The organism is Pseudomonas sp. 10(2024) (assembly GCF_045164175.1).
Classification (GTDB): domain Bacteria; phylum Pseudomonadota; class Gammaproteobacteria; order Pseudomonadales; family Pseudomonadaceae; genus Aquipseudomonas; species Aquipseudomonas alloputida.
Genome location: NZ_CP174006.1, coordinates 2,377,353 through 2,838,725 on the forward strand (window position 1 = coordinate 2,377,353; position 461,373 = coordinate 2,838,725).

Genomic DNA, 461,373 nt, shown 5'->3' on the forward strand with positions numbered 1-461,373 from the left:
CCATGGCGCGACCGGCCAGCTCACCGTAGGGTACGGAACGTCCGGTCGTGGTATGTACTACGTTACCCGGCGTGGTAGAAAGCTCATCGACCGGTACACCCAGGTGTTCGGCGCCCGCCTGCAGCAGCATGCCCCGGGCGAGCGCGCCCAGGCGGCGCATGGTCGGGTAGCTCATGCGTACCGACATGCTGCCACCGGTGATGCGCATGCCGTTCTCCATCACCACGTAGGCTTCGCCCGGTGGCGCGCTATCGACCACGAAATGGGCCGGGTCGACATCCAGCTCTTCACCCACAATCTGCGCCATGGCGGTGAAAGGGCCTTGTCCGCCTTCCATGAAGGGGCTCAGCAGGCGCACCGTGCCGTCCGGGCGAATCTCCAGAAATGCAGGCACCTGGGTGCCGCGTTCAGCCGTTGCCGCAGCGGCGGCTGCTGCCTGCACGCGGGCCGAGCCCATGGGCAGGCCGAAACCTAGCACCAGGGCACCGACTGCGGTGCCGGCAAGAAAGCGCCGACGTGACAGGTTGACCGTTTCGCCCCGCTGCAGCCTGAGCAGTTCGGCGGGTGTATCGACTGGCGTGTTCATCAGGCCTGCTCCCCCTGGGCCAGGTCATGCACGGCGGCATGGATGGCGTTGTAGGTGCCGCATCGGCACAGGTTGACCATGGCTGCATCGATCTGCGCATCGCTGGGTTTGGGCGTGTGCTTGAGCAGCGCCGTGGCTGCCATTACCTGGCCGGACTGACAATAGCCGCATTGAGCCACCTGGTGCTCAACCCAGGCGGCGACCACCCGTTTGCCGACGGGGTCGGCTTCGATCGCCTCGATGGTGGTGACCTCACGCCCCACCACACCGGCCACCGGGGTAACGCAGGCGCGCACCACATTACCGTCCACCAGCACCGAACAGGCGCCGCACTGGGCCAAGCCGCAGCCATACTTGGTGCCGGTCAGCCCCAAGTCATCGCGGATTACCCACAGCAGGGGCGTGTCGGCGTCCGCCTCGACCTGATAGGTCTTCTGGTTGATGCGTAGTTCCATGGTTTCACCTGCCCGTCACGGTTGTTGTCGCTATGTTTTTTCTGCATGGGGAATACGTTGTTCCCCGGTGCAGAAACGCTAGCACAGGAGGATGACCGCTGGTCTGGTGGCGGGGGTGGCTTCAGAGGATCAGGCAAGTAATCCGGTGGAATACGCAAGCCAGCTTCGAAAAATCAAGCCTGCGGTCGGTGTTGAACAGGACTTGCGCAACGAAAACCCGGATAATGCCGGCCAATTTCGTTTTGCACGCTTAAATCACGGTAATCCCGCATGGAAATCAAGGTCAATTTTCTCGACAATCTCCGTCTCGAAGCCAAATTCGATGACTTCACGGTGATCGCCGACCAACCTATCCGCTACAAAGGCGATGGTTCGGCCCCAGGCCCGTTCGACTATTTCCTGGCGTCTTCGGCCTTGTGCGCGGCTTACTTCGTCAAGCTGTACTGCCAGACCCGCGATATTCCCACCGAAAACATCCGCCTGTCGCAGAACAACATCGTCGATCCGGAAAACCGCTACAACCAGATCTTCAAGATCCAGGTCGAACTGCCCGAGGACATCTCCGACAAGGACCGTCAAGGCATCCTGCGCTCCATCGACCGCTGCACGGTAAAAAAGGTGGTGCAGACCGGCCCTGAGTTCGTGATCGAAGTGGTCGACAACCTCGATGCCGATGCCCAGGGGTTGTTGATGCCGGTGTCGGACACCAGCACCTATATCCCCGGCAAGGACCTGCCGCTGGAGCAGACCATTGCCAACATGTCGGGCATCCTCGCCGGGCTGGGGATGAAGATCGAGATCGCCTCGTGGCGCAACATTGTGCCCAACGTCTGGTCGCTGCACGTACGCGATGCGCAGTCACCGATGTGCTTTACCAACGGTAAAGGCGCCACCAAGGAGGCTGCGCTGGCCTCGGCGCTGGGTGAGTTCATCGAGCGCCTCAACTGCAACTTCTTCTACAACGACCAGTTCTGGGGCGAAGACCTGGCCAACGCCCCGTTCGTGCACTACCCGAACGAACAGTGGTTCAAGCCGGGCCCGCGCGACGCGCTGCCGGCCGAGATCCTCGATGAGCACTGCCTGGCGATCTACAACCCTGACGGGGAGCTGCGCGGTTCGCACCTGTATGACACCAACTCGGGTAACACGGCGCGGGGCATCTGTTCGCTGCCGTTCGTGCGCCAGTCCGACCAGCAGGTGGTGTACTTCCCGTCCAACCTCATCGAAAACCTGTTCCTCAGCAATGGCATGAGCGCGGGCAACACCTTGGCTGAGGCGCAGGTGCAGTGCCTGTCGGAAATCTTCGAGCGCGCGGTGAAGCGCGAAATCCTCGAGGGTGAGTTGTGCCTGCCGGACGTGCCGCAAGAGGTGCTGGCCAAATACCCGGCGATCCTCGCTGGCATCCAGGGCCTGGAAGAGCAAGGCTTCCCGGTGCTGGTCAAGGATGCGTCGCTGGGGGGCGAGTTCCCGGTCATGTGCGTGACCTTGATGAACCCGCGCACGGGTGGCGTGTTTGCCTCGTTCGGTGCCCACCCGAGCCTGGAAGTGGCGCTGGAGCGCAGCCTCACCGAACTGCTGCAGGGCCGCAGCTTCGAAGGCCTGAACGACCTGCCGCAACCCACCTTCGAAAGCCACGCGCTGACCGAGCCGAACAACTTCGTCGAGCATTTCATCGACTCTAGCGGCGTGGTGTCTTGGCGCTTCTTCAGCGCCAAGGCCGACTTCGAATTCGTCGAGTGGGACTTCTCCGGGCACGGCGAGGACTCCAACCAGCAGGAGGCCGCGACCCTGTTCGGCATCCTCGAAGACCTGGGCAAGGAAGTGTACATGGCGGTGTACGACAACCTTGGCGCCACCGCGTGCCGTATCCTGGTGCCGGGCTATTCGGAAATCTACCCGGTCGAGGACCTGATCTGGGACAACACCAACCGCGCCTTGTCGTTCCGTGCCGACATCCTCAACCTGCACAGCCTCGACAGCCGCTCGCTGAAGCTGCTGCTCAAGCGCCTGGACAACTGCGATGTGGATGACTACACCACCATCACCACGCTGATTGGTGTGGAGTTCGACGAGAACACGGTGTGGGGCCAACTGACCATTCTCGAACTGAAGTTGCTGATCTGCCTCGCGGTGCAGCGTTTCGAGGATGCCAAGGAACTGGTCGAGGCATTCTTGCAGTTCAACGACAACACCGTAGACCGCGGCCTGTTCTACCAGGCGCTGAACGTGGTGCTGGAAGTGCAACTGGATGACGAACTGGAGATGGATGACTACGAAGCCAACTTCCGCCGTATGTTCGGCAATGCGCGCATGGACGCGGTATTGGGCTCGTTGGACGGCAGTGTGCGCTTCCATGGCCTGACCCCGACCAGCATGAAGCTCGAAGGCCTTGATCGCCACCTGCGCCTGATCGACAGCTACAAGAAACTGCACGCGGCCCGGGCCAAGTTCGCCTGACAGGCGCTGCGCCCAATCATCGCCGGCAAGCCAGCGCCACAGGTATTGCACCGCTCTTGAGATTTGTGCCGAACCTGTGGGCGCTGGCTTGCCTGCGATAAGTCAGGAGCCGTCCTACAGCCCTTTGATCTGGGCGCCATCCCCATTCTGTCTTGCCGCGTTGCCATCCAGGCGCGTAGCGTTCTCTTCCTATCCACTTCAGGTGGTGACTATTCGGGCTTAGCAGGCCCACCTTCGAAAGCCTCCGCCGGTGGTGGCGCTGCACGGACATTGAAAAGCTTGCAGACACAGTACCAACAGAGAGCGACGGTCAGGTTGTAGGGGAACAGCACCGCCCAGAACGGCAATTGCCAGTTCTTTTTGCCCTGCATTTCACCGGGCTCACCGGTTCGCCAAGGGGCGTAGTGGCGCCAGGCTTCTGCCGGGGTCAGGCAGATGGCGTGCAGTGGCTTGTGCCACCAGTTGGGTTCACCGGGCGGGGGGAGTTTGTCCGGGCCGTGGTCCATGAAGTGGCGCAGGTATTCCCACACTTCGGCGACATGCTTGACGCCGGGTTCGGTGGGTTCGTTGCTGTCGATCCAGAGGCAGTCTTTTTGATGCAGGCTGCCGTCTTCCCGGCGGGGGGCGAAGGCGAGGGCATAGCTGGTGCTGAACGATGAGCCGCCGTATTCGGTGCGCTTGAAGATGCCACCTCCGGTGTTGGCCCATTCGAATATTAGTACCTTACTCAGACGTTGGTAATAGATTTTTTGGGTTGACCGATTGAAGCAGAAACTTGATAGGCGTTTTATGAAATATATTCGATAGGCTAAGAATGGGAGGAAGATGAAAGGTGTAATTAGTGTAAGGAGGATAAAGGTATGACTCAAGGTGTATGGGTTCCAGGCTTCACTGGTTAGTAAGTAAGGATAGGTGAAGACAATGAGCGCAATGGTCATTGCACAGTACAGCTTTCCCATAAAGACTGAGTCTGTTACCCAGGGGTTTTTCAGGCATAAGGTGGTTTTTGACAAGCTTGATAGTTGCCCGCCAATAGCGGGCTTATGCCCTGAACTTGAGCCTGAATTGAATATCCAGATGGTTGCCATGATCAGCGCTCCAGACGAAAAATTGACAGGGTCTCATTATCTTCGTCCAGGCCTTGATTGGCGTTGTAGGTTAGATGAAGTGAGACATGATTTTGGTTGGCTAGGGTGTTTTCGAAATGTAGAACTAAGCCAGCATCTACGATGTGGCCGGTCGGGCTGATTGGAAAAACGTCAATTCCTTGGTCGTCACGGAGGGAACTCAAACTTCCTGACCATTCACTTACGCCTAGCCTGAACGCAGGCAGCAGCACTGTGAATTCTACGGTTGGTTGGGATGTGGCTACTTCGTTATGTGTGATAGCTGTCCAATTTGGCGGCGACCAGTGGTTGTTCTGATGCCATCGGGTGTCGACTTTAGTTATGCCGAGGGATAGGGCCTGCTCGGCGGATAGTAGCTTGGGTCCGTAATGTTCATTGTGCCAAGCCTTAATTTCTGTTTGCAGTGAGGTGAAAGCAGGAAGTTTTTTGTCAAAGTCCAAGTTGATGTCAGCGTGCGACTCTCCATCATTGATGCGATTACCGAATATGCTACGTGCTGCCCACAGTTCTATTGGGCTGTGAAGGTGCTCATGTGCCTTGGCGTGCAGGTAGAGGCCTCCTGCAATGATGGCTACTCCTACGAGGACAAGGGCCGCTGCGGCCCATCCGGCAAAGGGCACAACCGACGTCACGCCCGCGATTGCAAGTCCTGCTTCAAGGACGACAGCGGAACCGACAGCCATGGTGAAACCACCAGTCAACGTGTAATCGGCAGCCGCTTGATTGCCGTTCGCTTTCTGGCGCCTTGCTTTGGAGATATCAGAAAGCAAGCTAAATGCAATTGCCGGGTAACCGGCTAAACGCGCAAACAGATTGCTACCCAAGAACTTGATAATCCCATTGCCAAAGGCCATGCCCGGCGCTGTGGCACTTAATCTCAGCATGACGGCCTTATGCGTTGCCCGCACGCTGACCATTGTTGCCGCCGCTGCACCGATCACCCCGAAAACAGATGAAGCGAACCCCAGGGTGTATTCCGGTGCGTCGCTCTTCTGCAGGCTGTTGTAGGCCGTCTTGAGCGATAAGATGTTGAACCACAGCATCCCCGCGTTTAAACCACCACCACCGCCGGAGGTGAGCAGCCCGAGAAAGTTAGGTTTCACCCGCGCAGTGGTGGTCAGCTCGATCGACACCGTGCGGCTACCCGAAATGCGCAACGCTTTCATCTCTTCCACCTGCGCCATGCCGCTCTTCAAATACCGCTGCACCTCCTGGCTAAATGGATTTTCCTTTATGGCCTGCTCGGTGATTCGATAGCGCGCCGCCAACAACCCCAGTGCTTTCTCGGCATTGGCCTCACGCGCTGCCAGCAACACTTGCTGGCGCAGGCCATGGCTGGCATCCCAACGGGTCTGGCCACGCAGGCGCTTGAGCACCACGGTATTGACCGACTGGGCGGTGAGGTCGGTGATGTCCGCCATGGCCGGGAAGCGACCGGCCAGCCCTTCGATCACGTTGTCGCTGGCGCCGAACAAGGTGCCGATCGAATCGGCTTTGTCCTTGAACGGGTTGAACGGCGCCAAGGCGGTGTAAAGCGGGCTGTCGTGCTGGTCCAGCCATTGCTCCAGGCGTTTGAAACGCCGGTCATGATCTTCGGTGCCGGGTGTCGGTTGGCCCATTGGGTGAATCAGCAACGCCAGTGAGATTTCCAGACCGCGGGCGGAGGTGCGTTCGTCACGGTCGTAACAAACCAAGGCGGCTGCCAGGCTGTAGGGGTTATCGATGTGTTGGGATTCGGCCGTCGCCAGCCAGGCGTCATGATCGTTGCTGGCTTGCAAGGCCAGGTTGCGCAGGGCGGCAATCCGCCGTTCCAGCGCGTCGCGTTCGGTGAGGAAGCGCCGGTATTTGTCGACATCGAGGCGCTGCGCCAGGCGCGCGCCATTGGGGGAGTAATCTTCATGGGTGAGGGCCTGGAAATGGGACTCGGCCGGCGACAGGGCAGGCCCCCGGCGTGACGTGCCCAGCCTGAACGCGGCCAGTTCCGGTGAAGGGGCATCCGCCGGGTACAGGCTTTCCAGCGTCTTGTTCAGCAGCATGGCGACCAGGTTGCGATGGTGAAAGTCGCGGCTCTGCGGGCTGAGCTGTTCGGCATCCAGCCGGTAGCATGCCGGCACGCGCTCCTGCTCGGGAGGTTGGGCGGGTTTTGTGTACTCCAGTTGCTCGGCGGGCATCAGGTCACGCAGTTGATGCTGGTAGGCCGAGACCGACAGGCTCAGGTCCAGGGCCATGCCTTCAGCATCGGCGAGCGCCACCACCACCGGCACTTTCGGTTGGGTCCAGGGGTAGTGCCGGGCGATGGCAGTGAGGTTGCCGATGGGCAAGGTTTCGGTGATCGGGTCGCTGCTCCAGGTTAGCGGCATGCGCCGCTCGGTTGGCTTGAAGTCTTCGACCCAGGTTTGCAGGGCACTCACTGGCAACACATGGGGCTGGGTGGACGGCACCTGGTTGCCGCTCACCAGCTCGGCCATGTCCAGCTGGCGCATGTGCCGTTTGCGCAGGGCTGCCGAACCGGTGATACGGGCGGTGATGGCGTTGGTCCACAGGTGCGGGCTGTAGCCGATCCACACTTCCTCGGCGGTGTCCTGGCAGGTGTCGGCCCACACCCAGCCGGTGCTCTGGCCGGACAGGTAGCGCTCACGGCGGTGGTAGTCCTCCAGCCCTTGGTAGCTCAGCTCCTTGTAGAGGCCCGCGCCGACGTGCTCATGAATGACCAGTTTTTCGCCCTGAGGGCCTTTCATGAACACGTAGACATAGCCCGGGCGCAAAGCGCGGAGGGTGTAGGCCGAGTGCTGCAGCGTGGGGAAGCCTTGTTCCAGGTTGAACCCTGCATCGGCATAGCGGCAGGCGGGGGCGTCGCCGGTGCGGGGCACGATGGCGTAGCGTACTGGCAGGATGGGCACGCGTGCGCTGCAGGCAGGGCCGGAGGTGGCGCTACTGACGGAGGCATTGGTCATGCGAGCTCCTTGCTCAGAGAGACAGTCTTTTCCAACCAGAGACGCACTGCGGCAACTTTCAGTACTGACAAGACTGAAATGCCGTTATTCATACTGTGCTGGATTTCAGGCCCGACTCTATGCTGTAAGAAGTTTCCTACTTACTTGCTGAGATGATCGGGCGATCAAGTATCTGGAATTCAAGTGAAAGACAATGCCTCGATCGCTGCTTTTCGGTCGAGGATGAAAGTGTAAGATTTTATTTGAATGTATATGTATTGTGTTTGCGCAATATCGTGTGAAAAGTTGCAGCATTTTTGTAGGAAGTTTCGTACTTTAAGATTGTTGTATGTTCAGTTTTTGCACTTGGCCATCACTACCTGGCAAGTCCTGGGCGTGCCTCCCGAGCGGCTGGCATAACGCACGCAGTTATTCAGGGATTTCTGTCGCGCAATGCTCAAGGTATTGCCCCAGGCCAGGCCGCCTTCACCGGTAGTGGGGACGGCCTTGGCAAAGCAGTTGGAGCCCACTGCAGGCGTGGCGTAGCGTGCCTTGCTGGCGTTGCTGGAGCAGCCAGCGAGAGCCAGGCTGAGGCCGAGCAGGGTGGCCAGTGCCCAGGACGCATATGGTCTGCTCATGTTTTCCCCTTCTGCGCTTGGCAGCAAATGCCTTGCAGGATATTTCATTACAGCGAAGCGGTGAACTATCTCGGCGTCAAGAGGCTCCTTTGCTAAGCGCACCCTGCGCTTATCTGATGGCGCAAGACCATCAGCCCTGGGTCACTGAATGAAAAGGAGGCACCGTGACCGCACCTGATCAAACCCTTTACCGCTGTACGCCCAGCCCGCTGCATGCCCTGCTGCTGGCGGGCAGTGTGCCGTTGTTCCTTGGCGCGCTGCTGAGCGATATCGCCTACTACAACAGCTATCAGATTCAGTGGAGCAACTTCGCCGCCTGGCTGATCGCCGGGGCCCTGGTGTTCTGTGGGCTGGCACTGTTGTTCGCGTTGGCCAACCTGATCCGCGCAGAGCGCAAGGGTGGGCGCGCTACGCTGTACTTCGTGCTGCTGCTGGTGACTTGGGTGCTTGGGCTGATCAACGCCTTTGAGCATGCCAAGGACGCCTGGGCGGTGATGCCTTCTGGGCTGGTGTTGTCGGTAATCGTGACAGTGCTCGCAGTGGTGGCCGCCTGGACCGGTTTGAGCAACCTGCGTTCAGGAGGTGTGGCATGAAGCCTTTGCATGCATTTAGCCTGTTGGGCGTGGCGCTATTGCTGAGTGCCTGTGGTGGCGACGGCGAGCCGACCCAGGCCCATGGCCCGGACCCGAAGCTGCCGGAGCCTCAGCGCGGCTTGCTGCCGAGCATGAAGATTGCGCAACCGGCTGCCTGGGGCGAGCTGAAACCGACCGTGCCGGAGGGCTTCAGTGTCACCGCCATTGCCACCGGCCTGAAAATCCCGCGCCAGAGCCTGGTGCTGCCCAATGGCGACATTCTGGTGGCTGAGGGCCGGGGAGGCAGCGCGGCCAAGCTCAAGCCCAAGGATGTGATCGCCAGCCAGATCAAGGCCAAGGGCAATACCCAGGTCAAGGGTGGCAACCGCCTGACCTTGCTGCGCGATGCTGATGGCGATGGCAACTACGAGGTACAGGCCGTGTTTGCGGATAACCTCAACGCACCGTACGGCCTAGCCTATGCCAACGGCAAGCTGTATGTAGCCAATCAGGATGCGCTGGTGCGCTTTGACTACAAGGAAGGCCAGACCCAGGCCGACGGCCCGCCAACCAAGGTCACCGACCTGCCGGCCGAGATCAACCACCATTGGACCAAAGCGCTGACCATCAGCCCGGATGGCCGCTTCTTGTATGTGGGTATCGGCTCGAACAGCAACATCACCGAGCGCGGCCTGGAGGTGGAGATCGATCGGGCCATGGTCTGGCAGGTCGATGCCGAGACCGGCGCGCACCGGCCCTATGCCACCGGCTTGCGTAACCCGACGGCATTGACCATTCAGCCGCAGACCGGGCAGTTGTGGACGGTGGTCAATGAGCGGGATGAGTTGGGCCCCGACCTGGTGCCCGACTACCTGACCTCGGTGCGTGAGGGTGGCTTCTATGGTTGGCCTTACAGCTACTGGGGGCAGCATGTGGATGAGCGGGTGCGGCCACAGAACCCGGATAAGGTGGCGGCGGCGATCAAGCCGGATTACAGCCTGGGTTCGCATGTGGCTGCACTGGGTGTGGACTTCTCGACCCCGGCAATGGGCGAGCGCTTTGCCGACGGTGTATTCGTGGGCGAGCACGGCAGCTGGAACCGGCCTAACCCGGTGGGGTACAAGGTGATCTTCGTGCCGTTCAGCAATGGCAAGCCTGCAGGGGAGCCGATCGACTTCGCCACGGGCTTCCGCGGTGAGGATGGCAAGACCCGGGGGCGACCGGTTGGGGTGACGGTGGACCCGCGGGGAGCGTTGATCATTGCCGATGACCTGGCGAATACGGTGTGGCGGGTGACGCGTAATCGCTGAATGCTATCTGATCAAATCGTCAAAGCTTGCTGGCGATGGGCCGCAGAGCGGCCCAATTGCTGAATGACAGGCATTGCGCGTGGGTCAGAAGCGGTAGTTGAAGCTGGCTTCCAGCGTGCGCGGTGCCCCTGGGGTGATCAGGTCGACCGAGCCATGTGCCGAGGCATAGTAGTCACGGTCGAACACGTTCTTCAGGCGCAGCGCGGCATCCCACTGCGGCACGCTGTACAGCAGCGCGGCGTCGAAGGTGGTATAGCCTGGCATCACCACCACATTGTCGAGTGCTGTGTAGCGTTCGTCGACGTAGTTGGCTCCGGCGGCCACACGCCACTCTGGTGTCAGGGTACGTACCAGCCAGACGTTGGCGCTGTTGCGCGGCGTCAGGGTAGGTGTCTGGCCTTCGTTCGCCACGCCATTGGTCTTGCTGTTGGACTTGGTGATTTCGGCGTCCAGGTAAGCGTAACCGGCATAGATCTGCCACTTGTCGGTGAGATGCCCGCTGACGGTGGCTTCAAAGCCATCGGTACGCTGTTCGCCAGCCAATACGGTCAGGTTGGGGTTGGCCGGGTCGGCAGTCTTCATGTTGGTGCGCTCAAGGCGGAACACTGCGGCGGTCAGTGACAGGCGGCTGTCGAGCAGGTCCCATTTGGCGCCGATTTCATAGTTGGTGGTTTCTTCCGGCTCCAGGTGCTGGTTGCTCGGACTCACCGCGAATACTTCGCCAGAAGGCTGATAGCTGCGGCTGACCGACACATAGTAGGACTGGATGGCGTCTGGCTGGTAGACCAGACCCGCACGCGGGCTCCAGGTCTTGTCGGTACGATCGAGGTCGATGTTCTGCACGCGGTCGTCGTCGTACTCCTGGCCAAAGATGTCATAACGCACACCGACCAACGCCTTCCAGTGCGCGTTCAGCTCGATCATGTCCTGCACGTACAGACCGGTGGTCTGCTGGAAGTTGGTGCCCTTGGAAGACAGGTTGGCGGCATGTTCCGGTACCGCCACCAAGGCATCGCGGTAAACCGGTACCTGGGCCACGTTGGTCTGGCTCAGCACGCGCTGGTATTTGTCCTGAAAGCCTGCTTCCACGCCATACAACAGGTTGTGCTGCATGCCCGCCAGTTGCGCCTGTTGCTTGAGCTCCGTCTGGTTGAACACACCGTACTCATCGCGGGCGACGTTGCCGCGGTTGAGCTTGATCAGCAGTTCACCATCGGGCGCGGTGACGAAGCGCGTCGGGCTGCTGTCGGCCAAGGTGTTGTTGCGGTCCAGGTCGTAGCGGTAGTAACGGCTGGTGTTGGTCAGGGTGAAGTTGTCGTTGATGCGGTAGTCCAGGCTGGCTGTAAGCGAGAACACCTCGCTGCGGGCGTAATCCTGGTCAGCATCGCCAGAGCCGAAGCGCTTGTCGCGGTCCACGTCCACCGGGCGGCTGCCCAGGGCCGGTATGCCGAAGTCGATCAGGCGCTTGTCGTACAGGTAGGTGGCGCCCAGGTTCAGTTCCAGGTCGTCCGAGAGACGGAAGTAGGCCGACGGTGCGATGGCCTTGCGGTCGATGTAGCCATCATCGCGGAAGGTGTCGCTGTCTTCGAAGGCACCCGTTACGCGGTAGGCCTGGTTGCTTTGTGGGTCGGCCCAGCCGGTGTCGAATTGGGTTCGGCGTTTGCCTTCGCTGTCGACGTTCATGCCGACTTCGCGCTTGGGCGTGAAGCTTGGTTTCTTGCTGATGCTGTTGATCAGCCCGCCCGAGGAGCCACGGCCATACAGCACCGCGGCCGGCCCCTTGATCACCTCGACACGCTCGATGTTGGACAGATCGCGAAAGTACAGGGCGTCGTCACGCACGCCGTCTATATACATGTCGCCAATGGCGCTGAAGCCACGGATGGTCACCTGATCGCGTTGGCCGTCGCCGTTGGACAGGCCGATGCCGGGCACGTTCTTCAGCACGTCTTCCATGGACTGTGCGCCTTGGTCCTTGATCACGCTTTCGGGAACGACGTTGACAGTTTGCGGGATATCGCGCAGCGGCGCGTCGATCTTCATGGCGCTGCGGCTTTCACTGGCCTTGTAGCTTTGCTGCTCATAGACGCTGGTGACGGCGGTGGCAGGCAGGGCGAGGCTACTTTGCGTATCGGTTTGCGCGGCAGCGTGTACAGCAGGCACAACGAGCAGGCCCAGCATGGAAATGGATGCTGGGGCAACAGACTTTTTTGCCATTACAGGCGACTCTTTGTTGTTATCGGGAGTCACGAATAGTAATGATTTGCAAATGTAAAGCAAGTGTAAAGAATTCGTATTAGCTATAACAGTGGTTTCTGCGCCGAAATGCGTCGCGCGCCGGAAGGGCCGGCAAGGCGGCAGGTAATGGCTATGCTTGATACCGCGTGAACCTTTCACGCGCCCATCCGGACTTGATCACATGGAAGCACGCCTATGAACCCCATTCGTACTCTCGCTCGTGCTGTAGCCCTTGCCACGCTGGCCTCTGCTGCCAGCTTCACGGTACAGGCTGCCGGTATCCCCATCGGGAGCGAGGCGCTGGAAAGCCATGTCACCACACAGGTAACGGCTATCGACCTGGCCACCCGCCAGGTCACGGTGAAAGGCCCTGACGAGAAGAAGGATGTGACGTTCCAGCTGACCGAAAAGGCCAAGGCGCTGCCCAACCTGAAAGTCGGTGACCAAGTCGACATCTACGTGACACGCGCCGTGGCCTATGTGCTCAATCCGGAAGTGGGTGGGGCGCCGAAAGCGACTGAAGAGTCCGGTACCATCCGCGCAACCGAGCAAAACCCCAACCCGGGCGGCGAGGCGTTCCGCCAGGTCAAGGTTACCTCTCAGATCAAGAAGATCGACCTCAAGACGCATGAGGTGAGCTTGTTGCCACCGGAGGGCAAGCTGCAGGTGGTCAAGGTCGAGAATCCAGACCTGCAGAAACGCATGAAGAACCTCAAGGTTGGCCAGACGGTTGACGCGATCTACACCGAAGTGCTGCGCGTCGAAACCTCGCGTTGACCTTGGCCGTTGCCGACCTCGGTTACTCGCTTACAACCGGCCGTTTGCGGTCCGGGCAGCCCGGTGCCGGGAAGTGGGTCTTAGCCGCTGGCGGCTTCGATCAAGGCCTGGGGTTCGGCACGTTCGGAGTAGTCGACATTGACGAAGGCATGGCGAATGCGGCCATCCTGGCCGATGACGAAAGCGCTGGCCATCGGCAGGCTGAGGTCGTCGCATTCGTTCAGTGCCTTGAGGTCGGCGCCGAGTGCTTGGTACACCGCCTCCAGCGCTGGCTCCAGCTCGAAGACGATGCCGTACTGGCGCGCCAGCTGGTTGCCCGGGTCGCTTAGCAGTTGGTAGCGCACTCCCAGGGATTCGCGGGTTTTCAGGGTGGCAGCGCGGCCTTGGGCAGAGACGGCGACCAGCGTTGCACCGCTGGCGGCCAGATCGCTTGCCATCTGCTGGTATTCGCTGAGCGCTACATTGCAGAACGGGCACCACAGGCCGCGGTAAAACACCAGTACCAGCGGACCGCGTGCCAACAGGGCACGCAGGTCCACGGCCTTGCCATCGGCATCCTCCAGCACGGCCAGCGGGGCGGTGTCGTCGGCTTTGAGCGCGTGGTCCTCAGGATGCCTTGCGATAAGGGCTTGCAGCGAGGCGCCAAATTTTTCCAGCACCTCGGTGGGCAGTTGGGCCATCTGCTGTTTGACGGCGTCGAGTTTTGCCTTGAGTGACATGCGTGTTTCCTTGTGGTGGTTCACTGGGGCAGGCTTCGGGTGGCCCGGGTCTGGATGCGCTGTGAGGCCTTGCAGGCCGGGGGATGGCGCTCAAACAGCTGAAGTACCCAGTCGGGGCGGGTCTTGCTGGCATCGTTGAGCCAATTGGCGACCGAGTCCTGGGCGTATTTTTCGGCTTCGGCCAGCAGCGGTACCAGCAACGGCTCGGCCACTTCTGGTCGTTGTTTGAGCGTGGCAATGTGCTCGCACCAAACGCCACGCGGGCGCAGGATCTCGATGCAGAACCGACGTACCAGCGGGTCGGCATCACCGGTATGGCGGCCGAGTAGCGCCAGGGCGGCTTCAAGGTGCTGGGCCAGGCGCGGGCGCAGGGCGATCCAGGCCCATTCACGCACGCCGAAGTGCTCATCGCGGGCGAAGCGAAACTGCGCCAGCAGGGCATCTTCCGCAGGCTGCGAGCGTGACAGGTACGCCTGGGCGAACGCCGCCCAGCTGCGCACGGTATCGGACGGGTGCGTGCAGCATTGCTCGAACACCTGCTGGCGCAAGGACTCGGCGGCCTGCTCCAGCCACTTGCCCAGCGCCAGGCCAATGGCCGCCACTTTTTTTGACAGGCCCAGTGCCTGGTCCGCACTGGCAGCGAGTTGCTCTACCAATGCTGCTGGCAGTTGCCCTGTCAAGGCGTTGACCAGGGCGGCTTGATCCACCGCCAGGCATTCGGCCAGGTTGCGGGTTGGCAGTTGGCCAAGGTCGATCAGGGACTTTCGGTCGTCGCTCATGGCTTAGGCTCCATGGCAGTGGCACGGTACAGTCGATTGCCGGCCAGGCACGTGCACAGCCCCGTTGATGTGCACATCCTCCAGAGGACGGCCCAGTGCCGAGTCTTCGATGGGCGAAAGCTGAAACCCTCGATGGCCACTGGCTGTCTGGCAAGGCGGCGGATGAACGGGCGCCGGTAAAGCGCCGCTGGCAGGCAGGCCTCGAGCCAAGGTTGGCGACGACTTAACTGGTCGTGTTCGCTTTGTACCCGGGGCTTCCTGCCAAGCCGGGCCAATACGCTCTGATTCTGCAACATCATCCACCTCCATGTGGTCTTGCGGGTGTGCCTTGGGTTCAGTGATTGTCCGGTGGCAGTGCCAGGGCAGGACTGGCCGAGAGTGCCTGTAGCGTGGCGGACAGGGCGTCACGTTGCGCGTTGTCCAGTGACTGCATGATCGTGCCGATCCAGTCGGTGTGTTCGGCGAATACGGCGTCGAGTACCGCTATGCCTGCCGAGGTAAGGCTGATGCTCAGCTTGCGCCGGTCATGGGCGTCCTTGCGGCGCTTGATAAAGCCATCACCCTGCAGGCCGTCGAGCAGGCCGGTCACGGTGCCTGAGGTGATTGCCAGGCGCGTCGCCAGCTCCAGCGGTGCCAGGCGGCCGCCTGCGCCTTGCAAGGTCAGGAGGATTGCGAATCGCCCTTCTGACAGGTTATGGCGGGCCAGCCGTGCGGCGCATACCCGGTTGATGGCCGCTGCAGCGGACAAGAGTTCGAAACACAGGCGCACGTTTTGCCTGGCGTCAGCGGGGGCCTCGGCCAGTGCATCGAGCATGATGTGATGCTTGTTCTCAAGAGTATTCATAAGGCGCAGTTTATCTTGGTGCCTTAGTAAGTCAACAGCACCGATGTTTCAGGGTGAAGACAGCATGCGCACGCCAGACGGAAGGGATGTTTCACCATGCAGGGTACGAATAGTTCAAGTGCAGGATTTTGATTTCTATCAGTACTGGGGCATGCAGCATCATGGTGGCCATCGATACCTTGGATGAGGACTGCCATGTTCAGTAAATCAATGCTTCTGCTGGCGCTTCCTGTGGCCATGGCGTTGCTTGCCGGTGCGGTGTTGCCGTTTCAGGCCGCAGGTAATGCTGCGGCAGGTCGGGCACTTGGGCACTGGCTGTGGGGGGCTTTCACATCGTTGACGGTCAGCATGCTGGTGGTGATCGCTGCCCTGCTGATTATCCGGGTACCGGCGCCAGACATGGGCAAGGCCCTGCAGGGGCCCTGGTGGTTGTGGATTGGTGGCGTGCTCGGGGCAATGTATGTAGCCGGCGCCGCCGCACTCACCCCTAAACTTGGCGCAGCAGGGTTCCTGGTACTGGTGGTGGCGGGGCAGATCATCACGGCAGTGCTTGCCGACCACTACGGGGTGATGGGGCTGGGTGGCAAGCCGCTCAGTCTGGCCAGGGTGGCCGGCGTGGTGCTGATCCTGTGCGGAGTGCTGCTGGTACAGGGCACTTGGGCAACGGCGTCACCGGCCCACCCCCCGGCAGCTGTGAAGGCGCAAGAAAACTGATCAGCGCCCTGGTTGGCTGCAGGCCCATACGGTTTCGCGCAGCCAGCGGTGCCCGGGGTCACTGTCCTTGCGGTTGTGCCAGGCTTGCTGATAGTCGAACGAGGGGATGGCCAGTGGCGGTGTGAACTGGCGCAGTGTCTTGTGCTTGCGCAACGACCCCACAGCGCGGCTGGCCACTGTCAGGATCAGGTCGGTGCCGGCCAGCACTTCGACTGCCGCACTCCAGTGTGGCAAGGCCAGGGCAATACGGCGTTGCAGGCCCCGGGCGGCCAGTGCACGCTCGATTTCATCGAAAGCATCCGGGCGCATGGCCATCAATACATGTGGGCGTGCCAGCCAGTCTTCCAGGGCCATGCCGCCGCTGGCAGGCAGGACCTGGCGATCGGCAACGCTGATGAAGCGATCGGCAAACAGGGGCTGGGCGGTGATGTCCTGAGGCAGTTCGGGGAACAGGCCCAGGGCCAGATCCAGTTCGCCATCGAGCAACTGCGCCAACATGGTTTCACGGCTGGCCTGGCTGATGGCCAGGTCCACCCCGGGCGCGACTTGGCGCAGGTGGCGCAGCAGGTGCGGCAGGATGATGCGCGAAGCGTAGTCGGACAACGACAGCCGGAACCGGCGCTGGGCCCTGGCTGGTTCGAACAGTGGGGTGGCCAGCAGGCTGTCGAGATTGCTCAGTGCATCCTGTAGCGGTTGTGCCAGCGATTGGGCGCGGGCGGTGAGGGCCATGCTGCCGCCTTGGCGTACCAGCAAGGGGTCGTCGAAGTGTTTGCGCAATTGCGCCAAGGCGTGACTGACCGCCGGTTGACTGCGGTGCAGGCGCAGGGCTGCACGGGTCACGTGCCTTTCGCTGAGCAGGGCGTGCAGGGCGAGCAACAGGTTGAGGTCGATCTTGCGCAGTTCATCCATCGGGTGAATGGCCTTGGTCAATTCTGGCGACTCGGATCAGCTTAACAAATGCTTGAGTCTTGCACGCGCTTACAGGTGCTGGCGATAGAGGCCTTTTCGCAGCACATGGATTCTACTAGATGGCTTTATGTTTGATCTGTAATTTACTGATAAAAAAGAGTTATCTTCTTGCAGTCGCATGCTGAACACACTGTTCAAAGTAAGTCCGCTTGATCGCTTCAGGCTTGAGCCGCGAGCGGCTGTTGTACGTCTGCTCGGTAATGCCGAAGGCAGTCATGCGCATCCATGGCTTGGGGAATTTGCGTACCTGCAGCTTCTTGCGCGTGGCGTACAAGGTTACCCCGGAAAGCTTGGCCTGTTGGGCCTCGGCGGCTATCTGCGCGCCCCAGCCGCAGGTGTGGCGATCGTTCTGGCTCAATGCCCTGGCCTGGGCGCCGAAAGCGAGGGTGGCCAGCAGGCAGCCGGCCATCGTTGCTAGAAGTACTCGCATGTTGCTGTCCTAAGCATCTGAAAGAAAACGGAGTTTGCCTTCGCTTTCCGCAGCCGTGGGCCAGCAATTTGCCGTCAGGGCACAGCCATGCGCAGGGGACTGGCCTTCGGCTTCTGCAGGCTTGTCCAGGCCAGGCTGGCAACCCAGAGCACCGAAACACCATAGTTAAGGCGTTGATACAGGCCGAACAGCTGGCCACTCTGCGCCGCTTGGCCCATCAACGCGACGGTGATGATCGCCAACACCACGCAAGCCAGGGAAAACAGCGCCAGGGCGGGGGAGCCGGCAAGGCGGTTGCCTAGCCACGCCCATAGGGCGCTGGCCAAGGTCAGCGAGAGGAACATCAGCAGACCAAACAGGTTATGCAGTTGCTGCGAGGTAGATGGCTGTGCCGGTGCACAGCCCTGGTCGCAAGGGAACCAGCCGGTGCCCAAACTGCCCATGCCATGCAGCAACACCAGGCCCGCACTCAGCAGCGCCAGCTTCGAGCTACGCCAGCGCCGCACCAGGCCCCAGGCAAACAGGGCAAACAGCAGGGCTAGAGGGTAGTTGTTGACCCGTGGTGACCAGCTGTGGGTTGGCGAGCCTGCCGCGCCCAGCTGGCTCATGGCCTGTTGCAGGTGATCATAGCCAGGGTAGGCCTGGGCCGTGAGCCATACCCCCGCCAGCAGCCAGAGGGGGATCAGCAGGCCACTGCCGAGCAAAAGGCGGTCGAGGGTTTTCATACTGCAGATTCCTTCCATGGAACAGTGAGCGTGGAAGCGTACAGTACAGGCTCACGCAGGCCATGGGCCAGTGATTCTGCGCGTTTCTTCATGGGCCAGGGACTGCAAAGATGGGCAATAAATACCGCACGGGGTGTATGTGATCGTACAACCGCTTGCGCTATGATGAGCGCTGTCTTCCAAGGTGAAATACAGGGCAATGACAGAGCAGCAGGTACAGGCAAGGACCCGGCGCAAGCCGCGCAGTCTGGCCCAGGAACTGGTCACGGTGCTGACCGAACGCATTCGCAGCGGCCAGCTCAAGCGCGGCGACAAGCTGCCGACCGAATCGCAGATCATGGCCGAAGAGGGCGTCAGTCGCACGGTGGTGCGTGAGGCGATCTCGCGGTTGCAGGCCGCCGGGCAGGTAGAGACTCGCCACGGCATCGGTACATTCGTGCTGGATGCGCCGGCTACGGGCGGTTTCCGTATCGACCCGGCCACCGTGGTCACCCTGCGCGAAGTGCTGGCGGTGCTGGAGCTGCGCATTGCCCTGGAGATCGAGTCGGCTGGGCTGGCGGCTCAGCGGCGAAGCGACGAAGCCCTGGCCGGTATGCGGGCGGCGCTGGACGAACTCAACGAGGGGGCGGCCCACGCCACTGATGCGGTGTCGGCGGACTTCCAGTTCCACCTGCGCATTGCCCAGGCCAGCGGCAACCACTACTTCGCCGACATCATCAACCACCTGGGTACCAGCATCATCCCGCGCACCCGGCTGAATTCGGCGCGCCTGGCCCATGATGACCAGGCGCATTACATGAGCCGCCTGATGCATGAGCACGAGGCGATCTATGAGGCGATTGCCCGGCGTGACAGCGAAGGGGCGAAGATGGCCATGCGCATGCACCTGAGCAACAGCCGCGAGCGCTTGCGCCAGGCGCATGAGGCGGCTGAAGCGCAAGGGACCTGATGCCTTTGCTGCCTGTACTGGCCTCTTCGAGGGCAACATAGCCCTGTAGGAGCGGGCTTGCCCGCGAAGAGGCCAGTACAGTCAAAAAGGAAAGCCCCGCCGTGCGCAGGGCTTTCCTGTTTCTGGCAACCAGTCAGATCGCCCCGTCACTCCACTGACCGTTCACCAACCGCCGCAGCCCCAGCGGGTTGCCGTCGCGCAGTGCCTCAGGCAGCAGCGTCTGCGGGTAGTTCTGGTAGCACACCGGGCGCAGGAAGCGGTCGATGGCCAAAGTGCCGACCGAGGTGCCACGCGCATCGGAGGTCGCCGGGTACGGGCCGCCGTGCACCATGGCATCACAGACTTCGACACCGGTCGGGTAGCCATTGACCAGGATTCGCCCGACTTTCTCCTCCAGCAGCGGCACCAGCCAGGCGAAGGCATCGAAGTCGTCCGCCTCGCCGATCAGCGTCGCGGTCAGTTGGCCGCGCAGGCCGAGCAGCGCGTCGCGCAGTTGGTCGTTGTCCTGCACCTCTACGGCCACGGTGGTGGGCCCAAACACTTCTTCCTGCAACAGCGGGTCAGACTCGACCAGCAGGCGTGCATCGGCCTTGAACAGCTGAGCGCGCGCCTGGTTGCCTTCCTGCACCTGGCCGGCCACATGCTCGATACCGGCATGGGCATGCAAGTGTTCAAGGCCGCCGACGTAGCTGCGCAGGCCGCCAGCGTTGAGCATGGTTTGCCCGGCTTGCTGGTCCAGGTACTGGCCAAGGTCGGCGAGCAACTGGCTGTACTGTGGCGACTGCAAGCCAATCACCAGCCCAGGGTTGGTGCAGAACTGCCCGGCACCCATGCACACGGACCCCGCCAACTCGCGGGCAATGGCCTCGCCACGTTTGGCCAGGGCGCCTGGCAGGATGATGACCGGGTTGATGCTGGACATCTCGGCGAACACCGGGATTGGCTGCGGGCGCTCAGCGGCCATGCGGCAAAGGGCATCACCGCCTTTCAACGAGCCGGTGAAGCCAACCGCCTGGATGGCCGGGTGCTTGACCAGCCACTCGCCCACGCCGCCACCAAATACCATGTTGAACACGCCCTTGGGCATGCCGGTACGCTCAGCGGCGCGCACGATGGCGCAGCCGACCAGGTCGGCCGTGGCCATGTGGCCGCTGTGCGCCTTGAATACCACCGGGCAGCCTGCGGCCAGGGCGGCGGCGGTATCACCCCCGGCGGTGGAGAAGGCCAGCGGGAAGTTGCTGGCCCCGAACACGGCGACCGGGCCTACGCCGATGCGCATCTGGCGCAGGTCTACGCGTGGCAGCGGCTGGCGCTCGGGCAGTGCCAGGTCGATGCGTGCGCCGAGAAAGTCGCCGCGGCGCAGCACTTGGGCGAACAGGCGCATCTGCCCGCTGGTGCGGCCGCGCTCGCCCTGGATACGGGCGGCGGGCAGTGCAGTTTCGCGGCAGACGATGGCGACGAAGGCGTCATCCAGTTCGTCGAGTTCAGCGGCGATGGCGTCGAGGAACTCGGCCCGACGTGCCGGGGCCAGTTGGCGGAACTCGGCGAAGGCTGCGGCAGCGGCCTTGGCGGCCTGGTCCACTTCGGCTTCGGTGGCCTGGGCAAAGCTGTAGGGCAGGGCTTCGCCAGTGCTGGCGTCCAGGCTCTGCAGACGCTGAGGGCCAGCGGCACTGCGCTGACCGGCGATGAAGTTATGGCCGAGGATTTCAGGCATGGGGTGCTCCTGTGGGATTGAGAGTGGCGTGTGTGAATGCGTGGTCAGGGCTGCGGCATCAGGTAATGGGCGCCGGGTTGAACAGGGTGATGTCGTTGTGCAGCCGGTGTTGTTCGGCCCAGGTCTGCTTGCGGCCGCTGGCCACGTCCAGGTAGTAATGGAACAGCTCCCAGCCCAGCTCCTCGATGGTCGAGCGACCACTGGCGATGCGACCGGCGTCGATGTCGATCAGGTCGGGCCAACGTTGGGCCAGTTCGCTGCGGGTGCACACCTTGACCACCGGCGCCATGGCCAGGCCATACGGGGTGCCGCGGCCGGTAGTGAAGACGTGCAGGTTCATGCCGGCCGCCAGTTGCAAGGTGCCACAGACAAAGTCGCTGGCCGGGGTGGCGCAGAAAATCAGGCCTTTGCGGTTGACCCGCTCGCCTGGGCCGAGCACACCCTGGATAGCACCGCTGCCCGACTTGACGATCGAACCCAGCGATTTCTCGACGATGTTCGACAGCCCGCCTTTCTTGTTGCCCGGCGTGGTGTTGGCGCTGCGGTCGGCGGCGCCTTGCTGCAGGTAGCGGTCGTACCAGTCCATTTCGCGCACCAGCGCGTCGGCAACGTCCTGGTTTTCCGCGCGCGAGGTCAGCATGTAGATCGCGTCGCGCACCTCGGTCACTTCAGAGAACAGCACGGTGGCGCCAGCGCGGACCAGCAGGTCGGCGGCATAACCCAGTGCCGGGTTGGCGGTGATGCCCGAGAAGGCGTCGCTGCCACCGCATTGCATGCCGAGGATCAGCTCGCTGGCCGGGACCGTTTCGCGGCGACGCTGGTCGAGCTTCTTCAGGCGGGTTTCGGCCAGGTCCATGATCTGCTCGATCATTTCGACAAAGCCAAGGCTGGCATCTTGCAGGCGGTACAGCCATGGGTCGCTGAGGTCCACCGAGGGGTCGTTGTCGTGCATCACCTGGCTGGCTTGCAGTTTTTCACAGCCCAGGCTGATCACCAGTGCCTCGCCGCCGAGGTTTGGGTTGCGCGCCAGGTTGCGCACGGTGCGGATCGGGATGTAAGCGTCGCGGGCGTTGATTGCCACACCGCAGCCGTAGCTGTGGGTAATGGCCACCACGTCATCGACGTTGGGGTATTTGGGCAGCAGTTCGTTGCGAATGCGCTTGACTGCATGTTCCAGCACGCCGGTCACGCACTGCACGGTGGTGGTGATGCCGAGGATATTACGGGTGCCGACAGTGCCGTCGGCGTTGCGATAGCCCTCGAAAGTGAAGCCCTCCAGCGGCGGCAGCGGTTGTGGCACTGCATCGCAGCGCGGCAGGCTGTCCAGTTCCGGGGCGGCCGGCATGGCCAGCTGGCTTTCCTGAACCCAGCTGCCTTGGCGCAGGTCTTCCAGCGCGTAGCCGATGATTTGCCCGTAGCGGCGCACGGGCTCGCCCTTGGCGATGGCCACGGTGGCCACCTTGTGGCTTTGCGGCACGCCTTCGATCAGGGTCAGGCCGTCGGCGAAGCGGGCGCCTTCGCCCAAGCCGCCGTCGTTGACGACGACCACGACGTTGTCGTCGTCGTGCAGGCGGACGTAGCGGGGCGAGTCGGAATGTTCGATCAACTGCATGTTTGGGCCCTACTTGTCAGGTTCTCAGGCTTTTGTACATCCGCCCATGCCGGGTGACCCGGCGAGGGCGTGTTTTTCAGTGACGGGAGCTGGCCAGTTCGCCGTCGGTGGTAGGCTCAGCGTGTGGCTTTGGCGCAGCATCACGCAATTCGATACGCTTGATGGGGCCGACAATAACCAGGTAGCTGAATACCGCTACCAGCGCATTGGCACCCACGTACACGAGCGCCCACTTGAACGAGCCGGTGGCGCTGATGATGTAGCCGATCACGATAGGGGTGGTGATCGACGCGATGTTGCCGAAGGTGTTGAACAGGCCGCCGGACAGCCCGGCGATCTGCTTGGGTGAAGTGTCCGCCACCACCGCCCAGCCCAGCGCGCCGATGCCCTTGCCGAAGAACGCCAGCGTCATGAAGCCAACCACCATCCACTCGGCATCGACGTAGTTGCAGAACACCATGGTGGTGGACAGCAGCAGGCCACAGACGATCGGCAGTTTGCGCGAGAAGGTCAGCGAGTTGCCGCGGCGCAGCAGCCAGTCGGAGATCACGCCACCCAGGACGCCGCCGATAAAACCACACACCGCCGGCAGCGAGGCAATGAAGCCGGCCTTGAGGATGGTCATGCCGCGCTCCTGCACCAGGTATACCGGGAACCAGGTGAGGAAGAAGTAGGTGATGGCGTTGATGCAGTACTGGCCCAGGTATACGCCCAGGAGCATGCGGCTGGTCAGCAACTGCTTGATGTAACCCCATTTCGGGCCGTCGCTGCCGCGCTTCTGGTCCATGTCGACCAGGCCGCCGTTCTGCTCGATGTGCTCAAGTTCGCTCGGGCTGATGCGCGGGTGTTGGCGCGGGTTGTAGATGGTCTTCAGCCACACCATCGAGAAAATGATGCCCAGCACACCCATGACCACGAACACGTGCTCCCAGCCGAAGCTGAACACGATCCAGCCCATGATCGGGGCGAACAGTGCAGTGGCGAAATACTGCGCCGAGTTGAAGATGGCCGACGCCGTGCCGCGCTCCTGGGTCGGGAACCATGCGGCGACGATGCGCGCGTTACCCGGGAATGACGGGGCTTCGGCGAAACCGACCAGGAAGCGCAGGGTGAAGAGGGTGACCACGGCCCAGGCAACCGGCAGGCCACCGACAAACCCTTGCAGCAGGGTGAACAGCGACCAGGTGAAGATGCTGAAGGCGTAGACGTTCTTGGAACCGAAGCGATCGAGCAGCCAGCCACCAGGTATCTGGCCAGCCACGTAAGCCCATCCGAAGGCGGAAAAGATATAACCGAGGGTTACGGCGTCAATGCCGAGGTCTTTCTGCAGGCTGGAGCCTGCGATAGCAATGGTCGCGCGGTCGGCATAGTTGATCGTGGTCACCAGAAACAGCATGAACAGGATCAGGTAGCGCACATGCGTTTTCTTAGTCGCTTGCATGCTGGCAATACTCCCACTAGTTATTTTTGTGCGGGCTCACGAATTGTAACCGGAGTGGGGCAGGCCCACTCCGGGCGCGGCATCTGGCAGGCCGCGGGCGGCGCTTACTGCGGGCCCATCTTGTCCATCAGCGCGGCGAGCATTTCGTACTCGTCGGCGGTGAGGTCAGTCAGCGGGGTACGCACCGGGCCGGCGTCGTAACCGGCAATTCTGGCGCCGGCCTTGACGATGCTCACGGCGTAGCCGGCCTTGCGGTTGCGGATGTCCAGGTATGGCAGGAAGAAATCGTCGATCAGCTTGGCCACGGTGGCGTGGTCGTCACGGGCGATGGCGTTGTAGAAGTCCATGGCGGTTTTCGGCACGAAGTTGAACACCGCGGAGGAGTACACCGGTACGCCCAGGGCCTTGTAGGCGGCGGCATACACTTCGGCGGTCGGCAGGCCACCCAGGTAGCTGAAGCGCTCGCCCAGGCGACGACGGATCGACACCATCAGCTCGATATCACCCAGGCCGTCCTTGTAGCCAATCAGGTTCGGGCAGCGCTCGGCCAGTTTTTCCAGCAGGTCGGCGTTCAGGCGGCAGACGTTGCGGTTGTACACCACCACACCGATGTTTACCGATTTGCACACCGCTTCGACGTGGGCGGCGACGCCGTCCTGGCTGGCTTCGGTCAGGTAGTGCGGCAGCAACAGCAGGCCTTTGGCACCCAGGCGCTCGGCTTCTTGCGCGTATTCGATGGCCTGACGGGTGGAACCACCGACACCGGCGAGGATCGGTACCGAAGTGGCGCAGGTGTCGACCGCGGTCTTGATCACCTGGCTGTATTCGCTGGCGGCCAGGGAGAAGAATTCACCGGTACCGCCAGCGGCGAACAGCGCACTGGCGCCGTAGGGGGCCAGCCACTCGAGGCGCTTGATGTAGCCAGCCGGGTTGAAGTCGCCCTGGGCATTGAAGTCGGTGACCGGGAAAGACAGCAGGCCGTGGGAGAGGATGGATTTGAGTTCTTGTGGATTCATTGTTGTTGGCATCCTGTGGCGCTTGGGTGAGGGGTGTGGCTTTGCGTTAGAGGTAAGTTATCGTACAACCTAGTGTGATGACTAGTCCTTTTTCAGAATTTTGTGTTCTCGCCAAGGTGGCCGTCTGGATATGTGTGTTGTGGCGCAGATCGAGCGCCGCCCGCGCGGCGCTTCGCGGGTGAACCCGCTCCTACGTTTGTTTCGGGCCAGTTATGCCTGTGGCATTTGCGCGCGAACGCCTTGGCGCATGCCTCGATATCGCGTCGTACAAACAAGGCGGTCGCGCGCGCCTGGCACAGGACGGACTGGCCCGAAACAAACGTAGGAGCGGGTTCACCCGCGAAGCGCCGCGCGGGCGGCGCTCGATTTCACAGGCGCAGCAGGTACGACGACAAACACATGTTGGCGCATGTCTCGATATCGCGTCGTACAAACAAGGCGGTCGCGCGCGTCTGACACAGGCGATACTGGCCCGAAACAAACGTAGGAGCGGGTTTACCCGCGAAGCGCCGCGCGGGCGGCGCTCGATTTCACAGGCGCAGCAGGTACGACGACAAACACATAGCAGTCATCGTATCTCTTGAGGGAAAGGAAAAAACGATCGCGGAGACAGGCACAAGCCCGCCGCCCGATTCCACGGGAAGAGTTCTGGGACCAGCAGAGGGTGGCCGGGGAAACGGGGGCGGCCTTGCGCCGCCCCGCGATCAAAGCAGAGGAAACTGAAGGTCAGGCCGCGTGCTGGCGCTTGATTTGCGCCTTGCGTACCTGGGCCCGGCAAGCATCGCCGAAAGCCTGGAAGATCTTTATCGAATCAGGGTTCTTCGCCGCTTGCCATTCAGGGTGCCACTGCACCGCGAACAGGAACGGCGAAATGCTTGGCGCGTGAATCGCTTCGACCAGGCCATCTTCGGCACGGGCGATCGCTTCAATACCGGCGCCGAGCTTGTGCAGGCCTTGGCCATGCAGCGAGTTGACGCGAATCTCATCGGTACCCAGGGTGTCGTGCAGCCAGCTGCCCGGCTGGATCTTCACCCCATGCACCTGGGCGTACTGCACTTCGACCGGGTCTTCCGGGTTTTCCCGGTGGTCATTGAACCCAGGTTCGGCATACACCTTCTGGTAAATGTCGCCACCCAGGGCCACGTTGATTTCCTGCATGCCACGGCAGATGCCGAAGATGGGCAGGCCACGCTTGATTGCCGCCTTGACCAGCGGAATGTCGAACAGGTCGCGGTTCTGGTCCTGGCCTTTGCCTGGGGTCTGGTTTTCCTGGCCATACAGGGCCGGGTCGATGTTGCTGCCAGCGCCAGTCAGGTAAACGCCGTCGGCCATGTCCAGGTAGGTCTCGAGGTCGTCAGTGCCGCAGCAGGTAGGCACCAACACCGGGACGCAATCGGAGAACTCGACCAGCGGGGTAATGTATTTGTGGGTCATGACCTGGTAGTCATGGCCTTTGCGCTCTTGGCTGCCCATGGTCATCAGGACGACGGGTTTGCGCAGGGAAGGTTGCTTGTTGCCAATGTTGCTGTTGGACATATGTCACCTTGGGACAGGTTCGACCTGTCGTTGTTGTGCAGGCGCACGGCGCGGGGCCTTGGGTGCTGCCTGTAGCCCCGAGCACTGCCGGCTCGTCAGAGGCGACGATTCCGGTCGGGGCTTGTAGATAGCTTGCCAGAGCCGTTCGATATGTCAAACGACGGAAGCGGGCTTTAACGCGGGGGATACGCCGTTTTCTGGGGGCTGAAACCGATGCGGGCCTGTGGTGGCGTGGGTTTGGCAGGGTCTGCGGTCAATAATATTTAACGATGCAGTTGGGTCATTGCAGCGGCGCAATGATTAGGTAACTTGAAGTAACTTCGGTCCCTGTGGGAGCGGGCTTGCCCGCGAACACGGGCGAAGCCCGTGCCATCCACGGCGGTGTCTTCTTCGCGGGTAAACCCGCTCCCACAGTGACAGGCTTTCAATCAGTGCAGGATCTGCGCCAGGAACGCCTTGGCCCGCTCGGTGCGCGGCTGGTTGAAGAACACCTGCGGCGGGCTGTCCTCGATGATCTGCCCACCCTCAAGGAACAGCACCCGCTCGGCTACCTGCCGGGCAAAGCCCATTTCATGGGTGACGCACAGCATGGTCATGCCCGTGCCAGCCAACTGCACCAGCACATCCAGCACCTCGGCGACCATTTCCGGGTCCAGCGCCGAAGTGGGCTCGTCGAACAGCATGATCCGCGGTTTCATGCACAGCGCCCGGGCGATTGCCACGCGCTGCTGCTGGCCGCCGGACAGCTGGCTGGGGTACTTGTGCGCCTGGCTTTCGATGCCGACTTTGCTCAGGTACATGCGTGCCCGCTCCTCGGCGTCCTTGCGTGACAGCCCGCGCACGCTGGTGGGGGCCAGCAGGCAGTTGTCGAGCACGCTCATGTGCGGGAACAGGTTGAAGTGCTGGAACACCATGCCGATGTCGCTGCGCACCTGTGCCGCCTCGCGTGTGGTGGCCGCCAGGTCGATGCCGTCTACCTGGATGCTGCCCTGCTGGGCGACTTCCAGGCGGTTGATGCAGCGGATCAGGGTCGACTTGCCCGAGCCGGACGGCCCGCACAGTACGATGCGTTCGCCTTCGCGCACCTGCAGGTCGATGTCGCGCAGCACGTGGAACGCGCCATAGTGCTTGTTCAGGCCTTCGATGCGAATCAGCACCGGACGCGGGTCGGGTTCGGGGGCAAGGGTGGCAAGGCTCAGTGGTGCGGTCATCTTGTTGTTCTCCCGCGTGGGTTCAGTCGAAACGGGTCGCGCTGTAAGGCGCGGGGTCGGTGAAGGGGGGCTCGCCAGTGAGCAGCTCGGCCAGCAGCCGGCCGCAGACCGGGCCCAGCGTGAGGCCGTGATGGGCATGGCCGAAGTTGAACCACAGCCCTGGGTGGCGCGGCGCCGGCCCGATCACTGGGCGCATGTCGGGCAGGCAGGGGCGGCGGCCCAGCCATGGCGTGTCGTCCAGACGATCGCCGAGGGCCGGGAACAGCTTGCGCGCCAAGGCCTCGCAGCGGCCCAGCTGAATCTGATTGCCAGGTGCACTGGCTGCGTCGAACTCGATGCCGGTGGTCAGGCGCACGCCGCGCGCCATCGGCGCCAGTACATAGCCGCCTTGGGTGTCGCAGATCGAGTGCTCCAGCTGAGCGCCGTCACGGGTGCTGTAGTGCATGTGGTAGCCCCGCTTGATGGCCAGCGGGATCTGGTAGCCCAGGCCGCTGAACAGGTCGGCTGACTGAGGCCCAAGGCAGGCCACCACCTCGTCGGCAGTGATCGGGCCGCGACGGCTCTCTACCCGCCATTGGCCATTGGCCTGGCGCAGGCTGCGCGCATCGCCATGCACGAACTGCCCGCCGCGTTGCAGGAACAACGCCGCATAGCCACGGGTGAGCGCGCCGGGGTTGTTCACGGTTTTCGGATCGAGCCAGTGGATGCCGCCGACCACGGTGGCGTCCAGCTGATGTTCACGTGCCTGCAGCTGCCCGCATTCAAGGATTTCGAAGCGCAAGCCGTAGCGGCTCAGGCCCTTGGCATCGGTTTTTGCCTGCTCGAACAGCGCGGGGTCGCGGAACACTTCGATCCAGCCTTTGGCTTGCACCAGGCCTTCCAGGCCGGCGGCAGCGATCAGCGCGTCATGCTCGTCGACACAGCGCTGCACCAGCGGCAACATATCGGCGGCGGCGCCGGCCAGGCGCCCGGGTGCCGACTGGCGCCAGTAACGCCACAGCCACGGTGCGGCCTTGGGCAAGTGCGCCAGGCTGTAGCGCACATCGGGCTGGCGGTTCAGGCCGTAGCGCAGCAGTGCGCTCAGTTGCCGCGGGAAGGCATAGGGGATGACACTGGAACGCTCGATCAGCCCGGCGTTACCGTGGCTGGTGCCACTGCCCGGTTCGTCGCGGTCGATCAGAATTACCTGGCGCCCGCGTGCCTGCAGGTGCAGCGCGGTGCTGACGCCGACGATGCCGGCGCCGAGGACAAGGGTCTGGCAATGCATGAAACGTATCCTTCGGTCAGTTCAGGTGGCGGCCCAGGCGGGCCTCCAGGTGTTTCAGCAGGCGCCGCACCAGTTCGACGATCACCAGGTAGAGCACAGCGGCCCACAGGTAGATCTGGAAGTCGAAACTGCGCGAGAAGGCCAGTTTGGTCACGCCCATCAGGTCGTAGATCGTCACCAGCGAGGCGATCGCGCTGGCCTTGATCATCAGGATCAGTTCGTTGCCCAGCGGGCCAATGGCCACCAGCAGCGACTGCGGCAATATCACCTTGAAGAAGGTGGTCGAGCGCTTCAGGTTCAGCGCCCGCGCCGCTTCATGCTGGCCAGGCGCAACCGCCATCAGGCTGCCGCGGAAGATCTCGGCCTGATAGGCGGCGGTGTTCAGGGTGAACGCCAGCAAGGTGCAAAACCACGCATCCCGGAAGAACCACCACAGGCCGACGTCCTGCCAGAAACCCTTGAGCGAACCCAGGCCGTAATACAGCAGGAACAATTGCGCCAGCAGCGGCGATCCGCGGAAGAAGTACACGTAGCCGGCGGCCATGCGCTGCAGCACCAGGCTGCGAGACAGGCGTGCAAGGGCCAGCAGAAGACCGAGCACAGCACCCAGGCTGAAGGAAATCGCCACCAGCTTGGCGGTTACCAGCAGGCCGTCGATGAAGCGCGGGCCATAGCGCTCCAGCAGGTCGGGGTCGAGCACCATTGCCAGCAGTTGATCGAAGCTCATGCGCGTGCTCCTTGCAGGTGGCGGTTGCTGCGCCGTTCGATGTAGGCGAACACGCGCCCGGACAGTGCCGCGAACAGCAGGTAGCCCAGGCAGGCGACGCCGTAGAAGAACATCGGCTCCTTGGTTACGCTGACCGCCAGGTTGGTCTGGCGCATCAGGTCGACCAGCGAGATGGTCGACACCAGCGAGGTGTCCTTGAGCAGCGACAGCCAGTTGTTGGACAAGCCGGGCAGGGCGATGCGGGTCAGTTGCGGCAGCAGCACCTTGAAGAAACCGGTGCGCTTGCTAAGCCCAAGCGCCGAGCAGGCTTCCAGCTGGCCCTTGGGCAGGGTCTTGAAGGCGGCCAGCCAGATCTCGCTGGAAAACGCTGCGAACACCAGGCTGAAGGCGATCATCGCGGCGAGGAAGGTGTTGATGAGGAACTCGCCTTGGTAGCCCATGGCGGCGAGGATCTTCTGCGCGGCGATCTGGCAGCCGTAATAGATGATCAGCAACGTCAGCAGCTCGGGCAGGCCGCGGAAGACGGTGGAAAAAGTGGTGGCCCAGGCCCGTGGCAGGCGTTTGCGCGAGCGCGCCGCCAGCGCGACCACCAGGCCCAGTGGCAGGCCGATGGGCAGGCAGGCCAGGGCCAGGGAAACAGTAACCAGCGCGCCGGCCAGCAACGCCTGGCCCCAGCCTCCGCTGGCGAAAGACAGCAAGGACAATTGATCGAGCATGACGAACCTCTTGGGCAGGTTATGCGGCCTTGGGGGAGCGGCCTTGCGGCCCTGTCGCGACGCAAGGCCGCCCCCACTGGGCATTCGCACAACTTCCTGAAGATCAGTTGTAGATATCGAAAGCGAAATATTTGCTGGCGATCTTCTGGTAGGTGCCGTTGGCCACAATCTGTTGCAGCGCGGTATTCAGGCGCTGGCGCAGGGCTTCGTCGTCCTTGCGCACAGCGATGGCGGCATCGGCCTTGGTGTCCGCCACGTCGCCAAGGATCTTGCAGCAATCCCCGCCGTTCTTGTTCATCCACTCGTGCAGCGGGAATTTGTCAGCAATCACGCCGTCCAGGCGGCCGGCCGCCAGGTCTGCGTTGGCTTCGTCCATGGTCGGGTACAGTTTCACGTCGGCACCGGCCTTGCCGTACACGTCTTCGGCGTAGATGGCCTGGGTAGAGGAAGACTGCGCACCGACGGTGTAGCCGACAAAGTCGGTCTGGGCGCTGTCGATCTTGCTGTCCTTGGCAACCGCCACGGTCAGGGGCGTGCGGTAGTAGCGGTCGGTGAAGGCGATCTTCTTGCGCCGCTCTTCGGTGTCGATCATCGACGCCACTACCGCGTCATACTTGCGCGCCATCAGGGCGGGGATGATGCCTTCCCAGTCCTGGGCCACCAGCGTGCATTCGACTTTCATCTGTTCGCACAGGGCATGGGTGATGTCGACATCAAAGCCGTGCAGCTTGTTATCGGCGTCTACATAGTTGAAGGGCGGGTAGGCACCCTCGGTGGCGAACCGCAGGGTTTCAGCGCTGGCGGCACCCGCCAGCAGCAGGGCGCACGCACCCAGCAAGGCCATGGACTTGTTCATCTCGCACCTCATTGCACTCTTGCTATTGTTGTTTGCCCGTCGACCACGAGGTGTAGCCGACGAATTCGTTATGTAGAGCGGCAGTTGCTTCCAAGCGTTTTTCAACATCCGGTCCGAGCTTCTTGCAGACCTCGTTGACCATCAGATGCACCCACGACAGCATCGTCGAGGTGGATTCCCAGAACAGGTTGAACTCGGTGGGGATGCGGAACACCTCGTCGGCATTGGCATCCGCCCAGTCACAGAAGGTGTCGGTCACCAGGGTGACCGCAATGCCAGCCTCGCGCGCCTTCTGGCACAGCATCAGGGCATGGCGGGAATAACGGCGCGCCTCGAACACCACCAGGGCGCTGTCTTCGGCACGGCCCAGCAGCACTTCGCCGAAGTGCCCGGCGCTGATGTCGACCAGTTGCACGCCATCGCGCAGGTATTGCAGCAGGTGGCTCATGCACATGGCGATGCCGCGCTCGGTCTGGAAGCCGGCGATGAACACCCGCGGTTTGCTCGCCAGGCGTTGCGCCACGTGGTGCCAGGCGGGGCTCTGGCGGTATTCGTGTACGCGCACCAGGGCGGCGATTTCCAGCTCCAGGCTGCCGGCGTTGTCGCTGGCGTCCTGGTTCTGGCGGTAATCTTGCAGGCGATCACCCACCAGCCACGGGCCATCGCCCAGATCGTTCTGCAGGTCTTGCTTAAGCGCCTTGAGGTGGGCATAACCCAGTGAGCGACAGTAGCGCCCGACGCTGGATTCGCTGACGCCCAGCTTGGCGGCAATGCTGGCCGAGGTCTGGAACGGCAGTTCGTGCAGGTTGGCAAGCATGTAGGTGGCGATCTTGCGACCCGAGGCAGCGGCCCCTGCGAGGCTGTTTTCCAGGCGTTGCTTGATCAGTTGGCTCATGCTGCGGCTCCAGGGGTGAGGCTTGGGAAGAAAATGAATGTTTTCTGTCATCAAGTCAACATTTGACAGATTGCTGTCACATGAAGGAAAGTTTTTGTCGTTGCAACGCTGTAGCCATTCCAAAATCAACAAGGAGCTTCAGATGTCCGCACCTTCCACCAGCACCGTTGTGCGCGTGCCTTTTACCGAGCTGCAAAGCCTGTTGCAGGCCATTTTCCAGCGCCATGGGTGCAGCGAGGCCGTGGCCCGGGTGCTGGCCCACAACTGCGCCAGCGCCCAGCGTGATGGCGCCCATAGCCATGGGGTGTTCCGCATGCCCGGTTATGTCTCGACCTTGGCCAGCGGCTGGGTCGATGGCCAGGCCACGCCACAGGTCAGCGACGTGGCCGCCGGCTATGTGCGCGTCGATGCTGCGGGCGGTTTTGCCCAGCCGGCACTGGAGGCGGCCCGTGAGCTGTTGGTGGCGAAGGCGCGCAGCGCGGGCATTGCCGTGCTGGCGATCCACAACTCGCACCATTTCGCTGCGTTGTGGCCGGATGTCGAGCCGTTCGCCGAAGAGGGCCTGGTAGCCCTCAGCGTGGTCAACAGCATGACCTGCGTGGTGCCGCATGGTGCACGCAAGCCGCTGTTCGGTACCAATCCCATCGCTTTCGCTGCGCCTTGCGCCGAGCATGACCCGATCGTTTTCGACATGGCCACCAGTGCCATGGCCCATGGCGATGTGCAGATTGCCGCACGTGCTGGCCAGCAATTGCCGGAGGGCATGGGGGTGGATGCCGATGGCCAGCCGACTACCGACCCGAAGGCGATCCTGGAAGGCGGTGCCTTGCTGCCATTTGGCGGGCACAAGGGCTCGGCGTTGTCGATGATGGTCGAGCTGCTGGCGGCGGCGCTGACCGGCGGTCATTTCTCCTGGGAGTTCGATTGGTCCGGGCATCCGGGGGCGAAAACGCCATGGACCGGGCAGTTGATCATCGTCATCGACCCGGGCAAGGCCGAAGGCCAGCGGTTTGCCCAGCGCAGCCGCGAGCTGGTGGAGCACATGCAGGCGGTGGGGCTGACGCGCATGCCGGGCGAGCGGCGCTATCGTGAGCGCGAGGTGGCCGAGGAGGAGGGGGTGGCGGTGACCGAGCAGGAGTTGCAAGGCCTGAAAGCGCTGCTTGGATGACCCGGTCTCTTCGCGGGTAAACCCACAGGTGCCTGAGCTGTTCCCAGGCTGTGCGCTGAACCCGTAGGAGCGGGTTTACCCGCGAAGAATCCAGCACGAATTTTCAGCCATGCAATGTTGCATAGACAACCTTGCACAATAGTGGATGTTCCTGAACCCGCACTCCGGGTATGCTCAACACTGACTTTCCGTACCGTCCTGATCCAAGGAGCTGCACGCTGTGTTCAAACATGTCGATGCCTATGCCGGCGACCCGATCCTCTCGTTGATGGAAACCTTCAAGGCCGACCCGCGCGCCGACAAGGTCAACCTGAGTATTGGCCTGTACTACGATGAGGCCGGCGTGGTGCCGCAACTGGCGGCGGTGGATGCGGTGGAAAAACGCATTGCCGGTCAGGACCACGAAGCCTCTCTGTACCTGCCGATGGAAGGCCTGGCCAGCTACCGCCAAGCCATCCAGGCGCTGCTGTTCGGTGCTGATCACCCGGCCGTGACCGGCGGCCGGGTGGCCACCGTACAGACCGTGGGTGGCTCCGGCGCCCTGAAGGTCGGTGCCGACTTCCTCAAGCGCTACTTCCCGCAGTCTGAAGTCTGGGTCAGCAACCCGACCTGGGACAACCACCGCGCCATCTTTGAAGGTGCAGGCTTCAAGGTGCACACCTACCCGTACTTCGACCAGGCCACCCGTGGCGTGGACTTCGACGGCATGCTGGCCACCTTGCAGAGCCTGCCGGCCAACAGCGTGGTGCTGCTGCACCCGTGCTGCCACAACCCTACTGGTGCCGATCTAGAGCAGCACCAGTGGCAACAAGTAGTCGAAGTGGTCAAGGCGCGCCAGCTGATCCCGTTCCTCGACATCGCTTATCAAGGCTTCGCCGAAGGCTTGGTAGAAGACGCCTACGCCATCCGCGAAATGGCCCGTGCCGGCGTTCCGTGCCTGGTGAGCAACTCCTTCTCGAAAATCTTCTCGCTATATGGCGAGCGGGTGGGCGGCCTGTCGGTGGTGTGCGATGACGAGGCCACTGCCCAGAGCGTGCTTGGCCAGCTGAAGGCCACCGTGCGCCGCAACTACTCCAGCCCGCCCAACTTCGGCGCCCAGCTGGTTGCCGGCGTACTGAGCGATGCTGGCCTGAATGCCCAGTGGGCCGAAGAAGTCGAAGTGATGCGCAAGCGTATTCTCGACATGCGCCAGGCGCTGGTCGATGCCCTGGCCGTGCTGCTGCCGGGCCAGGACTTCCAGTTCTTCCTGCGCCAGCGCGGCATGTTCAGCTACACCGGCTTCAGCGTCGAGCAGGTACGTCGCCTGCGTGACGAGTTTGGCGTGTACCTGATCGACAGCGGCCGTGTGTGCATGTCCGGCCTGCGCCCGGCCAACCTGCAACGGGTTGCCGAAGCGTTCGCTGCCGTTCAGAAGTAACTCGCCAACGTGCCAACTGCGGCCCCTCCTGTGGGGCGCGGTTGGACTTTGTGGGAGCAACTGTCTTGCTCAATTTCTGAAAGCTGGCGTGATCCCTGTGGGAGCGGGCTTGCCCGCGAACACGGGCGAAGCCCGTGCCATTCACCACGGTGTTGGCTTCGCGGGCAAGCCCGCTTGTATGGTTAGACTTGAAGGGGTGGTGGGACTAAATGCCCGATTCTGACTGTTACGAGCAGTACAGACCGTGGGAGACATCGCCCCACCCCTTCCACCAAAGCGCCGATAAAGAATGCATCGTTTGCAAGCGACGATAGAAGCAAGCCAGCGCCTCTTGGTGAAAGCCCCTCAAGCCGAAAAACCATAACGTGGAGAGCCGCCGATGGCAATGCAGGTAGTGAAGTCGATCATCGGAGCGGACGTTGCAAAAGCTGAATTGGTGATCCATCACGAGGAGCGTGATGAGATCATCAAGCTGAAAAACTCTAAATCTGAAATCAATAAGTGGCTCAGGCAGCAGCCACTGAACACGGCTATCGCCGTTGAAGCGACCAACATCTATCACTTGGATCTGGTCGAGCTAGCCCATGGCATGGGCTTCGATGTTTATGTCATTGATGGATTTCAACTGAGTAACTATCGCAAGAGTGTTGGCGGCCGAGTCAAAACTGACCCGTCCGATGCGCGGTTACTGTCCCGTTTTCTGAAAAACGAGGGTGAGGATCTTCGCCCTTGGACCCCGCCTCCCGCCGTCTACGGCAAGCTGCAGAGCCTTCTGCGGCGCAGGGCTGCGCTGGTATCGGCACGTACTGCAATGACGCAGAGCTGGGCTAACGAGGGCCTGTTGAAAGCGGCCTTCGAAACCTTCGTCAAGTCGATAGAACGGCTGGACTTGCTGATACAAAAGAAGATCAAAGAAGTATTGCGAGAGGCAGGGCTGCTTGAACAGGTTATTCGCTGCCAAGCCGTGGAAGGTATTGGTTTTCTCACAGCGTCAGCACTGGTAATGGCATTTATCAGAGGCGAATTCAAAAGCAGTGACGCTTACATCGCCTTCTTGGGGATGGATCTGCGAGTGAATGACTCCGGGCAAAAGAATGGACGCCGCCGCCTTACAAAGCGAGGCTGTTCGGAGATCCGTCGTTTGTTGCATAACGCAGCGATGTCGGCCAGTAGGTCAGCTACCTGGAAAGACGTGTATGAGCAGTATCGGAGCAACGGTAAAGCAACGACTCAGGCATTAGTGATCTTGGCTCGCAAGCTCGCTCGCGTCGCATTCGCCCTGATGCGAGATCAGGGCGAATACGTCACCAAAAGCCGAAAATTGGCTTGCTGAAAACCATAGAATCTCCCACAGGCCGCTCCCACAGGCGGCCCCCAGAGGCGGCCCCACAGGCCTCCAGGCCGCTACATTCCATCGATCGACACCAGCAATGCCTTCCGCTTGTAAAGACAAGTGCAACCGCTCCTCGGAAAAGGGCTTCGCAAGTGCAACCTTTCCGTGCACAATCGCGCCCCTCTTTTCCGGTTGAGTTGGGCGAAACGTCTATTTCGCCATTCTCAGCCTGTTGCAGTCTTGCGAGTGGAGCTTCACCCGGAATGAATGAGCAGGCCCCAAGCGTTGAACAACGCTTTGCAGAATCGACCCCCGCCGCCCTCGGCACCTGGGCGCGTCACGACACCACCTGGATGCTGGGCCTGTTCGGCACAGCCATCGGCGCCGGGACACTGTTCCTGCCGATCAACGCCGGCCTTGGCGGCTTCTGGCCGCTGCTGATCCTGGCCGTGCTGGCCTTCCCGATGACCTATTTCGCCCATCGCGGGCTGACCCGTTTCGTCCTTTCCGGGCGCGATGGCAGCGACATCACCGAAGTGGTCAAGGAGCATTTCGGCATCACCGCCGGTGCCTCGATCACCGTGCTGTACTTCTTCGCCATCTTCCCGATCCTGCTTATCTACAGCGTGGCGCTGACCAACACCGTGTCCAGCTTCATGGAACACCAGCTGCACATGCAGCCGCCGTCTCGGGCAATCCTGTCATTCGTGCTGATCCTCGGTCTGCTGGCCATCGTGCGCTGCGGGGAGCAGGCCACGGTCAAGGTCATGAGCCTGCTGGTCTACCCGTTCATCGTTGCGCTGGCGTTGCTGGGCCTGTACCTGGTGCCGCACTGGACCGGTGGCATTCTCGACAGCGCCACAGAGGTGCCGCCGGCCTCGGCCTTCCTGCATACCCTGTGGCTGGCCATTCCGGTGATGGTGTTCTCGTTCAACCATTCGCCGATCATTTCGGCCTTTGCCGTCGATCAGAAGCGCCGTTACGGCGAGCACGCCGACGAGCGCAGCGGCCAGATCCTGCGTCGTGCCCACCTGCTGATGGTGGTGATGGTGCTGTTCTTCGTGTTCAGCTGCGTGCTCACCCTGAGCAGCGCCCAGCTGGCCGAAGCCAAGGCGCAGAACCTGTCGATCCTGTCGTACCTGGCCAACCACTTCAGCAACCCGACCATCGCGTTCGCTGCGCCGTTGATCGCCTTCGTGGCCATCGCCAAGTCGTTCCTCGGCCACTATATCGGTGCCAGCGAAGGCCTGAAGGGCATCATCGCCAAGACCGGTGCGCGCCCAGGCGCCAAGGCCCTGGACCGCGTGGTTGCCGCACTGATGCTGGTGGTGTGCTGGATCGTCGCCACGCTCAACCCGAGCATTCTCGGCATGATCGAGTCGCTCGGCGGCCCGATTCTCGCGGTGCTGTTGTTCCTGATGCCGATGTACGCCATTCGCCGTGTGCCATCGATGCGCAAGTACAGCGGTGCGGCCTCCAACGTGTTCGTCGTTGTGGTCGGCCTGGTTGCGCTGACTTCGGTGGTGTACGGCCTTGTAAGCTGATTCACCCGTTTCATTCAAGAATGCCCGGGTCGCTTGTCGCCACCCGGGCATTTTTTTTGCCTGATCAAGGTTTCAGCAGCGCTGCATTCCATCGTCCTTGGTGCATGCAAGCAGCCGCCCTCCGCACAGGCTGGCCACCACGAACAGCACGCCCAAGCCTGCCGGTAGCTCGCTTTCCAAACCTGCGACCACACTGCTCGTCAAACCGGCACCGGCGAACAGCAACGTCGTATTGAGCGACGCTGCCGCACCTGCCTGACGCGGATAGCGCGCCAAAGCCTGGGTCGTTGCGGCGGGGCGTACCAGGGTTGTTCCGGTGGTACAGACAATCATCGGCAGTAGAACCCCCAGCACAGATAAACCTGCCACCCATTCCCACATCAAAAGGGTGATGCCCGCGGTACTTATAAGCAGCAAGCCTGCTTTTATTTGAGCTTGCGGGCTTACGCGACTGTTCAGGTAGGTCGCAGCCATGCCGCCGACGATGTATGCCAACCCATAGCCGATAAAGACCAGAGAGAATTGATAGGCCGTCAGCTGCAGCCTGCCCATCAGCAGCAAGGGCGCTATGACGATAAAGGAAAAATGGCAGGCAAAGGCGAGGCTGGAGAGCATGGCATGCGCGAGATAGTCCGTGTCTCGCAGCATCACCCGATAACTGGACATGCTTGGCGCCCGGTCGCGCGACGCAGGTGTGTCATGAAGCAGCACACACGATAAAAGTGAAACGATTGCAGCGATGATCACGAATGCCGTAAAGCTGGCCTCCCAGCCAAAGGACCGTTGAAGAAAGGCACCTGCCAGCGGTGACAGGGAGATGAACAACCCGCTCGCGCTTGTTAACAGGATGCGCATGGCATTGCGTTGTGTACCGCTGTAGAGGTCCTGCACAAGCGCCTGGCCTAGCACGAGGCTGCCGCAACCCAGGGCCTGCACCAAGCGAAAGGCCATGAACGTTTCATAATGAGTTGAAAATACGCAACCGAGCGCCCCCACAATGGATACGCTCAACCCAGCGAGCAACAAACGCTTGCGCCCGATGCCATCCGACAGTGGGCCGATCACGATTTGCGCCATGGCCACACCAACAGCAAAAAAGCTCACTGAGTACGCAATCTGTTTTGTGTCGACCCGAAACTCCTCTGAGAGCGCAGGGAATGATGGGAGGATCACGTCCAGAGGAAACACACCCAGCAGACATAACAAAATCAGCAACGTTGAGCACAGGTGGCGCCGGAGCGAACCAGCGGGGCGGTTCATGCCATTAACTCCTCGATTGGAACTGCAAGAAATAGCTTTCGTCCTCCAGTAGATCAGTACGCTAAAGATGTACAAGGTGAGCTTGGTAGCGAAACTTCCGATAGAGGTGTAGGAATTGTATGGAGAGGCCGGGATGGGCGTTCGGCAGCGGTGAGGCAACTGGCCGTAACCGCGGCTATTGGCATTTTTTGTCCACAAAAATCGTCCGGCAATGGAACAATTTCACCTGCCCCCATAGGCACCCGGCTGCCTTCATGCTTAACTCAGTGTCCTTTTCAAACCCCGCATAAGGATTTCGTCATGGCTCAAGTGACTCTCAAAGGCAACCCGGTCCAGGTCAACGGCAACCTGCCACAGGCCGGCGCCCAGGCTCCGGCTTTCTCCCTGGTAGGTGAAGGCCTGGCTGAAAAGTCGCTGAAAGACTACGCCGGCAAGCGCAAGGTGCTGAATATCTTCCCAAGCGTCGATACCCCGACCTGCGCCACCTCGGTGCGCAAGTTCAACGCCCAGGCCAACGACGTCGCCAACACCGTGGTGCTGTGCATCTCGGCTGACCTGCCGTTCGCCCAGGCACGCTTCTGCGGCACTGAAGGGCTGGACAACGTGAAGAACCTGTCGACCCTGCGTGGCCGCGAGTTCCTCGAAAACTACGGCGTAGCCATCGCCGACGGCCCGCTGGCCGGCCTGGCCGCCCGCGCCGTGGTGGTGCTGGACGAGAACGACAAGGTGCTGCACAGCGAACTGGTTGGCGAAATTGCTGACGAGCCGAACTACGACGCGGCGCTGGCTGTACTGAAGTAAGGATTGCGTGGGGCAGGGCGGGCGTCTGTAGCCTGTGATGGCCTCTTCGCGGGTAAACCCGCTCCTACAACGTGCGGCACAGTTTTCAAAGGCTGTGACATCCCCGTAGGAGCGGGTTCACCCGCGAAAGGGCCAGACCAGGCAACCGAACCTTCAGGCCCGCCACCGCTCCAAGCAACACCCTGTAACGGCCCGGAACACGTTCCGGGCCGTTTTCATTTAAAATTCCGCCTCTTGGCAACGTCAGGCAAAGGTAAACCTCTGGTAAAGGCCCTTTGCTAAAACGATGGCAGTGCTTATCGTTCATCCTCCTCAAGTCGTCATTCCGAACAAGGTTCGTTCAACCCATGCAAGCGTCCAATTCCCGTTCCCTTCGTCGCTGGCTCGTCGGCCTGCTGATCCTGCTGCTGGTGGCTGCACTGGCCTGGTGGCTGTGGCCCGCAACGACGCCTGCGCATAAAGAAGCCGGTGGCGTGCGCGGTGGCAAGGGCATGGGCATGATCGGCGGCCGCCCAGGTTTTGGCGGCTCCAGCGACCCGGTACCCGTACGCGTCGTGCCGGTGCGGACAGGCGACTTCCCCCTCTACTACAAAGCCTTGGGCACGGTTACCGCGACCAACACGGTCAATGTGCGCAGCCGCGTGGCTGGCGAACTGGTGAAAATCCACTTCAAGGAAGGCCAGCGCGTCAAGGCTGGCGACCTGCTGGCCGAAATCGACCCGCGCCCTTATCGCATCGCCCTGCAGCAGGCCGAAGGCACCTTGGCGCAGAACCAGGCGCAGTTGAAGAATGCTCAGGTCGACCTGGCCCGCTATAAAGGCCTGTACGCCGAAGACAGCATCGCCAAGCAAACCCTGGACACCGCCGAAGCCCAGGTTGCGCAGTTCCAGGGGCTGGTCAAGACCAATCAGGCACAGGTCAACGACGCCCGCCTGAACCTCGATTTCACCCAGATCCGTGCGCCCATCAGTGGCCGGGTGGGCCTGCGCCAGCTCGATCTGGGCAACCTGGTGGCCGCCAACGACACCACCGCGCTGGTAGTGATTACCCAGACCGAGCCGATCAACGTCGCCTTCACCCTGCCGGAAACCGAACTGAGCACGGTGCTGGAGCGCTACCGCAGTGGCGCCAGCCTGCCGGTCGAGGCCTGGGACCGCGGTGACAGCAAGCTGCAGTCCACCGGTGTGCTGGGCAGCATCGACAACCAGATCGACACCACCACTGGCACACTCAAGTTCAAAGGCCGTTTCGAGAACAAGGACCTGGCCCTGTTCCCCAACCAGTTCGTCAACGTGCGCTTGCTGGCCGACACCCTCAAGCAGGTGGTCATGGCCCCGGCCGCGGCCATCCAGTTTGGCAACGATGGCACCTTCGCCTATGTGGTCAATGAGCAGAGCACCGTCAATGTCCGCAAGCTGAAGGTGGGTGCCAGCGATGGCGAGAACAGCGTCATTCTCGACGGCTTGAAGGCCGGCGACCGTCTGGTGCTGGAAGGCACCGACCGCCTGCGCGAAGGCACCAAGGTGGAAGTGGTCGAAGACAGCTCGCAAGTGCCGACTAGCCCGGGCCAGCACCTGCAAGGGCAGGAAGCCAAGGGCGCGGCGCAAACAGGTGAAGCACAACCCGGCAACGCAGCAGGCAAGGCGGGCGCATGAACCTCTCGCGCCTGTTCATCCTGCGCCCGGTCGCCACCACGCTGAGCATGCTGGCCATCGTGCTGGCCGGGCTGATCGCCTACAAGTTGCTGCCGGTTTCCGCCTTGCCGCAGGTGGACTACCCGACCATTCGTGTCATGACCCTCTACCCCGGCGCCAGCCCGCAGGTGATGACCAGCGCCGTCACCGCGCCGCTGGAACGCCAGTTCGGCCAGATGCCGGGCCTGGAACAGATGGCCTCGACCAGTTCTGGCGGCGCGTCGGTGCTGACCCTGCGTTTCAACCTCGACATGAACATGGACGTTGCCGAGCAACAGGTGCAGGCCGCGATCAACGCCGCCAGCAACCTGCTGCCCAGTGACCTGCCGGCACCGCCGGTGTACAACAAGGTCAACCCGGCCGACACCCCGGTGCTGACCCTGGCCATCTCCAGCAAGACCATGCCGCTGCCCAAGCTCAACGACCTGGTCGATACCCGCGTGGCGCAAAAGCTTGCGCAAATCAGCGGCGTGGGCATGGTCAGCATTGCCGGTGGCCAGCGCCAGGCGGTACGCATCAAGGTCAACGTCGACGCCCTGGCGGCCAATGGCTTGAATCTGGATGACGTGCGCACGCTGATCGGTGCCTCCAACGTCAACCAGCCCAAAGGCAACTTCGACGGCCCGACCCGGGTGTCGATGCTCGATGCCAACGACCAGCTGCGTTCTCCCGAGGAATACGCCAACCTGATCCTGGCCTACAACAACGGTGCGCCGCTGCGCCTGAAAGATGTGGCCGAAATCGTCGACGGCGCCGAGAACGAGCGGCTGGCCGCCTGGGCGAACCAGAACCACGCAGTGCTGCTGAACATCCAGCGTCAGCCGGGCGCCAACGTGATCGAAGTGGTCGACCGCATCAAGGGCCTGCTGCCGTCGATCACCGACAACCTGCCGGCGGGCCTCGATGTATCGGTGCTGACCGACCGCACCCAGACCATCCGCGCCGCGGTCAAGGACGTGCAGCACGAACTGCTGATCGCCATCGTTCTGGTGGTGATGGTCACCTTCGTTTTCTTGCGCCGTTTCAGCGCCACCCTCATTCCGTCGATTGCCGTGCCACTGTCGCTGATCGGGACGTTCGGGGTCATGTACCTGGCCGGGTTCTCGGTCAACAACCTGACACTCATGGCCCTGACCATCGCCACCGGCTTTGTGGTCGATGATGCCATCGTCATGCTGGAGAACATCTCCCGGCATATCGAAGAGGGCGAGACGCCCATGCAGGCGGCACTCAAGGGCGCCCGACAGATTGGCTTCACCCTGATTTCGCTGACCTTCTCGCTGATTGCGGTCCTGATCCCGTTGCTGTTCATGGCGGACGTGGTCGGTCGCCTGTTCCGCGAGTTCGCCATCACGCTGGCAGTGGCCATTCTGATTTCCCTGGTGGTGTCCCTGACCTTGACGCCGATGATGTGCGCGCGTCTGCTCAAACGCGAGCCCAAGGAAGAAGAACAAGGCCGCTTCTACCGCGCCAGTGGCGCCTGGATCGACTGGCTGATCCAGCACTACGGCAGTGCCCTGCAGTGGGTGCTCAAGCATCAGCCGCTGACCTTGCTGGTGGCGGTGGCCAGCCTGGTGCTCACGGTGTTCCTGTACATGGTCGTGCCCAAGGGCTTCTTCCCGGTGCAGGACACCGGGGTGATCCAGGGTATTTCCGAAGCGCCGCAGTCCACCTCGTTCGCCGCCATGAGCGAACGTCAGCAGGCCCTGAGCAAGGTCATCCTGCAAGACCCGGCCGTGCAGAGCCTGTCGTCCTACATTGGCGTAGACGGCGACAACGCCACGCTCAACAGTGGTCGCCTGCTGATCAACCTCAAGCCCCACGGCGAGCGCGATGTCAGCGCCAGCGAAGTGATCAGCCGCCTGCAGCCGCAGGTCGACCGGCTGGTGGGCATCCGCCTGTTCATGCAGCCGGTGCAAGACCTCAGCATCGAGGACCGGGTCAGCCGCACCCAGTACCAGTTCAGCCTGTCGTCGCCGGACGCCGACCTGCTGGCGCAGTGGAGCGGCAAGCTGGTGCAGGCGCTGCAGCATCGCCCGGAACTGGCCGATGTGGCCAGCGACCTGCAGGACAAGGGCTTGCAGGTGTACCTGGTAATCGACCGTGACATGGCCAGCCGCCTGGGGATCAGCGTCTCGCAGATCACCAATGCCCTGTACGACGCCTTCGGCCAGCGGCAGATCTCGACCATCTACACCCAGGCCAGCCAGTACCGCGTGGTGTTGCAGTCCAGGGACGCCGCCACGATCGGCCCGCAGGCGCTGGAGTCGATCCACGTCAAGGCCACCGATGGCGGCCAGGTGCGCCTTTCGGCGCTGGCGCGGATCGAGCAGCGTCAAGCGCAGCTGGCTATTTCCCACATTGGCCAGTTCCCGGCGGTGACCTTGTCGTTCAACCTGGCCCACGGCGCATCGCTGGGCGAAGCCGTGCAGGTGATCGAGCAGGTGCAGAAGGACATCGGCATGCCGCTGGGCGTGCAAACCCGCTTCCAGGGTGCGGCGGAGGCCTTCCAGGCGTCGCTGTCGAGTACCTTGCTGCTGATTCTGGCGGCGGTGGTGACCATGTACATCGTGCTGGGGGTGCTGTACGAAAGCTACATCCACCCGATCACCATCCTCTCGACCCTGCCGTCGGCGGCGGTCGGTGCCTTGCTGGCCTTGCTCATCAGCGGTAACGACCTGGGCATGATCGCCATCATCGGCATCATCCTGCTGATCGGTATCGTCAAGAAGAACGCGATCATGATGATCGACTTCGCCCTGGAGGCCGAGCGCAATCAGGGCATGAGCCCGCGCGATGCCATCTACCAGGCGGCGCTGCTGCGCTTCCGGCCGATCCTGATGACCACCCTGGCCGCGCTGTTTGGTGCGGTGCCGCTGATGCTTGCCACCGGTTCGGGCGCCGAGCTGCGCCAGCCACTGGGCCTGGTGATGGTCGGCGGGTTGCTGGTCAGCCAGGTGCTGACGCTGTTCACCACTCCGGTCATCTACCTGTACTTCGATCGCCTGGCCCGCCGCCTGCGCCCGGCCACTGACGTGAAGCAGGCCCAGGCATGAACCTGTCCGGGCCTTTCATTCGTCGCCCGGTGGCGACCATGCTGTTGAGCCTGGCGATCATGCTGCTGGGCGGGGTCAGCTTTGGCTTGCTGCCGGTGGCACCTCTGCCGCAAATGGACTTCCCGGTGATCGTGGTGTCGGCGAACCTGTCCGGTGCCAGCCCCGAGGTCATGGCGTCCACCGTGGCCACACCGCTGGAGCGCAAGCTGGGCAGCATCGCCGGCGTCACCACGCTCACCAGCAGCTCCAACCAGGGTTCGACACGGGTAGTCATCGGCTTCGAGTTGGGCCGTGACATCGATGGCGCAGCCCGTGAGGTGCAAGCGGCGATCAACGCTACCCGCAACCTGCTGCCCAGTGGCATGCGCAGCATGCCCACCTACAAGAAGATCAACCCGTCGCAGGCGCCGATCATGGTGCTGTCGCTGACTTCGGATGTGTTGCAGAAAGGCCAGCTGTATGACCTGGCCGACACCATCCTTTCACAGAGCCTGGCTCAGGTGTCGGGGGTAGGGGAGGTGCAGATCGGTGGCAGTTCGCTGCCGGCCGTGCGTATTGCCGTCGAGCCGCAATTGCTCAACCAGTACAACCTGTCGCTGGACGAAGTGCGCACCGCAGTATCCAACGCCAACCAGCGCCGGCCCATGGGCTTTGTCGAAGACGCCGAGCGCAACTGGCAGGTGCGGGCCAACGACCAGCTGGAAAGCGCCAAGGATTACGAGCCGGTGGTGATCCGCCAACAGAACGGCACCATTCTGCGCCTGTCTGACGTGGCGACCGTCACCGACGGCGTTGAAAACCGTTACAACAGCGGCTTCTTCAACGACCAGGCAGCGGTGCTGCTGGTGGTCAACCGCCAGACCGGCGCCAACATCATCGAAACGGTCGACCAGATCAAGGCGCAGCTTCCGGCACTGCAGTCGTTGCTGCCAGCCAGCGTGCAACTGAACGTGGCCATGGACCGCTCGCCCGTGATCAAGGCCACCCTCAAAGAGGCCGAGCACACCCTGCTGATCGCCGTGGTGCTGGTGATCCTGGTGGTCTACCTGTTCCTCGGCAGCCTGCGCGCCTCGCTGATCCCCAGCCTGGCGGTGCCGGTATCGCTGGTGGGTACGTTCGCAGTCATGTACGTGTGCGGTTTCTCGCTCAACAACCTGTCGCTGATGGCGCTGATCCTTGCCACCGGGCTGGTGGTGGACGATGCCATCGTGGTGCTGGAAAACATCTCCAGGCACATCGAGAACGGCCAGCCGCCGATGAAGGCGGCCTACCTGGGCGCCAAGGAAGTGGGCTTCACCTTGCTGTCGATGAACGTGTCGCTGGTGGCGGTGTTCGTCTCCATCCTGTTCATGGGCGGCATCGTGCGCAACCTGTTCCAGGAGTTTTCCATCACCCTGGCGGCGGCGATCATCGTCTCGCTGGTGGTGTCGCTCACCCTTACACCGATGCTCTGCGCCCGCTGGCTCAAGCCGCAACAGGCCGAGCAGACACGCCTGCAGCGCTGGAGCGACACGCTGCATCAGCGCATGGTTGCTGCCTATGACCACAGCCTGGGCTGGGCCCTGCGCCACAAGCGGCTGACCCTGCTCAGCCTGCTGGCCACCATCGGCATCAACATCGCCCTGTACGTGGTGGTGCCCAAGACGCTGATGCCCCAGCAGGATACCGGCCAGTTGATGGGCTTCATCCGGGGGGACGACGGCCTGTCGTTCACGGTGATGCAGCCGAAGATGGAAATCTACCGCCGCGCCTTGCTGGCCGACCCGGCAGTACAGAGCGTCGCCGGTTTCATCGGTGGCAACAGCGGTACCAACAACGCCTTTGTGCTGGTGCGCCTGAAACCGATCAGCGAGCGCAAGATCGACGCGCAGAAGGTGATCGAGCGCCTGCGCAAGGAACTGCCCAAGGTGCCCGGCGGGCGCCTGTTCCTGATGGCTGACCAGGACCTGCAACTGGGGGGCGGTGGGCGTGACCAGACCTCTTCTCAGTACCTGTATACCCTGCAAAGCGGCGACCTGGCGGCGTTGCGCGAATGGTTTCCCAAGGTGGTCGCGGCGCTGCGTGCACTGCCTGAGCTGACCGCCATCGACGCCCGCGATGGTGCCGGTACCCAACAGGTGACGCTGGTGGTCGACCGTGACCAGGCCAAGCGCCTGGGCATCGACATGGACATGGTCACCGCAGTACTGAACAACGCCTACAGCCAGCGGCAGATCTCCACCATCTACGACAGCCTCAACCAGTACCAGGTGGTGCTGGAGATCAACCCGAAATACGCCTGGGACCCGAGCACGCTGGAGCAAGTGCAGGTGATCACCGCCGACGGCGCCCGGGTGCCGCTGTCGACCATCGCCCACTACGAGAACAGCCTGGCCAACGACCGGGTCAGCCACGAAGGCCAGTTCGCTTCGGAAGACATCGCCTTCGACATCGCCGAGGGCTACAGCCCCGACCAGGCCATGGCGGCACTGGAACGCGCGGTGGCCAAACTGGGCCTGCCCGAGGAGGTGATTGCCAAGCTCGGCGGCACTGCCGATGCCTTTGCCCAGACCCAGCAGGGCCAGCCCTTCATGATCCTTGGCGCACTGCTGCTGGTGTACCTGGTGCTGGGCATTCTGTATGAAAGCTACATTCACCCGCTGACCATTCTTTCGACACTGCCTTCTGCGGGCGTCGGTGCCTTGCTGGCGCTGTACGTCACCGGTGGCGAGTTCAGCCTGATCTCGTTGCTGGGGCTGTTCCTGTTGATCGGGGTGGTGAAAAAGAATGCCATCCTGATGATCGACCTGGCCTTGCAGCTGGAGCGTCATCAGGGCTTTTCGCCGGAAGAGTCGATCCGCCGGGCCTGCCTGCTGCGCCTGCGGCCGATCCTGATGACCACCCTGGCGGCGATCCTTGGCGCATTGCCGTTGCTGCTGAGCCAGGCTGAAGGCGCAGAAATGCGTCAGCCGCTGGGCCTGACCATCATCGGTGGCCTGGTGTTCAGCCAGATCCTCACCCTTTATACGACGCCGGTGGTTTACCTGTACCTGGACCGCCTGCGCCACCGTTTCAACCGTTGGCGCGGCGTGCGCACCGACGCCGCTCTGGAAACCCCGCTATGACTTTTGCCCAGACCCCACTTCACCGTGCCCTGCAGGTACTGACCCGTGGCCGTGGCTCGCGCCTGCTCGGCGCCGGGTTGTGCGTGGCCTTGCTCAGTGCCTGTACCCTGAGCCCCGACTACCACCGCCCCGAGCTGAACAGCACGGCGGCGCAGTTCAAGCACGCCGAAGGCTGGACCCAGGCCTCGCCGTCCGACGCCATCGCCCGCGGCGCCTGGTGGGAAATCTACGGCGATGCCGGGCTCAATGCGCTGGTCGAAGAGCTCAACCGCAGCAACCAGACCGTGGCGCAATCAGAAGCCCAGTATCGCCAGGCCCAGGCGCTGGTGCGCAGCAGCCGTGCGGCGCTGTTCCCCAGCCTGGACCTGAGCACCAGCAAGAACCGCTCGGCGCAGGGCACCGGCAGCTCCAGTTCCAGCCTGTCCAATAACAGCAGCGGCATTCGCAACACCTACAACGCGCAGTTGGGCGTGAGCTGGGAGATCGACCTGTGGGGCAAGCTGCGCGAAACCCTGAATGCCAACGAAGCCAGTGCCGAAGCCAGTTTCGCCGACCTTGCGTCGATCCGCTTGAGCCAACAGTCGGAGCTGGTGCAGAACTACCTGCAATTGCGGGTTATCGATGAGCAGAAGCGCTTGCTGGAAGCCACCGTGGCGGCTTATGAGCGCTCGCTGCGAATGAACGAAAACCAGTACCGCGCCGGTGTCGCCGGCCCGGATGCTGTGGCCCAGGCCCGCACCCAGCTCAAAAGCACCCAGGCTGACCTGATTGACCTGATCTGGCAGCGTGCGCAGTTCGAAAATGCCATCGCCGTGCTGCTGGGCAAGGCTCCGGCCGACTTCGCCCTGGCCGACAGCAAGGCGATTCCCGCGTTGCCGCAAATACCGGTTTCGCTGCCTTCGCAGCTGCTGGAGCGGCGCCCGGACATCGCTGCAGCCGAACGCAACGTGATGGCGGCCAACGCCAACATCGGGGTGTCGCGGGCAGCCTACTTCCCGGACCTCAGCCTGAGCATGAGTGGCGGTTATTCCAGCAGCAGCTTCAGCAACTGGATCGAGCTGCCCAACCGCTACTGGTCGGTAGGCCCGCAGCTGGCGCTGACCCTGTTCGACGCCGGCAAACGCAGCGCCGAGGTCGACCGCACGGTGGCCGTGTATGACCAGACGGTGGCGCAGTACCGCCAGACCGTGCTGGACGGCTTCAGGGAAGTGGAAAACCTGCTGGTTCAGCTGAAGGTGTATGGCGATGAAGCCGTGGTGCGCCAAGAGGCGCTTGATGCTGCCCGCGAGTCGTTGCGCCTGACCGAGAACCAGTACCGCGCCGGGCTGATCGGCTATCTGGATGTGGTCAACGTGCAAACCACGGCGCTGAGCAACGAGCGCAGTGTGCTGAACCTGCTGCAAGGGCGCCTGGTGGCCAGTGTGCAACTGGTGGCTGCGTTGGGCGGCGGCTGGGATGCAGAGCAGGCGTTTGCCGAGCAGAATTGACCACGCGCAAGGGCGGGGCGCTGGGGTTATTGGATCCATTCCCATTCGCAAAAACCCCGTGCGTTTCGCTTAAGCTTGAGTACAATCGTCAGCTTTTGCCGGGCCCCCTTTCCCGGCGCTGGAACTCTCAATGCTGACCGGTAGCTACTCCTCTTCGCTGGTGTTGATTTCGCTGTGCGTGGCGATCCTGGCATCCTATACCGCCCTTGACCTGACCGGCCGCATCGCCACGGCCAAGGGCCGCGCTGCCTGCCTGTGGATGGGCGGTGGTGCGTTGGCCATGGGCATCGGCGTGTGGTCGATGCACTTCATTGGCATGCTTGCCTTCAGCTTGCCCATCGACTTGGGGTACGACCTGGCCCTGACCGCGTTCTCGCTGCTGATCGCTGTGCTGTCCTCGGGCTTTGCCTTGTGGCTGGTCAGCCAGCCGAGCCTGCCAGCGCTGCAGTTGGGGTTCGGCGCGCTGATCATGGGCGCCGGTATCGCTTGCATGCACTACACCGGCATGGCCGCGCTGCGCATGCTGCCTGGCATCGATTACGACCCGACGTTGTTCGGCGCTTCGCTGCTGATTGCCGTAGGCGCCTCGGCGGCGGCATTGTGGATTGCCTTCCGCCTGCGCAAACACACCCCCTATGTACGGCAGATCCGCGGCCTGGCGGCGGTGGTCATGGGCGTTGCCATCGTTGGCATGCATTACACCGGCATGGCCGCGGCGAACTTCCCCGAGGGCAGCTTCTGCGGCGCGCTGGGGGGCGGATTGCAGGGTGACAGCCTGGTTTACCTGGTGCTGATCACCACGCTGGCAGTACTGGCAGTGGCTTTGCTGACTTCGGTGCTGGACGCGCGTCTCGAGGCACGTACTGCTGAGTTGGCCCGTTCGCTGACCTTGGCCAACCAGGAACTGACCCAACTGGCCCTGCACGACACCCTCACCGATCTGCCCAACCGTACCCTGCTGGCGGACCGCATCGAACAGGCCATCGCCAAAGTGGCGGAGCAGGGCGGCTGTTTTGCCCTGATGTTCATTGATCTGGACGGCTTCAAACCCGTCAACGATGCCTTTGGCCATCATATCGGTGACCTTCTGCTCAAAGCGGTAGCGGCCCGCCTGCGCGGCCACCTGCACAGCCAGGACACGCTGGCTCGGATTGGCGGCGACGAATTCGTGCTGCTGGTGGAACTGCAGGAGCCGAACGATGCCATGGACGTGGCGGTCAAGCAGGTCAACCTGGTGTCCCGGCCTTTCCGCGTCGCCGAGCACGACCTGCAACTGTCGGCCAGCCTGGGCATCGTCCTGTATCCGGGCAACGGCCAGGACCAGCATGAGCTGCTGCGTAACGCCGACGCTGCCATGTACCATGCCAAGAGCGCCGGCAAGAACGGTTACAGCTTCTTCGATGTGTCGATGAACAGCAATGCGCGCCAGCAGTTGCAGCTGTTGCAGGACTTGCGCCTGGCGCTGGAGCAGCGCCAGTTCCGCTTGCATTACCAGCCCAAGTTCGACGCCCAGGCCTGCCAGCCGATCGGTGCCGAAGCGTTGCTGCGCTGGGAGCACCCGCAGCAGGGCCTGCTGCTGCCTGACCGCTTCATCGGCCTGGCGGAAAAGACCGGGCTGATCATCCCCATTGGTGAGTGGGTACTCACTGAGGCCTGCCGTCAGATGCGTCAGTGGCTGGACCAGGGGCATCATGGCTGGCGCATGGCGGTGAACCTGTCGGCCATCCAGTTCTGCCATGCCGGTCTGGTCGACAGCGTGGCCCGCGCCCTGCAGCAGAACGGCTTGCCAGCCAACTGCCTGACACTGGAAATTACCGAAACCACCGCCATGCACGATGCCGACGCCAGCCTGACCGTGCTGCAGCGCCTGTCCGACATGGGCGTGGACTTGTCCATCGATGACTTTGGTACGGGCTATTCCAGCCTGATGTACCTCAAACGCCTGCCAGCCAACGAGCTGAAAATCGACCGCGGCTTCGTACGTGATCTGGAGCAGGACAGTGACGATGCAGCGATTGTTTCGGCAATCGTCGCACTGGGCCAGGCGTTGGGCCTGCGTATCGTTGCCGAGGGGGTTGAAACCGACAAGCAGCAGGACTTCCTGACCCGTCTGGGATGTGATTCGTTGCAGGGCTACCTGCTGGGCCAGCCCGTGCCGGCCGAGCAGTTCATGAGCAAGTTGCAGGCCATGGGCCCGGAACTCACTGCTGCGGGCTAGGCGCTGTATGAAAAGCCTTGATACTCGGTAAGGCTGTTTTCAACGCAGCATGAACAAGTATCAAGGCTTTTCGTACAGAGCCTAGACTGCATCGCGCAAGGTAAAGGCGGGTATGAAGGCATCCATTTCCGCCTCGACGGCCTCGATGATGCGCTCTACATCGGCGGCGGCCATGATCGCTGCACAGGGGATACCCGCAATCGCCAGCAGGGTTTCACCGCTGGCGCGGTCGAACAGCCGAGCGACCATGCTGCGCGGCGCATCCATGCTGGCCTCGAAACCTAACGGATGGAAATGCCAGCGCATCACCTGGCAGGCGTTGGGGAACGTCATCTTGTTCATGCCAGCCTCCTTGTCCGTACCTGGACGTGATGAGCGGGTGGCCACATCGATGCGGCCGCCGGGAAACTAAAGATAGCACCTGCTAGGCGCAATTTTCGGTTGCAAGTACGACAAATGTGCGAATGCTTGACACTGGTCACACCCTTGTCATGGGCGCAGTGTGACGGCTGGCGGCATGGCAAACGTTTTCCCGGCCGAAAGGTGCCAGGTAATCATCGGGTTTGGTGACTTTCGCGGACGTTCGACACGCAGGTTTTTCAGACGAGCGGCCGGGTTAACCCAGCAACCCGGCGGCGATGTTGATAGTGAACCCCAGAATCGCCGTATTGAACACGAAGCCCACCAGCGAATGCGCCAGCACCACCCGCCGCAACCCACGCCCGGCGACGCCCACGTCTGAGGTTTGCACCGCCACGTTGATGGTGAACGAGAAGTAGTGGAAGTCCCAGTAATCCGGGTTGCGCTCGCCATCAGCGAAGCGCAGTGGGGGTTCGTGGTTTTGCCCGGTATAGAACAGGCGGGCGTAGTGCAGGGTGAATATGCAGCCGATCAGCAGCCAGGAACCGGCGACGGTCAGGCCGGTGTAGAGATAGTGCACGGCCAGGGCCGTGCCTTGCAGGCCGCGGCTGGAGACCAGTTGCAGGGTGACCGCGGCAAGGCTGGCGATGGCGGCGATGCACACGGTCAGCAGGACCAGGCCTGCGTTCTCGTCTTCGACGCCGGCGACCTTGCGGACCTTTTCCGGGCTGGCTGTCCAGCTCAGGTAGAGCACCAGCAGCAGGTACAGCCACACCCCCAGGTTCCAGCCAGCGAGGATGTGCTGCACGGTATCACCGGCGGGGATCAGCCAGGCGCCAGCGAGGCCGACTGCAGCGGCGATGCTCAGGCGAGGGTGGGTGCGGGTCAGGCGATGGAAAGCCATGGAGCCTCGTTCACAAGGGGTATGGCTTGTACTCTAGACCGTCATAGGGTTGGGCGGGATGCGCAATACCCTGCAGGGCCTGGGGTTTCTTTGATGCCCCCATCGCACGGCATTGCAACTCTCAGTACACTGCACGTTCCAACACCAACATCCGTTGAACTCGAGGTTTTTGCATGACGCTCAGTCCTTTGGCAGGCAAGCCGGCTCCGGCCAGCGTGCTGGTCGATATTCCCCGGCTGCTTACCGCCTATTACACGGGCCGCCCAGACGCTGCCGTGGCGGCCCAGCGCGTGGCCTTCGGCACCTCGGGGCACCGGGGCAGTTCGCTTGAATTGAGTTTCAACGAGTATCACGTCCTGGCCATTAGCCAGGCGATCTGCCTGTACCGCCAGGAAAAAGGCATCGATGGCCCGCTGTTCATCGGCGCCGATACCCACGCCCTGTCAGCGCCGGCGACCGCCAGCGCCCTGGAAGTGCTGGCCGCCAACGGCGTGCAGGTGATGCTGTCCAAGGATGACGAATTCACGCCTACGCCGGCGGTTTCCCACGCCATCCTCTGCCACAACCGTGGCCGCACGCAGGGCCTGGCTGACGGTATCGTCATCACCCCGTCGCACAACCCGCCGCAAAGCGGTGGCTTCAAGTACAACCCGCCCAACGGCGGCCCGGCCGACAGCGACGTGACCAAGTGGATCGAGGGCAAGGCCAACGAGCTGCTGGCGGCGAACCTGGCGGGCGTCAAGCGCATGGACCATGCCCAGGCGCTGCAGGCGCCGACCACCCACCGCCACGATTACGTCAGCAACTATGTGGCCGACCTGGAAAACGTCATCGATTTCGATGTCATCCGTGGCGCCGGGTTGCGCCTGGGCGTCGACCCGCTGGGCGGGGCAGGGGTACGCTACTGGTCGGCAATTGCCAAGCACTACCAGCTGGACCTGGAAGTGGTGAACACCGAGGTCGACCCGACCTTCCGCTTCATGACCGTCGACTGGGATGGTCAGATCCGCATGGACCCTTCCTCGCCGTATGCCATGCAGGGCCTGATAGGCCTGCGCGAGCGCTTTGACGTGGCCTTCGCCTGCGACCCGGACCACGACCGCCACGGCATCGTCACCCCTGACGGCCTGCTGCAACCCAACAACTACCTCGCCGTGGCCATCGACTACCTGTTCCGCCACCGCCCGCAGTGGCGCAGTGACGCCGCCGTGGGCAAGACCGTGGTCTCCAGCGGCCTGATCGACCGCGTTACCCAACGGCTGGGCCGCGATCTGTATGAGGTGCCGGTGGGCTTCAAGTTCTTCGCCCAGGGCTTGTTCGACGGTTCGCTCGGTTTTGGTGGCGAAGAAAGTGCAGGGGCTTCGTTCCTGCGCCGCGATGGCTCGGTGTGGGCCACCGACAAGGACGGCTTGATCCCGGCCTTGCTGGCCGCCGAAATGACCGCCCGTACCGGGCGTAACCCGAGCCAGGCTTATGCCGACCTGACCGAGGCGCTGGGCAAGCCGTTCGCCACCCGTGTCGAGGCCAAGGCCGATGCGCGGCAGAAGGCGTTGCTGAGCAAGCTGGCGCCGGAGCAGGTGAAGTCGACAGAACTGGCCGGTGAGCCGATCGTGCAGATCCTCAGCCACGCCCCAGGCAATGGCCAGGCGATTGGCGGGCTTAAGGTGATGACTGCCAATGGCTGGTTCGCCGCGCGCCCGTCGGGTACTGAAGACATCTACAAGATCTACGCCGAAAGCTTCATCGACGAGGCGCATTTGCAGCGTCTGGTGCAGGAAGCACAAGTGCTGGTCGATGAAGCCATTGCCTGACCGGTAACAAACCGCTTGGTTCTGTGGTGTGATGTAAATTAGAATTAATCTTATTTACTCCGCCGCAGGACCCTTCTCATGATCGACGCCGCGCCGCCACCGGAGCCTGGCCTGCCTGCCCTGTACCGGGAGCATCGCGGCTGGCTTGAAGCCTGGCTGCGCCGGCGTATGGGCAATGCCTGGGATGCCGCCGACCTCAGCCAGGATACTTTTCTGCGCATTCTGGCCAGCGCCCAGCCGCTGGCAGACATACGCGAACCGCGTGCCTACCTGCTGACCGTGGGCAAGCGTTTGCTCAGCAACTTCCACCAGCGACGTAGCCTGGAGCAGGCCTACCTTGATGCCTTGGCGCAGTTGCCCGAGCAACTCGTGCCGTCGCCAGAACAGCGCTGGGTACTGCTCGAAACCCTGCAAGCGCTGGATGAATTGCTCGACGGCCTCAAGCCGGCGATACGCAAGGCCTTTCTCTGGAGCCAGCTGGAAGGCTTGGGCTACGCCGAGATTGGCCAGCGCCTGGGCGTCTGCCAGCGCTCGGTGAAACGCTACATGGCGCAGGCTTACGAACATTGCCTGTTGGCCGAGTTGCAATGAGCCCGCACACCCCAGAAACCCGCGAGGCGCTGCGTGCTGCAGCCCGTTGGCTGGCATTGCTGGATTCTGGCGACGCAAGCGAATCTGACCTGCAGCGTCTGGCGCAATGGCGCGCCAGCAGTCACCTACACGAAGACGCCTGGCAAAAGGCATCACTGCTGCGAGCGCGATTTGCCGGGTTGCCCGGCGCATTGGCGATGGCCGCCCTGGATCGTCCGGATGCCGGTCGTCGGGCTCTGCTCAAACAAGCCCTGGGTGTGTCGGCGTTGTTGCCGGTGGCCTGGCTGGTGAGCCGTGAGCTGCCGCTGGATGCCTGGACCGCCGACATGCGCACCGCAGTCGGAGAGCGCAGGCAGGCACTGCTGAGCGACGGCACCTTGTTGCAGTTGAACACCGACAGTGCGGTCGATATTGAGCTGGGTGCGGGCCGCGTGGCACTGCTGCGCGGTGAAGTGGCCGTCAGCGTGCCCGCTAACCTGAGCCTTACCTTGCAGGTGCCTTACGGTCGGGTGGTGCTCAGTGAGGGCGAGGCGTGCCTGCGCCTGCTTGATGAGGCCTGCCGGGTGTCGGCGATCAAGGGGGGGGGCAGCCTGCAGCCGTTGCGTGGTCCAGCCGTGATGCTACAGGCCGGCCAACAGGCCAGTTTGCAGGCGGCTGGCGTTGGCCCTGTCAAAGCCCTCGACGCATGGCAACTGGGCTGGCGCGAAGGCGCGCTAAGGCTGGACGACCGCCCGCTGGGCGAGTTGCTGCACGAACTGCGCAGGTATCGCCCCGGCGTACTGCGCTGGGCACCAGAACTGGAGCGCTTGCGTGTTACCGGCACGTTCCGCCTTGACGACACCGACCGGGTGTTGGCCCTGCTCGCCGCCAGCCTACCGTTGCAAGTGCAGACCCGCACGCGTTATTGGGTGAGCCTGACTGCACGAGAAAATCGAGCATGAGGCTGTCCCCTTTTTTTCACTCGCCGGTCATTACCGGTAGGAGAAAATAAAAGGGGAGCCTTGTTCAATGCCTGCAGTAAAATCCTGCCGCCTGCGCCCACTGGCGCGCGCAGCACATCCATTGTTCGCGATGAGCCTGCTGTTGTGTGCACCTGCCTGGGCCGATGAGCCGGCCCGGCGTACGTTCCAGGTGGCGCCAGCCAGCCTGGGTGCCGCCTTGACCCATTTCGCCGACCAGGCCGGTGTCAGCCTTTCGCTGGACCCGGCATTGGTAGAGGGCCGGCAAAGTAACGGCTTGTCCGGTCGTTACAGTGTCGATGAAGGCTTCAGTCAGTTGCTGCGCAGTAGCGGCCTGCAGGCGCTGCCGGTGGGTGAGGGGGCCTTTACCCTGATGCCAGCCCCCCAGGCCAGTGGCGCGCTGGAAATCGCCCCCACCAGCATCGTCGGCGGCCTGGCCGCAGGCAACGAAGCGCAGCCGTATGCCGGTGGCCAAGTGGCACGCCAGGGCGCGCAAGGCTTGCTCGGTTCGCGCGACTTCATGGAAACCCCGTTCAGCATCACCAGCTACACCAGCGAACTGGTCAAGAACCAGCAGGCGCGCACCTTGGGCGAGCTGATTGCCAGTGACCCTTCGGTGCGTGCTACCAACCCGGCGGGCGGGCGTTTCGAGCAGTTCACCATTCGCGGCTTCAGCCTGTTCAACAGTGATGTGGCCTACAACGGTCTCTATGGCATCTTGCCGACGTATTCGATCGACATGGAAATGGCCGACCGGGTCGACATCATCAAAGGCCCCAGCCAGTTGATCAACGGCATATCGCCGCGTGGCAGCGTGGGCGGCGGTATCAACGTGCAGCCCAAGCGAGCCGCTGACAAGCCGATCACCGAATTCACCGGCAGCTACGCCTCGGCCGGCCAGGCTGGCGGCGCAGTGGACATCGGCCGTCGCTTTGGTGAAGGCCAGCAGTTCGGCGTGCGCTTCAATGGCGTGAAGCAGGCCGGTGATACTGAATGGGACCACCAGCGCGTCGACCGCGAAATGGCGGTGCTGGGCCTGGATTTTCGAGGCGAGCGCCTGCGTCTCTCGGCAGACCTTGGCCACACCGAACGCGACACTGACGCCCCGCAGGAGCGTGTGCTGGTCGGTGCCAATGCCAAGGTGCCCAATGCCAATGACGTACGCCACAACTACGCCCAGGCCTGGAGCAAGGCGCGTACCAACGATACCTTCGGTGCGCTGAACGCCGAGTACGATATCAGCGAATCGCTGCTGGCCTATGGTGCGGTCGGTGCGCGCAAGAGCAACCATGACTTCCTGCGCCATAACGTGTCGATCACCAACGATGCCGGCGACTTTACCGTGCAGCCGCGTGACTTTACCCGGGACGAGTCGGTGCGCACCGCCATGGCCGGTTTACGTCACTGGTTCCATACCGGGCCGGTGAGCCACGAGCTGAACCTGGCCGCCAGCTATTACTACATGGACTTCACCAACGGCGGGGCGCGCTATGCCTCGGCGCCGAGCAACCTCTACAACCCGGTGGCCGCACCGACACCCGGTACGCCAACCCGCCTCGACCCCGAGGTCTACACGGAAAACCGCTTCTCCGGCGTGGCCCTGGCCGACACCCTTGGCTTTTTTGACGACCGCCTGCTGTTGACCCTGGGGGCGCGCTGGCAACGGGTGCAGGTGGATGACTGGAGCGACGGCGTCAAAGGCGAAACGGGCTATGACGAAGAAAAGGTCTCGCCTTCTGGGGGCGTATTGCTCAAGGTCACCGACCAGCTCTCGTTGTACGCCAACTACATGGAGGGCCTGAGCCAAGGCAAGATCGCCCCATCGACCTCGATCAACGAAGACCAGATCTTCCCGCCGTTCACCAGCCGCCAGGTCGAGGTGGGGGCCAAGTACGACCTCGGCCAGGTGGCCTTTACTGCCAGCGCCTTCCGCATTCGCCAGCCGGCCTACGAGACCAACCCCACCTCGCGGGTGTTCGGCCCCAATGGCAAGCGTGACAACCGCGGCATCGAGCTGAGTGTGTTCGGTGAACCGGTGCAGGGCGTGCGGGTGTTGGGTGGGGTGATGTATATCGACAGCGAGCTGACCGACACCGTCGGCGGTGCCTACGATGGCAACCGCGCGCCGGCCACGCCCGAATACAACGTCAATCTGGGGGCTGAATGGGACGTGCCAGGGGTGAACGGCCTGACCTTCACAGCGCGCGGCATTCACTCAAGTTCCCAGTACCTGGACCAGAACAACAGCAAGCGCATCGACGGCTGGGAGCGTTATGACCTGGGGGCACGTTATGCCTTCAAGGTGGACGCCACCGAGGTTACCTTGCGGGCCAGTGTCGAGAATGTGCTCGATGATCGCTACTGGAGCTCGGCGGGGGCGTCGGATGACAGTGAGCCGGGGTTGACCCTGTCTACGCCGCGGACCTATCTGCTCTCGGCCACGGTCGGCTTTTAAACCGAACCCTTGTATACCTACCCAGCGGGAGCGGGTGCGATCGGGAATCAGGCGACTCGGTGGGGCGGTTGCGTAGATGATCAGCCCGGCGCAAGCGCCCGCCCCAGCTTCTGCGCCTGCCCCTGCAACACCCGCATCAACTGCAGCGCCGCATGCGAGGGCGGCTCGAAGCGCGAATAGACGAAGCTGATATCGAAGTGAATGTCATCGGCCAACGGCACCACCGCCAGCCCGCTGTCCTGTGCAACGAACTCGTCGATCACGCTGATGCCCATGCCTTGCTTGACCAACGCCACAGCCTCGTTGGCATTGGTGAACGACAACAGTGATTTCAGCTGTAGCCCGCGGCGCCCGATGTGTTCGGCCAACAGCTTGCCAAACGGCATGTCGGGCCGGAACAGCAGCAACGCATGGCCCTCCAGCTGCTGCAAGGTCAGCGCGGGCTGACCGGCCAAAGGGTGACCCGGCGGCATCACCACCACCATGCGTCCACGCATGAACGCTTGCGAATGCAGGTGGTCGTGCACCACCGGCAGGGCGGCGATCGACAGGTCGACCTTCTTCGACAGGATCTGATTGGGCATTTCGCCCATCAACGAGGTTTGCCACTCGATATTCAGTGACGGTGATTCACGCTTGAGCTGGGCCAGGGCCATCGGGATCACCACCGTGGACAACGATGCACTGCACGAGATACGCAACTTGCGCTGGCCGCCAGCGCCCAGCGCGAGGGCGCATTCGTTGACCTGCAACGCTGCCTGGTACACCCGCTCAACCTCGCGAAACAGCACCTGCGCTTCGGCCGTCGGCACCAGGCGGTTGTTGACGCGCTCGAACAGCGGGTAGGCCAGGCGCGCTTCGATGTACTGGATCAGCTTGCTCACCGCCGGCTGCGACACATACAGCAATTTGGCCGCTGCGCTGATCGAGCCCGTCAGCATCACCGCCCTGAACACTTCCATGTGCCGCAGCTTGAACACCATGGGGCTTGCGTCTGCGCCTTCGTTGCCAAGCAGCATGTGTATTACCTTCGGTTATGGTTTTCGCCATCTGGGTAAGAGCGTCAAAGCCGGCCATACAGTATCGTGAACCCCAGCCTAACCGCCCTTGCGGCGCACAATAACAAGATCTGCAGACAAGCGCAGTGGCGTTTGACGGGAGTGCTGCGTGAACATATTTGACGAAGCGAAGATCGATTGCCATAACCATTTGTTTGACCCTGCCCGTTTCCCCTATCACCCCGACGCACCCTATGCGCCCTCCGGTCAGGAGGTCGCCACCCAGGCGCAGTTCACCCGGGTGATGGACGCTTACGGCGTGCAACATGCCTTGCTGGTGGGCCCCAACAGCGGCTACCACACCGACAACCGCTGCCTGCTGCATGCCTTGGCCAGCGGGCAGGGGCGGTTCAAGGGGGTGGCGGTGGTCAAGGCGGACATCAACCTCGATGCGCTGGCGGCCTTGCAGGCGCAAGGCGTGGTGGGTATCGCATTCAACCCCGCGCTGTACGGGGTAGCCAGCCTAAAGGGCGTTGACGGGCTGTTCGGCAAGCTCGCCGAGCTTGGCCTGTTCGCCCAGCTGCAGGTGTGTGACGACCAGTTGCTGGACCTGCACGGCCTGCTGCAAGGCTCGCAGGCTCGTCTGTTGATTGACCATTGCGGCCGCCCGGATGTCGCTGCCGGTGTGCAGCAAGCCGGCTTCCAGGCGTTGCTGCGGCTGGCCGACAGTGGCCGCGCCTGCGTGAAGCTGTCAGGCATGCAGAAGTTTGCCGCAGCGGATGCCTTGTTCGAACAAAGCAGTGCATACGTGCAGGCCCTGCTCGAAGCCTTTGGCGCCCAAGCCTGTGTGTGGGGTTCGGACTGGCCGTTCATTCGCCAGCCCGCGCGGGTGGACTACGGCCCGCTGCTGAAGCTGGCCGAGCGCCTGATGCCGGATGCCCGGCTGCGCCGCACAGTGATGTGGGACACCCCTCGGCGATTGTTCGGGTTTGCCTAGCCGGTGGCCTGCGTGGCATCGGCCTGGCGACAGCCTTTACCACGGGTTTTGTGTTCGGCCTCGGCGGAGGGAGGGCGGCCTATTGAATGGACAGGACTTGGCACACCTGACGGCGTTGGAGCTGGCGCCGGGTAGCCAGCCGCGCGCGAAATGCGGGCGACGTGTCAGCGTGGAAGTGTCGTCCGTTGGCGTGCCCGCACCTCAGCGCTTGCACGCTGCGGCACGGGCAACCCAGGCGTGGCTGGACGGCAGGTGGCAGTGACCACCCGCCGTTCAGGCCTGCGATCATTGCTGATCGGGCACCACGGCGATCACGTCGATCTCCATCAGCCACTCGGCCTGGGCCAACCCGGCCACCACCAACCCGGTGGAAATCGGGAACACGCCCTTGAGCCACTTGCCCACCTCCTTGTACACCGGCTCGCGGAAGCGCGGGTCGGTGATGTAGGTGGTGGTCTTGACGATGTGCGACAGGTCCGAGCCGGCTTCTTCAAGCAGTTGCTTGACGTTCTTCATCGCCTGTTCGGTTTGTGCGCGCGGGTCACCCAGGCCCACCAGCTTGCCTTCGAAGTCGGTACCGACCTGGCCGCGCACGTAGATGGTATTGCCCGCCCGCACGGCCTGGCACAAGTCGTTGTCCAGGGTCTGGTTGGGGTAGGTTTCCTTGGTGTTGAACATGCGGATGCGAGTATGGGTAGGCATCAGTGGGCTCCGAGGGTGCTGACATTGCTGATCTTGGCGGTTTGCTGCTCATCCGCTGCGCGTTGCTCGCGGTCGCGGTAGGCGGTGTAGGTACGTTGCGTGGCGATGTGGCCGGCGACGTGCTTGGCGTCGTGCCACACCCCCCAGATGAACGATGAACCACGGCGCGACAACCACGGCAGGCCGAGGAAGTACACGCCCGGTTCACGGGCCACACCACGCTGGTGCTGGGGCTTGCCGTTGGCATCGAAGGTGTCTACCTGCAGCCAGCTGAAATCCACGCCGTAACCGGTGGCCCAGATGATGCTGCTGACGCCGGCCTTGGCCAGGTCCAGCTGCTGCAGCGGGTTGCGCATGCACTCCGGGTCGGCCAGGCGCTGGCGGGCTTCGGGCTCTTGCGGCAGGTCCAGGCCGTTGCGTTCGATGTAGGCATCGGCCGCATCCAGCAGGGCCAGGTAGTTTTCGTCTCCGCGGTTGATGTTCTCGACCAGGTTGTCCTGGAAGTGCGCGACGCCGTTTTCGAACGACTGGGTCAGGCCGACCAGGGTCATGCCTTGGTGGGCGAGGGCACGGAAGTCCACGGTGTGGCCACCACGGGCGCCGCTGACCGCGATGGTCACATGCTCGCGACCGGGCTTGGCAATTTCCGCGTCCCACTCGCCCAGCACGCCCAGCCACCAGCAGAAGTCGCGGTTGCGGTAGGCACGCGGCGGGCGGTCGTGGGCGCCGACCGACAGGTACACCTGGCGTCCGGCGCGCATCAGCTCTTCGGCAATCTGCACGCCGGAAGAGCCGGCACCGACCACCAGTACCGCGCCTTCAGGCAACTGCTCTGGGTTGAAGTAAGCGGCGGAATGAATCTGGTGCAGGTTGCTGTCTTTCGGCGCGATGGCCGGGATCACCGGTTTCTGGAACGGGCCGGTGGCAGCGACTACGCGGTTGGCGCGAATCACGCCTTCACTGGTGTCGATGGTGAAGCCAGGGCGGTCGCTGTTACGCACCACGCGCTTCACTTCAATGCCGGTGCGCACGGGCAGGTTGTACTTGCGTACGTACTGCTCGAAGTAGTCGGCCACCTGGTCCTTGCCGGCGAATGCATCGGCGTCGAGGTTGAATTCCAGCCCCGGGAAGCGGTCGTGCCAGGCCGGGCCGTTGGCGACCAGCGAGTCCCAGCGGCCGGTACGCCAGGCCTGTGCGATGCGGTTGCGCTCCAGTACCAGGTGCGGCACACCAAGCTTGCTCAGGTGTTCGCTCATGGCCACGCCGGCCTGGCCGGCGCCGACGACGAGGGTGTCGATTTCGAGGTTGTTCAGTGTCATGTCCGAGCCCTTGTTCAGGCGGTTATTGTCAGGTCGGTTTGGAGGACCGCCGTTGCCTGGAGCCAGACTAGGGATGCCGTGGAAATGGCGAAAATAGTATTTAGCTGGTGCTTGCCGATAAAACGGCGAAGGCCTTGATTTCTCTGGCCTGTGGGGCAGGTTGGCCGGGTGGGTGACGTGGTTTTTCGAGCGGGTGCGAAGGGCGGGCCCCTGAGCATAGTTTTTTCCTGCCTACCCCCTCGGAAAAAGGTCGTTTCGCCCGCCCGAAGGTTCCACTCAGAATGCCGTGTATCGCACAGCACAACAGGAACCATGACATGACGTTCTCCATCATTGGTCGTTGCCAGGAAACCGGCCAGGTCGGTATTGCCATCAGCTCGTCGAGCATCGCCGTGGGTGCCCGTTGCCCCTGGGTGCGTGCCGGTGTGGGCGCAGTCTCGACCCAGAACATCACCCTGCCGGCGCTGGGCCCGCAGATTCTCGATGCCCTGGAGCATGGCCAGTTGCCGCCCGCCGCTGCGCTGGACAGGGTGCTCAGTGCCAATGGCTGGAGTGAGTACCGCCAGGTCACGGTGATCGACAGCCACGGCCAGGTGGCCCTGTTCACCGGGCGGGAAGCACTGGGCACACACCATGCAATGGCCGGTGAACAATGCGCGGCGGCTGGCAACCTGCTGTCCTCGACCCAGGTGATCGAAGCCATGGTGCTGGCCTTCGAGCAGGCCGGCGGCCACCTGGCCGACCGCCTGCTGGCAGCCATGCACGCGGCGATGGCCGCGGGTGGCGAAGCCGGGCCCGTGCACTCGGCGGCGCTGAAGATTGCTGGCGAGCTGACCTGGCCGCTGGTGGACCTGCGCGTCGATTGGGCCGACAGCGACCCGATCGGTGTGCTCGATGGCCTGTGGCAAGCCTATCGCCCGCAGATGCAGGATTACGTCACCCGCGCCCTCAACCCGACCGCCGCGCCAAGCTATGGGGTGCCGGGCGATGAGTGAATTTGCCAGTCGCGCGCTGCTGGCCCGGCTGATTGGCTTTGCCACGGTGAGCCGCGACTCCAACCTGGCGCTGATCGGTTTTATCCGTGATTACCTGGCCGAGCTGGGGGTGGAATGCGAGCTGTTCCATAACCCGGAGGGCACCAAGGCCAACCTGTTCGCCACTGTCGGCCCCAGGGATGTTGGCGGTGTGGTGCTGTCTGGGCATACCGATGTGGTGCCGGTGGATGGCCAGGCCTGGACGGTCGAGCCGTTTGCCCTGAGTGAGCGTGACGGCCGCCTGTATGGCCGCGGCACGGCCGACATGAAAGGCTTTATCGCCTCGGTGCTGGCTGCTGTGCCCGCGTTTCTCGCGCAGCCGTTGCGCATGCCGGTACACCTGGCGTTTTCCTACGACGAAGAAGTCGGTTGCCTGGGCGTGCGCTCGATGCTGGCTGCCCTCGAAAAGCGCCCGTGTAAACCACGGCTGTGCCTGATCGGTGAACCCACCGAACTCAAACCGGTACTGGGGCACAAGGGCAAGCTGGCAATGCGTTGCCAGGTACAGGGCGCAGCGTGCCATTCGGCGTACGCGCCGTATGGGGTGAACGCCATCGAGTATGCGGCGAAACTGATTGGCAAGTTGGGTGACATCGGCGATGCCCTGGCACAGCCGGCTCATCATGACGAGCGCTTCGATCCGCCGTTCTCCACGGTGCAGACCGGCGTGATCAAAGGGGGCAGGGCGCTGAACATCGTGCCGGACGAGTGCGAGTTCGATTTCGAAGTGCGCGCGCTCCCAGGGTTCGAGGCTCAGGCGGTCGCCGACCAGTTGCAAACCTATGCTGAAGCCGAGTTGCTGCCGCGTATGCGCAAGGTCAATACCGCCAGCGCCATTCGCCTGGCGCCGCTGAGTGCCTATCCGGGGCTGGCGACACCGGAAGACAGCGAGGCTGCGCGGTTGGTGGCGCTCCTCAGCGGTTCGGATACGTTCGGCACGGTAGCGTTTGGTACCGAAGGTGGCTTGTTCGACCAGGCGGGCATCCCCACCGTGGTGTGCGGCCCTGGCAGCATGGACCAGGGCCACAAGCCGGATGAGTTTGTCAGTGTCGAGCAGTTGCGCGGCTGTGATGCCATGCTGCTGAGGCTGGTGGACTACCTCAAACAGGCTTGAGGGTTGCGCCGGCGGATGGGGCCGCAGTGCGGCCCCGGCGGTTCAGAAGGTCGCCTTGACCTGCAGGCCGACCACGAGTGCGTTGTCGATGTCTTTGCCCGAGAACGCCCCAGGCTCGATGATGTATTGCACATCAGGGCGCAGGTTCAGCCATGGCGTGGCCTGGTAGCCGTAGCTCAGTTCGATCAACTGTTCGGCGCTGTCGATGTCCGGGAACTGCTGGCCCGCGTTGAACGCGGCATCTTCCAGCACATCGCGGCTACGCGGGTTGGGTACGGCGCGGCCGTAACCCAGTGCCACGGTATCCTTCGGGCGGCCTTCGAACGGCTTGTACAGCACCACGCCGGCGCCATACCACTTGGTGAACGGCGAAGCGGCCTTGCTCGACGCCGAGTACTGGCCGAAGGCGTGCAGACTTCGGCCTGGGGAGGCCTGGTCGTTCCACACCGCCTGGTCGACCAGCAGGTAATGGCCACCCCGGCCGGACACTTCATCATCGCTGCCGATGCGTTTCACATCAGAGCTGTCGTAGTAGTAGCCAAGCTTGTACTCGCCTGGCAGTTCACCCTGCAGCTTGTATACCAGTTCTACCGGAACCACGGTGCCGGTGGTGTGCTTGGGCCCCAGGTGCCAGGCGCGGCTGGAGTTGCCGTTGCTTTCAGGATCGACGTTGAACGCTGCCACGCGCAACTGCCAGGCAGGTGACAGGTCGTACTTCACGCGCACGCCGAGGTGGGCGTTGGGGTAATTGGTCCAGCCACTGCCGCCGGACATGTTCAGCGGGTGGCCGCAGAAGCCGGCGTTCATGAAGTTGCACAGGATGCCGCTGTCCAGGCCGCCGAGGTCGTTGCCCATGGCCATGTAGCCCAGCTTGACGTTGAGCGCCGGGGTGAACAGCGTGCGCTCGTAGCTCAGCTCGGTCAGGCGGGTGTACAGGCCACCGTAGTTTTCCTGGATTGGCAGGCGGTTGCCTACCAGGTCTTCCGAGGCGCTGTTGCCGCGGCGGTCGTTGATGGTCAGCTGGACCTTGCCGCCGTTGTCCAGGCCGTACAGTTTCGACAGGTCGAACTGCACGCCCAGCTTGACGTTCTGCGAATAGCGCGCCGAACGGTGCAGGCCACCGTGGGCGTTGTAGGCGGTTTCACCGCTGTAGTCGCCGGTGATCTTGACGCCGTCTTCTTCGAGTTGATGGCGCAGGCCGCCCCAGTCACCGGTCAGGGTGCTGCGGGTCATGAGGTCGTCGTTGGCAAGGGCGGTGGTGCTGGCCAGGGCCAGCAGCAGGGTGGGGGTGATGCGAATTGCGGATGGCATTACAGAATCTCGGATTGTCTTTGAGGGGCATTCGCGGGCAAGCCCGCTCCTACAGGGGCCTTGTAGGAGCGGGCTTGCCCGCGAAGCAGGCGACGCGGTCTTACGGCAGAGCGTAAGAAATCACATAGTCGCCGCGGTCAGTCGACTGGCGGGCGCCGCCAGCGGTGATCACCACGTACTGCTTGCCGGTCTTCGGCGAGACGTAGGTCATCGGGCCGCCCTGGCTGCCCACGGGCAGGCGAGCCTTCCAGATTTCGTTACCGTTGCTGCTGTCGTAGGCACGCAGGTAGAAGTCCTGGGTACCGGCGATGAACACCAGGCCGCCCTGGGTCGACAGGGTGCCGCCAAGGGTTGGCAGGCCGATCTTGATCGGCAGGTGCATGCGGATGCCGAGCGGGCCGGTGTCTTCAACGGTGCCTACCGGCACCTGCCAGGCCACCTGGCGGGTCTTCATGTCGATGGCGGTCAGGGTGCCGAACGGCGGTGCCTGGCATGGAATGCCGGCGACCGACAGGAAGCGGTTCTTGTTCACGGCATACGGGGTGCCCTTGAGCGGTACCGCGCCCATGCCAGTGTTCAGTGCTTCGCCACCGGAAGCCGCGCCACCTTTGTTCTGCGACGGGATCATCTGGATCCACAGGCCCAGACGCATGTCGTTGACGAAGATGAAGCCATGTACCGGGTCGGTAGAAATGCTGCCCCAGTTCATGCCACCCAGCGAACCCGGGAAGCTCAGCGACAGGTCGGTACCCGGCGCGGTGTACAGGCCGTCGTAGCGCATCTTCTTGAAGTCGATGCGGCACAGCAACTGGTCATACGGGGTGGCGCCCCACATGTCCGATTCGGTCAGGGTCTGCGCGCCGATCTGCGGCATGCCCACCGACTTGGGCTGGGTTGGGGAGTACGGCTCGTTCGGGATGTTGCTTGGCTTGACCGGTACTTCGTCGACCTGGGTCAGCGGCTTGCCAGTGGCGCGGTCGAGCACGTAGATCTGCCCGGCCTTGGTGCCGATCACCACCGCAGGTACCGACTTGCCGTCGTCCTTGGTGAAGTCGATCAGGCTTGGCTGCATGGGCAGGTCGAAGTCCCAGAGGTCGTTGTGCACGGTCTGGAACACCCATTTCTGGTTGCCGGTGGTGGCGTCCAGGGCCAGCACCGAAGCGCCGTAAGTGTGGTCCAGTTTGCTGCGCTCAACGCCGTAGATGTCGGTGGAGGACGAGCCCATCGGCAGGAACACGGTGTTCATTGCCGGGTCGTAGGACATCGGTGCCCAGCTGTTCGGGGTGCTGCGCACGTAGGTCTTGTCGCCCTGCGGAGCCTGGCGATCTTCCGGGTTGCCCGGGTCGAAGGCCCAGCGCATTTCACCGGTGATCACGTCAAAACCACGGATCACGCCGCCTGGCATGTCGGTCTGGACGTTGTCGGCAACACGGCCGCCGACCACCACGGTGGTGCCGGCCATCAGCGGTGCCGAGGACAGCTGGTAGTAGGAGTCCGGGACATCACCCAGGCCTGCCTTGAGGTCGACCTGGCCGTTGTTGCCGAAGCCCTGGCAGAACTCGCCGGTGTCGGCGTCGACGGCAATCAGGCGGCCGTCGATGGTGTTGGTCAGCAGGCGACGCTGGCAGTTGGCACCGGCCGCTACGCTAACGCCGGTGATCGGCGAGCTGTTCGGCTGGGTTGGCTGGGCGATGGCGGCAGTGGCGTCGAAGTAGGCCATGCCACGGCAACGCTGCCAGACCTTGGACTGGGCGTTGATTTCGTTTTTCCACAGCTCTTTGCCGGTGTCGGCGTCGAGTGCGATCAGGTTGTTGTGCGGGGTGCAGATGAACACCTTGCTGCCGATCTGCAGCGGGGTGAGCTGGTCTTCGGCACCGTTGCCGTCGCTGATTGCAACGTCGCCGGTTTGGTAGGTCCAGGCCACTTTCAGCTTGTCGACGTTGTCCCGGTTGATCTGGTCAAGCGCGGCGAAGCGGCTGCCACCTTCGGTGTTGCCGTAGTGGGCCCAGTCTTTCTGTTCCTTGCCGGTTTCGACCGGGGTCATGCCCGGGCCTTTGCCGGTGGGGGCGACGCTTGGGTGGGCAACGAACATGTTGCCGACAGCGATCACCAGTACCACGGCCATTACCCCGGCTACGCCGTACGCACCGCGCCCGGCGCTGGCGCCGTTGGCACGCGCCAGCAGCGGGTAGACCAGCGCCACGACCATGCCGATTGCGCCAAACATGAACAGGCGCGAGAACAGCGGCCAGAACACCAGGCCCGCATCGATCAGTGCCCAGATGGCAGTACCGACCAGGAACACGGCATACAGCCAGGCGCCCGCCTTCTTGCGGCGAGCAATGAGGACACCGGCGATGGCCATGGCCAAGCCGCCGATCAGGAAGTACCAGGAACCGCCCAGACCGGCGAGCTTGACGCCGCCAGCAGCGAGGAGGAGGCCGAGCAGGGCGATGATCACGCCCAGGCCGACCAGGATGAAGTTTGTGGCGCCAGAGGCGCGCGGTGTTTCTTTCATGCCAGGGATCTCAGCAGGTGGAATGCGCGCAGTTTAAGCCCTTAGCTTGCTAATTAACAAGTTGGTACATAATTGAGCGAGGCTGATTGTCGCAGGGCTGAACTTACGAAGATGTGGCCAAAAGTATAGATAAGGTGCTGAAAAACGCATTGAACGAGGCGTTTATGACGCCTCTTCGATTTGTGTTCATGCTTTGGTCGTAAGCCCAACCTTGCACGGCGACGGGACAACTGCGCCTTGTGCACGGGCCGGCATGGCCCCTTCAGGCCGGCCATGGGGTGCTGCTGCTATAGAACACCGCGAGCCAGATGGTGGCCGTGCCGGGCGCGGTCCATTCCACGCGGTGGCGGTCGTGCGGGGGGATGTCCAGACAATCGCCCGGCGCCAGCAGGCGGGTGTGGTGCTCGTGCTCGAAACGCAGGGCGGCAGCACCACTGATCAACATGATCCACTCGCCTTCGGCCTGGTCGTACCAGAAGCCGGGTGGGCTGGCCTGCCCACTGGAGACGATACGCTCCACGCGGATGCCCGGGCGGCTGAGCAGTTCGTCGACACGTTCGGCGCTGGTGGGGTCGCAGGGCGGCAGGGCGGTCAGCAGGTTGTTCAGGGTCATGGTAAGCCTCCTTGGAAATGGGTGGATTCCACTATGGACGCAATCGCCTTGGCGCGCGCGGCTTGACCCGCCCGGCTGTTTGTAAGAACTTTCCGAGTTTTGGAAGACGGGCTGAACATGGACAAGCTGCTGGCGATGAAAATGTTCGTGGCCACTGTCGATGCCCAAGGCTTTTCTGCTGCCGCGCGCAGGCTAGGGCTGGCGACATCGTCGGTGACACGTCTGGTCGATGCGCTGGAAGCGTCGCTGGGCGCCACCTTGCTCAACCGCTCGACGCGCCAGGTCAGCCTGACCGAGGCCGGCGCCCGTTACTACCAGCGCGCACGGGGCATTTTTGAAGCACTGGACGAGGCGGATGCCAGCATCGCCGATCGCGGCGAGGAGCCTGTGGGTGTACTGCGCCTGAGCCTGCCAGTGGAGTTCGGCCGGCGGGTCATCGCCCCGCACCTGGGGCCATTCCTGGCGCAGCACCCGGCGCTGGAACTGGACATCGACCTAAGTGACCGCCTGGACGACTTGCTTGACGGGCGCTATGACCTGTCGATTCGCCTGGGTGACCCCTCGCCCAATGACGAATTGGTGTGCCGCCGGCTCGGCCGTTTTCAGCGTTGGCTGGTGGCCAGCCCGGCTTACCTGGCCGGGCGTGAGCCACTGCAGCATCCCCGGGAGTTGCTTGACCATGCCTGCCTGCGCTTTCGCTATGGGCAGAAAGCGCGCCCCTGGCGCCTGACCTGTGGCCAGGACAGCCTGGAACTGGACGTAAGTGGGCCATTGCGCAGCGCCAATGCCGACATGTTGCGTGAAACGGCGCTGGCAGGCAGTGGTATCGCACTGCTGGCCGACTGGCTGGTACGCGAGGATGTGTTGGCAGGGCGCCTGCAGCGGGTATTCCCCGACTGGCAGGCCAGTCCTGGCGCAGCCAATAGCAGCATCAACGCCCTGTATATGCCCAACCACCGGGGCTCACGGCGGGTAAACGCATTCATCGACTTTTGCGAAGATTTGCTCATACACGGTCACTAGTGTTGCGCAGTGCGCAAAGCCGCATTGCGCCACCGCCGGATTCTCGGCGCTGACGTCCATGGGTAAGGTGGCCGGCATATACCCAACCCTTGTCGAGGAACTTCGCATGAACCCCTCCCTTGCGACAGCGCAACCGGCAGCCGCCAGCCTGAGCCGGGCTCTGGTAGTGCTGCTGGCGTTCTGCTGCGGCGCGATCGTCGCCAACATCTACTACGCCCAGCCCATCGTCGGGCTGATCGCCCCGGACCTGGGGCTGTCCACCGAGCATGCCAGCCTGATCGTTTCCCTCACTCAGTTGGGCTATGCCCTGGGCCTGTTATTGCTGGTACCGCTGGCCGACCTGCTGGAAAACCGCCGCCTGATGGTGGCCACCGCGGTCCTGGCCTGCGTCAGCCTGCTGCTGGCGGGCACCAGCAGCAGTGGCCAGGGTCAGCTGTTCCTGGGTTACGCACTGCTGATCGGCTTCAGTTCGGTGTCGGTGCAGATGCTCATCCCGCTGGCGGCGCACCTGGCGCTGGAGCAGCAGCGTGGACGTGTGGTCGGTAACATCATGGGCGGCTTGCTGCTGGGCATCCTGCTGGCGCGACCGCTGTCGAGCCTGGTGGCCGACCACTTCGGCTGGCGTGCGGTGTTCATTGGCGCCGCCGGGGTAATGCTGGCGATCATCCTGTTGCTGTCATTGACCTTGCCGCAGCGGCGGCCCGAGCACAAAGCCAGCTATGCCGGGCTGATGCTGTCGCTGCTCACACTGCTGCGTCGTTATCCGCTGTTGCGCCAGCGTTCGTTGTACCAGGCATTGATGTTTGCAGCGTTCAGCCTTTACTGGACGGCGGTGCCGATGGCGCTTGCCGGGGAGCATGGCCTGTCACAAAGCCAGATCGCCGTGTTCGCCCTTGTCGGCGCGGTGGGTGCCGTTGCTGCGCCCATGGCCGGCCGCCTGGCCGATGCCGGGCATGCCCGGGCCGGCTCGCTGCTGGCGCTGTTGCTGGCGCCGGCGGCCTTGTTGCTGGGGCTGACAGTGCCGGGTTACAGCGTGATCGGCCTGGGCCTTACCGGCGTGTTGCTGGACTTTGCGGTGCAGATGAACATGGTCATCGGCCAGCGTGAAGTGTACGCACTGGACCCGGCCAGCCGCGGGCGGCTGAATGCGGTGTACATGACCAGCATCTTCCTCGGCGGGGCGCTGGGGTCGGCGGTGGCCAGTGCGCTGTTCAGCCAGTTTGGCTGGCATGGCGTGGCACTGGTGGGGGCGGGGTTGCCGGGTGTGGCGCTGGTTGTGTTTCTACTCAAAGCACGCCGGGGTTGAACCGTTACGCGTTGCAGGGCACGGGCTTCGCCCGTGTTCGCGGGCCCGCTATCGGCCAAGCGGCAGCGCCAGGCCAATCAAGGCAAACAGGCTCCCGCAGCAACGATTGAAACCTTTGCCACCCTTGGCCAGCCATGGCCGAATGCGAAACGCCAGGCGCGCCAGCAGGTATTCGACCAGAGACTCGACGCTGGCAAAGGTCGCGGCCATCACCGCAAATTGCAGCACCAGCCCTCGCTGTGGGTCGATGAACTGCGGCAGGAAGGCACCATAGAACAGCAGCACCTTGGGGTTCGCCATGGCCGAAAGCAGGCCCTGGCGAAACAGCCCGGCATTGCCCAGCCGCGCGCTGTGCGCGGTCAGTTCCAGCTGCAGGCCTGGACTGCGCCACAGTTGAATGCCCAGCCAGATCAAATAAGCCCCACCCACCCACTTCAGGACGCTCAGCACTGCCGCCGAGGTCTGCAGCAGTGCGCTGAGGCCGAACATGGTCAAGGCTATGAGGGCGCTGAAACCCAAGACCCCGCCCACGATGGTGAACAGCGTTCGCCGCGCGCCATAGAGCGCGCCATGGGTCAACGCCAACAAGCTGTTGGGCCCCGGGGTCAGTGACAGGCCGATGCTGGCCAGCAGGTAGATGAGCCAGGTGTCCAGTGCCATGTTGAAAACTGCCTTGTTCGAGAGAGGGCGACAGTCTATGGCGCAACCCTCACGCTGAAAGAGTATTATCTGGTCATAAAAGGGTCTTTTCTGGACGTGGTTTCATGCCGCCCGACATCCGCTTGCTGATCCTGCCGTTACCGGATTTTGCCTTGCTGCCGTTTGGCGCCTTTCTCGACAAATTGCGCTTCAGCGCCGACGACGAGGACTACAGCCAACAACGCTATTGCAGCTGGACGGTGGCGGGGCTCAGCCTCGAGCCGGTACCGTCGAGCAGTGGCGCGGTGCTGCAGGTCGAGGCCATTGCCGATCAGCTCGACCTTGACCTATTCGACTACCTGGTGGTGTTCGGCGGTCGCAGTGCCATGGCCACCGCGGCGCTGGCGCCACGTTACCAGGCTTTGCTCAGGCAGGCCGCCAAGGCGGGTGTCAAGCTGGTGGGGGTCGACAATGGCGCCTTCCTGCTGGCTGCCTGCGGCCTGCTGCAGGGGCACAAGGTGGTGGTGCACTGGCGTCACGAAGCCGAGTTTCGTGCTGCGTTTCCGCAGTTGCAGCTGTTGCGCGAGCAGTTGTACTGCATCGATGGCAACCGCATCACGTGCGCCGGTGGTACTGCCGCCATAGACCTGGCCGTTGCACTACTGTCACGCGCTTGCGGGCGAACCCGGGCGCTCAAAGGGCTGGCTGACATGCTGGTGGACGAGACCCGCGACAGCCGTCACGCCTTGCGCTCGCTGGAGCTGGGTGCTGGTCAGGGGCGCCAGGTGCAGCGGGCGCAAGCACTGATGCGCCATCACCTGGGCACGCCGTTGGCCGTGGAGCAACTGGCCGCAGAACTGGGCATCAGCCGGCGTCAACTGGACCGGCAGTTCCAGGCCAGCCACGGGATGAGCACCAAGGCCTGGTGGCTGGAGATGCGCTTGCAGCAGGCGCGCTGGCGTTTGCTCAACTCCAGCCACAGCCTGGCGCAGATTGCCGATGAGGTGGGCCTGGGTGATGCCAGCTACCTTGGCAAGTGCGTGCGGCGTCGGTTTGGGTGTACGGCCCTGCAGTTGCGTGCAGGTCATTACCCGCTCACGTGATCTACTGGGGCGTCCCGAACAACCCTGTCCAGTAGATCCCTGCATCGCTCTTGGGGTCTATCGCATAGGCAGCGCCCAGTTCATGGAAGTCCGGATTCATCAGCGTGGCGCAGTGCCCTGGGCTGTCCAGCCAGCCGTTGACGACCTTTTGCGCGGTGTCACGCCCGGCGGTGATATTTTCGCCGATCTGCTGGTACAGGTACCCGGCCAGTTCCGCCCGGTCACCGGGTGTGCGGCCATCTTTGTCGATGTGATCGAAGAAGTTCTGGTTGGCCATGGCCCGAGTGTGGTTGGCGGCGACCCCGGCCAGCACTGTGCTCCAGCTCAGTGGCGGGGCGGCGGCAAACGGCTGGCCGCCGCATTGTCGTGGCACCTTGCGCGCGGCGTTGACCTCCTGCAGCACCTTCTGTCCCTCGGCCTGCCAGTCGCCCAGGCGGCCGCTGAGCAGCGGCCGTGCCAGCACGATGCGCCAGTCGCGGCCCTCCTGGCTGACGCCAATATCGACGAATTGCGGGTCGAGCACCACCTGGCAGAAGCTTTCCTCGATGGCATGCATGGCGGCGCGTGCGTCGCGTGGCCCCGACAGGCTGATGGCCTGGACGCTGACCATGGGGTAGGCGGCGCGGGTCATGGCCTGTTGCAGGTCGCGGGTGCCCTCTGGCGACAGCGCAAGGCGTGTGTCGCTGTTGAGCGGCGGCAGTTCCAACGACGCCTCGCCACCGCAGGGCTGGGCCTTGCTGCGGTAGACATTGATCGAATCGATCAACTGCGCCTCTTCGCCGGTGGCTGCCAGCGCCCCGGTCGAAACGACCAGGCCCAGTGACAAGGCGACAACGGATGTCAGGACGCGCATGTGGATCTCCCTATGACTGGCAGCGTCGTGGTATGCGCTGCTCATCCTACACAAGCCCGGGGCTTTTGGCCCGAGGTCGTGCAAGGCAATGAAAACGCCGGCAATCGTTACTGGCGGCAAAAGAGGGAGTAGACCCCTGGCCGGTGGAAAAGTGCGGTCAGTTGCCAATCATTCGCATCGGGCCAGCGTTGTCAGCCGTTTGCGCGTCAATGGGCCAACGCCTGGTTCGGCTTGTAGAACAGGAAGTGGGTGGTCTGCGCGGTCTTGCGATAAGCCTTCGCCCAGTCGGGGCGCACCGTGCGGTCGTGAAAGTACAATGCGCCGCCGGTGGGGTCTATCAACTGCTGGTTCAGCGCCTTGCGTGCGATCTCTTTGGCAATGTCGTAGCGTTGCGGTTCCTCGACCTGGTCCGGGCGCCCGTCACACCACCATGAGAACTGACAGGACTTGGTCTCCACCCCCTGTTTGACTACCGCGCAGATAGTGTCGGGAAAGCCATCGTGGCCCAGGCGGTTGAGCACCACACTGGCCACCGCGGTCATGTCTTTGGCGTCGGCGCCCTTGGCTTCCCAGTAGATGGTACGTGCCAGGCAGGTGATGCTGTCATCCAGCGGCGCCTGGCCAGCCGGGTCCACTGCCTGCGTTTCGCCTGGGGTCAGTTTCTCTGCCTTCCTGGGGGGCGGCGCATCTTCAGCGACCTTTTCTTCAAGCACTTCGGCCTTGTCCTCGGCAACGGCGGCTTTGGCCGGGTCAGCGGCATACAGGGGGCCTGCGAGCAGGGCCGAGGTCAAGCCGATCAGCATCAAGTGACGGCGCATGGGCACATTACCAGGCGGTGGGCAGAATTTCAGTCTAGCCAAGCGTAAGCATTAATACCAAAGGCAGGGTGGCGGCCGCAGCCACGGTCTGCAGGGCGATGAGGGTAGCCATCAGTGGCGCATTGCCGCCCATTTGCCGGGCCATGACATAAGACGACGAAGCGGTTGGCAGCGCCTGGAACAACACCGCCACCACCGCTGCCTGGCCACTCAGGCCGAACAGCCGGCAAACGCCCCAGGTGGTCAGTGGCATGACCAGGAACTTGAACGCCGATGCTGCCATCAGCGGCCGTACTTGCTGGCCGAGGCTGGCGCCGCCCAGGGCAGCGCCGACACACAGCAGGCCCAGCGGCAGCGCGGCCTGGCCCAAGGCCTTGACCGTGGCGTCGATACCGGCCGGCAAGCCCAGTCCCGTGGCCCGTAGTATCAGCCCCCCTGCGCAGCCGATGATCAACGGGTTGGCGAAGATCGCCCGAAGCACTGTGGCTGGCGAACTGTGACGGGCGCTGAAGCGGGCAAACACCAGCACGCAGAGCAGGTTGACCAAGGGCACGATGGCTGCGTTGGCCACCGCCGCCAGGGCAATCCCGGCGCTGCCGTAAATCCCCGCAGCCAGGGTGGCACCGATGTAGTTGTTGAAGCGGATACCGCCCTGAAACACCGAAGTGAAATCGGCTCCATCATGGTTCGCCGCGCCCTGATACAGCACCAGCAACACGGCACCGGCCAGGGTCGAGAGCATCAGTGCGCCGGCCATGCCCAGCACCGGTATGCCATCGAGGTTGGCGGTGGCCAGGCCATGGAGGAACAGCGACGGCAGCAGGACGTAGTAGCTCAGGCGCTCGGCACCAGGCCAGAAGCTTTCGGCAAGAAAACCGCGAAGGCGCAGGAAGGTACCCAGGGCAATCAGCAGGATGATGGGGAGCAGGGTGGTCAGCAGCAAGTGCAGCATGGTCAGCATTCCGTGGGCGGGTACGTGCACAGACTACGGGGGCGGATCGATCTGTAAAAACGTTGTTTTCTTCAGTGACCGTTGAGGAAAAATGCATGTTGGTGGGGGCATATCGCGCCTTGGACCAGCCTGGCTTCAGGCTTCCAGGGCGGTCTTCAACACCGCACTCAAATGCCGCCGCTGGCTTTTTTCATGCTCCAGCAACACCACCCGCCGGGTCAGTTGCGGCTCGCCAAACGGCAGGCAGGTGGCGGGTGGCAAGCGTTGCAGGTCGTCATCCGCCATGGGGATGACCGCCACGCCCAGGCCCATCACCGCCATGCGCGCCAGGGCTTCCTGGCTGTCCAGTTCCATCAGTTCGCTCACCTGCACCTGCTGGCGGCGTAGTTCCTGCTCGATCTGCCGGCCGGCCCAGGCACGCTTGTCGAAGCGCAGGAATGGCTGGCTGGCCAGCAACTGCGGCACGCTATACCCGGCCAGCTCAGGGCTGGCGATGGCCCAGAAACGGTCCTCGAACAGCGGTGTAAAGTCCAGGTTCTGCGGGTAAGGGCTGACCGGTTCGGTGGTGATCGCTGCATCGAGCTCGCCGTCTTCCACGCGCCGCGCCAGCTCCGCCGACATGCCCGAGGCCACGCTGATGTGTAGCTGCGGGTGATGGGCCTTTATCCACACCAGCGCCTTGGGCAAACGCCGCGCCAGCACCGTGTGGATCGCCCCCAGGCGCAAGCGGCCGCGCAGGCTTGGGCCGCTGGCCAGGGCATCGGCCAGTTCGTCATAGGCAGCCAGAAGGCTTTCGGCGCGGGCCACCGCCAACTGCCCGGCTTCGGTCAGCACCACCTGCCTGCGGCTACGGTCGAACAAGGTCACCTTCAGTTCGTCTTCGAGGGTTTTGATGTGCAGGCTGACCGCCGAGGGGGTGAGGCTGAGCAGGTCGGCGGCGCGGGCAAAGGTGCCGTGGCGGGCGATGGTCACCAAGGTGCGCAGGGCTTTCAGGGACATGCGGTTGAGGTCCGGTTCTCAGCTGACAGAGGCGTATTGTCAGGCCCGGCCCTCTCGCAGCACAAGGCTGCTTCCAGGCCTTGCCGATACGGCTCAGCGACTGCTACGCCCATAGGCCTGGCTGATCCGGTCGATCACCATGGCCAGGGCGACAATTGCCAGCCCGGCCTCCATCCCTTGGCCAACATTCAAGGTCTGGATCCCCGCCAGCACATCCTCACCCAACCCACGGGCGCCGATCATCGACGCCACGACCACCATCGACAAGGCCATCATGACCGACTGGTTAAGCCCGGCCATGATACTCGGCAGCGCCAGGGGCAGGGCGATGCGCCGCAACCGCTGCCAGCGGCTTGCGCCAAGGCCGTGTGCGGCCTGCAGCAACGAGGGGTCGATCTGGCTCAGGCCCAGTTCGGTCAACCGCACCAGCGGCGGCAGGGCGTAGATCAGCGTGGCGAACACGGCAGGCACCTTGCCCAGGCCAAACAGCATCAGCACCGGGATCAGGTAAACGAACGCAGGTAGCGTCTGCATCACATCGAGGACCGGCAACAGCAGCCGTCTGGCCAGTGGCCGGGCGGCCAGCAGAATGCCCAGTGGTACACCCACCAGTACGCACAGGCCGGTACTGACCAGCACCAGGGCCAGGGTCTGCAGCAGCTTGTCCCAGAGCCCGAGCATACCGATCAGGGCCAGCAGCGCGACCAGCACGGCGCTGCGCAGCAGGCTGCGGCTGGCGTGCCAGGCCAGCAGACCCACCAGCAACAACAACAGCCACCAAGGCAAGAGGCGCAACAGGTTCTCCAGGCCGACCAGCAGTTGCAGCAACTGGTCAGACAAACTGCGCAGGTGGTCGCCGTAGTTCAATACCAACCAGTCGACCAGGCGGTTGATGCTGTCGGCAAAGGAAAACTGCAGGGTCTGCGGGAAACCGCTGCTCACAGGCTGGCCTCGACCTTGGTGGCGATGTCCGCCGGCAGCCAGGCTTTCCACACCTCGCGGTTATCGCGCAGGAAGGTGAGGGCGGCTTCGCGCGGGGGCGTGCGTTTTTCGCTCATGACGGCCAGGGCCTTGTTCAGGCGATCGATGGGCAGGTCTACCTGTTCGAACACGCTGACCAGGTCTGGGTAGTTTTCGCGAAAGGCTTTGGACACGCCAATCGACAACTTTGCCGGCAGCGAGCGGCTGCCTTTCGGGTTGGGGTTGGCGGGGTCGGTGAGGGTGGCCCAGGCCTGGGCATCGAACGGGGGTTCTTCCAGCCGGATGAGCTTGTAGCGCCCCATCAGCGGGGTCGGGTTCCAGTAGTAGAACAGCACGGGTTTGCCGCGCCGGATTGCCGAACCGATCTCGGCGTCCATCGCGGCGCCGGAGCCACTGCGGAAGTTGTTGTAGAGGCCATCCAGGCCATAGGCCTTGAGCTTTTGGCTGTTGACGGTTTCAGACGTCCAGCCGCTTGGGCTGTTGAGAAAACGCCCTTTACCGGGCGATTCGGGGTCGGAAAATACCTGCGGGTAACGCTTGAGGTCCTCGACACTGTGCAGCTCAGGCGCCACGGGCTTCAGGTTGCGTGCGGCATCGCCTTCGATCACATAGGCCGGTACCCACCAACCTTCTTCTGCATTTTTGACCGTATCGCCCAGTGCGAACACCTGGCCGGCCTGTTCGGCCTTGACCCAGGCAGGGCTGCGCCCGGCCCATTCCTCGGCGATCACTTGCAGGTCATTGCGCGCCAGGGCCACCTCCATGCTGACCGTGCTGCCAGGCAGGGTGTCGGTGCGATAGCCGTAGCCGCGCTCCACGATCAGGCGCAGAATCTCGGTGGTGAGGGCGCCGCTTTCCCAGCCGATGGCACCAAAATGGATAGGCGCAGGTTGCTCTGCCGATGCGGCGCTGTCGGTGCTGGCCAAACCCACCGTCAACAGCAGCCCGGCCAGCAGCGTTGAAATGCTCTTCATGTAAACCTCGTCGTTCGCCACGCCTTGGCAGTGGGGCAAGTGTAGACGACGAGGTTTTGTCAGTTTCAGGGCCACTGGAGTGGCCCCGTTCGCTTCAGACGCGGAACTGGTCCATCAGCGCTTGCTGCTGGTTGGCCAGGCTGTTCAGCGACTGGCTGACCCGCGCCGACTCGTTGGCCTGGCCAGACAGGGATTCAGTGACATCACGAATGGTCGCCACGTTGCTGTTGATTTCCTCGGCTACCGCGCTTTGCTCCTCGGCGGCAGAGGCGATCTGCAGGTTCATGTCGGTGATCACCGTCACCGCCTGGCCAATGCGCTGCAATGCCGTGACGGCTTGGCCGACCTGCTCCACGCCACCTTGGGCCTGGCGGTGGCTGTGGTCCATGGCGCCGACCACTTCGCGGGTGCCGTTCTGCAGGGCTTCGATGACCTGACGGGTTTCTTCCACCGACTCCTGAGTGCGCTGGGCCAGGTTGCGCACCTCATCGGCGACCACGGCAAAGCCACGGCCGGCCTCACCGGCGCGGGCAGCTTCGATGGCAGCGTTGAGCGCCAGCAGGTTGGTCTGTTCGGCGATCGAGCGGATCACTTCCAGTACCGAGCCGATCTTCTCGCTGTTCTGCGCCAGGCCTTCTATTTCGGCCATGGTGTCGCTCATGTTGGCGGCCAGGGCACCGATGCTGCTGGTGGTGCGGTCGATTACCGCCAAGCCTTCGCGGGTGGCCTGGTCGGCATCGCGCGCCGCCTGCGCAGCCTGGGCGGCGCTGCGGGCAACGTCCTGGGCGGTGGCGCTCATTTCATGCGAGGCGGTGGCCACCTGGTCGACCTGGCGGTACTGCTGCTCCATGCCGGCGCTGGTTTCAGTGGCAATCGCCGAGGACTGGTCGGCCGTGCCTCGGGCGGCCTGCACCGAGCGTTTGACCTCGGCGATGGTTGGCTGCAACTTGTCGAGGAAGCGGTTGAACCAGCCGGCCAGTTCGCCCAGTTCGTCCTGCTTCTGGTAGGTCAGGCGACGGGTCAGGTCGCCTTCGCCGCTGGCAATGTCCTTGAGCATGGCGGCCACGCTGAGGATCGGCCGGGTAACGCCGCGGGCCATCAGCCATACCAGCAGCAGCCCGGCAATGGCGGCGGCCAGGCCCAGGCTCAGTTCCAGCAAGGTGCCGCTGGTATTGAGCGCGTCAAGTTCCTGCTTCAGGGTTTCGGCCGGCCCGGTCAGGGCGTTTTCCGGCACATCCAGCAGCACGCCCCAGGGCTGGGCGTCCGGGATTGGCCGGAATGCCGCCAGCACCTTCAAGCGCTGCCGGTCGTGGAGGGTGGTCAGCTTGCCATCGGCCAGCTTGCGCACCAGCTCGGCGCCTTTGGTCGGGTCTACCTGGTCGAAGCGCTGGGCCAGCTTGCTGGCATCGGCGCTGTAGCCGGCCAACAGGCCGACCGGGGTGAGAATGCCGACCGTGGTGCGGCCTTCGTAGAGGCTGCGGCTGGCCTCCTGGCTCAGTGCCTGCAGGCTATTGAGGTTGATGTCGATGGACAGGGTGGCAATGATCTTGCCGTTGACCGCCAGCGGGAACACGATGCTGGTCATCAGTACCTGCTGGCCGTCGATGTCGTAGAAGTAGGGCTCCACCACACACACCTTGCCGGAGGTGCGTGGGCATACCCACCAGGTGTTGGCCGGCTGGCCGCTGGGGCCGATCTCGGTGTTGGCCATGTCATGTTCGGGCAGGGCCATCGAGGTCAGCTGGCCAGCGCGTGGCTGCGACCAGTACAGGGCAAAGCGCCCGGTTTCGTTGCTGCCCAATTCTGCCTTGCCGGCAAACAGGCTGTCCTTGTTGTCCAGGGCATTGGGCTCGAACACCAGTGACAGGCCGAGCAGGTCGGGGTTGGCTTGCAGTGCGGCGCGCACCTGGCGGGTCATGTCCTCGCGCAGGTCGAAGGCATCGAGAAAGCGCTTTTCGGCCTGCTCGCGCAGGAACAGCACTTGGCGGGCGAAGCCGGCGCCGTACTGGTAGGCATCCATGAACTGGCGGCGAATGTTCAACGCTTGCACTTCACCTTGTGACTCGATGCGCGACTGCGCCGCCTCGGTCAGCATCTGCATGCTGCTAGCCTTGACCAGGTCCGAACTGTGATCCATGCGGTACAGCGACAGGCCGACGAGCAAGGTGACGATAGCGGCCAGACAGAGACCGGCGAGCAGGGTGATCTTCCACTGGATGGAAAGTTGTCGCAAAGGCATGGGGGCGGATCCCTTTTTTGGCATTAAGGGTTATGGCTTTATCTGCGGTGGGGCCGGGAGGTGCCAAAGCGCTGCGGCCAGGCACCTCGCTGCCTCCCTCAATATCGGCCCCTGCCGTTTTTTCTTTATTCAAACATTCAATTTAAATTTGACCGCCACTAACGCCCCGCATCAAGGCGCTTTTGACATCTGCCGCCTACTGCTTCAGAGTTCGCGCTTTTTTCTGTCGTAATGAGGTAAGCCAACCATGAATGCAGTGATCGCCGCGGTCGGCATCATGCTGATACTCAGCCTGTCCCGCGTGCACGTGGTCATCGCCCTGATCATCGGCGCCCTGGCCGGTGGGCTGGTGGGCGGCCTGGGCATCGAAGGCACGCTCAAGGCCTTCAACGGTGGCCTCGGTGGTGGTGCCACGGTGGCTTTGTCCTATGCACTGCTGGGTGCTTTTGCCGTGGCGATTGCCAAGTCTGGCCTGGCCCATGCGCTGGCCGACCGCGCCCTGGGCATGATCGACCGGCGGGGCGACGCCAAGGGCGGCAAGGTCAAATGGCTGATGATCGGCCTGATGCTGGCGGTGGCCGTGTCGTCCCAGAACATCCTGCCCATCCACATTGCCTTCATCCCGCTGCTGGTACCCCCTCTTTTGTACGTGCTGACGCGCCTGCGTATCGACCGCCGGCTGATCGCCTGTGTGATCACCTTTGGCCTGATCACCCCGTACATGTTCCTGCCGGTGGGCTTCGGCAACATCTTCCTCAACGAGATCCTGCTGGCCAATGTTGCCCGCGCGGGTGTCGATGTGAGCGGCGTCAACGTCACCCATGCCATGGCCATCCCGGCTGCCGGCATGCTCGTCGGCCTTCTGGTGGCGGTGTTCATCAGCTACCGCAAGAAACGTGACTATGACCTGGCGCGCATCCAGCAGGTGGAGCAGGTGAGCGTGCAGTACAACCCGTTGACCTTGCTGGTGGCCGTGCTGGCCATCGCTGCAGCCTTCATCGTCCAGCTGTTGCTGGACTCGATGATCATCGGTGCCATGGTCGGTTTCCTGATCTTCTCGCTGTCGGGCATCGTCAAGTGGAAAGAGACCGACGACCTGTTCACCGAAGGCATGAAGATGATGGCCATGATCGGCTTCATCATGATTACCGCGTCCGGCTTTGCCGAGGTGATGAAGGCCACCGGTGAGGTGAAGAGCCTGGTGGAAACCTCGGCGCAGTGGATCGACCACAGCAAGGGCGTCGGTGCCTTGCTGATGCTGCTGGTAGGCCTTTTGGTGACCATGGGGATCGGCTCGTCGTTCTCCACCGTGCCGATCCTGGCCGCGATCTTCGTGCCACTGTGCGTGCAACTGGGCTTCGACCCGTTGGCTACGGTGTGCATCATCGGTACTGCCGGTGCGTTGGGCGATGCAGGTTCGCCGGCCTCGGACTCGACCCTGGGCCCAACCTCGGGCCTGAACGTGGATGGCCAGCACCACCACATCTGGGACACCGTGGTGCCCACTTTCATCCATTACAACCTGCCGTTGATGGCGTTCGGCTGGTTGGCAGCGATGACCTTGTAAGGCGGGGAGGGCGTCAGCCCTTGTCGGGCGGCGGCGAGATGCGATTGAGCACGGTGCTGCCGTCCTTGCTGCGGGTCAGGTAGACCGGCAGGACTTTGGGCAGGTTGTTGACCAGGCGCCCCACTTCAGCGGTGTTGTAGATGCCGCTGATGCGAATGCGGCCGGTGCTGGCATCGGCCAGTAGCAGCGGGGCGTCTAGGTAGCGGTTGATCACCGGCAGCGCCTGTTCCAGGCTCAGGTTGTCGAGCACCAGCTTGCCGCTGCGCCATGCCAGGCTGTTGCCATAGTCGTCGCTTTGCTCCAGCTGCGGCTCGAAGTCGCCCTTGTGGTAGCTGGCCTGCATGCCAGGGCCAAGGCGGTAGCCACCGGCACTGCCCTCACTGGACACCAGCACTGAACCTTCCACCAGGGTGACCTTCACCTGGTCCTGGTACTTCCACACGTTGAACTGGGTGCCGGTGACCCGGGTCTGGCCACTGCCGGCACGCACGATGAACGGGTGGCTGCTGTCGTGTCGCACCTTGAAGAACGCCTCGCCGCGCTTGAGCGTGACCTGGCGTTGGTCCTTGTAGTTGAGGAAGGTGAGTTCGGTGTGGAGGTTGAGCTGTACCGTGCTGCCGTCGCTGAGCTCCACGGTCTGCATGCGGTCACCGGCTTCGAAATGCTGATAGTGGTTGGGCAACCAGCCCTGTTCCCACCCCATCCAGCCGGCCAGCGGCAGCACTGCCAGGGCGATGGCCGCAGCAGACGCCAGCGGCCGCCAGTTGCGAGGGCGGGCGGCGTGTCTGGTGGGTGGGTTGAAGTCGATGACGGTGGCGCTGCGCGGCAGCAGGTCGGCTGTTTGCCAGATTTCCAGCATCGCCTGATATTCTTCGGCATGCCGCGGGTCGGCCGCCAACCAGTCAGCGAATGCTTCACGCTCGGCCTGCGTGCAATCTTCGGCGTGAAGGCGCATGCACCAATGCGCTGCGGCGTCGGTGATGGCATCGTCTGGGTTGGGATTGAGGCGGTCGTGGTTCATTGCGGCTCCGGGTTTTGCGCATTCTACCCTTGCGGGAGGGCTCCCGAGAACCAATGTAATGGCGAATGACTATCAGTTGTGCCGGTTTTTCGTCGGATTAGCCACGGTTTTTCAGTGTTTGAGAACCCTTCGCGGGCAAAAGACGATGCCTGCAATGGCTTCCGGGGCAGCCTGGTGCTGCGAAGAGGTCAGTGTTTGCAGGTACCGGCCTCTTCGCAGCACACGGCTGCCCTTGCAACAAGCGCGTCGGCGACCCACCGGTCAGAACTGTGCGGCCTCTAGCCCATAAAGGCTGCCACTACCGGCCCGAATGCTCGCCTCCAGCCCCAACCCCCGCGGCAAGACCCGCTGGAAATAGAACGCCGCACAGGCAAGCTTCGCGCCATGAAACGCCTCGTCCTCATCACGTTTGGCCAGCGCCACCGCCGCCATCCGCGCCCACATGTATGCATAGGCCGTGAGCCCGAACAGCTGCAGGTACTCAACGGCTACCGCGCTGACCAGGTTGGCATCCTCGCCGGCCTGCGCCCGCAGCCAGCTGCTGGTGGCCTCCAGCCGCGCCAGGCTCGCCTGCAGGGCCTCGCGGTGCAAGGGCGCATCCACACTGAAGGCGCGCACTTCGCTGGCAAAGCTGGCCAACGCCTGGCCACCGTCGGCCAGCACCTTGCGCCCCAGCAGATCAAGGGCCTGGATGCCGTTGGTGCCCTCATAGATCTGTGCAATGCGCACGTCTCGCACCCGTTGCTCCTGGCCCCATTCGCGGATGTAGCCATGACCGCCATACACCTGCTGGCCAAGCACGCAGCTTTCCAGGCCGTTATCGGTGAAGAATGCCTTGGCCACCGGTGTCAGCAGTGCCACCAGGCGCTGGGCATGCTCGCGCTCGCCAGCGTCCTCGGCATAGCGTGCCATGTCCAGTTGCTGGCCAACGTAGACGGCGAACGCCCGACCTGCTTCGGTGAGGGTGCGCATGGTCAGCAGCATGCGCCGGACATCACCATGGTGGATGATCGGGTCGGCCACCTTGTCGTGTGCCTGCGGGCCAGTCGCTGCGCGGCTCTGCAGGCGCTCGTTGGCATAGCGGGCGGCGCTCTGGTAGGAGGCTTCGGCACAACCGATGCCCTGTATGCCGATGGACAGGCGCTCGTAGTTCATCATGGTGAACATCGCTGCCAGGCCCTTGTTCGGCTCGCCCACCAGGTAACCGATGGCACCGTCAAAGTTCATGACGCAGGTCGCCGAGGCCTTGATGCCCATCTTGTGCTCGATCGAGCCACAATGCACAGCATTGCGCGCGCCCAGGCGGCCATCGGCCTCGACCAGGAATTTGGGGACCAGAAACAGCGATATGCCTTTGGCACCGGCGGGCGCATCCGGCAGCTTGGCCAGCACCAGGTGGACGATGTTCTCGGTCAGGTCCTGCTCGCCGCCGGTAATGAAGATCTTGCTGCCACTGATGCGCACGCTGCCATCGGCCTGAGGCTCGGCGCGGGTGCGGATCAGCCCCAGGTCAGTGCCGGCATGGGGTTCGGTCAGGCACATGGTGCCGGCCCAGCGGCCTTCGTACAGCGGTGGCAGGTAAGTGGCCTTGAGCGCTTCGCTGGCGTGGGCATCGATCGCCAGGCAGCTGCCTGCGCTCAATGCCGAATACAGGCTGAAGCTGCAGTCAGCCGCGTAGAGCATCTCTTCGAACAGCACGCCGAGCATCTTTGGCATGCCCATGCCGCCGTATTCCGGGTTGCCGCCCAAGCCGACCCAGCCGCCTTCGCGGTAGGTGTTCCAGGCCTCGCGAAAGCCCTCGGGGGTGGTGACTTGGCCTGCGTCGAAGCACACACCTTGCTCGTCACCGTTGCGGCTGAGCGGGGCGATCAGCTGGCCGGTGACTTTGGATGCTTCCTCGAGAATGGCGTCGGCAGTGTCGGCATCGATGCGTTCGGCCAGGGCGGGCAGTCGGGCCCACAGGCCTGAAGCGTTGAACACGTCATGCAGGACGAAGCGCATGTCGCGCAGGGGGGCGGAATAGGTGGTCATCGGCAGCTCTTGCAATAGTGAGGGAGGGTTGGGCGTGCGCTGAACCTTCAGGCGCAGCCGTGTGCTGCGCCTGAAGGGGAGCGGCTATGGCATCAGAGGGCTTTGGCCCGGTCGCGCAGCACGTACTTCTGGATCTTGCCGGTCGAGGTCTTGGGCAGCTCGCCGAACACCACGGTCTTCGGCACCTTGAACCCGGCCAGGTGCTCGCGGCACCAACTGGTGATGTCGGCTTCACGGGTGTCCTCCCGGCCTGGCTTTAAGGCAACGAAGGCGCACGGGGTTTCGCCCCATTTTTCATCCGGGCGTGCCACCACGGCGGCTTCCAGCACTGCCGGGTGCTTGTACAGGGCGTCTTCGACCTCGATGGTGGAGATGTTCTCGCCACCGGAAATGATGATGTCCTTGAGCCGGTCCTTGATCTCGATATAGCCGTCGGCATGCCACACGGCCAGGTCGCCGGTGTGGAACCAGCCGCCACGGAAGGCTTCGGCGGTGGCTTCAGGGTTTTTCAGGTAACCCTTCATCACCGTGTTGCCGCGCATGAAGATTTCACCCAGGGTATTGCCGTCGCGGGGTACTGGCTGAAGGGTTTGCGGGTCGGCGACCATCAGGCCATCGAGGGTCGGGTAGCGCACGCCTTGGCGAGACTTGATGCGTGCACGCTCTTCCAGCGAAAGCGCGTCCCATTCGTCATGCCAGGCACACACGGTCACCGGGCCGTAGACCTCGGTCAGGCCGTAGGTGTGGGTGACCTTGATGCCCATTTCTTCCACGGCACCGATGACCTTGGCCGGTGGTGCGGCGCCGGCGACCATGGCCTGCACCGGGTGCTCGATGGCTGCCTTGGCCGCCTCGGGCATGTTGACCAGCGCGTTGAGCACGATCGGCGCACCGCACAGGTGGCTGACTTTGTGCTCGCGGATCAGGGTCAGGATCTTCTGCGGGTCGACCCGGCGCAGGAACACATGGGTGCCGGCCAGGGCGGTGATGGTCCAGGGGTAGCACCAGCCGTTGCAGTGGAACATCGGCAACGTCCACAGGTACACCGGGCGGTGGCCCATGGCCCAGGTCATCTGGTTGCCCAGTGCGTTCAGGTATGCACCGCGGTGGTGGTAGACAACGCCCTTGGGGTTGCCGGTGGTGCCGGAGGTGTAGTTCAGCGAAATGGCTTGCCACTCGTCATCGGGCCATTCCCAGGCAAATTCCGGGTCGCCTTCGTTGAGCAGGGCCTCATAGTCCAGCTCGCTGACCGCGCGGCCTTCGCCGTACTCCGGGTCATCCACATCAACCACCAGCGGCGGGTGTTCAAGCAGTGCCAGAGCGCCTTCGATGACTGCATGGAACTCGCGGTCGGTGATCAGTACCTTGGCCTCGCCATGCTGCAGCATGAAGGCGATGGCCTCGGCATCCAGGCGCACGTTCAGGGTATTGAGCACGGCACCGGTCATGGGTACGCCGAAATGCGCCTCGAGCATGGTCGGGGTGTTGGGCAGCATCACTGCCACGGTGTCGCCACGGCCAATGCCACGACCGGCCAGGGCGCTGGCCAGGCGCCGACAGCGTTGGTAGGTTTCTTGCCAGTTGCGGCGGATGGCGCCGTGGATGACGGCCGGGTAGTTGCCGTACACGGCGGCGGTGCGTTCAATGAAGCTCAGCGGGGTGAGGGCGACATGGTTGACGGCAGCGGGCATCAGGCCCTGGACATAGATCGACATGCGGTAATCCTGTAAGGGAGGCAGACGCAGCCTGTGCACCTGGCCCCCGATGGCTGATTGTTAGCTCTGTTCAGGGTGCAGGGGGCGGACGGTGGGCCGCCCCCTCTGTCGCAGTTTTACGCGAGTCGCTATGGTATTAGGAATATCGACTATAGCAATATAGTAAAACTACTATAAAAACAGGCCGCCTACCGTGGATGACACTGCTTACCCCTTGCTTGGCAAAGACCCGCAACCCAGTCTGTTGCTGGCCAGTGATGCAAGCCCGCTGGCACTCAACCCGGCATTGCAGGCCTGGGTCGCCGAAGGGCCCGAGCTGGCTCGCTGGCTGCCGGCCAATTGCGCCGCCCTGGTGCGTGCCTGTCTGCGTCAGCATCGGGCGATCAGCGATGTCGAAGTGCAGGTCGGCGAACGCATCGTGTTGTGGACGTTCATGCCGGACAACCAGGGCCAGCAGGTGCTGGGGCGCTGCCGCGATGCCAGTGAAGAGCGCCATGGCGCACGCGAAGCCAACCGCGCCCGACGCCTGTATCGGCTGATCATCGAAAACACCACCGACCTGATTTCCCGGCACAGCCCCGATGGCCGCTTTCTCGATGCCTCACCGGCAGCCTACCGCCTGCTCGGCCTGTGGCCCGAGCAGCTGCGTGGCATGCCTGTACATACCCTGCTGCATCCGCGCGAGCGGCGTCAGGTACTGCGTCAGGCCTCAGCCGCACTGGACCAGGACGGCTACCACACGATGACTTGCCGGGTACGCCAGGCAACAGGTGACTACCGTTGGTTCGAAATCGCCAGCCGGGCGATCCGCGAGACCTATACCGGCGCGGTGGTGGAGGTGGTCAGCGTGTCCCGCGACATCACCTTGCGCATCGAAGCGCAGGAAAGCCTGGCGCACAGTGCCCGCCTCGCTACCCTGGGCGAGCTGGCCTCGGGCATCGCCCATGAGATCAATCAGCCACTGGCCGCGGTGGTCAACTATGCCAACGCCAGTCAGCGTTACCTGCAGGGCCTGGAACGTGATCCCCAGGCGCGCGAGCGGGTAGGCCAGGGCCTGCAGCGTATCAGCGAGCAGGCCACCCATGCCGCCGAAGTGATCCGCCGTCTGCGTGCCTTCCTGCGCAAGGGGCCGCGCCGCCTGCAGGCACTGGACGTGGCCGAGCTGGCCGGCGAAGCCATGCGCCTGTGTGCCTGGGAAGCCGCGCGGGACCAGGTGCAGGTGGAACTTCGCATGAGCGCTCAGCTGCCCTTGGTGTATGCCGACCGGGTGCTGCTGGAGCAGGTGCTGCTCAACCTGCTGCGCAATGCCATCGATGCCAATCGCGAGCAGCAGGGGGAGCGGCCGTCACGTATCCTGCTCTGCGCGGCGCGCGATGGCGATGGGGTGCTGGTCGAGGTAGCTGACCAGGGCCCGGGCGTGGCACCCGAGCGGCTGGATGAAATCTTCACGCCCTTTACCACCAGCAAGGCCGACGGCCTGGGCTTGGGCTTGAGCATGAGCCGCAGCCTGATCGAAGGCTTCGGTGGCAGCCTGTGGGCGCGGGCGGGTGACAACGGCGGTCTGGTACTGTGCTGCCGGCTGGCGGTCAGCAGGGAATAAGGGGAGGCAGTGTTGCAAGCAAAAGTGTATGTGGTCGATGACGACCAGGGTATGCGCGACTCTACGGTCTGGCTGCTGCAGTCGGTGGGCCTGCAAGCCTTGCCGTTCGCCAGCGGGCAGGCGTTTCTCGACGCCTGCGTCGATGATGGGCCCGCGTGTGTGCTGTTGGATGTGCGCATGCCGGGGCTGGGCGGGCTGGCTGTGCAGCAGGCGATGCGCGAGCGTGGCCTGATGGTGCCGGTGATCTTCGTCAGCGGTCATGCCGATGTCCCGATCGTGGTGCGGGCGTTCAAGGCTGGCGCCTGCGACTTCATCGAAAAACCCTACAACGACCAGCTGCTGCTCGATAGCGTTCAGGCTGCGCTGGAGCACGCCGGGCTGGCGCGACGGGGCGATCAGGCACTGGCCTTGGTGCAGGCGCGCATCGACGGCCTGACGCCGCGTGAGCGAGACGTCTTCGTACCGCTGGCCCAAGGGTTGAGCAACCGCGAGATTGCCGAGCAGTTGGGCATCAGCGTCAAGACCGTGGACCTGTACCGAGGCCGGGTGATGAAGCGGTTGCAGGCGGGCAGCCTCGCAGAGCTGGTGGGAATGGCGATTGCTTGCGGGGCGGTGGAGGCGCTGGGCCTGCGAGCACGTTAACCGCCCTTACGCAGGCCCTGGCAGGGGCGGCCTTGTGTGTCGCGATGGGCCGCAGGGCGCGCCTGCGGGGGCGGTGTGACCGGCAGAAAACACGAATATTTCATAGCTACCTAATGAAGGCTTTGACATTAACTGCCTAAGCAGTAATATTTCTACACACTTAACTGAGCAGTCAACGATGGCCCATTTCTCCCCCGAAAACTTTCAGACCTGCGCCATCGGCATGTTGCTTGGCCGCGCAGCGATCCTCAAAGACCGCATTCTTGACTGGCACCTGGAGTCAGAGGGCGTCACCGCCGCGCAGTTCAAAGTGCTGATAATCGTCACCCAGTACCAGGTGGATACCCCGGCCGAACTGTGCCGTTACCTGGGCCTGGACAGCGGTTCGATGACCCGCATGCTCGACCGCCTCGAGCAGAAGGAGCTGATCGTGCGCAACCGCTGCGCCGACGACCGTCGCCAGGTGCGCCTGGCACTCACCGCCGACGGCCAGCGCCTGGCCAATCGCCTGCCGGAAATCGGCGCCGCCGCCATGAACGAGTTGTGCGGCGTGCTGGCACCAGAGGAGCTCAAGACCCTGGAAGGCCTGCTGGCCAAGGTGCTGCTCAGTGCTGGCGACCCGTTGACGATCCGCCGCTTCGGCGACCGTTGAACCCCGTAACGAATTATCCAAGGTATTGTCATGGCCACTCCCACAGACACCCCGACTCCCTCCGTCGCGCCTGAGCCGTCGCGCAAGCGCAAGGCTTGGCTGCTTGGCCTGCTGTTGCTGCTGATCCTTGCCGGGGTCGGCACCTGGGCCTGGTACAGCATTGTCGGGCGTTGGCACGAAAGCACCGACGATGCCTACGTCAACGGCAACGTGGTGGAAATCACCCCGCTGGTCGCTGGCACCGTTACCAGCATCGGGGCCGATGACGGCGACCTGGTCCATGCCGGCCAGGTATTGCTGCAATTCGACCCGGCCGACAGCGAAGTGGCCTTGCAGTCCGCCGAAGCCAAGCTGGCACGCAGCGTGCGGCAGGTCCGTGGGCTGTACAGCAACGTCGATTCGCTGAAGGCTCAACTGGAAACGCGCCAAGCCGAACTGCGCAAGGCGCAGCAGGACTTCAACCGACGCAAGGTGCTGGCTGACAGCGGTGCGATTGCCGCAGAAGAACTGTCCCATGCCCGCGACGACCTGAGCGTTGCCCAGGCCGCCGTCAACAGCGCGCGCCAACAGCTCAGCACCAGCAGCGCGCTGGTCGACGACACCGTAGTGTCGTCGCACCCCGACGTCATGGCTGCTGCTGCCGACCTGCGCCAGGCCTACCTCGACCACGCCCGCACCACGTTGGTCGCGCCGGTCACCGGCTACGTCGCCAAGCGTACCGTCCAGTTGGGCCAGCGCCTGCAACCGGGCACCGCGACCATGGCGGTCATCCCGCTGGATCAGGTGTGGATCGATGCCAACTTCAAGGAAACCCAGCTGCGAGAGATGCGCATCGGCCAGCCGGTGGAAATCACCGCTGATGTGTACGGCAGTGAGGTCAAGTACAGCGGCACGGTCGACAGCCTTGGCGCGGGCACCGGCAGCGCCTTTGCCTTGCTGCCGGCGCAGAACGCCACCGGCAACTGGATCAAGATTGTTCAGCGAGTACCCGTGCGCATCCACCTCAGCCCCGACCAGCTCAAGGACCACCCGCTACGTATCGGCCTGTCCACCGTGGTTGAAGTCGACCTGCATGACCAGAGCGGCCCGACCTTGGCCCAGCAGCCACCGCAGAAGGCCAGCTACACCACCCAGGTGTATGACCACCAGCTGATCGAAGCCGACAACCTGATCGCCCGGCTGATTCACGAGAACAGCGCAACCGGCAAGACGGCGCAACGATGAGCAACAACGCCGCTGCCCAGTTCACGCCGCCGAGTCTGCTGCTGACCACCATCGGCCTGTCGCTCGCGACGTTCATGCAGGTGCTGGACACCACCATCGCCAACGTGGCCCTGCCGACCATTTCCGGCAACCTGGGGGTGAGCTACGAGCAAGGCACCTGGGTCATCACCTCGTTCGCGGTGAGCAACGCTATTGCCTTGCCGCTGACCGGCTGGCTGAGCCGGCGCTTTGGTGAAGTGAAACTGTTCATCTGGGCCACGCTGCTGTTCGTGCTGGCTTCGTTCCTGTGCGGTATTGCCCAGTCGATGCCCGAGCTGGTGGGCTTTCGTGTCTTGCAGGGCGTGGTCGCCGGGCCGCTTTATCCGATGACCCAGACCCTGCTGATTGCTGTCTATCCCCCGGCAAAACGGGGGATGGCACTGGCGCTGCTGGCGATGGTCACGGTGGTGGCGCCGATTGCCGGGCCGATTCTTGGGGGCTGGATTACCGATAGCTACAGCTGGCCATGGATCTTCTTCATCAATGTGCCCATCGGGCTGTTCGCTGCTGCCGTGGTGCGCCAGCAGATGCGCACGCGCCCGGTGGTCACCAGCCGCCAGCCGATGGATTACATTGGCCTGCTGACCCTGATTATCGGCGTCGGTGCCTTGCAGGTAGTGCTGGACAAGGGCAACGATCTGGACTGGTTCGAATCGTCGTTCATCATTGTCGGCAGCCTGGTTTCGGTGGTGTTCCTGGCGGTATTCGTGATCTGGGAACTGACCGACCGGCACCCGGTGGTCAACTTGCGCCTGTTCGTGCACCGCAACTTCCGCATTGGCACCATTGTGCTGGTCGGGGGGTATGCCGGGTTCTTCGGTATCAACCTGATCCTGCCGCAGTGGTTGCAGACGCAGATGGGCTATACCGCGACCTGGGCAGGCCTGGCGGTGGCGCCGATCGGTTTGCTGCCGGTGATCATGTCGCCGTTCGTGGGCAAATATGCGCACCGGTTCGACTTGCGGGTGCTGGCTGGGTTGGCGTTCCTGGCGATCGGCACCAGTTGCTACATGCGTGCCGGTTTCACCAGCGAGGTGGACTTCCAGCACGTGGCCTTGGTGCAGTTGTTCATGGGGATTGGCGTGGCGTTGTTCTTCATGCCGACGTTGAGCATCCTGCTGTCTGACCTGCCGCCGCACCAGATTGCCGACGGTTCGGGGCTGGCAACATTCCTGCGAACCTTGGGCGGGAGTTTTGCGGCTTCGTTGACCACCTGGATCTGGATCCGTCGGGCGGACCAGCACCATGCTTACCTGAGTGAGCACATCAGCCAGTTCGACCCGACGACGCGGCATACCCTTGAGCAGTTGGGCGGGGCCAGCCCGCAGAGTTATGCGCAGTTGGAGCAGATACTCAACGGGCAGGCTTACATGATGTCGACGGTGGATTATTTCACCTTGATGAGCTGGGTGTTTGCCGGGTTGATTCTGCTGGTGTGGTTCGCCAAGCCGCCCTTTACCGCCAAGGCGGGCCCGGCATCGGCGGGGCATTGAGCTACAATCAAGGCAAGATCCCGATGCTCTCGCTCTCGCTCTCGCTCTCGCTCTCGCTCTCGCTTCGGCTTTTGATTTTGCTTCTAAGCGCGCGATAGCCCAGGCGCCGCGGATTGCGACTTCAGGAGGCCGAGCGTAGGGCTTGCGAAGGGAGGTGACGGGCATGGATGCCCGTCAAGCGCTGAGGCCCCATGGATGGGGCCTGCAGCGCGTACTCCCGGGAGCAAGCCCGGAGCGAGGGAACCCCGGAGCGTAGCGCAGGGGCCGGATGATAGGAGCGCAGCGTTTTTTGGTTACTTTTTGTCGCGTTTGACAAAAAGTGACCCGCCGTAAGGGCGGAAAGGTGACTATGCGCCACCTGCGTGAATGAATACCTACTCGATGTGAATGCCCACATCCAAGAAGCAAGAAGCAAATTCGTCTGTTTTGACTCAGCGAACAGTCCATTGGCGATGGCGACACTGACTCACCTTTTCGCCCTTACGGCCATCCCTTTCAAGGTCTTCGGTAGAATTCGCTGAAATCCAGTCAGGAAGACCCGAGCGATGTGGGCTGATGTACTAGCGCGATTCGAGAAAAAAGCACCCGCCAGCGTAATGGCCAAACTTGCCTTGGAGCAGGCCATTGCGCCGGAGTGGGTCGATCAGGTTTTCGAGGAGCACCGCCAACGGCAGTATTCTCGCGAGCTGCTGTTCTCGACCATTATCAAGTTGATGTCGCTTGTTTCATTGGGCTTGAAGCCATCGCTGCATGCTGCGGCAAGACAACTGGACGACCTTCCCGTCAGCCTGGCAGCTCTGTACGACAAGATCAGTCGAACCGAACCTGCCCTGTTGCGTGCTCTGGTGACAGGCTGCGCGCAGCGCTTGGCGCCGACAATCCATGAGTTGGGCTGCTCAGCCATGCTTCCTGATTGGCAAGTTCGGGTGGTCGATGGCAGCCACTTGGCCTCTACCGAAAAGCGTCTTGGCGCGCTGCGCCAAGAGCGCGGAGCGGCTCGCCCCGGGTTTTCGGTGGTGGTTTACGACCCCGACCTGGATCAGGTAATTGACCTCCAGCCGTGCGAGGACGCCTACGCAAGCGAACGAGTTTGTGTTTTGCCGTTGCTGGCTGAAGCAAAGACCAATCAGGTTTGGATCGCTGACCGTCTCTACTGCACGCTGCCTGTAATGGAGGCGTGCGAACAGGTGAAGACATCATTTGTCATTCGCCAGCAGGCCAAGCATCCACGCTTGATCCAGGAAGGTGAGTGGCAAGCACCGATGCCCGTCGCCACAGGCACTGTGCGCGAGCAATCCATCGAAGTAAAAGGCGGGCACCGTTGGCGACGTGTCGAGTTAACGCTTCATTCACCAAACGACTCAGGTGATAACAGCTTGATGTTCTGGAGCAACCTGCCCGAGAGCATCAGTGCGCAACAGATCGCAGACTTCTATCGGCGCCGCTGGAGTATTGAAGGGATGTTCCAGCGGTTGGAAGCAATTCTGGAAAGTGAAATTGAAACCCTCGGCAGTCCGCGAGCCGCCTTGCTTGGATTCACCACTGCCGTGCTGGCATACAACGTTCTGGCCTTGCTCAAGCGAAGTGTTGAACAGGCTCACCGCGATGCCTTGCCCGAGAATTGGGAAGCCTCGATCTATCACTTGGCGGTGCAGATCAGAGGGGGTTACGAAGGCATGCAGATTGCCCTGCCATCCGAGTACATGCCCGTTGTTCCGATGGAAAACCTGGCTCAGCGCCTGCTGGAGCTGGCCAGAAACATCCAGCCCAGACAGGTTGCGAAAAGCCCACGAGGCCCCAAGGTGCTCAAAGCGAAGGCCTGGGTGCAAGGGACGGCTGTACATGCTCATGTTTCGACGGATCGGGTCATCAAGGCCGCCAAAACCAAAAGACCTTGAAAGGGATGGCCCTTACGGCGAGTCACTTTTTGTCAAACGCGACAAAAAGTAACCAAAAAACGCTGCGGGTATGACTCACCCACATAGGTTACAAATCAGTTCACGCACATAGGTAACAGTCTTTAACTGGCAAGGTCGGTTTTCGAGGATCTGACCATGCCTTGGCGAGAGCTGAAACCTATGGACCTGAAAATGCTTTTCATCGCGGATTACCTGCAAGGGCCGCCCAGCTTCAGCGCCCTGTGCCAGGCCTACGAGATCAGCCGTAAGACCGGCTACAAATGGGTCGAGCGATATGAGAAAGAGGGGCCTTCGGGGCTGGAAGAACGCAGCCGCCGCCGGTTGACGCAGAACTGGGTCGTCCCCGCTGCAGTTCGCGAAGCCATCATCGAACTGCGCAGTCGAGGCGAAACGGAACCTGGTCCGAAAAAGATCCAGGCTGCGCTGCAGGAGCGCTTCCCTGATCAGGCGCCACCTTCTAAGACAGCGATTTACAACATCCTCAAGAAGGCCGAGTTGGTCAACCCACGCCGTTTACGTCAGCGTGTAGCGGTCTACCCCAAGCCACTGGAGAAGGCAGAGTCGCCTAACCAGCTGTTCAGTGCTGACTACAAGGGCCAATTTCTGACAGGCGCAGGCGTCTGGTGCTATCCACTAACGATCATGGATCACGCCAGCCGCTTCCTGCTCGCCTGCCACAGCATGCCTAATACCAACCTTCTGGAAACGCAGGCCGTTTTCACCCAGGTGTTTCGGGAAAATGGCCTGCCTGAGCGTATTCGTACCGATAACGGTGTGCCGTTTGCCAGTAAAGGACGTGCAGGACTTTCTCAGCTGTCCATCTGGTGGCTGCGTCTAGGCATCATTCCTGAGCGCATTGCACCTGGAAGGCCTGAGCAAAATGGCCGCCACGAACGCATGCATCGGACACTCAAAAGCACGCTGCCATCACCGCCGGCAGTGGCCTGGGAAGCTCAACAGCGGCATTTTGATCGCTTTCGACAACACTACAATTACGAGCGCTTGCATGAAGCACTGAAACAGAAAACACCGGCGTCTTGCTACCAGCCCTCACCACGCCCATTCCCTGAAAAACTTCCTGAGATGACCTACCCCAGCCATGTCGAGAGTTTACCGGCGGATAGCTGCGGCATCATTAACCGCCGTGGCCTGAGGATCTACGTAGGTTACGTGCTCAAGCACCAGACCATTGGGCTGGAGCAAGTCGGAGATGGCATTTGGGATGTTATTTTCGGTCCCATCATCCTTGGTAGAGTCGATGTGCGGGATGCCACTGATGGTTATGTAACACTTAAGGTGTTGTCACCTATGTGAGTGAACTTTTGTGTAACCCATGTGGGTGACCCGTACACTGCGCTCCCATCATCCGGCCCCTGCGCTGCGCTCCGGGGTCCCCTCACTCCGGCCTTGCTCCCGGCAGGACCGCGCCGAAGGCCCCATCCTGGGGCCTCAGCGCTTGACGGGCATCCATGCCCGTCACCTGCCTCCGCAAGGCCTGCGTTCGGCCTCCTGAAGTCGCGAAGATCAAGATCAAGATCAAAAGCCAGATCAACAGCCAGATCAACAGCCACATCAACAGCAGAGGGTTGGCTGTGCTGATCTTCGTCATTCCAACGCAGCGCCATTTCGCCTATTGTCGATGCTCCCTTCCCCAAACCATTGGCAAACCCATGGAGAACGTCATTGTCATCACCGGCGGCAGCCGCGGTATCGGCGCCGCCACTGCGCTGCTGGCCGCCCGCCAGGGCTACCGCATCTGCATCAATTATCACGCCGATGACCAGGCCGCCGAAGCCATCCTCAGCCAGGTCCGCGCCCTGGGCGCCGAAGCCATCGCGGTGCGCGCCGACGTCAGCGTCGAAGATGAAATCATCCAGCTGTTCCTGCGAGTCGACGACGAGCTCGGCCCGGTCACCGCACTGGTCAACAACGCCGGCACCATCGGCCAGCAGAGCAGGGTCGAGGACATGTCCGAGTTCCGGCTGCTGAACGTCATGAAGACCAACGTCGTCGGCCCCATGCTATGCGCCAAGCACGCCCTGCTGCGCATGGCGCGCCGGCATGGTGGGCAAGGCGGGGCCATCGTCAACGTATCATCGGTAGCCGCACGCCTGGGTTCGCCCAACGAATATGTCGACTATGCCGCCTCCAAGGGCGCGCTCGACACCTTCACCATCGGCCTGGCCAAAGAAGTGGCAGGCGAGGGCGTGCGCGTCAATGGCGTACGACCAGGCTATATCCATACCGGTTTCCATGCGCTTTCTGGCGACCCGGATCGCGTTAGCAAGCTTGAACCTGGCTTGCCCATGGGCCGAGGAGGGTATCCCGAGGAAGTGGCCGAGGCCATCCTCTGGTTGCTTTCGGACAAAGCCTCCTATGCCACCGGCAGCTTCATCGACCTGGGCGGCGGGCGCTGAGCGCCCGTCAAGGTTCCAGCAGCTCGCGAACCCGCTCTGCCAGTGCTTCCAGTTCGAACGGCTTGGTCAACACCAACGTACCTTGCAGCGGTTGGCCGTCGCTGAACGCCGCACTCTCATCGTAGCCGGTGATCAACAGCACCTTGAGGTCCGGGTAGCGCTCACGGCAGTGTTCAGCTACCTGGCGGCCATTCAGGCCGCCAGGCAGGCCGACATCGCTCAGCAGCAAGTCTGGCCGTTCGCCGCTTTGCAGGTGGGTGAGGGCAGACGGACCGTTCTCGAAGGCGTCCACCCGATAGCCCAGCTCTTCCAACACTTCGCCAATCACCAGGCGCAAGGCCGTCTGGTCTTCAACCAACAGAATGCGTTTGGCAGCCTCGCTGCTTCTTTGCAAGGGCGCGCGCGGAGGTTTGCTGACTGGCGCCTGGGCTTGCTCGTGGTGGCGGGGTAACAGCAGCTCGATGCGGGTACCCTCGCCAGGCGCCGACAGCACCCGTAATTGCCCACCCGACTGGCGCACGAAGCCATAGGTCATGGACAGACCCAGGCCGGTGCCCTGGCCCATCGGCTTGGTGGTGAAGAACGGCTCGACTGCGCGCTCGACGACTTCAGCCGACATGCCGCTACCGTTGTCGACGATGCTCAGCCGCACGAACTCGCTGGCCGGCAGTTCCAGTGCCACGGCCTGCTCGTCGTCAAGCAGCAGGTTGTCGCCGATGATCTCGATCACACCACCGGCAGGCATGGCATCGCGCGCGTTGATGCATAAGTTGAGCAAGGCGCTTTCCAGTTGGGGAGGGTCGATGAAGGTCGGCCACAGCTGGCTGGCGAAGCGGCTGCTCAGGGTAATCGCCGGGCCGATGGTGCGGCGCAGCAGGTCTTCCATGCCAGCCACCAAGGTGGTCACCTGCGTGGAGCAGGGTTGCAGGGTCTGCTGGCGGGAGAACGCCAGCAGCCGGTGCACCAGCGAAGAGGCCCGCTGCGCCGCGCTGCTGGACAGCTCCAGCAAGGGCGCCAGGGCGTCGAAGCGTGACTGATCCAGGCGTTGCCGCATCAGCTCCTGGGCGCCCAGGATGCCGCCCAGCAAATTGTTGAAGTCGTGGGCAATGCCGCCACTGAGCTGGCCTACGGCCTCCATCTTCTGTGCCTGGCGCAGCGCCGCTTCGGCCTTGGCCAAGCGTTCCTGCTCCTGCACTCGCTCACTGATGTCATAGGCGAACAGAAACGCGCCCTGTACCTCGCCTATGGGGTCGCGCAAGGCGTTGAAGCGCAACTCATAATGACGCACCGCGGGGGGCTTGCCGAAGGTGCCGATCTCGATGAACTGCTCGCCTGCCAGGGCGCGCTGCCACATCGGCAGAATAGGCGTCTGGCCGGCGGTGCCATCCTCGAACAACCCGGGCAAGTAGTCGCCGATTTCGGGTGTCCTCCCGTACAGCAGGTGGAAGTCATGCCTGGCCTGGCGATTGACCGCCAGCCAGCGCAGGTCCTTGTCGACCACATGCACATTGACCACACTGTGATCGACCAGCTCGGCAAACAAGCGGCGCTCCGCCAGTGCGGCATTCACCCGTTGCTCGAGCTCTTCGTTCAGGCGCTGCAGGGCCTGCTCTGCACGCCGGCGTTCAGTGACATCCTTGAACAGTACCGCTACCTGGCGTTTCTCGGCAGGTTCTATGCGAAAAGTGGTCACCGACAGCACGTGGCCCGTGGCAATCAGTTCCTGCTCGAAGTGCAGCGGTTCGCCGGTGCGAAGCACCGCGCCATAGCGGGCCACCCAGTCATCCGCCTCATCGGGCACCATCTCGCGCAGTTTTTGCCCGACCACGTTGGGGATGCCGGCGTGTTTGGCATAGGCTGCGTTGGCCAGCACATGCACGTAGTCACTCAGGGGGCCATGAGGGCCATCGAAGAACTCGATGATGCAGAAGCCTTCGTCCATGGTGTCGAACAGTGAGCGATAGAAGTCCTGGTCGTGCGCCTGGAGGCTTGCAAGCCGTTGCTCCAGCAGTGTGTTCTGTCGCTGGAGGTCTTCGACTTGTTGGCGCAGTGAGTTCAGATCGCGAGAAGGCATGCCTGCGTCCGGCCAATGAAAAGTCCTGACTTTAACGTGTTCACCTGCAGGCGAATAGCCACTCAGGGCGACTGGGCGGTGCTCCCCAGCAGCCGTTCAAGCGCCTGGGCAAGTGCTTGCAGATCGAAGGGCTTGGCCAGCAGTTCGGTGCGCCGGTGGGGCCGCGCATTTGCCGTACTGTGCGCAAGGTCATAGCCTGTGATCAGCAGCACCGCGGCATGGGGTGCAATACCTCGACAGGCGTCCGCGAGTTGGTAGCCATCGATACCTCCTGGCAGGCCGACATCGGTGATCAGCAAGTCCGGCGCAGGGGCTTCCTGCAAGGCATCGTATGCCTGGCGGCCATCTTCGAATGCCTGAACTTCATGGCCCTGGTCCAGCAATACCTCCAGCATGACCAGGCGCAGGGCCGGCTCGTCTTCCACCAGCATCACCTTGCACCCGCGCTGCTGAAGCGAGGCCGCAGGTGCAGGCCCCTCGACGTGGGGGCAGGGTGAAGCGGCGGCGACGCTTTCATCGCAGGGGAGATACAGGTTGATGGCGGTACCCTGGCCAGGCGTGCTATCGATGACCAACTGGCCACCGGATTGCCGCACAAAGCCGTAGACCATGGACAACCCAAGGCCAGTGCCCTGGCCGAGCGGCTTGGTGGTGAAGAAGGGCTCAAGGGCGCGCTGCATCACTGCTTTGGACATGCCCATGCCGGTGTCTTCAACGCGGATACGCAGAAACTGGCCAGCGGCCAGGCCCCGCTGTCTGGCTTCGGCGCCTTGCATTTCGACATTGGCGCAACCGATGCTCAAGGTGCCGCCAAGCGGCATGGCGTCACGGGCGTTGATGCACAGGTTGAGCAGCGCGTTTTCCAGTTGCCGGGCGTCTATTCGGATAGGCCATAGTCCGGCATGTGTCTGGTCGTGGTAGTCGACATAGGGGCCGGTGGAGCTGCTGATCAGGTCGTGCATACCGGCCACCAGTTGCTGCACATCGACCCGTTGCGGGACCAGCGTCTGCTGCCGTGAGAATGCCAGCAAGCGCTGCACCAAGGCTGCGGCGCGTTGGGCGTTGTGCCGGCTGAGTTCAAGCAGCTGCGCGGTGTCCGCCAGGCGTTGCTGCACCAGACGTTGCCCGGCCAGTTCCAGAGCGCCAAGGATGCTGGCCAGCAGGTTGTTGAAGTCATGGGCAATCCCGCCGGTCAACTGGCCGACCGCCTCCATTTTCTGCGCCTGGCGCAGTGCTTCTTCGGCCTGCTGCAGGCGTTCCTGTTCGGTCACGCGCTGCGTGATGTCATAGGCGAACAGGTAGCCGCCCTGAATTCGCTGCTGAGCATCGAGCCACGGGTGGTAGCGAATTTCGTAGTGGCGTGGTGCGTCGTCCAGCCCGAAGGTGACGGTGTCGATGAACGCTTCCCCTGCCAGTATGCGCGGCCATATCGGGGCCAGGCGGCCCATGATGTCGGGTTGACCGGTCAGGAATTGGGGTACGTAGTCACCAATCTGCGGCACGAAGCCTCGGTAACGCTCGAAGGTTTCGCGCGCCGTGCGGTTGATGGCCAACAGGCGCATCTTGCGGTCGGCAGCAAACACGTTGGCCGGGCTGTTGTCGAGCAGTTCTCCAAGCAGTCTGTCATGCGCCTGGACGCTGTCTTCGCGCTCTGCCAGGCGTGCTTCCAGTTCTGCGACACGCGCTTGCAATTGTGCAAAGGACGCAAGCGTATCTGGCTGCATGACGAGGGCCTGATGATCGGATCGAGCAACTATAGTTGCCCCTCGGGCCCCTCGCTATCAGAACGAGCGAATGATCCGCCCGAGGGTTTCCATGGCCTGTTCGGCGCCGTCATGCCAGGGGCTGCCGTAGTTCAGGCGGATGCAATTGCCGAAGCGTCGGGTGGGCGAAAAGATCGGCCCGGGCGCGATGCTGATGCCTTGGGCCAGGGCCATGTGGAACAGCTTGAGGGCGTCCATCTGCTCGGGCAGTTCCAGCCACAGGAAGTAGCCGCCGGAGGGCTGGCTGACCCGTGTCTGCGCCGGGAAGTGGCGGGCGATGGCTGCCAGCATGTTGGCCTGCTGGCCCTCCAGCGCGTAGCGCAGCTTGCGCAGGTGGCGGTCGTAGCCGCCGTGTTGCAGGTAGTCGGCGATGGCCGCCTGGGCCGGCATGGAGGCACAAAGGGAGGTCATCAGTTTCAACCGCTCGATCTTCTGCGCAAAGCGCCCGGCGGCCACCCAGCCAATGCGATAGCCCGGTGCCAGGCTTTTGGCGAACGAGCCGCAGTGCATGACCAGGCCCTGGGTGTCGAAGGCCTTGGCGGGTTTGGGCGCCTGTTGCGAGTAGTACAGCTCGGCGTAGACGTCGTCTTCGATCAACGGCACCTGATGGCGCGCCAGCAACTCCACCAGGGCCTGTTTCTTGGCCTCCGGCATGCTTGCACCTACCGGGTTCTGGAAGTTGGTCATGCACCACACGGCCTTTACCGGGTGCTTTTCCAGGGTCTGCGCCAGCACCCCCAGGTCCATGCCCTCACGCGGGTGCACGGGGATTTCCACGGCCTTGAGCTTGAGCCGCTCCAGCACCTGCAGGCAGGCATAGAAGGCCGGGGCCTCGATGGCGACCAGGTCGCCCGGCTGGGTCACGGCCTGCAGGCACAGGTTCAGGGCCTCCAGTGCGCCGTTGGTGATCAGCAGCTCTTCCATCGGCAGCATCAGCCCACCGACCATGTAGCGCAGGGCTATCTGCCGGCGCAGCTGCGGGTTACCGGGGGACAGATCGGTCACCACCATGCGCGGGTCCATGCTGCGGCTGGCACTGGCCAGTGAGCGGGACAGGCGTTGCAGCGGGAACAGTTCAGGGCTGGGAAAGGCTGAGCCGAAGGCAATGGTGTTGGGGTCCTTGATCGAGTCGAGGATCGAAAATACCAAGGCGCTGACGTCGACATCGGTAGACTCGCTCACCGGCTGCAGCGCCTGCGGCTCGCTGAACTGGCGCGGAACGTGGGCGTTGACGAAATACCCGGAGCGCGGCCGGGCACGGATCAGCCCGCGCCGTTCCAGCAGGTAATAGGCCTGGAACACGGTAGAGGGGCTGACCCCGTGGGTCTGGCTGGCGTAGCGCACGGACGGCACGCGCTGGCCGGGGCCCAGTACCCCGGAGCGGATCAGTTCGGCAATGTCATCGGCGAAGCGTTCGTAGCGTTTCATTCTGGCCTTCTGTCCAAGCCTGGCAGGCAAGGTGGCGTGAGTGTAAAGGATCAGCGGTTCATGGGGGCGACGAAGCGACTGTGCGCCACGCTGCGAATAGTGGGGTCGTCTCGCTCGCTGATTTCAAAGCTCAGCGTCTGCGAGCTGCTGCTCGGGCGCTCGGCGAGCATCGCCACCGACACCGGCAATTCGCTCATTTCGCCAGCAGGGATGACCAGTGCGCTATTGCCCTGCAGGGTGAAACCGTCAGCGTCCAGCAGGCGCAATTGATAGTGCTGGGTACGTTCGGTCTTGTTGATGACCTTGAGCAGATAAATGTTCTCGATCTGGCCTTGGGCGTTTTCGCGGAACAGGCCACGGTCCTTGATCACATCCAGCGATACCATCGGGCGCATCTGCAGGGCCACCACCAGTGCCCCGATCATGACCAGCAGTGCGGCAGCGTAGCCCAACAGGCGCGGGCGCAGCCAGTGGGTGGTACCTCCTTGCAGGCTGTGCTCGGACTTGTAGCCGATCAGGCCGCGGGCGTAACCCATCTTGTCCATTACCCCGTCACAGGCGTCGATGCACGCGGCACAGCCGATGCAAGCCATCTGCAAGCCATCACGGATGTCGATGCCGGTGGGGCACACCTGCACGCACAGGGTGCAATCGATGCAGTCGCCCAGTCCCTGGGCACCGACATCACTGCCTTTCTTGCGCGGACCACGGGCCTCGCCACGACGCGGGTCGTAAGCGACCGCCAGGGTGTCCTTGTCGAACATCACGCTCTGGAAGCGCGCATACGGGCACATGTGCAGGCACACCGCTTCACGCAGCAGGCCGGCATTGATGTAGGTAGCGGCCGTGAAGAACAGCACCCAGAACAGTGCCACACCGCCCAGTTGCAAGGTGAGCAATTCTGCGGCCAGTGGCCGGATCGGGGTGAAGTAGCCGACGAAGGTCAGCCCCGTGAGCACGCCAATGGCCAACCACAGGCTGTGTTTGAGCGTGCGACGGGCCAGTTTGTGCAGGCTCCAGGGCGCCGCGGCCAGCTTGATGCGCTGGTTGCGGTCCCCCTCGGTAACCTTTTCGCACCACATGAACAGCCAGGTCCAGGTGCTTTGCGGGCAACTGTAACCGCACCAGACGCGACCGGCGTAGACGGTGATGGCGAACAGGCCAAAGGCACAGATGATCAGCAGCGCCGACAGCAGGATGAAGTCCTGGGGCCAGAAGGTGGCGCCGAAGATGTGGAACTTGCTGTTTCCCAGGTCCCACAGTACGGCCTGGCGGCCGTTCCAGTTCAGCCAGGCCGTGCCGAAGAACAGCACGAACAGGGCGCCGGCAAAGCCGATGCGCAGGTTACGGTAAAGCCCGGTAAAGCTGCGGGTATGGATGCCGCTGTCGGTGCGTCGTGCTTGGATGCTGGCTGGGGCGGTGGCGATCTCTGTAAAAGGGATTCTATCGTTCATGGTTCGGTGCTCATCAGGCCTCGATCAGGCATGAGCACTATGGCGCTGAAGCTGTTATCAGCACAGGTTCAGATTTTACGATAAAAACCATATCAGATTTGCCGCATAGCCCCGCCAGGCCTCATATCACCGAGCCTGGCGCGCTGGCCTTCAGATGCCTGCGGCTATCCACCGCACCCGCCACGGTCAGTGCATCGGCCTCGGTTTCGGTAATGGGCACGCGTTGGCCGGCCAGTATGGCCACCGACATGCGCAACTGCTCGTCGGTGATGATCTCGATGTCCGGGCCTTCGCCCTCGATGCGCAGGTCTTCGCCGATCAGCGTGCAGCGGCGGGTGGTTTCGTCGATTTCAATGGGCATGGTGGGGTCCTCCCGGGGTGATTACAGGGTGGACCACGGTCAGGGGCCAGTTGCTGCATCAGCAAGCTGAGCGGCACTTTGCAGTGCGTGTGACGGTCAACCTTGCATAGGGCAGGCCTGCTGACGTGGCAGGCGGATTCATAAAGCTCAAGCAGGGGAAACAACTGCGATGGACGTCATCTGGCAAGCAATCCAGGCGGAATTCGCCGATGTCACCGATGAGCGCGAGGTGACGCAAATCCTTGTGCGCTTGCTGATGGCTGCTGTGCTTGGCGCAGTACTGGGCTTCGAGCGCGAACACAAGGGCAAGTCTGCCGGGGTGCGTACCCACATGCTGGTGTCGCTGGGGGCCGCCCTGTTCGTTCTGTCGCCCAGTATGGCGGGGTCCGACGAACAGGCACTCAGTCGGGTGATCCAGGGCATCGTTGCCGGTATCGGTTTTCTCGGTGCGGGTACCATTCTGAAGGGTAACGGCCAGGACACCAGCCATGTGAAGGGCCTGACGACCGCTGCCGGGCTATGGATGACAGCTGCCATCGGCACGGCGGCTGGCGTGGGACGCGAAGCCACGGCGCTGATCAGCACGGTACTGGCCCTGCTGGTACTGGGCACGATGCCGTTGCTGGTGGAGAAGGTCGAAGGGCAGGATGAGGAGAAGCAGAAGGAGGAAGAGGGCAGGAAGCACTGAGGGGAGCCGAAGCTCCCCTCAAAGCGTTGTTGCCTGCTCTTTTTTTATTATTGGGACCGGCCTATTGTTGTTTTTGTCGGCTTGTCCTGGTGTTGCGGGCGACCCCCATGCGGGGTCAAGAGCAAACGTATTTTTTTGAGCGCTGACCTGCTTTCATCATTGCGGATCCGAACCTGGCTGCCGCTACCTTGAGGTAGTTTTTATTGTTCTGTGCCAGACCGCGGGGCGAACCCCTGAAAAGCGTGTCGACTCCAAAAAAATCTGCTTGCTACGCCTCTGCCGTGTTGTTCTTGTTATGTCAGAGCCGTTACCTGTTGTTTTTATTGGGTATCGCGTTTTTTTTGTTGTTGTACCAGAGATATAGCAGGGTGCGTGCCAACTTTTGAAAACCCTTTAAAATCAATTAGTTAAGAATTTTTGTCGACACCACCCAGCCTGAAATTCTGCCGATTTGTTTCCCTGTTACCCGATTTTTTGCTGTGAAATGTGCGGGAGGTAACACTTCACCCACACCAATGTGACACCCGTGTGACCTATCGTGCGCTGCACGCCCGTGCTACCCGCGACCCGTTGTCGCGGCCCAGCACGTCGCTGATGCGCTGGCCGGCGGCTATCAGCCGGCCCAGGTCGATGCCGGTTTCAATGCCAAGCCCCTGCAGCAGGTACACAACGTCTTCGCTGGCGATATTGCCGGTAGCACCCTTGGCGTAAGGGCAGCCGCCCAGCCCGGCTACCGAGCTGTCGAATACGCTGATGCCTTCGAGCAGGCTGGCATAGACGTTGGCCAAGGCCTGGCCGTAAGTATCATGGAAGTGTCCGGCCAACTGCTCGCGCGGTACCTGGGCCGACACCACCTCGAACAGGCGCCGGGTGTCGCCTGCGGTACCGGTGCCGATGGTGTCACCCAGCGAGACCTCGTAGCAGCCCATGTCGTGCAGGGCGCGGGCCACCGGGGCCACCTGCTCGGCGCTGACCTTGCCCTCGTAAGGGCAGCCAAGCACACACGACACATACCCGCGCACGCGCACGCCGTGGCTGCGCGCAGCGTCCATGATGGGTTCGAAGCGCTTGAGGCTTTCGCTGATCGAACAATTGATGTTGCGTTGCGAGAACGCTTCGGAGGCGGCAGCGAACACCGCTACTTCCTTGACCCCGGCAGCCAGGGCGTCCTCGAAACCACGCAGGTTCGGCGCCAGCGCGGCATACGTCACACCGGGGCGCTGCTGGATGCCGGCGAATACCTCGGCAGAGCCGGCCATCTGTGGCACCCACTTGGGGGACACGAAACTGCCCACTTCTATATAGGCCAGGCCCGCTTCGGTAAGGTCGTTGACCAGGCGTACCTTGTCGGCGACGCTGATGGGCTGGGCTTCGTTCTGCAGGCCGTCGCGGGGGCCGACTTCGACCAGGCGGACGTGTTTGGGCAAGGACATGGCGGGTTTCCTGTGGCGTTCAGCGGTTGTCTTTGTTGTTCAGGGTGGCGGCCAGGGCTTGTTCGCAGCGTTCCTGGGCGGTGTCCAGTTCCAGTTGCATCTGGTGAATGTCCAGCATCTGCTGCTCCAGTTGCGCGCGGCGCTCGGCGATCTTCGCCAGCATGCTGTTGAGCTGTTTGAGGTTGCCGCTGGTGGGGTCGTACAGTTCGATCAACTCGCGGCACTCGGCCAGGGAAAAGCCGATGCGTTTGCCACGCAGGATGAGCTTCAGGCTGACCTTGTCGCGCGGTGAGTAGATGCGTTCCAGGCCACGTCGCTCAGGGCTGAGCAGGCCCTGTTCTTCGTAGAAGCGGATAGCGCGGGTGGTGATGTCCAGCTCGCGGGACAGGTCGGAGATGCTGTAGGTCTGAGTGCTCATGCTCGGGCTCGGCGTGGGGTATGCGGATATCCTGAGGGCAGGTTGACGTATACGTCAAGAAGAGGCCGGCAAGGATTATTCCGACAACCCTGATCTGCGATACGCATTGGGCGTTTGCCCACTCAAGCGCTTGAACCACCGGGCGAAGTAGGTCGGGTCGGTAAACCCCAGGCTGTCCGACAACTGCCCGATGCTCATCCGCGTGTAGATCAGGTTGCGTCGCGCCTCCAGCAACAACCGCTGGTGCACCACCTGCAACGCTGTCTGGCCACTCAGCGCCCGGCACAGCTGGTTCAGTTGCAAGCTCGGAACATTCAGCCGCGCGGCAAACGCTTCAACCGACAGATGCTCGCGGTAATGCGCTTCGACCAGGCGCAAGTATTGCCCCAGCAACAGCCGGTCACGTTCATCACGGTTACGCGGTGCCTGCCCTTGCTGCTGACGGCGGCTGATCCACACCATCAGCGCGGTCACCAATGCTTCGAGCATCGCTGCACGAGCCGGGGCACTGCCCTGGTACTCCCGCTGCAAGGTGTCGACCAGGCTGCGCAGGTGCACGCGGTCACGGCCCAACGGATAGCACGCAGGTTGTGCCAGCACCGTCAGTGGCGCGCCCAGGCGCTGTTCCAGGTTCGCTACAAGAGCAGTACCAAAGGTCAGGACATAGCCCTGGATATCGGCGCTGAAGCGAAAGCCATGCACGGTCATTGGTGGCACGACCTGGATCGCCGCTTCGCCGATGGCACTGCGCCCCCCCTCGATCTCCACCTGGGCCTGGCCCCGCTGTACATACAGCAGCTGGAACAGCTCGGCATGCTGGTGCGGCTTGATCTCCCAGTGATGCAGGCGGCTGCGTGCCGGGATCGACTCGCAGTGCAGCAGGTCGGTGCCGGGCCAGGCCTGATTCTCGCCATACAGCTTGAACAACGGGACGCCGGGGAGGGTGGATTTCATCTGGGCTGACCTGTCCGTTAATCGAACGCTTTTCGTAAAAGTGCAGGTTTTTTATGGAATAGCACACTTAAGCGGCGTTTTCTGCCAGTAAAAATGCAATGGCAAACCCTAACAGTAGATGCCGCCCCGCTGCCAGTCCCGGGCCGGTATCGTCCGAACAGAGACAACAACAATGAAAACTCAGGTTGCAATTATTGGTGCAGGTCCGTCTGGCCTGCTGCTGGGCCAACTGCTGCACAAGGCCGGTATCGATAACATCATCGTCGAACGCCAGACCGCCGAGTACGTACTAGGCCGCATCCGCGCCGGGGTGCTGGAGCAAGGCACGGTCGACCTGCTGCGCGAGGCCGGCGTGGCCGAGCGCATGGACCGTGAAGGCCTGGTGCACGAGGGGGTCGAACTGCTGGTTGGCGGGCGCCGCCAGCGTCTGGATCTCAAAGCCCTGACCGGCGGCAAGACGGTGATGGTCTACGGCCAGACCGAAGTCACCCGTGACCTGATGCAGGCCCGCGAAGCCAGTGGTGCGCCGATCATTTATTCAGCCGCCAACGTTCAGCCGCATGAATTGAAAGGCGAAAAGCCCTACCTGACGTTCGAAAAGGATGGCCGGGTGCAGCGGATTGACTGCGACTATATCGCCGGCTGCGACGGCTTCCACGGCATCTCGCGGCAGAGCATCCCGGAGGGCGTGCTGAAACAGTATGAGCGGGTTTACCCGTTTGGCTGGCTGGGCCTGCTGTCGGACACACCGCCGGTCAATCACGAGCTGATCTACGCCCACCATGAGCGCGGTTTCGCGTTGTGTAGCCAACGCTCGCAAACACGCAGCCGCTACTACCTGCAGGTACCTTTGCAGGATCGGGTCGAGGAGTGGTCTGACGAGCGTTTCTGGGACGAACTGAAAGCCCGTTTGCCCGCCGAGGTGGCGGCGGACCTGGTTACAGGCCCCGCGTTGGAAAAAAGTATTGCGCCGCTGCGTAGCCTGGTGGTCGAACCCATGCAGTATGGTCACCTGTTCCTGGTGGGTGACGCGGCGCACATCGTCCCCCCTACCGGTGCCAAAGGCCTTAACCTGGCGGCCTCCGACGTCAACTACCTGTACCGCATTCTGGTCAAGGTGTACCACGAAGGGCGCGTCGACCTGCTTGCGCAATACTCGCCGCTGGCACTGCGCCGCGTGTGGAAGGGCGAGCGTTTCAGCTGGTTCATGACCCAACTGCTGCATGACTTCGGTAGCCACAAGGACGCTTGGGACCAGAAGATGCAGGAAGCTGACCGCGAGTACTTCCTGACCTCGCCGGCGGGGCTGGTGAACATTGCCGAGAACTATGTGGGGCTGCCGTTCGAAGAAGTGACCTGATCTGTCATTGCGCAAACCTGGCACTCACGCAAAGAGCAAAGGCTGCATTGGTCAGCGAATGGCTTGCCGGTAATTACACCAAGGCTTGAAGTCGAGACTGCGTATGACCGACAGTGCTTCGCTGAATAGGTGATGGCAGGATGCATGACGATGAAATATCCCACCCCGCTGATCGGCGCTCTGTGCCTGCTGGTTACCAGTAACTGGGCCGGTGCCGACCAGGTATTGCCCGCGCCACCGGAACTGGCCTCCGGCTACCGCAGCGGTTTGCAGCCGGTGCACGCCAGCCGGCACATGGTCGCCGCAGCCAACCCGCTGGCCAGTGAAGCGGGGCGGGCGATGTTGCGTGCCGGCGGCAGTGCGATTGACGCCGCCATCGCCATGCAGATGGTGCTGACACTGGTCGAGCCGCAGTCCAGTGGGATCGGCGGCGGGGCGTTCATCCTGTACTGGGATGGCAAGCGCGTGCAGGCATTCGACGGGCGTGAGGCAGCACCTGCGGCGGTGACGGAAAAGCTGTTCCTGCAAGCCGATGGCACACCCATGCCGTTCCGGGTGGCGCAGATCGGTGGGCGTTCGGTGGGCGTGCCCGGGGTGCTGCGTGCCCTGAAACAGGCCCACGAGCAGCACGGCAAGTTGCCCTGGCACGCCCTGTTCGCCCCCGCCATCGCCCTGGCACGCAACGGCTTCGCGGTTTCCGAGCGCCTGCACACGCTAGTGGCCGGGGACCCCTACATTGCCCGCTCACCCGCAATGGCCCGTTACTTCCTGGATGAACAGGGCAGGCCGCTGGCCGTGGGTACAATTCTGCGCAACCCTGAGTTGGCACAGACCTTCGAGCAGATCGCCGCACAGGGGCCCGAGGTGTTCTACAGCGGTGAAATTGCCGAAGCCATCGTCGCCAAGGTGCGTGGCCATGCCAATGCCGGGTATCTGTCGTTGCAGGACTTGCAGCAGTACCAGGCCAAGGAGCGCGAGCCGTTGTGTGGCCCCTACAAGGCCTGGCAAATATGCGGCATGCCGCCACCCTCATCGGGTGGGGTGACCGTGCTGCAGACCTTGGGCCTGCTCGAAGCCGTGCAGCGCACCGCGCCGCAACGCGACCTGGCAGCGCTGCGACCGCTGGCCACCTCGTCACCGGCCCGCCTGGAAGCCCCGCCGTTGGCCGTGCACCTGATCGCCGAGGCCGAGCGCCTGGCCTACGCCGACCGCGCTCAGTACCTGGCCGACAACGACTACGTGCCCGTCCCGGTCAAGGCCCTGACTGATGCTGCTTACCTGTCCAGCCGCGCGGCGCTGATCGGCGAGCACAGCATGAAGCGCGCCCGTCCGGGCCAGCCGCAAGGAGCGGACCTGGCGCTTGCGCCCGACCGCTCGCCACTGCGCATCTCCACCTCTCACCTCAGTGCGGTGGATGACAGCGGCCAGGCACTGGCCATGACCACCTCGGTGGAGGCCGCATTTGGCTCGCACCTGATGGTCAAGGGCTTCCTGCTCAACAATCAGCTGACCGACTTCTCGTTCATCCCCCACGAGCACGGCAAGCCGGTGGCCAATCGGGTGCAGCCGGGCAAACGGCCGCTGTCGGCCATGGCGCCGACGTTGGTGTTCTCGCGTGCCACGGGCGAGTTTGTCGCGAGCCTCGGTTCGCCGGGTGGTTCGCAGATCATCGGTTACGTGAACAAGGCGCTGGTCGGCCTGCTGGAGTGGCGGCTCGACCCGCAGCAGGCCGCCGACCTGCCCAACTTCGGCAGCCGCAATGCCGGCACCGAAGTGGAAGCAGGGCTGAGCAGCCCGGCGCTGATCCGCCAGTTGGCAGCCTGGGGCCATGAGGTGACACCGATGACCATGACCAGCGGCATGCAGATCATCCAGCGCAGCGGCGAGGGTTGGTCAGGCGGTGCCGATCCCCGGCGGGAAGGAGTGGCCCTCGGTGACTAGCCGTGATAGAACGCAGACTTGCCATTCAGTAGTTGAATATCTAGATGTCTATCAGCGTGAAATCGAATAGGGCTCTGTTCGACCTCGACCTGCTGCGCGCCATTGTCGTGGTGGCAGACTGCGGCAGCTTCACCACCGCTGCCGCGCGGCTGCATTCGACCCAGTCGACGATCAGCCAGAAGGTGCGCCGCCTGGAAGACATGGTCGGCCACCGCTTGTTGGTGCGGGGCAACCGTGACGTACTGCCGACCGACGCCGGGCAGACCTTGCTCGGCTATGCCCGGCACATGCTGGCCCTGAACGATCAGATGCTTGAAGCCCTGGCCGGGGCGATGGTGGGCACCACGGTACGGCTTGGCGTGCCCGAGGACTTCGTGGGCGGGCGTACCACCAATGCACTGTCGGCATTCAGCCGGCTGCACCCACAGGTGAAGCTCGAAGTGACCAGTGGCTTGTGCCGTGACCTGAGCCAGGCCTATGACAATGGCGAACTTGACCTGGTGCTGCTCAAGCAGCGGCGCAATAGCCGTGAGGGCGTGGCCTGTTGGCCAGAGCGTCTGCAGTGGATCGACAGTGCGCGCACGCCCGCCTTCGAGCTGGACCCGATCCCGTTGGTCACCTTTCCGCCACGCGGCCTGTACCGCGAGGACATGATCAACGCCATCGAAGGCATGGGCCGGCGCTGGCGTATCAGCTTTACCAGTTCCAGCCTCAGTGGCATCCAGGCTGCGGTCGCCGATGGCATGGGTATCAGCCTGCTGCCACCCAGGGCAGCCACCGGCGAGCACAGGGTGTTGGGGGCCGGGCAAGGGCTGCCGGAGGTCGACAGCTATGAGATCGTCATCGTGCACCGGCCGACGGCGGATGTGATGGTCAAGGCGCTGGCTGAGGTGATGACGCAGTTGCTGGCGGGCGGTGGGATCTGACGATCTGTGGTCGATGCGCTTGTACATGACCCAAAGCCCACACACACACTTTCGACCAACCCGATTCAATGTCAGGCAACCCGTCGGATACGCCTTTTGCCAGCGCGGCCTCGGGTGTGGCTGAACAGGTCTTTCGGGTCGTCCTCCACCCACGGCACCAGGTCGATCTTGGTGCCCATCCCGCGCTTTTCGGCTTGCTGTAGTACGTACCGTAGTACGGTGTAGTCTTCGAGGGCGAAGCCCACCGAGTCGAATACAGTGACCTGGCTGTCGCTTTGGCGGCCCTCGGTTTCTCCGCGCAGCACGCGCCACAGGTCGACCACCGGAAAGTCCGCCGGCAGCTGCTGGATCTCACCTTCGATACGGGTTTGTGGCTCGTACTCGACGAACACCCGCGCGTTGCGCAGCACATCGGCGTGCAGCTCGGTTTTGCCAGGGCAGTCACCACCCACGGCGTTCAGGTGCATACCGGGCTCCAGCATGTCGGGGGTAATGATGGTGGCGTAGGCCTTGTCGGCCGTTACCGTGGTGATGATGTCCACGCCTTTCACTGCCTCGGCTACCGAGCTGGCCCGGCGGATGGTCAAGCCGCTGTATTCCTTGAGGTTGGCGATAAGCTTGGCGGTGGCCAGCGGGTCGGTGTCGTAGGCGACGATTTCTTCGATGCCCAGGTGCTTGTGGAAGGCCAGGGCCTGGAATTCGCTTTGCGCGCCGTTGCCGATCAGCGCCATCTTGCGCGCGTTCGGGCGGGCCAGTGCCTGGGCTGCCATCAGCGAAGTCGCTGCGGTGCGCAGGGCGGTGGCGATGGTCAGTTCGGACAGCAGCACCGGGTAACCGGTGTCGACATCGGCCAGTACACCGAAGGCCATCACCGTATGCAGGTCGCGTGCAGTGTTGGCCGGGTGGCCGTTGACGTATTTGAAGGCATAGCGGCTTTTGTCGGCGACCGGCATCAGTTCGATCACGCCCACTTCCGAGTGGCTGGCAACGCGCGCGGACTTGTCAAACGCCTGCCAGCGTTTGAAATCGTCCCGCAGGGCAGCGGCAAGCTCGCCAATAAACGGCGCTACGCCAATGTCATGCACCAAGTCCGACATGGTTGGAACATCAATGAAATACGTCATGCTCTTGCACCTTGTTATTGTGCGCTTGCCCAGCAGTGCGGGGTCAGCGCTTGAGATTATCGAAGTGAAGCCGCATGAACATTTTGATGACAGGTTGCGTCAATCGGAAGCATGCAGGTTGTCAGTTTCGTCAGGCTTCTGGACAATCTGCCAACCCAACGTAGCAATCTGATTATTTGGCAGGCTTATGGACACGATCGATCGGGAACTGATTGCACTGTTGCGGGACAACGCACGTACCCCTGTGCTGACCTTGGCGAAGAAGCTGAAGGTGGCCAGGGCAACGGTGCATAACCGCATCACCCGGCTTGAAGAGCAGGGTGTGATCATCGGTTATACGGTACGTCTGCGCTCCGATGCGCTGGACCAGGGAGTGCGGGCAATCACCAGCATCGGCATCAGCGGCCACCATGCCGCAGAGGTCAAGCACGCGTTGCGCGGGCATCCCAATGTGGTGGCCATCCACACCACCAATGGCCGCTGGGACCTGATGGCAGAGTTGCGCGCCGACACCCTCGAAGCGTTCGACCGGGCGCTGAACGCCATCCGCTCGATCCCGCATATCGAGAACACCGAGACCAGCATCCTGCTTTCGACCTACAAGATGTGACCGCTGAGCCATGCCTTTTGCCAGGTGTATTGCACAAAAAGCCGCCGGCCCTGCTGCAGTCGGTCTGCAGCCTGCCGGCACTTCAAGGTTGGCGCTCAGCCACCGCTCGCAACGTACGCAGCGTGACCACCGCTGTATCCACCATGAACCGGTTGGCCAGCCAACTCGGCACATCCCCGGCAGGGGCGGCCTGCAACTGGTAGGTCACCTCGGTCACCCGTTCACCCAGCGGCTTCATCCGCCACTTGCCACTCAGGTGCCGTACCCGGATCAGTCCGTCAACGTTGGGGATCCTGTCGGGCTCGGCGCTCAGGTGACGCACCAGGGTACCGTCGGCCAAGCGTTCGCTGGTCACTTTCAGCACGATGTCCCGCGGCCTCGTCGGCCATGGTGGGTTGGTGGTCAGGTATACCCAGGTGCTGTCACCTTCCACATCCAGCAGCCGCATCTGGTCACAGGCGTACAGCCACTTGCAGGCTACGCGCAGGTTATCCTGCAGGCCAGTGAGCGTGCGCACGCTGGCTTTCATGGTGCTGACACCACGAAACTGCTGGTAGGGCGAGGCGCTTGGGTCTTTCAGGTACACGCGAATGCCTTCGCGGTCGTAGGCCAGATTCCAGCCATTGGTGGCCAGGGCAGAGGTGCACAGCAGCAAGGTTGCAATCAGCAGGCAGCGGTTCATGGCCGGTACCCTGCAAGGGTGGGTATTTCAGTATGCGCGGCAAACAGAAAGCCCGCCAGGTTGGCGGGCTTGCGGGCATCAGCCTGGGCTTAGCGCTTGGGGTTCAGCGTCAGGTGTACGTGACGGTTCACGTCCTTGTACAGCAGGTAGCTGAAGTTGCCTGGGCCGCCGGCGTAGCAGGCTTGCGGGCAGAAGGCGCGCAGCCACATGAAGTCGCCGGCTTCCACTTCGACCCAGTCCTGGTTCAGGCGGTACACCGCCTTGCCTTCCAGCACGTACAGGCCGTGTTCCATCACGTGGGTTTCTGCGAACGGAATCACACCGCCCGGCTGGAAGGTGACGATGTTCACGTGCATGTCGTGGCGCATGTCGGCCATGTCGACAAAGCGGGTGGTTTTCCAGCGGCCTTCGGTGCCCGGCATCTCGATGACGGTGGCGTTGTCGCGGTGGGTGACGAAGGATTCCGGTACGTCCAGGCCTTCAACCTTCTGGTAGTGCTTGCGCAGCCAGTGGAAGGTGACGTTGGACTTGCTGTTGTTGCGCAGGCTCCACTCGGCACCCGGGGCCAGGAAGGCGTAGCCACCAGGTACCAGGGTGTGGTGTTTGCCTTCGACGGTGATGTCCAGTTCGCCTTCGACGATGAACACCACGGCTTCCGCATCGGCGTCCAGCTCTGGGCGCTCGCTGCCGCCTTCCGGGGCCAGTTCGACGATGTACTGGGAGAACGTTTCGGCAAAGCCGGTCAGCGGGCGGGCGATGACCCACATGCGCATCTTGTCCCAAAAGGGCAGGTGGCTGGTGACGATGTCACGCATCACGCCTTTGGGGATGACGGCATAGGCTTCGGTGAACATGGCACGGTCAGTCAGCAGCTCGGTTTGAGCCGGGTGCCCACCGTGGGGGGCGAAGTACGAATGGTTCGACATGGACGATCTCGACTTGTTGTTCTCTCCCCATGCCTTGAACCGCACCGGCCGGTGCGGCGCAGGGGATGTGGCCACAGAATAGGGTCGAGTGCGTGGCATCCACAAATTAAATGTTGGAATACCCGGTATTTGATCACTGAATGCTGACCTGACGCCCAACGTGCCGTTCGGGCAGCTGGCCGCCGCGGCCGAACAGCTTGTGGCGCAGGGGGCCCTCGGTGTAGCTCAGCGGGTAGCGGCCGCGCCGTTGCAGCTCGGGCACCAGCAGGTCGACTACATTGGCCAGGTCGTCCGGTTGCACGGCGTAGGTCAGGTTGAAACCGTCGATGCCGGTATGGTCCAGCCAGGTTTCCAGCTGGTCGGCCACCTCGCTGGCAGCGCCGATCAGCACGGGGCCGCGACCGCCCAGGCCAACGAACTCGGCGGCTTCGCGTACGGTCCAGCGGTGAGTGGGGTCGGCGGCGGTAAAAGCTGCCAGGGCAGCACGGCCTGCATCGTTCTCGACGTACTCGATCGGTGCATCGGGGTCGAGGCCGGCGAAGTCGATACCGGTCCAGCCTGACAGCAGCGCCAGGGCAGCGTCCAGGTCGACATAGCGGCGATAGTCGTTAAAGCGGGCCTCGGCCTCTTCCCGCGTGGGGGCGACGATCAACAGCGCCTGGGCGTAGATCAGCACTTCGTCACGGCCACGCCCGGCCGCTTCGCAGGCCTGGCGGATGCCGTCGGCGTAGCGGCGCAACACCGTCGGCGTTGGCCCGCTGATGAACACGCATTCGGCATGCCGTGCGGCAAACTGCTGACCGCGTGCCGACGCACCGGCCTGGAACAACACCGGGGTGCGTTGCGGCGACGGCTGGCACAGGTGCATGCCGGGCACCTGGAAGTGCTCGCCCACATGGTTGATCGGGTGTACCCGCGAGGGTTCGATGTAGCGCCCGCTTTCACGCTCCAGCAGCACGGCGTCGTCGTCCCAGCTTTTCTCCCACAGTTTGTACAGCACCTGCAGGTATTCCTCGGCCAGGTCGTAGCGTTGGTCGTGGCCCAGTTGACGCGCCAGGCCGAGGTTGCGCGCAGCGCTGTCCAGGTAGCCGGTGACGATGTTCCAGCCGACCCGGCCATTGCTCAGGTGGTCGAGCGTGGACATGCGCCGGGCGAAGGGGTAGGGGTGTTCGTAGGTCAGTGAAAAGGTGACCCCGAAACCCAGGTGCTCGGTCACCCCGGCCATTGCCGGCACCAGCAGCAGCGGATCATTGACCGGCACCTGCACGCCACCGCGCAGGGCGGCTTGCGGGCTGCCTTGATAGACGTCGTAGATGCCCAGCACATCGGCGATGAACAGGGCGTCGAACAGGCCGCGTTCGAGCAGGCGGGCCAGTTCGGTCCAGTAGCTCAGGCGGTTGAACGCCACACTGGTGTTGCGCGGATGGCGCCACAGCCCAGGGGACTGGTGGCTGGCAGCGTTCATGCTGAAGGCGTTGAAGCGGATCGGGCGAGGCATGGTCAGCGCGCTCCGTTCAAGGCAACACGGAAGCCGGGTAGACCGCTTCGGCCACCTGTAGCTTGCGTGGAATCAGGCCCAGGCCCTGGAAGGTGTCAGCCAGCTTCTGTTGTTCGGCAACGATCTGCGGGGTGATAGCGACGGCGTTGTAGTTGCGCCGTTCGCTGGCCACCTCCAGCACCTGGGTGCTGATCCCCAGCTGCGGTGCCAGCAGCGCGGCCACTTCGGCAGGCTTGGCATTGGCCCACTGGCTGACCTTGCCCAGCTCGGCAAAGAAGGTTTTCAGCAGAGCACGGTGCTGGTCGGCAAAGCTGGCTGTGGACAGGTAGAAGGTGCGGTTGTTGGACAGGCCGCTGCCGTCGCGCAGGTTCTTCAGCCCTGGCTGGCTTTCTGCGGCGGCGAGGAACGGGTCCCAAAGGGTTACGGCCTGCACGCTGCCCGATTGCAGGGCGGCCACGGCATCGGCGGCATTGTTGACGTAGGCGGGGGTAATGTCCTTGTAACTGAGCCCAGCCTGCTGCAGGGCGACGGCCAGCAGGTACTGGGCATTCCATCCGCGGCCGGTGGCCACGCGCTTGCCTTTCAGGTCCTGCACGCTGGCCAGGTGGTCCTGCTCGCGCACGACCAGGCCGATGCCGCGTGGGTAGGGTTGTTCGGCGGCCAGATAGACCACAGGCTTGCCTGCGGCCTGGGCGAACACCGAGGGGGCATCGGCTGCGTGGCCGAGGTCGATGGCGCCGGTGCTCAGAGCCTCCAGGAGCTGGGGGCCGGCGGCGAACTCATGCCAGCTGACCTTCACACCCTGCGGTGCCAGGGCCTTCTCCAGGGCGCCGCTGCCTTTGAGGATGTTGATGCTGTTGAATTTCTGGTAGCCGATGCGCAGTGTCGTGGCGTCGTCGGCAATGGCTTCGGACCAAGGCAGCAGGGCGCTGGCGACGCTGGCCAGCAAGCCGCCGATCAGCAGGCGGCGTAGCGGGGAGAAAGCATGTTTGGGCATGGGCATTGCTCCTTGAATCGGGTGAGAGGCGATCTGCCCAGACTAAGGAGGTGGCGTTTGGCTTTCAATTTATATATTCCAGTTTGTTAGATTGTTTTGTTATTTTTATATCCTTTTGTTTGTATGGGCTTGGCGTCTATCGTTGCAGGAGCGGCCATGAACCGAGAAAGGCTTGCCGATGGCCAAGGCATGATGGCTACCCGACCAACAGCGTGCTTCCCTGCATGGCCGCGCTAACGGATAATCCCCCGCATTCCAATAAACAGCCTGTGAGTGGGTATGAGTGATTCCGTAGTCGGCCTCGGCCAGCCTGAAACCGAAGGGGTGCGCAAAACGCGCAAGAACAACCCTGAGAAAACACGCGAGGACATCCTCCAGGCCGCCATCAGCGAGTTCGTTCAGCAAGGGCTGGCCGGCGCCCGCGTCGACGCCATTGCCGAACGTACCGCCACTTCCAAGCGCATGATCTACTACTACTTCGGCAGCAAGGAACAGCTGTATTGCGAGTGTCTGGTGAAGTTGTACGGGGATATCCGCAAGACCGAGCAGAGCCTGGACCTGGAGTCGTTGCCGGCTGAGCAGGCGATCCGCCGGCTGGTGGAGTTCACCTTCGATCACCATGACCGCAACGTCGATTTCGTGCGCATCATCTGCACCGAAAACATCCACTATGGCGAGTACGTCAAGCAGTCGCCGGCCATTCGCGAAATGAGCAGCCTGGTGCTGGAGGCCTTGGGCAACACCCTGCGCCGTGGCGTTCAGGAAGGCGTGTTCCGCGCTGGCATCGAGGTCATCGACCTGCACATGCTGATGAGCTCGTTCTGCTTCTACCGGGTGTCGAACCGCCATACGTTTGGCGAGATCTTCCAGATCGACCTGTCTGATGAGCAAATAAAGCTGCGCCACAAAGCCATGATCTGTGATGCGGTGTTGCGGTATATCCAGCTCGAGCCTCGTACCTGAGATTGCTCGAGCGCCTGGGCTGACTCGAAGCCTGGGTCACTCGCCCAGCCGTTGCTCGCGCGACGGCGGGTAGCCGAAATACGCTGCATAGCACTTGCTGAAGTGCGACACCGAGACAAACCCGCAGGCCACCGCCACTTCCATCACAGACAGGTCGGAATACTGCAGCAGCCGGCGGCTCTTGGTGATGCGCAGCTCCATGTAGTAGCGCCGGGGCGACGTGCCCAGCTGGGCCTGGAACAGGCGGTCGATCTGCCGCCGCGAGCGCCCGCTATAGGCGGCCAGCTGATCGAGGCTGAGGGTTTCCTCCAGGTTGTTCTCCATCAGCTCGACAATGGTGCGCAGGTGCAGGCTCATGGACTTCTTCGCCCCAGGACCCACCTGGCGGTAGCGCGCACCGGAGAATGACAGGATTTCCTCGACGCCTTCGGCCAGGCCATCACCATACAGCCGGCGCACCAGGCCCAGCATCAGCTCCATGGCGCCATTGGGGCTGGCGGCGCTGAGGCGGTCACGGTCGAGGGTGAAACTGGCCGGGGTGATGCGGGTTTGCGGGCTGCGCTCCGACAGGCTGGCCCGTTGCTCGGGGTGGATGCTGCAACCGTAGTCGTCCAGCACCCCCGCGCGGCCAAGGAACCAGGCGCCGTTCCACAAGCCGCCCAAGGCCATGCCGTGGGCCGCGCAATCGTCCAGCAGGCGATCGAGTTCCGGGTACTTCAGGGGGGTGCGCAAGCCGCCACAGACCACCAACAGGTCCAGCTCCTTCAGCGCCGCGGCAGACAGCTCGGTGGCCACCAGTTCCAGCCCCAGGTCGCTGAGCACCCGGTCGCCGTCCAGCGACAGCGGGGTGAACTGGAAGCTGTCGGCACGTAGCAGGTTGGCCGTGACCAGTACGTCCATGGCCACCGTGAAACTGGCCATCGAGAAGTGTTCGAGCAGGATGAAGTCGACCCGATAGGGCGCCTGGGCATTGGCGCTGCTTGTTTTGAGCCGTAGCATGTTGCTGGTGCTGGTCTTTTGGCTGAACTGGCGTGGCGTGGGCACTCTGGACTCCGCTTCCTGGCTGGCCCGCAGAGTGTGGACGGTGCCCGGAGGAAAGACAATCTCCCCGGTGGCTGTGTCGTATTACAGGTCGTGTTCAGGCAAACCAGCCTGTCCTGGTGCTTTACCGCTATGCTGACCTCCCGTCTTTGAGGATGCCCCTGATGAGATATGCCGCTGTCGTGTTGCTTAGCCTGTTGCCGTTGCTGGCCAACGCCCTGGAGCAGGGCGACAAGCTCGCCCCGTTCACGCTGCTCGACCAGTACGACCAGGCCTACAGCCTTGCTGCCGACACGCAGATTCTGCTGGTGGCGCGCGATATGGACGGTGCCAAGCTGGTCAAGGCGGCACTGGCCGAGCAGCCCAAGGGCTACCTGGAAGCACGCGCCGCTGTATTCGTGGCCGACATTCAGCGCATGCCTGCGCTGATCAGCAAACTGTTCGCGGTCCCGGCCATGCGCGATTACAGCTACCGGGTGCTGCTCGACCGTGATGGGCGAGTGGCCAGCCGTTACCCCGGGCAGGAGGGCCAGGTGCAGTGGTTGCAACTGCAGCAGGGCGTGCTGGTCAGCCAACGGGCGTTTACCGATGCAGCGGCGTTGAAGGCTGCACTGGAGAATGCACCACGGCAATGAGGCCCTATCGCCGCGCCTGCAAAGAGGCGCGGTGAGTCAAATCAATCTGAACCCTCAGCGCTTGCAGCAACCCAACCCAATACATGCCATTGGGAGAGCGCTCATGGAAATCGGTACGATCTGGATCATCATCGCGGCCTTGGTCATTCTGCTGGAGATCTGGGCCATCTGGCACATCATCGGCAGTGAACGGCGCGCCGAGCGCAAGATGCTGTGGATCGTCTTCGTGGTCTACGCACCCTTCCCCGGTTTGCTGTTCTGGGCCTGGCGCGGGCCGCGGGCGGTGAAGGGCAGGGCGGTGCTGCAGGAAAAATGACGGTTTGCGGCCTCGGGCGCGGGGGCGCCTGAGGCCGTCGAGGGTCATTTGGGCAGGATGTCGAAACGCATGGCTGGCCCCAGCCCGTCCACCATCAGGCAGCCGTAGAACTTCACGGTGGACAGTACGCGCAGTTCCTTGAGCGCGTCATGGATGTAATCGCGGACCAGCTTTTCAGCTTCCCGCTTGCGGTCAGCGAGGGTGGTGCCATTGAGCGTGATCATGCCAAGCAGCGTGGTTTCAATGTGCTCGACGGTGTCCAGGCCGAGCTTTTCCCGCAGGTGCAGACGTGCCTGTGCCGCATCGGTTTCATCGCGTGGAGCGCTGTGCGGCTTGATGGTATAGGCCAGCTGAAAATCAAATTTGCTCATCGGTTTTTCCTTGTTGGTTAAAGGCCTCCATGCCGGGCTTTGCAATCTAGGCTCTGTACGAAAAGCCTTGATACTTGTTCATGCTGCGTTGAAAACAGCCTGACCTGCGTCTCAAGACTTTTCGTACAGAGCCTACGGCCTTACAGCCACTGCGCAAACACACGCGTGGTTTTGACATGACGATGCCTTGTACGAAATTTCCTACTTTATGCTTGACCTCGAGTTAGCTTAAGGTCCGATACTCCGGCGCTCTTTCAACCGAGCGAGGGCTTGTCGTGACCCCATCAAGCGCATTCCAGCTGAGCAACCCCGAAGGCCTCTACGACCCCAGTGGCAACGCCTACTCCCATGTCGCCGAAGTGCGCGCTGACAGCCGTCTGCTGTTCATCGCCGGTCAGGGCGGGGAGGATAGCCAGGGCCAGTTGTCACCCGTGTTCGCCGAACAGGCCCGGCAGGCATTGGCCAATCTGGAAAGGGCCCTGGCGTCGAAAGGTGCCAGCCTGGCCCAGGTGTTCAAGCTGACCCTGTTGATTGTCGAGCATTCAGAAGCGCGCCTGCACCAATGGGTGGCCGAGGCCGACAGGGCCTGGGGAGCGCACATGAAACCGACCTGCACGCTGATACCGGTGCCCCGGCTGGCATTGGACGGCATGCTGGTGGAGATCGAAGCAGTAGCCGCCGTCTTGCTCAAAACCTGAAAAGCCGGCGCGGGTTTACCCGCGAACACCGGCGTAGCCGGTGCCATCCTCACGGTGGTTCTTCCTTGTATATCGGTGCCGGTCCTGACTAAATGCCGCTATAACAACAATCCCACTCAGAGGTGACCACACCATGAGTACAGGCACGAGCACGCTTACTGACCGCAAGACCAGCGCCTGGCTTTGGCCTGCCCTTTTCAGCCTGGTGGCGTTTGCCGCCAATTCGGTGTTCTGCCGGCTGGCGCTGAAGGACGGGGCGATCGACCCGGTATCCTTTACCGTGGTACGTCTGGCCAGTGGTGCGCTGTTTCTGCTGTTGCTGATTCGCCTGCGCAAGCCGGTGCAGGCCATGGGCGGCAGTTGGTGGGGCGGCCTGGCCCTGTTCCTGTACGCGTTCCTGTTTTCTGCGGCGTACCTGCAACTGGGCGCAGGTGCAGGGGCGTTGTTGCTGTTCGGTGCCGTGCAGATCACCATGTTCGGCTTTGCGTGGTACAGGGACGAACACATCACTGTACGCGTGCTGCTGGGCATGCTGATTGCCTTTGCCGGCCTACTGGTGCTGCTGTTGCCTGGCGTCTCGGCGCCGCCGTTGGCCAGTGCCTTGCTGATGGCCCTGTCCGGTGTGGCCTGGGGGGTATATACGCTACTGGGCAAAGGCTCGCCCAGGCCGCTGGCCGACACTGTCGGCAATTTTGCCCGCAGTTTGCCTTGCCTGATCCTGCTGCTACCGATGCTGTTGCTGGGTGCCGGCCCGCACCTCACACCGCTTGGCTTGTTGTATGCCCTGGGTTCCGGTGTGCTGGCTTCTGGCGCAGGCTATGCCGTTTGGTATGGCGTGGTCAGGCAGATCAGTGCGCAACAGGCGGCGACCCTGCAACTGAGTGTGCCGGTGATTGCCGCCCTGGGCGGGGTTGCGCTGATTGGCGAACCGGTGTCGTTGCGCTTGTTGATCGCCTGTGTGGTGGTGTTGGGCGGTATTGCCCTGGCGCTGGCGCCGCGCCGTTAAAAAAAGCTGCGCTGGGCCTTGAGTGTGACCACGCTGTCGCAATAGGTATTGATGCCCGAATAGGCATCGCAGCTCGCGCCACTCAGGCTGGAGTTGCTGTAGATCAGGTTCAGGTCGATGCCCAGCCAGGGCCGCGACAGCTCCAGTGACCAATCGGAAAAGGTATTCACCTGGCTGCCATCGCCAATGGTGAACGGCGTGCCCAAGCGGTGGTGGGCGAGCTTGACGGTGAAGTCGACGTCGAACATCGGCAGATGGCCGAAGTCGGCGAACAGCGTGCCCGTGCGGTTGTCGGGGTTGTCGCGCAGCGCCCCGCCGAAGCGGCTGCCCAGCACCGAAATCCCCCCATACAGGGCGTAGCTGTCGGGGCCTGCGATATTGGGCTGACTGTAATGGATCAACCCTACCTCATAGCCCAGGCTGCTGTCGAAATGGTGCTTGTAGCCCAGGTAGCTGTCCAGGCGCAGGGTCGAGTCGGGGGTGACGCCCATGCTTGGGGCGTACTGGCCCAGGTACCAGCCACTGGGGTGGCTGAGGTCGAGCCCGCCATGGAATGCGCCAACGGCACTGGGTGAGATAAGCCCTTGCGCCATACTGCGTGAGGGGGTGGTGCCGAGTGTGAAGTCGAAATCGCCCAGTTGGCGTTTCATCTGCTGGGCTTGCGACGCGGGGCTTAAAAGCAGTGCAGCACTCAGCAACAGAAGGGGCCTGATCATGGTCTCCGTCCTGGAAGGCTTGCGGTTGAGCGGTAGAGGATACCTGCGCAAGTGGAGGGAGGGAACCGCCGGTTAGCCCGTTCAGCCTTTGGTCGAAGGTTCAGCGTCGGCAGCCTCGGTCACGACAGGCAGGTTACCGGCACGCAGGATCACCCGCCGTTGCTGCTCGTAATTGTCCAGCGACAGGCCGCGGCGCTGTAAGGCTTCCAGTTGCAACTGGCGGGTTTCCTCGGCGGTGTACGGGCGCAGTTCAGGGTGGCTGGCACAGCCGCTGATCACGGCGATGGCAAAAACGACAAGGGTGGCGGACAGCTGGCGGGCCAAGGTATTCATTGGTTAGCTCCAGGGCAGTCTAGGAAGCAGCGTGGGGATGGCGCTAGGTTATGCGGCCACAGCGTTCGTTAGAAATTGCCCCGCTCGATAGTGACTATCGACGGTTCCGGCGAAGCCCACCTATAGACTCAAATGCATCAACCATCCCACCGTTGAAGCGCGAAAAGTTAGCGTCCCCTCGTCTGGTCAAAAGCACTGCCATTGCTACCCTTAACCCACGCGGTCTGACCTCATGGGGATAAGCGATGCGCATGCCATTGTTTGCTGTCCTGTCGGCACTGCTTTGCCTGAGCGCTGCCCCTGGCCTGGTGTTGGCCGCAGACGTGCCCGCGCCGGATCCGGCGCCATCCGCTGCCACGCCCGTGGCCAAGGACCCGGTGTTCTCCCAGGAGCAACTGGACCAGATGCTGGCCCCCATTGCCTTGTACCCTGATCAGTTGCTGGCTCAGGTGCTGATGGCGTCAACCTACCCGGGGCAGGTCAATGAGGCCGTGACCTGGTCCAAGGCCAACCCCAAGGCCACCGGTGACGATGCAGTCAGGCAAGTGGCCAAGCAGCCCTGGGACCCTAGCGTACAGGCACTGGTGGCCTTCCCGCAGGTGCTGGCAACGCTTGGCCAGGACCCGGTCTGGGTGCAGCGCCTGGGCGATGCTTTCCTCGCTCAGTCCGATGATGTCATGGGCAGCGTGCAGCGTTTGCGCCACCAGGCGCAGGCTGCCGGCAATCTGCAGAGCAGCCAGTACCAGAACGTAACCGTGCAGACCGCACCTGCGCCAGCCGCCAGCGGCAGTAGCACCCAAGGGGCAGCGGCCAGCAGCCCGCCCACCACCATCGTCATCGAGCCGGCCGACCCGCAAGTGGTGTATGTGCCTAGCTATAACCCGACCACCACCTATGGCACCTGGGCCTACCCTGCCTCGCCCCCGGTGTATTACCCGCCGCCGCCCATGTACTACCCCGGTTCCGCGCTGGTGGCCGGCCAGGCCTTCGGTACCGGCGTGGCAATTGTCGCCTCGCTGTGGGGCGATTGCGACTGGGACAACAATGACATCGACATTGACGTCAACCGCTACAACAACCTCAACGTCAACAACCGCATCACCAACAACCAGAACAAATGGCAGCACAATGCCGCCAACCGCGACGGGGTGCCATACCGCGATTCTCGCAGCCGTCAGCAGTACGGCCGCCAGCTGGACGGTGCCACTCAGCGCACCGCGTTCCGCGGCGACGACGCCCAACGGGCCCAGGCCCGAGACAAAGCCAGGGCATCGATGGACCGCGCAGGTATCGAACGGCCGGCTACCAGTAACCGTCAGGCCCGCGAGCAAATGCGCGAGGCCAAGGCAGGCAATCCTGACGGCAACCGCATGCCGTCCCGTGATGATGGCGCGCGGGCGACTGACCGTCGGCAGGAAACCCGCAACGTCCAAGGCCGCCAGCAGAACGGCAACCTGGCCAATCAACGCCGGCAGGGCGACGGCCAGGTGCGGCAGCCGGCGCAGAGCCGTCCTGCCAATACGGCAGGCCGTGCCCGCAACAATGCTTTCGACGGCGTGCGCTCACCGTCGCGCACCAGCGCGCAGGCCAACCGCGGCCGTACCAGCCAGTCGTTCGCTCAGCGGCCCGGTGCGTCGCGTGCCGCCGGGCACCCGATCTCCCGGCCCAGTGCGCCCGCGCGTCGCGGCGCAGGAGGCCGTCGATGAAGCGCCCGACACTCGCTGCATTGCTGCTGACGGCAGGTCTGGCCTGGTCGTTCATGGCCGCTGCCCAGCAAGCCTTCCCAACGCCGGAGAAGGCCGTGGAAGCCTTTGTCGCGGCGCTGGGCCAGGAGAAACCTGATGAAGCCCGCCTGGCCCAGTTGCTGGGCGATGACTGGCGCACCTACATACCGCGCGGTGGTGTGCAACGCAGCGATGTGGATACCTTTCTCGAGCAGTATCGCGCACAGCACAGCATCGACATGTCAGGCGAGGGCAAGGCCATCCTGGCGGTGGGCACCGGTCATTGGACCTTGCCCATACCGCTGACCAGAACCAGCCAGGGCTGGCGCTTCGACCTCAAGGCGGGCAGTGCCGAAATCCGCGCCCGTCGTATCGGGCGCAACGAGCTGGGTGTTCTGCAGTCGCTGCTGGCCTATCACGATGCGCAAATGGACTACGCCACCCAGGACCATAACGGCAATGGTGCGCTGGAGTACGCACAGAAGATTTTCAGCGAGCCGGGCAAGCATGACGGGTTGTATTGGGATGACGATGGCGACGGTGACGTCAGCCCGTTGGGCCCGCTGTTCGGCCAGGATGTGGTCGGTGACGCCTGGTATGGCTACCACTTCCGCATCCTGGATGCACAGGGCCCATCCGCCCCGGGCGGTGCCTACAGCTACCTGATCGGCAACCAGATGAGCCGTGGCTTCGCCATGGTCGCCTGGCCGGCCAAGTACGACGACACCGGGGTGATGAGCTTCATGATCAGCCATGACGGCCAAGTGTTCGAGAAAGACCTCGGGCCGCATGGCGACAGGCTGGCGAAGGAGATGAAACGCTTCGACCCGGATGACAGCTGGAAAGTGGTGGATGTGGCGGCGGGGGATTGAGCCCGCACAGCCAACGCAGCTGCGGCCCCTGTGCAAGCGGGCACGTATCCGTTGCTTTTATCAGTGCGTACGCGTAGCCCGCACTTCGCTCGCCGTGCACCCATACTGCTGGCGAAACGCGCGGGTGAATTGCGCCTGGTCGGCAAAACCCCAGCGAAATGCCAGTTCGCCGATGGCCAGGTGGCAATGCGGGTCGCGCAGTTGCCGGTGCACGGCCTCCAGGCGTTGACGGCGTACCCACTCGCCAAGGGTGTAGGGCGTGATCGCGAACAACTTGTGCAGATAACGCAGCGACAGCCCACAGGCGCTGGCGATGGTTTGTGGCGACAGCTCGGGGTCACCCAGGTTTTGCTGCACGTACTGCTCGACCCGCGTCAGGTGCAGGGTGCTGAGGTTGCTGCCTTCGCTGCCCAGCACGCGCTCATCCTGTTGCAAGGCCAGCAGCAGGGTGGCGGAGGCCTGTTCCAGCAGTAGATGCCGGGCTGCCGGGGGGCTGGTGTCGAAATGGCGGGCACACAGGTCGAGTTGCTCGACGAAGATGCGCCCCAGGCCCTGACGGGCATCGAAGCAATGCCGGGTATAGCGCTTGTGCCCCAGCAGGTTGGCTTTGAGCGCACGCTCGGGCAGCTTGAGCACCCACAAGTCGTTCTGCGTGCCGTAGTGGAAGCGGTAGGGTGCATCGCCGCGCTCGACGATGAAACCGCCCGGGCTGCAACTGATCTGGTGGCCGTCCTGTTCAAAGTGCACCTCGCTGCCATGCGGCACGGTCACCAGGTAGAACGCTTCATGGTCCTGGCCGATGTGCGCTTTGCTGCGCGAGTAACCCAGCTGGCTGGACCGCAGGCGCGACAGGCTGAGCGGTGTGCTCGGCGTACTCCAGCGCTGCAGGTGGCCATCGAACGGCTGTCCGGCAGCAAATTCAAGGCTTAGCGGAAAATAGGTGTCACTGATGGCTTCGGCCCAGCGTACCTGGCGCTCTGGCTGTGGCCAGCCGTGGGTCGAGAGTTCTGTGGGCATGGTGGGTCCTTTTTCAAAGAGGGCAGCATTGAAAAAAGGAACTGCAGGCAAGCTACTCAAGCAGCTCTTGTTATTGTACGAACCGCCCGGCAGCGCAAAACTGCCGGGCGGTTGTCAGGCCCATGATCGGCGCGCGCCGACCCCAAGATCAACCCCCGCGTGTCACCCGGTAGGTGGCCGAAGGCTCCAGGCGCGCCTGCCAGCCGGGTGGCAGGACAATGTTGGTGGTGTCTTCCTCGATCACACAGGGGCCATGCACGGTCTGCCCTGGCAACAGGTGGTTGCCGTTGAACACCGGTGTGGGCTGCCATTCACCGTCGGCACTGAACAGCATCGGGCGGACGGATTGCGCGGTGGGGGCGGGGGGCTCGGCCGGCCCCTGCAGCTCGGGTTGCGGCGGGCGTGGCAGGTGGCCGATCACCGAGCACTCCAGGTTCACCAGCTCCACCGGGCTGTCGGGTTCGCTGTACGAGTACAGGGTCTGGTGGCGGCTGTGGAAGCGGCTGACCAGCGCGGCCAGCCCTGCCTCGTCCAGGCTGTGCTGCTGCAGGTCCACACTGCACTCATGAATTTGCCCCAGGTAGCGCATCTCCAGGGTGTAGTGGCAGCTGCTGGCCTGGTCGCCAAAACCGTCTTCGCGCAGGTTGGCCAGGCCTTGCTGGCGCAGTTCGGTGAGGGTCTGGTTGAGTTGCGCCAGGTCGACGTGCCCGGCGTCCAGGCGCATCGACAGGCTGGTGAGCTGGTCGTAGCGCACGTCGGACAGGATCTGGCCGAACGCACACAAGCCCGAGGCCACCTTGGGGATCAGCACGGTGTGCATGCCAATTTCTTCGGCCAGGCGCACCACGTGCATGCCCGCCGCACCGCCTGCGCCGATCAGGGCGAAGTCACGCGGGTCGTGACCGCGCTCGATCGATACGCGGCGGATGCCGTTGACCATGTTCAGGTTGACCAGGGTGGTGATGCCGAATGCCGCGCGTTCCACACTGATGCCCAACGGTTCGGCGATCTTGCTCCGGATGGCCTCCAGCGCGGCCTGGCGGTTCAGGCGGATACTGCCGCCCAGCAGTGCGCCGTCGGGCAGGTAGCCAAGGGCCAGGTTGGCGTCGGTGACCGTGGGTTCGCGGCCACCCTTGCCGTAGCACACCGGCCCAGGCATGGCGCCGGCGCTGCGCGGTCCGACCTGGAGCATGCCAAACTCGTCCAGGTGGGCGATGGAGCCACCGCCGGCACCCAGGGTCTCCACCTGAATCATCGGCACGCCGATGCGCTGGCGCAGGAAGTCCACGTCCTTGCTGAAGTTGGTGCGTCCAGCGTTGGTCAGGGTGATGTCGAACGAGGTGCCGCCCATGTCCACGGTAATGACGTTGTCGATACCGAACGGCCTCGCTACCGCCAACCCGGCTTGTGGTGCTGAGGCCGGACCGGAGTTGATCGCGTTGACGGCGCGCTCACGCATCAGGTGCCCGGGCGCCAACCCGCCGTTGGACTGGAAGTAGCGTACTGGCTGCTGTGCGCCAAGCTCCTGGAACAGGCTGTCGATGCGCGCCACGTAACGTGCCATTACCGGGCTGAGGTAGGCATTGACCACGGTGGTGGAGGTGCGGGTGTATTCGCGGATCTGCGGGAACACCTCGCAGCCGGTGCAGACGAATACCTCGGGCAGGGCAGCCCGTACCAGTTCGGCGGCCCGCTGTTCGTGGCTGGGGTTGCGTACCGACCACAGGAAGGAAATGGCCACGGCCTGCACGCCTTCGGCACGGAAGTAGTCGATGGCGGCATGGATGGCGGCTTCGTCCAGCGGGCTGTGCTCACGGCCATCGCCAAGGATTCGGCCACCGATCGGGCGGCGCAGGTGGCGTGGGGCAAGCATGTGTGCCGGCGGGTAGTGGGCGTCGTAGCGGTGGCCTTCTTCCTTGTGGCCCAGGCGGATTTCCAGGCTGTCCTCGTGCCCCTCGGTGCACAGCAGGCCCACCTTGACCCCGGTGCGCTCGATCAGCGCGTTGAGGGCCACGGTGGTGCCGTTGATGCACAGGTCACAGTTGGCGATCAGTTCGGCCGGGCTACGCCCGGTGGCGTCGGCGATCTGTGCCAGGCCGGCGCGAATGGCCAGGGTGCCGTCCTGGGGCGTGGACGGGGCCTTGAACAGCTGCACGCCGCCGTCGCGATCGGCCAGGATGAAATCGGTGAAAGTGCCGCCGGCGTCTACGCCCAGGCGATATTGGTTACGCATGCGTGTTCTCCGGTTAGCGCGGGGCGCGGGCAAGGCGGGTGGCTGTTTCGTCCAGTTGGCCATCGGCATCGAGGACCACGCCATATTCCAGGGCTGCGCCTTGTGGCGAGACCAGGCCGTTGCGCACGTCCTCCAGTACTGCTGCGACCCGACGGCGCAGCGGGTCGCCGTAGCCACCACCCCCTGGGTTGATGTTGATGATGCGTTCGCCGGGCTGCAGGGTGAGCATGGGGTTCTGCGTGTAGTGGTCTTCGCGACCATCGGCGTGGCGATGGATCAGCCGGCCCAGTTTGGGCTCGAGCAGGGCATTGCGAGCCCCGGCGGCACCGGCGGTGGGCAACTGGCGGCCCTCGCCGAAGCCGACCACGGTCATGGCGTGGTCCAGCGGTTCGATCTCCAGGCGGGTGCCCGAACCACCGCGCAATTCACCGGCGCCACCACTGTCGGCCATCAGGCTGTAGCGGTGGATCAGCACCGGATACGCATGTTCGAGCAGCTCGATGTCACCGCTCATCAGCGCCCCGAAGCAGCACAGCGGGCCGCAGGCGTGCCAGCCATCCATCACCTTGTTGGCACCGGCTCCGGAAATGATCGAGGCCAGCACCATCGTCACGTACTCGCTATTGCCGTTGCGCGGGTCGCGGCCGGCAATGTTGATGCCGCTGGTATGCCCCCAGGAGGCCGTTACCCGCTGTGGCGAGGCCTGTTCCAGCGCAGTGCGCACGGCATCGGCGAGGGTTTCCATCGGCGTGGTGGTGCAATTGACGTGAGGCGCGGGTTCCTCGGCATTGCACAGCGTACCCCTGGGGCCGACATCGACCGTTACGCAGCGATACAGGCCTTCGTTGTAAGGCGGCGCCACCTGGGCGAACATCATCAGCCCCAGATACACCCCGGATACCGAGTTGCCCTCATAGGAATTGATGAAGTACGGCACCTGCGGCGGGCTTTCGATGCGCACATGGGCCTGGTCGCCACGGATCTGCACATGGGCGGTGATGGCCAGTTCACCCAGGCCGTGGCCGGCATCTTCGAGCACGGCGGTGCCGCTGTAGTCACCATCCGGCACATCGTGCAACAGCGCCCGCATGTGTCGGTCGGCCATGTTCTTCAGTTCGGCGATGCAGGCACGCACCTGTGCCACGCCGTATTTGTCGAGCAGCTCCAGCAAGTGCCGCTCGCCGACCTTGCAGGCGCCATACTGGGCATTGAGGTCACCTTCCTGATAAGGGCGGGCGCGCATGTTGGTGAGCATGAAGTTGATCACGTCCTCACGACGCTTGCCCTTTTCCCACAGCTTGACCGGTGGAATGCGCAGGCCCTCGGCGTAGATCTCCTTGGCATCGGGGTTGTAACCCGCCGGCACCGGGCCGCCGATGTCGGTCAGGTGGCCCTTGCAAACGGTCCAGAACACCAGCTCGCCTTGGTAATACACCGGTTTGTACATGCAGCAGTCGAGAATATGGCTGCCCTTGTAGGCGGGGTCGTTGTGGTAGATCACGTCGCCTTCGGCGATGTCGTCGCCGAAGAACTCGGCCACGCACTTCATGGCCGGGATCAGCGAGCCCAGGTGGATGGGAATGTCCTGGCCCTGCAGGATCATTTCCGGCAAGTGGTCGAACAGCGAGTTGGAATAGTCGTGGGCCAGGTTGAACACACTGGAGCGCCCGGTCTTTTCCAGGGTCAGGGTCATTTCGCGTTGCGCTGTCTCCAGCGCACCCCGGACAACCGCAAGGGTGATCGGATCTACTGTCTGCATAGGTCACCAACGTTTGTTCTTGTGCTTTGGGTGCGTGCCGCAGCGGGGCGGCGCGTGGTGACAGGCTAAGGGGCAGGGTGGGGGGAAGGCTTGTCGCTGGGTGTACCGGTTGTTGTGTCTGGGCGCACTTCAAGTTCGGGCAGGCGACAACAGCCGGTCGGGCAGTCCGGTGTCGACCACGCTGCTGGGCGAACCGTAGTGCCTGCTGACAGGGTTCGATTCACCCTTGAGATCTTCCGGCTCGGTTACTTGACCTCCGCCAGCAGATTGTCCCGCGTCTGCTGCTCAACGGTATTCTGTATCTCTCGCGCCAGCGTCTTCACATCATGTTGCCCAATCTCCTTGGGCATGACCTGGAAGCCGATCGAGTTGTAGAGTCGGCCCCAGGCTGCCTGTGCATCGGAGTAGGCGGCTTCGCGCTGGTAGCGCGACAGCAGCAGTCGGCCTTCGGCGCGGATCAGCTCCAGTTCGCTGCCCAGCGCAGCATTGCGTGAGGACTGCGCGTAGTTGAGGAGGTTCTGGTCGACGCGCAGGCTTTCGTCGGCGAATTCCACTTCCTGGCGCGCTAGCTGATAGCGCAGAAGGCCGACGCGAACCTGGGTGAGGATCGCCATCGACAGCGCGGTGCGGCGCATGTCGTCGGTTTTTTCCTGGCTTTCCTCCGCTGCGGAAATGTCCGGGTACTGCAACAGGCGCAGCAGGTTCATCGAGACATTGATGCCGGTCTGGTTCCAGTCGCTGTTGTACAGGTATTTGTTGGAATCGTACTCATAGCCGTAGTTGAAGCTAACGTTCGGCCACAACTGGGCCTTGGCGATTTTCAGGTCGTTCATGCTCACGCGTTTGCGATACCACTCCTCCATGATTTCCGGGCGCCGTTCCAGCGACAGGCGTTCAAGTTGCTCGACGTTACTGGTCAGCAGCGGCAGCGGTTGTTCGTTGGCGTCGGCCAGCACCATCCTGGTATTGGGCGGAAGCGACATCAGCGCGGCCAGCTCGGCGCGGGCGAACTCCAGGTCCTGACGGCGCACGGTGAGCATATACACCGAGTCGAGCAGGGCGCGTTGGTAGGCAAGGATATCCTGGCGTGGCAGCAGGCCTTTGCCTTCGGCTTCACGGGCTGCCGTCAGGGCGCGGTGGGTGCGCATCAGCAGGCCGTCCACCTCCGGCAGCAGGCGCTGCGCGCCAAGCGCTCGCCAGTAGGCGTTGCGCACGTCCTGCAGCACGTTCTGCGCTACCTTTTCACGGCGCTCCTCGGCCATCAACACCTGGTCGTTCTTCTGCTGCGTGCGGAAGTAGGCAACCCCGAAGTCCAGCAGGCTCCAGGACAGGCCGAGGCTGTAAAGGGTGCGATAGCGCTCCTCGGAAGTGGACGGACGCAAGCTGACCTGGCGGTCCTCGATACCGATGGAGGTGCCGCCGGAGTCGTTGTTACGTCCGGCATAGCCGGCGGAGGCGACCAGACGCGGCAGCATCTCGTGGCTGGAAACATCGCGCAGGTCTGAAGCCAGCGCGCTTTCCAGCAACTTCAAACGGTAGTCGAGGTTGTACTTCAGGGCGCGCGCCGAGGCTTCGTAGAAGGTGATCGGTCCGGTGACCGGTTCCTGCTCCTTGTACATGCGCGCCTGGTCTTCGATCACCCGCTTGCGCATCTCGTCCTCGGTAAAAGGCTTGGGCTCGAAGGCTGAGCAGGCGCTGAGCAACACGCTGAAGGCCGTGAAGGTACTGAGGGCTTTAAAGGTCGATACTGGCATAAACAGTCCTTGGTCCATCCGTGAATGTATCGGCTTCATGGGGCGTTGCTGCCGCGGCGCTGGGCGGCTTCACGCAATTGCGCACGAAAACCCCGTGCAGGCTCCGTGGTTCTCTCCGTTTGCGGCACCATGTCGGCCTGCACTGGCGCCCAAAGCGATGGGTCGGGCAACAGGCCGTCGGCAGTCAGGCTGATGACACCGTGGCGGCCATCGATCCAGTTCTGGTCTTCGGCACTGGCGCGTCGGCTTTGTGCCACTGCACTGGCAACGAACTGCCCGTTGACCAGGCCAAGCTGGCTGCCGAGTGACGGGCTTTCGATTTCGGGCGTGGCGAACAGGCGTACATCACTGCCATCGGTGCCCCAGGCAGAGAGCGTCAGGCTTTCGTTGATTCGCTCGACGACGGGTGCGACGTAGATCGCCGGGTTGACCTCCGGCAGCGGTGCATCCGTCCGGCCGCTGGTGCTGTCGCGTTCGAAATACGGGCCAGGGGGGATGTACGGGGTGGAAATATCCAGCGTGATGACCAGCTGAGCCTGGTCGGTGGCACCCGCCAGGTCGCTGATGGTGTAGGTGAAGTAGTCCTTGAGCACTTGCCCAAGGCCGGCTGCGGCCAACACCTCGGGGTTGCTCAGGTCGATGCTGTAGGTGTAGCTGCCGTCGGCATTGAGTACCAACGTGCCGTACTGGCCAACGGTGGGCTGGCCGATCGCGCCGGCCTTACCTGTGCCGGCTTCCTGGCCGGCGCGGATGCCTGTCACAGTCAGCCCGTCGCCGGCGTCCACATCGCTGTCATTGGGTAGCACGTTGCCGCTGGTGTGCGGTGCCGGTACCTGGTCGCTGGCTGTATTGACATCGTCGCGGGCCACCGGGTTGTCATTGGCGCCCTGCACGGTCACTGTCAGGCGTGCGTCCGAAATGATGCCGGCGGTGTCGCGCATGCGGTAGGTGAATACCTCTTTCAGCGCTTCGCCAGCGCTGCGCATGGCCTGCACAGTTGGGTTGGTGTTGTCGACGACATACTGGTAGCTGCCGTCGGCGTTGATCAGCAGCGTGCCATACAGGCCTTGCAGCACCTGGCCGGCTGCGGCGGTCTGGCCGTTTTCGCCGGTGTACTGCAGCACCGTCCTGGTTTCGCCGTATTGCGCACCGTCGATATCGGTGTCGTTGTCCAGCACGTTGCCCTGCGGGTCGACGCCGGCAGTGCCATTGTTCACCCCGCCGGCCTCCACCGCAACGGCGGTATCGTCATTGGCTACTGGGTAGTCGTTGCGGCCGTCGATGGTAATGGTCAGCAGGCCATTGGCGGTGCCGCCCCAGAAGTCCGCCAGCAAGTAGGTGAAGTTGTCCACCAGCGTCTGGCCGCTGGCGCGCAGCTGCTGGACGGCCAGCAGGCTGTTGTCCAGCACGTAGTTCCAGGTGCCGTCGCCATTGAGGGTCAGGTCGCCATACTGGCCGCGCAGGGTTTGCCCGACCAGGCTGGCGTTGCCCGGTAGCGGGCCGTCGCCAGTCCAGAATGCCAGCACCTCGAGGGTTTCCGGGAAGAGGATGTTGATGGTGTCCGGGTCGCTGTCGTTGTCCATCACGTTGCCGCTGGGGTCGCTACCCGGGATGTTGTTGTCGACGCCGCCGGCCTCGACGGCCAGGCCCTGGTCGGGGCCGGCAATGGGTGGCTGGTTTTCGCCGCGGATAAAGATGGTCAGGGTGGCGGTGTCGCTGAGCCCACCGCCGTCGGTGACCTGGTAGGTGTAGTTCTGGATGACGAAGCCCAGCGGGCCGAGGGCAATGATGTCGGGGTCGTTGGAGTTGACCACGAAGCGGTAGCTGCCGTCGGCATTGAGGGTCAGGGTGCCGTAGTTGGTAGTGACGGTGGCGCTACCGGTCAGCGGGTCCAGGGTCGGGTTGCTGCTTTGCGCACCTACGCCCACGGCCGTGACCACCTTGCTGTCGTTGGCATCGACGTCGGTGTCGTTGTTCAGCACATTGCCGGTGGGGTTGCGCCCAAAGTTGCCATCGTCGTCCTCTGCGACCGCGTAAGCGAAGTCTCCGTGCGCCACCGGGGTGTCGTAGCGGCCTTCGATGGTGATGTTGATCTGCGCCTGGGCTGTGGCGCCATCCGTGTCGCGCATGCGGTAGCTGAAGGTTTCGCGCAGCTGTTCGCCGGCCTTGAGCGCTTGTACCGCGGCCAGGCTGTCGTTGACGGTGTAGACGTAGTTGCCGTTGGCATCGATGTTCAGGGTGCCATAGGTGCCGGCCACCACGGTCGGGCCGGCATTGACCTGGATGAACGTGCCGCCGGCCGCGAGGGTGCCCAGGTAGATGCCATCGACGGCTTTGCTGTCGCCGGCATCCACGTCGCTGTCGTTACTCAAGGCATTGCCGCTGCCAACCTGTCCGGGGGTACCGTTGTTGCTGCCACCGGCCTCGATGGCAGTGGCGCTGTCATCAGCAGCGATGGGGGTGTCGTTGCGGCCATGAATGACCACCGTGAAGGTGGCGGTGACGACCTTGCCGTTGCCATCGCTGACGCTGTACTGGAACACCTCGGTGAGTTGGTCGGCATCGGTGCGCAGGGCCTGTACCGCAGCATTGCTGTTGTCGACCACGTAGCGGTAGTTGCCCTGGGCATCGAGTACCAGGCTGCCATAGTTGCCGGCCAGGGCTTGGCCGGGCGTGCCGTTGACGCCGTTGGGGTTGACTACCGCGCTGACGATCAGGGTATCGCCGTCAGGGTCGCTATACGCACCGCGAATGCTGCCGCTCGGGTCCAGCCCCGGCTGGCCGTTGTTCACCCCACCGGCCTCGATGGCATCGACCGTGACCGGGTTGACCACGGGCGGGTCGTTGACGCCGGTGACGGTGATTACCAGTTGCGCCTGGTCGGTGAGGCCGCCGCTGTCATGGATCTGGTAGGTGAAGATCACCTCCAGGCTTTGCCCGGTTGCTAGCGCACGGATGGCCGGGTCGGCGCTGTTGACCTCGAAGGTATAGCTGCCGTCTTCGTTGAGGATCAGTTGGCCGAAGTCGCCACTGATCAGGCTGCTGTCGGCCAGGCGGGCCACTGTGCCTGTAATGCTGGCGGGGGCGCCGCTGGCCACCGGCGCGAGCACGCCACCGGCGCTTTCCAGACCGCTGCGCACGCCATTGACCCTAAGTTGGGTGGTGGCCGGCTGGTCGTCGTTGTCGACATCGGTGTCGGCGCCTACGCCATTGTCGCCAGTGATCACGTTACCGCTGGCGTTGACCGACGCCGGGCTGCCATCGCTGGCGCCGGCGATGGCACTGCCCTGGTCGTCCACGGCCACCGGCGCATCGTTGGCGCCCTGGATAGTGATCACCAGTACGGTGACGGCGGTCAGACCGTCGGTATCGACCACCTGATAGGTGAACTGCTCGACCAGGGTCTGGCCTGGGGAAAGCGCCTGCACGGCAGCGTTGGTGTTATCGATGACATAGCGGTAGCTGCCGTCGGCGTTGATGGTCAAGCTGCCGAAGCTGGCCGGTACGCTGGTCGCTTGGCCGCTGGCTACCGGTACCAGTTGGCCGCCAGCGGTGCCATCGAAGCGGATCGCGTTGACTTGCTTGGTTTCGCCCAGGGCCACGGCGTCGACGTCGGTGTCGTTGTCCAGCACGTTGCCGGTGGCATCCTGCCCGGGCGTGCCGTTGTTGGTGCCACCGGCCTCGATGGCCGTGGCGGCGTCACTGGTGGCAACCGGGGTATCGTTGCGGCCGTGGATGACGACGGTGAAGGTGGCAGTGACGATTTTGCCGTTGCCATCGCTGACGCTGTACTGGAACACCTCGGTGAGTTGATCGGCATCGGTGCGCAGGGCCTGTACCGCAGCATTGCTGTTGTCGACCACGTAGCGGTAGTTGCCCTGGGCATCGAGTACCAGGCTGCCATAGTTGCCGGCCAGGGCTTGGCCGGGCGTGCCGTTGACGCCGTTGGGATTGACCACCGCGCTGACGATCAGGGTATCGCCGTCAGGGTCGCTATACGCACCGCGAATGCTGCCGCTCGGGTCCAGCCCCGGCTGGCCGTTGTTCACCCCACCGGCCTCGATGGCATCGACCGTGACCGGGTTGACCACGGGCGGGTCGTTGACGCCGGTGACGGTGATTACCAGTTGCGCCTGATCGGTGAGGCCGCCGCTGTCGTGGATCTGGTAGGTGAAGATCACCTCCAGGCTTTGCCCGACTGATAGCGCACGGATGGCTGGGTCGGCGCTGTTGACCTCGAAGGTATAGCTCCCGTCTTCGTTGAGGATCAGTTGGCCGAAGTCGCCACTGATCAGGCTGCTGTCGGCCAGGCGGCCAACCGTACCGATGACAGTGGCGGGCGCACCATTGGCCACCGGGGTGAGCGTGCCGCCCGTGGTTTCCAGGCCGCTGCGTACGCCATCGACCTTGAGTTGGGTCGCGGTTGGCTGATCAAGGTTGTCGACGTCGGTGTCGGTGCCCACGCCATTGTCGCCAGTGATCACGTTACCGCTGGCATTGAGCGGTGCCGGGCTGCCATCGCTGGCGCCGGCGATGGCACTGCCCTGGTCGTCCACGGCCACCGGCGCATCGTTGGCGCCCTGGATAGTGATCACCAGTACGGTGACGGCGGTCAAACCGTCGGTATCGACCACCTGATAGGTGAACTGCTCGACCAGCGTCTGGCCTGGGGAAAGCGCCTGCACGGCAGCGTTGGTGTTATCGATGACATAGCGGTAGCTGCCGTCGGCGTTGATGGTCAAGCTGCCGAAGCTGGCCGGTACGCTGGTCGCTTGGCCGTTGGCTACCGGTACCAGTTGGCCGCCAGCGGTGCCATCGAAGCGGATCGCGTTGACTTGCTTGGTTTCGCCCAGGGCCACGGCGTCGACGTCGCTGTCGTTGTCCAGCACGTTGCCGGTGGCATCCTGCCCGGGCGTGCCGTTGTTGGTGCCACCGGCCTCGATGGCCGTGGCGGCGTCACTGGTGGCAACCGGGGTATCGTTGCGGCCGTGGATGACGACGGTGAAGGTGGCAGTGACGATTTTGCCGTTGCCATCGCTGACGCTGTACTGGAACACCTCGGTGAGTTGATCGGCATCGGTGCGCAGGGCCTGTACCGCAGCATTGCTGTTGTCGACCACGTAGCGGTAGTTGCCCTGGGCATCGAGTACCAGGCTGCCATAGTTGCCGGCCAGGGCTTGGCCGGGCGTGCCGTTGACGCCATTGGGATTGACTACCGCGCTGACGATCAGGGTATCGCCGTCAGGGTCGCTATACGCACCGCGGATGCTGCCGCTCGGGTCCAGCCCCGGCTGGCCGTTGTTGACCCCCCCGGCCTCGATGGCATCGACCGTGACCGGGTTGACCACGGGCGGGTCGTTGACGCCGGTGACGGTGATTACCAGTTGCGCCTGATCGGTGAGGCCGCCGCTGTCGTGGATCTGGTAGGTGAAGATCACCTCCAGGCTTTGCCCGACTGATAGCGCACGGATGGCTGGGTCGGCGCTGTTGACCTCGAAGGTATAGCTCCCGTCTTCGTTGAGGATCAGTTGGCCGAAGTCGCCACTGATCAGGCTGCTGTCGGCCAGGCGGCCAACCGTACCGATGACAGTGGCGGGCGCACCATTGGCCACCGGGGTGAGCGTGCCGCCCGTGGTTTCCAGGCCGCTGCGTACGCCATCGACCTTGAGTTGGGTCGCGGTTGGCTGATCAAGGTTGTCGACGTCGGTGTCGGTGCCCACGCCATTGTCGCCAGTGATCACGTTACCGCTGGCATTGAGCGGTGCCGGGCTGCCATCGCTGGCGCCGGCGATGGCACTGCCCTGGTCGTCCACGGCCACCGGCGCATCGTTGGCGCCCTGGATAGTGATCACCAGTACGGTGACGGCGGTCAGACCGTCGGTATCGACCACCTGATAGGTGAACTGCTCGACCAGCGTCTGGCCCGGGGAAAGCGCCTGCACGGCAGCGTTGGTGTTATCGATGACATAGCGGTAGCTGCCGTCGGCGTTGATGGTCAAGCTGCCGAAGCTGGCCGGTACGCTGGTCGCTTGGCCGCTGGCTACCGGTACCAGTTGGCCGCCACCGGTGCCATCGAAGCGGATCGCGTTGACTTGCTTGGTCTCGCCCAGGGCCACGGCGTCGACGTCAGTGTCGTTGTCCAGCACGTTGCCGGTGGCATCCTGCCCGGGCGTGCCGTTGTTGGTGCCACCGGCCTCGATGGCCGTGGCGGCGTCACTGGTGGCAACCGGGGTATCGTTGCGGCCGTGGATGACGACGGTGAAGGTGGCAGTGACGATTTTGCCGTTGCCATCGCTGACGCTGTACTGGAACACCTCGGTGAGTTGGTCGGCATCGGTGCGCAGGGCCTGGACCGCAGCGTTGCTGTTGTCGACCACGTAGCGGTAGTTGCCCTGGGCATCGAGTACCAGGCTGCCATAGTTGCCGGCCAGGGCTTGGCCGGGCGTGCCGTTGACGCCGTTGGGATTGACTACCGCGCTGACGATCAGGCTATCGCCGTCAGGGTCGCTATACGCGCTGCGGATGCTGCCGCTCGGGTCCAGCCCCGGCTGGCCGTTTTTGACGCCACCGGCCTCGATGGCATCGACCGTGACCGGGTTGACCACGGGCGGGTCGTTGACGCCGGTGACGGTAATTACCAGTTGCGCCTGGTCGGTGAGGCCGCCGCTGTCGTGGATCTGGTAGGTGAAGATCACCTCCAGGCTTTGCCCGGCTGCTAGCGCACGGATGGCCGGGTCGGCGCTGTTGACCTCGAAGGTATAGCTGCCGTCTTCGTTGAGGATCAGTTGGCCGAAGTCGCCACTGATCAGGCTGCTGTCGGCCAGGCGGGCGACTGTGCCAGTGAGGATCGCAGGCGCACCATTGGCCACCGGGGTGAGCGTGCCACCCGTGGTTTCCAGGCCGCTGCGTACGCCATCGACCTTGAGTTGGGTCGCGGTTGGCTGATCGAGGTTGTCAACGTCGGTGTCGGTGCCCACGCCGGCATTGCCGGTGATCACGTTACCGCTGGCATTGACCGACGCCGAGCTGCCATCGCTGGCGCCGGCGACGGCGCTACCCTGGTCGTCCACGGCCACCGGCGCATCGTTGGCGCCTTGAAGAGTGATGACAAGGACGTTCACAGCGCTCAGTCCACCGGCATCGGCCATCTGGTAAGTGAATTGCTCGACCAGCGTCTGGCCGGGCGAAAGCGCCTGCACGGCGGCGTTACCGTTGTCGATGACATAGCGATAGCTGCCGTCGGCATTGATCGTCAATGTCCCGAAGTTCGCCAGCACGTTGGTCGGTTGGCCGCTGACCAGCGGTATGATCCTGCCGCCACCGGGGCCGTCGTAGCGTACCGCACTGACCTGTTTGGTTTCGCCGAAGGCCACCGAATCCACGTCGGTGTCGTTGTCCAGTACATTACCGGTGCCGTCCTGGCCGAGCGTGCCGTTGTCGGTGCCGCCTGCTTCGATCGCGGTGGCGCTGTCGCCCTGGGCGACAGGGGTGTCGTTGGCGCCGTGGATGTTGATCTGCAGCACTGCGCTGCTGGTCAGGCCGCCGCTGTCGACGATGGTGTAGCCGAAGGTTTCGGTGATGAAATCGCCGGCCGTGCGCAGCGCCTGCACCGCAGGGTTGGCGTTGTCGACGATGTACTGGAAACCGCCGCCCGCGGTAATCGACAAGGTGCCGTACAGCCCTTGCAGCGTGGTAACCCCGTTGGCGGCCACCACCACACCCGCGGGGGTAATGCTGTTGGCAACACGGGTCACGGTGAGCACATCGTTGTTGGTCTGGATGTCCACATCGGTGTCGTTGGCCAGCACATTGCCGGTCGGGTTGACGCCGGGGTCGCTGTTGTTCAAGCCACCGGCTTCCACGGCATTGGCCAGGTCGGCGTTGGCGATCGGCGCATCGTTGACCGGGTCGATGATGATGTTCATCACGTCCGTGTCGGTCAGCGCGTCGCTCGGGTTCTGCCCGGGGATGCCGTCGCCATTGAGCGGCGCGTCGCCGAAGTTACCCTGGTCATTGGTGACCATGGTCAGGGTTTCGCTGTCGCGGAAGGTGTTGAAGTCCTGGTCGCCTTTGTAATACAGCTGGCTCAGCAGCACGTTCAGTGCGTTCAGCGTGCCAGTGAGCACCAGGCTGCGGCCGGCATCCGCGGGCGGCGTGGCCGTGGCTGCGGGCGGGGTGGCGGTCTGCCAGATGACGCCGTGCACCACGGTCAGGGTGATGGTCATGACGCCGTCGGTATTGCCAGCGTTGACGTCGATGTCGCTGGTGGCCAAACCACCGATGTGCAGCACCGTGTCTTCCTGGCCGTGCTGGTCGGACACGGTGTTGATCGGCGCTTCGTTGACATGCACGTAACCGGCGTCGGCAGTGCCGGTAGCGCCTTCGCCGAGGGTGAGGTTGACGCTGCCAAGGCCCACGGGCGCAGTGCCGGTGTCGGTATCGATACGCACGCGGAGGTTGTCGTTGGCGCTGGCCTGGTGGTTCTGCGCCACCGCGATCAGGTAGCTGCCCGAGGGCAGCAGGGCGAACTGGTACAGGCCGCCATTGGCGGTGACCGTGGTGAAGGTGCGGTCGTCGGCGGTGCCGAACTGGCCATCGTCACCGGCCCAGCTGAGGGTCACGTCAATGCCGTCCAGGCCAGGGCCGTCGGGGGCGACGTTATCGGTGGCGCTTCGGGTGTCGTCCCACAGCGTGCCCTGGATCACGCCCATGCCGGCGCCGTCGCTGAGGATGTAGTTGTTCAGGCCACTGGCGCCGTCCTGGCTGGTACGTTCACCCTCGTTGCTGCCGGCGGCATCGGGCACCGAGCCACCCCAGCCGTTGGTTTCGAAATCGGTGGGCAGGCTGGTCCAGGTCAGTACGGCGGAACTGGCGGCGTTGTCGGCGATGGTCTGGTTGGGCAGGGTGACGGTGTAGATCACCTGGATCGTGTCGTTGGGCGCAAGGCGTGCGAAGTCGACGGCGATGGCCGAGCCATCGGTGAAGGTCACGCCACTGGGCAGGTTGGCAAGGTCCAGCGCCGCGCCATTGAGCAGGATGCTCTGCACCTGATAGTTGCTGCCATTGGGGAATTGGTCGGCCAGGTGCGTGTTGTAGGCGGACACGCCGCCGTCCTGGGTGAAATGGACCGAGACCGTGGCGTCGGTGGTACCGGCCACGGCGCCCGGGGTCACGTCGATGACCGACTTGTCCATGCCGGTGAAGCTGGGTTCCACCACGCGCTCGAACACGGTGTCGCTCTTGCCACGGTCGACCCCTCCATTCTCGCCGACATGCTCGAACACGGTCATGCCCAGCTGGGTGTTGGCCTGGTTGCCGGCCACGTTGCTGACCCGCACGTTGAACTCCAGGATCACACCTTCGATGTCGCTGTCGCCAACCTCGGTATTGGTCACGTTGCCGAGGTTGAAGGTGATGGTCTGGCTACCGTCCGGGTTGGTGGTGATCTCCAGCCGGTTATTGTTGCCATCGAAAATACCGGTGGGCACTGTGCCGCCCAGGTCGGTATGGATCGGCAAGGCCACGTCGCTGTTCTGGTTGCCGGTCATGTACAGCGAGCTACCGCTGGTGACCAGGTCGGACGCATCGGTGGTCAGGCCACCGAGCTGGCTCGACACCATGGCAATCAGGATGTTGTTGAGGTCGGCGGTGATGAACTCAAGGCCCGCGGCCAGTTCGATGCGGACCTGGTAATTGGGGTTGTCGCCCGTGGGGACCAGCACGGCTACCCGATAACGGACGATCTCGCCGACCACCACGTTTTCCACCAGGCCGCTGGTGTCGGTGGCGCCGCTGGCGTTGGTGGCCGGCGGTGTATCGGTGACCCCGCCCACCCGAGACACCTGGATGCCGTTGGTGACCGGGATCAGCAACGCGCTCAATACCCGGTAATCGTTGAGCTGGCCACCATTGAGCAGGCCGTCGTCGCCGCTGCGTTCGCCATTGACGGTATCGGTGGTGGAGCTGGTGCCGTTCAGGCTGCTCCAGCGCACCTCGACATTGTTGGAGATCAACGCCTCACCCGCGGCAGTGGCGTTGACCACGCCGCTCAGGGTGATGACGATACTGCCGCCGTTGGCGATGTCGATGTTGGCGCCGTTGGCGGTTGTCAGCTGGCCGCCGAGGATCACGAAATCAACGCCACCGTTGTTGGTGGCACCGCCGTTGTACTGGATGGTGCCGCTGATCGCCAGGCCGTCTATCTCGGTCGGCAGCACGTCGAGCAGGCTGATGTCGAACGCGTCGGTACCGGAATTGTTGGCCACGGTTATGGTGAAGGTGACGGTGTCTCCCTCGTCGAAACCGCCGAATGTGGGCGTCGAGGTGATCTGCTGGGTGACGCTGAGGGTCGGCTCGACGAGGGTCACGCCGGGTTGCTGGGCACTGTTGACACTGCGCTCCACCGGCGCGGTGCCGTTGGGGGTATCGCCGTCGGGGTCGCTGTACACCAGCTGCGCACCGTTGTTCAGCGTGGTGCCTTGCTGGTTGCTGGAGACATTGCTGGCCACCAGCACCAGGCGGATGACGAAGCTGTTGTTGCCGATGATGTTATCGGCCGTGGCCCCGGCGCTGTCGAACACCAGCATCAGGTCGGCGCCGTCGCTGCCGTCGAGGGTCACCGGGTTGACGTTGAGGGCGCCGATGAAGTCGGCTGACAAGGCGCCGCTGCCGGCCGTGGTGGTGATGATCTGATAGCCCAGGTTGCCGTTGAAGCGTGGGTCCAGGCGCAGGCCCGGTGGGATCAGGTCATTGATGCGCAGGCTACCCGTCGAACCTTCGGGCAGGGTGACGACAATGTCGTAGGTGATGCTTTCGCCGACCACCAGGTTGCTGCCGGTGGTGTGGGTGGCGCTGGAGTCATCTTCGGTGAGGCTGCCGTCCTTGTAGGTCTTGCTGAGGGTTGGCGCGGCGACCTGCTGGTTGGCCACCTCCGTGATATCGGTCGGGGTGAAGTCCTGGCCGCCGTTCACGCTGGCGTAGTGGGTCAGCGATGCGGTGCTCTGCAGCGTACTGGAGGCGAGGATGGCATTGTTTACCGTGACGTCATAGGTAATGACCACCACGTTGGCGCCCGACAAGTCGCTGGCGGTGCCGGCGCGACCGGCCAACAGGGTGGCCTGGTCGTTGGCGTCGAGGAAGGTGATGGCGTTGCCTGAGACGTTGTAGTCCGTGCCCTGCACCAGCAAGGTGCCGTCACCGCGGTAGATCTGCAGGTTGGCGGCGCTCAGGCTGCCGCCGACGAACGACAAACCGGCGGGCAGGGTGATGCTGGTGCTGACGTCGAAGGCACCACCGCCGCCGGTGTTTTTCAGGGCCGTGGCCAAGCGCAGGGTATCGGCACCATCGATACCGCTGACATTGCCGTCCACGGCCGCCAGGCTGGTGACGCTACCGCTGAAGGGCACGCCGCTGGTACCGGGTGCGGTCCAGCTGCCGGTGGTACCGGTGACTGTGCCATGGGTGCTGGAGACCACGCCGTGCTTGATGTCCAGTACGGGCTCGGCAACCGACTCGATCACCGCCACATCCGATGAGGTGAGCACGGTCTTGTCCACCGTGGTGGTCTGGCTCGATTGCGCCAGCACGTCCAGTTCACGCTGGTCGGCGAATGGCTGGTCGCCCACCACCATGGTGAAGCGCACCTGCACGGTGCCGCCGTTGAGGCCGCCGGATACGAAATTGCCGAAGTCGAAGATGATCGAGTTGCCGGGGCCGGTGGTGACGCTGTCAGGCACATCCAGGATGTTGTTGCCACTGCCGAACGTCCATTGGCCAACACCTGTGCCGAAGCTCCAGTTGATGCCGCTGGCGTTGAGCAACGGCAGTGGCAGGTAGGCCGTGAGCTTGAAGTTCTCGTAATCGGCCACCAGCAGGTCGTAGTTGATGGTAAAGGTCACCACATCGCCTGGGCGCAGTTCGCCGTTGCCAGGCGGGGTGCCGCCATTGACCTGGGTGAGCTCGATGTCGATGTTGGAGGTCTGGATGGTGCTGGTGGTGCTGGAGCTGTCGGTCTGAATGCCGCCGAGGTTGACCGCATCCCGCAGCACGGTGGCATCGACCGTGGCATTGTTGCCAACGCTGTCGCCTTCGTTGAGCTGGTCGTGGGGCGGGTGGTCGCTGGTGTAGGTGGTGTCGATCTGGGCGTCGTAGACAATGCTCAGGCGCGTGGCACCTTCCTGCGTGGTGTCACCGTAAAGGTCGCCGAACAGCGCAGCCACGCCGGGACCGGCGATGGCCCGGCGGATGGATTCGGCGATGTCGAACACCAGTGTGGTGCTGCCGTCGGCATTGACGGTCTGGGTGTAGACCAGGGCAATGGCCTGCGAGGCGCCATGCTGCGAAATGAGCAGCGTCGGCGGGTTGCTCGGGTCGAAGGTCTGGCCATCGCTGAGCAGGTCGGTCAGGGTGAACTGGCCATTCTCGAGGATGTTCTCGCCGAAGGCAAAGAAGTCGGAGATGGCCACGTCCATGGTATAGCGCAAGGTATCACCAGGCGTGAGGCCGGGCGTGCCGACATCAGTTTGCAGGTCGACCTGCTTGAGCAATGTGATCGACTTGGCGACGAAGGTCACGCCCTGGCCGTTGCCGGTTTCATCGAACGGGTAACCGTCCGGGTCGGTGGGGCGGTCGCGCGGGTCCAGCGGGTTCCAGTCACCGGTCACGTTGGCGGTGCCGAAGTTGATCGTCACCGGGTTGCCGGTCGCCGGGTCGATCACTGGTCGGCCGTTGGCGTCGATTTCCGGCACATAGAAACCGACCTGGGTTTCGCTGACGCTACTGAGGGTATCGTAATGGATGCTGTAGCTGGCCACGAAGGCATTGGGGTTGGCCAGCGCGGCGGCTATGGCAATGGGGCTGGTGAGCACGGTGCCGTCGTGCAGGGTGACTGACGTCAGGGTACCGCCCGGCCCAGGCGTGATGGAACTGACATGCACCTGGTCAGGCACGGTCTGGGTGACCGTGACATTGCTCAGGGTCTGCCCTGGGGCCGGAGTCACGGTGATGGTCTGGGTTCGGGTGAAGTTCGGCCCGGTCACCGTTTCGCCTTCGGGCATGTTCACCGTTTGCGTGACCTTGAGCAGGGTCGGTGTGACGATGAAGCTGTGCAGCGCGCTTTCCACCAGGCTTGGGTCCTGCACCGGGTTGTTCAGCGAGTCGTTGCCATATTCGAAGCCGGCGCGGGCATTGATGGTGAGGTTGGGGGCGCCGTCGGAATAGCTGGTATCGGCAAGGTTGCTCAGTTGCCCGGTGATCTGCACGTCGATGCTCGGCTGGCCGTTGGTGACGCTTGCGTAAGGCAGCTGCAGCACCACCATCTGGTCGCCGGGCTTCATGCCGACGCTGGCGGCGTTGATCACCAGTGCGTTGCCACTGGCATCCTTGGCCAAGGGGTGCGTGGCATTGCCGTTGGCATCGAAGGTGATCACAAAGCTGTTCAGCACCTGGCCCAGGTACGTGGCGGAAACGAATGTGGCGCCATCGTCGCCATCGCGCCCGGTGGCAGGCATGAACACATCGAGGAACGGTGCGTAGCCTTCCTGGGTCGAGGGGTTGTTGAAGCTGACGGTAAAGGTGAACTGCTCGCCCAGTTGCACCTCGGCGCCGCCGCTCAGGCTGGCAGTGGGGCTGGCATCGGCCAGCAGGCCCTGGAAATTGTCCAGGGTGGCGGCGGCCAGGGCGATGGTCTTGTCGATATCGCCGTGGGTAACTTCAAGGCGCCAGTCGCCACCGGCCAGTTGGCTGCCGGTGGCGTTGCTCGAAGCGCCGACATCGGCGCCGGTCCAGCGTGCCAGTTCATTGACCAGGGCCTGGCCGGCGCTGCCGGCGCCGACGTCGCAGCCGTACAGTTGGATATCCGCGCCACTGTTCAGCTCGCCACGCCAGGCGCTCAGGCGGTCGCCCAGTTGCTCGACGGTCTGGCGGGTGAACACCTGGTTGCCCAGGGTGAACTGGCCAGAGGCACCATGTGAATACACTTGTATGGAATCGACCTTGCCCAGTTGCGCCAAGGCATTGCTGATGGCGGCGATGGCATCCTGGCCGGGGTCCACCACCAGCGCAGTGGTGCCGGCTGGCAGGGTGGCGGCCAGCTGGTCGCGGTTTTCCACCCGGGCATCGATGACCACCAGGTTGCGTGGCGCGGGCGCCGCTGCGGTGGTCTGCGCCTCGCTGGCGGTGGGGGCCGGGTGGCTGGTGTCCTTCGCCTCTGCCGGGCCGGCATCGCTGTGCTGTTGCTGATCGACAGCCGCCGCGGCGGCACCGTCGAAGAGGATGCGTTGCTCAAGGGCAACAGCCTGTGACCGAGGGCGCGAGGCAGTGGCAAAGCCGGTTCTGCTCTTGGTGTCCATTTCCATACCCTGCTCAAATGTTTTGCAACAGATTCGAGTCCCAAGCAATCGTAGACGGATTTCTTCAGGGCGGTGAAGCAAGCGCTGGAAGGCAGTTCTCAGAACCCGCTTTCACGCAGCCCAACCCCGATCAGCCATGTTCCCAGTTCGCCCAGCACACTGCGTTTCTGCCCCTCGATCTTTAGCCTGCCGCGGGTCTCGCGTACGCTTGCCAGCGGCTCATCCAGGGCAATCAGCACCTGGAACAGTGCACTGGCGGGGACCATCGGGTCACCGCTGGTAGTGGGTACCGGGCCGCCAAAATGTGAGGACAGCATGCGGTGGGCCAATTGCCCGGCGCGAGTGCTGCCGATTGCCAGCACCTTACCGTGCAGTGCGATGGCCCGGCCTTCGGGGTAGAACTTCACGGAATTGCCCACGGCCAGGTGGTGCACCTGGTCCTGGGGCACGTAGGCATCGATCTGCCAGTGGCTGGGGTCTATCAGGATGCCCAGCGGTTCCTGGCTGTTGAGCCACTGGCCAGGCTGCCAGTCAGGGTCCAGGTCCAGCCAGCTGCCTGCGAACGGTGCCTGCAGGTTGAGCCGGGCTATCTCGCTGCGCGCGGCGCGGGCCTCTTCGTTCTGCACCATCAGACGTTGCTGGGTGGCGGCGTCCTCGGCCAGCCCGGCAGGGTCGGCAAGCAACCCCGACAAGCGCGCCTGGTAGCTGCGGGCACTGGCCTCGCTGCTGCGCATGCGTGAATCCAGGTCAGGCTCGTCGAGCACTGCCAGCACCTCGCCGGCCTTGACCGGCCCTTGCTGGTGCAAGCCTTTCAGCCGCGCAGGGTAGGGGGTGTAGACCCGCAGCTGGTGCTCGGCACGGGCCACGCCAACGGCACTGACCTGGCTGTGCCAAGGCACGGCCAGGGCCAGCGCAAGCAGCCCAAGGCACAGGTAGAACAATTGCTTGCGCCGCCCCGCAATACGTCCCCGTTGTTGCCACCAGTGGCTCAGCTCACGTTTGACCGGCAGTGCGATGAACCATGCCAATTCGACCATGAAAAGCACGATCCCCAACAGTTTGAAGAAGAACAGGTAGACCGCCACCGCAATGCCGAGAAACAGCACCAGGCGATACAGCCAGGTGGCCAAGGCAAACGCCACCAGCAGGCGCCGGTGGCCAGCGGAAAAAGGCTCCGGCCACGCCTCGTCGAGCCCCAGGAGAGTACGTCGCAGGGCAACCCGTGCCAGTGCCGAGGCGCGTTCGTGCAGGTTTGGGAAATCGAGCAGGTCGCTGAGAATGAAATAGCCGTCGAAGCGCATGAACGGGCTGGCATTGAGGGCCAGGGAAAGCACCCAGCTGGTGGTGGCCAGGTACAACAGTGCGTTGCGCAAGGCGCCATCGTCACACAGCGCCCAGCCGAGGGTCGCAAGGCCTGCCAGGGACAGTTCGGTGACGATGCCCGCTGACGCGATCGCCAGGCGCTGGTTGGCACGCTTGAGCTTCCAGCTTTCGCCGGTGTCGGTGTACAGCATTGGCCACAGCACCAGAAACGCCACGCCCATGTGGCCCACGCGCAGCCCCAGGCGTGTAGCAACCAGGGCATGGCCGAGCTCGTGAAGGGTTTTCGCGACTACCAGCGCCATGGCAAAGCTGACCAGGCCTTCGGTGGAGAACGACTCCACCACCGCATGGGTGAAACTGTCCCACTGCTGCATCACCAGGATGACGCCGAGCAGGGTCAGCCCTATCACCAGCAGCCCGGTAAGTGGATGGAACAGCCAATTCAGAGCGTCGGCCAGGCGCTGCAGCGCGGCTTGCGGGTGCAGCAGCGGGATGCGGAAGAACAGGTAGTGATGCAACCACCAGCGCCAGCTCGACCAGCTGCGTGCCTCGCTGGCGGTTTGCAGCTTGGCCAGTTGCTCGGGGCCCGGGCGCAGCAACTGATGCTGTTCGAGAAACGCACGCAGTGCCAGCACTTGCTCGACATCCGGGTTAAGCGCGCTGTCGCGCGACACCTGCTCGCTGATCTGGCGGGGTGTCTGGCCCCAGCGCAGCAGGCATTCGAACTCCAGCCAGCCGATCCGGTAGAAGCGGTTGAGCACCGTGTCGTGGATCATCCACGCGGGTTCCCCTTCACGGCTCTCGGCGGCTTCGCACAGGCGCAAGTCTTCGCGCAGCGGTGGCAGCGGCAGGTCGGTCAGGTCGAGCATTACCAGCCGCTCCAGGCGCGCAGTGTGGCCAGCGGGCGGCGCAGCAGGTAATAGCCGAGCATCACCTTGCCACCATAGAGCTTGGCGGTGCCATGCAGGCCCAGCCGGGCATGCCCGGCGTGCGCGTCGATACTCGCCAGCAGGCGATAGGCGACCACCCCGTCGTCAGTGGGTTTGGCCTGGTAGCTGGTTTCGAGGATTTTCCCCTTGAGCGGGTGCAGCGGGTAGGCCGTGAGAAACAAAGTGACCTCGGCACCTGGCTCCAGTGCGATTGCGTCGGCCACCGCAAGCTGGATCTGCATGGCCGGTAGCGCAGGGTCGGCCACGTGCATGATGCGCTCGCCGGTCGACACTGGTTTGCCCATCCAGTCGTTGGGGTCGCTGAACACCGCTACCCCGGCGCGCGGTGCCAGCACCTGGGTGCGTCGCAGTTGCGCCTGTACGGTGGCCAGTTCGGCGCGGCGCTGCTGAGCACGGCCCTGCAGCAGGGGCAGTTCGCTCTTGCTTTGCGGATTGTCGAAGGCGCGCTGGCTGGCGGCCTGCAATTCGGCATCGGCCACCGCAACTTCTTTACCCAGCACCTCAGCGCGGCTGCGCAAGGTGGTTTCATCAAGGGTGAACAACGGTGTACCGGCCTCCACCGGCTGGTTGGGGCGCACCAGCACCTGGGCGATCACCCCGTCAATCGGCGAACTGACGATCTGCGCCTGGCGCGAGACGATCTGCGCCGGTGCCAGTGCCGTCTGGCGCACCGGTACCAGCAACAGCCCGGCCAGCACCAGCAGGGTCACCAGCACCTGACGGCGGCTGGGGCGCCAGCGACCGAACCGGCGCCGCTGGGTCAGGGCTTGCCAGCAGTAGGCCCAGGTGCGCACAAGGCCTTCCAGCTGTTGGGGTACTACCTCCGGAGGCGCTTCTTCGAGCAACAGCACCAGCATGCCCAGGCGCTCGCCGCCAGGACTGTGCAGCGGTATGCACCACAGCCCTGAAGGCCACCATTCGGCCCAGCCCTCGGCGATGTGTTCGGGGGGCGCGCTGTTGCTCGGTGTCAGCCAGGCAGGTTGAGCCTCGATCAGGCGGTCGTTCAGCCAACGGCTGGCGCGGCGGAGCCAGACCAGGTAAGGCGAATCCTCGCTGGGCCGGGCCAAGCCCGATACGCACAGCAGCTCAAGGCCAGCCTTGTCTTGGCCGAACACCAGCGCCTGGTGAAACGGCAGCAGCGGGTAGAGGTCGTTGGCCATGCTAAACGCCAGGGCGCCCAATGTCTCGGCGGCCATGGCCTTGTCACGCAGGGCATCCAGTTGCAACAACAGCTGCGGGTGCGGCAGCGGCCTATTCACGGTCATGGTCGAACCGCGCGGTACCGCTCATGCCAGCCATCAGTTCGGGGAAGCGTTGGTCGAAGCGCGCTTCGAGTTCCACTGTCTGTGCCACTGCATCGACCCTGGCGTTGATCACGCTGACCTTGGCCGGGTAGGTCTTGCCGGTTTCATATACGTTAACCTCCAGTGGTTGGCCGGGGTTGAGGTTTTTCAACTGGCTGGAGGGCACGTTCATCCGTACCTTCAATGCTCCGTCACTGACTAGGTCGAACAGCGGCGTTCCGGCGCTGACGGTTTGGTAGGGCTTGACATAAACCTTGGCCACATGGCCTGAAAACGGCGCCAATACCTGGCAATAGCTGATCTGCGCTTCACCCATGGCCCGGGCGCCATCGGCTTTCTGCACTTCGGTGTTGGCCGCTGCCACCTCGATGTCGCCCACGGCATCGAGCTTGCGCAGTTGCTGCTTGGCCTGCAGGTTCTGCCGGGCCATGGCCAGTTCTGCCACCGCAACCTTGCCGCGGGCCTGGGCTTCATTGCAATTGAAGCGTGCCAAGGGGGCGCCCTTGGCCACGTGCTCACCGAAGCGGGTCTTGAGCTCGCCCAGGGTGCCGCTCATCTGGCTGGACAGGGTGGTTTCCAGCTCTGCGGCAAGCAGCACGCGAATCAGTTGCGGGTCTTCGGCTGGGGTGACTTGCTCGGCCTGCGCGGCCACGCTGCTCAAGGCCAGCCATATAGGAAGGTAGTGGTGCAACGGCATTCTCTACTCCTTGTTGAGAGGCAAACAAAAGCACTCGCTACTCGCATGACGATTTCATACTAGGAAGGAAACAGCTATTTGCCCAATCTCAATGCCGACATCGTGCAGTTGACCGTCGCAAAGAAGATAACCTTCCCCTTTGGAAGACAGTTCTATCTAACTGATTCAGTTGGCAACTGGGCGCCTGGCATAAGTCTGCCGGCCGGCGCGGCCCATTGTAGGTGCGGGCTTGTCCGCAAATGCAGTGGCATCGACAACGGTGACCCCTCCGGAATTATTGGCTGGCAGGTCTGGCCCTTTCGCGGGTAAACCCGCTCCTACGCCTGATCGGTGGTGGACACATGTCGGTGGTTGGGCGCAGCGGGTTCACCTGCGAACACCGGCGCAGCCGGTGCCATGCTGCGGGTAAAACCGCTCGAGGTGACCGTATAAACCCAAGAAAAACGGGGCATGCCATTGCTGGCATGCCCCGTTTTCATACAGCTGGTGCGTCTCAGGCGACCTTGACGATCCAGCCTGCCGGTGCCTCTACATCGCCGCTCTGGATACCGGTCAGCTCGTTGTAGAGCTTCTGGGTAACCGGGCCGACCTTTTCCAGGTCGTGGAACACGTGCAGCTTGCCGTTGTACTCGATGCCGCCGATCGGGGTGATCACGGCTGCGGTGCCGCAGGCACCGGCTTCGACGAAGCGGTCCAGCTTGCTGATCTCGACATCGCCTTCGATCACGGTCAGGCCCAGACGCGATTGCGCCAGTTCCATCAGCGAGAGGCGGGTGATGCCGGGCAGTACCGAGGCCGATTTCGGGGTGACGAACTCGTTGTTGGCGGTGATGCCGAAGAAGTTGGCCGAGCCGACTTCCTCGATCTTGGTGTGGGTCAGCGGGTCAAGGTAGATGGCATCGGCGAAGTTGGCCTTCTTCGCTTCAGCGCCCGGCTGCAGGCTGGCAGCGTAGTTGCCACCGACCTTGGCCGCGCCGGTGCCCTGCGGGGCAGCACGGTCGAAGCTGGAAATCTGGAAGTTGTGCGGCTTCATGCCGCCCTTGAAATACGAACCAACCGGGATGGCGAACACCGAGAAGATGAACTCGGGGGCGGTGCGCACGCCAATGTTGTCGCCGGTGCCGATCACGAACGGGCGCAGGTACAGGGCGCCTTTGCCGTGCGGTGGCACGAACTTTTCGTTGGCCTTGACCACTTGCTTGCACGCTTCGATGAACACATCGGTCGGCACGTGCGGCATCAGCAGGCGTGCGCAGCTGCGCTGCATGCGGGCCGCGTTCTGGTCCGGGCGGAACAGGTTGATCGAGCCGTCCTTGCAACGGTAGGCCTTCAGGCCTTCGAAGCACTGCTGGCCGTAGTGCAGGGCCGTGGAGCCTTCACTGATGTGCAGTACGTTGTCTTCGGTCAGGGTGCCCTTGTCCCACTCGCCATTGCGCCATACGGACAGGTAGCGTTTGTCGGTCTTGATGTAGTCGAAACCCAGCTTGTCCCAATTAATGCTTTCGTTGCTCATGACACCCTCATTGTCTTGCAAGTGCCCGATCGCTCGGGCTGCTGTTATATGCGCACCATGCCACCTTAATACATCCTTGGCGGATCGGGAACGGCCAGTCACGAATTGATAGGCTGCGATGCTTTTTTTTCGGTTTCTACAACAGCAAGTACTCATCCAGCGCCAGGTTTTCCAGCAATACCACATCATGGGACGCCACTATCAGCGCCCCGCGAAACTGCCCAAGCATGCGTTCCAGTGCTGTCAGCGATGGCAGGTCCAGGTGGTTGCCGGGTTCGTCAAGCAGCAACAGGTCGAGCGGCCGTTCACGATACAGCACGGCGGCCAGCGCCGCCTTCATACGCTCGCCGCCGCTAAGTAGGCCACTGGGCAGTTCGATACGGGCCGCATCCAGGCCCAGTTGCGCCAGGCGGCTGCGCAATTTTCCCTGGGCCAGCGTCGGGTTGGCTTGGCGCAGGTGTTCGAGCACGCTGCGGTTGCCTGCCAGTGTGCTGCAGTGCTGGTCGAGTAAGGCGGTCTCGCCACTGAGGCGCACATTGTCGGGCGATGCCGGCAATTCCCCATTCAGCAGCCTGAGCAGGGTGGACTTGCCACTGCCATTGGCGCCGATCAGCCCTACGCGTTGGCCCAGGCACAAGCGCAGGTCAAGCGCTTTGCGGGTGCCATGCGGCAAGCAAAGTGCCTGCAAGGCCAACACTTCACGGCCCGGATGACGCTGAGGTGTGGGCGCGTGCAAGGTAATAGCGCTGTCTTGCTCCACCTCGCGGGCGGCGTCACGCACTTTGCCCAGTAGCGTTTGCCGAGCATCGCGATGGTCGCGGCGCTGCTTGCCAGCAGTGGCCTGGCTGCGCTCCTGCTTGCGGTCGACCAGAATCTTGGCCTGGTTGGCGTGCTTGGCTTGGCGCCCGGCTCGGGCTTGATGGCGCTCCAGGTCTTCGCGTTGGCGCTGCAGTTCACGGGCCTGGCGTTGCTGCTCCTGCTTCAGCCGGGCAAGTTGCTGCTGGGCCTGCGCCGTCTGGTTGGCTTTTTGCGCACTATAGAGGCTGTAGTTGCCACCATAGGCCTGCAAGCCCAGGCTGGATAATTCGACAATGCGTGCCATGTGCGCCAGTAGACTGCGGTCGTGGCTGATCACCAGCAAGCCACGGTCCCAGGCTTCGATCATGCTCAGCAGCTGGGCACGGGCGTTGCTGTCCAGGTGATTGCTTGGCTCGTCGAGGATCAGGTAATCGGCATCGCTGAGCCACGCGCCAATCAATGCCACGCGCATGGCTTGGCCACCGCTCAGGGTTCGTGCGGGCTGGCGCCAGTCGAGTTGACCCAGGCCATGGCCCTGAAGCTGTAGCTGCAATTGCTCGCGCATATCCCAGCGCTCGCCAACGGTGTCGAAATCCTGGGGCTTGATGCTGCCTTGCTCGATGCGCTCCAGCGCCGCAATCACCGGCCCCACTTGGGCCAGGTCGGCCAGCGTGGCGCTGCGCGCGATGACTTGCTGGTCCAGCAAATGGACAGGCCCGAGGCGCCGACAATGGCCGCTGCTCGGTTCACGCTGGCCGGCAAGAATCTGCCCTAGCAGGCTTTTGCCCACGCCATTGCGCCCGACCAGGCCGGTGCGGCGTTGGTCGAAGGTTTCGTTGAGGTTGCTAAACAGCGGCCTGCCATCAGGCAAGGCCAAGGAGACGCTGTCCAGCGTCAGAATCGACGTGTTCGTCATGCACAACTCCACAAATGCCGCGACATCTCCGGTATGAACCGGAGGCTGAAGACTGGCCGTCGAAAGGACGGCGGCATCAATGGCGCATTGGACGAACACCTCGTAATTTAGAGAATGCGTAGCCTAACGGACCGTCTGGGGCCGGGTAAAGCACCGGCTGCCGGTTGGGGCTCAGCGCTGGGTCTGCAAGCGCTTGGCCCAGTCTCCGCCGTGGCCGTGCGCGCAGGCTTCTTCACTGTCGAATCGCACATGCCAGGCCGGATGGTCCAGCTGAATGCCGGCTTGGTCCAGCGCCAGAGCGCTAAGTGCCAGCATGCGCGCCTTCGCATCACCGACCACGGCCGCTGCCTTGTCAGCCTCTTGCTCGAATACCCAGGTAATACGCAGGCTGCTCGGAAAGTCCTCTGGATCGAGGCGATGGGTAAGCCAACAGAAGCCGACGATTTCCGCCTTGGCGGTTTCGCAGGCATCGGTCAGGCATGCCACCAACTCCCGCTCCAAGCGGCCCATTTCGCGTTTACCCAGTGCCTTCACGGGTTGGCCTCGTCATCGATCTGCTGGCAAAAGCGCAGGCGGTTGCCGAACGGGTCCCACACCTGCATCTGCAGGCCCCAATCCAGGCGCTCGGCCTCGGGCCGGGCGAAACCGTACTGTTTACCCTGCAATTCACGCTCCAGCGCGTGCAGGTCGTCGAGGCGGGCGAACACGGTCGAGCCAGGGCAGGCATCGCCATGGTGCTCTGAAAGGTGCAGGATCAGGCCATCACGGTGGATCTGCATGTACAACGGCAAGTCCGGGCTGAAGCGGTGCTCCCAGTCCAGGCTGAAACCCAGGAAATCGAGGTAGAACTCCTTGGCCTTGTCGATCGAGAATATGCGCAGTACAGGTATGGCGGGGGCGAGGGGCATGGTGCGTCCTTGACCGTGGATAAGGCGCCACTGTAGCGCACTTGCGCCCAGCGTTGTCGACCGGCCCCGCAGCAATGGTTGACCACCCGCCAGCCACTGCGTAGCCTTGCCACTTCGAGGTTCTTCGGCCTGGCCGAAGCTAAGACGGGAACGCGGTACAAGCCGCGGCTGCCCCCGCAACTGTAAGCACCGACAACGGATCGACACAGCCACTGCGCCAGCGCGCGGGAAGGCGTCATCCCGCCAGCCCGCTGTTCGACTGAACGGGGACATGGAACGGTGCAAGCCAGGAGACCTGCCTCGTCACGTTTTCGACTTTCAACCGGGCGGGGTGATCCGGTGGCGAACAAGCCCGGCCGGCCTGGCCCGCGGCTGTCGTCCTGCATGCCCGCGCCACACTGCCAAGGGCAATGCGACATGAAAACACTGGCCAAGCTCCCCGTCACCATCGTCACCGGCTTCCTCGGCTCGGGCAAGACCACCTTGCTGCGCCACATGCTCGACAACGCCCAGGGGCGCCGCATTGCGGTCATCGTCAACGAATTCGGCGAACTGGGCATCGATGGCGAAATCCTCAAGCAGTGCAGCATCGGTTGCACCGAGGAAGAAGCCAGCGGCCGCGTCTACGAACTGGCCAACGGCTGCCTGTGCTGCACCGTGCAGGAAGAATTCTTCCCGGTGATGCGCGAGCTGGTGGCCCGCCGTGGCGACCTCGACCACATCCTCATCGAAACCAGCGGCCTGGCCCTGCCCAAGCCATTGGTACAAGCGTTCCAGTGGCCGGAAATCCGCAACGCCTGCACCGTCGATGCTGTCATCACCGTGGTCGACAGCCCGGCCGTGGCCGCTGGAACCTTTGCCGCCTACCCGGACCAGGTCGATGCCCAGCGCAAGCTCGACCCTAACCTGGACCATGAATCGCCCCTGCACGAGCTGTTCGCTGACCAGCTGGCCAGCGCCGACCTGGTGGTGTTGAACAAGGCCGACCTGATCGACGCCGAAGGCCTGGCCAAGGTGCGTGCCGAGGTGGCCGAAGAACTGCCGCCGGCGGTGAAAGTGATCGAGGCCAGCAGCGGCAAGCTGCCACTGGAGGTGCTGCTGGGCGTGGGTGCCGAGTCCGAGGCGCATATCGATGGCCGCCGAACCCACCACGATTCGCACCACGATGGCGACGATCATGACGATCATGACCACGACGCTTTCGACTCCATCTCCATCGACCTGCCTGAAGCCGACGAAAGCCTGCTGCTCGATGCACTGACCCAGTTGGTGGTGGAGTTCGGTATCCTGCGCGCCAAAGGCTTCGCCGCCATCCCGGGCAAGCCGATGCGCCTGCTGGTACAAGGCGTGGGCACCCGTTTCGACAAGCACTTCGACCGCGCCTGGCGCGCCGACGAGCCGCGCATCACCCGCCTGGTGCTGATCGGCCAGGACCTCGATGCTGCCCAGCTGGAAGCGCGCCTGCGCCAGGCGCTGGGCGCCTGACCCATGCACCTGCTGCGGACTCAGCCCGGTGGTTTCGTACCGGATGACAGCATTGCCGACCTCGGCCAGACACCCGCCGAGCTGGTGATTCTCTGCAGCGGCGATTCACACCTGGCATTGCTCGCCGACACCGCCGAGCAATTGCCCGAAGACTTTCCCAGCCTGCGCCTGGCCAACCCGATGCAGGTGCAGAACCATGCCTCGGTTGACCTGTATGTCGACCAGGTGCTGCGCCACGCCAAGGTCATCCTGGTGTCGCTGCACGGTGGCGTTGGCTACTGGCGCTACGGCGTCGAACAACTGGTCGAGCTGGCCGCCCGTGGCGTCCAGCTGATTCTGGTGCCGGGCGATGACCGCCCGGACCCGGAGCTGACCAGCCTGGGCAACGTCCGCGGTGAGCAGGCCGAGCGGCTTTGGCATTACCTGCGCCAGGGCGGCAAGGCCAATGCCATCAACCTGTTCAACTGCCTGGCCAGCCAGTGGCTGGGCCGCGACTATGCCTGGGACGAGCCGCAGCCTTTGCCGCGCACGGCGGTCTATCACCCCGCCAAGGGCAGCGCGACACTCGAAGACTGGTACCCGCACTGGCACCCCGAGCAGCCAGTGGCGCCGCTGCTGTTCTACCGTTCGCACCTGCAAGCGGCCAATACCGCGTTCATCGACGTGTTCTGCCAGCGCCTGCAGGCTGCCGGCCTGAACCCGTTGCCGATCGCCGTGGCCAGCCTCAAGGAAAGCGCCTGCCTGGAACAGGTCGAAGCCTGGCTGGACGAGGTCGGCGCCGAAGTGCTGGTCAATACCACCGGTTTCGCCTTGTCCAGCCCCGAGCGCCCCAACCTGCGCCCGTTCCGCCGCGACATCCCGGTGCTGCAGGCCATCTGCGCGCAGGACAACCAGCCAGGCTGGGAAGCCAGCGAGCAGGGCCTGGGCGCGCGCGACCTGGCCATGCACATTGCATTGCCGGAGCTGGACGGGCGCATCATCACGCGCCCGGTCAGCTTCAAGGACATGGCCTGGCGCAGCGAGCGCAGCCAATCCGACGTTGTCTGCTACCGCGCCCACCCCGAGCGCATGGACTTTGTCGCCGAGCTGGCCCGCCGCTGGGTCGAGCTGGCCCGCCTGCCCAATGCCCAGAAGCGCGTGGCATTGGTGCTGGCCAACTACCCGACTCGCGATGGCCGCATTGGCAATGGCGTCGGCCTGGACACGCCCGCCGCCGCACTCAACATCCTCAAGGCGTTGCAGGCCGAAGGCTATCCGCTGGCCGAGTTGCCGGGCAGCGGTACGCAACTGATCCACCAGCTGCTCGGTGGGGTGACCAACGACCTCGACCATCTCGACCAGCGCCCCTGTGCCCAGAGCCTGAGCCTGGTCGACTACCAGGTGGCTTTCGAGCGCCTGCCGCAGGCCAACCGCCAGGCAGTGCTGGAACGCTGGGGGCCGCCCGAACAGGATCCGATGTACCGCAGCGGCCGGCTGATGGTTGCCGGCCTGCGCTTTGGCTTGACCTTCGTCGGTATCCAGCCGGCGCGGGGCTACCAGGTGGACCCCAGCGCGGTGTATCACGACCCTGACCTGGTGCCGCCGCACGGCTACCTGGCATTTCACTTCTGGTTGCGTCACGCATTTGCCGCCGATGCGGTGATCCACGTCGGCAAGCATGGCAACCTCGAATGGCTGCCCGGCAAAGGCGTCGGGCTGTCGGCGCAGTGCTGGCCGGACGCGCTGCTGGGTCCGCTGCCGAACATCTACCCGTTCATCGTCAACGACCCGGGCGAAGGTGCCCAGGCCAAGCGCCGCACCCAGGCGGTGATCATCGACCACCTGATGCCGCCGCTGACCCGTGCCGAAACCTATGGCCCGCTGCGCCACCTGGAACAACTGGCCGACGAGTTCTATGAAGCGCAGTTGCTCGACCCACGGCGTGCCCGCGAGTTGCAGCGTGACATCCTCGAGCTGGTCAAGGCCAACCACATCGACCGTGAGTTGCAACTGGAAGGGCAACTGGACGATGCGGCGCTCTGGCTGCCGCGCCTGGATACCTACCTGTGCGACCTGAAGGAGTCGCAAATTCGCGATGGCCTGCACGTGTTTGGTCAGTCACCTGAGGGGCGGCTACGCCTGGATACGCTGCTGGCGTTGTTGCGGGTCGAGCGTGGCGACGGCCGTGGCGGTAATGCCAGCCTGCTGCGAGCTTTGGCCAAAGCACTGGTGCCGGGCTGGGACCCGCTCGATTGCGACCTTGGGCAGCCGTGGCAGGGCATACGCCCTGAACAGCTGCTGGCCATGAGCAATGAACCTTGGCGCACCTGTGGCGACACCCGCGAGCGCCTTGAGCTGCTGGCACTGCAGGTGATCGGGCAGGCGCTGGAAGGCACAGCACAGTTACCCGACCTGAGTGAGTGGCAACCGGTGCACGCTGTAGTGCAGGCCCTGCGTGAAGCGGTCGCACCCAGCCTTGACGCCTGCGGCACGGCGGAAATGCATGGCCTGCTGGCGGCACTGGCCGGGCGCTTCGTGCCCGCCGGCCCCAGTGGTGCGCCTAGCCGAGGGCGCCTCGATGTGCTGCCCACCGGCCGCAACTTCTATACCGTGGACGTGCGCAACCTGCCTACCACCACAGCCTGGCGCCTGGGCTTCGCCTCGGCCAGCCTGATCCTCGAACGCCATCTGCAGGACCACGGCGATCACTTGCGTCAGCTCGGCCTGTCGGTGTGGGGCACGGCGACCATGCGTACTGGCGGCGACGACATAGCGCAGGCCATGGCGCTGATGGGCGTGCGGCCTGTCTGGGCCACCGGCAGCCAGCGCGTCGACGACTTCGAAATCTTGCCGTTGAGCCTGCTCGACCGCCCCCGGGTGGATGTGACCTTGCGCGTTTCCGGCTTCTTCCGAGATGCCTTCGGTAACCTGATCCGCCTGTTCGACGCCGCCGTGCAGGCCGTGGCCGCGCTGGACGAGCCGGACGACCTCAACCCCCTGGCCGCCCGTGTGCGCAGCGAGCGGGCCGCGCTGCAGGCTCAAGGCGTTGATGCCGAGCAGGCTGCACGTCAGGCCGGCTGGCGGGTGTTCGGTGCCAAACCCGGCGCTTACGGTGCCGGGGTGCAGAACGCCATCGACGGGCGCTTGTGGCACAGCCGCGATGACCTGGCAGAGGTCTACCTCAACCACGGCGGCTATGCCTACGGCGGCAGCGACGACGGCACCCCGGCCCGCGCCCAGTTCGCCCAGCGCCTGGCCAAGGTGCAGGCGGTGCTGCAGAACCAGGACAACCACGAGCACGACCTGCTCGATTCCAACGATTACTACCAGTTCCAGGGCGGCATGCTGGCGGCCTCGGAAACCCTGTCCGGGGCGGTGGTGGCCAGCTACCATGGCGACCACAGCCAGGCCGACCGACCGCGCATCCGTACCCTCAAGGAAGAGATGAACCGGGTGATCCGTGCCCGTGCGCTCAACCCCAAGTGGATCGACGGGGTCAAGCGTCACGGTTACAAGGGTGCCTTCGAGATGGCCGCGACAGTCGACAACCTGTTCGCCTTCGACGCCACCACGCACCTGATCGACGACCATCATTACCAGGGGCTGGCCGATGCCTATGTGCTCGACCCGGCGACCCGCGATTTCATGCGCGAGCACAACCCCGAGGCCCTGCGCGACCTCACCGAGCGCCTGCTGGAGGCCCAGCAGCGCGGCTTGTGGCAGGCGCCGGGCGACTACCGCGAAGCCCTTGAGGACCAACTGCTCGATGGCGAGGAACAGGCTTGAAATGAGTGAACCCGTACAATTTCCGCTGGCGGCCGTGGTCGGTGCAGACGACCTCAAGCTGGCGCTGTGCCTGACCGCCATCGACCCCAGGATCGGTGGTGTGTTGATCGAAGGGCCGCGTGGCATGGCCAAGAGCACCCTGGCCCGTGGCCTGGCCGACCTGCTTGGCGAAGGCCCGTTCGTTACCTTGCCATTGGGCGCCAGTGAAGAGCGATTGGTCGGCACCCTCGACCTGGATGCCGCGCTGGGGCAGGGCAAGGCGCAGTTTTCCCCGGGCGTGCTGGCCCAGGCCGACGGCGGTGTGCTGTATGTCGATGAGGTCAACCTGCTGCCCGACACCTTGGTGGATCTGTTGCTTGACGTGGCTGCCAGCGGCACAAACCGCGTCGAGCGTGACGGTATCTCGCATCGGCACAGCGCCCGCTTCGTACTGATCGGCACCATGAACCCGGAAGAGGGCGAACTGCGCCCGCAGTTGCTCGACCGGTTTGGCCTGAACGTGGCGCTGGAGGGCTTGCCGGAGCCCGAGGCCCGGCAGCAGATCATTCGCCGCCGCCTGGCCTTCGACAGTGACCCTCAGGCGTTCTGCGCACAATGGGCCCAGGCCCAGGCGCAACTGCGCGAGCGCTGCCACGCGGCGCGCCAGGCCCTGGCCGACATTGCCCTGGATGACCAAGCGCTGGCCTGGATTACCGAGCGCTGCTACGCCGCCGGCGTGGACGGCCTGCGCGCCGACCTGGTGTGGCTGCGCGCTGCGCGCGCCCACTGTGCCTGGCGGGGGGCTGCAGCTATCGAAGAAGTGGATGTCGAGGCGGTGGCCGAATTCGCCTTGCGCCATCGCCGCCGTATGACGCCCCAGGCCAACCCGCCGTCGGCGCCACAGCCGCCTGACCAGCAGCCTGGCGCCGGCAACCCGGGTGAACGGGGCGGGCAGGGCGACTGGGGGGCATTACCGGCACAGCCGGTGGCCAGCGGCGCCCGCCGTGAGGTGCCGAACTGGGCAAAAAAGCCCTGAGCATCCCCCAGCCACCAGCCAAAGGGGCGGATGCCAGAGCGGGCATAGGCAAGCAGAACGGTACCCGCCGTGGCCTCGTGCGAAATGCGGCGGCCGGCCGGGTAGCCTGGCTGCCGACCTTGCTCAAAGGGCGGCCACGCCAGCGACAGGACCTGTGCTGGCAGCAGCGCCAAGGCAGGCCTGCAGAGTTGTGGCTGGTGATCGTCGATGCCTCGGCTTCAACCCGGCGGCATCAGGCGCTGGCACAGACCAAAGGGCTGCTGGCGGCATTGTTCGACCAGGCCTATCGCCAGCGCGCCCGCCTGGCCCTGCTGACTGCCAGCGGGCGCACACCACAGTGGCAGCGCCACGGGCTGAAGGCATCCGCTGCCTTGCAACCCTGGCTGCAGGCCTTGGGGGCAGGTGGGGGCACGCCGCTGATCGCCGCACTGGAACAGGCGCGGCACTGGCTACAGGCGCGGCAGCGAGCCCATCCGCAAGAGGCCTTGCGTTGCCTGGTGTTCACCGACGGTCGCCTGCAGCACAGCAATACCGTGCAGCCGATGCCGTGCGCCACGTTGTTGGTCGATATGGAACTGGCGCCCGTGCGCCTGGGACGCGCGCAGCGTCTGGCAGAACAATTGCAGGCTGATTACCAGCACTTGCAACAATTCAGGGTGATGGATTGAACTGGCAGGTTGCGACACTTTGTCGCAATTGGGAAAGTTGCCACAACAGCAACACAGCAACAGAGAAGTTGTACAAGTGCGTGACCATGCACGCACTTGTTGTGCTGGCCAATATTACTTCGGCATCGACCACGGTTGCAGGTCGTAGCCCTTTTCACACAATTCGGCGCGCACTTCTTCGATCAGGCTGGCCCACTGGGCCGGGTCGGAGTAGATGCGCGACGACACTTGCTTGGCGCCGATGCGGGTGCTGGTCCGGTCGATCACTGCCAGGCTCAGTTCACCAGTACCGTTGGGTGCATCCCAGGCTACGCACTGGAAAGGTTCGAAGGCGTGGTCGGCAATCAGCAGTGCTTCGTTGACACGGAGCGGGGCATTCATGGTTCGGTCTCTCTATGGTCCCAAACATCGAAGTGAAGTCCGCGTTGCTTCAAAGTCGCCTCATCGATCGCGAAGTGCAGCGCGGGGTTATGTCTACTGATGCTCGTTGTTCGTGGGTAAGTCACACATTGGCTGTAAATTTTTTTTTAAGCGTCGACGCAGTTCTTGCCGGCGCCGCCATGTGATGTCGATAAAGTGCGAAAATTCCCGTGGCGGTTTGTAAAAAAATGATTCGGCAGACAGACGGTACTGGGCACCGTCAACTTCGTTGCTACTGTTAAACGGGCGCCACAACTTGCTGTTTTATTTCAAAAAACCAAAAACTGGCGCCAAGGATCGGTCATGCAGCAGCCTGCCGCTCAACGCCGTTTGCTTATCGTCGACCCCTGCGACGATTGTCACCGCTTGTTACCTGGCCTGCGCAACGCAGGCTGGGATGTGGACAGCTGTATGCTCGGGGCTGCGTTGGACCACACGTGCGATGTCGGGCTATTGCGCTTGCAGGCTTCGCACCTGAGGCACCCGGACGCGGTCAAGGACATGATCAAGCGCAGCAACACCGAATGGATTGCCGTGCTCAGCGCCGACCAACTGCGCATGCCGGCGTTCGGTGATTTTGTGTGTGAGTGGTTTTTCGACTTCCATACCCTGCCGTTCGACGTCTCCCGCGTGCAGGTAACCCTGGGCCGGGCGTTCGGCATGGCGCGCCTGCGCGGCAAGGGGGCCGTCAAGGTCGATGAGACGACCCATGAGTTGCTCGGCGAAAGCCGGCCTATCCGCGAGTTGCGCAAGTTGCTGGGTAAACTGGCACCCACCGAATCGCCGGTGCTGATCCGCGGTGAGAGCGGCACCGGCAAAGAGCTGGTGGCGCGCACCTTGCACCGCCAGTCGCAACGCAGCGAGCAGCCGTTCATCGCGATCAACTGCGGGGCGATCCCCGAGCACTTGATCCAGTCCGAACTGTTCGGCCATGAGAAGGGCGCCTTTACCGGTGCCCACCAGCGCAAGGCCGGGCGTATCGAAGCGGCCGACGGCGGCACGTTGTTCCTCGATGAAATCGGCGACCTGCCGTTGGAGTTGCAGGCCAACTTGCTGCGTTTCTTGCAGGAGAAGCACATCGAGCGGGTGGGGGGCAGCCAGCCCATACCGGTGGATGTACGGGTGTTGGCGGCCACCCATGTGGACCTCGAGCGGGCCATTGAGCAAGGGCGTTTCCGCGAAGACCTGTACTACCGCCTGAACGTCTTGCAGGTGGTGACCGCGCCGTTGCGCGACCGGCATGGTGACCTGTCGATGCTGGCCAACCATTTTGCCCATTTCTACAGCGTGGAGACCGGGCGTCGGCCACGGTCGTTCAGCGACCATGCCCTGGCGGCGATGGGGCGGCATGACTGGCCGGGCAATGTGCGCGAGCTGGCCAACCGCGTGCGCCGCGGGTTGGTGCTGGCCGAAGGGCGGCAGATCGAGGCGCAGGACCTGGGGTTGCAGCTGCTCGACCCGGAACAACAGCCGCTGGGCACGTTGGAAGAGTACAAGCAGCGCGCCGAGCGCCAGGCGCTGTGCGATGTGCTCAACCGGCACAGCGACAACCTGAGCGTGGCGGCCAAGGTGCTGGGCATTTCACGGCCGACGTTCTATCGGTTGTTGCACAAGCACCAGATACGGTGATTGCTGCTGAGGTACGCATGCGCCGTTCTTTGAAGCCGCTCTTACACAAGCCCGTGTAGGAGCGGGTTCACCCGCGAAGGGGCCGGGCCTGCTGGCCAATTTCCACCCGCCGTTCACCGTTGTCGCGGCTACCGTATTCGCGGGTAAACCCGCTCCTACAGGGCCTGTGTAGGAGCGGGTTCACCCGCGAAAGGGCCGGGCCTGCTGGCCAATTTCCACCCGCCGTTCACCATTGTCGCAGCTACCGTATTCGCGGGTAAACCCGCTCCTACAGGGCCTGTGTAGGAGCGGGTTTACCCGCGAAAGGGCTGGGCCTGCTGGCCAATGTCCACCCGCCGTTCACCGTTGTCGCGGCTACCGTATTCGCGGGTAAACCCGCTCCTACACCGGGGGTGGGCATACATCGGTTTACCCGCGAAGAGGCCCTTTCAGGCGAACTCAGTGCGGTCCGCGCGGGATGGTCTTGAGCAAGTCTTCCGGGCTGATATGCCCCACCACCTGGGCCACCGCGCTGCCCGGGGTCGGCAGGTCGATGATGTGGCTCTTCATCTTGCCGATCACATGCATCTCGCACGGCTTGCAGTCGAACTTCAGGGTCAGCACTTCGTCACCCTGAATCAGCTGCATCGGTGCCACCTTGGTGCGCACACCGGTCACGCCCTTGGCCTGCTTGGGGCACAGGTTGAAGGAGAAGCGCAGGCAGTGCTTGGTGATCATCACCGGCACTTCGCCGTGTTCTTCATGCGCTTCATAGGCCGCATCGATCAGTTGCACACCGTGGCGGTGGTAGAAGTCGCGGGCCTTCTGGTTGTATACGTTGGCCAGGAACGACAGGTGCGACTCGGGGTACACCGGCGGTGGCGTGGTCTCGGCCTTGCGCCCGCCACGCGGATGCGCCTGCACGCGTGCTGCAGTCAGTGCCTCGATGGCTTCGCGGCGCAGGGCCTTGAGCTGCGAGTTGGGAATGAAGTACGCCTGCGGGGCATCCAGTTCGATGCGGTCGGCGTGGTACAGGGTGGTGCCCAGCTGGCCGAGCAGGTCGTGCAACTGCTCCAGTGCCTGCTGAGGCTTGTTGGCTACGCCGAATGGGCCGTCCAGGGCCACCTGCACGCTCACGCCTTCTTCACTGCTGAGGGTAAGCATCAAGCGCTGCTCGCGCAGGACCGCGTGCCACTCCACGCCGACCCGGCGTTCGGAGGAGGTGCGTTGCAGGGCCTGTTGCCAGTTGTGGTCGAGGTTGCGCGACAGCGGGTGGTTTGGCCGCAGCTTGTGCAGGCCTTCGGGCATTTCGTTGGGCTCGACGCGATAGCGGTAGCGCTTCTGGCCGTCTTCTTCGAACTCGCCACGCGGTTCGGCGATGTTGGCGCGGAAGCCCACCACTTCGCGCTTGACCAGCACATTGAGGCCGTCGCCGTTGGTCAGCGGTACGTCGGTGACCACTTGCATGTCACGCTTGCCGACCTTTTCCACTGCGCCCACCGGCAGGCCGGTGAAGGTTGGCGAGTCGAAGGCGCCGATATCGACCTTGCGGTCGGTCACGAAGTAGTCGGTGCTGCCGCGGTGGAAGGTTTTATCCGGGTCGGGCAGGAAGAAGTGTTGGGTACGGCCACTGGACGCGCGGGCGTACTGAGGGCGGTCTTCAAGGATGGCATCGAGCTCTTTGCGGTAATGGGCGGTGATGTTCTTCACATAGCCCATGTCCTTGTAGCGGCCCTCGATCTTGAACGAGCGCACGCCGGCATCGACCAGGTCAGCCAGGTTGGCGGTCTGGTTGTTGTCCTTCATCGACAGCAGGTGTTTCTCGAACGCAACCACGCGGCCCTGGTCATCTTTGAGCGTGTAGGGCAGGCGGCAGGCTTGCGAGCAATCACCACGGTTGGCGCTGCGGCCGGTCTGCGCATGGGAAATGTTGCATTGGCCGGAGAACGCCACGCACAGTGCGCCGTGGATGAAGAACTCGATGGCGGCATCGGTTTCGGCGGCGATTGCGCGGATTTGCTGCAGGTTCAGCTCCCGCGCCAATACCAGTTGCGAGAACCCGGCCTGGTCGAGGAACTTGGCCCGTTCCAGGGTGCGGATGTCGGTCTGGGTGCTGGCATGCAGCTCGATCGGCGGGATGTCCAGCTCCATCACCCCAAGGTCCTGCACGATCAGCGCGTCAACGCCGGCATCGTACAGCTGGTGAATCAGCTTGCGCGCCGGTTCCAGCTCGTTGTCGTGCAGGATGGTGTTGATGGTGGTGAACACGCGTGCATGGTAGCGATGGGCGAACTCGACCAGCTCGGCGATATCGCTGACTTCGTTGCAGGCGTTATGGCGCGCGCCGAAGCTCGGGCCGCCGATATAGATGGCGTCAGCGCCGTGCAGGATCGCTTCACGGGCGATGGCCACGTCACGGGCAGGGCTGAGCAGTTCCAGGTGATTCTTTGGAAGGGACATGTCGTTATATTTTCGGGCTGTCACGGTTTAGGCGGGCATTGTAGCGGTGAAACGGGCTGGCGGCATCATTGGGGTGCCGAGAGGTGCGGGATTGGCTGCGGGCACGCGCAACTGTGGGAGCGGCCTTGCGTCGCGAAAGGGCCGCAGAGCGGCCCCGGCGATTTTGCGGCCAATCAACGATGTCGGGGGCGCTGCGCACCCCCACAAGCGCAGCTCAGCGCTTGGCAGCCATCGCCGTCACTTCCACGCGCATGCCTTCAAAAGCCAGCGAAGCCACACCCACCGCCGCACGCACCGGCCAGGGCTTGCTGAAGAAGCGCTGGTACACCTCGTTGAACGCTGCGCGGTCGGCCATGTCGGTCAGGTAGATGGTCAGGTGCAGCACGCGGTCCATACCGCTGCCGGCCTTTTCCAGGGCCACTTTCAGCGCCTGCAGGGTGCATTCGCTCTGCTCGACGATGCCGCCCAGCTCCAGGCTGCCGTCGGCGTGGGTCGGGATTTGCGTGGTGACCAGCACGCCGTTGTACTCGGCAACGTCCGAGGAAATCGACTCGGCGTCCGGGTCCGGGGTGTAGATGATGTCTGCATGTGCCATGGTGTGTCTGCCTTGCAACGGAAGGAAAACGGCAAGCCTACGCGAGCGCACCAGCCCGGTCGAGGGTGCCTCGGCGTTTGAAATGCGCGGCGTTCGCCGTCAGAATCGCGGGCGATTGCAAAACCAGAGGTTTACGTTGAACGAACAGACTTTGTCCAGGCGCCTGGAGCGCGTGGCCGCCCATGTACCGCAGGGGGCGCGCCTGGCCGACATTGGCTCGGACCACGGCTACCTGCCGGTGGCCTTGATGCTGCGTGGCGTACTCGAGGCCGCTGTAGCGGGTGAAGTGGCACAGACGCCATTCGCCTCGGCCCAGCGCAATGTGCGCAGAAACGGCCTGCAAGAGCAGGTAACCGTGCGCCTGGCCGATGGGCTGGCAGCGGTCGAGCCGCAAGACCGTATCTCGGTGGTGAGCATCTGCGGGATGGGCGGCGACACCATGTGCGAGATCCTCGAGGCCGGCAAGCAGCGCCTTGGCGGCGTCACGCGCCTGGTACTGCAGCCCAATGGCGGTGAGCGCGAGCTGCGCCAGTGGCTGGCGGGCAATGGCTACCAGATCGTCAGCGAGGAACTGCTGCGGGAAAACCGCTTCGATTACGAGATTATCGTCGCTGAGCCGGGCAGGGGGGTGTATAGCGCTGAACAGCTGTACTTCGGCCCCGTGTTGATGCAGGAAAAAAGCGAGGCGTTTGTGGTGAAGTGGCGGCGCATGCTGCGGCAGAAGCAGCAGACCCTGGCCAATTTCCAGCGGGCCCGCGATGCGGTGCCTCAGGCGAAGATCGACGATTTCAATCAGCAGGTGGGCTGGATCACCCAGGTGCTGGCCTGACTCACTGCTGCGAGCAGTTGCCCATTTCCCGGTAGTCGATTTCGCGCTTCTGGCCCTGATGGTCGACGTACACCATGTGCGCGGTGCCAACCTGGCAGTCAGCGGCGTTGCTGGCCGGCGTGATGGAGATGACCTTGGCCACGTCCAGCGGCATGCCGTATTCATAGGTGCTGCTGACGGGCTGGTTTTCGCCTGCATCGGCAAAAGCACCGAACGAGGCGAAGGCAGCGGTAATGGCAAGGACGGCGATCGAGCGTTTCATGACAGGCTCCTTTTTTAATGGATGGCTAATGATCTATTCATTGGTCATCCACAATAAATGGGCTAAACCGTGATAGATTCCTGCCTTTAATGCAGGAATAAAACAAGGAGCACCCCTTCATGGACATGCTGCATGCCATGCGTACCTTCACCCGTGTGGTGGAATGTGGCAGCTTCGCTGCAGCTGCCAATGCTCTGGATATTTCTGCCGCGCAGGTTTCGCGCATCGTCGCCGAGCTGGAGAACCAGCTGCAGACCCGCCTGCTGCACCGCACCACCCGGCGCCTGCGCATGAGCGAGGCGGGTGAGCGGTTTCTGGAGCGTGCGCGGCAGATCATGCTGCTGACCGAAGAAGCCGTGGGCGAAGCGCGAGGGGCGCACCTTACGCCTCGCGGCCATCTGCGTTTGCACTGCCCGCATGGCATGGGGTTGTTGCTGATGCCGCTGGTGGCCGGCTACAACACGCTTTACCCGGAAGTGGTGATCGAGCTGACGCTGTCGCAGCGCAACCCCGACCCGCTGGCCGAAGGGCATGACGTGGTGATCACCGTGGACGGTGCGCTGCCGGATTCGCAACTGATCGCTGTGCCGCTGGGCAACATTTTCAGCATCCCCTGCGCGGCCCCCGGCTACCTGGACACCCACGGTGTACCGGAACGCCCGGAAGACTTGCACGGCCATCGCTGCCTGCGCATGGCTTACCCGATGTACGAAGGCGACTGGGTGTTCCCGCAAGGGGTTGACCAGTGCGTGATCGCGCCAAACGACAGTTTCTCTACCAACGTCGCCGACGCCATGTTGGTGGCCAGCGAGCTGGGCATGGGCATTGGCCTGCTGCCGTTCTACACCGCCAGCGAGGCGATCGGGCAGGGGCGCTTGTGCCGGTTGTTGGCACCGTATCGGCTGCGGGAGAGTGCGCTGTATGCGATGTATCCGTCACGCCACTACCTGGATGCCAAGGTGCGCACCTGGATCGACTACCTCAAGGAACAGTTGCCGGCGCTGTTCGAAGGGCATGCCAGGGTGGTGGATGATGCGCGGTATTGGCGCTGAGACGAGAAGTTTGCCGCGGTGACATTCCTGTGGGAGCGGGCGCGCCCGCGAACACCGGCAAAGCCGGTGCCAGCCACCGCGTCGCCCGCTCCCCCAAAAACCGCGTTGCCTTTGCGTTACAGCGGATAGTTTTTCAATTCCCGCGCAATCAGCATCCGCTGGATCTCGCTCGACCCTTCATAGATCTGGGTAATCCGTGCATCCCGGTAGTAGCGCTCCACCGGGTAATCTTCCAGATAACCATACCCACCATGCACTTGGATGGCCATCGAGCACACCCGCTCGGCCATTTCCGAAGCGAACAGCTTGGCCTGTGACGCTTCCGACAGGCACGGCTTGCCGGCACTGCGCAGGCGGGCGGCATGCAGGATCAGCAAACGTGCGGCGTTCACCTGCACCTGCATGTCGGCCAGCAGATTGGCAATGCTCTGGTGTTCGTTGATCGGCTTGCCAAACTGTATGCGGTCACGCGAGTAGACCAGCGCCGCTTCGAATGCGGCGCGGGCGATGCCCAAGGCCTGGGCGGCAATGCCGATACGGCCGCCTTCGAGGTTGGACAGGGCAATGGCCAGGCCCTTGCCACGCTCACCGAGGATATTGGCGGCAGGAATGCGGCAGTTGTCGAAGGTGACCGCGCAGGTGTCGGAGGCGCGAATGCCCATCTTGTGTTCGCTGCGGTCGACCTTGAACCCAGGGTTGTCGGTGGGTACCAGGAACGCCGACAGGCCTTTCTTGCCCAGCTCCGGGTCGGTCACTGCGAAGACGATCGCCAGGCCTGCACGGCGGGCATTGCTGACGAACTGCTTGGCACCGTTGATGACCCACTGGCCATCCACCAACTCGGCGCGGGTGCGCAGGTTGTGCGCCTCGGAGCCGGCCTGTGGCTCGGTCAGGCAGAAGCAGCCAATCACCTCGCCACTGGCCAGGCGTGGCAGCCACTGCTGTTGCTGTTCGGCGGTGCCGTAGGCCAGCAGCGGGCCGCAACCTACCGAGTTGTGGATGCTCATCATCGCCCCGGTGGCGCCGCAGCCGGCGGCGATCTCTTCTACTGCCAGGGCGTAGGCGACATAGTCGGTGTAGCTGCCGCCGAAGTCTTCGGGCACCACCATGCCCAACAGGCCCAGTTCGCCCATCTTGCGCACCACGCCATCATCGATCCAGCCGGCCTTTTCCCAGGCCTGGGCATGGGGTGCGATCTCGCCACGGGCAAAGTCCCGGGCCATGTCGCGGATCATGATCTGTTCTTCGCTCAGTTCGAGGTCTTGCATCTGTGTACTCCCGGGCTCACAGGCCTTCGAAGAATTGTTCGACCCGCTGGCTTTGCAGCGCGGCCAGGGTCGGCGGGTTCCAGCGGGGCTGCTTGTCCTTGTCGATGATCAGGGCACGCACGCCTTCGATGATGTCGCCGTGCTGGAACCACTGGCGGTCCAGGTGCAGTTCCATGGCAAAGCAGTCGTCAATGCCCAGCTCGCGCCCTCGGCGCAACATCTCCAGCGTAACCGCCATGGCCAGAGGCGAGCGGGTTTCCAGCTGATCGGCGGTGGCCACCGCCCAGGCGTGGCTGTCGCCAATGCTCACCGCACGCAGTTGCTCGACGATGGCTGGCAGGTCGGGCAGGGCGAAGAAGTGGTCGATGGCCGGGCGCAACTTTTCCAGTGGCGCATCATCCAGTACCTGGGTACCGAGCCTGGCCAGCAGGTTTTGCAGGTCCTTGAGCGGGTGGTCGCTGAAGTCGAGCTGGTCGAGGCCCAGGTCGAGGGCAGCGAGCTGGTCGCTGGCCAGGTACCAGTCGGCCAGGCCGCAATACAAGGCGTCGTCCGCCTGGATCTGGGCACCGCTGACACCCAGGTAGATGCCCAGCTCGCCGGGGAGGCGCGAGAGGAAGTAGCTGCCGCCCACGTCAGGGAAGTAGCCGATGCCGACCTCGGGCATGCCCAGCCGGCTGCGCTCGGTGACCACGCGCAGGTCGCAGCCCTGGGCCAGGCCCATGCCGCCCCCGAGGGTGAAGCCGTCCATCACCACCAGTATCGGCTTGCGGTAGCGGTGGATGACCAGGTCGAGGGCGTACTCTTCGACGAAAAAGGTTTCATGCAGCGTGTCGCCGGCCTTGAAGCTGTCGTACAGCGAGCGGATATCGCCACCGGCACAGAACCCCTTGGGGCCTTCGCCGCGCAGGACCACGGCGCGTACGTGCAGGTTGTCGGCCCACTGGTCCAGGTGCTGACGCAGGCTGCGCACCATGTCCAGGGTCAGGGCATTGAGACCGGCTGGGCGGTTCAGGGTCAGGTGGCCGATCTGATTGCGGACCTCGGCCAGTACATGGTCGGTTGCTGCCGGGGTATGAGCGTGTGCAGTCATTGCGTTCTCCCTGCTTTGTTATTGATTTTCCAAGTGAAGTCTGGAGTTCGCTGGAGGATCGCAGGATCCTGGCATGCGAATTTGCCTTGCACAATCGACAATTGTGCAAGGGTACCGTGCGTTTTTACCTTGTGTGAGGCCAGCGCGCGCCTGTGCAGTAGCCTTTACCCCCACGGGATTTCGTCCCCCGATTCGGGGGAACCTGTTGGGGGATCCTCCCCAATCCGTTGCGGTTGATCATGCAACTTGCTGATAAACATGAAATTTTTCTTCTGGCACACACCTTGCTCCAGCTCCCCGCAGAGATCCTGTGTCCCGGAGGTGCAGCATGTCGACGCCGCTGAAAGGCCCCATCCTGTCATCACTTGTACTGGCCTTGCTTGGCTGGGAAGCAACCAGCGAGGCGGCTGTGCAGTGCCAGCGCACCCTGGTCGCCAACGTGGTGGCACTGGACCAGCCACTGATGTTCAACCGCCTTGGCGCGCAAAACGCCAACGGCATGATGTTTGCCCTGCGCGAGGATGTGGTGGACGACAAGCTCGTCCCGCTGAGCATGGGCGGGGCCGCGGTTCCGGGCAAGGTCACCCTGCGCCCGGACAAGCGCCCGCGGCCTATCGTGCTGCGCGTGGCGGCCGGTGACTGCCTCACGGTCAACCTGACCAACCTGCTGGATTACAAGGCGAACCCCAACAAGCACGGTATCGAGGCTGAACAGCCTGAGGGTGAGGAAGAGGGGCCGGAGGTTGAAAACGAAGGCGGCGAGGGCTTTGTCGCCGACGAACAGGTGGCCGAGCGTATGGTCGGCTTCCAGGTCAACGGGATGCAGGCGGTGAACAGCATTGCCGATATTTCCGCCTATACCGGGCGTAACGGCAACTTCTTCGTCAGCCCCGGCAGCACCCGCAGCTACACCCTGTATGCCGAGCGCGAAGGCGCCTTCGCCGCCACCAGCAAAGCCGCTACGTTCGGCGGCGAGGGCACGGCGGGCAACGTCTCCAACGGCCTGTTCGGCCAGGTGGTGGTCGTGCCCAAACTGGGCCGTACCTACCGCAACACCCTCACTGAAGAAGAAATGCGCCTGGCCACCACGGGTCGAACCGCCACCGGCCAGCCCGTGATCGACTACGAAGCCCGTTATCCGCAGGTCGAACCGTGGATCGCCGAAGGCAAGGCCGGCAAACCGATCATTGCCATGGTCAACGGCAACGAGATCATCAGCAGCGAAACCGATGCCATCGTCATGGGCCCCAACCCCGACGGCAGCTTCCCAAAATCCACTTACCCGCTGGAAAGCGCGGGCAAACGCAACCCGGCGCTGCCCAACCGACTGGAAGCGTTCCGTGATTTCGCCTCGCAGTTCGCCGACGAGGTTGCCGGTACCCAGGCCTTCCCTGGCTACTGGGCCGACCCTGTGATGGGCCACGTGCTGGAGCCGGCGCGCGATTCGTTCATGATCAATTACGGCTCTGGTGGCATGGGTGCCGAAGTGGTGGCCAACCGCTTGGGGGTGGGCCCGATGCACGACTGCCTGTCGTGTGCTTATGAAGAGTTCTTCCTTAGCGCTCACACGGTCGGCGACATAGGCACCTTGGTGGATGTACCGGCCAACGTCGGCCTGGAACACATCCGCCCGGGCGAGGTGCCACCGGCCAGCGCCGTCGGGGTCAAGGCCAGCATGGCCCTGTACCCCTCAGAGCCTGCCAACGTGCACCACAGCTATATCGGCGACTTCACCAAGTTCCGCAACACCCACAACGGGCACGAGCAGCACATCTTCCACTTGCACGGCCACCAGTGGCTGTTCAACCCCAATGACGACAACTCCGACTACATCGATGCCCAAGGCATCGGCGCCGGCGTCGGCTACACCTACGAAATCGCCAACGGTGGTTCGGGCAACCGCAACCGCGTTGCCGGCGATGCCATTTACCACTGTCACTTCTACCCGCACTTCGCCCAGGGCATGTGGGCCATGTGGCGGGTACATGACGTGTTCGAAGAAGGCACGCGCCTGGAGGTAAGCGGGCAGGGCGAGAATGGCTTCCACAGTACCCCGTTTGCCCTGCGTAGCGGTAAGCCGGCCGTTGGCGCCCGGGCCCTGCCCGATGGCGAGATCGTTGCCGGTACGCCGATCCCGGCCATCGTGCCGTTGCCCGGCAAGGCCATGGCGCCCATGCCCGGCAAAGTCGTGGTCGTGCCCAAGCTTTCCGAAGCGTTGGTTGCCGCCAACGATGATGACCACGAAGACGAGGATGATGACGACCACGCCAGTGAGGCGCCCGTGCGCAAGGCCGTGGGCTCGCTGGCGCTGGTTGACCGCACCGAGGCCAACCGCAATGCCGACGGCACGCTGAAAAACCCAGGCTACCCGTTCTGGATCGGCGGCATGGAAAGCAGCGTGGGCAACCGCCCGCCAACCCCGCCCCTGGACATGCTCGACCCGGCCCTGGCCCGGCAACTGAAAGACAGTGGTAAAGCCCTGTGGGCCAACCTGGATGCGAACCAGGTCGATGGCTGGGACGGCGGCCTTGGCCGCCATGCACTGGACGGCGTCTCCGCCGGTGGCGTAGCGGAAACCACCACCACCAAACTGGACTTCACCAAGGTCGTGCACAAGGCCAAGCCCATCTACCTGCCGGAAGAGGGCACCGATGTCGAGCAGGCAGCCATGCAGTTCCACGCCATGGGTGAACACCCCAGCTATGCATTGATCCCCGGCAGCCAGCCAGTGGCCAGTGCGTTCCGCACCAACGGCGCCTTGCCGACTGCGGGTGCGCCGTTCTACGAGCCCTGCATGGATGACCGTGGAAAACGCCTGACCCAGTCTTCCGGGGTTGGGGAGTTCAACAGTGGAGAGAGCCTGACGGGCGTGAACTTCCGTGGCGCCTCGGCCTTCACTGCCGACCGCCCACGCATCTACAAAGGGGCCAACATCCAGTTCGACGCCGTGTACAACAAAGTGGGCTACCACTTCCCGCAGGCACGCATCATCGCCCTTTGGGAAGACGCCTGGCCGGTCATTACCAAGCAGCGCCCGCCAGAGCCGCTGGTGATGCGCATGAACACCTTCGACTGCGCGATGTACCAGCACACCAACCTGATCCCGAACATCTATGAGATGGACGATTACCAGGTGCGCACCCCGACCGACGTGATCGGCCAGCACATCCACCTGCCCAAATGGGACCTGACCGCCGCCGACGGCTCGGCCAACGGCTGGAACTATGAAGACGGCATTCTTTCGCCCGGTAGCGTGGTCGAGCGCGTGCATGCCATTCGTACTTACAACGGTTGCACCGAAGGGGATAGCCGCGATGGCACCGCTGCCTGCCCGAAAGCCAGACAGCACCCGTACTTCGGCCGCTTTGGCCGCGCCGACTGGCTGGGCGCACGTACCGCGATGCAGCGCTGGTTCGCCGACCCGCTGGTGAACGTGCATAACGTCGACCGTGGCCTGGGTACCATCTTCACCCATGACCACCTTGGCCCATCGACTCACCAGCAACTGGGCCTGTATGCCACCGTGCTGGCCGAACCGGCCGGCTCCACCTGGTACCACGCCGAAACCGGCGAGCAACTGTACAACCCGGCCACGCGCCAGGACGGCGGCCCGACCTCGTGGCAGGCGGTGATCAAGACCGGCGACCACGATGGCGACGGCAAGAACGACAGCTACCGCGAGTTCTTCCTTGAGTACAGCGACTTCCAGCATGCCTATGAAGCCGGGGTGTACGTAGGCGCAGGGCCGGACGGCATCCCCAATGCCCAGTCGTACCCGGCCACTGCCGACAGCTTCCGCTACGCTATCAATCCGCCCGTGCGTGGCAAGGCATCGAACCTGCTCGAAGCCATCGTCGAGAAGCGCGGCGGTCTCAACCCAGGTTGCCCCAGCCGGCCATGTCCGCAGGCGATCTCGGTGGATGACCCGGGCATGTTCGTCGTCAACTACCGCAACGAGCCGCTGGCCCTGCGCGTGTATGACCCGAACAAGGTCGGCCCGGACGGCAAGCGTGGCATGCAGGCCGACGGCCTGGCCGGCGACCTCAGCTATGCCCTGCAAACCCGCACCGACCGCGCCATCCCGGCGATGAACCTGTCGCCATCGGCGATCACCTCGGCAGTCGGCCCTACCGGCGGCACTACGCTGTTCCCGCCGCATATCAACACGGCTGGCGCCGAACCGGGCGACCCGTTCACCCCGTTGCTGCGTACCTATTCCGGCGACAACGTACGCCTGCGCATGCACGCCGGTGGCCATGAAGAGGAGCACAACGTCACCCTGCACGGCGTGAAATGGCTGCAGAACGGTTCTGGCTTCGGCAGCAGCTCCAACTCGGGCTGGAAGTCGTCGCAAATGATCGGTATCTCCGAGCAGCTGGGCTTCATGGCACCGGTGTCGATGATCTCCAGTTCGGCAGCCACCAACGGCGACTACCTGTACTCGCTGGACGCCGCCCTGGAAGGCTACTGGAACGGTATCTGGGGCATCATGCGCAACTACACCGCGCAACGTGCAGACCTGTTCCCGTTGCCCAACAACCCGCAGCCGGTGGCCATGCGCAACACCGTGAACTTCAACGGCATCTGCCCGAAAACCACGGCCAACCCTAATGGCATCGGCACCCGCACCACGGTCAAGCGCAACTACGAGATCGTCGCGGCGCTGGCCAACGACATCCTCGAAAACCGTAATGGCGTCAGCATCAATGACCCGGCGGGCATCGGCCAGCATGTCGGTGGCGCGCTCAAGGCCAACGGCGGCACCCTGGTGTTCAACAGCCGTAGAACCGCCATCCCGCTGGTGAGTGGTGTAGACCCCGAAGATGGGGAGCCTTTCACCATCGGTGGCCACAGTGCGCCGCTGCATGACCCGACCGCGATCCTGTACGTGCGCAAGGCTGACCTCGATGCCACCACCGGCAAGCTCAAGGCGGGTGTCCCGGTAGAGCCGCTGGTATTGCGCGCCAATGCCGGCGACTGCATCAGCATCACCCTGGAGAACCGCTTGCCACTGGTGATGCCAGACCTGCCGAGCACTGCAGTGATGCACAACGTGGTCAAGCGTGACCGCTTCGACAGCGAAGGCTCCACCGCCTTTGCCAACAACCTGATGCGGCCGTCCAGCCACGTGGGCCTGCATGCGCAACTGCTGGCCTACGACATCACCAAGTCAGACGGTGCCAACGTTGGCCTGAACCCGGTGCAGACCGTGCCACCACGTGCCGGCACCAGCGGCGCTTACCCGACCAAGGAGTACCAGTACTACGCCGGCCACCTGGAGCGTGAAGGCAAACCGGTGTCGCAGCTGGGCCGCACAGTGGACAACATAAACACCACGCCTATCGAGTTCGGCGGCCTCAACCTGACCCCGTCAGACTTCATCAAGCAGCCGCAAAAAGGCCTGGTGGGCGCCATGAGCATCCTGCCGCAAACCGCCACCTGGACCGAGGATACTGCGACCCGTACCCAGGCCACGGTGAAGGTCAGTGGCCAGCCGGACTACCGCGACTTCGTCACGGTGTGGCAGCGCGCACTGAACATGCGCTGGGCCGATGGTCGTCCGGTAGAAGGCATCAATACCGAAGGCAACGGCGCTGCCGGTGATCCGCAAGACAACGGCAACATGGCGGTCAACTACAAGACCGAACCGTTGTGGCTGCGCTTCGGCATGGCGCCCGACTCGCCATTCGGCCGCGCCAATGGCCTGGGCTTTGGTGATGTACCCAACGCCCACATGGCCTACGCCAACGCCCTGGTCGGTGGCGACCCGCAAACCCCGGTGCTGTACGCCAAGCCTGGCCAACCGGTGCGCAACCATATCGTGATGCCCAGTGGTGGCAGCCGCGGCATGGTCTACCAGCTGGACGGGCACGTATGGCCACTGCACAACTACCAGGCCGAGAAGAGCGATGCGGATGGTTACCCGATTAGCCTGCCTGGTATCGGTTCGGTGCGCTTTGGCTACAACCCGATGGCCATGTACATCGGTGCGCAGGAAAGCGTACTGCCAGCGGCACACTTCAGCTTCATGCTGCCGAGTGCCGGCGGTGCCAACGCGGTGGCGGGTGACTACCTGTTCCGCGACTACGCCGCCTACGGCAACCTCTCGGGGCTGTGGGGGATCTTGCGGGTGACCAACGAAGCGCCGCCGGCAACGGCCCCGGCGCAGTGACGGAAGGGGAACGCGAGCATGAACAAAAAGACTCGCCCTGCTTACTTGGGGGTAGTGCTGGGGGTAGCGCTGATCGGCCTGGGCGTGGCGTACGAAAAGCTATGGTGCGACCCGCGCGAGCTGTTGCAGGAACGGGGCGGCCCGCAGGCCTTGCACCGGCTCAGCCGGGACGGCGTGACAGTGGAGTTCGAGGCCCGGCCATTGGCCGGAGGCGAACTGAAGGAGGGCGGCTTCGCCAACATCCGCTTCAAGCTCAGCGACCAGACCAGTGGCCAACCGCTGTCGGGCATGGCCCCGGGGGCGTGGATCGACCCGGCGCAGTCGGCCCCGGCCGGGGACCGCGAGCAGAGCTGCAAGGCGCGGGTGGCGCTGTTTCTCAAGAGCAGCATCGGGGCCCGGCCGCTGCTCGACCTGAACAGCTACTTCTTGCTGATGCTGAACAATGACGCCAGCCTGACAGTGATCGACCCGACGGTGTCGGTGGGGGGCGTGACCAGCACCATGGCCCGCATCGAGCTGCCAGGGCGGCCCATGGACTGGGCGGCCACCAGCGACGACAAGCAGGTTTTCGTGTCGATACCCGAGCGGGGCAAAGTCTCGGTGATCGATACCGAAACCTTTACCCGCGTGGCCGACCTGGACGCCGGTGACCAGCCGCTGCGCGTGGCCCTGCAGCCGGACCAGCATCGGCTGTGGGTTGGCAACAACAGCAGCGACCCGGGCAAAGGCGGGGTAACAGTGATCGACGTGCCGGGGCGCAGCGCCATGAAGCACTTCAACACCGGTACCGGGCACCACGAAATCGCCTTCAGCGCCGACTCGCGCTATGCCTACGTCAGCAATCGCGACAGCGGCACCCTCAGCGTCATCGACATCCCGGAAATGCGCCTGGCCAAGACCATCAAGGTGGGCCCGCACCCGCTGTCGGTCAGCTATTCGGCGCTGTCCCAGGCCGTGTACGTGGTCGATGGCGAGGAGGGCAGCGTACGGGTGTTCGATGCCCGCAGCCATCAGTTGCGCCACACGGTCCAGGCCGAACAGGGCCTGGGGCCGATGCGCTTCAGCCATGATGGCCGCTACGGCATCGTGCTCAATACCCTTGAGAACCAGGCACTGGTCATCGACGCCAGTACCGACAAGCTTATTCACCACATCCCGGTGGCGGCCGAACCGTACCAGCTGACGTTCACCAAAGGCTATGCCTATGTGCGTGGCCTGGCCTCGCCGAAAGTGAGCATGATCAATCTGGCCAGCCTGGGCGAGGGGCGTTCGCCCATCGTGCAAGGCTTCGAGGCTGGCCCGGCAGCGCCGCGCCAGGCCGGTGACCTGCCACTGGCCCAGGGGCTGTCGGTATCGCGTGATGACAATTCGGTGTTCGTGGTCAACCCGGTGGACAACAACACCTACTTCTATGCCGAAGGCATGAATGCACCGATGTCCGGCTACAACAACCGCGGCCACCAGGCCCGCGCCGCCATCGTCGTTGATCGCAGCCTGCGCGAAGTGGCCCCCGGGGTGTATGGCTCGACAGTGAAGCTGCCCGCCGCCGGCAAGTTCGACGTTGCCTTCCTGCTCAACCAGCCGCAAATCATTCACTGCTTCAGCACCGAGGTGGCCGCAGGGGCCAGTGCCAGCGAACGCAAAGGCGCGCGTGCCGAGTTCATCGGCCTCGATCAGCCGCTGCCGCAGCACAGCGACTTCACCGCGCGGGTAAGGATTGTCGGTGACGACGGGCAGCCGCGCCTGGGCCTGAACGACCTGAGCCTGCGCTACTTCCTGGCGCCATCGTCGATGCCGCGCAACCTGCAGCTGCAAGAGGTGGGCGAGGGGGTCTACCAGGCAGCGCTGAACTTGCCTGAGGCCGGCGCCTGGTACCTGCATGTGCAGTCGCCCTCGTTGGGGCGCAAGTTTGCCGAAGAAAACTACACCAGCCTGCGCGTCCTGCCGGCTGCTGCAACCAACGCTTCCCAGACTGACGTGAGGAATGTGCGATGAACGCCAAGCCTGCTTGCACACTGTTGGCCCTCAGCCTGGCATTCGCCAGCCACCTGGCCATGGCCCACGCCGGTCACGAGCATGACGGCCATGCCGGGCAGCCGCCGGCGGCGCACCAGGAAAAGACCAGTGTGCGCTTTGCCGATGTGTCGCTGCTGAACCAGGAAGGCATGCCGGTACGTCTGGAGAAAGACCTGGTGGGTGACCATCTGGTGGTCATGGGCTTCATTTACACCAGCTGCACCACGGTATGCCCGGTGGTGTCGTCGATCATGGGCAAGGTCCAGCAGCAGCTGGGCGGCCGGGTAGGCGAGGAGGTTCGCCTGGTGTCGATCAGTGTCGACCCTCAGCGTGACGACGCCAAGCGCCTGCAAGACTATGCCAAGGCCTTCCAGAAAGGGCCGGGCTGGAGCTGGCTGACCGGTACCCCGTACGCCATCACCGAAACCCTGAAGGGGCTGGGCAGCTTCAACGCCGACCTCAGCCAGCACCCGCCGCTGATACTGGTGGGTGACGGGCGTAGCGGGCACTGGACGCGTTACTACGGCTTCACCGACCCGGGTGTATTGATCGAAGAAATCAACCGCCTCAGTGCGCGCCGGGTCCATGCCAAGAGCACTGCCATTGCCGACCATCACGAGGTGCAACCATGAGCACTGCAACCGCCCACCGCGCTGGCATGCGTGCATTCGACTGGCTGGTGCTGGCTGGCTGCCTGTGGATCCTCTCGTCGGTGGCGTTCGCCCACGAAGGCCATGCGCCGCAACCCCCCGAGCCGCAGCCAGCACCGCAGGCGATGGCCAGTGGTGGCGGTACACGCGACGCCAAGACCTGGTTCACCGACACCGTGCTGAAGGACCAGAATGGCCGCGAGCTGCGCTTTTACAGTGACGTGCTCAAGGACAAGGTGGTGATGCTCAACGTGATCTTCACCCACTGCACCGATGCCTGCCCGCTGATCACCCGCAAGCTACGCGAGGTACGCGAGGCCATGGGGCCAGCGCTGGCCGCCCAGGTGACCTTCGTGTCGATCAGCAGTGACCCGCTGAACGACACCCCCGAGGCGCTGAAGGCGTTCGCCGCCAAGCAGGGGGTGGATGGGCCGAACTGGCTGTTCCTGACCGGCGACAAGGCCAATGTCGACCTGGTGCTTGGCCGTATAGGGCAGTTCCTGCCGAGTCCCGAGCAGCATTCGACGCAGCTGATTGCCGGTGATGTTGCAGGTAAACGCTGGAGCAAGATTCGCCCGGATGCACCGCCAGCGGCCATTGCCCAGCGCATGCAGCTGTTGACCCAGCCGCTGGCCGGTCGGTGAGTACCATGGGCCGCCTGGGGAGTTGGCCTCTGTGGCATCCGCTTTTGTGGGAGCGGCCTTGCGTCGCGAAAGGGCTGCGCAGCAGCCCCGGCAGTGGCAGCTCAAGCGCAGAAAGAGGGGAGCGCTGCGCGCTCCTTTCGCGACGCAAGGCCGCTCCCACAGGGCTTGCGATATGGCTCACCTGCGTGCTTGGCATGGCAACTTCGACCTCAGCCTTGGCCCTGGACCTGACCGACCACGAACAAGCCGGCAAACGCCTTTACCGCGAGGGCGTTTCCAGTAGCGACGCTCAATTGCAAGCCCGGGTCGGCGCCAGCGATATCACAGTCCCCGCCAGCGTGCTGCCCTGCGCCAGTTGCCATGGCAACGACGGCCGTGGCCGTGCCGAAGGCGGTGTGCGCCCCCCTGGCCTTGACTGGCAACGCCTGGCACTCGGTCAGGGCCCGCGCGAGGCCAACGGCCGCCGCTATCCGGCCTACACCGACAGCAGCCTGGCGCGGGCCATCCAGCAGGGCATCGATCCGGCTGGCAATCGCCTCGACCCGGCCATGCCACGCTTCGAGTTGACCTTGGCCGACCAGCGCAACCTCACCGCCTATCTCAAACGCCTGGCCGATGAACGCGACCCTGGTGTGGAAGAGGGCGTGCTGCGCCTTGGCACGCTGCTGCCCGCGAGCGGTCCGCTGGCCGAAGCCGGGCAGGTAGTGCGTGCCGTGCTGGAAGACGGCGTGGGTCAACTCAATCAGCAAGGCGGCATTCACGGGCGGCGTCTGGAACTGGTCGTACTAGACCCAGGTGCCGACCCGGTCAGTGCCGAACGCGCCTTGCAACAGTTGCTCGAGCAAAAGCGGGTGTTTGCCCTGATCGCGCCATTGGCGCCCATGCTCGACCAGCGCCTGACGACCTTGCTGGCGCCACAGAACGTGCCGATGGTCGGCAGCACCCCGCGCAGCGGCGGCAGCGCACAGGTCTTCGACCCGCTACCCGGCTTGCCCGAGCAATTGCTGAGCCTGGCAGAGCACGCCCGTGTGGCGCTGGGCCTAGCCCCGGATGAGTTACGTGTGGTGTATGCCGGTAACGAACACGCCGCGTTGGCCGAGCAGGTGCGCCAACGTTTACTACAGCAGGGCTGGGCGCCACCCGCTATCCAGGCGTTCGACGGCCAGGCGGTGGACGGGCAGGGCATCGTCTTCCTTGGCCGCGCCCAGGCCTTTGCCGAGTTGGCGGCGGCGTTGCAGGTGGCCGGCCGCGAGCCCTACCTGTTCGCTGCTTCCAGTCAGGTAGCCGGCGCTGTGGCGCGCTTGCCGGCGCAGTGGTCGCAGCGGCTGTTTCTGGCCTACCCCTACGTGCCTGAGGACTGGACCGAGCAAGGCCTGGCTGCGCTCGCCGGGCTGCAGCAGCGCCAGGGCCTGGATCCGCGCCAGGCGTCATTGCAGGTCAATACGCTGTGCGCGTTGCGCCTGCTGAGCGAAGCGTTGAAGCAGATTGGTCGGGATGCCAGCCGCGAGCAACTGATCGCTGCGCTCGAAGGCCTGCACGATGTGCCCACCGGCCTGACCCCGGCACTGGGCTTTGGCCCTGGTCGCCGCCAGGGCATGGCAGGTGCCCATGTGGTGGCGGTGGCCCTGCCCGGGCCGCGCTTTACTTCGGTCAGCCCCTACCGGCCAGTGCCGGCCAGCCCTTGAGCGGAGGTTGTCATGCGGATCGTGTGGTTGTGCCTGTTGCTGGTGCTGACCAGGGCGAGCTGGGCCGATGTGCCGGCGGCGCGGGTCAATGGTGTCGAGATCGGGTTGATGCGCCTGGAGCGCTACTTCAGCGAGTACCTGGACGCCCAGGGTAGGGCGGTGACCAGCATCCGCAATCCAGGCCTGTATAAACGCCTGCGCGACCAAGCGTTGGACGAGCTGATCGACAAGGAGCTGTTGTGGCAGGAAGCGCAACGCCAAGGCATTGCTGTCAGCGATGAACAAGTGTCGGCGCAGGTTGGCGAGGTGGAAGCGGCATTTGGCAGCCCGGCGTTATTCGAAAGGCGGCTGGCAGAGGCAGGCTTCGATAGGGCACAGTACACTGAATACACCCGGCATGAGATGGCGGCCCAGCAGGTGTACGCCCTGCTCAGCGCAGTCGACGCGCCGAGCCAGGGCGAAGTGGAGGCATTTTATGATGCCAACCAGGAGAGACTGCAAGGAGCGCAGAACCAAAGTGATAATCCATCGGTCATACGCGAACAGGGCCTGGCGTTGGCCAGGGCAACGCTCATCGGTCAGCGGGAGGCGCAGGCGCGCCAATCCGTGCGCCAACGTTTGCGCGAGTCCGCTAAAGTGGAAATCGCCGACTGAGGCCGTTGAGGGCGCTTCCCCCAATGCTGGGGAATTAAGGTTTGGCAATGTGCCATCATTTTCCCCGGTTGTGGGGAACGGGTTGGGTGTGCCTGTTCAGCGTCTGTCGGTTGCTGGCCGGCACCTTAGTAAAATCAGTGGCTTACAGTGGTGCAACATGACTATTCACGCCTGGCACGAAGCCTGCTCAAGTCTCTACAAGGGCGTACTTCGCAGACCGGGGAACCGGGCAGTACTTGGGAGTCGACCTTGGTGAACAGAGTATTGGTAGTCGATGACGAACAGACTCTTGCGCAGAACCTGCAAGCGTATCTGCAGGCGCAAGGCCTGGAAGTTCATGTTGCCCACGACGGTGCCAGTGGTATCGAACAGGCTGAAAGCCTGGCACCGCAAGTAGTTGTGCTGGATTACCGCTTGCCCGACATGGAAGGTTTTCAGGTTCTGGAGGCTGTACGCAAGAACAGGCAATGCCACTTCGTGCTGATCACCGCCCACCCCACCGTCGAGGTGCGTGAGCGGGCCGCCGAACTCGGAGTGAGTCACGTCCTGTTCAAGCCGTTCCCACTGATGGAGCTGGCGCGTGCGATCTTCGACCTGCTGGGCATCGAGCGCCGGCGCAGGGCCACGGACAACCCGGCCGAAGGGTTCGTCGAACGACGCCAGAACAGGAACGAATCGTTCCCCCTGCAGTTGTACGATGGAAGCTGGGTGTTGGCCGACCGCCGCCGTAACGGCGCCAAGCCACCAGGGCCCGACGACGATCAACTGCTCACAGGGGAATAGCGGCGCCCGCACCCCTGGCCAAGCCAGCCTGCGACGCGCCCCTGAGCGGAGTCGCAGGCCATGCCAGAAGCATTCGATGCAACCCCGGAATCTGCAAAGCCTGCACCGACGTCTTCGCGGGCATGCCCGCTCCCACAGGATGTATGCAGCCCACAGACCTGTGATGTACCTGTGGAAGCGGGCATGCCCGCGAAGAACCCAGCAAAAATTTCCGCCTACCCCCGCGAACTGCTGGCCCAGGCCCGTCTGCAAGCCACTGACGAGCGCCTGCTCGACTGCCTGGAACGCCTGGCCTGCGACACCCCCGACACCTTCACCCAGCGCCTGGGCCTGACCCTGCATTACCCGGTACTCGACAGCCACAGCCTGCTGGCCAGCACCCCACGCTTCGACAAGCTGGCCTTGGCCCAGTGCATCAAGCGCGAATGTGTGCTGATCGAGCAAGGCGGCCAACTGCTGGGCGTGTTCGCCGACCCCTTCGACCCCGCTCGCCTGGCCTGGATCGACGACGTACTGCAAGGCGCGCCGCTTTACCTGGCCCACGCCGCCGACCTGGCCACTTTCCTGGCCCGTCATGAAGAAAGCTTCCACGCAGTCGATGCCCTTGACCACGACGCCGAAGCCAGCAGCGAGGGAGACCCGCTGCAACGCCTGTCGCTGGCCAGTATCAGCGAAGACCAGAGCCGCGTGGTCAAACTGGTCAACTCCACCCTGTACGACGCCCTCAAGCTGCACGCCAGCGACATCCACCTGGGCATGACCGGCCAGGGCCTGACCATCAAGTACCGCATCGACGGCGTGCTCAACGGTGCCGGCAAGGCCAGTGGCAGCGCCTTCGCCGACCAGGTGATCTCGCGCATCAAGGTCATGGCCGAGCTGGACATCGGCGAAAAACGCGTGCCCCAGGACGGCCGCTTCAAGGTGGCTGTGGGCGACCGGCAAATCGACTTTCGGGTGTCGATCATGCCTAGCATCTTCGGTGAAGATGCCGTGCTGCGGGTGCTCGACAAGCAGGACTTGTCCGACCGGGTCAGCGGCGTGCAGCTGCAAGCCTTGGGCTTTGCCGACGAAACCTTGCGCGCCCTGCGCCGGTTGGCGGCAGAACCCTACGGCATGATCCTGGTTACTGGCCCTACAGGCAGCGGCAAGACCACCACCCTGTACGCCATGATCAGCGAGATCAACCATGGCGTGGACAAGATCATCACCATCGAGGACCCGGTCGAGTATCAACTGCCCGGCGTGCTGCAGATCCCGGTCAACGAGAAGAAGGGCCTGACCTTCGCCCGCGGCCTGCGCTCGATCCTGCGTCACGACCCGGACAAGATCCTGGTCGGCGAAATCCGTGACCCCGACACGGCCCAGATTGCCGTGCAATCGGCACTCACCGGTCACCTGGTGTTCACCACCATCCACGCCAACAACGTGTTCGACGTGATTGGTCGCTTCAGCCAGATGCAGGTCGACCCCTACAGCTTCGTTTCTGCGCTCAACGCGGTGCTGGCCCAGCGCCTGATTCGCCTGGCCTGCCCGCACTGCGCCACGCCCTGCGAACACGATGACGACACCCTGTATGGCTCAGGCCTGACCCGCGAGGGGGTGGCCGGCTGGACGTTCGTCCGCGTCAAGGGCTGCGGCCACTGCCGTGGCAGTGGTTACCGCGGCCGCAGTGCCATTGCCGAACTGCTGCACCTGGATGATGACCTGCGGCAAATGATCGTGGAGCGCCGCCCGCTGGCGCAGATCAAGACGCTTGCCTGCCAGCGCGGCCTGCGCCTGCTGCGGGCCTCGGCCCTGGACCTGGTCCGCGATGGCCGTACCACCCTTGAGGAGATCAACCGTGTCACATTCATCTGACCGTTACTGCGCCGTATTGGGCGCCGAGGGTGTCGGCCTGGGTCGCTGGCACAAGAACCACCACCAATGGCTGGGCAGCCGCGCATTCAGCAGCGACGCCACCCAACCGACCTGGGATGCTGCTGTTGACGGGCTGGCCGCACTGCTGGCCGAGCATGCGGTACGTGGCGCCCAGTTGCGGGTGCTGCTGTCGGCCCGCTACAGCCGCTTCTGCCTGGTGCCCTGGAGTGACGCCATCGGCCACCCTCGCGAGTTGGACGCCTATGCCCGCGCTTGCTTCGAAAACCTCTACGGGCAGCCGTTAGACGACTGGCGCATCGTGCTGTCACCGGAGCCTGCCGGTGCCGCCCGCATCGCCACGGCGCTGCCCGAAGCCTTGCTGCAGCGGCTGCAGGCACTGGGCCGGGAAAGCCGCCTGAGCCTGCGCTCGGTGCAGCCATACCTGATGGCTGCCTACAACCGTTGCTGGTCACAGCTGGAGCAGGGTGACTTCCTGTTCGTGCTGGCCGAGCCGCGCCGCAGTGTATTGCTGCTGGCCGCCGGCGGTGCCTGGCAGCAAGTGCTGGCGCAAGGCTGCGCTGACAGCGACCAGGCCCTGCAAGCGCTGATCGAGCGGACCTGTGAGCTGTACGGCGAGCACCTGCCGCGGGTGTACCTGCATGCCCCGGGCCGCTGCGACGTGCCGCAACTGGCGGCGGTGCAATTGTGCCAGCCAGCCAGCGAAGCCGACCCGCTGTGCGCCATGTGGCGGGCGGTGGCCTGACATGCGCCGCCTCGATCTGGAATTCCAGCCACGGCGCAGCGGCCCGTTGGTTTGGTCGCTGCTCGTCCTTGCCAGCGCCATGGTCGCCGGCCTGGTGCTGCTGCAGCAACGCTTGCAGACCGAGCAAGTGGCGCTGGAAGCCAGCGTCCATAGCCTGGAACTGCAACTGGGCCGGCGCCCGGCCATCGCACAACCCAAGAACAGCGCTGCCAGCCGGGAGCAGGCTGAGCGCCTGGCGCAAATGCGCAGTGTGTCGCAGCAACTGCAACGCCCTTGGCAGCAACTGTTCGCCATGCTTGAAGCCATGCCGCAGGACGACGTCGCGCTGCTCGGCCTGACGCCGGATGCGCGCAAGGGCCAGGTGCGCATTGCCGCCGAGGCACGCAACCTCGAAGCGATGCTGCAGTACCACCAGCGGCTGGAAGCCAGCGACGAGCTCAGCGACGTGTCGCTGCTCAACCACGAGGTGCTCGCTGCGCGGCCCGAGCACCCGGTGCGCTTCACCCTCACCGCCACCTGGGAGACCGGCCATGCGCGCCCTTGAATCGTTCAGCAGCCTGATCCTCCAGGAGCGCCTGCGTGTTGTCGGCCCGGTAGGCCTGGCTGCCGTAGCCGTAGGCCTGCTCGCCATTGGCGTGGGGTGTGCCGGCGTGCTGCCGCAATGGCAAAGCGTACGCGAGCTGCGTGCCACCGAAGCGCAGGCCAGCGAACAGGTAGGGCGTGTCAAGCGGGGTGAGCTGAAGATTGCGGTCCAGCCCGAGCAGCAGGCCCTCGACAGCCTGCGCCAGCAACTGCCCGGTCAGCCCCAGGCCAGCGAGTTGATCGAGCGTCTGTACCGCCTGGCCAGCGCCGAGCGCATCAGCCTGGCCCGCGGTGAATACGCGTTGGGTATCGACCCCAAGACCGAGCTGGCCCGCTACCAGATCGTGCTGCCAGTGCGCGGCAGCTACCCGCAGATTCGTGGCTTTATCAAGGGCCTGCTCAAGCAACTGCCGACGCTGGTGCTGGAAGACCTTGAGCTGCAACGCAAGCGCATCGGCGACAGCGAGCTCAATGCCCGCCTGCGCATGACCCTTTATCTGTCGAGGTCGTGATGAACACACAACGTGCAGTCATCTGGGCCGGCTTCCTCGGCGTGAGCGCGGCGCTGGCCTGGGCACCGGACCATTGGTTTGGCCAGGACGATGGCGTCGCGGCCTTCACGGGTAAACCCGCTCCTACAACAGAAAGCGCTGCGTCCATTGTAGGCGCGGGCTTGCCCGCGAAAGGGCCGGAACAGGCCTCCCGCGACCTGTTCCCAACCCAGCAATGGACCCAACCCAAAACCCTGGCCACGGTCACCGAACAACCCGTGATGACCGCACCTGTCGTCGCCGCGGCCCCGACGGCCCCGGAACTGCCTTTCCAGTTCATCGGCCGCATGGGTGACCGCGACGACCTGCAGGTCTTCCTGCAGAGCGGCGAAAAACTCTACGTCGTGCGCCAAGGCGACGTGATCGAAGACACCTATCGCCTCGATCGGGTATCGGCCAACGAGCTGAACCTGGTCTACCTGCCTTTGCACCAGTCGCAGACCTTGTCTGTCGGGAGCGCACCATGAAGTCGTCAAAGCTGTGCAAGCCTGCTCCGTTTCTGCTCGTGGCGCTGTGCGTGGCCATTGCCGGTTGCGGCTCCAGTGCGGTTCGCCAGGACAGCGACCAGTTGATGAAAGAGGGCCAGTACGAAGCCGGTATCGCCCGCCTGGAAGAGGCCCTGCGCGATGACCCGCGTGATACAGAGCTGAATATCGCCCTGGCCCACAGCCGCCAGGCGGCGGTCGAGGCCCTGATTGGCCAGGCCGACAGCGACCGCGTCCGCCATGACTTCGCCAATGCCCGGATGGGCTACGGCCGGGTGCTCACCCTGGAGCCGAACAACCGCCGCGCCCAGGAAGGCATTCGCCAGCTGGAGCTGATCCGCACCCTGGACGAACGCATAGCGCTTGGCCAGGCGGCGCTGCGCCAGGGCGACCTGTTCGGTGCCGAACGCTACATGCGCGAAGTCTTGCGTCTGGACCCGCAGAACCAGAAGGGCATGACCCTGCGCAGCGACATCGAAAACGTGCAGGCACGCACCGCGCAGCCGTACCCGCAATTGCGCAGCAAGCTGGAGCGGCCGGTCACCCTGGAGTTTCGCGATGCCAACCTGAAGACCATCTTCGAAGTGCTGTCGCAGGTGGCCGGCATCAACTTCATCTTCGACAAGGACCTGCGGCCGGACATGAAAGCCACCATCTTCGTGCGCGAGGTGCGCATCGAGGACGCGATAGCGCTGCTGCTGGAACAAAACCAGCTGCGCCAGAAGATCGTCAACGACAACACCGTCATGGTCTACCCCGATTCGCCGCAGAAGACCAAGGACTACCAGGAACTGGTCATGCGCACGTTCTACCTGACCAGCATCGACGCCAACACCGCGTTGAACATGGTCAAGACCATGCTCAAGACCCGCGACGTGTTCGTTGACGAGCGCCTCAACACCCTGACCATGCGCGACACTTCGGACGCGGTGCGCATGGCCGAGAAGCTGCTGCAGTCGCAGGACCAGTCCAACCCCGAGGTGGTGCTGGAAGTGGAGGTGATGGAGGTGGCCACCTCGCGCATCCTCGACCTTGGCCTGCAATGGCCCAACACCTTTGGCGTGCTGAGCGACGATGGCAACCCGGTCAGCGTGCTCGACCAGCTCAAGGGCATCAATTCCAGCCGCATCAGCATTGCGCCGGCGCCGCAGGCCAAGATCAACGCCCAGGACAAGGACATCAACACCCTGGCCAGCCCGGTGATCCGCGTCAGCAACCGCGAACAGGCGCGCATCCACATCGGCCAGCGGGTGCCGATCATCAGCGCCACCTCGGTGCCGTCGACCCAAGGGCCGGTCATTACCGAGAGCGTCACCTACCTGGACGTCGGCCTGAAGCTAGAAGTGCAGCCCACCGTGCACCTGAACAACGAAGTGGCGATCAAGGTGGCGCTCGAGGTCAGCAACGCCACCCCGCTGGAGGCCACCCGCCAGGGCACCATCCCGGTCCAGGTCGACACCCGCAACGCGCAGACCAGCCTGCGCCTGCACGACGGCGAAACCCAGGTGCTGGCCGGCCTGGTGCGCAACGACCACAACGCCAGTGGCAACAAGATTCCCGGCCTTGGCGACATCCCGGGCCTGGGCCGGCTGTTCGGCAGCAACAAGGACGACATGAGCAAGAGTGAGCTGGTGCTGGCGATCACCCCGCGCATCGTGCGTAACCTGCCGTACCAGAGCCCGTCGGACATGGAGTTTTCCACGGGCACCGAGTCGGCCATGCAGGTGCGCCAGATGGCGCCACTGCCGCCGATGGACATACCTGGTAATGCGCCGACCACCGATGAACCGGTTGTGGACAGCCAGATGGCGGTCGCCCCGGTCAACGGGAGCCCCCGGCCATGAGCGCCCGGCGTCGCATGCACGGCTTCAGCCTGATCGAGGTGGTGCTGACCCTGGCACTGCTCGGCTTGCTCGCCAGCATGGCCGCGCCGCTGACCGAAACGGTGGTACGCCGCGGCAAGGAGCAGCAACTGCGCGAGGCGCTGTACCAGATTCGCGACGCCATCGATGCCTACAAGCGGGCCTTCGACGCCGGCTACATCGAGAAGCGCGTGGATAGCAGTGGCTACCCGCCGAACCTGCAGGTGCTGGTAGAGGGCGTGCGCGATGTGCGCAGTGCCAAGGGCGCCAAGTTCTACTTCCTGCGGCGCATCCCGCACGACCCGCTGGTGGCGGCAAAGGATGAAGACGAAGGCGGCTGGGGCCTGCGCGCCTACGACAGCAGCCCCGACAACCCGCGCGAGGGCGAAGACGTGTTCGACGTGTATTCCAGGGCCCGCGGCAAAGGCCTGAACAATATCCCTTACGGGCAATGGTGACAGCCATGAAACGCAGCAAAGGCTTCACCCTGATCGAACTGCTGGTGGTGATGGCGATCATCGCCACGCTGATGACCATCGCCATGCCGCGCTACTTCAACAGCCTGGAAAGCTCGCGCGAGGCCACCCTGCGTCAGAGCCTGGCAGTGCTGCGCGAGGCGCTGGACCACTACTACGGTGATACCGGCCACTACCCCGATTCGCTGGAACAACTGGTGGAACAACGTTACCTGCGCAACACGCCGGTCGACCCGATCACCGAGCGCAGCGACGCCTGGCAGCTGGTGCCGCCGCCCGAGGGTGTGGCTGGCGGCGTGGCCGACATCAAGAGCGGTGCCACAGGGAGGGCGCGTGATGGCAGCCTCTTCGCTGAATGGTAAGGCCAACGGCGGCTTCACCTACCTGGGTGTGCTGCTGCTGATTGCGGTCAGCAGCGTGGCCCTGGCGGCCACCGGCACGATCTGGGCGAGCGCCGCCCAGCGCGACCGCGAACGCCAGTTGCTGTGGGTCGGCAGCCAGTATGCCCAGGCCTTGCGCAGCTACTACCGCGCCTCGCCAGGGCTGGCCCAGTACCCCCAGGATCTGGCCGACCTGCTGCAGGACAACCGCTACCCGCAGGCCAAACGGCACATTCGCAGGCTTTACCCTGACCCGATCAGCAACAGCGACGAATGGGGCCTGCTGCGCTCGATCGATGGCCGTATCACCGGGGTGTACAGCCGCTCGGACGCCACCCCTTTCAAGCGCAGTGGCTTCAGCGCCGAATGGAGCGGGTTCGAGGGGATGGAGCACTACAGCGACTGGCAGTTCGTCGCCGAGCAGGCCTTTACCGAAAGTGCACGCGGTGTGCAGACGAATGCAGGCCCGGGAGACACACCATGAAGCGCCTGGCTGCGCTGTGCCTGGGCCTGCTGCTGATGGCAGGGGTGACCACCTGCGCCAGGGCGGGTGCTGAAGACGAGATGCAGGGCTTTATCGTCGACAACACCATCTCGCACATCGGCCACGACTTTTACTACTACTTCGCCGACCGCCTGCGTGCCACCAGCCGTCTGGACTTCAACCTGGTGGTACGCGAACGCCCCGATGCCCGCTGGGGCAGCCTGGTGACGGTGGAGTTCGAGCGTGAAGTGGTGTACCGCCGCTTCCTGCCACCGAACACCACCGAGCTCAAAGACGAGGCCGTCGCCGCCGCCGACCTGGTCAAGCAGCAGATCATTCAACGCAAGCTGCAACGCCTGCTACAGGACACCACCGACTTGGAGAGGGACGAGCTATGAACCACCGCATTCCACGTTGCATTGCCGCCTGCCTGCTGGCCAGCGCCTGTGCTGCCCAGGCCACCGAGCTGGTGTACACCCCGGTCAACCCGGCCTTTGGCGGCAACCCGTTGAACGGCACCTGGCTGCTGAACAACGCCCAGGCGCAGAACGACTACGACGACCCGGACCTCAAGGACCGTGCCTCGGCCTTTACCGGCACCACAGCCCTTGAGCGCTTCAGCAACCAGCTGGAGTCGCGGATGTTGTCGCAGTTGCTGGACAACATCAGCAACGGCAACACCGGCAGCATGGCGACCGATGCGTTTCTCATCGACGTCATCGACGATTCCGGGGCCTTGAGCATCAAGGTCACCGATCGTGCCACAGGAGAAATTTCGATCATTGAGGTCAGCGGCCTGAACCCCTGAGAGGGAAGGGCTTTTATGTTGGGGAGAGAACACCATGAAACGTCTGCTGAGCACGCTGCTGATCCTCACCGCCCTGGGCCTGCAAGGTTGTGGCCTGCGCGAACCGATGCCCGCTGAACAGGACTCGGAAACCCCGACTCTGACCCCTCGGGCCTCGACCTACTACGACCTGATCAACATGCCACGCCCCAAAGGCCGGCTGATGGCCGTGGTGTACGGCTTCCGCGACCAGACCGGGCAGTACAAGCCGACCCCGGCCAGCTCGTTTTCCACCAGCGTCACCCAAGGCGCGGCCAGCATGTTGATGGACGCCCTGAGTGCCAGCGGCTGGTTCGTGGTGCTGGAGCGTGAAGGGCTGCAGAACCTGTTGACCGAACGCAAGATCATCCGTGCATCGCAGAAAAAGCCGGATGTAGCGGAAAACATCATGGGCGAACTGCCCCCGTTGCAGGCCGCCAACCTGATGCTCGAAGGCGGCATCATCGCCTACGACACCAACGTGCGCAGCGGCGGCGAGGGCGCCCGCTACCTGGGGATCGACATCTCTCGCGAGTACCGGGTGGACCAGGTCACCGTCAACCTGCGCGCCGTGGACGTGCGCACCGGGCAGGTGCTGGCCAACGTGATGACCAGCAAGACCATCTACTCGGTGGGGCGCAGTGCCGGGGTGTTCAAGTTCATCGAGTTCAAGAAACTGCTGGAAGCCGAGGTGGGGTATACCACCAATGAACCGGCGCAGTTGTGCGTGCTGTCGGCGATCGAAGCGGCGGTGGGGCATTTGCTGGCGCAGGGGATCGAGCGGCGGCTGTGGCAGGTGGCGGGGGATCCAGCTGATGGCAAGGCCACGGTGGACAAGTTCTTGAGCCAGAATCTGCAGCCTTGAAGCAGGTTCAACGGCACCTGCGCGGTCGATGTGTGGGCCTTGTGTCGCGATAATGCAGCCATCCACCGTTGTTCGCCGTTCGTTCGGGCGTGGATTACGAAGATGCGTTGGTGCACCTGTCCACGCTGCTGAAAGGGGCGTTTGCGACCAACCTCAAGGCGCTGGAACTGGCCAAGGGCACCTGCCGTGATCTGTTGTTGAGCAATGACCATGGGTTGGATTCGGCCAAGGCGGTGGTGGAGGCGTTGCTGGATGGGGTGGAAAGGCAACCGTTGGCCGGGCGCGGGAATGCGGTGCAGGACTGAGGGCGGGGCGTCCAGCTGCTTGGTGATCGGGATTGGGCGCCTGTAAGATCGAACGCCGCCCGCGCGGCAAGCCCGCACGCATTTGTTTCGGTCCGGCCACTTCTGTGTGGTTATCTTTATCCGCCTCGTTTGTCCGATCCGATATCGAGGGTTGCTCCGCTGATTGTCAGGTGAGGGCGCATTGGCAAAAGATTAATTGGCCCGAAACCAATGTGTGGAACAAGCCCCGAAGATCCGCTGCGCGCTCATTCATCTTTGGCGTAAGGTCCCGAGCAGGTGGATGAAACCCTGCATCCACACGCAAGCTCTGCCGGCTCGAACACCAACGCAATACCATTGCACAGCACACCGCGATCACCGCCAGATACCAGTGCAAATGTCCCACCATGAAGCGGGCAGGGCGCATGATCACCAAGGATGCATTGCGGCCGCCCGTTGACAACCATCCCGCTTCCTTCCCCCATCCGGCCTCCGCCACTGTGAGGGTCGCCTTTGCGAATTGCGCCTTTTCTGGACATCGCTCAATCCTCTGCACTGTTCTGCACGACGGCTTCGTAAAGCCCAGCCGGTACGGCATCGGGATCATACTTGCAGGCCGCAGCCAGTAAACGCATCAGTAACTCATCCGGCTCGAAGCGCATGCCTGGCGGGCAGGTCAGCTGAGCGTAGGGCGTCTTCATCAGTGGGTGGTCGATGGAAGGGTTTGGCAGGCCCATCGAGCGCCGCAGGTTGAGAATGGCGAGGATTTCGGCAGGGTAGACGGCTTCAAAGGGCGAGCCGAACTCGAAGTTGCCGGAGTCGAGTTCGCGGGAAGTCAGGGCGATGCGTTCAACGTGGATATCGCAGGCGGTGACCAGCATCGGCATCAGCTTGTCGGGGTCGGGCTCGCGCCAGTGAGCGACCAGCTGGCCCCAGGCAGGGTCGCGGGGCAGGGCGTGTTTGTCGAGGTCTAGCGGTTTGTCTAGCCAGTCGCCGATGATGCTCAGGCCGAAGGCGGCGTAACGTAGCGTGGTGCCAATCGGTGGATTGTGACCATCTCTCACACCGTAGCCATTGTTAATGCCGGAGAAGACTGCATCATGGCAAGGTACTACCACCGTAAATTGTCCGGTTGCCAAGGCGCATAGCATTACATGGGTGATGCCATCCAGATCATCAAGGCCGGTTCGGGAAGTGCCTTTAAGATTCTCGACGATTACGCTGTTTCCTACTAATAGCCTCAATACGCCCGTAGCCAGTGTTTGGTGCGCTTTCGCGTATGGGTTTTCAGCGGCTTGGAGTAGACTGTCTCCTATGCTATTCATGCCGAGCCGGAACACTTCGTCGGCGGCAATAGCGATGCTGTCATTCCCTTGTATGTAATCAGTGATTCTGCGTCTTTCAAGTGATGCGTCAGATGATGCCCAATCGCGAATGTTTCTGAGGCTACTGGTTAGTCGAGATCTAGAGGTTGATGCCATTTTCGTCACCAGGTATTTATCTGAATTCCGGTCGAGTTGCCCGCAACCTTGTTTAGCTGTCCGCTAGGAGCAAGAAACACCTGCGCGTGAAGGTATGAGATTTTTCCGCTGCTCATTGCATTGCGCAGATGTGTTGCTTTGGCTGCAATCTCAGGCATTGCTACCTTCAGGTTGTCGATGTTCCAGCCTCCCTTCCTTCGTGCTATCAGTCTTTGTATACGCTCCACATTCGCACTTCCGCCGGCCATTTGTGTGTTCAGGAACCCAGGCGTCCTGCTTTTTCCAAGGGTCGTCTTCACTTCTATCACCAACAACGTTCCCGCCTCGAACTTCAGCTCGTTCAGCGGCGCCGTGCCTTTCAGCCCATCAATGTGATGGCGCATTTCCTGCGTCGGGCCGACGCTGTGCTGGATCAGTGCCACCAGCCGGTCCCGCAGGGTGGTGGCCATGAAGGCGTAGTCGGCCTTGCCGCCGACCACGTCGAGTGCGACCTGGCCGGCATTGCGGTCTACCGAGCGAAGTTCGCGGGCAGTGGCCGATAGCTCACCTTCGCGGGTGCGGCGCTGGATGCGGGTTTCCAGTACGGTGACTTCGCCAGCGCTGCGGTTGCCCATGCGCACGGTAGTGATACTCCCGGGCCGCAGCTTGTGCATCCACCAGCGGGCGCCGGCCATGGCAGCCGGCAGCAGCAAGGCCAGGCTGATGGCCATGAACACTTGCTTGCCACGTGCCTCGGCGGTGTCTACGTGAGTGAAGGTGGCGAAGTAGATCTTGTGGTCGGTGAACAGAAAATTGCTGTGCAGGGTGAAGCCGAAGCCTTCCTGGTTGCGCTTGCCCATGTGGACTCGGCAATCTTTTATTGCGGCTGCTCTGGATATCGCTCAATCCTCTGCACTGTTCTGCACGACGGCTTCGTAAAGCCCAGCCGGTACGGCATCGGGATCATACTTGCAGGCCGCAGCCAGGAAACTCATCAGTAACTCATCCGGCTCGAAGCGCATGCCTGGCGGGCAAGTCAGCTGAGCGTAGGGCGTCTTCATCAGTGGGTGGTCGATGGAAGGGTTTGGCAGGCCCATCGAGCGCCGCAGGTTGAGAATGGCGAGGATTTCGGCAGGGTAGACGGCTTCAAAGGGCGACCCGAATTCGAAGCTGCCGGAGTCGAGTTCGCGGGAAGTCAGGGCGATGCGTTCAACGTGGGTATCGCAGGCGGTGACCAGCATCGGCATCAGCTTGTTGGGGTCGGGCTCGCGCCAGTGAGCGACCAGCTGGCCCCAGGCAGGGTCGCGGGGCAGGGCGTGTTTGTCGAGGTCTAGCGGTTTGTCTAGCCAGTCGCCGATGATGGTCAGGCCAAAAGCGGCGTAACGTAGGGTGGTGCCGATGGGCAACGCGTGGCCATCGCGGATGCCGTATCCGTTTTGAATACCCGCAAGCACAGCTTGGTGAAAGGGCTCAATCAGCGCGAATTGGCCGATCGCGAGTGTGCATAACATGAGGTGAGCGATTCCGTCCAGGTCGCCGACAGCGTGATCTTCAGTACCCTCAAGTCGTTGGACTTGGATCGCTTCAGCGACCAACATTTTTGTGATGCCGTGAACAAAAACCGGCGAAGCCGGCCCGAATGGATGCTGCGGTGCAATCTGTAGCCCTTTTCCAATATTATTCATGCCTGCTCTGAATACTTGGTTGCAAGCGAGGCCAATGGTTTTCCCAGTGGCGAGGTAGGAAGTCAATAGGTCTTTCCTTACGAAAAGATCTTGTTTGGCCCAGTCATTTATTGTTTTAAGGCTGATTTTAAGTTTGTCTTTTAGCTGTTTGCTCATATCAATTCCAGAGATTCAATTGTATTCCGTTTCGGGCTCCGGCAACGCTGCTTAAATGGCCTGTCGAGTCAAAAAAAACTTGAGCATGCAGGTATGAAATCTTTCGTGAATCCAAGTTGTTCTCTATCGCATGGTGCTTCGTAAGAATGGTCGGGTCAGCTTGGATCAGGCTTTCTCCCCAACCCTGCCTTTTCTTGCGAATCAAGTCCTGTATGCGCTCCAGGTTGGCTCTTCCTCCTGCTTTTTGAGTACTGGTAAAACCTGGCGTCTTCGTCTTGCCCAACGTAGCTTTAACTTCTATCACCAACAACGTTCCCGCCTCGAACTTCAGCTCGTTCAGCGGCGCCGTGCCTTTCAGCCCATCAATGTGATGGCGCATTTCCTGCGTCGTCGGATTTCGTACCGTCATCGAAGGCGGAGGCGGTACGTACACCAGCATGTCGATGCCTTGGTCGCTCTTGTTCTTCAAGCCGAACTGGCTGGGCCGGGAGGGGTGGGTACTCATGCCGAGGATGTTTTCGGGCTTGACCTTCCAGTGACTGACCAGGGCCGCTGCCAAGGCTTCTTCGCCGGCATCGGCGACGACGCGGGTCAGGCTACCGCCCATACGCACTGGGCCGACGCTGTGCTGGATCAGTGCCACCAGCCGGTCACGCAGGGTGGTGGCCATGAAGGCGTAGTCGGCCTTGCCGCCGACCACGTCGAGTGCGACCTGGCTGGCATTGCGGTCTACCGAGTGCAGTTCGCGGGCAGTGACCGATAGCTCACCTTCGCGGGTGCGGCGCTGGATGCGGGTTTCCAGTACGGTGACTTCGCCAGCGCTGCGGTTGCCCAGACGACGGACGTCTTCTTGCGACAGTGCGGCGTTGTCCAGGCGCACGGTAGTGATACTGCCGGGCCGCAGCTTGTGCATCAGCCAGCGGGCGCCGCCCATGGCGGCCGGCAGCAGCAAGGCCAGATTGATGGCCATGAACACTTGCTTGCCACGTGCCTCGGCGGTGTCCGGGTTGGCCAGGCGCGCCAGGTCGGTGAAGAACTGCTCGCCGATACTCAGGCCTTCGCCGGTGATCATGCGGCTGCTGCCATCGATCATGGCGTCTGCTGCCAGGGCGGCTTCCAGGGCGACGAAAGCATAGCGGCCGCGGGTGAGGGCACCCTTGACACCCCGCACCACAGGGATGACTGCCAGAAGCCCGAGGGCGAATTCGCCCGCACCGATAACGCCTTGCCACAGGCGTGCGCGGCCCTTGGCTTCGGCATAGTGGCGGGCCAGCTGTTCGCAGGCCAGGTTGATTGGGAACAGGCCGCTGGGTGTGTGCCAGGTGTAGGGTGGACTGATGCGCTGGGTGCCGTGCTCGTCGATGTATTCTTCCCGTTGCGCTTCGCGCCACTCTACGTGGGTGAAGGTGGCGAAGTAGATCTTGTGGTCGGTGAACAGGAAATTGCTGTGCAGGGTGAAGCCGAAGCCTTGCTGGTCGCGCTTGCCCATGTGGTCGAGTACTGGCGGGGCCAGTTCGTCCAGGCGGATTTCATCGTCGATGCATACCAATTGCAGCTTTTCGCGAGCGGCAAAGGCGTAAAAATCTGCCAGCCAGGCATTGCCCAGCGTATCGCCAGCATGTTCCAGCACTTGCTGGAGGAAGGTGTCGCGGTGATTGCGTACTGGGTCGCGGATCCAGGGGTTGTTGCGAAACCAAGCGGGGCCAACGCCGTTCTGCGACGGAATGCCCAGTACCTGGTCGCAGCCATCACCACCGTCGAGCGAAAACATTGCACCGGGAAGAGAGCACGGCACGCAAATGTCTGGAGGAATGGGTAGCGCTCCGTTGAGTGCGGCATGACTCAAGGCTTGTAAAGCAGATGATTCAAACATGCGGGCTCGGCTCCTTGAGTGCCTGTTGATGAGCTGCAAGTTGACTTGCCAACGCGTGGCGTCGCTCGCTGGGCGAGTCGGTGGCCTCCAGCGACTTCACCCAGGGAGTGAACAAAGGGTTGAGGAAGAAGTAACGACCGAATGCTATGGCCAGGAGGACATGCAGCAGCACTCGGTTGCGGGACAATTGGGGCAGCTTGTGCAGGTCGTCGGAGGGCTGCGGTAGCCGTTTGCCGTAATAGCGATAGGCGCGGATTTCGTTTCCGTTAAGCTCCACGTGGTTGATGACGGGCAGCGCATAGCGGCTGCAGGCATCCGACTCATAGCGGCAATAGCACGCATGATATGCGTCTTCAGGTACGCCACGCAGGGCCATCAGTTGTTCCAGCGATCGCCACCGGCGGTCTTGGTCGCGGTCGTCGTCGGTCCAGCGCAACATCCCCAGTGTGATGTCGTGCATGGGGGTAAGCTGACGCTCCCACCGTGAACGGTGATTTGCCGCCTGCATGGTCAGCAGGTCAAGTTGCTCATTCTGGGTGAGGCCAGGTGCTTGTCTGATTGACCACACCGATTCGCACGCGGGATCGGCCCACCACCCCAGGCCTAACAATAAATGGCTGAGCACGAGCAAGCTGTACTCCTTGCCGCAGGTGTAACCGTTTTTGCTGACGAGCGCCCCCGCTTTGGCTACGAAGGGAGGAACATCCTCGCCGCGGGTATGAAAGCGTGGAAGCGAACCATTCAACGTCTCTAGCAGGAAGTCAGACAGCCTGCGGTTGGTTGACCACAGTACCGCCCCTTTTAGTGCATCCAGATCCAGACTTTGCAGAATCATCCCGACACCTCATGGCGCAGTGGCAGCCAAGCCAGGCAGCCCTCCCGTTCGCTGCCATGTTCTGCTTGCTCAAACAGCGGCTGTGCGCCGAGCGCAAGCCCGGTGCGCGCATCGTGGAAATAGAGCCTGCGTACCCGTCCGTTGTCGAACAGCCGGCCCAGGATGTCTGGACGGTAGGTCAGTGAGGCGACGTACAGGCTTAATGATTGGGGGTCACCAAGCCTCAAAAAATAACGACGTCGTCCTGCCTGAGCTTTGCCAAAGCGGCGCAGGTGCCGTGCGAGCGCTTCAAGGGGCAAGGCGGCTTCGATCACGGTACCGGTGAAACGCCCCTTCAGTCCGCCTAGCCACGCGTCCACTTCGCTGCCCGCGATCAGTTGGAACAGTATTGGGGCATGCCTCTCCAACCCGGCGTCATATTCCAGATACCAAAGGCTGTGGTGTTGGCTGGCATGAAACTCCAGCCTACCCAGCAGGTCCGGATTGGCCGACGCTTCGGCAAGCACGAACAGGCTTGCGTTCACGGTCCCCGTGCACAGGCTTCCCTCAGTTAGTTGGCGGTGCAGGCTCATGCGTCATCCTCACCGGCAAAAGGGCACTCTTCGATCAGCGGCGAGCCCTCGCGGACAGCGGCTTCGATGGCATCGAGTTGGGCCTGTACCGGTGTCTGGTAGGTGACGTTGCCTTTGAAGCGGATGTTGGGCGCTTCGATGGTGATGCCATCGGCATCGAAAATGATCTTGCCGCTCGGACCACGGATGTGGATCCGTTCCGTACCCTGAAGCATGTACGCCCGGGTCAACAGGCGTTGCGCCGTGCGGGCCTCAATGGCACGCGTGCCTTCGATGACAAGTGACTGGTCGCCGCCGATGTTCAGGCTGTGGTCGGCGGTGATCTTGGTGCGGCTTGAGTTACCGACCGTGTGGATGTCGTTGCGGTCGATCCTGGTGAAACGGTCCTGGTGAACATGATCGCGGCGGTCCCGGCCTGTTTCGATTGATTCGTCACGCGCAATGCTGGTGGTGTGGTCCCGGCCTGTTGCAGTGGCGCGGTCGTTACCGACATTGAGGGTCTGATCGTGCTTGACCTTGGTGTTCATATCCCTTTCTGCATGCATGAACACTTCTTGGCGACCCAGTTCATCTTCGAATCGCAATTCGTTGAAGCCATTGCCCTTGTGGGTCTGGCTCTTGATGGTCATGCGGGTCTTGTGTTCCGGCAGGTCATAGGGCGGCAGTTGATCCCCGCAGTAGGTGCGTCCGGTGATCATTGGTTGGTCGGGGTCGGCGTTGACGTATTGGATGATCACATCCTGGCCGATGCGCGGGATGGCCATCGAGCCCCAGCTGCCCCCAGCCCAGCTTTGCGACACGCGTACCCAGCAGGAGCTGAACTCATTGTTGTTGCTTTCCCGATCCCATGGGAAGCTGACCTTGACCCGCCCCCATTCGTCGCAATAGATCTCTTCGCCGGTTGGACCGACAACGGTAGCCATCTGCGGGCCATCGATACGAGGCCTGTCCAGCGGCGCGGGTCGCCATTCGATTCGGCCGGGCACCAGCACGGCTTCCTGTGTGTAGCGTGTACTCTGATCGGCACCGCTTGCTTCTTCCTGCAGACTGGTGAATTGGCTGCCTTCATGGTGCACACGCATCACGCGCCAGTGTGCGTTGAGATCTTTGCGGGGATGTTCGAAAAGGGTGAAACCCAGGCCGGGCTGCAGCCGTACATCGTCGCCTTCAACCTCCGCAATGCAGGCATCATGACGCAGGGCGGTGAGACGGTTGGCTGTGAAGGGCACGCCAACCGCATCACGCTTGTAACGGCCGGGGTAGTCGAAACGCTCATAGTTCCGGGACTGATGGGTGATACGACTGTCGGATGCTCGATGTTCCTGCCGATACTGTGGGTTAGTAAAGGTGTAGTCACGTTGCACCTGCCGCGCAGTACGAACCTGTTCGCTGTAACGCAGGCGCTTCAGGCAAGGCCTGGCCTGATCGCCACCGCCCATGGCCCGGTACAGTACCTGGTCGGGACCGACCTCGTCCTGTTCGAAAAAGCCTTCATTGTCTTCATCGGCAGTTGTTGCCCATCGGCTGATCTGTCCCAGCGTCAGTAGCCGGTCGGTGATGACCAGCTGATGGTGTTTCGGCGTGTGCTCGAAGCAATAGACGAAACCCTCTTCGCCCGCCAGGCGGGCGATGAAATGGAGGTCGGTTTCACCGGCCTGCACACAGAACTCGCGTACCTGGTGCTCACCGATGCTCCTGATTTCATAACGGCTGATGCCTTGACGCTGCAGCATCAGTTCAAGGATTTGCGGTACGGTTTTTTGCTGGAAGATGCGCCAGTTTGAACGCAACTCGGCCCGGGCCAGCGTCGGCTCGACCAAGGCGTGGTAACGAGTGCGGTAAAAACCGGTTTCGCCCTGGCTGAACGTGCTGATCAGACCGTGCACGAAGCGCAGTGGGCGTTGCCCTTTCCAAATAGTGAACAGCGCCGGTTTATCGAGCAAATTACCGAAGTCGGCGTCATCCTCGTGACTGATCAATTCCAGCCTCAGCTGGAAGGGTGCGCTGATGGCTTCGTCAAGTTCGAATGAAACCACCTCGAATTCATGGTCACCGGCCAAGGGCTGGAAGCTGAAGCGCAGATCGGATTGTCGGTACATGGCATGTCCTTGATGCGCGGGGCACAGCCCTGTGGGCGCTGCAACGTGGAGTAGCGTTCAGGGTGAGGGTGTACTGGAAGGGTACGAGCGCCGTGGAGGGATGGAAATAAACGGGGTGTTGATGATTTGGCGACAAGTAGGAAGCTTCTGATACTTGTAACTCAGTGTTTATCTTCCTTGCTCAACCCTAACGGGCTCCATCAACCAGATGAGGCCCAACCGACACCAACGTGCGCAGCGGCGGCGAAGGTGCCCGCTACCTGGGGATCGACATCTCCGGCGAGTACCGGGTGGACCAGGTCACCGTCAACCTGCGCGCTGTGGACGTGCGCACGGCAGGTGCTGGCCAACGTGATGACCAGCAAGACCATCGACTCGGTAGGGCGCAGTGCCGGCGTGTTCAAGTTCATCGAGTTCAAGAAACTGCTGGAAGCCGAGGTGGGGAATACCACCAATGAACCGGCGCAGTTGTGCGTGCTGTCGGCGATCGAAGCGGCGGTGGGGCATTTGCTGGCGCAGGGGATCGAGCGGCGGCTGTGGCAGGTGGCCAGGAGTGCGATCAGGCAACAGAAGTGTTACTGCGCATGCCCTCAGCTTGAAACCCTTCCCTGACCTCGGTAGTCTTTGCCCGCTGCTGTCAATCCAGCAGTCGGGTTTGGTCACCCGCAATCATCAAGGCGCACAAGCGCCCGCTCTGCGATACAGTTGGCGCTTTTTTGTGCCCGGCTGTTTCGTTTTATGGCGGCTGTGCGTGGGGCGCCTCCGTGCGCGCCGGTTTCCTTGATTCCCGGTTGACCAACCCGCGTACAGTCGCCACCCATTCGTTTGGTCACGTTGTGTGGCGACTCCAGTGAATCAAGGAGCGACACAATGACAAAAGGCTTACCTGATCCTCCTGTACGCGCCACCACGGCGGCCTCCAGTTTCTCCACCTGCGAATGCAGCCATCCACCATTGTTCGCCGTTCGTTCGGGCGTGGATTACGAAGATGCGCTGGTGCACCTGTCCACGCTGCTGAAAGGGGCGTTTGCGACCAACCTCAAGGCGCTGGAACTGGCCAAGGGCACCTGCCGTGATCTGTTGTTGAGCAATGACCATGGGTTGGATTCGGCCAAGGCGGTGGTGGAGGCGTTGCTGGATGGGGTGGAGAGGCAGCAGCTGGCTGGGCGGAAGGCGGCGTCGAGTGCCTGACGGGGCTTGGCTATTGGTGATATCGATCGATATCCCTGATTGACCTCGAGGGCCTCTTCGCGGGCTCGCCCGCTCCCACAGGTACAGCGCAGTCCTCAGGCTTGGTGCGAACCCTGTGGGAGCGGGCAAGCCCGCGAAGCAGGCGACGCGGTGGATCGCACCGGCGAAGCCGGTGATCGCCGGCAAGCCAGCTTCCACAGGGATTGCGCCAGCTTCAAGTAACCTGGCCAGCTACACCCCAATCCATCCACTACCAGATGACGCCCAGCCATTTCTCCCGCACACTGCGGAAAATTCCCAAGCCCGTACCCCGTCACATTGCGGGGCACAGCCGGAGTAGAAAATGGCGCGACAACTTATAACAAACGCCCACGACCCGCTGCACGAATCCCGCGAGGCCCGCCTGAAGCTGGCCAGCGAAGGCGAACTACCGCTAGGGATGCTGCGCGACGAGATCGACGCCTCCTGGCGCCGCAGCCTGGGCCACGGCCTGGACTGCCTGCAGGGCGAACAGGTTGGCCTGGGCCTGGAACAGGGCCATGACCTGCGCCTGCTGCTGGAGCGCAACCGCCTGCTGATCGATGCCGTTACCCCCGAACTCGACTACCTGGTCGCGCGCCAGGGCAAGGCTGGCATCGTCATCCTCGGCGATGCCCAGGCCAACGTGCTGGCCATCGAAGGCCAGAAGCACGTGCTGCAACGCGAAGGCCTGCGCGATCTGCACCCGGGCAGTTGCTGGAGCGAATCGCTGCGCGGCACCAATGCCATCGGCACGGCCGTGGTCGAAGGCCGGCCGACGCTGATCAACTGCGGCGAACATTACCTTGACCGCCTGAGCCCGTTCTCCTGTACTTCCGTGCCACTGCGCGACCCGCGCGGCGAGGTGATCGGCGTGCTCGACATCACCCGCGAAGGGGTGATGGCGCAACCGCAGGACAGCCTGTCGACCCTGATGCTGGCGGCCGGCAACATTGAAAGCCGCCTGTTTGGCCTGTGCCACCCGGACCAGTTGGTGCTGGCCTTCCACAGCCGCCCGCAGTACCTCAACAGTGCCTGGCACGGCCTGTTGGCCCTGAGCCTGGACGGCGAAGTGCTGGCCGCCAACGACAGTGCCTGCCAGCTGTTGCAGGTGCCGCGTCACGAACTGATTGGGCGGCGTAGCACCGACCTGCTGGGCGAACGTTCCCCGGCCTTTATCGCTCGCCTGTGGCAGGGCGGGGTCAGCAGCGTGCAGACCGCCAAGGGCGAGTTCTATTTCCGTGCCCTACAGCTGCCGCGCCATGGCCGGGTAACCCCCAGCACACCATCCAGCAAGCCGGCCTTGAGCAAACAGTCGCCAGCACTCGATGCTCTGGCCGGAGGTGATCAACGCCTGGCGCGCAACCTGCGCATGGCTCGCCAGGGGCTGGGCAATGGTTTGCCAGTGCTGCTGCTGGGCGAAACCGGTACCGGCAAGGAAGTGGTCGCTCGGGCCTTGCACCAGGCCAGCCCGCGTGCCGACAAACCGTTCGTGGCGGTCAACTGCGCGGCCATTCCCGAAGGGCTGATCGAGTCCGAGCTGTTCGGCTACCGTGAGGGCGCCTTCACCGGTTCGCGCCGGGGCGGCATGGTCGGGCGGCTGATGCAGGCCCATGGTGGCACGCTGTTCCTCGACGAAATCGGCGACATGCCGCTCGCCCTGCAAGCACGCCTGTTGCGGGTACTGCAGGAGCGCCGCGTAGCACCCTTGGGGGCGGGTGACGAGCAGGACATCGACGTGGCGCTGATCTGCGCCACCCACCGCGACCTCAAGCGCCTGGTGCAGGAGCAGCACTTCCGTGAAGACCTGTTCTACCGGGTCAACGGTGTGTCGCTGCGCCTGCCGGCCCTGCGCGAACGCGACGACCTGGCGGCGATCATTCAGGGCCTGCTGGACAAGGCCGATGCGCGTGGCGTAACCCTCGACCCGGCGTTGACCGCGTTGCTCGAAGGCTTCGACTGGCCCGGCAACATCCGTCAGCTGGAAATGGTGGTGCGCACCGCGCTGGCCATGCGCGAGGATGGCGAGCAGGTGCTGACCCTCGATCACCTTACCGACTGCCTGCTGGACGAACTGGCCAGCAGCACAGCGCCCTCCGGCAGCCTCAAGGAGAGTGAACTGGAACAGATTCGCGGTGCTCTGGCGCGCCACCAGGGCAACGTCTCGGCCGCCGCCGCGGCACTGGGTATCAGCCGGGCGACGCTGTACCGCAAGCTCAAGCAGTTGCGCGGCTGACGTGGGCGGCCTGTTCGCAAGGCTGGTGGATTCCAGCGACCCTGTACTCATGCGCCAGGCGTTGGCCTGGCTGTATGGTTTCGTGCGCCCCCATCGGCATGCCATCGGCCTGTTGCTCAGCTTGTCGCTAGGTGCATCGCTGCTGGCGCTGGCGCAACCCTGGCTGGTCAAGACCCTGATCGATGAGGGGCTACTGGCCAAGGATTACCAAACGCTTTGGCACATGGCGGCAATCATGATCGGCGCGGGCCTGCTGGGCACGGTGCTGGCCGGCGTCAACCGCTACCTGCATACGCGTCTGTCGGGGCGCATCCTGTTCGCCTTGCGCGACGACCTTTACCGCCATCTGCAGCAGTTGTCGCCGACCTTTTACGGGCGGCGGCGTATCGGCGACATTCTTTCGCGGCTGGATGGCGATGTGGCAGAGATCCAGCGCTTTGCCGTGGACTCGCTGTTCTCGGCGGTGTCGGCGGTGATCGGCCTGGTGGGCGCGGTGACGTTGATGCTGATGCTGTCGTGGCAGTTGTCCCTGTTGCTGGCGCTGCTGGTGCCGATCGAGGTGCTGTGGCTGCGCTGGATGCGGCGCAAGGTGGAGCGCGAAGTGCGCAACTTGCGTGAGCGCTCGGCGGATGTGTCGTCTTTCCTGGTCGAGACCCTGCCGGCGATGAAGTTCATTCAGGCGGCCGGCCAGCAAGGCCGGGAAGCAGGGCGCCTGGACCAGCTTGGGCAACGTTACATGCGTCAGCTGCTGAAGGTGCAGGTGACCGAATTCTTCACCCAGGCCATCCCCGGCACGCTCACCTCGTGGTGCCGCGCCTGTGCGTTCCTGGTCGGTGGCTGGTGGGTGATCCAGGGCACCTGGCAATTGGGCGCGTTGATCGCTTTTTCTACTTACATGGGCATGGCGGTTGGGCCGGTGCAGAGCCTGTTGGGCTTGTACGTGGCGGTGCAGCGCATGGCTGTCAGCCTGGGAAGGGTGATGGAATTGAAGCAGGAAGCGGTAGCGGTACATCAGACCGCCAACCCGCAGCCCATCCCCGATGGCCCCGGCGAGTTGCGCCTGGAGGCGCTGAGCTTTGCCCATGAGGGGCGTCAGGGTGCGGTACTGAACAACGTGCAGGTGAGTATTCCGGGTGGCGTGAAAGTCGCCATCAGCGGTGCCTCCGGGGTGGGCAAGTCAACCCTGATCGACCTGCTGCAGCGCTTCTACGACCCGGACGCCGGGCGCATCCTGCTGGACGGCGTCGACTTGCGCGACCTTGACCTGGCTGCGCTGCGCAGGCGAATCGCCGTGGTCAGCCAGGACATCGTGCTGTTCCGTGGCACCCTGGCGCAGAACCTGGCTTATGGCGTGCCCGAGGCCAGCCGTGATGAACTGGAACGGGTGGTGCGCCTGGCGCGGCTGGACAGCCTGGTCGACAGCCTGCCGCTGGGCCTGGATGGCTTGCTGGGCGAGCGCGGCCAGCAGTTGTCCGGGGGCCAGAAACAACGCATCGCCATTGCTCGTGCAGTGTTGCAGGCCCCGGCGATCCTGGTGCTGGACGAGGCCACTTCGGCGGTGGATGAGGCCACCGAACGTGAAGTGATCGCGGCCATCGACCAGCTGTTCGCCGGCCGCACGCGCATCCTGATCAGCCACCGGGCTTCGACCCTGGCCGATGCCGACCTGCATCTGCAGCTGCATGACGGCCAGTTGCAGGTACTGGCGCAGGAGGTGATCAAACATGGGCACTGACGTGCGCGTTGGCATCATCGACAGCGGTTGCTCGCCGGAGCAGGCCAACGGCTTGCTGGACGCCCGCCGTTTCTGGCTGGAAGACGGCCAGTTGCGCGAAGGTGCAATGCTCCCCGACCAACTTGGGCACGGCAGTGCGGTGTTCGCCAGCTTGCAATACCAGGCTGGTCCTGTGTCTGTGTTGGTGGCCCAGGTGTTCAGTGCCCAGGCCAGCACCAGTGCGTTGCAGGTGGCTGCCGCATTGCTGTGGCTGGTGGAGTCGGGAGCCACGCTGGTCAACCTCAGCCTGGGCTTGCAGCAGGACCGGCCCGTGCTGCACCAGGCCTGTGCCGAGGCTTTGGCCGCAGGTGTGCTGTTGTGTGCATCCAGCCCGGCGCAGGGTGGGCCGGTGTTCCCGGCCAGCTACCCAGGCGTCATTCGGGTCACCGGCGATGCCCGCTGTGCACCGGGCCAGTGGTCGTGGCTGGGTACGCGACAGGCGGATTTTGGCGCTTACGTGGGCGCGGGTGAGCGGGCGGGTGCGAGCCTGGGTTGTGCGGCGTTGAGCGGGAAGATTGCCGCCTTGCTGCGTGATGCCCAGGGGATGGACCGCCAGCAGGTGCATGACTGGTTGCGTGAGCATGCGGCCTTCAACGGGCCCGAGCGACGGGGTCCCAGCCATGTTTGAGCCGCGCATTGTGGTGCTGGGCGCCGGCCCTGCGGGTGCCGCCACGGCCATTGGCTTGCGGCGGCTGGGTTACACCGTGACGGTGGTGTCGGAGTGGCGCCGTTTCGCGGCAGTTGAAGGCGTTTCGCAGCGGGTGCTGGAGGGCTTGCGGTACGCAGGCCTTGGCGGGGCCTTGAGCCAGGCGGCCATGCCGGCCACCCGCCAGGTACGCTGGAACGGCCAGCATCTGCAGATGAACCAGGAGTTTTTGCTCGACCGGCAACGTTTTGACCAGGCGCTGCGCGAAGACCTTCAGCGCGCAGGCGTGAGTGTGGTCGAGGGGCGGGTGCGTGAGGTGGTGCAGGGGGGCGGTCATCATGTGCGCCTGGACGATGGGCAGGTGCTGAGCGCTGATTTCCTGGTCGAGGCCCGAGGCCGCCAGGCACCCCTGGCCGCAGACCGCCTGCGTGGGCCGGAAACGGTCAGCCTGCTCAATGTCTGGCAGGGTAGCCCCGGTGCGCCTGCGTCGGCGGTGGAGAGCCTGGAGGATGGCTGGGCGTGGATGGCACGGCTGGAAGATGGCCGCTGTTACTGGCAAGTCACCCAGGAGGCTGCCGGGCTGCCGGGGAAAGCTGGGTTGGCAGCTTACTGCGTGACGTTGCGGGGCCGCAGCGCGTTGGTAGCCGAGCTGTTCGACGATCAGGCATTGAGGCCGGCACAGGTGCATGCACGTAGCAGTACCGCCATTCTGGCGGGTGAATGTGTCGGGCAGGACTGGATCCGGGTGGGGGATGCTGCCATGGCCGTTGACCCGCTGTCGGGCAACGGGATTTTTCAGTCGCTCTCTTCGGCATTGCAGGCGCCGGTGGTGATCAATACGTTGCTGCGCAGGCCTGAGCGGGCCGAGCTGGCGCGGCAGTTTCACCAGCAGCGGGTCGAGCAGCTGTTCTTGCGTTTTGCCCGCATTGGCCGGGATTTCTATGCCCAGGAGCAAAGCCGGGTGGGGCAACCGTTCTGGGCCCGGCGCCAGGGTTGGCCGGATGCGCAACCCCTGCACCTGAGCACGGACTGGCGAGCGGTGCGAGTGGCACGCCAGCCAGTGTTGCGTGACGGGCTGGTGGATGAAGCCGAGGTCGTGGTGACGGCGGACCAGCCGCTGGGGGTTTGGCATTTGCAAGGTGTAGAACTGGCACCGATAGTTCGCGGGCTTCATGCTGGCCTGGCGCTCAGTGCTGTGCTTGAGGGACAGCAGGTTGAGCATCAGAAAATGGTGCGACGTTGGCTCACAGAACAGGGCTATACCTGAACCCCGGGGCTGCATGGCGTCCCCAGGATCCAGGCTCGGAGCCTCTGGACCGCTACTCGCTTACCGCCGTCAGGTTGCTGCGCCCGACTGCGCGCAGGGGGGCAGTTTCAATCAGCCCCAACCCCAGCACTCCAACAACGATTGCGCACCCTGCTTGTAGCAGCAACGGGGCGCCAAGACCATGAATGTCCGCCAGCCAGCCGCCCAGCACCGGACTGAGCACGCCGCCGACCACTTCACCCATGCCCATCACCAGCCCGACGCAGGCGGCAATGCGATGAACCGGTACGGTTTCTGATGGAATGGTGGCCATGAAGATCGGCGCCACTCCGCTGGCCGACCAGGTGATGAACAACACCGTGCAAAGCATCCAGAACGGCCCTTGAAAATACAGCGCTGCCAGCGGCGTGAGCGCCCCGATCAGGGAGAACACCACCACTACCAGGCGCCGGCCCAGGCGGTCGGAAAGCGCAGGCACGATGAAACTGCAGAGCGTGGCACTGGCACCCAGCACGCTCATCAAGATACCCATTTCGGTAGAGCCGAACTGCCGCTCGTTCATGTAGTACACCGGCATGAACGCCCACCCCAGCACCATCCACGCCACATAGAAACACGCGATGAGCATGCTCAACCAGACGTTGCGATAACGCAGCAGTTCTAACAGCGAACCTGCTGCGACGGGCTGCGAGGCGGACGGTGTCGTCGGCTGGGCAATGACTACCTCCCTGGGCTCGCGTACGTACTTCCAGATCATGCACGCGGCAATCAACCCGGGGATGCCCGCGACGATGAATGCAAGGCGCCAGTGGTAGTGGCTGGCCAGGGCCACCAGGAGCAGGGGCGCGATGCATGAGCCCAGCAGGTTGCTGCCAAAGTTCTGCATGATGCCCATGTTGTGGCCGCGGCGACTTGCCGTGGAGTTCATCGCCATCAGGGTTTGCGAGATAGGCAGTATCGGGCCTTCGGCCACCCCCATCAGCAGGCGGGCAGCCAGCAGCATGAAGAAGGTGCTGGCCAGCCCGGAGAAGAACGAGCACACCGAAAACACGATCACGGCTACCAACAGGTAAGGCTTGCGGCGCCCGCTGCGGTCGGAACGGGCGCCAAGCAGGTACCCGGACAGTGCCCAGGTCAATGACAAGGCCGATACCAGCAAGCCGATCTGGGTGTTGCTCAAGGACAGGTCGGCGGCCACGAAGGGCGCCAGGAAACTCATTGCATTACGGTCGAAGAAAACAAAACCGAAACTGAGGCTGAGCACGAACAGCAAGCGGTTTTCGTAGGAAGAGAACCAGCGGCGCATGGTGTATCTCCTGCATGATTATTGTTATTGGAATACGCGACGTTCAAAGGCGTCCGCCAGCAGGTGATAGCAAACGCTAGGCCAATTGCGCAGGCCAGCCCCAGGCCCTTGCATACAAGGCCTTGAGCCGGGGCTGGAGCGGCGTAAGCCTTGATCTTTGTTGATCAAGCTGGCAAAAGTTGATGATCAAATATCGGCCTGGCCATCGCGTGACACCGCCCGTGCGCAGAACAAGAACAATAGGAGAAGGTATGAGTCGTTCATCCATCGCGGCACCCCGCGAAGCTGTGTCGCGTTCCCCTCAGGCCTATGAAACCAGCAGCCCGACCCCGGCCGACCTGCGTCGCTACCTGCGGTTTTCAGATGAGGATGCGCGTATCTGGCTGGACGACCAGAGCATGGTCATGCTGCATTCCAGCGCGCTGGGTGCATTGCGCCGCGAGTTGATCGAAAGCGTCGGGCGCGAAGGCGCGCGGCGCATCCTGATGCGCATCGGTTATTCGGCGGGTAGCCAGGATGCCGCGCTGGTACGCAAGCGCTGGCCGGCATCGGACGAGCGCAGTTCGTTCATTGCCGGCGGCCGGCTGCATGCGTTGCAGGGTGTGGTGCGGGTGGAAACGGTCGACCTTGACCTGGACATCGAACGTGGCCACTTCCACGGGGAATACCTGTGGCACGACTCGCGTGAAGCCCATGAGCACATAGCCCACTACGGGGTTGGCGACGAGGCTGCGTGCTGGATGACCCTCGGCTACGCCGCCGGTTATGCCAGCGCCTTTATCGGCAAGCTGGTGGTGTACCGTGAGGTCGAGTGCGTGGCCGCAGGCGGCCGCTGCTGCCGGATTGTCGGCGATACGGCAGATCGCTTGCCAGATCATGAGCACGGCGCCGAGCAGCGCTACTGGGACCCTGCGCACTTCATTCAGATGAACTCGATCTGGTCGCCCTCCGAGGGCGAGGCGGTACAACCTGCCTGCACGGCCAGCAGCTTGCCGCTGCAGGACGACATGGTCGGCATTTCTGCTGCTTTCAGCGTTGCCCGTCATCAAATTGCGCAAGTGGCACCCACCCGAGCCACGGTGCTGTTCAGCGGTGAGTCGGGCGTTGGCAAAGAGGTGTTCGCCAAGGCGCTGCATCGGCTCAGCCCGCGCGCCCAACAACCGTTGGTGGCGGTCAACTGTGCGGCTTTACCAGAAAGCCTGCTGGAAGCTGAACTGTTCGGTGCCGAAAAAGGCGCCTACACCGGTGCAACTCAGGCGCGTACAGGTCGTTTCGAACGGGCCTCTGGCGGCACGCTGTTCCTGGATGAGGTCCAGGCGTTGAGCATGAGCGCCCAAACCAAGCTGCTGCGCGCCTTGCAAGAGGGAGAAATCGAGCGGGTGGGCGGCAACAGGCCGATCAAGGTCGACTTGCGGGTTATTGCTGCGACCAACGCCAACTTGCGCGAAGCGATTGCTCGCGGCACCTTCAGGGAAGACCTGTTCTTCAGGCTGAACGTGTTCCCCATTCACCTGCCTCCGCTGCGTGAGCGCCGGGATGACATCCCGCTGCTGATGGAGCACTTTTTCAAACACTTCACCCAACTGCACGGCAAGCAGGTCACCGGGTTCAGTGCCCGGGCCGTGGAAGCGCTGCTCAACTACAGCTACCCCGGCAACGTGCGAGAGCTGCAAAATCTGGTGGAGAGAGGTGTGATTGCGGCACCCGGGCAAGCATCGATTCGTACCCAGCACCTGTTCCCCTGCGGTGAGCAGGCGCCCCGCGCCGGGTTGGGCGTGGGCGGTGACGGCAGCCTGTGCAAAGCGGCCAGCGAGCCGGACCCGCAGGGCACGCCCATGGCCGAACTCAAGCACGCCATTCACAACCAGCAACTGGAGCAATATCGGCTGGTGTTGCAGGCCTGTAATGGCAATCTGTCTGCCGCAGCTCGGCAACTGGGTATCAGCCGTCCGCAGCTGGCCTACCGACTGAAGGCCCATGGGCAGGGGTGAATTGATGATCGAGCTTGATCAAAGCGGATCAATTTGATCAAGCCAGGCAACGAATACTGTTGGCACAACCCCATGATACAGGGCGTTTCGCCGCGTCCCGGGGGCTGGCACAGCCCTTGCGATGCACCAGGCGCGACTTCCTGAAGCGGTAGTTTCAGGTCGCACTTCATAACAACAAAAACAGAGAGTGCATCATGAATGCTCAACCGAGCGGCACCTGGGTGCCTGGCGTTCGCGTTACCGCCTTGTCCATTGCATTGACCGCCTTTGCGTGTGCTGCCCACGCACAGGAGGCGATCAAGCTGGACCTGCAAGTGTGGAACCTGTCGGTGAAAAACCTGGATACCGGCCCTGACCCTTACCACTATGCCAACAGCGGCAACGTGTTTGCCGGAGTCGAGGGCGACCTTGATGCATTGGCCAACATCGCCGGGGCATCGTTCAGCCTGCAGTACGTGTTCTTCCCGTTCATGCGTGGCGAGGGGCAGCCCGCCCAGGACAGTTGGCAGGGCAAGGCCGGGAGTTTCTTTGCCGGGGCACCGATGCACAATGACATCGATACCGGCTACCTGGCTCGCTTTACCTGGAACCAGCGCCTGTTGCAGGACCGCCTGGAACTGGCAGTAGGCCGCAGCAATGCCCGTCAGCACTTCTACATGGCCAACTGTGAAAACGTGATCACCTGCAACGACCCGGTCATCGATAACTCCACCGGTATCCTGCCGTACCCCTACGGCAGTTGGGGTGGCTACACCCGATACCGTTTCGATTCAGGTTACTACCTGCACAGCGGGGTGTTCGAATCCAACCCCCAGCACTACTTCAAACGTACCAAGGGGTTTGACTGGGACCCGGGTGACGCCAGCGGTGTCACCTGGCTGGCCGGGGTAGGGGCGAAAGCGGATTTTACCCAGGACCCTTATGCGTACCATTACGAACTGAACGGTTTTCATAACACCGGCGAACAGATCGACCCCATGGACGGCCGCTTGCGCAGGGGGAGCGATGGGCTGCTGTTCAAGTTCCGCCAGACATTGGCCAGAGAAGGCGAGGCCGCCGTGCCCGAGCGGGGTTGGCAGGTGTTTGGCGCCTGGTCCTGGAGCGCCGATGACATGCAGCCTTTTTCCCATTTCGCCGAAGTTGGTGTGACCCGCCTTGGCCCGTTCGGTCGGCCGCAGGATACGCTCAACCTCAAGGCCAGCTACCTGCGCCTGGGTGCGCGCCAGGCAGCCTGGCAAGAGCACGCGCGGCTGCTTGCCACCGGCCGCGATGAGCGTACGCGTCGAGGTGTATCACGCATCGAGCTGAACACGCACTGGCAAGTCACCCGCAACCTCGCACTGGAGCCCAGCGTGCAGTACATCTTCAACCCGGACAACTTCTACAACCCCAGCGCGCCAGTGAGTGGCGACGGTGCGGTAATAGCCCTGGAGGTCATGTACAACCTCGGTTCCGCGCTCGGTTTGTAGGCCCTGAACGCAAACCTCCCGCCGAAGCGGGAGGTTTTTACCGGTGATGGCTGAAGGGATCAGGCCTGCTGGGGGGCAACCATGACCTTGCATTGATGCTGGCGTTGGCGCAGGGCTTCGAATGCCAGGGGCATTTCGGCCAGCGACACCGTTTCGCTGACCATCGTCAGTGGGGTGGCATCCGGGCCGTCCAGCACATCTACAGCGGCGCAGAACTCGTCCATGTTGAAAAACGCCGACATGATCAGGTTCACCTCCTTGGACACTGCCTGGAACGGCATGAATTTGTCCGCGACCGTGCACAGCCCAAGCACCACAACCGTGCCCCGTGGGCGCACATGGTCGATAGCCTGTGCAATCAGGCCTGGGCGGCCGACACACTCGAAAACGATGTCGGCCGCGCTGCCCAGGTTTTGCGCAATACACGCTGGCAGTGCGCCGTCGCCTACCAGAAAGTGCGTCGCCCCAAGATGCAACGCGCGCTCGCGCTGCCAATCGCCCAAGTCGGTGATGGCGACGGTGGCTGCACCCAGGCGCCTGGCCCAGTAGGCCACTGCCAGGCCGATAGCCCCTGCGCCCAGAATCAGTACCTTCGCGCCAGGCTTGAGCCCTGCCCGCATCACACCGTGCAAAGCCACGGCAAGGGGCTCGGCGAGGGCGCTGTCCTTGAGCCCGACACTGCTCGGAATAACCCGGCACTGGTGGCCCTTGGCAGTCGCCCACTGCGCAAAACCACCCCCCTGCAAGCTGAACGCGGGGCACCAGGCAGGCTCACCGCGCAGGCAACTGGCGCACTGCCCACAACCGCGCAAAGGTGCCACGGCCACGGCATCGCCGACTTTCAGGTTGTTTACCTGCTTGCCACACTCAACCACACGGCCGCTGTACTCATGGCCCAGCACGCTGCCTGGGGTAATATTGAAAGCCGGGTCCTGGGTCATGTGCAGGTCACTGCCGCAGATGCCGCAGCGACACACCTCTATCAGAACTTCGTCGGCAGCGGGCACAGGCATCGCAACCGTGCCCAATTGCAAGGGCTGGTTCAGGCCGTTGAACAGAATTGCTTGCATCATCGCCTCCTCAGTCCACCCGGCCGAGCATCTGCCCGCCGTCTATGACAATCTGCGCGCCCGTGACGTAATCCGAGGCAGGCGAGGCCAGGAACAAGGCCAGGCCCTTGATTTCCTCGGTGGAGGCGATCCGATGTTGCGGCACTCGCTGAGCGAAGGCCGCACGGTCGGCCGGGTTGCGCAAACGGCCCCCGGCGATGTTGGTCACGAACGGGCCAGGCGCGATCGCGTTTACGTTGATGCCGTAGCGGGCCAGTTCCATCGCGGCCTGCCGCACGAGTGACGCAGCGCCGGCCTTGGCTGGCATGTAGGGGGTGCCGACGATGGCTTCATTGATGATCGCGGCATTGGAGGTTGTGACGATGATGCGGCCCTGACCACGCGGCTTCATCAAGCACACTGCCGCACGCAGGGTGGTGAACACCGAGGTGAGGTTGGTTGCAAGCACCTTGTCCCAGTGCGCTTCGTCCAACGTCTCCAGTGCGCCTTCAGCGCAGCGCTGGCCCTCGCTGTCCAGAAAGCCGGGGCCAGCGTCGATGCCGGCGTTGGCGAACACAACATCCAGTCGGCCATAGCGCTCGCCGATGCGTTCGAAACAGGCATACATCGCCTGGCGATCGGTGGCGTCCACCACTTCACCGTGCACGGCGAAACCCAGCGCGGTCAACCGCGCTACGTGTTCTTGCAGGCGTTCGTCGTCCACGTCAAGCAGGGTGACCTGCGCCCCTGCTTCGGCCATCACTTCGGCATAGGCCAGACCAATGCCGCTGGCGGCGCCGGTGACCACACAGGTCAAGCCTTCGACGGCAAATCGTTCCCAGTACTTCATCTGCGCCTCCCTGTCTGTCGACTGCTGCACCCGCTCACAGGAACAACGCCTGGTTGATTGGCAGCCCGTGTTTCTCGCAATGGCTCACGTAATGATTGATGAACCAGAACACATCGGTGGTTTCGGTGTGCTGGCCGTGCTCGTCGAAAAACTCGATAGGCCCGTGAATCCAGAACAGTGCCTTCATGCCTTGCGGGTCATCGGAATACAGGGTGTGCGCCGTGCCTGGGGTTTCGAAGACAAAGCTGCCGGGCTTTGCGACCCAGTCGTACTCGTAATATCCCCAGGTGCCCTCCAGCGTTACTGCTGACACCGCTGCGCGGTGCCGGTGGGTGCCGATGCGGCCGCCGCCCTTGACCCAGAGAATGTTGCACACGCTGCCGGTTCGTACATCGAAGCTGAGGTGGCGTATGGCGGCGCAATCGCCGAACGGGACCCAGGGTGATTCATCCTCGCCGGTGCCGATGTGCCCGCCATGCAGGCCATAGCGGTCGACGATGGCGGCATGGGGCTCAGGCGGCAGTTGGACAATGCTTGGCTTCAGGGTGGTGTTCATGAACAGGCCTCGATGTGTTGTTTTTATGGTCGAGCGTTGGCTCGCGAGGATCTTGTGCACAGCCTGTGCCAAGCCCTGAAAGGCCTGATTTACGCAGGTTAGAGCGGGTTAAGGTGGTGAGAATTCATGCAGCTTGGCAGGCTTGATGATTAAATTTGATCAAGCGCGGTGGTGCAGAAGGGGCGCGCCGCGCCCCGCTATTGCAGGTCAGAAGAAGGTCCCGACAATTAATTGCAGGTAAGTCCCGGTATCCCGCCCACCCAGCTGCGTACCGCCATTGGCAGCACTGCGCTCCGGCTTGTAGAACCCCACCACCGGACTGATCAGCAGGTGGTCGTTGACCATCCATTCCACATACAGGTCCAGCTCGCGCCCGCCAAGGTTGCCCTGGTCGGTGTCCAGCGTGTCGAAGTCGAAGTACAGTGCGCCGACGGTCAGGTTGTCCCGTGGCTTGCCCTTCAGCGCTACATGGTGCACCTGGCTGTTCTTGTTGAAGGGCCCGGCATAGTTGGCTGCCACTTCACCCTGGAACCAGGTGCCGTAGCCCCGGCTCAGGCCATAGAACAGCGGGTCGAAGCCTTCGGAGAAGCGGCTGTAGCGGTAGGTGGCGGTGGGTGACCAGGGCAGTTGAGAGAAGGTCCAGTTGCCCTCCAGGTACCAGGCATTCTCGCGCCCGCCGGTCTTGTCCTGAGTCACGTACTCGGCGGCCAGCTCCAGGTCTTTCACGCCCAGGTTGCCGCGCCCGCGCAAGCTGGCGGTGTCCATGCCGTCGCGGTGCTCCAGGCCCATGATCTGCGCGTAGCGCTGGTCCACGTCGAGGCCGCGGATCCAGCTCAGGCCGACGGTGCCGGTATCGGCGACGTGCTCCAGGTTGGCGACCGCCAGGGAAGTGTCGGCCTGGTAATGGTTGTCGGACTTCAACCACATCAGGTCGCTGCGCCAGCCCTGGTTGCCGCCCAGGCGCAGCACGGCGGTGCGGTCGAAGGCCTTGCGCGCGGCCAGGTAGTAGGCACCGCCGCGGTCGAAGTTGGCCCCCAGGTCGACCTTGCCCAGGTTGACCGGGTCACCCTGGATCAGGAAACCATCACCCAGGGTGACGACCTGGCGGCCACCGGAAATGTCCACGCCATCTTCGCCCAGCGCCGGAAACAGGTTGGCCGAGCGCCAGCCCAAATACAGGTCTTCGATGGCGGTGCGACGTTCGTCACCCAGGGTCAGGCCGGCGGCGTCGCCATCGCCCCAGGTGGCGGAACTGAGCAGGCTGAAGGCGCCGTAGAGGGTGCCGCTATCGGCCAGGGTCTGGCTGCCGCTGAGGCCGTATTTGACGTAGCCTTCCTGCCAGGCGGTGCTGCCGGGTTGGCGGTTGCCGGCCTGGTTGAAGCTTTCGTCGCTGTGGAAGACGCCGAACAGGGCTTCGAGGTCGGCGTTGAGGGTGGTGCCATCGTGGTTGTACAGCTCGTAGGCTTGGCTGGCGGGGGCGGTTAACAGCAGGGCCAATGTGCAGGCGAGTGTGTGCCTCATGGGGTTGCTCCATGGTTTTTATTGTTGTTTTTTTGTTGCCTGTGCCGGCCTCTTCGCGGGTGAACCCGCTCCTACAGGGCAGGTGATACCTGGTGTAGGAGCGGGTTTACCCGCGAAGAGGCCGGTACAGGAAAAAGATCAGAGCTTGATCAACACCGATTTCAGCTCGGTGTAATGCTCGATGGCCGCTGAACCCATCTCACGACCAACGCCAGACATCTTGTAGCCACCAAACGGCAGCGCCGGGTCCAGCGCGCTGTGGCAGTTGACCCACACCGAGCCGGACTTGATGCGCGGGATCATGCGGTGTACGGCGGCCAGGTCGTTGGACCAGATGCTTGCACCCAGGCCATAGGGGTTGTCGTTGGCCATGCCGATCACTTCGTCGATGTCATCGAATGGCATCGCCACCAGTACCGGCCCGAAGATTTCTTCCTGCACCAGGCGGTGACGCTGGTCCACATCGACAATCACCGTCGGCTTGACGAAGTAACCAGGCCCGAAACCTTCCCCCCCGCAGGCGATGGTGGCGCCCAATTCGCGGCCGAGCTCGATGTAGCCGGTGACGCGGTCCTGCTGCTTGGCTGAAATCAGCGGGCCCATCTGCACCGCCGGGTCCAGCCCGTTGCCCAGCTTCATGGCATTGGCAATTCCGGCGATGTCGGCCACCACATTGTCGAAGTGCTTGCGGTGCACATACAGCCGCGAGCCTGCGCAGCACACCTGGCCCTGGTTGAAGAAGATCGCCGTGGCCGCACCGGCTGCGGCTTCCTGCAGGTTGGCGTCGGGCATGACGATGGTCGGCGACTTGCCGCCCAGTTCCAGGGTGACGCGGGTCATGTTGTCCATGGCCGCCTTGCCGATCAGCTTGCCGACCTCGGTGGAGCCGGTGAAGGTCAGTTTGTCTACGCCGGGGTGGCGGCTGAGCGCGGCGCCGGCGTTCAGGCCGGTACCGGTAACCACGTTGAACACACCGGCCGGGTAGCCGGCCTCGTCGACCAGCTCGGCCAGCTTGAGCACGCTCAGTGGGGTTTCATCGGCAGGCTTGAGCACCACGGTGCAGCCGGTGGCCAGTGCCGGGCCGAGCTTCCAGCAGGCCAGCAGCAGTGGGAAGTTCCAGGCGACGATGGCGCCAACCACGCCCACTGCCTCGCGGCGTACGAAGCCGTGGAACTGGTCGTTGGGCATCAACGGCATGGACGCTTCGACGGTGCTACCCTCGATCTTGGTGGCCCAGCCCGCCATATAGCGCAGGAAGTCGATGGCCAGTTGCACGTCCATCACCTGGGCCACGGCGGCGCTCTTGCCATTGTTCAGGCATTCCAGTTCGGCCAGCTGACGCGCATCGCGCTCCATCAGGTCGGCCAGGCGCCACAGCAGGTTCTGCCGCTCGCGCGGGCGCATGCGGCTCCAGGGCGAGTCGTCGAAGGCCTGGCGTGCAGCGCGCACGGCGCGGTCGACATCTTCGGCCTCGGCGGCCGGCACTTCACCCAGCACTTCGCCGGTGGCCGGGTTGCGGAACGACAGGGTGCGACCGCTGGCGGCGTCCTGCCAGTCGGCACCGATGCGCATCTTCAGCTTGCGTTCGAGAAAGGCGCGGGTGGTGGGCAGGATGGGCAGTTCGGAAAGCATGGGGCTGTGCCTCTTGTCATTGGATGTGACGGGCACTGGCGCAATGGCCGTGCCAACCTGGGCTGATGGCCGCAAAGTGTTGTGGGCGTTGGGTTTTGCCTGAGCGCAAGGCTGCGATTGCCAGGTTGCGCTGTTGCACATTGAGACGGTGTGAGACGGTGGTGAAACAGTGGCTGTTCGGCCTCTTCGCGGGCCCTGTCTCAACATGAAACACCCTGTCGCGAAATGGCACGCTGCAAATGGCCATCCCGGCTCCTGGCCAAGCCCCGAAAACCGCTTAACAGGCTGAAAGGAAACGCTTTTACCCTAACTGGCACAGTTCCTGTATCACAACCGTCACATGCACACCTGCTGTACCAAAGCGTGCGAAAACGATAAGAACAACAACCGTGGAGGTCTGACCTTGAAGACGACTCGACTCCGGCGGCATGCGGGCAAACTGGCGCTGGTCGCCGCCGCGCTGCTGAGCACCCAGGCCATGGCGGCCGAGCAGGGCCCGAGCCTGTTGCAGAACAAGTGCATGGGGTGCCATATCCCCGAAGGCAACGACACCTATAGCCGCATCAGCCACCAGCGCAAGACACCGGAAGGCTGGCTGATGAGCATCGCCCGCATGCAGGTGATGCATGGCCTTCAGATCAGCGACGACGATCGTCGCACGCTGGTCAAATACCTGGCCGACAAACAGGGCCTGGCGCCCAGCGAAACCGATGGCGTGCGTTACGCCATGGAGCGTCGGCTCAATACCGTCGAGCACTTCGACACCCAGCTCAGCGAGACCTGTGGCCGTTGCCACTCGGGTGCCCGTGTCGCCTTGCAACGGCGCCCGGCCAAGGAGTGGGAACACCTGGTCCACTTCCACCTTGGCCAATGGCCGTCCCTTGAATACCAGGCCCAGGCGCGTGACCGCGACTGGCTGCCGATCGCCCTGCAGCAAGTGGTGCCGGACCTTGCCAAGCGCTTCCCGATGGACAGCGCGGCCTGGGCCGAATGGCAGAAGGCCAAACCCAAGGCGGACGTACTGCCGGGGCAGTGGGCATTCAGCGGCCATATGCTGGCCAAGGGCGATGTACGTGGGGTGATGAGCGTCACGGCCGGAGAGGGCGATACCTTCAAGGTCGAGGTCAAGGGCGCTTACGCCGACGGTACACCGTTCAACGGCAGCGGCTCGGCCATCCTGTACAACGGTTATGAATGGCGGGGCAATGTGAAGGTTGGCGATGCCAACCTGCGCCAGGTGTTCGCCGCGCTGGATGGCGAAATGAAAGGCCGTATGTTCGAAGCCGATCACGATGAGCGCGGCCTGGACTTCAGCGCCGTAAAAGAAGGCAAGGCGCGTTTGCTGGCGGTACAACCGGCGTTCATCAAGGCCGGAGGCGAAAGCGAAATCACCCTGGTTGGCAGCGGCCTGACTGGCAAGCCGGACCTGGGCGCCGGGGTGGAAGTGACCGAAGTGCTGGAGCAGACCCCGACCCAGGTAAGGGTCAAGGCCCGCGCCGCGGCCGATGCCAGGCCAGGGCTGCGCGAGGTGGCGGTAGGTGCGCTCAAGGGCGTGAACCTGGCGGTTTACGACAAGGTCGACGAAGTGAAGGTCGTGCCGGCGTTCTCCATCGCGCGCATTGGCGAGAACGGTGCCTCCGTGCCGAAAGTGCAGGGGCGTTTCGAGGCCGAAGCCTGGGGCAAGGATGCCAATGGCCAGCCGCTGCGTATCGGCTACCTGCCGGCCAGCTGGAAGGTCGAGCCGTTCAACGAGCGTGCTGTCGAGGATGAAGACGTCAAGTTCGCCGGGCAGATGCAGGCCGACGGTGTGTTCGTGCCAGGCGGTGCCGGGCCCAACCCTGAGCGCAAGATGATGACCAACAACGCAGGTAACCTGAAGGTCATCGCCACGCTGGCCGACGGTGGCCAGACCGGCGAAGGGCACATGATCGTCACCGTACAGCGCTGGAACAACCCGCCGCTGCCGTAACGGCAGGCTGCAACGGTTTTCCAACGGATCGATTATCGGGAGGTCGCCATGGGCGTACTACTGAACCTGGTCGAACGCAACCTGCACGAAGTACAGGTTGATGCCGACCGCATGCTGTTCCATATCCCCAGCAGTTCGCTGTTCACCGCTGACGCGGTGACCGGCGGCATCATCGACACCTTGCGCCAGCAAGGCTGCTCGGCCGAGGAGCTGATGCAGCGCCTTGGCCAGCAGTTTGCCGGCGAGGATATCCAGGACACCCTGCGCGAGCTGATCGCGCTGGAGCTGGTCAGCGACGGCTCGCCGCTGACCCCGGAAATCGCCCTCAGGCAAGTCGAGCGCACCGCGCTCAACACCGTAGTGCTCAACGTCAACACCGGTTGCAACCTCAGCTGTACCTATTGCTACAAGGAAGACCTGGACAAGCCTTCCGCCGGCAAGAAGATGAGTACCGCCACCGCCGAAGCCTCGGTGGAGATGCTGCTCAAGGAATCACCCAACGAGCAGCGCTACAGCGTGGTGTTCTTCGGTGGCGAACCGTTGTCCAACCGGCCGTTGATCGAGCACATGGTGGCTTACTGCGAGCGGCGGTTCGCCGAGGCGGGCAAGCAGGTGGAGTTCATCATGACCACCAACGCTACCTTGCTGACCGAAGAAATCATCGATTGGCTCAACGCCCACCGCTTTGGCCTGTCGATCAGCATCGATGGCCCCAAGACCGTGCACGACCGCAACCGTATCACCGTGGGCGGGCAGGGCACCTATGACGTGGTGCGGCGCAAGGCCGACCTGCTGCTGTCGCGCTACACCAGCCGGCCGGTGGGGGCCCGGGTCACGCTGACCCGTGGCATTACCGACGTTGAAACCATCTGGAACCACCTGTTCAATGAAATGGGTTTCGCCGAGGTCGGCTTTGCCCCGGTTACCTCTGGCGACATGGCCGACTTCAACCTCACTGGCGAAGAGCTGGTGCAGGTCTTCGCCAACATGAAGGCACTCGGCCGGCGCTACCTGGAGGCGGCACTGGAGCACCGCAACATCGGCTTCTCCAACCTGCACCAGTTGATCACCGACATCCACGAAGGCCACAAGAAGGCCCTGCCGTGTGGCGCCGGGTTGAAGATGCTGGCGGTGGACCACGAAGGTGAGCTGAACCTGTGCCACCGCTTCACCGGCTCCAGCCTGCCCACCTTCGGTAACGTGCACCAGGGCGTGAAGCAGGCGCAGCTCAACGACTTCCTGTCGCAGCGCCTGGACCGCAGCAACACCGGCTGTGAAAGCTGCCGTATTCGCAACCTGTGCTCCGGCGGCTGCTACCACGAAAGCTATGCGCGCTACGGCGACCCGCAGCACCCGACTTACCACTACTGCGAACTGATGCGCGACTGGGTGGACTTCGGCATTGAAGTCTACAGCCGCATCATGGCCGTCAACCCGGCCTTCATCGATCGCTACATCACCCCGCGGAAGGCGCATTGACATGAAGCACTTGAAGCCCCTGAACAACAAGGCGCGCATCCTGGAGCAGGCCGCCGCCGAAGACCGTGTCGAAGAAGTGATGGCAATGAGCGCGGTGGCAGGCTGCACGGCCACTACCGACCCGGGCTGGGAGGTGGACGCCTTTGGCGGCGTGAGCTCGCTGTGCCAGCCGATGGAGGCTGACCTTTATGGTTGTTCCGACCCTTGCTGGTGGCCGGCCCAGGTGCCGGACATGATGAGCACCTACCAGGACTGGAACGCCCAGGCGTCCAACTCGGCAGAGGACTGGCGCAACCTCGGTACCGTGTTCCCGAAAGACAAGTGACGGCCCAACAAGAATGACAAGGGGAAACCGCATGAAAGCTGGACGCTGCGCGCCATTGGCGCTCACCATCGCCGCCATGGCTTGCGCCGGGCAGGCACAGGCCGACGACACTGGCCCGGCACTGAAGGCTGGCCACGAATACATGATCGTGACCAACTACCCGAACAACCTGCATGTGGTCGATGTGGCCAGTGACACGGTCTACAAGAGCTGCCGGATGCCCGACAAGTTCGGCCCTGGCACCGCAATGATGGCGCCGGACAACCGCACCGCCTACGTGCTCAACAACCATTACGGCGACATCTACGGCATCGACCTGGACACTTGCAAGAACACCTTCCACGCCAACCTGTCCAGCGTAGCCGGTGAAGTCGGCCGGTCGATCTATTCGTTCGCCATCAGCCCAGACGGCAAAGAGGTGTATGCCACGGTCAACCCGACCCAGAGGCTGAACGACCATTACGTGGTCAAACCACCGCGGCTGGAGGTGTTCAGCACCGCTGATGGCCTTCAGGCCAAGCCCGTACGCACCTTCCCGATGCCGCGCCAGGTGTACCTGATGCGCGCCTCCGACGATGGCAGCCTGTACGTTGCCGGGCCGGACATCTACAAGATGGACGTGAAGACCGGCAAGTACACGGTCGCCCTGCCGCTGCGCAACTGGAACCGCAAAGGCTACAGCGCCCCGGACGTGCTGTACTTCTGGCCGCACCAGAGCCCGCGCCATGAGTTCACCATGCTGTACACCATTGCCAGGTTCAAGGATGACAAGCAGGACCCGGCCACCGCCGAACCGCTGTATGGCTACCTGAGCATCGACCTGAAGACCGGCAAGACCCACACCCAGGAGTTCGCCGACCTGACCGAGCTGTACTTCACCGGCCTGCGCTCGCCCAAGGACCCGAACCAGATCTACGGCGTGCTCAACCGCCTGGCCAAGTACGACATCAAACAGCGCAAACTGATCAAGGCGGCTAATCTGGAGCACACCTACTACTGCGTGACGTTCGACAAGAAGGGCGACAAGCTTTACCTGGGCGGCACCTTCAACGACCTGGCGGTGTTCAACCCGGATACGCTGGAAAAGGTGAAGAACATCAAGTTGCCGGGTGGTGACATGTCTACCACGACGCCGCAGGTGTTCGTTCGCTAAACCGGTCTGTGCTTCTTCGCGGGTAAACCCGCGCCTACGAAAACCTCCACAGGCCCCAAATGTGGCGCCGTCCTGTGTAGGAGCGGGTTCACCCGCGAAGAGGCCAGCACAGAAAACACAAGAACAACAAGAGAACGCCCATGCCCCAGCCAAGCTACACCCAGGGCACCCAGGACAAGCCCCTGCTGACCCAATGCATCGGCGACGCCTTCGACGCCACCGTGGCCCGCTTCCCCGACCGTGAGGCGCTGGTGGTTCACCATCAGGCCCTGCGCTACACGTGGCGGCAACTGGCCGACGCCGTCGACCAGCACGCCCGCGCGCTGATGGCCCTGGGCGTGCAGCCCGGTGACCGTCTTGGCATCTGGGCACCCAACTGCGCCGAGTGGTGCATTACCCAGTTCGCCAGCGCCAAGGTCGGCGCGATCCTGGTCAACATCAACCCGGCCTACCGTTCCAGCGAACTGGACTATGCCCTCGGCCAGTCCGGCTGCCGCTGGGTGATCTGTGCCGACGCATTCAAGACGTCCGATTACCACGCCATGCTGCAGGGCCTGCTCCCGGGCCTGGCCAGCAGCCAACCGGGTGCGCTGATCTGCGAGCGGTTCCCCGAACTGCGTGGCGTGGTCAGCCTGGCGCTGTCGCCACCGCCGGGGTTTCTGGCCTGGCACGCATTGCAGGCCCGTGCCGAGGCCGTCAGCGGCGAGGCCCTGGCCGCACGCCAGGCACAATTGCGTTGCGACGACCCGATCAACATCCAGTACACCTCAGGCACCACCGGTTTCCCCAAAGGGGCCACCCTTAGCCACAGCAATATCCTCAACAACGGGTACATGGTCGGTGAAAGCCTGGGCCTTACCGAGCACGATCGGCTGGTGGTGCCGGTGCCGCTGTACCACTGCTTCGGCATGGTCATGGCCAACCTTGGCTGCATGACCCACGGCAGCGCACTGATTTACCCCAGCGATGCCTTCGACCCGCTGGCCACGCTGCGCGCAGTGGCGCAGGAAAAAGCCACTGCGCTGTATGGCGTGCCGACCATGTTCATTGCTGAACTGGACCATCCGCAGCGTGGTGAATTCGACCTGTCGAGCCTGCGCACCGGGATCATGGCCGGCGCGACCTGCCCGATCGAGGTGATGCGCCGGGTGATTGGCGAGATGCACATGGCCGAAGTGCAGATTGCCTATGGCATGACCGAGACCAGCCCGGTGTCCTTGCAGACCGGTGCCGCTGACGACCTGGAGCGTCGCGTGACCAGCGTCGGTCGCACCCAGCCCCGGCTGGAGAGCAAGGTGGTGGACGCTGAAGGCAACACTGTTTCGCGTGGTGAGATCGGTGAACTGTGCACCCGCGGCTATAGCGTGATGCTGGGTTACTGGAACAACCCCAAAGCTACCGCCGAGAGCATTGACGTAGAGGGCTGGATGCACACCGGCGACCTGGCGGTGATGGACGAGCAGGGCTATGTGCGTATTGTCGGGCGCAGCAAGGACATGATCATTCGCGGCGGCGAGAACATTTACCCGCGCGAGCTGGAGGAGTTCTTCTTCACCCACCCGGCGGTGGCCGATGTGCAGGTGATTGGCGTGCCCTGCAGCAAGTACGGTGAAGAGATCGTGGCCTGGGTGCGGCTGCACCCGGGGCATGCTGTCAGTGAGGTAGAGTTGCGTGAGTGGGCGAGGGCAAGGATTGCGCACTTCAAGGTGCCCCGGTATTTCCGTTTTGTCGACGAGTTCCCGATGACGGTGACGGGCAAGGTGCAGAAATTTAGGATGCGCGAGATCAGTGTCGAAGAGCTGAAAGCAACAGCCTTGCCCAAGATTTGAACCGCCTGCGCACTCGCCCGTAGGAGCGGGTTCACCCGCGAAAGGGCCGGCCCTGCTGGCCAATCTTTACCCGTCGTTCACCGTTGCTGCCGCCACTGTATTCGCGGGTAAACCCGCTCCTACGCAGATCGGTGGTGGACACGCATCGGGGGTTGGACCCAGGCCGCCGTAGGAGCGGGTTCACCCGCGAAAGGGCCGGCCCTGCTGGCCAATCTCCACCCGTCGTTCACCGTTGCTGCCGCCACCGTATTCGCGGGTAAACCCGCTCCTACGCAGATCGGTGGTGGACACGCATCTGGGGTCGAACACAGGCCGCCGTAGGAGCGGGTTCACCCGCGAACACCGGCAGAGCCGGTGCCATCCACCGCGGTGGTTTCTTCGCGGGCATGCCCGCTCCCACAAGATCACCACAGTCCTGAGGTGTTGTGGATTACCTGTGAGGGCGGTGTCATGCCCTCAGTCCTGCAGCCGTTCCGGGCTGTTGAAGTTGCTTAGCCGGCGATCACTCTCGGCGCACTCCAGCCCTTGCACCGCCTCGCGCAGCAAGGCCTTCTGCAAACTCCGCTCACCCGCTGCCCAGGCCTGCTCCAACACCGGCAACACCCGCTTGGGCAGTACGCTGAACATCGGCTGCCAGAAACCACCCTGACGCACCATTGCCGCGCTGTTACCGGCCACTGCCAACCGCAGCAGGCCCTCGATCAATTCGCGATCAACCAGCGGCGCATCGCAAGCCAGCACCACCACCCACGCATGACGTGCCACCCTGAGCCCGGCAATCACCCCCGCCAGCGGCCCGGGGAAGTCGGCTTCTGCATCGCCCACCAACCGGTCGGCGTATGCCTGGTATGCCGCCTGGTTGCGATTGCAGGAAATCACCAGGTCGTCGCTCAGTGGCCGCACCGCTCGATGAACATGTGCAATCAACGGTTCGCCTTGCCAGTCCACCAGGCCCTTGTCACGGCCGCCCATGCGCTGGCCGCGGCCACCGGCGAGAATGAGGATGGAGCAGGGGGGGAGTGCGTCAGGCATGAAAAAGGGTTCCGGGCAGTCATTGCCGGGAACCCTCCCATTTCACGCGGGGCTTGTCCAGTCAGCTTTCGCGGGGCACGGGTTGCCCGTCGCTGTCATGCGCCTGGCGTCGCCCGGACAGGCGCATCACCACCACGAAGAACACCGGCACGAACACCACCGCCAGGGTGGCGCTGAGCATGCCGCCGATCACCCCGGTGCCGATCGCCTGCTGGCTGGCAGAGCTTGCGCCGCTGGCGATGGCCAGGGGCACCACGCCGAGGATGAACGCCAGCGACGTCATCACGATCGGCCGCAGGCGCAGGCGGGCCGCTTGCACGGCGGCGTCGGCGGCGTCCACGCCCTGGTCAACCAGATGCTTGGCGAACTCGATGATCAGGATGGCGTTCTTCGCCGACAGGCCGATCAGGGTAATCAGGCCAACCTTGAAGAACACGTCGTTGGGCATGCCGCGCAAGGTCACCGCCAGCACCGCACCGAGCACACCGAGCGGAACGACCAGCAGCACCGCAGTCGGGATCGACCAGCTTTCGTACAGCGCTGCCAGGCACAGGAACACCACCAGCAGCGACAGCGCCATCAGCAGGGGGGCCTGGCTACCGGACAGCCGCTCCTGCAGTGACAGGCCGGTCCATTCCAGGCCGGTACCGGGCGGTAGCTGCGCCACCAGCCGCTCGACTTCGGCCATGGCCTCGCCCGAGCTGTAGCCGGCGGCTGGCTCGCCTGAGATCGACACCGCCGGGTAACCGTTGTAGCGGGTCAGTTGCACCGGGCCGCTGACCCACCTGGCCTGCACGAACGCGCCCAGTGGCACCATCTTGCCGCTGTCGTTGCGCACGTGAATGTTCAGCAAGTCTTCGACCTGGCTGCGCTGGTCACCTTCGGCCTGCACCACCACCCGCTGCATGCGGCCCTGGTTGGGGAAATCGTTGACGTAGCTGGAGCCCACGGCCACGTCCAGCACCGTGCCGATATCGGCAAACGACACACCCAGTGCATTAGCCTGGCGGCGGTCGATTTCCAGTTGCACCTGCGGGCTTTCCGCCAGCGAGGCTTCGCGCACGTTGGTCAGCACCTTGCTTTTGCTGGCGCTTTCGAGCAACTGGTCACGGGCTGCCATCAGCTCGGCGTGGCCCATGCCGCCACGGTCCTGAAGGCGAAATTCGAAACCGGTCGACTCACCGAGGCCGTCAATGGGGGGCGGCAGTACCGAATAGGCAATCGCGTCCTTGAGCTGGGTGAAGGCCATGGTCGCGCGGTCGGCGATCGACTGGGCGCTGTCGTCGGCGCCGCGCTCGGACCAGTCCTTGAGGGTGGTGAAGGCCAGCGCCGCGTTCTGCCCGCTACCGGAGAAGCTGAAGCCGAGGATCAAGGTGGTGTTGCCCACGCCCGGTTCTTCGGCGTTGTGCGCCTCGATCTGCGCGGCTACCTGTTCGGTGCGCATGCGGCTGGCGCCCGGCGGCAGCTGAATGTCGGTGATGGTGTAGCCCTGGTCTTCGGTAGGCAGGAACGCCGTAGGCAGCTGGCTGAAACCGTAGCCCAGCACCGCCAGCAGCACCGCGTACACCAGCAGGTAGCGGCCGCTGCGCTTGAGCGCCTGCACCACCCAGCGCTGGTAGCCGTTGCTCATGCTTTCGAAGCGGCGATTGAACCAGCCGAAGAAGCCTTTGCGTTCATGGTGCTCGCCTTTGGCCACGGGCTTGAGCAGGGTGGCGCACAATGCCGGGGTCAGGCTGAGGGCGAGAAACGCCGAGAACAGGATCGACACCGCCATCGACAGCGAGAACTGCTGGTAGATCACCCCCACCGAGCCTTGCATGAAGGCCATGGGCAGGAATACCGCCACCAGCACCAGCGTGATGCCGACGATTGCACCGCTGATCTGGCCCATGGCCTTGCGTGTGGCGTCCTTGGGCGGCAAGCCTTCTTCGGCCATGATGCGCTCGACGTTCTCCACCACCACAATGGCATCGTCGACCAGAATACCGATGGCCAGCACCATGCCGAACAGTGTCAGCACATTGACCGAGAAGCCCATGGCCAGCATCACGGCGAAGGTGCCCATCAATGCCACTGGCACGACCAGGGTCGGGATCAGCGTGTAGCGCAGGTTCTGCAGGAACAGGAACATGACTGCGAACACCAGCAGCATGGCCTCGAACAGGGTGTTGATGACCTGCTCGATCGACACCTTGACGAACGGCGAGGTGTCGTAGGGGATGTCGTACTTGACGCCTTCCGGGAAGTAGCGCGCCAGGTCCTGCATCTTCGCCCGTACCAGGGTAGCGGTTTCCATGGCGTTGGCGCCGGGCGACAACTGCACGCTGAAGGCCGTGGCCGGTTTGCCGTTCAGGCGCGTGCCGTACTGGTATTCCTGGGCACCGATTTCAACCCGGGCGACATCCCCGATGGTGACCGTGGAGCCGTCCGGGTTGGCGCGCAGGACAATGGCAGCAAACTCTTCGGGGCTGCTCAACTGGCCTTTGACCACCACGTTGGCGGTGATTTCCTGGGTGCTGCGGCTGGGCAGATCGCCGATGCTGCCAGGGGCGACCTGGGCGTTCTGCGCGGCGATGGCTTCGGCTACATCGTTGGGCGTGAGGTTGAAACCGATCAGCTTGCGCGGGTCGATCCAGATGCGCATGGCCCGTTCGGAGCCATACAACTGGGCCTTGCCGACGCCCTTGAGGCGGCGGATCTCGTCCATCACGTTACGTGCAAGGATATCCGACAGTGCGGTTTCATCGAGCTTGCCGTCTTCGGAGGTGAGGGTCGCCAACAGCAGGAAGCCGGTGGACACTTTCTCTACCTGCAGGCCCTGCTGGGTGACCGGGCGCGGCAGGCGCGACTCGACCACCTTCAGGCGGTTCTGCACGTCGACCTGGGCCAGGTCCGGGTGGGTACCCGGGGCGAAGGTGGCGGTGATGGTGGCGCTGCCCAGGCTGCTCTGCGACTCGAAGTACAGCAGGTTGTCGGCGCCGTTGAGCTCCTGTTCGATCAGGCTGACCACGCTTTCGTCCATGGTCGCCGCCGAGGCACCCGGGTACACGGCGTAGATTTCCACCTGCGGCGGTGCCACGTTGGGGTACTGGGCCACCGGCAGTTGCGGGATGGCCAGCGCGCCAGCCAGCAGGATGAACAGTGCGACCACCCAGGCGAATACCGGGCGATCGATGAAGAATTGCGGCATGAATCAGGCCCTCACTGGCCGGTATGCTGTGCGATGGGTGGGGCAGCGGGCGTGTTGTCGACCTGCACCTGGTCACCGGCCTTGACGTGCTGCAGGCCCTCGACCACCACCCGCTCACCGGCCGCCAGGCCTTCGCTGACGATCCAGCGGTCACCCTGGGCGCTGCCCAGTACAACCTGGCGGTCGCTGACCCGGGCGTGCTGGTCTACCACCAGCACCTTGGGCACACCGGCGCTGTCGCGCAGGATGGCGCGTTGCGGCACGCTCAGGCCTTTGGGTTGCACCGCTTGCTCCAGGCGTACCCGCACGTAGCTGCCTGGCAGCAGGTCGAGGTCCGGGTTGGGGAACTCGCTGCGCAGGGTGATCTGGTTGGTGCTGGGGTCGACGCTGATGTCGGAGAACAGCAGCTTGCCCGGCAGCGGGTAGGCGCTGCCGTCATCCTGGATCAGCGTGGCGCGTGCCTGGCCGTCGCCCACCTGCTGCAATTCGCCGGCGCGCAGGGCGCGGCGCAGGGCGTTGAGCTCGCGGGTAGACTGGGTGACATCGGCATGGATCGGGTCCAGCTGCTGGATGGTCGCCAGCGGGGTGGTTTCGTTTTGCCCGACCAGCGCGCCTTCGGTGACCTGGGCGCGGCCGATACGGCCGGAGATCGGCGCGGTCACGGTGGCATAGCCGAGGTTCAGCCGGGCGCGCTCCAGCGCCGCCCTGGCTTCGGCCACTTCGGCATCGGCCTGCAGGAAACTGGCCTTGGCGTTGTCGTATTCCTGGCGGCTGACGGCTTTGTCGTCGACCAGCTCGCGGTAGCGCTGCTCTTGCAGGCGCGCCTGGTACCGGGTGGCCTCGGCCTTGGCCAGCGTGGCGCGGGCGCTGTCGTGGTCGGCCTTGAACGGTGCCGGGTCGATCAGGAACAGTACATCACCCTGCTTGACGTCGCTGCCTTCGCGGTACACCCGCTTGAGCACCACGCCTGCGACCCGCGCACGCACTTCGGCGGTGCGTGGCGCGAGGATACGGCCGCTGAGTTCACTGCTGATGGCCAGTGGCTGCAGTTGCAGGGTTTCCACGCGCACTTGCGCAGTGGGGGCCGGTTCGTCTGGCTCGGCGCTGTCGCTGCAGCCGGCCAGGGACAGGCTCAGCAATGCCATGAGCGCCAACGGGCGCAGGCACGGGGAGAGGGTAGTAGGCATGCGGATCTTCCGATGATGACCGTGTATATGCTAAGGCAGACGCTGCCTGGGCGGCTGTTAATACCTGTAGGGCGAGTGTGAAAAAGTGTGAAGAATGATCCTGTCGAGTGGTTGGGTTCTATATTCTGCATGGGCCTGTGCTGGCCTCTTCGCGGGTGAACCCGCGCCTACGGGGACTTGCAGGAGCGGGTTTACCCGCGAAGCACTCGCCACAGGCTTACTTCAACCCAGACGCCCAAGCACCTATGCCGAACATTTTCCTGGTCGAAGACGACAGCGCCCTGTCCGAGCTGATCGCCAGCTACCTGCAACGCAACGACTTCCATGTCCAGGTGATCGCCCGGGGCGATCATGTGCTGGACGAGTACCGTCGGCAAAGGCCTGACCTGGTCATCCTTGACCTGATGCTGCCGGGCATCGATGGCCTGCAGCTGTGCCGGCTGCTGCGCCAGGAGTCGCAGAGCCTGCCAATCCTCATGCTGACGGCCCGCGACGATAGCCATGACCAGGTGCTAGGCCTGGAAATGGGGGCCGACGACTACGTGACCAAACCCTGTGAGCCACGCGTGCTGCTGGCCCGGGTGCGCACGCTGCTGCGCCGCAGCAGTGTCAACGAACCGCGCCTGGACAACGACCTGATCCTGATTGGTGGCCTGCGTATCGACCTGGCCGAGCGCACGGTGAGTTGGCGCGGCGAGGAGGTGGAGCTGTCCAGCGGTGAGTACAACCTGCTGGTGGTGCTGGCGCGCAATGCCGGTGAGGTGATGAACCGCGACCGTATCCTGCAACAGCTGCGTGGCATCGAGTTCAATGGCACCGATCGCTCCGTTGACGTGGCCATTTCCAAACTGCGGCGCAAGTTCGACGACAACGCCGGCGAAGCGCGCAAGATCAAGACCGTGTGGGGCAAGGGCTACCTGTTCAGCCGTGTCGAGTGGGAGTGCTGATCGGCCATGCTCAAGATCCTGGTGCGGTTGTACCTGGTGATCATCGTCGCCTACGCCGGCGCGTTGCTGTTCATCCCTGACACCATCGTCGGCCTGTTCCGCGACCGGTTCATGGCCTACAACCTGGACCAGGCCAAGGGTGTACAAGCGTTGATCGTGCGCCAGTTCCGCCAGGCCCCGCGCGAGCAGTGGCCAGCGGTGGAGCAGGAACTGGCCAGTGATTTCGCGCCACTGGAACTGCAGCTGCTGCGCAGGGATCAGGCCGGTTTGAGCGATGAGGAGCAGGCGCGCCTGGCGCAGGGGCTGTACGCGGTACGTATTGCCGAGTGGGGCTATTACGAGACGGTGCTGGCGCCGCTGGACAAGGAGTGGCTGGTAAGCCTGCATTCCCCGCCAGACCCGCTGGACATCAACGTGCTGTCGTGGGGCGTGACCGTATTGATTGGTGCAGCCATGCTGGGTTGCCTGCTGCTGTGGGTTTGGCCGCACTGGCGTGATCTGGAGCGCCTCAAGGAGACCGCTCGGCGCCTGGGCCAGGGGCAGATGGCCGAGCGCACGCACATTTCGCCTCACTCCAACATTGGTGAACTGGCCGGGGTATTCGACACCATGGCCAGTGACCTGGAACGCCATGTCAACCAGCAGCGTGAACTGCTCAATGCGGTATCGCACGAGTTACGCACGCCCCTGACCCGGCTGGACTTCGGCCTGGTGCTGCTGTTCGACGAAGTGCCGCCAGCCAGCCGCAAGCGCCTGCTGGAGCTGGTCGGGCATGTGCGCGAGCTGGATGAACTGGTGCTGGAGCTGCTGTCCTATAGCCGGTTGTACAACGCCGACCAGGCGCGCGAGCGGGTGGAGGTATCGCTGCTGGAGCTGGTCGACAGTGTGCTTGGGGGCTTTGCCGAGGAACTCGATGGCCGGGGTATCCAGTGGGAAGTGCGGGCCGAGGGTGAGTTGCCGCGCTTTGTACTGGACCCGCGACTGACGGCGCGCGCGGTGCAGAACCTGGTGCGCAATGCCATGCGCTATTGCGATGAAAGCCTGTTGCTGCGCTTGCGCCTGGAAGCCGATGGCGCCTGCCTGCTGACGGTGGAGGATGACGGGATTGGCGTCCCTGTGGAGGAGCGCGAGCGGGTTTTCCAGCCGTTCTACCGTCTGGACCGCAGCCGCGATCGCAACACCGGTGGTTTTGGCCTGGGGTTGGCCATCAGCCGGCGGGCGATCGAGGGGCAGGGTGGCACCTTGACCCTGGCGCAGTCGGCGCTGGGTGGGGCGCAGTTCAGGATTCGTTTACCCGCCGGAGGATAGGGGCGCCGCAAAGGCGAAGAGACGGGCCTGCTAATCCTGCTCTGCCAGCTCGCTGGACCACGACACAAAGCGGTCCTTGCCAGTGTGCTTGGCTTCATACAATGCCTGATCGGCGCGGACCAGCGCGGTGGTCAGGCTCTCTCCCCGGTCGACCTTGGCCAGGCCAATGCTGATGGTGACCGGGTGCTCGCCAGCGTCCTCGCGCACGCGCTGGCACAGCGCGGCCACTCGCTGCTCGGCCCCTTGCTGATCCAGCCCTTGGAAGAAGATCGCAAACTCTTCACCTCCCAGCCGGGCAAACGCCTGATCGGCCATGCTTGTCTTGATATGCAGGGCCACGCGCTTGAGCACTTCATCGCCCACGTCATGGCCGAAACGGTCATTGACCCGCTTGAAATTGTCGATATCGATCATGGCCAGGTACTGCCCGGACGTCGCCATCCGCAGCTGGCGGTCGGCCTGGGCCATGAACGAGCGGCGGTTGGGAATGTCGGTCAGGGCATCGACGTAGGCCTGCTCCAGCAACACCTTGGACAGGTAGAAATTGTGCAGCTTCGCCTTGCGGATCTGCAGGTAGCTGTAGCTGACCAGGCCGCTTAGAAACACGGCATAGCTGATCAGCATGGCGCCTTCGAGCGCATGGGGCTCGATGCGGGTGTGGTAGAACGGATTAAGCATCACCCAGGTGATGACCATGGCGCAGAAGAATGACCAGCGCCGCACCGGTAGCACCGACATGGCATACAGCACGGTGGACACCCCGAGCACCAACCACACCGGGCGCAGGGCTATCGGGATGCCTTCGATCACCAGGCGCATGCCCAGGGTGATGACGGTAATGAACAGCAGGTTGAGCACGTCGAAGTGATGGCTGCGGCGAGTGAAATGCAGCACTACGATCAGGCTGCCGAGCAGGGCGATGAACAGGAAGGACAGCCAGGTGAAGCCTTGGTCGCCGAGGAAGCTGACGATCAGGTCGAAGACCAGCCAGATCAGGACGCTGATCGAGAATACCAGCAGGCAGAACGAGCGCATGGACTCGAATTCGTGCTGGCGGAACTCGGCGCGCAGGGCGGCGGGCGCGACCTGCTGGCGTACGTGGGCTTCGATGGTCTTGAACATCGGTGGGCTCCTGAGGCTACTACTTTTTCAGGCTTGGACCTTTCGCGGGTAAACCCGCTCCTACAGGGACCGTACGGTGTGGGGGACCTGTGGGTTTATCCGCGAAGAGGCCGGCCCTGGTAATTCATTGCTGTGGCAAGATACCCCGGGCCCAGGGCCGGTAGCGCAAGGCAAACACTGCCTCGGCATGGCACCCGCTACCCAGCCGGGGCTCGGCGGGCTCCGCCCGAAACGCCTGCTCCGGCGCGCTCACCTGGCGGAACGCCTCGCGCACCACACCCACCCGGCACGGCAACGCCTGCTCGTAACCCTGACGCACCAACGCCGGCAAACGCCCGGTGCCGGCGCCATCCTGCCACCACACAGTCAAGCCCAAGCCGGCCAGTTGATCCAGCCAGAGGGCATTGACCCGCGGCGTCAGCTTGCCTGTGCTGAAGGCGCTGATATGCAACGGCTTGTCCAACTGGCGGTTGAAGGCCTGCAACTGGCTGTACAGCGCATCGCGCCGTTCGGTCTCGCGCAGATGCTGGTCGTCCAGCTCCATGGGCAGGTACCAGCCGTCCACTGGCAACTGCCAGGCCTGGCGCAGTTGCTGGTACTGGCTGAGCGAGCGCCCCAGCTGCGCTTTCCAGTAGCTGTTCAGGCCCTCGCCATCCAGCTCGTCGAGTCGCTGGTAGTAGGCCGGGTCCATGTACAGCCCCAGCACCAGTTGCAAGCCCTCGGCACGCGCGGTGCGCAGGCTGTTGGCCAGCCAGCCCTGGGCACCGCCGAAATCGCTGTCGCCATAGGCACTCCATTGCACGATCAGGGTTTTGCCACCCTTGGCCACGGTGGCTTGCCACAGTTGCTGCCACTGGGCGGGTGTGACGCTGGCATCGCGGTTCAGGGGTTGGTAGAACAGGCGCTGGTCAGCGGTGGCCGGTAGGCACAGGGCCAGCAGGCAGAAGGCGATGAGCGTACGCATCAGAAGGTCATCTCCGCACCGACCAGCACACCGTTGGCGCGCTCGTAGAGGTTACCGCCCAGCGATTGCTGGTACTCGGCACGCACTTTCAGCGAGCCGCGGTAGGCGTTGTAGCGGTCGTCGTCGAACCACCATTGCCAGCGCACGCCAACCCCGGCGCGGGCGTCCTGGCGCCAGTCGTTGCTGGGGTCCTGGCTGGAGAACTCGACAAAGCCGTAGGGCATGATGGTTTGCGGCGAGCTGCCCGGCAGCTTCCAGGCGTGGCCCTGCTGGTAGCGCGACAGCCAGGCATGGTCGCCGGCGCGGGTCCACCAGGCAGCATCGAGGTAGAGGAACCGTTCGTTCCAGTCGTCCTCATCGATGCGCCAATCGTTGCGCCAGCCTCCCTGGTCGAGGAACGAGGCGGTGGCGCGCAGCAGCAGGTCATTGCTCGATTCGGCGTGGTGGCGCAAATCGCCCCAGTTGCCGCCGACCTTGGCCGGGCTCAGCAACTGGCCAAGGCTTAGGCCGCGATAGTGTGCTTCGTCGATCTGCCGCTGGTGGTAAAGCTCGGCATACAGGTTGAGGTTGGCCTGGCCGAGCGGCTTGTAGCGCAGGCCGACACCGGTTCCCATGCTCTGGGCATAGTCGGTGCGGCTTTGGCCACCGAACAGTACCCGGCCATACACTGACAGGGTGCTGCCATTACGGCTGGGCTCCTCGCCCAGGGCATGGTCCCACATGGCCAGCTGCACGTTCTGCGATTGCGCCCGGCGCGAGCTGCCGCTGCGCTGGCCGTTGTCGAGAAACTTGTCGTTGGTCGAGGTGCCGGCCGGCGACCAGGCGCTGGCCAGGGTAATGGTGTCGCGACGTGACAGGCTCTCGTGGGCGCGGCGCTGGCGGTACTTGCGGGCCTCCAGGCTGCCGTATTCGTCATCACCGTCGACCAGGTTCTGCTCTACGTCGAGGATGCGGCGCAGTTCGCGGCGTGCCGCAGCGCTGTCGGCATGTTCGTCGTAGCGCAAGGCGAGTGTTTCGCCAAGGCGGTAGTCCTCGGGGAAGTCGTGAGTCGCGTGTTCAAGGTAGGGGATCGATTGCATGCGCTGAGCCTTGTCTGTCGAGCCAGCCAGGCGCATGCCGTAGTCGGCGCGATAGCGCGGCTGGTCGGGGGCCAGGCGCACGGCTTCGGCCAGCCAGGCGGTGCTCTGCGCACTGTCGCCGGCCAGTTGTGCGGTGCTGGACGCGGCGTAGTAGTGGTCGGGGCGCGGGCTGTGCGCCAGAGCCTGGCGCTGGAAGCCCAGCGCGGCCTGCGGGTCACCTTGGCGCTGGGCGATGGCGGCGCCCAGCGCCCAGTCATCAGCGCTCTGGTGCGCGGCAGCGTCCCAGTAGCGGCGTGCTGCATCGGCGTCGCCTGCATTCAGCGCGCCGCGGGCAGCGGTGAGGCGGGCATTATCGGTAAAGGCGCTGTCTGGCAGGCTGCGCCAGATGGGCTGGGCGGTTTCGGAGTCGCCGGCCGCTTCGAGTGCGTAGGCCAGCGGTAGACGGTTGCCAGGGTCGCCCAATCGCTCGGCAGCCTGGTAGTAGACCACCGCCTCACCCGGTTGGTCGGGCATGGCGCAACGGCCGAGGGCGCGGTACTGGCCAGGTTCGCTCGGGGTGGCCGGCACTGCCTGGCGCACGGCATCGCACTGGCCGGCCTCGGCCAGCCGCCCGAGCAACTGGGCGCGGGTGTTGGCGTTGACCCGGGGTATCAGGCCGAGCATGCGGCGGCTGTCCAGGGGCCCGTCGTCACGGGCATACAGGTTGGCCAGACGCTGTAGCAGCGATGGGCCGAGGCGGCCCTGGCGGCGGTCGTAGGCTTGCTCCAGCAAGTGCCGTGAGTGATCGCCGTCGCCCTGTTCGGTCAACAGGAAGGTGGTTTGTTCCAGGGCGGCGAGGTCGCCGGTCTGCCGATAGCGTTGTTCCCATTCTGCGGCGGTGCGCGGCTGCGGGAGCGGCGGCGGGGCGCCATACAGGCGCTGCTTGAGCACGGCATAGGCCCGAGGGTCGGCGCTGGCGGAGCAGGCCTTGAACTGTTCCCGGGCCAGGTCCGGGTCTTGATGTGACAGCCAGTCGACCGTTTCAAGGCAGGGGCGCTGCAGGTCGTTGCTCAGGCGCCGCACCAGCGCTGCATCGTCGCCTTCGCGGGCCAGTTGCCAAAGTTGCTGGCGCTGCTCGGGTTGCTGCAGTTGATCAGGCGGTAGCGACTGCAGCCAGCGTTGGGCCTGCTGGTGGTGGCCAACGGCAATGGCGCGGTTGGCCATGGCCAGCCGCGTCTGGTTGGCCGCTGCGGGGGAGGGGGCGTGGGCCAGCAGCGCAGTCAGGCCCTTTTCGTCGACTTGCTGGATATAGGCATTGGCCAGGCGTTGCCAGTCCTGGGCAGGCAACTGGCCTGTGTCGGCCAGCGGCTGCAGTTGCTCGATGGTTTCTTTCCAGTTGCGCAGCTGTTCGGCGAAGGTGGCCCGGGCCAGGCGCAGGACCTGGCCGTCCCCACCAGGCGGCAGTTGGTTGAGCCAGTCCAGCGCTTTGGCGGCGCCACCAAACTTGGCCAGGCTCAGGCTGTAGGCCTGCCACAGCTGTACCCGGTGGTTGCCGTCGCTGGCGGCCAGCCATTGTTCCACCTGGCTGGCCGGTGGCGGGTCCTGCTCGATCCAGGTCAGGCGCAGCTCCAGCAGCGCGTCGGCATATTCGGGGCTGTCGCCTAGCTGTTCAGCCAGCGCTTGGGCCTCCTTGTAACGGCGCTGGTGGGCCAGGGCTTCGACCAGCAGGGCACGGGCTTCGTCGTTGTTCGGTACCCGGCCCAGCACATGGCGGGTCAGGCGCTCGACTTCAGCCCAGTTGTCTTTCCTGGCCTCGCGATAGCTGCGGTCCATGAACGGAAAGCTGGTGAACCGCTGGAAGTCGGTCATCGGTGCCGAAGCGGCAACCGGCAGGGCGGCGGAGCACAGCAGCAGGCCAGTGAAAGTAAGGGAAAAGCGCGGCTTCATGCCACCTCCCGGGTCAGATCAATCGCCACTTGTTGTTCACTGGCCTGTTCGATCAGGGCCTGCTCCAGCACCTGCCTGGTGATGATGCCGCGGGCAATCAGGTGCTCGCCGAGGCTTTGGTGTTCGGGGTCGAAGTCGATCAACGCCTGGTTGAACAGGGTGACAGGGACCATGCCGCGCACCTGCAGCAGCGCGCCTAGCATGACTTGGTGATGGCTGACCCGCTCCAGCAGCGCTTCGTCGTCCTGGTGGCGTTCAAGCACGGCCAGCATGTCTCGGGTTTCTTGATGTTGCCAGGGGCTTGGGTAGTGGTAGCGAAGGCCCAGCGTGACCCGGCCCTGGGGGGCCAGGCGTGCCTTGACCGGGCGTTTCAGATGGCGGCTGATCACACCCAGCGACACCTGGCTGACCGGGCTTTCACTGGCCAGGATCAGGGTGTCGCCGTCTTCGTCCACGGGCAATACGCCGTAATGGGTGGCCAGCTTGCGCGGCAGTTTGGCGATCAGTTGCGGGCTGAGCTTGAACGGGTTCAGCGGTGCCCAGGGCAGGTCCAGTTGTTCGGCCAGGGTGGCCACCAACTGCTCACTGTTCAGCCAGCCACGCAGCAGCAACTCGCGGCCCAGGCGCCTGCGAACCGGGCTGGTGATGGCCTGCTGCAACTGTTCGTCGGTGATCAGGCCCTTGGCCACCAGGCGCTGGCCCAGTGGTGTGCGAGCCGGGGTGGCGATGGCGGGGAACTCGTGGGTGGTCTTGTCCCAGGCCACGCGCCGCGAATCGCCCATTTCCATTACCTGGCGCAGTGCACGCAGGTTGGCGAAAAAGTTGACGAAGTTGCTCCACATCATTCGCGGTGCCGACAGCAGGCCCTCGCCGATGCCATAGAAGCGGGTGACGAACCAGGCGCGCTGGAACAGCCGGTTGAGCAGCATCAGGCCGTTCAGCCACAGCAGGGTCGACAGCAACCAGCTGTCGCTGAGGATCGACATGAAGCGCCACGACTCCGGCGCAATCACCGTGACTAGCCACATGGCCAGCAACACCAGCAGTAACAGGTTGACCAGGAAGCTCAGCAGGTAGGCGAACAGCCCGCGGCGGTCACGCCAGAGGAAATAGTTGAGCGCGCCCTTGCGGCTCCAGCCGAGGTTGCTGGTGCCCTGGAACACGATGCCGACGATCCAGCGCGACTTCTGCCGGATGGCATGCTGCCAGTCACGCGGGAAGTGCTCGCGCACGCAGATCACCTGGGAGAATTCGCGGCTCATGCCTGGGCGCCATTCCTGCTTCAGGGTCAGCGCCGGGTCGGTGATGGAGTAGCGGGCGAAAATGCACTTCATGCCTTTTTGCTTCAGGCGAAAGCCGATGTCGTAGTCTTCGGTCAAGCTCTGTACGTCAAAGGCAATGCCGTCACCGTCCTCGAGCAGTGCGCTGATGGCGCGGCGGCTGAAGCAGGTGCCGACGCCGGCACTGGGCACCTGGCCGGTCAGCGCTTCGCGCACGATCACGTCCTTGCCGTGGTTTTCGGCAAACTCGTCGACATAGTGGCCGGCAGTAAAGCCCTTCCACTCCGGTGCGTAGGGATACACCGGGATCTGGATCATGTCCTTGCTCGGCAGCAGGTAGTTGAACAGGCGCAGCTCCATCGGCGAGATCACGTCTTCGGCGTCATGCAGGATGAAACCGGCGAACTCGATGCCGGCGTCCTGCTGGAAGCGCAGCAGCGCGTCGATGATGTTGTTCAGGCAGTCGGCCTTGCTGGTGGGACCGGGGCGGGCGCAGACCACTTTGTGCACGTTGGGGAAGTGCAGGCACACCGCGTCCACGTCAGCCTGGGTTTGCGGGTCGTTGGGGTAGGTGCCGACAAAGATCTGGTAGTTCTCGTAGTCGATGGTCGAAGCGGCCAGGCGCGCCATTTCACCGACCACGCCGACTTCGTTCCAGGCGGGGACCATGATGGCCAACGGTTTTTCCGGGACTTCGTACAAACGCTTCTCATCGGCCCTTTCGAACTTGCCGTAGATGCGAAAACGCCGGATCAGCGTGCGCCCCCAATAGCACAGATCGATGAACAGGTCGTCCAGGCCCAGCAGGAACATCAACGAGGCAAGGGTGATCGCCAGGAGCTTCAGGCCGAACAGCAGGTAAGTGAGAAAATCGATGAATACCAGGCTCATGTGTCAGCCACCGGCAGGGCAGAGTGGGCCATCGTCTTATCCTCGCTCGTTCCCTCGACGAAGGTGCAGGAGATGTCACTGTCATGTACGGAATAGATACAAGCAGCCGAACGCGGGATTGTCCAAATTTCGGGCTGTTTCTTGCGGTCTGCATCTTGTAGCTTTACAGGTCGTTCATTCAGGGAGCTGAACATGCAAGGTAAGGCCCGCAAGATCGTCCAGGCCATTCTCTATGAGGCCATCGCCGTCGCCTGTGTGGCGCCCGCACTGGAGCTGGCGTTCGGCGCCGGCATGGCGCAGTCGACCGTGCTGTCGGTGCTGATGTCAGGCATCGCGATGAGCTGGAACATGGGTTACAACTGGGTATTCGAACGTTGGGAAGCGCGCCAGCCCAAACGTGAGCGCACCTTCCTGCGGCGCCTGCTGCATGCGCTGGGCTTCGAGGGTGGGCTGGTGGTGATCCTGTTGCCGCTGGTGGCGTACTGGCTGGACGTGAGCCTGTGGGCCGCACTGCTGACCAATCTGGCGTTGTTCGTGTTCTTCTTCGTTTACGCCTTTGTCTTCCAGTGGGGCTTCGACAAGGTGTTCGATGTGCCGCTTTCGGCGCAGCAGGCCAAGTGTTGACTTTCGGCTGCGAGGCAGGCTAAGTTCCTACCCCATGAATACATTCCCGCACGTGAACGCCATTATTATTACCGCCATTATCAGCTTGGCGGGCTAGCGCGTACGTGCACCGAACCCGCCCTGGAGGCGGGTTTTTTCTCTCTGACTCCTGGGCAACGTAAAAATAGCCAAGGAGTCATCGATGACCAGCTTCAGTGTCCCTCGTACTACCGTCACCCCCCAGCAACTGCTGTCGGAGCAGGTGCGGCGCATTCTTGCGGCGCCGGTGTACGACCTGGCCATTGAAACGCCCCTGCAAGCGGCCCCGGCCTTGTCTGCCGCCCTGGGCAACCAGGTGTTGCTCAAGCGCGAAGACCTGCAGCCTACGTTTTCGTTCAAGATCCGGGGTGCCTACACCCGCCTGTCGCGTCTGACCGATGTGCAGCGTGAGCGCGGGGTGATCACCGCTTCGGCGGGCAACCATGCCCAGGGCGTGGCCTTGGCCGCATCGCATCTGGGTATGAAGGCAACCATCGTCATGCCCACCACCACGCCATCGTTGAAAGTGGAAGGCGTGCGTTCGCGCGGCGGGCATGTGGTGCTGCATGGCGAGAGCTTCCCGCATGCGCTGGCCCACGCGCTGAAGCTGGCCGACAGCGAAGGCGCGACCTTCGTGCCACCGTTCGATGACCCGGATGTGATCGCCGGGCAGGGTACCGTGGCCATGGAAATCCTCCGTCAGCGCCCGGGGGCGCTGGACGCGATCTTTGTGCCCGTGGGCGGTGGCGGCTTGATCGCCGGTATCGCCGCCTACGTGAAGTACCTGCGCCCTGACGTGAAGGTGATCGGCGTCGAGCCGGTAGATTCCAACTGCCTGCAGGCTGCCATGGCCGTCGGCGAGCGCGTGATCCTGCCGCAGGTCGGCACCTTTGCCGATGGCGTGGCGGTGGCGCAGATCGGCGCCCATTGCTTCGAGCTGTGCCGCCACTTCGTCGACGAGGTGGTGACGGTGAGCAGTGACGAGCTGTGCGCGGCGATCAAGGATATCTACGACGACACCCGTTCGATCACCGAGCCGTCCGGGGCCTTGGCCGTGGCCGGTATCAAGAAGTACGTGGCGCGTGAGGGTGTGCAGGGGCAGACCCTGGTGGCCATCGACTCCGGGGCCAACGTCAATTTCGACCGCTTGCGCCATGTGGCCGAACGGGCCGAGCTGGGTGAGCAGCGCGAGGCGATCATCGCCGTGACGATTCCGGAGCAGCCGGGCAGCTTCCGGGCCTTTTGCCAGGCACTGGGCAAGCGGCAGATCACCGAATTCAACTACCGCTTCTACCCCGGCAAGGAGGCGCGCCTGTTCGTGGGCGTGCAGACCCACCCGGTGCACGACCCACGTGAGCAGTTGCTGACCAGCTTGCGGGAGCAGGGGTACAGCGTGCTGGACCTGACCGACAACGAGCTGGCCAAGCTGCATGTGCGCCATACCGTCGGCGGGCATGCCGCGTCAGGGGCTGATGAGCGGGTACTGCGCTTCGAGTTCCCCGAACGGCCAGGGGCGTTGCTGGGGTTTCTGGAGCGGTTGGGCAAGCGTTGGAACATCAGCCTGTTCCATTACCGCAACCATGGTGCGGCGGAGGCGCGGGTGTTCGCTGCCTTGGAAGTGCCAGCGGACGAGTTGGCGGGCTTGCCGTTGACGCTGGACGAGATGGGGTATCGGTACTGGGACGAGACTGACAACCCGGCGTACAAGCTGTTCCTGGGCTGACGCGCCTGTGCGGCCAATGCACCCTTGTCTAGCCGCTTGCCGCCTGTGTTCGCTGAGTGACCGCCCCGCCCCAAGGGCAGGGCGATCTCCTGCAGGGAACTGCGCGAGCCAATTTCAACGCTCGCGCATGAAAAAGCCGGCAACGAACTTGCGGAACGTTTCCAGGCTTTTGAAGTCGGCGTAGCGCTTGAAGTTCTCGGTATCCGGCTCGGGGCCGATGGGCTGTTCCAGCAGCGACACTGACAACACCCGGTCCTGGTCCGAGGTCAGCACCAGCTCATCCATCACCTGCCCACCGATCACGGGGCGACGCATCTGCACTTTCACCCCTTTACTGGCCATCCAGTCGATCAGCGACACCAATGCCTTGAGCGGCTCGCGCTCTTCATCACGGTACACCGGGAACAGGTGCGCGCGCGACAGCACGGGCACACTGGCCACATGGATCAGCTCATAGAAATGGCTTCCGGCGCTGGTCGGCGAGTAGATCATCAGCGCCAGCAACGGCCCGGTGGTGCGGCTCCCGCCCCAGTACAGGTGATGCCCCTGGAAGTCGAAGCCGTCCTCGCTGCGGTTGTTGAACAACTTGCGCCCTTTGATCTGGTCGACGCAGTCCAGCAGCAGGCCGTGGCGGCGATGGTTGCCGAACACAGACGCTTCGCGCAGGCGGGACTTGAGCATCATCATGTGCTTCATGTCCAGGCGGGTTTCCAGGTAGTTGCTGGCGGGCACCCGCTCCAGCAGCGGATAGCGGCTGGCCACGCTGCGCAACTCGGCAAACTGTGTGGTCAGGTCTTTCTTCAGGTGGGTGGCGTAAAGGTTGAGCCCGCTGGTTTCAATCCAGGTCAGCAGCAGTGACAGCAGGCGCTGCTGTTCGCGTTTGTCGTTGCCATCGCCGGCGCCACCGGCCGTGCCAGCACGGAAGTCGCTGATCAGGCGCAAGGGGGTGTCGGGTGGCAGCCAGGCGGCGGGTGGTGCGGGGTCGTTTTCACGTTCGGCGGCTTCCCGCTCGTCCTTGGTGAACGGGCAGCCAGGCGCGTGCTCGGCGGTGCCCGGGTTGTTCTTGAGGAAAAGTGTGCCGGTGCTGCCGTTGAGGGTGACATTGAGCACCGGCAAGGCATCGTTGCGGCAGTCGCAAGCCAGCCACTGGTTGGCGTTGCGTACTTTCATCAGTAGCTGGTTGGCCTGTAGCAGGCGCGGGCCGGCGAGGCTGCCGGTGGCAAAGCCGACCAGCAGTTCCTCTTCAGCGGGGGTCAGGCTGCGCACCTGGGTGGCGGTTTTGTCGATGATTCGCATGAAGCAGCTCCAAGCTACGAGCCTCAAGCTTCAAGCAAAGTCGCGCGGCTTTCAACTCGTCGCTTGGCTACCGCCGAACATCTTCGCGGCACGGGCGCGAATCTCGTCGGGGGTCAGGTCCTCTTTGTGGGTGGACACGAACCAGATGTTGCCAAACGGATCTTTCAGGGTGCCGCTGCGGTCACCGTAAAACTGGTCGGTCAAGGGTTGTAACTGGATGCCCCCGGCGGCCAGGGCCTGGGCGTAGACCTTGTCGCAGTCTTCAACATACAAGTGCAGGCCTACACCCGCACCGTTGAGCTTCTGGCTGGCGGTGAGGCCGCCTTCCATGTTGCAGGGGTCGCCCAGCATCAGCGACGAATCGCCGATTCTCAGTTCGGCATGGCCAACGCGACCGCCTGGGGCATCGAGACGGAACATTTCCACCGCCCCAAAGGCTTGCTTGTAGAACTCGATGGCCTTGGCGGCGTCGTTGATGGCCAGGTAGGGCGTGATGCTGTGCTGGCCTTCGGGGATGGGTTTGACTGCCATGTTCGACTCTCCTGTGCAATGGGCGCCGAAAGGCGCCCTGTTGCTTAGAGTCGTTCGCCCAGATGGAAAATCGACAGTGACGCTAGATCGATTGTCTATAAGCGCGGCGGTCAGAAGATGTAGTCGGTGGTCAGGAAGCTCGACTGGCGGTTGCGAATGATCTCGCTGATCAGCGCTTTGTTGGCCTCCTGGAAGCGGGTGGCGACCAGCGTTCGGATGGAGAACACACGCAAAGCGTCATCCACCGAGAGCGTGCCCTCGGCGCTGTTCTTGCGGCCGTTGAACGGGTAGGTGTCAGGCCCGCGTTGGCACTGAGCGTTGATGTTGATGCGCCCGACCTGGTTGGCGAAGATGTCGACGAGGCTGCCGATGGTGGCCGGGTCGTTGCCGAACAGGCTCAGTTGCTGGCCGTAGTCGGAGTCCAGCACATAGTCGATCACTGTCTGCAGGTCGCGGTAGGGCACCACCGGTACCAGCGGGCCGAACTGCTCCTCGTGGTACACGCGCATTTCTCGGCTGACCGGGTACAGCAAGGCCGGGTAGAAGAATGAGCCGCGGCTGTGCCCGCCATTTTCGTTGAGCACGCGCGCGCCCTTTTCCGTCGCATCGGCAACCAGGCCATCGAGGTAGTCGACCTTGCCAGGCTCGGGCAACGGTGTCAGCGCCACGCCAGGTTCCCACGGCATGCCGGGCTTGAGCGCCGCCAATTTGTGCTGAAACTTGTCGAGGAAGGCCTCGACCACATCCTCGTGCACGAACAGGATCTTCAGTGCCGTGCAGCGCTGGCCGTTGAACGACAACGCCCCGGTGACGGCCTCTTCGACAGCGTTGTCGAGGTCGACCTGGGGCAGCACGATGCCCGGGTTCTTGGCGTCCAGGCCCAGTGCGGCGCGCAGACGATGCGGGCGTGGGTGCAGTTTCTTCAGGTCGCTGGCGGCCTTGTGGGTGCCGATGAAGGCGAATACATCGACCTTGCCGCTGGCCATCAGCGCGCTCACCGTTTCCCGGCCGCGTCCATAGATGACATTGATCACGCCTGCCGGGAAGCTGTCGCGGAACGCTTCGAGCAAGGGGCGGATCAGCAGTACGCCGAACTTGGCCGGCTTGAACACCACGGTGTTGCCCATGATCAGCGCCGGGATGAGCGTGGTGAAGGTCTCGTTCAGCGGGTAGTTGTAGGGCCCCATGCACAGGGCCACGCCCAGCGGGGCGCGACGGATCTGGCCGAGGGTGCCTTGTTCCAGCTCGAAGCGGCTGGAGCGGCGGTCCAGGTCCTTGAGGGCGTTGATGGTGTCGACGATGTAGTCGCAGGTGCGGTCGAATTCCTTTTCCGAATCCTTCAGGTTCTTGCCGATCTCCCACATCAGCAGCTTGACCACGGCCTGGCGCTGTTCACGCATGCGGGCAAGGAAGGATTCCACATGCTGGATACGCTCGGCCACGCGCATGTTCGGCCAGGCGCCACGGCCTTTGTCATAGGCCTGTACGGCGGCATCGAGGGCGGTAAGCGCGGTCTCGGCATCCAGCAGCGGGGCGCTGCCCAGTATGACCTGATGCTCTTCGTCGCCTTGCTTGAGCCACACCGGGCTGCGCACCGTGGCCAACGGGCCGTCCCAGCGCCTGAGCTCACCGTTGACCAGGTAGTCGCGTTGTTCCAGTGGGGCTCCCAGGCGCCAGGTTTCCGGGATGTTCTCGGCGCTGGGGAAGAGTGAATCGAGCAAACGGTCCATGGGTACTGCACCTCACATCAAAGGGCGGTTTTCAAGTCAGTTGAATCGTTTCAGCTACGAGCATGCACTGGCTGCAGGAAAAACACCAGTCTGGTTCAACATGGCCGCCAATGCCTGTCCGGCAAGCAGTCAGCGAACTGAAAGACGTTGATGCAAAGTAGGCGTCAAAGGTTACTCATTGATAGCGAAGTAGCCAGCGGACGCTCGATGGGCATGGTTATAGCAAAAGTTGTGTTGAGCATTGGTTTGATGCGGGGAATTTGACGCCATGAAACTTGATCAAAAGTCAGCCAGAAGCCGCTTGCCAAAGCGTTTGCAGGCATCTTAAATTGTTACTGAATGTGATAGTAAAGTTTCAAGTAAAACAATAAAAATCAAAGTATTAAGTGTTTTTGCCGGGTTTTTTCTCTTGTTCCGATTGGCCAACAGTGCACTTCAAAGGACGTCGAAGAAGAAATGAAAAAGACCTTGACGACTGTGGCGCGCAAGCTCCTGTCGCCCTCCCTGCGCTACGAAATCAGGCTGCTGGCCAGCAAAGTGCGAGAAATGTTGGCGCGTGCCTGTCTCTGGCGTTGGGAAGTCGCCAGGTTCCGCCCGCAACAGGAGAGCCCGTACGAAATCCTCTACATCGGTCGCAAGCAGCAACGAGAAATGGCCAAACTGCTGATCGGTGGCAAGGGCCAGGGCAGCGCATCGATCGTGGACGGTGCAAGTGCCACGGCGGCTGCCAGCCACGTCGTGGTCATCAGCGAAATGCCCACGTCGGGGTCGCTGTCAGTGCCGCACTACCTGAGCGCCGTGGTGCCGCTGGGGCGCCCTCTGGAAGACATAACTGCTCGCTACGACAGCGAACTGCGGCGCAGCATTCGCAAGAACCGGCCGCTTTATCACATGCGCCAAGCCCTTTCGGACGAAGAAATCGCCATGGCCGACCGGGATCTGCTGCGCCCTTATGCTTCGGCCCGGCAGGGCATTCATGCCGCGCAGTTTCCTACCGAAGAGGTGTTCCGTATTGCCAAGAGTGTCGGCCGGCTTGACTTGATCATGCTGGGCGATGAGGTGATTGGCTGCCACCTGGGGTGTGAAGTGGTACGCAGCGGCAAGCGTTACTGGAGCACGTTGCGCTTTGGCTATTGCGAGGCGGTGTTTTCCGATGCGAAGAAATTGCGCGAGGTGAATTCGATCACCACTTTCATGGCGCTTGAATGGGCACTGGAACAGGGCTTCGATTATTACGACATCGGCCTGTGTCTGGCGCGCCCGGACGACGGCCTGCTGAAGTGGAAGCGCCGCCGCGGTGGTGATATCGATTCGCTAGGTAACCATGCGTACCTGTTTGTTCGCCTGCCCAAGACCGGTACGGCAAAGTTCCTGTGGGACACGCCGATGTTCGCGGTCGAAGGCGACAAGCTGACGTTGCACCTGGGGCTCCCGGATGGCCCAAGCGATGAGGAAGTTGCCAGCCGCTATCACGAAATGGTGTTTGGTGGCCTGCACAAGATTTATCTCTACGGAGGCAGCGGGGCAGGCGAACCGTTTGTGGAAACATTGCGCAGCCGCTACGCCAGCTTGCAGTCACCGCCCACCATGGAAAGAGTCACGAGTAGTTGAGTAACTGCCAGGGATGCTTTGATCTGGCGCCGGGCGCCGGGCTCCAGTCTTCGTCATCAGGGGGGGACGCTTCATGGGAAGCGACATCTCGCAGTTCAGTGCATCGCCCGCAGCCAGGCAACACACCTGGACCTTGGCCGCCTACCGATACATGGCGCGCAAACGGCTGGGTGGAAAAACGGCGATCGATCTCAAGAGCGTCGCCACCAAGAGTTGGGACATTGCCCCGGGCGAAGCCACGGTTTCACCGCCGGCCATTTTCCTGCCTGGCCAGCTGGATCGGGTGACGGGCTGGGAAGGCAAGCGGTTTTACCCCTACGTGCACCCGGCGCAGACCATGGCGGGAGGTATCCACACGTTGCAAGGGCCAACCCGCGGCTACCTGATCAAGGATGTATGGCTGGTCGATGGGGCATTGTACAAGGGCAAGGCCAGCCACTGGCTGTCACAGAAGCCGAGTACCTTCCCGACCATCCTCATCGACCATGAAATCGACCGCGCTGCGATCTACTGCACGCTAAACGGTAACGCCTGGTTCGGCACCTGGCTGATGGAAGATTGCCCGACCTATGCGCTGGCCTGCAACGAGGGCATCCCGGTGACCACCGCCCCCTCTGCCAGGTATCCGCTGTTCACCCAGGCACCGGCCTATGAAGACTGGCTGGACATGAAGCCTTTGCGCCTGCGCAGTGCGTTCTTCCGTGAGCTGGTGCTGTTCGATGACCAGAGCAACAACCGCAGCCGGCATGCTCGCTACCGAGCCATGGGTGACAAGCTGCTGTCGCATGTGACGCACACGCAGCACCCGGGGGTTTTCCTGTTACGGGGCGGTGATGGTGACCTGCGCCTGTTGCGCAACGAGCTGGAGCTTGCCGAACACCTGCGCACGACCCGCGGTTTTCGCATCGTCAACCCGCTGAAGTCCGATGTGCCGAGTATTGTCGCGGCCTGCGCCGGGGCTAAAGTGGTCATCGGGGTGGAGGGTAGCCAGTTGGTGCATGGCGTGAATGTGCTGCAGGCGGGAGGCTGCCTGCTGACTTTGCAGCCGCCGAACCGTTTCGTCAGTTACTACAAATACCTGACGGATCGTGATCACCAGCATTTCGGCTTTGTGGTAGGCCTACCGGAAGGCGATGGTTTCCGGATCGATATTGACGAGGTGGAGCGCACGCTGGATCTGTTTCCTCGATAAATGTGTAGTATCCGTGCATGGATCAGCGGCGGGCAGGGCAGTAGAGGATGATCGAGGTATCACGGTTTTGGCGCGACCCTGCCTTGCCGTTCGTCGAAGCCCGACGGGTAGGGGACGGGCGCAAGGTGTGCTACGCCGCGCACTCTCACGAGAGTTTCTCCATCGGGGTGATCACGGGGGGACGTAGCACTTACATCAACAGTGACCAGTGCGTTGAGGTTGGGGCGGGTACCACGGTGTTGATGAACCCGGGTGTGGTGCATACCTGCAACCCTGTTGCCGGGGAACCCTGGTCTTACCTGATGCTGTTCGTCGATCAGCCTTGGTTGCAGGCAGTGGGTTTTACCCTGCCCACGCTGACCTGGAGCCGCTCGCCTGTGTTGTATCGGCGGCTGTTGCAGGCCTTTGCCGACCTGTTCGATGCCAGGCTGCCTGATCGCGAAGCCCGCCTGGCGGCCCTGTTTCACGAGTTGCCGGGCATGCTTGGCGGTAATGCCAGCGAGGGTGGCGAGGGCAACCCACGGCTGGATGCAGCGGCAGCGTTCATACGCGCCCATCGCAGTGACCCGCTCAGCCTCGAGGACATCTGCGGGGCTTGCGGCCTGTCTCGGTCCTACCTGATTCGTGCCTTTCGCCAACGCTTCGGCCTGACGCCGCATGGCTACCTGCTAGACCAGCGCGTGCAACTGGCCCGGGCGCAGTTGCGCCAGGGCCGCTCAATTGCTGAAGTTGCACAGGAGGCCGGGTTCGCTGATCAGGCACACCTGCAGCGGGCATTCAAACAGCACCTGGCGGCGACACCGGGGCATTACAGAAATGCCGTCGCTAGCCTGGGCGCTCCTGCAGGAGCCGTGCAAGCCTTAAAGGATCAGGTAAACCGCGCTGGCGACCAGTAACACGGCCAGGCTCCGATTGAGCATGCGCAGGTGGCGTGGGTTGTCCAGGTACTGGCGAATGACGCTGCCGGCCCAGGCCCAGCAGGCCACCGAGATGAAACAGATCGGCCCGTAGATCCAGGTAAACAGCCACAGCAAGTGCTGTTCACCGCCGGTGTAGGCACCCACCCCGGCAACGGCTGCCAACCAGGCTTTGGGGTTCAGCCACTGCATCGCTGCGCCGTGCCAGGCTGAAGGGGCTTGGCTAGGCTGTGCGTTGTTCAGGTTACCGTCGTCACTGGCCAGCTTCCATGCCATGTACAGCAGAAACGCTACACCGCCCCAGTGCAACATCAGGCCCAGCAAGGGCCAGCGCAACAGCAGTTGATGCAGGCCCAGCCCGACCAGCACCAGCAACAGGCAGAACCCCAGCGTGGCGCCGGCCACATGGGCAACGCTGGCGCGCAGGCCATGGCGGGCACCGCTGCCAAGGGCGACGATGTTGACCGGGCCGGGGGAGATCGAGGCCGCAAGGGCGAAGGCGGCCATGGACAGGTATAGGCTCATGAGGAAGATCCGCGTGGTTGGGGAGGCGTTATCCTCGCGTGGCCGGCGTTCTGATGTATTGAACAAAAGTACCTGCGCACGACTCGCACCTGCAGTGCTAATGGCGATGCAGGGTTGTTACAGGTTTTGTAATAGTTTTGCGCTACTACAGAAACCTGCTGTGCTTGTAGCATCGTTCTCCCAATTTGTTATCAAGGTCTATATGAGCACCTTCGCGGAGCCCCCCAGTCTTCGGCCTTTCTGGCCATCCTTCTCCCGTCCTTGTGACGTGCCCCTCGTGAGTACCCGCTAATGGAATGGCTAGCCGACCCCACGGCCTGGTTAGGCCTGTTGACGCTTATCGTCCTCGAGCTGGTGCTGGGTATCGACAACCTGGTGTTCATCGCCATCCTCGCCGACAAGTTGCCGCCCCATCAGCGCGACCGCGCGCGGGTCATTGGCCTGAGCCTGGCGCTCATCATGCGCCTGGGCCTGTTGGCCAGCATTTCGTGGATGGTCACCCTGACCGCACCGCTGTTCGAAGTGTTCGGCAAGAGCTTCTCTGGCCGTGACCTGATCATGCTGTTCGGTGGTGTGTTCCTGCTGTTCAAGGCCACCATGGAGCTGCATGAACGCCTGGAAGGTCACGTGACCCAGGCCAGTGGCACGCTGCGCCATGCCGCGTTCTGGCCGATCGTTGCCCAGATCGTGGTACTGGACGCGGTATTCTCGCTGGATGCCGTGATCACGGCGGTCGGTATGGTCGATGAGTTGTCCGTGATGATGATCGCGGTGATCTTCTCGATCGGTATCATGATCGTTGCCAGCAAGCCGCTGACCCGCTTCGTCAACGCCCACCCCACGGTGATCATGCTGTGCCTGGGCTTCCTGATGATGATCGGTTTCAGCCTCACCGCCGAAGGCCTGGGCTTCCATATCCCGAAAGGCTACCTGTACGCGGCCATCGGCTTCTCGATCCTGATCGAGCTGTTCAACCAGCTGGCCCGTGCCCGCCGCAAGCGCAGCCTGCAACAGCACAGGCCGTTGCGCGAACGTACTGCACATGCCGTGCTGCGCCTGCTGGGCGGCCGCCGGGTCGAGGCTGACGAGGTCGGCGAGGAGATTGCCGACCTGGTCGAGGGTGGCGGGGAAGAGGTGCTGTTCGACCGCCGTGAGCGTGTCATGATCAGCGGGGTGCTGAACCTGGCCGAGCGGCCGATTCGTACGGTGATGACTGCCCGTGCCGAGGTTGATGTGATTGACCTGGCGCAACCGGCCGACGCCATTGCCCAGGCCCTGGCCAATTCGCCGTACTCGCGCCTGCCGCTGATCCGCGATGGTCGCGTGGACGAGCCCTTGGGCTTTGTGCACAAGAAGGAACTGCTGAAGGAACTGCTCTCGGGCAGCCAGCCCGACCTGGAAAGCATGGCCCGGGCGCCGTTGAACCTGCTGGAGAGCTTCAGCATCCTCAATGCCCTGGAGCAAATGCGCGGTCAGTCGACCCATATTGCCTTCGTGGTCAACGAGTTCGGTGACTTCACCGGGCTGTTGACCATGACCGACATCCTTGAGTCGATTGCCGGTGAGCTGCCGGATGCCAGTGAGGTTGAAGGCCCGGGCATCGTTCAGGAGGGGGAAGGCTTCGTGGTCAGCGGCGCGCTGAACCTCAGCCAGGTGCAGGCGCGTACTGGCTTCAGCGCCCGTGCTACCGAGGATTACCAGACCCTTGCGGGCCTGGTGATGAGCTTGCTCGACCGCCTGCCGATGGTCGGTGACCGGCTAGCCTGGAATGGCTGGATGCTGACCGTGGAGGCGGTTGAAGAGCGACGGGTACGCCAGGTTCGGCTTACACCGAACGGCGACGCTGACGTAGCAGGTGCTTGAAGCCCTCAAGCACCAGCACCAGTACTGCGGCCCAGATTGGCAGGTAGGTCAGCCACTGATCCGGGCCGATGGTTTCGCCCAGCAGCAACGCCACGCCTACCAGCAGCACGGGTTCGACGTAGCTGAGCAGGCCGAACAGGCTGAATGGCAGCATGCGGCTGGCCAGCACGTAGGCGATAAGCGCCGAAGCGCTGATCGCGCCAAGGATCGGCACCAACACATACAGCCCGGGGTGTGCTTGCAGGTCAGCGCTGGAAAGTGGGCTCTGGATCACGAAGTACAGCGCCCACGGCAGCAGCAGGCACATGTCGCACCACAGGCCGCCCAGGTGGTCGGTGCGGCAGCGTCGGCGCAGCACGAAGTAGACCGGGTAGCCGATCGTTACCAGCAGGGTTTCCCAGGCAAAACTGCCATTTTGGTACAGCTCGTGGCCCACGCCCAGTGCGGCGCAGGCCACGGCTACCGTCTGCAGGCGTGACAGGCGCTCGCCATATACCAGCCGCCCGGTCAGGACCATGGCCAGTGGCAGCAGGAAGTAACCCATCGACACTTCCAGGCTGCGCCCATGCAGGGGCGCCCAGAGAAACAGCCACAGTTGCACCCCCATCAGCCAGGAAGTGCCGACCATGCCGAGCAACAGCACCGGTGTGCGCTTTACCCGGCCCATCAGTTCGCCCACCCGCTTCCAGTCTTTCGAGACAAGCATGAACAAGGTGAGGCAGGGCAGTGTCAGCAGGGTGCGCCAGCCAAAGATTTCTTCGCCATCGAGTGGCTTGAGCAGGGAGGTATAGAAGTACATCACAGCGAACAGGCAGGACGCCATGACCGATGAAACAATGCCTTTTGACACGAATGCCTCGAATACGGGAATTGAGCGGGTTGATCAGCCGCGCATGATCTCAGGGGGCGCATCTTGCGGCAACTGCGTTGCGCCCGGGCGAGTGGCCAGGGCTTCGAGGAACTGGGCGGCCGGCATGGGCCTGGCGAACAGGTAACCCTGCTGGAAGTCCACCCCGTGCGCGGCCAGGTAGTCGCGCTGCAGGTCGGTTTCCACTCCCTCGGCAACGATGCCCAGGTCCAGCTTGCCCGACAGCTCGATGATGGTCTCGAGTATGTGCACTGACAGCGCATCGGCGCCGATCATGGCAACGAAGCTCTGGTCGATCTTCAGGTAGTCGACCTTGAATTGCCGCAGGTAGTTGAGGCTCGACTGGCCGGTGCCGAAATCGTCGAGGGCAATCATCACGCCCATGGCATGCAGCTTTTCGAACAACTCAAGGGTGACCGGCGTAGGCTCGATCAGCTTGCGCTCTGTCAGTTCCAGGGTCAGCACCACCCGGCCGGGCGGAAAGTGCTGCAGGAACGTGCGGCAGTCATCCAGCAGGCTGAGGTCGCGGCAGTGGTCAGCGGTGATGTTGACCCCAATATGGAAGCCGTCTTCCAACAGGCCGGCATAGGGCGCCAGGCTTTGCGCGGTATGTGTCAGCAGCGCGCGGGTCATGGCGACAATCTGCCCGCTGTGTTCGGCATAGGGGATGAACAGGTCGGGGCGGACCAGGCCTTCTCGTGGGTGGTGCCAGCGCATCAGCACTTCCGCACCGGCCCAGCGGTAATCTCCCTTGCGCACCACCGGCTGAAAATATGGCAGGAACTCATCGGCCTGCAGGGCGCGCTCCAGTTCGGCACGCGGAGAGGTGGCGCGGCGAATCTGCCAGCGGCACACCAGCGCCGCCAGGGCACCCAGTACCAGCAGCAGACTGAGCAGGCCAGGGTAGTGGCTGCGTAACAGTTGGCCTTGCTTGTCGGCACTGTAGCCGCCCTGCACGCTGAAAGGGTAACGCGTCGAGCCTATCATCACGTTGGCACTGGGGGCGGCAGGGGAGACGCCTTTGTGGACCACGCCGTCCTTGCCCATCCAGGCGTCGCCCACGCGGATTTGCAGTTCTTCATCGGGGCCGATCAGGCGCAGTGCTGTCAGCAGGTGGTCGCCATCCACCGTGGTGATTGCACCGTGGTCGCCGTCGCTGGCACGGTAGACCAGCAGCGGGTGGCCCGGGGTAACCGAGTTGCCGTCCATCAGCCATAACTTGCCGTCGACGTAGTCGCCAGGATTGACCGGTTCTTCGAACTCGCCGAACAGCGAGGTGCAATAAAGGGTGTTGTGCCTGAACAGGTTGGTCGAGCGCACGAAGGCATTGCGGGTAACCTGGGCCCGCAGCATGAGCTGGGCCTGCTCGCATGAGCTGTCAGTCAGTGGAAGTAGCGAATTGGCGGCACGGGACAGGTTGTCGAGGATGTGTTCGACGTGCTCCAACGCCTGGCGGGTGGTGGCGTGGCTGCTGGCCTGCATTTCACGTTCGACCTGCCAGTTCATCACGGCCAGGCCGCACATGACCGGCAGCACGCCGACGACCCAGGGCAAGAGCGTGCGCCAGCTGAGTGCGGCGCGGCGTTTGACGGTAAGGGGCATGCTGATCTGACTATCATGGAGTAAAAACGAGAGGATAGCCGTTTGTCGCCGCGTACGAGCAACTAAAACGCGACAAACCATTTTACGCAATGTAGAATCGATTTACGAATACAACAATAAGGTCCTTCACCTCCGAAGGATCAAGCCCGCCGAGAATGGGTCCATATGACATACCATGGGTTCAAGCTGATCATAGGTGACTTCCTCGCCCGCAGCGTGCGCGGTATCCCGTGCTCACCGCCGTTTCTGTTCCACATCCTACGCAATCTATAATTTTCGCAGCAGATGAGGACACGAACATGGCTGATATCTTCGACAATCCAATGGGCCTGATGGGCTTCGAATTCATCGAACTGGCTTCGCCGACCCCAGGCGTACTTGAGCCTGTATTCCAGATACTGGGCTTCACCAAAGTGGCCACCCACCGTTCCAAGGATGTGCACCTGTATCGCCAGGGTGGCATCAACCTGATCCTGAACAATGAACCCAAAAGCATCGCTTCGTACTTCGCCGCTGAACACGGCCCGTCGGTATGTGGCATGGCTTTTCGCGTGCGCAATGCCCATGAGGCTTATGCCCGCGCCCTGGAACTGGGCGCTCAGCCGGTAGAAATCGAAACCGGCCCGATGGAATTGCGCCTGCCGGCGATCAAGGGTATCGGGGGGGCACCGCTCTATCTGATCGACCGCTTCGAGGAAGGCAGCTCTATCTACGACATCGACTTCAACTTCATCGAAGGCGTGGATCGCAACCCGGTAGGGGCCGGCCTGAAAATCATCGACCACCTCACCCATAACGTCTACCGTGGGCGTATGGCCTACTGGGCCGGGTTCTACGAGAAGCTGTTCAACTTCCGCGAAATCCGCTACTTCGACATCAAGGGCGAATACACCGGCCTGACCTCCAAGGCCATGACTGCGCCTGATGGCATGATCCGCATCCCGCTCAACGAAGAGTCGTCCAAGGGCGCAGGGCAGATCGAAGAGTTCCTGATGCAGTTCAACGGTGAAGGTATCCAGCACGTGGCCTTTCTGACCGATGACCTGCTCAAGACCTGGGATGCCCTGAAGGGGCTGGGCATGCGCTTCATGACCCCGCCACCGCAAACCTACTACGAAATGCTCGAAGAGCGCCTGCCTGGCCATGGTGAGCCGGTCGACCAACTGCAAGCGCGTGGCATCCTGCTCGATGGTGCGTCGCAGCCCGAAGACAAGCGCCTGCTGCTGCAGATTTTCTCGGAAACCCTGCTTGGCCCGGTCTTTTTCGAGTTCATCCAGCGCAAAGGTGACGATGGCTTCGGTGAGGGCAACTTCAAGGCGCTGTTCGAATCCATCGAACGTGACCAGGTACGCCGTGGCGTGCTGAGCACAGACTGATCGCCCCTGGAGTACCGTCGTCGTCATGTTCGTTCGGCGGCGGTACCCCGCCTGTTGGCACGTGCCCTGAACAGGGCCAGGTAGACGATCGAGCCGGTCACGATCCCCACCAGCATCAGTGAGGGGACGATCTGTAGCACCGACTGGCGGATTTCCTGAGCGGTGAAACCCGCTGGGTAGCCACCTTTGACCGTGTATCCATACTTGGCCGACATGGCGCTTGTAAAGAATTCGGACTGTGAAGGGCGTTCAAGGCCGCGGCTATCACCATTGCTCCATATGTAGCGGTCGCCAAACTCGACCAGCAGTGTCAGCCCATCCTGAAAGCCATCCAGTTCGTTGCGAATCTGCATGGCATAGGCTGTCACGATCACGCCATTGTTCTTGCCCTTCTGGTGAAAGTCGACCAGCAGCTTCTGGCGCGTGTCAGGAGGGCCGTAGGACAGTGCGACCCGCTGGCCGGACGACGCGAATGATGAATAATGCTCCAGCGAACCTGAAGCCGTACTGCAGTAGGGTTGATTGTCTTTGAGCAAGGTCAGCGACCTGACCATGGAGCGGATGGCAACCTGGTCCTGCAAGGCGCTTTTGACGTTATCGCAAGATTCCCCTGCAAATGGCAGGGTGCGCAGGGCCGTCTCGTGCATTCTATCCAGTGCATTGTCGACGCTGAAAACCGCCTCCTGAACGGAAATGCTGGCGTTTTCCGCAAGTTTCGCTTCCAGCTGGAAAGCCATCACCAGCAAACCGGAAACCACAGGCACCAGCGCCACTGCAATGAGCAGCAGCAGCTCCACCATGCTGCGCCCCGCGTGCATGATTTTCGACATAGGCTAATAGTTCTCCGCTCTGAAACTGTCCGTGGTGAACAGTTGAGCCCTGAGCCTATGTATTTGCTGACCGGGCTGCTGTAGTCCGGCTGCAGTTGAAGCGGTAGGAAAGCGAGCGCCTTGATGTAGCTAACTGCCCTTGAGCTTTTTCAGCACTGCCTCGGCCAGCAAGGCGGTGGAAGCGGGGTTCTGCCCGGTGATCAGCCTGTCATCGTCGACCACGTACGGCTTCCACGGCTCATCATGTTTGCTGTACTCACCGCCGCGCGCCCCAAGTTCGTTCTCCGTCAGGAACGGCACTACGTCGTCCAGTTCGGCCAGTTTTTCCTCTATGTTGGAAAAGCCGGTCACCTTGCGGTCTTTGAGCAGCAGGCAGTTGTTACTCAGCTTGATGTTCAGCAGGCCGACAACGCCGTGACAGACTGCTGCGACAATGCCACCTTTTTCGTAGATTTTGCGTGCCAGCTCCTGCAGAGCATGGTTTTCTGCGAAGTCATACATCACGCCATGCCCACCGGTGTAATAGATGACGCCGTATTCGTTGGCCTTCACCTGCCCTGGGGCCAAGGTACTGCCCAGGCGCGTCATGAAGCGCTTGTCGTCATACCACTGCCAGTCCAGGTCAGGGGCCATCTGCAGGCTTTTCGGGTCGACGGGAACGTAACCGCCCTGTGGGCTGACATAATCGACCGTGTAGCCGGCCTTTTCGACTTTCTCGACAAAGTGAACGGCTTCACCCAGCCACAACCCGGTCGCCCGTTTGAGGGTTGGATACTTCGCTGTATTGGTCAACACCACCAGAATTTTCTTGCTCATGACCCTGCTCCCGTCGCCAACCTGAATGGGCCGGTGCTCCCTGGCCCGAGGGAAAACCTAAATAGCATAGCTGCCACCAGCAAGTCCGCCATGGTGTGCCGGACGTGCTGTGCTAACTTGAATCCATCCACGGGCGAGCGTGCCAGGCTTGGCGGCGCTGTGGTCAACCCTGAGCATTGCTGGAGTCACGATATTGGTCGCTAACGGTAAGCCACGCGAGCCCGCGCCGCAGGTCATCCTGCAGTCGCCTGTTTTGCCATCGATCGAGCCGATGGGGGAGCGGATAGCGCAGTTCGACTGGTGGCGTACCTCGCTTGGGCCATTGTCGCGCTGGCCTGCTTCGTTGCGCATTGCCGTGGACATGATGCATTTGTCACCTTTCCCATGTGCGGTGGTCTGGGGGCCGGACCTGTGTGTGGTGCATAACGATGGCTACCGGGCGTTGCGGGCATTACCGGATGCGCTGGGCATGGCGTTCGATACCCTGTGGAGTGATATCTGGCCTGCAGTGGGCCCCTGGGTGTTCAAGGCACTGGAAGGCCACTCGAATTTTGTCGAGGACCCACCCCTGCGTATCGTCCGCAGTGAAGGCGCCGAACCACTATGGTGCGCATTCGGTTATGCCCCCCTGCACGATGAACTCGGTAACGTGGCGGGGTTTCTGCATACGGTGATCGAGACCACCGCCAGCGTCGAGGCCCACCGCCATTGGCGTGAGCAGGTGCAGAGCTTTGAACGCCAGGTTGAGCAGCATGTGGCCGAGCGAGAGCAGTTCTGGTTGCTGTCGCGCGAAGCGATGATGATGCTCACCCCAGAATTGAAACTGCATGCCGCCAACCCTGCCTGGTACCGCATTCTGGGCTGGACACAAGAGCAGGTGCAGGCGATGTCGTTGATGGAGCTGGTGCACCCGACAGAGCGTACCGAAGTACGATTGGCAGTGTCCGGGCTGTTCCAATGCAGCCACGCGGAGCAGCTGGAGATCCGCCTGCGACACCGCGATGGTCACTACCACTGGTTTCGCTGGAGTGCACGGTTTGACGGCAGCCTGCTGACGGCGGTTGGCCGGGACATCACCGCAGACCGTGAAGAGGCTGCGCGTCAGGCAGAGGCGCTGATGCACAACAGTGAGCGTATGGAGGTGGTTGGCCAGTTGGCGGGCGGCATGGGCCATGAAATGAACAACTTGCTGTCCGGTATCGGCGGCAGCCTCGAACTGCTGCAGCGGCGCCTGCAGGAGGGGCGGCTGGAGCGTGTGGAGGCCTACGTGGACGTTGCGCGCGACTCGGTGCAGCGTGCCATGGACCTGACCCATCGGTTGATCGCATTTTCCCGCCATCAGCCATTGGCCCCTCGGCCACTGGACTTCAATCGGCAGTTACGTCTGAGCGAACCCCTGTTGCTGCGGGCGCTGGGGGCAGAGATGCGTTTGCACTGGCAACTGGACGTTGCACCTTGGGCAGTGAGCCTGGACGTACCCCAGCTAGAGAATGCCTTGATCCACTTGTGTGCCAATGCGCGTGAAGCGTGCCTGGAACAGGGCAATGTCACCATCAGCAGCGTCAACGAACGGCTGACCACCTTTTTCCCGGATGAAGGTGGCTTGCCGCCGGGCGACTATGTGGCCTTGCATGTCGAGGATGATGGCCATGGCATGGCCGCGGCGGATATCGCCAGGGCTTTCGAACCGTTTTACACAACCAAACCTCTCGGGCGTGGGGCCGGGCTTGGCCTGTCGATGGTGTATGGCTTCGTCCGTCAGTCGGGGGGGTATGCCTGGATCGAGTCGACGCCGGAGCAGTGCACCAGGGTTTCCATGCTTTTCCCGAGGAGCCATGAGCCGGTTCCGGATGAGCCCGCGCCGGTACCGCTTTCGCAGCGCATGGCACGGGGTGAGCGCCTGCTGCTGGTGGATGACGAGCTTGATCTGCGCGCGGTCATGCGCGAATACCTGACTGAGCGTGGGTTTGACGTCACGGATGTGGGCGATGCCAATAGCGCACTGGAGCGCTTTCGCCATGGCGGCCCTTTCGATCTGGTCATCACCGATATCGGTTTGCCGGGTGGGTTCAGTGGCCGGCAAGTGGCCAAGGCCATGCGCATGCAGCTTGCACAGCAGAAAATTCTGTTCATCACCGGTTATGCGGATCAGTCGATTGAAGCGCAATTGCTCGATCAGCCGGGCACGGCATTGTTGAACAAGCCGTTTTCGCTGGCGCATCTTGCCGATGAAGCGCTACGCCTGCTTGACGTGTAGGGCGCTTCAAGGCTTGCCTAGAATGTGTGTCACTCGAGCCTGCAACTGCTGCAACTCGAACGGCTTGCAGATCAGGTGCATGTCAGCGCCCAGGAAGCCTTCGCGGGCCATGGCCGTTTCCGCGTAACCGGTGATGAACAGCACCGGTAATCGTGGGCGCAGGCTGCGGGCAATTTCTGCCAGTTGCCGGCCGTTCATGCCGGGCAAGCCCACATCGGTGATGAGCAAATCCACCGGTTGTGCCGAGCGCAGCACCTTCAGTCCCTCGTTGGCGTCGGCTGCGCTTTGGCAGGGGAAGCCGTTTTCGTCCAGCGCCTGGCAAAGCAGTTGGCGCACATGGGGATCGTCCTCGACAACCAGCACGTGTCGGCTGTAGCCGTCTTGCCTGGCCGGCACAGGCTTGCTGGATGGCCGGGCCTGGTCGACATGGCGTGGCAAATACAGCTCCACCTGGGTTCCCTGGCCAATCTCGCTGCTGAGGGTGATATGCCCATGGGACTGCTTGCTGAAGCCGTACACCATCGACAACCCCAGGCCAATGCCCTGGCCGGTCGCCTTGGTGCTGAAGAAGGGTTCGAAGGCGTGCTCCAGCGTGCTTTGCGCCATGCCTTGGCCGCTGTCGGTGATTCGCAGGCGCACATAGTCGCCAGTGCGCAAAGCGCCGTCAGCAGCTTGCTCGGTGGCGATGTGATGATTGTTCGCCTCGATGCATAGCAGGCCACCGTTGGGCATGGCCTCGCGGGCATTGAGCAGCAGGTTGTCGAGGGCCTCCTGCAACTGCTGGTCATCCGCCTCCACGGGCCACAGGTCTTTGGCCGCGTGCACTTGCAGGGTTATCGACGGGCTCAGGCGAGCGCCCAGGCGTTCCGCCTTGAGCAAGGTATGCAGGTCTATACGTTGGCTGTGCAGCGATTGACGGGAAGAGAAGGCAAGCAAGCGGTGGGTCAGGCGGGCGGCGCGTGAAACGGCCTCGCGGCCCATGCACAGTACGCTATCCAGGCCGTCGCTGCGGCCTTGGCGCAGGCGCCGCTGGATAAGTTCGAAGCTGCCGCTGATGCTGGTGAGCAGGTTGTTGAAGTCATGGGCGACGCCGCCGGCCAGTTGGCCAATGGCCTCCATCTTGCGTGCCTGGCAGCGGGTGAACTCACTGCGGTCCTGCTCTTCGTCCGGGGTTGAAGGCCGGCTGTCCAGGCGCTGCTGCATGCCATGGAGCTGGTCACGTGTCACGTACTGTCGCCGCCGGTTGCGCAGCGCGGACTGGGTCATGTGCAGCAACTGGGCATTTTGGTAGGGCGCAACCAGCCAGAGCAGATTGCCCACTGGATGGTGATTCACGCCAGCGGCCGACCAGGCGCCCTGGGTCAGCAGCACGATGGGCAAATCCGACCAGCTGGGTTGCTGGTCGATGAATGCCTGCAGCAAGGCGCTTGGGCCTTGGCTGAACACCTGCTCGGCAATGATCGCCAACCCTGCGCCCTCGGTCAGACGCGCCTGCAGGTTGGCCAGGTCGACCGCGCAGAGGCTGTTGATGCCGGCGGAAGTCAGCAGACGTGAGGTATCCGCCGCCAGTTGTGGCGGTGCGAGGATCAAGGCACGTTCATCCAGCGCCAACGAACTGGCCAAAACGACTCTCCTTTAGGGTGGCCTTATACCCACTGGACCCTGGCACAGGCTCAGGGTTCAACTAAGTTCAGGTACTGCCTACAGGCCCTGTTGCAGCACAGGGTCGTCCGGGTTCTGACGCTCCAGCTCGGCGAGCGATACTTGCACGTTCTGCAACTGGCCGGACTCTTTCCAGTACTGAATCAGCAGCACCCGTGCCCGGCGATTGGCTGGCTGCCGATTGAGCACGGTTTCCAGTTGCTTCTGGGCGGCGTCGAGCTGGTCCAGCTCATGCAGGGTGACCGCCAGGGTATAGCGGTAATCGGCGTTGTCCGGGTCCAGTTCGACGGCGCGGGACAGGGCCAGCAAGGCATACTCGGGCTGTTCGTGGCGCTTCAGCCAAAGCCCTAGCTCATACTGCAGAAAGGCCGAGTCGGGGCTCAGCGCCAGGGCTTTGCCCAGCACCTGGCGGGAGGCGTCGTGGTGGCCCTGGCGCTCGAGCAGGCGTACCTGAGTCGCCAGGGCATTGAGGTTGCCGGGGGCAATCGCGAGCGCACGCTGCAGGGCCGCAGCGGCGTGCGTGTAGTCGTTTTCGTGCAGGTACAGGCGCGCCAGGTGCACTTGGGCGTCGGCATCTTCAGGCTGTTGCTCCAGGGCTTGCTGGTATTGCTCCAAGGCTGACTGCAGGGGGCCGAAATAGAGGCCGATGGCGTCGGGATCGAGGCCCAACAGGGCATCCACGGCGGCAAAACGCACGCTTTGCTCACTGTCGTCCAGCAGCGGGCCGAGTACCAGGCTGCGCTGTGCTGGCGGTAACAGGCGGCGGATACTGGCAATGGCCGCTCGACGCACCAGCGGCTCGGCATGTTCCAGGTCCTGGCGGGCCAGTTTCAATGCCTGCGGCGAGGGGTAGTTGGGCAACTCGGCGTACAGCGCCGCACGGCGGATCGCAGGTAGGTCGTTACGCTGCAATTGCTGGTACAGCACCCGTGCGGCGCCGGGCTGACCGTCGTGGGCCTGGCGCAGCGCCTTGGCGTAGCTGTGTGCTGGCAAGGTCGGCGGGGTTGGCGGGGCGTCGCGCCACAGGTAGCCGAACAGGGCCGATACCAGAATCGACAACAGCAGGGCGATCAGGTAGCGGTTGCGTCTGGGCATCGGACGATCCGTGGCGGCGGGAAGGGCAGAGCTTGGGCCAGCCGGGGGGTAAATGCAACCGAACCGGGCACGCCGTTGGCCAGGCGCCAGGCCTGCGGTGGCATTCCATGCACTGCGTATTGGGGTGAATACGATGGCAAACATAAAAAAACCCCGCGGGCCATGGCCTGCGGGGCAAACGGTTGGGGGAGGAGCCAACCAAAGGAGTCGTTGAGGCAGTGGAATCAGTGCGCGCTGGCCACCGTCTCCGGTTGCCAGCCGCCACCCAGGGCCTTGTAGATCGAGACGATGCCGCGATAAAGGTCGACTTCACCCTGAGCTTGTGCATCTTCAGCACTTAGCCGCTCACGTTCGGCATCGAGCAGTACCAGGTAGTCCACGGTACCCTCGCGATAACGAATCGAGGCCAGTTCTGCAGCCTTGCGGCTGGCGTCGCTCTGGCGCATAAGCGACAGCAGACGCTGCTGGGTCTTGTCGTAATCGCTGAAGGCGTTGGCCGACTCTTCCAGCGCCAGCAGCACCTGCTGTTCGTAGTTGGCCAGTGCACCTTCGGCATCGGCCTTGGCGCCGCGCAGGCGGGCCCGCACGCTGCCCAGGTCGAAGGCCGCCCAGGTGATGCTCGGGCCCAGCGCCCAGGCGTTGGCTGCCGACGAGCCGATCTGCGAGCCGCGGGCGGCGGTAAAGCCGAGGAAGCCACTGAGGCTGACGCGGGGGAACAGGTCGGCGGTGGCCACGCCAACGTTGGCGGTGGCGGCCGCCAGCTGGCGCTCGGCGCTGCGGATGTCCGGGCGGCGGCGCAGCAGCTCACCCGGGTCACCGACCGGCAGCGCCTTGGCGATGGCCGGCAGGGCCTTGGGCGACAGGTCTACGCTGAGCGCGTCAGGGCGCTGGCCGAGCAGGGTGGCGATGCGATGCCGCGCCCGTGCCTGTTCGGCTTGCAGTTGTGGCACGGTGGCTTCGACCCCGGCCAGGCGCGCATCGGCACGCACCACGTCGAGGTCATTGCCCACGCCCGCATCGCGCAGGGTTTCGGTAATGGTGCGTGATTCCTGCTGGGTCTTCAGGTTGGCCAGGGCAATCTTCTCGCGCAACTGGGCACCGCGCAGCTGCCCGTAGGCATCGACCAGTTCGGCGATCAGGCTGACCTGCAACTGTTGCAGGTCGGCGGCGGCCACCGCTTCCTGGGCTTCGCTGGCTTCGATCTGGCGCTGGATGCGGCCGAACAGGTCAAGTTCCCAGGCCATGTCCAGGCCCAGGTCGTAGCGCTCGCTGTTCACCCGCTGCGTGGTCTGGCCGGGGATCTGGCCTTTGCCGAGATCGCTGCTGGCACGGCTGGTGACCACCGGGAACGGGTCGTTTTCGGCGTCTTCGCGGATCGAGCGGGCCGATTTCAGGCGGGCGAAGGCCACGCGCAAGTCACGGTTGCCGTCCAGCGAAGCCTGCACCAGCTGGTTCAGCACCGGGTCGTCGAACTGCTTCCACCACAGGCTCTCGAAGCGGCTACGGTCGTAGGCCTTGGCCTGCACATCGCTGCCCAATTGTGCAGGTTCGGTGGCTGGCGCCTGGTAGTCCGGGCCTACCGCACAGGCCGCCAGGGCCAGTGCCAGCAGGCTTGGGGTCAAGGGTTTGAGCAGGTTCATGCGTGGTTCTCCAGCACTTGAGCGTGTTCAGCCTTGCGGGCCTGGCGACGCTCGACGAAACGGCGGATCAGGAAGAAGAACACCGGGGTCAGGAACAGGCCGAACACGGTCACGCCGATCATCCCGGAGAACACCGCCACACCCATGGCATGGCGCATTTCCGAACCTGCGCCGGAGCTGAACACCAGGGGCACCACACCCATGATGAAGGCGATCGAGGTCATCAGGATCGGCCGCAGACGCAGGCGGCAGGCTTCCAGCACCGCAGCCAGCGGGTCGAGGCCCTTGGCCTGTTCGTCCTTGGCGAACTCGACGATCAGGATCGCGTTCTTGCACGCCAGGCCCACCAGTACGATCAGGCCGATCTGGGTGAAGATGTTGTTGTCGCCACCCGATACGATCACACCGGTGATGGCCGACAGCAGGGTCATCGGCACGATCAGGATCACCGCCAGCGGCAGGCTCCAGCTTTCGTACTGGGCGGCCAGCACCAGGAACGCCAGCAGCACGCACAGCGGGAACACCAGCAATGCGGTATTGCCCGAGAGGATCTGCTGGTAGGTGAGGTCGGTCCACTCGAAGGTCATGCCGTTGGGCAGTTCCTCTTTCAGCAACTTCTCGATCGCAGCTTCCGCCTGACCAGAGCTGTAGCCCGGGGCGGCAGCGCCGTTGATCTCGGCAGTGATGAAGCCGTTGTAGTGCATGACCCGGTCCGGCCCGGAGGTGTCGCTGACCTTGAGGAAGGTCGCCAACGGGATCATCTCGCCAAGGTTGTTGCGCACCTTCAGTTGGCCGATCTGCTCGGCATCAAGGCGGAACTGCTGTTCGGCCTGGACGTTGACCTGGTAAGTGCGGCCAAAGCGGTTGAAGTCGTTGGTGTACAGCGAGCCCAGGTAAACCTGCAGGGTGTCGAAGATATCGGTGATCGCCACACCGTGGGTCTTGGCCTTTTCCCGGTCGATGGCGGCATCGACTTGTGGCACGTTGACCTGGTAGCTGGTGAACAGGCCTGCCAGCTCTGGGACGTTGTGGCTCTTGGCGATGATGTTCTGGGTTTCCTTGTACAGCGCTTCGTAACCCAGGTTGCCACGGTCTTCGATTTGCAGCCGGAACCCGCCAATCGTGCCCAGGCCCTGTACCGGCGGCGGTGGGAAGATGGCGATGTAGGCGTCCTGGATGTCGGCGAACTGGGCATTCAGCGCGGCTGCGATGGCTGCCGCCGACTGGCTCGGGTCCTTGCGCTCATCGAACGGCTTGAGCGGGGTGAACACGATGCCGCTGTTGGGGCTGTTGGTGAAACCGTTGATCGACAGGCCCGGGAAGGCTACCGAGTCGGCCACGCCAGGCTGCTTCAGGGCGATTTCGCTCATGCGCTTGATCACCGCTTCGGTACGGTCGAGGCTGGCCGCGTCCGGCAGTTGGGCGAAGGCCACCAGGTACTGCTTGTCCTGGGCCGGCACGAAACCGGTCGGCGTGGACGAGAAGCCGAGGTAGGTCAGGCCCATCAGGCCGGCATACACGAACAGGGCGATGCCGCTGGAGCGGATGACGCGGCGCACGCCACCGACGTAGCTGTGGCTGGCCCGGTCGAAGAACCGGTTGAAAGGGGAGAACAGCCAGCTGCCCAGCAGTTTGTCGAGGAACCGCGAGAAACGGTCCTTGGGTGCATGATGGTCCTTGAGTAGCACCGCGGCCAAGGCTGGCGACAGGGTCAGCGAGTTGAACGCCGAAATGACGGTCGAGATGGCGATGGTCAGGGCGAACTGTTTGTAGAACTGCCCGGTCAGGCCGGAAATGAACGCTGCAGGTACGAACACCGCGCACAGCACCAGAGCGGTGGCGATGATCGGCCCGGTCACTTCGCTCATGGCCTTTTGCGTAGCTTCCAGCGGTTTCAGGCCCAGCCCGATGTTACGTTCGACGTTCTCCACCACGACGATGGCATCGTCCACCACGATACCGATGGCGAGCACCAGCCCGAATAACGACAGCGCGTTGAGTGAAAAACCGAACAGGTGCATGACCGCGAAGGTACCGATCAGCGAGACCGGCACCGCCAGCAGCGGGATGATCGAGGCGCGCCAGGTCTGCAGGAACAGGATCACCACCAGCACCACCAGCACCAGGGCTTCGAACAGGGTGTGCACCACCGCTTCGATGGAGCCGCGCACGAAGATGGTCGGGTCATAGACGATGCTGTAGTCCATCCCTTCCGGGAAGTCCTTTTTCAGCTCGGCCATTTTCGCCCGCACTTCGTCGGAGATCTCGATGGCGTTGGAGCCTGGGCGCTGGAAAATCGGGATGGCCACCGCCGGCTGGTTGTTCAGCAGCGAGCGCAGGGCGTACTGGCTGGAGCCGAGTTCGACCCGGGCGATGTCTTTCAGGCGGGTGATCTCGCCATCGGCACCGGCGCGGATGATGATGTTTTCGAACTCTTCCTCGTTGACCAGACGGCCCTGGGTATTGATCGACAGCTGGAAGCTGGTCGAGCCTGGGGCAGGCGGCGCGCCGAGCTGGCCGGCGGCTACCTGGCGGTTCTGCTCGCGGATTGCCGCGACCACATCACTGGCTGTCAGGTTGCGCGAAGCGGTCTTGTTCGGGTCCAGCCAGACGCGCAGCGAGTAGTCGCCCATGCCAAACAGCTGCACGTCGCCTACGCCGCCCAGGCGCGCCAGTTCGTCCTTGATGTTGAGGATGGCGTAGTTGGACAGGTAGAGCATGTCGTAGCGGTTGTCCGGCGAGGTCAGGTGCACGACCATGGTCAGGTCAGGCGAGGCCTTGTCGACGGTGATACCGATACGGGTCACTTCCTCGGGCAGCTTGGGCTGGGTACGGGTCACGCGGTTCTGCACCTGCACCTGGGCGTTGTCCAGGTCGGTACCCAGGGCGAAGGTGATGGTCAGCGTCAGCTTGCCGTCCGCAGTGGACTGGGAGGACATGTACAGCATGTTCTCCACACCGGTAATGGCCTGCTCCAGCGGCGCGGCAACGGTTTCGCCGATGACCTTGGGGTTGGCGCCGGGGAAGTTGGCGCGCACCACCACGGTGGGCGGCACCACTTCGGGGTATTCGCTGATCGGCAGCTGGAACAGCGAGATCGAACCCGCGATCAGCAGCACCAGCGACAGCACCGCGGCGAAGATCGGCCGGGTAATGAAGAATTTCGAGAAGTTCATCGGTAGGGTCCCTTAACCGCGTGGCGCCTGGGCGCTGGCGACTTTCACGTTGTTGCCCGCCACCTTCGGCGCCGGGTTGCTGGCCTCCAGGGCCTGGCGCTGCTGGGCGAGGGCGGCGAGGGTTTGTTCGCTGGCCATCTGTGTTTCTTCCGGGGTTACCGGCGAACCAGGGCGCACGCGCTGCAGGCCCTTGACCACGATGCGGTCGTCCTTGCCCAGGCCGCTGCGCACGATGCGCAAGCCTTCCAGCTTCGGCCCCAGTTCCACGGCGCGGTAGGTGGCCTTGTTGTCCTTGTCCATGACCAGCACAAACTTCTTGCCAAGGTCAGTACCCACGGCTTCGTCGTTGATCAGCATGGCGTCGTACTGGGCGCTGCCGACCAGCTTCAGGCGCGCATACAGGCCCGGGGTGAACTGGCCGTCGCTGTTGTCGAATACCGCGCGGCCGCGGATGGTGCCGGTGCGCGGGTTGACCTGGTTGTCGACAAAGTTCATCTGGCCCAGATGCGGGTTGCCGCTTTCGTTGGTCAGGCCCAGGTATACCGGGGTGCTCTGGCTCCGCTGGCCTTCACGGGCCAGTTGGGTGTACTTGAGGTACACGCGCTCGTCGGCGTCGAAGTAGGCGTAGACCTTGTCGGTGGACACCACACTGGTCAGCGGGGTGACATCGGCGGTGACGATGTTGCCGGCGGTGAACTCGGCGCGGCTGACACGGCCGCTGATGGGCGCGGTGACGCGGGTGAAGCTGAGGTTCAGGCGTGCCAGGTCGAGCTGGGCCTGGATCGCATCGACGCCGGCACGGGCTTCGGCGGCGGCACTGCTGCGCGATTCGGCCAGTTCGGCGGAGATGGCGTTGCTATCACGCAGGCGCTCGCCACGGCGGGCTTCGTTGGCGCTGCGGATGGCGGTGGCCTTGGCCTGTTGCAGTTGGGCTTCGAGGCGGCGGACTTCAGCCTGGAACGGGCGCGGGTCGATTTGGAACAGCAGGTCGCCTTTTTTGACCTGGGCGCCTTCGGTGAAGGCGACCTGGTCGATCTGGCCGGAGACCCGCGGGCGCACTTCGACGGTTTCCGGGGCTTCGAGGCGGCCGGTGAACTCGTCCCATTCGGTGATCGGTTGTTCGATCACCTTGGCCACACTTACCTTGGGCGCGGCGGGAGCCTGCACGGCGTCGGGGGTTCGACCGCAAGCGCTGATCACCACCACTGCCAGGGCAGCGAGGGGGAAGCGCAAAGGTTTGAGTGATTGTTCCATGGAGAACTCCGCCAAAGTATTAGTAGTGGGCGGAGTGTGAGTGTGTTGCGCGCGAGGCACGAATCGAACGGGACGAAGGTTAATATCACGCTGAATGATAAGTGGGGATCAACTATCGATGGCGGCCAGGGTTGGGCGCAGAACACTGCCTGTGTGGGCTTCAGGTTACGCGAAAGCCTAGGCCTGGCCCTTCAGTGAATACTTGAGGCCAGCTCGAAGATTGGCATGTACATGAGGATTACGATCAGGCCGATCAGCAGGCCGATGAAGGTCATCAGCAGCGGTTCGAACAGTTTGACGAACCATTCCACCCAGCGGCCGATTTCCTGGTCATGGAAGTCGGCGCAGCGCTCCAGCATCTCGCCCAGGTTGCCAGACTGCTCACCAGCGCGCAGCAGGCGCAGGGATACCGGCGTCACCAGGTGCCCGGCCGCCAGAGCATCGGAAAGCGGCAGCCCTTCGCCCACCCGCTGGCTGGCCTGCTCCAGGCCCTGCGCTGCTGCGTTGCCGAGCAGGCCGCGGGCCATGCCCATGGCGGTGAGGATGGGGATGCCGCCTTGCAGCAGAATGCCCAGCGAGCGATAGAAACGCGCCAGCTCGTACATCATCAGGCGCTGGTGCAGTGCGGGCAGGCGCCGCAGCTGGCAAGAGGCCCAGTACCGTACACGCGGGTGCCGGCGCAGCAGCCAAAGCGCCGCGACCCCACCGACGGTGCCCAGCGCCAGTGGCGCTTGCTGGGCATGCAGAAACAGGCCGACCTGCATCAGCACCCGTGACAGCCAGGGTAGCTCGGTGCCCATGCCCTCGAACACCTGGCTGAAACGCGGCACCACATAGCCGAGCAGGAACAGCACCACACCGCCTCCCACCAGCAACAGCAGTAACGGGTAGACCGAGGCACCCACCAGCTTCTGCCGGACCAGGTCCAGGCGCTGGCGATAGCTGATGTAGCGGGTGAGGGCGTCGCCCAGAGCACCGGTGCGTTCGCTGGACTGCACCAGCGCCACATACAACGGCGGGAAAACCCGCGGTTGCTGGCCCAGCGCCTGGGACAGCGAGCGGCCCTCGTACAGCTGGCGCACCAGCTCGGCGAGCACCTTGCGCGCTGTCGCTGCCGGGCTCTTCTCCGCCAGGCTTTCCAGTGCGTCGATCAGCGGCAGGCCGGCATTGAGCAAGGTTGACAGTTCCTGGCTGAACAGCACCAGGTCGAATGCCGCTTCACGGCGCCAGGCCATGCCGCGCAGCGCGCCGCCGCTGCTGCGCAGGCTGAGCACACGCAGGCCTTGGTCTTCGGCCTGGCGGCGGGCCTGGTCGGCGTCCTCGGCATCGATCTGCAACTGCACCACGCCCTGCCTACCCAGGGCCTTGAGGCTGTAGCGCATGGCCGCTCTCCTTACTGCCAACTGGTGATTTCGGCGTTTTCCCCATCACCACCCGGCTGGCCGTCCTTGCCCATCGACAGCAGGTCGTACTCACCGCCGTTCTCGCCGGGTTGCCGGTAGATGTAAGGGCGGCCCCACGGGTCTTGCGGCACGGCCTTCTGCAGGTACGGGCCGGTCCAGCGAGCCTCGCCACTGGGCGCGACCACCAGCGCCTGTAGGCCTTGTTCGCTGTTGGGGTAGTGGCCGACCTCCAGGCGATACAAGTCCAGGGCCTTGCTCAGCCCCTCGATCTGCGCCCGCGCTACCTTGGCCTCGGAGCGGCCGAGCTGACTGAAGTACTTGGGTGCGACGATGCCGGCCAGCAAGCCGAGTACTACCAGGACCACCAGGAGTTCAAGCAGAGTGAAGCCACGTTGCGGGTTGGTTCTGCGCTGCATGGTGAAACCCTCCACTGCATGGGGACAAGCGTTGACATGCACCATGCAACAGCCGTGCACGTCTGCCTCGGGGCCTTGCGCCATGCGGCACAGGAAGCGGCACAGTGCTTGCGTCGTGGTGACTGTCCTCGGGTTTTCCGGGGCATTTCCCCCACATCGGGGGCCACGACGAAGAGGCGACCGGCATGCGTGGACTCATCCTTGGTTTGATCTGGCTGGCGGCAGGTGCTGCCCAGGCCGATGTGTACATCTCAATCGATGCCAAGGGTGGCTACGTCCTGAGCAATGTCCATCGACCCGGGCGACACTATGAAAAGGTGATCAACGAGCCGCTGGCCCAGGGTGGGCCGGTCAAAGCGCAGATGATCACCGGCCGCCCTTACGCCGAGGTAGTCGCCACGGCTGCGCGTGTCCACAACCTGCCGCCGGCGCTGCTGCATGCAGTGATCAAGGCCGAGTCCGGCTACAACCCCAAAGCCCGTTCGCGGGCGGGGGCAGTGGGGTTGATGCAACTGATGCCGGACACCGCCCGCGAGATGGGGGTGCAAGACCGCCTGGACCCGGAAGACAATGTGCAAGGCGGGGCACGCTACCTCAAGCAGATGCTCACCCTGTTCGACAACGACATCACCTTGGCCGTGGCGGCCTACAACGCTGGCCCGGATGCTGTATTGCGGCGCGGTGCCGTGCCGCCGTTTGCCGAGACCCGGCGCTATGTGCCCACGGTGTTGCGGGAGTATCGCAAGTTGCAAGGGTTGGCTGACGATTCGCCTTTGTAACGACTGGCTTGCAGATCCCGTATTCCCACAGGGGCCGCGCCACCCTCAGTCTGTATCGGGTAGTGAAGTGAGGAGGGGATAAATACCCTTCGGCGGATGCCATTAATTTAATACCATGGTTTCCCCAAGTCTGGGCTATAACCTTCTAAAGGTGCCCAACTGAGGTGTCCGTTATGGACGTCGCCCCTCGTTCCGACACTATTGACGTGCCTGCCGGTAACGAGTTGGCCGTCCCGCGCAAGCCGTTCAACCTGCTGCGCTGGTATGCCTGGGTCAGTCTCGCCATCATCCTCTCGGTGGCTGCCGGCTTGGGGCTGATTTCCAGCCGTTTCATCATCGACGAGAGCGTCGAGCGTGACGCGTTACTCACCGCACAGTTCATCACCTCCATCGCCGATGCCGAAGTGCGCCATGTGTCGATCCCCAATGTGCGGACCATGGGCGAACTGCTGGACCCGCGCACCGACCGCAATAACTTGCCCGACGTCGACCCGCAAGCCCGGCGCAAGGCCCGCGGCGAGTTCCTTGACCATATCGCTCACCTGCCCGATATGCTGCTGGCCAATATCTATGCTTTGGACCATACAGTGATCTGGTCCACCAACCCGGCACTGATCGGCAAGCTGATTGAAGGCGACGAAGACTTGAATCGGGCTTTCGAGTACAAGATGCGGGTTTCGGCCAGCTACCACAATTTCGAACAGGCCCGCTCCGAGCAGAAGTTCATCATCCCGCCCCGGCAGCTATTGATCGAGAACTATATTCCGCTGTTCGATGCCGATGGCGAGCAGGTCACAGCGATGGTCGAGATCTATAAAGAGCCCCATGACCTGATCGCACGCATCGAGCATGGCCTGGTCCTGATCTGGTTGGCCATCACCGTCGGCGCTGCACTGGTCTATATCGGCCTTTACGGCATCATGCACCGCGCTGCACGGCTGCTGGCGGTGCAGCAGAAACGCCTGATCAGCAGCGAAACCTACGTGGCACTGGGTGAGGTGTCTTCGGCGGTGGCCCATAGCCTGCGCAACCCGCTGGCCAGCATCCGCTCAAGTGCCGAACTGGCCCAGGCGTTCGACGAAGGCCCGGCGCAACTCCAAGTCAACGATATCATCAGCCAGGTCGATCGCATGTCGCAGTGGATCCGCCAGATGCTGCAGTCACTGCGCCCGCTGAACGACGAGGCGTTGGCGGTGGACTTGCCGCAGGCGTTGCAGGAAAGCCTGCAGACCTACGCTGTGCCGCTGGCGCGCGGCGGGGTAAGCCTGGACCTGCAACCGTTACCGGCCGTGCAGGTGTTGGGGCACCCGGTATTGCTGCGCCAGGTGTTCAGTAGCCTGATCGCCAATGCCCTGGAGTCGATGGAGCAGGGCGGGCGGTTGCGTATCGAGGTGGTACGTCACAACCGGCGCAGCCTGACCTTGCGCCTGTCCGACAATGGCAAGGGCATGAACGAAGAGCAGCAGCGTATGGCTTTTCGGCCGTTTTTCACCACCAAACAGGGTGGGCTGGGGGTGGGGCTGGTGCTGGTGAAGCGCATCATGGAACGTTTCGGTGGTACGGTCCGGCTCAGTAGCAGTGAAGGCCATGGCACAAGGGTTTCGTTAAGTTTCCGACTGGCGTGAATTCGTCAAATGACATCAAGATGGTTCAGTAAAATGTTGATATCAAAAGGATTTATGTTTTTTGGTGATAATCACCCAAATGTGGGGGTTAATCCTCTAATTAATCTTAATAAGTTCTGGCAACCTACTGAAAAATAACATTTTTAATTTGGCATGTTTCTGCTGGCCAAGTTTTTGCAGCGAAGTTTGTGAAGCGCGACACGCGACAAATGGCAGCTGCGACTGCCCAGGTGGATTGCTACCCAGTGGCTGTTGCCATTGGCCTTGATGCAGTTCTGAACGTACGCCCTGCGCGGGAATCACGGGATGCAGATGCTGGAAGACGAAGTGCCCGACAAGGCCAATGCGACCGCCAGCGGACGGCCCGTACCCTTGCGTGAATTCAACCTGCTGCGCTGGTTTTCGGTGATCAGCCTGTTGATCATTACCTCGGTGGCAGGTGGGCTGGGTTACGTTTCGACGCGCTTCGTGGTGCGCGACAGCGTGGAGCGCGATGCCATGCTTACCGCGCAGTTCATTCAGGCAATGGCCCAGGCCGAAGTGCGGCATTCGCAATTGCCGCCTGGCACCACCATGGGCGAGTTGCTGGACCCGCGGCTGGACCTGCAGCACTTGCAGGTCACCCCGGCCCTGGCCGAATCGACCCGGATCGAGTTCCTCGATCATGTCGAGCACCTGCCGGACACCTTGCTGGCCAATGTCTATGCCCGCGACCGCACCATTGTCTGGTCCACCAACGTGGAGCTGATTGGCAAGCGGATAGAGGCTGATGGCGATCTTGAGCGCGCCTTCCGCTCGCGCAAGGCGGTGTCGGCCAGCTATCACAAGGTTGCGGACGATCGTGAGGAGCAGAAGTTTCAGCGCGCACCACGCTACCTGTTCATCGAGAACTACATCCCGCTGTTCGACAGCCAGGGTAAGCAGGTACTGGCCATGGTGGAAATCTACAAGGAGCCGCAAGACCTCATCCGGCGCATCCAGCGCGGCTATGTGCTGATCTGGGCCTCGACACTGGTGGGTGGGGCGTTGATCTACTTCGGCCTGTTCTGGATCGTGCGCCGGGCGGCACACATGCTGCACCTGCAGCAGGACAGGCTGGTGGCAAGCGAAACCTACGTGGCGCTGGGTGAAATGTCGTCGGCAGTGGCTCACAGCATGCGTAACCCGCTGGCCAACATACGCTCCAGCGCCGAACTTGCCCAGGAAACCGCCAACGCTGCTGCGCAGAAGAACATCACTGACATCATCAGCCAGGTCGACCGCATGTCGCGCTGGGTGCGCGACCTGCTGGTGTCGTTGCGCCCGGCCAGTGACGAGCCCGAGGCCGTGGACCTGGTGGCGGCTATCGAGGACACCCACCTGGCCTTTGCCCAGCAGATCGAACGCAACGGCGTGCGCTTCCATTTCGAAGGGCCTGACGTGCAATGGGTGGTCAGCCAGCCGCTGCAGCTCACGCAGATTCTCAACAGCCTGTTTTCCAACGCCCTGGAGGCCATGCCCGCTGGCGGGATGCTCAATGCCCAGGTCAATGTGCAAGAAGGCGTGCGTGCCGAGTTCGTGCTGACCGACACCGGCAAAGGCATGAGCCAGCAGCAGGAACGGATGGTGTTCAAACCGTTCTTCACGACCAAGCAGGGTGGCCTCGGTGTAGGCCTGGCCCTGGTCAAACGCATCATGGAACGTTTTGGCGGCTCGGTCAGCCTGAGCAGCCGCGAAGAGGAAGGAACCCGCGTCAGCCTTACATTCAATATTGCAGCGGGAGGGGAACATGGAGCACAGCATCCTGGTCGTCGAGGATGATGAAATCCTTGCCGACAACATTCGCACCTACCTCAGCCTCAAGGGCTACGAAGTCATCGTGTGCCACAGCGCGGAGCTGGCGTTGGAGCAGATCAAGCGGGCGCAACCTGACGCGGTGCTGACCGACAACTCGTTGCCAGGCATGAGCGGGCACGACCTGCTGCGCACGCTGGTGGCCCAGGTGCCGGACCTGAAAGTGATCATGATGACCGGCTACGGCAATGTCGAAGATGCCGTGCAGGCGATGAAGGAGGGCGCCTTTCATTACCTGACCAAGCCGGTGGTACTGGCCGAGCTCAAGCTGACCCTGGACAAGGCCCTGGCTACCGAGCGCATGGAGCGCACGCTGTCGTTCTACCAGGAGCGCGAGGCGCAGAAGTCCGGGTTGCAGGCTTTGATCGGCGAGTCGCCGGTGATGCTCACCCTCAAGCACACCCTGCGCCAGGTACTCGATGCCGAGCGGCGCATGGCCAGTGACGACCTGCCACCGGTGCTGATCGAAGGCGAGACCGGTACTGGCAAGGAACTGGTGGCCCGTGCCCTGCATTTCGATGGTTCGCGCAGTAAAGGGCCTTTCATCGAGTTCAATTGCGCTTCGATCCCTGCCAACCTGCTTGAGGCCGAACTGTTTGGCCACGAGAAGGGCGCGTTCACCGATGCCAAGGAACGCCGGGTAGGCCTGGTGGAGGCTGCCGATGGCGGTACCTTGTTCCTTGACGAGATCGGCGAAATGGACCTGGTGCTGCAGGCCAAGCTGCTCAAGTTGCTGGAAGACCGCAGCATCCGCCGGATTGGTGCCGTGAAGGAACGCAAGGTGGATCTGCGGGTGATCAGCGCCACCAACTGTAATCTGGAGCAAATGGTGCAGCAGGGCAAATTCAGGCGTGACCTGTTCTTCCGCCTTCGCATTATCGCCCTGAAGGTGCCGCGCCTGTATTCGCGCGGGCAGGACATCCTGCTACTGGCACGGCATTTCCTTGCCCACCATAGCCGGCGCTATGGCAAGCCGAACCTGCGCTTTTCGGCCGAGGCCGAAAGCCTGCTGCTCGGTTATAGCTGGCCTGGAAATGTGCGTGAATTGCGCAACATGCTGGAGCAGACGGTGTTGCTGGCGCCGAACGAGGTGGTGCAAGCGCATCAGTTGAACCTTTGCATGACCTTGGTTGACGAGCCGTTGGTGCAACAGCCGATGGCGGCCATGTTCGAAATGCCGCGGCACGAGCCAGAACCGGGTACAAGCCTGCCTGACATGGAGCGTGACCTTGTCTGCAAGACCCTGGACCGCACCGACTGGAACGTGACCAAATCGGCGCGGATGCTTGGGTTGTCGCGGGATATGCTGCGTTACCGGATCGAAAAGCTGGGGCTGACCCGGCCTGACAAGCGTCAGTGGTAGTTCAGGCCGTGTCGTCAGGGGTTACCTGTACCTGAGCTGTCTTCTCCTTGCCGGCCGGTACCTTCCGACCCACTGCCCTCCATCCCCGGCAGATCGCGATTGTCATTCTGCTTGGCTGGCGGGCTTTGCGGTTCGTTGCCCTGTATGCGCGGGTCGGTGGCCCGCGGCAAGGGCTTCTCGATCGGGTTGAGGGTGCTGTCCACGCCGGGCTGTGGCGCTGTATTGTGCGGGTCGTCGGGGTAGGTCGGACCTGTGCCGACAGCAAAGGCCAGCGGCGAGGCGAGCAGGGCAATCGACAGGAAGATCGAGCGGGGCATGGCAGGCTCCTTTGCTGTACGGGTAAGGCTCATACTTCCCTTTGGCCTTACCCGAACCGTCAAGGTGCCATTACCCCGATCAACGGTCACACCACCAGCGACAGCAACATGATGAAAATGATGCCGACGATGGACAGGATCGTCTCCATCATGCTCCAGGTCTTGAAGGTTTCTGCCACGGTCATGTTGAAGTACTGCTTCACCAGCCAGAAACCGGCATCGTTCACATGCGACAGGATCAGCGAGCCGGCACCGGTGGCCAGTACCAACAGCTCACGGTTCACCCCCGGCACCAGGTCGATCACCGGTGCCACGATACCCGCGCCGGTGATGGTGGCGACCGTTGCGGAGCCGGTCGCGATGCGGATCACCGCCGCCACCAGCCATGCCAGCATGATCGGCGAAATTTCTGCCTGCACAGCCATCTGCCCGATCACGTTGCCTACGCCGGTATCCACCAGCATTTGCTTGAAGCCACCGCCAGCGCCGACGATCAGCACGATGGCGGCAGTCGGTGCCAGGCTCTGGTCGAGCATCTTCATGATCTGCTGGCGGTTGAAGCCGCGGGCCGAACCGAAGGTGTAGAAGGCCAGTAACAGGGCGGCGAGCAGGGCGGTGATCGGGTGACCGATCAGGTCCATCCACTGGCGCACGATGTGCTCGGCAGGCAGCACCACGTCGGCGAACGTTTTAAGCAGCATCAACGCGACCGGCAGCAGTACGGTGATCAGGGTGATGCTGAAGCTTGGCAGGTTGCCCTGATCGGAGTCCTTGGCGATCTGGTCCATCAGCTCCTGGGACGGGTTGCCCGGGATGTAGCGGGAAATGAAGTTACCGAACAGAGGGCCGGCGATGATCGCGGTGGGCAGTGCGACGATCAGGCCGTAGAAGATGGTCTTGCCAATGTCAGCGTGGAAAATGCCGATCGCCAGCAAGGGGCCCGGGTGTGGTGGCACCAGACCGTGCACCACCGACAGGCCGGCCAGCAGCGGAATGCCGATTTTCACCAACGAGACGCCCGAGCGCCGGGCGACGATGAACACCAGTGGAATCAGCAGCACAAAGCCGATTTCGAAGAACAGCGGGATGCCCACCAGGAAGGCGGCGAACATCATCGCCCAATGCACGTTCTTCTTGCCGAAGGCGCGGATGAGGGTTTGCGCGATCTGGTCGGCACCACCGGAGTCGGCCATCAGCTTGCCGAGCATGGTGCCCAGGGCGAGCACGATACCGACGAAGCCGAGTACGCCGCCAAAACCGTCCTGGAACGATTTCATGACCTTGGCCACCGGCATGCCGGAAGTCAGGCCCAGGAAGCCGGCCGCGAGGGTGAGGGCGACGAAGGGGTGAACCTTGAAGTGGGTGATCAGCAGGATCAGCCCGACGATGGTAACCAGCGCGTCGAGCAGCAGGAAGGTATCAGTAGCCAGTCCGAACATGGTTTGAAGGCCTCGGTCTTATCGTTGTTTTGGGCGTAGCTTTTTGGAGTCTTTGCCGCGTTTACGGGGTGGGGTAGCGCTGTCTTTGGTGAGACGGAAAAGCCGCCGAGGTCAGGCGGTTTGCGCCAGGCCCGGCTCACCGCAGCGCTTTAGCCAGTGGTCCACCGCTTCGGCCAGTGCTTCGATCGGTTGGGTGGCGTCCAGTGCCAGCGTCAATGGCTCGCCGCGTGGCGATTCCAGGGCCGCGAACTGGCTGTCGATGAGGCTGGCCGGCATGAAGTGCCCAGGGCGAGCCAGCACGCGTTTTTCGGCCTCGGCAGGCGACAGTTCGAGGAACACGAACACCAGCCCGGGCATGGCATCGCGCAGGGTGTCGCGGTAGCGGCGCTTGAGTGCCGAGCAGGTCAGGATCGGGCGTTCACCGGCCTGGGTGGTGGCTTGCAACTCTTCACCAAGGCGGACCAGCCAGCCGGCACGGTCGCTGTCGTCCAGCGGGATGCCAGCGCTCATCTTGCGGATGTTTTCGGCAGGGTGGAAAGCGTCGCCTTCGATCAGGCGGCCGCCGCTTCTGGCAGCGATGGCGGCGCCGATGCAGCTTTTGCCACAACCGGCCACGCCCATCACCACAATGGCGGACAGGGGAGAATTCATCAGTACCTCCTGCGGGTGAGATAGCGCTGTCTCGCCGATGACGAACAGCCACCTCCCCGGTGTTATTGGTCTTGTCCTTACGCAGTATGGACGCCTGGTGGCGAGCGCGTGGTGGCTGCTACCAAAGATTACATTGCCTGCATCCTGAGACAGCGCTACCTTAGTGGCCGTTCCCTCTCCTTGCAAGTAGTAAAATTACAACATTCATGTCCCGCACCGGCTCCCGAACTACAGGTCGTCCCACCCTGGCCGAAGTTGCCAGGCTTTCCGGGGTTTCCCCGATTACCGCTTCGCGCGCCTTGCGTGGGGTCAGCACCGTTGCGCCTGACCTGGTGGAAAAGGTCATCGCCGCAGCGGCGAACCTTGGCTATGTTGCCAACCCGGCCGCCCGGGCGCTGGCCTCGGCACGCAGTCAGTCGGTGGTGGTGTTGATCCCGTCGTTGTCCAACCAACTGTTCATCGACACCCTGGAGGCCATCCACGAGGTCATGCGCCCTCGTGGGCTAGAGGTGCTGATCGGCAACTATCACTACGACCTTGCCGAAGAAGAGAACCTGATCCGCAATTACCTGGCCTATCAGCCCTGCGGCATTTTGCTGACCGGCTTCGAGCGTAGCGATGCTGCCCGGCAGATGCTGGCTGCCAGCGGCGTGCCGTGTGTGCACATGATGGAGCTCAATGGCGAGCCAGGGGCTTTGTCGGTCGGCTTCTCGCAGCATCAGGCCGGGCGTGCTGCTGCACGGCACCTGATCGAGCGCGGGCGCAAACGCCTTGCATTCATTGCCGCGCAGCTGGACCCGAGGGTGATGCAGCGTGCCGAGGGTTTCCGTCAGGCGTTGGCAGAGGCCGGTTTGCAGGCTGCCGAGCTGGAGGTGTTGGCCCCGGAGCCATCGTCGATTGCCCTGGGCAGTGTGCTGTTCAGTCAACTGATGCAGCAGGCGCCGGATGTCGACGGCATCTTCTTCTGTAACGACGACCTGGCCCAGGGCGCGGTGCTGCAGGCCTTGCGTCAAGGGGTGGAGGTGCCACGCCAGGTGGCGATGGTCGGTTTCAACGATTTGCCTGCGTCGGCGCATATGGTGCCGCGGCTGACCTCCATTCGCACACCACGGGCTGCGGTGGGGCGGGGCGCGGCACAGGCGCTGCTGGCGTTGCTGGATGGCAAGCGGGTGACGAATGCGCAGCAGGATCTGGGCTTTGAGCTGATGGTGCGCGAGAGCACCTGAGAGTGCCCGCCAAGGCCTTCTCGCGCGACTCCCACAGGAATGATTGGCCCGAAACGAAGGTGTAGCGGGTTTACCTGCGAAGCGTGCGTTGCGGGGCATGGCACCGGCTGTGCCGGTGTTCGCGGGTGAACCCGCTCCTACGGTGGGGCGCGCTGGTTCAAGACAGGCGCTGTAGATGCCACGACTTGCCAACGGCGATCTATGCTCAGAAAACCGCGCATAGGGAGCCCCGCGTCATGTTCGATTTCCATCGCAAGTCTGATTTGGCAGAAATCCAGCGCACCCGCCAGGCGTTGGCCGATGCACAAGCCAAACTGGCCGCTATCGGCCGTTCCATGGCGATGATCGAGTTCGCCCCTGACGGTACTATTCTCGACGCCAACGAGCGCTTCTGCCAGGCCATGGGCTACGGCGCCGACGAGCTGCGTGGCAAGCACCACCGGCTGTTCTGTGAGCCGGACTATGCAAAAAGCGCCGAGTACCAGCAACTGTGGCGCGAGTTGGGGCAGGGCAAGGCTATCAGCGGTACGTTCGAGCGTATCGACAAGGCGGGGCGCGAGGTCTGGCTGGAAGCCAGCTACATGCCCGTGCTGGACGAGCACCGGCAAGTCACCAGCGTAATCAAGGTGGCGTCGGACATCACCCAGCGGGTAGTGCTGGAGCACGAGAGCGAAAGCCTGCTCAAGGCCATCAGCCGCTCCATGGCGGTGATCGAGTTCACTCCCCAAGGCCGGGTGATCAAGGCCAACCAGAATTTTCTCGACACCATGGGCTACCGCCTCGATGAAGTGGTTGGCCGCCACCACGGGCTGTTCTGCCTGGCGCATGAACGCGAATCGGCCCAGTACCGAGAGTTCTGGGCTTCGCTGAACCGTGGCGAATACCACTCGCACCGCTTCGAGCGCGTCAACAAGCAAGGCCAGACCGTTTTTCTGGAGGCCTCCTACAACCCGATCTTCGACAGCAAGGGCCGCCTGTGCAAAGTGGTCAAGTTTGCCAGCGACATCACCCATCAGGTCTGCACCCAGCAAAGCGCCGCCCATGCCGCCCATGCCAGCTCGGTGCAGACCGATGCCTGCGCGCGCAAGGGGACCGAAGTGGTGCAGCAGGCGGTGCAGGTAATCGAGCAGATTTCCCAGGAGCTTAACGACGCTGCGCGCAGCATCGACGCGGTAAACAAGCAGTCGGATGTGATCGGGCAGATTGTGCTGACCATTCGGAGCATCGCCGACCAGACCAACCTGTTGGCCCTTAATGCAGCCATCGAGGCAGCGCGTGCCGGCGAGCACGGGCGCGGCTTTGCCGTGGTGGCCGATGAGGTGCGCAACCTGGCCGCGCGAACCAGCAAGGCCACCCTGGAAATCGTCGATGTGGTGCGGCAGAACCACGACCTGTCGCTATTGGCAGTGGCCAGCATGCAATCGAGCCTCAACCGCACCGGTCACGGCGTGGCGCTGGCCAATGAGGCGGGGACGGTGATCATGGAAATCCAGCAAGGCTCACGGCACGTCGTGGACGCCATCAGCCAGATAACCTCGACGCTGCAATTGCATTGAGCGCCTCGCGCATCTCGTCAAGCAGTGCCTGCAGGCTGAGTTGCAGTTGCGCGCGCTGTTCGACGGTCGGCAGCCCTTTTGCGTGGGCGTGTTCGATAGCTTCACAGTCTTTGACCACAGTGCGCACCCTGATCATTTTGGCGCCACCCTTGATGCGGTGGGCAAGGGCGCGCACGGTTTCATCAGGGGCGTCTGTTGCCAAGGCACGCAGGGCGGCCAGGTCTTCACCGACGCTTATCGACAATTGCTCCAGCAAATGCCGCGTCAACTGTTCGTCGTCCTGGGTCAGGTGACGCAGTTCGGCCAGGTCGAACCCACTATGGAAAGGCTCCGGCGACAGCTGCTGAGGGCGCACTTGGGGCAGGTGGGTCTTGAGCGTGCGCAGACCAATCGGCTTGAACAGGCATTCGTCCATGCCGCTGGCCAGGCAGCGAGTACGCTCCTCGGCCTGGGCGTTGGCGGTCACGCCAAGAATACGGCCTGCTGGCAGGCCGCGCTCGCCCTCCAGGCTGCGAATGCGCCGGGTGAGCTCATGCCCGTCCATGACCGGCATGCTGCAATCGGTGATCACCAGGTCGAAGCGCGCTTCCTGCCAGCGTGCAAGGGCGATCTCGCCATTCTCCGCCAGTGTCACATGGTGCCCCAGGGTTTGCAGTTGCCGTTCCAGCAAAAGCAGGTTGGCCGGGTAGTCGTCGACCACCAAGATATTGAGCGGGCCGCTGTTACTTTCATGTGTGGTGAGTTGCGGGTCCGCTTGTGCCGGTGCTTCGCAGACAGGTAACCGCAGGCTGACTTGTACCCGGGTGCCAACACCCTCGACGCTCTGAAGGCTCAGGGCGCCGCCCATCAGTCCGGCTAGGGTACGGCTGATGACCAACCCCAGGCCTGCCCCTTGACGTGCCCTTGGGCCATCGACCTGAACGAAGGCACTGAACAGCCTGGCCTGGTCGGCGGGGCTGATGCCGATGCCGGTGTCGCGCACATTCAGCTCGATAGCCAGAATGCCGTGGCCGGCAACTTTGGGCAGCAGCAGGCATGCCTGCACTTCACCACGGTCGGTGAACTTGATGGCGTTGCTGATCAGGTTGGACAGAATTTGCTTGAGTCGCAGTGGATCAGCCAGCACCCATACCGGCTCTGCAGGCAGCTCGCCGTGTAGATGCAACCCTTTGGCCCGGGCATTGCCTTCGAACACCCGCAGCGTGGCGCGCACCAGTTCGACCAGATTGGTGGGTACTGGCTGCAGGCTGATGTGCCCGGATTCGATGCGGGAAATGTCGAGAATATCGCCAATCAGCTCAAGCAGGCCAATGGCCGAATCATGGGCGGTCTGCAAGGTCTGGGCGTCGCTGCGGCCGCTGCGGCTATCTTCCAGGGCCAGTTCCAGCAGACCGATCACGGCATTCATCGGGGTGCGGATCTCATGGCTCATGGTGGCCAGGAAGGTGCTTTTGGTCTGGCTGGCCTGTTCGGCATCGTCCTTGGCCTGGCGTAACTGCTCCAGCAGCCCGCGGCTCAGCGCGAGCTGTGCCTGCAGCGCGTGCTGTGCCTCGGTGCGCTGGTTGATCAGCTTGCGCAGGTAGCTGTTCCAGAACACCACCCCGGCCAGCAGCAGGGCCGATAGCACCAGCACCTGCAAAGCCAGGGTGCGGTAGTCGCGCCAGGGGCTGTCGCTCACCAGTGTGCTGGTGCGCCAGCGGTTGATCAACTGGTCCAGTTCTTCAGGTGGAATGCTTAGCAGCGCCTTGTCGAGAATGGCCTGCAATTGGGGCTGGTCGGCGGCTACGGCAAAGGCGGCAATGGCCGGAGCGTCGTCGAGCATGTTGGCGATGCGCAAACGGTCCTTGAACACATGGCTGATGTAATAGGCAGCATTGATATGGCTGCTCAGGGCAGCGTCGGCAACACCGTTGGCCACGGCCTCCATCTGGCCCAGTGGGTTGTCAACTTCGACTATCTCGGCCTGCGGGTATCGCTGTTGCAAAACGGCCTGCTGCGGTGAGCCGCGCACCAAGGCGATGCGCTTGCCATCCAGTGCCTTGGCCTGTGCAGGTGATTCACCGTCGTTGCGGGTAACAAGCACGCGCGGGCTGACCAGGTAGGGGCGGGTGTAGCGCAGTTGCTTCAAGCGGTCGGCACCATAGCCCAGCGCCCCGATCATCTGTGCCTCGCCCCGCACCAGGCGGTCTATCATGGCCTGCGATGAAGCACTCTCGACGGGTGTGAACTGCAGCCCCGTGCGCAGCGAAATCTGCTTGAGCAGGTCCAGGGTGATACCGCTAGGGCGGTGCTGAGCATCGTTGAACGTCAACGGTGCCAGCGAGGTATTGACCAGTACGCTGATAGTGGGGTGGGCGGTGATCCAGGATTCTTCTTCTTCGCTCAAGGCGGTGAGGTGGCGCTGCAGCAGCAGGCTGGTGTTACCACTGCTCCAGCGGCGCAGAATGTTCAGGCGTTCACTTTCGCTTATGCGTGACAGCGCCTTGTCCACCAGCCGATGCAGGCGCGGGTTGTCGCTGGCGATGGCGAAGGCAAAAGCCTCTGGGGCCAACTGAGAGAAATGGTCGATTTTCAACGTGCCCTGAAAACTTTTGCCGATCATGTAGTCAGTGCTGATGGCATCGCCCAGATAGGCGTCTGCCTCGCCCAGCGCCACGGCAGCGAGCCCGGCCAGGGTCGAGCGGTACAGGCTCAGTTGCGCCTTGGGGTACAGTGTGCGAACGCTGACGGCCGGCAGGTAGTGATCGACCATCGCCAGGCGCAGGCCGGCGAGCTCGGGCGTACTTTTCAAGCTGCGCCCTTCACGGGTGACGATCACTGGCAGGTCGTCGGCATAGGGGGTGCTGAGGCTTAGCTGGGCGTCCGCCGCCTCGAAGGCGTTGGAGCTACCCAACAAGTCGATACGGCCATCACGCAGGGCGGTGATGGCCTCGTGACGGCTGTCAAAACGACGTACTTCAATGGGGATATCCAGCTGTTCGCCGATGATGCCGGCGTAGTCTGCGCTCAGTCCCTCATAGTCATGCTGGCTGACGTTGATTTCGAACGGGGGGTAATCGGGGCGCGCACTGCCCATTACCAGGCGTTCGCGTTGTTTCAGCCAGTGGCGATCATCGCCGGATAACGCCAGTGGGGCAGCGGCACTGATCGAGCGCGCCAGCAGATGGCGTGGTTCACTGCTGGCCTGCAGTTCCGTGGAGTTGGCCAGACCGATAGCCAGAAGGACGCTCGCCAGCAACTGTTTCATGGCAGCCGAGCGCTCAATAGACGCTGTTGCGCTTGGCCAGGTCGACCATTTCCACCAGTGACTCGGTCTTGAGCTTTTCCATGATACGGCCCCGGTAGGTGCTGATGGTCTTGGCGCTGAGGTTCATGCAAGTGCCGATGTTCTTGTTGTTCTCACCGCGCGCAAGGCGCCGCAGCACTTCCATTTCTCGGTTGGAGAGACTGGCCAGGCGCACCGGCTCGCTCTCCAGCGAGTTGCTGTTGACCGACATTTGCGGAAAGGTCGAATAACCTTTGGTCAGGGCCTTGAGGGCGAACAGCAGGGCCTCGTGGTCCTCTTCCTTGGTGACGAAGGCGCCTATTCCGGCATCCAGGCAGCGACGCACATACAGATCGGTGGCCTGGCCGGTCAGCACCATGATCTTCGGTACCGGCTCCAGGCTCTGCAATCGCTTGATGACTTCCATGCCGTCCAGGCCAGGCAGGCCGATGTCGAGAATGACTACGTCCGGGCGCAGTTCGCGGGCTACCTGAGCCACTTCACTGCCATTGCCGACCTCGCCGATGACATGGAAGCGCTCGCGCTCGAGCAGTAGGCGCAACGACAGCCGGACAATAGGGTGGTCGTCGACGATCAGCACGGTTGTCATGAGGAAAACTCCTGTAGGGATGTGGTCCGCTTCCTGGAACACTCAGGAATACGTCTGCAAGTGGGGTTATCGGAAGCGCTGCACGATACGACCATTCCCGAGGTTTGGTAATGCCGAGTATAGAAGTGTTGAAATCCCCAGTGCTTATTGTTGAAAAGTCCTACAAGAAACAGGAAAGACATCACCCTGAAACAGCGGTGATGCCGGTGCTTTGCAGTTGTTCAAACGCAGGCGGCGTGCGGTTTGTGTATCCGCAGCGTGGAGGCAGGGTTGTTGGCCAATGCCTGACCGACCCGCGTCGGGCGGGCTACCAACTGCCCGGTACAATTCGGGCAGCGGCCTTGGAAGCGGGTTTCGGCACAGGCACGGCAGAACGTGCATTCGAAGGAGCAGATCATAACGTCGGGGCTGTCACCCGGCAGGTCGGCATCACAGCACTCGCAGTTGGGGCGTAGTTCCAGCATGGGCATGACTCCTGTTCGCAGGCGGGAACCCGGAGTCTGCTACGCCCGAGGCAAGGCTGGCAATGTTCAGTCGCCAGGGCGGTACAGGTGGGCATGCCCGGCGCGGTACAAGGCCGATTCGGCGAACGGTGTGTCCCCCAGGACGTGGCCTACCAGGATCAGCGCCGTGCGCCGGAAATCCTTGGCCGCTACGCGTTCGACGATATCGCCGAGGTTGCCGCGCACCCAATCCTGGTCTGGCCAGGTGGCCCGATGCACCACCGCAACCGGGCAGTGCGCGCCGTAGTGCGGCATCAACTCATCGACAATGCGCGACAGGTGCTTGACCCCCAGATGAATTGCCAGGGTGCTGCCATGGCGCGCCAGGTCGCCCAACTGTTCACCCGGCGGCATGGGCGAGCTGTCGCCGTAGCGAGTAAGGATCACCGTCTGCGCCACTTGAGGCAAGGTCAGCTCGCAGCCGAGCAGGGCGGCGCTCGCTGCCGTGGCGGTAACGCCGGGGATGATCTGGTAATCGATGCCCAGCGCTTGCAGGTGGCGAATCTGCTCGCCGATGGCGCCGTACAGGCTGGGGTCGCCGCTGTGCACCCGGGCCACATCCTGACCTTTTTCGTGTGCGCTGCGCATGGCGGCGATGATCTGTTCCAGGTGCAGTTCGGCGCTGTTGATCACGGTTTCGGCCTGGTGGCCTTCGAGCACGGCGGCGGGTACCAGTGAACCGGCATAAATGATCACCGGGCACTGACGAATCAGCCGTTGGCCCTTGACCGTGATCAGCTCCGGGTCGCCGGGGCCGGCACCGATAAAGTAGATGGTCATGCAAAGTCCTGGCAAGAAAGAGGGGGCGAAACGCTCAGCAGGCCAGGGCGAGCGTCGCCGGGCCCAGTACCTGGCGCGTCAGCAGCAGCCTGGCCGTACCCTGCCGCTGGCTGGCCAGGGCCAGTGCCGCGCTCTCGGCTACGCCCCAGCAGCCACTGTGCCGATGGGCAACGGCGGAACGGTGGCTGAGCAGTGGTTCATAGGGTTGCAGTTGCGCGCCATGGTACAGCACCAACGGCAAACCGAGGTGCTCTGCCAGTTGCAACAAGCCGGGCTCGTCGGCCTTCAGGCTGATGCTTGCGATACCGCGCAGGTCAGCCAATGCCAGGCCCTGTTTGTCCAGGGCCTGGCACAGCAAGCGTTGCAAGGTATCCGCCGGGCAACCCCGGCGGCAGCCAAAACCGGCATAGAAGGCAGGCATCAAGCCTGGCTGGAACGGCGGAACAGCCAGGCGCTGAGCAGGCCCAAGGCCAGCCAGAAGGCGGCGTTGGTGAGCCAGGAGGCTACCTTGAATTGGGTTTCCAATGCTTCAGGGGCCAGGCTTTCGTGCACCTCGGGTTGCGGTGCACCGATTACATGGGGAATGACCAGCAGCACGGCGCCCAGCGCCTTCAGCAGCCAGTGGCGGGCGAACACCAGCAAGGCCAGGCCCAGCGCTGTGGCACTGGCTGTACCGACCCACCAGGTTTGGCGTTGCCCCAGGTCGGCGGCCGCCGTACCCGGCAGTTCTGGTGGCAAGCCCAGGGTTGGGGCCAGGCAGAACACGGCGAAGCCAGCCAACCCCCACAATGCGCCAGTGGCGGCGCGTTTGGGCTCGCGAAGGCTGTACAGGGCGGCGAGGATCAGGGCGAAGCCGACCGCAACCACCAGGTTGCCGCCTGTGGTGGACAGCACGCGCTGCCAGCCGTCTTCCGGCGACCAGGCTTCGGCGCTGTGTTCATGAGCGGCAACTTCGCCACCGTGTTCGTGGTGTGCGGCCGGGGCCGAGGACTCGTAGGTTTCCGCCTCCAGAATCAGCGGAGCCACCCAGAAGCTTTGCAGCAAGGTCAGCAACAGGGCTGCAAGGAGCCCGCTGAATCCCGCAGTACGGGCAATGCGCGTGATCATCAGGCGTACTCAGTGGCAGGGGAAGGCGGCGCTGTGGCGGGTGTCGTGGGCGGCGTTGTGCACGGCCTCGATGTGCGAGAACCCGGCAAAGTAGACCAGGCACAGACCCAGCAAGCTGGCACCGACGGCGATGGTTACACGCTGGCTGAGCGTAACGGGGGTAGCAAGGCTGTGTTGTTTGGCGCTGGTGACGGGCATGACGCGATCCTCTGCTTTTTGTGGGCAATGGGCGAGCGCGGCAGCCCCGGACGTGGTCGCCCAAGGGAATGCAACAGCGCCCGCCCACCGCGGGGTGTTCATGAACGCCAGGCCGGTCTCCGGGCTTGCGAGGAAGAGCTGGGCTCCTGGAACGCGTCACCTTCCCATGCCGTACTACGAGGCACAGTGGTACAGACGCTTCACTCGCTTACCGTTGCGGGGGCAGCACCGGCATTGTCCGGCCCTGCTGAAGGGCCTGGGACGCACCGGTTTCCCGTTTCACCCCCTGAGGGGCACCTGAACGCGAGGCATAAGGAGAGCATGGGGCGGGCTTGGCGTCAATGTCATACAGCGTGCGAGGCTGTCGAACAGCAGGTACGACAGGCTCAGGCCTGCAGTCTTCTTCCAGCAGGCAGAAGTGCAGAAACCGGGCGATCACCCGCGGGCGAATGCCGCCAGCTTGTCGCCATCCAGCCGGTAGCGCACCCACTCATCCTGCGCCTCGGCCCCCAGTTTCTGGTAGAAGCCGATCGCTGGTTCGTTCCAGTCCAGCACACTCCATTCCAGACGCCCGCAGTTGTTCGCCAGCGCTTCGCGGGCAATGTGCTGCAACAACTGCCGGCCGGCGCCATCGCCGCGTTGCTCGGGGGTTACGTACAGGTCTTCCAGATAGATGCCATTGCGCCCGAGCCAGGTCGAGTAGCTGTAGAAGTACACGGCAAAGCCAATTGCACGGCCATCACGCTCGCACATCAGGGTGTGCACAGTGCTGCCTTCGTCGAACAGGCTGTGCTCGATGTCGGCAAGGGTGGCGACCACCTCGTGGCGCGCGCGTTCGTACTCGGCCAGTTCGGTGATGAAGGTGAGGATCTGTTCGGCATCGGTACGAACGGCAGGGCGAATGGTGAGGCTCATGGTGACGGCTTCCTTGATCCGGATTGTCGGTACAGTGATGTGTATCTGCGTAATTTAATCGAACTGTATCGGTTGCTGGGAGTGGCGCTCCGTTAGTGTGACAGCACCAATAAAGAAAGTGGAATGCCCGCCATGCTTGCCTCTGCCGACCTGCTGACCGCCTTTGTGCTGTTTGCCTTTGTGTCTTCCATCACCCCGGGCCCCAACAACACCATGTTGCTGGCCTCGGGGGTGAACTTCGGCGTGCGCCGCTCGGTCCCTCATGCCTTGGGTATCAGTTTTGGTTTCATGATGATGGTGCTGGCCGTCGGCCTGGGGCTGGGTGAGGTATTCAAGGCCTGGCCACCCCTGTACACGGTGCTGCGCTACGCTGGCGCCGCCTATCTGCTGTACCTGGCCTGGAAGATCGCCACTTCCGGGCCGGTCGGCACGGCCGCGTCCAGTGCCCGCAAACCGCTGGGCTTCTGGGGTGCGGCGGCGTTCCAGTGGGTCAACCCCAAGGCTTGGGTGATGGCGGTAGGGGCGATTACCACCTACACGCCAGCGCAAGGCTATGTAACCAACGTGATCGTCATTGCGGCCTTGTTCGCTTTGGTCAACTTGCCCAGCGTGGGGGTATGGGTGATGTTCGGCAGCGCCCTGCGCAACCTGTTGCAGAATTCGCGCTGGCTGATGCTGTTCAATGTCGTGATGGCCCTGTTGCTGGTGATTTCCCTGTACCCGCTGCTATTTGTAGAATCAGCGTTTTCCTGACCCCGAGAGTACAGTAAGCCGATGCAGTTGATTCCCTGGTCCCACGAATGCGCCGAAGGTTTCACCCTGCGTGGCTGGCGAACTCCGGCCAGTGGCAAACCACTGCTGCACTTTCTGCATGGCAACGGCTTCTGTTGCCTGGCCTACCAACCGTTGCTGATGCGCTTGGGCGAGCATTTCGACCTGTGGCTTTGCGACGTTCAGGGCCATGGGGACAGTGATCATGGTGGGGTGTTTCGCGGCTGGAACCGCACCGCTGCCCTGGCGGCGGAGGCCTTTCAGGGCGGACGTGGCGAGTATGGCGACGTACAGCGGTTTGCCGCAGGGCACAGCTTTGGTGGCGTGCTTACGGGGCTGATCCTGGGCAGTGAGCCGCAACTGTTCGCACGTGCCGTGCTGCTCGACCCGGTACTGTTCAGCCGACGCATGATCGGTGTGATGGGGGCGGCAGCCCTGGTCGGCCTGCATCAGCGTCATGCCCTTGCCCGCAAGGCCGCCAGCCGCCGCAGCCACTGGCCCGATCGCGAGTCGGCGTTGGCCTCGCTGGAAGGGCGCGGCATCTTCAAAGGCTGGACCCATGCGGCACTGCAGGCCTATGTCGAGCATGCCATCGGTGATTGTGGCGAGGCCGTGGTGCTCAAGTGCCGGCCCAGCCGTGAAGTGGAGATCTTCAGCTCATTCCCTAAACGCATGTGGGCCAGTCTGGCCGCAATCACGACACCGACACGGGTGTTGTATGGCGAAGACACCTATCCCTTCGTGCCACACTCGGTGAATCGCTTGGCGCTGCTGAACCGCAATGTGACCGCACGGCAAGTTCCCGGTGGGCACTGTTTCATGCAGGAAGACCCGGCCATGGCGGCCGAGCAGGTGCTCGATTTCTTGCAAGGTTGACTATTCTGCAAGTGGGACGATGCATGCCATTTTAGCCAGCTACCGCGTGATTGGCATCATTGATAAGGTTATCTCAGCCAAGAGAGGAGCCTTCTCATGAAAACGATTCTGGGTATTCACCGCAGCCCCCACGCCCATTGGGTGGGTGATGGTTTCCCGGTGCGCAGCCTGTTCACCTACGACAACCTGGCCAGCCGGATCAGCCCGTTCCTGCTGCTGGATTACGCCGGCCCGCATGATTTCGCCCCGACCCAAGCACGACGCGGCGTAGGCCAGCACCCGCATCGCGGCTTCGAGACCGTGACCATTGTCTACCAAGGTGAACTGGAGCACCGTGATTCCACCGGTGCTGGCGGCTTGATCGGTCCAGGTGACGTGCAGTGGATGACGGCGGCCAACGGCATCATTCATGAGGAGTTTCATTCCCCCGACTTTGCACGCAGTGGCGGCACGCTGGAAATGGTCCAGCTGTGGGTGAACCTACCGGCGCGGGACAAACGTGCAGCGGCCGGCTACCAGACGCTGCTGGCCGGCGACATTCCGGTGGTAGCGCTCGACGGTGATGCCGGGAGCTTGCGGGTGATTGCCGGTGACTACCACGGCCACCAGGGTCCGGCTCGAACCTTCACCGCGATGGACGTGTGGGATTTGCGGCTCAACGCCGGCGCGGCCTTGCAGTTGCCGGTTGCTGCCGGTCGCAATGCGGCGCTGGTGGTGTTGCGTGGTAACGTTCGAATCAACGGCGAGCGCGAAGCAGGCCCGTCCAGCCTGGTGCTGCTCGACCGGGAGGGTGTAGATGTAGCCGTCGAGGCGCTGGACGGCGCAAGTGTGCTGTTGCTCAGCGGTGAGCCGATCGACGAGCCGATCGTTGGCTACGGCCCTTTCGTGATGAACAGCCAGGCGGAGATTGCCGAGTCGTTCGATGATTTCCATGCCGGGCGGTTTGGGCTGATGCAGGACGAGAGGGGAGGCGCCGCACACTGATGCTGTTAATTGGTTGGCCTTTCCCGGCTGGGGCCTGGCCAACGCCTAGTTGACCGAGACCACTCGTCGTTAAGTCTGCTAATGCATTCGAACACTCGGCCGCCGCGGGGAATCTTCCACTAAGGTGCTAGAGGATTCCCCGCATGCTCATTGCCGGGGAGCATGGTCAGCTGGCCGAGCATGCGCAATATCAATTGGCGCCCCGCCCGACAAAGGCGTACTTCCATACAACAGGCCATCCCACAGAGAGGGTCGTACCATGTCGTTGATAGGCGTTTCTATGCTAGAGATGCGGCAACTGATCGAGCAGGCCTGCTTGCCAGACCGCTGTGAAGTGAGTTGCCCGGATGGCGCGCACTTGACCATCCGCCTGGGCCAGGGCCAGGATCTCGACCAAGGCGTGACCCTCAGCGGGGTCGCCCTGCAAGACCTCAACAGTTGTCGTGACCTGGTCAACCTGGTGGAGCAGCTGCATGCGTTGCGTGACAGCCACCCGGCGCCACTCAAGGCGATTGCCTGAACGCGGCTGTCGTGCCCCGGTCAGCCCAGGCTGGCCGGGCGTACGTATTCCGGCATCAGGCCGTTGAACCAGAACAGGATCATTGCCACCAGGATGGTCACCAGCAGCAGCAACCCTACCCCCCAAACGCACGTTGCAAACAATAACGCCTGCTCTTTCTTCAGCCGCATGAAAGTCTGCAACCCGCCATATAGCAACACGCTGGCATACACAGAGGCAGCCATTAGCGCGGTAAAGGCGAGCCAACGAATTGGCATCAGACCAACCACTCCGGCAAAGAACCACGGCGTGGCGCAATAGGCGGCAAAGCCGATACACTGGTTCAGGCTGGGCTGTGTATTGAACCCTCGTGACATCCAGCGGATCATCACTCCCATCAGCATCACACCTATCACAGTGGTGGTATACAGCAGGCCGGCCAATTGGGCGGCGCTGCCTATGCTAAGGCGTACCCGCTCCTCGGCCGCCAAGCTCCAGCCGAAGGTGGTAGTGCCAACGAAGAGGCACACGGCGGGTATCAGCGCCAAGGCTAGCAGGCGTGGCAGGTATTGCTGTGGGTTGTCTTCCTCGGCTCGGCGAATGTCCAACCAGGCGTCGGCGGGGTGGGTGAAGAGCTTGAATAACGGACTGTTCATAGCGTTCTCCGGTAGGCAAGAGCCCTTTTGCTATGGAGACACGCGGCTCTCAGCCAGTTCAGCCTGGATGGCCGCCGTTGATCGGCTTATTGCAGTTCCAGCAGCAGGTTCAGGCCACCATCCCCGCATTTTCCCTTCTCGCGAACCACGCCGTGATAACTCCGCCCATCCCAGACGAAGGCCACACTGTGAGCCCGGTCGATCTTGTCAGGCAGTGGGGGGCAAACGTGCAGGCGCAGCCCTGGGCGACCTTGCAGGTTGAGGGCGGCGAGCTGGCATTGGCATTCCACTCGTTGCGCCACCGGGCCGAACAGGGTGTCGCGTACGTAATCGAGTTGCAGCGAAGCATTGGGTGCGCGGCCAGGCATCTTCATCGGTACATGGCTCCGTTACAACGGCTCGAAGAACCACACGGGTTGGGCATGGCAGGCTCCAGACAAAAGAAAGGCGGCTTATCATTCGAAGCTTGCCTGGCCAAGATGTTCAATGTGTTTCATGTGCGTTCATCTTGTTTTGCGCTGGCTGGCAGATGACGGCCCCTGTTCAGGCACCCGCCTTGCGCAAAGTCAGGTTGATCCGCCGTTCGCCCAGGCGCGGATGCACACCGGGCTTGATCGGTAGCACGCCGTGAAAGCGCAAGCGGTCTTCGCCACCCCACACCAGCACATCGCCGTGGCTCAGCGCGATGCGCTGAGCCTTGTCGGCACGCTGCAGGCCGCCGAACAGGAACACTGCCGGTAAGCCCAGCGACACCGACACGATCGGCTGGCCGAAATCCTGCTCGTCGCGGTCCTGGTGCAGACTCAGGCGTGTGCCCGGCAGGTAATGGTTGACCAGGCAGGCATCCGGCACGAAACCGTCAAACCCGGCCATGGCTGCGGCGCGGGAGGCCAAGGCGAGCAGAACCGGGGGCAGGGCGGGCCAGGGCTGGCCACTGACTGGGTCGCTGGGGCTGTATCGGTAGCCATGTTGATCACTCACCCACCCCAGCGTACCGCAGTTGGTCAGGGCCACTGCCATGCGCAGGCCTCCTGGGGTGTACATGTGCCGGAACGGCGCAGCACGCAGCACCGGACGCAGGGCATCGAGCAGCGCCTCGGTTTCGGCCAGGGCGAAGCCGGGCAGCAGCACGGTGTGGCTTGCCAGGCGTTGCGGCTGGGGGCCGAACAGGTCGAGGTCGGACTGGATCATGTGGCTGCACATCTTCGAGCGGTTTGCCATTGTACCCGACAGCTACACGTCAGGGGATTGCACACGCCGGCCGGATCGAACGATGGCAGAGGACGGGATGACAGAAAAAGGAACCGCGGCACCAGGGAGAGGAGCACCGCGGTTCAAGGGGGAGCGGTTTACTGCTGGGTCACAGTGGCCAGGTTCGCGCTGCCCAGCTGGGTGATGGTGGCGGATTGGGCGACACCACTCTGGTCGACGAACGCCTTGTTGCTTTGGCCTCCCTGGGTCACGTAGGCGACGTTGATGCTGTCAGTCTGTTTGATGGTGGCTTCGTTTCCGCTTCCGTAGAGTTGGTTGGTGTAGCTCTGGTTGCTATAGCCGGACTGGTCGAGCGTGATGGTGTTGCCGGTGCCCTGGCTGCTGCCGTAGGCATAGTTGTCGGTACCACGCTGGTCGGCGATCAGAATGTTGTCAGTGCCGTTCTGTTCGAAGTACAGCTCGTTGCTGACATCATCCTGCTTGGTCGACATCTGGTTGCCTTTACCCGTCTGGGTCAGCGTGGCCAGCTGGTCAGCGCCCTTCTGGGTCAGATTGACGCCGTTGCCATTGCCAGCCTGGTTGATGGTGGCGTTCTGGTTGGTGCCGAACTGGCCACCCATCTTGGCGCCTTTCCAGTTACTGGCGGTGATGCTGTTGCCATTGCCTTGGGTGTTGATGGTCAGGTTGAGGTTTTCACCGTTCTGATAGGTGAAATGCAGGTTGTTGTTGCCGGTCTGGGTAATGGTGGTGGTCGAGTTGTTGGTCTCGAACTGGTCCGACCAACTGGCGTTGGCATTGCCTTGCTGCGACAGGCTGACCTTGTTGCTGACGCCGAAGCTCTGGTCGATATAGCCTTCGTTCGACTGGCCGGTCTGGACCACGGAGGCCTGGCTACCGATCTGTGTGTCCTGCCACACTTCCACAGAGTTGCCGCCCCCGTACTGGCCAATGGCAATGGTGCCGCCAGTGCCTTCGCGCTGGTCGCCATAGGCCCAGTTGTCGTGGCCTTCCTGATAGACCTGGATATCGCCATCGACATGGTTCAGGTGCTCGGCGGTGGCGTAGTTGTCCTGGCCGGTCTGGTTGACGGTGCTGCGATTGTTGCTGCCACCGAAGGTCTGTTCGATGAAAGCCTCGTTGCGCTGGCCGGATTGCCAGCTGGTGGCTTTGCTGCCTTCCTGGCTGTCCTGCCACACGGTGGATTTATTGCCGACGCCTTGTTGGGTTTGCAGCGATTCGTTGTTCGACCCAATCGACTGGCTGGCGAAGGCATCGTTGTAGCTGCCTCCGGCTTGCTGGGTGATCTGGCTGCCGTTCTCGAACAGTTGCTCAGCGTAGCCGGCGTTGTACTGGCCGGTGGCGCTCTGCTGGATATCGCTGGTGCTTTCGGCCTGCACGGCGAGGTGGTTGTGGCCCTTGCCAGTCTGGTTCTGGGTGGCCGAGGCGAAGGATGCCTGGGTCTGAGAGACTTCGGCGATGTTTTCCTTGCCGTCCTGGGTCTGGGACGAGGTGCTGTCAGCAGCCATGGCCTGACCTGCGAGGGCCAGGACGATAGCGGCACTTAACGGAGCGAGCTTGTACATGGTGGTGCCTCCAGGTCTATCGGTATTGGGTGATCTGAACATGCTGGCCATTGCCAGCCTGGGTCACGGAGCTGTTGAGCCCTGAGCCGGACTGCACGATGCTGGCGCTGTTGTCGTTGCCGATCTGCTCGATGGCGGCGTTGTTGCTGCTGCCGCTCTGGCGAATCGACGCACTGTTGCCATTTCCCTGTTGGCTGATGATGGCCATCAGGTCACTGCCTTCCTGCAAGATGTACGCTTCCTGGGCACCGCCGGACTGGACGATACGGCCCAGCAGGGCCTGACCGTTCTGGTCGAGGGCGGCGCGGTTGCCTGACCCTTGCTGCTCGATCACCGCAGCCTGGCCGGCACCGGCCGGCAGCAGGCGGATGATCACTGGTTCACCGAGGTCGTTGCCGGGTGCAAGGTCGGCATTGTCCATCAGGTCCTCTGCCCAGCAGGCCTGGCCCGCCAGGGCCAGGCAGAGCAACAGGGAGTACAGCCGTTTCATCGAAGCCTCCGGCTTTTACTGCACGACTACGTTGACAGTGCGCGTGGTGCCTTGGCTGGTGGTGATCGTCGCCGTCGGTGCCGCAGTCGGGATGATCGTGGTGCTATTGCTTACCACCAGGCGCCAGCGGCCGGTCAGCGCTACCGTGGCCGTCCCCAAGGTCTGGACGCCCGTGGTAGTGGTTACCCGCACGGTTACGGTATTGCCGGTGGTCACCGACGAGGTGCCACTGATGTCCCAGTTGTAACGGTTGTTGGAGCGCGCCGTGACCGTGGCTGTCGTGACGGCGAAGGTTTCTGCGGCAGGCCGAGGCGACACGTTGACGGTGACCGTACTTGGGGTGGACAGCCCCCCCAGCGAGTCACGTGCCTGGTAGGTGAAGGTGGTGGTGAAGGCTGTGGTTACAGTGGCCGGTGGGGTATAGGTCACGGTTGTGCCGTCGGTGCTGACCGTGCCACGGCCGGCGGCCGGCTGGGTGATGTTGGCCACACTCAGCGGTACGTTGCCTTCTGGATCGGTGTCGTTGGCCAGCACGTTGATGGTCAATGGCACGCCCAAGGTGGCAACGGTTTCCGGGTTGGCAGTCGGTGCCTGGTTAGGTGCGACGTTGATGGTGACCGTGGCCGGTTCCGACTTCAGGCCCTTGGCATCCACCGCCCGGTAGCTGAAGTTGGCTACCAGCGGTTGTGTGGCCCCGGTCGGCGGTGTGTAGGTAACCGAGGTGGTGCCGTTCAGCACGACGCCGCCAAGGCCGGTCCCGGGTTGGGTCAGGTCGCTGATGGTCAGCGGCACGTCGCCATCCGGGTCGCTGTCGTTCAGCAGCAGGTTGAGTGTGATCGGTACACCGACACTGGTGCTGCCGACATCGGCCTGGGCCAGCGGTGGCTGGTTGGCGGCCTCGACCGGGGCGCTGCCGACCACGATCACCGGCTCCACATCACTACCGCCATGGGCAGACTTGACCGTAACGGTGGCGGGCGGTTGAGCCAAATCGTTGACCGTGATGCTTTGCAGTGTGCCCGATTTCGACATGCGGCCGTAGCCTTGGGCGAGCAGGTCGGGGACCGTTACTTCGTCGCTGGAGCTGGCCTCGATCAACAGACGTTTGTTGGCCCAGTCATAGCGTGCGGTGCTGACTTTGACCACGTCGCTGAGCTTGCTCGAGAGCGCAGTCGGCTGGGTGCCGCCGACTGCGTTGCTGGCGGTGACAACCACCACCGCTGGCGGCACCGACTGGTTGAACTGCTGGCTGAAGAACAACCCGTTGTTGTCCGAAGTCAGGGTGAACTGACAAGGCGAAGGCGGCGTGCCGATCAGTGCCAGGCCATTGCGCATGCACAAGCTGGCCTCACTCGGGGCCTTGGCGAACACTTCCACGCGGGTGCCGCTGCCGTTGCGCGAATAGGTGGCGCGCTCCAGGGTGACCGGGGTTTGTGCTCGCTGGTCCAGCACCTTGCCAGACACGGTGAACGTGTTGGTCTGAATGGCGCCCGCGGGCCCTTCGATGCGCACGAAGTTGGTATTGAAGGGGCTACCCGTGACCGCTTCGGTGATATTGGGGTCGCCGATGAAGGTTTCGGTGGTGCCCGTGTCAGGGTTGACCTCTGTATATGGCCCGCCAACCCCCTTCAGCCAAGGGCCGATCGCCCCCCCCAGCGCCCCCTGGAAGTTGCCCGGAGCACCGATACCGATGTCCCGGGTGATGTTGATCGCGCGACGACCTGCCGTGGTGACGTTGACCGTCTCCACCCCGTAAGGGTGCGTGATGGTGTAGGTACCGGTGCGTGGGACCGATGCGCGGATACGGATGCGGGCGAAACTTTGCTGATCACCGTCTACCGGGTTTTCAGCAGCAAAGGCTGCCTCTATACCGGCAACGTAGACCTCCAGCTCATATCCGCTGTTACCGACTTGTGGTATCGAGGTTTCGGCCAGGAACCAGAACATCTCGGGTGGCCAGTTATCTGGAAATACCAGCGGCAGGGCATCGTCATAGACCCCGGGCTCGGGCAACAAGGTGCACATGTAGGCGGGCGCCCCGGGTGCGCCTGGCGCACGGGTGCTGGTGGCACGCGACTGGCACAGCTCCAGGGATTGGTCGAGGCTGTCCTTGTACCACATCGGATAGCCACCTGTGGCGAAGGTGTAGGGCCCCGGATCGACATCAGACAGCGCGGCGAACGCGGCGCTGGTAACGGTAAGAGAGAAACCGGCGGCCAACAGCGCACGGCGCGACCAAGTGTTCATGCTGCCTCCTTGAAGGCTGAGCCTTTGTCTGTTCATGGCACCAGCACCACGTCTTCGGAGTCGCTACCACCGTTGGCGCTGGTGACCTGCACCTTGGCCGGCGGAATGGGCGAGAGGGTCATGCTCAACGTCTTCACGGCGCCGGTACCGCCCAGGTTGCCGATCAGCGTGCCGTTGCCGGTATGTGCGGTAAGTACTGGAGGTGTTGTTTCGTCACTGGTGCTGGCCACCAGGGTCAGCTCGCCGGTGGACAGGCGGTACTGGGCCTGCGTGATGGTGACCAGGTCGGTCAGGGGAACGTTGCTGGTGGTCAGGCTGCTGGTCGGGATTGCCACGCTGTTGTCAGCGGACAGTGTGACGATGGTTCCGGCCGCCGGGTTGAGGGCTGACTGGGCGTACCAGGCGCCGGTGCCGTTGGCCTCGGTGAGGCTCAGGTTGGGGGTCTGGCTGGTCAGGGTGACGCTTGCCGGTGGCGGCGGGGCCAACACGAAGATGTCTTGCTGGGCGATCAGGTCGCCGTTCTCGGTATGGCGTGAGTAAGTGCTGCGTTGTGGCATCAGCGGGGTTGGCAGGACCACTTCGGAAAGCTTGCCCGAGACTGCGAACAGCTCGGTGCGCAGGTCGATGCCACCAGGGCCTTCGATGCGTACGTAGTTGGTGTTGAATGGGCTGCCCGTTACCGGTTCTTCCAGGTTCGGGTCACCGATGAAGCGCTCGTTGCCTTCGGTGTAGGGGCCGTTGACACTGCGCAGGAACGGCCCGACATCGCCCTTGAGTGCGCCGGTGAAGTCGCCTGCGCCGGCGATGCCGATGTCGCGGGTCATGTTGATCGCCCGGCGCCCTGCAACGGGCACATCGAACACTTCAACACCATAGGGGTGGGTGACCACGTAGGTGCCCGCGGTGGGAACGTCGACCCGAATACGGACCCGGGCGAAACTGACCTGGTCACCCTCGACAGGTTCCTCGGCGGCGAATGCCGCTTCGATCGCCGTGCCATAGCTGAGGTCGATGCCACGCGCAGCGTCGACGATGGCAGCGTCGGCTGTGAACCAGAACGCTTCGTCAGGGAAGTTGGTGGGGAAGACGATGGGTTGGGTATCGTCGAACACACCAGGTGTGGGCAGTAGCGTGCACATGTATGAGGGTGCGCCAGGTGCGCCTGCGACCCGGGAGCTGACGGCCTTGGTCAGGCACAGGTCGAGGGTACGACCGTGGCTGTCCTGGTACCAGGCGGGGAAGCCGCCGTTGGCTGGGACGTAAGCGCCTGGATCGACAGCGTTCAAGGCGGCCTGCGCGGGAAGCTGGAGAATGCCGGCGAAAATCGCCACTGCCAGCGGGTGGGGTATCGGTCGGTGCATGAGTCAATTCCTCCTGCAAACGGGCCCATGGACTTGGGGCGTCTGGGAGGAGATCGGCAAGAGCTGTGCCAACACCTGAAAAATGCTTTGCAGGCCTTGTGGTGCAGGGGCTACAGATTCTCAGTAGGGCTTTATGCCAGCCGCTGGCGGTGGGCAGCGTTCCCCCAAGGTTGGGGATTGGGGGCCGGTAATTCAAACCCGGTTTTAGAAGCCAATGCGGTTTTTGCTACAGTGCTACGGCGGTCCCTTCCCCAAGCCGAGCCAAGCGATGCAACCCCTCGACCACCTTTCCCTGAACCTGTTCATCGTCGTCTGCGAAGAAGGCACCATCGCCCGCGCAGGCGAGCGCGCGTTCATGGCGCCGTCCGCTGTCAGCAAACGTATTTCAGACATTGAGGCGCGCTTTGGCACCGCCTTGCTCAAACGTAGCAAGCGCGGCGTGGAGCCCACCCCGGCGGGGCTTGCACTGCTGCGCCATGCCAGGGAAATGACCCGCGCCATGGAACGCCTGGACAGCGAGCTGAGCGAATACGCCCACGGCGCGCGTGGTCATGTGCGGGTGCTGGCCAATGTATCGTCGATCATGGAGTTTCTGCCCGAAGAACTGTCAGCGTTCATGCTGGAATACCCACTCATCCAGGCCGATATCGAAGAGCGCTTCAGCGCCGATGTCGTTCGTGGTGTGGCCGAGGGCACTGCAGACCTCGGTATCTGCCGCAAATCCATGGCGGTGGGTGACCTGGATTTCGTACCGTATCGGCAGGATCACCTGGCCGTGGTCGTTGCTGCTGACCACCCGTTGGCCGGCCGCAGCCAGATTGCCTTCGAGGAAACCCTGGGTTACGACCACCTGGGGCTATCGGCCTTTGCCACATTGAACGCTTTCATGCGTAAAAGCGCTGAACAGTCAGGCAAGGCGCTGCGTTTTCGTTCGTACGTGTCGTCGTTCGACGCGGCATACCGTCTGGTGCAGTTCGGCCTTGGCCTGGCGGTGTTCCCGCAAGAGGCCGTATCCCGCTATGCGGCGTTGTTCGACCTGCGGGTCATTGCGCTGACTGACGACTGGGCGCTTGGCGAATTCGTCATCTGCATGCGCGACCGGCACACGCTCTCGCTGTCGGCTCGGCGCCTGCTTGACCACCTGTTGCTGCGTGCACCGGCCTGGCAGGTCGCGGGCTGATCCATCGTGGCTGACGATGGATCAGCCCGCGAAACACGTCTTTTCTGCCCGTCATCCAGCTCTTAGTCTGGCGCAACGCTTCAGACAGAGAGACCGCGATGACAACAATAACAATCAATGAAGTCGGCCTGCGCGATGGCTTGCAGAGCCTGCAAGTGATCATGCCGACAGCAGCCAAACGCCGCTGGATCGACGCCGCTTACGGCGCCGGCGTGCGTCATATGGAAGTCGCGTCGTTCGTGTCGGCACGCTTGCTGCCGCAGATGGCCGATGCCCGCGAAGTGGTGGCTCACGCCCTCACGTACCCGGACCTGCAAGTAACCGTGCTGGCTCCAAACCTTCGTGGCGCAAGGGACGCACTTGAATCGGGTGCACACCGCATCGTCGCCCCGGTATCGGTGAGCACGGCGCACAGCCTGGCCAACGTGCGCCGCACGCCAGTGGAGATGGTCGAGGAACTGGGGCGCATGTGCCAGCTGCGTACTGAAATGGGCCTGCATGGGGTGCAAGTCGTGGCCGGCATGTCAGTGGCCTTTGGCTGCACCCGCCAGGGCGAGGTGCCGCTGGCTGACCTGTGTGCGTTGACCCGCCAGGTGATCGAAGCCGGTTGCGACCTGGTCTCCCTGGGGGACACCACTGGCTATGCCAATCCGGGCCAGGTGGCAACGGTGCTTCAGGCCGTACGGGAGATTGCAGGCGACCGTCTCAAGGCCGCGCACTTCCATGACACCCGGGGCCTGGCCTTGGCCAACAGCCTGGTGGCGGTGCAGCAGGGCATTGGTGAACTGGATGCCTCCCTGGCAGGCCTGGGAGGGTGCCCGTTCGCCCCTGGCGCGTCTGGTAATACCGTGACCGAGGACCTGGTGTTCATGCTGCAAAGCATGGGCTACGACACCGGCATCGACTTGCCTGCACTGATCGAAACCCGGCAGGTACTAAGCGAAGCGCTACCGGGCGAGCCACTTTACGGCTTCATCGCTCGGGCCGGATTGCCGCTCAACTTCGCCAACACACACCGCCACGCCTGAATTGCCCGTAAGAGGAGCACCACAATGTCCAGACTTCCCTTGGACGGTATCCGTGTCGTTGAGATTTCGCATATGGTCATGGGCCCGACGTGCGGCATGATCCTCGGCGACCTTGGCGCCGAAGTCATCAAGATCGAGCCGGTACGCGGCGACGGCACACGCCGTTTGCTGGGCGCGGGGGCGGGCTTTTTCCGCACCTTCAACCGCAACAAACAATGCATTGCTGTCGATGTTGAAACGCCCGAGGGCCGTGAGGCCGTGCTGCAATTGATCGACACCGCCGATGTCTTCATCGAGAACTTCAAGCCCGGGCGTATGCAGAAACTGGGTCTGGGCTACGACGCACTGTGCCAGCGCAATCCAGGGCTGATCTATGCCTCGCACAAGGGGTTTCTCAGCGGGCCATACGATAACCGCCTGGCGCTGGATGAAGTGGTGCAGATGATGGCCGGTCTGGCCTACATGACAGGGCCGGTGGGGCGCCCGCTGCGCGCAGGCAGCTCGGTGAACGACATCATGGGTGGCATGTTCGGCGCCATTGGCGTGCTGGCCGCACTCAACGAGCGCCACAGCACCGGCAGGGGCCGTGAGGTGCAAAGTGCCCTGTACGAGAATTGCGTGCTGCTGGCTGCCCAGCATATGCAGCAGTACGTGGTCACCGGTGAAGCCGCAGCGCCGATGCCGAACCGCATCAGTGCCTGGGCCATCTATGACGTGTTCACTTTTGCCGGTGGCGAGCAGATGTTTGTCGCCGCCACAGGGGAAGGCCAGTGGCACGCGTTATGCCGGGTACTGGGGCAGACCGCTTTGCTTGATGACCCGACCCTTGGTAGCAATAACGACCGCGTGTTGCAGCGGCCACGGCTGCTGGCGCACCTGGCCGAGGTGTTTGCGCCGCTGGACGCCGGGCAGTTGGCGTTGCAGCTGGAAGCCAACGGCATTCCTTTCGCGCCGATCCGCCGCCCTGAAGAGTTGTTCGAGGACCCCCACCTGCTACAGAGCGGCGGCATGGCCGAGCTGCAACTGGAAGACGGCAGCCACACACCGATGCCGTTATTGCCGCTGTCACTGGACGGCCAGCGCCTGCAGCCACGGCGGGCGATCGCGAGGATTGGTGAGCACACCCGCCAAGTGATGCGTGAACTGGGTTACAGCGACGCGCACATTGCCCAGCTGTGTGCGGCGGGCGTGCTGAAAACAGACGACGCGGCGTGAGGAGGGCTTGAGATGGCGATCTACCAATATGACAACCTTGCACCCAACCTGCACCCGGAAACGTTCATCGCCGAGGATGCCAGCGTCATCGGCGACGTTACCCTGGAACAAGGCGTCAGCGTATGGCCGCAGGCCGTGCTACGGGGCGACAACGAAGCGATCCGTATCGGCCAGCACAGCAACGTGCAGGAGGGTGCTGTCTTGCATGCCGACCCCGGCTTTGCGTTGACAGTGGGGCAAGGTGTCACCATCGGCCACCAGGCCATGCTGCACGGCTGCACCATCGGCGATGGCGCTCTGATCGGCATTCAGGCGGTGGTGCTCAATGGCGCGGTCATCGGCAACAACTGCCTGGTGGGTGCCGGCGCCATCGTCACCGAAGGCAAGGTGTTTCCCGACAACTCGTTGATCCTGGGCGCACCTGCCAAGGTAGTGCGCGAGCTCACTGCCGAAGCTATCGCCGGTATGCAGCGCAATGCGACCGAGTACGTCGCAAAAGGCCAGAGCTTCAAGGAAAAGCTGATCCGTATTCGCTAAAAAACCTGCTGGTGGCGCCCTTCGAGGCGTCGCTGCTCTCCAATAATTACAAGAATGGAGATTCACCATGGTTGCTTTGACCGGCGAACTGGCGCGTGAGCGCAACGACAGTCACATCAATGAGCTGCTGCTATACCGCCGTGTGGCCTGGCGCATCATGCCGCTGGCTATCATCTGCTTCCTGTTCTCCTACTTCGACCGCATCAACATCAGTTTTGCGAAGACACAAATGCAGCAGGAACTGGGCCTCAGCGATGCTGCCTACGGCCTGGCCGCGAGTATGTTCTTCGTCGGCTACGTGCTGTTCGAAGTGCCCAGCAGTCTCGGCCTGAAACGCTACGGGGCTCCGGCCTGGATCTGCCGGATCATGGTGTCCTGGGGCCTGGCGACGGCTGCGCTGGTATTTGCCTATACCCAGTACACGCTGTACTTCCTACGCTTTCTGATCGGCGTCATGGAGGCCGGTTTCGGCCCGGCGATCCTGTTCTACCTGGCATGCTGGTTCCCGCGCAAGCACCTGGCGAAGATGAATGGCCTGTGGTTCCTGGCGGTGCCGCTGGCCGGAGCGGTGGGTGGCCCGGCTGCGGGCTTTTTGCTGGGGACAATGGACGGCGTGTTGGGCCTCGCTGGCTGGCACTGGTTGTTCCTGATGTCCGGGCTGCCGTGTGTGCTGCTGGGCCTGCTGGTGCTGTGGAAGCTGGACCGCGATATCGAGGCGGCGAAATGGTTGAGCCGCGAGGAGAAGGACCTGCTGGCGGAGAACCTTGCCCAGGACAAACGCGCTGCAAAACCGATACTCGGCTCGATCTGGCGGGTGTTGCTGACCCGTGAAGTGGCGATCATGGCGTTCATCTACTACGTGGTCAAAACCGCGTCCTACGGGCTGAATTTCTGGATGCCGCACCTGATCAAGTCCTCGGGGGTGCAAGACATGCTGTGGGTTGGCGTACTGTCGGCATTGCCTTATGCGGTAGCGTGCATCGGCATGGTGTTGCTGACTCGCCACTCCGACCGCACCGGCGAGCGTAAGCGCTATCTGGTGTACTGCCTGCTGGCGGCCGCCGTCGGTTACCTGCTGGCGTGCCTGTTCTCCGACTCTCCCTTCGCGATGATGACCGCGCTGGTGCTGGCCACTGCGGGCACCTTTATCGCTATCCCGATCTTCTGGACCATTCCACAGTCGACGTTCTCGGGGCTGGCAATTGCTACCGGCACCGCCGCGATCAACTCGGTGGGACAGCTGAGCGGCATCGTTGCACCAGTGATGGTGGGCAAGATCAATGACCTTACCGACAGTACCTACATGGGCATGCTGTCAATCGCGCCGCTGATCCTGGTCGCATGCCTGGTGGTGATGCGTTACGTGCGCAACCCTAAAAGCTGATTGGCGCTGAGTCTTCGAACAACAACAAGAACAAGAGCAAGGCATACCAATGATCGTGATCTTTCGGCGAGCATCGCTGGTGCTCTCGGCGCTTTACTGCGCCTGTCAAACCGCCCAGGCTGCCTTTATCCATGACGGCAGTGGCAGCCTGGAACTGCGCAATTTTTATTTCGACCGCGACTTTCACGGTGACAGCGCCGCGCAATCGCGGCGCGGTGAATGGGCCCAGGGCTTCATGCTGCGCTTGCAGTCCGGCTATACCGACGGCGTGGTTGGCTTTGGCCTGGACGCAGCCGGCATGCTGGGGCTCAAGCTGGACTCCTCGCCTGACCGTAGCGGTTCCGGCCTGTTGCCGCGAGGCAGCGACAAACGCGCCGCGGATGACTACGCCAAGGCCGTGGCTACCTTCAAGGCCAGGCTGGCGCAGAGCGAATTGAAGGCGGGGGGCCTGAGCCCGCAACTGCCATTGCTGGCGTCCAACAGCAGCCGCTTGTTCCCCCAGTGGTTCAACGGTGTGCAACTGGTGAGCAAAGACTTGGACCGGTTTACGTTCACCCTGCTGCAGGTGGATGCCACCAAATTGCGTGACTCCACCGACTATGAGGACCTGACCGCCATGGCGCAGCAAGGGGCCTATTCGGCGGCGGTCACCAGTGATCGTCTGCGCTACGCCGGCGTCGATTACCAGCCGTTGAACAACCTGACCCTCAGCCTTCACACCAGTGCGCTCGAAGACCTGTTCCGGCGTGATTTTGCCGGGTTCAAGTTCAAGACCCGCCTAGGGCCGGGGGATGTGTTCACCGAGTGGCGCTGGTTCAATGCAAGGGAGCAGGGCCGGGCGTTGCTGGGCGGAGTCGACAATCAGACCCTCAGTACCAACTTCGGGTACAGCGTTCAGGGCCACATGTTCAGTGGCGGCTATCAGAAAGTGCGTGGGGATACGGCATATGCCTACGTGGGGGGCACCGATACCTACCTGTTCAGCGAACAGCAGGTCAGCACATTTGCCTTGGCGAACGAACGGGCGTGGATGCTGCGCTACGACTTCAACTTTGCTGCCGTGGGCATCCCCGGGCTGACGTTCAACGTGCGTTATGTAAAGGGCGATCAGGTGGACCCGCAACGCATTGCCAGCGCAAAAGGCAGGGCATTGGCCGCTGGCGACGGAGAGGGGCGGGAATGGGAGCGGACTACGGATATCACCTATGTGGTGCAGTCGGGGGCGCTCAGGAATGTGTCGCTGCGTTGGCGCAATGCGAGCATGCGCTCGAATTTTGCCGATGCAGCGGATGAGAACCGGGTGATCGTCGGGTACACGTTCGAATTCTGAATTCAGACACAATCTTCGTTGGGCGCAGCCGGTTTCGCTTGCGCTTTGGATCTGCGCGGTTTGCGTGGTTTTTTCGCCGGCCGCTTGCCGGGCTTGAGCTGCCAGCGGTCGGCGTTGGCGAGCAGGCGTGCCTGGATTGCGGGTGGGTAGTCGCTCAGGGTTGTCACGGGTGGGACTGGCTTGCCGGGCATGCCGGCCTCGCGGATGACCTTCGGCCAGCGCGGTCGCCAGCACAGCAGCAGGCTGAGCCAGTGGGCGGTGCCGATGATGACGAAAGCAGGCCAGACAAACAGCAGCGCAACTTTGAACAGCCAGCTGCTTTTGCGGAAGAAACGCCCAAGGCCTTCGAACTGGGCGCTGAATGCCTGGATGGGTGAGGGTAGCTGGGTGCTCAGGCGGGGCGGGGTACGGCGTGTGGGCCTTCTTCCATGTAACGGCGGATGAATTCCCACTCATCACGCAGTTCGCTGCCGCCTTGGCCTTGTTTGCCCAGCAGGGCCATTTCCATGTGGGGCAGGCCGGTGCGGCTGGGGTGCCAGACTAGACCGAGTCGCATGCCCATGCTGAGTGAGTCATCTTCTGGGTCGATGGCTGTACTTCCTGTTGTTTTCCATGGGAAGGTTACGATGCCGCCGCAGTAGCCGGGGCGGTGGAGGTGGACCTGTTGAGTTTTTCGATTGAATCGAATGAGCAGATGGCGGCTGGTTAGCATTTCCAGCCTTGAAAGTCTAAATCCATATTTTGCATATATATAATAGGCGGCACCCCCTAGCAATATCATGTAAGTGCTAAATAAAACTGAAAATACGGAAAGAAACTCAGGCTGGGTTGCATTTATATAGATTGAGCCAAGGGTTATGTTTAGCCATGAGTAGGTCATTGGTCCCAAGCTGCCCAAGGTCATTAAGGTGATGATGCCGCGCTTCTCCTCCGAGCCACCGCATCGCATCTCTAGGAAATTTTCATTGAAGGAATAAACAGGGCCGCGTGCGCGAGGGTTTTCGCTTACCTTCCGAAAATGGACTTCCTCTTCCAGGTCACCTTCGTAAAAGTCACGCATCGCGCGATTTTCTGCTGGCGTCATTTCGGCAACGTACGCCTTGCGCGCAGCTTCGGACTCGATTGCCATCCGCCAGAAACCCCATTCAATTAGATACACTATAAGACCTCGCTGAAAGCGGAATGAAGCTCCTTTAATTCTTCGTGTTCTTCATAAGGCTTGGCTGTTTTTCTGATTCGGAAACAGCAGCGCCTACACCACTTTTCCAATGCAACAGTTCGCTGACCACCCAGCGGGCTTGGTCCTTGGCGCGGTCTTCGGCGGTAGCCGGAAGTGATGGTTCAAAGAGTCCATGGGTACGCTCCATCTGCAAGGATGATGTATGGCATCAATTGATCTCCTTGGGCCTTCTGGGCGTGCGCGGTTTGCGTGGTTTTTTCTCCGGCCGCTTGCCGGGCTTGAGCTGCCAGCGGTCGGCGTTGGCGAGCAGGCGTGCCTGTATTGCGGGTGGGTAGTCGCTCAGGGTTGTGACGGGGGGAATGGGCTTGCCGGGCAGGCCGGCCTCGCGGATGACCTTCGGCCAGCGCGGTCGCCAGCACAGCAGCAGGCTGAGCCAGTGGCCGGTGCCGATGATGACGAAAGCGGGCCAGACAAACAGCAGGACAACTTTGAACAGCCAGCTGCTTTTGCGGAAGAAACGCCCAAGGCCTTCGAACTGGGCGCTGAATGCCTGGATGGGTGAGGGTAGCTGGGTGCTCAGGCGGGGGCGGGGGACGGCGTGTGGGCCTTCTTCCATGTAACGGCGGATGAATTCCCACTCATCACGCAGTTCGCTGCCGCCTTGGCCTTGTTTGCCGAGCAGGGCCATTTCCATGTGGGGCAGGCCGGTGCGGCTGGGGTGCCAGATTAGGCCTAGTCGCATGCCCATGCTGAGTGAGTCATCTTCTGGATATAGGCCAGTGCTTCCGGTTGCATTCCATGGAAAAGTTACGATTCCACCGCAGTATTTCGGTCGATGTAGGTGAACTTGTTGGGTTACTCGATTGAAGCGAATAAGCAAGTGACGGCTAGTCAGCATTTCTAGTCGGGTTAAGTGGATTCCATACTTTGAATAAAGATACACTAAGGTGGAGCTGACTGAGAGCATTATAAGTGTTGAAAGAATAGTGATTACGGAACGCCCATCCGGATCGGTGATGTCCATCCATAAAAATCCAGTGGTGATCATTAGTCCCACAGCAATGGCCGGGGCGACAGCGCCGAGCGTTGCGAGCGTAATAAGCCCACGCTTCTCTTCTGAACCTCCGCAGCGCATTTCTAAAATAGTGTCGCTGAACGCGAAAACAGGTCCTCTTGCATAGGGTTGTTTACTAACGGATTGGAAGTGCATTTCTTCAGTCAGGTCACGCTCATATAAATCTTGACGCTTTTCGTTCGGTGTCAGTTCTGCTTCATATGCTTTTCGCGCGGCTTCGGATTCAGTAGCCATTTGCCAAAAAACCCATTCGATCAGATACATCACAATACCTCGCTGAATGCGGAGTGCAGGGTCTTCAGCTCTTCTTGTTCTTCAAACGGTTTTGAGTTTTTTGCAAGGCGGAAGCTGCTGCGTTTGCACCACTTTTCCAAAGCATCGTCTTCAAGTATGTAAATAATCAATGTGAAGACCAGGCCAATCCAGAACGCCCCAAGAACGAGGCGCGCAAGTAATAACCGAGCAGCCTGCGTGCCGAGCTTCTTTGCAAGTGCTCCCAAGGAGGTGGATAGCATCCTGACGAGCTTGGTCTTGGCATTTTGAGAAAGGTAGTCGAAAAAAGGTTTTGCAGTCGCAACGGCCGTTCCTAACTCAGCAAGTGAGAGAGTCACTGTAGCGACCCCTCTTACAAAATAAGTAGCCGCCAAGAGTCTGGAGTTTTTTTGAACCTGCTTGGTAGCGCCACTCTGGCTGCTTTTGAAATGCTCAACCGAATCAGTGAAATCCCACCACGCCAGCAGTGAACCCCCGATTACAGCCAATCCCGCCCCCCAGAGCTTCAACCTCCCCAATGTTACGGCCGCCCCTTTTCCGGTCACGCTGTTAGCGCCGTATCGGGTTGCTATCTGGTCCACATAGCTGGCTCCAATTTCAAAGCCCGCCGCAGCGGTAGTCATCGCGGCCGCCATGAGTTCGGTCTTGATGCGCGCATCAAAGAGTCCATGGGTACGCTCCATCTGCAAGGATGATGTATGGCATCAATTGATCTCCTTGGGCCTTCTGGGCGTGCGCGGTTTGCGTGGCTTTTTCTCCGGCCGCTTGCCGGGCTTGAGCTGCCAGCGGTCGGCGTTGGCGAGCAGGCGTGCCTGGATTGCGGGTGGGTAGTCGCTCAGGGTTGTCACGGGTGGGACTGGCTTGCCGGGCATGCCGGCCTCGCGGATGACCTTCGGCCAGCGCGGTCGCCAGCACAGCAGCAGGCTGAGCCAGTGGGCGGTGCCGATGATGACGAAAGCAGGCCAGACAAACAGCAGCGCAACTTTGAACAGCCAGCTGCTTTTGCGGAAGAAACGCCCAAGGCCTTCGAACTGGGCGCTGAATGCCTGGATGGGTGAGGGTAGCTGGGTGCTCAGGCGGGGGCGGGGGACGGCGTGTGGGCCTTCATCCATGTAACGGCGGATGAATTCCCACTCATCACGCAGTTCGCTGCCGCCTTGGCCTTGTTTGCCGATAAAGGCCATTTCCATGTGGGGCAGGCCGGTGCGGCTGGGGTGCCAGATTAGACCGAGTCGTACTCCAACGCTTAGCGAATCATCTTCTGGGCGAATGCCCGTGCTGCCGGTTGTTTTCCAGGGGAAGGTGACGATGCCTCCACAGTAGCTGGGTCGATGGAGGTGGACCTGTTGAGTTATTCGATTGAAGCGAATGAGCAGATGCCGACTGGTCAGCATTTCCAGTCGCGAGATTTTTACGCCGTACTTCAGGTAAAAATACAATGCTGCTCCTGAAGCTGAAGCCAAGAGAGCTGTAAGTAAGACTGCTATAAAGGAGATTGAATAAGGTTGGGTGATATCAAGCCAGATGGAACCGACAGCTATGCCGGTTCCGAAAATTATCCCAGGCAGCACCCCGCCGATCGTGACTAGCGTAATGAGGCCGCGCTTCTCTTCTGAACCGCCACTGCGCATTTCCATGTAGGTTTCATTGAATGCATAAACAGGGCCGCGTATGAGGGGTGCTTCACTTACCTGGCAAAAGTGAATCTCTTCATTCAGGTCACCTTCATAAAAATCTTTATTTGCGCGCTTCTCTGCTGGTGTCATCCCTGCTTCGTACGTTCTGCGTGCAGATTCTGACTGGGTTGCCATCTGCCAGAATCCCCATTCGATAAGATACATTATAAAACCTCGCCGATGGCAGAATGTAGGGCGCTCAGTTCTTCCTGCTCTTCATAGGGTTTGATATTTTTATGAGTTCGGAAGCAGCTACGTTTGCACCACTTCTCTAAAGCGTCATCTTCCAGAATATAGATTATGAGTGTCAGGATGATTCCGATCCAGAATGCACCTAAGACTAAACGTGCAAGAAGTAGGCGAGCAGCTTGTGTTCCCAGTTTATTGGCGAGCGCGCCCATGGATGTTGTCATCATTCTCACAAGTTTTGTTTTGGCATTCTGAGATAGATGGTCAAAAAGAGGTTTTGCGATTGCAATGGCTGTTCCTGCTTCCGCCAGCGAGATTGTAATAGTTGCCAGTGCCCGCGATGCGTATGCAAGTGCCAGCGTTCCAGGTTTTTTGGTGCTTTGCTTGGTAAGGTTTTGCTGGCGGTATATTAACTGCTGAGCCGCATCGGCGAAGTCCCACCAGGCGAGTACGAAACCACCTGTCACAGCTAAACTGGCGCCCCATAGTTTCAAACGCCCTAAAGCGGCCGCTGCTCCTCGTCCGGTCACACTGTTTGCGCCGTACCGCGCGACCACCTGGTCCACATAACTGGCTCCAACTTCGAAGCCCGCCGCAGCCGTAGTCATCGCGGCCGCCATGAGTTCGGTCTTGATGCGCGCATCACTGTCAGGCAGTTCGCGCGCTTTGAAGGCCATCAGCATCCCCTCCAGCAGGCACACCAGCCCGGAAACACGCACTTTGTAGAAGTCACTGTTCCGGGCCTGCATCAACCCTTCAGCCCAGGCCTGGTCGAGGTACCTTGATACCTGGCCTGCGCTGCGTTGTGGGTTGATGGGCTGCCCGCTACGTGCAGCTTCACTCAGGCGAATATCGACAGCCGTTTCATGCACCGAAGCGAACAAGGTCAGCCGCAAACCCTGGTGCAGTGCGCGGTCCATGCTGTTGGGGGTCGCGGTGCGCAGCACTTGCCGCCCCAGCGCGACGTACCAGGCATACAGGCCGATGCTGGCCGTGCTGCTCTGTGCCTGCATCTGTTCGTACAGGGTGTTGATGCGCCCAAAGGCATTGGCAGCGAGATGGGCTTGCCTGGCAAGCGCTTCCGGCAGGACGAAGGATGACGCTGACGACGGTTCGGCCTTGGCGGCTTCCAGCAGCGCCGCCAGTTCTTCCCGCAGGTCCTCCTGATTGTAGGTGATGCCGCGTATTGCCAGGTTGCCCCGGTCCGCCACGTCACTGCGCCACCAGTGGTCCAGCACCTTCGTGCCCCCTTCACTCAACTCCATGCCGATCACGCACTGGCCGGTCTGTTCGGCAAAGGCCAGGCCGTTGATGAGGTCGGCGTTGTCGTAGCGGTCCAGTGCCTGCAACAAGCGTTCGCTGACCACCCAGCGGGCATGATCCTTGGCGCGGTCTTCGGCGGCTTGCTGGGCGTGTTGCATGGCCTGCTCGAAACCGTCGAGCTGATCGTGCATGGCCTGGCGGTCGACCAGGTGGCCGTATTTCTGGTCGAACCGCTTGCGGAACTCGCCGGCATCCTGGCGGGCCTGGACTTTGCTGCGGACGTCGCGCTCGAACTGTGCCAGGTGGGGCTTCATGCGTTCATCATGTGCATCGGCCTGTTGCCTGGCCCGTTCGGAGAACAAGTAGATCTCGGGATGCAGGTGGAGCTGGTTGCGGACTTTTTCGGCCATGACTTCGCGCTTGACGATCTGCTCGGCCACCATCTGCGGGTAGAGTTTTTCGATTTCCAGGAACGACTGCGCGACCAGCAGCTTGCGTTCGTTGTCGACCCCGGGTTCCACGGTACGCGCCAGCCACTGGGTCTTCACATCCTCGACAGCGGCGTTGCGCCAGGCGTTGAGCTCCTGGGTGATGCCGATGGCGTCTTCGATGACGATGGCGGCGCCACGGGGTTTGCTGTGGTTCACCAGCGGTGCCAGCGCTTGGCGTGATGCGTGCGGCGAGACGATCTGGTCGTTGTTGAACGGCTGCAGGTCCAGTAGCGCCTGCAGGTCTGCATCGTCCTGGGCCTTGAAGTCGGCCACCCAGCTCAGTTGGTCATGCTTGAGGACGTGGGGCTGTGGCGGGGCGTCGGAAGGCTGGATGAAGCGGGCGATATCGATCGTGGGCAGGCTGCTGCGGTATTCGTCGTCGAGCAGGCGGTAGTTGTCGAGCATGCGCGGGGTCAGCGGGGAAGGGCTGAACAATGGACGCAGCTCCTGGATGTCATCCAGGTCGTAGAGGGTGATGGTCCAGCCGAAACCGCGAAGGATCTCATCCAGATTGCCGGCGCTGGGGGCAGGCTCCCAGGGGGCGTCGCTGCTGATGTACAGCAGCGAGCCATTGGGCGCCACGCGGTACTGGCTGTGCCATTCGTAGGCCGGTGCGCTATGGCGCTTGATCAGCAGGTAGAGAAAGCCCTCGCGCAAAGGGCGGATGGCGTAGCTGGAATGGGTCAGCTCGCCGACCTCCTGGAACGGGCTGAGATAGCCCGGCAATTTGGGCAGGCGGGCACGTTGTGCCGGGTTGCCGCCGACGGCGGCGTAGCGCAGGGGCAGCAGTTCGAAGCGGCGGGTGCAGTCGGCGACGGGGCTGTTGCGCAGGGCCGGGCGGTAGCCGGAGGTGATGCGCCTGCACAGTTCGAGGGTTTCGTTGAGTGAGTCCATGGTTGTGTTGTGCCTCAGTCCTTGGTGCGCAGGCAGCGCTGCACGTTGTCCATCAGGGATGCCTGCTGCTCGCGCGTGGCGGCAATCGCCTCCTGCCAGGCTGGCGAGCTACTGAGCTGTTCGCCACCGCGAGCCAGCATCAGCACATAGCTGATAAGGTCTTCTTCACGTCCCAGGCCTTGCGCGCGCGCCTGATCCAGATAGTGCTGAATCAAGCCAACCCGTGTGCCGTGGCAGGCAGCGTGCAAGGTCGGGCAGGACTGCTCGTTCTTGAGCAACTCGGCAAGTTGATAGCTCAGCGGGTCACCCGCCAGTTCGGCCCAACACGCTTCGCTCAACGTGATTGGCGGACAGTGCGTGGAGTGAGGCTGATCCCCCCCGGATATCTGCATCCACAACCGCTTGCTCGGGTGCGCCACGGGTGCCCACCAGTGATGGATGGGGGCCAGCCATTCGCTTACCCCAGGCAGCTCACGGTGCCTATCCAGCACTAGCAGAGCCGCGGCGGTGTGGAAGCGCAACAGGTACGAGTGGCCGTCCGTGCCCGTGACGATGTTGGCGTGGCTCAAGTGTCCGGCGAGCCGGGCAGCGGGAAGCGCGCTGACTATCCAACCGCACACGGCGCCAGCAGCACCTTGTTCAAGTTGCCACTGGAAGTCGTACTGGGCCGAGACATCGGAACCGAGGCGCGAACCGAACAACCAAGGGCCTGCTGTCCGCAGGTTGCTGAACTGGGCTTGCTGCAGCAGTGGCCAGCAGCGGCCCGTGTAGTGCCCGGTCAGTTGTTCTTGCACCTTGGGTGTCAAGTTGGCCATTTCCACGATGGCGCTGAGGCGATAGTGATCGGATGCCCGCAGCACATCGACCATTGCTCTGACAAATGGGCTGGGCATCAGCTTGCTCCTTCCATGCGAATGATGGTGTGGCCGTCGGCTATCGCTTTGAGTAGGCAGCTGAGGCAAATGGGCTCGCCCGGCGCTGGTACGCCAGACGTTGAAGTGACGCGATTGCTACCCGTAGCCTGCTGGCTGACAGGCCCTTTGAAGGCCAGCGCCAGGCCGTCCAGCGTGATACCGGCGCCGTCGACTCTCAAAAGCCCTGCGGGGCTGCGGATCGTCAGGCTTTCGCTGACCTGGATGTCATAAACCTTGGTGGTGTGCCGGATGGCTTCGCCCGTTTGCAACGTGCTGTGACCGGCAACCACCTGTTCGCGGTGGCCGCCGATTTCTACCGTGTGGTTTGCCTTGGTGATGTCCTGCCGGTGGTTCCCTACCTGTTCGATTCGGTCCTTGCCTGTGGTGATCCTATGGTTGCGGCCGATGCTCAGGCTGTCGTCGTTGCCGATTTCGTGTACCCGGTTCTGGCCGATGCCAACAGACTCGTCACGGGCAATGTCTTCGCGACGGTCCTGACCGATCGAAATCGTCTCGTCTCGTTCGACGCGTTCGGTACGATCGTTACCCACGCGTGTGGTTTCGTCGTGCTTGACGATGTTGTTCTGGTCCCGCTCGGCATGAATGAACACCTCCTGCCGACCCAGTTCATCCTCGAAGCGCAGCTCGTTGAAGCCTTCGCCTTTATGGGTCTGGCTCTTGATGGTCATGCGCGTCTTGTGCTCGGGCAGGTCATAGGGCGGCAACTGGTTACCGCAATAGGTGCGCCCGGTGATCATCGGCTGGTCCGGGTCGGCATTTACGTACTGGATGATCACATCCTGGCCGATGCGCGGGATGGCCATCGAACCCCAGCTGCCCCCCGCCCAACCTTGCGACACGCGCACCCAGCAGGAGCTGAACTCGTTGTTTTCGCTTTCCCGGTCCCAAGGAAAGCTCACTTTCACACGGCCCCATTGGTCGCAATAGATTTCCTCGCCCTTGGGTCCGACCACCGTCGCCATGTGCGGGCCGTCGATGCGTGGCTTGGGCAGGGGGGCCGGGCGCCATTCGGTCCTGCCGGGAACCAGCAATGCTTCCTGTTTGTAGCGGGTGCCTTGCTGCGAGCCGGCGGCCTCTTCCTGCAGGCTGGTGAACTGGGTGCCTTCGTGATGCACGCTGACCGTGCGCCAGTGCACGTTGAGGTCTTCACGCGGGTGCTCGATGAGGGTGAAGCTCAGCCCCGGTTGCAGGCGCACATCGTCGCCTTCCACTTCGGCAATGCGCGCATCATGGCGCAGGGCCGTGAGGCGGGTGGCAGTGAACGGAACCCCGACCGCATCACGCTTGTATCGGCCGGGGTAGTCGAAGCGCTCATAGTTCAGCGATTGATGGGTGTTGCTATTGTCGTAAGCCTGGTGTTCCTGACGGTATTGTGGGTGAGTGAAGGTGTAGTCCCGTTGCACCTGCCGCGCTGTTCGAACCTGTTCGCTGTAACGCAAGCGCCGCAGGCAAGGCCTGGCCTGATCGCCGCCTCCAACGGATCGGTACAGCACCTGATCGGGGCCAACGTCGTCATTGTGAAACCCTTCATCCTCGTCATCGGTCTTGATGGCCCCCCGGCTGATCTGCCCCAGCGCCAGTAGCCGGTCAGTGATGACCAGCAAGTGCTGTTTCGGCGTGTGTTCGAAGCGGTAGACAATGCCTTCCTCGGCGGCCAGGCGGGCCATGAAGTCGAGGTCTGTTTCACCGGCCTGCACGCAAAATTCGCGCACCTGATGCGGGTCGAGACACTTGAGCTCGTAGGCATTCACGCCCTGGCGCTTGAGCATGATCTCGAGAATCTGCGGCACGGTTTTCTGCTGGAAGATGCGCCAGTTCGAGCGCAGCCCGGCGCGGGCCAGCACGGGCTCGACCAGTGCCCGGTAACGGGTGCGATGGAAGCCTGTTTCTCCCTGGCTGAAGGTGCTGACCAGGCCGTGCACGTAGCGCAACGGGCGCTCACCCTGCCAGAGGGTGAACAGCACCGGTTTGTCGAGGAGTTGGCCGAAGTCGACATCGTCTTCGAAGCTGATCAGCTCCAGCTGCAGCCGGAACGGGGAGCTGATGGCTTCGTCCAGTTCGAACGACACCACCTCAAACTCGCTACGGCCAACCAGCGGCTGGAAAGTGAAGCGCAGATCGGATTGGCTGGGCATGTGGCGTCCCCCGTTACTGTTGCAGAATGGCGTTGAGCGATTCGACGACTTCGGCGGTTAGCAGGTCGAGGCGGTAGCTGTAGTAGCTGTAGGCGCAGACCATGGCGATGACCGAGATGACCAGCGGGGTCCACCAGGGCCACTGCCAGCGGTGCATACGGTGGGGGCAATGGACGACGTTGCTATAGGGGTCGCTCACTGTTTCCGGCGTGGGGCCACGCAGTTGGCGAATGACCTTGTGCATCCGGCTGATCAACGCGCGAAGGATTTCATCGCCCTTGGGGTCAAGGGCGTATTTGCCTTGCAGGCCCAGGCAAAAGCAGAAGTACAGGAACTCCAGCACATCCTGGAATTCCTTTGGCGATTGCATGATGCGCTCGAGCAGCACGAAGATCTTTTCGCCGCCCTGGGTTTCGTCGTGGAAGATGCTCAGCAGCGGTTCGTGGCTCCAGCACGAGTTCTGGCCCCAGGGGCGGGTCATCACGGCCTCGTCCAGGTGCAGGCACAAGGCGTAGGAATAGACTTCCTGATGGACCGCGCAATAGCCGTGCTGTCGCATTTCCTCGCGGATAGTACCGATCTGCGTTTGCACGGTCTTGTGCACGAACTGGATGTTGGGCAGGTCATCCAGTGTGCGCAGGCGAATGACCAGGCCGAACAGCTGGCTTGCCGCGTCGAGCATGAGGTTGTCGTAGCCGCCGCGTAGCTGAAAGTCCGGGTCGGCCGGGTAGCTGGTCAGGTCTGTTGCGTATTCAGGACCCGCGCCACCAGGAGGCCGTGGGGTTTCATTTGTGTCTTCAAGCAGGATTGGCTTTTGGTGGGCGGGCACTGGTTTGCCAGTGCGCTCGGACTCTTTGGGCATCCTTGATCCTCGTCTCTTGGCAGGTCAAACACTCGCAGTGCACCTACTTCCATGCGGCGGGGCGCAAGCATTTGCGAAAGTTTCAAGACTAACGAGGAATCAATTTTTGAGACAGATTGAAACTTCCTAATGCGTTGTAAGAAGTTTCGCTAAAAGTTGTTTTTAAGTGTTTCTTGTCAAAAAAATGATGTTTTGTACAGGTTGGGAGGCAAAGCATGAAACCGGTTTCAAAACCTTTCTGAACGCGCTAGATTATTCGGCTGTCTCTTGATGGCCTATCAAGATCACCTCTCAATTGAAAATCAGATGGCGCTTATCAAGGCCGCCCCACAGCCGATGAGGATTCGCAATGCCTGAGCATGCCCCAGACAACCCGCGCAGGGATTTTCTGCGCAAGACCTTGACCCTGATCCCTGTCGTTACCGTGGCCAGCACGGGGCTTGGCGCAGACGCCAGCCAGCTGCTTGCGGCCCCGCAACAGCCACCGAACGTGCCCGCTACGCCACCTGCGGGCGACTATCGGCCGACATTCTTCAGCGCCGAGGAGTGGGCTTTTGTCCAGGCCGCCGTGTCGCGCATCATCCCGGCCGATGAGCTTGGCCCAGGGGCACTCGAAGCGGGTGCCGCCGAGTTCATCGACCGGCAGATGAATACCCCCTACGCAACTGGCGCACAGTGGTACATGCAAGGGCCGTTCAACGCCGACGCCTCGCCCGAGCTGGGCTACCAGCTGCAGCTCAGCCCGCAACAAATCTACCGCCTGGGCATCGCTGCCGTGGACGGCTGGTGCAAGGCCAATGGCGGACAGGTTTTTGCTGCGCAAGATAGCGCTACCCGGGACCGCATTCTCAGCAAGTTGGAGGCAGGAGAGCTGTTTTTCGAAACCGTTCCGGCCAAGGTGTTCTTCAGCCTGCTGGTGCAAAACACGCGTGAAGGGTTCTTCTGCGACCCGATTCATGGCGGCAACAAAGGCATGGTCGGCTGGACCCAGATCGGCTTCCCCGGCGCCCGCGCCGACTTCATGGACTGGGTCGAGCGCAATGAGCCTTATCCGTTCCCGGCTGTATCGATCCGTGGTGAGAGGGCCTGAGGCATGGCGACGGTGTTGAACAAAGTGGATGCGGTGATCGTCGGCTTCGGCTGGGCCGGTGCGATCATGGCCAAAGAGCTGACCGAGGCCGGGCTGCACGTGGTAGCCCTGGAGCGGGGGCCGATGCAGGATACCTACCCCGAAGGCAGCTACCCGCAGGTGATCGATGAGCTGACCTACAGCGTGCGCAAGAAGCTGTTCGTCGATGTATCGAAAGAAACCGTCACTGTCCGCCATAGCGTGAATGATGTGGCATTGCCCAATCGCCAGCTGGGCGCATTCCTGCCGGGCAAGGGCGTGGGGGGCGCGGGCCTGCACTGGTCGGGAGTGCACTTCCGGGTCGATCCCGTCGAGTTGCGCCTGCGCAGCCACTATGAAGAGCGCTACGGGCGCAGGTTCATTCCCGAAGGCATGACCATCCAGGACTTCGGCGTCAGTTATGAAGAGCTGGAGCCCTATTTCGACTTTGCCGAAAAGGTCTTTGGCACTTCAGGCCAGGCCTGGACCGTCAAAGGCCAGGTGGTCGGTGAAGGGAAGGGCGGCAACCCCTATGCGCCGGACCGTTCCAACCCGTTCCCGCTGCCCGCGCAGAAGAACGTTGTATCGGCAAGGCTGTTCGAAAAGGCTGCCACCAGCCTGGGCTACAAACCCTACAACCTGCCGTCGGCCAACACCTCGGGGCCATACACCAACCCCTACGGGGCGCAGATGGGGCCGTGCAACTTCTGCGGTTTCTGCAGCGGCTACGTGTGTTACATGTACTCCAAAGCCTCGCCCAACGTGAATATCCTGCCGGCGCTGCGCCAGGTGCCCAACTTCGAGTTGCGGCCCAATGCCCATGTGCTGCGGGTGAACCTGGACGACAGCAAGCGCAAGGCCACCGGCGTGACCTACATCGATGCCCAGGGGCGCGAGGTGGAGCAGCCGGCAGAGCTGGTGATTCTGGCGGCGTTCCAGTTCAACAACGTGCGTCTGATGCTGCTTTCCGGCATTGGCAAACCTTACGATCCGGTGAAGAACGAAGGTGTGGTCGGGCGTAACTTCGCCTATCAGAACATGGGGACAGTCAAGGCGTTCTTCGACAAGGACACCTACACCAACAACTTCATCGGCGCGGGTGGCAATGGCATTGCCATTGACGATTTCAACGCCGACAACTTCGACCATGGCCCGCACGGCTTCGTCGGTGGTTCGCCAATGTGGGTGAACCAGGCCGGCAGCCGGCCGATTGCCGGTACCTCCAACCCGCCGGGTACTCCGGCCTGGGGCAGTGCCTGGAAGAAAGCCACGGCCGACTACTACACCCACCAGGTGTCGATGGATGCCCACGGCGCACACCAGTCCTACCGTGGCAATTACCTGGACCTGGACCCCACCTACCGCGATGCCTACGGTCAGCCGCTGCTGCGCATGACGTTCGACTGGCAGGAAAACGACATCAAGATGAACCAGTTCATGGTCGACAAGCTGAGCAAGATCGCCCAGGCGATGAACCCCAAGGCCATTGCCGTGCTGGGCAAGCAGGTCAAGGACCACTTCAACACCACCAGTTACCAGACCACCCACCTGAACGGCGGGGCGATCATGGGCACCGACCCCAAGACCAGTGCACTGAACCGCTACCTGCAAAGCTGGGACGTACACAACGTGTTCGTTCCGGGGGCTTCGGCGTTCCCGCAGGGGCTGGGTTACAACCCGACCGGGCTGGTGGCCGCGCTCACCTACTGGTCGGCCCGCGCCATCCGTGAGCAGTACCTGAAAAACCCCGGTCCGTTGGTCCAGGCTTGAGGAGCGATGAGCATGAAGACACTGTTGATCGCCACCCTGGTGCTGGGCGCCGGTGCGGCTGCACAGGCCGTAGCGAATGACGCTGCGCAGGTACGCCTGGGCGAGTACCTGGCCCGCGCCGGTGACTGCGTGGCCTGCCATACCGCCAAAGGCGGCAAACCCTTTGCCGGCGGGTTACCGATGGAAACGCCGATTGGCACGGTGTACTCCACCAACATCACCCCGGCGGCCAGTGGCATTGGCCGGTACAGCTTCGAAGACTTCGACCAGGCCGTGCGCAGGGGGATCGGCAAGGACGGCAGTACGCTCTATCCGGCCATGCCATACCCGTCGTATGCGCGGGTCAGCGAGCAGGACATGCAGGCGCTCTACGCCTATTTCATGAAGGGCGTGGCGCCTGTCGAGCAGGCGAACAAGGCCTCTGACATTCCTTGGCCGCTGAGCATGCGCTGGCCGCTGGCAATCTGGCGCGGCGTGTTCGCACCAGAGGCCAAGCCCTGGCAGGCATCGGCGACAGCTGACCCTGTGGTGAACCGCGGTGCGTACCTGGTCGAGGGCCTTGGGCATTGTGGCGCTTGTCATACGCCGCGGGCGCTGACCATGCAGGAGAAGGCCCTGAGCGCGGCCGATGGCGAGCAGTTTCTGGCCGGCAGCGCACCGCTGGAAGGCTGGATTGCCAAGAACCTGCGTGGCGATCACAAAGACGGCCTGGGCAGCTGGAGCGAAGCGCAGTTGGTGCAGTTTCTCAAGACTGGGCGCAGTGATCGCAGCGCCGTGTTCGGCGGCATGAGCGATGTGGTCGAGCACAGCATGCAGCACATGAGTGATGCTGACTTGACCGCTATCGCCCGCTACCTGAAAACCCTGCCGCCAAGTAATCCGGATGACCAGCCGCATGTGTACGACAAGCAGGTCGCGGATGCGCTATGGAAGGGTGACGACAGCAAGCCTGGGGCGGCGGTGTACATCGACAACTGCGCGGCCTGCCACCGCACCGACGGGCAGGGCTACACCCGCGTGTTCCCGGCCTTGGCCGGCAACCCGGTGGTGCAGACTGCGGATGCCACGTCGCTGATCCATGTGGTGCTCGCCGGTGGCACGGTACCGGCAACGCACACTGCGCCGTCGAACTTCACCATGCCGGCTTTCGGCTGGCGCCTGAGTGACCAGGAGGTTGCCGAGGTGGTGAATTTCATCCGCAGCAGCTGGGGTAACCAGGGCAGTGCCGTTACGGCCGGTGATGTGAAGTCGCTCCGCTGACGTGTATTTCTGCACCCTCGCCCGTAGGAGCGGGTTTACCCGCGAACACGGGCGAAGCCCGTGCCATCCCCTAACGTAATCAGATTCTAGGGTAAGCCCTGTCCTACGGATATAAATCTATAACTATCAATGATCTATGAAATATTCTTAATGCGATTTAACATTTCCTGTCTTCGTGCCCGACCAACGGCATGTTGACGAACCCGCGCATTTTTGCTGTATTGAAACCGGTTTCATCACTATTAAAACAATCATAAGGAAAACCCATGACCGACGCGCCTGCCCATACCCGCGAACGGGTCACCATCAGCGAAGTGGCGCGTGTTGCTGGCGTTTCCAAAGCCACCGTCTCCCGTTACATCGGTGGCGACCGCCAATTGCTGGCCGAAGCCACGGCCAAGCGGCTGGAAGAGGTCATCGAACGCCTCGGCTATCGCCCCAACCAGATGGCTCGCGGCCTCAAGCGCGGCCAGACGCGACTGATCGGCATGCTGGTGGCCGATATCCTAAACCCCTATTCAGTGGCCGTGATGCACGGCGTGGAAACTGCCTGCCGTCAGCATGGTTACAGCCTGGTGGTGTGCAACACCAACCGCGACGACGAGCAGGAGCGTCACCACCTGGTGGCCCTGCAGAGCTACAACGTTGAAGGGCTGATCGTGAACACGCTCGGTCACCACCCCGGCGAGCTGCTCAACCTGCAGCGCGACATCCCCATGGTGCTGGTCGACCGCCAATTGCCCGAGCTGAATGTGGACCTTGTCGGCCTGGACAATGCTGACGCAGTCGAGCAGGCCCTTGACCACCTGCAAGCCCAGGGCTACCGCGACATCCTGGCGGTCAGCGAACCCCTCGATGGCACCAGTTCACGCCTGGAGCGGGTGCAGGCATTCGGCGCATCGATCAGCCGACGGCCAGGCATGCGTCAGCAGGTACTGGAAATCGGCGCCGGGCTGCAGGGCCAACTGGCTTCGTTTCTTGCCCACAGTGGTCATGGTCCGCAAGCCATCTTCACCTTCAACGGCGTTGCCACCTTGGCGGTGACCCGGGCGCTGCTCGAGGCCGGGCGCAACCTGGTTGCCGATGTCGGGCTGATCGCCCTCGACGACCTCGACTGGTACCCCTTGGTCGGCAAAGGCATCACCGCACTGGCCCAGCCCACCGAGCGTATCGGCGTGGCGGCCTTCGAAAGCCTGCTCGGTCGCTTGCGCGGCGACAGCGGCGCAGCCCGGCGCATCGACTTCAAGGCCAACCTGATCATCCGCGGTTCAACCCAACCCCAGTAAGAAAACGGCAGGCTTGTGCCTGCTGCTGATCAAAAATGAAACCGGTTTCATAAGGACAAGAACAATGCAAGCGAACCCCGTTTCCATCAGTCTCTCCAGCTACGGTGCCGACTTTGTGCGCCAACGTGGCCAGGAGCAGTTTCTGGACCTGCTGGCAGCCGCTGGCGTCAGTCGCGTCGAATTGCGCGAAGAATTGTTCGCCAGCGCACCGGACGCAGCTGCGCTGGGCAGGGTCATTGCCGCGCTGCGCCTGGAATGCCTGTACTCCACTCCCCTTGAACTGTGGACCGCGCAAGGCGTGCCCGACCCGCTGCTGGTGCAGAAGCTGGAAATTGCCCGGGCGCTTGGCGCGGTGGCGCTGAAGGTTTCCTTGGGGCACTTCGATGAGCACTGCGATGTGACGGCCTTGGCGTCGCTGCTGCCTGCGCAGGGGCCTCTGTTGCTGGTGGAAAACGATCAGACCGCACAAGGTGGCAGGATCGAACCGATGCTGCAGTTTTTCCAGCGTGTCGACCCGCTTGGGCTGCGCCTGGGCATGACGTTCGATATCGGTAACTGGCAGTGGCAAGCCGAGCCTGCGCGGCAAGCTGCAAGGCAGCTAGGCCGTTGGGTGCGCTATGTGCATTGCAAGGCTGTGCAGCGCCGGGCCGATGGCCGTCTGGTGGCCATACCGCCCCAGGCTGCTGACCTGCAGGAGTGGGCAGCGCTGATGGCCGAGTTCGCGCCGGGCGTGGTGCGCGCCGTCGAGTACCCCCTGGTGGGCGAAGACCTGCTGGCGCTGACCCGGGCCCATGTGCGTCACCTTTCTGCACTGGGCGCGGCGCAGGAGCTGGACCATGCATGAACATGACGTGCTGTGTTTCGGCGAAACCATGGCCATGTTCGTCGCCGAGCAAGCCGGTGACCTGGCCGGTGTCGGGCAGTTTGGCAAACGCATCGCTGGCGCCGACAGCAACGTGGCGATCGGCCTGGCGCGGCTGGGCTTCAAGGTGCGCTGGCTGAGCCGGGTTGGTGACGATTCGCTGGGCCGTTTCGTGCTCGACAGTTTGCGCTGCGAAGGCCTGGACTGTTCCGGTGTCGAGGTGGATGCCAACTACCCGACGGGCTTTCAGCTCAAGGCCCGCAGCGAGGATGGCAGCGACCCGGCAGTGGAGTACTTTCGCCGCGGTTCGGCGGCCAGCAGGCTGTCAGCTGCGATGGTGAGCCCCGTTTGGCTGCAGGCTCGCCACGTGCACGCTACCGGTATTCCGCTGGCGCTGTCGGACAGCTGTCGGGCGCTGTCCCACGCGCTGTTGGACGGGATGCGCGCAGCCGGTCGCAGCATATCGTTCGACCCCAACCTGCGCCCCTCGCTGTGGCCCGATCAAAGCAGCATGGTGCGTGAAATCAATGCCCTGGCGGCCAAGGCCGACTGGGTTTTACCGGGGTTGGAAGAGGGGCGGTTGCTGACTGGTCAGCACACCCCGGCCGATATCGCCGCGTTCTACCTGGACCAAGGGGTGGAACTGGTGGTGATCAAGCTGGGCGACGCTGGCGCCTACTTCCGCAGCGCCAAGGGCGAAGGGCAGGTAGCCCCCGTGCCAGTCAGCCGCGTGGTGGACACCGTCGGTGCAGGTGATGCCTTTGCCGTCGGTGTGCTCAGCGCGTTACTGGAGGGCCGTCCGGTAGCCGAGGCGGTAGCGCGCGGCAACTGGTGCGGCAGCCGTGCCGTGCAGTCGCGTGGCGACATGGAAGGGCTGCCGCTGCGCCATGAACTGGAGGCCTACGACCTGCGCAGAAGCGCATGAGCCGATCCCGAATCACCTGTTGCAACAAAAACAACAAGCTCAGGAGAAACAAACCATGCAAAGCCAAAGCCTGGCACCTCGCCGCTGGTGGTACATCATCCCGATTGTGTTCGTTACCTACAGCCTGGCGTACCTGGACCGCGCCAACTACGGCTTCGCCGCCGCCTCCGGCATGGCCGAAGACCTGCACATCACCCCGGTGCTGTCTTCGTTGTTGGGTGCGCTGTTCTTTCTCGGTTACTTCTTCTTCCAGGTGCCCGGCGCCATCTACGCTGAAAAGCGCAGCGTGAAGAAGCTCATCTTCGTCTGCCTGATCCTGTGGGGCGGCCTTGCCACGCTTACCGGCATGGTCAGCAACGTCTACATGCTGATCGGCATCCGCTTCCTGCTCGGGGTAGTGGAGGCTGCGGTCATGCCGGCCATGCTGGTGTACCTGTGCCATTGGTTCACCCGGGCCGAGCGTTCGCGCGCCAACACCTTCCTGATGCTGGGCAACCCGGTGACCATTCTGTGGATGTCGGTGGTGTCCGGTTACCTGATCAAGCATTACGACTGGCGCTGGATGTTCATCATAGAAGGCCTGCCCGCCGTGATCTGGGCGTTCTTCTGGTGGCGCCTGGTGGATGACCGCCCGGCCCAGGTGACCTGGCTGAGCGAGCAGGAAAAGGCCGCCCTGGCGCAGGCGCTGGCTGCCGAGCAGCAGGGTATCAAGCCTGTAAAGAACTACCGCGAAGCGTTCCGCTCGCCGCAAGTGATCATCCTGGCGCTGCAGTACTTCTGCTGGAGCATCGGCGTGTATGGCTTCGTGCTGTGGCTGCCGTCGATTCTCAAGCAGGCGGCGAACGTCGATATCGTGCAGGCCGGCTGGCTGGCCTCGGTGCCTTACCTGGCGGCAGTGCTGGCAATGGTGGGCGTGTCCTGGGCATCCGACCGCCTGCAAAAGCGCAAGCGCTTCGTCTGGCCGCCGCTGCTGATTGCTGCGTTGGCGTTCTATGGTTCCTACGCCTTGGGCAGCGAGCATTTCTGGCTGTCGTATGCATTGCTGGTGGTCGCTGGCGCCTGCATGTACGCCCCTTATGGCCCGTTCTTCGCGATCGTGCCCGAAATCCTGCCGGCCAACGTCGCAGGCGGCGCCATGGCGCTGATCAACAGCATGGGGGCGCTGGGCTCGTTTGGCGGTTCGTGGCTGGTGGGCTACCTCAATGGGGCTACGGGCGGGCCCGGCGCCTCTTACCTGTTCATGTGCGGTGCGCTGCTGACGGCAGTGGCGCTTACCGCTGCGCTCAATACTTCCCAGACCTCTGGCCGGGCAAAGCGCGACAGCTCGCGTCTGGCCATGAACCATTAGGAAACCTGCAATGAAGAAGCGAATCGTCCTGTATAAACGCCTGTCCGACGACCTGATGGCACGCCTGCAAGATCGCGTCGAGGTGACCTGGGTGGATACCACTCAGCCCGACGGCCTGGCCCGCCTGCGCGATGCGTTACCGGGGGCGCACGGGTTGCTGGGGGCCAGCCTGCGCCTGGATGCCAGCCTGCTCGACCTTGCCCCGCAACTGGAAGTGGTGTCGAGCGTTTCGGTAGGCGTGGACAACTACGACATTGCTGAACTCAGCAGGCGTGGTGTGATGCTTACCAACACGCCCGACGTGTTGACCGAAACCACGGCCGACACAGGCTTTGCCTTGATCCTGGCTACCGCCAGGCGGGTGGTGGAGCTGGCGAACTGGGTACGTGACGGCCGTTGGCAGGCCAACCTGGGGCCGGCGCATTTTGGCAGTGATGTGCACGGCAAGACGCTAGGCATCGTCGGCATGGGCCGCATTGGCGAGGCCCTGGCCCGGCGCGCGGCTGCCGGCTTTGGCATGCGCGTGCTTTATCACAGCCAGCGTGCCAAGCCCGAGGTGGAAGCACGCTATGCCGCATGCCAGTGCAGCCTGGATGAGCTGTTGCAGCAGGCAGATTTCGTTTGCCTGACGGTGCCATTGAGCGCCAGCACCGAAGGCCTGATAGGCGCACGGGAACTTGCGTTGATGAAGCCTGAGGCAATTCTGGTGAACATCTCACGCGGGCGTGTGGTGGATGAGCAGGCGCTGATCGAAGCGCTGCGGGCCAGGCGTATCCGCGGTGCGGGGCTGGACGTGTTCGTGCACGAGCCGCTGCCGACCGACTCGCCGCTGTTGCAGCTGGATAACGTGGTAGCAACCCCGCATATTGGCTCGGCGACCGAGGACACCCGCCAGGCCATGGCGCGTTGCGCGGTAGACAACCTGCTCAGCGCGCTGGCCGGTGAACGGCCGGTAAACCTGGTCAACGGCTGACGCGCCCCGGTTCCCACAGGGGCCGCGCAGCCTTTGAAACGGTCAGCGGCAGTTGCCTGCCTTGCGATACCCCGCTGCCTGCGCTTCACCTTCGTTTGCGAAGGTAACCTGGTTCTTCGCTGCAACCTGGTTGTAGCCCGGGCAGCCGACTGACAGGTGATAGACGTGGCTGTTGCGGTTGCCAAGCACGGCGCCGACCGAACCGGCGCTGGCCAGGCTTGGTTTGGCCTCTGGCTTGGCCGCGTTTACCGGCACCGCCTGTACCACGCCGCTGCCAACCGGCTTGTAGCCGGCAGTCCACTTGCGTTCGCCGCTTACGAACGGGTTGGCATGGCCCATGATCGCGGCAATGCGCCGGTCGCGTTCTTTCTCCCAGGCCGACACCGGGTGTTGCTTGTCCCAGGCCATCAGCAGCTGTTGCTGTTGGCGCGACATGTTCAGCTTGTAGCGGTCGAACATGTAGAACGTTGTGCGGGCCACCAGGCCTTTGACTTCGTCACGCGGTTCGGCGGTGCGCTGGACGAAATCGACCTTGGTGGTGCATTGGCCGTATTCGCCGGCATTGCCAGTGACCATGCCGTAGTTGAAGTTGCTGCGGTCACCGTTGACCTCACCCACGGCCGGGTAAAGGTTGAACAGGTCGGCCTCCATGGCGCGGAATACCGGGTCGTTGTCCACGCAGTGCTCACGGCCGCCGTTCTTCCAGCACTGGCGCTGGTTGCCGAAGGTGTGGGCGGGGACGATGTGTTCCCACTCGGTGCGTTCGGCGCGGTTCTGCTGCTTGCGCGTCTTGTAGCCACACGAGGCGGCATCGATGCGCCCGCCAGACTTGCCCACCCAGGTCCATTTGCAACCGCAGTACAGGTCGCCCATGGCACTGCTGGCCTGGTCCAGGTAGACCTTCTGCTTGGCCACCACCTTGGCTTCGGTGAAGGTGGCCGGCGGGTTGGCCAGAGCGGGGAGGGTAAAGGAAAATAATAAGGTTACGGCGTAAAGCAGTGATTTCATGGGGAAAACATATTTCAGGTTGGGCCGGGCATTGTAATGGTTTCCCTGGGGCTGACCAGCTCGCGGAGCCATACCAATGGTCGGCCAGGGTCGTCGCTGCCCATACGGTTGAATGTGGCTGAGTCGAGCATGTCCCGCACTTGGGTGCCCATGCGCAGCAGGTGCTCGACGAAACCGGCACCGACGTCACCGTAGTCCTCCAGGGAAACCCCGCTCTGGTTGTGCTGGATTGCGAGGTGGTAATGACTGACACCATCGCCGTTGCCGCTACCGCCCAGTACCACCGTGAAGCGTGGGCCAAGCAGGGTGGCCAGGCGTTCCTGCACCAGATCAAGCAGGGCGACGGGTATTTCATTTTCGCGCAGTGATGTAGGGAAACAGGGTGTGAACGGAGGCATGAGGGTGTCCTGCTGGGCGGGGTTCGAGTACTGGCCAGCTTAGGCAAGGTGACTGTCAACTTGGGTAAAGCGGGGGTAAAAGCGGGTAATGCTCAACCCCCGTGCTGCGCGGTTCATTTCATGAGCAGCATCAGAAGGTCTGCCCCAACGAGAACTGGAACACCTGGGTTTCGGCGTTATCCGGCTTTTTCAATGGCGCCGCCAGGCTGAAACTCAGCGGCCCCATCGGGCTGTACCAGGTCACGCCAACCCCCAGCGACACAGCTATCTGCGCCAGGTCGACGCTGCCGCAGCCTTGGGTGGTGGACAGGTAGCAGGTGTCGGCATACACGTTGCCGGCATCGACGAACACCGAGCTGCGCAGCTGGCTCTGGTCCTTCACGAAGGGCAGCGGGAACAGGTACTCGGCACCGCCGGTAATCAGGATATTACCCCCCAGCACATCGGTGTCGCGGTCGGAATAGTAAGCCTGCCCAGCGCTGGAATAGGCCCCGGTAGCCGGTGTGCTGCGCGGGCCGAGGGTGCCGTCCTTGAACCCGCGTACCGAGCCCTGCCCACCGGCGTTGTAGCTTTCATAGAACGGCAAGCCGTCGGTGGAGCCATAGCCGTTGCCGTAGCCCAGGTTAGTGTGCAGGCGCAGCGTGGTGTTGCTGGTGACCGGCAGGAAAGCCTGGCCGTTGTAGTCGAGCTTGTAGAACGACAGGTCGCTGCCAGGGGTGGTAGCCATCAGCGTCAGGCTCTGCGAGTGGCCCCGGGTGGCCAGTACGCCTTTGTTGAGGGTGGACTCCGACCAACCGATCGACGCCTTGAGGTTGTTGAAGCTTTTGCCTTCGCGGGAGATGAAATCGTAGATCTCGTCAGCGCTGTAGGTGCCGGGCGAAATGTCGTCGTGCTGCAGGGTCAGGCCGTAGGTCAGGCGCGAGGTTTCGTTGATCGGGTAGCCGAAGCTGACCCCGGCGCCGTAGCTGTTGATTGCATAGTACGAAACCCCATCGTCGTAGTAATCGCTGTAGTCGGTGCTGCTGTAGAACAGGTTGTAGCCCAGGCTGACGCCGTCGGCGGTGAAGTAGGGGTCGACGAAGCCGAAGTTGTACTTGGTCTGGTATTCCGAACGGGTCAGGCCGATGGATACCTTGTTACCGGTACCGAGGAAGTTGCTCTGGCTGATCGAACCCCCCAGGATCAGGCCGGCGCTCTGGGCGAAACCGACGCTGGCGGTGATCGAGCCGGAGGCCTGCTCTTCGACGCTGTAGTTGACGTCGACCTGGTCGTCGGTGCCAGGCACCTGCGGGGTCTCGACGTTGACTTCCTTGAAGAAGCCCAGGCGCTCAAGACGGGTCTTGGACTGGTCGATCAGGTAGGTCGACGCCCAGCCGCCTTCCATCTGGCGCATTTCGCGACGCAGCACTTCGTCTTCGGTCTTGGTGTTGCCGCGGTAGTTGATGCGGTTGACGTAGGCACGCTTGCCCGGGTCGACCACGAACATGATGTCGACCGTGTGGTCCTGGTCGTTGGGTTGCGGCACGCCGTTGACGTTGGCGAAGGTGTAGCCTTCGTTACCCAGGCGACGGGTGATCAGCTCGGACGTGGTGGTCATCACCTTGCGCGAGAATACCTGCCCCGGCTGCACCAGCAGCAGCGACTTGACCTGGTCTTCCGGCACCTTGAGGTCACCGGACAGCTTCACGTCGCGAACGGTGTATTTCTCGCCTTCGTTGATGTTGACGGTGATGTAGACGTGCTTCTTGTCCGGCGTGATGGACACCTGGGTGGAGGCGATGTCCATGTTGATGTAGCCGCGGTCCAGGTAGTAGGAACGCAGGCGCTCCAGGTCACCGGAGAGTTTTTCACGGGCGTACTTGTCGTCGTTCTTGAAGAACGACAGCCAGTTGGTGGTCTTCAGCTCGAACAGCTGCCCCAGGGTCTCATCATCGAATACGTTGTTGCCAACGATGTTGATGTGCTGGATGGCGGCGACGGTGCCTTCGTTGATCTTGATCTTCAGGGCCACACGGTTGCGCGGCTGCGGCACCACTTCGGCGTCGACCTCGGCCGAGTAGCGCCCCTGGGCCACGTACTGGCGTTGCAGTTCGTTACGCACACCTTCGAGGGTGGCACGCTGGAAGATCTCGCCTTCGGCCAGGCCCGATTGCTTCAGGCCCTTCATCAGGTCTTCGGTGCTGATCGCCTTGTTGCCTTCAATCTCGATGCTCGACACCGACGGGCGCTCGACCACGTTGATGATCAGCACATTGCCATCGCGGCTCAACTGGATGTCCTGGAAGAACCCGGTCTTGAACAGGGAACGAGTCGAGTCCACCAGGCGGCGGTCGTCAGCCTGGTCGCCAACGTTCAGCGGCAAGGCACCGAACACACTGCCAGCGGAAACCCGCTGCAGGCCGTTGACGCGAATGTCGGCGATCCTGAACGGTGAGGCCTGGGCCAACGTGGCTTTCAGCAGCAGGATGGAGAGCAACAGGCGCGGGTAGTTCATCGGGGTTTCCAGACAAGCGGATTCGGAGGGCAGCAAGCGCGGGCGACCCGCAAGCAGCGGGCGATGAGGATACGGGCGGGCTGTGTACGGCGCGGTTAGCCGAGGGTAAAGATGTGTAAAGTCCGACCGGGCGGCAGTGACAGTGCCGGCTTGCAGGGCGATCATTGCAACCCCTGCAATTGCGATATCTGGCCCTGATGATCCCTGTGCTGCTGGTCGACGACGACCGCGAACTGACTGAAATGCTCTCTTTGTACCTGGCGCGCGAAGGCTTCCAGGCGACGGCCGCGGACACGGGTGAGGAAGGCGAGACCCTGGCGTTGTCCGGCCATTTCCAGGTGGTGGTGCTGGACGTGATGCTGCCAGGCATCTCTGGTATCGAGGTGCTGCGCCGCGTGCGTGCACGTAGCCAGGTGCCGGTGCTGCTGCTGACGGCCCGCGGTGACAACATCGACCGCATTGCCGGCCTGGAGCTGGGGGCCGATGACTATGTGCCCAAGCCCAGCTCTCCTGGCGAGCTGGTGGCACGCCTGCGGGCAATACTGCGTCGCGTGCAGCCACACCTGATGGGTGAAACCAGCGCGCCCGAGGTACCTGAACAGGTACGCAGTGGCGCATTGAAAATGTGGCCGGGGCGGCGCGAGGCGCGCTGGGGCGCAGCCACGCTGGAACTGACCGGCTCCGAGTTCAGCCTGCTCGAAGCCCTGGCGCGCCAGGCCGGTCAGCTGGTCAGCAAGCAGGACCTGTCGCTCAATGCCCTGGGCCGGCCGCTGACCCGTTATGACCGACGCATCGACGTGCACGTCAGTAGCATCCGGCAAAAACTTGGCCCGCGTGCCGATGGCAGCAGCTGGATCCAGAGCGTGCGCGGCATGGGCTACATGCTGATCGTCGAATGATGCGCCGGCGTCTGTTCTGGAAGCTGTTCCTGGCCTTCTGGCTTGCCAACACCCTGACCTTCCTGGTGGGGGCGGGGGCCTTCATGCTCAATGAGCTGCGCGGCGATACACCCGGGCTGCGTTCGCTGCTGGCCACCGAGCTGCAAATGCTCGAACGGCATGGCGAGCGGGCCGGCCGCCAGCTGCTGGACGTGTCGCCACAGCCGCAGGATGTGCAAGTAGGCCTTTACGACGATCAAGACCGCTTGCTGGCTGGCCAAACGGTGCACGTGGCGCGCTTCGAGCAGGCACTGCTCGACCGTGACGGCCGCCCGCTGGTGCTGCGCGCTTCGGTGGCCACCCGTGTCGGTATGGCACCGCGCCCACGCAACCTTGGCCCGTTCGTGACAGGGGCTGTGATGAGCGCGCTGTTCGCGCTGTTGTGCAGCTTTTACCTGACCCGCCCGCTGGCCTGGCTGCGCGAGGCCATGGGCCAGGTTGCCCAAGGCCGTTTCGATGTGCGGGTCAGGCCGCGGCTGGGCAAGCGCCGTGACGAAATCGTCGACCTGGCCGAGGATTGTGACCGCATGGCCGGCCAGCTCAAGGCCCTGGTGCAGGCCCAGCAGAACCTGCTGCATGATATTTCCCATGAGCTGCGCTCACCGCTTACCCGCATGCATGCCGCCATCGGCCTGATGCGCCAGCAACCTGACCGGCCCGACATGCTGGAGCGGGTCGAGCGCGAGTCGCGGCGCATGGACGACCTGATCGAGCAACTGCTGACCCTGGCCCGTGCCCAGTCCCGTCAAGGCAACAGTGACTTCGCCAGCGTGGATGTGGTCGAACTGCTGGCGCAGATCGTCGAGGATGCCCGTTTCGAGGCAGGCATGAAGCAGTGCCAGGTGTCCTTGCTGGCTCAGGGCGCGTTTCTCATGCATGGCCATGAAGAACTCCTGTACCGGGCCTTCGAGAACGTCATCCGCAATGCCGTGCGCTACACGAAGCCCGGCACGGCGGTATTGGTGGAGGCCGCACCGGCACCAGGTGGGCAATGGTTGCAGGTGTGCGTCAGCGACCATGGCCCGGGCGTCGACCCGGCGCGCCTGCAGCGCATCTTCGAACCGTTCGACCGTGGCACCGACAGCAGCGATGGCTTCGGCCTGGGGCTGGCGATCGCCCAGCGTGCCATCGCCTTGCACGGTGGCAGCATCACCGCGCTGGCCGCCGCCACAGGGGGCTTGCGGGTGCGCATCGAACTGCCGCAAGCCATTGCTACTTGAAGCCGGTGACCGCGTGGGGAACGTAAGGGGCCTGCAAGCGCGCCACTTCGTCCTCGCTCAGCTGCAGTGACAGTGCGCCCAGGGCATCGTCCAGGTGGGCGGGCTTCGAAGCGCCGACGATAGGGGCGCTAACGCCGGCCCTACCCAGCACCCAGGCCAGCGCAACCTGGGCCATCGGCACCCCCCGTTCGCTGGCGATCTGCTCGACCACATCGATTACCCGGCCGTCCTCCACCTCGGTCTTTTCATAGAACGACTGCCCGGACACATCGGTGCGCGTGCGTTGGGTTTGCTGCCCATGCGGTCGTGTCAGGCGGCCGCGCGCCATCGGGCTCCAGGGCATCAGGCCGACGCCTTGATCCAGGCACAGCGGGATCATCTCTCGCTCTTCTTCGCGGTAGATCAGGTTGAGGTAGTTCTGCATCGACACGAAGCGGCTCCAGCCATGGCTGGCGGCTACCTGCTGCGCCTTGGCGAACTGCCAGGCATACATCGACGATGCACCGATGTAGCGCGCCTTGCCGGCCTTGACCACATCATGCAGAGCTTCCATGGTTTCCTCGATGGGGGTGTGGTAGTCCCAGCGGTGGATCTGGTAAAGGTCGACGTAGTCTGTGCCCAGGCGGCTGAGGCTGGCGTCGATGTTGGCCATGATCGCCTTGCGTGACAAGCCTTGCTCATTGGGCCGGCTGGCGCCCTCCCACATGTTGGCAGGGAAGAACACCTTGGTGGCGATCACGGTTTCTTCACGGCGGGTAAACTCCCTCAGGAGTTTGCCGAGGATGATTTCCGAGGTGCCGGCGGAATAGCTGTTGGCAGTGTCGAAGAAGTTGATGCCTTGCTCGACGGCATGGCGAATGATCGGCCGGCTGGCGTCTTCGCCCAAGGTCCACGGATGAGTGCCGGCGTCGGGTTCACCGAAGGTCATGCAGCCCAGGCACAGCCTTGAAATGTCCAGCCCAGTGCTACCCAGCTTCACGTACTGCATCGTCGTCTCCTTCAAGGGCGTGAGTGATGGAGTTAGCCTAACGCTGGCAGGGTTGGGCGAAAATTCCGTATTGATGCATGCGCCATCTGCAAGAATTCACAAGCGCAGCAGCGGCCGCACCTGTTGCTGAAGGAAGTCGGTAACCGCCTTGATCCGCGGTGTGGCGCGCACGTCTTCATGCACGGCCAGCCAGATTTCGATGCTCATTGTCTGTTGGGCGCTGCCTGCCTCTTTCAGACCGTGTTCCTGTGCCATGAACGCGGGCAGGCAGGCGATGCCGATGCCGCCGGCACAGGCTTGGGCCTGGATGCGCAGGTCATTGCTGTGCAATGCGAACGGCTGCTGGCCGGCCTGGAGGTTGAGCCATTGCTGTTGTGGGGAACGGGCCTGAGACTCGTCGTAGCCGATGTAGCGCCTGACCGTTGCGCTGGCCAGGTAACCGGGCGAGGCATACAGCCGGTAATCCAGGTGCCCCAGCAGGCTGACCACCAGAGTTGGCTCTGTCGGCCTGGCCAGGGCGATGCTGATGTCAGCTTCGCGGCGGACCAAGGATGCCTTGGATTTGCTGCCTACCAGCTTCAGGCGCAGTTGTGGGTAGCGCTGGTACAGCTCGCCCAGGCGCCGGGCGACGATGCTGCCCAGCAGCGCCGGTGGTGCCGAGAGCACCACTTCACCTTCCACTGTCTGTTGGCCGGCGCTGGCGAAATGCTCCAGGGCAAAAGAGGACATGGCCATCTGCTCGGCGAGTTCCGCAACACGTTGGCCTTCGTGGGTAAGGGCATAGGCGCGGGGACGTCGGTCGACCAGCTTGAGCTTGAGCGAAGCTTCGAGCGAGGCGATGCGCCGGGCCACGGTGGCGTGGTCGACACCCAGGGTCTTGGCAGCGGCCGACAGCGAGCCGGCCGAGCTGAAGGCGGAGAAATGGCGCAGGTCTTCCCAATCGAACATGAATGACTCGGCAGTGGCGGGTGCATGAAGGGGTAGGGTAACCCTTTATGACCATGCCGGCTTCAATGCCCGCCTTTCATCCGCCGTGCCACCAGGTAAATGCCCAAACCAACCAGCGCAGTCGCGGCGCCGATGTACCCGGTGCTGGTCCAGCCCATGCCGGCAGTGATCGCCATGCCTCCCAGCCACGGCCCCAGGGCATTGGCCAGGTTGAACGCCGCATGGTTGGACGCCGCTGCCAGGCTAGGCGCCTCATGGGCAATGTCCATGAGGCGGATCTGTAGCGGTGCCGCCAAGGCGATCATGGTGCCCACCAGGCCGATGCCCAGCAGCAGGCTCCACAGCGCCTGGGCGGCGAAGGTAAAGAACAGCAGCACGGCGACCGACCACATCAGTACCAAGCCCACGGCGCGGAACTGCAGGCGGTCGAACAGCTTGCCGCCAGCGATGTTGCCGACGATACCGCCCACGCCGAACGCCGCCAGACCGAACGGAATCCACTGTGGCGACACCTGGGTCACGTGCAGCATGGTCGGTGCCAGGTAGCTGAACACGCAGAACATGCCGGCAAAACCGATCGAAGCGATGGCCAGCGCCATCCATACCTGTGGGTGGGCAAAGGCCTGGAGCTCCTTGCGCGGGTCGCTGCGTGTTTCGTCGTGGCGCTGGGGCACGAAACGCCAGACCAGGGCGATGGTGCACAGGGCGATCGCGCCGACCAGCACGAATGCCGAACGCCAGCCGAAGTACTGGCCCAGGAAGGTGGCAACCGGGTTGCCGAGCAACATGGCCAAGGTCAGGCCCATCATCACCCGGGCAACGGCCCCCGCGCGCTGATCCTTGGCGACCATGCTCGAGGCCACCACTGCGGCAATGCCGAAGTAGGCGCCGTGGGGCAGGCCGCTGATGAAACGAAATGCGACCAGGCCACCGAACGAGGGGGCAAAGGCAGTGGCCAGGTTGCCCACGGCATACAGCAGCATCAACAGCAGCAGCATGTGCTTGCGCAGCAGCTTGGCACCGAGAATGGCCAGTGTCGGCGCGCCAACCATCACCCCCAGTGCATACGCGCTGATGGCATGGCCCACCTGTGGTTCGCTCAACTGCAAATTGCTGGCAATGTCGGGCATCAGGCCCATGATGGCGAATTCGCCGGTGCCGATGGCAAAGCTGCCCAGTGCCATGGCGGCTTCCATCTTGGCGACGGTGTTTTTACTGGGGAGCGGGGGGCGTTCCTGGACTGACATCTGTATCCCTATTGAAACATGCTGAAACGTTCAAGGCGGGATAATAGTCAATCGATGGCTGCAACGTCGAGGATGCTGCCCCGGCTTCCGCGACATTGCAGCCCGTGTCCTGCTCAGTACGGGCGCGCTTGCTACGCCCCTGGCTGAAGTGACGGGATCCTGTGGCACCGGGTACGCCTGCTCTTTTAGACTGCGGGCGGTGACGCGCCAATGCTCGGTAAACGGTGAGTACACGCGCCACACATTCGGTTCACAAGGACAACTGCAATGTCAGATACCCCGAGCAACCCGCTGCTTATCGATGGGGCCGCCGGCCAGATCGAGCTGTTGATCGACTACCCCGACGGACCACCCAAAGGGCTGGTGCTGGTCAGCCATCCGCAACCGCTGCTGGGCGGTAGCCCACGGCATATCGTGCCGCTGACCCTGGCACGGCAGCTACGTGCAGCCGGCTGGCAAGTGGTACGGCCGAGCTTTCGTGGGGTGGGGCAGACGCAGGGCGCGCACGACCAGGGCATCGGTGAAGCCGAGGATTGCATCACGGTCATCCGTCACTTCAACCAGCAACAGCCCGAGCTGCCGGTAGCCCTGGTCGGGTTTTCCTTTGGGGCCTACGTTTTCGCCCGGGTTGCCTGTGCGCTGGAAGGGCAGTTGCAGGCAGTCGCATTGATGGGGCTGCCGGTGGGGGATGTACCGGGAGGGCGCTATTACGAGCCATTGCCGCTGCCTGGGGATTGCCTGTTACTGCATGGTGAACAGGATGAAATGGCACCGCTGGCCAACCTGCTGCAATGGGCTGGCCCTGAACAACGGGCAGTGTCGGTATACGCCGGTGCCAATCACTTTTTCAAAGGCTGCCTGGGCCGTGCCGCGGAGCAGGTGATTGCTCATCTCGCCCAGAAGACTGGCCCTCACCGCTCCAGGTAATGCGTCTGTGCAGCAAAGTCGATGAACCGCTTGCTGGCCAGCGACAGGTATTCCCCCGAGCGCCAGCACAAGCGGAAGCTCATCTGCTGTGCTGGCCGGAACGGCACGCCGACGATGCCAGGCGTGCGTTGCTGCACCGAGCGCAGCAGGGTCGCCACCCCCATGTTGTCCAGCGCGGCCTGCACCACCAGCGAGACGAAGTTGCTCTGTAGCGCCACCTGGTAAGTGATGCCATGTTCGGCGAAGAACGCATCCAGAAGATGGCGTTGAACGAAGGTGCGATCGAACACCACCATGTCGGTATTGCGCAGGTCTTCGGCGGTGAGGTAGGCCTTGCCGGCATAGGGGTGATCAGGGTGCATGCACGCCAGCATCTCGTCGCTGCCCAGCAGGATCGACTCCTTGTCGGGCGGTACACGCCGGGACTCCAGCAGCGCCAGGTCGATTTCCCGTTGTTCCAGACGATGGCCAATGTCTTCGGCACTGCCTTCGAACACGGTCATGGCAATGCCCGGGTACGACTTGCGGAAGGCGTTCATCAACCCGGGGACGTAGTGCAGGCCGAACATCGGCGGGATACCCAGGCGTACTTCACCGCGCTTGAGGTCGGCCATGTCGCGCAGCTCTTGCCGGGCAACGTCCATTTCGCGCAGGGCAGAGGCAATGCGCGGCAAGAACTGCTCGCCTTCTGCCGTGAGGATCACTTTGCGCGTGGTGCGGTTGAACAGGGTTACCCCCAGTTCTTCTTCCAGCCGGGTAACGGCCATGCTCAGCGCGGGCTGGGCGATGTGCAGGTGCTGTGCGGCCTTGGTGAAGCTGCCTTGCCGGACGATTTCGACACAGCAGCGCAATGCCTTGAGGTTCATTGAGGGGTGCTACCTTTCATGCGGGATGCATTCATAACGAACTGTGATGCTAAGCATCATAACAATATATTTATTATTATTAACCAGAGGGCCTACGATGCGCGCCACTGAGACATCCTGCAACATCTCAGTCACGCAGCTTAATAAATCTGCAATCCCACAAAGATTTTGAGGTAGTACCCCAAATGGCCAAGGCCGCCGATGTCGTTGTGCAATGCCTGGAAAACGAAGGTGTCGAGTATGTATTCGGCATTCCCGGTGAGGAAAACCTCGACCTGCTCGAATCCCTGCGCAAGTCGAAGATCAAGCTGGTACTGACCCGTCACGAGCAGTCTGCAGGTTTCATGGCTGCCACCTACGGTCGTCTGACCGGCAAGACCGGCGTCAGCCTGTCGACCCTCGGCCCTGGTGCCACCAACCTGGTGACCGCCAGTGCCTACGCCTACCTGGGCGGCATGCCGATGATGATGATCACCGGGCAGAAGCCGATCAAGAAGTCCAAGCAGGGTCGCTTCCAGATCATTGACGTGTGCGGCATGATGGACCCCATCACCAAGTACACCCACCAGTTCGCCTCGGCCGACAACATCCCGGCCCGCATGCGCGAAGCCTTCCGCCTGGCCGAAGAAGAAAAGCCGGGTGCGGTGCACCTGGAGCTGCCGGAGGACATCGCCGCCGAGCAGACCGACGCGCTGCCGATCCCGCGCAGCCTGCACCGCCGCCCGCTGGCCGAGCATGTGGCCATCGAAGCTGCCGTCGAAAAACTGCAGAACGCGCGTAACCCGATCCTGGTGATCGGTGCCGGTGCCAACCGCAAGATGACCGCCAAGGTCCTCAAGCAACTGATCGACAAGACCGGCATCCCGTTCATCACCACCCAGATGGGTAAAGGCGTGGTCGACGAGCGCCACCCGCGCTTCCTCGGCAACGCGGCGCTGTCGTCGGGCGACTTCGTTCACCGCGCTGTCGAAGCCGCCGACCTGATCATCAACATTGGCCACGATGTGATCGAGAAGCCACCGTTCTTCATGGTCCGTGGCGGCACCGAAGTCATCCACATCAACTTCCGCTCTGCCGAAGTCGATGCCGTGTACTTCCCGCAAGTAGAAGTGATCGGCGACATCGCCAACGCCGTGTGGCAGATCAGTGAAGCGCTGAACGACACGTCGCACTGGGACTTCACCCGCCTGATGGCCATCCGTGAAGCCAACGAAGCACAGATCGCCGAAGGAGCCGACGACGACCGCTTCCCGGTCTACCCACAGCGCATGGTGGCTGACATCCGTCGTGTACTGCCGTCCGAAGGCATCGTCGCCCTGGACAACGGCATCTACAAGATCTGGTTCGCCCGCAACTACAAAGCGCACAAGCCAAACACCGTGCTGCTGGACAACGCCCTGGCGACCATGGGCGCCGGCCTGCCATCGGCGATGGCTGCGCACCTGGTGCACCCGGACCGCCCGGTAATCTCGGTGTGTGGCGACGGCGGCTTCATGATGAACAGCCAGGAACTGGAAACTGCAGTACGTCTGGGCATGCACATCACCGTGGTGATCCTGCGTGACGACGGCTACGGCATGATCCGCTGGAAGCAGGCCAACATGGGCTTCACCGATTTCGGCCTGGACTACGGCAACCCGGACTTCGTCAAATATGCCGAAGCCTACGGCGCCAACGGCCACCGCGTGGAAAGTGCCGAAGGCCTGCTGCCGCTGCTGGAGCACTGCATCAAGACCCCGGGTGTGCACGTGATCGACTGCCCGGTCGATTACAGCGAGAACGACCGCATCCTCAACAGCGAGCTGCGTGAGCGCGCCCTGGCGGTATAAGCCCTGACAGGCCGACGCCGTCCTTTTGCCGGCGCGGCGTGATGCTGCGAAGAGGCCCGTATAGCTGACAGTGATGTGTCGGCTTTACGGGCCTTTTCGCAATACAAGGCTGCCTCTGTATCCCAGTCAACCCAGCTCAAGCAGACCTTGCAGGCTGGCCAGAATGGCATTGGCGTCATAAGGCTTGCGCGTGACGGGCACATGCTGCAAGTGCTCGGGAATGCTGATGCCGTCGCCATAGCCGGTGGCAAAGAGGAACGGAACCTGCCGGCGAACCAGCTCATCCGCTACGGAAATGGAGGTTCCGGTGCCCAGGTTGACATCCAGTATTGCCGCGTCCGGCTTGTGGCTGCCAAGCAGTTGCATGGCCTCGTCCTCGGAGCTGGCGGTGATCACGTCCTTGATTTGCGCATCGTTGAGAATTTGCTCCAGGCCTACTGCAATCACCAGTTGATCCTCGAGTATCAGCACACACAAGCCCGAGCGCGCTGCAAACGCACCGTTTACACGGGCCAGAGGCGTGGCCGGGAGAGCGGTTTCTGCCGCTTCGGCTACGGAAAGGTGCTTGGCCGGGATTCTGAAAAAGCCTTGCAGGCCTTCGGGGTGATATTCCACTGCGCTTGTGCCACCCAGGTCGAACGGGATGCTGCGGTCGATCAGTACCGTGCCGAAGCCGCTGCGGCTGGGCGGGCGTACCGTTGGCCCACCACTTTCCCGCCAACTGATGGCACAGCCGTTGGTGGCGTCGATTGCCCAGCTCACCGAAAGCCTGCCGCCGGCCCGCGATAACGCACCGTACTTGGCCGCGTTGGTGGCCAGTTCATGCAGCACCAGGGCCATGACCGAGTAAGCGCGCGCATCGAGGATGACGTTCGGGCCCTGCAACTCGATCACGCCGGCCGCCGTGCGATAGGGAGAAAGCTCGGCCTCCAGCAGCTTCGCCAGGCGCCCGCCACCGTCACCGCGCACCACCTGGTCATGGGCCAACGACAAGGCCTGGATACGCCCTTTGAGCGTTGCCACATAGTCCTGCAGGGTCTGGCTTTCCGGGGTCGGATGGGCAACCAGTGCACCAATCAGCGACAGGATGTTCTTGACCCTGTGGTTGAGCTCTTCGTTGAGCATGCGCTGGCGCACCTCAGCTTTGGCGCGTTCACTGGCGAGCAGTTCGCTGTTGTGCAGTACCACTTCGACGATAGCGGTACGGATGGCATCGCCAAACTGGCGGTCCTGCTCGGTCCAGGGTAGCGACTGCTGGTGAACGGTTTCTTTCCAGATGGCGAAGCTTTTGCGTGGCGTCAGGCGGTCGCCCAACGCGCCGCTGTCATAGGTCTTGCTCGGGTCACCGGCCCAGTCGAGTGTCTCGACCACCTCCTTGCGGAAGAAGATCAAGTAATCCCTGGGGTGTTGCGACATCGGGACGATCAGCACACCCGACACATCATTGAAATACGCCTGGGCCGACGGGAGCACTGTCGACAGGCGATTGGACGCCCAGATTCGGCCTTCGCTGACCATGTCTGCCAGCCGCAGCAGATCAGGCACGGCCGTTTGGGGCGGCGCCAGCCCTGCGCACGACCAGCGGCCTAGCAGCGACATGCCGATGCCGTCGCAGGGAATCAGCGACATCAACCGGGGCAGGCGTGCGTGGAAGAACCCATCAATGTCCGCCGCCTGGTTGGCGTCGCGCAGCAGGCTGTCCAGCGCTTTGTGGATGCGCACGGCGGCTTCGAGTTTTTGCCGGCTACGCAGGGTCTCGATATGCAGGGAGAAGAACTCACCGAACATCTCGGCGGCCACACGTTGCCCCATGGCCAGCGTGCGCGGTGCGTAGTGATGGCAGGCAATCATTCCCCACAGCTCGCCGTTGACGATGACGGAAATCGACATTGAGGCGCCCACGCCCATGTTGCACAGGTATTCGCAATGGATCGGCGAGACGCTGCGCAGGTGCGCGTAGGATAGGTCGAGCGGTTCGCCCGAGGGGTCGAGCACCGGGTTGATGGCGACCGTATTGAACCGGGCGTCGGAGATTACCCGGATCGGGTTGCGCAGGTAGAGCGCGCGGGCCTGCTGGGGGATATCGGAGGCAGGGAAGTACTGGCCCATGAAGCTTTCGAGGTCGCCACGCCTGGACTCGGCAACCACCTTGCCGGCACCGTCGGCTCCCAGCTGGTAGATCATCACCCGGTCGTAACCGAGCACCGCCCGGACAAAGCGGGCGGCGTCGCGGAACAGCTTGCTGGTCTGGTCGATTTCGCGCAGTTGGGCAATCAGCGTGCGCGCCAGCTCGATCGGTTCGGCGATGCTCGCCCCGGCGGGCTCGAATTCGAGGATTGCCGTGCCTTTGTACAAGTGGGCGGCGATGTCGACGGCCTCGCCGTTGGGCAGCGTCACGCCGAAACTGAGCGCGGGGCGCGAGGCGTCCCGGGTACGGGCAAGTGCGTTGCGAAGCGTATGCGTGACCTCGTCACCCAGCACCGCGTGCAGTTTCTGACCATTGATATCGCTTGCTACACCCAGCATCTGTGGGGCGTTGACCGAATGGCGCAGCACCACGGTCGCCGAGGCATCACAGGCCAGCAGGCAGCCATGGGGCTGGATGCTCCCGGGAATCTGGATGGGCTCCCGGTCGCAGTTGGTCAGGTTAACGTGGGGGTTGTAGGTCATTGGCCCGTGCCTGTGGGTAAGGGGAGGCGGGCAGCAGGTCCGCCATCGTCCGTCAGCCTAGCAGGCATTGAACGCCTTGGGGATGGCGGGTCGGGCAATAACGGTCCATTCCCAAGACAATGCTTTGATCACAGCGTGGAGTACGGATGTACTCCCGTCGAGAATCGCTTGAAGGCAGCTCTGATCAATGGTCTTATCCCGCGCTTGAGCCAACTGGTATTGCACGATGAACCGCCCGCTGTTTATTTCCTTCGATGGGCCCAAGGGGACCGGCAAGACCACGCTGCTGGAGGCCGTCACTCAAGCGTTACGGCTGGACGGGAACAAGGTGATCCGCCTTTGCGAAAGAAAGAATGATCCTCACCGGGGCGAGACCATGGCCTTGGTCAACCAGCTTTCCAGAAGCCCTTGCCAGGACCTTGAGTTCAAGGTTTGCGAGCGCTTCGCTGAAAGCCGCGCCTGGATTTCCCGACATGTACTGCCCAGGCAGCCCGCTGACAGCATCATCCTGATTGATCGCTGGTACCCCTCTGACGCTGCGTTTCGCCGCACAGTGCCGTTTGACAAGATCCTGCGCCTGAACCTCGAACGAAACGTGCAAGTGCCCGATTTGCATGTCGGGGTTGTCACAACGCCTGAAACCTCATGGGCGAGGGCCGCGGCGCGCACGCGTGGGCTGGGCAGTACGGTGATCCATAACCTGGAAGAACAGGTTGCCTGTACCGAGGCGTTCGAGCGTGCGGTTGCAGAGCAAGGCTGGGTGCTGTGCCGTAATGAAGGGACCGTCGACGAGGCAACGCGGCAGGTCGTAGGCGAGATTCAGGGCGTGCTTCGACACCTGTGAGGCTGGGTGAGTACGGCCTGTCTACTGCCTCTGCAGGTATCAGGCGCCCTGGCGGTCGATGTCACGGCGCAGGACTACCGACGTGGTAATGTCATCCACTGATTCGTGACGTGCCACGTTGTCACGTACCTGGTTGAGGTCGTCGATCGTTCGGGTCTCCACTTCAACCACCAGGTCAAGCTGACCGCTCACCGACGAAACCCGCCGTACGCGCGCGTCCGTTGCCAACTGGTCGAGCAGCCCCATGGCAGGCGTGCGCTGCAACGTCACCAGCAAGATCGCGCGTATCACGTTGGCGTCTATTTCGCCGATGTCAGCGCGATAACCGCGAATGACTCCGCTGCGTTCAAGGTTGGCGACACGCTCGGTGGTGGCACTTCGGGAAAGGCCTATGCGGCCGGCTAACGCCTTGAGCGCAATACGCGCGTCCTTCGAAAGTACCTCAAGAATCTCACGATCTTTAGCGTCCAGGTCACGCATTGCAGCCCCTTGATAAGCTTGCCGTCATTATGCCGGTCGGAACCGGCATAATGCCTGTTGCGCCCGACCGTATGCAGGGTGTCCGTTTCGGCGGCGCATGACAAGCTATTGAAAAACAATCAGCGCGCTCGGAACCTGATGATATGACAGACCTTTCCCACCCGGCACCTCGGTTTTCGGCAAGCGATGCAGAGGGCCTTGCAAAAGATTTCTTCGATGTCACCGGCACTGCAACGCCCCTGGATGGGGAGCGTGATCGCAATTACCGGCTGGAGACTGGCGTAGATGCAGGCTGGATACTGAAAATCGTCAATGCCAGCGAGCCCAGGGTAGAAAGCGAGTTTCAAACCGCGCTACTTGATCACCTGGCCGTGCATGGCGCGCATTTGGGCGTGCCACACCTGCGGGCCAGCGTGACTGGCGACTACCTGCCGTCTGTGGCCAGCAGCACCGGTGAAAAGCACGCTGTGCGCCTGGTCAGCTGGCTGGCCGGCACGCCACTTGCCAAGGCCAGACGCTCCCTGGCGTTGATGAGAAACTTCGGCCAGGCACTCGGTGAACTTGACCGTGCCCTGCAGGGCTTCATGCACCCGGGCGCAGTCCGCGACCTGGACTGGGACTTACGCCATGCTGCGCGCTCCCGTTCGCGGCTGCACTGCATCAAGAACCCTGATCGCCGGGCCGTTGCCGAGCGCTTCATCGCCCGGTTCGAACAGACTGTACAGCCTAAGCTGGCTTCCCTTCGGGCCCAGGTGATTCACAACGATGCCAACGACTGGAACATCCTGGTCGATGCCGAAACGCCCCATAGCGTGACTGGCTTCATCGATTTTGGGGATGCCGTGCACACCGTTCTGATTGCCGAGGTCGCGATCGCCAGCGCGTACGCCATTCTCGACATGGACGACCCGATCGGCGCTGCGGCTGCGCTGGTGGCCGGCTTTCACGAAAAGTACCCGTTGCAAGCGCAAGAACTTGATGTGTTGTTCAACCTGATTGCCATGCGCTTGGTCATCAGCGTGACGTTCTCCGCTTCCCGGCAGGATCAGACAGACGACAACCCCTATCTGGCGATCAGTGAAGCGCCTGCCTGGCGTCTACTGGAACAGCTCGATTCGATGAACCCACGGTTGGCCACCGGCATTTTGCGCAAGGCCTGTGGTTTCGATGCCATCGAAGGTGCGGGGGAAGTCCGCCGCTGGATTGCCGACAACCACAAGTCGTTTGCCGACCTGGTGCGCCCGTCAGCCGCCATTCTGGACAAGGTCATCGCGCCGTTTGGCGATGCCAGCCACGAGATGACCATTGCCTCGGCCCAGCAGCGCCCTGCAGATGCGACGCGGTGGTGGAATGAATTCTCTGCCGCGCACAAGGCCCCGCTGGGCATCGGCCCATGGGGCGAGGTACGTGCCGTCTATACCGACAGCGCCTTTGAGTCTCGCTTCATCAAGGGGCAGTACCGGACCCTGCATGTGGGGGTAGATTTGCTGATGCCAGCGGGTACGCCGCTGTACGCACCGATTGCCGGCACCGTCAGAAGCGTCGAGGTCGAGCCAGACCCGCTGGGTTATGGCGGCCTGGTGATGCTCGAGCACACCCCGCCCGGTTGCCCGCCATTTCTGACACTGTGGGGGCACATGGCCCACGAGGCGCTCAGCCGTTTGAGGGCCGGTGACCAGCTCGAAGCCGGCGACCTGGTCGGTTACATGGGCAGCGATCACGAGAACGGCGGCTGGATTCCCCACCTGCATCTGCAGTTGGTCACCGATACCCAGTTGCGCGCGTGCGAGGTCATTGGCGTGGGTGAACCAGCGTACCGCGAAGCGTGGGCCGACCTGTTCCCCGACGCCTCGGCCCTGGCCGGTATCCCGCCAGAGACCTACAGCCAGCAGGGCATGACCAAGGCCCAGATCATTGCCAGGCGCAAGGAACTGCTGCTACCCAACCTGTCCATTTCGTACACCGACCCGATCAAGTTCGTGCGCGGTGATGGCGTATGGCTGATCGACAACTTCGGGCGGGCCTACCTGGACTGCTTCAACAACGTGTGCCACCTGGGCCATAGTCATCCCGACGTGGTCGAAGCCTTGACTCGCCAGGCTGCGCTGCTCAACACCAATACCCGCTACCTGCACGACAACATCGTCGAATACGCCGAACGCCTGACCGGCACTTTGCCCAAGGGCCTTTGCGTAGCATCCTTTGGCTGCTCGGGGAGTGAGGCCAACAGCCTGATGCTGCGTATGGCGCGCAACTACACAGGCAGTGATCAGGCAATCGTGCTGGACTGGGCCTACCACGGCACCACTCAGGAACTGATCGATCTGAGCCCTTACAAGTACAAGCGCAAGGCGGGCAAGGGCAGGGCGGCGCATGTTTACGAGGCCGTGGTCCCGGACAGCTACTACGCCCCCGAGCACTGGCCCGTGGAAGCGCACGGCAAGCGCTTTGCCGAGTCGGTGGCAGAGCAGTTGGATGCCATGCGCAAGGCAGGCAAGCGCCCCGGGTTTTTCATTGCCGAGTCGATCCCGAGCGTGGCGGGGCAGGTGTTTTTGCCCGAACACTACCTCGAGGAGGTGTACGCCATGGTGCGAGCCGAAGGTGGGCTGTGCCTGGCCGATGAGGTTCAGGTCGGGTTTGGCCGGGTCGGCAGCCACTGGTGGGCATTCGAGACCCAGGGCGTGGTCCCGGATGCCGTCAGCATGGGCAAACCCATTGGTAACGGCCACCCGATGTCGGCGGTAGTGACCACGCGCGAAGTTGCCGATGCTTTCAACAACGGCATGGAGTATTTCAATACCTTCGCCGGTAACCCGGTGTCATGCGCGGTAGGCCTGGCGGTACTCGATGCAATCGAGCGCGACCAGTTGAAAGAAAACGCCTTGAGTGTCGGCCATTACCTGCTCGAGGGTTTGCGCAAGCTTCAGCAGCAATTCGACGTGATTGGCGATGTGCGCGGGTTGGGGCTGTTCCTCGGCATCGTGCTGGTCACCGACCGCAAGTCGAAGGCGCCAGCCACGGCCCTGGCCAGAAAAGTGGCTGATGGTGCCCGGGAGCGCGGCGTGTTGATCGGCACCGAAGGCCCGCATGACAACGTGCTGAAAATGCGGCCTTCGATGATTTTCAGCCGGGCCAATGCAGACTTCCTTCTCGAGGTGCTGAAAGACAGCTTCACCGCGGCGCTTAAATAGCGTTTCAGCGCGGGCAGGGCGTGCGCATGTGCACGCCCTGCGGCGCACCTATCTGGCGAGCCGGCCAGCATCAAGCGCCTCTGATGCTCAGGCCTTCGCGAGCCTGGCCATGCAGGCCGGACGCCTCTGGCAACGCCGTGACCTTGATCGCGCGCACCGGCACGGCGAACTTGGCGCCGATTTGCGAGAACCGCTCCAGCAGCCTGAAGTTGATCGCCTGCTGAATGTCCATGTAAAGGTTGTAGCCTGGGTCCTGGACGATGTAGACACACTCGAACTCCAGCGCCTCTTTGCCGAAGCCACGCAGGTGAGCGCGGTCGAAACGCGCCTGCTCCTGTGCCTTGATGGCGTCTTCGACGATGCCTGGCGCTTTCTTCACGGCCTCGGTGGGCGTGTCGTAGGAAAGCCCGAACTCGAACACGATGCGACGCTCTTGCAGGCGCTTGTAATTCTGGATGGTGCTGCTGATCATGCTGGCGTTGGCCATGACGATCTGTTCGCCGCCGAGGCTGCGGATGCGTGTGGTTTTGAGGCCGACGTGCTCAACGGTGCCCGCCAGGGGCCCGATGACGATGAAGTCACCGATCTCGAACGGCTTGTCCACGGCGATCGACAACGAAGCGAACAGGTCGCCAAGGATATTCTGCACAGCCAGCGCTACCGCGATGCCGCCCACGCCAAGGCTGGCGACGAAGGCGGTGATGTTCACCCCCAGGTTCGACAGCATCGCCAGCACTACGACTGACCACAACAGGACCCGCGCGCCCCAGGCCGAAAGGGTTGCCAGTGCGCTGCCCTGGTTCAGGCCGTCGGTACGGTGGCGGGCGAAGTAGCGGCTCAGGCCCAGGCCGATGGCGCGGTTGGCCCACAGGCCAATCTGCAAGGCCGCGACCACGAACCACAGGCTGCTGACCCTGGTCAGCCAGCGCTCGGGCAGGTCGAGCATGCTCAGGCCCACCAGCAAGGAGGCCAGCAACAACAGAAAGTTGCTGGTGCCGGAAAGCACCTTGGCCATTATCTGGCTCAGTGGGCCTTCGTGTTCGGACCAGCGCCGTACCCGGCGCATCAGGAAACTGATGGCGGCACGGGCGACCAGGAAGACCAAGGTGGCGACTGTCAGCGCCACCAGCAGATTGAGAATGGAGATGCCGAATACGGTGGTTTCGGTGAAAAACGCGATGATGCGGTCGTTCATGAGTACCTCGCCTCTGGGTTGATTTGCCAAGGTGCTTTCTTGGGACGTCAAAGAGGCGCAACAGGTCGATCGGATTTCACCACGCTGGGCAGACTGAGTCAGTCCCGGTAGATTTTCTTCAATAACCGCAACAGTTCAGTCCTTTCGTCATCCGAGAGGTTGGATGTCGCCTGGTGATCGCTGTCGGCGGCGATGTGCTTCAACTCCTTCAACAGGGCTTCGCCCGATTTGCTCAGGAAAATCCCATACGAGCGCTTGTCCGGTTTGCACCGCACGCGCACGGCCAGCGCGCGCTCTTCCAGTTTGTTCAGCATTGGCACGACTTGCGGGGGTTCGATTGCCAACGCACGCGCCAGGTCGGCCTGCATCAGCCCGGGGTTCTGGTCGATGATCGCCAGGGCGGAAAATTGTGCCGGGCGCAGGTCATGGGCCGAGAGCCGGGCAATAAGGTTCTGAAACAGCTTCAATTGCGCGCGTCGCAAGGCGTAGCCGATCAAGTCTTCAAGCACCCCTTCTCCCACAGGAGCAGCCACGCAAGCGTCGTCGGTACTACGGGCAGACCTAGCCATCAGGGTTCATGCTCCTCGATCATGGGTAATAAAGTTACCTATTTTGCCTGTCCTTATGCGATTCGGCTAGAGAGGCTTTGGAAAAAGGCAGCGCGCCAACCCATGGGTTAAAGATAAATTTGTTAATGGTTAATTGACATAACTATTTTGACCCGTTAGCGTGGCCCCATCACCTCGAACAACAAGAGTGCAGAACCATGAGCAAATACGAAGGCCGCTGGACCACCGTGAAGGTCGAACTGGAAGCGGGCATCGCCTGGGTGACCCTCAATCGCCCGGAAAAACGCAATGCCATGAGCCCCACCCTGAACCGGGAAATGGTCGACGTGCTGGAAACCCTTGAGCAGGACGCTGACGCTGGCGTGCTGGTATTGACCGGTGCCGGCGAGTCCTGGACCGCCGGCATGGACCTGAAGGAGTACTTCCGCGAGGTGGACGCCGGCCCGGAAATCCTCCAGGAAAAGATTCGTCGCGAAGCCTCGCAATGGCAATGGAAGTTGCTGCGTCTGTATGCCAAACCGACCATCGCCATGGTCAACGGCTGGTGCTTCGGCGGCGGCTTCAGCCCACTGGTGGCATGCGACCTGGCGATCTGCGCCAACGAAGCGACCTTCGGCCTGTCGGAAATCAACTGGGGCATCCCGCCTGGCAACCTGGTCAGCAAGGCCATGGCCGATACCGTTGGCCATCGTCAGTCGCTGTACTACATCATGACCGGCAAGACCTTCGATGGTCGCAAGGCTGCCGAGATGGGCCTGGTGAACGACAGTGTGCCGCTGGCCGAGCTGCGTGAAACCACCCGTGAGTTGGCGCTGAACCTGCTGGAAAAGAACCCGGTGGTGCTGCGCGCCGCGAAGAATGGCTTCAAGCGTTGCCGCGAGCTGACCTGGGAACAGAACGAGGACTACCTCTACGCCAAGCTCGACCAGTCGCGCCTGCTGGACACTACTGGCGGCCGCGAGCAGGGCATGAAGCAGTTCCTCGACGACAAGAGCATCAAGCCAGGCCTGCAGGCCTACAAGCGCTGAGTCGCACCGCGGGCGGCGGTGTGCCGCGCCAAAGCCCGTGGGTATTTCTCTATAACGACAACAAGAGGAATGAGCATGTTGCAGGTGCCTTTGCTGATTGGCGGGCAGTCGCGCCCCGCCAGCGATGGACGAACCTTCGAGCGCTGTAACCCGGTGACTGGCGAGGTGGTGTCGCAGGCTGCCGCCGCCACACTGGCCGATGCCGATGCCGCCGTGGCTGCTGCCAGCGCGGCGTTTCCGGCCTGGGCCGCCCTGGCACCGGGCGAGCGGCGCAGCCGCTTGCTGGCAGGCGCTGATCTGTTGCAGGCGAGGGCCGCCGAGTTCATCGCCGCCGCCGGTGAAACCGGGGCCATGGCCAACTGGTATGGCTTCAACGTGAAGTTGGCCGCCAACATGCTGCGCGAGGCTGCAGCCATGACCACGCAGATCACCGGTGAAGTGATCCCCTCGGACGTTCCCGGCAGCTTCGCGATGGCCCTGCGCGCGCCCTGCGGCGTGGTGTTGGGCATCGCGCCGTGGAACGCCCCGGTGATACTGGCCACGCGTGCCATTGCCATGCCGCTGGCCTGCGGCAACACCGTGGTGCTCAAGGCCTCGGAGCTGAGCCCGGCGGTACATCGGCTGATCGGCCAGGTGCTGCACGATGCAGGCATCGGCGACGGCGTGGTCAATGTCATCAGCAATGCGCCGCAGGATGCCCCGGCCATCGTCGAGCGGCTGATCGCCAACCCTGCGGTACGCCGGGTCAACTTCACCGGTTCGACGCACGTCGGGCGCATCGTCGGCGAGCTGGCGGCCCGCCACCTCAAGCCGGCCCTGCTCGAACTGGGCGGCAAGGCGCCTTTGCTGGTGCTCGACGATGCCGACCTGGACGCCACGGTCGAAGCGGCGGCCTTCGGTGCCTACTTCAATCAGGGGCAGATCTGCATGTCCACCGAGCGCCTTGTGGTGGACAGCCGTATTGCCGACGCCTTCGTCGACAAGCTGGCGGCGAAGATCGCCGGGCTGCGTGCAGGTGATCCGCAAGCCAGCACCTCGGTGCTCGGCTCGCTGGTCAGCGCAGCGGCCGGCGAGCGCATCAAGGCACTGATCGACGATGCCGTGGCCAAGGGCGCGCGCCTGGTCAGCGGCGGCCAGCTCGGAGGCAGCATCCTGCAACCGACCTTGCTCGACAACGTCGATGCCAGCATGCGCCTGTACCGCGAGGAGTCCTTCGGCCCGGTGGCGGTGGTACTGCGCGCCGAAGGCGACGAAGCCTTGCTGCAGCTGGCCAACGACTCGGAGTTCGGTCTGTCATCGGCCATTTTCAGCCGCGACACCAGCCGCGCCCTGGCCTTGGCTCAACGGGTGGAGTCGGGTATCTGCCATATCAACGGCCCGACCGTTCACGATGAAGCGCAGATGCCGTTTGGCGGGGTCAAGTCCAGCGGCTATGGCAGCTTCGGCAGCCGCACGGCCATCGATCAGTTCACCCAGTTGCGCTGGGTCACCCTCCAGCACGGTCCGCGTCACTATCCCATCTAGCCGCGGCAGGCCCAGGCCACCGGCAAGATGACCGCCGCCCGTCATTTCGGGCGGCGGCAGGATGTACAACAAGAACAAGGAGCAACCTGCGTGAATAACGAAGCCCGCTCAGGGTCGACCGACCCTGGCCAACGTCCGCGCTACCGCCAGGTGGCCATCGGGCATCCCCAGGTGCAGGTCAGCCACGTCGACGACGTGCTGCGCATGCAACCTGTCGAGCCACTGGCGCCGCTGCCGGCGCGCCTGCTCGAGCGCCTGGTACATTGGGCCCAGGTGCGCCCGGACACCACTTTCATCGCGGCACGCCAGGCAGACGGTGCCTGGCGTTCGATCAGCTACGTGCAGATGCTCGCCGATGTGCGCACCATCGCCGCCAACTTGCTAGGACTGGGCCTCAGTGCCGAGCGCCCGCTGGCGCTGCTTTCCGGCAACGACATCGAACACCTGCAAATCGCCCTCGGCGCCATGTATGCCGGTATTGCCTATTGCCCGGTGTCGCCGGCCTACGCGCTGTTGTCGCAAGACTTCGCCAAGTTGCGCCATGTCTGCGAGGTGCTCACCCCCGGAGTGGTCTTCGTCAGCGATAGCCAGCCGTTCCAGCGCGCCTTCGAGGCGGTGCTGAACGATTCGGTCGGCGTGATCAGCGTGCGTGGCCAGGTCGCAGGTCGCCCCCATATAAGCTTCGACAGCCTGTTGCAACCGGGTGACCTGGCGGCGGCCGATGCGGCTTTCGCCGCCACCGGGCCGGACACCATCGCCAAATTCCTCTTCACCTCGGGCTCGACCAAGCTGCCCAAGGCGGTGATCACCACCCAGCGCATGCTGTGCGCCAATCAGCAGATGCTTCTGCAGACTTTTCCGACGTTCGCCGAGGAGCCGCCGGTGCTGGTGGACTGGCTGCCGTGGAACCACACGTTCGGCGGTAGCCACAACCTCGGCATCGTGCTTTACAACGGGGGCAGTTTCTACCTGGACGCCGGCAAGCCGACCCCGCAAGGCTTCGCCGAGACCTTGCGCAATCTGCGCGAGATTTCCCCCACGGCCTACCTCACCGTACCCAAGGGCTGGGAGGAACTGGTCAAGGCACTGGAGCAGGACCCCGCGCTGCGCGAGGTGTTCTTTGCCCGCATCAAGCTGTTCTTCTTTGCCGCCGCAGGCCTGTCGCAAAGCGTCTGGGACCGGCTGGACCGCATAGCCGAGCAACACTGCGGCGAACGCATCCGCATGATGGCCGGCCTTGGCATGACCGAAGCTTCACCATCGTGCACCTTCACCACCGGGCCTTTGTCGATGGCCGGCTATGTCGGGCTGCCGGCACCTGGCTGCGAAGTGAAGCTGGTGCCGGTGGGCGACAAGCTCGAGGCGCGCTTCCGTGGCCCGCATATCATGCCGGGCTACTGGCGCTCGCCGCAGCAGACCGCCGAGGCGTTCGACGAGGAGGGTTTCTACTGTTCGGGCGACGCGTTGAAGCTGGCCGATGCCAGGCAGCCCGAGCTTGGCCTGATGTTCGATGGCCGTATCGCTGAGGACTTCAAACTTTCGTCCGGGGTATTCGTCAGTGTCGGGCCGCTGCGCAACCGCGCAGTGCTGGAGGGCTCGCCTTACGTACAGGACATCGTGGTCACCGCGCCGGACCGTGAATGCCTGGGCCTGCTGGTGTTCCCGCGTCTGCCCGAGTGTCGGCGCCTGGCCGGGCTGGCAGAGGATGCCAGCGATGCGCAGGTGCTGGCCAACGACACCGTGCGCAGTTGGTTCGCTGACTGGCTGGAGCGCTTGAACCGCGATGCCCAGGGCAACGCCAGCCGTATCGAATGGCTGTCGCTGCTGGCCGAGCCGCCGTCGATCGACGCCGGTGAAATCACCGACAAGGGCTCGATCAATCAGCGCGCCGTGCTGCAGCGGCGCGCCGCTCAAGTCGAGGCGCTGTACCGTGGCGAAGACCCCGACGCATTGCACGCCAAGGTGCGGCCTTGAGTGCGGCCGGGCTGTGCACCGTCTTCGAGGACACGGCCATCGTCCAGATGGTGCGCACGCCCTGGGTCGACCTGGGTGGCGCATTGGCCGCGATCTCGCCCATCGACCTGGGCATTCAGGCCGGCCGCGCGGTGCTGGCACGTGCAGCTGCCGCCCCTCAGGCGGTAGACAGTGTGCTCGCCGGCAGCATGGCCCAGGCCAGCTTCGACGCCTACATGCTGCCACGCCATGTCGGCCTCTACTGTGGCGTGCCGCAGTCGGTACCGGCACTGGCGGTGCAGCGCATCTGTGGCACGGGCCTTGAACTGTTGCGTCAGGCCGGTGAACAGCTGCGCAGTGGCGCCCGCCAGGTGCTTTGCGTGGGCGCGGAGTCGATGTCGCGCAATCCGATCGCGGCCTATGAACACCGGGGCGGTTTTCGCCTGGGGGCGCCGGTCGGGTTCAAGGACTTTCTCTGGGAAGCCCTGTACGACCCGGCTGCCGGCGTGGACATGATCGGTACTGCGGAAAACCTGGCCCGTGCCTATGGCCTCGCTCGTGAAACGGTGGACGCGTGGGCCCTGCGCAGCCATCAGCGGGCCCTGCAAGCCCAGGCGCAGGGCTGGTTCGACGAGGAAATCGTGAGCGTCACCGCGCAGGCACTGGAGGCAGAAGGCTGCCAGCCACGCGGCATTGCATTGCCGCGTGGCGTGAGTGAGGTCAGCCAGGACAGCCACCCACGGCCTACCGACACGGCCGCACTGGCCCGACTGCGCCCGGTGCACGCCGGTGGCGTGCAGACGGCTGGCAACAGTTGCGCGGTGGTCGATGGCGCGGCGGCAGCCTTGGTCACGCGCTACTCCGATTGCACTCATCCGCCTTTGGCGCGCTTGCTGATGGCCACGGCCGTTGGCGTGCCGCCCGGCCTCATGGGCATCGGGCCGGCGCCGGCCATCACCTTGCTGCTCGAGCGAAGCGGCCTGCGCCTGGAGCAGATCGACCGCCTGGAAATCAACGAGGCCCAGGCCGCCCAAGTGCTGGCGGTGGCCCAGGCACTCGAACTCGATGTGGACAAGCTCAATGTCCATGGCGGCGCTATCGCCCTCGGTCACCCACTGGCCGCTACAGGCCTGCGCCTGGTCCACACCTTGGCCCGTCAATTGCGCGACGGCAACTTGCGCTATGGCATCGCAGCGGCATGCATCGGCGGTGGCCAAGGCATGGCGCTGCTGATCGAAAACCCTCATTTCGTTGCCTGACCCGGAGGTATCCGATGACCTGGAAGGCGCCCCTGCGCGACATGCAGTTCGTCTTGCAACACTGGCTGCGGGCCGATCAGGCCTGGGCGCAATTACCGGCATATGCCGACGTCGACCTCGACCTGGCGGCCCAGGTACTGGAAGAGGCGGCCCGTTTCTGCGAGCAGGTGCTGGCCCCTTTGAACAGTTCGGGCGATCGCCAGGGCTGCCAGATGGAGGGCGGGGAGGTACGCACCCCGGACGGATTCCCGGCGGCTTATCGCGCCTATGTCGACGGTGGCTGGCCGTCGCTGGCATGCGCCCCGGCGCTTGGCGGCCAAGGGCTGCCGTTAGTGCTGGAGGCGGCCTTGCAAGAGATGCTGTTCGGCAGCAACCACGGCTGGGCCATGTACACCGGCATCGCCCACGGTGCCTACCTGTGCCTGAAAGCCCATGCATCCGCCGAGCTGCAGGCGCGCTATCTGCCGGGCATCGTCAGTGGTGCCACCCTGCCTACCATGTGCCTGACCGAACCCCAGGCCGGCAGCGATCTAAGCCTGTTGCGCTGCCGCGCCGTGCCCCTGGGCGACGGTGGCTACGCGGTCAGTGGCAACAAGCTGTTCATCTCTGGCGGCGAACACGACCTGACCCGCGACATACTCCACCTGGTGTTGGCCCGGTTGCCGGATGCGCCGCCCGGCAACCGCGGGCTCTCGCTGTTGCTGGTGCCGAAATGGCTGGAGGATGGCCAGCGCAATACACTGTACTGCGACGGCCTGGAACACAAGCTGGGCATCCGTGGCAGCGCCACCTGCGCACTGCGCCTGGAGGGGGCCCGGGGCTGGTTGATAGGCCAGCCCCATGGCGGCCTGGCGGCGATGTTCGTGATGATGAATTCCGCGCGGCTGCATGTTGGCCTGCAAGGCCTGGGGCATGCCGAGGCCGCCTGGCAACAGGCCCGCGACTATGCCCTGGAGCGGCGCCAGATGAGTGCCCCGGGGCGGGCCAAGGGGGGCGCCCAGGGCGCCGACCCGATCCACCTGCACCCGGCCATGCGGCGGGTCTTGCTGGAGTTGCGGGTGCGTACCGAGGGGATGCGCGCGCTGGCCTACTGGACGGCCCAGTGGCTGGATATCGCCGACGCCGCCGTCGAGCCTGCACAACGGGCGAAGGCCGCGACATTGGCGGCGCTGCTGACCCCCATCGTCAAGGCGGCCTTCACCGAGCAGGGGTTCAGCCTGGCAAGCAAGGCCTTGCAGGTGTTGGGGGGCTATGGCTACACCCAGGAGTTTGCCATCGAGCAGACCTTGCGCGACAGCCGCATCGCGATGATCTACGAAGGCACCAACGAAATACAGGCCAACGACCTGATGCTGCGCAAGGTATTGGGCGATGGGGGGGAAGGGTTCGCCCTGCTGTTGAGTGAGTTGCGTACCGAGGCTGCTGCGGACGCTGGCGCCGCTGCCACCGCGTTGGGCAGCGCGTGCGACACGCTGGAGGCAGTGCTGGCCAAGGTGCTGTCGAGGACCGCGGGCGATCCCGAATTTCCGTACCGCGCCGCAGGCGACTTCCTGCAGTTGTTCGCAACGGTGCTGCAGGCCTTCGCCTGGGCCCGCAGCGCGCGCTGCATCCAGGCGTTGCCATTGGGGGCGGCGCAGCGCCGGGAAAAGCAGGAAAGCGTTGGGTTCTTCCTCGGCTACCTGCTGCCCGACCTCGAACGGCAGGGGGCGGCCATCGACGCGGCCGCCACGCCGTTGCCATTCATTGCCGAATCGTTCTGAAACCCACGTGCGAGGTCGTCATGAACACCGGCTGCGGCTGGCGTGCCGAGGGGCGGTAGCGCATGCAGCGGTCCGCCGAACACAGGTGCGAGCCGCCTTTGATTACCGCCACCGGCACGGCGGGGTCTGCCGGGTCGAAGCTGTCACTCAGGACCGGGCCTGAGGGGTCGAGCTTGGCGTCGCGCTGTGCGTCATGGCCTGGCCGATAGCCCGTGCGAGTCAGCTCCCAGACATTACCGCCAGCATCGAACAGGCCAAAGCCGTTGGCCGGGAAGCAGCCCACGGGTGATGTACCGGTAAAACCATCCTTCGCCGCATTGCGATAAGGGAACTGACCCTGCCAGGTATTGGCCATGAGCTTGCCCTTGGGCAGCTCGGTGGTACCCCAGCTGAAGTCGGCATCGGTCAGGCCGCCGCGCATGGCGTATTCCAGCTGCGCCTCGCTGGGCAGTTCGCGGCCTGCCCAGTGGGCATAGGCCTGGGCATCTTCCAGGGCGATCTGCACCACCGGATGATTGTCCAGCCCGGCCAGGCTGCTGCCCGGCCCTTGCGGGTGTCGCCAGTTGGCGCCGGGCACGAACTGCCAGCCGGGGCTGAGCACGTCCGCACCCTGGTGAAACACCATCGCACCCGGTACCCGCAGCGCGTCGGGCAGGGCAGGGTCGTCCTCGACACGGATACCGCGCTCGGCATGGGTGACATACCCGGTGGCCTTGACGAAGCGCGCGAACTGGGCGTTGGTGACCAGATGCACGTCAATCCAGAAGCCGGACACCTTGGCGGGGTGAGGCGGACCTTCTTCGTCGTAAAAGCGGCTTGAACCAAAGCTGAACTCGCCGCCCGGCACGTGCACCATGCCGTCCCGCCAAGGGCCTTGGCGCTGCGCGGGCAGGCCGCTGTAGCCCGTGCACAGCAGCGCCGGCGCCGGGTCTTGCGGCCACACGGCATAGGCGGCGAGCAGGCCGGCGGCGAGTGCTGCGCAGCCGGCTGCCCGGGCGATCATTGCGGCTTGACCAGGATCGGGCTGGCCGGACGGCCGTCGGCATCGATCGCGATGTTGCCGCGTTGGGCATAAGCCTTCCAGTCGCGCAGCATCAGCGCCACCTGCTCGGGGTGCCCTGCGCCGATGTCGTGGTGCTCGCCAGGGTCCTTGCTCAGGTCATACAAGTGCCAGCTCGGCTTGCTGTCGGTGGCATCCCACACCAGCTTCAGCGGGCCCTTGCGCAACGAGGCGCTGCCGTTGATTTCCCACCCCAGGGCTTCGTCATGGGCGTGGATCTGGCTGTCCTTGCCTTGCAGGTAGTTCAGCGCCGATGTGCCTTGCGGCGGCACGATATCGCGGTCGCGGTACTTGACGCCGGGCATCGGCGCACCGGCCAGTTGCAGCAGGGTCGGCATGATGTCGCGGAGGCTGGCCAGCTCTTCGCTGCGGCCGGCCTTGATGGTGGCTGGGTAGTAGACGAAGGCCGGTACGCGGATGCCGCCCTGGTAGGTGGTCATCTTGTAGCGACGGCTGGGCAGGGCGCTGACTTGGGCCCAGGCCGAGCCGATCATCAGGAACGAATCGCGGCGGCCGTAGTTGTCCAGGCGGTTATCGAAGTTTGCCTTGATCCACTCGGGGTCGACACGGGTGGCGTTCTCCGGACCGTTGTCGGACATGAACAGGATCATCGTGTTTTCCAGCTCGCCGGTCTTGCGCAGGTGTTCCACCAGGCGCCCCACCTCGGCGTCCAGCGCCGTGACCATGGCGGCGTATACCTCCATGGTGCGCGCGGACTGGCGTTTTTGTTCATCGCTCAGCGATGCCCAGCTCGGCACGCCTTCCAGTTGTGCTTGCAGGGGGAAGTCGGTGGGCACCAGGCCGGCTTCGCGCTGGCGCTTCAGGCGCTCGTGGGCGATGACTTCGTAGCCTTGGTCGTAACGGCCTCGGTACTGCGCCAGGTACGCATCCGGCGCCTGCAGCGGCCAGTGCGGCGCGGTGTAGGCGGCAAAGGCGAAGAACGGTTTGTTGCTGGCCTTGCCTTGGTCGATCGCGTCGATCAGGCGGTCGGTGTACCAGGTGGTGGAATAGAAGTCGTCGGGCAGCGCGATCGGCTCGCCATTGTGGCGATAGGTGGCGCTGTAGTTCGACTGCAGGTCCATGTTGGCCTGCTTGAAGTGCGCCGCGCCGCCTTCGAGCAGCACGTAGGCCTGGTCGAAGCCGCGGTTGTGTGGCTGTTGGGTCGGTTGCATGCCCAGGTGCCATTTGCCGGCGATGTAGGTGCGGTAGCCGGCGTCGTGCAGCAGTTCGGCGAGGGTCGCGACATTGGCACCGAGCACGCCTTCGTAGCCGGCGCGTACCTCTGCGCCGGCCGGCAGGCGCTTGCGCGTCTCCGACATCATGCCCAGCCCGACCAGGTGTGGATCGTTGCCGGACATCAGCATCGCCCGCGTCGGCGAGCAACTGGGCGCGGCGTGGAAATCGAGCATCAGGCGGCCGTCGGCCAACAGTTTGTCCAGGTTGGGCGTCTGGATTTCGCTGCCCAGGGCCGACAGGTCGGAGAAACCGAGGTCATCAGCGACCACCAGCAGAATGTTTGGTTGTTTAACGGTTGGTGCGGCCATGGCGTGGCTGGCACCGAGCATGAGCACGCCGAGGGCGGCAAGGGGGCGGAGGCAATTCATGGGGGGACTCTTGTTTTTGTAATGGACTCGAATTTTGCGCATGGCCTCTGAATAGACAGCACGCCACTGGATTCTAGCGACGGATGAATGAATGCCGCAGCCGCTCGCTGCAGAAGTGTGCGATTAGCGAACGCTTGATGCTGATCATTCCTTGTACACGGCAAAACGCTATTGACGGCGCATATGGTTAACAAAAATAATCGTTAACAGAGTTATCCAGTTTGTAAGAACAATTATAAAAACAAGTGAAGGGAAATTCTGATGATCAAGCCGTTGAACGGGGTATGCCTGCCCCTCATGGTGCTTTCGCTGTGCCAGTCCGCCTACGCGGCCAGCCCGCTTGAAGAGAGCCGGCCGGGGAGGCCAGGGGCCCCTCGCTGGATCGAGGACTACCGCTTTCTCGACGACCCCGCCAAGGCCACTGCCCCCTTCGATGGCCTGCGCTACCATCGGCTGTCAGAGTCGGCCTGGCTGCAACTCGGGGCTGAGGCCCGCTACCGGGCCGATGCTTCGGACAAACCCTTCTTTGGCCTGCGCGGGCTGAACGACGATTCCTATCTGCAGCAACGGCTGCAGGCCCATGCCGACCTGCACCTGTTCGACGATGCCGTGCGTACTTTCGTCCAGGTCGAGAATACCCGCGCCTTCGGCAAGGACTTGTACTCGCCCAATGATGAAAGCCGCAATGAAGTGCGACAGGCCTTCGTCGATTTCAACCACGATTTCGCCGCCGGGCGCTATACCACACGCGTAGGTCGCCAGGAGATGGGCTTCGGCGACCAGGTGTTGGTCACCTACCGCGACGCGCCGAACATCCGCCTGAGCTTCGACGGCGTGCGCGCCAGCCTCAACCTCAAGGACGGACGCAAGCTGGATGCATTCGCTGTGCGCCCGCTGAAAACCGGTGAAGACAGTTGGGACGATGGCAGCAACAACAACATCAAATTCTACGGCCTTTACGGCACCTTGCCGCTGTCGGCGTCGTGGAACATGGACCTGCTAGCCTTTGGCCTGGAAACCGACGACCGCAGCCTGGCCGGCGAGTCGGGTGACGAGCAGCGCTACACTTTCGGCACGCGGCTGTTCGGCCGCCATCAGGCACTGGACTGGAGCTGGAACCTCGTCGGGCAGACCGGCCACCTGGGCAACGCGTCGATCCGCGCCTGGGCGCTGTCGAGCGACAGCGGCTTCACCTTCACCCACCCCTGGCAACCGCGCCTGGCCATGCGCATCGATGCCGCAAGCGGCGACAGTGACCTGGGCGACGGAAAAGTCGGCACCTTCGACCCGCTTTACCCACGCAATGGTGTCTATGGCGAAGCCAGCCTCACCACCCTGAGCAACATCATCGTGGTGGGGCCGACCTTCGGCTTCTCGCCCTGGCGCACGCTGCGCATCGAGCCCGGCATCTTCGAAGTGTGGAAACAGCGTGAGGAAGACGGCGTGTACATGCCCGGCATGAGCATGTTGGCCAACACCCGCGGCACGGGTCGCCATGTCGGTACCATCTACCGCGCCAGCACGCGCTGGCTTGCCACTCCCAACCTGACCCTGGACCTTGACCTGAAGTACTACGACGTGGGCACGGCCATCAAGGAGGCTGGCGGCGAAGATTCGTCGTTCGTCTCAGTACGTGCCACGTTCCGCCTTTGACCACCCGACCGATAACAACAACAGAGGGCCACACATGCATCATTCATCCGCGTCATCGGGCAAGGCCGTGCTCACCATCGGCTTGTGTTTTCTCGTTGCCTTGCTGGAAGGGCTGGACCTGCAGGCCACCGGCATCGCCGCGCCGCACATGGCCAAGGCATTCAACCTGACCCCTGCCATGCTCGGTTGGGTATTCAGTGCTGGGTTGCTGGGGTTGCTGCCCGGCGCGCTGATCGGCGGTTGGCTGGCAGACCGCTTTGGCCGCAAAGCGATCCTGATCGTGGCGGTGCTGCTGTTTGGCGGCTTCTCGCTAGGGACCGCCCATGCCCAGACCTACGATTCGCTGTTGATCGCGCGGCTGATGACAGGGCTCGGGCTGGGGGCGGCGTTGCCAATCCTGATCGCCCTGGCCAGCGAGGCGGCGCCCGAGCGTCTGCGCAGCACAGCGGTCAGCCTGACTTACTGTGGTGTGCCGCTGGGCGGGGCGGTTGCGTCGCTGATCGGCATGGCCGGCGTGGGCGACGGTTGGCGTACGGTGTTCTACGTCGGCGGCATCGCACCGATCGTGATCGCTTTTGTGCTGATGATCTGGCTGAAAGAGTCCCAGGCATTCCGTGCCCAAGGCGTTGCCAAGGCTGGCAGTGAAGGTGTGCTTACCCAACTGTTCGGGCCGCAGCAGGCAAGCCGCACGCTGTTGCTGTGGGTGGCATGTTTCTTCACCCTGACAGTGTTGTACATGTTGCTCAACTGGCTGCCGTCGCTGTTGATCGGCCAAGGCTTCAGCCGACCGCAGGCGGGCGCCGTGCAGATCCTGTTCAACCTGGGTGGGGCGGCTGGATCGTTCCTGACCGGTCGGATGATGGACCGTGGGTTTGCCGGGCGGGCGGTATTGATCGCCTACGCCGGCATGCTGGCGTCGTTGGCGGGGCTGGGGCTGTCGAGCAGTTTCGGGCTGATGTTGCTGGCCGGGTTCACTGCAGGGTATTGCGCCATTGGTGGCCAGTTGGTGCTGTACGCGCTGGCGCCGACGCTGTATTCGACCCAGGTGCGCGCAACGGGCTTGGGCGCTTCGGTGGCGGTGGGGCGCCTGGGTTCCATGGCCGGCCCTCTGGCGGCTGGGCAGATCCTTGCAGCAGGCGCAGGTGCGGGGGGACTGCTGATGGCCGCGGCTCCGGGCCTGGTGCTCGCGGCGTTGGCGGCACGTGCGCTGCTGAAACACCGAACCCGCACGCAACGCCCGGAGCCGGGTGAGGCTGCGGCTCAGGACCCTGCATAGCGCTTCCTTGGGGGCTAGTGCTGCTTGCGCAATGCCTCCTGCTCCGGTTTGGCGACCGTGACCCGGTTACGGCCCGATACCTTGGAAAGGTACATGGCGCTGTCTGCACTGCTGAGCAAGGCGCCGAGCTCAGAGGCAGGGGCCTTCGCGAACGCTAAACCTATGCTTGCGGTGACCGGGTGTTCATCATTCACACGCAGTTTGGCTATCAGGGCCCGCAGGCGCTCGGCAACCTCAATCGCCGTGTCTGGCGGCGTATTGGGCAGCAGGATGGCGAACTCCTCGCCGCCCAGCCTGCCGGCAATGTCGTTGTCACGCAGGCTGGCACTGATCGCTGCACCGATGCGCTGCAGCACCTGGTCGCCCGCGGCATGCCCGAACGTGTCGTTGATCTGTTTGAAATGGTCGACGTCCAGCATCAACACGGCCATGAATGCACCTGCGTCCTTGCACTGGGCGTGTTGCGTCGACGCGTTGTCGAAAAAAGCACGTCGGTTGTTCAGGCCAGTCAGTTCGTCCGTGCACGAGGCCACCATGGCCAGCCGATGCGCGCGTTGCATTTCGTGTTTCAGGCGCCAGGCCGTCGTCAATGCCGAGGACAGGCTTCGCGTCGCGCTGACCACGAACCAGGCAAACACCAATACCGCCAAGGCTATCCCTTGTTGCAGCGTGGAAGGTTGCAGCAGTAGCCAGCCCGTAGAAGGCAGCAAGACCAGGCCCATCGACACCAGGGTCATGTTGCGGTAAGAGGAGTAGCACGACACCGCGCTGACAGACATGCCGACGGCAAACAGCATGATCAGCGTCTGCCCCAGCGCGTCGTTGGCGGGCATTACGGCAAAGGCGCCCCAGCCCCAGATAGCCGCCGACAGCATCAGCGTGACCCAGTAACGCCACTCCCAGCGTTCGGCCGTGCGCTGGTTGGCGGGTGCTCGCAGATAGGCGAAGAACATGGCGGTACGCACGCCGGTCGACAGGCCCAATAGCGTCATCCAGACCATGACCCTGTGCGGGTCGAAACGCTCCCAGCCCAACCAGCACAGCATTACGGCGGCCAGGAAGCTGCCAAGCACCGCAGGCGCTGACTGGACGAACAGCTGTTCGAGCCGATCCGTCCGTACGGAGCGCGCTATTTCATCGCGGGGATCAAGGTTTGTCATGGCTGGTGACGCCACTGGGGAACGGTAGCAGATTCTGGCACTTTGCCGGCGCCCTGGAAAAGCCTTCTGGCGTTCATGTGTGACGCCGTTCGCCACGATTGAGCGCCAGCGTCAGCAAGCGTTGCGGCAGTGTCACGACAATGTTGATCAACGACTGGCCGCGGGATCAGGCGGCCAGGGCCTTGCATTCCTTCAGGCAGGCAGCGCAGGAGTCTGCACAGGCCTTGCATTCGGGATGCTCGTTTTCGTGTTTGCGGCACTGCGTTTCACAACTGGCACAGACATCAGCGGCCACCTTGGCCATGGCCGGCGTGAAGCGGGAGCCTTGCAGGGCCAGCTTCATCAACGCACTGCAGGTAGCCAGCAGTTCGCTGACGGACTGGGCACAGGCCGCCATTTGCGTGTCACCTTGACCAAGCAGTACCAGACAGTGCGCCAGGCACGCCTCACCGGTCTTCTGGCAATCGCTGCTGCTGTCTATCAGCCCGGCAAACGGCCTGGCGCCGGCAGTGCCATGGTCATGTTGATGTGCGTGCTCATGAGTGGCGGCCAGTGCAGAACTGGTCATCGCCACGGCTACGGCACCTGCGACGGTTTTCAGCATTTCACGTCGTTGCATGGATCGCTTCCTTGATCGAAGTCGGCCTTGGCTGCGCACGGCTGTCCGCGCAGATCAGTATCGCGAACATAGACTGTTTTCCGAGAATCCGAAAGCCAGGTGGTGTCAGTGTGCAACTGTTGGCAGGCCTTGCGGCGATGGCCTCTTCTGCGGGCGTGCAGGCAACACCGCCGACTGCAACTGCCGGCCTACGGGGTGCGCAAAGCACAGGTCGTGCGTCACGGGGCGTTCCTCCACGATGCGCCCGCCGTGTAGCAGCACGACCCGCTGGCAGAAGTACTGCACCAGGCTCAAGTCATGGCTGATCAGCACGAAAGCGGTGCCGCTGCGCTGGCGTAGCGCTTCCAGCTGCTGCAGGACCTGCAACTGCAACAGCCGGTCGAGGTTCGACAACGCTTCGTCGAGCACTACCAGCTGTGGCGAGGCGGCCAGCGCCCGGGCGATGTTGGCACGCTGCAACTGGCCGCCACTCAACTGTTGCGGCAGGCGTTGGGCATGCTCGGCGCGCAGGCCCATTTCCTCCAGCAGTGCAAGGGTGCGCGCCTGCCGGGCGGCTTCATCCATGTCGGTCAGGTGGCGCAGCGGCTCGGCGATGCTCCAGCCGATGCTGCGCTGCGGGTTGAAAGCGCCAGGGGCGTCCTGGAACACCAATTGCACCGTGCGCTGAAAGGCGCGCGCCTGCTCACCTTTGAGCTGGCTGACATCCTGCCCGGCAAAGCTCACCTGGCCCTGGGCCGGTTTTTCCAGCCCGAGCAGCAGCCGTGCGAGTGTGCTTTTGCCGCTGCCGCTGCTGCCGAGCAGTCCGATGGATTCGCCAGCGTGCAGTTGCAGGTCGATACCGTCGAGTACCTGCAGCCAACCGCGCTTGCGCAGCAGCCCCCCTGTACGATAACGGTGGCCAACGTGGTGGACGTGCAGCAGGCTCATGGTTGGCTCCGGCAAAGGACTTGGTGGGCGTGGAGGAGGGTGCGGGCTGTGGCACTGGCGGGGCGCTGGAACAGCTCATGGGCCGGTTGGCATTCAACAATGCGGCCGGCCTCCATCACCGCGACCTGGTCTGCACAGCGCGCTACCACCCCCATGTCGTGGGTCACCAGCAATACCCCCAGCCCATGCACCTGCACCAACTCCATCAGCAGGTCGAGAAAACGCGCCTGGCTCAGGGCATCGAGGTCGCTGGTGGGTTCGTCTGCCAGCAGGAATGGGGTTTCGGCCATCAGCGCCAGGGCGATCATCATCCTTTGCAGCATGCCGCCGCTGAGCTGAAAAGCGAACGATTGCAGCACCCGCTCAGGGTCTGCCAGGCCGACAGCATCCAGGCAGTGGGCCATGCGCGCCCGTGCTGCCGCGCCGGTAATGCCTCGCTGCCTGAGCGTTTCGATGGCATGGCTGGCCATGTTGCGCACCGGGTTGAAGGCGCTGCGCGGGTTTTGCAGCACCAGGCTGGCCAGGCGACCTCGGACACTGCTTGCAGCCAGCGGCTGGCCGTCGAGCAGCAGTTGTCCTTGGGTGCGGGCAAGGCCAGGCGGTAGCAGGTCGAGCAAGCCAAGGCAGCTGAGGGATTTGCCCGAGCCGCTGGCACCGACCAACGTGCAGACTTCGCCGCGGCGCAGCTGCAAGTCAACGCCATGCACCAGCACGCCGGCCTGGGTTTCTATGCGAAGGCCACGGATTTCAAGCAACGACGGACTCATTCAATGGCGCTCCTGTGCAGGGTCCAGGCGGTCGCGCAGCGCATCGCCCAGCAGGTTGAAGGCCATCACCGAGAAGAAGATCATCAGCCCTGGCAACAGCAGCAGTTGTGGCTGCGTCCAGATGAATTCCTTGGCGTCGTTGATCATCACGCCCCATTCGGCGGTGGGGGGCGCCACCCCGAGGCCAAGGAACGACAGGCCGGAGACGTGCAGCATCATGTGGCCGATGTCCATGGTTGCCAGCACCAGCAACGGGCCGGCGATATTGGGCAGCACATGCTGGCGCAGCCGCGCCCAGCGTGAAGCGCCGGCCAGGCGTGAAGCCAATACGTATTCGCGGCCGCGCTGGGCAATCACCAGGCCGCGCACCATGCGCGCATACCAGGCCCAGTGGGACAGGGCGATGGCGATGATCACGTTGCTCAGGCCAGTGCCCAGCAAGGTGACGAAGAAAAACGCCAGTACCAGCGTGGGGAAGGTCATGAACATGTCGCACAGGCGCATCAGCAGCAGGTCGGTGCGCCCGCCGACGAACCCGGCCACACCGCCGACCGCGAGCCCCAGGGCCAGTACCAGCGCCAGGGTCAGCATCACGCTGCCCAAGGACAGGCGCGTGCCGACGATCAACCGCGAAAGCAGGTCGCGCCCGAGGTGGTCTGTGCCCAGCCAGTGACTGGCGTCTGGCGCCTGCAGGCGCTGGCCGAGGTCGACCAGGTCGGGGTCATGCGGGGCGATCCAGTGGCCGAACAGCGCCAGCACCGCCAGCAGGCCGACCAGGGCCAGGCCGATCATCAGGCTGGGGCGGCGCAGCAGCAATGGCTGACGCAGGGCAGCGTGCACACTCATGCGTTCACCCCTTCCAGCCGGCTGCGAGGATCAAGCCAGGCGTAGCACACATCGACTATCAGGTTACAGATCATCAGCAGGCCGGTCAGTAGCAGGGTGAAGCACTGCATCACCGGGAAGTCGCGGTTCAGCACTGCCGACACCGCAAAACGACCAACGCCGGGCCAGGCGAAGATCGTCTCGATCACCAGTGCGCCGCCGATCAGTTCGCCGATGTGCATGCCGGTGGCCGTCACCAGCGGCAGCCAGGCATTGCGCAGGATATGGTCACGCCAGACATGCCGTTCGGGCAGGCCGCGGGCACGGGCATAGGTGACGTGCCGCTGCCCGCCGGCATCCAGCAGGCTGGCACGCAGCAGGCGGGCGTTGATCGACATCGACATCAGGGCGATCGCCAGCACCGGCATCACCAGGTGCCCGGCCCCCCCACGCCCCAGCGGCGGCAGCCAGCCCAGCCACAGGGAAAAAAGCGCGATCAGCAGAAACGCCAGCCAGAAGTTGGGCATGGAGACCCCCAGGAAGGTCACTGCCCGCACGGCGTGGTCGGGCCAGCGCCCTTGCCAGCGGGCCGCCAACAGCCCCAAGGGGATCGACAGCAGCAGCGTGCAGGCTAACGCCAGGCCGCCGAGCTGCAGGGTGGCGGGCAGGTAGTAGAGCAGGTCATCGAGCACGGGACGGCCGGTGATGTAGGAGATGCCGAAGTCCAGATGCACGGCGTTCCACAGCCAGCTCAGGTATTGCGCATACAGCGGACGATCCAGCCCCAGGGTATGGCGGACTTCGGCAATGGCGGCGTCGGTCGGTGGAATGTGCGAAAGCCGAAGGTAGTCCAGCGCCGGGTCTGTGCTGCCCAGGTGTAGCAGCACGAACACCAGCAACGAAGCGCCAAGTATGACCGGCACAAGCAGCGCCAGGCGCAACAGGATGTAGCGCAACATGTCAGTCTCCCTGTTTTGGCGTCATGGTTTCGAACGGCACATCGAACAAGGTGCTGCCGAACTGGACCTTGGCCACCGAGTCTCGGCGCACGCTGATGGCCGTGAGATGCGAGATGGGCAGGTAGACGGCTTGTTCGTGCAAGGTGGTGAGGATGAAGCGGTACTGCTCGGTACGCTGCTGTTCGTCGGTGCTGGCCAGCACTTGGCCAATGCGCTTGTCCAGTTCGTCCTTGATTGCCAGCCCACGTTGGGCCATGTAGTCGGCATGGCCGGCGTAGCGCATGGAGCTGACGAACGAATGCGGGTCGTAGGGCGCGCCCCAGGTGTCGGCGAAGATCATGCCGAAGTCGCCATCGCGTTGGCGCCGCACCAAAGCCCCTTCTTCAACCGCACGCAGGTCGATGTGGATGCCGATTTTCGCCAGCTCGCCCTGCAGCACTTCGGCCAGGCTCTTCTGCAAGGCACTTGTGCCGAGGAATACCAGCTCGATGGCCAAGGGTTCGCCGCCTTTACTGCGCACAGACGCGCCTGGTGCCAGCGTCCACCCGGCAGCATCAAGGGCATGGGCGGCGCGCGCCGGGTCGTAAGGGTAGGGCTTGAGGCCGATATCGGCGTAGGGCATGTTGCTGGCGAACAGGGTATCTGCCCGGGGTTCAAGGCCGTAGAGAATCTTGTCGATGATGGCTTGCTTGTCCACCGCCTCGTTGATCGCCTGGCGTACCGCCAGATCACGGGTAGCACCACGGCCGGTGTTCATCGCCAGGGTGCGGGTGGCCAGCGGTGCCGACAGTGCGGTGGCATAGCCCTGGTCACGCAGGCGCACGAACGTGCCGGCCGTGATTTCGCCGGCGGCGCCCTGGATCAGTTCGACCTCGCCGGCCTGCAGGGCCAGCGCGCGGCTGTTGGGGTCTGGAATGACCTTGACCATGATCTCGCCGTAGGCCGGCTTGGGCCCCCAGTATTGGGGGTTGCGCACGAAGCGGTCGTATTCGCCCAGGCGTGATTCGGCGCGCATCCAGGGGCCGGTACCGGCCGGTTGGCCGGGTTTGGCCTGAGGCGAGGCAAAGCGCAATGGGCGAACCTGGGCCAGCTCCATCAGCGTCGGGTAGTAAGGGTGCTTGAGGACCAGGCGCAGGGTCAGGCGCTCAGGCGCTTCAACGTGGTCCAGTGTGGTCACCAGTTCCATCCAGCGGTGACGCTGAGTGTTGGCCAGGACGGCATCGAGGTTGGCTTTGGCCGCGGGCGCATCGAAGGGTGTGCCATCGCTGAAGCGCACGCCGTCGCGAAGGGTGAACGTGTAGGTCTTGCCGTCGTCCGAAACCTGCCAGGCCTCAGCCAGCCATGGCTCCAGCGTACCCGCTGCGGTATAGCGCACCAGGGGTTCATAGACCATGGCCTGGGCGTACATCTGGTTGGGGGAATAGCCACGCGGGTCGAGCGGCCCGGCATTCACAGGCCAGGAGTACACCAGCTGCGGCCCTTGCTCGGCGGCGCGGCTGGCCGGCGCAGCAGCGCACGCAGCAAGAAGAAGGATGCCCCACAGGGCGGGCTTTCGTTTACCAGGCTGCTGCTTCACACTGCGTCCCCCACTTTCACGGAGGCCGTAGGCTAAAGTGTGGTGGGTATGATGTCTACGTGAAATCATCTTACCGGAAGTTACAGAATGCAACGAATCACCATCACGCTGGATGAAGAGCTGCTCGACGTCATCGATCGGCGGGTGGCGACCCAAGGCTACCAGGGCCGCTCGGAGGCCATCCGCGACCTGTTGCGTGCGGGGATGCGCGAGTCTGAAGCCTTGCCGGACGATGCCGCCTGCGTGGCCGTGGTCAGTTACCTGTACGACCACAGCACCCGCGAACTGCCCAGACGGCTCAACCAGACCCTGCACGCCCACCACGATCTGACCCGATCCACCCTGCATGTGCACCTGGATGCCGGCCACTGCCTGGAGGTTTCGGTGCTGCAGGGCGAAAGCGGCCGAATTGGCGAGTTGTCTCGCCAATTGATGGTTGAGCGCGGCGTGGAACATGGCCAGGTGCAGGTGATCCCGGCTCCGGGGCAGCCGAAGGTGCGCTGAGACGCTGCGTCACTTGTTCGTGACGCGATTGGCCCAGGGGCCGTTACTCAGAAGTCCAACGTCAGCCCGGCATACAGCGCACGACCGTCACCCGGGGAGTGCAGGGAAGCATCCGCACCGTCCGGGTCGTACCACACGTACTCGTAGTAGCGGTTGGTGAGGTTCTTCAACTGCAGGTCCACGCTCATGGTTTCGCTGAGCTTGTACGTCGCGCGGAGGTTCATCAGTACGTAGCCGCCATACGTACCTTGGGTGTTCTCCCGCTCCAGGTAGTAGTTGGTCTGCCCGTTCGCCCAGGCAGTCAGCTGCAGCGCGGGAGTGGCCTGGTAGCTGATGCCGGTGTTCCACAGATGGTGTGGCACGTGATCGATTTCCTGGCCTTTGCTGCCTGGTAACGCGCTGCTGGGCTCAAGGATCTTGGAGTACTGCCAGGAGTAGGACATCCACACCTCGGTGCGTTCGTCCGGGTGCAGGTTGACCTGCAGGTCATAGCCCCAGCGGCGTGTTTCGCCGACGTTGTCCGACTCGCCGCTGGGGTCGTTCAGGCGACGGCTCACTTCGCCAGAGGCGTCCTGACGCCAATAGGCCACGCGGCCATCGACCCAGCTGGCCGGGGTGAACTTGACGCCGGTTTCCCAGCCTTCGTTGATCGACGGGTCCAGGTCCTCGTTGCGCGGCGGCACCTTGTAGGCTGCGGCGCCCGTCCCGACCTGGAAGGTGCGGCCCCAGTTGGCGTAAACGCTGGCGAACTTCCACGGCGAATAGACAATGCTGAGCTTGGGCTGCTTGATCAGCCCGTAGTCGTTGATGTCGTAGTCCTGCCCGGTCATCTTGTTGGTGAAGTCACCACTGATCTTGTCCACCCGGTAGGCCGGTACGATCTTCAGCGATTCGAACGGCTCGATCTCCGCCTGCACGTAGGCACCGACCGTGTTGAAGTCGAAGTCCTGGTCGCGTGTCTGCGCCTGGCGTACACGCTCCACGGTGCGGTAGCGTTCGCTGCGGTTCTGTTGCTTCTGCATATCGCTGCCACCTTCCAGCGCAAAGGCGTGCAGCCAGTCCACCTGTGGCCGCCAGGTCAGCGAGGTAATGGCGCCGTACTGATCCTCGTAGGTGTCGCGTTCCTGCTGTGAACTGGTGCGCCAGTACTGCGTCCAGCGACGGTCGTCATAGGTGTTGAGGTAGGTCTTGGCCGACCAGGACAGGGTCTCGGCCAGGTCGGTGTCGAAGTGCACGCTGACCTGGTTCATTCGCCGCGTGCCTTTGTCCGTGGCATTGTAGCCATTGCTCATGCGCGGATGATGGCGGGCGTCATCCTCGGTCAGGTAGCCGGCCTCCTGGGCTTCGGACTCGTAGTGGCGGGCGATCAGGCCAAGGCGGTAGCTGCCATCGTCAGGGGTATAGAACCACTTGCCGCCGAAACTGTAGCGTTCGGTGTCGGCATGGTCGCGGTAGCCGTCGACCTGCTGGCGGGCGAAGAAGTAGTTCTGCGTCCAGTTGCTGGTTTCGATACCCTTGGCCAGTTGCACCTCGCGGGTGTTGAAGCTGCCGTAGCGCAGGCGCGCCTTGTTGTAGTTACCGCCGGTGCGGGTGTTGATATTGACGTTACCGGCGATGTTGTTCAGGCCGTAGCGCGGGTCGCTGGTGCCGCGCACCACTTCGATGCTGTCGATGTCCATGGGGAACACCGAGTCGATGAAGGGCATGTTGCCGTCATTGGTGTTGCTGGGGATGCCATCGATCAGCAACTTGACCGCGTTCACTTCGCCTTCGCCATTGAAGCCGCGAAACGACAGTTTGCCCGAGGTGGTGCCCTGGTTGAACTCGGTCAGCATCACCCCTGGCGCGCGACTGAACAGTTCCCAGCTGTAGGTCACGGGCATCTTTTCGAGGATATCGCCCCCCAGGATGTCCACCGAACTGAGCACGCTGCTGGTGGCCAGCGGGCCGCTTTCGGTACTGGTCACGTTGACCGCGCCAAGGGTGAGGGTGGAGTTTTCAGTGGGCAAAGTTTCGGCAACGGCCAGTGACAGCGGGCTGAGGCTGAACAAAGCGAGCACGGGCAGGACAGCGCGTGCGGTGCAACGGAACGCAGGCATGGAAGGTTTCCTGGTCAGACAGTCGGGCAGGGCTGCGCACCGCAGGTCACGGGGCAGCTGTGGGCAAGCAACGACGGGTCAGGCCAGGGGAGAGGCGCGGGGGTTGAGCTTTGGCCACTGTTCGCGCGGCAGCGACAGCCTGTGGCTGTTACTGAGCAACAGTGCATCGGGCCAGTAGCGGGGGAACAGGTGGCGATAATAGTCGCTGGTCAGCAAGGCATGCCCGGCATGGCCACAGCAGCAGTCGCCGGCCTGGTGTTTCATGTCCGGCTGATCGTCGAGTTGCGGCAGCTCGGCCTTGAGCTGGGCCAGCAGTGACTTGGGCAGGCTCTGTGCACCGTGCAGGCTGCAAAAGCTGCCAAGAATCAGCGATTGGCTGTCGATGCGGGGTGATTGCAAGGCACGGTCGAGCGGCATCGCCAGCAGGTTGAACAGCACGGCGAGGCAGGCGAACAGACAAAGTTGTGCGCGTGCACGTGAAAGCATGAGTCACCCGAGCGAATATGGCGCGCATTAAGCCGCATCCGTTGCGGGCTGTACAAGTTCCGTGGTGCGCCTTTTTGTCGCAGGCGCACCACGCCGAGGGCTCAATGGCTGCGCATGCCGGCGGCCATCATGAACGCTCGGATCAGCCAAGCGAACTGGGCAGGATGAACAGTGTGCCTACCAGCATGAAGCCTTGGCTCTGGGGCGGCGCTGCGGCCTCCCAGATGCTGATCGACGGCGGGATGATGTTTGGCCACAGGCTGATGCCAAGGCCGCTGTAGCCCAGGAAAATCAGGGCCAGGGTCAGCAAGAACGGCGTGTAGTGCGCGTTGCGTGCCACGGCACGTAGCAGCCCGTAGCACGTCACCAGCACCAGGATCGGCACCGGCATGAACCAGAGCAGGTTGTGCATGCTGAACCAGCGGGCAATCGATGGTGGATACGCCAGCGAAGGTGGCGCCGAGCCCTTTGTCAAAACTGACCGCGCTGGCCGCAGTCGCTAAGTGGCCACAAAAAGTGCCACCTGCACCGTTGAGCATCAAGCCGCCGGCCTGACCATGCCCCAGGCCGCAATGCAGCACTGCGAACAGCACGCAGGCGTAGAGGCCCCAGCTGAGTGTGCGGCGACGTCCTGCTGCTCGATGCATGTCCTTTGCCCGGTGTTCGCTGTGATTGAAAATGGCGAGGCGCGGGTCTAGCAACGCCGCCCATCATGGTTAGGTGCGACTAGGTTGCCAGGGGCGCACAGTACCTGGCGCGTCCCTGGCGCACGAATCACTTGGACATGTAGTCGATTACCGCCTTGTAATCGTCGGCGGTGCAGTCCATGCACAGGCCGCGCGGCGGCATGGCGTTGAAGCCTTCGGTGACGTGCTTCACCAGAACATCGTTGCCTTGGGCCAGCCGTGGCTTCCAGGCCTCGTGGTCACCTTTCTTCGGCGCCATTGGCAATTGCCCGTTGTGGCACATCTGGCAAGCGCGGTTGAAGACCGCCTCCGGGTCCTGGGCTGCTTGAGCCAGGCTGGCGGTTGCCAGGCAAGCAAGCATTGCCAGTGTTTTCTTCATGACCGACCTCTCAGGTTTTTTATTGGAAGGCAGAGTCTAAGAGCGTGGTTATCCCTGTCAGGTGCGACGTTCTGACGCATGCGCGGTGTCAGGGCTTCATCTACCGGTCTGGCTGGCAGGGTGCGGCGAGCTGTCGCAGGGTGGCGGCTTGCAGGTGCCGTGCTACGTTGAAGCTGATCCGGTGTTTTACTCTTGGCAGGGTTTTCATCGGGTCAAACAAAAGCCGGGGCGCATTACCGTCCCGGCTTTTGTTTTTTCAGTGATCAGCGGCAATCGCTCAGGCCGCTGCCAAACACGAAAGGAGGCTCAACCGCGAACTCGAGTGGTCATTCTGCGTAGCCTTCGCCAGCCTAGTACGACGCCGCTGAGTGAAACCACCAGGCCGCCGATGCTCAAGGCGATGATCAGGCCTTCGCGTAACACTGGCCTTTGCAGCAGTGGCTGCAGATCCCAGCTGTGCAACAGGTTGAACAGCCAGCGACCGGCGCGTTGCCTGGCATCGTGGCTGGCGACCACTTCTGCGCTGGCCGGGTCGAGGTAGACCCACGTGCTGGCGGGGTCGTCGAAGCGCAGACGCAGTACCGGCAGTGGGCGGCTCTGAAAGCCGTACATGCTCTGGGCGTCACGGGTGAAATAGTAGGCGTCGTAGTGCCCTTGCCAGTTGGCCTGTACCACGACGCCTGCCGCCATCGCACGGGCCGCTGTCAGCAAGCGTCGTTCGGACAAGGCCCGCGCCGGCGGTGCGCCGGCTTCCAGAATCCGGCTATCGCCGGCGGCATTGCGGGCAACCAGGAAGGTGTCGCCGCCCAGGCGTTGCCACTGGATTTCGACAGGGTTGAACCCAGGCTCCCGGCTCAGGCTGGCCATGGCCTGGGCAACCGTCTGGCCGATATCCATCGCGCGTAGCGGCCCCTGACGTAGCGCCTGGGGGACCAACTGCGAACGACTGTCGGTCACACCCCAGGGGCGCATCGACATGAGTCCGCTGAATACCCACAGCACCAGCACCGTGCCGAACAGTAGCCCGCCGATGTGGTGCCAGCGCAGCCAGCCGCCAGGGTAGGGGCTGCACGAGCCGCTGCGATAGCGCTTGCGCAGCCGCAGGCGGAGTATGCCAACGGTCATGCCCAGGAGCGCCATGACCGTTGCGCCCAGGGACAGGCCGATCACCAGGGTACGCCAGCCGTTGTCGAAGCCGAACCCGCCCCGTAGCGGATAGAGCCAATGCAGCCATGCACCGACCCAGTTCCAGGCACGTTCCTGGGCGGTGGCGTCACGCACCACTTCGCCGGTGCGGCTGGACAGGTACAGCCAGGTGCCGGCTGTATCGTCTACCTGCACGTGATGCAAGGGGCGGTCGCCATCCAATGCCCTGGAGTGGGTCCACATGTCCTCGTCCACGGTGCCCAGGTAATCCAACCCGGCCTCACCGGCATACTGCCGGGCATTGGCCAGGGCCCAGGCTGCGTCGGCCCGAGCCAGAGGTTCGCCGCTGGCGGCATCGAGGATGACGCGGCGACCGTCGGCCAGTTCCAGCAGGTAGTGCGCGCGCCCGCCCAGGCTGGTCAGGCGCAGCGCCTTCAGCGGCTGTTGCGCCCAATGCTCGGGCAACTCGGCGCAGCACCCCGCCGGCAAAGCCGGCAGGTGGGCCAGGCGCTCGGCCGGTGTCAGCTTGGGGTAGCCGACGTACAGCATGACAACCCCGGAGACGAACCACAGCGCCATGAACAGGCAGGCGACGATGCCCAGCCAGCGGTGCCACAGGTACAGCTGGCGCTTCACGCTCATCAGTAGCGCCACTGCACAGCGACTTCCAGGCTGCGCGGTTCACCCAGGTAGTACTGGGTGTTGGTCTGGTGGATGAAGCGGGCATACACCTCGTCGGTGAGGTTGCGCAGCCGCGCGCTGACTTGCACGTGCTTGTCCAGGTCGTGGGTCATGGACAGCCCGTAGACGGTGTACGACGGTACCCATGCGGTATTGGCGGTGTTGGCGTACACCGATGAGACATAGCGGGCATCGGCCCCGACCTGCCAGCCGGGCGCCAGGTCGTAGGTCAACCAGAGGTTGGCCACGCGGTCGGGGATGTTGACCGGGTTCTTGCCCTTGCGCGAGTACACCACGCCGCCGATGGTCTCGTTGAATTCATCGTATTCGGCATTTACCCAACTGAAGTTGCCCGCCGCCAGCAGCTTGGGCGTGACCTTGAACGAGGCTGCCAGCTCGATGCCAGTGGAGGTCTGCTGGCCCGCCTGCTCGGTGGTGTTGGGCACGGTCGAGGAGGGCACGGAGATATCCTTGCGCACGATGCGATACGCCGCTGCCGTCGCCGAGCCGCGGCCGTCGAGGAAGTCGAACTTGCTGCCTACTTCGACCTGACGGCCGGTGCTCAGGTCGAAGTCGCCGACCTGGCTGATCGAGGCGCTGGTCAGAGTACCGCCTGGTGGTTCGGCCGAGGTGCTGTATTGGGTGTACAGGCTGACGTTGGAGGTCAGGTCATAGACCAGCCCCAGGCGACCGGTGATGGCGTCCCAGCGTCGGTCGAGCCTGGCTCGCGCCACATGGTCGACCACGTCGAAGTCGATATGGTCGTAGCGCAGCGCGGTGATCAATGACAGTTGATCGGTCAGGCGGGTGCGGTTCTCGACGAAGGCCGAGGTGGTGTCGGTGGTGGTGGTTCTGCCCTTGGTCATGGGCGCGTCCATACCGGGGATATCGAGGAAGTGCCCGGGTTCGAAGCCGTTCGGGTCAACCGTGTCGAACGCCCCCTTGGACAGCGGGTAGTTGGTTTGCTGGTTGGTGCTGTAGTCCATGCCGAACGCCCAGTCGCTGGCAAGGCCGAACAACTGGCCCTGGTGGGTCAGCTCGAGCTTGTCGCCGTTGACCTCCTGGTCGTGCCGCTGGCGATAGCCGCCCGAGCGAGCGATGGCGCTGTTGTCGGCGTTGTAGCGATACACCTCGAGATTGCGGTAATCGCGCTGGCCGTTGTAGTGGTAGAAGGTGTTACGCAGTTGGGTGTTGTCATCGAAGCGATAGTCGGTGATCGAGCGCAGCCACCGGGTGCGCTGCTCGTAGCGACCGTCTTCGACATTGTAGTTATTGAAACGGTTGTGCTTGTCGATGTGCAGTGTGCCGACCAGTGGCTGCAATACCGGTGTGCCCCAGTAGGGGCTGTCCTCTTGTTCTTCCAGGTATTCGATGGCCAGCGTGTGCGAGAGCTGATCGTTGATGTCGCTAAGCAGCGAGAAGGCCAGGTTGCCGGCCCCATTCTCCTGCCGATCGATATAGCCGTTGGTGCTGGTGCGGCTGTAGTCGAGGCGGGCATAGTGGCGCGGGCCGTCGCCCGTGTTCAGCGCCTTGTTGAAGGCGACCGACGTTTCCATGGTGTCGTAGCGTGCATAACTGACGCGCCCTTCGAAGGTGTCTTCGTCACGGCTTGCCAGCCGGGTGATGAAATTGAGGCTGCCACCGACAGCGCCGCTGCCGTTGAGGAAGGAGGATGGCCCGCCGAGCAATTCGACGCGGTCGTAGATCCAGGCGCCCACCGGGCGCGCCGCGCCGCCATACTGCAAGTTGATGCCATTGAACAACTGACTGATCTGGGCACCGTTGAACCCTCGGTACGACACATATCCCCCCCAGCCGGGCGGAGCCGAGGCGTTAACCCCGGGCAGTGCATTGGCGGCGTCCTGGAAGTTACGTGCGCCGATGCGCTCCATGGTCTTGCGGTCGGCAACGCTGATGGAAGCGGGGTTCTCCCTGGCGCTGAGGTTCAGCCGCGAGCCGCTTTCGATGGGGCGATCAAGGTCAAGGCTGGTTGCCTCCTTGGGTTGATTGGCTGTGGCCGTGACATTGCTGGCCGGCAGGGTCAGGGTGTCATCCTGCGCCCAGGCACAGGTTGCGCTGCCAACGAGCAGCGCCAAAGTGGTCATGCGGAACATGCAAGGCTTCCTGGCTGAAATCGGTGAGCACACGCCCGCTGCCGATCAGGCGGCACGGGGACGTGGCGATGTCAGAACGCGAGAAGCGAAGCAGGAGAGGCGCGGGGATTGACCAGTGGCCAACGATGCTTGGGCAGGCGTGGCGGAGGTTGGTTGGGTAAGGGGCTGCCCGGCTCGCCGGCGAGCAGGGTCAGCAGGCCGAAAAATACGGCCAGCAGTGTGGCGCTGAACAGGCTGGCGATCACACAGTCACCGCCGGCAGGCAGGGTCGGATCGCTGAAGTCTTGCTCACCTTTGACCATGCCGCTGCTGTCTGCCGTGCACCAGGCGGCATCATCCATGCCAGCCAGGCGCAACCCGGCCATTTGACCATGGCCCATGGCGCACAGCAACGAGCCGAACAGGATGCTGAAATACAGCACCCAGGCGACATGTGATCGTGTGTGGTGGGCCAGCTTCATGGCGGAACTCGGCGTGAAAACTGAATGATCAGGTTGGGAGGTTGGCGAGGGATTCTACATCTTCTGATGCATCTGAATAGTGTGATTTTTCAAGCACGAATATTCAATCGGGTACAGGCGCACGAGACCTATTGAACACCGATGAGTTCGGCAGCAAGCGCGCGGAGTTCGTCCTTGTCCTGTTGAAGTACAAGCCCACTGCCCGCGTGTGCAAGCAAGCGCGTGGCATGCCGGCTGCAGGCGGGTTGAAATGCGCGGGGATTGATGCGCGCCAGGCTGACCAGGGCTTTGATCAAACGCAGATTGACCTCTTGCAAAGCCGCGCCGTCCCGGCTGATCGGCGCAAAAAAATCGTCAAACAGGTCATCCGCCAGCAGTGCACGAACATAGACCTGCGGGCATTTGTTATCCGTGCTCTGCGCCACGGGATGCAGTTTCCCCCAACACGTCAGGCAGCGAATGCCGCGGCCAATGATGTCGATGGCTGTACCGGGATCATTTACTGCTGGAGAAAGCGCTCGCGAGGCGATCTCTGACAACACCGAAAGCCCGAAGCGCGGGTCATGCTCGAACGTTCTCCTGAGGCCGATGGTCACGGCAGCGAGCATCTCGATGTCCAGCGCGCCATTGTCATCGAGCGGCTCGCCATCCACGGCCAAGGCCCGTGCCACCACCATACCCTCATGTACAAAGGTGCCAGGCAGGACTTCGAGGAAAATTCGAATCTCGGTGCGCGTTGCAATCTTGCTCAACGTGAGGACATCGATGTGCTGGACATAGCCGGTCTGGCGGCTTTTCACTTCATGGGTTACCCCAGGAAACTTGAGGTCAGGCGGGTAGGCTGCAGCGCCCAGAAACGGGTGTTCAACACGCTGCTCGATGGCTTTGATCACAGCTTTTTCGACACGGTCGATCGTCTCGCCTACGCGCCCTAGTTTGGAGAGGTGATCAATCCAGCGCAGCAAGGTGTAGATGATCAGGACCACCACTGCAATCGTCACGGTGAAAAGCACTACACGACCTTGTGTACCGTAGGCTCCGGTGCTCAGTGCAATGATACCGACGAGGCTGAAGAGAAAGGACCCGATGAAGGTCGCCAGAGCGTTCTGTGTCGTGGCGTCCTCCATGACCAACGAAGTGGCGCGCGGGGTTACGCCACTGCTGGCGGCACTGTAGGCCGAGACCATTGTACTGAGCGAAAACGTCGTGACGGCAAGCATGCTCGAGGCGATGATGCCCAATATCTTGTCAACGGCATCTGCACCGATACGTGCAGGCAAGCTGACCGGCACTGCATCCTTGAACACCATGGCCAGTAGCGCGGTAACCACCCCCAACAGGGAGAAAAGCGTTGCTCTGAACCAGAGACGCTTGGCAATTCGCGTAGCCAACCAACGCCAGCGAGCTATCATGAACACCTCCTGTTGCCGAGAGTGTAGGCCCTTATGGAAAGCTGCAGTTATTCATAAGCTGTGCCTTCAAAACCTCCACCGCCTTGGGCCTTCTGGGGTTGGCCTTGTGAAGCAGGACTACCTTGCGCATGTAGCTGTCAGCGTCCGGCACTGGCGTTGCCTGTACGTCGTCAGTCTTCAATCCCGCCCAGAGTGGGACAACAGACACCCCCATGCCTTTTGCGACCATGATGTAGATAGCATCCAGCGCATCCAGATTACAGAGGACATCGGGTTGCAGGTCATTGTCATTCAAGTACTGCTGGGCAATCTGCCCACCCCAGGCATGTGAGTCATATCGAATCAGGTTTCGACCTAGAATCGTCGAGCGGATGTCGCGCTTGTCAACGGGGTCTTTGGTCAAAAGCATCAGGGGTTCTTCTCGAAGCACCTGTACACGAATGCTTTTGGGGACGCTGAAGGGCGGATATACCATGATTCCCGCATCGAGCTCTCCGCAGGCTACTTGTTCGTAAAGACTGCGCGAGTCCCCTGGCGTGATGCGTAGCCTCAGTTGCGGGGCAATGCTTGATAGCTGATTCATGGCCTCTGGCAATATGCCTGTCAACGCTGTAGAGATCGCACCGATCTTGAGATACCCCGACAGGCTACTGGTGTCCAGATCCTCTTTCAGCTCTGCTGCCCCCTGGATCAGATCTCGAATCTTCGGCAGCAACGACAGGCATTTCTCGGTAGGTTCGACAGCATGTGCGCTTCGGTTCAGGAGTTCGCACGCCAGCGATTTCTCGAGTGCTTGTATACGCTGGCTGACTGCAGGTGCTGTCAGGTTTTCCCGTCGAGCCGCCGCTGCAATCGAGCCGGTCTCTATCACCGCCATCAGGCTTTCGAGAAATCGAGTGTCCAAAACATTTCCTTTCGCTGAGAGATGGAAAAATGCGCTTTAGCACTTGCGCGAGGCTACGCTAACCTCCCCGAAAGTTCTATCAGAAACCAAAGAGGGTAGTTATGAAATCGTTATTTCATGTTTCATACCATGTTACAGATCTCGAAGCATCTCGTAACTTCTACGGTAATATTCTCGGCTGCAAAGAAGGCCGCACGAGTGACACTTATTTGGATTACGATTTCTTCGGTCACCAGATTTCACTTCACAAAGGTGTTCCTTTTCCAACTACCCGTACCGGTAAAGTCGGCGACCATGAAGTGTTGATGCCGCATATCGGCTTGGTGCTGCATCTGGATGACTGGTTCGCGATGGCAGACCGCCTGGCGCTTCATGGTGTGCAGTTCGACATACCGCCGGTTGTACGATTCCCGGGCCAACCTGGGGAGCAGCGAACGATGTTTTTCCTGGACCCCAGTGGCAACCCGATCGAGATCAAAGGGTTCAAGGACTTTGAAGGTGTATTTGCCACCTGATTGGCAAAAACGTCCGGGACGCGCCTCCCGCTTTGTCTGCGTGAGATAAGAGGCGTGTATCGATGAGTGGCCACTCAATAAAAATAACAAGCTCCAACGATGTGTTTGGCATTTTTGCCGGCCAATGTACAGTCCAAATTATAATAACTGGAGGACGTATGGCGAAGACTAGTCTGGTGACTAGAATTATTGTAGGTCTTGTGCTCGGGGTTGTAGTGGGGGCACTTCTCAATTACTTTCCCGAGTACAAAGCCTGGATAATCAGCAGCTTTTTGCAACCCGTCGGCGATATTTTCATCAAGATGATGAAGATGATTGTCATACCCCTTGTATTTGCGTGCATGGTCGGCGCGATCGCAGGCAATGGTGATAGCAAGGCGATAGGGCGGGTAGGGGTGAAAGCCTTGTTCTACTTCTTTGTCGTGACCAGCATCGCAATTGTGTGCGGCCTGCTGGTTGGCAATCTTGCGCAGCCAGGCGTAGGTGCCAACTTGACGACCCTGGCAAACACCCAATCGCTCTCGCTTCCCTCTACCTCGGAGAGCACAGGTTTTGCTCAAGTCATCCTCAATATCATCCCGGACAATATCGTCGGTGCAATGGCGCAAGGAAAGCTGCTGCCTGTCCTGTTCTTCTCGGTCATGTTCGGCTTTGGGCTAAGTGCTCTGGACAAAGAGAAGAAAATGCCGTTGATCGCGGTAGTCAATGCCATTTCCGCGACGATGTTCAAGGTGACGCATATCGTGATGCACTACTCACCCATCGGGATCTTTGGCCTGATCGGCGTGACGGTCGCCAACTTCGGGCTTTCCGCGTTGCTGCCTCTGGCAAAACTGATTGCCGTCACCTACGTCGCGGTCATTCTGTTCGGCGTGGTCGTGCTGGGCGGCATCGCGAAGGTTGCCGGGATCAACATCTTCGACCTGATCAAGGCGATCAAGGATGAGTTGATCCTGGCGTTCAGTACTGCCGCCTCGGCGACTGTCATGCCCCAGCTGATTGAAAAGGTCGAGGCCTACGGTGCGCCGCGTTCGATTGCTACGTTGGTGATTCCTACGGGTTATTCCTTCAATCTGGATGGCGCATCGCTGTTCGTGGGCATCGGCACGCTGTTCATCGCGCAGCTGTATGAAATTCCCCTGAGCTTGGCTGACCAGGCGATGCTGATCATCATCATGGTGCTGACCTCCAAGGGCGCAGCCGGCGTCCCGGGGGCCATGTTCGTGATCTTGACCGCTACGCTGACCAGTGCCGGCCTGCCTGTGGAAGGTATTGCATTCATCGCCGGAGTCTATCGCTTGATGGACATGCCGATCACGGCGCTGAATGTCTTGGGCAACGCACTGGCGCCTCTGGTTGTGGCGAAGTGGGAGAACCAATACCGGATGCCTGCTGCCCCGGTGGTAGCGCCCGGGGAGCGCCCGCAAGTGTTGACCTGTTCGATTGGCGCTGGGGGCTCGGCAAAAACGACCTAGTGTGTTCATCGACATGATCGCCCTGCATGTGATGCAAGTGCCCATCATGCAGGTAATCGACATGCCCATCGAGTTCGATTGCCGTGTGGCCGCAGCCGGGCTTGTGCCAATGGTCATGGTGCGGATGCTGGTTGCAGGCACTCATTCCGAACGTCTCCAACTGCCATACCTCGGCCGTCACGGCCGAGGTAGGTCGCTTATGTTACTCGTGGTGCGGCTCACCCAGGAACGTCAGTGAACTGAACAGACTCTGCTGGGCCACGGGGCTGCCGTCTGCCATTGGCAGGGTAGCCTGGGCCGCGATGATGTTGAGTCCTTCATTGCGTACGGTAATACGTGCCCGGCCTTGCTTGTCGGTGGTGGCGCTGACCTGGTGAGGGGCGCCCCGGTAATCGCCCTGCAGCGGGATATCAGCAGCCGGTTTGCCATCGAGCAGTACCTGCACTTCCAGCGTCTTGCCTGGCCCGACTTGCAGAGGGTCGCTCAGGGGAACGATCGCTAAACGCAGCATGTCCAGTTTCGGCAGGCGGGCGCCGCTCTGGTAGATCGCCAGGCTGTATTTCAAGCTGTGGGTGGAGGCGATCGCATCCTTGACGTGGGTGCGATCCTGATTGACCCATTGCTTGTCCGGGCGCTGCGACCAAGGCCCGTTGTCCAGCAGCACGGCAAGTGCCGCAGGCGGGGTAAGTGGTTGCAGCACGGCATGATCCGCCAGGCGCTCGACCGTGACCGGGACCATGTTCCCTGTCGCGTCGAACGCCCAGGCGCGCTTGATCTTTTCCGCCTTGTAGGCGTTATCCTCGGCGCCGTGGCCGTACACGGCCTCGATATTGCCACGTCGCTCCTCGGTCCACAGGCCGTGGGCGCCTGCGTTGACGCTGACCATCAGGGTCAACAGGGATGCGACTTTCAACGATGGATGCATGATGGTTCCTCGGTTCAAAGGCTAAGGGTCAGGCTGACACTGAAGTTGCGTGGCTCCCCGGGCAGCACCCAAGCGCTGTTGTACGAGCGTTCGTAGTACTTGCGGTCGAACAGGTTGTTGAGGTTGAGGCCGACGGTGACCTGTTCGCTGGCCTTGTAGTGCGCCAGCAGGTCGACCGTGCTGTAGGCGTCCAGGGTGAAGTCGCTGCCAGCCTGGCCGGAGCGTTCGCCGACGTAGTTCACCGCTGCGCCCACATCCGAACCGCGCAGGGCCCCGTCCTGGAATTCGTACACGCCCATCAGGCTGCCGCTGTTACGGGCGATGCCGAGCAAGTCGCTGCCTTTGGGCAGGGCTGCGTCGCCCTTGGTGACCTCGGCGTCGATGTAGGCGTAGGCGCCGATCACTCGCAACGCGTCGGTCAGCTGGCCGCTGAACTGCAGGTCCAGGCCTTGGCTGCGCGCTTCGCCCGCCGCCACGCTCTCGCCAAGGGCGTCGGTGGTGATGACGTTCTCCTTGTCGATATGGAACAGGGCGATGGTCGCGCCCAGGCGGCTGTCGAGGAGGTCGAGTTTGACCCCGGTCTCGTAACCCAAGCCCTTTTCAGGCTTGTACACCTGGCCCTGGGTGCCGATGGTGTTGGGTTTGAACGAAGTGGATGCGTTGGCGAACACGCCGACTTGCGGGGTCAGTTGGTACAACACCCCGATGCGCGGTGTGGCAACGTCCTTTTCCTGGCTGTTGCTGAGACCCGTGGTGCGGTTCTGCGAGGTCTGCTCGAAGCGCTCCAGGCGTACGCCCAGCAACCCGCGCAGGCGCTCGGTGAAAGCGATCTGGTCTTGCAGGTTGATCGCGTAGCTTTCAGTGTGCTCGAAGAAGTCGTTGGCACGGGTGATGGCTGGCTTCGGCTTGCCGTATACCGGGTTGTAGATATCCAGCCCATACGCTGCGGAGGTGGCGCTTTGCGGGTACTTCTGGCTGTTGCGGTAGTTTTCGTACTCCAGCCCCACCAGGGTCTGATGCTGCCAGCCACCCAGCTCGAACTGCCCGTGCAGCTCGGCCTGGGTGATGTTGTCGTTCCATTCGAAGTCGCGTTCGCGATAGAAGCGCGTGATGGTGGTGCCCACCAGGGCCTGGGGCTCGGAGCTGTTGCCCTTGAGCGTGCCCTGGGTGTAGTGGTTGGCCAGGCGCAGCTTCCAGTTGTCGTTGAGCACGTGTTCCAGCGCCACGTCGAGGGTCTGGTTGTCGTTGCGGATCTCGCCGTCATTCGGCTCGCCAAGGAAGGTCGAGCGCTTGACCGAACCCATTTCGCCGTTGACTGCCGGAATGCCGCGATCGAACACCGACTCGGTGCGGGAGAACTCGGTGTCGATCATCAGTCGGGTGTCGGGTGACAGTTGCCAGCTCAGGGAGGGGCTGACGATACGGCGCTCGCTGCCGACATGATCGCGGAAGCTGTCGTTGTCTTCGACGGCGAGGTTGATCCGGCCCAGCAGATTCCCTTCGCTGTCCAGCGGCGAGTTGGCGTCCAGGGCGGCGCGGTAGCGGTCCCAGCTGCCTGCGCTGAGGGTGAGGGTACTGAAGGCTTCGGCCTGGGGGCGCTTGGTGACGATGTTGACCAGTCCGCCAGGGTCGCCACGGCCGTACAGGCTGGCAGCCGGGCCTTTGAGCACTTCGATGCGCTCGATGTTGGAGGTGTCCGGCGAGCTGTAGCTGCCGCGGTTGATGGCGAAACCGTTCTTGTACAGCTCGCCCGTGGTGAAGCCGCGCACACTGTAGTTGAGGAAAGTCAGGCCGCCGAAGTTGTTCTGCCGCGACACGCCGCCAGCAAAGTCCAGGGCGCGGTCGATGCGGGTGGTGTTGAGGTCCTTGATCACCTGCGCGGGCACGACGTCGATACTCTGCGGCGTGTCGCGGATGTCGGTATCGGTGCGGGTGGCCGTGGCAGAGCGGTTGGCACGATAGCCTTGCACCGGCCCGTCGGCGCGCTCTTCGAGGTAGGCGTCGGTGATGGAGGTTTCGTTCAGCAGCAAGGGTTGTGCCGCTGAAATCGGCTGGCCGAACAAGCCCAGCGTCAGGCCGGCCAGAAGGGGGGCACGAGAGTTCACGTAAAGTCTCCGTTTTTCACGCTATAACGTTGCATTGTTGGATACGTCCTGACTTGGGCACTGTCCACGAGCTCGAAGGGGATCACAACGGATACACCATCAGGCTCCACGGTGTAGGCTGCTCAGGCTGCTCTCGATGCCAACATCGATGCCGCGCCCTGCTTCGGGCGGTGCTGCATCACAGATGACAAGAAACCCTTGCGAGTAGAGCGGCCCGCCTTGCGTCAGACCTGACAAATGAATCCTGATGAGGAAATGTTCATGTTTTGGGATGCGCATGTTATTAGATGTAATAACGTAACACCAGTGGTTAGCGCTCATTACCGGTTGCAAATGATTCTTGTTGGTCAGGCGCAGATGCCTGCGGGGCGGACCAGGCCGAAGCATCGTGCGGGTGCAGGCTTTCCAGATGGCGAACGTGCACTTGGCTATCGCGGTAACCGTGCAGGCTTGCCTGAATACGCCGCGCAGCGTCTTCGACGAACATCAGGTTCTGCCCGTTGAGTGCTGCGAAAGCCTGTTCGTCAGCCCGTTTTACGGCGGTCTGAACCGGCGTGCGCAAGGCGCCTTCGACGTGGTCGATCAGGGCCAGCAACCCGAGATCCGGGGCATCGGCAGGTACCGTGACGCGCACTCGAGCTTCGCTGCGTTGGCTATGTGGCGTCGCCAGCGACGCGTTGCTGCGCAGCCACTGCGCGACGGCGCTGGCTTCGAGCAGTGGCTGGTCCTTGAAGGTTCGCAGGAAGCCGTCCTCAATCAACTGCCGGGAGAGAGCGGCCGAGCACGGGCAGGTCGAGGAGTAGCCGATCCTGACCTCGATACTCAGGTTCAGCGCCCCACCGACCTTCGTCGCGAGCACGTGAACCGGGTACGACTTCCAGCCAGAGAGGCCCTCGGTCACCAGTGCAGGGCGGCGAACCAGCAAGTCGAAATCCAGGCGCACCCTGGCACTGCGGCTTTCGCAATCCTGATGGCTGTCGATCATCTCCTGCAACAGCGCAAAGAGGCTTGCCGGCGACACCGCCGCAGCCTGCCCCCAGGCGTCCAGCAGGCGATACAGCCTGGACATGTGAATGCCTTTGACATGCGGTGCCGGCAGGTCGACCTGGACATCCGCCCGGGCGTGCAGTTCACGCTGGTAGGTCGGTTCTTCGATCCTTACCGGCAGGTCGATACCCTGCATGCCGACCCATTGCAGCGGGCTGAGGCTGGGGGCCAGGTCGGTGACGGAAACGTCGGGTAATGCTGAGCTCATCATGTATATCCAGTGGTGGGAGCCTTGCACGTGGCAGCAAGGCGTTTGAATCAGTTCCAGCCGGGGAAGGGGTTGGTCAGCTTCATCCAGCCTTCCGGTCCCTGGGCCATTTCCTCATCGGTCAGCAGGCAGGCATCGAAACGCGCCCGCAGCGCTGCCTCGTCCATTTCCATACCGATCAGCACCAGCTCCTGGCGGGCATCGCCAACGTCCTCGTGCCATTTCGACCTTTCGCCCTTGGATTGAGGGTATTGAGGATGGCCATCAGGCGATCGCGCTCTTCGCCACTGATCAGGTCGGTCTTGTTCAGTACGATGACGTCGCAGAACTCGATTTGCTCGATCAGCAGGTCGACCACGGTGCGCACGTCTTCCTCGCCCAGCGATTCACCGCGTGCCTGCAGGCTGTCGCGCGAGCTGTAGTCGCGCAGGAAATTGAAGGCATCGACCACGGTGACCATGGTGTCGAGGCGTGCCACTTCGCTGAGGCTGCGGCCATCCTCGCCTTCGAAGGTGAAGGTTTCCGCCACCGGCAGTGGCTCGGAGATGCCCGTCGATTCGATGACCAATTGATCGAAACGACCCTCTTTGGCTAGACGGTCCACTTCGAGCAGGAGGTCTTCGCGCAAGGTGCAGCAAATACAGCCATTGCTCATCTCCACCAGCTTTTCGTCGGTGCGTGACAGCTCGGCGCCACCCTCGCGTATCAGTGCGGCATCGATGTTCACATCGCTCATGTCGTTGACGATCACCGCGACTCGCCGGCCTTCGCGGTTGTTCAGAATATGGTTGAGCAGGGTAGTCTTGCCGGCTCCGAGGAAGCCGGAAAGTACAGTGACGGGCAGCCGCGCGGCTTCGTTGGTATGGGGGACAGGGGTGCTCATCGGGAGGCCTCATGATAAAGGGTGGTGCGCATGCGTGCGGCTCTGCTCAGTCCTCGCCTGCATCACGGCGAGTACAGGCGGCGCATTTACCGTGCAGCTCGATGACCGAGCTGCACAGCGAAAACACGTTCTGTTTCATCCAGTGCCCCAGGGCCTGGTTCAGGTGCGGTACGTTGAACTCATCGACATGGCCGCAACTGTCGCAGATGGCGAACGCTCTGAAACCTGCTTCGCACTGGCTTGGGCAGGTGCAGCTGACATAAGCGTTCAAAGACTCCAGCCGATGAATCAACCCTTGCTCGGCCAGGTGGCCCAGCGCGCGGTAGATCTGCGTCGGCGCCCTGACACCTTCATTGCGCAGGCTGTCCAGAATGGCGTAGGCACTGAGCGGCTTGTCGGCTTGCTGAAGCGCCGTCAGGACACGTTGCTGATTGCTGGTCAGTTGCATGCAGGTCTCCTTCCGTTGGCGGGCAGTCTTCATTTTGTTCTGGATTTGGGATGTTATAAAGTAACAATAATAAAATGGCTAGCGAAATTGCCCGAGGCTTCGCTGGTTCGCAGGTCAATGGGAGTCCATATGGATCGTCGACGAGTGCTGAAACTACTGCTTGCATGCCTGGCATTGCCGCTGCCTCTTGCGGCACAAGCCGGGCAGGCGGTTAAACGGGTTTGGGTGAGCCGGTCGGGCAGCGTCACCAAGGTGTCGCTGGAGCTGACCGGGCCGGTGGCGGCGAAGCATTTCAGCCTCGCGGCGCCACCGCGGTTGGTTGTTGATCTTCCTCAGGCCAGTCTGCAGGCGTCACTGAACGATCTTGCCCTGGACGGCACTGCCGTCACAGCCGTACGCAGTGGCATCACCGCGTCCGGTGACTTGCGTATCGTGCTGGACCTGGCCGACTCGGCAGTGCGCGGCGAAGTCCGCTCGCTCAACACCGGGCCGCATGGCCTGGAGTTGGTACTCACTGGGCTACCGGTGGGCGTTGCGCCGGAAGTTGCCAAGCCCTTGGCGCGACAGCGCGACCTGTTGATCGTGGTCGATGCCGGGCATGGCGGCAAAGACCCCGGTGCAGTAGGGCCCAAGGGCGAGCAGGAAAAGCACGTTGCGTTACAGATCGCCAAGTTGCTGGCCAAGCGCCTCGATGCACAAAAAGGCTACAAGGCACGCTTGGTACGCAGTGACGATGTGTTCATTCCGCTGCGCAAGCGCGCCGAACTCGCTCAGCGGCTGAACGCGGACTTGTTCGTGTCGGTACATGCCGATGCTGCACCGCGACTCACGGCGTCTGGGGCATCGGTGTTCGCCTTGTCGCAAGGGGGCGCGACGTCGTCGATGGCGCGCTGGATGGCGCAGCGGGAAAACGATGCAGACAGGGTCGGCGGGGGATTGCCAATCAAGCTGCGTGAGCGCGACCCCATGGTCGCCAGCGTGCTGCTGGACATGTCGATGAACTCGACGATCGCCACAAGCCTGGATCTCGGGCATCAGGTGCTCTCGCAGCTTGGGCAGGTGTCGGGCCTGCATCAAGCGCGGGTGGAACAGGCAGGTTTCGCCGTGCTCAAGTCGGCGGCAGTACCTTCGATCCTGGTCGAGACCGGTTTCATTTCCAATGCCGGAGATTGCCGGCGGTTGCATGATGCCCGTCATCAGCGCAAGGTCGCGGAGGCGATATTCGCCGGGCTGGACAGCTACTTCCGCCAGAAACCACCGGCTGGCAGCCTGATCACGGCCAAGAGAGAGGCGTGAGCAACGCTGCGTGTCCTTGCGCTTGAGCGCGGTGTCCTCTCGAACAGGCCACTCAACCCTGTTTCAGCCGCGAGGCGGCCTCCAGAGCGAAGTAAGTCAGGATGCCGTTGCACCCCGCACGTTTGAACGCCATCAACGCCTCCAGGATGACCGTGTCCGGATCCAGCCAGCCCTGGTTGATCGCTGCCTTGAGCATCGAGTATTCACCGCTGACCTGGTAGGCAAATGTCGGCACGGCAAAGGTCGCCTTGACCCTTTGAATGATGTCCAGATAGGGCATGCCGGGCTTGACCATCACCATGTCGGCGCCTTCTTGCAGGTCCAGCGCTACTTCGCGCAGGGCTTCGTCGCTGTTGGCCGGGTCCATCTGGTACGTGCGCTTGTCGCCTTTGAGCGCGGCCGCCGAACCCAGTGCGTCGCGGAACGGGCCGTAGAAGCCGGACGCGTACTTGGCGGCGTAGGACATCAGACGCACATCGCTGAACCCGGCCAGGTCCAGCGCGGACCTGAGCGCGCCGATGCGCCCGTCCATCATGTCCGAAGGTGCCAAGGTGTCGATGCCGGCCTGGGCCTGGACCACGGCTTGGGCCGCCAGTACCTGCAAGGTCTCGTCATTGGCCACGCGGCCTTGGCGCAGCACGCCGTCGTGGCCATGGTCGGTGTAGGGGTCCAGTGCGACGTCGCCGATCAAGCCAAGGTTGGGGAACGTGGCCTTGAGCAACCTGGCGGCGCGGCAGATCAGGTTGTCCGCGTCGAGGGCGTGGGTGCCCTCACTGTCTTTGCGCTGCACTGGAGTGGCGGGAAACAGGGCAATGGCCGGAATGCCCAGTTCGACCGCCCGGCCTACGTGATCCGGCAGTTCGGCCAGGCTGACGCGTACCTGGCCCGGCATGGCGGTGATCGCCTCGCATGTACCTGAGCCTTCCTTGAGAAAAACCGGCCAGATCAGGTCATCGCGAGACAGGCTGTTTTCAGCGACCAGACGCCGCGTCCATTCGTCAGCGCGATTACGGCGCAAACGCGTGGCCGGGAACGCGCCCGTTGAGCTCGCGAAGTGGGTCATGCCTCTCATGCCTCGATGGAGGAATGGTGGCCAGTGATCAACCACTGCTGGTCGATCCGCTCGAAGGTGAACAGGAAGCGCGCTGGCACTACCCGCTGCTCGCCGTCCTCACGAAAGACGAAGGTGTACTGGCCTCCAACGACCACGGTGCCCAGCTTGCGGCTGACGCGCTTCTTGAACAACTGGATGTCACAGACCAGCCCGTCGTTAGCGAGGAAATTCTCGAGATAGTTGCGACGGCTGTCGTCGCAGTCACGCACTTGGTTGGACAGGGTCGGAACCAGGATCGCATCAGGTGCGTACAACGCCAGCACCTGATCCACATCGCGTGTGGCCACGGTCGCGGCCCAACGGTAGAGCGCCGCTTTGGCACCGGCCAGGCAGGCCAGTTCGGTGTCGGCGTAGGTTTCGATGGTCGGGTTCGGGCATGTTTCGGTCATGGCGTCTCTCCTGCGCAAGTGGAAAAGATGAACAGTAGCGGCGTAATCTGCTAAGTTGTAAGTGTTATAACATAACATTTACCACAGGTTGCAAATCATGTTCCTTACCCTTGAGCAGGCACAGGCGGGAAGCCGCTTCGCCTTGACCGATGTGCTTGGCCACATACCCTGGAACCCCCAGGGGCTGATCCCCGCCATCACCCAGCAGCATGACAGCGGCGAAGTCCTGATGCTGGCCTGGATGAACGAAAAGGCGCTGCTGGAAACCCTCGAGACCCGGCGGGCGTGCTACTGGTCACGTAGCCGTGGATGCCTGTGGCGCAAAGGCGAAAGCTCGGGGCATGTCCAGCATGTACACGACGTGCGGCTGGACTGCGATGGCGACGCGCTGTTGTTGCTGGTGGATCAGACAGGTGTCGCCTGTCACACAGGGCGTCGCAGCTGTTTCTACAACGCGATCCAGGGTGATCAAGTGGTGGTGACGGGCAACCCCGCCGAGGTGGGCGCATGAATCAAGTCATCATTCGCAACTCCCGCCTGGTCAATGAAGGTGCCATACAGGAGGCCGATGTACTGGTCGCCCATGGCCGTATCGAGAAAATCGGCCGCAGCATCGCGGGCGTCAATGCGCCGCTCGAAATCGATGCCCGGGGCCAATGGTTGCTCCCCGGCATGATCGACGACCAGGTTCATTTTCGTGAGCCTGGCGCTGCGCACAAGGGCACCATGGCCAGTGAGTCGCGCGCAGCAGTGGCGGGCGGTATCACCAGCTTCATGGACATGCCCAACACCAACCCGGCCACGCTGGATCTTGCCGCCCTGCACGACAAGAAAGCCCGCGCCGCCAGCACCTCGGTTGCCAACTACGGTTTTCATTTTGGCGTGAGCAAGGACAACCTCGATACCGTGGCGGCCCTCGACCCACGTGAAGTGGCGGGAGTGAAGGTGTTCATGGGCGCCTCCACCGGCGACATGCTGGTGGACAACCCCAGGGTGCTGGAGCGGCTGTTCGCCAGCGTGCCGACCATCCTCCTGGCGCACTGCGAGCACACCCCGTCGATCCTGGCCAACGAAGCGCGCATACGTGAGCGCTACGGCGATTTCATTCCGCCGGCCATGCACCCGATCATTCGAGATGCCGATGCCTGCCTGCGCTCTTCGAGCCTGGCGGTGCAGCTTGCCAAGCAGTTCGGCACACGGTTGCATGTGCTGCACTTGACCACCGCCCAAGAGCTGAAGTTGTTCCAGCCTGGGCCTTTGCAGGGCAAGCAGATCACCGCCGAAGTGTGCGCGCACCATCTGCTGTTCGATGACCGTGACTATGCCCGCTTGGGCCACCTGATCAAATGCAACCCTGCCATCAAAACCCGGGAAGACCGGGACGCACTGCGTCAGGCTCTGCTGTGCGACCGCATCGATGTCATCGGTACCGATCACGCACCCCATACCTTGGCGGAAAAACAACGCCCTTATGCCTCGGCGCCATCAGGTTTGCCGTTGGTACAGCATGCACTTCCGGCGCTCTTCGAGCTTGTGGAGGAGGGCGTGCTGACAGTTGCCCAACTGGTGCGCAAGACCAGCCACGCCGTCGCGGATCTGTTCGCCATTTCGGAACGCGGTTACCTGCGTGAGGGCTACTGGGCGGACATGACGCTGATCGAGCGTCTGCCCGAGCCCCGCGCTGTCATCCTCGACCCGGTTCTGGCGCACTGTCAGTGGACGCCGTTCGTGCACCATCGTTTTCATCATCGAGTGGCCACGACACTGGTCTCCGGGCAACTGACCTGGCATGAAGGCCGGCTGGTCGAGGGCTGCCAAGGCTTGCCGCTGGCGTTCAACGCACGACGCGGTTGACCGCCATTTCTTTTCATTGACCTGAGCGCACCTGCAATGACCGAACAAGAGCTACTATCCCAACCCGAAGACGCCTACATGGACGCTGCCCAGCAAAGGTTCTTCCGTGAGCTGCTGCTTGCCCAGCGCAATGAGCTTCAGCAACGCATCGCTGAAGAATTCGAAGCGATCCGCGACTTCGAGCCTACCAGTGATCCCTCCGATATCGGCACGGCGGAGGAGCATCGTCAATGGCAATTGAGGCTGCTGGAGCGGGAGAAAAAACTGCTGGACAAGATCGACGAGGCCCTGGAACGCGTTGCCCGTGGCGAGTATGGCTGGTGTAAGGAAACTGGCGAGCCGATTGGTCTCAAGCGGTTGCTGCTCAGGCCAACTGCCACCCTGTGCGTGGAGGCCAAAGAACGCCAGGAACGCAATGAGCGGCACATGCGCGACGATTGAGGGTGCAAATCGCCACCATAGGGTTCATCAGCACGTAGCCACAGTAGATGCCCCGGGTATGCTCGCGTTCGAGGTAACGTTGTTTTGCCCATTCGCCCAGGGGCCTACGTATCACGCTGAACACCAGTTTTATCCCGATACCTAATGGGAGGGGATGCCCTGTCCCAGCAGCGACTCAATAGCTCAGACGTTATCAGCCGCGCCGGTCCTGGTGCTGGACGAACAGATTTTTTACATCTGTTGTTATAACGTTACCGAATATGTCGCAAATGGACGATAACGCCTTCGGGAGCCGATTCGCGACGCCTGGTATTGCTGGAGTCTTATGATGGTCGATCTAGAAACCGAGGCCACCGACCTCGATGGGCTTCCCCGTTTTCAGCGCTCAAAAGTTCACACGCGCAGGCTAGTGCTTTTGACGTACGTGGCGCTAGCAATCGCCACGCTGCTATTGACACTGCAAGGATTGGTCGGGGTGTTCAGCCCTGACTCCTACTGGTTCGTCCTCTTGGCGGTCAATGGCTCCGCGCTGTTCCTGCTGGCGGCGACAGCGCAGTCGGCTTGGCGGGTGGCCAGTTGGCGTACGACCGCGCTGGGGCAGGTCCCCACTCCGCTGGTGTTCTGGCGGGGTGACGCAAAGGAATCAGTCGAGTCCGCATCGCTCAGCCGTTTTGAACGCTGGTGCTGGCAGGTCGGCGAAACCTGCCGGCGGCAACTTCACAAGCTGGGCGCTGAGACGCCCTGGCTTGTTGGCTTGGCAGTGCTGGCGCTGCTGTTGGTCAAAGGCGCTTGGCGCTTTGACTTGCCTGTACCGCTGCCTGCCGGCCAGGTGACCTGGGTTGCCATCGGAATACTGGCTGTGTTCGCGTTCTGCCTGGTAGTGGTGGAGCGCCACTTGATGGCGGAAAGCGAAGCGACATGGCCTGAGGCCAGGGCGCTTGCGGCTGTGTTGCGCCTGGTCATCGCAGTGCACGTGTTGTCCATTGGCTGCCTGGTGTGCGTAGACGGCGCACGACTGTGGCCGGCACGATTGGCAGTATTGATCGGTGTGCTACCTGGGTTGGCAGCGCTCGAGCTGCTCGTGCGAGCAGTTTTGGCGATATTCCGCCCCCCACGACCTCGCGAGGAGCCTGCGCTCGTGGCTCGTAGCCTGATCGGCGACCTGCTGCAATGGCCACCCCGGCCGATGACAATGCTGCAGAACGAATTGCACCAGCGTCTAGGCATCGACTTGCGCCAGGTATGGGCCTTCGCCTTCATGCGTCGGGCGTTCCTCCCGGTGGCGGCATCGGTGGCGCTGGTCGGTTGGTTGCTGACTGGCATCGTGGAAGTGCCCATGAACAATCGCGGCGTATACGAGCGCTTTGGCAAGCCCGTCGCTGTGTATCAACCGGGCTTGCACATCGGGCTGCCTTGGCCTTTTGGCAAGGTGCTGAGTGTAGACAACAGCATCGTCCATGAGTTGGCTACCTCTGGTGCAGATGACGCGGCAGATCCACTGACCGCTGCCGAAAGCGCGGCCCCGGCAACGGCGAATCGGCTTTGGGATGCGACTCACCTCAGCGAGAACTCGCAGGTGATAGCCGGTGCCGACGGTGGGCGACAGGGCTTCCAGATCGTAAACATGGACGTGCGATTCATCTACCGTATCGGCATGAGTGACGCGGCAGCGCTAGCGGCCACCTACCAGAGCACTGATATTGCACAGCTGCTGCGCAGCGTTGCCAACCGCGTGCTGGTCCACGATTTCGCTGGACGATCGCTGGACGGCTTGTTAGGCACCGAGCGTGAAGCACTGGGGCGCGACATCGGGCGTGCGGTGCAGGCAGACCTGAACTGCATGAACAGTGGCGTAGAGCTGTTGGCAACGTCGGTGGAGGCGATTCATCCGCCGGCGGGCGCGGCCAATGCCTACCATGCCGTGCAGGCGGCGCAAATCACCGCACAGGCGCTCGTTGCGCGTGACCGCGGGCAGGCTGCACAGAAGCTCAACCAGGCGCGTCTCGACGCCACATCGCTGGCCCACAAGGCCACCGCTGACGCCCATGAAGTGCAGACCAAGGCGAGTACCGCCGCGCTGCGTTTCGAAGCCGAACGCACTGCCTGGCAGCATGCTGGCCAGGCTTTCATCCTCGAACAGTATCTGGAGCGCTTGTCCCAAGGCATGAATGGGGCGAGCAGCCTGATCATCGATCATCGCCTGGCGGCACACCAGGCACCGACGCTGGACCTGCGCAGCTATGCAGTGCCCGTCGATCCCATGCAGCCAAAACCCGCACCCGCACGCCCCCAGGAGCGTAAAAATTGAGCGCCCATACTACACACGACCATCACCACAGCCACGATCATGATGATGGCCATGACCATCATCATGATGACAGTCACGCGCATGCCCGTCCGGCCTGGCTACGCATTGGCATGGCGCTGCTGCTGGTCCTGGTGATGGGCGCGACGGCGTGTTTCGTGCAGGTTCGAGTCGGTGAGGCAACCGTGATCACGCGCTTCGGCAACCCGTCGCGAGTGCTGACCGAGCCTGGGTTGGCGTGGCGTTGGCCGGTGCCCTTCGAGGCAGCAGTCCCGGTCGACCTGCGTCTGCGCACAACCTCCAGTGGTCTGCAGGATGTGGGTACGCGCGATGGTTTGCGCATCATCGTGCAGGCCTATATTGCATGGCAGGTGGCGCCAGACCCACAGAGCATCCAGTTGTTCATGCGGGCGGTGCAGAATCAACCAGACGAGGCTGCGCGGCAGATCCGCACCCTGGTCGGCTCGGCGCTCGAAACCACCGCCAGTGGTTTCGAGCTGGCGGACTTGGTCAACGTCGATGCCAGCAGGGTGCGCATCGATGCATTCGAACAGCGCCTGCGTGAGCAGATCGAGCAACAACTGATCAACACCTATGGGGTGCAGGTGGTGCAAGTGGGCATGGAGCGCCTGACCTTGCCCAAGGTCACCCTCGACGCCACCGTTGACCGAATGCGTGCCGAACGCGAGACCATTGCCACCGAGCGCACTGCCGAAGGGAAGCGCAAGGCTGCCGAGATCCAGTCGGCCGCCGAGCGCGATGCCCGAATCCTGGAAGCGGACGCCACCGTCAAGGCTGCCCAGATCCAGGCCCAGTCCCAGGTGCAGGCGGCGGAAATCTATGGCAAGGCGTACGCCGGGGCACCGGAGCTCTACACCTTGCTGCGCTCGCTGGATACCCTTGGATCGGTCATCAACCCGAGTACTCGATTGGTATTGCGAACCGATGCCGCGCCGTTCCGCGCCCTGGTGGAAGTGCCTACGCTACCTGCTGGAGCCAACCATGACCATCAGTGAGCATCTGACGTCCCGGTTGCCGGATGGCCCTTGGCTGCAGACAGGACGCATCGGCTTTCTGGCGTTGTACGTCGTGACGCTGATGGCGGCAGTGGGCTGGCTGTTCGAAAATGTCCGCCAGGTGGGGCCTGAGAGCCGCGCGGTTGTGCTGCGCCTGGGGGCCGAAGACCGCATTCAGAATGCTGGCTTGCTGCTCGCTTGGCCGCAACCTTTCGAGCAAGTCGTGATACTGCCCTCGGCAGGACGGATTACTGAACGTCGGGTTGAAGTGCTGCTGCGCTCAGAACTTGCGCGAAAATCGGACAAGGACGGCACGCTGGCAAGCGATGCTACCGCTGGCTCTGGCTATTTGTTGACGGGCGACGCTGGAGCCGTACAACTGGATGTCCGGGTGTTTTATACCGTCACCGGCCCCTACGCCTTCGCTCGCCAGGGGCAACACGTCGAACCCGCCCTGGACCGCCTGGTAGAGCGAAATGCGGTGCAGACCTGTGCCTCGCGTGACATGGATGCCATCCTGGTCGCGCGTCCTGAGCTGGTCGGCGGCGACGCACGGTTGGCTGAGCTCCGTGCGCAATTGCGCGGCGACCTTCAACAAGGCATCAACAGTAGCCTTGCCCATCTGCGAGCGGCTGGAGCGGACCTTGGGATCGAGGTAGTACGAGTCGACATTCAGTCTTCTCTGCCTTGGTCAGCAGTCGGCGCATTCAACGCAGTGCTCACCGCGAGTCAGCAGGCCGAGCAGGCTGTGGCAAAAGCCCGTAACGATGCTGCTCGCCAACTGCAACAGGCCACCCAAGCTGCAGACCGCACAGTACAGGTGGCACAAGCCGAAGCGCGCGAGCGGCTGTCCCAGGCCCAGGCCGAGACCGCCACCATCGTTGGTCTGACGCATCAGCAGGATCCACAGCTATTGCAGCGCCTTTACCGTGAGCGGATACCGGCGATCCTCGCCCGCGCAGGGTCGGTCACCACCGTCGACAACGATGACGCCGGACACATGATTCTGCAGGGGCCCAAGCCATGAAAGCAGTGCCTTTGCTCGATGTCGGCCGGCCTGCTTCGACCTATTTTCATTCCTGGAGCTGCTCGCGATGAGTACTCATCACTGCCATGGCCACCATCACCACGCCCATTCACACCTTACGTCTGGCTTGTTATCCCAGGCCGAACGGCGTGCTGCCGCACGACAGCTGGTCCTGGCGATGCTGGCATTGGGGTTGTTGGTGCTGGGGCTCGTCTGGCGCTGGCTGGCGCCGACCCAAGAGGGGGTCAGTCAGTTGCTGCTGGGCGTCGCCTCCTTGCTCGTGGCTATCCCAGTGTTACGTTCGGCGTGGTACAGCCTGTTGCAACCTAGTCTTCACGGCATCACCGATCAGCTCATCGGCTTAGCCATGTTGGGCGCCTGGGCAACGGGTGACCTCGCGACAGCGGCACTGTTACCGATCATCATGATTTTCGGTCACGTCCTGGAGGAGCGTAGCGTGCTCGGCTCGCAAGAAGCGATTGCGGCACTTGGGCAGCTGACCCGTAGTCGAGCACGTCTTATCAATGCCGAGGGGCAGGTTCATGAGGTCGATAACGCAAGCCTCAACCCTGGCGACCAAGTCGAAGTCCGTGCCGGTGACCGGGTACCAGCCGATGGACGCATTCTTGAAGGCCAGGCCAGCCTGGACACCGCGCCCATCACGGGGGAGTCCATTCCCCAGGAAGTGACGACCGGGATGGATATCCATGGAGGGTCGATCAATCTGGATGGCTTGCTGCGGGTGGAGATTACGCGTGTTGGCGATGATTCTACCTTGGGCAAGGTCATCGCCCTGATGCAGCGCGCCGAACAAGCCAAGCCGCCCATCACACGCTTGCTCGAACGACACGCCGGGCGTTATCTGGTATTGGTGCTACTGATTGCCGCCGCGACCTGGTTCGTTACCAAGGATGCCCAGGCCATGTTGGCCGTTCTGGTCGCCGCCTGTCCGTGTGCATTGGTTCTGTCGGCACCGGCGACAGCGGTGGCAGGCATTGCCGTCGCCGCCCGGCACGGTATCCTGATTCGAGGGTCTGCCTTCCTCGAGGAACTCGCCGACTTGTCTTCGCTGGTGATCGACAAGACCGGCACACTGACCTACGGCAACCTGCGTCTGCGCAGCGTGGTTGGCCTATCGAGTACGTTGTCGCAGGCCGATATCATCAACCTCGCCGCAAGTCTCGGTGCGGCCAGTAGCCATCCGGTCAGCCGAGCTCTGGCGGCATTGGTACCGCATGACCACCAGTTGCCGCTACTGGATGTCCATGAACGCCAAGGCTTTGGCGTTGTGGCGCACACAGCCGAGGGAAAAGCTGCGTTGGGGCGACCGGAGCTTTTCGATGAGTTGGGCATGACGGTGCCTCCAGTTCCTGAACATGATGGCCCAATCGCGGGCTTGACGCAGAATGGGCAATTTCTGGGTTGGCTGTTGCTGGCCGACAACGTGCGCGCAGAGTCTGCCGAGGCCATGCAGCAATTGCGTGAACTAGGCCTGGAGCGTCAGTTGCTGCTGAGCGGTGATCGCACCCGTGTGGCTGAATCCATCGCTGCACAGGTCGGTATCACTCGCGTGGTGTCCGAAGCATTGCCCGAAGAGAAATTGCGCCAGGTCAACCATGAGCTTCAGGTTGGCTTCCGCCCCTTGGTGGTGGGTGATGGCATCAATGATGCGCTGGCGCTCAAGGCGGGTGTCGTGGGGGTGGCGATGGGGGCGGGCGGTGCTGATATCGCGCTGGCCGCAGCGGATATCGTGCTGATCAACGGTGATCTGCGGCGCTTGGGCACCTGCATCCGTCTCAGCCGTCTTTGCCGTCGCACGCTCCAGGTGAACGTGCTGATCGGCTTGGGCTGGACCTTGGCTATCGTGGGGGCAGCAGCTTTCGGTTTATTGGGAGCGGCGGGGGCCATGGTCGCAGCGCTGTTGCACAATTTCAGTACATTGCTGGTGCTCAGCAACTCCGGGCGCTTGTTACGTTATGACGAACGGGATGTGGAGAAGAGGGAAATGTCAGCATATCGTGCTGGCATCCAACGCTGACGCCTATAACGCAGGCATGCAGGTGGGGCTCCCCCCGCCTGTCACCGCGCCGGCAACGATGGGCATCGCTTACAAAGCAGCACGAAAATATCAACCCGGCGAGCCGAGGACATCACCATGGCGGTGGACTAGTCGGCCAAGAAAGTCCTGAGCGCCTCATGCGACATGGGTCTCGCAAAGTAATAGCCTTGGAGAATATCGCAGCGCCCCCTTTCCAGGAAATTCACCTGAGGCGCAGTTTCCACACCTTCAGCGACCACTGACAGGCTGAGATGATGGGCCATCGAAATGATGCCTTGAGTGATTGCTGCATCGTGTAGGTTCGTCGAGATGTCCTGGATAAAGGAGCGGTCAATCTTGATTTTGTCTATTGGCAAGCACTTGAGATAACTCAGGCTGGAGAACCCCGTACCGAAATCATCCAGCGCAATGCGTACACCCAAGTCTTTGAGGCGGTGCAAGGTTGCAATTGCTTGTTCAACGTTATGCAGCAAGAGTGACTCGGTTATCTCCAGCTCCAATTGTCCAGCGCTGAGCCCATGCTTGCTCAACACTGCCTGGATACATTCAACGAACTGACCGCACTGGAAATGCATCGGCGAAATATTCACGGCCATCGAGATACCGTTGAAGCCCTGATCACATAGGTTGCGCAACTGCGCGCACGCCGTATCGAGTACCCAAAGGCTCAGAGGGATAATTTGACCACTGTCCTCTGCCACCGGTATGAAAACCGCTGGAGAGATGAACCCTCTAACCGGATGCTCCCAGCGCAACAACGCTTCGATCCCGACCACCCGACGCGTGCGCGCTTCTATTTGCGGTTGATAATGCAGGCTGAACGATTGAGTTTTGATAGCCTTTTGCAGGTCATTACGTAGGCTTCTGTGCTCGCAAACGCGGTGGGTAAGATCGCTGGTGTACCATTGAAAGTTGTTCCGACCTTGTTGCTTGGCTTTGTACATGGCCATGTCAGCCTGCTGGATCAACTTCATCGGCTGCTCGATGTGGCCATCGCTTACCGTAATACCGATACTGGTACTCACGTGCAGGTCAATACCCTGGATACAGTAGGGTTTGCCAATGCTGGCCAGCAGTCGCTCGGCCACCGGGACAGCGTCTTCATCACGAAGCAGGTCCGTCAGCAGAACGACAAACTCATCGCCGCCCATACGCACGACGGTATCAGCCGGACGGACCTGCTGGGTCAAGCGCTGTGCCACCTCGATCAGCACTTGATCGCCGAAGTAGTGCCCGATGGAGTCGTTGATGGATTTGAATCCATCCAGGTCGATGTACATGACCGCCAGTTGAACTTTACGTTGACGGCTGTTGCGACACGCCAGGACAAGCCGGTCTTCCAGAGACAGGCGGTTAAGCAAACCCGTCAGCCCGTCATGGCTGGCATTGATACTCAACTGGCGCTCGTAATGCTTCTGTTTGCTGATATCCCGCGCGATGCCGAATACCCCGATGATCTCGCCATTGACCATGATTGGCAGGTTAGCGATATCCATGATCAACTGCTTGTCGTCGCTCTCGTCGCGCACCCTTGCCTCGAATCGCTGCGGCTCACCGGCGCGGGCCGCGAAAAAATGCTGATTCACTTTCGGCAGGTCTTCTTCGAACACGAGGTGGGAGAAATGATGGCCGACAAGATCAGTTGCCGCGCCAGCTTTAAGCTTCAGGCCAGCAGGGTTCACACTCTGGATGTTGCCCGCCCTGTCGAGGGCGAAAACCGGGTTGGGGTTGTAGGTAAACAATGAGCGAAACCGTTGTTCGCTTTCCTCCAGACGTTGGCCGTCACGCTCATGTCGGATCGCAATGGCAGCCAGTTGCGCCGCGCAGGTCAGCCGATGGATCTGCACCTCGCTTGGCGCAATCGCTTGATCCTGGTATAGCGCAAATGTCCCAAGTACGGATCCCTGATGCGAGAGTAATGGCAACGACCAGCAGGAGCGTAGATTGTACCCTAGCGCCAGACTGCGAAAACGCTCCCAGCTCGGATCCCGGGCTATATCCGCTGTCACCACCAGCTCGCGGCGGAATGCAGCTGTGCCACACGTGCCTTCCTGAGGCCCAATGGGCAACCCATGGATCGCATCGCTGTAGGCAGGCGGCAGGCCAGGCGCGGCGCCCTTCAGCAAATGCTTGCCTTGCGCATCGGTGAGCAGTATCGAACACAGCGTGCCGGGATCCTGGGCGTCGATCATCAAGCAGATGGCGGTGAGGATGTCGTGCAGTTGATGATTGGTCGCAATCATACCGAGTATGTCGCGCTGAGACTCGGAAAGCGCCATGCTGTGATAGCTCGTGCAGGAGGTGTTCATGGGGATTCCTGAGTACTTGCGAGGCCTTCCGGTTCCCTGAACGGCTGGAGAATTGAGTGCCCGGGTACAGTCCGATCGCACCCCGATCGCGAAATCTTATAAAGCAGTGGGCCTTCCACGAAAAAGACTCAGGTGGATGATAAAAGAACGTATCAGATGGAGCGCGTGCGCCTTAACTCGGCTCGCCTCGGCCTGCCCGCTGACTATTTCTGAACCGATCGCAGATACTGCTTGACTTGCGAACTACCAGGCGCAGACTTTAGCCAGCATTGCAAAAGTTCCTTGGGCCTGGGCGCATCTGTTTTCGTCGCTCGCCAACCCGCGCTCGCCAACCCGCGCTTGCCTAGCAGGCGTGCTGAAGCTGGCGCTGGACATTACGGATACAGTACTGGCTTTCCTTTGAATGGCCCATCTCAAGGAAAGAACATCCCGATCACGCCCGACTGCTGCGAGAGCAGCAGTCGGGCGCCTTCCCTCGTGCCGAACGCTCTACGGCTGTTGCCCGCCACCCTTGAACCTGCCTGACGATGCCGATCAGGTTTTGATCAAGCGCCCATTCGACAATGGGCTGTTGACGATCATCCTCGAGGAGCGCGAAGCGGGTGCATCGAAGCACAGCCGTTCGATTCCGAATTGAAGCTGACTCGGAGATTTCGTTGAAGTCGTCACGAAGGCCCACCAGCAGACGAGGTGCTGCGGCAGGCTCCATCTCGTCATCTCAATGACTCAAGGAGCGCCCGCATGGCCAGCAAACAATGCCAGGTCTGTGGCCAACCCGCCACGACACGGGTGGAGGCCAAGGTCAATGGCCGCCACAACATCATGCTGTTGTGTGATGATCACTACCGCCAATTGGTGCGCCAGCAAAAACGCACCCTTTCCCCACTGGAAGCCCTTTTCGGCTCGCGCAGCGGTTTGTTCGAAGAGTTCATGGGCAGCGATTTGCTGCGCATCGGAGAAGACTCGGCATCCGTTGCCACGGGTGCCGATGAAGTGGCTGAAGCGTCGTCTGGGGAACCTGGCCGCGCAGCGTCCGGCACGCCACGCCGCCGCAGCAGCGGGCTGGCCAGCCGCATCAGCGAACACTCCGAGGCCCTGTTGCAGGAAGCCGCCAAGCGTGCCACGGAGTTCGGTCGGTCCGAAGTCGATACCGAACACCTGCTATTGGCGCTGGCCGACAGCGACGTGGTGAAGACCATCCTGAGCCAGTTCAAGATCAAGGTTGATGACCTCAAGCGCCAGATCGAAGCCGAAGCCAAGCGCGGCGACAAGCCATTTGAAGGCGAAGTCGGCGTGTCGCCTCGGGTCAAGGATGCGCTCAGTCGCGCCTTCGTCGCCTCCAATGAGTTGGGGCACGCATACGTAGGCCCCGAGCACTTCCTGATCGGGCTGGCCGAAGAGGGCGAAGGGCTGGCCGCCAACTTGCTGCGCCGCTATGGCCTTATGCCGCAGGCCCTGCGCCAGTGCGTCAGCAAGGTGGTGGGCAAGGGTGCAGAGGATGGCCGCGCCGAGGCGCCGACCGAAACGCCGGAGCTCGACAAGTACTCGCGCGATCTCACCAGGATGGCGCGCGATGGCAAGCTGGACCCGGTCATCGGGCGGGCACAGGAAATCGAAACCACCATTGAGGTACTGGCGCGGCGCAAGAAGAACAACCCGGTGTTGATCGGCGAGCCTGGCGTGGGCAAGACGGCCATCGTCGAGGGGCTGGCGCAGCGCATGGTGGCCGGCGAGGTGCCCGAGACGCTGCGCGACAAGCGCCTGGTCGAACTGAACATCAATTCGTTGGTGGCTGGCGCGAAGTACCGAGGCGAGTTCGAGGAGCGCGTGCAGAAGGTGCTGAAGGAAATCGCCGAGCATCAGGGCGAGCTGATTCTCTTCATCGACGAAGTGCACACCATCGTCGGGGCAGGCCAGGGCGGTGGAGAAGGCGGCCTGGACGTGGCCAACGTCTTCAAGCCGATGATGGCGCGTGGTGAGCTGAACCTGATTGGCGCGACGACGCTCAACGAGTACCAGAAGTACATCGAGCAGGACGCTGCGCTGGAGCGGCGTTTCCAACCGGTCGTGGTGCCCGAGCCAACGGTGGCGCAGACCATCATGATCCTGCGCGGCCTGCGCGACACCTTCGAAGCGCACCACAAGGTCAGCATTACCGAGGAGGCGATCATCGCTGCCGCCGAACTGTCCGACCGCTACGTCAGCGCGCGCTTTCTGCCGGACAAGGCCATCGATCTGCTCGACCAGGCTGCCGCCCGCGTCAAGTTATCGGCGACGGCGCGCCCGGTTGCGGTGCAGGAAATGGAGTCGGAGTTGCACCAATTGCGCCGCGAGCAGGACTACGCGGCTTCGCGCAAGCAATATGACAATGCGGCGCAGATCAGCAAGCGCGTCGAAGCCACGGAGGCCGAACTCAAGCAGCGGGTCGAGGAGTGGGAGCGCGAGCGCGGCTCGGGCAGCACCGAGGTCAAGGCGGAACATGTGGCGCAAATCGTCTCGCGGCTGACCGGCATTCCGGTCAATGAACTGACGGTGGAGGAGCGCGAGAAGCTGTTGCACCTGGAGCAGCGGCTGCATGAGCGCCTGGTGGGGCAGGACGAGGCGGTGCGTGCGGTGGCGGACGCGGTTCGGCTGTCGCGCGCTGGGCTGCGCGAAGGCAGCAAGCCCGTTGCCACGTTCCTGTTTCTGGGCTCCACCGGTGTCGGCAAGACCGAGCTGGCCAAGGCGCTGGCCGAAACCATCTACGGCGAAGAGAGCGCCCTGTTGCGTATCGACATGTCGGAGTATGGCGAGCGCCATTCCGTGGCTCGGCTGGTGGGCGCGCCTCCGGGTTACGTTGGTTATGACGAAGGCGGCCAGCTTACCGAAAAGGTCCGGCGCAAGCCCTATAGCGTGCTGCTGCTCGACGAAATCGAGAAGGCCCACCCCGACGTCTACAACATCCTGCTGCAGGTGTTCGACGACGGGCGACTGACCGATGGCAAGGGGCGCGTGGTGGACTTCACCAACACCATTATCATCGCCACGTCCAACCTGGGCTCCGACATTATTCAGCGGCGGCTGAAGGCGCCTGGAGCGGCTGGTGAGGAGTACGAGCAGACCAAGGTCGAGGTGATGGAAGTGCTGCGTGGGCACTTTCGCCCCGAGTTCCTCAACCGAATCGATGAGATCATCGTCTTCCATGCGCTGGGCAAGCTGGAGATCCGCCACATTGTTGGCCTGCAACTCGAGCGCGTGGCCCGCAATGCCGCGAGCCAGGGCGTGACGCTGACGTTCGACGAGACACTGGTCGATCACTTGGCGCAAGTCGGCTACAAGCCCGAATTCGGTGCTCGCGAGCTCAAGCGACTGATCCGCAGCGAGCTGGAGACGGCACTGGCACGTGAAATGCTCGGCGGCGGCATTGGCAAGGGTGATCACGCCCATGTGCGCTGGGACGACAAGGCGGAGCGGGTCGGGTTCGACCGCCGGCAAGCCGCGCCGGCCAAAGAGCTCGACAGTGAAAATGCGTGAAGCCCAGGCCGAAAGCTGCGGTTTCTCGTTGCAATGATCTTGCTGCTGAAGAGGTGAGGCATGAAGGACAGCGATGAGCCCGAGACCACGCGCATGCGACTGCGTCGCGAGTGGGCGGTGTTGACGTTTTACGAGCGTTTCGAGCAGATCGTCGCTCACATTCTTTCGCTGGTGATCGCGGTGGTTATCGTGGTGTCGCTGGTACAGCTGATCCAGATAGTCTTCAGCCTGCTGATCATCGATGCGTTCAATCCACTGGACCACCGGATCTTCCAGAATGTGTTCGGTATGGTCATGACGCTGCTGATCGCGATGGAATTCAAGCATTCCATCGTGCGCGTTGTCTTGCGCCATGGCAGCATCATTCAGGTCAAGACGGTCCTCTTGATCGGGTTGATCGCGCTGTCGCGCAAGATCGTGATCCTTGATCCCGATGTCAGCCCGGCCAAAGTCGCGGCGCTCGCTGGCGCCACCCTGGCCCTGGGGCTGACCTACTGGCTGTTGCGTGAGCGTGATGATCGAGTTGCCTAGGCTCTGTGTGAATGGCGCCAAGGCAAAGATTGAACGGGAAAAAGAGCGCGGATGTGTAATTCCATATCCGTTCAAACCGGGGCTTGAAAACCTCCAGATTGCTCACATAATTCCGTCATCAGGGGCCGAAACCCGGCGCTTCGCGCCTCCTGTTCGAGATCATTTCAGTCAGCTGGAAGGAGGATTGTCATGTACGAGTCCCTTCTTAATCTGTCGAGCGATCCGATTGCCGAGTTCGAGAAGCTCCAGCGCGAACTGCAACATGTGCTGGGAACTGGGCTCGGGCGCCCAGGCAGCATTCGTGCCTTGGCCAGTGGTGCTTTTCCTGCCATCAATGTCGCGAGCACGCCATCGAGCATGGAGTTCTACGCCTTCGTTCCCGGCGTTGACCCGAGCGACATCGATCTGCAGATTCACCGAGGCCTGCTATCGATTTCCGGCGAGCGCCGGCCCGCGCGCAGCACGCAGGAGGGCAATTGCTCCGTGTACGCCAACGAGCGCTATGCCGGTCCCTTCAAGCGTACCGTGAGCCTCAATGATCAGGTCGATACCGACAAGGTCGAGGCCCACTACCGCGACGGCGTCCTGCGCATTTCCCTGCCGCGGCGGGAAGCGCTGCAGCCCAAGCGTATAGTCATCCAGTAACAGCAACGGTTTGAAGGAGGAATCACCATGAACGACAAGCAAGCAGTCGTGCGCGGCGAAACTGAAACCCAAACACTGCTGCCGCGCGTCGATGTCTTCGAAGACGAAAACGGAATCCAGCTGTTTGCCGACTTTCCCGGTGTGCCCAAGGATCATCTCGTGGTCAATGTGGAGGGTGACACGCTGGTGCTGGAAGGGGAGATCATGCCGCAGTTGTCCGAACAGCTGGAGGCCGTCTACGCTGAAGTCCAGCTGTCGCGATTCAGACGAGCCTTCACCTTGAGCTCCGAGCTGGATACGACCCGGATCGACGCTGAGCTACGGGACGGCGTGCTGAACGTGCGTGTTCCCAAACATGCACATGCCCAACCGCGCAAGATCGTCGTGAAAAGCGCGTAGGGCCTTGAGCGTGTGGAGGACGACCCATGGACAAACTAGCTGAACTCAGACATGGCCTGGAGGAAACCTGGCATTCGCTGGGCGAGGGCTGGCGTCAGCTTCGCGGTCGCACCAGCGAGGCCCTGACGCGCTTCACGCCAGTGAAGCGGAGCAGGGGCGAGTCGCAGGATGCGACCTCATCACCGGCGCTTGCCTCGAACTGGGGGCTGCTGGCCGGCGATCTTTACGAGGATGGTGAGCGGATCGTCGTTCGCCTTGAGATACCTGGAATGGTCAAGGAGGACCTGAACCTGGAAGTGCGGGGCGATACGCTGATCATTCGCGGTGAAAAGCGCGTCGAGCAGGAGCAGGGCAATGGGCATTATCGCGTCCGGCAATGCACCTTTGGCAGTTTCCGGCGCACCTTCCGGCTTCCTGCCGAGGTCATTGCCGAGCAGGCCAGCGCCAGATGCAACAACGGCGTGCTGCGTATCGAATTGCCCAAGCAAGCGCGTGCGAGTGGCAGGCGCATCGAGGTTCGCGAAGGCTAGGGGACAGCCCCTCGTCACCAGGATTACCCGCCCGCGACCTACCTGCGGGCGGGTGTTTCTTCAGTTGCTCCACCGGAAGCTGCCGCTTCCCATGCAGTGGATATTGCACATCCCAGGCGAACTGAGACGCCCAGCGATAATTCGTCCGGTACTTTCTCCATAACCGGTCCTGACAGGGGCTGAGGGTCGAAGCCATGGCCGCTGAAGGCAACGCAGGACTGTTGTTGGGTGTCATCACGTTGCTCAGCGCTGCCGTGGTGGCCGTGCCACTGCTCAAGCGCATCGGTTTCGGCTCGGTGCTGGGTTACCTGCTGGCGGGGATGATGATCGGGCCCTTCGGGCTGCAACTGGTCAATGACCCTCACACCATCATCGATGTGGGCGAATTGGGCGTGGTTATGTTTCTCTTCGTGATTGGCCTGGAGCTCAATCCCTCGCATCTGTGGGCGCTGCGGGCACAGATCTTTGGGCTGGGCAGCCTGCAGGTGTTGATCTGTGCCGTTCTGCTCACCGTCGTCGGCAAGGCCTTTGGTTTCCCTTGGCAGGTGTCATTCGTCTGCGCGGCCGGTTTTGTACTCACATCCACTGCCATCGTCATGCAAGTTCTCTCGGAGCGGGGTGACTTGACCGAGCCGAGGGGACAACGCATCGTGTCCATTCTGCTGTTTGAAGATCTGCTGATAGTGCCCTTGCTGGCGGTGGTGGCATTTCTGGCGCCTACTGCAGCGGTGCCCGAACCCACCTCACCCCTGTGGCAGCGCATGGCTATCGCAGCCGTGTCCCTCAGCGCACTGGTGATCATCGGGTTGTGGTTGCTCAACCCCCTGTTTCGGGTATTGGCCCAAGCCAGGGCGCGCGAGGTGATGACTGCTGCCGCGCTGCTGGTGGTGCTAGGAGCAGCGCTGCTGATGGAAATCGGCGGCCTGTCGATGGCGATGGGAGCGTTCGTTGCCGGTGTGCTGCTGTCGGAGTCCACCTTCCGCCACCAGCTGGAGGTGGACATAGAACCGTTTCGCGGACTGTTGCTGGGGCTGTTCTTTCTCGGCGTCGGCATGGCGCTGGACCTGCAGGTGGTGGCCAGGAACTGGCTACTCATCAGCTCTGGCGTGCTGGCGCTGATGGTGGTCAAGGCGCTGTGCATCTATGGGGTCGCGCGCCTAGCGAAAAGCCAGCATGGCGATGCGCTGGACCGCGCCGTGCTGATGGCGCAGGGGGGCGAATTTGCGTTTGTGCTGTTTACCGAAGCGCTGAAACTCAAGGTCGTCAGTGCCGAAATCAACGCCAACATGACGGCTATCGTGGTGCTGTCCATGGCCCTCACGCCGGTGAACCTTCTGTTGCTCAAGCGTTTCGCGCGGCCCCGGGCGGTTTCCATGGACGGTGTGGAGCCGGCACAGAATCTCCAAGGCCATGTACTCATCATAGGGTTTGGCCGTGTCGGCCAGATCGCTTGTCAAGCACCGCTCGCTCATGGCGCCAAGCTTTCAATCATCGATATGGACCCCGAGGTGATCCGCGCCGTCGAGCCTTATGGTTTCAAGGTCTATTACGGTGATGGTGCCCGGCATGACCTGTTGCATGCTGCCGGGGCGCGTCACGCCCGCACCATCATTGTGTGCGTGAATGACAAGAAGGCCGCGACACGCATCGTCAAAAGCACGCGGCAGTATTGCCCGCAGGTGAAGGTGCTGGTACGCGCCTTTGACCGCGAGCACGCGCTGGAGCTGGTCAAGCACGACGCCGACTACATCGTGCGGGAAACCTTTGAATCCTCCTTGCTGCTTGGCCGCCAGGCCGTGCTGACCTTGGGAGCCTCGAGCGTTGAAGCTGACGCGGTGACCGATGAGGTGCGCACACGCGATGCCGCACGCTTTGCCCTGGAAACATCCGGCGGTCTATTTGCCGGGCGAGCGTTGGTTCTGGGAAATATCGAGCGCATTGATCCGCCTGCGCCTGAAGCCACCGATGCCCAGTGAGCGGGAATCCGACGGCGATGCAGGCGCAAACCTCATGCACAGATATTACTCATACCTGACTGTTGTCTTTCAGCAGTTTGTCGAGCGTGATCGGAAACTCCCTCACACGCTTGCCCGTGGCATGGTAGACCGCGTTGGCCACCGCGGCTGCCACCCCGACGACGCCGATTTCGCCCACGCCCTTGGACCCCAGCTCGTTGACGATGTCGTCGTGCTCTTCAACGAAGATGACTTCGATATCCCCGCTGTCTGCGTTCACCGGGATGTGGTATTCCGCCAGGTTGTGGTTGACGATGCGGCCCAACCGATGGTCGGTCAGCGCGGCTTCGTGGAGGGCCATACCCACCCCCCACACCACGCCTCCCAAAATCTGGCTGCGCGCGGTTTTCGGGTTGATTACCCGTCCCGCCGCAACGGCGCTGACTACCCGTACTACCTTGATTGTGCCAAGGTCCTCGTCGACGTGGACTTCCGCGAACACTGCCGAATGGGTAGCGGTGGAGAACGGTTGGCGTCTGGCGCCGGGCTCGGCGTCGATCTGCACTTCGAACTCACCTTCGGGGGCGCTGGCGATGATGTCCGCCAAGGCCAGGCGATGGCTGCCTGCGTGCAGGTAGCCATCGGCGAAAATGATCTGCTCCCGGACCGAGCTGGCCACTTGGGGGTACATCTTGCGCGCATGTTCCAGCACTTTGGTGCGCAGTACCTGGCAGGCCTGGCGCACGGCCGAGCCGACCGACGACACCGTGAACGATCCGCCCTGAAGGGGGGCGGTGGGCAGTGAAGAGTCACCCAGCACGAAGGTGACATCCTGCACCCTGGCGCCAGCCGCGTCGGCTGCGATCTGCGTCATGACGGTATAGGTGCCGGTCCCGATATCGGTGGTGGCACTGCAGACGGTGAGGTGGCCTTGGGCATCGAAGCGCGCTTTGGCGCTGGCCTTCATCTGCATGGCTTCCCAGACGCCGCCGGCCATCCCCCAGCCGACCAGCTGGTTGCCATGGTGCATGCTGCGCGGTTGCGGATTACGGTTTTGCCAGCCAAAACGTTCGGCACCTTGCCGGTAGCACGCCAGCAGTTCCTTGCTGGAGTAGGGCTTGCCCTCGTTGGCATTGCTGGCGGCGAAATTGCGCCGGCGCAGGTCAAGCGGGTCAATCTGCGCTGCACAGGCAAGCTCATCCATGGCGCATTCCAGGGCAATCATCCCCGACGCGGCGCCAGGCGCACGCATGTCCAGCGGGGTGTACACATCGAGCGAGGCCAGGCGATAGCTGAGGGCAACGTTGTCGCACTGGTAGAGCATGCCACTCCATTCCACCACGTGCTCGGTGAAGTCCTCGAAGCGGGAGGTCTGGCCAAGCGCATCGTGGGCGATCGCCAGCAACTGTCCGTTTGCGTCAGCACCCAGGCGCAGGCGCTGCTCGGTGCGGGGCCGGTAGCCAAAGGTGAACATCTGCTGGCGAGTCAGCGTGACGCGCACCGAGCGCTGCAGGTGCAACGCCGCCATCACTGCCAGTGGCAACTGGTACTGCGGGCGCAAGCCCGAGCCGAAGGCACCGCCGACGAATGCCGCGCGCACGCGGATGTTTGCCTTGGGCAGGCCAAACACCTTGTGCAGGTAGTCCTGGCAGTTTTGCGTGCCTTGGGTCTTGTCGTGGATTTCCAGCGTGCCGTCGCCTTTGTAGAGTACGGTTGACGCATGGGGCTCCATCGGGTTGTGGTACTCGTTGGCTGTCAGGTAGGTGGCATCCACCTGCACCGGGGCCCCGGCAAACTGCGCGGCAAAGTCGCCACGCGGCGCCGGTGTCTCGGCGGGTGCTGCATGCGACTGTTGGCATGCGCCCAGGTCGGTCTGGTGGGCCTCCTCGGCATACTCGATCCTGATCAGCGAACCTGCATACCGGGCCAGTTCGAGGGTTTGGGCAACCACCAGCGCCAACGGTTGACCGTTGTAGAGCACTCGATCATCGAACAAGGGCCTAAACGGCGCCCCCTGCGCGGCGTCGGCGTCGCTGTAGTCGTCGTCATAACTGGAAATATGTGGACGATGGCCATGATCAAGCACGGCGATCACCCCGGGCACGCGCATCGCTTGCGTACTGTCGATGTTGAGTACCCGACCTCGGGCGATGGTACTGGACACGACGCTGCCATGGAGCAGGCCCACTTCGGGGTATTCGCCCGCGTAACGCGCCTGCCCGGTGACCTTCGCCACGCCGTCTACGCGGTCCAGGGACGTACCGGCTACCGGTGTGGGTTTGATCATGGTCGTGGCCCCCCGTCAGCGGCGCCGCGCGCCGCGTCATCCAATGCCCGCACAATTGCACGTTGGGCGAGCGTGACCTTGAAGCCGTTGTGGCTCAGAGGTTTTGCACCTTGCAGCAACGTTTTTGCGGCCCTGGTGAACAGCGCTTCGCAAGGCGCCTGGCCGGCCAGCATGCGCTCCACAACCGGGTCTCGCCACGGCTTGTGGGCAACGCCGCCCAGCGCCAGGCGAGCTTGCCAGATCACCTGGCCATCGAAGCTCAAGGCTGCGGCGACCGACACCAGCGCAAACGCGTAGGAGGCGCGGTCGCGAATTTTCAGATAACGGTAATGTTTTTCGAACACCGGGGGCGGCAGCTCGATGGCGACCACCAGTTCATCGATTGCCAGCTGATTGTCTCGCTCCGGGGTGTCCTCAGGGAGGCGATGGAATGCCGCAAAAGGTATTTGGCGCTCTCCGCGCGGCCCCTGCACATGCACCACGGCTTCGAGCGCTGCCAATGCCACGCACATATCCGAGGGATGGGTCGCGACACAGGCATCACTGGCACCAAGAATCGCGTGGATACGGTTCGAGCCTGTACGCGCCGGGCATCCGCTGCCGGGTTCACGCTTGTTGCAGGGGGTGCCGGTGTCGTAGAAGTAGTAGCAACGGGTACGTTGTAGCAAGTTGCCACCGGTGCTGGCCATGTTCCTCAACTGCGGTGATGCCCCAGCCAGGATGGCGTCCGACAGCAATGGATAGTGCTGCTCGATCATTGGGTGCCAGGCCAGGTCGGCATTGCTCACCAATGCGCCGATCAACAAGCCACCGTTCAACGTGGGGTGGATGCCGTTCAGCCCGAGGCCGGAAATGTCGATCAGGCGCTTGGGGCGAACCACGTTTTCTTTCATCAGGTCGACGAGGTTGGTGCCGCCGGCAATGAAGTGCGAGCTGGCGTCAGCCAGGCTCACGGCTTCGCTGATTGATGCGGGCTTGTGGTAGCTGAAAGGCGTCATGGATTCGGCCCTCGTTGTGGCGGGGCCAGGTCCGTCATCAACGGTAGGGCTTCTTCCACCGCAGCGACGATGTTGCTATATGCACCACACCTGCAAAGGTTGCCGCTCATCTGTTCGCGAATGGCCTCGCGGGTGTAGGCGCGCCCTTCGCGGGCAAGCCCGACTGCGGAGCAGATCTGCCCCGGGGTGCAGTAACCACACTGGAAAGCATCGTGGGTGATGAATGCACGCTGCATGGGGTGCAGAACGTCGCCGCTGGCCAGCCCTTCGATGGTCACCAGTTCGGCCCCGTCGCACATGATGGCCAAGGTCAGGCAGGCATTGACGCGCTTGCCATCGCGCAGCACCGTGCAGGCCCCGCACTGGCCATGGTCGCAACCCTTCTTGGTGCCGACCAGGTCCAACTGCTCGCGCAAAAGGTCGAGGAGGGTGGTCCAGGGATTCACCTGCAGTGTCAGGCGCTGACCATTCAGGGTCAGGCCGATGGGGTGTTCTTCAGCCCCATTGGGAGAGATCGCGCTCATGGTAGGTCCTCACGGTCAGGGTTCGCGCAGCCGGCTGCGTCTCTGTTGTGCGACCGGGCCGGTTGAGCAAACGTTCAGCCGGCTTGCCAAGTTGCCGATCACATCTGGCCGTCACCCGTGTTTTTGCAGGGCTTCAATCAACTGGGCCTTGGTCATGGTCGAGCGCCCCTTGATGTCTTTGCTGCGTGCCTCTTTCATAAGGCTTTCCTTGCTTTGCGATTCCAGCGACGCGTGCGACGTCCGCGAATGCCCCTGGCGAGATTCAGCGGCGCGCTTGGCCGAATCCGAGCGTGCGGTCTTCTTCACGTGCGACGGTGTCCTGCTTCCCGAGCCTGCGTGTTTTTCACCGCCACCGGATTGTTTGTTGACGGTGGCCCAGGCGCGAGCTTCGGCTTCATCCTTGCCCACGCCTTTGTCCTCGTAAGATTGCTCGATGTGCTCGGCCTTGCGTTTCTGCTTGTCCGTGTACTTGTCTTTGTCCCCGCGTGGCATGGTATTTCCTCCTGCATGGGTTGCATGAACGGTTGAAAACCAGGGCAGAACTGAGGCCCTTTCAGCTAACTGCCGGAACCTGCGCCAGATCCACTTCCGGCTGAGCCACTGCCACCACCGCCCGCGCCTGTGCCGCTACTACCAGAGCCATGACTGCCGGTTCCCGAGCCGCTGTCGGTACCGTCACCCCCGGTATTGTCCGTCCCATTGTCGTCAGTGCCGCCATCACCCGTACCCATGCCATCGTCGGGTGTTCCCGAGCCAGTCGCTCCGCCTTGGCCGTTCATTTGTCCATTGTCGTTCGATTGCATGCCTGGGGCGGGCTGACGGTTCAGGTCTGTGGCGGCCGAAGCTAGTGCTGAAGCGCAGCCCAGGGAAAGTGCAAGCAGTAACGTAAAAGGTTTTGCTGGTGTCATGGTGAAACGCCTTTTTGGATTGTTCACCCTATGTTCGGCCTGGCGTGCGTGGGAGGGTGCCTTCTGACCGACGGAAGGCGCTGCATCAGGTCGACGCGAGCGAGCGGCGCTTTGCTCCAATGAAGGCGTTGATAACGTGCGGGGCACCCATGAGGCTGGTGCAATCAGGTGTGCGAAGTTAGTTTTTCACTGCAAGCGTTTTAGCTTGTCATGGACAAGATTTGTAAATGTTTTCTACTTGCAGCCTACTCGCGCCCGATAAATTCTTTATTCGTGACGCCGGGCCCCTCTGACGGTTATACCGCCATGTCGGAGTCATAGTTGTTCAACTACGACTATACAGGAGGGGCTCATGTCTGCCCTTAGTGCGTATCTCTACCAAGATGTTCTTGGTACTGACCTCTGGCTTTGGCTTTCCTTTTTCGCTGTTGTGCTAACACTGTTGGCGCTTGACTTAGGTGTGCTCCATCGCGGGAATCGGGAGATTGGAGTCAAAGAGAGCTTGTTGCTGTCCGCGGGCTACATCAGTATGGGCCTTCTGTTCGCGGTCTGGGTGTATTTCCAGAAAGGCAGCGATGCCAGCATGGACTATGTGACGGGTTTCTTGATTGAAAAATCCCTGTCAATGGATAACGTTTTCGTTATTGCCCTGATATTCAGTTTCCTGGCCATTCCTCGGGAGTTCCAGCACCGAGTATTGTTTTGGGGGATCATGGGGGTCATCGTCCTGAGGGCTATTATGATCGGCCTTGGGGCTGCGCTCATCGCCCAGTTCAGTTGGATACTTTACTGTTTCGGCGCGTTCCTGGTCTTCACCGGGGTCAAGATGCTATTCGCTCGCGTCGATCATGCGCCTGACTTGGAAAACAACCGTTTCGTCAACTACCTGCGCACACACCTACGCATCACCAAAGAATTGCACGGTCAACGCTTTGTGGTTCGCTTGCCCGATGCGTCAGGAAAAAGAATTCTATGGGTGACACCGCTCTTCCTTGCACTTATTTTGATTGAATGTGCCGACTTGGTGTTTGCTGTTGACAGCGTGCCTGCGATTTTTGCTATCACACAGGATCCGTTCATCGTTTACACGTCAAACATCTTTGCCATTCTCGGTTTGCGAGCGCTCTATTTTGCATTGGCTGCCATGATCAGTCGCTTTGTTTACCTTAAATATGCGCTGGCTCTGGTGCTTGTCTTTATCGGCTCGAAAATTTTCCTTCATGACATTGTGGGTAAAGTGCCAGCCGAAATATCGTTGAGCATTACAATCGGCCTGCTGATTGGCGGCGTGTTGCTTTCGCTTTGGAAAACCCGAGCGTCCGCTGATGCTTCTTGAATAATTACGGCCGCTGGCTGCTGCGTGAGTGCGATGACCGGATCGCCTAGGATTCAAGGCGTGAAAGCGGTCGCCTCCGCTGCTGCCCGGGCCATGCAGTTGATTTGGCACATCCCAGGCGAAGCAGGAGCAAACCTCATGCAGAGATACTCCTACCTGACAATTGCCTTACGTTTGACATACCAAGCGAAAAGCACCATTGCCAGAAAGCACACCGAGGTTTGAGTGGCACCCAGTACGGCAAGCGTGGGGAACTTCGGCGTGGAAACCATCCAGGTCGACACTGCTCCGATCGCCATGGTCAGGAAGCCCAAAAGGGCTGACGCCAGTCCTGCTTCTTTCCCGAACGGTGTCATGGTCAAGGCCGTTCCCAGCGGATTGGCAATACCCATACCCCATAGGAAAAGCACCATCGACAATGAGTACCAGCCCAAGCTTGGATTGCTTGGGCCGACCAGCAGCAATGCACCTGCCGTACACGCAGTCGCGAGGCCTGACAAGGTGATGGCGCGGCTACCCCAACGGTGAGCCAGGCGAGGAGCAGCCAAGCCAGCGGCAAAGACCACGAAGACAGTAGCCGCGAAATACAGGCCCACCTGGAGCGAGTTGAGCCCCATGCCTTCCATCAAGATTGACGGCGCAGCGGCGAACGAGGCGAATAAGCCGCTCATCAGCAGGCTGGTCGCGAGTGCGGGCAAGATGAAGAGGCGGTTGGACGCCAATTTGCCGTATGCAATCAGGATCGCAGGTACTGATTGAGTCACCCGACGATGGGCAGGAAGGGTTTCACCTATCCCTCCGAGGTAGAACAGCGCGATAAGGATTGCCGACATGCCGACGGCTATGAAAAGTGCGCGCCAACCCAAAGTGGTGTTCAGCATACTGCCGATCAAAGGTGAGAAGCCTGGCGCTGTGGCGGCAGCGATCATCGTCAGCGATAACGCGCGTGCCAGGTTCTCACCCTCATAAAGATCGCGAGCGATGGCTCTGGCCAGAACCGCGGCGGCACACACGCCAATGGCCTGGATTACCCGTCCGAGGATCAGCATGTCGAGTGTGGCGGCGTTAGCCGCCCAAAACGTACCCACCACGAAAATCATCAACCCACCTACTACCAGGCGCTTGCGGCCATAGCGATCGGCAAGCGGCCCTACCAGTAATTGGGCGAAGGCGAACGTAATGAAAAAGCTGGAGAGCGTCAGCCCGAGTTCCTGGGATGAGACGTTGAGCTGTCGAGCCATTTCAGGAAAAGCGGGCAGGATGATATTGGTGGACAAGTTGCTGATGGCAGCGAGTGCTGCCAGTAACAGGATGACCTTGGCCGTCAGGACGTTGGCCCTCTGAGCATCACCTTCAGCTTCGTTGGCGTGTGTTTCGAGTCGGCTGTTCATACGTTGGCCTCCCAGCGGCGGAACAGTACGCTGGCGTTCACACCACCGAATCCGAAACCATTGGACAAGGCATATTCGATGGGCATTTCACGGGCTATTCGTGCAACCAGGTCAAGGCCAAGCGCAGCATCATCGACCTGAGTCAGATTGAGCGTGGGTGGAACGATCTGATCTTGCAGCGCCAACACCGTGAAAATGGCTTCGATACCGCCTGCCGCTCCCAGGAGGTGGCCGGTGGCCGACTTGGTCGATGTAATCGCCACGCCGCTGCCGCTACCGAATACGGCGCGAATCGCTGCAAGTTCACCCTTGTCGCCAACCTGGGTCGAAGTCGCATGCGCATTGATATGGTCCACGTCCCCAGGCGCTACCGACGCCTGTTGCAGCGCGAGTTGCATGGCACGCCTGGCACCGCTTCCGTCCTCGGGGCCAGCGGTCAGATGGTAGGCATCAGCGCTTGTTCCGTAGCCGACCAGTTCGGCCAGTGGCTTGGCGCCACGGGCCAGCGCATGTTCCAGCGACTCGATCACCAGCAAGCCAGCCCCTTCAGCCATGACAAACCCGTCCCGTTGGCTATCGAAAGGACGGGAGGCTTGCTCAGGGCTATCCGAAAAGCCCGTGCTGAGCGCTCGTGCAGCCGCAAAGCAGCCTAGCGTCACACGATCGATTGCCGCCTCGGCGCCACCGCAGATCGCGATATCCGCTTCGCCGCTTCTGATGAGCCGAGCGGCGTCGCCAATGGCCTGCACCCCCGCAGCGCAGGCTGTGACGGGTGCCCCAAGTGGGCCTTCGAAGCCATAGCGTATGGAGACATGACCCGCTGCCATATTGGCCAGGAACGATGGCGCCGTGAAGGGCGACAACTTGCGAGGGCCACGTGCGTCAGTGGTGCGCACCGCCTCTGCGATGGCGCCGAAGCCACCGACGCCTGATGCGATGATGGTGGCGGTGCGCGCGCGTTCAGCCTGACGCTCGGGATGCCAGCCGGCTTGCTGCAATGCTTCATCCGCTGCTACCAGCGCAAACTCGATGAACCGATCCATCTTCTTGCGTTCCTTGGCGTGGATGACCCGCTCGGGTTGATAGCCTGCCACGGCATCCTCGGCCAATGTGGGCACGCTGCCGCCCACTGACACGCCAGTGCCTTCGGCGACATCGCCAGCAAGCGCGCGAATCCCGGACTGCCCAGCCAGCAATCGCCGCCAGACTTCCTTTACGCCGCAGCCCAGCGGGCTGACAACGCCGGTGCCGGTCACCACGATGCGCTTTTGAATAACGTTGTGAGTCATTTCGACCTCTCGTTGGATCATGAGCGCGCCTCGAATTGCATCGGGCACGCACGGGTTGAAGGCAATGTCTACTCAGGCGCGGTGTGCAGCTTCTGGCTTGGCAATGCGGCTATTGGGGCGGATCTTGAACCAGATGGAATACATCGCCGGCAGGAACACCAAGGTCATGATCGTGCCCACGAACGTGCCTCCGATCAGGGTGTAGGCCAAGGTGCCCCAGAACACCGAGTGGGTGAGGGGGATGAAGGCCAGGATGGCTGCCAATGCCGTGAGCAACACTGGGCGTGCGCGTTGCACTGTGGCCTCGACCACGGCGTCGAAGGGCGCAAGTCCTTCAAGCTGGTTGTGGTCAATCTGCCCGATCAGGATGAGGGTGTTGCGCATCAGAATCCCGGAGAGCGCGATCAAGCCGACTAACGCGTTGATGCCGAACGGTTGGCCGAACAGCAGTAATACGGGTACTACACCGATCAACCCCAGCGGTGAAGTCAGAAACACCATGACCATCGCCGAGATAGAGCGCACCTGCAGTATGATGATCAACAAAGTCAGGGCGATCATGATCGGCAGGAGAGGGACGATAGCCTGGCTGGCCTTGGCCGACTCTTCGATGGAGCCTGCCATTTCGATTTTGTAGCCCGCAGGCAGCTGCGTGACGATGGGCTGGAGGTCTTTCCAGATCGCCGTGGATACATCAGGCGGCTGCAGCCCTTCCGCGATGTCACCCCGCACTGTCATGGTGGGCGTTCGGTCGCGGCGACGGAGGATGGGGTCCTCCATGCGAATGCTCACATCACCGATCTGCGAAACCGGAACGCGCTGACCGTTCGAGCCTACCAGGGTGAAATTCTCGATCTGGGCAGGATCGAGTCTGATCTGGCCAGCGGCACGCCCTACAACCTGCACAGAGCGGATATCTTCCCTGACCGACGTGATCGGCACACCGGTGAGCAGGAACTGAAGCTGCTGCGACACCGAGGCGGACGTCAGGCCAACCGACTGCAGGCGATCTTGATTCAGGGAGAAGTGAAGCGTGGGAACAAGCGGGCCCCAGTCGGTATTGACGGTCTTCATCATGGGGCTCGCCTGCAGCACGCTTTGGACGCGTGCTGCAATCTGACGCAGTTGCGAGGCATCCGGGCCCATCACCCGATAGGCGACCGGGTAGGGGGAGTAGGGCCCGAATACCAGTTGTGTTACCCGCACTTGAGCGCCGGGTGCCAGACCTTCGGAGGCCGCCTCCCGAAGACGATGCTTGAGGGCCTCACGAGCGCCCTGGTTTTCGGTCAGGACGACAATCTTGGCAAAGGACGGGTCGGGCAACTCAGGGGCCATTGCCAGGAAGAAGCGGGGCGGGCCTTGGCCGATGTAAGTGGTGACAATCTTTGCCTCCTCTTGCTGACGTAGCCAGGACTCCACCTTGATCGCAGTGGCATTTGTCTGTTCGATGGAGGTGCCATAAGGCATCTGCAGCTCCACAAGCACTTCGGGGCGGTCGGAGGTCGGGAAGAACTGCTTCTTTACCAATCCCATGCCAAGCACGGCGGCCACAAATGTCGAAACCACGGTGCCTGCCACGAGCCATTTATGTGCGATCACCCACCCCAACAAAGCGCGGAATCGGTTGTAATGACGGGTGTTGTAAATAGCGGCATGACCACCTTCAATCGTCTTGATCCGAGGCAACAACTTCACGCCCAGGTAGGGGGTGAACGCTACCGCCACCACCCAGGATGCGATCAGGGCGATGCCGACAATCCAGAACATGTTGCTGGTGTATTCACCGGCAGTGGACTGGGCGAAACCGTTAGGCATGAATCCGATGGCGGTAACCAGTGTGCCGGACAGCATGGGGGCTGCCGTGTGGCTCCAGGCATATGCCGAAGCCTTGATGCGGTCGTAACCTTCTTCCATCTTCACGACCATCATTTCGATGGCGATGATCGCGTCGTCGACCAGCAACCCTAAGGCCAGGATGAGCGAACCCAGCGTAATCCGGTCGAAATTCTTGCCTGTTGCGGCCATCACCACGAATACGATCGCCAGTGTCAATGGCACCGCGGCTGCGACGACAACGCCGACACGCCAGCCCATGCTGAGGAAGCAGACAAGCATCACGACCAGCAGGGCAACGAAAAACTTGATCATGAACTCGTCGACGGAGGACGTGATGTTCACCGCCTGATCGGTGACCTTGCTGAGCGTCATGCCCAAGGGCATGCTTTCGTTGATTTTGGCTGTTTCGGCCTCCAGGGCTTTGCCAAGGTCGAGGCCGTTCCAGCCTTCGCGCATGACAATGCCAAGCAGCAAGGCTGGCTCGCCATCGTTACGCACCAGAAACGTCGCGGGATCTTCATAGCCGCGTTCAACGTCGGCCACATCCGACAGTTTCAGGGGGCGGCCCTGGGCGACCACAGGGGTTTCGCGAATCTTTGCCAGTTGATCGAAGGCGCCGTCAACCCTGACCACCACTTGTGGCCCCTGCGTTTCGACCGAGCCCGCCGGTGACAGGGCGTTCTGGTTGTCAAGGGCCGAGAAGATGTCCTGTGGCGTGATTCCGAGCGTGGCCAGGCGGTCATGGGAAAAGGACACGAATATCCGTTCAGCCTGTTCCCCGATGATGTTGACCTTCTTGACGCCCGGGACGTGCAGCAGCTGCTGGCGCAGTGTTTCGGCGTCGCGTACCAGCTGGCGCTGCGGTTCGCCTTTGGCTTTGAGCGCGTAGACCGCAAATGTCACGTCCGAGAACTCATCATTGAGCATTGGGCCAATGACGCCCGCTGGCATGAGCTTGGCCTGATCACCCGCTTTCTTGCGGGCCTGGTAGAACTCCTCCTGAACCGCCGAAGGTGGGGTCTTGTCTTGCAGCGACACCATCGTGAACGCCAACCCAGGCCGGGTGTAGGTTTCGGTACGGTCATACCAACGCAGCTCTTGCATGCGTTTTTCCAACGGTTCGGCCACCAGATCCTGCATTTCCTGCGCAGTGGCGCCGGGCCAGGCAGTGATAATCGTCATCTGCTTGACGGTGAAGGGCGGATCCTCTGCACGGCCCAGCTTGAAGAAGGCCAGCGTGCCGGCGAAGGCGATCAGCACAATCAGGAAGAGGGTGATTGATCGCTCGCGTACCGCGAGCGCGGATAAGTTGAAACGCTGCTGGCTCATGGTTGGTGCCCCATGACCTGAGCTGTTTGAGCCTGTTCCATGACCTCGACGCCATCGCGCAGCAGATGCGCACCCAGTGCCACGATCCGATCGCCAGCGTGCAGGTCACTCTTCACGACCGCTTTTTCGTCACTGACACTTAGAACTTCCACAGCGCGCCAGGACACCTTGGCCGGCTGGCCTGCTATCACCCAAACTCCAGCTCCGTTACCCGGGTCAAAGAGTGCGCCGATGGGTATCTGCTTCGCTTCGAAATTCGTATCGGTATCCGGAATCTCAAGCGTAATGGTTGCACCCAATGGCGCGCTCGCCATAGGCCCAGTGAGCACGTACCTGGCCTCGAATGTGCGCGTGATGGGGTCTGCTGCATCTGAAAGCAAGCGCAGTTTGGCGGGTACGGCCTGCGCAGGCTTGCCAAATAGCGTGGCGAGTGCAGTCGAGCCAGGTGCAGGTCGAAGCGTTTCTGGCAAGTAGACGACAGCTTCTCGTTGCCCGGCCCTGGCCAGCCTTACAACCGCTTGACCAGCACTGACGACCTGGCCCGGTTCGGCCAGCGTGTCCATCACCACACCATCGGCGTCGGCTAGCAATACCGCATATTCGGTGGCGTTCCTGGCAACGTCAGCCTGAGCTTGCGCGGCACTGAGTTGCGCCTTCGCAGCATCAGCCGCAGCTTTGATCTGGTCGTAGGACGAGGCCGAGACCGCGCCCTCGGCAACCAGCCCTCGATATCGAGCTTCGTCGTCACCGGTCTGCTTGGCCCGTGCCCGAGCGGCAGTTACGGCCTCTTGCTGTGCGCGTGCCTGTAGATTCAGATCCACCGGATCCAGACGCATCAAGGGCTGACCGCGTTTGACTGTTTGCCCGGTATCGACCAGGCGCTGCAGGATTTTTCCGGATACTCGGAAGCCGAGGTCACTCTGTATGCGAGCGACCACTACTCCGGAAAACGAACGTGCAAGGGCTGACGCGTCCTGTACCGAGACCGCTTTCACGACCGGCGGTGTGTCTCTCGGGTCTTTTCCAGGTGAAGAGTCCCCGCAAGCGACAAGGGCGAGTGGGAGTAAGCAACCGACTATGGCGGCAGGACGCAGGCGCATGGGATCCCTTTCTCAAAAGGCGATATAGGAATCCCATTTTTCTACCAGTGACCAATAATGTCAATGGTCACACTCTGCTAAGGGGCGAGACTTCTGAGTATCAAAGCCGGCAGTTGGACGACCGCATCCTGAAGCGTGTCCAGGTTGTGCTGAAGGAGCGCGGCATTTACGTATGGCCTCATGATCAGAAAAATCGCCAGCGTCAGTTCGTCCAGGGGGGTCTTGCGTTCAAATTCTCCTGCGTCGCGGCCTTGTGTCAGGATCTCCAGAATGACCTTACTGATATTGGCCTCATGAGACTTGACCGACGACCATTGGTCGCGCGATGCCACTGCCGCTATGTCATAGAGCTTCCGGTCGTGGAAGAAAAGGTCAGCCCCGCCCTCAGCGATCGCTCGGAATAGACGTCTCAACTTTTCCGATGCAGTCGGGGCGTCGCTGGTGGCCGTCGCAATGCGCTGCATGATGAGCGCAAGCCGACTGGAGCAAATCACCTCTCCGATCGCTTGTTTGGATTCGAAGAACTTGTAGATGTAGGCCTTTGAAAAGCCGATCGATTTGGCTAAGTCTGAGACAGTGGTTTTGTCGTACCCATAATGGGCGAAGTGCTCCATGGCAGCCTGGATGATCTGATCCCTCACGTCGTGGTCGGCTGGCCCGCGCGCCGGCGAGGGTGGAGAAGATTTACTCATTTTTGAAGCATCCTGGAACTGATTGACAGAGTGTGACCAAAATATAATATGGTCACATCTCCTCTTGGTCTATGAGAATCATCATGCTTCCCTACCGAACGATTGCTCTGCTGTTGAGCGCCAGTCTCACTGCAGGGTGCATGGTTGGCCCGGATTATAAACAGCCAGAGGTTGCGCTGGCCGATCATTACGTCGCGGATGCACAGCCGTTGACTGCAAGCGACACATCGGTCGGCAGCCTCGATGTCTGGTGGGAAGGATTTGGAGATCCTTTGTTGAGCAGGCTTGTGACCGAGGCGCTGGGGCAAAACCTGCAGTTGGCGCAGGCACAGGCCCGCGTAGCTCAGGCTCGCGCAGCACTGGGCTCAGCGACCGCGGCGCTTGTGCCGTCCGCGGGTATCAATGGTCAAGCTGCACGCTCACGGCAATCCGTTGAAACGCCATTGGGCCAGCTGCTGAACTCAACGCCTGACTATGACCGCTACGGCAACAGCTATGAACTCAATCTGCAAGCAAGCTGGGAAATCGACTTGTTTGGTGGGCTGCGGCGTGATCGGCAAGCCGCCGTCGGTGAGTACCAGGCTTCTGAGGCGGGGGCAATCGCGACGCGTCTTGCCGTTGCCGCGCAAACAGCCGATATCTACACCACCGTGAGGGGGCTGCAGGCGCGCCTGGCCATTGCTCAGAACCAGGTGCAGACACAGCAAGACCTTCTGGCCAAAGTCAACCTGCTCAACCGCAAAGGTCTGGCGCCTGACTACGAGGTTCGTCAAACCGAAGGCGAACTGTCTCAAGTCGAGGCAACCGTGCCAGTTTTGCGTGCGGGCCTGGATGCGGCTCTCAACGCCTTGGATGTCATGCTTGGCAGTGCGCCAGGTACCCACCGCGCCCAGATGGCAATCGCCTCGTCAATCCCTCAGGTGCCTGCGCTTGCGCAAATCGGCAAACCTTCCGATCTGCTCCGCCGTCGGCCCGACCTGATCGCCGCTGAGCGCAGGCTCATGGCTGCCAATGCCATGATCGGCAGTGCGATCAGTGAGTATTACCCAAAATTCTCGATAGGCGGGCTGATCGGCAGTGCGTCTACCTCTGGCGGAACATTTTTCACGGGCGATGCCAACCAATCAGCCGTATTGCTCGGCTTGAGGTGGCGACTCTTTGATTTTGGCCGCATCAACGCGCAGATAGACCAGGCCAAAGGACGTGAAGCCGAAGCCCTGGCCATCTATCGGCAGTCTGTGCTGGAGGCTTCGGAAGATGTTGAAACAGCTTTGTCTGCATTGATCAATCGGCAAGCGCAGGCACAGTCGCTCAAACGCGGTGAGGTATCCCTGGAGCAAGCACGACGTTCGTCCTTCGTAGCATTTCAGAACGGCGTAGCCAGTTTGATAGACGTTCTGAACGCAGATCAGCAGCTTCTCAGGACATCGGATTCCCGAGCAGTTGCGCAAACTGAAGCGGCGCGTGCTGCTATTGCTGCCTACCTTGCCCTGGGTGGCGGGTGGTCAACTGACTCAGATGTGGCACAGCGATGATGGGACTGCGTACATGCCTTGAGCGGTAAAGCGTCTCGACCGCTTCACTCAGAAGCCTGTGAAAGGGTGTTCAGCACCTTCATTGCTTTTTGCGCATCATCTTTACCTACGAAGACATGATCGTGGAAATAGGCTGCGATCACATTGCAGCTGATCCCTGCTTGGCCCAGAGCGGTCGAGAACGCCGCAGTCAAGCCGACTGCATCCAGGGCCGAATGGATGGTCAGGGTGATCCACGCAGCGACGAAATCAAACTTCAGCCCGAGCGTTTCTGCCCGGCTTCGCTCGATGATCAAGGTCAAGCCTTCTTTCTCCTTGAAGCTACCCACCAAGTCGTCCGGGCTCAGCCCTGCGAAGTCAGCGACGGTGCAGAAGACGTACTCACCTTCGTTGAGGATTGGGCTCATACCGCGTAATAGGGCAGAGATAGATTTTTCACCCGCCATGTCTCACCTCCAAAAAATAGTGGCAGAAGTCTGCCTGAAATGATGATCAGTGCAATGAATAATGAACATGACGGATTAGAGAAACTGATGCGCGGGATTCTGCTGAAAATCCTTTTTGCCTACTTTAAGGGCATCGCCGCACAAGTGCTCACGCAAAAGGTGGAGGAGGGTAGTCGAGGGATTCACCTGCAGTATTCGATGTCGAAAGTCGCCTCCGTGCCTGTCATTACCTGCCCCCTTCAGGCGCGCTCCCCACGAAGCCAGCGCTCGTGATAATGGATCAGGCGCGTCAGTCCATAGACGGCGCCGTCGTGCATGACTTGCGCTCGCTCACCAAAAAAACGCTGGGTACGGGTAAACACGGCTATCGGTTCGCCGGCAAAAGCCCACGCAAAGCAAAGGGTGCCGGGTAGAACCCCGGATGCTGGGTCAGGCCCGGCTACACCCGTAGTTGCGATAACGACATTGGCATCGCTGTCCTTCAACGCCCCGAGGGCCATCTCCCATGCGACTGGTTCGCTAGTCAGCCCGTACCGTTCGATGGTTTGCGCGCTTACACCTAGCAGACGCTTCTTGGCGGAGGGCGAATACACGACGTAGCCGCTTTCCAGTACCTCGCCTGTGCCTGGGAATGCCGCTAGCAGAGCGACCATGCAGCCTGCTGTGCAGGATTCGGCAGTGGTAAGTACCAGATGGTGGTCTTTGAGGTAGCCGAGCACGGCCAATACGGGATCCGTTGCCATTTTTATGTCGACTCATTGTTCTTTTGTGGTGGACGTGTCGGCCATGTAAATGGTTCACCGGTTTAGCGCAGCTTCGCCTTGTTTTTTGAGCTGAACTTTATTTCCCTCGTTGACATCACTGTAGGGAGCACCGAGCTGGGCTCCGAGGCGTTGTCATTCGTTCATGAGTGGGCCGGCGCATTGCTTCATGAGCGTCTGTCCGCTTTATTAATTCTTATAGTGATGCCCTGACCACCAACGGACAATCAACTGGCTGGGCTCCCGATACCTCGAGGGCCTGGATCAGGTGCCGGGCAGCATTGCGACCGATCTCGTAATATGGCAATTGCACGGTGGTCAGCGGTGGGATGAACAGTTCGGCGATGCCGATCATGTTGTCATAGCCGAGCACAGCGACATCGGCGGGAATCTTCAGGCCACGGCCCAACAACAGCTGATAGGCACAAAAGGCAATACGGTCATTGCCACAGATCAGAATGTCGAATTGGGGGCGACCTTCGATGATATGTCGGTCGAGGATGGCTGCGGTTTCACCGTAGGCGTCATGATCTGAAAGGTCGTATTGCAGGAGTGCGCCAGGCGCTAGGCCGAATTCCTGACAGGCACGTTGCAGGCCTTTTTGTCGCAAGCCCCAGGCCAGACTCTGTTTTGGCAGATTGATACACAGCGGGCGCCGATAGCCTTGGCTTAACGCGTGATGTACGGCTCGATACTGCCCCTTTTCGTCGTCTGGCACATAACTCACCAGGCGACTGTCATCGGTCAGGCAATTGGCGAGTACCAGTGGTTTGCTCTTCAACCGCTCGGGAATGCACACCTGGCGAAACCCCATGGCGCTGAAGATCAAGCCGTCCGGACGGTGCGACAGCATTAGGTCGATGTTCTGGTCAGTGGGCGGGTTGCTTAACAGGTTGAGGATAAAGACATTCCAGCCGGCTTGCTGCGCGGTCTGCTCAATGGACAGCAGCAGCTCGACCGCAAATGGTGTGGTCGCAGTGTCCAGCGCGAACACACCGATGGTTCGCGACTGGAGGTTGTCGCCGCGCATCCTGCGCGCCGACAGGCTCGGTACGAACTGCAGTTCATCAATGGCACGACGCACCCGCAGAAGGGTTTCGGCGCTCAGTTTTTCCGGAGTGTTGAGCGCTCGAGAAACCGTCATCAGGGACACGCCGGCCAGCTGTGCAACGTCTTTCACTGAAGTCATGTGAGGCGAAATCGGTCAGGTTGACGCCGAATCATGACACATTGCCCGGACTTCTCGCGACTCGAATGACGCTGCCTCACAGCCATCCGGAACCGAGAGACCACGCCTTGGGAATCGAGACACGCCCACCACTCCCGCTAGCCAGAAGCTTCACGCCCAGACTGTCGGGCCGCGGATAGAGGCGACTGCTGAGGCTGAAGTGCCCGTTTTCGTCGAATACCTCGATGGAGGAGCGATCGAGGAACACGCGCAGTTCAAGTCGCTCTTGTGTCGGGTCTATCGATACGCTGCGCTGGCCTGTGACTTGCGCACCCGAGCGGCTACGGTCAAGCACCAGGCGATGCAGTGATGCATCGTAGTAGAGCAGGGTTTCTTCACGGCCATCGTCGCTGCAGCGCAAGGCAATTCCCAGGTGGCCGTCGGTGCAGCCGAGCAAGTCCAGATGCACATGGATTTCGAGCATATCGCCTTTCACGTCCGGCACCCACCGGGACCCCGTCTCATCCCACCAGGGCGTACTCGGCAATGGCGTCTTGCGTAAGGCGGTGAGCTCCCGTGCCGGATACACGCAAAGGCGATCGGCGCACAGTTCAAGTTCGCGCGGTAAACCGAGCATGCCGCACCAGTGATGGTCCTGGCTCGGCATCGGGCTTTCCCACATGTCGAGCCACGCCCACACAAGGCGCCGACCATCAGCGGCCAGTAGCGTTTGCGCAGCATAGAAATCATGGCCGTTATCCAGCTCGATAAAAGGCCCTCCCGTGAAGTGCCATTCGCTATCGAGTCGGCCCACTCGATAACCCGTCTGGTACTTGTTGAGACGGTCGTAACCATCGGCTTGCATGCCTTGGGGCGAGTACAGCAGTACATCGCGCCCACTCAGTCGAAACAGATCCGGGCATTCCCACATATAGCCATCACCCTCGCTGCCGCCGGACACATAGTCAAGGAACTCCCAGACGTGCAGATCCGTGGAACGGTACAACGGCAGCAGCGGCACATCGCCCAGACGTGCGCCGGCAATCAGGTACCAATAGTCATCCTCCTGCCATACCTTGGGATCGCGAAAGTGCATGATGGTGTTGTGCGGCGCGGTGTCGATGACGGCGCCATGTTTGACGAAATGGATGCCATCGCTACTGGTTGCCAGACACTGGACTTGACGGATGAAGCGCTCGTCACCCACTTCCCCCAGCCAGGTGTGCCCGGTGTAGATCAGTGCCAGGGTATCGCCACACACCACGGCGCTACCGGAAAAACAACCGTCACGGTCGAAGTCATCGCCGGGTGCCAGTGCAATGGGCAGGTGCTGCCAATGAACCAGATCGGCACTCTTGGCGTGGCCCCAATACATCGGGCCCCATTTCGCGTCGAAGGGGTAATGCTGATAGAACACGTGATATTCGCCACGAAAGTACACGACCCCGTTAGGGTCGTTCATCCAGCCTGCCGGCGGCGCAATATGATAGCCCGGGCGATAGTCGTGGATGACGCGCGAGATCCCCTCACTCAGTGCACGCTGCGCAAGGTCAAGGGACGAAGACATCGGGTCGCTCATGGTATTCAAAGACAAGGTCATAGGGCGCGTGCTCGGACTGAACGCAGAGAAATGTCATTCGGCAGGTTTTCAATGGCTTGTGGGTGGCGCTTCAAGGCCGTGCCGTCGGCGTCGAACAGGTGCAGGTGGTCTGTGTCCAGTTGCAGTTCGACCCGATCGCCTGCCTGCCATCCGGCGTTGACCTCGCAACGACAAATCAGAAGCTCGTCCTGACCTGTTTCGAGGTGCACATACGTTTCGCTACCCAGGTACTCGACCCCCATCACGACGATGCCGGCGGTTTCTTCCGCCGCTTTGAGCGATACGTGCTCCGGGCGAATCCCCAAGCTCAGCAGCGTGCCCGCCGCCAGATCCGAGCTGTCGAAGGGCAGGGCAGTCATACCCAGAACGGGAGTATCGACCAGGCTTGTTTCGCCCGGGGCATGCAGGCGTGCCGGTAGAAAATTCATTTTCGGCGAACCGAGAAAACCGGCGACAAAGCGGCTCGCTGGGCGTTCATAGAGCTCGCGCGGTGAACCGACCTGCTCTACGCGCCCGCCATTGAGCACGATAATTTTGTCGGCCAGGGTCATTGCTTCCACCTGATCGTGGGTGACGTAGATCATGGTCGAGCCCAGTCGGTCATGCAGCCGGGCGATTTCGTTGCGCATCTGCACCCGCAAGGAAGCATCCAGGTTGGAGAGCGGCTCATCGAACAACAAGATGTCCGGTTCCCGCGCCATGGCTCTGCCCATCGCCACACGCTGACGCTGGCCGCCAGACAGTTCCTTTGGCTTGCGTTGCAGCAGGTTGTCCAATTGCAGGATCTGCGCAGTTTTCAGCACGCGCTCGCGCAGGCTGGTCTTTTCGGTCTTGGCCAGTTTGAGACCAAAGCTGATGTTGTCGTAAACGCTCATGTGTGGGTACAGCGCATATGACTGAAACACCATGCCGACGCCACGTTCGCGCGGCTCCAGGTCGTTGACCCGTCGCCCGTCGATCAGCAGGTCGCCGGCGCAGATCGAATCCAGTCCGGCGATCAGTCGCAGCAGGGTCGACTTTCCGCAGCCCGACGGGCCGACGAACACCACGAATTCACCCGCAGCGATCTCCAGGTTGATGTCGCGAAGAATCCGCACGCCACCCAGTTGTTTGTTCACGTTGTCCAGTTTCAATTTGATCACGATGCTGTTCCTTGTATTTGTTGGGCATCAACCCTTTAACGCGCCGGCAGTGAGACCGGAAACGATTCGGCGCTGGAAGATCAGCACCAGAATCACCAGTGGGACGGTGACCAGCACCGATGCGGCCATCAACAGCCCCCAAGGCAGCTCATGGGGGCTGCCGCCGGAAATCAAGGCGATGGCGACCGGCACCGTGCGTTGGGTGTCGGTGAGGGTGAAGGTCAGGGCAAACAGGAACTCGTTCCACGCTGCGATGAAGGCCAATAAACCGGTGGTGGCCAGGGCGGGCCAGAGCAGCGGCAACAGCACGCGGGTCAGCGTGACCCAGGGCGAAGCACCATCCATGATTGCCGCTTCTTCCAGTTCATGGGGCAATTGCCCCATGAACGTGGTCAGCACCCAGACGGTGAAGGGCAGGGTGAAAATCGTGTAGCTCAGGATCAACGCCCAGGACGTGTTGTACAGGCCCAGGGCGCGAACCACTTCGAACAGCCCCGACAGCACCGCGACCTGGGGAAACATGGAGACGCCAAGGACCATCATCAATACTGTCCCACGCCCACGGAATTTCACCCGGCCCAAGGCATAGGCAGCGGTCAGGCTGAGGAACAGCGCCAGCGTCACCACGCACAGCGCAACCACCAGCGAATTACCAATTGCCCGCAGGAATGAGGCTTGGTGAAGTACCGCCGCATAATTGGAGAAGTCGGGGTTTTCGATCCAGTAGCTCACCTCGAACAAGGCGCTGGACGGCTTCAGCGAAGTCACGATGGCGTAGTAGAAAGGGAAGACCGCATACAGCAGCAAAACTCCGATCAGACACCAGAATCCGAGGCGCAACAGCGATTTTTTCAGTAGGCGCTGGCTCATGATCGAACCTCCATTTGACGGCGTCCGAGGTAGAGATAAAGCATGGCGATTACCGCAACCACCAGAAACAGCAGAGTCGAGGCCGCGCTGCCGTAGCCAACATCCTGGAACTCCACCAGGTGTTGGCGGGCATAGACCGACATGCTGATGGTGCTAGAAGAATTTGAGGTCAGCACATAGATGACGTCGAATACCCGCAGGGAATCGAGGATGCGGAAGATCGCGGCCACCAACAATGCAGGCATCAACAGGGGAAGCGTGACACGCCAGAACACTTTCAGCGGATGAATGCCATCAACCCTGGCGGCTTCGTAGCAATCACTCGGCAACATCTGCAAGGCCGCCAGCATCAGCAGCGTGACAAAAGGAACGGTCTTCCACACGTCGACGATGATCACTGCCCACATCGACAGATCCGCATCTGCCGTCCAGGCCAGAGGAGCGTCAATCAGGCCGAGACTCAGCATCAGGTGATTGATGATGCCGAATTGGTCGTTCAGCATCCATGACCATATCTTCGCCGAGACAATGGTCGGAATCGCCCAGGGAATCAGAATCAACGCACGCACCAGGGAACGGCCGGTGAACTGGATGTTCAACAGAAACGCCACCAACAGCCCAAGGATGACTTCCAGTCCCACCGAAACCACAGTGAAATACAACGTGTTGCGCACAGCGTTCCACCATTGTGGATCGACCAGGATGCCCGACCAGTTGGAACCGTCGTGGAACAGGTAATTGCTCAAGCCTACGAAGGAACCGCCACTGCTGTCCGCCAGACTGGCATCGGTCAGGCTGAACCAGAATGTGCGCAGCAGCGGCCATGCCGCCACCAGGGTCAGACACAGCAACATCGGTGTCAGAAATAGCCAGGCGGCGCGTACTCGGCGACTCTGTATGGGCGTTTCCCTGGTGAGCAGGCGCTCGTCACAGGAGGCATGGGTAGTAGAGACAGGCATGGTAATTTTCTTCCTTGTGGCCTACCAGTTCCGGCGTTTGATGCGTGTGAGCTCGCTTTCCAGTTCGGCCAGCGCCTGTTCGACGGGCAACTCGCCTGCCAGCACGCCGTGCACTCGATCGAAGAACGCATTGGAGACCCGTGGATAGCGAGCGGCAGTGATTGAAGCGGGGCGCATGACCCCGTCGTTGAGAATGCTGTGCAGCTGAGCGTAATAAGGCATAGCCGCGAGCAGCTCGGGATCTCGATACAGCGACTCGATAACCGGGTTATAGGCGCCTATCAGGGCACGATGTTTTTGCTGCTGGGCACTGGTCAGGTAGCTCACCAGCTCGGCGGCAAGTTTGGGATGGGCGCTGTAGCGCGATATCGCCAGGCCCCAGCCTCCGAGGGTGGATGCATGGCTGCCGGCCTCGCCGCCGCGGGGCAGGGGAGCGACCCCGACCTTGTCCTTTACGGCGCTGTCCTGGCTTTGCACCAAGGCCCAGACATAAGGCCAGTTGCGCATAAACAGCGCATTGCCCGACTGGAATACGCCGCGTCCTTCTTCCTCGGTGTAATTGAGCACGCCACGCGGGGAGATGTCGCCTACCCAGCTTTTGGCCAGGGTCAACGCCGCTCTTGAGGCCTGGCTGTTGACCACGATGTCGCCTCGTGGATTGACCAGTCCGCCGTCCGGTTGGCTGCTGATCCATTCCAGCGCGTTACACGTCAGGCCTTCGTAGGCACGCCCTTGAAAGATGTACCCCCAGGCGTTGGCGTTGCCGGCATTGCGCTCGGCCTGTTGTACATCCTTGGCGGTTGCGGTCATTTCCTCCCAAGTCTGGGGGACTTGTTTGTTGTATTTCTCGAGCAAGTCCTTGCGGTAATACAGCAGGCCCGAGTCGGTGAACCACGGCATCGTCACCAGCCGTCCGTTCACCGTGGCGTTGTCCACCTGCGCCTGGAAGTAGCCTTGGGTTGCATCGGCGGGCAGCACCTCGCGCAAATCCAGCAGATGCTTGGCCAGCATCCCCGGCCACACCATGTCGATCTGAATGATGTCGATGTCGCTGGACTGCGCACTGAGGATCTGTTGATAGAACGACAACCGCTCGGTTGCCGAGTTAGGCGTGGACACCACCTCGACGTGATTGCCGGTCTGTTGAGACCACGCCTCGACGGCCTCTTTGCACAGTTGTAATTCCGCGCCCACCGCACCGCAGGAAATCGTCAGATTGCCTGCGCTGGAGAGGGATGGAAGCCCGGCGCAAAGGGCAAGCAGTGCTGCTGGAAAGAGTGATTTGAGCTGTTTCATAAAGCCCTCTTTATTTTTGTTTTTAGAAAAGTTAACGTTAACATCGCCAAATGTAGCAGCGTATTTGCGATGAGGCATCCTTTTTTTCGTGGATTTTGACAATCAACATTTCACGAAAAAAGAGGCCGGTCGCAGGACAAAAAATAAAAACAAAACAGGAAATCCCCCCATGCAGAAAGCATCAAGCTGGGTACTCGCAGGCGTACTCGGCACCTCGGCGGCCAACGCTCAGGCCGCGACTCTGGAAGAGCGCATGGCCGCGTTTGAAGCCCGTGCCGCCGCTGCGGAAAAACGTGCAGCCGCCGCCGAACAACAAACCCAGGCGCTCGCCAGGGAACTGCAGCAGCTCAAACAGTCCACTGCCGCCTTGCAGCCTGCTGCATCCACTGCGACAACCACTGTGACGCCCAGTTTGGATACGCGGTTGGCAAAACTCGAAGCCCGTCAGCAAAGCATGGAGAAGGAGGGCAGTACCGGGCACCTCACCGACGGGTTCAGCTTCAAGGGTTACGCCCGCTCCGGATTGCTGATCAACGATGGGCTGGGGGGCGGGCGGGGCGGTCCTTATACAACGCCTGCCGGTTCAGTCGGTGGCGCAGTCGGGCGACTGGGTAATGAAGACGATACTTACATGCGTATAGACCTGTCGAAAGAAGCCTATGCGCAGAACGGCACCCATTCCAAATTCACGGTTTCCATTGCCGATGGCGTGGAAAGCTCCAATGACTGGACGGCCGCTGAAAGTAACCTGAACGTACGCCAGGTATTTGCGGAACTCGATAATCTCGCCGCATTCAAGGGCAATTCGATGTTCGAGAACGCCACCCTGTGGGCAGGCAAGCGATTCGACAGGGACAACTTCGATATCCATTGGTTGGACTCGGACGTCGTCTTTCTGGCCGGCACCGGGGGTGGTATCTACGACGTACAGATGAACAAGAACTGGCGCTCGAATTACTCGTTGATCGGGCGTAACTACGGGGATTTCAGCGAGGACGGTCTCAATGCCGATGTGGAAAGCTACATCCTCACCTCCAACCAGTTCTTCGATGATGGTCAGTGGCAGTGGATGTTCAATGGCATTGGCTCAAAGAAAAACGACTTTGGCACTCGCACCAATGAAGCGGGCCTGAAGCCTGCGGACTCCGGCTTGCACAGCATGCTGGCCAACCACCAGAAAAACTTTTTCGGCAGGGAAGGCTTCTTCAAAACGGCGCTGCTCTATGGGCAAGGTCTGGGGGCAGAGGTCAAGAACATCGGCTCAGATGGCGAACTCATAGACGATGCCCGCGCTCTGCGTCTGGCACTTTACGGTGAGACATCCATTGCGCCCGACTGGCGTATCGGCCCCAGCGTGCTGGCCGAACAGAGCAAGGATAGATACGTCGAGGGTGACGACTACCGCTGGCTGACCCTGAATGTGCGCTTGGCCAATAAAATCAACAGAAATTTCGAGATGGCCTACGAAATAAGCTGGCAAACCATGAACCTGGACCCGAAGGACTATCTACAACGTAGTGCGGTCGACGGTAACTTTTGGAAATTCACTGTCGCCCCGACATTCAAACCTGAGGTTGGAGATCTTCTTACGCGTCCTGAATTGCGAGTGTTCGCAAGCTTCATGAACTGGTCTTCGGATCTGGACAGGTTCAGTACCACAGACTCCTTTGGCATGACGGACTTCGAAGCCAGAGGTGTATGGCAGTACGGTATACAAATGGAAACCTGGTTTTAATGTTTGAACGCGCGCGGCCAATATCTGCTTTGAGGTTGGCTATGAGAACTTCACTAACCTCAACAAACCCTGCCTTTCATCAAAGCGCACTGAGTAAGTGATTACCGGTCGAATCTGATCAGCCAGCAGTTCCCTACGACAAAAAAATGAGGAAATGACGATGGTATTGCCTCGCGCAGTAGTGTTTGGTGAAGCCCTGATCGATCTTGTCCAAGGCACTCCTGGACAGTGGATGGGCTACCCGGGTGGTGCTCCCTGGAACGTTGCACGAGCGCTAAGTCGCTTGGGTGTCAGCAGCGCTTTTGCTGGGTCGGTGAGCATGGATTCACTGGGTGACGAGATCGTTTCGCAGTCGGAAGCGGCAGCATTGGATATGAGGTTTATCCAACGGGTAGACCGAGATCCTTTGGTCGCCATCATTCCATCGAGCCGTCCTCCAAGGTACTTTTTTGCTGGAGATGGCGATCTGTTTTTTGATCCGGATCTGATGCCAGAAGGATGGATCAACCAGGCAGAGCTGTGTCATTTCAGTTGCATCAGTTTGGCTCGACAGCCACTTGCAGACAGGCTGGTTAAAATTGCTCAGCAGGCCAAAGAAGTCGGTAAACGGATTAGCTATGATCCGAACTGGCGCAATTTAATGGATAGTCATTATCGGGAGCAGACCTTCCCTAAGATGACCACTCTTGCTGACATGGTTAAGCTTTCCGACGAAGACCTTCGGCAAATTTATCCAGGGCTGACAGAACACCAGGCAATAGATGAGCTTCGCGCTCTTAATCCTCAGGCGCAGATCCTTTTTACTCGAGGGGAACACGGGATGATTCTCCATACCCCGGACAGCCAGCTCGAACAGCCGGCGATTGCCGTGAAGGTGGAGGACACGGTTGGAGCAGGAGACGCTTGTATGGCTGGTTGGCTGGCGGCGGAGCTGCTGGGGATCGCGGACTTGAGAGAGCGCCTGCAATTTTCAGCGGCTTGCGCATCCATATCTTGCCGCCATGCCGGAGCCCATGCTCCAGCGTTAGCTGATGTGGAAGGTTTGCTGCAACTGCTAAAACATACTTGATCAGGGTTGCTGGCGCCGAGGAGTCGTCTAAGTAAAAAGACGCGGCGCCGAATCCGAGGGAGCTGTCTGTTTCCAGTAACCCACGCCCCCCTCCCAACCCCATGATCCCGTTATAACTGCCCCGCTTATTTCACTAACCACCGATTTTTTCATACACAAAATTCACAGAGGTTCGTGAAACAAAAATTAAGTCGATTGCTTGATAATCAATAGCTTAAAAACCTGTGATTTTTCCATCTTGCGATGGCTTAAAACCGTGCTAAACCTAACGCATTTGATCCTCATTGAGGAAGATGCCGATGGTCTATGTCGGAGCGTTCGTCAGTCATGGAAATGATACTGAGCTTTGCCTAGTCATCGGCGAGGTGTCGAAGGATAGCCGCGTCAGGTTGCGTAAATGGAGCAACGGCGGGGTCAGGACAGCGAAGGAAAGCGACATCACCGTCATTCCTGCGCAGGACGCGATCCTGCGCTTGCAGGCCTTATTGGTCGTTGATACTCCTGCAGGCACCATCGACCGTCTAGAGGGTCAGCAAGACCTGATAGCCGCAGCGTATGACTACATTTCGGGCTTCAATCAAACACACCCTCATGAACCTACTGCTCCGACTTCAATCCCTCCACTCTCTGCGGCCCCCAAAGCAACCAAATTCCGCGCTCAACCCAACTCATCTGTTGCTGTCCGAGCGGCAAAACCGTCAAGAAAGAGCGATTTGAGCCAAGGCGCTTCTGCATACGAGCTCCACGCGCATAAGCAAGATTTAATCAGAGAGGGTGTGATCACCCAAATGGTGACTTCAAACCTGGTAATTTCTCCGGACGGCCACGTTGAAGTGCTGGGTTCTAAAGTCGACCTGTACAGGTTGATTCAAATCTACTGTGCTACGGCAGGTGTGACAGCGCCCACGAAGTCGTTGGTGTTGCGGCGCATTCAAAGCATCCAAGCGTTTGTCACGCAAGCCGGCGCAGAGCAAACGGGTCTCAGTAGTCCGCGCAAACTCTTGTTTGACATTAAGGGTATGGAGCCGTGAGCAATCAGATCCGTATTGCAGATCTTGTTACGGTAGACGAGGTCAGTGAAGCACTCGATGCGAAATCCAGGAGTATAGCCACTAAGGCCATAAAGTCTGGAGACGACGGTGGGGATGAAAGCGCCACACTTTCGTTAATCCATAGGGCAGGTGCCGAGGCGGAAATTGAATCGGCGGTGCAAACGCCGACGATCTACGAAGTTATTTCTTACGACCTCAACAGTAATACCTGTAGAGTTAAATCAAAAATAGGCACCGAAGTGGTTCGCACCGTCTCCATGTCAAATGTCATAAAAGGTGATAGTTTTTTCAGCAGGCCGCTACCGAGGCATTGGCCTCCCATCGTGAACATGGTTTTGGGGCGCTGAGCGAAGATGAACCAATACCAGTAACAGAGGCGAGCAGCGCAGCTGAAGTCGAGGCGAAAAGGCGTACAGAAATCATCGCGAAGCATTGCGCAAAAGTCGATCCGCTCCCCAAAAGCCAGGCGTTAGAGGAGCTAGGCGTCGGTGAGACAGTTTTTTATAAAATCAAGCGAATCTACAAAGCCAACCCCCATTGGCGGGCGCAATTAGCTGGGCGTGATGGTCGCCGCCCAGGTGAAAAACGAATAGATCCTGAAGGAGATGAGATCATCTTCGACGTTTTCAAGACTCATCGCAAAGGATATGGGGCGAACGACGCAGAGGCGATAGACGAAATTGAACTGCAGTGCAAAGACCGAAACAAGCGTCCGCCATCACGCACAACGGTTTGGCGGCGTTGGCATGAATTGAGCGCGCGTGACCGCCTTAAGGCTACCGATGGGCCTGAAGCGGCCCAGGCAAAATTCGGCCATTACCAGACACCTACCGTGGGAGAGTTCTATCCGGGGAGGATCAATGACATCGATCACACGCCGCTAGATTGCCATGGAATGGATTCGGAAACGGGTATGGGTTTAGGAATGGCTCATTTAACACTTGTCCGTGATCGAGACACTGAGGGGCTGATGGGCTTCGCGCTTCTCTACGGCGCTCCCAAGCGCGCATGTATATCGGCGGCGATCTACATGGCCTTGCGCCCGAAGACTGACTTGTTGGCGAAGCACGGAATGTCCCACCCGCATTGGCCTCTCTATGGCAAACCTGGTCAATATGTCGTCGATCATGGGTCAGACCTAATGGCCGAGAGCTTCCGCCTCGCCTGTGAGGTGGAGGAAATTGTGCACATCCCACGCTTACGTCCCCCGTCAGGGGGTGGGATTGAGCGCGCTCTTGGAGTGTTGAACAGGCGTCTTTCTCAAACATTAGATGGTGGTACTGCCTCGGCGACCAAGAAGGGGCCGGGTTATGCGTCTGATAAGAAGGCTGTCTACACCCTTGAGGCACTGACTGCCATTATCATTGCATGGATGTGCAAGTTTAATAACCGAAAAGGCCGTGATGGTTTGTCGCCCAATCAACGTTTTGAGCGCAAGTATGGCTTGCACGACGGCGTCGTTGTTTTGCCTCCAATGGTTTCAAATCCAGAGCGGTTTGTAATCGACATTCTACAGGGGCATGAAGTTACTGTTGCGCGTAATGGTGTTGTCACTAGGGATTTGGTGTACGAATTTGGCCCATTCAAAAAGATCGTGGGCGAAAAAATCTATATAAAAGTTTACCCTAACAATCTGCATAGAATATGGGGGAGATTGGGAAATGAGTGGCACGCACTCTGGCTCGTAAACGAGCAAACACAGCCGCTCACTTTGGCTGAGCAAAAACTGATATTGAAGTCTCGCTTTGCTGATGAAGATTCAGATCGGAAACGTCTGGATGCGCAAGAACAGCTTAATCGCGTCAAGCAAGAGGGTAAAGTTCAGGCCAGGGCCATCAGGAGGGCGCAGGAGGACGTCGCGCAGTTTTATTTTTTTGCTTTTATTGGGTTGACATTCAAAAAATATACAGGAGTGTGATGTGCATAACAAGGTATGGCCCGTTTGTTGGATGTCGTCAGTTTTTTTTTCAAGTGGCCACCTTCGAACTCATCTTCACGACAAGCTGAGAGAGCCGGAGCAGGCTGTCATTTTTGAGGCGCTTTCGAGTCAGTAGTCAGGGGGCGTAGAAGGGCGCTTTGAGTACAGCGGAGGGGCTAAGAGCTTGCGAAAATCACCGTTGCTGAGGGGCTGGTGAGCAACGGCGTGCGTTAGCCGCAGCGGGTGGTGCTCCCGCTGCGATTCTAAGGTCAAGCAGGGGGAATTACGATGGGGCTTTCAGAGATGTACCGTAGCGCAGCTTGGTTCCTGGTCAGGCCGTGTATGAAACAAGACCGCCACCCATTCATAGAAGAATCTGATTCTTCCTCGATTCCTTGCCAGCGCTGCAAATCCCTGATCATGGCATTGATGTCGGTTGTATCATTGAAGTACACGTGGGGCTTACGGATGATGGCAGCCCATAGATTACGGATCTCTCCGTCGAAACCCGCGGGGACAATGATGTTTTCGATATGCCACTTGGCCGTTACAAGCTCAGCTCCCGTGACATCGAAAGGGACTGCATTGACCTCAGGCGCTTCCCAGGGAGGCGAGATTTCGATGAGCATGATTCTGCGTTCAGCGAAGGCATCGAAGTAAGGGTGCACGGGCCTTTCGCCGTCGAGATCACCTTTTGTGCGGTTGCCTCTCTTTGTATTGCAGTTGTAGCACGCAGGCACCAAGTTTTTCGAGTAAAACGAAAACTCAGCGTAGAAGCTCTTGGGGAGGTAGTGATCGAGCGTGGCAATACCTCGTCCTCCGCATACCGGGCATGCGCCGGCCAGGGAGGTTCTCAGTTGTGCAATAAAACCCAAGGCCACGGGTGGGCTGGTGTAGAGATGTTGCAAATGGGCTTTCGTACCCTCGAATTGCTGATCGATGTCTACGACCCACGGATTTCCACAGCCTCGATCATATTCCTCAAACCGGTTTCTCATTGCTGGCATCTGCGCAACGATGGCTTGTGCGTTATCGGACTTGGACGCTTCGAGTAACTGCAGATTCTCGATGTCATTGACAACGGGTAATGGGATCTTACGCATTGTCGCCTTCCATTTTCTTACGGAGCAGCATCAGGGCCTCCGTGCTCAGCTCACCTGAGTACTTTTTCAAAGCTTCAGTGAATGTGCTGCTCTGATTTTTTGCGTGGGTGACAAGTTCTTCGTAGAGGTGTTGGGGCAGGTCGTCGCCAAACACCTCATCAGAAATGGAGGCTACGTTCGCGCCCAGTGTCTGGAGGCGAGGGTGGCTGACATTAATGACACCCTCGGAATCCCACATTACATGGACTTGAGCACTCTGGACTTCGCGCACAACGAAGGGAGAGTGAGTCGCTATGATCGCGATCGATTTCGTCGCTTCCAGGATTTTATTAAGTGTGCGCATAAACCTCGAGATGAGGTTCGGATGCAAGAAGTTCTCAGGCTCATCGATAACGAATGCCGAGGATGGGCCAGCGTTTGACAGGGCTATCAAACAGAAATTAACGAAAGACTGTTGCCCCAGGCTCAGCGTGCGTTCGTTATTGTACGCGTCGACAAATTTGATGGGGCGGGAATGATCGACCCGTGCAACCTGCTCGAGTTGGCTGAACTCGCCGCCCTTCATCCAGTCCTCGAGATTGACATGGCTGTCACGTTTTTGTGCGTTTGGTTGATCGTTGTTTGAGCTCTTAACGGGAATGTAGAGTTGGAGACTCGGGAACTCGTAGGTGATGACCTCTCTGAAAATTTCCAGTGATCTGGACATAGGGCCTACGCTTCTCGCAACATCCACCAGTAGCTGGGTCATAGGTACGGAGTCGTACTTTTTGGGCGTAGCGGGGTTAAACGTGAAAATCCGGGCACGCCCCATGCCTTCTTCGGACGCCGGGGTAAACTGGCGGCGGGATGAGGTGTGGATGAAGGCTAGAACCTGATTGAGGTCTGGGCGATTGGTGATCGCTACGTGCTGGCTTTTCGTATCTGCTAGGCCACGTGCAAGCTTGGCAAGTGAAGCCGTTTTTCCTGATCCGTTCTGTCCAATGATGACCGAGATTCGTCCCCGGAAGAAATTTGATTGGTCAAAAAGAAAGTCAAAGGTCACTTTCGGCCCTTTCCCTTTCAATTCGGCACTGAACGTCTGCCGAGCGTCTGCTGCCCTGATGCTCAGTCCTTGGATAATCCTCTTCGCTCGGCGATAGGCGAAATATGCTTCGCTCGATCGGATGAAGCCCAGCGAAAACTCGGAAGAAGATGTGAAGCCTTGCCAAGGAACTAAAAATGTAGAGCTGACTGCAACATCTTGTGCGGCAGTCAAGAGCTCTTTAGCTCGTTTGGAGCCAAATCGATTGTACAGAATGTTGTAAGACTTGCTGTCACTTAGCAACGTTCTGAATGGAGCTTTGATTGAGCGTGCATCAGCTGATTCTTCACCCTGAAGTGTAATGCTCAAAAATTCAGACAGGTTCTTTACTTCTTGAATTGCGCAATGGCCGTCAAGAATTTCGTATTCACCTTCGCTTATTTTGAAGGCGATTGTGCAGCCCATTTTGAAAATGCTGTCTTTCCGGTATTTGTTTTTAGGTAAGATGTAGATGTCTGCAGATTCTGTGTCGTCTTCTTCGAATGTCTGATGTGCGAAGCGAACTGTGATCAGGTCTTTCGGGGCTGGCTGTTTTGACTTCATGTTCGATTTTCGTTACGCGATAGGAATTTTTGGGCACGACTCTGGGAGCTGCGCAGGGCCCAGTTGCGCCTGTGGCGAAATGATATCACGGAGCCCGAGGGCTCTACCGCGATGGTTTTAGCGCTGCATAATCTGCACTAATCGGTTCATGATCGAGGGTGAAGCGCGGAGAGTGAGTCTGCGATGGCTGTCCTCCTGGCTAACCTTGGTCTGATGGTTCCACAGCGAGACAAAGCGGCCTGTGGCCGGTATTAGATGGTCGTTACTGCCAGGCTCGTGAATCCAAGCTGTGTATGCCGATATCAACCATTTTGGCAATCTGGGTAGATTCTCTTCAGCCTTGGCGATGGCAGATGCGCTTTTGAACCGATCAGCCAGCCAGGTGATCAGCCGAAGGCGTGAGGTCGGGCAGGGCGTTACCTGGCTTTCTAACGCGTCGGCCAGGCGACCGAGCTGTTCGATGCTGTCATCCAGGCGCTGTATTTGATCTGTCATGGCTTGGCCTTCTATTCGCTATTCATTAGCCCTGTCCTTCGTGAGAGCGAAGCACGTCGGGCAAGTTCACGTCCTCGACCGGCGCCCCAGACCATGGCCCGGGTGAGCGTTTGATTCGGTTTTGTGTGATATGCCTCTTCAAGGCGGACAAGCCCTGACGGCTCTTAGATTCCACTGAACAGCTGAGTGTCCCCGCACCGGGATAGCCTTACCTGCACATCCAGAAAGGCTCCGCCACTGAGTACTTCCTCATGCGAGTGGCGCTGTAGTTCTGGGTCTGCCCAAGCCCAAAACACTTCTCCTCGGTATCGCATCCCTTGCTCCCGCTCAATCTCCGCCAAAAGAGCCTAGCCCGTTTCGTCTAGTACGTGGGTTTCAGAGGGCAGGGTGCTCCCACGTGTTGATGCCCATGCGCTGCCAGAAGGGGTTGATCATCCAGCCTGACACAGTCACGTAGTGCTTCTGAGCTTGCTTGAACAGCCAGCGTTCTGCTCGATTTCCTAGTCGATGGTCTTTTGGAACTGGGCGGTTGCCACTAGAATCAGCCGCGCCTTCTGTGAGAAGGATATCTTCGTAATCAAGCAAGGAAGTCGACATACAGCTTGCAAACGAGGAGATCGGATTTAAGCGAACCATTAGCGAATCTTGTCCAGAATCAGCCTTCACCTGCGCCTCGCGCATTGGCTGCATGGGGGCGTTCTGCTTTAACTGCTGCACGTTCTGATAATTGGGTTCGTATCGAGCCATGGTCACACCGCAGCCTTGCAACAAAAGTGCGCCGAGGGGGAGGGCTAGGTAGAGCTTCTTCACGGCAGATCCTTGCGTGAGCCGGAGGGGGGGCGATTATCGAATTAGCGATCAATGTCTTCAAGCGGTAGGACGGTGCAGCCTCCGTTTCACTCGCTCCCGTGCAACGTCCCATCTAGCTGTTTTGAAGCCAATCAATAATGCTGTGCCTCGGGTGCTGAGCAGCGAATGGCGCTTTGGATGGACGTGGGCTCCTGTCACCTGAGGAGTTCACGACAACCCCGCCTGTGCTTTCTCCAATGTTGGACATCAATTGCTGACCTCCACTTGATTACTCATACCCCATCTTCTGCTCATAGCTCTCGCAGCAGCATCTCTAGCTGTTGACGCTCGCCCATGCTAAGAAGCGCTGCTGGATCGGTGTCGTAACGCTGATTCGAGACGCTTGAGAAACTCAGAATTGTTAGCTGCTGAGGTTTCTGCCTATGACTAGGCTTATCAGGTCGTCATGGGGTTCGCTACGGTTCTGCTGCTGATCGGATCCTTGGTGACCGGCAGCGTACTCCACCGATACGGGCCTGGTACCGCAGCCTCAGTAATTTCACACTGAAGTCGGCGCTTGAGTGAGCTTAAAGCTATCTATGAGAGCTTTCAGCTCAGATCGTTTTCTTTCTGGCTTGCTCATCCTGCCAGTAACCCATGCGATGAGCGACAACCCGCTGGGCAGCTTCGAGGATGCGCTCGATCTCGCTTATCGATGGCTCAGTGTCAATGAGAGGACAGTTACGCTCTTCGTCCACGAGATAACCAATGTTGCAAGGTCTCGCTGTCTCTATCAGCCAACGAATTGGTTCTTCCGTGGATAGAGGTGCGCCACTTGGCGTGAAACGATACCAGTAGGACTCCATATTGTGCCCGTCTGAGGTTAACTGTGGCCGACGTACCCTGCTCAGGCGTCTACACGCAGGTGTGCAGATCTCCTGCAGCTCTACCAGCAGATTCTGAAGGAAAGGCTCTGCGGCAATCTGCGTGGCCGCCTCAGGCATTGGCAGATCGTTCCATTGAGAAAGAAATATCTCAAATATTTTGGCGACATCGGCTGGGGAGTGGTGACGAATCGCCTGAAGCACCACATAGTTCATTGCCTGAAAAATAGGGGTCTGATTGGCGCCGCTTTCTATGGCTCTAAATGAAACGTAGTAGATGTTGGCCAACGTGATGAACAAGGTCTCCATTACGTCGCTATCAGACGCCGCCGCCGCCCAAGGTCGCTGTTCTAACGTTGCGGTGGCACACTCGTTTGCGATCAAGGCAAAGCGCTCGAGGGGCCCAATCGTGACCTCGTGTTGTCGCTCCCACAGCGCTTCAAGCGTGCTGGAGGGAGAGTACTCAAAGCGGCTCCAGAAGCGAGAACTCAGAGCCTGAAGGCGCCAAGCGAGGCTCAGCGAATGTCCAAAGAGTCGTAACACTGCTCGTGGCTGTTTGGACAAAAGCCGCTCAAGCTTTGTCTTGTCCCACAGCTGTACCTGCAGTCTGTGCTTATGGTTCCAGCTTTTGACCCAGTCAGTAGTGGGGTTCGTGAACGTAGTGTTTGTAACGACGACCACTACATCGACATCGAAAGCCAACGCGTTAAAGGCCGCCTGTTTGACGACTTCAGGCTCCACGGTTTTCGACCGGCCTTTGCACTCAAACCAATAGGTTTTCGGGGAGAGATCACCATCCGCGGACGGTACCAAAATCTTCGCCTCTAGATCTCTGCCGCCATCAGCAGCGCCTCCCCCCGAGCCCCCGATGCGCCACTCGATATCCTGAGCGCCCATGGCATCGAGCAACCAGTAAACACACTCCTCAAGATCTTTGCCCTTGAGTTCATCGAATGGAATGGAGGAGGGGATGATCCATTCAGGGTCGTCGCTAGCCATGACTAAAATCTCAAGCAAGGTATGAAGGCCGATTCGTCAAGCATGTAGCAAGTGCTGATGACTGGCTAGGCCCTGCATGCGTGAACCGCACCGCGTTGCGTCGTGGGTTAATCGAACGAACCACCTACCTCGCGTCAAAGGTTGTGCGTCCAGCTGGTTCATGGTGCATATCTTTATCTTGGATCCGCAATCCACTCGTCGCTCCCGTTCCGCCCTGGTGCCGGAGAAGGCGACCAGGAAAGCTCGCAACGTCAAGATGTACAAGAATCCTCACAACGGGGAGGTGGTCGAAACGAAGGGCGGCAACCATAAATTGTTGAAACAATGGAAGAGCGAGTATGGCAGAGACGAGGTCGAGTCCTGGTTGGCCTAGGCAATTCGCTTTTACGAACTGCCCGCGCTTACTCGCAAGAAATGCGGTTGCTACTGCTTACGATCTGCCGGGGCATCACTTAGATGCCCCGCTCGAAGCTGCTGAAAGCAGTCTGGATCACCTTTACTGGCATTCCTGCTCAAATTCCTCAAGCATGTCTGCTCTGATCAAGGCGTCGGGATTCTCGGCATGAACGGCGTCGACCCGGCGTTGCACACAATTGTCCAGGTCGTTCCCCGGAACGCTCGCGAGTAGCGGAGCAGGAGACGGAGCAGTCGCTTTAGCCACAGCCGCAACTGTCTGCCCGGGCGCAGGGATGTCGACGATGGTTACATCATCGATCGCATATCCACCACCGTCGTACCGGCTAGGGCGCTCGAAGTCGGCTATTTCCTCCACGGGGTTTCCCCAGCCTCCCATCCGATCAAGCATGGCCATCTTTCCAGGGTACTGACTGCGACGGTCTGATGGCAGGTTGACCAAAGTGTTGACGACCTCCCCCGAATTCCAGATCACCACAGCCTGTAATTCGCCGTTGCGATCGTAGATCCGTTCTTGGCCATGCTTCACGACGTCGTCTTGATGATCCTGCCCCCCGCGAGCTACACCTTGATACTGACTCAGTTGTTGGCCGTTTACCCAGGTGTACGCGGTCGCGCTGATTAACCTACCTTTGTTCCATTGCAGCTCGCTAAGCAGGTTCCCCTCGCTGTCCCAATACTGCTCCTGGCCATCGTTGCTGAGGTCGCTGGAGATGTATTGGTTCACGTCCGCTTTGATAGCAAGTCGACTGACGTGATGAATGTGCTGGCCATCGTAGCTGTACTCATCAACGGTGCGCGAGCGCAGCGCGCCGTGCTCAAACTCGCTTAGCTCAGTCACATTGCCCCGGGCATTGATTCGCTTCTGCGTACCATGCAGTTCGCCATTCTCGTAGTTTTCTTCATGCGCAACGTAGAAGCGGTTGCCATCGAGACCGAGTGTTTTCTGAAGGCCATGGTACTTACCGGCCAGGTATGTGTGCTGATCAGTGCCGCGGTTATCGAATCCTGTCTGCTTGCCACCCTCCCACTCAAGGTCGGCGATCAGGGTTTTTCCTTGGCTGTCCCAGGCGCGCTCACGTCCGACCTTGTTGCCGGCAATGTAATTGGCTTCGACAAGGCGCTCGCCGTTTTCGGGATTGAACTGCTCCTGCAGGCCGTCCATACGCCCTTGCTTCCAATTGCCTTCTGCAATTTTATTGCCGGTCTTGGCGTCGAACTTCTCTTCCTTACCATCCCGTTTGCCCGCTTCGAAATGGATTACGCCAAGCAGTTGGCCTGCATTGTCGGAGCAGCGCATCTCGCCATCTGGCAGCCCCTTTTTGATGTCGACTGCGCAGGAGCCAACGCTGAACAATCCAAGTAGCGACACGGGATAGTTAACAATCCTGCCTGTAAAGGGTTCGTCAGCGTGGATCTTGTAGATCAACCCCTGGATTTCGTGCGTTTGGCGATTGTCGACCTCCTCGGTAAAGCACCCCGAAAGACTTAGGGAGGCAGCGGCAATGGCGCTCAATACGAAACAGCGGCGGGTTTTCGAATGCACCAGAATCTCCTTATCCACGTACCGGCACATGCCGATTCCAAAGCGTGAAAGCAAGGAATTGTAAAGCAAACCATGCTGGTGATTCCAATGTGCCACTGCGCACACCTAGCGCCCATCATCGCCTGGATATCGCCCTCACCGGTTCGCTATCAAGCGTTGGCTAAGGCAACTGTAGCGCCATCCGTTAAGCCGAAACTTGCCAGGCTGCATAAACCGTCTACGCCTTATCGGGCGATTAGTGTAGCGGTGGCCTAGATCGCAAGCGGCTCGACGATCTCGCCGCGCTCCAGCTATGGGGTATACGTCCCATGGAAGAAAACCTCCTGCAACGTGCGGAGCGCCTGACTGCACTTCGTACCCATCACCCCGCATGGCTGCTGTTAGCCTCTCGGCATGCCGCCCAGGTTCTCAGCAGCCTCCGAGCCCTGTTCGAGCCAGGCCAGGATGGGCTCGACCTCGACGACGCACTCCACCTGTCGGCTGAGGCCATGGCCAATGACGACGATCAAGGGACGCGAATGCCCGAGATGGGCAGCGACATTCAGCAGGCCAACCGCGAGCTGGGGAGTGGATCAAGAGAAAGCTGGTCATCGAGCGCAACGGACGGCTGTACGCGACCGATGCGCTGGAGTCCACGTTCCGTTACGGAGACGCTGGACAATCGCGTCATGACATCGACGGCGTCTCGGCTATCGGTTGTGCAGCGTGAGATCGAAAACCTTGAGACGCATCTCAACTCTGACCCCAAAAGCCGTGCGTTGAGCCTTAAACGGCGCATACGAGAACTGCAGGCGGAGCTCGACCAGGGAGGTAAACCCGGGTTCGTCGTCATTGAGGCTGCCGATAGCCTTGCTGGCTTCCAACTCCTGCAATCGGACACCCGCATCGATCTGCTTGTAATTGACATCGGTCTCCCGCGTGGAATCGACGGGAGGCAAATGGCTGATACGGGGCGTAGTACCAGACCTGGACTCCCGGTTCTGTTCATGACTGGGTATGCACAATTGCATGTTTTGGATGACGCCCTGGTGGACTCATGCACCTCAACCCTGACGAAGCCCTTTGCTCTTGAAACCTTGATGGCGAACGTTGACGCCTTGCTCAAAGAGGCTAACAGTTAGGCTGTTGCTTGCATGAATGCCGCGCCCCCTAACTAGCACATGTGCTACCTTCATCTGACTAGATGGGTCAAAGTGAAAGGTGCGGTCGCTATAAAACAATAATGGGGAAGTTAGCTCGCTTGCTATGCGAGCGACTACCTCACTGACATTACGGGCTGAGCTAGACGCCTCAGACCGCGACACCTGAGAGTGACCAAAGGTTCATTACTCAGCTGGCCAGACACGCTATCATCGCGCCATTAGCTCAAGCGGGGCCTCCTTGACCGGCATTCGCCTGCACCCCCTGAGCCTCCGAGACTAAGGAAGGTTGCGCATGGACGAGCTCGTTCAGCACGAAACCCCGCAAGAAGAACCAACGCCTAAAGAGCTCAAGATACTTGCCACCTTGGTGTCCAAGCTCAACCTGGCAGACTTCCAGAACTCAATCCCGGTTATACATGAACTGCGGATCTCGAACGAAACAAGCGAGCGTTACCTCAACGCCACCTTGACGCTGACGTCTTCGCCAGAAGTTTTAAAGCCCAAGAGCTGGCGCATCGAAGAAGTGGCTGCTGAGTCCTTTCGATCCATCCCCGGTCTCGATCTGGTGCTGGATGGCCCACTGCTTACCCGGCTGACGGAAGCGGAAATGTCCACGTTCTCCTTTGTCCTGGAAGCTGACTCCAAGGAAGCTGAGGGCGGGCGTCAAGTCGTCGCTCAACTGGATCAAGTAGTCGAGCTATTGCCTCGAAATCAGTGGGGAGGCTTGCGGCATATCCCTGACATGACAGCGGCCTTCGTCCAGCCCAACGACCCGGCAGTCGAACGTCTCTTGAAGCAGGCCGCAGAACTGCTCCGACTAAGCGAAAAGTCACCCTCTCTGGACGGTTACAGCGGTGGCCCCAAACGCGCCTGGCAACTCGCCTCGGCTGCTTGGGGCGCAGTCGCGCGGATGAAGCTCGACTACTCGTTGCCGCCGGCCAGTTTTGAGCAGTCTGGCCAGAAGGTACGCAGCCCCAGTCAGATTGCGGATTCAGGTCTGGCAACCTGCATGGATCTGACGCTTTTCCTGTGCGCAGCATTAGAGCAGATCGGCCTCAACCCGGTGATCGTGTTCACCCGTGGCCACGCCTTTGCGGGTGTGTGGCTGAAGCCGGAGGAGTTCACGACAACGCTAATTGACGATGTTTCGACGGTTCGGAAAAGGGTGAAGCTCAAAGAGCTTGTGTTGTTCGAAACCACGCTACTTACCCAGCCCTCGATCCCATCGTTCGGTTACGCTGTTGAACGAGGGGCGAAGCAGATTGACGAAGATGCCGAATACGAATTCGAGATGCTTCTTGATGTTCGACGTGCACGCCTTCAGCGCATCAAGCCCTTGGCCAGTTCCGAAGCTCAAATTGCCCGGGTTGTGACAACCGAGTCGAGTGACGATCCAATCCTGCTGGTTGACAATGGCGACGATATCCCTGATGAGATCGTCAATGTCGAAATCCAGGACATCGCCAAGCTGACGCCGAAGGACAGGTTGGAGCGGTGGCAGCGCAAACTGCTTGATCTCTCGCTGCGCAACAACCTCCTCAACTTCAAATATGGCAAGAAGGCCATGAAGCTCGAGGCGCCGGATCCTGGTGCACTTGAGGATATGCTCGCCAGCGGTCAGTCTCTGAAACTGCTGACTCGCCCTGACCTTATGGATGGCGCCGACCCGCGAGAGAAAGAGCTCTATGAGCAGCGCGAGCGTGAGGATGTGCGCCGGCGCCATGCTGAAGATGCCTTGAGGCGACGAGAGGTTTTCGTAGCGCTCAGCAACCGCGAGATGGATGTGCGTTTGACCGAACTCTACCGCGGCGCGCGAACCGCTCTGCAGGAGGGTGGGGCAAACACACTCTTCCTGGCAGTTGGCTTTTTAAAGTGGACGCGTGAAGGCAAAGGGTCACAGAAGTACAGTGCACCGCTGGTGTTGATACCTGTCAGTCTGGAGCGCAAGAGTGCCCGCTCAGGGTTTTCCATCGTGCTCCATGACGATGAACCATGCTTCAACCCAACCCTCATCGAAATGCTTCGGCAAGACTACGAACTGGGCCTGGGGACGCTTGAAACAGAACTTCCTCGTGATGACTCGGGGTTGGATATCGTAGGTATCTGGCGGCGGGTAGGGCATGCCATCAAGGATATCCCGGGTTGGGAGCTGTCCGAAGATGTCACCCTGGCCATGTTCTCGTTTGCCAAGTTCCTCATGTGGAAGGACTTGTCGGAGAACGCGCATCACTTGCGGCAGAGCCCAGTCGTCCAGCACCTTCTCGACACACCTCGGGACTCGTTTGCCTCGGGCACTCCGTTCCCGGATGCAAAATTCCTGGATCGCGACTACGGGCCAGCGGACGTCTTCTGCCCGCTACCCTCGGACTCGTCCCAGCTCGCAGCGGTCATGGCTGCAGCCAAGGGCAAAGACTTCGTCCTGATCGGCCCGCCGGGTACCGGTAAGAGCCAGACGATTTCCAACATGATTGCTCAGTCGATCGCACAGGGACGCCGCGTCCTCTTCGTTTCTGAAAAGATTGCGGCCTTGGACGTGGTCTACAGACGCCTCCGTGAAATCGGGCTCGGGGAATTCTGTCTGGAACTTCACTCCAGCAAAGCCCGCAAGGCTGATGTCCTGGCCCAGTTGCAGTCGGCCTGGGAAGCCAAGGGCGAGGTGGATGCGGATGCTTGGGCGGTCGAATCCCAACGTCTAGCGTCCATCCGTGACAGCTTAAATATCTATGTCGAGCGCCTCCACAACCGATACCGAAACGGGTACTCCGTGTTCGATGCAATCGGCACCGTAACAGGTGGTACCGATGAGCCTGTCGCTTCATTGAACTGGGTTTCCCCTGAAATTCATGATCAGAAGGCAATGCTGGAAATCCGTGAAATCGGCGACCGCCTGGAGGTCAACGCTCAAGAGCTGGGCTACGAGAATCTTGGTGGACACGCGCTTTCTGGACTTGGCCAATCGGAATGGTCGCCTCACTGGAAGCAGCAGTTCGTTCAGGCCGCGCGCGATGTATTGCCGGCTGTGATTGACGCACAGAAAGCCATTGACCGGTTCATCGAACTGGCTGGCTTGCCGGCAGTGCCTCACACGCCTTCGGCGCTCGAAGGGCTGACGACGCTGTCTTCGGTTCTTCCCACCGCCGCCGGGCATGACTGGCGCTTCGCCTTGTTGCCAAATGCCCGTTCCATTGCGCAGCGGCTAACAGAGGGATGCAACTGGATCGAGGAGCATCGGGCGCTTTCATCAAGCTTGTCTGCAGCCTGGCCAACCCGAGTAACGAGCGAAGCCAAGCGTGCGATGGAGCTTTTGCAGCAGCGTCGATCGACACTGGATTCCATGAGCCCAGCTTGGCCATCATCCGTCGTCGATACGCTCCAAGACGCAATCACCAAGTTTGCAGCCATCAAAGAGCTGACCACTCAGCTTTCGGTGACTTACAGCGATTCAGTCGAGGCGCTCGACGTTGAGCAGCTTAAACAAGAGTGGCAAAAGGCCGACGACGCGATGTGGCCGAAATCCTGGCTGGGTAAGCGTCGCGTTACGGCATCTCTTGCAGCCGCCCAAGTGTCCCCTGGCGACGCAGATGTCCCTAGAGATCTTTCGACGTGGATTGAGATTCGCGGACTGAGAAAAGCTATTGATGACCTGCAGCCTGGCGCTCTCTCTGGGGAAGTCTGGCACGGGTCGAAAAGCAACCCTGAGTACATCTCCACAGCCCTAGCCCTCCAGGTTGCGATCGCCAGTCAGGAGGGGAACACCGCATGGCACGACGAGGGGTTTGAAGCCATTGAGCATGGGCAGTTGGGCGAGGCGCTCAAGGCCCAGCTGTCGCGCATGCGCATCATCGTTCGCCTTGACAGCGAGCTGGCCGAATTCTCTGAGCTGGGCAGCCATACAGCAGAGCTCTGGAGGGGGCTGGCCACCGACTCTGAGGTGTTGGCGGCGGCTTTGAAGTTCCAGGCGGAGCGTCGGGATATCGAGGAGCGTGGCCGCCTGGTGGATGATCATCCATTCGTGGAAGAGGGACGTTGTGGCCAAATCCTGAAGAACGACCACGCTGCGCTAGAGAAGCGAGCAACTGTCGAGCGCGAGCTGGCTGATCTTGCTGATTTGCGTGATGCAGTGCCGCTTTGGAATGACTTGAAGACCAAGGTCGACCAAGCTCGACAGGCCGTGCTCTTCCAAGGGCAAATTGCGGTGGCGTTGGCCAAGCTGGCCAAAAATCCTGAGCAGATCGCTGGGTTCAAAGGGCCTCTTAATGCTTTGCTGGGTGACGGCAATGCGCTGCTTGAGACTGAAGGGGCAATCACCCACGGCGGGATTGGCCTTTGTGAAAAACTCAAGCAACTTGAGGAACGGCTAGCTCAGTTGACCTCAGTAGGTCAGTTCACCGAGCAAGCCGTGTCGGCAAACGCTGAACACTCACTGGAGCAGATCAAGCACAATTGCGAGTCGTTTGTGACTTCAGAGCCTCGTCTCAGAGCTTGGTGTGCCTGGCGTAAAGTTCGGGATGAGGCGTTTGCAGCGGGATTGGCTCCGATTGTACAAGCCATGGAGTCTGGTGCTATCAGCACCGGCAAGGTACGTCGTGTGCTCGAGGTGAACTATGCACGCTGGTGGCTGAATGCGACGGTCGACAACGAGGCGGTCATTCGTACATTCGTCAGTGCCGAGCATGAACAGCGGATCCGTGACTTCCGAGCACTGGATGACAAATTCATTGCGCTGACTCGCGATTGGCTTCGTGCGCGTCTCTGCTCTGAACTGCCAAGCCAGGAGAGCGTGTCACGTTCTTCGGAGTGGGGCTTGTTGCGTCACGAGATGAACAAGAAAACCCGACATATCCCGCTGCGGGATCTGATGAGCCAAGCGCCAGCGGCGCTGACAAAGCTTACCCCGTGCTTGCTGATGAGCCCATTGTCGATCGCTCAATACCTGCCAGCGGACGCAGCGGCATTCGACCTGGTCATCTTCGACGAAGCGTCGCAGATTCCTGTGTGGGATGCGATTGGCGCCATGGCCCGGGGGCGCCAGGTCGTGATGGTGGGTGACCCGAAACAGTTGCCGCCGACTTCGTTCTTCGGGCGCGCCGAATCGTCGTCTGATGACGAGGATACCGAGGCTGATCTTGAGAGCATCCTGGATGAGTGCATCAGTGCGAACCTGCCGACGCGAAATCTCAATTGGCACTACCGTAGCCGTCACGAAAGCCTTATCGCATTTTCGAATCAGCGTTACTACAAGTCTGAGCTGGTTACCTTCCCATCGCCATTTACCGCGGATAAGGCGGTCACGCTTCATCCTGTGGCTGGTGTGTATGACAGAGGCGGGTCGCGTACGAACCGTATCGAGGCTCAGGCACTGGTGGCGCACCTGGTTAACCGCCTCAAATCTCCAACGTTCCGCGAGTCTGGTCACACCGTAGGTGTGGTGACCTTCAATGGTGAGCAACAGAAACTCATCGAAGACTTGCTGGATGAGGCGTGTCGTAAAGATCCATCCCTGGATAGCTACTTCGCTGAGTCGCTGCTCGAGCCTGTTTTCGTGAAGAACCTGGAAAGCGTTCAGGGTGATGAGCGAGACATCATCTACTTCTCGATCACCTTCGGCGAAGACGCTGCCGGCACCCCGTCAATGAGCTTCGGCCCAATGAACAACAAGGGCGGTGAGCGGCGCCTGAACGTTGCGATTACCCGTGCACGTCAAGAACTCGTGGTGTTCTCTACCACGCGACCTGAAGACATGGATCTGTCGCGAACGAAGAACGAAGGAGTGCGAGACCTCAAGCACTTCCTCGAATTTGCCGAGCGTGGCCCGCGCGCCCTCGTTGAAGCAGACTTCGGCAGCGTCGGGGGCTTTGACAGCCCGTTCGAGAAAGCGGTCGCGGCGGCGCTCTCCAAGAAAGGCTGGCAGATCCATACGCAGATCGGTGTGTCGTCGTTCCGCATCGACTTGGGCGTCGTGCATCCAGACGCACCTGGTCGTTTCCTCGCGGGCGTGGAGTGCGATGGTGCAACCTACCACCGCAGCGCCACTGCGCGAGACAGGGACAAGCTTCGTGAGTTCGTCTTGCGCGGATTGGGTTGGGAGATCGTACGGATCTGGTCGACCGACTGGTGGATCGATGCTGCCAGTACTGCTGAGAAAGCGCACCAGAAGCTCACCGCGCTGTTGGCGTCCTCACGTGCCAAGCAGGCGCAAATCGATGCAGTAGAAGAGGCAGAGCGCCTGAGAGCAGATGCCGCGGTGGCCGAGGTCATCGAAGTGGTGGAACAGGTCAGTCAGGTGGTAGCCGGGGAGGAGGGGGGGCCTGCCAATGATCCGGCTGGCGCTTTCCAGGAACTGAAGTACGCGAAGGTGGCCACCGTAGATGCCGCAGCGGAGTACGTTCCGTACGCACCCGTGGATTATCCGGTCTATCGGGAAACGGATCCTGCCCAGGCAGTGGAAGGCGTGAGCCCCGACCAATTCTTTGAATCGGCTTATACGCCCATATTGCAGGACATGATCTCCCACGTCGTGAATGAGGAGGGCCCAGTCCTCGACAGCGTTCTGGCCCGACGTATAGCCCGGGCGCATGGCTGGGTGCGCACAGGTGCACGTATTCGAGATCGCGTTGACCAGGTCGCGCGTGCTCACTTCAGCTCCCATGACGAGGAGCAGCTCGGCACCTTCTTCTGGCCGACCCACTTGCCACCGGAGACATCCCCATCCTTCCGCCGCCCAGGCGACGATGACTCGATGCGAAGCCTCACAGAGATCTGCCTGCAGGAGTTGGCAGCCCTCGTGAGTGAGATGCAGGCGAAAGGGCATGTGGCTGATGCACTTATCCAGGCTGTCGCCAGGGAAGCCGGTGTTTCCAAGCTTGCCCATGCGGGCCGTTTGCGCATTGAGAAGGCTGTTCGTCACTGCGGGGAGTAGTAACCATTTAAAGCCCGGGAGGCAGCCCTTAACCCGCCGGTGATTAGTTGGCTGAAGCAAAGCGCGTACGAACTCTGCTGCAGCCAACGCACACTTTTCCCTTTGGGCGAAGGGCAAAAATGATTTGAGGAATTGAAGCTTAGTGAGTAAGGTTGGCCACGTGACATCACATGGGAGTCCATATGGACGATCACTCATCATCAGTGCGACTTGTACGCCTGCGGCGACATGGTCAACGCAGACTGGACAGCGTCACGGCGCAGCTGAAAGCCGAATTTGCCTGGCGTGCGCGTCAGCGGTTACGGGCTTATATGTCTCGTTTTACTGAGTCTGCTATCGAGAAATCAACACGTCCCAAACCCCTCCATGAGCTTTATGGTGTACCGGAAGGCACTCCTATTCTTTGCATGACTATCGGCTTTTACTGTATCGATAGGAAGCGACTGCGCGCTCTGGACACAGTCCTCAGCGAGGCAGGTCAGCCTGACCCCGATTCACCTCTGCACAGTTTCAGGAAGCGCATTCTCGCGTTTTTCCGGATCATCCTTGCGCACATAATCCAACTTCAGGCCCGTGCTCTCCGTGCTGTACTTACTGTTCCTCTCTTCCTTGATGGCCCAGAGATGAGCGGGTTCAAGCATCGCCTCCGCTAAGCCCTTTCGAATATCTGCGAACAAAACATTTCGTCGAAACCACATCGAAAGGCATCAGTATGCCCATCAAAAAGCCCTGCACCTGCGGTGCGCGCTCGAATAAGCGCTGCCCTATACATCCGTCTCTACCTCGCCGACGCTTTTATCATCGCCTCGAAAACCCCCTTCAACCGCTCAAGGTCGAGAAATGGTGGGCGCGTCTAAAAAACATTCTAGAAATTCTGAATGTGGGAAGCAGAATTCTTCAGATAGTACATTCCATCATTAGTTAGTGGGATTGAGCTCCCTCGACCTGTACCTGTTGCAGCGGTCCTCGCTGCAGCGGGTGCATCTGCCAGCGCGGCTTTACTGAAGTAGAGCGCAGAGGGGGCAAATTGCCCCCAACAAAAACGTTCGATGTTCAGTCGCCGACCAGTAACAGGGCGTGGTTCGAGGTGTCCCACGTTATGGCTTGGATAGCGTAGCGTTTTGATGGGCCCATTTGACTGCATGCTGGAGGGCCTCCAGGGATTTTCCGAATGACCGGCCATAGCCTGCACTCGAAATTTGGAATTCCTCATCCAGGCCACCTCCTTTGATTTTGATCTCTCCGTATCGTGCCTCTGGAACCTGGTAGTTCGAGAGAAAGCGTCGATCTGGCGAACCATCCTTGTTTTCGCGAAGCCAACGAAATCCTGCCAGGCTGGAGTCACGAGGGACGGTATCTGTCTCTGCGAAATGGATAATGCTGGTTCCGATGGTGAGGTCTTTCACCAGAAAGATCCTGAGTCCTTGCGCGCCTTGGAGCAGCACAAATCCCGGATACAGGAACAGGGCTTCCCCGTTCGCATTGTGAAGCAAGGGTACCTGTTGAGGAGCCTGGTGTTGTTCTGACAGGCATTGAGGTATGCCTCGCTCAAATCCAACTGGTCTTCGGCTTACCGAGCGGTACGCGTTTGAGCGCTCAACCAGCTGGTCAACAGGGCTGGAACTGGTGATATTCCAGATCACCTCACTGAGCAGAACATCAGAAAATGTCTTCAGCACCGCGTTGTATCTCTCAGTGATGTCTCGGCTGACTGCCCACTCAAAGCTCATCCCGTGAGCGTGCGCTTTCGCCTGTAATTCTTCGACGTTCGCCACCTCCTGTTGCACGTGTTGTTCAAGGCGAGAATTTGTTGTGCGCATGAAGAGAAGGGTCAGGAGCGGGCGAAGCCATTCAGCACGCATGCTCCGGGACACTAGGGCTGCTTTGCGCTCAGTCAATTCCTGGGCCAGCATGACCCGTTCATTGCTGATATGAGCTATCAGGTCTTGCAGATCTTTCGTGTCGATTTCGTCAGGTTCCATCCCTCGACGATTGAGCGCGCTCACGCCGGTACGAGCGACCGCGAGCGTAGGGGGAAGACTGCTGCAGGAAACGTGTAGCCATTGTCCATTGGCCACTTTCAGCCGTTTACGGTACTGCAGCGACATCTGTGTAGTCCTTCTAATATTTGCTGATTAGGCGTTCAGCTCAGTAGCGCCGGTGCGATCTGCACCTGCGCTGTAGGGGTGATTGCTGATGGGGTGAACCCTGCGATATCAGTCCTGCGTTTCTTTGAGCAACAACTTGGCACCTTTCAAGAGACCACCTACTGATACAGCGCCTTTTGGCTTCCAGGGTAAGTTTTCGATCGGATTGACGAAGATACGTAACTCCGTGTCAAACCCTTCCTCCAGACCCGAGACGATGACCAGATAGAAATTCGCCGCACATTCCGATGCACGGCGAAACTCGGCTTCAGTGAGCGTGATTTCCCCAGGTGCGGCACGAGCGAACGACTTCATTTCAATGAACGTTGCCTTATCCAGAGCACCGTCAGCCCCGATGCCGCGGTATGCTTGGAGATCCGCCAAGACAGCGTCTTCTCTGGCAAGCGACGCCTCGACATACGCCCATGCCATCTCCTGAAGCTCTACCCCGGAGTACTGGGGGTAGCTGCTTTCCGAGGGAGGCGAAGCTTGCGCTCGCTTCGGTGTGGTAGGTGGATTTATCAGCGGTTTCACATTTCGCTGCTGCGGGCCTTTAACGGTGAGATCGCTTCCATCACTTACATCAGAGATGAAGCTGAATTCGGAGGGCAGCGTTTTCAATCGAAGCGTCTGACTCGGCACCGCGGACTTGGCGTTGCTTTGCGCAGACTCTTGGCGCCTCACGATCTTCCTACGCCCAACGCCACCCCCCAGTCGTTCTTGTTCAGCAATCAGTGTATCTAGGTTGGCATCCTGAGCATCCTTGGCCAGAGTGATGTCGGGAGTGAACGGGGCATCTTCGCTAGAGGCCCAGGCGCAGACCCATGCAAGCGCGATATGTCGCATTCTGGAGCCGTCGCCCAATCCGGCGATGGCTGCGCCGCCGAAGTCGCTCCTACCAATGTACTTGACGTCGTCAAAATGGACTGCGAAAGCTTCTGCGTCACAGTGGGCATGCACCCTGAGCGGGATTGAGCGCACTGATTTGGTTTTGGCATTCACAATGAGCTGCCCGGTGGGATGCAAGTGAATACGGGCCTCGGCGAGGCGATCCCATGACTTCATAGCCTGGTATGACTCTTCATCGTCACGTGCAAGATCAGCTTTGAGAATGAGCAATGCGGCCTTGAAACGCAGCTGGACTTCGTCGGTTGCCAAAGACATATTAGGGTTGGCAATTCGGTCGAGAGGAAGGAGCTCCACGCCTGTCGCCTTGATGAACTTTGCAATCGAGTCGAGAGCACAAGGCGGCTCCCACATCGCGACCTTGTCCGTCTCAAGGTTAGGGTAGTTCGAGTAGTACAACGGTCGTTTCGTAGACCAGGCGCCCCCTGTGCGAAGAGGCAATGCCAAGAGGCTTCTGCGCTCCAATGCCGTAGCTCGATCCAACAGCCGATCCATGTGCCGGTAGATGTCGATAAGCAATGCGTCGACCTCGGGTCGATAATCCTCTTTTGCCATCGACTCAAGCTCACGCACACATTTGCTGCGAGCAGTGTGGTGCGCCTACCACAAATTACGCTGCTGCAAGATCGTTTGGTCAACCTGGGGCTAACCCTTCCGCACGTCCAGATGCGCACAGGTGCGGTCAAGTACAGCCGGGAATCCATGGTGCAGCTTGAGTCCGACATCAAGGGGCTGAATGCCCAGCGCATCAAGAGCCTGACCAGCGACCGCGGTACCGCCTCGACAATCAAGCACGATCAGTTCACGCACATAACCAACTTTCTGCAGCAGGGGAAGCAGATGTTACCCGCACTGAGCTATCAGGCTGATGTGATCGAACTTGAAGGTCGCCATCCAGGCCTGCTTCAGCAAGTGTCCGAATCCAAGGAAATTCTGTTGCTGGCCGCTTGAGAACTCATCGTCCGAGACGCAGCTTGCAGGTTCGCATGCTCCCCTCACACCCTCGAATCGCCTCATGCATGCCGGGCGATTCGAGGGTGACGCTCCAGAGAGTTTTCCAGCGCTGTCTAATCATGAAACGCTTGCGTATGAACAAGGCTCAGAAGGGCAGCGTGCTCGGTTTCAGCCTCCAGTTGACCAGCTCATCAGTGAGTTGGCGTATTTCCCGAGCGGCTTGCGAGGAGGGGGCGAAATCCATCAGAGAGTCATAGTAGTCACACGTTCGCGGGTTGTCGGCGTCAAGTTCATACATCTCGATAGCGACGTCGTAGGCCCTACTTAACTCGGTGCGAAGCTTAGGAAAATCGAGCGCGTCGATCTTCGCACGCGCAAGCTCTCGACGCCTGCAGGCTGAATGTTTTTCTTCAAGGAGCTTTTCCACCATCGAATCGTCCAGTTCAAAGTGGTCTGCCAAGAACGCCTCCAATCCTCGGCTCGTGTCGCCAGCCTCGCAATTGGTCAGTAAGCCGAAGTAGCCAGGTGTCGTCTGCCGGCAGTTGACTGCACGCAAGTCACCAGCAAACTTCTCAGCGCTTCGCACCGACATTGAGCAATTTGTGTCCACCACTATGGCAATCAGGCTTGCGAATCGCCTAATCAGTCCTGTTGGTCGGTACATATCGATCAACACATAATCGTAACGGGCGATGAGCTCACCGAGTTTTTCAGTAGCGCGGCGTTTACGCTCCAAGGCTTCCAGTTCGTCCCGGTGTTGGGTGCGAAAAAAAGGTTCCTCATGAGGTTGGAGGGTGGCTAGCCGCAGACGCATCTCAGCCCGACGTTGCCTCACATCTGCAGGGAACGTGATGAGGTCGAGCTCGTCGTAGAAATCGATGTGGCTCACCAAGCTGCCGGCAGCAGGCCTTAATCCTTCCTCGTGCGCAGAGCGATACACCAGGTCATCCGTCACAATCGCAACGCGATGCCCCTGTTCCACCAAACACGCTGCGACGTTCAGGGTAATGGGTGTCTTCCCGACGCCACCTTTGTAGCTTGCAATGGCAAAAGCTATACCGCTTGGCTTGCGCGTAGCCTTTGCATTGAAGTCGGGCATCTTGATGCCGGAGCGGGCGAAGAAACTCCACAGCGCAGCTGTCGACGGTGATCGAGCCGCACCCTTGTCTTCACCGGTCTCACCTGATTCCCATGCACGCCAGGTGCGCGGCTCAACGAAGGCCAACGAAGCAGCCTGGGTCGCACTTATTTTTGCTTTCAAACGAGTCTTGCGTAGAAGTCTGCGTTGTTTGTCTTTCACGTTAGGTCACCTTGCGGGTTGCTGTAATCGGAAGGTAGCTAAAGGTGAACGTTAAAAAAATAGGCACATTGTGCCGGGTAAATGTAGAGCGGGTGATCGGATTTGATGGCGAGCGACGCTGTTGATTTCGAGTGAGTAGGGGCGTACACCGCTGTGCTTCACCGGTGGTTTGAGTCCGCTGCCTTCGGGAGCTAACACAGCTTTAGGGTGCCCTTGCCGGCGGGAGAACACGTGTACTCCATACGAGCCAGGGGATAGCGTCTCGGGAGCTGGTTCTGTAAGCGTCACTCCCGTTACCAGGACGCGCGGCAGCGGGAGTGAACCTGAAGCGGTCTTTACTGGATTACGGCTTTTTCCGGCGAGGCCTGGTTGTACTTGATCGATGCGATGCTGTTGCAGAGGCCAACCAGCGTC

General features: G+C 62.2%; 360 protein-coding genes, 10 pseudogenes and 2 riboswitches (2 of these 372 running past the window's edge). Of the genes and pseudogenes, 164 read left to right on the forward strand and 206 right to left on the reverse strand.

Annotation, left to right across the window (positions count from 1 at the left end; all coding sequences use genetic code 11):
* A protein-coding gene (locus ACI7M0_RS10720) for a molybdopterin cofactor-binding domain-containing protein (RefSeq protein WP_129932033.1) crosses the window boundary here: on the reverse strand, positions 1-586 show its 5' end (the start). It extends 1,670 nt beyond the left edge of the window; the window shows 586 of its 2,256 coding nt (coding positions 1-586); the start codon lies at positions 584-586; the stop codon falls past the left edge of the window.
* Positions 586-1,041: a (2Fe-2S)-binding protein gene (locus tag ACI7M0_RS10725; protein WP_003256023.1), complete on the reverse strand. Its 456-nt coding sequence runs from the start codon at positions 1,039-1,041 to the stop codon at positions 586-588. The genes ACI7M0_RS10720 and ACI7M0_RS10725 overlap by 1 nt, the downstream gene beginning before the upstream one ends.
* A 270-nt stretch (positions 1,042-1,311) precedes the next feature.
* On the opposite strand from ACI7M0_RS10725, the gene ACI7M0_RS10730 reads away from it, so the two are divergent.
* Complete coding sequence (locus ACI7M0_RS10730; protein ID WP_014590666.1) at positions 1,312-3,498, forward strand: OsmC domain/YcaO domain-containing protein; 2,187 nt, start codon at positions 1,312-1,314, stop codon at positions 3,496-3,498.
* 209 nt (positions 3,499-3,707) lie between these two features.
* Here the strand turns inward: ACI7M0_RS10730 and ACI7M0_RS10735 are convergent, their stop codons facing one another.
* The 3 genes from ACI7M0_RS10735 to ACI7M0_RS10745 all read right to left on the reverse strand — a co-directional run bounded on the left by ACI7M0_RS10735 (position 3,708) and on the right by ACI7M0_RS10745 (position 8,196).
* The gene (locus ACI7M0_RS10735; RefSeq protein WP_129932032.1) at positions 3,708-4,586 is read right to left on the reverse strand and encodes a DUF6708 domain-containing protein; all 879 of its coding nucleotides are present in this window, start codon (positions 4,584-4,586) and stop codon (positions 3,708-3,710) included.
* Between the two features lie 2 nt (positions 4,587-4,588).
* Positions 4,589-7,579, reverse strand: a complete 2,991-nt coding sequence (locus tag ACI7M0_RS10740) for a T6SS effector BTH_I2691 family protein (protein ID WP_405314586.1) — start codon at positions 7,577-7,579, stop codon at positions 4,589-4,591.
* A gap of 332 nt (positions 7,580-7,911) precedes the next feature.
* Entirely contained in the window at positions 7,912-8,196 is a 285-nt protein-coding gene (locus ACI7M0_RS10745; RefSeq protein ID WP_104961464.1) for a hypothetical protein, read from the reverse strand.
* A gap of 164 nt (positions 8,197-8,360) precedes the next feature.
* On the opposite strand from ACI7M0_RS10745, the gene ACI7M0_RS10750 reads away from it, so the two are divergent.
* Positions 8,361-8,789: a DUF2231 domain-containing protein gene (locus ACI7M0_RS10750; protein ID WP_020192131.1), complete on the forward strand. Its 429-nt coding sequence runs from the start codon at positions 8,361-8,363 to the stop codon at positions 8,787-8,789.
* Positions 8,786-10,078 (forward strand): sorbosone dehydrogenase family protein, encoded by a 1,293-nt coding sequence (locus tag ACI7M0_RS10755; protein ID WP_064492679.1) that lies wholly within the window; start codon positions 8,786-8,788, stop codon positions 10,076-10,078. The genes ACI7M0_RS10750 and ACI7M0_RS10755 overlap by 4 nt, the downstream gene beginning before the upstream one ends.
* Positions 10,079-10,162: 84 nt before the next feature.
* Here ACI7M0_RS10755 and ACI7M0_RS10760 read toward each other — a convergent pair whose 3' ends face one another.
* Entirely contained in the window at positions 10,163-12,295 is a 2,133-nt protein-coding gene (locus tag ACI7M0_RS10760; RefSeq protein ID WP_177413617.1) for a TonB-dependent siderophore receptor, read from the reverse strand.
* 216 nt (positions 12,296-12,511) lie between these two features.
* Between ACI7M0_RS10760 and ACI7M0_RS10765 the strand changes: the two genes are divergently transcribed.
* The gene (locus tag ACI7M0_RS10765) at positions 12,512-13,093 is read left to right on the forward strand and encodes a hypothetical protein (protein WP_003247673.1); all 582 of its coding nucleotides are present in this window, start codon (positions 12,512-12,514) and stop codon (positions 13,091-13,093) included.
* A gap of 80 nt (positions 13,094-13,173) precedes the next feature.
* Here the strand turns inward: ACI7M0_RS10765 and ACI7M0_RS10770 are convergent, their stop codons facing one another.
* The 3 genes from ACI7M0_RS10770 to ACI7M0_RS10780 all read right to left on the reverse strand — a co-directional run bounded on the left by ACI7M0_RS10770 (position 13,174) and on the right by ACI7M0_RS10780 (position 15,435).
* Complete coding sequence (locus ACI7M0_RS10770) at positions 13,174-13,812, reverse strand: peroxiredoxin-like family protein (RefSeq protein WP_129933744.1); 639 nt, start codon at positions 13,810-13,812, stop codon at positions 13,174-13,176.
* Positions 13,813-13,832: 20 nt separating this feature from the next.
* On the reverse strand, positions 13,833-14,591 hold the full coding sequence (locus ACI7M0_RS10775) for a hypothetical protein (RefSeq protein ID WP_129933745.1): 759 nt from the start codon (positions 14,589-14,591) through the stop codon (positions 13,833-13,835).
* 334 nt (positions 14,592-14,925) lie between these two features.
* Positions 14,926-15,435 carry a MarR family winged helix-turn-helix transcriptional regulator gene (locus ACI7M0_RS10780; RefSeq protein ID WP_104961467.1) on the reverse strand — a complete coding sequence of 170 codons (510 nt, stop codon included), beginning with the start codon at positions 15,433-15,435 and terminating at the stop codon, positions 14,926-14,928.
* 195 nt (positions 15,436-15,630) lie between these two features.
* Between ACI7M0_RS10780 and ACI7M0_RS10785 the strand changes: the two genes are divergently transcribed.
* Complete coding sequence (locus tag ACI7M0_RS10785; RefSeq protein ID WP_104961468.1) at positions 15,631-16,149, forward strand: DMT family transporter; 519 nt, start codon at positions 15,631-15,633, stop codon at positions 16,147-16,149.
* Here the strand turns inward: ACI7M0_RS10785 and ACI7M0_RS10790 are convergent, their stop codons facing one another.
* The 3 genes from ACI7M0_RS10790 to ACI7M0_RS10800 form a co-directional block, all read right to left on the reverse strand.
* Positions 16,150-17,058, reverse strand: coding sequence for a LysR family transcriptional regulator (locus tag ACI7M0_RS10790; protein ID WP_121161557.1), 909 nt, complete (start codon positions 17,056-17,058; stop codon positions 16,150-16,152).
* Positions 17,059-17,218: 160 nt separating this feature from the next.
* Complete coding sequence (locus tag ACI7M0_RS10795; RefSeq protein WP_104961470.1) at positions 17,219-17,548, reverse strand: hypothetical protein; 330 nt, start codon at positions 17,546-17,548, stop codon at positions 17,219-17,221.
* A 74-nt stretch (positions 17,549-17,622) separates the two neighbouring features.
* Complete coding sequence (locus ACI7M0_RS10800; RefSeq protein WP_104887769.1) at positions 17,623-18,273, reverse strand: DUF998 domain-containing protein; 651 nt, start codon at positions 18,271-18,273, stop codon at positions 17,623-17,625.
* 199 nt (positions 18,274-18,472) lie between these two features.
* On the opposite strand from ACI7M0_RS10800, the gene ACI7M0_RS10805 reads away from it, so the two are divergent.
* Entirely contained in the window at positions 18,473-19,222 is a 750-nt protein-coding gene (locus tag ACI7M0_RS10805; RefSeq protein WP_003247694.1) for a FadR/GntR family transcriptional regulator, read from the forward strand.
* Positions 19,223-19,355: 133 nt separating this feature from the next.
* Here the strand turns inward: ACI7M0_RS10805 and ACI7M0_RS10810 are convergent, their stop codons facing one another.
* The 11 genes from ACI7M0_RS10810 to ACI7M0_RS10860 form a co-directional block, all read right to left on the reverse strand.
* A complete protein-coding gene (locus ACI7M0_RS10810) occupies positions 19,356-20,936 on the reverse strand; it encodes an aldehyde dehydrogenase (NADP(+)) (protein WP_104961471.1) in 1,581 nt (526 codons plus the stop codon).
* A 58-nt stretch (positions 20,937-20,994) separates the two neighbouring features.
* A complete protein-coding gene (garD, locus tag ACI7M0_RS10815; protein WP_014756302.1) occupies positions 20,995-22,548 on the reverse strand; it encodes a galactarate dehydratase in 1,554 nt (517 codons plus the stop codon).
* Positions 22,549-22,624: 76 nt separating this feature from the next.
* Complete coding sequence (locus ACI7M0_RS10820) at positions 22,625-23,989, reverse strand: MFS transporter (protein ID WP_129933746.1); 1,365 nt, start codon at positions 23,987-23,989, stop codon at positions 22,625-22,627.
* A 104-nt stretch (positions 23,990-24,093) separates the two neighbouring features.
* Positions 24,094-25,005 (reverse strand): 5-dehydro-4-deoxyglucarate dehydratase, encoded by a 912-nt coding sequence (gene kdgD / locus ACI7M0_RS10825; RefSeq protein WP_104961473.1) that lies wholly within the window; start codon positions 25,003-25,005, stop codon positions 24,094-24,096.
* A gap of 726 nt (positions 25,006-25,731) precedes the next feature.
* Positions 25,732-26,541, reverse strand: a complete 810-nt coding sequence (locus ACI7M0_RS10830) for a gamma-glutamyl-gamma-aminobutyrate hydrolase family protein (RefSeq protein ID WP_004575279.1) — start codon at positions 26,539-26,541, stop codon at positions 25,732-25,734.
* A 428-nt stretch (positions 26,542-26,969) separates the two neighbouring features.
* Entirely contained in the window at positions 26,970-27,752 is a 783-nt protein-coding gene (locus tag ACI7M0_RS10835; protein ID WP_010954443.1) for an amino acid ABC transporter ATP-binding protein, read from the reverse strand.
* A gap of 22 nt (positions 27,753-27,774) precedes the next feature.
* Positions 27,775-29,019, reverse strand: coding sequence for an FAD-binding oxidoreductase (locus ACI7M0_RS10840; RefSeq protein ID WP_010954442.1), 1,245 nt, complete (start codon positions 29,017-29,019; stop codon positions 27,775-27,777).
* Between the two features lie 16 nt (positions 29,020-29,035).
* Positions 29,036-29,746, reverse strand: coding sequence for an ABC transporter permease (locus ACI7M0_RS10845; RefSeq protein ID WP_003247716.1), 711 nt, complete (start codon positions 29,744-29,746; stop codon positions 29,036-29,038).
* A complete protein-coding gene (locus ACI7M0_RS10850; protein ID WP_003247720.1) occupies positions 29,743-30,462 on the reverse strand; it encodes an ABC transporter permease in 720 nt (239 codons plus the stop codon). The genes ACI7M0_RS10845 and ACI7M0_RS10850 overlap by 4 nt, the downstream gene beginning before the upstream one ends.
* Positions 30,463-30,565: 103 nt before the next feature.
* Positions 30,566-31,318, reverse strand: a complete 753-nt coding sequence (locus tag ACI7M0_RS10855; RefSeq protein WP_104961475.1) for a transporter substrate-binding domain-containing protein — start codon at positions 31,316-31,318, stop codon at positions 30,566-30,568.
* 22 nt (positions 31,319-31,340) lie between these two features.
* Entirely contained in the window at positions 31,341-32,213 is an 873-nt protein-coding gene (locus tag ACI7M0_RS10860) for a MurR/RpiR family transcriptional regulator (protein WP_129933972.1), read from the reverse strand.
* A gap of 142 nt (positions 32,214-32,355) precedes the next feature.
* Between ACI7M0_RS10860 and ACI7M0_RS10865 the strand changes: the two genes are divergently transcribed.
* The 4 genes from ACI7M0_RS10865 (at position 32,356) to ACI7M0_RS10880 (ending at position 37,675) form a co-directional block, all read left to right on the forward strand.
* The gene (locus ACI7M0_RS10865; protein WP_129933971.1) at positions 32,356-33,381 is read left to right on the forward strand and encodes an Ldh family oxidoreductase; all 1,026 of its coding nucleotides are present in this window, start codon (positions 32,356-32,358) and stop codon (positions 33,379-33,381) included.
* Positions 33,382-33,601: 220 nt separating this feature from the next.
* Positions 33,602-34,798, forward strand: a complete 1,197-nt coding sequence (locus ACI7M0_RS10870) for an amino acid aminotransferase (RefSeq protein ID WP_103462591.1) — start codon at positions 33,602-33,604, stop codon at positions 34,796-34,798.
* 379 nt (positions 34,799-35,177) lie between these two features.
* A complete protein-coding gene (locus tag ACI7M0_RS10875; protein WP_392523497.1) occupies positions 35,178-36,131 on the forward strand; it encodes an IS110 family transposase in 954 nt (317 codons plus the stop codon).
* A gap of 263 nt (positions 36,132-36,394) precedes the next feature.
* Positions 36,395-37,675 carry a serine/threonine transporter gene (locus ACI7M0_RS10880; protein ID WP_129933200.1) on the forward strand — a complete coding sequence of 427 codons (1,281 nt, stop codon included), beginning with the start codon at positions 36,395-36,397 and terminating at the stop codon, positions 37,673-37,675.
* A gap of 72 nt (positions 37,676-37,747) precedes the next feature.
* On the opposite strand, the gene ACI7M0_RS10885 is transcribed toward ACI7M0_RS10880, so the two are convergent.
* Entirely contained in the window at positions 37,748-38,935 is a 1,188-nt protein-coding gene (locus tag ACI7M0_RS10885; protein WP_129933197.1) for a Bcr/CflA family efflux MFS transporter, read from the reverse strand.
* A gap of 300 nt (positions 38,936-39,235) precedes the next feature.
* Here ACI7M0_RS10885 and tpx point away from each other — a divergent pair, with 300 nt between their 5' ends.
* From tpx to ACI7M0_RS10915, 6 genes are all read left to right on the forward strand, one after another.
* On the forward strand, positions 39,236-39,736 hold the full coding sequence (gene tpx, locus ACI7M0_RS10890; protein ID WP_104961478.1) for a thiol peroxidase: 501 nt from the start codon (positions 39,236-39,238) through the stop codon (positions 39,734-39,736).
* Between the two features lie 347 nt (positions 39,737-40,083).
* Entirely contained in the window at positions 40,084-41,391 is a 1,308-nt protein-coding gene (locus ACI7M0_RS10895; RefSeq protein WP_104961479.1) for an MdtA/MuxA family multidrug efflux RND transporter periplasmic adaptor subunit, read from the forward strand.
* Positions 41,388-44,486 carry an MdtB/MuxB family multidrug efflux RND transporter permease subunit gene (locus ACI7M0_RS10900; protein WP_129933195.1) on the forward strand — a complete coding sequence of 1,033 codons (3,099 nt, stop codon included), beginning with the start codon at positions 41,388-41,390 and terminating at the stop codon, positions 44,484-44,486. Before ACI7M0_RS10895 ends, ACI7M0_RS10900 begins: the two co-directional genes overlap by 4 nt.
* The gene (locus tag ACI7M0_RS10905; protein WP_129933192.1) at positions 44,483-47,590 is read left to right on the forward strand and encodes an efflux RND transporter permease subunit; all 3,108 of its coding nucleotides are present in this window, start codon (positions 44,483-44,485) and stop codon (positions 47,588-47,590) included. Before ACI7M0_RS10900 ends, ACI7M0_RS10905 begins: the two co-directional genes overlap by 4 nt.
* Entirely contained in the window at positions 47,587-49,077 is a 1,491-nt protein-coding gene (locus tag ACI7M0_RS10910; protein WP_129933190.1) for an efflux transporter outer membrane subunit, read from the forward strand. The genes ACI7M0_RS10905 and ACI7M0_RS10910 overlap by 4 nt, the downstream gene beginning before the upstream one ends.
* Positions 49,078-49,207: 130 nt before the next feature.
* Entirely contained in the window at positions 49,208-51,295 is a 2,088-nt protein-coding gene (locus ACI7M0_RS10915; RefSeq protein WP_104961483.1) for a bifunctional diguanylate cyclase/phosphodiesterase, read from the forward strand.
* A gap of 81 nt (positions 51,296-51,376) precedes the next feature.
* Here the strand turns inward: ACI7M0_RS10915 and ACI7M0_RS10920 are convergent, their stop codons facing one another.
* Both ACI7M0_RS10920 and ACI7M0_RS10925 read right to left on the reverse strand, forming a co-directional pair.
* A complete protein-coding gene (locus ACI7M0_RS10920) occupies positions 51,377-51,637 on the reverse strand; it encodes a DUF1652 domain-containing protein (RefSeq protein ID WP_003247746.1) in 261 nt (86 codons plus the stop codon).
* Between the two features lie 274 nt (positions 51,638-51,911).
* Positions 51,912-52,559, reverse strand: a complete 648-nt coding sequence (locus tag ACI7M0_RS10925; RefSeq protein WP_129933188.1) for a DUF1345 domain-containing protein — start codon at positions 52,557-52,559, stop codon at positions 51,912-51,914.
* 173 nt (positions 52,560-52,732) lie between these two features.
* Between ACI7M0_RS10925 and pgm the strand changes: the two genes are divergently transcribed.
* The 4 genes from pgm to ACI7M0_RS10945 all read left to right on the forward strand — a co-directional run bounded on the left by pgm (position 52,733) and on the right by ACI7M0_RS10945 (position 58,375).
* A complete protein-coding gene (gene pgm, locus ACI7M0_RS10930) occupies positions 52,733-54,370 on the forward strand; it encodes a phosphoglucomutase (alpha-D-glucose-1,6-bisphosphate-dependent) (RefSeq protein WP_129933186.1) in 1,638 nt (545 codons plus the stop codon).
* 78 nt (positions 54,371-54,448) lie between these two features.
* On the forward strand, positions 54,449-54,961 hold the full coding sequence (locus tag ACI7M0_RS10935; protein WP_129933184.1) for a sigma-70 family RNA polymerase sigma factor: 513 nt from the start codon (positions 54,449-54,451) through the stop codon (positions 54,959-54,961).
* Positions 54,958-55,902, forward strand: a complete 945-nt coding sequence (locus ACI7M0_RS10940) for a DUF4880 domain-containing protein (protein ID WP_129933182.1) — start codon at positions 54,958-54,960, stop codon at positions 55,900-55,902. Before ACI7M0_RS10935 ends, ACI7M0_RS10940 begins: the two co-directional genes overlap by 4 nt.
* A 67-nt stretch (positions 55,903-55,969) precedes the next feature.
* On the forward strand, positions 55,970-58,375 hold the full coding sequence (locus ACI7M0_RS10945) for a TonB-dependent receptor (protein WP_129933180.1): 2,406 nt from the start codon (positions 55,970-55,972) through the stop codon (positions 58,373-58,375).
* A gap of 80 nt (positions 58,376-58,455) precedes the next feature.
* Here ACI7M0_RS10945 and ACI7M0_RS10950 read toward each other — a convergent pair whose 3' ends face one another.
* The gene (locus tag ACI7M0_RS10950) at positions 58,456-59,394 is read right to left on the reverse strand and encodes a LysR family transcriptional regulator (RefSeq protein ID WP_121161574.1); all 939 of its coding nucleotides are present in this window, start codon (positions 59,392-59,394) and stop codon (positions 58,456-58,458) included.
* 148 nt (positions 59,395-59,542) lie between these two features.
* Between ACI7M0_RS10950 and ACI7M0_RS10955 the strand changes: the two genes are divergently transcribed.
* A complete protein-coding gene (locus ACI7M0_RS10955; RefSeq protein WP_129933178.1) occupies positions 59,543-60,370 on the forward strand; it encodes an amidohydrolase in 828 nt (275 codons plus the stop codon).
* Between the two features lie 285 nt (positions 60,371-60,655).
* On the opposite strand, the gene ACI7M0_RS10960 is transcribed toward ACI7M0_RS10955, so the two are convergent.
* Both ACI7M0_RS10960 and ACI7M0_RS10965 read right to left on the reverse strand, forming a co-directional pair.
* The gene (locus ACI7M0_RS10960; RefSeq protein WP_014590706.1) at positions 60,656-61,072 is read right to left on the reverse strand and encodes a RidA family protein; all 417 of its coding nucleotides are present in this window, start codon (positions 61,070-61,072) and stop codon (positions 60,656-60,658) included.
* A complete protein-coding gene (locus ACI7M0_RS10965; protein WP_129933176.1) occupies positions 61,072-62,391 on the reverse strand; it encodes an NAD(P)/FAD-dependent oxidoreductase in 1,320 nt (439 codons plus the stop codon). The genes ACI7M0_RS10960 and ACI7M0_RS10965 overlap by 1 nt, the downstream gene beginning before the upstream one ends.
* Before the next feature lie 317 nt (positions 62,392-62,708).
* Between ACI7M0_RS10965 and ACI7M0_RS10970 the strand changes: the two genes are divergently transcribed.
* Together ACI7M0_RS10970 and argE are read left to right on the forward strand one after the other, a co-directional pair.
* Positions 62,709-63,386 (forward strand): DUF1028 domain-containing protein, encoded by a 678-nt coding sequence (locus ACI7M0_RS10970; RefSeq protein ID WP_010954425.1) that lies wholly within the window; start codon positions 62,709-62,711, stop codon positions 63,384-63,386.
* Positions 63,379-64,539, forward strand: a complete 1,161-nt coding sequence (gene argE / locus ACI7M0_RS10975; protein ID WP_129933174.1) for an acetylornithine deacetylase — start codon at positions 63,379-63,381, stop codon at positions 64,537-64,539. Before ACI7M0_RS10970 ends, argE begins: the two co-directional genes overlap by 8 nt.
* 42 nt (positions 64,540-64,581) lie before the next feature.
* Here the strand turns inward: argE and ACI7M0_RS10980 are convergent, their stop codons facing one another.
* From ACI7M0_RS10980 to ACI7M0_RS10990, 3 genes are all read right to left on the reverse strand, one after another.
* Positions 64,582-65,850 (reverse strand): carbohydrate porin, encoded by a 1,269-nt coding sequence (locus ACI7M0_RS10980; RefSeq protein WP_129933173.1) that lies wholly within the window; start codon positions 65,848-65,850, stop codon positions 64,582-64,584.
* Positions 65,851-65,950: 100 nt separating this feature from the next.
* Positions 65,951-68,368: a glucose/quinate/shikimate family membrane-bound PQQ-dependent dehydrogenase gene (locus tag ACI7M0_RS10985; protein ID WP_129933171.1), complete on the reverse strand. Its 2,418-nt coding sequence runs from the start codon at positions 68,366-68,368 to the stop codon at positions 65,951-65,953.
* Between the two features lie 262 nt (positions 68,369-68,630).
* Positions 68,631-68,981 carry a cupin gene (locus tag ACI7M0_RS10990; RefSeq protein WP_129933169.1) on the reverse strand — a complete coding sequence of 117 codons (351 nt, stop codon included), beginning with the start codon at positions 68,979-68,981 and terminating at the stop codon, positions 68,631-68,633.
* A 117-nt stretch (positions 68,982-69,098) separates the two neighbouring features.
* On the opposite strand from ACI7M0_RS10990, the gene ACI7M0_RS10995 reads away from it, so the two are divergent.
* Positions 69,099-70,004 carry a LysR family transcriptional regulator gene (locus tag ACI7M0_RS10995; protein ID WP_104962872.1) on the forward strand — a complete coding sequence of 302 codons (906 nt, stop codon included), beginning with the start codon at positions 69,099-69,101 and terminating at the stop codon, positions 70,002-70,004.
* Between the two features lie 106 nt (positions 70,005-70,110).
* The gene (locus ACI7M0_RS11000; protein WP_129971887.1) at positions 70,111-71,310 is read left to right on the forward strand and encodes an MFS transporter; all 1,200 of its coding nucleotides are present in this window, start codon (positions 70,111-70,113) and stop codon (positions 71,308-71,310) included.
* A 48-nt stretch (positions 71,311-71,358) separates the two neighbouring features.
* Here ACI7M0_RS11000 and ACI7M0_RS11005 read toward each other — a convergent pair whose 3' ends face one another.
* Positions 71,359-71,970 carry a LysE family translocator gene (locus tag ACI7M0_RS11005; protein WP_129933692.1) on the reverse strand — a complete coding sequence of 204 codons (612 nt, stop codon included), beginning with the start codon at positions 71,968-71,970 and terminating at the stop codon, positions 71,359-71,361.
* A gap of 104 nt (positions 71,971-72,074) precedes the next feature.
* Between ACI7M0_RS11005 and ACI7M0_RS11010 the strand changes: the two genes are divergently transcribed.
* Positions 72,075-73,052, forward strand: coding sequence for a GlxA family transcriptional regulator (locus ACI7M0_RS11010; RefSeq protein ID WP_104961491.1), 978 nt, complete (start codon positions 72,075-72,077; stop codon positions 73,050-73,052).
* 1 nt (position 73,053) lies between these two features.
* On the opposite strand, the gene ACI7M0_RS11015 is transcribed toward ACI7M0_RS11010, so the two are convergent.
* The 8 genes and pseudogenes from ACI7M0_RS11015 to ACI7M0_RS11050 form a co-directional block, all read right to left on the reverse strand.
* The gene (locus ACI7M0_RS11015) at positions 73,054-73,905 is read right to left on the reverse strand and encodes a CAP domain-containing protein (RefSeq protein ID WP_129933691.1); all 852 of its coding nucleotides are present in this window, start codon (positions 73,903-73,905) and stop codon (positions 73,054-73,056) included.
* Positions 73,906-74,111: 206 nt separating this feature from the next.
* Positions 74,112-74,723: a cell wall hydrolase gene (locus ACI7M0_RS11020; RefSeq protein ID WP_129933690.1), complete on the reverse strand. Its 612-nt coding sequence runs from the start codon at positions 74,721-74,723 to the stop codon at positions 74,112-74,114.
* A gap of 34 nt (positions 74,724-74,757) precedes the next feature.
* Positions 74,758-75,675 (reverse strand): AEC family transporter, encoded by a 918-nt coding sequence (locus ACI7M0_RS11025; RefSeq protein ID WP_129933689.1) that lies wholly within the window; start codon positions 75,673-75,675, stop codon positions 74,758-74,760.
* Positions 75,676-75,810: 135 nt separating this feature from the next.
* Positions 75,811-76,674, reverse strand: a complete 864-nt coding sequence (locus ACI7M0_RS11030) for a LysR family transcriptional regulator (RefSeq protein ID WP_003247790.1) — start codon at positions 76,672-76,674, stop codon at positions 75,811-75,813.
* A 93-nt stretch (positions 76,675-76,767) separates the two neighbouring features.
* On the reverse strand, positions 76,768-77,616 hold the full coding sequence (locus ACI7M0_RS11035; protein ID WP_049587118.1) for a proline/glycine betaine ABC transporter permease: 849 nt from the start codon (positions 77,614-77,616) through the stop codon (positions 76,768-76,770).
* Complete coding sequence (locus ACI7M0_RS11040; protein ID WP_104961494.1) at positions 77,613-78,629, reverse strand: ABC transporter substrate-binding protein; 1,017 nt, start codon at positions 78,627-78,629, stop codon at positions 77,613-77,615. The genes ACI7M0_RS11035 and ACI7M0_RS11040 overlap by 4 nt, the downstream gene beginning before the upstream one ends.
* Positions 78,630-78,723: 94 nt before the next feature.
* The gene (locus tag ACI7M0_RS11045; RefSeq protein ID WP_241792063.1) at positions 78,724-79,479 is read right to left on the reverse strand and encodes a methyl-accepting chemotaxis protein; all 756 of its coding nucleotides are present in this window, start codon (positions 79,477-79,479) and stop codon (positions 78,724-78,726) included.
* A gap of 150 nt (positions 79,480-79,629) precedes the next feature.
* Positions 79,630-80,892 (reverse strand): annotated as a pseudogene (locus ACI7M0_RS11050) (chemotaxis protein); the annotation flags it as partial.
* A 223-nt stretch (positions 80,893-81,115) separates the two neighbouring features.
* On the opposite strand from ACI7M0_RS11050, the gene ACI7M0_RS11055 reads away from it, so the two are divergent.
* Positions 81,116-82,435, forward strand: a complete 1,320-nt coding sequence (locus ACI7M0_RS11055; RefSeq protein WP_129933687.1) for a Na+/H+ antiporter family protein — start codon at positions 81,116-81,118, stop codon at positions 82,433-82,435.
* 13 nt (positions 82,436-82,448) lie between these two features.
* On the opposite strand, the gene ACI7M0_RS11060 is transcribed toward ACI7M0_RS11055, so the two are convergent.
* From ACI7M0_RS11060 to ACI7M0_RS11070, 3 genes are all read right to left on the reverse strand, one after another.
* Positions 82,449-83,456: a FecR family protein gene (locus ACI7M0_RS11060; protein WP_129933686.1), complete on the reverse strand. Its 1,008-nt coding sequence runs from the start codon at positions 83,454-83,456 to the stop codon at positions 82,449-82,451.
* A 261-nt stretch (positions 83,457-83,717) separates the two neighbouring features.
* Positions 83,718-85,487, reverse strand: coding sequence for an acyl-CoA dehydrogenase C-terminal domain-containing protein (locus ACI7M0_RS11065; RefSeq protein ID WP_129933685.1), 1,770 nt, complete (start codon positions 85,485-85,487; stop codon positions 83,718-83,720).
* A gap of 92 nt (positions 85,488-85,579) precedes the next feature.
* A complete protein-coding gene (locus tag ACI7M0_RS11070) occupies positions 85,580-87,202 on the reverse strand; it encodes an acyl-CoA synthetase (protein WP_129933684.1) in 1,623 nt (540 codons plus the stop codon).
* A gap of 193 nt (positions 87,203-87,395) precedes the next feature.
* Here ACI7M0_RS11070 and ACI7M0_RS11075 point away from each other — a divergent pair, with 193 nt between their 5' ends.
* The 8 genes from ACI7M0_RS11075 (at position 87,396) to ACI7M0_RS11110 (ending at position 97,188) form a co-directional block, all read left to right on the forward strand.
* A complete protein-coding gene (locus ACI7M0_RS11075) occupies positions 87,396-88,802 on the forward strand; it encodes a sensor histidine kinase (RefSeq protein ID WP_064492543.1) in 1,407 nt (468 codons plus the stop codon).
* Between the two features lie 9 nt (positions 88,803-88,811).
* The gene (locus ACI7M0_RS11080) at positions 88,812-89,444 is read left to right on the forward strand and encodes a response regulator transcription factor (protein ID WP_129933683.1); all 633 of its coding nucleotides are present in this window, start codon (positions 88,812-88,814) and stop codon (positions 89,442-89,444) included.
* A 178-nt stretch (positions 89,445-89,622) separates the two neighbouring features.
* Complete coding sequence (locus tag ACI7M0_RS11085; RefSeq protein WP_010954405.1) at positions 89,623-90,096, forward strand: MarR family winged helix-turn-helix transcriptional regulator; 474 nt, start codon at positions 89,623-89,625, stop codon at positions 90,094-90,096.
* A gap of 30 nt (positions 90,097-90,126) precedes the next feature.
* Entirely contained in the window at positions 90,127-91,320 is a 1,194-nt protein-coding gene (locus ACI7M0_RS11090) for an HlyD family secretion protein (protein ID WP_104887753.1), read from the forward strand.
* Complete coding sequence (locus tag ACI7M0_RS11095; protein WP_019751849.1) at positions 91,317-92,852, forward strand: DHA2 family efflux MFS transporter permease subunit; 1,536 nt, start codon at positions 91,317-91,319, stop codon at positions 92,850-92,852. The genes ACI7M0_RS11090 and ACI7M0_RS11095 overlap by 4 nt, the downstream gene beginning before the upstream one ends.
* Positions 92,853-93,448: 596 nt before the next feature.
* Positions 93,449-94,750 (forward strand): IS4-like element ISPpu8 family transposase, encoded by a 1,302-nt coding sequence (locus ACI7M0_RS11100; protein WP_010952894.1) that lies wholly within the window; start codon positions 93,449-93,451, stop codon positions 94,748-94,750.
* 156 nt (positions 94,751-94,906) lie between these two features.
* On the forward strand, positions 94,907-96,085 hold the full coding sequence (locus ACI7M0_RS11105; protein ID WP_012053106.1) for an integrase core domain-containing protein: 1,179 nt from the start codon (positions 94,907-94,909) through the stop codon (positions 96,083-96,085).
* A 356-nt stretch (positions 96,086-96,441) separates the two neighbouring features.
* Positions 96,442-97,188, forward strand: a complete 747-nt coding sequence (locus tag ACI7M0_RS11110; protein WP_029380669.1) for an SDR family oxidoreductase — start codon at positions 96,442-96,444, stop codon at positions 97,186-97,188.
* A gap of 7 nt (positions 97,189-97,195) precedes the next feature.
* On the opposite strand, the gene ACI7M0_RS11115 is transcribed toward ACI7M0_RS11110, so the two are convergent.
* From ACI7M0_RS11115 to ACI7M0_RS11135, 5 genes are all read right to left on the reverse strand, one after another.
* A complete protein-coding gene (locus tag ACI7M0_RS11115) occupies positions 97,196-99,262 on the reverse strand; it encodes a PAS domain-containing protein (protein WP_129933027.1) in 2,067 nt (688 codons plus the stop codon).
* Between the two features lie 62 nt (positions 99,263-99,324).
* Complete coding sequence (locus tag ACI7M0_RS11120) at positions 99,325-100,986, reverse strand: PAS domain-containing sensor histidine kinase (RefSeq protein ID WP_129933026.1); 1,662 nt, start codon at positions 100,984-100,986, stop codon at positions 99,325-99,327.
* A gap of 57 nt (positions 100,987-101,043) precedes the next feature.
* Positions 101,044-102,453: a GntR family transcriptional regulator MpaR gene (gene mapR, locus ACI7M0_RS11125; protein ID WP_003247831.1), complete on the reverse strand. Its 1,410-nt coding sequence runs from the start codon at positions 102,451-102,453 to the stop codon at positions 101,044-101,046.
* A 50-nt stretch (positions 102,454-102,503) separates the two neighbouring features.
* The gene (gene ccoG, locus ACI7M0_RS11130; protein ID WP_129933025.1) at positions 102,504-103,907 is read right to left on the reverse strand and encodes a cytochrome c oxidase accessory protein CcoG; all 1,404 of its coding nucleotides are present in this window, start codon (positions 103,905-103,907) and stop codon (positions 102,504-102,506) included.
* Between the two features lie 121 nt (positions 103,908-104,028).
* Positions 104,029-104,268, reverse strand: a complete 240-nt coding sequence (locus tag ACI7M0_RS11135) for a DUF3203 family protein (RefSeq protein WP_014590732.1) — start codon at positions 104,266-104,268, stop codon at positions 104,029-104,031.
* A 169-nt stretch (positions 104,269-104,437) separates the two neighbouring features.
* Between ACI7M0_RS11135 and ACI7M0_RS11140 the strand changes: the two genes are divergently transcribed.
* A complete protein-coding gene (locus ACI7M0_RS11140; protein ID WP_104961505.1) occupies positions 104,438-104,956 on the forward strand; it encodes an MgtC/SapB family protein in 519 nt (172 codons plus the stop codon).
* Between the two features lie 533 nt (positions 104,957-105,489).
* Here ACI7M0_RS11140 and ACI7M0_RS11145 read toward each other — a convergent pair.
* The 3 genes from ACI7M0_RS11145 to ACI7M0_RS11155 all read right to left on the reverse strand — a co-directional run bounded on the left by ACI7M0_RS11145 (position 105,490) and on the right by ACI7M0_RS11155 (position 107,761).
* On the reverse strand, positions 105,490-106,389 hold the full coding sequence (locus ACI7M0_RS11145; protein ID WP_020191380.1) for a hydroxymethylglutaryl-CoA lyase: 900 nt from the start codon (positions 106,387-106,389) through the stop codon (positions 105,490-105,492).
* A 19-nt stretch (positions 106,390-106,408) separates the two neighbouring features.
* Positions 106,409-106,807 carry a MerR family DNA-binding transcriptional regulator gene (locus ACI7M0_RS11150; RefSeq protein ID WP_003247847.1) on the reverse strand — a complete coding sequence of 133 codons (399 nt, stop codon included), beginning with the start codon at positions 106,805-106,807 and terminating at the stop codon, positions 106,409-106,411.
* Positions 106,808-106,882: 75 nt separating this feature from the next.
* Positions 106,883-107,761, reverse strand: coding sequence for a helix-turn-helix domain-containing protein (locus tag ACI7M0_RS11155; protein ID WP_129933024.1), 879 nt, complete (start codon positions 107,759-107,761; stop codon positions 106,883-106,885).
* 172 nt (positions 107,762-107,933) lie between these two features.
* Between ACI7M0_RS11155 and pobA the strand changes: the two genes are divergently transcribed.
* From pobA to ACI7M0_RS11170, 3 genes are all read left to right on the forward strand, one after another.
* Positions 107,934-109,121 (forward strand): 4-hydroxybenzoate 3-monooxygenase, encoded by a 1,188-nt coding sequence (gene pobA, locus ACI7M0_RS11160; RefSeq protein WP_064493370.1) that lies wholly within the window; start codon positions 107,934-107,936, stop codon positions 109,119-109,121.
* Between the two features lie 150 nt (positions 109,122-109,271).
* Positions 109,272-111,062, forward strand: a complete 1,791-nt coding sequence (ggt, locus tag ACI7M0_RS11165) for a gamma-glutamyltransferase (RefSeq protein WP_129933023.1) — start codon at positions 109,272-109,274, stop codon at positions 111,060-111,062.
* A 44-nt stretch (positions 111,063-111,106) separates the two neighbouring features.
* Positions 111,107-111,988 (forward strand): LysR substrate-binding domain-containing protein, encoded by an 882-nt coding sequence (locus ACI7M0_RS11170; RefSeq protein ID WP_010954391.1) that lies wholly within the window; start codon positions 111,107-111,109, stop codon positions 111,986-111,988.
* A gap of 71 nt (positions 111,989-112,059) precedes the next feature.
* Here ACI7M0_RS11170 and ACI7M0_RS11175 read toward each other — a convergent pair whose 3' ends face one another.
* Positions 112,060-113,112, reverse strand: a complete 1,053-nt coding sequence (locus ACI7M0_RS11175; protein ID WP_129933022.1) for an ornithine cyclodeaminase — start codon at positions 113,110-113,112, stop codon at positions 112,060-112,062.
* Between the two features lie 187 nt (positions 113,113-113,299).
* Between ACI7M0_RS11175 and ACI7M0_RS11180 the strand changes: the two genes are divergently transcribed.
* Positions 113,300-113,722, forward strand: a complete 423-nt coding sequence (locus ACI7M0_RS11180; RefSeq protein ID WP_010954389.1) for an Lrp/AsnC family transcriptional regulator — start codon at positions 113,300-113,302, stop codon at positions 113,720-113,722.
* A gap of 82 nt (positions 113,723-113,804) precedes the next feature.
* On the opposite strand, the gene ACI7M0_RS11185 is transcribed toward ACI7M0_RS11180, so the two are convergent.
* From ACI7M0_RS11185 to ACI7M0_RS11200, 4 genes are all read right to left on the reverse strand, one after another.
* Positions 113,805-114,404 carry an START domain-containing protein gene (locus ACI7M0_RS11185; RefSeq protein ID WP_129933021.1) on the reverse strand — a complete coding sequence of 200 codons (600 nt, stop codon included), beginning with the start codon at positions 114,402-114,404 and terminating at the stop codon, positions 113,805-113,807.
* 89 nt (positions 114,405-114,493) lie between these two features.
* Positions 114,494-115,330, reverse strand: coding sequence for a bifunctional allantoicase/(S)-ureidoglycine aminohydrolase (locus tag ACI7M0_RS11190; RefSeq protein ID WP_003247865.1), 837 nt, complete (start codon positions 115,328-115,330; stop codon positions 114,494-114,496).
* Between the two features lie 133 nt (positions 115,331-115,463).
* A complete protein-coding gene (locus ACI7M0_RS11195; protein WP_129933020.1) occupies positions 115,464-116,828 on the reverse strand; it encodes an LLM class flavin-dependent oxidoreductase in 1,365 nt (454 codons plus the stop codon).
* A gap of 16 nt (positions 116,829-116,844) precedes the next feature.
* Positions 116,845-117,825: an aliphatic sulfonate ABC transporter substrate-binding protein gene (locus ACI7M0_RS11200; RefSeq protein ID WP_129933019.1), complete on the reverse strand. Its 981-nt coding sequence runs from the start codon at positions 117,823-117,825 to the stop codon at positions 116,845-116,847.
* Between the two features lie 279 nt (positions 117,826-118,104).
* Here ACI7M0_RS11200 and ACI7M0_RS11205 point away from each other — a divergent pair, with 279 nt between their 5' ends.
* Complete coding sequence (locus tag ACI7M0_RS11205; RefSeq protein WP_014590743.1) at positions 118,105-118,788, forward strand: TetR/AcrR family transcriptional regulator; 684 nt, start codon at positions 118,105-118,107, stop codon at positions 118,786-118,788.
* Positions 118,789-118,824: 36 nt separating this feature from the next.
* Here ACI7M0_RS11205 and ACI7M0_RS11210 read toward each other — a convergent pair whose 3' ends face one another.
* On the reverse strand, positions 118,825-119,832 hold the full coding sequence (locus ACI7M0_RS11210; RefSeq protein ID WP_003247873.1) for a GlxA family transcriptional regulator: 1,008 nt from the start codon (positions 119,830-119,832) through the stop codon (positions 118,825-118,827).
* 161 nt (positions 119,833-119,993) lie between these two features.
* On the opposite strand from ACI7M0_RS11210, the gene ACI7M0_RS11215 reads away from it, so the two are divergent.
* Together ACI7M0_RS11215 and ACI7M0_RS11220 are read left to right on the forward strand one after the other, a co-directional pair.
* A complete protein-coding gene (locus ACI7M0_RS11215; RefSeq protein WP_012052122.1) occupies positions 119,994-120,464 on the forward strand; it encodes a hypothetical protein in 471 nt (156 codons plus the stop codon).
* 103 nt (positions 120,465-120,567) lie between these two features.
* On the forward strand, positions 120,568-120,780 hold the full coding sequence (locus ACI7M0_RS11220; protein ID WP_003247877.1) for a PLDc N-terminal domain-containing protein: 213 nt from the start codon (positions 120,568-120,570) through the stop codon (positions 120,778-120,780).
* Between the two features lie 44 nt (positions 120,781-120,824).
* Here the strand turns inward: ACI7M0_RS11220 and ACI7M0_RS11225 are convergent, their stop codons facing one another.
* Positions 120,825-121,151 carry a hypothetical protein gene (locus ACI7M0_RS11225; protein ID WP_003247879.1) on the reverse strand — a complete coding sequence of 109 codons (327 nt, stop codon included), beginning with the start codon at positions 121,149-121,151 and terminating at the stop codon, positions 120,825-120,827.
* A 275-nt stretch (positions 121,152-121,426) separates the two neighbouring features.
* Here ACI7M0_RS11225 and ACI7M0_RS11230 point away from each other — a divergent pair, with 275 nt between their 5' ends.
* Positions 121,427-121,849: a RidA family protein gene (locus ACI7M0_RS11230; protein WP_010954380.1), complete on the forward strand. Its 423-nt coding sequence runs from the start codon at positions 121,427-121,429 to the stop codon at positions 121,847-121,849.
* A 133-nt stretch (positions 121,850-121,982) separates the two neighbouring features.
* Entirely contained in the window at positions 121,983-122,855 is an 873-nt protein-coding gene (locus tag ACI7M0_RS11235) for a DMT family transporter (RefSeq protein ID WP_129933018.1), read from the forward strand.
* Here ACI7M0_RS11235 and ACI7M0_RS11240 read toward each other — a convergent pair.
* Together ACI7M0_RS11240 and ACI7M0_RS11245 are read right to left on the reverse strand one after the other, a co-directional pair.
* Entirely contained in the window at positions 122,852-123,571 is a 720-nt protein-coding gene (locus ACI7M0_RS11240; RefSeq protein ID WP_104961513.1) for a TorF family putative porin, read from the reverse strand. The two genes, ACI7M0_RS11235 and ACI7M0_RS11240, sit on opposite strands and share 4 nt — an antisense overlap.
* A gap of 81 nt (positions 123,572-123,652) precedes the next feature.
* Positions 123,653-123,904: a hypothetical protein gene (locus ACI7M0_RS11245; protein ID WP_064614264.1), complete on the reverse strand. Its 252-nt coding sequence runs from the start codon at positions 123,902-123,904 to the stop codon at positions 123,653-123,655.
* Between the two features lie 245 nt (positions 123,905-124,149).
* On the opposite strand from ACI7M0_RS11245, the gene ACI7M0_RS11250 reads away from it, so the two are divergent.
* Both ACI7M0_RS11250 and ACI7M0_RS11255 read left to right on the forward strand, forming a co-directional pair.
* Positions 124,150-125,610 carry a DUF3300 domain-containing protein gene (locus ACI7M0_RS11250; RefSeq protein WP_129933017.1) on the forward strand — a complete coding sequence of 487 codons (1,461 nt, stop codon included), beginning with the start codon at positions 124,150-124,152 and terminating at the stop codon, positions 125,608-125,610.
* Complete coding sequence (locus ACI7M0_RS11255) at positions 125,607-126,500, forward strand: DUF2950 domain-containing protein (protein ID WP_020193540.1); 894 nt, start codon at positions 125,607-125,609, stop codon at positions 126,498-126,500. The genes ACI7M0_RS11250 and ACI7M0_RS11255 overlap by 4 nt, the downstream gene beginning before the upstream one ends.
* A gap of 60 nt (positions 126,501-126,560) precedes the next feature.
* Here the strand turns inward: ACI7M0_RS11255 and ACI7M0_RS11260 are convergent, their stop codons facing one another.
* From ACI7M0_RS11260 to ACI7M0_RS11315, 12 genes are all read right to left on the reverse strand, one after another.
* Positions 126,561-127,517 carry a helix-turn-helix domain-containing protein gene (locus ACI7M0_RS11260; protein WP_129933016.1) on the reverse strand — a complete coding sequence of 319 codons (957 nt, stop codon included), beginning with the start codon at positions 127,515-127,517 and terminating at the stop codon, positions 126,561-126,563.
* 148 nt (positions 127,518-127,665) lie between these two features.
* Entirely contained in the window at positions 127,666-129,750 is a 2,085-nt protein-coding gene (locus tag ACI7M0_RS11265; protein ID WP_129933015.1) for a hydantoinase/oxoprolinase family protein, read from the reverse strand.
* Between the two features lie 13 nt (positions 129,751-129,763).
* Positions 129,764-131,443: a hydantoinase B/oxoprolinase family protein gene (locus ACI7M0_RS11270; protein WP_405314611.1), complete on the reverse strand. Its 1,680-nt coding sequence runs from the start codon at positions 131,441-131,443 to the stop codon at positions 129,764-129,766.
* 311 nt (positions 131,444-131,754) lie between these two features.
* Positions 131,755-133,263 carry a TolC family protein gene (locus tag ACI7M0_RS11275; RefSeq protein ID WP_129933013.1) on the reverse strand — a complete coding sequence of 503 codons (1,509 nt, stop codon included), beginning with the start codon at positions 133,261-133,263 and terminating at the stop codon, positions 131,755-131,757.
* Positions 133,264-133,298: 35 nt separating this feature from the next.
* Positions 133,299-147,611, reverse strand: a complete 14,313-nt coding sequence (locus tag ACI7M0_RS11280) for a VCBS domain-containing protein (RefSeq protein WP_405314590.1) — start codon at positions 147,609-147,611, stop codon at positions 133,299-133,301.
* A 98-nt stretch (positions 147,612-147,709) separates the two neighbouring features.
* Complete coding sequence (locus tag ACI7M0_RS11285) at positions 147,710-149,803, reverse strand: HlyD family efflux transporter periplasmic adaptor subunit (RefSeq protein ID WP_129933616.1); 2,094 nt, start codon at positions 149,801-149,803, stop codon at positions 147,710-147,712.
* Positions 149,803-151,149: an efflux RND transporter periplasmic adaptor subunit gene (locus ACI7M0_RS11290; protein WP_129933615.1), complete on the reverse strand. Its 1,347-nt coding sequence runs from the start codon at positions 151,147-151,149 to the stop codon at positions 149,803-149,805. Before ACI7M0_RS11290 ends, ACI7M0_RS11285 begins: the two co-directional genes overlap by 1 nt.
* Positions 151,136-151,885 carry an efflux RND transporter periplasmic adaptor subunit gene (locus ACI7M0_RS11295; protein WP_020191854.1) on the reverse strand — a complete coding sequence of 250 codons (750 nt, stop codon included), beginning with the start codon at positions 151,883-151,885 and terminating at the stop codon, positions 151,136-151,138. The genes ACI7M0_RS11290 and ACI7M0_RS11295 overlap by 14 nt, the downstream gene beginning before the upstream one ends.
* Before the next feature lie 493 nt (positions 151,886-152,378).
* The gene (locus tag ACI7M0_RS11300) at positions 152,379-153,398 is read right to left on the reverse strand and encodes a branched-chain amino acid aminotransferase (protein WP_003247906.1); all 1,020 of its coding nucleotides are present in this window, start codon (positions 153,396-153,398) and stop codon (positions 152,379-152,381) included.
* 136 nt (positions 153,399-153,534) lie between these two features.
* Entirely contained in the window at positions 153,535-155,112 is a 1,578-nt protein-coding gene (locus tag ACI7M0_RS11305; RefSeq protein WP_129933613.1) for an ATP-binding cassette domain-containing protein, read from the reverse strand.
* Positions 155,113-155,283: 171 nt separating this feature from the next.
* Complete coding sequence (locus ACI7M0_RS11310; RefSeq protein ID WP_129933612.1) at positions 155,284-155,646, reverse strand: hypothetical protein; 363 nt, start codon at positions 155,644-155,646, stop codon at positions 155,284-155,286.
* Positions 155,643-156,020, reverse strand: coding sequence for a glyoxalase superfamily protein (locus tag ACI7M0_RS11315; protein WP_010954367.1), 378 nt, complete (start codon positions 156,018-156,020; stop codon positions 155,643-155,645). Before ACI7M0_RS11315 ends, ACI7M0_RS11310 begins: the two co-directional genes overlap by 4 nt.
* A 100-nt stretch (positions 156,021-156,120) precedes the next feature.
* A riboswitch (cobalamin riboswitch) is annotated at positions 156,121-156,338 on the forward strand.
* A 99-nt stretch (positions 156,339-156,437) separates the two neighbouring features.
* Between ACI7M0_RS11315 and cobW the strand changes: the two genes are divergently transcribed.
* The 4 genes from cobW to ACI7M0_RS11335 all read left to right on the forward strand — a co-directional run bounded on the left by cobW (position 156,438) and on the right by ACI7M0_RS11335 (position 162,953).
* Positions 156,438-157,505: a cobalamin biosynthesis protein CobW gene (gene cobW, locus ACI7M0_RS11320; protein ID WP_003247913.1), complete on the forward strand. Its 1,068-nt coding sequence runs from the start codon at positions 156,438-156,440 to the stop codon at positions 157,503-157,505.
* Positions 157,506-157,508: 3 nt separating this feature from the next.
* Positions 157,509-161,270 carry a cobaltochelatase subunit CobN gene (gene cobN, locus ACI7M0_RS11325; protein WP_129933611.1) on the forward strand — a complete coding sequence of 1,254 codons (3,762 nt, stop codon included), beginning with the start codon at positions 157,509-157,511 and terminating at the stop codon, positions 161,268-161,270.
* A gap of 1 nt (position 161,271) precedes the next feature.
* Positions 161,272-162,285 carry an ATP-binding protein gene (locus ACI7M0_RS11330; RefSeq protein WP_129933610.1) on the forward strand — a complete coding sequence of 338 codons (1,014 nt, stop codon included), beginning with the start codon at positions 161,272-161,274 and terminating at the stop codon, positions 162,283-162,285.
* A 77-nt stretch (positions 162,286-162,362) separates the two neighbouring features.
* Positions 162,363-162,953 carry a VWA domain-containing protein gene (locus tag ACI7M0_RS11335; RefSeq protein WP_010954364.1) on the forward strand — a complete coding sequence of 197 codons (591 nt, stop codon included), beginning with the start codon at positions 162,363-162,365 and terminating at the stop codon, positions 162,951-162,953.
* A 114-nt stretch (positions 162,954-163,067) separates the two neighbouring features.
* On the opposite strand, the gene ACI7M0_RS11340 is transcribed toward ACI7M0_RS11335, so the two are convergent.
* The gene (locus ACI7M0_RS11340; protein WP_003247923.1) at positions 163,068-163,334 is read right to left on the reverse strand and encodes a hypothetical protein; all 267 of its coding nucleotides are present in this window, start codon (positions 163,332-163,334) and stop codon (positions 163,068-163,070) included.
* Between the two features lie 342 nt (positions 163,335-163,676).
* On the opposite strand from ACI7M0_RS11340, the gene ACI7M0_RS11345 reads away from it, so the two are divergent.
* Entirely contained in the window at positions 163,677-165,002 is a 1,326-nt protein-coding gene (locus ACI7M0_RS11345) for a sigma-54 dependent transcriptional regulator (protein WP_020193587.1), read from the forward strand.
* Positions 165,003-165,440: 438 nt separating this feature from the next.
* Here ACI7M0_RS11345 and ACI7M0_RS11350 read toward each other — a convergent pair whose 3' ends face one another.
* Positions 165,441-167,441, reverse strand: a complete 2,001-nt coding sequence (locus tag ACI7M0_RS11350) for a U32 family peptidase (RefSeq protein ID WP_129933424.1) — start codon at positions 167,439-167,441, stop codon at positions 165,441-165,443.
* Between the two features lie 214 nt (positions 167,442-167,655).
* Complete coding sequence (locus ACI7M0_RS11355; RefSeq protein ID WP_004577524.1) at positions 167,656-168,036, reverse strand: RidA family protein; 381 nt, start codon at positions 168,034-168,036, stop codon at positions 167,656-167,658.
* A gap of 136 nt (positions 168,037-168,172) precedes the next feature.
* Here ACI7M0_RS11355 and ACI7M0_RS11360 point away from each other — a divergent pair, with 136 nt between their 5' ends.
* Entirely contained in the window at positions 168,173-168,865 is a 693-nt protein-coding gene (locus tag ACI7M0_RS11360; RefSeq protein WP_121161596.1) for a tRNA (adenine(22)-N(1))-methyltransferase TrmK, read from the forward strand.
* Between the two features lies 1 nt (position 168,866).
* Here ACI7M0_RS11360 and ACI7M0_RS11365 read toward each other — a convergent pair whose 3' ends face one another.
* Positions 168,867-169,127 carry a DUF2790 domain-containing protein gene (locus ACI7M0_RS11365; RefSeq protein ID WP_104961524.1) on the reverse strand — a complete coding sequence of 87 codons (261 nt, stop codon included), beginning with the start codon at positions 169,125-169,127 and terminating at the stop codon, positions 168,867-168,869.
* A 119-nt stretch (positions 169,128-169,246) separates the two neighbouring features.
* Here ACI7M0_RS11365 and ACI7M0_RS11370 point away from each other — a divergent pair, with 119 nt between their 5' ends.
* Positions 169,247-170,179 (forward strand): LysR family transcriptional regulator, encoded by a 933-nt coding sequence (locus tag ACI7M0_RS11370; protein ID WP_014590770.1) that lies wholly within the window; start codon positions 169,247-169,249, stop codon positions 170,177-170,179.
* 116 nt (positions 170,180-170,295) lie between these two features.
* Here ACI7M0_RS11370 and ACI7M0_RS11375 read toward each other — a convergent pair whose 3' ends face one another.
* Entirely contained in the window at positions 170,296-171,447 is a 1,152-nt protein-coding gene (locus ACI7M0_RS11375; RefSeq protein WP_014590771.1) for an acyl-CoA dehydrogenase family protein, read from the reverse strand.
* Positions 171,448-171,463: 16 nt separating this feature from the next.
* On the reverse strand, positions 171,464-172,537 hold the full coding sequence (locus ACI7M0_RS11380) for an enoyl-CoA hydratase/isomerase family protein (RefSeq protein ID WP_129933426.1): 1,074 nt from the start codon (positions 172,535-172,537) through the stop codon (positions 171,464-171,466).
* Between the two features lie 328 nt (positions 172,538-172,865).
* Here ACI7M0_RS11380 and mnxG point away from each other — a divergent pair, with 328 nt between their 5' ends.
* The 20 genes from mnxG to ACI7M0_RS11480 all read left to right on the forward strand — a co-directional run bounded on the left by mnxG (position 172,866) and on the right by ACI7M0_RS11480 (position 194,577).
* On the forward strand, positions 172,866-178,709 hold the full coding sequence (gene mnxG, locus ACI7M0_RS11385) for a manganese-oxidizing multicopper oxidase MnxG (RefSeq protein WP_129933428.1): 5,844 nt from the start codon (positions 172,866-172,868) through the stop codon (positions 178,707-178,709).
* 18 nt (positions 178,710-178,727) lie between these two features.
* The gene (locus ACI7M0_RS11390; protein WP_129933430.1) at positions 178,728-180,704 is read left to right on the forward strand and encodes a cytochrome D1 domain-containing protein; all 1,977 of its coding nucleotides are present in this window, start codon (positions 178,728-178,730) and stop codon (positions 180,702-180,704) included.
* Positions 180,701-181,357: an SCO family protein gene (locus tag ACI7M0_RS11395; RefSeq protein WP_129933432.1), complete on the forward strand. Its 657-nt coding sequence runs from the start codon at positions 180,701-180,703 to the stop codon at positions 181,355-181,357. The genes ACI7M0_RS11390 and ACI7M0_RS11395 overlap by 4 nt, the downstream gene beginning before the upstream one ends.
* Positions 181,354-182,019 (forward strand): SCO family protein, encoded by a 666-nt coding sequence (locus ACI7M0_RS11400; protein WP_129933434.1) that lies wholly within the window; start codon positions 181,354-181,356, stop codon positions 182,017-182,019. The genes ACI7M0_RS11395 and ACI7M0_RS11400 overlap by 4 nt, the downstream gene beginning before the upstream one ends.
* 194 nt (positions 182,020-182,213) lie before the next feature.
* Positions 182,214-183,704, forward strand: coding sequence for an ABC transporter substrate-binding protein (locus tag ACI7M0_RS11405; protein ID WP_256658271.1), 1,491 nt, complete (start codon positions 182,214-182,216; stop codon positions 183,702-183,704).
* 12 nt (positions 183,705-183,716) lie between these two features.
* A complete protein-coding gene (locus ACI7M0_RS11410) occupies positions 183,717-184,358 on the forward strand; it encodes a SurA N-terminal domain-containing protein (RefSeq protein ID WP_129933438.1) in 642 nt (213 codons plus the stop codon).
* 249 nt (positions 184,359-184,607) lie between these two features.
* A complete protein-coding gene (locus ACI7M0_RS11415) occupies positions 184,608-185,141 on the forward strand; it encodes a response regulator (protein WP_019437656.1) in 534 nt (177 codons plus the stop codon).
* Between the two features lie 183 nt (positions 185,142-185,324).
* A complete protein-coding gene (locus ACI7M0_RS11420; protein ID WP_064493391.1) occupies positions 185,325-186,998 on the forward strand; it encodes a GspE/PulE family protein in 1,674 nt (557 codons plus the stop codon).
* Entirely contained in the window at positions 186,982-187,761 is a 780-nt protein-coding gene (locus tag ACI7M0_RS11425; protein WP_020190865.1) for a hypothetical protein, read from the forward strand. Before ACI7M0_RS11420 ends, ACI7M0_RS11425 begins: the two co-directional genes overlap by 17 nt.
* Position 187,762: 1 nt before the next feature.
* Positions 187,763-188,305, forward strand: a complete 543-nt coding sequence (locus ACI7M0_RS11430) for a pilus assembly protein (RefSeq protein WP_104961533.1) — start codon at positions 187,763-187,765, stop codon at positions 188,303-188,305.
* On the forward strand, positions 188,292-188,855 hold the full coding sequence (gene pilO / locus ACI7M0_RS11435; RefSeq protein ID WP_104961534.1) for a type 4a pilus biogenesis protein PilO: 564 nt from the start codon (positions 188,292-188,294) through the stop codon (positions 188,853-188,855). Before ACI7M0_RS11430 ends, pilO begins: the two co-directional genes overlap by 14 nt.
* Positions 188,855-189,361, forward strand: coding sequence for a hypothetical protein (locus ACI7M0_RS11440; RefSeq protein ID WP_121161598.1), 507 nt, complete (start codon positions 188,855-188,857; stop codon positions 189,359-189,361). Before pilO ends, ACI7M0_RS11440 begins: the two co-directional genes overlap by 1 nt.
* On the forward strand, positions 189,358-191,223 hold the full coding sequence (locus tag ACI7M0_RS11445) for a secretin N-terminal domain-containing protein (protein ID WP_104961536.1): 1,866 nt from the start codon (positions 189,358-189,360) through the stop codon (positions 191,221-191,223). The genes ACI7M0_RS11440 and ACI7M0_RS11445 overlap by 4 nt, the downstream gene beginning before the upstream one ends.
* Entirely contained in the window at positions 191,220-191,699 is a 480-nt protein-coding gene (locus tag ACI7M0_RS11450) for a type II secretion system protein (protein ID WP_104961537.1), read from the forward strand. Before ACI7M0_RS11445 ends, ACI7M0_RS11450 begins: the two co-directional genes overlap by 4 nt.
* Positions 191,700-191,704: 5 nt before the next feature.
* Entirely contained in the window at positions 191,705-192,079 is a 375-nt protein-coding gene (locus ACI7M0_RS11455) for a type II secretion system protein (RefSeq protein ID WP_003247965.1), read from the forward strand.
* Positions 192,054-192,581 (forward strand): type II secretion system protein, encoded by a 528-nt coding sequence (locus tag ACI7M0_RS11460; protein WP_014590787.1) that lies wholly within the window; start codon positions 192,054-192,056, stop codon positions 192,579-192,581. The genes ACI7M0_RS11455 and ACI7M0_RS11460 overlap by 26 nt, the downstream gene beginning before the upstream one ends.
* Entirely contained in the window at positions 192,578-192,979 is a 402-nt protein-coding gene (csgE, locus tag ACI7M0_RS11465; RefSeq protein ID WP_010954337.1) for a curli production assembly/transport protein CsgE, read from the forward strand. Before ACI7M0_RS11460 ends, csgE begins: the two co-directional genes overlap by 4 nt.
* Positions 192,976-193,389 carry a curli assembly protein CsgF gene (locus ACI7M0_RS11470; protein ID WP_003247970.1) on the forward strand — a complete coding sequence of 138 codons (414 nt, stop codon included), beginning with the start codon at positions 192,976-192,978 and terminating at the stop codon, positions 193,387-193,389. The genes csgE and ACI7M0_RS11470 overlap by 4 nt, the downstream gene beginning before the upstream one ends.
* 34 nt (positions 193,390-193,423) lie before the next feature.
* The gene (locus ACI7M0_RS11475) at positions 193,424-194,272 is read left to right on the forward strand and encodes a CsgG/HfaB family protein (RefSeq protein WP_020191117.1); all 849 of its coding nucleotides are present in this window, start codon (positions 193,424-193,426) and stop codon (positions 194,270-194,272) included.
* Between the two features lie 68 nt (positions 194,273-194,340).
* Positions 194,341-194,577 carry a hypothetical protein gene (locus tag ACI7M0_RS11480; protein ID WP_003247974.1) on the forward strand — a complete coding sequence of 79 codons (237 nt, stop codon included), beginning with the start codon at positions 194,341-194,343 and terminating at the stop codon, positions 194,575-194,577.
* Between the two features lie 245 nt (positions 194,578-194,822).
* Here the strand turns inward: ACI7M0_RS11480 and ACI7M0_RS11485 are convergent, their stop codons facing one another.
* From ACI7M0_RS11485 to ACI7M0_RS11520, 8 genes are all read right to left on the reverse strand, one after another.
* Positions 194,823-195,095 (reverse strand): PAAR domain-containing protein, encoded by a 273-nt coding sequence (locus ACI7M0_RS11485; RefSeq protein WP_004574333.1) that lies wholly within the window; start codon positions 195,093-195,095, stop codon positions 194,823-194,825.
* A gap of 3 nt (positions 195,096-195,098) precedes the next feature.
* A complete protein-coding gene (locus ACI7M0_RS11490) occupies positions 195,099-195,620 on the reverse strand; it encodes a hypothetical protein (protein WP_405314591.1) in 522 nt (173 codons plus the stop codon).
* A 422-nt stretch (positions 195,621-196,042) separates the two neighbouring features.
* Positions 196,043-196,876, reverse strand: a complete 834-nt coding sequence (locus tag ACI7M0_RS11495; protein ID WP_177413924.1) for a hypothetical protein — start codon at positions 196,874-196,876, stop codon at positions 196,043-196,045.
* A gap of 42 nt (positions 196,877-196,918) precedes the next feature.
* The gene (locus ACI7M0_RS11500) at positions 196,919-197,857 is read right to left on the reverse strand and encodes a hypothetical protein (RefSeq protein ID WP_405314592.1); all 939 of its coding nucleotides are present in this window, start codon (positions 197,855-197,857) and stop codon (positions 196,919-196,921) included.
* 1 nt (position 197,858) lies between these two features.
* Entirely contained in the window at positions 197,859-199,628 is a 1,770-nt protein-coding gene (locus ACI7M0_RS11505) for a hypothetical protein (protein ID WP_405314593.1), read from the reverse strand.
* Between the two features lie 94 nt (positions 199,629-199,722).
* Positions 199,723-200,565 carry a hypothetical protein gene (locus ACI7M0_RS11510; protein WP_129932249.1) on the reverse strand — a complete coding sequence of 281 codons (843 nt, stop codon included), beginning with the start codon at positions 200,563-200,565 and terminating at the stop codon, positions 199,723-199,725.
* The gene (locus tag ACI7M0_RS11515) at positions 200,562-201,137 is read right to left on the reverse strand and encodes a DUF4123 domain-containing protein (protein WP_104961542.1); all 576 of its coding nucleotides are present in this window, start codon (positions 201,135-201,137) and stop codon (positions 200,562-200,564) included. The genes ACI7M0_RS11510 and ACI7M0_RS11515 overlap by 4 nt, the downstream gene beginning before the upstream one ends.
* Positions 201,134-203,236 (reverse strand): type VI secretion system Vgr family protein, encoded by a 2,103-nt coding sequence (locus tag ACI7M0_RS11520; protein WP_129932248.1) that lies wholly within the window; start codon positions 203,234-203,236, stop codon positions 201,134-201,136. The genes ACI7M0_RS11515 and ACI7M0_RS11520 overlap by 4 nt, the downstream gene beginning before the upstream one ends.
* A 221-nt stretch (positions 203,237-203,457) precedes the next feature.
* On the opposite strand from ACI7M0_RS11520, the pseudogene ACI7M0_RS11525 reads away from it, so the two are divergent.
* From ACI7M0_RS11525 to ACI7M0_RS11550, 6 genes and pseudogenes are all read left to right on the forward strand, one after another.
* Positions 203,458-203,848, forward strand: a pseudogene (locus ACI7M0_RS11525) (CsgG/HfaB family protein); the annotation flags it as partial.
* A gap of 342 nt (positions 203,849-204,190) precedes the next feature.
* Positions 204,191-204,427: a hypothetical protein gene (locus ACI7M0_RS11530; protein ID WP_029380666.1), complete on the forward strand. Its 237-nt coding sequence runs from the start codon at positions 204,191-204,193 to the stop codon at positions 204,425-204,427.
* Positions 204,428-204,770: 343 nt separating this feature from the next.
* Positions 204,771-206,681, forward strand: coding sequence for a sigma-54-dependent Fis family transcriptional regulator (locus tag ACI7M0_RS11535; RefSeq protein ID WP_129932247.1), 1,911 nt, complete (start codon positions 204,771-204,773; stop codon positions 206,679-206,681).
* Between the two features lies 1 nt (position 206,682).
* Positions 206,683-208,416: an ABC transporter ATP-binding protein gene (locus ACI7M0_RS11540; protein WP_129932246.1), complete on the forward strand. Its 1,734-nt coding sequence runs from the start codon at positions 206,683-206,685 to the stop codon at positions 208,414-208,416.
* Positions 208,406-209,083, forward strand: coding sequence for a S8 family serine peptidase (locus tag ACI7M0_RS11545; protein ID WP_129932245.1), 678 nt, complete (start codon positions 208,406-208,408; stop codon positions 209,081-209,083). The genes ACI7M0_RS11540 and ACI7M0_RS11545 overlap by 11 nt, the downstream gene beginning before the upstream one ends.
* Positions 209,076-210,368: an NAD(P)/FAD-dependent oxidoreductase gene (locus ACI7M0_RS11550; RefSeq protein WP_129932244.1), complete on the forward strand. Its 1,293-nt coding sequence runs from the start codon at positions 209,076-209,078 to the stop codon at positions 210,366-210,368. The genes ACI7M0_RS11545 and ACI7M0_RS11550 overlap by 8 nt, the downstream gene beginning before the upstream one ends.
* A gap of 52 nt (positions 210,369-210,420) precedes the next feature.
* On the opposite strand, the gene ACI7M0_RS11555 is transcribed toward ACI7M0_RS11550, so the two are convergent.
* Positions 210,421-211,674 (reverse strand): MFS transporter, encoded by a 1,254-nt coding sequence (locus ACI7M0_RS11555; RefSeq protein ID WP_129932243.1) that lies wholly within the window; start codon positions 211,672-211,674, stop codon positions 210,421-210,423.
* A gap of 251 nt (positions 211,675-211,925) precedes the next feature.
* On the opposite strand from ACI7M0_RS11555, the gene ACI7M0_RS11560 reads away from it, so the two are divergent.
* Both ACI7M0_RS11560 and ACI7M0_RS11565 read left to right on the forward strand, forming a co-directional pair.
* Positions 211,926-213,665, forward strand: coding sequence for a sigma-54-dependent Fis family transcriptional regulator (locus ACI7M0_RS11560; protein WP_129932242.1), 1,740 nt, complete (start codon positions 211,926-211,928; stop codon positions 213,663-213,665).
* A gap of 194 nt (positions 213,666-213,859) precedes the next feature.
* The gene (locus tag ACI7M0_RS11565) at positions 213,860-215,134 is read left to right on the forward strand and encodes a carbohydrate porin (RefSeq protein ID WP_129932241.1); all 1,275 of its coding nucleotides are present in this window, start codon (positions 213,860-213,862) and stop codon (positions 215,132-215,134) included.
* Between the two features lie 59 nt (positions 215,135-215,193).
* On the opposite strand, the gene ACI7M0_RS11570 is transcribed toward ACI7M0_RS11565, so the two are convergent.
* The 5 genes from ACI7M0_RS11570 to ACI7M0_RS11590 all read right to left on the reverse strand — a co-directional run bounded on the left by ACI7M0_RS11570 (position 215,194) and on the right by ACI7M0_RS11590 (position 220,742).
* Positions 215,194-216,204 (reverse strand): zinc-binding dehydrogenase, encoded by a 1,011-nt coding sequence (locus ACI7M0_RS11570; protein ID WP_129932240.1) that lies wholly within the window; start codon positions 216,202-216,204, stop codon positions 215,194-215,196.
* A gap of 10 nt (positions 216,205-216,214) precedes the next feature.
* Entirely contained in the window at positions 216,215-217,033 is an 819-nt protein-coding gene (locus ACI7M0_RS11575) for an SDR family NAD(P)-dependent oxidoreductase (RefSeq protein ID WP_021782943.1), read from the reverse strand.
* 34 nt (positions 217,034-217,067) lie between these two features.
* The gene (locus ACI7M0_RS11580; protein ID WP_021782944.1) at positions 217,068-217,589 is read right to left on the reverse strand and encodes a 2,4'-dihydroxyacetophenone dioxygenase family protein; all 522 of its coding nucleotides are present in this window, start codon (positions 217,587-217,589) and stop codon (positions 217,068-217,070) included.
* Positions 217,590-217,796: 207 nt separating this feature from the next.
* Complete coding sequence (locus ACI7M0_RS11585) at positions 217,797-219,110, reverse strand: hypothetical protein (protein ID WP_129932239.1); 1,314 nt, start codon at positions 219,108-219,110, stop codon at positions 217,797-217,799.
* 138 nt (positions 219,111-219,248) lie between these two features.
* Complete coding sequence (locus ACI7M0_RS11590; protein WP_129932238.1) at positions 219,249-220,742, reverse strand: aldehyde dehydrogenase; 1,494 nt, start codon at positions 220,740-220,742, stop codon at positions 219,249-219,251.
* 403 nt (positions 220,743-221,145) lie between these two features.
* Here ACI7M0_RS11590 and peaA point away from each other — a divergent pair, with 403 nt between their 5' ends.
* The 5 genes from peaA to ACI7M0_RS11615 all read left to right on the forward strand — a co-directional run bounded on the left by peaA (position 221,146) and on the right by ACI7M0_RS11615 (position 227,497).
* A complete protein-coding gene (gene peaA / locus ACI7M0_RS11595) occupies positions 221,146-222,711 on the forward strand; it encodes a quinohemoprotein amine dehydrogenase subunit alpha (RefSeq protein WP_129932237.1) in 1,566 nt (521 codons plus the stop codon).
* A 48-nt stretch (positions 222,712-222,759) separates the two neighbouring features.
* Complete coding sequence (gene peaB / locus ACI7M0_RS11600; RefSeq protein ID WP_129932236.1) at positions 222,760-224,190, forward strand: quinohemoprotein amine dehydrogenase maturation protein; 1,431 nt, start codon at positions 222,760-222,762, stop codon at positions 224,188-224,190.
* A gap of 1 nt (position 224,191) precedes the next feature.
* The gene (gene qhpC, locus ACI7M0_RS11605) at positions 224,192-224,515 is read left to right on the forward strand and encodes a quinohemoprotein amine dehydrogenase subunit gamma (RefSeq protein ID WP_004375838.1); all 324 of its coding nucleotides are present in this window, start codon (positions 224,192-224,194) and stop codon (positions 224,513-224,515) included.
* A gap of 31 nt (positions 224,516-224,546) precedes the next feature.
* Entirely contained in the window at positions 224,547-225,668 is a 1,122-nt protein-coding gene (gene peaD, locus ACI7M0_RS11610) for a quinohemoprotein amine dehydrogenase subunit beta (protein ID WP_020193817.1), read from the forward strand.
* A gap of 140 nt (positions 225,669-225,808) precedes the next feature.
* Positions 225,809-227,497 (forward strand): fatty acid CoA ligase family protein, encoded by a 1,689-nt coding sequence (locus ACI7M0_RS11615; protein WP_129932235.1) that lies wholly within the window; start codon positions 225,809-225,811, stop codon positions 227,495-227,497.
* Positions 227,498-227,953: 456 nt separating this feature from the next.
* Here the strand turns inward: ACI7M0_RS11615 and mobA are convergent, their stop codons facing one another.
* The 3 genes from mobA to ACI7M0_RS11630 all read right to left on the reverse strand — a co-directional run bounded on the left by mobA (position 227,954) and on the right by ACI7M0_RS11630 (position 232,906).
* Positions 227,954-228,529, reverse strand: coding sequence for a molybdenum cofactor guanylyltransferase MobA (gene mobA / locus ACI7M0_RS11620; RefSeq protein WP_010954323.1), 576 nt, complete (start codon positions 228,527-228,529; stop codon positions 227,954-227,956).
* 61 nt (positions 228,530-228,590) lie between these two features.
* A complete protein-coding gene (locus ACI7M0_RS11625; protein WP_129932234.1) occupies positions 228,591-231,719 on the reverse strand; it encodes an efflux RND transporter permease subunit in 3,129 nt (1,042 codons plus the stop codon).
* Between the two features lie 11 nt (positions 231,720-231,730).
* On the reverse strand, positions 231,731-232,906 hold the full coding sequence (locus ACI7M0_RS11630; protein ID WP_129932233.1) for an efflux RND transporter periplasmic adaptor subunit: 1,176 nt from the start codon (positions 232,904-232,906) through the stop codon (positions 231,731-231,733).
* Between the two features lie 245 nt (positions 232,907-233,151).
* On the opposite strand from ACI7M0_RS11630, the gene ACI7M0_RS11635 reads away from it, so the two are divergent.
* The gene (locus ACI7M0_RS11635) at positions 233,152-233,853 is read left to right on the forward strand and encodes a response regulator transcription factor (RefSeq protein WP_104961554.1); all 702 of its coding nucleotides are present in this window, start codon (positions 233,152-233,154) and stop codon (positions 233,851-233,853) included.
* 6 nt (positions 233,854-233,859) lie between these two features.
* Positions 233,860-235,161, forward strand: coding sequence for an ATP-binding protein (locus ACI7M0_RS11640; protein WP_020193449.1), 1,302 nt, complete (start codon positions 233,860-233,862; stop codon positions 235,159-235,161).
* A 30-nt stretch (positions 235,162-235,191) separates the two neighbouring features.
* On the opposite strand, the gene ACI7M0_RS11645 is transcribed toward ACI7M0_RS11640, so the two are convergent.
* From ACI7M0_RS11645 to nrfB, 4 genes are all read right to left on the reverse strand, one after another.
* Positions 235,192-236,283, reverse strand: a complete 1,092-nt coding sequence (locus tag ACI7M0_RS11645) for a diguanylate cyclase (protein WP_129932232.1) — start codon at positions 236,281-236,283, stop codon at positions 235,192-235,194.
* 124 nt (positions 236,284-236,407) lie between these two features.
* Positions 236,408-237,247: a DUF4434 family protein gene (locus tag ACI7M0_RS11650; protein WP_129932231.1), complete on the reverse strand. Its 840-nt coding sequence runs from the start codon at positions 237,245-237,247 to the stop codon at positions 236,408-236,410.
* Positions 237,247-240,252, reverse strand: coding sequence for a phage receptor (locus ACI7M0_RS11655; RefSeq protein ID WP_129932230.1), 3,006 nt, complete (start codon positions 240,250-240,252; stop codon positions 237,247-237,249). The genes ACI7M0_RS11650 and ACI7M0_RS11655 overlap by 1 nt, the downstream gene beginning before the upstream one ends.
* On the reverse strand, positions 240,249-242,423 hold the full coding sequence (gene nrfB / locus ACI7M0_RS11660) for a cyclic di-3',5'-guanylate-activated glycosyltransferase NrfB (protein WP_129932229.1): 2,175 nt from the start codon (positions 242,421-242,423) through the stop codon (positions 240,249-240,251). The genes ACI7M0_RS11655 and nrfB overlap by 4 nt, the downstream gene beginning before the upstream one ends.
* Positions 242,424-242,615: 192 nt before the next feature.
* Here nrfB and ACI7M0_RS11665 point away from each other — a divergent pair, with 192 nt between their 5' ends.
* Both ACI7M0_RS11665 and ilvA read left to right on the forward strand, forming a co-directional pair.
* Positions 242,616-243,047: a PACE efflux transporter gene (locus ACI7M0_RS11665; protein WP_010954313.1), complete on the forward strand. Its 432-nt coding sequence runs from the start codon at positions 242,616-242,618 to the stop codon at positions 243,045-243,047.
* A gap of 181 nt (positions 243,048-243,228) precedes the next feature.
* Complete coding sequence (ilvA, locus tag ACI7M0_RS11670; RefSeq protein WP_129932228.1) at positions 243,229-244,788, forward strand: threonine ammonia-lyase, biosynthetic; 1,560 nt, start codon at positions 243,229-243,231, stop codon at positions 244,786-244,788.
* Positions 244,789-244,902: 114 nt separating this feature from the next.
* Here ilvA and ACI7M0_RS11675 read toward each other — a convergent pair whose 3' ends face one another.
* The 3 genes from ACI7M0_RS11675 to ACI7M0_RS11685 all read right to left on the reverse strand — a co-directional run bounded on the left by ACI7M0_RS11675 (position 244,903) and on the right by ACI7M0_RS11685 (position 248,345).
* Entirely contained in the window at positions 244,903-246,084 is a 1,182-nt protein-coding gene (locus ACI7M0_RS11675) for a hypothetical protein (protein ID WP_104961558.1), read from the reverse strand.
* A gap of 51 nt (positions 246,085-246,135) precedes the next feature.
* Positions 246,136-246,615, reverse strand: coding sequence for a VOC family protein (locus tag ACI7M0_RS11680; RefSeq protein ID WP_129932227.1), 480 nt, complete (start codon positions 246,613-246,615; stop codon positions 246,136-246,138).
* A gap of 110 nt (positions 246,616-246,725) precedes the next feature.
* Positions 246,726-248,345 carry an NADP-dependent glyceraldehyde-3-phosphate dehydrogenase gene (locus ACI7M0_RS11685; RefSeq protein ID WP_020190270.1) on the reverse strand — a complete coding sequence of 540 codons (1,620 nt, stop codon included), beginning with the start codon at positions 248,343-248,345 and terminating at the stop codon, positions 246,726-246,728.
* A gap of 456 nt (positions 248,346-248,801) precedes the next feature.
* Between ACI7M0_RS11685 and ACI7M0_RS11690 the strand changes: the two genes are divergently transcribed.
* The 3 genes from ACI7M0_RS11690 (at position 248,802) to ACI7M0_RS11700 (ending at position 252,044) form a co-directional block, all read left to right on the forward strand.
* On the forward strand, positions 248,802-249,956 hold the full coding sequence (locus ACI7M0_RS11690) for a hypothetical protein (protein WP_104887713.1): 1,155 nt from the start codon (positions 248,802-248,804) through the stop codon (positions 249,954-249,956).
* Positions 249,957-250,029: 73 nt separating this feature from the next.
* A complete protein-coding gene (locus tag ACI7M0_RS11695) occupies positions 250,030-251,148 on the forward strand; it encodes a glycosyltransferase 61 family protein (protein WP_010954306.1) in 1,119 nt (372 codons plus the stop codon).
* 47 nt (positions 251,149-251,195) lie between these two features.
* The gene (locus tag ACI7M0_RS11700) at positions 251,196-252,044 is read left to right on the forward strand and encodes an AraC family transcriptional regulator (RefSeq protein ID WP_129932226.1); all 849 of its coding nucleotides are present in this window, start codon (positions 251,196-251,198) and stop codon (positions 252,042-252,044) included.
* On the opposite strand, the gene ACI7M0_RS11705 is transcribed toward ACI7M0_RS11700, so the two are convergent.
* Positions 252,009-252,590: a LysE family translocator gene (locus ACI7M0_RS11705; protein WP_010954304.1), complete on the reverse strand. Its 582-nt coding sequence runs from the start codon at positions 252,588-252,590 to the stop codon at positions 252,009-252,011. The genes ACI7M0_RS11700 and ACI7M0_RS11705 overlap by 36 nt on opposite strands.
* A 291-nt stretch (positions 252,591-252,881) precedes the next feature.
* Here ACI7M0_RS11705 and ACI7M0_RS11710 point away from each other — a divergent pair, with 291 nt between their 5' ends.
* The gene (locus ACI7M0_RS11710; protein WP_064493275.1) at positions 252,882-254,453 is read left to right on the forward strand and encodes a TerC family protein; all 1,572 of its coding nucleotides are present in this window, start codon (positions 252,882-252,884) and stop codon (positions 254,451-254,453) included.
* On the opposite strand, the gene rarD is transcribed toward ACI7M0_RS11710, so the two are convergent.
* On the reverse strand, positions 254,416-255,303 hold the full coding sequence (gene rarD, locus ACI7M0_RS11715; protein WP_003253870.1) for an EamA family transporter RarD: 888 nt from the start codon (positions 255,301-255,303) through the stop codon (positions 254,416-254,418). The two genes, ACI7M0_RS11710 and rarD, sit on opposite strands and share 38 nt — an antisense overlap.
* A 33-nt stretch (positions 255,304-255,336) precedes the next feature.
* The gene (locus tag ACI7M0_RS11720) at positions 255,337-256,923 is read right to left on the reverse strand and encodes a cyclic diguanylate phosphodiesterase (RefSeq protein ID WP_129932225.1); all 1,587 of its coding nucleotides are present in this window, start codon (positions 256,921-256,923) and stop codon (positions 255,337-255,339) included.
* Between the two features lie 299 nt (positions 256,924-257,222).
* On the opposite strand from ACI7M0_RS11720, the gene hppD reads away from it, so the two are divergent.
* A complete protein-coding gene (hppD, locus tag ACI7M0_RS11725; RefSeq protein WP_020190276.1) occupies positions 257,223-258,299 on the forward strand; it encodes a 4-hydroxyphenylpyruvate dioxygenase in 1,077 nt (358 codons plus the stop codon).
* A gap of 23 nt (positions 258,300-258,322) precedes the next feature.
* On the opposite strand, the gene ACI7M0_RS11730 is transcribed toward hppD, so the two are convergent.
* Both ACI7M0_RS11730 and ACI7M0_RS11735 read right to left on the reverse strand, forming a co-directional pair.
* Complete coding sequence (locus ACI7M0_RS11730) at positions 258,323-259,129, reverse strand: CSS-motif domain-containing protein (protein WP_104961567.1); 807 nt, start codon at positions 259,127-259,129, stop codon at positions 258,323-258,325.
* A gap of 129 nt (positions 259,130-259,258) precedes the next feature.
* Positions 259,259-259,945, reverse strand: a complete 687-nt coding sequence (locus tag ACI7M0_RS11735) for a type 1 glutamine amidotransferase domain-containing protein (protein ID WP_129932224.1) — start codon at positions 259,943-259,945, stop codon at positions 259,259-259,261.
* Positions 259,946-260,138: 193 nt separating this feature from the next.
* Here ACI7M0_RS11735 and ACI7M0_RS11740 point away from each other — a divergent pair, with 193 nt between their 5' ends.
* Complete coding sequence (locus ACI7M0_RS11740) at positions 260,139-262,202, forward strand: PAS domain-containing sensor histidine kinase (protein ID WP_129932223.1); 2,064 nt, start codon at positions 260,139-260,141, stop codon at positions 262,200-262,202.
* A gap of 6 nt (positions 262,203-262,208) precedes the next feature.
* Here the strand turns inward: ACI7M0_RS11740 and ACI7M0_RS11745 are convergent, their stop codons facing one another.
* The 7 genes from ACI7M0_RS11745 to gspG all read right to left on the reverse strand — a co-directional run bounded on the left by ACI7M0_RS11745 (position 262,209) and on the right by gspG (position 272,848).
* Positions 262,209-263,825, reverse strand: a complete 1,617-nt coding sequence (locus tag ACI7M0_RS11745; RefSeq protein ID WP_129932222.1) for a response regulator — start codon at positions 263,823-263,825, stop codon at positions 262,209-262,211.
* A 78-nt stretch (positions 263,826-263,903) separates the two neighbouring features.
* Complete coding sequence (locus ACI7M0_RS11750; RefSeq protein WP_129932221.1) at positions 263,904-264,959, reverse strand: HEAT repeat domain-containing protein; 1,056 nt, start codon at positions 264,957-264,959, stop codon at positions 263,904-263,906.
* A gap of 224 nt (positions 264,960-265,183) precedes the next feature.
* The gene (locus ACI7M0_RS11755) at positions 265,184-266,599 is read right to left on the reverse strand and encodes an efflux transporter outer membrane subunit (RefSeq protein WP_104961572.1); all 1,416 of its coding nucleotides are present in this window, start codon (positions 266,597-266,599) and stop codon (positions 265,184-265,186) included.
* The gene (locus tag ACI7M0_RS11760; RefSeq protein ID WP_003253849.1) at positions 266,596-269,775 is read right to left on the reverse strand and encodes an efflux RND transporter permease subunit; all 3,180 of its coding nucleotides are present in this window, start codon (positions 269,773-269,775) and stop codon (positions 266,596-266,598) included. Before ACI7M0_RS11760 ends, ACI7M0_RS11755 begins: the two co-directional genes overlap by 4 nt.
* Before the next feature lie 12 nt (positions 269,776-269,787).
* Positions 269,788-271,029, reverse strand: coding sequence for a multidrug efflux RND transporter periplasmic adaptor subunit MexE (gene mexE / locus ACI7M0_RS11765; protein WP_104961573.1), 1,242 nt, complete (start codon positions 271,027-271,029; stop codon positions 269,788-269,790).
* A 191-nt stretch (positions 271,030-271,220) separates the two neighbouring features.
* The gene (locus ACI7M0_RS11770) at positions 271,221-272,411 is read right to left on the reverse strand and encodes a type II secretion system F family protein (protein WP_049587690.1); all 1,191 of its coding nucleotides are present in this window, start codon (positions 272,409-272,411) and stop codon (positions 271,221-271,223) included.
* Between the two features lie 11 nt (positions 272,412-272,422).
* Positions 272,423-272,848: a type II secretion system major pseudopilin GspG gene (gene gspG / locus ACI7M0_RS11775; protein ID WP_003253843.1), complete on the reverse strand. Its 426-nt coding sequence runs from the start codon at positions 272,846-272,848 to the stop codon at positions 272,423-272,425.
* A gap of 185 nt (positions 272,849-273,033) precedes the next feature.
* Between gspG and ACI7M0_RS11780 the strand changes: the two genes are divergently transcribed.
* The 4 genes from ACI7M0_RS11780 (at position 273,034) to ACI7M0_RS11795 (ending at position 278,448) form a co-directional block, all read left to right on the forward strand.
* Entirely contained in the window at positions 273,034-273,627 is a 594-nt protein-coding gene (locus ACI7M0_RS11780; protein WP_020192387.1) for a lytic transglycosylase domain-containing protein, read from the forward strand.
* A 173-nt stretch (positions 273,628-273,800) separates the two neighbouring features.
* Positions 273,801-275,252: a HAMP domain-containing sensor histidine kinase gene (locus ACI7M0_RS11785; RefSeq protein WP_104961574.1), complete on the forward strand. Its 1,452-nt coding sequence runs from the start codon at positions 273,801-273,803 to the stop codon at positions 275,250-275,252.
* Between the two features lie 306 nt (positions 275,253-275,558).
* On the forward strand, positions 275,559-277,052 hold the full coding sequence (locus ACI7M0_RS11790; RefSeq protein ID WP_129933620.1) for a HAMP domain-containing sensor histidine kinase: 1,494 nt from the start codon (positions 275,559-275,561) through the stop codon (positions 277,050-277,052).
* Positions 277,021-278,448: a sigma-54 dependent transcriptional regulator gene (locus ACI7M0_RS11795; RefSeq protein ID WP_104961577.1), complete on the forward strand. Its 1,428-nt coding sequence runs from the start codon at positions 277,021-277,023 to the stop codon at positions 278,446-278,448. The genes ACI7M0_RS11790 and ACI7M0_RS11795 overlap by 32 nt, the downstream gene beginning before the upstream one ends.
* Before the next feature lie 14 nt (positions 278,449-278,462).
* Here the strand turns inward: ACI7M0_RS11795 and ACI7M0_RS11800 are convergent, their stop codons facing one another.
* From ACI7M0_RS11800 to ACI7M0_RS11810, 3 genes are all read right to left on the reverse strand, one after another.
* Positions 278,463-278,765, reverse strand: a complete 303-nt coding sequence (locus tag ACI7M0_RS11800) for a hypothetical protein (RefSeq protein ID WP_129933621.1) — start codon at positions 278,763-278,765, stop codon at positions 278,463-278,465.
* An 86-nt stretch (positions 278,766-278,851) separates the two neighbouring features.
* Positions 278,852-280,204 (reverse strand): GntP family permease, encoded by a 1,353-nt coding sequence (locus ACI7M0_RS11805; RefSeq protein WP_060489439.1) that lies wholly within the window; start codon positions 280,202-280,204, stop codon positions 278,852-278,854.
* Positions 280,205-280,315: 111 nt separating this feature from the next.
* Complete coding sequence (locus ACI7M0_RS11810; protein ID WP_003253831.1) at positions 280,316-280,855, reverse strand: gluconokinase; 540 nt, start codon at positions 280,853-280,855, stop codon at positions 280,316-280,318.
* Positions 280,856-281,061: 206 nt separating this feature from the next.
* Between ACI7M0_RS11810 and ACI7M0_RS11815 the strand changes: the two genes are divergently transcribed.
* The 3 genes and pseudogenes from ACI7M0_RS11815 to ACI7M0_RS11825 all read left to right on the forward strand — a co-directional run.
* Entirely contained in the window at positions 281,062-282,081 is a 1,020-nt protein-coding gene (locus ACI7M0_RS11815) for a LacI family DNA-binding transcriptional regulator (protein ID WP_003253830.1), read from the forward strand.
* A 341-nt stretch (positions 282,082-282,422) separates the two neighbouring features.
* Positions 282,423-283,052 (forward strand): annotated as a pseudogene (locus ACI7M0_RS11820) (PAS domain-containing protein); the annotation flags it as partial.
* 165 nt (positions 283,053-283,217) lie between these two features.
* Positions 283,218-283,637 (forward strand): annotated as a pseudogene (locus ACI7M0_RS11825) (methyl-accepting chemotaxis protein); the annotation flags it as partial.
* Here the strand turns inward: ACI7M0_RS11825 and ACI7M0_RS11830 are convergent.
* From ACI7M0_RS11830 to ACI7M0_RS11865, 8 genes are all read right to left on the reverse strand, one after another.
* Entirely contained in the window at positions 283,603-286,884 is a 3,282-nt protein-coding gene (locus tag ACI7M0_RS11830) for a transporter substrate-binding domain-containing protein (RefSeq protein ID WP_129933623.1), read from the reverse strand. The pseudogene ACI7M0_RS11825 and the gene ACI7M0_RS11830 sit on opposite strands and share 35 nt — an antisense overlap.
* A 13-nt stretch (positions 286,885-286,897) precedes the next feature.
* The gene (locus tag ACI7M0_RS11835) at positions 286,898-287,512 is read right to left on the reverse strand and encodes a response regulator transcription factor (protein WP_003253824.1); all 615 of its coding nucleotides are present in this window, start codon (positions 287,510-287,512) and stop codon (positions 286,898-286,900) included.
* Between the two features lie 221 nt (positions 287,513-287,733).
* On the reverse strand, positions 287,734-287,976 hold the full coding sequence (locus ACI7M0_RS11840; RefSeq protein WP_064491192.1) for a DUF1272 domain-containing protein: 243 nt from the start codon (positions 287,974-287,976) through the stop codon (positions 287,734-287,736).
* 66 nt (positions 287,977-288,042) lie between these two features.
* The gene (gene cobM / locus ACI7M0_RS11845) at positions 288,043-288,795 is read right to left on the reverse strand and encodes a precorrin-4 C(11)-methyltransferase (RefSeq protein ID WP_014590839.1); all 753 of its coding nucleotides are present in this window, start codon (positions 288,793-288,795) and stop codon (positions 288,043-288,045) included.
* A gap of 34 nt (positions 288,796-288,829) precedes the next feature.
* Positions 288,830-289,216, reverse strand: a complete 387-nt coding sequence (locus tag ACI7M0_RS11850; RefSeq protein WP_020190465.1) for a cobalamin biosynthesis protein — start codon at positions 289,214-289,216, stop codon at positions 288,830-288,832.
* Positions 289,216-289,902 carry a CbtA family protein gene (locus ACI7M0_RS11855; protein ID WP_104887702.1) on the reverse strand — a complete coding sequence of 229 codons (687 nt, stop codon included), beginning with the start codon at positions 289,900-289,902 and terminating at the stop codon, positions 289,216-289,218. Before ACI7M0_RS11855 ends, ACI7M0_RS11850 begins: the two co-directional genes overlap by 1 nt.
* Positions 289,903-289,911: 9 nt before the next feature.
* Complete coding sequence (locus ACI7M0_RS11860; RefSeq protein WP_014590842.1) at positions 289,912-290,100, reverse strand: CbtB domain-containing protein; 189 nt, start codon at positions 290,098-290,100, stop codon at positions 289,912-289,914.
* A 92-nt stretch (positions 290,101-290,192) separates the two neighbouring features.
* A riboswitch (cobalamin riboswitch) is annotated at positions 290,193-290,416 on the reverse strand.
* Positions 290,417-290,535: 119 nt separating this feature from the next.
* Positions 290,536-291,015, reverse strand: coding sequence for a GNAT family N-acetyltransferase (locus ACI7M0_RS11865; protein WP_003253811.1), 480 nt, complete (start codon positions 291,013-291,015; stop codon positions 290,536-290,538).
* Positions 291,016-291,138: 123 nt separating this feature from the next.
* On the opposite strand from ACI7M0_RS11865, the gene ACI7M0_RS11870 reads away from it, so the two are divergent.
* The 4 genes from ACI7M0_RS11870 (at position 291,139) to ACI7M0_RS11885 (ending at position 294,166) form a co-directional block, all read left to right on the forward strand.
* A complete protein-coding gene (locus ACI7M0_RS11870; protein WP_012052198.1) occupies positions 291,139-291,768 on the forward strand; it encodes a LysE family translocator in 630 nt (209 codons plus the stop codon).
* 21 nt (positions 291,769-291,789) lie between these two features.
* Positions 291,790-292,662, forward strand: a complete 873-nt coding sequence (locus ACI7M0_RS11875) for an alpha/beta fold hydrolase (RefSeq protein WP_129933624.1) — start codon at positions 291,790-291,792, stop codon at positions 292,660-292,662.
* 96 nt (positions 292,663-292,758) lie between these two features.
* The gene (locus ACI7M0_RS11880; RefSeq protein WP_129933625.1) at positions 292,759-293,646 is read left to right on the forward strand and encodes a pirin family protein; all 888 of its coding nucleotides are present in this window, start codon (positions 292,759-292,761) and stop codon (positions 293,644-293,646) included.
* Positions 293,647-293,905: 259 nt separating this feature from the next.
* Complete coding sequence (locus ACI7M0_RS11885; RefSeq protein ID WP_064491187.1) at positions 293,906-294,166, forward strand: DUF1652 domain-containing protein; 261 nt, start codon at positions 293,906-293,908, stop codon at positions 294,164-294,166.
* A 20-nt stretch (positions 294,167-294,186) separates the two neighbouring features.
* On the opposite strand, the gene ACI7M0_RS11890 is transcribed toward ACI7M0_RS11885, so the two are convergent.
* The 7 genes from ACI7M0_RS11890 to ACI7M0_RS11920 form a co-directional block, all read right to left on the reverse strand.
* Positions 294,187-294,801, reverse strand: a complete 615-nt coding sequence (locus ACI7M0_RS11890; RefSeq protein ID WP_104887698.1) for a Yip1 family protein — start codon at positions 294,799-294,801, stop codon at positions 294,187-294,189.
* A gap of 86 nt (positions 294,802-294,887) precedes the next feature.
* Positions 294,888-295,175: a hypothetical protein gene (locus ACI7M0_RS11895; RefSeq protein ID WP_003253801.1), complete on the reverse strand. Its 288-nt coding sequence runs from the start codon at positions 295,173-295,175 to the stop codon at positions 294,888-294,890.
* A gap of 169 nt (positions 295,176-295,344) precedes the next feature.
* Positions 295,345-295,992, reverse strand: a complete 648-nt coding sequence (gene alkB, locus ACI7M0_RS11900; RefSeq protein WP_129933626.1) for a DNA oxidative demethylase AlkB — start codon at positions 295,990-295,992, stop codon at positions 295,345-295,347.
* Between the two features lie 158 nt (positions 295,993-296,150).
* The gene (locus ACI7M0_RS11905) at positions 296,151-297,596 is read right to left on the reverse strand and encodes a curlin (RefSeq protein WP_104961583.1); all 1,446 of its coding nucleotides are present in this window, start codon (positions 297,594-297,596) and stop codon (positions 296,151-296,153) included.
* A 16-nt stretch (positions 297,597-297,612) separates the two neighbouring features.
* Positions 297,613-298,086 carry a curlin gene (locus ACI7M0_RS11910; RefSeq protein WP_020191832.1) on the reverse strand — a complete coding sequence of 158 codons (474 nt, stop codon included), beginning with the start codon at positions 298,084-298,086 and terminating at the stop codon, positions 297,613-297,615.
* Between the two features lie 15 nt (positions 298,087-298,101).
* Entirely contained in the window at positions 298,102-300,333 is a 2,232-nt protein-coding gene (locus ACI7M0_RS11915; protein WP_104961584.1) for an Ig-like domain-containing protein, read from the reverse strand.
* A gap of 32 nt (positions 300,334-300,365) precedes the next feature.
* The gene (locus tag ACI7M0_RS11920) at positions 300,366-301,694 is read right to left on the reverse strand and encodes a hypothetical protein (RefSeq protein WP_104961585.1); all 1,329 of its coding nucleotides are present in this window, start codon (positions 301,692-301,694) and stop codon (positions 300,366-300,368) included.
* Between the two features lie 268 nt (positions 301,695-301,962).
* Between ACI7M0_RS11920 and ACI7M0_RS11925 the strand changes: the two genes are divergently transcribed.
* The 6 genes from ACI7M0_RS11925 (at position 301,963) to ACI7M0_RS11950 (ending at position 308,368) form a co-directional block, all read left to right on the forward strand.
* Positions 301,963-302,874, forward strand: coding sequence for a LysR family transcriptional regulator (locus ACI7M0_RS11925; RefSeq protein ID WP_064493220.1), 912 nt, complete (start codon positions 301,963-301,965; stop codon positions 302,872-302,874).
* Positions 302,875-302,972: 98 nt separating this feature from the next.
* Positions 302,973-303,902 carry a hydroxymethylglutaryl-CoA lyase gene (locus tag ACI7M0_RS11930; protein WP_047605215.1) on the forward strand — a complete coding sequence of 310 codons (930 nt, stop codon included), beginning with the start codon at positions 302,973-302,975 and terminating at the stop codon, positions 303,900-303,902.
* A 24-nt stretch (positions 303,903-303,926) separates the two neighbouring features.
* Positions 303,927-305,117: a CaiB/BaiF CoA-transferase family protein gene (locus ACI7M0_RS11935; RefSeq protein ID WP_010954265.1), complete on the forward strand. Its 1,191-nt coding sequence runs from the start codon at positions 303,927-303,929 to the stop codon at positions 305,115-305,117.
* A gap of 12 nt (positions 305,118-305,129) precedes the next feature.
* Complete coding sequence (locus ACI7M0_RS11940; protein WP_010954264.1) at positions 305,130-305,654, forward strand: gamma carbonic anhydrase family protein; 525 nt, start codon at positions 305,130-305,132, stop codon at positions 305,652-305,654.
* Positions 305,655-305,721: 67 nt separating this feature from the next.
* Positions 305,722-307,038: an MFS transporter gene (locus ACI7M0_RS11945; RefSeq protein WP_076403116.1), complete on the forward strand. Its 1,317-nt coding sequence runs from the start codon at positions 305,722-305,724 to the stop codon at positions 307,036-307,038.
* Between the two features lie 49 nt (positions 307,039-307,087).
* Positions 307,088-308,368 (forward strand): OprD family porin, encoded by a 1,281-nt coding sequence (locus tag ACI7M0_RS11950; RefSeq protein ID WP_129933974.1) that lies wholly within the window; start codon positions 307,088-307,090, stop codon positions 308,366-308,368.
* Positions 308,369-308,370: 2 nt separating this feature from the next.
* On the opposite strand, the pseudogene ACI7M0_RS11955 reads toward ACI7M0_RS11950, so the two are convergent.
* From ACI7M0_RS11955 to icmH, 8 genes and pseudogenes are all read right to left on the reverse strand, one after another.
* Positions 308,371-309,527, reverse strand: a pseudogene (locus ACI7M0_RS11955) (DUF6708 domain-containing protein).
* Between the two features lie 229 nt (positions 309,528-309,756).
* Positions 309,757-310,887 carry a DUF6708 domain-containing protein gene (locus ACI7M0_RS11960; RefSeq protein ID WP_405314595.1) on the reverse strand — a complete coding sequence of 377 codons (1,131 nt, stop codon included), beginning with the start codon at positions 310,885-310,887 and terminating at the stop codon, positions 309,757-309,759.
* Positions 310,887-311,555, reverse strand: a pseudogene (locus ACI7M0_RS11965) (hypothetical protein); the annotation flags it as partial. The gene ACI7M0_RS11960 and the pseudogene ACI7M0_RS11965, both read right to left, overlap by 1 nt.
* Positions 311,556-311,600: 45 nt before the next feature.
* The gene (locus tag ACI7M0_RS11970; RefSeq protein WP_405314596.1) at positions 311,601-312,737 is read right to left on the reverse strand and encodes a DUF6708 domain-containing protein; all 1,137 of its coding nucleotides are present in this window, start codon (positions 312,735-312,737) and stop codon (positions 311,601-311,603) included.
* Positions 312,737-315,409, reverse strand: a complete 2,673-nt coding sequence (locus ACI7M0_RS11975; protein WP_405314597.1) for a T6SS effector BTH_I2691 family protein — start codon at positions 315,407-315,409, stop codon at positions 312,737-312,739. The genes ACI7M0_RS11970 and ACI7M0_RS11975 overlap by 1 nt, the downstream gene beginning before the upstream one ends.
* A 14-nt stretch (positions 315,410-315,423) precedes the next feature.
* Complete coding sequence (locus tag ACI7M0_RS11980) at positions 315,424-316,302, reverse strand: DUF4123 domain-containing protein (protein ID WP_129933845.1); 879 nt, start codon at positions 316,300-316,302, stop codon at positions 315,424-315,426.
* Entirely contained in the window at positions 316,302-318,479 is a 2,178-nt protein-coding gene (locus ACI7M0_RS11985) for a type VI secretion system Vgr family protein (protein WP_129933847.1), read from the reverse strand. Before ACI7M0_RS11985 ends, ACI7M0_RS11980 begins: the two co-directional genes overlap by 1 nt.
* Before the next feature lie 13 nt (positions 318,480-318,492).
* On the reverse strand, positions 318,493-319,341 hold the full coding sequence (icmH, locus tag ACI7M0_RS11990; RefSeq protein WP_020190793.1) for a type IVB secretion system protein IcmH/DotU: 849 nt from the start codon (positions 319,339-319,341) through the stop codon (positions 318,493-318,495).
* Positions 319,342-319,690: 349 nt separating this feature from the next.
* Here icmH and ACI7M0_RS11995 point away from each other — a divergent pair, with 349 nt between their 5' ends.
* The 8 genes from ACI7M0_RS11995 to ACI7M0_RS12030 all read left to right on the forward strand — a co-directional run bounded on the left by ACI7M0_RS11995 (position 319,691) and on the right by ACI7M0_RS12030 (position 328,873).
* The gene (locus tag ACI7M0_RS11995; protein ID WP_129933849.1) at positions 319,691-320,431 is read left to right on the forward strand and encodes a gluconate 2-dehydrogenase subunit 3 family protein; all 741 of its coding nucleotides are present in this window, start codon (positions 319,691-319,693) and stop codon (positions 320,429-320,431) included.
* A gap of 3 nt (positions 320,432-320,434) precedes the next feature.
* Entirely contained in the window at positions 320,435-322,219 is a 1,785-nt protein-coding gene (locus ACI7M0_RS12000) for a GMC family oxidoreductase (RefSeq protein WP_129933850.1), read from the forward strand.
* 12 nt (positions 322,220-322,231) lie between these two features.
* The gene (locus tag ACI7M0_RS12005) at positions 322,232-323,479 is read left to right on the forward strand and encodes a cytochrome c (RefSeq protein ID WP_129933851.1); all 1,248 of its coding nucleotides are present in this window, start codon (positions 322,232-322,234) and stop codon (positions 323,477-323,479) included.
* A gap of 266 nt (positions 323,480-323,745) precedes the next feature.
* The gene (gene ptxS / locus ACI7M0_RS12010; protein WP_010954253.1) at positions 323,746-324,765 is read left to right on the forward strand and encodes a transcriptional regulator PtxS; all 1,020 of its coding nucleotides are present in this window, start codon (positions 323,746-323,748) and stop codon (positions 324,763-324,765) included.
* A gap of 64 nt (positions 324,766-324,829) precedes the next feature.
* The gene (locus tag ACI7M0_RS12015; RefSeq protein WP_020192934.1) at positions 324,830-325,609 is read left to right on the forward strand and encodes a sugar phosphate isomerase/epimerase; all 780 of its coding nucleotides are present in this window, start codon (positions 324,830-324,832) and stop codon (positions 325,607-325,609) included.
* Positions 325,602-326,552: a sugar kinase gene (locus tag ACI7M0_RS12020; RefSeq protein WP_010954251.1), complete on the forward strand. Its 951-nt coding sequence runs from the start codon at positions 325,602-325,604 to the stop codon at positions 326,550-326,552. Before ACI7M0_RS12015 ends, ACI7M0_RS12020 begins: the two co-directional genes overlap by 8 nt.
* Before the next feature lie 55 nt (positions 326,553-326,607).
* Entirely contained in the window at positions 326,608-327,900 is a 1,293-nt protein-coding gene (locus tag ACI7M0_RS12025) for an MFS transporter (protein ID WP_060539096.1), read from the forward strand.
* A gap of 10 nt (positions 327,901-327,910) precedes the next feature.
* Positions 327,911-328,873 (forward strand): D-glycerate dehydrogenase, encoded by a 963-nt coding sequence (locus ACI7M0_RS12030; RefSeq protein ID WP_014756875.1) that lies wholly within the window; start codon positions 327,911-327,913, stop codon positions 328,871-328,873.
* A 42-nt stretch (positions 328,874-328,915) separates the two neighbouring features.
* Here the strand turns inward: ACI7M0_RS12030 and ACI7M0_RS12035 are convergent, their stop codons facing one another.
* The 3 genes from ACI7M0_RS12035 to bamA form a co-directional block, all read right to left on the reverse strand.
* Positions 328,916-329,881 (reverse strand): endonuclease, encoded by a 966-nt coding sequence (locus ACI7M0_RS12035; RefSeq protein WP_104961591.1) that lies wholly within the window; start codon positions 329,879-329,881, stop codon positions 328,916-328,918.
* Between the two features lie 14 nt (positions 329,882-329,895).
* Positions 329,896-330,279 carry a hypothetical protein gene (locus tag ACI7M0_RS12040; RefSeq protein ID WP_129933852.1) on the reverse strand — a complete coding sequence of 128 codons (384 nt, stop codon included), beginning with the start codon at positions 330,277-330,279 and terminating at the stop codon, positions 329,896-329,898.
* A gap of 130 nt (positions 330,280-330,409) precedes the next feature.
* Positions 330,410-332,773 carry an outer membrane protein assembly factor BamA gene (bamA, locus tag ACI7M0_RS12045; protein WP_405314598.1) on the reverse strand — a complete coding sequence of 788 codons (2,364 nt, stop codon included), beginning with the start codon at positions 332,771-332,773 and terminating at the stop codon, positions 330,410-330,412.
* Positions 332,774-332,970: 197 nt separating this feature from the next.
* On the opposite strand from bamA, the gene ACI7M0_RS12050 reads away from it, so the two are divergent.
* Positions 332,971-333,672: a response regulator transcription factor gene (locus ACI7M0_RS12050; protein WP_129933999.1), complete on the forward strand. Its 702-nt coding sequence runs from the start codon at positions 332,971-332,973 to the stop codon at positions 333,670-333,672.
* A complete protein-coding gene (locus ACI7M0_RS12055; RefSeq protein ID WP_129933998.1) occupies positions 333,669-334,931 on the forward strand; it encodes an ATP-binding protein in 1,263 nt (420 codons plus the stop codon). Before ACI7M0_RS12050 ends, ACI7M0_RS12055 begins: the two co-directional genes overlap by 4 nt.
* Here the strand turns inward: ACI7M0_RS12055 and ACI7M0_RS12060 are convergent.
* The 3 genes from ACI7M0_RS12060 to ACI7M0_RS12070 form a co-directional block, all read right to left on the reverse strand.
* Entirely contained in the window at positions 334,924-335,919 is a 996-nt protein-coding gene (locus ACI7M0_RS12060) for an aldo/keto reductase (RefSeq protein ID WP_020192736.1), read from the reverse strand. The two genes, ACI7M0_RS12055 and ACI7M0_RS12060, sit on opposite strands and share 8 nt — an antisense overlap.
* A gap of 96 nt (positions 335,920-336,015) precedes the next feature.
* Entirely contained in the window at positions 336,016-336,867 is an 852-nt protein-coding gene (locus ACI7M0_RS12065; protein ID WP_064491418.1) for a LysR family transcriptional regulator, read from the reverse strand.
* A 62-nt stretch (positions 336,868-336,929) separates the two neighbouring features.
* The gene (locus ACI7M0_RS12070) at positions 336,930-338,114 is read right to left on the reverse strand and encodes an MFS transporter (RefSeq protein WP_129933997.1); all 1,185 of its coding nucleotides are present in this window, start codon (positions 338,112-338,114) and stop codon (positions 336,930-336,932) included.
* Positions 338,115-338,381: 267 nt separating this feature from the next.
* Between ACI7M0_RS12070 and ACI7M0_RS12075 the strand changes: the two genes are divergently transcribed.
* Entirely contained in the window at positions 338,382-339,041 is a 660-nt protein-coding gene (locus tag ACI7M0_RS12075) for an alpha/beta hydrolase (protein ID WP_129933996.1), read from the forward strand.
* Here the strand turns inward: ACI7M0_RS12075 and ACI7M0_RS12080 are convergent.
* Positions 339,026-339,907, reverse strand: coding sequence for a LysR family transcriptional regulator (locus ACI7M0_RS12080; RefSeq protein ID WP_004374921.1), 882 nt, complete (start codon positions 339,905-339,907; stop codon positions 339,026-339,028). The genes ACI7M0_RS12075 and ACI7M0_RS12080 overlap by 16 nt on opposite strands.
* Positions 339,908-340,092: 185 nt before the next feature.
* Between ACI7M0_RS12080 and ACI7M0_RS12085 the strand changes: the two genes are divergently transcribed.
* Positions 340,093-341,736, forward strand: a complete 1,644-nt coding sequence (locus tag ACI7M0_RS12085; RefSeq protein WP_004576806.1) for an acetolactate synthase large subunit — start codon at positions 340,093-340,095, stop codon at positions 341,734-341,736.
* Positions 341,737-341,862: 126 nt separating this feature from the next.
* Here ACI7M0_RS12085 and ACI7M0_RS12090 read toward each other — a convergent pair whose 3' ends face one another.
* Positions 341,863-344,406, reverse strand: a complete 2,544-nt coding sequence (locus ACI7M0_RS12090) for an HWE histidine kinase domain-containing protein (protein WP_129933824.1) — start codon at positions 344,404-344,406, stop codon at positions 341,863-341,865.
* Positions 344,407-344,632: 226 nt separating this feature from the next.
* Between ACI7M0_RS12090 and ACI7M0_RS12095 the strand changes: the two genes are divergently transcribed.
* Complete coding sequence (locus tag ACI7M0_RS12095; protein ID WP_064493464.1) at positions 344,633-345,250, forward strand: dTMP kinase; 618 nt, start codon at positions 344,633-344,635, stop codon at positions 345,248-345,250.
* A gap of 39 nt (positions 345,251-345,289) precedes the next feature.
* Here the strand turns inward: ACI7M0_RS12095 and ACI7M0_RS12100 are convergent, their stop codons facing one another.
* A complete protein-coding gene (locus ACI7M0_RS12100; RefSeq protein ID WP_004374903.1) occupies positions 345,290-345,730 on the reverse strand; it encodes an Lrp/AsnC family transcriptional regulator in 441 nt (146 codons plus the stop codon).
* Between the two features lie 143 nt (positions 345,731-345,873).
* Between ACI7M0_RS12100 and ACI7M0_RS12105 the strand changes: the two genes are divergently transcribed.
* A complete protein-coding gene (locus tag ACI7M0_RS12105) occupies positions 345,874-348,921 on the forward strand; it encodes an aminotransferase class III-fold pyridoxal phosphate-dependent enzyme (RefSeq protein ID WP_129933822.1) in 3,048 nt (1,015 codons plus the stop codon).
* 70 nt (positions 348,922-348,991) lie between these two features.
* Here the strand turns inward: ACI7M0_RS12105 and ACI7M0_RS12110 are convergent, their stop codons facing one another.
* A complete protein-coding gene (locus ACI7M0_RS12110) occupies positions 348,992-350,116 on the reverse strand; it encodes a mechanosensitive ion channel family protein (RefSeq protein WP_129933820.1) in 1,125 nt (374 codons plus the stop codon).
* A 98-nt stretch (positions 350,117-350,214) separates the two neighbouring features.
* Positions 350,215-350,685: a MarR family winged helix-turn-helix transcriptional regulator gene (locus ACI7M0_RS12115; protein WP_012052230.1), complete on the reverse strand. Its 471-nt coding sequence runs from the start codon at positions 350,683-350,685 to the stop codon at positions 350,215-350,217.
* A gap of 197 nt (positions 350,686-350,882) precedes the next feature.
* Between ACI7M0_RS12115 and ACI7M0_RS12120 the strand changes: the two genes are divergently transcribed.
* The 5 genes from ACI7M0_RS12120 (at position 350,883) to ACI7M0_RS12140 (ending at position 358,209) form a co-directional block, all read left to right on the forward strand.
* A complete protein-coding gene (locus ACI7M0_RS12120) occupies positions 350,883-351,713 on the forward strand; it encodes a p-hydroxycinnamoyl CoA hydratase/lyase (RefSeq protein ID WP_010954234.1) in 831 nt (276 codons plus the stop codon).
* 75 nt (positions 351,714-351,788) lie between these two features.
* The gene (locus ACI7M0_RS12125) at positions 351,789-353,237 is read left to right on the forward strand and encodes an aldehyde dehydrogenase (RefSeq protein WP_129933818.1); all 1,449 of its coding nucleotides are present in this window, start codon (positions 351,789-351,791) and stop codon (positions 353,235-353,237) included.
* Positions 353,238-353,327: 90 nt separating this feature from the next.
* Positions 353,328-355,211, forward strand: a complete 1,884-nt coding sequence (locus ACI7M0_RS12130; protein WP_129933816.1) for a feruloyl-CoA synthase — start codon at positions 353,328-353,330, stop codon at positions 355,209-355,211.
* A complete protein-coding gene (locus ACI7M0_RS12135) occupies positions 355,208-356,449 on the forward strand; it encodes a thiolase family protein (RefSeq protein WP_129933815.1) in 1,242 nt (413 codons plus the stop codon). The genes ACI7M0_RS12130 and ACI7M0_RS12135 overlap by 4 nt, the downstream gene beginning before the upstream one ends.
* 14 nt (positions 356,450-356,463) lie before the next feature.
* Positions 356,464-358,209, forward strand: a complete 1,746-nt coding sequence (locus ACI7M0_RS12140; protein ID WP_405314599.1) for an acyl-CoA dehydrogenase family protein — start codon at positions 356,464-356,466, stop codon at positions 358,207-358,209.
* Here the strand turns inward: ACI7M0_RS12140 and ACI7M0_RS12145 are convergent.
* Together ACI7M0_RS12145 and ACI7M0_RS12150 are read right to left on the reverse strand one after the other, a co-directional pair.
* Positions 358,190-359,212, reverse strand: a complete 1,023-nt coding sequence (locus ACI7M0_RS12145; protein WP_129932996.1) for a formylglycine-generating enzyme family protein — start codon at positions 359,210-359,212, stop codon at positions 358,190-358,192. The two genes, ACI7M0_RS12140 and ACI7M0_RS12145, sit on opposite strands and share 20 nt — an antisense overlap.
* Positions 359,209-360,873 carry an arylsulfatase gene (locus ACI7M0_RS12150; protein WP_129932995.1) on the reverse strand — a complete coding sequence of 555 codons (1,665 nt, stop codon included), beginning with the start codon at positions 360,871-360,873 and terminating at the stop codon, positions 359,209-359,211. The genes ACI7M0_RS12145 and ACI7M0_RS12150 overlap by 4 nt, the downstream gene beginning before the upstream one ends.
* A gap of 261 nt (positions 360,874-361,134) precedes the next feature.
* Between ACI7M0_RS12150 and ACI7M0_RS12155 the strand changes: the two genes are divergently transcribed.
* Together ACI7M0_RS12155 and mhpT are read left to right on the forward strand one after the other, a co-directional pair.
* Positions 361,135-362,526 (forward strand): alginate export family protein, encoded by a 1,392-nt coding sequence (locus ACI7M0_RS12155; RefSeq protein ID WP_012052237.1) that lies wholly within the window; start codon positions 361,135-361,137, stop codon positions 362,524-362,526.
* A gap of 34 nt (positions 362,527-362,560) precedes the next feature.
* Positions 362,561-363,802 (forward strand): 3-(3-hydroxy-phenyl)propionate transporter MhpT, encoded by a 1,242-nt coding sequence (gene mhpT, locus ACI7M0_RS12160; protein WP_019438196.1) that lies wholly within the window; start codon positions 362,561-362,563, stop codon positions 363,800-363,802.
* A 14-nt stretch (positions 363,803-363,816) separates the two neighbouring features.
* On the opposite strand, the gene ACI7M0_RS12165 is transcribed toward mhpT, so the two are convergent.
* The 7 genes from ACI7M0_RS12165 to nikA all read right to left on the reverse strand — a co-directional run bounded on the left by ACI7M0_RS12165 (position 363,817) and on the right by nikA (position 370,635).
* Complete coding sequence (locus ACI7M0_RS12165; protein ID WP_104962874.1) at positions 363,817-364,875, reverse strand: diguanylate cyclase; 1,059 nt, start codon at positions 364,873-364,875, stop codon at positions 363,817-363,819.
* 253 nt (positions 364,876-365,128) lie between these two features.
* The gene (locus tag ACI7M0_RS12170; RefSeq protein WP_108190752.1) at positions 365,129-365,581 is read right to left on the reverse strand and encodes a four-helix bundle copper-binding protein; all 453 of its coding nucleotides are present in this window, start codon (positions 365,579-365,581) and stop codon (positions 365,129-365,131) included.
* Positions 365,582-365,686: 105 nt separating this feature from the next.
* The gene (gene nikE, locus ACI7M0_RS12175) at positions 365,687-366,508 is read right to left on the reverse strand and encodes a nickel import ATP-binding protein NikE (RefSeq protein ID WP_108190753.1); all 822 of its coding nucleotides are present in this window, start codon (positions 366,506-366,508) and stop codon (positions 365,687-365,689) included.
* Positions 366,505-367,275: a nickel import ATP-binding protein NikD gene (nikD, locus tag ACI7M0_RS12180; protein ID WP_108190754.1), complete on the reverse strand. Its 771-nt coding sequence runs from the start codon at positions 367,273-367,275 to the stop codon at positions 366,505-366,507. The genes nikE and nikD overlap by 4 nt, the downstream gene beginning before the upstream one ends.
* Positions 367,276-368,121 carry a nickel ABC transporter permease subunit NikC gene (nikC, locus tag ACI7M0_RS12185; RefSeq protein WP_129932994.1) on the reverse strand — a complete coding sequence of 282 codons (846 nt, stop codon included), beginning with the start codon at positions 368,119-368,121 and terminating at the stop codon, positions 367,276-367,278. It lies immediately after the preceding gene.
* Entirely contained in the window at positions 368,118-369,059 is a 942-nt protein-coding gene (nikB, locus tag ACI7M0_RS12190) for a nickel ABC transporter permease subunit NikB (RefSeq protein ID WP_129932993.1), read from the reverse strand. Before nikB ends, nikC begins: the two co-directional genes overlap by 4 nt.
* Position 369,060: 1 nt before the next feature.
* The gene (gene nikA, locus ACI7M0_RS12195) at positions 369,061-370,635 is read right to left on the reverse strand and encodes a nickel ABC transporter substrate-binding protein (protein WP_129932992.1); all 1,575 of its coding nucleotides are present in this window, start codon (positions 370,633-370,635) and stop codon (positions 369,061-369,063) included.
* Between the two features lie 87 nt (positions 370,636-370,722).
* On the opposite strand from nikA, the gene nikR reads away from it, so the two are divergent.
* Complete coding sequence (gene nikR, locus ACI7M0_RS12200; protein ID WP_010954217.1) at positions 370,723-371,139, forward strand: nickel-responsive transcriptional regulator NikR; 417 nt, start codon at positions 370,723-370,725, stop codon at positions 371,137-371,139.
* A gap of 47 nt (positions 371,140-371,186) precedes the next feature.
* On the opposite strand, the gene ACI7M0_RS12205 is transcribed toward nikR, so the two are convergent.
* The 9 genes and pseudogenes from ACI7M0_RS12205 to ACI7M0_RS12245 all read right to left on the reverse strand — a co-directional run bounded on the left by ACI7M0_RS12205 (position 371,187) and on the right by ACI7M0_RS12245 (position 381,507).
* Positions 371,187-373,238, reverse strand: a complete 2,052-nt coding sequence (locus tag ACI7M0_RS12205; RefSeq protein ID WP_129932991.1) for a TonB-dependent receptor — start codon at positions 373,236-373,238, stop codon at positions 371,187-371,189.
* 78 nt (positions 373,239-373,316) lie between these two features.
* Positions 373,317-373,724, reverse strand: coding sequence for a DUF2946 family protein (locus ACI7M0_RS12210; protein WP_129932990.1), 408 nt, complete (start codon positions 373,722-373,724; stop codon positions 373,317-373,319).
* 142 nt (positions 373,725-373,866) lie between these two features.
* Positions 373,867-374,154: pseudogene (locus tag ACI7M0_RS12215) on the reverse strand (cytochrome d ubiquinol oxidase subunit II); the annotation flags it as partial.
* Positions 374,155-374,498: 344 nt separating this feature from the next.
* Positions 374,499-374,789, reverse strand: coding sequence for a cytochrome c5 family protein (locus ACI7M0_RS12220; RefSeq protein ID WP_010954210.1), 291 nt, complete (start codon positions 374,787-374,789; stop codon positions 374,499-374,501).
* A gap of 306 nt (positions 374,790-375,095) precedes the next feature.
* Complete coding sequence (locus ACI7M0_RS12225) at positions 375,096-376,571, reverse strand: PepSY domain-containing protein (protein WP_256658257.1); 1,476 nt, start codon at positions 376,569-376,571, stop codon at positions 375,096-375,098.
* A 5-nt stretch (positions 376,572-376,576) separates the two neighbouring features.
* Positions 376,577-378,730, reverse strand: coding sequence for a TonB-dependent siderophore receptor (locus ACI7M0_RS12230; protein WP_129932988.1), 2,154 nt, complete (start codon positions 378,728-378,730; stop codon positions 376,577-376,579).
* Positions 378,731-378,801: 71 nt separating this feature from the next.
* Positions 378,802-379,191, reverse strand: a complete 390-nt coding sequence (locus ACI7M0_RS12235) for a DUF2946 family protein (protein WP_129932987.1) — start codon at positions 379,189-379,191, stop codon at positions 378,802-378,804.
* Between the two features lie 128 nt (positions 379,192-379,319).
* Complete coding sequence (locus ACI7M0_RS12240; protein ID WP_064493484.1) at positions 379,320-380,603, reverse strand: DUF2254 domain-containing protein; 1,284 nt, start codon at positions 380,601-380,603, stop codon at positions 379,320-379,322.
* 31 nt (positions 380,604-380,634) lie between these two features.
* Positions 380,635-381,507 (reverse strand): LysR family transcriptional regulator, encoded by an 873-nt coding sequence (locus ACI7M0_RS12245; RefSeq protein WP_129932986.1) that lies wholly within the window; start codon positions 381,505-381,507, stop codon positions 380,635-380,637.
* A 101-nt stretch (positions 381,508-381,608) separates the two neighbouring features.
* Here ACI7M0_RS12245 and ACI7M0_RS12250 point away from each other — a divergent pair, with 101 nt between their 5' ends.
* Positions 381,609-382,022, forward strand: a complete 414-nt coding sequence (locus ACI7M0_RS12250; protein ID WP_064493486.1) for a VOC family protein — start codon at positions 381,609-381,611, stop codon at positions 382,020-382,022.
* A gap of 158 nt (positions 382,023-382,180) precedes the next feature.
* The gene (locus ACI7M0_RS12255) at positions 382,181-383,497 is read left to right on the forward strand and encodes a cation:dicarboxylate symporter family transporter (RefSeq protein WP_129932985.1); all 1,317 of its coding nucleotides are present in this window, start codon (positions 382,181-382,183) and stop codon (positions 383,495-383,497) included.
* Positions 383,498-383,699: 202 nt separating this feature from the next.
* Here the strand turns inward: ACI7M0_RS12255 and ACI7M0_RS12260 are convergent, their stop codons facing one another.
* From ACI7M0_RS12260 to ACI7M0_RS12280, 5 genes and pseudogenes are all read right to left on the reverse strand, one after another.
* Positions 383,700-384,422 carry a DUF4198 domain-containing protein gene (locus ACI7M0_RS12260; protein WP_104887674.1) on the reverse strand — a complete coding sequence of 241 codons (723 nt, stop codon included), beginning with the start codon at positions 384,420-384,422 and terminating at the stop codon, positions 383,700-383,702.
* A 14-nt stretch (positions 384,423-384,436) separates the two neighbouring features.
* Positions 384,437-386,527 (reverse strand): TonB-dependent siderophore receptor, encoded by a 2,091-nt coding sequence (locus tag ACI7M0_RS12265; RefSeq protein WP_129932984.1) that lies wholly within the window; start codon positions 386,525-386,527, stop codon positions 384,437-384,439.
* 310 nt (positions 386,528-386,837) lie between these two features.
* Positions 386,838-387,782: a GTP cyclohydrolase FolE2 gene (gene folE2, locus ACI7M0_RS12270; RefSeq protein WP_129932983.1), complete on the reverse strand. Its 945-nt coding sequence runs from the start codon at positions 387,780-387,782 to the stop codon at positions 386,838-386,840.
* Positions 387,783-387,832: 50 nt separating this feature from the next.
* Positions 387,833-388,665: pseudogene (locus ACI7M0_RS12275) on the reverse strand (GTP-binding protein).
* Between the two features lie 46 nt (positions 388,666-388,711).
* Positions 388,712-389,113, reverse strand: coding sequence for a Fur family transcriptional regulator (locus ACI7M0_RS12280; RefSeq protein WP_020190656.1), 402 nt, complete (start codon positions 389,111-389,113; stop codon positions 388,712-388,714).
* A 129-nt stretch (positions 389,114-389,242) separates the two neighbouring features.
* On the opposite strand from ACI7M0_RS12280, the gene ACI7M0_RS12285 reads away from it, so the two are divergent.
* The gene (locus ACI7M0_RS12285) at positions 389,243-390,409 is read left to right on the forward strand and encodes an N-acetylmuramoyl-L-alanine amidase (RefSeq protein WP_129932982.1); all 1,167 of its coding nucleotides are present in this window, start codon (positions 389,243-389,245) and stop codon (positions 390,407-390,409) included.
* Positions 390,410-390,461: 52 nt separating this feature from the next.
* Here ACI7M0_RS12285 and hemB read toward each other — a convergent pair whose 3' ends face one another.
* Both hemB and ACI7M0_RS12295 read right to left on the reverse strand, forming a co-directional pair.
* Positions 390,462-391,472: a porphobilinogen synthase gene (hemB, locus tag ACI7M0_RS12290; protein WP_129932981.1), complete on the reverse strand. Its 1,011-nt coding sequence runs from the start codon at positions 391,470-391,472 to the stop codon at positions 390,462-390,464.
* Between the two features lie 5 nt (positions 391,473-391,477).
* Positions 391,478-391,912 carry a DUF4440 domain-containing protein gene (locus ACI7M0_RS12295; RefSeq protein WP_129932980.1) on the reverse strand — a complete coding sequence of 145 codons (435 nt, stop codon included), beginning with the start codon at positions 391,910-391,912 and terminating at the stop codon, positions 391,478-391,480.
* 97 nt (positions 391,913-392,009) lie between these two features.
* On the opposite strand from ACI7M0_RS12295, the gene hisI reads away from it, so the two are divergent.
* The 7 genes from hisI to ACI7M0_RS12330 all read left to right on the forward strand — a co-directional run bounded on the left by hisI (position 392,010) and on the right by ACI7M0_RS12330 (position 400,593).
* Positions 392,010-392,423, forward strand: coding sequence for a phosphoribosyl-AMP cyclohydrolase (hisI, locus tag ACI7M0_RS12300; protein ID WP_129932979.1), 414 nt, complete (start codon positions 392,010-392,012; stop codon positions 392,421-392,423).
* Positions 392,420-393,766, forward strand: coding sequence for a dihydroorotase (locus ACI7M0_RS12305; protein ID WP_129932978.1), 1,347 nt, complete (start codon positions 392,420-392,422; stop codon positions 393,764-393,766). The genes hisI and ACI7M0_RS12305 overlap by 4 nt, the downstream gene beginning before the upstream one ends.
* 36 nt (positions 393,767-393,802) lie before the next feature.
* Positions 393,803-394,207 (forward strand): RNA polymerase-binding protein DksA, encoded by a 405-nt coding sequence (gene dksA, locus ACI7M0_RS12310; RefSeq protein ID WP_064493495.1) that lies wholly within the window; start codon positions 393,803-393,805, stop codon positions 394,205-394,207.
* 475 nt (positions 394,208-394,682) lie between these two features.
* Positions 394,683-396,515: a protease modulator HflK gene (hflK, locus tag ACI7M0_RS12315; protein ID WP_405314600.1), complete on the forward strand. Its 1,833-nt coding sequence runs from the start codon at positions 394,683-394,685 to the stop codon at positions 396,513-396,515.
* Positions 396,512-397,528: a protease modulator HflC gene (gene hflC / locus ACI7M0_RS12320; protein ID WP_129932976.1), complete on the forward strand. Its 1,017-nt coding sequence runs from the start codon at positions 396,512-396,514 to the stop codon at positions 397,526-397,528. Before hflK (ACI7M0_RS12315) ends, hflC begins: the two co-directional genes overlap by 4 nt.
* Positions 397,515-398,555, forward strand: coding sequence for a protease modulator HflK (gene hflK / locus ACI7M0_RS12325; protein ID WP_108190789.1), 1,041 nt, complete (start codon positions 397,515-397,517; stop codon positions 398,553-398,555). The genes hflC and hflK (ACI7M0_RS12325) overlap by 14 nt, the downstream gene beginning before the upstream one ends.
* A 67-nt stretch (positions 398,556-398,622) precedes the next feature.
* Positions 398,623-400,593: a heavy metal translocating P-type ATPase gene (locus tag ACI7M0_RS12330; RefSeq protein WP_405314601.1), complete on the forward strand. Its 1,971-nt coding sequence runs from the start codon at positions 398,623-398,625 to the stop codon at positions 400,591-400,593.
* 128 nt (positions 400,594-400,721) lie between these two features.
* Here the strand turns inward: ACI7M0_RS12330 and ACI7M0_RS12335 are convergent, their stop codons facing one another.
* Positions 400,722-402,923, reverse strand: coding sequence for a bifunctional diguanylate cyclase/phosphodiesterase (locus ACI7M0_RS12335; RefSeq protein WP_129931811.1), 2,202 nt, complete (start codon positions 402,921-402,923; stop codon positions 400,722-400,724).
* 741 nt (positions 402,924-403,664) lie between these two features.
* Between ACI7M0_RS12335 and clpK the strand changes: the two genes are divergently transcribed.
* The 6 genes from clpK to ACI7M0_RS12365 all read left to right on the forward strand — a co-directional run bounded on the left by clpK (position 403,665) and on the right by ACI7M0_RS12365 (position 410,517).
* The gene (clpK, locus tag ACI7M0_RS12340) at positions 403,665-406,436 is read left to right on the forward strand and encodes a heat shock survival AAA family ATPase ClpK (RefSeq protein ID WP_129931810.1); all 2,772 of its coding nucleotides are present in this window, start codon (positions 403,665-403,667) and stop codon (positions 406,434-406,436) included.
* Between the two features lie 60 nt (positions 406,437-406,496).
* Positions 406,497-406,967, forward strand: coding sequence for a phosphate-starvation-inducible PsiE family protein (locus ACI7M0_RS12345; protein ID WP_010954194.1), 471 nt, complete (start codon positions 406,497-406,499; stop codon positions 406,965-406,967).
* 189 nt (positions 406,968-407,156) lie between these two features.
* Positions 407,157-407,612: an Hsp20/alpha crystallin family protein gene (locus ACI7M0_RS12350; RefSeq protein WP_129931809.1), complete on the forward strand. Its 456-nt coding sequence runs from the start codon at positions 407,157-407,159 to the stop codon at positions 407,610-407,612.
* Positions 407,613-407,639: 27 nt separating this feature from the next.
* A complete protein-coding gene (locus tag ACI7M0_RS12355) occupies positions 407,640-408,011 on the forward strand; it encodes an Hsp20/alpha crystallin family protein (RefSeq protein WP_020190681.1) in 372 nt (123 codons plus the stop codon).
* A gap of 26 nt (positions 408,012-408,037) precedes the next feature.
* On the forward strand, positions 408,038-408,541 hold the full coding sequence (locus ACI7M0_RS12360; RefSeq protein WP_064492091.1) for an Hsp20/alpha crystallin family protein: 504 nt from the start codon (positions 408,038-408,040) through the stop codon (positions 408,539-408,541).
* A 194-nt stretch (positions 408,542-408,735) separates the two neighbouring features.
* On the forward strand, positions 408,736-410,517 hold the full coding sequence (locus ACI7M0_RS12365; protein ID WP_129931808.1) for a monovalent cation:proton antiporter-2 (CPA2) family protein: 1,782 nt from the start codon (positions 408,736-408,738) through the stop codon (positions 410,515-410,517).
* Positions 410,518-410,566: 49 nt separating this feature from the next.
* Here the strand turns inward: ACI7M0_RS12365 and ACI7M0_RS12370 are convergent, their stop codons facing one another.
* The 4 genes from ACI7M0_RS12370 to ACI7M0_RS12385 all read right to left on the reverse strand — a co-directional run bounded on the left by ACI7M0_RS12370 (position 410,567) and on the right by ACI7M0_RS12385 (position 414,797).
* Entirely contained in the window at positions 410,567-412,783 is a 2,217-nt protein-coding gene (locus tag ACI7M0_RS12370; RefSeq protein ID WP_129931807.1) for a xanthine dehydrogenase family protein molybdopterin-binding subunit, read from the reverse strand.
* Positions 412,780-413,781, reverse strand: coding sequence for a xanthine dehydrogenase family protein subunit M (locus tag ACI7M0_RS12375; protein WP_129931806.1), 1,002 nt, complete (start codon positions 413,779-413,781; stop codon positions 412,780-412,782). Before ACI7M0_RS12375 ends, ACI7M0_RS12370 begins: the two co-directional genes overlap by 4 nt.
* A complete protein-coding gene (locus ACI7M0_RS12380) occupies positions 413,778-414,305 on the reverse strand; it encodes a (2Fe-2S)-binding protein (protein WP_010954187.1) in 528 nt (175 codons plus the stop codon). Before ACI7M0_RS12380 ends, ACI7M0_RS12375 begins: the two co-directional genes overlap by 4 nt.
* 111 nt (positions 414,306-414,416) lie before the next feature.
* Positions 414,417-414,797: a hypothetical protein gene (locus ACI7M0_RS12385; RefSeq protein ID WP_010954186.1), complete on the reverse strand. Its 381-nt coding sequence runs from the start codon at positions 414,795-414,797 to the stop codon at positions 414,417-414,419.
* 768 nt (positions 414,798-415,565) lie between these two features.
* On the opposite strand from ACI7M0_RS12385, the gene ACI7M0_RS12390 reads away from it, so the two are divergent.
* Positions 415,566-416,549, forward strand: coding sequence for a TerC family protein (locus tag ACI7M0_RS12390; RefSeq protein WP_129931804.1), 984 nt, complete (start codon positions 415,566-415,568; stop codon positions 416,547-416,549).
* 152 nt (positions 416,550-416,701) lie between these two features.
* Here ACI7M0_RS12390 and ACI7M0_RS12395 read toward each other — a convergent pair whose 3' ends face one another.
* The 5 genes from ACI7M0_RS12395 to ACI7M0_RS12415 form a co-directional block, all read right to left on the reverse strand.
* A complete protein-coding gene (locus tag ACI7M0_RS12395; RefSeq protein ID WP_129931803.1) occupies positions 416,702-417,940 on the reverse strand; it encodes a multidrug effflux MFS transporter in 1,239 nt (412 codons plus the stop codon).
* A complete protein-coding gene (gene fabF, locus ACI7M0_RS12400; protein ID WP_256658165.1) occupies positions 417,937-419,229 on the reverse strand; it encodes a beta-ketoacyl-ACP synthase II in 1,293 nt (430 codons plus the stop codon). Before fabF ends, ACI7M0_RS12395 begins: the two co-directional genes overlap by 4 nt.
* 72 nt (positions 419,230-419,301) lie before the next feature.
* Positions 419,302-422,394, reverse strand: coding sequence for an efflux RND transporter permease subunit (locus ACI7M0_RS12405; RefSeq protein WP_104887663.1), 3,093 nt, complete (start codon positions 422,392-422,394; stop codon positions 419,302-419,304).
* Positions 422,391-423,494 carry an efflux RND transporter periplasmic adaptor subunit gene (locus ACI7M0_RS12410; protein ID WP_104887662.1) on the reverse strand — a complete coding sequence of 368 codons (1,104 nt, stop codon included), beginning with the start codon at positions 423,492-423,494 and terminating at the stop codon, positions 422,391-422,393. Before ACI7M0_RS12410 ends, ACI7M0_RS12405 begins: the two co-directional genes overlap by 4 nt.
* A gap of 77 nt (positions 423,495-423,571) precedes the next feature.
* On the reverse strand, positions 423,572-424,186 hold the full coding sequence (locus tag ACI7M0_RS12415) for a TetR/AcrR family transcriptional regulator (RefSeq protein ID WP_010954179.1): 615 nt from the start codon (positions 424,184-424,186) through the stop codon (positions 423,572-423,574).
* Between the two features lie 83 nt (positions 424,187-424,269).
* Between ACI7M0_RS12415 and ACI7M0_RS12420 the strand changes: the two genes are divergently transcribed.
* Positions 424,270-425,721, forward strand: coding sequence for an efflux transporter outer membrane subunit (locus ACI7M0_RS12420; RefSeq protein ID WP_129931802.1), 1,452 nt, complete (start codon positions 424,270-424,272; stop codon positions 425,719-425,721).
* Between the two features lie 44 nt (positions 425,722-425,765).
* Here the strand turns inward: ACI7M0_RS12420 and ACI7M0_RS12425 are convergent, their stop codons facing one another.
* Positions 425,766-426,167: an ACT domain-containing protein gene (locus ACI7M0_RS12425; RefSeq protein ID WP_014590918.1), complete on the reverse strand. Its 402-nt coding sequence runs from the start codon at positions 426,165-426,167 to the stop codon at positions 425,766-425,768.
* A 39-nt stretch (positions 426,168-426,206) separates the two neighbouring features.
* On the opposite strand from ACI7M0_RS12425, the gene ACI7M0_RS12430 reads away from it, so the two are divergent.
* Positions 426,207-426,440 (forward strand): hypothetical protein, encoded by a 234-nt coding sequence (locus tag ACI7M0_RS12430; RefSeq protein WP_129931801.1) that lies wholly within the window; start codon positions 426,207-426,209, stop codon positions 426,438-426,440.
* Here ACI7M0_RS12430 and ACI7M0_RS12435 read toward each other — a convergent pair.
* From ACI7M0_RS12435 to ACI7M0_RS12465, 7 genes are all read right to left on the reverse strand, one after another.
* Positions 426,407-426,910 (reverse strand): CinA family protein, encoded by a 504-nt coding sequence (locus tag ACI7M0_RS12435; RefSeq protein ID WP_020191090.1) that lies wholly within the window; start codon positions 426,908-426,910, stop codon positions 426,407-426,409. The two genes, ACI7M0_RS12430 and ACI7M0_RS12435, sit on opposite strands and share 34 nt — an antisense overlap.
* 214 nt (positions 426,911-427,124) lie before the next feature.
* Positions 427,125-428,117: a LacI family DNA-binding transcriptional regulator gene (locus ACI7M0_RS12440; RefSeq protein ID WP_041166969.1), complete on the reverse strand. Its 993-nt coding sequence runs from the start codon at positions 428,115-428,117 to the stop codon at positions 427,125-427,127.
* A gap of 76 nt (positions 428,118-428,193) precedes the next feature.
* Entirely contained in the window at positions 428,194-429,696 is a 1,503-nt protein-coding gene (locus tag ACI7M0_RS12445) for a sucrose-6-phosphate hydrolase (protein WP_129931800.1), read from the reverse strand.
* Entirely contained in the window at positions 429,693-430,838 is a 1,146-nt protein-coding gene (locus ACI7M0_RS12450; protein WP_129931799.1) for an ABC transporter ATP-binding protein, read from the reverse strand. Before ACI7M0_RS12450 ends, ACI7M0_RS12445 begins: the two co-directional genes overlap by 4 nt.
* A gap of 27 nt (positions 430,839-430,865) precedes the next feature.
* On the reverse strand, positions 430,866-431,708 hold the full coding sequence (locus ACI7M0_RS12455) for a carbohydrate ABC transporter permease (protein ID WP_129931798.1): 843 nt from the start codon (positions 431,706-431,708) through the stop codon (positions 430,866-430,868).
* Positions 431,705-432,667 (reverse strand): carbohydrate ABC transporter permease, encoded by a 963-nt coding sequence (locus tag ACI7M0_RS12460; protein WP_129931797.1) that lies wholly within the window; start codon positions 432,665-432,667, stop codon positions 431,705-431,707. Before ACI7M0_RS12460 ends, ACI7M0_RS12455 begins: the two co-directional genes overlap by 4 nt.
* A gap of 21 nt (positions 432,668-432,688) precedes the next feature.
* Positions 432,689-433,963 (reverse strand): ABC transporter substrate-binding protein, encoded by a 1,275-nt coding sequence (locus ACI7M0_RS12465; protein WP_129931796.1) that lies wholly within the window; start codon positions 433,961-433,963, stop codon positions 432,689-432,691.
* Positions 433,964-434,132: 169 nt separating this feature from the next.
* On the opposite strand from ACI7M0_RS12465, the gene ACI7M0_RS12470 reads away from it, so the two are divergent.
* From ACI7M0_RS12470 to ACI7M0_RS12490, 5 genes are all read left to right on the forward strand, one after another.
* Positions 434,133-435,698 carry a carbohydrate porin gene (locus ACI7M0_RS12470; RefSeq protein WP_129931814.1) on the forward strand — a complete coding sequence of 522 codons (1,566 nt, stop codon included), beginning with the start codon at positions 434,133-434,135 and terminating at the stop codon, positions 435,696-435,698.
* A gap of 160 nt (positions 435,699-435,858) precedes the next feature.
* On the forward strand, positions 435,859-436,767 hold the full coding sequence (locus ACI7M0_RS12475) for a carbohydrate kinase (RefSeq protein WP_129931795.1): 909 nt from the start codon (positions 435,859-435,861) through the stop codon (positions 436,765-436,767).
* A 299-nt stretch (positions 436,768-437,066) separates the two neighbouring features.
* Positions 437,067-437,798: a hypothetical protein gene (locus tag ACI7M0_RS12480; protein WP_129931794.1), complete on the forward strand. Its 732-nt coding sequence runs from the start codon at positions 437,067-437,069 to the stop codon at positions 437,796-437,798.
* Positions 437,795-438,166, forward strand: coding sequence for a hypothetical protein (locus ACI7M0_RS12485; RefSeq protein ID WP_129931793.1), 372 nt, complete (start codon positions 437,795-437,797; stop codon positions 438,164-438,166). The genes ACI7M0_RS12480 and ACI7M0_RS12485 overlap by 4 nt, the downstream gene beginning before the upstream one ends.
* A complete protein-coding gene (locus tag ACI7M0_RS12490; RefSeq protein WP_129931792.1) occupies positions 438,130-439,737 on the forward strand; it encodes an integrase in 1,608 nt (535 codons plus the stop codon). Before ACI7M0_RS12485 ends, ACI7M0_RS12490 begins: the two co-directional genes overlap by 37 nt.
* 269 nt (positions 439,738-440,006) lie before the next feature.
* On the opposite strand, the gene ACI7M0_RS12495 is transcribed toward ACI7M0_RS12490, so the two are convergent.
* From ACI7M0_RS12495 to ACI7M0_RS12520, 6 genes and pseudogenes are all read right to left on the reverse strand, one after another.
* Complete coding sequence (locus tag ACI7M0_RS12495) at positions 440,007-440,840, reverse strand: HNH endonuclease (RefSeq protein ID WP_129931791.1); 834 nt, start codon at positions 440,838-440,840, stop codon at positions 440,007-440,009.
* The gene (locus ACI7M0_RS12500; protein ID WP_129931790.1) at positions 440,833-442,464 is read right to left on the reverse strand and encodes an AAA family ATPase; all 1,632 of its coding nucleotides are present in this window, start codon (positions 442,462-442,464) and stop codon (positions 440,833-440,835) included. The genes ACI7M0_RS12495 and ACI7M0_RS12500 overlap by 8 nt, the downstream gene beginning before the upstream one ends.
* Positions 442,465-442,581: 117 nt before the next feature.
* Entirely contained in the window at positions 442,582-442,959 is a 378-nt protein-coding gene (locus ACI7M0_RS12505; RefSeq protein ID WP_177413590.1) for a hypothetical protein, read from the reverse strand.
* Between the two features lie 11 nt (positions 442,960-442,970).
* Positions 442,971-443,273: pseudogene (locus tag ACI7M0_RS12510) on the reverse strand (hypothetical protein).
* A 61-nt stretch (positions 443,274-443,334) separates the two neighbouring features.
* Positions 443,335-443,769: a hypothetical protein gene (locus ACI7M0_RS12515; RefSeq protein WP_256658157.1), complete on the reverse strand. Its 435-nt coding sequence runs from the start codon at positions 443,767-443,769 to the stop codon at positions 443,335-443,337.
* 593 nt (positions 443,770-444,362) lie between these two features.
* Positions 444,363-445,631, reverse strand: a complete 1,269-nt coding sequence (locus ACI7M0_RS12520; RefSeq protein WP_129931789.1) for a restriction endonuclease — start codon at positions 445,629-445,631, stop codon at positions 444,363-444,365.
* Positions 445,632-445,800: 169 nt separating this feature from the next.
* Here ACI7M0_RS12520 and ACI7M0_RS12525 point away from each other — a divergent pair.
* Positions 445,801-446,004: pseudogene (locus ACI7M0_RS12525) on the forward strand (histone-like nucleoid-structuring protein, MvaT/MvaU family); the annotation flags it as partial.
* 123 nt (positions 446,005-446,127) lie between these two features.
* Here the strand turns inward: ACI7M0_RS12525 and ACI7M0_RS12530 are convergent.
* Entirely contained in the window at positions 446,128-447,591 is a 1,464-nt protein-coding gene (locus tag ACI7M0_RS12530) for a toxin-antitoxin system YwqK family antitoxin (protein ID WP_129931788.1), read from the reverse strand.
* A gap of 308 nt (positions 447,592-447,899) precedes the next feature.
* On the opposite strand from ACI7M0_RS12530, the gene ACI7M0_RS12535 reads away from it, so the two are divergent.
* Together ACI7M0_RS12535 and ACI7M0_RS12540 are read left to right on the forward strand one after the other, a co-directional pair.
* Positions 447,900-448,712, forward strand: a complete 813-nt coding sequence (locus ACI7M0_RS12535) for a DUF3375 family protein (RefSeq protein ID WP_129931787.1) — start codon at positions 447,900-447,902, stop codon at positions 448,710-448,712.
* A gap of 313 nt (positions 448,713-449,025) precedes the next feature.
* Positions 449,026-455,652 carry a DUF3320 domain-containing protein gene (locus tag ACI7M0_RS12540; RefSeq protein WP_129931786.1) on the forward strand — a complete coding sequence of 2,209 codons (6,627 nt, stop codon included), beginning with the start codon at positions 449,026-449,028 and terminating at the stop codon, positions 455,650-455,652.
* A 1,097-nt stretch (positions 455,653-456,749) separates the two neighbouring features.
* Here the strand turns inward: ACI7M0_RS12540 and ACI7M0_RS12545 are convergent.
* Together ACI7M0_RS12545 and ACI7M0_RS12550 are read right to left on the reverse strand one after the other, a co-directional pair.
* Complete coding sequence (locus ACI7M0_RS12545) at positions 456,750-457,760, reverse strand: hypothetical protein (RefSeq protein WP_129931785.1); 1,011 nt, start codon at positions 457,758-457,760, stop codon at positions 456,750-456,752.
* A gap of 108 nt (positions 457,761-457,868) precedes the next feature.
* Positions 457,869-459,104 carry a protein NO VEIN domain-containing protein gene (locus tag ACI7M0_RS12550; protein WP_129931784.1) on the reverse strand — a complete coding sequence of 412 codons (1,236 nt, stop codon included), beginning with the start codon at positions 459,102-459,104 and terminating at the stop codon, positions 457,869-457,871.
* A gap of 96 nt (positions 459,105-459,200) precedes the next feature.
* On the opposite strand from ACI7M0_RS12550, the gene ACI7M0_RS12555 reads away from it, so the two are divergent.
* Positions 459,201-459,656 (forward strand): hypothetical protein, encoded by a 456-nt coding sequence (locus ACI7M0_RS12555; RefSeq protein ID WP_129931783.1) that lies wholly within the window; start codon positions 459,201-459,203, stop codon positions 459,654-459,656.
* 148 nt (positions 459,657-459,804) lie between these two features.
* On the opposite strand, the gene ACI7M0_RS12560 is transcribed toward ACI7M0_RS12555, so the two are convergent.
* On the reverse strand, positions 459,805-460,959 hold the full coding sequence (locus ACI7M0_RS12560) for an AAA family ATPase (RefSeq protein WP_129931782.1): 1,155 nt from the start codon (positions 460,957-460,959) through the stop codon (positions 459,805-459,807).
* A gap of 335 nt (positions 460,960-461,294) precedes the next feature.
* Positions 461,295-461,373, reverse strand: the final stretch of a protein-coding gene (locus ACI7M0_RS12565) for a hypothetical protein (RefSeq protein ID WP_177413589.1). Its footprint extends 209 nt past the window's final position; the window shows 79 of its 288 coding nt (coding positions 210-288); the start codon falls outside the window, past its right edge; its stop codon occupies positions 461,295-461,297.

Excerpts from the sequence above, each read along its gene's own strand:
- ACI7M0_RS11730 (WP_104961567.1), bottom strand. The coding sequence starts at position 259,129 with ATGTCGAAAATCATGCACGCGGGGCGCAGCATGGTGGAGCTGCTGCTG.
- ACI7M0_RS11855 (WP_104887702.1), bottom strand. The coding sequence starts at position 289,902 with ATGATCACGCGCATTGCCCGTACTGCGGGATTCAGCGGGCTCCTTGCA.
- ACI7M0_RS11275 (WP_129933013.1), bottom strand. The coding sequence starts at position 133,263 with ATGCCAGTATCGACCTTTAAAGCCCTCAGTACCTTCACGGCCTTCAGC.
- ACI7M0_RS11750 (WP_129932221.1), bottom strand. The coding sequence starts at position 264,959 with ATGCCCAGACGCAACCGCTACCTGATCGCCCTGCTGTTGTCGATTCTG.
- ACI7M0_RS11930 (WP_047605215.1), top strand. The coding sequence starts at position 302,973 with ATGACAACAATAACAATCAATGAAGTCGGCCTGCGCGATGGCTTGCAG.
- ACI7M0_RS12405 (WP_104887663.1), bottom strand. The coding sequence starts at position 422,394 with ATGAGCCAGCAGCGTTTCAACTTATCCGCGCTCGCGGTACGCGAGCGA.
- ACI7M0_RS10865 (WP_129933971.1), top strand. The coding sequence starts at position 32,356 with ATGTCCGCACCTTCCACCAGCACCGTTGTGCGCGTGCCTTTTACCGAG.
- ACI7M0_RS11520 (WP_129932248.1), bottom strand. The coding sequence starts at position 203,236 with ATGTACCGACAATCCGATCTGCGCTTCAGCTTCCAGCCCTTGGCCGGT.
- ACI7M0_RS12095 (WP_064493464.1), top strand. The coding sequence starts at position 344,633 with ATGAACCGCCCGCTGTTTATTTCCTTCGATGGGCCCAAGGGGACCGGC.
- ACI7M0_RS11170 (WP_010954391.1), top strand. The coding sequence starts at position 111,107 with ATGTCTATCAGCGTGAAATCGAATAGGGCTCTGTTCGACCTCGACCTG.
- ACI7M0_RS10755 (WP_064492679.1), top strand. The coding sequence starts at position 8,786 with ATGAAGCCTTTGCATGCATTTAGCCTGTTGGGCGTGGCGCTATTGCTG.
- ACI7M0_RS11410 (WP_129933438.1), top strand. The coding sequence starts at position 183,717 with ATGCGGATCGTGTGGTTGTGCCTGTTGCTGGTGCTGACCAGGGCGAGC.
- ACI7M0_RS11105 (WP_012053106.1), top strand. The coding sequence starts at position 94,907 with ATGCCTTGGCGAGAGCTGAAACCTATGGACCTGAAAATGCTTTTCATC.
- ACI7M0_RS11695 (WP_010954306.1), top strand. The coding sequence starts at position 250,030 with ATGGGAAGCGACATCTCGCAGTTCAGTGCATCGCCCGCAGCCAGGCAA.
- ACI7M0_RS11090 (WP_104887753.1), top strand. The coding sequence starts at position 90,127 with ATGGCCACTCCCACAGACACCCCGACTCCCTCCGTCGCGCCTGAGCCG.
- ACI7M0_RS12435 (WP_020191090.1), bottom strand. The coding sequence starts at position 426,910 with ATGGCAACGGATCCCGTATTGGCCGTGCTCGGCTACCTCAAAGACCAC.
- ACI7M0_RS10820 (WP_129933746.1), bottom strand. The coding sequence starts at position 23,989 with ATGCAAGCGACTAAGAAAACGCATGTGCGCTACCTGATCCTGTTCATG.
- hflK (WP_108190789.1), top strand. The coding sequence starts at position 397,515 with ATGACCATCAGTGAGCATCTGACGTCCCGGTTGCCGGATGGCCCTTGG.
- ACI7M0_RS12535 (WP_129931787.1), top strand. The coding sequence starts at position 447,900 with ATGGAAGAAAACCTCCTGCAACGTGCGGAGCGCCTGACTGCACTTCGT.
- ACI7M0_RS10740 (WP_405314586.1), bottom strand. The coding sequence starts at position 7,579 with ATGACCAATGCCTCCGTCAGTAGCGCCACCTCCGGCCCTGCCTGCAGC.
- ACI7M0_RS10915 (WP_104961483.1), top strand. The coding sequence starts at position 49,208 with ATGCTGACCGGTAGCTACTCCTCTTCGCTGGTGTTGATTTCGCTGTGC.
- ACI7M0_RS12425 (WP_014590918.1), bottom strand. The coding sequence starts at position 426,167 with ATGGCGGGTGAAAAATCTATCTCTGCCCTATTACGCGGTATGAGCCCA.
- ACI7M0_RS11705 (WP_010954304.1), bottom strand. The coding sequence starts at position 252,590 with ATGAGCCTATACCTGTCCATGGCCGCCTTCGCCCTTGCGGCCTCGATC.
- ACI7M0_RS10810 (WP_104961471.1), bottom strand. The coding sequence starts at position 20,936 with ATGCCTGAAATCCTCGGCCATAACTTCATCGCCGGTCAGCGCAGTGCC.
- dksA (WP_064493495.1), top strand. The coding sequence starts at position 393,803 with ATGACCGAACAAGAGCTACTATCCCAACCCGAAGACGCCTACATGGAC.
- ACI7M0_RS12220 (WP_010954210.1), bottom strand. The coding sequence starts at position 374,789 with ATGAAGAAAACACTGGCAATGCTTGCTTGCCTGGCAACCGCCAGCCTG.
- ACI7M0_RS11545 (WP_129932245.1), top strand. The coding sequence starts at position 208,406 with ATGGGCACTGACGTGCGCGTTGGCATCATCGACAGCGGTTGCTCGCCG.
- ACI7M0_RS11405 (WP_256658271.1), top strand. The coding sequence starts at position 182,214 with ATGGCAACTTCGACCTCAGCCTTGGCCCTGGACCTGACCGACCACGAA.
- ACI7M0_RS11445 (WP_104961536.1), top strand. The coding sequence starts at position 189,358 with ATGAAGTCGTCAAAGCTGTGCAAGCCTGCTCCGTTTCTGCTCGTGGCG.
- ACI7M0_RS12015 (WP_020192934.1), top strand. The coding sequence starts at position 324,830 with ATGCAAGCGAACCCCGTTTCCATCAGTCTCTCCAGCTACGGTGCCGAC.
- ACI7M0_RS11370 (WP_014590770.1), top strand. The coding sequence starts at position 169,247 with ATGGACATGCTGCATGCCATGCGTACCTTCACCCGTGTGGTGGAATGT.
- ACI7M0_RS10940 (WP_129933182.1), top strand. The coding sequence starts at position 54,958 with ATGAGCCCGCACACCCCAGAAACCCGCGAGGCGCTGCGTGCTGCAGCC.
- ACI7M0_RS11300 (WP_003247906.1), bottom strand. The coding sequence starts at position 153,398 with ATGAGCAACGAAAGCATTAATTGGGACAAGCTGGGTTTCGACTACATC.
- ACI7M0_RS12240 (WP_064493484.1), bottom strand. The coding sequence starts at position 380,603 with ATGATAGCTCGCTGGCGTTGGTTGGCTACGCGAATTGCCAAGCGTCTC.
- ACI7M0_RS11675 (WP_104961558.1), bottom strand. The coding sequence starts at position 246,084 with ATGCGAATCATCGACAAAACCGCCACCCAGGTGCGCAGCCTGACCCCC.
- ACI7M0_RS11260 (WP_129933016.1), bottom strand. The coding sequence starts at position 127,517 with ATGCCCACAGAACTCTCGACCCACGGCTGGCCACAGCCAGAGCGCCAG.
- ACI7M0_RS10840 (WP_010954442.1), bottom strand. The coding sequence starts at position 29,019 with ATGCATTGCCAGACCCTTGTCCTCGGCGCCGGCATCGTCGGCGTCAGC.
- ACI7M0_RS12025 (WP_060539096.1), top strand. The coding sequence starts at position 326,608 with ATGCAAAGCCAAAGCCTGGCACCTCGCCGCTGGTGGTACATCATCCCG.
- ACI7M0_RS11500 (WP_405314592.1), bottom strand. The coding sequence starts at position 197,857 with ATGAGCAAACAGCTAAAAGACAAACTTAAAATCAGCCTTAAAACAATA.
- ACI7M0_RS12205 (WP_129932991.1), bottom strand. The coding sequence starts at position 373,238 with ATGCCTGCGTTCCGTTGCACCGCACGCGCTGTCCTGCCCGTGCTCGCT.
- ACI7M0_RS11700 (WP_129932226.1), top strand. The coding sequence starts at position 251,196 with ATGATCGAGGTATCACGGTTTTGGCGCGACCCTGCCTTGCCGTTCGTC.
- ACI7M0_RS12005 (WP_129933851.1), top strand. The coding sequence starts at position 322,232 with ATGAAGACACTGTTGATCGCCACCCTGGTGCTGGGCGCCGGTGCGGCT.
- ACI7M0_RS11185 (WP_129933021.1), bottom strand. The coding sequence starts at position 114,404 with ATGAACCGCTGCCTGCTGATTGCAACCTTGCTGCTGTGCACCTCTGCC.
- ACI7M0_RS12375 (WP_129931806.1), bottom strand. The coding sequence starts at position 413,781 with ATGACGCCTTTCAGCTACCACAAGCCCGCATCAATCAGCGAAGCCGTG.
- ACI7M0_RS11475 (WP_020191117.1), top strand. The coding sequence starts at position 193,424 with ATGAAACGTCTGCTGAGCACGCTGCTGATCCTCACCGCCCTGGGCCTG.
- ACI7M0_RS11865 (WP_003253811.1), bottom strand. The coding sequence starts at position 291,015 with ATGAGCCTCACCATTCGCCCTGCCGTTCGTACCGATGCCGAACAGATC.
- ACI7M0_RS11115 (WP_129933027.1), bottom strand. The coding sequence starts at position 99,262 with ATGCCTTCTCGCGATCTGAACTCACTGCGCCAACAAGTCGAAGACCTC.
- ACI7M0_RS10925 (WP_129933188.1), bottom strand. The coding sequence starts at position 52,559 with ATGGCTTTCCATCGCCTGACCCGCACCCACCCTCGCCTGAGCATCGCC.
- ccoG (WP_129933025.1), bottom strand. The coding sequence starts at position 103,907 with ATGAACGATAGAATCCCTTTTACAGAGATCGCCACCGCCCCAGCCAGC.
- ACI7M0_RS10735 (WP_129932032.1), bottom strand. The coding sequence starts at position 4,586 with ATGGCAACCATCTGGATATTCAATTCAGGCTCAAGTTCAGGGCATAAG.
- ACI7M0_RS11455 (WP_003247965.1), top strand. The coding sequence starts at position 191,705 with ATGAAACGCAGCAAAGGCTTCACCCTGATCGAACTGCTGGTGGTGATG.
- nikR (WP_010954217.1), top strand. The coding sequence starts at position 370,723 with ATGCAACGAATCACCATCACGCTGGATGAAGAGCTGCTCGACGTCATC.
- ACI7M0_RS11890 (WP_104887698.1), bottom strand. The coding sequence starts at position 294,801 with ATGAACAGTCCGTTATTCAAGCTCTTCACCCACCCCGCCGACGCCTGG.
- ilvA (WP_129932228.1), top strand. The coding sequence starts at position 243,229 with ATGACCAGCTTCAGTGTCCCTCGTACTACCGTCACCCCCCAGCAACTG.
- fabF (WP_256658165.1), bottom strand. The coding sequence starts at position 419,229 with ATGACTCACAACGTTATTCAAAAGCGCATCGTGGTGACCGGCACCGGC.
- ACI7M0_RS11345 (WP_020193587.1), top strand. The coding sequence starts at position 163,677 with ATGCAGCAGCCTGCCGCTCAACGCCGTTTGCTTATCGTCGACCCCTGC.
- ACI7M0_RS11060 (WP_129933686.1), bottom strand. The coding sequence starts at position 83,456 with ATGAACCACGACCGCCTCAATCCCAACCCAGACGATGCCATCACCGAC.
- hemB (WP_129932981.1), bottom strand. The coding sequence starts at position 391,472 with ATGACCCACTTCGCGAGCTCAACGGGCGCGTTCCCGGCCACGCGTTTG.
- ptxS (WP_010954253.1), top strand. The coding sequence starts at position 323,746 with ATGACCGACGCGCCTGCCCATACCCGCGAACGGGTCACCATCAGCGAA.
- ACI7M0_RS12075 (WP_129933996.1), top strand. The coding sequence starts at position 338,382 with ATGTCAGATACCCCGAGCAACCCGCTGCTTATCGATGGGGCCGCCGGC.
- ACI7M0_RS10920 (WP_003247746.1), bottom strand. The coding sequence starts at position 51,637 with ATGAACAAGATGACGTTCCCCAACGCCTGCCAGGTGATGCGCTGGCAT.
- ACI7M0_RS10845 (WP_003247716.1), bottom strand. The coding sequence starts at position 29,746 with ATGAGCTTCGATCAACTGCTGGCAATGGTGCTCGACCCCGACCTGCTG.
- ACI7M0_RS11655 (WP_129932230.1), bottom strand. The coding sequence starts at position 240,252 with ATGAAGCCGCGCTTTTCCCTTACTTTCACTGGCCTGCTGCTGTGCTCC.
- ACI7M0_RS11790 (WP_129933620.1), top strand. The coding sequence starts at position 275,559 with ATGCAGATGCTGGAAGACGAAGTGCCCGACAAGGCCAATGCGACCGCC.
- ACI7M0_RS11015 (WP_129933691.1), bottom strand. The coding sequence starts at position 73,905 with ATGCGCGTCCTGACATCCGTTGTCGCCTTGTCACTGGGCCTGGTCGTT.
- ACI7M0_RS11970 (WP_405314596.1), bottom strand. The coding sequence starts at position 312,737 with ATGTATCTTATCGAATGGGGATTCTGGCAGATGGCAACCCAGTCAGAA.
- ACI7M0_RS11950 (WP_129933974.1), top strand. The coding sequence starts at position 307,088 with ATGATCGTGATCTTTCGGCGAGCATCGCTGGTGCTCTCGGCGCTTTAC.
- ACI7M0_RS11810 (WP_003253831.1), bottom strand. The coding sequence starts at position 280,855 with ATGAATTCTCCCCTGTCCGCCATTGTGGTGATGGGCGTGGCCGGTTGT.
- ACI7M0_RS10995 (WP_104962872.1), top strand. The coding sequence starts at position 69,099 with ATGGACAAGCTGCTGGCGATGAAAATGTTCGTGGCCACTGTCGATGCC.
- ACI7M0_RS11120 (WP_129933026.1), bottom strand. The coding sequence starts at position 100,986 with ATGCAGCCAGATACGCTTGCGTCCTTTGCACAATTGCAAGCGCGTGTC.
- nikE (WP_108190753.1), bottom strand. The coding sequence starts at position 366,508 with ATGAGCCTGCTGCACGTCCACCACGTTGGCCACCGTTATCGTACAGGG.
- ACI7M0_RS12100 (WP_004374903.1), bottom strand. The coding sequence starts at position 345,730 with ATGCGTGACCTGGACGCTAAAGATCGTGAGATTCTTGAGGTACTTTCG.
- ACI7M0_RS10790 (WP_121161557.1), bottom strand. The coding sequence starts at position 17,058 with ATGGATGAACTGCGCAAGATCGACCTCAACCTGTTGCTCGCCCTGCAC.
- ACI7M0_RS12115 (WP_012052230.1), bottom strand. The coding sequence starts at position 350,685 with ATGGCTAGGTCTGCCCGTAGTACCGACGACGCTTGCGTGGCTGCTCCT.
- ACI7M0_RS12055 (WP_129933998.1), top strand. The coding sequence starts at position 333,669 with ATGATGCGCCGGCGTCTGTTCTGGAAGCTGTTCCTGGCCTTCTGGCTT.
- peaB (WP_129932236.1), top strand. The coding sequence starts at position 222,760 with ATGGGCGTACTACTGAACCTGGTCGAACGCAACCTGCACGAAGTACAG.
- ACI7M0_RS11380 (WP_129933426.1), bottom strand. The coding sequence starts at position 172,537 with ATGACTGCACACGCTCATACCCCGGCAGCAACCGACCATGTACTGGCC.
- ACI7M0_RS11895 (WP_003253801.1), bottom strand. The coding sequence starts at position 295,175 with ATGAAGATGCCTGGCCGCGCACCCAATGCTTCGCTGCAACTCGATTAC.
- ACI7M0_RS11755 (WP_104961572.1), bottom strand. The coding sequence starts at position 266,599 with ATGAACCTGCTCAAACCCTTGACCCCAAGCCTGCTGGCACTGGCCCTG.
- ACI7M0_RS12540 (WP_129931786.1), top strand. The coding sequence starts at position 449,026 with ATGGACGAGCTCGTTCAGCACGAAACCCCGCAAGAAGAACCAACGCCT.
- ACI7M0_RS12110 (WP_129933820.1), bottom strand. The coding sequence starts at position 350,116 with ATGAACGACCGCATCATCGCGTTTTTCACCGAAACCACCGTATTCGGC.
- tpx (WP_104961478.1), top strand. The coding sequence starts at position 39,236 with ATGGCTCAAGTGACTCTCAAAGGCAACCCGGTCCAGGTCAACGGCAAC.
- ACI7M0_RS11255 (WP_020193540.1), top strand. The coding sequence starts at position 125,607 with ATGAAGCGCCCGACACTCGCTGCATTGCTGCTGACGGCAGGTCTGGCC.
- ACI7M0_RS11460 (WP_014590787.1), top strand. The coding sequence starts at position 192,054 with ATGGCAGCCTCTTCGCTGAATGGTAAGGCCAACGGCGGCTTCACCTAC.
- ACI7M0_RS11785 (WP_104961574.1), top strand. The coding sequence starts at position 273,801 with ATGGACGTCGCCCCTCGTTCCGACACTATTGACGTGCCTGCCGGTAAC.
- ACI7M0_RS12480 (WP_129931794.1), top strand. The coding sequence starts at position 437,067 with ATGGTCTATGTCGGAGCGTTCGTCAGTCATGGAAATGATACTGAGCTT.
- ACI7M0_RS11270 (WP_405314611.1), bottom strand. The coding sequence starts at position 131,443 with ATGACCCTGACCCTGGAAAAGACCGGGCGCTCCAGTGTGTTCAACCTG.
- ACI7M0_RS12235 (WP_129932987.1), bottom strand. The coding sequence starts at position 379,191 with ATGAAGCTGGCCCACCACACACGATCACATGTCGCCTGGGTGCTGTAT.
- ACI7M0_RS11860 (WP_014590842.1), bottom strand. The coding sequence starts at position 290,100 with ATGCCCGTCACCAGCGCCAAACAACACAGCCTTGCTACCCCCGTTACG.
- ACI7M0_RS10905 (WP_129933192.1), top strand. The coding sequence starts at position 44,483 with ATGAACCTGTCCGGGCCTTTCATTCGTCGCCCGGTGGCGACCATGCTG.
- ACI7M0_RS11225 (WP_003247879.1), bottom strand. The coding sequence starts at position 121,151 with ATGAGCAAATTTGATTTTCAGCTGGCCTATACCATCAAGCCGCACAGC.
- ACI7M0_RS10795 (WP_104961470.1), bottom strand. The coding sequence starts at position 17,548 with ATGCGAGTACTTCTAGCAACGATGGCCGGCTGCCTGCTGGCCACCCTC.
- ACI7M0_RS11140 (WP_104961505.1), top strand. The coding sequence starts at position 104,438 with ATGGACGTCATCTGGCAAGCAATCCAGGCGGAATTCGCCGATGTCACC.
- ACI7M0_RS10950 (WP_121161574.1), bottom strand. The coding sequence starts at position 59,394 with ATGCTGCTTGGCAACGAAGGCGCAGACGCAAGCCCCATGGTGTTCAAG.
- ACI7M0_RS12330 (WP_405314601.1), top strand. The coding sequence starts at position 398,623 with ATGAGTACTCATCACTGCCATGGCCACCATCACCACGCCCATTCACAC.
- folE2 (WP_129932983.1), bottom strand. The coding sequence starts at position 387,782 with ATGAGCTCAGCATTACCCGACGTTTCCGTCACCGACCTGGCCCCCAGC.
- ACI7M0_RS11935 (WP_010954265.1), top strand. The coding sequence starts at position 303,927 with ATGTCCAGACTTCCCTTGGACGGTATCCGTGTCGTTGAGATTTCGCAT.
- ACI7M0_RS12520 (WP_129931789.1), bottom strand. The coding sequence starts at position 445,631 with ATGGCTAGCGACGACCCTGAATGGATCATCCCCTCCTCCATTCCATTC.
- ACI7M0_RS11550 (WP_129932244.1), top strand. The coding sequence starts at position 209,076 with ATGTTTGAGCCGCGCATTGTGGTGCTGGGCGCCGGCCCTGCGGGTGCC.
- ACI7M0_RS12145 (WP_129932996.1), bottom strand. The coding sequence starts at position 359,212 with ATGATCGCCCGGGCAGCCGGCTGCGCAGCACTCGCCGCCGGCCTGCTC.
- mnxG (WP_129933428.1), top strand. The coding sequence starts at position 172,866 with ATGTCGACGCCGCTGAAAGGCCCCATCCTGTCATCACTTGTACTGGCC.
- ACI7M0_RS10960 (WP_014590706.1), bottom strand. The coding sequence starts at position 61,072 with ATGCCTACCCATACTCGCATCCGCATGTTCAACACCAAGGAAACCTAC.
- cobM (WP_014590839.1), bottom strand. The coding sequence starts at position 288,795 with ATGACCATCTACTTTATCGGTGCCGGCCCCGGCGACCCGGAGCTGATC.
- ACI7M0_RS11395 (WP_129933432.1), top strand. The coding sequence starts at position 180,701 with ATGAACGCCAAGCCTGCTTGCACACTGTTGGCCCTCAGCCTGGCATTC.
- pgm (WP_129933186.1), top strand. The coding sequence starts at position 52,733 with ATGACGCTCAGTCCTTTGGCAGGCAAGCCGGCTCCGGCCAGCGTGCTG.
- ACI7M0_RS11315 (WP_010954367.1), bottom strand. The coding sequence starts at position 156,020 with ATGCCCCTCGCCCCCGCCATACCTGTACTGCGCATATTCTCGATCGAC.
- ACI7M0_RS11085 (WP_010954405.1), top strand. The coding sequence starts at position 89,623 with ATGGCCCATTTCTCCCCCGAAAACTTTCAGACCTGCGCCATCGGCATG.
- ACI7M0_RS10780 (WP_104961467.1), bottom strand. The coding sequence starts at position 15,435 with ATGAATACTCTTGAGAACAAGCATCACATCATGCTCGATGCACTGGCC.
- ACI7M0_RS10980 (WP_129933173.1), bottom strand. The coding sequence starts at position 65,850 with ATGCCATCCGCAATTCGCATCACCCCCACCCTGCTGCTGGCCCTGGCC.
- ACI7M0_RS12040 (WP_129933852.1), bottom strand. The coding sequence starts at position 330,279 with ATGCCTCCGTTCACACCCTGTTTCCCTACATCACTGCGCGAAAATGAA.
- ACI7M0_RS11615 (WP_129932235.1), top strand. The coding sequence starts at position 225,809 with ATGCCCCAGCCAAGCTACACCCAGGGCACCCAGGACAAGCCCCTGCTG.
- ACI7M0_RS11485 (WP_004574333.1), bottom strand. The coding sequence starts at position 195,095 with ATGTCCAGAAAAGGCGCAATTCGCAAAGGCGACCCTCACAGTGGCGGA.
- ACI7M0_RS11975 (WP_405314597.1), bottom strand. The coding sequence starts at position 315,409 with ATGGACTCACTCAACGAAACCCTCGAACTGTGCAGGCGCATCACCTCC.
- ACI7M0_RS11365 (WP_104961524.1), bottom strand. The coding sequence starts at position 169,127 with ATGAAACGCTCGATCGCCGTCCTTGCCATTACCGCTGCCTTCGCCTCG.
- ACI7M0_RS11690 (WP_104887713.1), top strand. The coding sequence starts at position 248,802 with ATGAAAAAGACCTTGACGACTGTGGCGCGCAAGCTCCTGTCGCCCTCC.
- ACI7M0_RS12120 (WP_010954234.1), top strand. The coding sequence starts at position 350,883 with ATGAGCAAATACGAAGGCCGCTGGACCACCGTGAAGGTCGAACTGGAA.
- ACI7M0_RS11440 (WP_121161598.1), top strand. The coding sequence starts at position 188,855 with ATGAACACACAACGTGCAGTCATCTGGGCCGGCTTCCTCGGCGTGAGC.
- ACI7M0_RS11245 (WP_064614264.1), bottom strand. The coding sequence starts at position 123,904 with ATGAATACCTTGGCCCGCCAGCTGTCCGCCACCCTTGTCGTTTTTGCC.
- ACI7M0_RS11065 (WP_129933685.1), bottom strand. The coding sequence starts at position 85,487 with ATGACCACCTATTCCGCCCCCCTGCGCGACATGCGCTTCGTCCTGCAT.
- ACI7M0_RS10770 (WP_129933744.1), bottom strand. The coding sequence starts at position 13,812 with ATGTCACTCAAGGCAAAACTCGACGCCGTCAAACAGCAGATGGCCCAA.
- ACI7M0_RS11875 (WP_129933624.1), top strand. The coding sequence starts at position 291,790 with ATGCAGTTGATTCCCTGGTCCCACGAATGCGCCGAAGGTTTCACCCTG.
- ACI7M0_RS12380 (WP_010954187.1), bottom strand. The coding sequence starts at position 414,305 with ATGAGCGCGATCTCTCCCAATGGGGCTGAAGAACACCCCATCGGCCTG.
- ACI7M0_RS11190 (WP_003247865.1), bottom strand. The coding sequence starts at position 115,330 with ATGTCGAACCATTCGTACTTCGCCCCCCACGGTGGGCACCCGGCTCAA.
- ACI7M0_RS12305 (WP_129932978.1), top strand. The coding sequence starts at position 392,420 with ATGAATCAAGTCATCATTCGCAACTCCCGCCTGGTCAATGAAGGTGCC.
- ACI7M0_RS11340 (WP_003247923.1), bottom strand. The coding sequence starts at position 163,334 with ATGAATGCCCCGCTCCGTGTCAACGAAGCACTGCTGATTGCCGACCAC.
- ACI7M0_RS12345 (WP_010954194.1), top strand. The coding sequence starts at position 406,497 with ATGAAGGACAGCGATGAGCCCGAGACCACGCGCATGCGACTGCGTCGC.
- ACI7M0_RS11430 (WP_104961533.1), top strand. The coding sequence starts at position 187,763 with ATGCGCCGCCTCGATCTGGAATTCCAGCCACGGCGCAGCGGCCCGTTG.
- ACI7M0_RS10745 (WP_104961464.1), bottom strand. The coding sequence starts at position 8,196 with ATGAGCAGACCATATGCGTCCTGGGCACTGGCCACCCTGCTCGGCCTC.
- ACI7M0_RS11145 (WP_020191380.1), bottom strand. The coding sequence starts at position 106,389 with ATGTCCTTGCCCAAACACGTCCGCCTGGTCGAAGTCGGCCCCCGCGAC.
- argE (WP_129933174.1), top strand. The coding sequence starts at position 63,379 with ATGAGTGAATTTGCCAGTCGCGCGCTGCTGGCCCGGCTGATTGGCTTT.
- ACI7M0_RS12545 (WP_129931785.1), bottom strand. The coding sequence starts at position 457,760 with ATGTCGCTGCAGTACCGTAAACGGCTGAAAGTGGCCAATGGACAATGG.
- ACI7M0_RS11000 (WP_129971887.1), top strand. The coding sequence starts at position 70,111 with ATGAACCCCTCCCTTGCGACAGCGCAACCGGCAGCCGCCAGCCTGAGC.
- ACI7M0_RS11290 (WP_129933615.1), bottom strand. The coding sequence starts at position 151,149 with ATGACCGTGAATAGGCCGCTGCCGCACCCGCAGCTGTTGTTGCAACTG.
- ACI7M0_RS12420 (WP_129931802.1), top strand. The coding sequence starts at position 424,270 with ATGCTTCCCTACCGAACGATTGCTCTGCTGTTGAGCGCCAGTCTCACT.
- ACI7M0_RS11880 (WP_129933625.1), top strand. The coding sequence starts at position 292,759 with ATGAAAACGATTCTGGGTATTCACCGCAGCCCCCACGCCCATTGGGTG.
- nikC (WP_129932994.1), bottom strand. The coding sequence starts at position 368,121 with ATGAGTGTGCACGCTGCCCTGCGTCAGCCATTGCTGCTGCGCCGCCCC.
- ACI7M0_RS12415 (WP_010954179.1), bottom strand. The coding sequence starts at position 424,186 with ATGAGTAAATCTTCTCCACCCTCGCCGGCGCGCGGGCCAGCCGACCAC.
- ACI7M0_RS11450 (WP_104961537.1), top strand. The coding sequence starts at position 191,220 with ATGAGCGCCCGGCGTCGCATGCACGGCTTCAGCCTGATCGAGGTGGTG.
- ACI7M0_RS11025 (WP_129933689.1), bottom strand. The coding sequence starts at position 75,675 with ATGCTGCACTTGCTGCTGACCACCCTGCTCCCCATCATCCTGCTGATT.
- garD (WP_014756302.1), bottom strand. The coding sequence starts at position 22,548 with ATGCAGTTGATCGAACATTCCGACTCGCCCCGCTACGTCCGCCTGCAC.
- ACI7M0_RS12050 (WP_129933999.1), top strand. The coding sequence starts at position 332,971 with ATGATCCCTGTGCTGCTGGTCGACGACGACCGCGAACTGACTGAAATG.
- ACI7M0_RS11640 (WP_020193449.1), top strand. The coding sequence starts at position 233,860 with ATGCTCAAGATCCTGGTGCGGTTGTACCTGGTGATCATCGTCGCCTAC.
- ACI7M0_RS11985 (WP_129933847.1), bottom strand. The coding sequence starts at position 318,479 with ATGCCCAGCCAATCCGATCTGCGCTTCACTTTCCAGCCGCTGGTTGGC.
- ACI7M0_RS11180 (WP_010954389.1), top strand. The coding sequence starts at position 113,300 with ATGGACACGATCGATCGGGAACTGATTGCACTGTTGCGGGACAACGCA.
- ACI7M0_RS10850 (WP_003247720.1), bottom strand. The coding sequence starts at position 30,462 with ATGCTCGATCAATTGTCCTTGCTGTCTTTCGCCAGCGGAGGCTGGGGC.
- ACI7M0_RS11070 (WP_129933684.1), bottom strand. The coding sequence starts at position 87,202 with ATGTCGATCTATGTCCAGGGCCTGATGCCCGCTGCCGTCAACCATGTC.
- clpK (WP_129931810.1), top strand. The coding sequence starts at position 403,665 with ATGGCCAGCAAACAATGCCAGGTCTGTGGCCAACCCGCCACGACACGG.
- mobA (WP_010954323.1), bottom strand. The coding sequence starts at position 228,529 with ATGCCTGACGCACTCCCCCCCTGCTCCATCCTCATTCTCGCCGGTGGC.
- icmH (WP_020190793.1), bottom strand. The coding sequence starts at position 319,341 with ATGCCCAAAGAGTCCGAGCGCACTGGCAAACCAGTGCCCGCCCACCAA.
- ACI7M0_RS11040 (WP_104961494.1), bottom strand. The coding sequence starts at position 78,629 with ATGAAGAGCATTTCAACGCTGCTGGCCGGGCTGCTGTTGACGGTGGGT.
- ACI7M0_RS12445 (WP_129931800.1), bottom strand. The coding sequence starts at position 429,696 with ATGACCTTGTCTTTGAATACCATGAGCGACCCGATGTCTTCGTCCCTT.
- ACI7M0_RS10730 (WP_014590666.1), top strand. The coding sequence starts at position 1,312 with ATGGAAATCAAGGTCAATTTTCTCGACAATCTCCGTCTCGAAGCCAAA.
- ACI7M0_RS12440 (WP_041166969.1), bottom strand. The coding sequence starts at position 428,117 with ATGACTTCAGTGAAAGACGTTGCACAGCTGGCCGGCGTGTCCCTGATG.
- ACI7M0_RS12390 (WP_129931804.1), top strand. The coding sequence starts at position 415,566 with ATGTCTGCCCTTAGTGCGTATCTCTACCAAGATGTTCTTGGTACTGAC.
- ACI7M0_RS12395 (WP_129931803.1), bottom strand. The coding sequence starts at position 417,940 with ATGAACAGCCGACTCGAAACACACGCCAACGAAGCTGAAGGTGATGCT.
- ACI7M0_RS11625 (WP_129932234.1), bottom strand. The coding sequence starts at position 231,719 with ATGCCGCAATTCTTCATCGATCGCCCGGTATTCGCCTGGGTGGTCGCA.
- ACI7M0_RS12080 (WP_004374921.1), bottom strand. The coding sequence starts at position 339,907 with ATGAACCTCAAGGCATTGCGCTGCTGTGTCGAAATCGTCCGGCAAGGC.
- ACI7M0_RS12430 (WP_129931801.1), top strand. The coding sequence starts at position 426,207 with ATGATGATCAGTGCAATGAATAATGAACATGACGGATTAGAGAAACTG.
- ACI7M0_RS10765 (WP_003247673.1), top strand. The coding sequence starts at position 12,512 with ATGAACCCCATTCGTACTCTCGCTCGTGCTGTAGCCCTTGCCACGCTG.
- ACI7M0_RS12250 (WP_064493486.1), top strand. The coding sequence starts at position 381,609 with ATGAAATCGTTATTTCATGTTTCATACCATGTTACAGATCTCGAAGCA.
- ACI7M0_RS11680 (WP_129932227.1), bottom strand. The coding sequence starts at position 246,615 with ATGGCAGTCAAACCCATCCCCGAAGGCCAGCACAGCATCACGCCCTAC.
- csgE (WP_010954337.1), top strand. The coding sequence starts at position 192,578 with ATGAAGCGCCTGGCTGCGCTGTGCCTGGGCCTGCTGCTGATGGCAGGG.
- ACI7M0_RS10725 (WP_003256023.1), bottom strand. The coding sequence starts at position 1,041 with ATGGAACTACGCATCAACCAGAAGACCTATCAGGTCGAGGCGGACGCC.
- ACI7M0_RS11850 (WP_020190465.1), bottom strand. The coding sequence starts at position 289,216 with ATGCCTGCCTTCTATGCCGGTTTTGGCTGCCGCCGGGGTTGCCCGGCG.
- ACI7M0_RS11055 (WP_129933687.1), top strand. The coding sequence starts at position 81,116 with ATGAATGCAGTGATCGCCGCGGTCGGCATCATGCTGATACTCAGCCTG.
- ACI7M0_RS10900 (WP_129933195.1), top strand. The coding sequence starts at position 41,388 with ATGAACCTCTCGCGCCTGTTCATCCTGCGCCCGGTCGCCACCACGCTG.
- ACI7M0_RS10835 (WP_010954443.1), bottom strand. The coding sequence starts at position 27,752 with ATGACCGCACCACTGAGCCTTGCCACCCTTGCCCCCGAACCCGACCCG.
- ggt (WP_129933023.1), top strand. The coding sequence starts at position 109,272 with ATGAAATATCCCACCCCGCTGATCGGCGCTCTGTGCCTGCTGGTTACC.
- ACI7M0_RS10985 (WP_129933171.1), bottom strand. The coding sequence starts at position 68,368 with ATGAAAGAAACACCGCGCGCCTCTGGCGCCACAAACTTCATCCTGGTC.
- nikB (WP_129932993.1), bottom strand. The coding sequence starts at position 369,059 with ATGTTGCGCTACATCCTGTTGCGCCTGGCGCTGCTTGTGCCGGTCATA.
- ACI7M0_RS12140 (WP_405314599.1), top strand. The coding sequence starts at position 356,464 with ATGACCTGGAAGGCGCCCCTGCGCGACATGCAGTTCGTCTTGCAACAC.
- ACI7M0_RS12060 (WP_020192736.1), bottom strand. The coding sequence starts at position 335,919 with ATGCAGTACGTGAAGCTGGGTAGCACTGGGCTGGACATTTCAAGGCTG.
- ACI7M0_RS12170 (WP_108190752.1), bottom strand. The coding sequence starts at position 365,581 with ATGCAACGACGTGAAATGCTGAAAACCGTCGCAGGTGCCGTAGCCGTG.
- ACI7M0_RS12255 (WP_129932985.1), top strand. The coding sequence starts at position 382,181 with ATGGCGAAGACTAGTCTGGTGACTAGAATTATTGTAGGTCTTGTGCTC.
- qhpC (WP_004375838.1), top strand. The coding sequence starts at position 224,192 with ATGAAGCACTTGAAGCCCCTGAACAACAAGGCGCGCATCCTGGAGCAG.
- ACI7M0_RS12410 (WP_104887662.1), bottom strand. The coding sequence starts at position 423,494 with ATGCGCCTGCGTCCTGCCGCCATAGTCGGTTGCTTACTCCCACTCGCC.
- ACI7M0_RS11330 (WP_129933610.1), top strand. The coding sequence starts at position 161,272 with ATGAGTGAACCCGTACAATTTCCGCTGGCGGCCGTGGTCGGTGCAGAC.
- ACI7M0_RS11735 (WP_129932224.1), bottom strand. The coding sequence starts at position 259,945 with ATGAGCAAGAAAATTCTGGTGGTGTTGACCAATACAGCGAAGTATCCA.
- ACI7M0_RS12020 (WP_010954251.1), top strand. The coding sequence starts at position 325,602 with ATGCATGAACATGACGTGCTGTGTTTCGGCGAAACCATGGCCATGTTC.
- ACI7M0_RS11285 (WP_129933616.1), bottom strand. The coding sequence starts at position 149,803 with ATGCTCGACCTGACCGACCTGCCGCTGCCACCGCTGCGCGAAGACTTG.
- ACI7M0_RS11560 (WP_129932242.1), top strand. The coding sequence starts at position 211,926 with ATGAGTCGTTCATCCATCGCGGCACCCCGCGAAGCTGTGTCGCGTTCC.
- ACI7M0_RS12285 (WP_129932982.1), top strand. The coding sequence starts at position 389,243 with ATGGATCGTCGACGAGTGCTGAAACTACTGCTTGCATGCCTGGCATTG.
- ACI7M0_RS10880 (WP_129933200.1), top strand. The coding sequence starts at position 36,395 with ATGAATGAGCAGGCCCCAAGCGTTGAACAACGCTTTGCAGAATCGACC.
- ACI7M0_RS11030 (WP_003247790.1), bottom strand. The coding sequence starts at position 76,674 with ATGTCCCTGAAAGCCCTGCGCACCTTGGTGACCATCGCCCGCCACGGC.
- ACI7M0_RS10760 (WP_177413617.1), bottom strand. The coding sequence starts at position 12,295 with ATGGCAAAAAAGTCTGTTGCCCCAGCATCCATTTCCATGCTGGGCCTG.
- ACI7M0_RS10860 (WP_129933972.1), bottom strand. The coding sequence starts at position 32,213 with ATGAGCCAACTGATCAAGCAACGCCTGGAAAACAGCCTCGCAGGGGCC.
- ACI7M0_RS10830 (WP_004575279.1), bottom strand. The coding sequence starts at position 26,541 with ATGTCCAACAGCAACATTGGCAACAAGCAACCTTCCCTGCGCAAACCC.
- cobW (WP_003247913.1), top strand. The coding sequence starts at position 156,438 with ATGAAAACACTGGCCAAGCTCCCCGTCACCATCGTCACCGGCTTCCTC.
- ACI7M0_RS11585 (WP_129932239.1), bottom strand. The coding sequence starts at position 219,110 with ATGAGGCACACACTCGCCTGCACATTGGCCCTGCTGTTAACCGCCCCC.
- ACI7M0_RS11400 (WP_129933434.1), top strand. The coding sequence starts at position 181,354 with ATGAGCACTGCAACCGCCCACCGCGCTGGCATGCGTGCATTCGACTGG.
- ACI7M0_RS12355 (WP_020190681.1), top strand. The coding sequence starts at position 407,640 with ATGAACGACAAGCAAGCAGTCGTGCGCGGCGAAACTGAAACCCAAACA.
- ACI7M0_RS12280 (WP_020190656.1), bottom strand. The coding sequence starts at position 389,113 with ATGCAACTGACCAGCAATCAGCAACGTGTCCTGACGGCGCTTCAGCAA.
- ACI7M0_RS11925 (WP_064493220.1), top strand. The coding sequence starts at position 301,963 with ATGCAACCCCTCGACCACCTTTCCCTGAACCTGTTCATCGTCGTCTGC.
- gspG (WP_003253843.1), bottom strand. The coding sequence starts at position 272,848 with ATGCAGCGCAGAACCAACCCGCAACGTGGCTTCACTCTGCTTGAACTC.
- ACI7M0_RS11905 (WP_104961583.1), bottom strand. The coding sequence starts at position 297,596 with ATGTACAAGCTCGCTCCGTTAAGTGCCGCTATCGTCCTGGCCCTCGCA.
- ACI7M0_RS12090 (WP_129933824.1), bottom strand. The coding sequence starts at position 344,406 with ATGACCTACAACCCCCACGTTAACCTGACCAACTGCGACCGGGAGCCC.
- hppD (WP_020190276.1), top strand. The coding sequence starts at position 257,223 with ATGGCTGATATCTTCGACAATCCAATGGGCCTGATGGGCTTCGAATTC.
- alkB (WP_129933626.1), bottom strand. The coding sequence starts at position 295,992 with ATGATCCAGTCCGACCTCGACCTGTTCGGCCCCCAGCCGCAACGCCTG.
- ACI7M0_RS12360 (WP_064492091.1), top strand. The coding sequence starts at position 408,038 with ATGGACAAACTAGCTGAACTCAGACATGGCCTGGAGGAAACCTGGCAT.
- ACI7M0_RS11010 (WP_104961491.1), top strand. The coding sequence starts at position 72,075 with ATGCCGCCCGACATCCGCTTGCTGATCCTGCCGTTACCGGATTTTGCC.
- ACI7M0_RS11535 (WP_129932247.1), top strand. The coding sequence starts at position 204,771 with ATGGCGCGACAACTTATAACAAACGCCCACGACCCGCTGCACGAATCC.
- ACI7M0_RS11515 (WP_104961542.1), bottom strand. The coding sequence starts at position 201,137 with ATGAGCCTGCACCGCCAACTAACTGAGGGAAGCCTGTGCACGGGGACC.
- ACI7M0_RS11100 (WP_010952894.1), top strand. The coding sequence starts at position 93,449 with ATGGCCAAACTTGCCTTGGAGCAGGCCATTGCGCCGGAGTGGGTCGAT.
- ACI7M0_RS12495 (WP_129931791.1), bottom strand. The coding sequence starts at position 440,840 with ATGCGTAAGATCCCATTACCCGTTGTCAATGACATCGAGAATCTGCAG.
- ACI7M0_RS10785 (WP_104961468.1), top strand. The coding sequence starts at position 15,631 with ATGTTCAGTAAATCAATGCTTCTGCTGGCGCTTCCTGTGGCCATGGCG.
- ACI7M0_RS11220 (WP_003247877.1), top strand. The coding sequence starts at position 120,568 with ATGGAAATCGGTACGATCTGGATCATCATCGCGGCCTTGGTCATTCTG.
- ACI7M0_RS11885 (WP_064491187.1), top strand. The coding sequence starts at position 293,906 with ATGTCGTTGATAGGCGTTTCTATGCTAGAGATGCGGCAACTGATCGAG.
- ACI7M0_RS10945 (WP_129933180.1), top strand. The coding sequence starts at position 55,970 with ATGCCTGCAGTAAAATCCTGCCGCCTGCGCCCACTGGCGCGCGCAGCA.
- ACI7M0_RS12460 (WP_129931797.1), bottom strand. The coding sequence starts at position 432,667 with ATGCCTGTCTCTACTACCCATGCCTCCTGTGACGAGCGCCTGCTCACC.
- ACI7M0_RS11650 (WP_129932231.1), bottom strand. The coding sequence starts at position 237,247 with ATGCGTACGCTCATCGCCTTCTGCCTGCTGGCCCTGTGCCTACCGGCC.
- ACI7M0_RS10885 (WP_129933197.1), bottom strand. The coding sequence starts at position 38,935 with ATGAACCGCCCCGCTGGTTCGCTCCGGCGCCACCTGTGCTCAACGTTG.
- hisI (WP_129932979.1), top strand. The coding sequence starts at position 392,010 with ATGTTCCTTACCCTTGAGCAGGCACAGGCGGGAAGCCGCTTCGCCTTG.
- ACI7M0_RS11375 (WP_014590771.1), bottom strand. The coding sequence starts at position 171,447 with ATGCAAGACCTCGAACTGAGCGAAGAACAGATCATGATCCGCGACATG.
- ACI7M0_RS11110 (WP_029380669.1), top strand. The coding sequence starts at position 96,442 with ATGGAGAACGTCATTGTCATCACCGGCGGCAGCCGCGGTATCGGCGCC.
- ACI7M0_RS10800 (WP_104887769.1), bottom strand. The coding sequence starts at position 18,273 with ATGAAAACCCTCGACCGCCTTTTGCTCGGCAGTGGCCTGCTGATCCCC.
- ACI7M0_RS11355 (WP_004577524.1), bottom strand. The coding sequence starts at position 168,036 with ATGGCACATGCAGACATCATCTACACCCCGGACCCGGACGCCGAGTCG.
- ACI7M0_RS11960 (WP_405314595.1), bottom strand. The coding sequence starts at position 310,887 with ATGTATCTGATCGAATGGGTTTTTTGGCAAATGGCTACTGAATCCGAA.
- nikD (WP_108190754.1), bottom strand. The coding sequence starts at position 367,275 with ATGAGTCCGTCGTTGCTTGAAATCCGTGGCCTTCGCATAGAAACCCAG.
- cobN (WP_129933611.1), top strand. The coding sequence starts at position 157,509 with ATGCACCTGCTGCGGACTCAGCCCGGTGGTTTCGTACCGGATGACAGC.
- ACI7M0_RS10875 (WP_392523497.1), top strand. The coding sequence starts at position 35,178 with ATGGCAATGCAGGTAGTGAAGTCGATCATCGGAGCGGACGTTGCAAAA.
- ACI7M0_RS12210 (WP_129932990.1), bottom strand. The coding sequence starts at position 373,724 with ATGCTTTCACGTGCACGCGCACAACTTTGTCTGTTCGCCTGCCTCGCC.
- ACI7M0_RS11800 (WP_129933621.1), bottom strand. The coding sequence starts at position 278,765 with ATGCCCCGCTCGATCTTCCTGTCGATTGCCCTGCTCGCCTCGCCGCTG.
- ACI7M0_RS11575 (WP_021782943.1), bottom strand. The coding sequence starts at position 217,033 with ATGAAGTACTGGGAACGATTTGCCGTCGAAGGCTTGACCTGTGTGGTC.
- ACI7M0_RS11630 (WP_129932233.1), bottom strand. The coding sequence starts at position 232,906 with ATGCCTACTACCCTCTCCCCGTGCCTGCGCCCGTTGGCGCTCATGGCA.
- ACI7M0_RS12465 (WP_129931796.1), bottom strand. The coding sequence starts at position 433,963 with ATGAAACAGCTCAAATCACTCTTTCCAGCAGCACTGCTTGCCCTTTGC.
- ACI7M0_RS10935 (WP_129933184.1), top strand. The coding sequence starts at position 54,449 with ATGATCGACGCCGCGCCGCCACCGGAGCCTGGCCTGCCTGCCCTGTAC.
- ACI7M0_RS10970 (WP_010954425.1), top strand. The coding sequence starts at position 62,709 with ATGACGTTCTCCATCATTGGTCGTTGCCAGGAAACCGGCCAGGTCGGT.
- ACI7M0_RS11305 (WP_129933613.1), bottom strand. The coding sequence starts at position 155,112 with ATGACGAACACGTCGATTCTGACGCTGGACAGCGTCTCCTTGGCCTTG.
- ACI7M0_RS11720 (WP_129932225.1), bottom strand. The coding sequence starts at position 256,923 with ATGCCCCTTACCGTCAAACGCCGCGCCGCACTCAGCTGGCGCACGCTC.
- ACI7M0_RS11920 (WP_104961585.1), bottom strand. The coding sequence starts at position 301,694 with ATGCACCGACCGATACCCCACCCGCTGGCAGTGGCGATTTTCGCCGGC.
- ACI7M0_RS10910 (WP_129933190.1), top strand. The coding sequence starts at position 47,587 with ATGACTTTTGCCCAGACCCCACTTCACCGTGCCCTGCAGGTACTGACC.
- ACI7M0_RS10775 (WP_129933745.1), bottom strand. The coding sequence starts at position 14,591 with ATGAGCGACGACCGAAAGTCCCTGATCGACCTTGGCCAACTGCCAACC.
- bamA (WP_405314598.1), bottom strand. The coding sequence starts at position 332,773 with ATGAACTACCCGCGCCTGTTGCTCTCCATCCTGCTGCTGAAAGCCACG.
- ACI7M0_RS11795 (WP_104961577.1), top strand. The coding sequence starts at position 277,021 with ATGGAGCACAGCATCCTGGTCGTCGAGGATGATGAAATCCTTGCCGAC.
- ACI7M0_RS12035 (WP_104961591.1), bottom strand. The coding sequence starts at position 329,881 with ATGAAATCACTGCTTTACGCCGTAACCTTATTATTTTCCTTTACCCTC.
- ACI7M0_RS11940 (WP_010954264.1), top strand. The coding sequence starts at position 305,130 with ATGGCGATCTACCAATATGACAACCTTGCACCCAACCTGCACCCGGAA.
- ACI7M0_RS12150 (WP_129932995.1), bottom strand. The coding sequence starts at position 360,873 with ATGAATTGCCTCCGCCCCCTTGCCGCCCTCGGCGTGCTCATGCTCGGT.
- ACI7M0_RS11870 (WP_012052198.1), top strand. The coding sequence starts at position 291,139 with ATGCCCGCCATGCTTGCCTCTGCCGACCTGCTGACCGCCTTTGTGCTG.
- ACI7M0_RS11095 (WP_019751849.1), top strand. The coding sequence starts at position 91,317 with ATGAGCAACAACGCCGCTGCCCAGTTCACGCCGCCGAGTCTGCTGCTG.
- ACI7M0_RS11835 (WP_003253824.1), bottom strand. The coding sequence starts at position 287,512 with ATGACAACCGTGCTGATCGTCGACGACCACCCTATTGTCCGGCTGTCG.
- ACI7M0_RS12370 (WP_129931807.1), bottom strand. The coding sequence starts at position 412,783 with ATGATCAAACCCACACCGGTAGCCGGTACGTCCCTGGACCGCGTAGAC.
- ACI7M0_RS12470 (WP_129931814.1), top strand. The coding sequence starts at position 434,133 with ATGCAGAAAGCATCAAGCTGGGTACTCGCAGGCGTACTCGGCACCTCG.
- ACI7M0_RS12385 (WP_010954186.1), bottom strand. The coding sequence starts at position 414,797 with ATGCCACGCGGGGACAAAGACAAGTACACGGACAAGCAGAAACGCAAG.
- ACI7M0_RS11155 (WP_129933024.1), bottom strand. The coding sequence starts at position 107,761 with ATGAAATCCACCCTCCCCGGCGTCCCGTTGTTCAAGCTGTATGGCGAG.
- kdgD (WP_104961473.1), bottom strand. The coding sequence starts at position 25,005 with ATGAATCCACAAGAACTCAAATCCATCCTCTCCCACGGCCTGCTGTCT.
- ACI7M0_RS12505 (WP_177413590.1), bottom strand. The coding sequence starts at position 442,959 with ATGACAGATCAAATACAGCGCCTGGATGACAGCATCGAACAGCTCGGT.
- ACI7M0_RS10855 (WP_104961475.1), bottom strand. The coding sequence starts at position 31,318 with ATGAACAAGTCCATGGCCTTGCTGGGTGCGTGCGCCCTGCTGCTGGCG.
- ACI7M0_RS11150 (WP_003247847.1), bottom strand. The coding sequence starts at position 106,807 with ATGAGCACTCAGACCTACAGCATCTCCGACCTGTCCCGCGAGCTGGAC.
- ACI7M0_RS12455 (WP_129931798.1), bottom strand. The coding sequence starts at position 431,708 with ATGAGCCAGCGCCTACTGAAAAAATCGCTGTTGCGCCTCGGATTCTGG.
- ACI7M0_RS11020 (WP_129933690.1), bottom strand. The coding sequence starts at position 74,723 with ATGCGCCGTCACTTGATGCTGATCGGCTTGACCTCGGCCCTGCTCGCA.
- ACI7M0_RS11770 (WP_049587690.1), bottom strand. The coding sequence starts at position 272,411 with ATGCGCTACAGCCTCAAGGCCCTGGGTAGGCAGGGCGTGGTGCAGTTG.
- mexE (WP_104961573.1), bottom strand. The coding sequence starts at position 271,029 with ATGGAACAATCACTCAAACCTTTGCGCTTCCCCCTCGCTGCCCTGGCA.
- ACI7M0_RS12065 (WP_064491418.1), bottom strand. The coding sequence starts at position 336,867 with ATGTTCGATTGGGAAGACCTGCGCCATTTCTCCGCCTTCAGCTCGGCC.
- ACI7M0_RS11915 (WP_104961584.1), bottom strand. The coding sequence starts at position 300,333 with ATGAACACTTGGTCGCGCCGTGCGCTGTTGGCCGCCGGTTTCTCTCTT.
- ACI7M0_RS12335 (WP_129931811.1), bottom strand. The coding sequence starts at position 402,923 with ATGAACACCTCCTGCACGAGCTATCACAGCATGGCGCTTTCCGAGTCT.
- ACI7M0_RS11780 (WP_020192387.1), top strand. The coding sequence starts at position 273,034 with ATGCGTGGACTCATCCTTGGTTTGATCTGGCTGGCGGCAGGTGCTGCC.
- ACI7M0_RS11350 (WP_129933424.1), bottom strand. The coding sequence starts at position 167,441 with ATGTCCCTTCCAAAGAATCACCTGGAACTGCTCAGCCCTGCCCGTGAC.
- ACI7M0_RS11645 (WP_129932232.1), bottom strand. The coding sequence starts at position 236,283 with ATGTTCAAGACCATCGAAGCCCACGTACGCCAGCAGGTCGCGCCCGCC.
- mapR (WP_003247831.1), bottom strand. The coding sequence starts at position 102,453 with ATGAAACGCTACGAACGCTTCGCCGATGACATTGCCGAACTGATCCGC.
- ACI7M0_RS11995 (WP_129933849.1), top strand. The coding sequence starts at position 319,691 with ATGCCTGAGCATGCCCCAGACAACCCGCGCAGGGATTTTCTGCGCAAG.
- ACI7M0_RS12085 (WP_004576806.1), top strand. The coding sequence starts at position 340,093 with ATGGCCAAGGCCGCCGATGTCGTTGTGCAATGCCTGGAAAACGAAGGT.
- ACI7M0_RS11710 (WP_064493275.1), top strand. The coding sequence starts at position 252,882 with ATGGAATGGCTAGCCGACCCCACGGCCTGGTTAGGCCTGTTGACGCTT.
- ACI7M0_RS11470 (WP_003247970.1), top strand. The coding sequence starts at position 192,976 with ATGAACCACCGCATTCCACGTTGCATTGCCGCCTGCCTGCTGGCCAGC.
- ACI7M0_RS11910 (WP_020191832.1), bottom strand. The coding sequence starts at position 298,086 with ATGAAACGGCTGTACTCCCTGTTGCTCTGCCTGGCCCTGGCGGGCCAG.
- ACI7M0_RS12030 (WP_014756875.1), top strand. The coding sequence starts at position 327,911 with ATGAAGAAGCGAATCGTCCTGTATAAACGCCTGTCCGACGACCTGATG.
- ACI7M0_RS11590 (WP_129932238.1), bottom strand. The coding sequence starts at position 220,742 with ATGCTTTCCGAACTGCCCATCCTGCCCACCACCCGCGCCTTTCTCGAA.
- pobA (WP_064493370.1), top strand. The coding sequence starts at position 107,934 with ATGAAAACTCAGGTTGCAATTATTGGTGCAGGTCCGTCTGGCCTGCTG.
- ACI7M0_RS11565 (WP_129932241.1), top strand. The coding sequence starts at position 213,860 with ATGAATGCTCAACCGAGCGGCACCTGGGTGCCTGGCGTTCGCGTTACC.
- ACI7M0_RS12125 (WP_129933818.1), top strand. The coding sequence starts at position 351,789 with ATGTTGCAGGTGCCTTTGCTGATTGGCGGGCAGTCGCGCCCCGCCAGC.
- ACI7M0_RS10895 (WP_104961479.1), top strand. The coding sequence starts at position 40,084 with ATGCAAGCGTCCAATTCCCGTTCCCTTCGTCGCTGGCTCGTCGGCCTG.
- ACI7M0_RS11005 (WP_129933692.1), bottom strand. The coding sequence starts at position 71,970 with ATGGCACTGGACACCTGGCTCATCTACCTGCTGGCCAGCATCGGCCTG.
- ACI7M0_RS12475 (WP_129931795.1), top strand. The coding sequence starts at position 435,859 with ATGGTATTGCCTCGCGCAGTAGTGTTTGGTGAAGCCCTGATCGATCTT.
- ACI7M0_RS11175 (WP_129933022.1), bottom strand. The coding sequence starts at position 113,112 with ATGACGTATTTCATTGATGTTCCAACCATGTCGGACTTGGTGCATGAC.
- ACI7M0_RS12350 (WP_129931809.1), top strand. The coding sequence starts at position 407,157 with ATGTACGAGTCCCTTCTTAATCTGTCGAGCGATCCGATTGCCGAGTTC.
- ACI7M0_RS11280 (WP_405314590.1), bottom strand. The coding sequence starts at position 147,611 with ATGGACACCAAGAGCAGAACCGGCTTTGCCACTGCCTCGCGCCCTCGG.
- ACI7M0_RS12365 (WP_129931808.1), top strand. The coding sequence starts at position 408,736 with ATGGCCGCTGAAGGCAACGCAGGACTGTTGTTGGGTGTCATCACGTTG.
- ACI7M0_RS11240 (WP_104961513.1), bottom strand. The coding sequence starts at position 123,571 with ATGATCAGGCCCCTTCTGTTGCTGAGTGCTGCACTGCTTTTAAGCCCC.
- ACI7M0_RS11570 (WP_129932240.1), bottom strand. The coding sequence starts at position 216,204 with ATGCAAGCAATTCTGTTCAACGGCCTGAACCAGCCCTTGCAATTGGGC.
- ACI7M0_RS11250 (WP_129933017.1), top strand. The coding sequence starts at position 124,150 with ATGCGCATGCCATTGTTTGCTGTCCTGTCGGCACTGCTTTGCCTGAGC.
- ACI7M0_RS11045 (WP_241792063.1), bottom strand. The coding sequence starts at position 79,479 with ATGGAGCAGCAGTACCGCCAGGTCGACCAGGTGGCCACCGCCTCGCAT.
- ACI7M0_RS12155 (WP_012052237.1), top strand. The coding sequence starts at position 361,135 with ATGATCAAGCCGTTGAACGGGGTATGCCTGCCCCTCATGGTGCTTTCG.
- ACI7M0_RS11980 (WP_129933845.1), bottom strand. The coding sequence starts at position 316,302 with ATGCCCAGCCCATTTGTCAGAGCAATGGTCGATGTGCTGCGGGCATCC.
- ACI7M0_RS11205 (WP_014590743.1), top strand. The coding sequence starts at position 118,105 with ATGAGTGATTCCGTAGTCGGCCTCGGCCAGCCTGAAACCGAAGGGGTG.
- ACI7M0_RS12105 (WP_129933822.1), top strand. The coding sequence starts at position 345,874 with ATGACAGACCTTTCCCACCCGGCACCTCGGTTTTCGGCAAGCGATGCA.
- mhpT (WP_019438196.1), top strand. The coding sequence starts at position 362,561 with ATGCATCATTCATCCGCGTCATCGGGCAAGGCCGTGCTCACCATCGGC.
- ACI7M0_RS11265 (WP_129933015.1), bottom strand. The coding sequence starts at position 129,750 with ATGCGTAACCAATATCGCCTGGGCGTAGACGCCGGCGGCACTTTCACC.
- ACI7M0_RS11635 (WP_104961554.1), top strand. The coding sequence starts at position 233,152 with ATGCCGAACATTTTCCTGGTCGAAGACGACAGCGCCCTGTCCGAGCTG.
- ACI7M0_RS11195 (WP_129933020.1), bottom strand. The coding sequence starts at position 116,828 with ATGCCTCGCCCGATCCGCTTCAACGCCTTCAGCATGAACGCTGCCAGC.
- ACI7M0_RS11945 (WP_076403116.1), top strand. The coding sequence starts at position 305,722 with ATGGTTGCTTTGACCGGCGAACTGGCGCGTGAGCGCAACGACAGTCAC.
- ACI7M0_RS12000 (WP_129933850.1), top strand. The coding sequence starts at position 320,435 with ATGGCGACGGTGTTGAACAAAGTGGATGCGGTGATCGTCGGCTTCGGC.
- ACI7M0_RS11685 (WP_020190270.1), bottom strand. The coding sequence starts at position 248,345 with ATGGACCGTTTGCTCGATTCACTCTTCCCCAGCGCCGAGAACATCCCG.
- ACI7M0_RS12260 (WP_104887674.1), bottom strand. The coding sequence starts at position 384,422 with ATGCATCCATCGTTGAAAGTCGCATCCCTGTTGACCCTGATGGTCAGC.
- ACI7M0_RS11555 (WP_129932243.1), bottom strand. The coding sequence starts at position 211,674 with ATGCGCCGCTGGTTCTCTTCCTACGAAAACCGCTTGCTGTTCGTGCTC.
- nrfB (WP_129932229.1), bottom strand. The coding sequence starts at position 242,423 with ATGAGCCTGGTATTCATCGATTTTCTCACTTACCTGCTGTTCGGCCTG.
- ACI7M0_RS11495 (WP_177413924.1), bottom strand. The coding sequence starts at position 196,876 with ATGGGCAAGCGCAACCAGGAAGGCTTCGGCTTCACCCTGCACAGCAAT.
- ACI7M0_RS11215 (WP_012052122.1), top strand. The coding sequence starts at position 119,994 with ATGAGATATGCCGCTGTCGTGTTGCTTAGCCTGTTGCCGTTGCTGGCC.
- ACI7M0_RS11840 (WP_064491192.1), bottom strand. The coding sequence starts at position 287,976 with ATGCTGGAACTACGCCCCAACTGCGAGTGCTGTGATGCCGACCTGCCG.
- ACI7M0_RS12295 (WP_129932980.1), bottom strand. The coding sequence starts at position 391,912 with ATGACCGAAACATGCCCGAACCCGACCATCGAAACCTACGCCGACACC.
- ACI7M0_RS11235 (WP_129933018.1), top strand. The coding sequence starts at position 121,983 with ATGAGTACAGGCACGAGCACGCTTACTGACCGCAAGACCAGCGCCTGG.
- ACI7M0_RS10965 (WP_129933176.1), bottom strand. The coding sequence starts at position 62,391 with ATGACACTGAACAACCTCGAAATCGACACCCTCGTCGTCGGCGCCGGC.
- peaD (WP_020193817.1), top strand. The coding sequence starts at position 224,547 with ATGAAAGCTGGACGCTGCGCGCCATTGGCGCTCACCATCGCCGCCATG.
- ACI7M0_RS11200 (WP_129933019.1), bottom strand. The coding sequence starts at position 117,825 with ATGCCCAAACATGCTTTCTCCCCGCTACGCCGCCTGCTGATCGGCGGC.
- ACI7M0_RS12230 (WP_129932988.1), bottom strand. The coding sequence starts at position 378,730 with ATGTTCCGCATGACCACTTTGGCGCTGCTCGTTGGCAGCGCAACCTGT.
- ACI7M0_RS11805 (WP_060489439.1), bottom strand. The coding sequence starts at position 280,204 with ATGTTCGGACTGGCTACTGATACCTTCCTGCTGCTCGACGCGCTGGTT.
- ACI7M0_RS11295 (WP_020191854.1), bottom strand. The coding sequence starts at position 151,885 with ATGCCGTTGCACCACTACCTTCCTATATGGCTGGCCTTGAGCAGCGTG.
- ACI7M0_RS11390 (WP_129933430.1), top strand. The coding sequence starts at position 178,728 with ATGAACAAAAAGACTCGCCCTGCTTACTTGGGGGTAGTGCTGGGGGTA.
- pilO (WP_104961534.1), top strand. The coding sequence starts at position 188,292 with ATGCGCGCCCTTGAATCGTTCAGCAGCCTGATCCTCCAGGAGCGCCTG.
- ACI7M0_RS11510 (WP_129932249.1), bottom strand. The coding sequence starts at position 200,565 with ATGATTCTGCAAAGTCTGGATCTGGATGCACTAAAAGGGGCGGTACTG.
- ACI7M0_RS11420 (WP_064493391.1), top strand. The coding sequence starts at position 185,325 with ATGCCCGCGAAGAACCCAGCAAAAATTTCCGCCTACCCCCGCGAACTG.
- ACI7M0_RS11665 (WP_010954313.1), top strand. The coding sequence starts at position 242,616 with ATGCAAGGTAAGGCCCGCAAGATCGTCCAGGCCATTCTCTATGAGGCC.
- ACI7M0_RS11135 (WP_014590732.1), bottom strand. The coding sequence starts at position 104,268 with ATGCCCATTGAAATCGACGAAACCACCCGCCGCTGCACGCTGATCGGC.
- ACI7M0_RS12500 (WP_129931790.1), bottom strand. The coding sequence starts at position 442,464 with ATGAAGTCAAAACAGCCAGCCCCGAAAGACCTGATCACAGTTCGCTTC.
- ACI7M0_RS11830 (WP_129933623.1), bottom strand. The coding sequence starts at position 286,884 with ATGAAACAGTTGCTGGCGAGCGTCCTTCTGGCTATCGGTCTGGCCAAC.
- ACI7M0_RS10805 (WP_003247694.1), top strand. The coding sequence starts at position 18,473 with ATGACAGAGCAGCAGGTACAGGCAAGGACCCGGCGCAAGCCGCGCAGT.
- ACI7M0_RS10990 (WP_129933169.1), bottom strand. The coding sequence starts at position 68,981 with ATGACCCTGAACAACCTGCTGACCGCCCTGCCGCCCTGCGACCCCACC.
- ACI7M0_RS11505 (WP_405314593.1), bottom strand. The coding sequence starts at position 199,628 with ATGTTTTCGCTCGACGGTGGTGATGGCTGCGACCAGGTACTGGGCATT.
- ACI7M0_RS11760 (WP_003253849.1), bottom strand. The coding sequence starts at position 269,775 with ATGAACTTCTCGAAATTCTTCATTACCCGGCCGATCTTCGCCGCGGTG.
- ACI7M0_RS11815 (WP_003253830.1), top strand. The coding sequence starts at position 281,062 with ATGTCCCGCACCGGCTCCCGAACTACAGGTCGTCCCACCCTGGCCGAA.
- ACI7M0_RS12070 (WP_129933997.1), bottom strand. The coding sequence starts at position 338,114 with ATGTCAGTCCAGGAACGCCCCCCGCTCCCCAGTAAAAACACCGTCGCC.
- ACI7M0_RS11580 (WP_021782944.1), bottom strand. The coding sequence starts at position 217,589 with ATGAACACCACCCTGAAGCCAAGCATTGTCCAACTGCCGCCTGAGCCC.